The sequence below is a fragment of the Allobosea sp. AK1 genome (genome assembly GCF_006714945.1).
Lineage (GTDB): Bacteria > Pseudomonadota > Alphaproteobacteria > Rhizobiales > Beijerinckiaceae > Allobosea > Allobosea robiniae.
The window spans coordinates 1,438,714-1,888,363 of record NZ_VFMG01000001.1 but is presented as its reverse complement, the minus strand read 5'-3'; the positions used below and the strand labels follow the sequence as shown (position 1 = coordinate 1,888,363).

Here is a 449,650-nt window from a genome sequence, read left to right as displayed (position 1 = left end):
TGCGCGCGCGGCGGTGCGGCAGCGGCCACGGCCGGTTGGGGCGCGGGTTCCGGGGCGGGGGGCTGTTGCGGCGGCGCCGTCGTGATCCGCGGTGCCAGGCGTTGCGAGCGCTCGCGCGTCACGGAGTCGGCAGCCGGTGCCATGGCGACGGCGAAGCGGCCGCCATCCGCCGAATTGCCGTCGTTGTAGCCCGTGTTGGCATAGGCCATGACCGTCGGCTGCTGGCGCGGCGCACCGCGCCGGCCGCGCGCTGCCGGGCGGGCATCGGCCTCTTCGTCGTCGCCGCCGAACAGCGAGGCCCAGAGGCTCTTGCGGCCCGACGCGATGACGGCGCCTTCATCGAGATCGGCGGTGGCATAGCCGGCAACGGCACCGCCGCCGGAGAGGATCTCGGCCCTGGCGAGATCGTAGCCGGCCAGCGGCTGCCCGTCGGCCGGCAGGTGCACGGTCTTCTGGTCCGGGAAGAGACGCACGAGCTGGTCGCGGGTCATGCGCGGCCAGGACCTGACCGAACCGACATCGAGATGGACGAAGGGCGTGTGTGCGTTCGGATAGAAGCCGACGCCGCCGCGTTGGAGCCGCATGCCGACCTCGCGAATGCGGGCCGTCGGCGTATCCGGCAGGTAGAAATCCAGCGCCTTGCCGAGCATGTGCTGGCTGTGCTTGGCGACGGCGCGCGAGCGGCGACGCAGCATCGCGTTGGTGCCGGGCGCGCGATAGGAAGACACGACATGGAAGGGCTGGTCGGAGCCGAGCTGGCGCTGGACTTCCCAGATTACGTCGAAGAGCCGCGGGTCCATGCGGGTCGGCTCGTCGGTGCGCCAGTCGCGCAAGGCCCAGTTCAGCTTCTCCAGCGCAGCCGAATCATAGCGACCATCACGCTTGAAGGTGACGGTCGTCTCTTCCTTCGTGTGCATGTGCAGGATGGTGATGGTGCGGGTGTCGCCATTGGCGACGGCGTTCTGCGTACCGCGGATGCCGATGAGCGATGCGGCCAGGGCTAGGCCGAGCGCCAGCGCATGTCGCGCGGCTGGCTTCGTGCCGGACGGCGCGCATCCTGCAAGCGTGGCGGTTGTCCTGCCCAATCTGTCTGACCCGTCTCGGTGCCCCGCCGAAGCGGCGTAGTAAACGTGAACGAACAGTTGCGGAGAAGCGTTAACGACTCGTTAGCGAGCCGGCAATCGCCGCGCCAAGAATTTCCCAGGCAAGCTGGCTAAAGAGGGATCATGGCGAAATGGAGCCCGCCGCGAGCGGGCCCCCATTCAACCGCCCTGATGCTCCAGGGCCTGCCTGACCAACCTGTGGAAACCGTAGACATCGTCGAAGCGGTGGATCTGCCCATGATCGCCGACGACGATGGTGTTGTAGACGAGGTGGATCGGCAGCGGCTGCGGCAGGTTGATCCGACGCTCGCCCTTGCCGATCAGGCGCTTCAGACGCTCATGCGTCCATTCCGGGCCGAGCACCTGGTCGGCCAGCGCGAACGGGTTCTCGACGCGCACGCAACCGTGGCTGAGCGCCCGTCTTTCCCCAGCGAACAGGCGGCGGTTGGGCGTGTCGTGCAGATAGACCGCGTGCTCGTTCGGGAACATGAACTTGATCCAGCCGAGCGCGTTGCGCTCGCCCGGCGGCTGGCGCACCGAAATGCCGCCGCTCTTGGTGCGGGTGACGATATAGCCGCGCTTGGCGGCATAGTTCGGATCGGCGGCGAGACCGGGCAGGAATTCCTTCTTCAGGATCGACGGCGGCACGTACCAGGACGGGTTGACGATGACGTGGTCCATCTTGTGCGAGAAGATGGGCGTCGCCGAATCCGGCTTGCCGATGATGGCGCGGGTCTCGTGCACCACCTTGCCGGAGCGGATGACGCGCACCCGCATCTCCGGCACGTTGGCGATGATGTGGTCGGTGCCGAGATCGGGCGGCAGCCAGCGCCAGCGCTCCATCTGGGCGATGATGTCCTCCTCGCCGCGCGCGCTCGCGGGCTTGCCGAGCGCGGCCAGCGTGCGCTCGCTGAGGATGCCGTTGGCCGGCAGGCCGGCCTTCTTCTGGAAATCGGCCAAGGCTAGCGCGGTGGAGCGATCGAAGACCGGCTCCTCGCTGGGCCCAAGGCCGAGACGCGCGCGCACCAGCGCCACGCGCTCGTCGCGCATGCCGAGCTTGAGCGGCGGGCCGGCGGGAATCCGGACCAGCGGGGTGTCGTCGAGATGCTCGCGCATCTCCGCGAGCTTGGCCTTGAGGCGGCGGTACTGCTCGTGGGGCGGATTGTAGGCGGCGAGCACGGCGTCGGCGTCAGCGGCGCCCGCGAGCTCCGAGAGCACCTCGGTCGCGGAGGGCAGGTAGAGCGTCGGCGTGATCAGCTTGGAGAGCTGGCGCGGGTTGAGGCGGCCGCCGCGGGCGTCGCGCGCATAGAGCACGGCCAGCGCGGAGAGGCGGATATCGGCCTCGGCGAGCCTGGCCTTGTCGCTCGCCTCGAAGACGGGGAGGGGGTAGTCGTTCGGGCGCAGGCCGTCCTCGGCGGCGCGGCCGAGCTGCGTCGCGATAAGCTTGCCGGCCTCGTTCCAGCCCTTGCTCCCGACCCAGAAGGGACGGTTCTCATTGGCCTGATAGGCGGCGACGATCTCATTGCGTTCGCGCTCGCCGAGGCGGCGCAGCGTCAGCGCATCCGGCAGGGCGGCTGCGACGGCTGCCGCAAACTCGGAACCCGGCGGTACCTCGACGACGACCTTCGGCATCTCCGGAAGCGGCACCAGCGGCTCGACGGTGCGCAGCGGGCCAGGCTGCGGGGCAGTCTCGACCGGCTCGGGGGATTTGACGACGGGGGTCAGGGCCGGATCGGCCGCCGGCATCTCGACCGCCGGGATATCGAGCGTGAGCGGCTCCTCGCTATCGAGCGGGGCGGCGGCATCCTGTCTGGCCGGATCCAGTGGCCGGTTGCCGGTCGTGACCGTACCGGTGACGATCTCGGCATCAGCGGAAGGCGCGGTCGCGGCCTGCGCCGGGGCGGTCGATGGCGCGACGTCGGACAGCCTGAGTTCCGGCTGCTCGGGCAGCGGGATGCCGAGCGTTGCATCGGTTGCGGCAGGGGTCTCGGCGCGGAGCGGGAGGCATCCCAGGATGATGGCCAAGGCGGATGCCGAGGTCAGTTTCGCCCAATGGCGAGGACGCATGGTCGCTATCCCGATTGCTGCCGAATGACGCCAGTTCTGCGTGACTCGGTTGGTTGAGACAAGATGCGGCGGTGCAACAGACCGCCCCATTCGGTTCGTTGCAGCTCAGGCCGCGTCGGTTTCGTCGCCGTTGGATTCGCTCTCGATCAGCCCGTAATCCTTGAGCTTGCGGTAGAGCGTCGAGCGGCCGATGCCGAGCTTGCGCGAGACCTCGGACATATGGCCGCGGTAATGCGCGAGCGCGAAGGTGATGATCTCCCGTTCGAGATCGTCGAGCTTGCGCATGTCGGAGCCGGCGACCATGTCGAGGGCATTGGGGTCGCGTACCGGCATCTGGATGATGCGCGGCGGTGGCTCGCCTTGGTCGATGCGGGCCAGCGGAGCGGGGGCCGGCGGAATCCGGACCTCGTAGCCGTCCATCTGCGCGGCGATCTGCGGGAATTCGGTGATGTCGAGCTCGGGACCATCGGCCAGGACGACGGCGCGGAACACGGCGTTCTCGAGCTGGCGGACATTGCCCGGCCAGTCATAGCCGGTGATCAGGGCGGCAGCCTCGGCCGTGAACCCTGTGAGCTTGCGGCCTTCCTCGGCGGCGAAGCGGGCGAGGAAGCCCCGCGCCAGATCGACGATGTCCTCGCGGCGCTGGCGCAGGGGCGGCAGCGTGATCGGGAAGACGTTGAGGCGGTAATACAGGTCCTCGCGGAACTCGCCGCGCTTCACCTGATCGAGCAGGCTCTTGTTGGTCGCCGAGATCAGGCGGATGTCGACGCGCACCGATTTCTTGCCGCCGACGGGGTCGACCTCGCCCTCCTGGATGGCGCGCAGTAGCTTGACCTGCGCGTCGAGCGGCAATTCGCCGACCTCGTCGAGGAAGAGCGTGCCGCCATTGGCCTCGACGAACTTGCCGAGATGACGCTCGGTCGCGCCGGTGAAGGCGCCTTTCTCGTGGCCGAACAGGATGGATTCGACGAGATTATGCGGGATCGCGCCGCAATTCACGGTGACGAAAGGCTTGCCCTTGCGGTCGCTGGAGCCCTGGATCGCCCGCGCCAGCACCTCCTTGCCGACGCCGGATTCGCCCTCGATCAGGATCGGGATGTTCGATTTCGCTGCGCGCTCCGCCAGCCGGACGACGCGGGCCATGTCCGGGCTCTTGGTGGCGAGGTCGCGGAAGCCCAGCGTGTTCGAGGCGCGGCGCTTGATATGGCGCAATTCGTGTTCGAGCGCGCCGAGCTTGAGGGCATTGCGCAGCGAGACCTGCAGGCGCTCGGCGCCGACGGGCTTGACCACGAAATCGACGGCGCCGGCCCGCATCGCGGTGACCACGGTCTCGATCGAGCCGTTGGCAGTCTGGACGATGACGGGGAGCTCGCTGCCGCGCTCACGCAACGCCGCCAGCACGCCCATGCCGTCGAGGCCGGGCATGTTGAGATCGAGGACGACGGCATTGAAGCGCTCGCCTTCGGGCGCGCCGAGCAGGGTAAGTGCCGCTTCGCCGTTCTCGGCAGTCGCGACGTCATAGCCGAAGCGCTTGAGCATGGCGTCGAGCAGGCGGCGCTGGACGGGATCGTCGTCGACGATGAGGACGGTGTCGGTCATGGCACCTCGAAGGCCCGGGCAATATGAAAGAAATCTTGGGCGTCGGCGGAATCGCCTGTTCCGTTCTGGGGCATGGTCGGCCAGAAGAGTTAAGCGGGGGTTTAAGCCGGGCCGGTCGTCGGGGTGACGAACAGCCGCCGTTGATCCCCGGGCCCGTGCCGGCCTATGGATGGGCTTGTTTCAGTGCGCGGAGGTATCGAGCGAATGGGTTTTCATGAAACCGTCCGGCGTTCCGCCACAAAGGCGGGGGCGGCGAAATCGGTCCAGGCTACCGGCGACCTGCCGGAATGGGACCTGACCCATCTCTACCCCGGAATCGAATCACAGGAATTCAAGGGCGATCTGGAGCGCGGGCTTGCCGAGGCGCAGGCGCTGGCCGGCCGCTATCGCGGCAAGCTCGGCGACCTCGCCGCCGCGCCTGACGGCAGCGAGACGCTGGCCGCAGCAGTCAAGAGCTATGAGGGCCTGAGCGACCGGCTCGGCCGGATCGGCGCCTATGCCGGCCTGGTCTATTCCGGCGACACCACCGATCCGCAGCGCGCCAAGTTCTATGGCGACACGCAGGACAAGCTCAACGCCGCGATCGCCGAATTGCTGTTCTTCGAGTTGGAGCTGAACCGGATCGAGCCGGACCTGCTGGCGAAGGTCGCAGGCCATGCGCCGCTTTCGCACTGGAAGCCCTGGCTCGAAGACCTCGCCAAGGACAAGCCACACCAGCTCGACGACCGGATCGAAGCGCTGTTCCACGAGAAATCGATGACGGGGGCGGCAGCCTGGAACCGGCTCTTCGATGAGACCATCGCCTCGCTGCGCTTCACCGTCGATGGCGAGGAGCTGACGCTCGAACTCACGCTCAACAAGCTGCAGGACAGCGATGGCGAGGTCAGGCGCAAGGCCGCGGAGGCGCTGAGCACGGTGTTCCGCAAGGAGCTTCGCACCTTCGCGCTGATCACCAACACGCTCGCCAAGGACAAGGAGATCTCCGACCGCTGGCGCAAGTTCGAGGATGTCGCGGATTCCCGCCATCTCGCGAACCGGGTCGAGCGCGAAGTGGTGGATGCTCTCGTCGCTGCCGTGCGCGAAGCCTATCCGCGCCTGTCGCATCGCTACTATCGCCTGAAGGCGAAGTGGTTCGGCCGCGAGGAGCTGGATTTCTGGGACCGTAATGCCCCGCTGCCGCAGGTCGAGCAACGCACGATTCCCTGGACCGAAGCGCGCGAGACCGTGCTCTCGGCCTATGGCGCCTTCTCGCCGGAGATGGCGGCGATCGCGAAGCGCTTCTTCGACGAGCGCTGGATCGATGCGCCGCCGCGTCCCGGCAAGGCACCGGGCGCGTTTGCTCACCCGACCGTGCCATCCGCGCATCCCTATGTGCTGCTGAACTACCAGGGCAAGCCGCGCGACGTGATGACGCTGGCGCATGAGCTGGGGCACGGCGTGCATCAGGTGCTCGCGGCGCCGAACGGGGCCCTGATGGCGCCGACGCCGCTGACGCTCGCCGAGACGGCAAGCGTCTTCGGGGAGATGCTGACCTTCCGCAAGCTGCTCGATACGACCTCCGACCCGAAGCAGCGCAAGGCGATGCTGGCGGCGAAGGTCGAGGACATGATCAACACGGTCGTGCGCCAGATCGCCTTCTATACCTTCGAGCGCAAGGTCCATGAGGCCCGCCGCGAGGGCGAATTGACGCCGGAGGCGCTCTGCGAGCTCTGGATGAGCGTGCAGGCCGAGAGTCTCGGCCCGGCGATCCGGCTGTCGAGCGGATACGAGCCCTATTGGTGCTACATCCCGCACTTCATCCATTCACCGTTCTACGTCTATGCCTATGCCTTCGGGGACTGCCTGGTGAATTCGCTCTACGGCGTCTACCAGAATGCCGCCGAGGGCTTCCAGGAGCGCTATTTCGCGCTGCTCTCGGCCGGTGGCAGCAAGCCTTATGGCGAGCTGCTGGCGCCCTTCGGGCTCGATGCGAAGGACCCGGGCTTCTGGCAGATCGGGCTTCGGATGATCGAGGGCATGATCATCGAGCTGGAAGGGATGGAGTAAGGATTTGCGTCATGGCCGGGCCTGACCCGGCCATCTCGGAAACCAGCGCCCTTCCGGTCATGAGATGCTCGGGTCAAGCCCGAGAATGACGGCTCATCCTCAGAACTGCACCCTCAAGCCCACCAGCGAGACATTCGCGGTGTAGTCCGAGCCCTGCGCCGTCGAGTTCAGGCGCTCATGGGTGAAGCTCGCGCGCACGGCGAAGGTGCGCGTCAGCTTGTATTCGAGCCGCGCGCCGACATTGGTGTAGTCCTCGCGCAGGCCCTGGCCGTCATATTCGGTGCGGCTGAAATTGGTGAAGCCGGTGACAGTGAGGTTGCGGCGCAAGGCATGCGCCACTTCCAGCGTCGCGCGCCGCACGGTCGTGCCCGACGAGCCGGCGATCGTGGTGTCGCCGAGCTCGGCGCCGCCGCGCAGCGTCACCGTGGTCAATGGCGTCGGCGACCACAGCACTGCGGCATCGCCGACGAAGCCGCGCAGGTTCTTCAGGCGCGTATCATCATATTTGCGGTCCTGATAGCCGCCCGAGACCTCGCCGGTGAGCTGCCGGCTGATCTCAAAGGTCGAGCCGATGCGTCCGGTCACGCCGTTCGAGGAGCGCATATAGCCGCTCGAATCGCTCTTCTCGTCGAATTCGCGCTGGTCGATCTCGGCCTGGACGAAAGGCTTGAAGCCGGGCGTGACCTCGTAGGCGGCGCGCAGGCGCAGGCCGTACTGGGTCATGTTCCGGTCCTTCTGCGACAGCATCGCACCGTTTGAGAGGCGAGCGTCCTCGTAGTCGCTGCGGTCGACCGAACCGCGCAGCGTTAATTGCAGCCGGTTGATGTCATGCGTGACGCCGGCAGAGGCGCCATACTGGTAGATTTGCGGGCGGCCGGTGACGTTGGCGGTCAGGTCGGGCGAGCCCGGCCGCTGCGTGTCGAGCTTGAGCCGCGATTCCAGGAGGATGCGGGTGTCGCGGGTCGCATCGAGACGCAGGTCGAGATTGCCCTCGGCATCGGGACGGGAGGCGTCCTTGGCGCGGAAGAATTCGAGGTAGCCGCCGCGCAGCTGGCCCTTGAGCTCGTGGACGTTCCAGTCGGACTGGATCGCCAGTTCGCCCTCGTGGCGGCTATAGGCCGAGCCCTTGGTGCCCGGAGCCGATGTGCGCTGCGGGTTGGTGTCGTAGCCGATCGAATTGGTGACCGAGGGACGCAAGGTGACCGAGCCGATCCGGATGCCGAGCGCGGCATAGGGGTCTTCCTCGCTCGCCGGGCGGCGCCGGGGCGGCGGGGGAGCGGGAGGCGGCGGCGGTGGCAGCACCGTGACAGCGGGCGGTGGCGCGCGGAACTGGCGCTGGGTGACGCCGCGCAGCGTCGGCGCCTGGATCGGCTGGCTGGCGCGCGGCGGCTGCCGCCCCGAAACCGCCGACCCCTGCCGCTGGACCAGCCCGGCGGGATCGCGGACGGCTTCCGGCTCGGCGGTGGTGGGCGTCAGATCGGGCTGGGGAGCTGCCGGCTGCTGCGCGATGTAAGCCGGCGTGCCGGTCCTGAGGTTGCCGCGCGGCATCTGCTGCGCCTGCGCCGCCGTATGGGCGAGCGCAAGCCCGGCCAAAGCCGTTCCGGACAGAAGCAGGGTCGTCGCGCGGCCGGACACGGGCGTCGCAGGGCTCCAGAAGACGGGACGCGCGGATTTCGCGCATGGTTAATGGAGTTAGAACGAACAGGGTTAAGGAGCCGTCAACACTGGTCGACTGCGTCGACAGGCGGTGGAAATGACTGATGGCGCCGTGCTACAGCGCGCGGCATGACAGCCGATATCCGCGATTCCGCCCTCCGCACCATCGCCACCGAGCGCGCCGGGCTCGATGCGCTCCATGCCGCCCTGGCGGATGGGCTGGGCCAGCCTTTCACTGAGGCCGTGGCGATGATCCGGGGCTCGAGCGGGCGCGTGATCGTCTCCGGCATGGGCAAGTCCGGCCATGTCGGGCGCAAGCTCACGGCGACGCTGGCCTCGACCGGCACGCCCGCGCATTTCGTCCACCCGGCCGAGGCGAGCCATGGCGATCTCGGCATGGTCCAGCCCGAGGATGTCGTAATCGCGCTGTCCTGGTCCGGCGAGGCGGTCGAACTCGCCGCGCTCGTCGGTTACACGCGCCGCTTCCGCGTCGGGCTGATCGCCATCACCGCCAATGCCGAGAGCACATTGGGCAAGGAAGCGGATATCGCGCTCGTCCTGCCCAAGGCGACGGAGGCCTGTCCGAACGGGCTCGCGCCGACGACCTCGACGACGATGCAGATGGCGCTCGGCGATGCACTCGCCGTGGCGCTGCTGGAGGCGCGCGGCTTCTCGCGGCAGGATTTCTTCATCTACCACCCCGGCGGCAAGCTTGGTGCACAGCTCAAGACCGTCGAGAGCATCATGCATCGTGGTGCCGATTTGCCGCTGATCGGTTTGGACACGCTGCTGCCCGACGTCATCGCGATGATCTCGGACAAGGGCTTCGGCTGTGCCGTGGTGATGGACCTGGACGGCAAGCTCGCCGGTGTCGTCACCGACGGCGACCTGCGTCGCAAGGCGGCGATGGGCGGTGGGGTCTCGCTCAGGGCGCGCGATATCATGACGGTGAATCCGCGCCGCGTCGGCCTCGACACGCTCGCGGTCGAGGCGCTGGAACTGGTCAACCGCAGCCGGATCACGGCGCTGATCGTGGTCGATGCCGAAGACCGCCCGGCCGGGCTCGTTCATGTCCATGACCTGCTGGCGATGGGCGTGGCTTGATCGAGCTTGCAAACGGGCTGGGCAGGGTTATCTGAAGCTATAGGAACTATAGCTTCTTGAGGTGACGCGATGACTGCTGCCGGCAAGCTCGAGCGTGTGATGCCGATCGGCGCTTTGGCGGATCGCACCGGGGTCAAGGTCGAGACGATCCGCTATTACGAGCAGGTCGGTCTGCTGCCGCCGCCTGAGCGTTCCGAGGGCAACCAGCGCCGCTATGGTCGGCGCCATGCCGAGCGCCTCGCCTTCATCAAGCATGCGCGCGATCTCGGCTTCGCGGTCGAGAATATCCGCACCCTTCTGAAGCTCTCGGATACGCCGGGCATGGCTTGCGACGAGGCGCATGCGATTTCGGTCGCCCATCTCGACGAGGTCCGCGACAAGATCGCGAAATTGCGCTCGCTGGAGAAGGAGCTGGAGCGGATCGCGACGACCTGTTCCGGCGGCGTCGCGGCCTGCGATTGCGCGATCATCGAGGCCTTGGCCGATCACGGGCAGTGCGACCACGCTCATCATTGAGGCGCGCGGGCAGATCGGAAATCTGCCTTGCCTCTCGTCTCCGGGCTGAAAAGGCTTAAATAGGATTCCTGCCGGGCGGCTTTTGCGCTGCTCTGCCACGCCATTCCGGGAGGGCGCGATGACGACATGGCCCATGCCGCCAGGGCACGGATTCCGAAAAGGGAACAAAACCCGATTCTGCCGGAGTCAGCGATTCGGCCCCGCTTCGTTCCAGACTCGTTCTTGTAAGGCCTGCTCTTAAGACCTGCATCGACCCCGTCCACGCTCCCGCCCGTATGGGCGGGCGATTTGATCGGCTCCTTCGCCTTGCTTCCTTTCCGTTCGCTGCCGCCCGCCGCCCGCGCCAATAGCGTCACGGCCGTGCTGGGCCCGACCAATACCGGCAAGACCCATCTCGCCATCGAGCGCATGGTCGCCCATCCCACCGGCATGATCGGGCTGCCGCTCCGCTTGCTCGCGCGCGAGGTCTATCAGCGTGTCGTCGACAAGGTCGGTCCCGAGGCCGTCGCGCTCGTCACCGGCGAGGAGAAGATCAAGCCGGAGCGGCCGCGCTTCTGGGTCTGCACGGTCGAGGCGATGCCGCGTGACCTTGCCGTCGATTTCGTGGCGATCGACGAGATCCAGCTCGCTTCCGATCTCGACCGCGGCCATGTCTTCACCGACAGGCTGCTCAACCGGCGAGGCCGGGCCGAGACCATGCTGATCGGCGCTGCGACGATGCGCCCGCTGATCGAGCAGCTCATGCCCGGCGTGAACGTCGTCACGCGCCCGCGCCTGTCGAACCTGACTTTCGCCGGTGATCGCAAGATCACGCGCCTGCCGCCGCGCTCGGCCATCGTCGCCTTCTCGGTCGAGGAGGTCTATGCCATCGCAGAACTGATCCGCCGGCAGAAGGGCGGGGCGGCCGTGGTGCTGGGCGCTCTCTCGCCGCGCACCCGCAACGCCCAGGTCGAGATCTACCAGTCCGGCGATGTCGATTATCTCGTCGCGACCGATGCGATCGGCATGGGGCTCAATCTCGACGTCAACCACATCGCCTTCGCCGCCGACAAGAAATTCGACGGGCACCACTATCGCAAGCTCAACCCGGCCGAATTCGGCCAGATCGCCGGGCGTGCCGGGCGGCATCTGCGCGACGGCACCTTCGGCACCAGCGGGCGCTGCCCGCCTTTCGACGCGGAACTGGTCGACGCGATCGAGAATCACCGCTTCGAGCCGATCCGCCAGATGCAGTGGCGCAATTCCGATCTCGACCTGCGCTCGATCGGCGGCCTGCTCGAGACGCTCAACCTCCAGCCCTCCGAGCAGGGGCTGACGCGCGCACTGATCGCAGAGGACATGTCGACGCTGGAAATCCTGGCGAAGGACCCGGATATTGTACGCTTGGCGCAGGGCCGCGCCGGCGTCGAGCGGCTCTGGGAGGTCTGCGGCCTGCCGGATTACCGCAAGATATCGCCGATGCAGCATGCCGATCTCGCCACGGCGCTGTATCTCAGGCTGATGCGCCACGGCCGGCTCGATGCCGACTGGTATCAGGCGCAGCTGGCTGCGCTCGACCGGACCGATGGCGAGATCGATACGCTCTCGGCGCGGATCGCGCAGGTCCGGACCTGGACCTTCGTCGCCAATCGTCCCGACTGGTTACCTGATCCAGAGCATTGGCAGGGCATGGCGCGTCTTGTAGAGGACAAGCTGTCGGATGCTCTGCACGAGCGTCTGGCCCACCGATTTGTCGATCGGCGCACCAGTGTCCTGATGCGCCGCTTGCGGGAGAATGCGATGTTGGAGGCTGAGGTCACCGCGACGGGCGACGTGCTCGTCGAGGGCCAGCATGTGGGGATGCTGCAGGGCTTCCGCTTTACGGCGGATCCGAAGGCCGGGGGGCCGGAGGTCAAGGCCCTGAACCTGGCGGCGATGAAGGCGCTCGGCTCCGAGATCGAGGCGCGGGCGGCGCGCGTCGTGCTGGCGGGCGACGATGCCTTCCTGCTCTCGCATGACGGGCTGGTGCGCTGGACCGGCGAGCCGGTCGCGCGCCTGACGGCCGGCGAGAAGGTGCTTGAGCCGCGGCTGCGCCTGCTGGTGGAAGAGCATCTCACCGGCCCCGCACGCGAGCAGGTCGAGGGCCGGCTCAATCTCTGGCTGAAGAATCACGTCACCCGTCTGCTCGGCGCGGTCCAGATTCTGGAAGCGGCCGAGAACGTCACCGGCATCGCGCGAGGCATCGCCTATCAGGCGGCCGAGGCGCTGGGCGTGCTCGAACGCGCCAAGGTCGGTGACGAGATGAAGGCGCTCGACCAGGAGGGCCGCGCGGCGCTACGCCAGCTCGGCATCCGTTTCGGTGCTTTCCACATCTATATGCCGGCGCTGCTGAAGCCCGCGCCGCGTGCGCTCGCCGCCCAGCTCTGGGCGCTGAAGCATGGCGGGCCGGAGACGGCCGGGCTTGACGACATCGCGCATCTGGCGGCGTCCGGCCGTACTTCCTTCCCGGTCGACAAGGCCGTGCCGAAGGGGCTCTACCGCGCTGCCGGCTACCGCGTCTGCGGCGAGCGGGCGGTGCGCGTCGATATCCTGGAGCGCCTCGCCGACCTCATCCGTCCGGCGATCGCCTATCGCCCCGGCGTCACGCAAGGGGTGCCGCCCACCGGCGCCGCCGATCAGGACGGCTTTGTCGCCACGGGCGCCATGACCTCGCTCGTTGGCTGCGCCGGCGAGGATTTCGCCTCGATCCTGCGCTCGCTCGGCTATGTCTCGGTGAAGCGTCCGGGGCCTGCGATCACTGTGCCGCTGGCGCCGCCCCCGGCTGCGACCGAGCCGGCCCAGCCTGTCGTTGCCCCAGCAACGGAAGCTGGTGCTGAGGGCGCCGCCACGGAGGGTGAAGTCGCAGCCGCGCAGACTGAGGCTGAGCCCGCTGCCGGGGCAGAAGGCCCGAGCGAGCCGGCGGCTGCGCTGAACGAGGATGCTCTGGCGGAAGGTGAGGCACCCGTCGTCGAAGCGCCCGCGGTCGAGACGGCGGATACGCCGATCCTGACCGAAGCCGAGCTGGACACGGTGCGCGAGCCGGTGCCGGCCGATGCGCTGGTTGCCCTGCCGGCTGCTGCTGCCGAGGAGCCGGCGCTTGCCGAAGCTTCTGCCACGGAAACCCCTGTTGCCGACGCAGCTCCTGCCGAGCCCGAACTGATCGAGGTCTGGCGGCCGCATCGTCACCAGGGCGGGCGCCGGCCCGAGCAGGGCAATCCGCGTGGCCGCCGCGATGGCGAGCCGCGTCGCGAGGGCGGCGAGCGCCGTGGTGGCGACCGGCCGCAGCGCGAAGGCCGCCCCGGCGGTCCGCGTCGCGACGGGCGGCCCGACAACCGACCGGCGGCCGCCGCCGGCGGCGAGGGCGCGCCGGCACAGCGCCAGGAACGCCAGGGCGAGCGTCCGCGCCGCGACGACCAGCCGCAGCGGCAGGGCCGGCCTGAAGGCCATCGTGGTCCGCGTCCCGATTTCAAGCGTGACGGCCGCCCCGGCGGTCCGCGGCGCGAGGAGCGGGGCGGGGGTGCCGAACGTTTCCAGCAGGCGCCGCGTCCGCGCCCGGCCAATCGCGAGCCGGATCCGGATTCGCCCTTCGCCAAGCTCGCGGCCCTCAAGGCCCAGCTCGAAGGCGGCAAGAACTGAGGCAGGTTTCGGTGGAAACACGCCGTCATTTCGGACGAGCCGCGATGGCGACGACGATCCGGAATCCATCGAAGGGCTCGGCGCTCTCCAATGGATTCCGGGTCAAGCCCGGGATGACGAGGTGGCTCCGCGTGAAGTCGCCGTCCTCGGATCACTGATCAGGGAGGCGCGGGCGGCTTGCAGGACGATCGTCAGCGCCTCGACAAATGGCTCTGGTTTGCGCGCTTCGCCCGCAACCGCCCGGCAGCCGTGCGTCTGGTGGAGGACGGGCATGTCCGGATCGAAGGACGGCGCTGCGATAATCCGGCGCAGGGCATCAAGGTCGGAGCGGTGCTGACGCTCGCCCTGCCGCATGCGACCGTGGTGGTCAGGGTCCTCGGCTTTGCCGAGCGGCGCGGCTCCTTCGCGGTCGCTCAGGAACTCTATGAGCGGCTCGACGGCGGCAGCGGCGATGCGCCGCTTGCGGAGGCCGGGGGCGAGGATTAAATCCGCGCCCTGTCGGGCGGCAGGCGCCGAAAGCGGGCCGGAGGGTGAAATCTTCTCCGCGGCACGTCCCGGATGACAAATCGTTCTGCCTAAGATCATTAAAACGACCTTGAAACCTGCGCCGGGCAAGGGTTTATGGGGCTGTTTAGAAGCGTTGGAAGGGCCGGCCCATGACCTATGTGGTCACCGAGAACTGCATCAAGTGCAAGTACATGGATTGCGTCGAGGTCTGCCCGGTCGACTGCTTCTATGAGGGCGAGAACATGCTCGTCATCCATCCCGACGAATGCATCGATTGCGGCGTCTGCGAGCCGGAATGCCCGGCCGAGGCGATCAAGCCGGATACCGAGCCGGGCCTCGAAAGCTGGCTGCAGATCAACGGAAAATTCGCGGCGAGCTGGCCGAACATCACCCAGAAGAAGGACCCGCCGGCCGACGCCAAGGAATTCGACGGCGTCGCCGGGAAGCTCGAGATGCTCTCGCCGGAACCGGGCGAAGGCGACTGATCCGGGCGGGCGTTTGCCGGCCGCGCTGCATTAACCACGACCTCGCCATGCTGCCGCAGAGGAACGCCGTCCGGCGTTTACCTTTGATTCGGCGTGTTTTTTGTGTTACAAGCTAGCCTTAGTCGAAGTCGTTCCGCATGCCCCTGCGAGGTTCCTGCAATCGGGGCGCCCCCAGAGATCACAGACGATGAAAGAGCCGGCTTTGCCGCCGGGGCTTCGATCGTCGTTCTCGGCAGGGCACAATGAAACAATCGACTAGGGAGCGTGAAGCGGTGCGTTCTTGAAGCGTCGCGTCAGGCGGAAGCCTCCTGCCAACCGGCCGGAGGCTAAATCATCACGCGCTCGCGTCGAGCGGGCCGGTCAGGAGTCGTAACGGCATGTCTACTGCGAAGAAAGCTGTTGTGCGCCATGGTTTCAAGACGGGCGAGTATGTCGTCTATCCGTCCCATGGTGTCGGTCAGATCACGGCGATCGAGGAGCAGGAAGTCGCAGGCTTCAAACTTGAGCTGTTCGTGGTGGGTTTCGCCAAGGACAAGATGACGCTGCGTGTCCCGACCGGCAAGGCCGCCAGCGTCGGCCTGCGCAAGCTCGCCGATGCCGACTGCGTCACCAAGGCGCTGACGACGCTCACCGGCCGCGCCCGCGTCAAGCGCACCATGTGGTCGCGCCGCGCGCAGGAATATGAAGCGAAGATCAATTCGGGCGATCTCGTCGCCATCGCCGAAGTGGTGCGCGACCTCTACCGGTCCGAGGCCCAGCCCGAGCAGTCCTATTCCGAGCGCCAGCTCTATGAAGCCGCCCTCGACCGCATGACCCGCGAGATCGCGGTGGTCGACGACATCACCGAGACCGAGGCGCTCAAGAAGATCGAGGGGCAGCTCGCCAAATCGCCGCGCCGCCTCAGCAAGGCCGAGGCGGAAGCCGAGGCCGAGATGGAAGGCGACAACGACGATCTGGCGGAAGAGGCTGCCTGAGCGGCTCGTTCCCTATCGTTTCGAAAAACCCGGCGGGCGACCGCCGGGTTTTTTGTTGGGTCGAACCGGGCGTGACCTAAGCCGTCCCCGTTCCCGCCTTCAGGAAAGCGACCGTCTTCGCCCAGGCCTGTCCGGCCGTAGCTGCGTTGTAGCGCTCGGCGCTGGTGTCGTTCATGAAGGCGTGGTCGACATCGGGATAGACGATGGCCTCATACTGGATGCCGGCCGCCTTCAGCGCCTTCTCATAGTCCGGCAGCATCTGGACGAGGCGGGTGTCGCGTGAGGCCTGCTGGATCAGGAGGCGCGCCTTGATCTGCGGGACCTTGGCGAGATCGGGCGGGCGGCCGTAGAAAACGACGCCGGCCGCAAGCTCGGGGGCGGAGACCGCGAGATCGTTGACCGAACCGCCGCCCCAGCAGAAGCCGACAGCGCCGGTCTTGGCCGTAGCATCCGGCCGCGAGGCCAGGTATTTCAGCGCGGCGCGGCCCTGGGCGACGACCGTTTCGACCGAAAGCTGCGGGAAGAGCGCGCGCGCGGCGTCCGGGTCGCTGGGCGTACCGCCAAGCGGGGTCAGGAAATCGAGCCCGAGCGTGGTGAAGCCCTCCAGCGCCATGCGGCGGGTGATGTCCTCGATATGGGGATTGAGGCCGCGGTTCTCGTGGATGACGAGGACGCCGCCGCGTTTGGCCTCGGCCTTGGGCGTGACGAGATAGCCCTTCAGCGCCACGCCATCGACGGTCTGGTCGAAGCGGCTCGCGGTGATGCGGGCATCGTCCGGCGCCACCTGCTGGGCCTGGGCGTAGTTGGGCTCCAGCAGGGCGAGCGCTGCTTCCGCCGCGGCCGCGGTGCCGGCGATGGCGAGGAGCCGGTTCATGAAGATGCGGCGGTCGAGCGGCTTGTGCGTGTACTCGTCGTAGAGTTCGACGATCCGGCGATCGAGCGCCATCCTTGCCTCCCTTGAACCATGGCCTTGCGCCGATCATAGCGGCGAACGCGCGCGATGCGGGAGGAGCTCGCGTAGACTCGCGGCCTTGTGAAGGCGCGCGTTACTCGGCGACGACCTTGTAGCGCTGGCCGGGCGTCAGCGATGCATTGCGATCGAGCCCGTTGAGCAGCTGGAAGAGCTCGCCCGGCCGGTCCTGCTCGGGCATGCGCTCGGCCATGGCTGCGATGGTGTCGCCGGCCTCGGCCGCGACCAGGCGGATCTGCATCGGGCGGACGGCCTGAGCCTCAGCGGGCGTCATCACCCGGAAGCTCTCGACGATGCTCCGCATCTGCCGTTCCGGATCGCTGCCGCCGCGTGCCGCCAGGATGAAGCGATAGACCCGGTCGCCGATCTGCACGGCGGCGAGCCTGAAGGTCCAGTCGGTGCCCTTGCCGTGGGCGAGGATGGCCGATTGCCCGCCGATCTCGGTCTTCTCGATGCCGGTCGTCTCGACGCCCTCGATCCAGCCGGCGGCGACATAGGATTCCAGCGTCTGGCCGCTCTTCAGCGTGACGGAATCGAAGCGCAGGGCCTGCGCGCCGTTGGCGCTGACGCCGATGACCATGTCCTGGGCCGCCTCTAGGCTGAAACCATCCGGCGCGCTGAAGGCGATGCGCAGCGCACTGTTGAGATAGCGCCGGCCGCGGACCACGCCGTCGCGCGGGTCGTCGCCATAGGCCAGGCCCTCGATGGCGTTCAGCCAGCGATTGGCATCGCGCTCGCCGATGCCGGGCGCGGCGATCTGGCGGGCGGCGGCGGTGACGGCGGCGACGCGCTCGGGTGTCTGCGGGTGGCTGGAGAGGATGTCGAGCCGCTTGTCGTCGGCGCTCTGGTTCTGGCCGCTGCTGCGGAAGGCGGTGTTGCGGCCGAGCGTGGCGAGGAAGCGCCCGGCGCCATAGGGGTCGTAGCCGGCGCGAGCGATGTTGCGGACGCTGATCTGGTCGGCGGTGAGTTCCTGCTGTCGCGAGAACTTCGCCAGCGAGAGCTTCGAGCCGGCGCGCACGGCTGCGTCGCGCCCCGGATCCTTCAGGACCTGCGAGACGACCTGGCTGACCAGCGCCGATTCCGCTTCCTTCTCGGCGCGCTCGACGGCGTGCTGCGCCGTGACATGCGCGATCTCATGCGCCAGCACGGAGGCGATCTCGGAGGTGTCGTTGGCGAGCGCCAGCAGGCCCCGCGTGACGTAGAGCCGGCCATTGGGCAGCGCGAAAGCGTTGACCACCGGGGAATTCAGGATGGTGATCTCGTAATGGCCGATCTGGCCCTCGCCGGCCTTTGCCAGACGCTGGACGACTTCGTCGAGGGCGGCGCGGGCACGCGGTGCGCGGTATTCGCCGCCGAAGGCTGCGAGCAGGCGCTGGTGCTCCTGGTCGGAGGCGCGCTGGACCGTACTGATGCGCGGCGCGATCTCGCCTTCGGAGGTGGTGCTCGCCGGCAGGAGAGAACTCTGGTCGCCGAGGCAGCCGACGAGGAGCAGGCCCGGCAGCACGATGGCTACCAGCCGCTTCGAATGTCGCGAAAGCGATGCGGGCCAGAGCTCCAGCATGTCCTCAGTCGATCAGTTCCAGTGCCGAACGGGATGCGACCTCGAGCAGGAGGCCGTCGCGCCCGGCAAGGACACCATAAGCACGCAGCCGTTTACCGCCGAGATGGCTCGCGGTCCAGCCGGCGCGCTTCAGTTCGCGCCAGAGACTGCGCGACAGGACGATCGAGGCAGCCTGCTTCGGGCGGCGGGAGAAGTTCAGATAGGTCCGCTGGGAACGCTCGCCGACCGAGGCGATCCGGCCTTCCAGCATGACGTAACGTCCCTCCTGCGCCTTGACCGCGGCGAGATCATGGCCATCGACCGCCGTCAGCGACGCAGGTTGCGGCCCAGATGTTACCGTTGCCTGAACGGAAGCCTTTTGCGGTGTCTCGCAGGGGGACGAACCGGGTTCGTGCAGAGGGAGGGCGGCACCTTGCCGCAGCAGCTGCTGTGCGAGGTCCAGCGTCGGTTCGCCGGGCGACGTCGGCGGGATCGTCAGCCGTGCAGGCAACCGCCCCCAGCGATCGGGCTCGCCGAGGACGGTCAGGCCGAGCGGGCGACCGAGGAAGCCGCTCAGACCAGCATCGAAACGCGATGCTTCCTCTGGACTCTGGCGCGGCGCGAGGCCGACGAGCCGCAATCTTCGGCCATCGCCCAGCAGCGGGTCCCCGGCGGGGTCCAGACCGGACAATTGCACGGTCACGGCGTCTTCGGCGGGCGCGCAGCCGGAAGCAGCCCGCGCCGGCGGGGTGGCGAGGGTCGCGAATATGACGATGACAAGAAGGGACTTCACCCGCATCGCGATTATGCTACACGGAGTTTCGTGCGTCCCGGTAGCTCAGCAGGATAGAGCAACGGTTTCCTAAACCGTAGGTCAGGGGTTCGAATCCCTTCCGGGACGCCATTTCGCCTTTGGCGCGGCGATCACTGCGCGGCGCTTTGCGATGGTTCCGGATCGGCGCCGTTCTCGTGATTTATCCGGAATGACGGTGCTTCCGCCCCAAAGCTCCATGCTCTAAGCACGGAGCATGGAGACCGTCTCGCCCCACGAACTCTTCACCCATATCCGCATCGTCCTGGGCATGGTCATCGGCCTGGGCATCACGCGGATGCTGGCCGGCCTTGCCGGCTTCATCCAGCATCCCGGCCGCTATCGCGTCTCGCTGCTCCATATGCTCTGGGTCGGCTCGATCCTGCTCGAGCTCGTGCTGTTCTGGTGGTGGGAGTTCGGGCTGTCGCGCATCCCGGCCTGGAGCTTCGGCGTCTATCTCTTCCTGGTCGGCTATGCCGTCGTGCTCTATCTGATCTCGGCGCTGCTGTTCCCGGACAACATCGCGGAATATGCGGGCTACGAGGACTTCTTCATCCGGCGCCGGCGCTGGTTCTTCGGTCTCCTGGCTGCCGCCTTCCTGCTCGATGTCGTCGATACCCTGATCAAGGGCACCGAGCACTGGAGCCAGCTGAGCGGCGATTATCTCGTGCAGGTCCCGATCGGGCTGGCGCTGTGCCTGATCGCCTATGTCTCGGCGCGGCGCGGGGTGCATCTTGCGCTCGCCAGCGTGCACATCCTCTACCAGATCTACTGGATCGGGCGCGTCGTCTATACGATGGGCTGAAGCCGGCCGAGCGACGATTCAATCGGGCCGACGTACTCAGCTCTTCCTGCCCGCGTCTTCTGCGAAGGGGGCGAAGTGTTTCGCGACCTGCCGGTAGACCTCCCGCTTGAAGGGAATGATCAGTTCCGGCGTCTCGTCGAGCCTCGCCCAGCGCCAGGCATCGAACTCGGCCTTGTGGCCGCCGGCCGGCGTGAGGACGTCGATCTCGTCCTCGGGGCCGACAAGGCGGAAGGCGAACCACTTCTGTGCCTGGCCGCGCCAGCGACCTTTCCAGGCCTCCTTGCCGATATCGGCGGGCAGGTCGTAGGCGAGCCAGCCCGGCGCCTCGGCGAGAAGTTCGACCGAGGTGACGCTGGTTTCCTCGGCGAGCTCGCGCCGCGCAGCCTCCAGCGGCGTCTCGCCTGCGTCGATGCCGCCCTGCGGCATCTGCCAGGCATAGCCCGGCGCGACATGCTCGCGCTTGGTCTTGTCGGCGCGGCGGCCGACGAAGACGAGGCCCTCGGCGTTGAACAGGGCTAAGCCCACGCAGGGGCGGTAGCCCTCGGGGGCCGTGTCGGTCATCGTAGCGATCCGGTGGTTCTGGGCGATACGGGGGGCTTGGCCGTACGGAAGCCGCGGGCGGCGCTGACGGGAACGATCACGAGCTTCTTGGCGTCCAGCGACTGGGCCCAGCGGTTGATCCGTTCGATCGAGACCGGCAGGGCGCTTGCGGCGGCGACAACGATGCCCTGCTCGCGCGCGAGATTCTCCAAAGCGGCCAGTTCCTTGTCGATGGCATCGGCGCGGGTGACACCGTCTATGACCCGATCGATCTTCAGGGCGGGGATGCGGGCGCGGTCGGCCGAGCCGGCGAGCAGGCTGCGCGGGGACGAACCGTCATCGACGACCATCAGGCCGCGGCCGGCGAGCTCGCGCAGGATCGGGGAGAGAGCGCTCTCATCGGCGGTGAAGCGGCCGCCGAGGAAATTGACGATGCCGACATAGCCGGTGAAGCGACCGAGTGCCCAATGCAGCTTGTCGATATTGTCCGGCGCCTTCGGGCCGGTCAGCAGCGTATGCGGGCCAGGGTCGTTGTCGGGATAGTCGAAGGGCTCCATCGGCAATTGCAGGAAGACCTCATGGCCTTCGCTGCGGGCGCGCTGGACGGTGCGTTCGAGCTCGGTGCCATAAGGCGCGAAGGCGAGCGAAACCGGCGGGGGCAGCTTCGCGATCGCGTCGGCGGTGCCGCTCTGGCTGATGCCGAGCCCGCCGACGAGCAGCGCGATCCGGCCGGCCGGCTTCGGCTCCGGCTCGAGGCCGAGCGGGCGGGCATAGATCCTGGCCGGGGTCGCGCCGTCCGGGCCGAGCTTCGGCAGCAGGCCGTAACGCGAGCGCTCGGCCAGGCGACTGTCGGGGGCCGTCGCGAGCTTGATGGTGCGGGCCTCGCTGGGAATGGTGATGATGATGGCGTCCGGCGCATCCTCGCCTGCACGCGTCACGGTCACACCCGCGCTGTTCTCAAGCTGGGCGGCGCTGGCCGGTCCACGCGACGTGGACGCATCGGCGGTGGCAGGCACGGAGGAGACGGGGGCGACGCGCTTTTCGATCGAGGCCACGGCCATCGGCTCGCCGCCATCGGGATCGCGACGCAGCGCCACCGTCAGCAGGAGCCCCAATACGGCCACGCCGACGCAACCGGCAGCCGCCATCGCGAGCCAGCGTCCCCAGGGCCTGCCAGAGGCCGCCGGGCGATCCCTGCCGAGCGGTCGATTGAGCTCCGTCAGCGGCGTTCCGGCCGTGAGAGGCCGTCCTCGAGGTTGCGACGCGGACCCGAATCACCGGTCCGCGCGCTAGTCTTGGCGCCTAAGGAGCCCGGCGTCGAGCCCGCAGGCTCAGTTCGGCTGCTTGGGGGCCTCGGGAGTGGCGGACGCGGCCGGGGCGGCCGGCTTCTCCGCGGGGGCAGCAACATCCTTCTTGACGCCGCGCAACTGGTTCAGCGCGGCGATGAGCTGGGTGTCCTTGGTCGCGTCGGTCGGCACATAGGAGCTCGAGCCGGACTGCTCCTCGCCCTCGCCGGCCTTGAGATGGCCCTTCAGCGAAGCTTCGCCCTTGTTATCGACGAGCTTGTCCTTGATCTCCTGCGGGATGTCCTGCTGGACCTCGATATCCGGCGTGATGCCCTTGGCCTGGATCGAGTTGCCCGACGGCGTGTAGTAGCGCGCCGTGGTCAGGCGCAGGCCGCCATTGGAGCCGAGCGGGATCACGGTCTGGACCGAGCCCTTGCCGAAGGAGCGCGTGCCCATCACGGTCGCGCGCTTGTGGTCCTGCAAGGCGCCGGCGACGATCTCGGCCGCCGAGGCCGAGGAGCCGTTGATCAGCACCACGACCGGCTTGCCCTTGGTCAGGTCGCCCGACTTGGCGTTGAAGACCTGGGTTTCCTCGGCATTGCGGCCGCGGGTCGAGACGATCTTGCCGCGATCGAGGAAGGCGTCGGAAACCAGCACGGACTGGTCGAGGCGTCCGCCGCGATTGTTGCGGAGGTCGATGACATAGCCCTTCAGCTTGTCGGCGCCGATCTCGCTCGTGGTCTTCTCGATCGCCTTGCGCAGACCGTCATAGGTCTGCTCGGAGAAGGTGCCGATGCGGATATAGCCGATATCGCCCTCGACGCGTTCCTCGACGGCCGGCACGACGATGGTCGAGCGGGTCAGGGTGAATTCGAGCGGCTCGGTCTTGCCGGGACGGTCGATCTTGAGCGTGACCTGGGTGTTGATCAGCCCGCGCATCTTCTCGACGGCCTGGGTCAGGGACAGGCCCTTCACCTCGGCGCCGTCGATCTGCTTGATGATGTCGTTGGCGAGGATGCCGGCCTTGGAGGCGGGCGTGTCCTTGATCGGCTTGGCGACCTTGAGGACGCCGTCCTCCATCGTCACCTCGATGCCCAGGCCACCGAACTGGCCGCGCATGTCGGTATCCATGTCGCGGAAGGACTTGGAGTCGAGATAGGAGGAATGCGGGTCGAGCGAGGAGACCATGCCGTTGATCGCGGCCTCGATCAGCTTCTGCTCGTCGGGCTTGTCGACATAGTCGGTGCGGATCTTCTCGAAAATGTCACCGAAAAGGTTGAGGCTGCGATAGACCTCGGCCGAGGCCGCGACCGCGCTGGTCGAGGAGAGCAGCCTGGTCTGTGTGGCCAGTCCGGTCAGACCTGCGCCCATGATGGCGCCGGCGAGAACGAGGGAAACCTTGCGCATCATCCGCGAACCTTTTCGCCTTGCGATTTCGTCCACCACGGTGTCGGGTCGATCGAAACGCCGTCTTTCCTGAATTCGATATACAGAACCGGCTGCCCGGTTCCCACTCCTACCGTCGTCGCGGCAGCTTCCGACGTTTCGCCCATCGCCGCAACCGGCTCCCCTGCCAGCACGAACTGATTGAGCGCGACATCGATCCGCTGCATGCCGGCTAGCAGGATGTAGTATCCTCCGCCAGCGTTCAGGATCAAGAGTTGCCCGAACGAGCGAAACGGCCCCGCATAAACCACCCAACCGTCAGAAGGCGCCGAAACTAGGGCGCCCGGCCGGGTCTCCAGCGAAATCCCGCGAATCGTGCCGCCGGCGCCGTCGGCATCGCCGAAACCACGCAATCGTGATCCCGCCACTGGCAGGGAAAGCAGGCCCCGGGCTTCGGCGAAGGCGATCTTCGGGGCAAGCCGCGCGGGGTCCTTGAAGGCCAGCGCCGTCATGCGTTCGCGCTGGTCGCGCGTTTCCTGCTCGATCGCCTGGCGGGCGGCGTCGGCCGCCTTGTTGGCAACGGAGATCTCCTTCTCGATCCTCTCGACGAAATCCCGCATCGAGCGGGCCTGCCCGGCCAGCTCCCTGCCGAGCGCGGCTTGCTGCTCGACATCCTTGGCGGCGCTGGCCTCGCGCTCGCGCCTCGCCTCGATCAGGGCGGCCAGGCGCTGCCGCTCGGCCGCGATCTGCTCCATTTCCGTGCCGATGTGGCCCTTTTCGGTGGCGATGCCCTGGCGCAGCCGCACGAGTTCGGCGAGATCGGTGCCGAGAATTTCGATCTCCTGCCTGAGATCGGGCACGACGGCGCCGAGCAGCATCGAGGCGCGTACGGCTTCGAGAATATCCTCGGGGCGCACCAGCACGGCCGGGGGCGGGCGCCGGCCGATGCGTTGCAGCGCGGCCAGAACCTCGGCGATCAGGTTGCGCCGGCCGTCGAGCGAGCGGCGAATCGCGGTCTCGCTGGATTGCAGGAGGCTGAGCCGCGTCTCCAGCGCGCCGAGCCGCTCCTCGCCGGCCTGCGTCCTGGCGGTGGTTTCGAGGAGAGCCTTGTTGAGAGCGGCACGATCGGCGCGGATACCCGCCATCTCTTTCTCGAGGGCGGCGCGGGCGTCGGCGTTTCCGGCGAGACGCTGCTCGATCGCCTTGAGCTCGCTCTCGCGCGCCTGCTTCTCGACGAGCTTCTGCATCGCCTCGCGCTGGAGGGCTTCCGGATCCGGCTGGGGCGTCTGGGCAAGGGCGGAAGCACCGAACGAGGCTACCAGCAGGGCGGTGAGGCCCAGGCAGCGCAGTCCGGAGCGAATCAGCAGCGCGGTCATACGCGATGATAGGGGTGGCCGGAGATGATCGTCATCGCCCTATAGAGCTGCTCGAGCACCAGCGCGCGGACGATCTGGTGCGGAATCGTCAAGGCGCCGAAAGCGAGCGTGATATCGGCCCTGTCGCGGATCTCCTCGCTCAGGCCGTCGGCGCCGCCGATGATCAGGCTGGCATGGCCGGTTCCGGAATCACGGGCGGTGGCGAGGCGGCTGGCAAAGGCTTCGCTGCCGAGCTGGCGGCCGCGCTCGTCAAGGGCGATGATCAGGCCAGGCTGCGCCTTGGCTGAGGAAAATTGCGCGAGAATGGCCTGCGCCTCCTCGCGCTTTCGCTCGTCGGGGCGGCGGCCGCGGCCCTCTGCGATCTCGACGATGTCGGGACCGCTGAGGCCGATGCTGCGACCGAGCGCGAGGCCGCGCTCACGATAGCGCTCGCAGAGTTCGCGTTCCGGCCCGTCCTTGAGCCGGCCGACGGCGATGACCGCGAGCCGCATCCGAAAACAGCTTCAGCTGTCGAGGCGTTCGTTCGGCCGGTCGGTGCCCCACATCTTTTCGAGATTGTAGAACTGGCGCACTTCGGGTCGGAAGACGTGGATGATGATGTCGCCGGTATCGATCAGCACCCAGTCGCAAGCCGGCATGCCCTCGACGTTCGGCGTGGGCAATCCCGAGGCCTTGAGGGCTTCGATGAGCGCGTCCGAGATGGCCGCGACGTGGCGGTTGACGTTGCCCGAGGCGATGATCATCGCGTCAGCCAGCGAGGTCTTGCCAACGAGGTCGATCACCGTGATGTCCTCGGCCTTCATGTCCTCGAGGACACGCTGGGCGAGGGCGATGCTGTCGGCAGAGGGATTGTCCGCGACGGCAGCCTGGGGAAGCGGCTTCGGCTCGGCTTCACCAAGGGTTTGACGGGTCAGTGACGTATCCTCTCGATCCAGATGCGCGCTTGGCGCGATGCAGCCAAAATAAGCCGGGAAGTCCCGGAATTCAATCGCGACCAGCCTGTCTGCGTAGCATGGTCGAGGATAACATCGAGCGCTTCCCGTGCAGAAAGACCCAGGCTGGAGGCTTCATGCGCGGCAGGACAGCCGCCCGGCTTTCGGGCAGGCGCCAGCGCGAGAGCCAGTTCGCGGCAGGCGAGGCCATGGCGCTGTGGGTCGAGCCCGGCCGGTCGATGATCGCGATCGGCATCATCCGGGCGATGGCGCGCCATTCGTTCCAGCGGTGGAAACCGGCGAGATTGTCCGAGCCCATGACCCAGACGAAATTGACGCCCGGACAGCGCCGCTTGAGCGCGCGCAGCGTGTCGGCGGTGTAACGGGTGCGCAGCATCGCCTCGACGCCGGTGACGTCGATGCGGGCATGGCCGGCGATGCTTTCGGCCTGGCGGATGCGTTCGGCGAGCGAGGGCAGCTTCGCATTGTCCTTCAGCGGATTGCCGGGCGTGACCAGCCACCAGACGCGGTCGAGCTGGAGCCGGCGCAAGGCGGTCAGGCTCGCGAGCCGATGCCCGTCATGGGCCGGGTTGAAGCTGCCGCCGAACAAGCCGACGCGCAGGCCGGGCGCAAAGGGGGGCAGCCGGGACGGCAGGCGCGTCAGCTCGCTCGTCATGCGTCCTGCTTCGCCTCAGGGCCGGATCTGGCCCGCGCCGTGGACGCGGTACTTGAAGGAGCAGAGCTGTTCGACCCCGACGGGGCCGCGCGCATGCATGCGGCCGGTGGCGATGCCGATTTCGGCGCCGAAGCCGAATTCGCCGCCATCGGCGAACTGGGTCGAGGCGTTGTGGATGACGATGGCGGAATCGACCTCGGCGAGAAAGCGGGCGGCGGCGGCCGCGTCATCGGTAACGATCGCATCGGTATGGTGCGAGCCGTAGCGCTCGATATGGTCGATCGCGGCATCGAGGCCGTGGACCGTCTTCACGGCGATGATCCGGTCGAGATATTCGGTCGCCCAGTCTTCTTCGGTCGCGGCCGTCACACGGGCATCGGCCGTCTTGGCGGCCTCATCGCCACGTACGGCGCAGCCGGCTTCGAGCAGAGCGCCGACGAGCGGGGCGAGATGGGTCGCCGCACAAGCTTCGTCGACCAGCAGCGTCTCGGCCGCGCCGCAGACGCCGGTGCGGCGGAGCTTGGCGTTGAGCAGGATCTCGCGGGCCATGGCGAGATCTGCCTTCGCGTCGACATAGACATGACAGTTGCCGTCGAGATGGGCGAAGACCGGCACGCGCGCCTCGCTCTGGACGCGGGCGACGAGGCTCTTGCCGCCACGCGGCACGACGACGTCGATAGTGCCGTTCAGCCCCGAGAGGATTTCGCCGACAGCGGCACGGTCGCGCGTCGGCACGAGCTGGATCGCGTCGGCGGGCAGGCCGGCGGCTTCCAGGCCTTCGCGCATCGCGGCGGCGATCTCGGTCGATGAGCGGAATGAATCGGAGCCCGCACGCAGGATCGCGGCATTGCCGCTCTTCAGGCAGAGCGCGCCGGCATCGGCTGTGACGTTGGGGCGGCTCTCGAAGATCACGGCGATGACGCCGAGCGGGGTTGCGACGCGCTCGAAGCGCAAACCGTTCGGCCGCGTCCACTCCGCCAGCACCCGCCCGAGCGGATCGGGCAGGGTGGCGACCTCGGCGACGGCATCGGCGATGGCGGCAACCCGCGTCTCATCGAGGGCGAGGCGATCCATGAAGGAGGCGCTCAAGGAGGCCGCTTTGCCGTCGGCGAGGTCCTGGGCGTTGGCGGCGAGGATGCGGGAGGTGCGGGCCCGCAAAGCGTCCGCCATCGCGAGGAGCGCGGCGTTGCGCTGTCCGGCCGGGCTCAGCGCGACCTTGCGCGCGGCTGCGCGGGTGCGCCGGCCGAGATCCTGCATGACGCGGCCGACATCAGCGGCCTCGTTCGTCGCGATGATGCGCAATGCGCTGTCGCCGGTCATCTCGTTCAGTCCAAAATCCGGCTGGCAAATGCCAGTCCCGAAGAAAGTTTAACCCAGCCCGAGCGCCATGTCGTCCCGGTGGATCATCTCGGCGCGGCCGGGATGGCCGAGCACGGTCTCGATGTCGCGCGAGGCCTTGCCGAGGACCAGAGCCGCTTCGCCGGCATCATAGGAGACAAGGCCGCGTCCGAGCAGTTGCCCCTCGGGATCGCGGATCAGCACGGCGTCGCCGCGCGCGAACTCGCCTTCGATCCGGGTGACGCCGACCGGCAGCAGGCTCGCGCCACCACGCAGCGCGCGGGCCGCGCCGGCGTCGAGATGCAGCGTGCCGCGCGGCTCCAGCGAGCCGGCGATCCAGGTCTTGCGGGCGGTGGCGGGCGTCGAAGCCGTGAGGAACCAGGTGCAGCGGCCGCCACTTGCGACGCTCGCGAGCGGGTTCTTGGCGCGTCCGTCGGCGATCAGCATATGGGTGCCGCCGGCGGCCGCGATCTTGCCGGCCTCGACCTTGGTGCGCATGCCGCCGCGCGACAACTCGGACGCCGCGCCCCCCGCCATGGCGTCGATCTCGGGCGTGATGCGCTCGACCACGGCGATATGCTGGGCGCTGGGGTCCTTCGCGGGCGGCGCCGTATAGAGCCCGTCGATATCGGAGAACAGCACCAGCAGGTCGGCGCCGGCCATGGTCGCGACCCGCGCCGCGAGCCTGTCATTGTCGCCGTAGCGGATCTCGGTGGTGGCGACGGTGTCGTTCTCGTTGATGACGGGGATGGCGCGCAGGTCGAGCAGGCGGCCGAGCGTGGCGCGCGCGTTGAGATAGCGGCGGCGCTGCTCGGTGTCGGCCAGCGTCAGCAGGATCTGGCCGGCGGTCAGCCCATGGGCGCCGAGCGCCTCCGCCCAGTTGCGGGCGAGCGCGATCTGGCCGACGGCCGCGGCGGCCTGGCTCTCTTCCAGGCGCAAGGGGCCGGAGGGCAGGCCGAGCACGGTGCGCCCGAGCGCGATCGCGCCGGAGGAGACGACGAGCACGTCGGCGCCGCGCTGGTGCAACTCGGCAAGGTCCTCCGCCAGCGCGGCGAGCCAGGCATGGCGCAGTCGGCCGCGATCGCGGTCGACCAGCAGGCTGGAGCCGACCTTGACGACGATGCGGCGGAAATCGGAGAGCAGGGGCGTCTTCACGGGGAGCACGGCGTTGTTGCGGCAGTCGCCCTGCCTGTTGGCGAAAATGCCTCGCTTGTAAAGCATAGAGGTGTTTTCCGGTCGCGATGCGGCGCGTAAAAGGGCTCTTTGCATTGACAGGCACGGGCTGGCTGCCCATATGCATGGGCCGGCCCGCCCGTCTGATAGGGTGCCGATCCTGCCATTCTCATGCGTTTTTGGCGTGCGGTAAGCAGGGCCTGCCGCCCGATAAGCGTTGGAAGCGGGGCTGCCGCGCGTCGATTTCGATACCAATCCGGCCGGATCTGGATTATCTCGCCCGCGCGGGCCGAGCAAACGCCCGTAACAACCCGAGAGAAGATCACCCTTGAAGAACCCGAACGACCGCAGCTTCACCGACCGCCAGTCCAATTCCGCCAATGCCAAGAAGGCGCTGCTCGAGCGTTTCAAGGCCCGGCCGAAGGCCGACGACCCGGTGATGGTGCAGCGACGCGAGGAGCGGGAAGCCATCGCCCAGGCCCGCGCCGAGCGCGAAGCCGAGAAGGCGAAGATCCGGGCCGAGAACGAGCGCCTGGAAGCGATCGAACGTGCGCGCATCGAAGAAGAGAAGCGCCAGGAAGAGATCGCCCGCGAGGTCGCCCGCAAGGCGGAGCAGGCCAAGCGCGACGCCGAGCGTCCGCGCAAGGTGCTGCTGGAAGCCGTGCAGTACATGCAGATGCGGACGGCCGGCAAGCGCCGCTGACGCCTTTTCGGCTCGGTCGACATCGGCCGGGCGACAGGAATTCGCGCATCTCTAGAGAATGCGATTTGGGGCGCCGCGAGCGCCCCTTTTCATATCCGCTTAACTGCGATGGAAGCGCCTGCCCCAGGCAATGGCTGCTTTTCGGCCAAAAAACTCCTATCCGTTTCGCATCGGCCTATCGGCAAATCCGCTTGCGCAGATTAATGTGCGCGCCGGGTTGAACCTTTTTCCTGCTCGCCGCGACAACCGGATGCGAGCCGGGATGCCTGGCCTTCGAGGGGCAATGCATACGGAATCGGACGAGGATCTCGTCAAACGGATCGCCTCTGGTGACCGGCTCGCGATGAAGGTGCTGTTTTCGCGGCATCAGGTGCGGGTCTATCGTTTCGTGCTGCGGCTCGTCCGCGACGAGACGCTTGCCGAGGATGTGATCAGTGACGTGTTCATGGATCTGTGGCGACAGGCGGACCGGTTCGAGGCTCGCGCCTCGGTCTCGACCTGGCTGCTCGCCATTGCCCGGAACAAGGCCTGGTCGCTCCTGCGCAAGCGCCGCGATGCCGAGCTGGACGAGGATTATGCCGAAAGCATCGAGGACGAGGCCGACGGCCCCGAGATCGTGCTGCAGAAGCAGGATAAGGGTCTCGCCATTCGCGCCTGCCTCGGACGTCTTTCGGCCGAGCACCGCGAGGTCATCGACCTCGTCTATTACCATGAGACTTCTGTCGAAGAGGTCGCACGGATCGTCGGAATCCCCGAGAATACCGTCAAGACCCGCCTCTTCCACGCCCGCAAGAAGCTGGGCGAGTTGCTCAAAGCTGCCGGCATCGACCGCGGCTGGCCGTAAGAATTTGGTGCTTTTTACTGCCGCATTTTCTTCACGCGAACCGGTATCCACTTCGCTTGAAAATGCTTCTGTTTTTATGAGGCGCGGCCCGGCCGCCCAGGGAGTGGCGTGATGAACGACAGCATCGCCAGCGATCCGAAGCGCCGCGAGCTTGAGGAGCTGCTGCCCTTCTATGCCAATGGCCGGATCTCCGACGCCGACAAGCGCCGCGTTGAGACTGCGCTCGCCGTCGATGCCGAGCTTGCCGCCCGGCTCGATCTGATCCGCGACGACATGGCCGAGACGGTCCTGCTCAACGAGGGCCTCGGCGCTCCCTCCCACAACGCGCTCGAAAAGCTGATGGCCGGGATCGAGGCGGAAGCCCGCCCGATGCCGCTGCTTGCGCGTGCCAAGGACAACAGCCGCGGTTTCCTGGGCTGGCTCGGCGGACTTCTGGCCGGGCAGCCGCCGCGTCGCCTGGCTTATGTCAGCGCCGCCGCAATCGCATTGATCGCGCTGCAGGGCGTCGCGATCACCGGGCTTGCGCTGCACAAGGGCGGTTCCGGCTTCGAGACCGCTTCGGCGCCGGGCGCGCGGCCGTCGGAAAGCTATGTGCTGCTGAGCTTCTCGCCCGAGGCGCGGGCCGGCGAGATCGCCTCCTTCTTCAAGCGCTTCGACGCCTCGGTGGTCGATGGCCCGCGCGCCAACGGCTTCTTCAAGGTGCGCGTCGGCGATGCCTCCCTCTCCTCCGCCCAGCTCGATGCCATCGCGGCGCGGATGAAGGGCGAGAGCGCCATCGTCAGCTTCGTCGCACCGGCGCCGTGAACCGGCTGGCGCGGTTGCTGGGCGCCATGGCATGATGTCGTCGTCGCAGGAGGGTGAGGCCATGCAGCCGTCCCCGTTCGCCCGTCGGAAATCATCGCTTCGGTGTCTCGCCGGCGCCGGCCTTGTCGCATGCGTGCTCGCGCTCGTGCCGGGGCCGGCTTTCGCGCAGCCCGCGGGTGGGACCGGTGACGGCAAGGATAAGCGCGTCGCGCCGACGACGAGCCCGCAGCAGCCATCCGCCGGTGGAACCAACCGTTCGATGCGCGTGCCGCCCGGCTCCTGGCTGCAGCCGCGAGCCCAGCGAAGCATCGTTCCGGCGATGGACGAGACCCGCTTCGTCCCCGACGAGGTGCTGTTCGAGCTTGCGCCCAATGTCGAGGCGGAGGCGGTGCTGCGCCGCTATGGCGCGACGCTGATCGCCAGCCAGCGCTTCGAGCTCGCAGGCGTCACCATCATCCGCGCCAGGATCGAGGCTGGACGCGATCTGCGCGCCGTGCTCACCGCGATGGCCGAGGACACCAGCATCGCCGGGGCGCAGCCGAACTTCCTCTTCGAATTGCAGCAGGACTCCCAGTCCCGTGCCGGCGCGCCGGCGGGAGCAACCACCGCCTCATCGGAAGCGACCACCGCACCGCCGCCGCCGAGCCTGCGCCTGGCCGATCCCGTGACGGCGGCGCGCGGCAGCGCCGCGGTGCGGCGCATCCTGCCGCCGCAATACATCGTCGAGAAGCTGCGCCTCGGCGAGGTGCGCAAGCTGGCGCAGGGGCGCGGCATCCGCGTCGGCCTGATCGATTCCGGCGTCGATATTGAGCATCCCGAAATCAGGGGCTCGGTCCTCGGTTATCTCGACGCGATCGACGGGCTGGCGACGCCGCATGCGCACGGCACCTCGATGGCGACGGCGATCGTCGCGCATGGCGAATTGCAGGGTATCGCTCCTGCGGCCCGCCTCATCGTCGCCCGCGCCTTCGGCGGGCCGCAGGCGACCTCAGCCAACGGCAAGTCGTTCCAGATTCTGACCGCGCTCGAATGGGTGGTCCAGCAACGCGCCAAGGTGATCAATCTCAGCTTCGCCGGCCCGCAGGACCGCCTGCTCTCCAAGGCGCTGGCCGGCGCGAAGGAGCGCGGTGTCATCACTATCGCCGCCGCCGGCAATGGCGGAGCCCGCTCGGCGCCGCTCTATCCGGGCGCCGATCCGAGCGTGATCGCGGTGACGGCGACCGATGCCGAAGACAAGGTCTTCAGCGATGCCAATCGCGGTAGTTATGTCGCGATCGCGGCCCCTGGCGTCGATGTTCTGACGGCCGAGCCCGGCGGACGCTACGCCTTCACCTCGGGCACGTCGATCGCTGCCGCCCATGTCACGGCGCTGGTCGCGCTCCTGCTCGAAAAGCAGCCGGAGCTCGATACCGACAGCGCCCGCCGGGTGCTCGCCGAAAGCGCGACCGATCTCGGCTCGCGCGGGCGCGACCCGACCTTCGGCGCCGGGCGGATCGACCCGCCGACGGCGCTCGCCCGCGTGCTGCCGGTCGCGACGGCGCGGCCCTGATCGGCATGCACTCTTGACCTTCGCCGCCGCATCGGCCTGATGGCGCGATGCCGCGCCCGAAACTCCTCTTCGTCGCCACCGAGGACTGGTTCTTCGCCTCGCATTTCCTGCCGATGGCCCGGGCCGCGCGCGAGCTCGGCTTCGACGTCGCGGTGATCGCGCGCGAACGCAACCACCGGCGCGTGATCGAGGCGACGGGGGCGAGGCTGATCGGGCTGGAGGCGGAGCGGCGCAGCCTCGATCCGCGGGCCTTGTTCAAGCAGATCGGCGCGCTGAAGCGCCTGATTGCGGCCGAACGACCCGATATCCTGCATTGCATCGCGTTGAAGCCGATCGCGCTCGCCGGGCTCGCCGGCAAGCTGGCGGGCGTCGAGCGGCGGGTCTATGCGCTGACCGGGCTCGGCTTCCTTGGCGCCAGGCAGGGAGTGCTCGCAGCGCTGGCGCGCTTCGCGGCCATCTCCTGGCTGCGCGGCGTCATCGACGGGCCGCAGGTCCGCTTCCTGTTCGAGAATCCCGATGATCCCGTCACGCTCGGTCTCGATCCTCAGGACGCGGCAAAGGTCGCGATTGTCGGCGGGGCCGGTGTCGATCCGCTGATCCTGATGCCCTCGCCGATGCCGCCGGCGCCGCCGCTCAAGGTCGCGCTGGTCGCGCGCATGCTCTGGTCCAAGGGCGTCGATCTCGCGGTCGAGGCGGTGAGGCTCGCGCGGGCCGAGGGGGCGAAGGTCGCGCTCACCATCCATGGCGCGCCCGATCCGTCCAACCCGAAGGCCATTCCCGAGGCGACATTGAAGGAATGGGCCGCGCGGCCGGGTATCACCTGGGGCGGGCCGACGCGCGATATCGAGGGTGTCTGGAAGGCGCATCATCTCTGCATCCTGCCGTCGCGAGGCGGCGAGGGCCTGCCGCGCACGATCCTGGAAGCTGCGGCCTGCGGCCGGGCGATCCTGACGACGGATGTTCCGGGCTGTCGCAGCTTCGTCCGCGACGGGCAGGGCGGGATGGTGGTTCCAGCCGACGATGCGGCGGCGCTGGCGAGGGCACTCGTGGTCCTCGCCCGTGCTCCCGGCCTTGTCGAGCGCATGGGAGATAGTGCGCGGGCCCGCCTGCTCGACGGCCATACCGAGCGCGACGTGATGAACGGCGTGAAAGCGCTCTATCTGAGCTTGCTTGACGGCTCCACGCCCGAGGTCGCTGCATGAGCGGTGAAGCTGCGCTCGATCGCGAAGCCTTCATCCGCGCTCATACCCGGTTGCTTCCGGTGCCGCATGCGCCGGAGATTTCATTGCATGTCGCCGAGGAAGCGACGGAACTCTGGCAGAAGACGGAGGACGAGCTCGCCGTGATCGGCCTGCCACCGCCATTCTGGGCTTTTGCCTGGGCGGGCGGGCAGGCTCTCGCACGCTATCTGCTAGACCATGGCAAGATCGTCACGGGTCGTCGGATGCTGGATTTCGCCTCCGGCTCCGGGCTTGTGGCGATCGCAGCGGCGAAGGCAGGAGCGGCGCCGGTCGAGGCCTGCGACATCGACGGTTTCGCCGCGGCGGCGATCGGCATCAACGCGGCGGCCAATGGCGTCGCGGTGACAGCGCGCTGCGAGGATCTGATCGGCCGCGACGAGGGCTGGGAGGTCATCTGCGCCGGGGACGTCTGCTACGAGCGCGCGATGGCCGAGCGCGTGATCGACTGGCTGTCGGGGCTGTCGGCGCGTGGGGCTACGGTGCTGATCGGCGATCCCGGTCGCAGCTATCTGCCGCGCGGCAAGCTGGAGGCGGTCGCGACCTATGAAGTGCCGGTGACGCGCGCGCTGGAGGATGCCGAGATCAAGCGCAGCTCGGTCTGGCGGCTCGCCGGGTAAGGCGCGCCGCCAGCCCGGAGCCTAGGCCGCGCGCCGCCTCACCGCGCCGACGCCGCTAACCGCGCTGCCCTGCTCGGTGCGGAAGGCCGCGACCAGTCGGTTGAGCTGGTCGATCTGGTCGAGCAGGACCCGTGCCGAAGCAGCGCTCTCCTCGGCCAGCGCGGCGTTCTGCTGGGTGATCTCATCCATGTGGCTGACGGTCTGGCTCATCTCGTCAATGCCGTTGGCCTGCTCGCCGGATGCCGAGGCGATCTCCTCGACCGTGCTGGAGACCTTGGCGGAGGCTGCGACGATGCGGTCGAGCGTCTCGCCGGCCTGGCGGACAAGCTTGACGCCCTCGGCCACTTCCGCGTCCGAGGACGAGATCAGCCCGGTGATGTCCTTGGCGGCGCCGGCCGAGCGCTGGGCCAGGGCCCGGACTTCGGCTGCGACCACGGCGAAACCCCGTCCGGCATCGCCGGCGCGGGCCGCCTCGACGGCGGCATTCAGGGCGAGCAGGTTGGTCTGGAAGGCGATGCCGTCGATCACGTCGGTGATCTCCGAGATGCGCTTCGAAGCGCCCTCGATCCGCGCCATCGCCTCGACCGCGTCGCGGACGATGTCGCCGCCGGTGCGCGCGACATTGGCGGCTTCGTCCGCCAGCGAAACGGATTCGCGCGATGCCTGGGTCGAAGTCTTGACGGAAGCCGCGAGCTGCTCGGTCGTCGCCGCGCTCTCCTCCAGCGCCGAGGCCTGCTGCTCGGTGCGCATCGACAGGTCCTGGGCGCCGGCGCTGATCTCCTGCGAGGAGGAGGAGATCGCGGCCGAGGTCGCCTTGATCGTACCGACCATCTCCTGCAGGCGCGCCATGGCGCCATTGAAATGGTCGCGGATCTCGGAATATTCGGCCGGGATCTCGGCGCTCATGCGATAGGTCAGGTCACCATCGGCGAGGGCTGCCATGCTCTGGCTGACGCAGGCGATGGCCTGGTCGCGCTCGGCCGCTTTGGCCTGCTCGATGGCGCGGGCCTCGGCCTCGGCCTTCAGGCGGGCTTCCTCCGAGGCTTCCAGATAGACGGTGATCGCATAGTCCATGTCGAGCATGGCCGCCTTGACGATGGCGCCGATCTCGGCCGAGCGTTCGGTGACGCCGGGCATGCGCCTGCCCAGTGCGTTCTTCGGCCAGCGTGCCTCCAGCACGCCTGCGAGCAGCTTTTCGAGAATCAGCGCGTAGCCGCCGATATACCAGCGCGGCTCCAGGCCGATGCGGGCATGGATCTTCCCGACCTGGGTGACGGCGCCGATATAGTGCTCGTCGAAGGTGCCGGTCGCGATGCCGCTCCAGTGCTTGCCCTGGCGTTGCTTGGCGCTTTCGATGTGCTGTTCGTTGCTGAAGAAAGCCTTGGTCTCGGGAAAGGCGCGCAATTGCGCATAAAAGGCGTCGAGAGCGCCCGGAATCGACGTGTCCAGAGCGTCGCCGACGTCGCGAATGCGCGCCTGCGCGTCCGGGCCGAGCTGCATGAAGGCGAGCCGCTTGCCGAGATGATCCATTGCCGACATCAGGAGGTCCCCAGCCTCAGGCGGAAACCGCTTCCGCCGGAGCCCGACCATGGGCCATCAGGGTTAACAACCTATGAGGGCATGTCTTGATCTGGGTCAATTTCCACAAGGCCGAGCCGTATTATCCCGGCCTGGAGTTGAAGCTGGCGCATTGAGAATTCGAAAATCTCGCAATAACAACCGGATAAATGCCGTTCAGCCCGCTTCGTGACGCTCCAGGAAATCCTCCACCGAGAGATTGCGGAAATCGTCGAGGGCGGCACGCAGCCGGGTGTGTTCCCAGTCCCACCAGGCGAGGTTCTGCAATCTATCCGCGACATCCTCAGTGAAGCGTCGCCGCACCGGCCGGGCCGGATTGCCGGCGACGATGGTGTAGGGCGCGACGTCCTTGGTGACGACGGCCCCGCCCGCGACTACCGCGCCGGTGCCGATCGAGCGGCCGGCGAGCACGATCGCGCCATGGCCGATCCAGACATCGTGGCCGATGGTGACGGCGTGGGCCCGGCGCCAGTCGAAGAAGGCCTCGTCATCCTCGGCATCGTCGAAATAGGCGGCGGCGCGATAGGTGAAATGCGACTGGCTGGCGCGATGCATCGGGTGATTGCCGGGATTGATCCGGGTCATTGCCGCGATCGAGCAGAATTTGCCGATTGTCGTGTAAATGACATTCGCGTCGTTCACGACATAGGAGTAGTCCCCCATCGTCGACTCGGCGAAGATGGTGCGCGCGCCGATGGCGGTGTAGCGGCCGAGCGTCGCCTGCCTCACCTGGGCGGTCGGGTCGATCAGCGGTTCGAGTCCCAGCTTTTTCGCGGCCATGTCCTCATCCTCTCCTGATATCGCGATCCCCGCCGTGCAGACGGGCGTGCTCGTTCTCGTGGTCGGTCCCTCCGGGGCTGGGAAGGACACGCTGATGGATGCGGCGCGGGCGGGCCTCGCCGGCGATCCCGACTATCGCTTCGCGCGGCGCTTGATCACCCGGCCGGCCATGGCCGGCGCCGAGGATCACGATTCTTGCGACGAGGCGGGGTTCCGCACGATCGAGGCCAATGGTGGCCTCGCGCTGAGCTGGCAGGCTCATGGTTTGAGCTACGGCATTCCGGCGCTGGAATTGTCGGGCATCGGCGCGGGTGCCGTGGTTATCGTCAATGTCTCGCGGCGCGCCATCGCGGCGGCGGAGCGATTGGCTCAGCGCGTCGTGGTGCTCAACATCACCGCGCCGGTCGCGGTGCTGGCGCAGCGTCTGGCGGCGCGCGGGCGCGAGAGCGAGGCCGATATCGCCGCCCGCCTGAAGCGCGAGGCGCCCCTGACGGCGGAACGCGCCGAGATCGTCACGATCCTGAACGATCGCAGCATCGCCGAGGCTGCGGAGGAACTGTTGGCTGTCCTGCGCGCACTCGGCCGGCACGACGCCTAGCCGAACGAATAGGAATCGAGCAGGCGGAAGCGGCCGGTGCGGTCATCCTGCCTGAACAGCGCGAAACGATCGATCCTGACCGGACCGGCGGGAAGCGCTGCAGCATAGGCGGTTTCAAGCGCCTGCTTCACCGGCGTTGCTTGGTCACCCGGCAAGGAACCGGTCAGCGTCATATGGAAGCGGAAGGCGTCGCCGACATAGGGGTAGCCATAGGCTTCGAGATAGGCGTGCTGAGCGGGGGTGAGTGGGCTCCTGAGGCGCCGCGCCTTGTCCGTTTCGGAAAGCGGCGCGCGGAAAAGCTCGAAGGCCTGCACGGTGGAGAAGGCGAAGCGCTGCAGGGCCTCGCTCGGCTCGGACGGCGTCAGCGCCACGAAGGAGCCGAGCGCGGCGACGCTCAAGCCCGCCAGTTCAACGACATCGAGCCCCGCGGCATGATTGCGAGCGAAGGCGCGCAACTGCTCCTCGCTGCGGCCATCGGCAAGCTCGAAGGGCGCTTTCAGCGTGGCGTGGAAACCGTAGCGCCGCGGCTCCTCGGTGAAGGCCGGCCATAGCGCCGGATCGCATCCGGGCGGAACGGCGAAGGGCAGGTCCTCGCCGGTCAGCGCATCATAGCCGAGCGTCGCGCTGCCGAAGCGCCAGAGGGCGCTGTCGGCTGCGGGGGCGTAATAGACGGCGTAGCGCGGCTTGCTCAAAATGCGCGCTCGCCCTGCGACCAGACCGCAGCCAGCACCGGCGTCGCGCCGAGCACCTTGAAGCGCACGAGATCGGCCCGCAGCCCGGTCTTGAGATGGCCGCGATCGCTGAGGCCGAGGATGTCCGCGACCTTCCAGGTCACCATGCCCATCGCTTCGGGCAGCGCGATGCCATGGTCGGCATTGAGCTTGACCACGGCCTGGAGCAGGCTCGCCGGCACGTAATCCGAGGAGAGGCCATCCAGAAGTCCCTTCTCGGCCAGCTCTGAGACCGAGACGCCGCCGGAATGCGAGCCGCCGCGCACGACGTTCGGCGCGCCGGCAACCGTGGCGAGGCCGGCCTGCTTGGCGGCGGCGGCGGCCTCGACCGTGGTCGGGAATTCCGAGATCACCGCGCCGGAGGCGACGCCCTCCTCGACATGCTCGGGGATCGTGTCGTCATGGGTGGCGAGCGGGATGCCGCGCGCGCGGAAGATGTCGACCACGGCCTGCCAGTTCCTGGCGACATTGGCGGCGCCTTCGCGCTGGCGGACCTCGACGTCGGCCTCGAATTCCGCGACCGTCTTGCCGTTGCCGACGGCATAGGTCTTGAGGTGCTGGAGATCGCGCCACTGGCGCTGCCCGGGCGTGTGATCCATCAGCGAGACGAGCTGAACCAGTTCGTCGTCCTGATAGGGGGCGATGTCTTCAAGCAGGCCCGGACTCGTCAGCTCGCAGCGCATATGGATGCGATGGTCGATGCGGAAGACGTTCTCGCGCTTGCCATAGGCGAGCGACTTCATCACGTCGGCGAAGATGTCCTTGCGGTAATCCTTGGCCGAGAAGGGCGTTCCGGCGCAGACCGCGTCATAGACCGTGGTGACGCCGGCGGCGGCCATCTGCGCGTCATGGACCAGAGCCGCCGCAAGCCCGTTCGGCCAGAAGACCTTCGGGCGCGGCATGAAGTGCTTTTCCATGTTGTCGGTGTGCATCTCGACGAGGCCGGGCGCGAGATAGTCGCCGCCGACATCGATCGCGCCGGGCAGGGAGGATTGGCCCTGGTCGACGGCGGTGATGCCGGTCTGGTCGAAGGCGATCGTGCCGGTGACGACCTCGTTCTCGAGAATGAGTTTGGCGTTGGTGAGAACGGTCTGCATCGTCAGGCCTTCCGGAAAGCGGTGATATCGAGATAGCGCGTCGCGACGCGTTCGCGAACCGCCTCATCATGGAAAATCCCGACGATGGCGGAGCCGGCGGCGCGCGCCTCGGCGATGAGTTCGACGACGACGTCGCGATTGGCGGCGTCGAGCGAGGCGGTCGGCTCGTCGATCAGCATAATCGCCGAGGGATCGACGAAGGAACGGGCAATGTTGACGCGCTGCTGCTCGCCACCGGAGAAGGTGGCGGGCGCGAGGTTCCAGAGCCGCTCCGGCAGGTTGAGCCGGGCCAGCATGGCCTTGGCGCGCTCTGTCGCGGTCTCCGCCGTGGCACCGCGCGCCAGCAGCGGGTCGCGCACGATGTCGAGGGTCGAGACGCGCGGGATCACGCGCAGGAACTGCGAGACGAAGCCGAGCGTGCGGCGGCGGATGTCGAGCACGGTGCGCGGCACAGCGGCGACGATGTCGACGGGCCGGCCGGCATGGGTGATGCGGATCGCACCGCTCGTGGGCCTGTAGTTGCCGTAGAGGATGCGCAGCAGGCTCGACTTGCCGGCGCCGGATGCGCCAGCCAGCACCAGCGCCTCGCCGGCCTCGACATGGAAATTGACGTTGTCGAAGACGGGCAAACGCGCTCCGCCCTGGTTGTGCAGGGTGAAGGTCTTGGCGACGTTCTCGACCTGAATCATCGTGGTCATGGGGTCAGTGCCTTGTGCCGGCGAGGTGACGAGGGTGTGACGAGGTCACACGCTCAGCACCGCCGAAGTGAGAAGCTGCGTATAGGCGTGGTGGGGATCGTCGAGGACCTGGTCGGTCAGGCCCTGCTCGACGACGCGGCCATCCTTCATGACCATCAAACGATCGGTCAGGAGACGCGCGACGGCGAGGTCGTGGGTGACGATGATCGCGGCGAGCCCAAGGTCGCGCACCAGCACGCGCAAGAGGTCGAGCAGGCGGGCCTGCACGGAAACATCGAGGCCGCCGGTCGGCTCGTCCATGAAGACGAGGCGGGGTTCCGAGACCAGCACGCGGGCGATCTGCAGGCGCTGCTGCATGCCGCCGGAAAACTGGCGCGGCCGGTCGTCGATGCGGGCACCGGCGATCTCGACGCGCTGCAGCCAGTCGAGCGCGCGCTCGCGGATTTCACCGTAGTGCCGGTCGCCGCGATCCATCAGCCGCTCGCCGACATTGCCGCCGGCGGTGACATCCATGCGCAACCCGTCGCGCGGGTTCTGGTGCACGATGCCCCAGGCGGTGCGCATCAGGCGGCGGCGCTCCTGCTCGGAGACCGAATAGATGTCGAGCGGCTCCGTGCCGCCCCGGAACAGCACCTCGCCCTCGTCGGGCTTGTCGATGCCGGCAAGGCAACGCAGCAGGGTCGACTTGCCCGAGCCGGATTCGCCGACGATGCCAAGGACTTCGCCCGGCCAGAGATCGAAGGAGACATCGGCACAGCCGATGCGCTCGCCATAGAAGCGGCTGACGCCGTCGACGGAAAGCAGGGGGGCGGGTTCGAGCGCGAGCTCGGCCGCTGCGACATGGAGCGTCATGGGGTGGTCTCCTCGACCAGGCCGCTTGCGGCCGCGTCGCCCAGCATCGTGCCGCGATGGCCTTCCGCCCGGCGGGTCTCGCAATAGTGGCTATCGGAGCAGACGAACATGCGCCCGCCCTGGTCGTCGATCACGACCTCGTCGAGATAGCTGTCGCCCGCTCCGCAGAGCCCGCAGGGCTGCGTCCAGCTCTGGATGCGGAAGGGATGATCCTCGAAATCGAGGCTCCTCACGCTGGTATGGGGCGGCAATGCGTAGATGCGCTTCTCGCGGCCGGCCCCGAAGAGTTGGAGAGCGGGCGACATGTGCATCTTCGGATTGTCGAATTTCGGAATGGGCGAAGGTGCCATCACATAGCGGCCGTTGACCATGACCGGGTAGTCATAGGTCTTGGTGATCTCGCCATAGCGGGCGATGTCCTCGTAGAGCTTGACCTGCATCAGCCCGTATTCGGCCCAGGCGTGCATCTTGCGGGTCTCGGCCTCGCGCGGTTCCAGACGGCGCAGCGGCTCGGGCGTGGGCACCTGATAGACCATGACCTGGCCGGGCTTCAGCGGCGCCTCCGGGATGCGGTGGCGGGTCTGGATGATCGTCGCCTCATCCGTCGGCTCGCATGTGCGGGCATCGGCCGTGCGCTCGAAGAACCTGCGGATCGAGACGGCATTGGTGGTGTCGTCGGCGCCCTGGTCGATCACCTTCAGCGTATCGGCCGGGCCGATGATCGCGGCGGTGATCTGGATGCCGCCGGTGCCCCAGCCACGGGCCAAGGGCATCTCGCGGGAGCCGAACGGCACCTGATAACCGGGCACCGCGACCGCCTTGAGCAGCGCGCGGCGGATCATTCGCTTGGTCTGCTCGTCGAGATAGGCGTAGTTGTAAGCCGGCTTCGTATTATCTGCCGGCATCTGATGGATGGTCATTCCGCAGCCTCCGGCATGGCGTTCTGCTCTTGAGCAAGCCGTTCCTCGCGCTCCTTGCGGATGCGGCGGATCAGTTCGAGCTCGCCCTGGAAATCGACATAGTGCGGCAGCTTGAGATGCTCGACGAAGCCGGCCGCCTCGACATTATCGGCGTGGTAGAGGACGAACTCGTCCTGCTGCGCCGGGTAGTTGGTCGCCTCGCCGAAATCGCGCGCCTTCAGTGCACGGTCCACCAGCGACATCGACATCGCCTTGCGCTCGCTATGGCCGAAGACGAGGCCGTAACCGCGAGTGAATTGCGGGGGGACGTCTTTCGAGCCCTGGAACTGGTTGACCATCTGGCATTCGGTCAGGGTGACGTCACCGAGATCGACTGCGAAGCCGAGCTCCTCCGGCACGAATTCGACCGAGACCTCGCCGACGCGGACCTCGCCGACGAAGGGATGCGTGCCGCCGAAGCCGCGCTGTACGGAATAGCCGAGGCCGAGCAGGAAGCCCTCGTCGCCGCGCGCCATCGATTGCAGGCGCACGTCGCGGTCGGCCGGGAAGGAGACGGGATCGCGCGTCAGGTCGAAGGGGCGCGGATCGCCTTCCGGTGGTTCTTCCGCTTCCATCAGGCCTTCGGCGCCGAGGATATCCGGCACGCGCGGCATAGCGGCGTCGAGGGGGGCGGGCGCCTTGCGGGGCTCAGCTTCCCCGCCTTCGTCCATCAGCGCGAAGTCGAAGAGACGGTGCGTGTAGTCGTAGGTCGGGCCGAGCACCTGCCCGCCGGGCAGGTCCTTGTAGGTCGCCGAGACGCGGCGGCGGATCGCCATCGCGGCGGTGTCCAGCGGCTCGGAGGAGCCGAAGCGCGGCAGCGTCGTGCGATAGGCGCGCATCAGGAAGGCGGCCTCGATCACGTCGCCCTGCGACTGCTTCAGCGCGAGCGCGGCGAGGTCCTGATCGTAGAGCGAGCCCTCGTTCATCACGCGGGCGCAGGCCAAAGCCTGCTGCTCGCGGATCTGGGCAACCGAGATTTCAGGCACGGCCGGATCGCCGCGACGCGCTTCGGCGACGAGATCATGCGTGGCGAGGATGGCGGCTTCGCCGCCTTTGACTGCGACATACATCAGCGAGCCTCCTCAATCTGGGTCGAGCGCGGCAGCCCGATCAGGCTCTCGCCATGGGTGAGCAGGACATCGACGCCGAGCGGGTAGAGCGCGCCGTTCTCGCGCAGTTCATCGGTGAAGCCGGGGCGCAGCCCCTGCGGCGCGATGTTGCGTGAGCCGAGGATGCCCGGGCCGGCAAGAGTGAGAGCGGGGCCGCCCTCCAGCGCCGCGACCTGCACGATCACTGTGGTCGAGCGATCCGGGAACTGATCCGTGCCGAGATTGAAGGCCGAGAGCCTGGGCTCGTCGGCTGCACCGTCGATGACAGCGAAAGCAGCCTCAGTGGGATCGTTGACGAGCGCAGCGGCGCAATGGAAGCGCAGCCAGGCGCCGGCCGGGCCATTGCGCAGACCTTCGGGCAGCCAGACCGGAGTTTCGTAATCGGCGAGCGTCAGCAGGGCGGTCGCCGTCGCGGTCGCCAGGCCTTCCGGCGGTGCGATCTCGCCGGCAACTTGCTGTAATGTTCCGGGTTCGGAGAGGGCGGCGAGCAGGGCGCGGAAGGCGGCCTGCGACTGGAAGACCGGATCGGAGAAGCCGGGAGCGATCATGGTTTCGGTCGGCATCACGAGCCCCTGACCAGCGTGAAGAAATCGACCTTGGTCGCCGCCGCCTTTCTCGAAGCGAGGTCGCGGGCTGCCGCCTGCTGTGCGGCGAGGGTCGCGATGCCCTGATGCAGGCCGCTGCCTTCGGCCTCGTCCTGGAGGCGGGCGTCGAGCAGGGCGGCGAGTCGCGCCTTGCGGCTGTCGCGGCCGAGCGCGTAGGAGAAGCCCATCCTCCCGTTGGAGAGGCGCACGACGCAGCGCGTTACGGTGGCCTCGCCAAGATTGAAGCGCCGGCCGGCGCCGCCGGCGCGGCCCTCGACCATCACGGTGCCGGTTTCCGGCGCCTTCAACAGATCATGGTCCGGCGGGTCGCCGAGCAGGGTTTCGATCTCGCTGCGGGAGGCGCGCGCCAGCGTCGCCATCCAGCTTTGCCTCGGGGTTTTCTGCGTCATCGGCGCGGGCTCGCTGGTCAGTTCCGAATGTCTAGACTATGCTAAGGAGGTTGATGGCAAAGGTCTATACTTTTCGGATGAAACTTTGATGACGGATGTGGCACTGGCGGAGCGCGACGGGGGCACGGCCTGGCGGCGCATCGCCGACGAACTGGCGGATGCGATTGGGCGCGGCGAGTACAAGCTCGGCGACACGCTGCCGGCCTCGGTCACGCTGGCGGAGCGTTACGGGGTGCATCGTCATACGGTGCGGCAGGCCTTCCGCCATCTTGCCGATCAGGGGCTGGTGACGGTCTCCCGCGGTCGCGGCACGCAGGTGACGGCGCCGCGCCTGCCCTATCCGATCGGCCGGCGCGTCAGCATGCGCAGCAATATGGGCAAGCTCGGCATCACCGGTACGAGCCGCATGCTCTCGGCCGAGGTGGTCGTCGGCGAGGCGGCTGCCTGCACGGCGCTCAAGCTCAAGACCGGGACGCCGCTCTGGTGCGTGCAGGGTGTCAGCATGGCGGATGGCGTGCCGATGGGGACGGGCATGCATTGGCTCTCGGTTGAGCGCTTCCCGGATTTCGATAGGGCCTATCGCGATGCGGCGGGCTCGATCACGGCGGCCTTCAAGATTTACGGCATCACGGATTATGTGCGCCTGTCGACGCGATTGACGGCACGGCTGGCCGATGAGCGCGAGGCGGAGCTGTTGGAGATCGCCCCCGAGGCTGCCGTGATGATCTCGACGGCGGTCGATGCGCTGCCGGACCTGACGCCGATCCATCTGGTCTCCAGCGTCTTCGCCGCCGAGCGCATGGAGATGGTGATCGAGCCGTTCGGGGATTGAGGGGTACCGTCATGCTCGGGCTTGACCCGAGCATCTCAGGACGGAAAGGCGCCCCCTCCTGCACGAGATTCTCGGGTCTTCGCTTCGCTGCGCCCGAGAATGACGGCTGGCCCCGCCTTCAGCTTGCCCGCTTGCCGATGATCGCGAAGCGCAGCTTCCCGGACAGGAAGTCGATGGCGGAGACCGCGGCGAGGACCAGCAGGATCAGGAAGGAGACCTGCTGCCATTCCAGCGTGCGGATCGTCTCGGCGAGATAGAGGCCGATGCCGCCGGCGCCGACGATGCCGATGATGGTCGAGGAGCGGGTGTTCGACTCGATGTAGTAGAGGACCTGGCTCGCGATCACCGGCAGCACCTGCGGCAAGAGGCCGAAGCGGATTTCGTGGGCCTTGCCGCCCCCGACCGAGGCGACGCCGTCGACCGCCCGGCGGTCGGCCGCCTCGATCGCTTCGGAATAGAGTTTGCCGAAGGCGCCGAGATCGCTGGTCATGATCGCTAGCATGCCGGCGAAGGGGCCGAGACCCACGACATTCACCCAGATCAGCGCCCAGATCAGGGCGTCGACGCCACGCACCGTGTCGAGCGAGCGGCGGGCCAGGAAATGCACGATCCGGTTGGCGACGACGTTGCGCGCGGCGATGAAGCCGAGCGGCAGCGCCAACATGGCGGCAAGCACGGTGCCAAGGAAGGCGATGGCGATGGTCTCGAACAGCGCCTTCACGAAGATGATCGCGCGGGCGAACGAGCCGGGATCGGGCGGCAGCATCAGCACGACGAAGGTGCCGAGATTGCCCAGGCCTCCGATGAGCTTCCAGAGCGAAGTCTCAAGCGTGGTCAGCCCGTAGAGGAAGAGGCCGGCGAGGACGGCGATGGTGCCGATCGTTGCGAGCTTGGTCTTGAGCGAGCCGCGGATCGCGGCCTCATGGCGGCGCAGGATGTCGGCGCGCTCGGCCGTCGAGAGGGCGAGGCTCATCGGCCGTGCTCCAGGCTGAGGAGGGCGTGGCGCAGCCGCTCGGTGCCATAGTCGATCAGCATCACCGCGACGATGATCAGCAGCAGGATGGCGCTGACATCGGTGAAGTAGAACTTGCGGATGGCTTCGATCAGGTCCTGGCCGATGCCGCCGGCGCCGACGAAGCCCATGATCGAGGCGCCGCGGACATTGATCTCGAAGCGCAGCAGCGCATAGCTCGCGAAATTGGAGAGCACCTGCGGCACCACCGCAAAGCGCACGACCTGCCACCAGCTGCCGCCCGCGGCGGTGATGCCGTCGACCGGTTTCAGGTCGATGTTCTCGACCACTTCGGAGAAGAGCTTGCCGAGTGCACCCATGGTGTGGATGGCGATGGCGAGCACGCCGGGCAGCGGGCCGAGGCCGAAGGCGATGACGAAGATCAGCGCGAAGACGATTTCCGGAACGGTGCGGCAGAATTCGAGATAGCGCCGCACGGCGAAGCGCAGCCAGGTGGCGCGGCCGAGATTGGCGGCGGCGGCGAAGCAGAACAGGAAGGCGCCGGCGACACCGAGGATCGTGCCGACATAGGCGATGAGCACGGTCTGCCAGAGCAGCTTCAGCCAGCCCTTCAGGCCCCAGTACCACTCGGAGAGGTCGGCACTCAGGCGGTTCAACCGAAGCGTCGGCAGCGTCTCGTAGATGTATTTCGGAAAGCGGCCGATATTCTCGAAGAACCTGGCGAGATCGACCTCGGCGCCGCGCGCCGAGAGCAGCACGCAGGCGATGAAGACGGCGATGCCGATCAGGGCCTGCCGGCGCTTGGCCGAGGCGGCCTGCCGATAGGCCTCGGCATGGGCCCGGATAGCCGGGTCGTTGCGGTCGATCGCGAGGGTCATGAAATCTTGCGTCCGTTGCCGGAGAGGGCGCTAGGCAGCGCCGCTGCCGTCATGCTCGCCCCTGTGGCGAGCATCCACGTCTTGAGCGCTGCGGAAGGCAGGGAAGACGTGGATGGTCGGGACAAGCCCGACCATGACGGCGAGAGCAGGCGTGCTGCTTACGACGACTTCTTCTTGCGGAGGTCGTCGACGAACTTGTTCAGCTCGATGATCGGGTCATAGGCCTCGTTGCCGACGGCGACGAGCGGGCCCTGCTTGCCTTCATAGATCTTGTCGAAGGCGGCCTTGTCCTTGGTGGCGAGGTTCAGCACCGCGTCGCGGATCTTGGCCTTGAGCTCTTCCGGCAGGTCGGTGAGATAGGCCATCGGCGAGTTCACGATCTGCTCGGACTTGTAGATGATCCGGAAATCGTCGGCCTTGGCCATGTTCTTGCGGGCCATGCGCTGCAGGTTGGATTCCTGCTCGTCGTTCCACCAGTTGGCGGCGATGTCGACGGTGCCCTGCTGGAGCGCGATGATCGCGTTCTCATGGCTGCCGGTATAGACGACCTTCGAGAAGAAGGTTTCCGGTTCGATCTTCATGCCGTTGAGCACGAAGCGCGGCACGTTGTTGCCGGAGGTCGAGTTCGGGTCGACGAGGCCGAGATTCTTGCCCTTGAGGTCCTCGACCTTCTGATAGGGCGAGTCCTTCTTCACGTAGAAGACCGAGTGGTAGCCCTTGGTGCCGTCGAGATTGGTCTCGATGGCGAAGGCGTCGGTCCTGGCGCCGGTCATGCGGGCGCGGGCGAAGGAGGCCGGGCCGTAGGAGGCGATGTGGATGTTGCCGGCGCGCTGACCTTCGATGATCGCGGCGTAGTCGTTGGCGATGCGCAAGGTGACCTTGGTGCCGAGCTCCTTGGCGAGATACTGCACGAAGGGGGTGTAGCGCTCGGTAACGCCGGAGGCGTTCTCGGAGGGGATGATCGCGAAGACGAGCTCGGGATACTTCGCCTTCCAATCCTGTGCGAAAGCAAGATCGCTAAAGGACTGGCTGGCGGCGAGCGCGAGGCCGGCGGCGGCGAGCTTGAGGGTATGACGACGGGTCAGCATCGATGTGCTCCTGCGTTGTAGGTCGGATGGTCTTCTCGCGGCGACGGCCTTCAGGCCGGTCCGGCGATCTCTGGAAATCAGGCGATCTTCTGGCGGACGCGCTTCGCCTCGGAGGCGGCGATGGCATCGAGCGCATCCAGCGCCTCGGCGCCGGCATCCTTGGCCTCGATGCCGTAGAGCTCGGCGGCGACCTCGCGGGTCAGCGCCTGCGGCACGTCGTCGAACACGACCTTGCCGGCGGACATGCCGATCAGGCGGTCACAGTATTTCGCGGCGATGTCGAGGTCGTGCAGGTTGCACATCACGGTGATGCCGTCCTCGCGATTGATGCGGAACAGCGCGTCCATGACGACCTGGGTGTTGCGCGGGTCGAGCGAGGCGATCGGCTCGTCGGCCAGGATGATGCGCGGCTCCTGGACGAGCGCGCGGGCGATGGCGACGCGCTGCTGCTGGCCGCCCGAAAGCGTCTCGGCGCGCTGCGCCAGCAAATGACCCATATCGAGACGCTCGAGTGCCGCGATGGCGCGGATCTTGTCGTCCTCGGAGAAGCTCTTGACCAGCGTCAGAGCCGCGGAGCGGTGGTTCAGCCGGCCGAGCAGGACATTGGTCAGCACGTCCAGGCGGCCGACGAGGTTGAACTGCTGGAAGATCATCGCCGTGTCGCGGCGCCAGCGCCGCAGCGAGGCGCCCTTCAGGCCGGTAACGTCCTGCTCTTCGCAGACGATCTTGCCGGAGGTCGGCTCGGTCAGGCGGTTCAGCATGCGCAGCAATGTCGACTTGCCGGCGCCGGAGGGGCCGATCACGCCGACCATCTCCCCCTTTGGGACGGTCAGGGTCACGGTGTCGACCGCATTCCTGTCGCCAAAGCGCTTGGTCAGGCCTTCGATGCGCAGCATGGAAAGGTTCTCGGGCACGATACGGGCATGAGCGCATTCCCGTCCGGCCGGGGCCGGAGGGTCAGGCGTCTCGATTGCTGCGAGCCCTATCGGCTGCGAATGACAGGCACATGACGGCCTGGGAAGGCCCCGAAAGGAGCATTTTGCCACCTCAGGAGCCGGTCAACGTTTCGTGAGGTCTCCAGAATGCGCTTGGACGATTCCCGGCTTACCGGCAGGATAGAAGCGGATGTCTGTGTGCGGCGGAGATGCCCGTGACGGTGGGCCTCTTATCGGCAAGCATCTTGCATTGATGCTGCGAGGCCGGATCGATGCGGCATCGGCGCAAAAGCCTATGTTTTTGCGCCGCTGTGGCGCGCCGGCATCTTAGCAACGCCTTTCGTTCCATTTAAGACCAATGGGCGGCAACGGAGCCTCCAGCCTGATGAAGCGGTTCGTCCTTCTTGTTCTCGTCGCTGCCGTTGCGGGCGGTGGATACTATGCTTACCGCAACCAGCGCGCCGGCACGCAGCAGGCCCAGGCCAGTGCGGTCTCGGGGCCGCGTGCCGTGCCGGTCGAAGTGGCCAATATCGAGGTCATGACCGTCAGCGAGGAGGTCGAGGCGCTCGGTACGCTTGCCGCCGACGAATCCGTGGTGATCGCGCCCGAGATCGCCGGCCGCGTCATCGCGCTCGGCTTCAAGGAAGGGGAGCGCGTCAAGGCAGGCCAGGACCTCGTCAAGCTCGACACCGCGATCCTCGATGCCGAACTCAAGCAGGCGCAAGCCGATCTGAGCCTCGCTCGGGATACCCATGAGCGGCTGCGGGCGCTGGTGCAGCGCGGCTCGGGCACGCAGGTCGCGCTCGACGAAGCCGGCGCGAAGCTCGCCTCGAGCGAGGCACGCATCCAGCTCGCCAAGGCCAAGCTGGCGCAGTCGACCATCGTGGCGCCGTTCAGCGGCGTCGTCGGCCTGCGCTCGGTCGGGGTCGGCGATTACGTCTCTGTCGGCAAGCCCTTGATCACGCTGACCAGCATCGACCCGATCAAGATCGATTTCCGCGTGCCCGAGATCTATCTCAGCCGCCTGAAGGTGGGCCTGCCCGTGCAGATGGGCGTCGATGCGGTTCCGGACCGGAAATTCCAGGGGCAGATCTACGCGATCGACCCGGTGGTCGACGTCAACGGCCGGGCGATCCGCCTGCGCGCCAACATCCCGAATGCGGACCTCGCGCTGAAGCCTGGCCTCTTCGCCCGCCTCGCCATCACCGTCGACCAGCGCCAGAACGCGATCGTCGTGCCGGAGATGGCGGTCGTGCCGGATGCCGTCGGCAAGATCGTCTACGTCGTCGACAAGGGCAAGGCGAAGCGCGTCGCCGTCGAATTGGGCAAGCGCCTGCCGGGCAAGGTGGAGATCGTCAACGGGCTGACGCCCGGCATGCAGATCATCACCGCCGGCCAGATGCGGCTGCGCGACGGTGCCGCCATCGCGATCAAGGACAAGGTTGTCCAGACGAGCCAGCTCTAGAGCATTTCCGCGCTTCCCGCGAAATGCTCCATCTCTTTGTTTTGTCGCATATTCGTTGACGCGGACCTTCGTTTCTTCACGCAAACTGGCCTCCGCCTCACCCGGAAATGCTCTAGGACCGACGCATGAGCCTCTTCGAACTCTTCGTCCGCCGGCCCGTTCTCTCGACGGTGCTGAGCCTGTTGGTGATCCTGATCGGCATCGTGTCCTACGGCCGGCTGACGATCCGCGAATACCCGAATATCGACGAGCCTGTCGTCTCGGTTCGCACCGATTATCGTGGCGCCTCGGCCGAGATCATCGAGACCCAGGTCACGCAGATCCTGGAGAATTCGATCGCGGGCATCGAAGGCATCGAGATCATCTCCTCGACCAGCCGCCAGGAGCGCAGCTTCATCCAGGTGCGCTTCCGGCCGGATGTCGATCCCGACGTCGCGGCGTCCGACGTGCGCGACCGCGTCAGCCGCGTGCGCAGCCGCATCCCGGACGAGATCGACGAGCCTGTCATCGCCAAGGTCGAGGCCGATGCGCAGCCGATCCTTTATCTCTCGCTGACCAGCTCGCGGCACGGGCCGCTCGAACTCACCGATTTCGCCGACCGTTTCATCTCGGACCGCGTCCAGAACGTGACCGGCGTGGCGGAGGTGCGCATTCTCGGCCAGCGCCAATATGCGATGCGCATCTGGCTCGACCGCGCCCGCATGTCGGCCTACGACATCTCCGTCCAGCAGATCGAGGCGGCCGTCCGGGCGCAGAACATCGAGATTCCCTCGGGGCGGATCGAGAGCAGCGACCGCGAATTCACGGTGCTCTCGCAGACCAGCATGACCACGCCGGCGGAATTCCGCGAGATCGTGGTCAAGGATGCCAATGGTTTCTCCGTCAAGCTGAAGGATGTCGCCAAGGTCGAGCTGGGCGCGCGCGAGGAGCGCAACGCCGCCTGGTTCAAGGGCACGCCGTCGGTGACGATTGGTATCGTCAAGCAGGCGACGGCCAACCCGCTCGACGTCTCGGCCGGCATCGAGGAGGCGCTGCCGGGCATCATCGAGGACCTGCCGCAGGGCATGTCGATCGGCAAGTCCTACGACACCTCGGTCTTCATCGACCGCTCGATCAAGGCGGTCTACCAGACGATCGTCGAGGCGATCGTGCTGGTGGTTCTGATCATCTTCATCTTCCTGCGCTCGGTCCGCGCGACCCTGATCCCGCTGGTGACGATCCCGGTCTCGCTGATCGGTTCCTTCGCGCTGATGTATGCGCTCGGCTTCACCGTGAACACGCTGACGCTGCTCTCGATGGTGCTTGCCATCGGCCTCGTCGTCGACGACGCCATCGTGGTGCTGGAGAATGTGCACCGCCATATCGAGGACGGCATGAAGCCGACCCCGGCGGCGATCCGCGGCATCAACGAGATCGCCTTCGCCGTGGTGGCGATGACGCTGACGCTGGTCGCGGTCTATGCGCCGATGGCCTTCTCGACAGGGCGCACCGGCAAGCTCTTCATCGAGTTCGCGCTGACGCTGGCTGGCGCGGTGCTGGTCTCCGGCTTCGTCGCGCTGACGCTGACGCCGATGATGTGCGCCAAGCTGCTGCGCCACCACGAGAACCACAACTGGCTCTACAACCTGCTGGAACGCGGCTTCGAGGGGCTGTCGCGCGGCTACAAGGCCTCGCTGCGTGCGGCCCTGTCGGTGCGCCCGCTCGTCGTGCTGCTGGCGGTCGGCGTCGCCGGCGGCGGCTATTTCTTCTTCACGCATCTGCGCTCTGAACTGGCGCCGGTCGAGGATCGCGGCACGATCACCGCCGTCGGCGTGGCGCCGGAGGGCGCGACGCTGTCCTTCACCGCAGATTACGCCCGGCAGGTCGAGGATTACTTCAAGAACATCCAGGAGGTCGAAACCTATCTCGTCATCGTCGGCTTCCCCGACGTGACGCGCGCGATCGGCTTCGCCCGCCTCAAGCCCTGGGAGCAGCGCGAGCGCAAGCAGCAGGACCTCGTCGCCGAGATCAACAAGGGGCTGTCGCAGATCCCGGGCATCCGCCTGTTCGCCACCAATCCGGCCTCGCTCGGGCAGGGCAACGCCAACAGCAAGCCGGTCGAGTTCGTGCTGCGCTCGTCGGAGCCCTATACGCAGATCAAGTCCTATGTCGACCAGCTGATGGCCGAGGTCGGCGATTCGCCGGTTCTGACCAATCTCGATACCAACCTCATCCTCGACAAGCCGCAGATCAAGGTCACGATCGACCGGCAGCGCGCCGCCGATCTCGGTGTCGGTGTCGACATCATCGGGCGCACCATGGAGACGCTGCTGGGCGGCCGGCAGGTGACGCGCTTCAACATGAACAGCAAGCAGTACGATGTCGTGCTGCAGGTCGAGGGCGCCGAGCGCAACACGCCGCAGGCGTTGCAGTCGATCTACCTGCTGGGCCGCGGCGGCGCAGTGGTGCAGCTGTCGAGCCTGGTCAAGATCGAGGAGAACGTCGCGCCGAAGGAACTCGTCCGTTTCAACCAGCTGCGCTCGGCGACGGTCACCGCGATCCCGGCACCGGGATATTCGCTCGGCGATGCGCTCAAGGTGCTGGAGGACGGCGCGGCGCGCGTTCTGCCGTCCTCGGTGCAGGTCGATTATTCCGGCCAGAGCCGTGAATTCAAGCAGTCGGGCGCCAGCATCTTCATCGTCTTCCTGCTGGCGCTGGGCTTCATCTATCTGGTGCTGGCGGCGCAGTTCGAGAGCTTTGTCGACCCGATCGTGATCATGGTCTCGGTGCCGCTCTCGCTCACCGGCGCGCTTGCGGCGCTCTACTACACCGGCGGGACGATGAACGTGTACAGCCAGATCGGCCTGATCACGCTGGTCGGCCTGATCACCAAGCACGGCATCCTGATCCTGGAATTCACCAATCAGCTCCGGGAAGAGGGCAAGGAGATGATCGACGCCCTCGTCGAGGCGGCGGAACTGCGCCTGCGGCCGATCCTGATGACCACGGGCGCGATGGTGCTCGGCGCCGTGCCGCTTGCCATCGCCCATGGCGCCGGTGCGGAAAGCCGCTCGCAGATCGGCTGGGTCATCGTCGGCGGCATGACCTTCGGCACGTTGCTGACGCTCTTCGTGGTGCCGGTCGCCTATAGCTACCTCGCCCGCAAGGTGCATGGCTCGCGCCACGCCCCGCATGAGGAGGGGCATGGAGCGCATCCGGCGCCGGCGGAGTAAGGATTACCCGCTGTCATCCCGCGCGAGCCGTGCGGGATGACGCCGCGGGAAGTGCTACTGCAGCCTCACCGAGACGCTCTCGCTCGCTCCGGTCGCATCGATCACCGAAATCCGCATGAAGCCCTTGCCCGGCGGCTGCCATTGCGTCTCGCGGCGGCGCTGCGGCTCGGTCACCGGCGTGCCGTCGACCAGCCAGGTATAGGGCGGCGAGCCGCCGGCGGCCTTGAGGTTGAGCCGGCCATTGCCGTCGAGCGCGGCGGCGGAGAGATCGATGCGGGCGCCGTCCGGCGGGAAGGCGAGCTTCAGCGTTGGCGTCATCATCGCGGTCACGGTCTTGGGCACGTCCTGCCGGAGGTGCCGGAGCGGCGGCGGCAGATGGCTCGTGCTGGCGACGATCGCGTCAGCCGGCTGCGGGAAGGGGCGCGGGTCGATGCCGAGCCGGGCGAAGGCGTCGAACAGGATCGGTGCCGCCACTGCCCGCCCGACGAGGCCGGGCACGGCGCCGTTATCGGCACGGCCGACCCAGACGCCGATCGTATGCTTGCGGTCGAAGCCGACGGCCCAGGCGTCGCGATAGCCATAGGAGGTGCCGGTCTTGTAGGCGATGCGGCCGGGCACGGCATTGAGCGGCGGCGGCGCCCCTAGCAAGGTATCGGCGACATACCAGGCGGCGACGGGTTCGACGAGGCGCGGGGCCGGGCCTGACGGCGTCGCCTCCTGCCGGAACCGCAGCGGCAGCATCTCGCCGCCGCGGGCCAGCCCGACATAGGCGCGGGTCAGATCCTGAAGCGTTATGCCGACGCCACCGAGGCCGACCGCAAGGCCGGGCGCGGCGCTATCCCTGGGCATGGCGATACTGATGCCGGCATCGCGGAGGCGCGACAGGAAGCGCTGGGGGCCGACTGCCGAGAGCAGCTCGACCGCAGGCACGTTGAGCGAGAACTGCAGGGCCTTGCGGGCGCTGACCATGCCCTGGAAGGTCATGTCGAAATTCTCGGGGATATAGATGCCGTAGCGGGCCGGCCGGTCCTCCAGCATCGTCTCGGGATGAGCGATGCCGCTGTCGAAGGCGAGCGCATAGATAAAGGGCTTCAGCGCCGAACCGGGCGAGCGCAGCGCCCGCGTCAGGTCGAGCGAGCCGGCGCGCTCCGCCGCGAAATAATCGACGCCGCCGACCGAGGCGCGGATCTCGCCGGTCTCGTTGTCGACGGCGAGGATCGCAATCGACACCTGGGGATTGAGGCCCAGGCTGCGCTCGCGGGCGAGCCCTTCGAGCGCGGTCTGCAAGCGCGCATCGAGCGAGAGCTTCTGGACGCGCTCAGCCGGCGCTTCCGCCACCGCCTGCTCGGCGACATGGGGGCTCAGGTTCGGGAAGGGGCGCCGTGCGGTCGGGATCGGCTCGTTGCGGGCGGCGGCGACCTCGTCTGATGTGGCCAGGCCCGCCTGCTCGACCCGTTCCAGCACGCGTTCGCGCGCCTTGCGGGCGGCCTCGACGAAGCGGTCCGGCCGGCGCGTCTCGGGGGATTGGGGGAGGGCGACGAGCAGGGCGGCCTCGGCGGTTGAGAGCCGCTTCGGCTCCTTGCCGAAATAGGCGAAGCTCGCGGCGCGCACGCCTTCGAGATTGCCGCCGAAGGGGGCGAGCGTCAGGTAGAGATCGAGAATGCGGGCCTTGTCGAAGCGCCGTTCCAGTTCGATCGCGCGCACGGCCTGCCGGAGCTTGGCGGCGAGCGTGCGCTCCTTGCGCGGCTCAAGCAGGCGGGCGACCTGCATGGTCAGCGTCGAGCCGCCGGAGACGACGCGGCCGTTCATCAGCATCTGGCCGGCGGCGCGGAGCATGCTCAACGGGTCGATGCCGCGATGATCGTCGAAGCGCTTGTCCTCGAAGGCCTTGAGCATGGCGAGATAGCGCGGATCGACATCGTCGCCGGTGACGGGGAGTTTCCAGCGGCCGTCGGCGGTAAGGAAGGGACGCAGCAGCCTGCCCTCGCGATCGAGCACCACGGTCGAGCGATCGGCCGCGGCGGAAAGATCGAGCGGGGGGAGGGAGCGGGCGTTGAGGATGAGAGCTGCGGTTGCGGCGATGGCCGAGATCGCCAGAACTCCGGCCGCGATCTTCAGCTTGCGAAAACGGCCAGGGCGCGCCGTCATGCTCGGGCTTGACCCGAGCATCTCCTGATCGAGATTCTCGGGTCTGCGCTGCGCTTCGCCCGAGAATGACGGCCCTGTTTGCCCGTTTTCGCCCATCTTACCGTGCCGAAGTGATCTCCACCGCGCCGAAGCCGGTGCGGCCGAAGCGGTCGGGCCGGTACATGTCCTCGATCACGGCGGCAGGCGAGACGTAGCGCCCGGGCGAGACCGCCCGGGCGATATAGGCGACGGTGTAGGAGAGCTTGTCGTTCTTCGAGCCCGAGCGCTCGAAGGCAGCGACATAGCGGTCGTCGCGCGACTCGGTATGAACCGGCGAAACCTCCTGCTTCAACCAATCGAGGCCTGCGACCGAGGCGCCCTCCGTCAGGTTGGCGTTCTCGATCTCAAGCCCGGCCGGGACCGGGTCGACCAGCAGCAGCCGGCCATAGCGCGGTGTGGCCTCCGTCACCGTCAGCGCCACGACATAGCGCTCGTTCTGGCGCAGGCGCGCCGGATCGGCCTTCTCGCCCTTCATCGTGTAGATCACGCGCTCCAGGCCGAAGCCCTGGTTCAGGGCCGGCTCCGGTGCGGTCGGGATGCCCGCTACGGTGATGACCGCCTGGGCATTGCCGGCGCCGGGATTGGCGATGGTCAGCGACTTTGCCTCCAGCGCCTCGGCCGAGAGCGTGCGGTAGAGCGCTCCTTTGCGCGCCGTGCCGTCGACGGTCAGCGTCATGCCCTCGGCATCCTTGGCCATGGCCTGCGCCGCCAGCACCATCCACATCTGCTCCTGCGTCGAGGTGTAGCTGTAGCGGGCGTTGTTGCGGGTGGCGTCGAGGATCGAGACGGCGCGGCTGATGTCGGCGCGTTCGCCATTGGCCTCCGCGATCAGGGCGAGCACGCCGGCGCCATCACGCAGGCGCGAGCCGTAATCCGGCCGCGAGAGGCCGTCATCGCTCGCCTGTTGGAGCAGGCCGAGCGCACTGCCGAAGGCGGCACGGCCGCGGCCGCGATCGCCCAGCGCCGAGAGCGCGGCGCCGATCTGGGCGCGGGCGAGCGGCGTCGCGAAATCGCCGAGCTTGTTGTCGGCGAGGTAGCGCAGGTCGCCCATCACCGGCCGGCCGTTGCGGGCGAGCACATAGAGCGCATAGGCGATGCCGGCCGCCTCCTCCTTGTTGATCTCGCCGGTGTTGACGACCTGGTTGCGCAGGCGGTCGAGCGCGAGGTTGAAGGCGATCTGCGGCACCGCGAACTGCTTCTCGCGGGCCCGCGTCAGGAAGTCCGCGACGAAGGCGTCGAGCCAGAGATCCTCGCCGCCGACGCCCCAGAGGCCGAAGGAGCCGTTGCCGCCCTGCCGGGCCAGCACGCGCTCGATCGCGTTGACGACGCGCTCGTCGGCCTTGTCGTCCAAAGCGAGCTGTTCCATCGAAGCGAGCTGGTTGACCGCCAGCAGCGGCAAGGCGCGCGAGACAGTCTGCTCGGTGCAGCCATAGGGGTAACGATCGAGCGCCTTGAGCAGGGCAGGCACATCGAGCGAGCCGAAGGGCGAGACCGTCACAGAGACCTGCCCGGAATTCGGCACGAGATCGGCCAGCAGGTCGGAGGAGACGGTGATCGCCCCGCCATTGCCGGGAATGGCGCGGACGATGCGGCGCGCGATCGTCGCGGCCGAGGGCTGCACGCGCACGGCGAGGTTCTGCACCGTACTGAGCCCGTTCGGGCCGGAGACGCGGACATCGAACTCGGCGCGGCCGAGGCCGGCAGCGGTGACGGGGATCGTCATCTGCGTCTTGGCACCGGCGCCGAGCTGCATCGTGCGGCGGGTGGCGTCGGCGGCGACCAGCACGGGGCCCTTGACGTCGAGATCGACGGTATAGGCGCCGGCCGGCCCCTCGACATTGTCGACCTGAAGGTGGAAGCGCGACTGGTCGCCGATGGCGAGGAAGCGCGGCAGCGTCGCCTGGGCGACGATCTGGTCGCGCACGATCACGTCGGCGCTGGCCTGGCCGGTGCGCCCGGCCGACCAGGCGACACCCATGACGCGCACCGAGCCGTTGAAAGCCGGCATGTCGAAATCGATCTTCGCCGTGCCGTCTGGCCCGACCTTGACCACGCCGGAATAGCGGGCGAGCGGCTCCTGCGTCGGCTTCTCGCCGTCCATCTGGGGCGCGGCGTCGCCGCCGGTGCGGATCGCGCCGCGGGTGCCCTGCATGCCGTCGATCAGCAGCCCGTAGAGGTCGCGCAATTCGTGCCCGAGCTGGCGCTGGCCGAAGAAGAACCGGCTCGGGTCCGGGCTCTCGTAGCGGGTGAGGTTGAGGATGCCGATATCGACGGCGGCGAGCGTGACATAGGCCTCCTCGCCGGCCTGCATGCCGGTGACCTTGACCGGCAGCGACAGCGTCGTGAGCGGACGCACCAGCTTCGGCGCGCCGAGATCGAGCGCAAGCGTGCGCGTCTCCTTGCCGATCTGGAACCAGGACAGGCCAATGGCGCGGCCGGGCAGGCGCTTGGCGGTGGCGTCCATCGGGCGATGGGCGAGCACGACGAGGTAGGCGCTGGCGCCCCATTCGGCCTTCACCGGAATGCTGGCCGAGGTGCCGCCCTCGGTGATGTCGATGGTGCGGATATCCGCGACCTTGTCGGTGACGACGGCGAGCGTCGCCTTGCCGGCGAAGCGCGGCGAGAGGCGGACCTGCAGGCTCTCGCCATCGGCGTAAGATGCCTTGTCCAAGGCGACATCGAGCACATCCGGCGTATCGGCGGTCTTGTCGCTCTCGTAGCCGACGCTGAAGGAGACCGAGGTCTCGGCCGCCTCAACGCCGTCCGAGGTCACGTCGAGCCTGTAATTGCCCCATTCGACGGGCGCGGCGATCTTGGCCCCAGTGACTTCCGCCACCGCGATCTCGCCATCGGCGACGCGGCGGGTGGTCTTCACGCCCTCGTAGTTCCAGCGGCCGTCCTGGAAGAACCACTGATAGTTGCGGCGCACCTTGGACAGTACCCATTTCACGCCGGGCCGGGCGAGGCGCTTGCCGTCGCCGGTCGCCATGATGACTTCGAAGGTCGCGGTCTGGCCGCTGCCGAGATCGCCGTCCTTGAACAGCTTCTTCACGCCGATGGCCGCGCCCTTGGGCACGATCGGCAGGGTGAGCGAGCGGGCGATGGCGCGCCCGCCGGGCTCGCCGACGCGCACGGTCATCTCGACCTCGAGCGGGCGGTTGGTGTCGGGCTGCTGGACCGGGTTGGAGATCACCGCCTTGCCGGCAGCGTCGGTCGTGGCGCTCTCCTCGAACTCGCTCTGGACCGGCTCGAATTCCTCGTCGGTGAGGCCGACCTGATAGTCCTTGAAGCCGGGAATGGCGCTGGCCTCGGCGGCGCGGATCGTCATCGCGCCGGTGACGTCGAGCTCGGAGCCCGGAGCGCCGTAGAGATAGCGGGCGGTGACATCGAGCTCTGCCGGCTCGCCGGCCTGAAGCAGCGGTGTCTTCGGTGCAAGTGTCAGCTCCAGCCGTTCGGGCACGTAGTCCTCGACGAGGAAGGAGGTCTCGCCGATCGCCTGGCCCTTCGGGTCGGAATAGGCGAGGACGCGCCAGGTGCCGGTCGCGGCGCCCGAGACGAGCTGGATCGAGTGGGCCCGCCCGCCCGCGCCCTGGTCCTCGACCTGGCGGCGGCGATATTCAACGCCGTCCGGGCGCTTGACGACGATGGTCAGGGGCAGGCCGGTGACCGCGGCGCCCTTGGCGTCACGCAGCAGCGAGGTCAGGTAGACCGTCTCGCCGGAGCGATAGACGCCGCGTTCGGTGTAGAGGAAGGCGTCGAGCCCGGTGGGCGCGACGCGGCCCTTCACGCCGCGATCGGAGAGGTCGAAGGCGGTCTGCTTGAGATCGAGGAAACCGTAATCCTCGGCGAGCGAGGCGGTGACGAGGCCGGGCGCATTGCCGCCCTGGCCCTTGCCCAATCCAGCATCGAAGCGGGCATAGCCGTTGCCGTCGGTCTTCGCTGTGCCGAGCACCTCGTTGTTGCGGGCGATCAGGTTCAAGGTCGCATTGGCGATCGGCTTGGCATCGGCCAGCGAGCGGGCGAGCACATGCACGCCGTCGGGGCCGGTGAAGGAGGTCAGGCCGAGATCGGAGACGACGAACCACTGCGTCGCCCGCGTCGAGCCGTCGTCGTAGTCGCCGTCATCGCCGGAGGACTGCGTCTGGGAGGGGCCGCCCGAGGGCTTGGCGAACATCACATAGACGCCGGGCTTGAGGCTGCCGACCGCTTCCGTCACCGGGAAGGCGGTGATCACGTCCTGATTGAGCTCGGACTTCACATCCATCGTGCCGGTCCAGACGCTCTGGCCCTTGTCGCTGGAAATCTGCCTGGCGGAATAGGAGCCGAGCTGGCCGAGAAAGTCCTCGGAATGGACCGAATTGATCAGGTTGCGGTCGCCGATCCGCATGACCTCGAGGTCGAGCTTGCCTGAGTTGACCGAGACGACCGGAATGCCCTGCTGGCCGGTGCGCGGCAGCACGTAATTCTTGCCGGTGAAGCGCACGGAGGGCGTGCGGTCGCGGACATAGATCTCGTAATCGGCCGATTTCAGCAGGGTCTCGTCGGGGAGGGCGGAGGGCACGCCCTGGCGGATGACGACGGCATAGCGCTCGCCATGCCTGAGGCCGTCGACGCAGATCTGGCGGCCCTCGGCGCTGACGGCGAAATCGCCCTTGCCGCCCGAAATCGCGACATAGGGCGCGAAATCGACGCGGCCGCGCGCCAAAGCTTCCGAGAATTCGAAACAGGCGCGCGGGCTCGCGGCATCGGAATCGGTCTTGTTGGAAATCAGGCGGAAGCCGCGCTTTTCGCGCAGGCTCTCATAGGAACTCTGCAGCGCGGCATTGGCGGCGAGGTCGAGGCTGAGCCGATAGGCCGTCAGCGCCGGGCGCCACAACTGGTTCTTCTCGAACGTGCCGGCGAGCACGCCGAGCGAAGCCGCCTCGTCATTGCGGGTGGTCGAGCGCTGATAGGCGAGATAGGCGGACGCGATGGCGCGCTCACGCAGTTCCCAGCGCTCGCGATAATCGCGCGGCTCGATGGCGTTGGCGGCGCGCGCCATCAGGCGCCAGCCGGCGGCATTGGCGGAATCGGCAACGATCGCGGCATTCGCCTGGGGCAGGGCGGCGCGGGCATCGCCGCGGCCGAGCGCGATCTCGCCGGCGCGGATAGCGTCCGCGGCGGAGCGATTGCCGGTCGCGACCTCGCGCTTCAATCGTTCTTCCAGGCGCTGCCCGTCGGCCAGCAGGTCGTTGCGGACATAGGCCTTCTGGGCGAAGGCGGGAACCGCAGCCAAGGTGAGCGAGAGGGCGAGCGCGAGACGGGAAAAAAGGGTCATCGTCGGTCCTCTTCGTCGATCGGCCCGGCCAGGATCGCCGGAAATGGCTTCAGGCCGATGACGGTGTGACGGGGCCGGCAGGCTACCACCGTGCCGCGCGCGTTCAAGTCATGCGAATGCAGGTCGTGTGGAGGCGGGCGCTGCCGCTACGGGAATCGCTTCGCCATGGTTGCGGCGCGGCGCGTTCTGACGCTCAATGCAGCCGCTTCGCCCGCCCTTGAGGACGAGACCCATGCCGCCCGCCCCTTTCCTCCACCCGCGAATCACATTGGCCCGCAGCGCCGCTCTGGCGCTGGCGCTGCTGTCGGCGCCGCTTGCCCATGCGCAGGCTCCCGCTCCGTCGCCTCAAATGGCGGCGGCGCAGGCAGGCTTCGAGGCGCTGCCCGAAGCGGAGCGCAAGGCGATCCAGAACGACCTGATCTGGGCCGGCCAGTTCAACGGTGCCGTCTCCGGCTCCTATGGCCCGCTGACCTTTCGCGCGATCAATGCCTTCAAGGGGCGGCGCGGCCCGGCCGACGGGCTGCTGGCGCCGGCCGAGCGGGCGGCGCTCGCCAAGGCGGCGCAGACGGCGCGCGATGCGGCCGGCTTCAAGGTGCTCGCCGACGACAAGACCGGCGTGCAGATCGGCATACCCCAGAAGCTGCTGCCGAAGCGGGACGTGACGCCCTCGGGCGGCAGCCGCTGGCAGAGCACCGACGAGAAGGTCACGCTCGACACCTCCGCCTCGCCACCGGGCGAGGATCTCGCGGCGCTGTTCGAGAAGGCGATCGCGGTCAATCCGAACAGCCCGCGCAAGATCACCTACAAGCTGCTGCGGCCGGATTTCTTCGTCGTCACCGGCGAGACCTCCGGCGGGCGGTTCTATCGCCGGCTCTCGGCCGGGCCACAGGGCCTGCGCGGCTTCTCGATCGGCTATGACAAGGCGCTGGCGCCGACCGTCGACAAGCTGGTCATCGCGATCGCCGCGAGCTTCGAGCCCTTCCCGACCGGGGCGGTTCCAGCCCAGCCCTCGGCCGTCGCCGGTACGACTGCCAACCCGTCCTCGGGATTGTCGTCGTTGTTCGCACCGGCGACCCGCAGCAACGAGCGCTATGGCGTCGCGCTCGCGCTCAACGAGCGGATGGCGCTGAGCGCGGCGGCGGCGGTCGATGGCTGCCGAACCTTACGTATCGGCACCCGCAACGCGAAGCTGCGGATCAAGGACGATGCCAGCGGGCTTGTGCTGCTCGATCTGGAAGGCGCTGGTGCGACGAAGCCGCCGGGCCTGCGCAGCGAGGCGGTGGGTGCCTCCGAGGCGCTGGTGCTGGTCGCCTTCGGCAGCGATGCCGGCAAGCGCGCCGCCGTCGCATTGCCCGGACAGAGCGCGCAGGCCGGTGGCAAGCCGATGCTCAAGGCGCCGCTCCAGCCCGGACAGGCGGGCGCGCCGGCCTTCGACCGGCAGGGGCGGCTGGTCGGGATCGTCACCGACAATCCCTCCGACAAGATCCTGATCGCCGGCGTCGCGCCGCAGCGCAGCTACGGGTTCGCCGACGGGGCAGCGATCCAGGCGATGCTCGGCAAGGCCAGCGTGTCGTTGCCAGCGGCGGCGGCCGGTGCGGAACTCAGCACGGGGGCGGTGGTCGAGCGGGTTTCCGGCGCGGTCCAGCCCATCACCTGCGGACTGTAGCCTCGGCCAAAATGAAAGGTTGTCACTGGCCACGCGATCGGCTCAGATGACGCCCGTCAGATCAAGGGAGCCCCGTCGCGGACGAGGAGCGCCCAGGCACTAAATCGATTTAGCGGAGGAGACTGGGGAATGACCGATTTCATCGACAGACGAACTGTGCTCAAGGGCGCGGCCGCGGCCGGCGCGGCGAGCCTGATTGCAGCGCCGGCCATCGCGCAGGCGAATTATCCCTCGCGGCCGATCACCATGGTCTGCCCGTGGGGCGCCGGCGGCGGCACGGACGCCACCGCGCGCATCGTCGCGCAGCTCCTGGAAAAGGACCTCGGCCAGCCGGTCAACGTCGTCAACCGCACGGGCGGTTCCGGCGTGGTCGGCCATTCGGCCATCGCGACGGCGGCGCCCGACGGCTACAATATCGGCATGCTGACGGTCGAGATCGCCATGATGCACCATCAGGGCCTGACCGAGCTGAAATCAACGAGCTACACCGCGCTCGGGCTGATGAACGAGGACCCGCCGGGCGTGCAGGTCTCGACCTCCGGCCCCTACAAGGACATCAAGGGTCTGGCAGACGCGATCAAGGCGGCGCCTCCCGGCAAGCTCAAGGCGTCGGGCACCGGACAGGGTGGTATCTGGCATCTCGCCCTGATCGGCTGGCTCGTCGCCATGGGCCTGAAGCCGGATCATGTCGCCTGGGTGCCGTCGAACGGCGCTGCGCCCGGCATGCAGGACCTGGCGGCCGGCGGCATCGACATCGTCACCTGCTCGGTGCCGGAAGCCCGCGCGATGATCGACGCCGGCAAGGCGAAGTCGCTGGCGATCATGGCAAGCGAACGCAACCCGCAGTTCAAGGACGTGCCGACGCTGAACGAGACGCTCGGCATCAACTACTCTATCGGTGCCTGGCGCGGCATCGGCGCGCCGAAGGGCCTGCCGCCCGAGATCGCGGCGAAGCTCACGGCGGCGCTGAAGAAGGCCTTCGATTCGAAGGATTACAAGGACTTCATGAACGCCCGCGGCTTCGGCATGAAGTTCGCGGACGGGCCGGGATTTGCCTCGTTCATGGCCGCAAGCGACGCCTCCATGGCCTCCGCCATGAAGGCGGCAGGCCTCGCCAAGGGCTGAGCGGCACGGAACTCGTAACGCCGGGAGCAAAAGCTCCCGGCGTTTTCGTCTCATCACTTTCGATCGTTCGAGGAGGTTGCCCCTTGCAACTATCCGACCGTATTTCCGGCTCCGCCATCGCTGCGCTGGGGGCCGTCGCGTTCTTCTACGGCTCGAAACTGCCGCCCGTTCCCGGCCAGCAGGTCGGCCCCTCGGCCTTTCCGATGGTGGTCGGCGCCGGCCTCGCCCTCTGCGGCGGGCTGATCGTCTTCGGGATCGGCCGCCATTTCGAGGAGGTCGCCGAGGCCGATGTCGTGAGCCATGCGACGCCGGAGGAACTCGCGCCGGTGCCGGCCTGGCGCAACTGGCTGGCATTGCTGCCGCCCGCATTGCTCGCCTTCTACGCGCTGGTCTCGGAAACGCTCGGCTTCCTGCCGACGACGATGATCATGGTGCTCCTCGCCAGCCTCGCCTTCGGCGCCAGGCCGAAGCTCGCGGTGCCGCTGGCGATCATCGCGCCCTTCATGATCAACCTGATCTTCCTGAAGCTGCTGCGCGTGCCGCTGCCCGGCGGCATCCTGCCCTTCCCCTGGTGAGCGAGGTCTGACGATGGACACCGTCATCAAGGCCTTCGGGCTGGTCTTCCAATTCGACGTGATGATCGCGATCGTTGCGTCCGCCTTCTACGGGCTGACGGTCGGCGCGCTGCCCGGCCTCTCGGCGACGATGGCGACGGCGCTGCTCGTGCCCGTCACCTTCTATCTGTCACCGATCGCGGCGATCGCCACCATCATCACCGCCTCGGCGATGGCGATCTTCTCCGGCGACATTCCGGGCTGCCTGCTGCGCATTCCTGGCACCCCGGCCTCGGCCGCCTATACCGACGAGGCCTATGCGATGACGCGCAAGGGCCAGGCGGAGACGGCGCTCGGCATCTGCCTGTGGTTCTCGGCGCTGGGCGGTATCGCCGGCACGCTCTCGCTGATGCTGATCGCGCCGCTGCTGGCCGAGATGGCCTTGTCCTTCTCGACCTACGAGAACTTCTGGCTCGCCATGCTCGGCCTGATGTGTTCGACGCTGGTCGCCCGCTCCTCGCCGATCAAGGCGATCGCGGCGATGCTGCTCGGCCTGCTGATCACCTGCATCGGCATCGACAATCCCGGCGGCGTGCCGCGCTTCACCTTCGGCTCGACCGATCTGCTGGGGGGCATCGAGGTCATCCCGGCGCTGGTCGGCGTCTTCGCGCTGGCCGAGGTGATGCGTTCGCTGACCGAGCGCGACCCGCCGAAGATCGAGAACCGCAAGCTCGGCTCGATCCTGAAAGGACAATGGAAGCTCACCAAGGAATATCCGAAGCAGCAGACGCGCGGGAACATCGTCGGCATCATCATCGGCGTGCTGCCTGGTGCCGGCGCCGACATGGCGGCCTGGGTCAGCTATGCCATGGCCAAGCGCTTCTCGAAGACCCCGGAGAAATTCGGCACAGGCCATCCCGAAGGGCTGATCGAGGCCGGCGCCTCCAATAACGCCTCGCTTGCCTCGGGCTGGGTGCCGGCGCTGCTCTTCGGCATTCCCGGCGACACGATCACCGCGATCGCCATCGGCGTGCTCTACATGAAGGGGCTGAACCCCGGGCCATCGCTGTTCACCACGCAGGCCGAGAGCATGTACGCGCTCTACATCATCTTCATCCTCGGCAATATCATCATGATCCCCTTCGGCATCATCATGATCCGGCTGGCGAGCAAGGTGGTTGGGGCGCCGCGTTCGGCGGTGATGCCGGTGATCATGATCTTCTGCGCGGTCGGCGCCTTCGCGACGGCGGGCAACAATCTGTTCGCGGTCTGGTGCGTCGCCTTCTTCGGCATATTCGGCTTCGTGATGGAGAAGAACGGCTATCCCGTCGCGGCGATGGTGCTCGGCATCGTCATGGGCACGATGGTGGAGCAGAACTTCGTGACCTCGCTGATCAAGTCGGACGGCTCCGTGCTGCCCTTCTTCGACCGGCCGGTCTCCTCGGTGCTGGCAGCGATGACCTTCGCCGCGCTGCTCTGGCCGGTCTTCTCCTGGACGCGCGACTGGCTGAAGAGCCGGCGCCGGGTGGTGGCGGCCTGAGGGCCGCCACGCCTCACTTCTTCAGGAAGGCCATGAAGGCGGCCATGGCCTCCGGCGATTTCAGGCGCTCGCCGAAATGGCGGGCCTCGGTGGCGATGGTCTCGGCGACGGCCTGGGCCGAACCGCGCTTCAACAGCATCTTGGTCAGGGCCAGCGATTCCGGCGGCAGCGCCGCCAACGCCTTGGCCTTGGCGAGGCCTGCCTCCAGCGCCGTGCCGTCCTCGGTGACGGTATTGACGAGGCCGGCCGCGGCCGCGGTCTCGGCATTGAAGGCTTCGCCCAGCATCAGCAGTTCGGCCGCTTTCTTCGAGCCCGCGACCAGCGGCAACAGGTAGCTCGACCCGCCTTCGGGGCAGAGGCCCAGCGTCACGAAAGGTAGCCGGAAGGTCGCCGAGCGCCCCGCAAAGGCGAGGTCGCAATGCAGCAGCAGCGTCGTGCCGATGCCGACGGCGAAGCCCTCGACTGCCGCGACGATCGGCTTCTTCGCCGTCGAGATCGCCTCGAGGAAGTCGATCGCGACGCGCGGGCCTTCGCCGGCGGCCGCCGCCATGGCGAAATCCTTGATGTCGTTGCCGCTGGTGAAGGTGCCGCCGGCACCTGTCAGCAGGACCGCACGGATTGCGGCATCGGCTTCGGCGGCGGCGATCGCTGCGATCAAGCCGGCATAGCTCGCGCGGTCGAGCGCGTTCTTGCGGTCCGGCCGGTTCATCGTGACCTGCAGCACGCCGGCCGCGACGGTTTCGCTCAGCACTTCGCTCATCGGTCCGCTCCTCTTCTCCTGCCCGGATGACATGGGCTTTCGCCAGGGGTCAAGCGAGGCTGGATGCGCCTTTCGTCGTCGTCTGGCGCTTGACATCGCGCGGTCCGGATTCTCCCTTGCCCGCCCAGACGCCTTCGCTGCCTTGGCTTGCGAGTCGGGCGCGGGACGGGAAGTGCGGAGACGTCGATGACGAAGGTTCAGCTTGAGGTTCGCGGCCGGGTCGCGGTCGTCACCATCGACAATCCGCCGGTCAATGCGCTGGGTGCGGCCGTGCGCGAAGGGTTGGCGAACGCCGTCAAGGCGGCCAATGCCGATGCCGCTGTCGCCGCGATCGTGATTGCCTCCGCCGGCAAGGCTTTCATTGCCGGCGCCGATATCAGCGAGTTCGGTAAGCCGCCGGCTCCGCCCAGCCTGCCGGACGTGCTCGACGCGATGGAGGGCTCGGCGAAGCCCGTCGTCGCCGCGATCCAGGGCGTGGCGCTCGGAGGAGGGCTGGAAGTCGCGTTGGCGTGCCACGGTCGCGTCGCGCTGCCAGGCGCGAAGCTTGGCCTGCCCGAGATCAAGCTCGGGATCATCCCTGGTGCCGGCGGCACGCAGCGTCTGCCGCGCCTGATCGGGGCGGCCAAGGCCTTCCCGATGATGCTCTCTGGCGAGCCGGTCTCGGCCGGCAAGGCACTCGAATACGGTCTGCTCGATGAAGTTGTCTCCAGCGATGTTATTGCCGCTGCGATCCGGCTGGCCGAGGCGCTGGCGGCGGAGGGGCGGCGCCCGGTGACGAGCGCGGCAACCGGCGAATTGACGGAAGCGGATCGCGAGGCCTTCGAGGCCCTGGCCAGGGAGGCCTTGAAGAAGGCGGATGGCATGCCGAACGTGCCGGCACTGGTCGAGGCCGTGCGCGCGAGCTTCGCGCTGCCTTTCGCGGAGGGCGCAGCCGTCGAGCGCAAGCTCTTCCTGTCGCTCGTCGTCGACGAGCGCTCCAAGGCGCTGCGCCATGTCTTCTTCGCCGAGCGCGAGGTCGCGAAGGTGCCGGGCATCGGGCCGGAGGTGAAGCCGCGCGAGATCGCCAGCGCCGCGGTGATCGGTGCCGGCACGATGGGCGGTGGCATCGCGATGTGCTTCGCCAATGCCGGCATCCCGGTGACCCTGATCGAGACGGCCAAGGCCGCGCTCGACAATGGCCTCAACCGCATCGGCGCGATCTACGACATCTCGGTTTCGCGGGGGTCGCTGACGCCGGAGGCGAAGGCCGGGCGCATGGCTTTGATCAAGCCGGCGGTCGGGCTCGCGGCTGCGGCGGGGGCGGATATCGTGGTCGAGGCGGCCTTCGAGGAGATGGGCGTCAAGCAGCAGATCTTCGGCGAGCTCGACAAGGTCGCCAAGCCCGGCGCCATCCTCGCCAGCAACACCTCCTATCTCGACGTGCCCACCATCGCGGCGGCGACGAAGCGTCCGCAGGACGTGATCGGCATGCATTTCTTCAGCCCGGCCAATGTCATGAAGCTGCTGGAGATCGTCCGGCCGAAGGGCGCCGCCGACGATGCGATCGCGACGGCGGTCGCGCTCGGGCGCAAGCTCGCCAAGGTGCCGGTCGTGGTCGGCAACGGCTTCGGCTTTGTCGGCAACCGCATGCTGGAGCGGCGCACCCGCGCGGCCGAGCGGCTGCTGATCGCCGGCGCCCTGCCGCATGAGGTCGATGCGGCGCTGGTCGGCTTCGGCTTCAAGATGGGCCCCTTCGCGATGGCCGATCTTGCCGGCAACGATATCGGCTGGCGCTCGCGCAAGGCGCGCGGCCTGAAGGCCGCCGTGGCGGATGCGATCTGCGAGGCCGGCTGGTTCGGCCAGAAGACCGGGCGCGGCTATTACATCTATCCGCAGGGCGCGCGCGCTGGGCAGCGCTGCCCCGAGGTCGAGGCGCTGATCGCCCGCATCTCGGCCGAGCAGGGCGTGACGCGGCGTTCTTTCACGCAGGAGGAAATCCTTGCCCGCCTGCTTGATCCGATGGTGAACGAGGGCGCGCGCATTTTGGAAGAAGGCATCGCGGCGCGGCCGGGCGACATCGATATCGTCTGGATTAACGGCTATAACTGGCCGGCCTGGCGCGGCGGGCCGATGTTCTGGGCCGACAGTGTCGGGCTCGACCTCATCGTCAAGCGGCTGGAGGCGCAAGCCGCGGAGATCGGCGACAAGGCGCTGGAGCCGGCGCCGCTGCTCCGGCGGCTTGCGGCCGAGGGCAAGGGGTTTGCCAGCCTGAAGGGGTGACGCGGCGCGCCGTCATTGCGATGAGCGAAAAGCGCTCTATCCTCGCCTGATCCGATAACCTTCCGAGGAGAGCTGCTTGGCTTCGGGGCTGTTTGCGCTGCTGGACGACGTTGCCGGCATCGCCAAGATTGCGGCGTCCTCGGTCGACGATGTCGTGGCGCAGGCCGGCAAGGCCGGAGCCAAGGCCGCGGGTGTCGTCATCGACGATGCTGCGGTGACGCCGCGCTATGCCGTCGGCTTCGCGGCGGCGCGCGAGTTGCCGATCATCTGGCGGATCGCGCTGGGCTCGCTGCGCAATAAACTTCTCATCCTGCTGCCGGGCGCGCTCGTGCTGGCGCTGATCGCACCCTGGGCGATCACGCCGCTCCTGATGGCGGGTGGCGTCTTCCTCTGCTTCGAGGGTGCCGAGAAGCTCCTGGAACTGGTCATGCCGCATGGCGCCCATGGCGAGGGTAAGGCGGGCGGGGCGGCTGGCGATCCGGCGGCACTCGAACAGCAGAAGATCGCCGGCGCTGTGAAGACCGATTTCATCCTCTCCGCGGAGATTATGGCGATCACGCTCGCCGGTGTCTCGGATCAATCCTTCTGGATGAAGGCCGCGGTACTCGCCATCGTCGGCATCGGCATCACGGTTGCGGTCTATGGCGTCGTCGCGCTGATCGTGAAGGCCGACGATGTCGGCATGGCGCTCGCCGCCAACCAGCGGCCGGCAACGAGCCTGCTGGGCCTGCGCCGGCCGGGGCCGGGCGAGGCGGGCGGGCTCGATCGCGTGCTGTCCTGGCTGACGCGGCCGCTGGGGCGCGGCCTCGTCGTTGCCATGCCGCATTTCCTGAACCTGCTCGGCGTGGTCGGCACCGCTGCGATGCTCTGGGTCGGCGGCGGCATCATCATCCATGGGCTGGAAGAGTATGGCCTCGCCGGACTCGGGCATGGCGTCCACGATCTCGCGGTCGCGGCTGGGCGCACGCTGCCGGCAGCGCTGGCCGGTGCCGGCGAATGGCTCGCCGGGGCTGCGCTCGCGGCCGTGTTCGGTGTGATCGTCGGCGGCCTCGCCATCGCCGCCATGAACTGGCTGGTTGGGCCGCTCGTCAGGCTGTTCCGCAAGGACGCGGCGCCGCAGCCCGGCGCCTGACGCCGCTCAATCCAGCCAGGTGGTGAAGCTCTCGACCGGCTCGCGCTCGGGCACGAGGCGGTTGGCCGGCGCACCGGGATCGGCCTTGCCGATGGCGATGCCGCAGACCACGACCTCGTTCTCGGGAATGGCGAGTTCGCGCCGGACGATCGGGTGGAACTGCGCGAAGATCGCCTGCGGACAGGAATCGAGGCCATGGCCCTGCGCGGCGACCAGCAGGGTCTGGATGAACATGCCGAGATCGAGCCAGGAGCCGATCTCGAGATCGCGGTCGATCGTCAGCATCAGTGCGACTGGTGCATCGAAGAAGCGCAGGTTCGCCGCGGTCTGCCGCTTCATGCCCTCGGTATCGCCCTTCACGACGCCGAGCAGGCCGTAGAGGTCCCAGCCGACCTTGCGGCGGCGGGCGAGATAGGGTTCGCGGAACTGTGCGGGATAGTAGCGGTATTCCTCGACGCCGGGGCGCCCGCCGGCATCGAGCGCGGCGAGCAGTGCCGCTTCGAGACGCGCCCGGGATTGCGGGCCGATCACCCGGAGCTTCCAGGGCTGCATGTTGGTGCCGGAGGGTGCCTGCGCCGCCAGATCGATCAGGCGGCGCACGAGAGCGGGCTCGACCGGGTCGGGCAGGAAGGCGCGAACCGCGCGGCGGGCGCGGATCGCGCGTTCGACGGCGTCGATCCCGGTCATCGCTCGCTAGCCCTTTCGCGCTGCCAGGAAGGCGGCGTGCTCCTTCACCAGATCGCCGGCCAGCGCCTTGGCGATCAGGGCGCGGGTGTTGGGCAGGCCGTAGATCGCCGCGAAGGAGCCGAAGCGCGGGCCCTGATCCTCGCCGAACATCACCTGGTAGATCGCTTTCCACCAGTCGCCGGAGACGCCCGGCCGTTCCGGCGTCGCGTTCTTGGCGGTGAGGTTCTGGTAGCGCGGGATGGCGCGGGCGACGTCGAGCGCCGTGTCCTGCACCATCTCGGGCGTCGGATCGGCCGGCAGCGCGGCCAAGGCGGCGTCGAGCTTGGTGAAGGCGTCGCGCTCGACCTCGTCGGCCGGGCGGTAGCTCTTCGCCGGCTTCACGAAGTCGCGGAAGTAGGCGATCGCGTAACCGACCAGCGCATCGAGGCGCGGATGCGTCTCGGCCGACATGCCCGGCGCATAGCGCTGGAGGAAGCCCCAGAGCACGGCCTTGTCCTCGGAATTCGCGACGGCGACGAGGTTCATCAGCAGGCCGAAAGTGACCTGCGTCCGGACCGTGTTGTCCCCTTCGCCGGAAGCGATGACCTCGGGCGACGGGGGCTCGCCGGCATGGATGTGCCAGGCCGGGTTGCCCAAGCGGTTCTTCCAGTCCTGCCGCTCATAGCCGCCGAGGAACTGGAGATATTCGTCGACGGCGCGCGGGATGACGTCGAAATGGAGTTTCTTGGCCTCGCGCGGGCGCTGGAACATGTAGAGCGCCAGGCTCTCCGGCGGGCCATAGGTCAGCCAGTCCTCGATCGTCAGGCCGTTGCCCTTCGACTTCGAGATCTTCTGGCCCTGCTCGTCGAGGAAGAGCTCGTAGTTGAAGCCTTCCGGCGGGGTGCCGTCGAGCGCGCGGGCGATCTGCGAGGAGACCTTGACCGAGTCGATCAAATCCTTGCCGGCCATCTCGTAATCGACGCCGAGCGCGACCCAGCGCATTGCCCAGTCGGGCTTCCATTGCAGCTTCACATGACCGCCGGTGACCGGGGAGACGAAGTGCTCCTTCGTCTGCGGATCGGTCCAGGCGATGGTGCCGGCCTCGACATCGACCTCGTCGATCGGCACCTGCATGACGATGCGCGTCTTCGGATGGATCGGCAGGAAGGGCGAATAGGTCGCGGCCCGCTCCTCGCGCAGCGTCGGCAGCATGATCTTCATCACCGCGTCGTAGCGGGCGAGCATCTTGAGCAGCGTCGCGTCGAACTCGCCGGCACGGTAGGCGTCGGTCGAGGATTTGAACTCGTAGTCGAAGCCGAAGCTGTCGAGGAAGGCGCAGAGCCGCGCATTGTTGTGGCGGCCGAACGAGTCATGCGTGCCGAACGGGTCCGGCACCTCGGTCAGCGGCTTGCCGAGATTGGCGGCGAGCAGCTCCTTGTTCGGCACGTTGTCCGGCACCTTGCGCAGGCCGTCCATGTCGTCGGAGAAGGCGATGAGGCGCGTGGGAATCGTGTTGCCGGTCAGCACCTGGAAGGCGTGGCGGACCATCGAGGTGCGCGCGACCTCGCCGAAGGTGCCGATATGCGGCAGGCCCGAGGGGCCGTAGCCGGTTTCGAAGATCACCGATTTCTTCCCGGATTTCTCGATGCGGGCCACGAGCTTGCGCGCCTCCTCGAACGGCCAGGCGGCCGAACGCTGGGCGGCGTCAACGAGGGCTGCGTCGAAGGCGGGCATGAGGGGCGGTGTCCTCTCCTGAGGGAAAAGAGATATCGCTTATGCGAAGAAGGGCTTTCGCAGATTGCGAAGGCCGCCGTCAATGCGAGAAGGGGCTCGAAATGCGGCAAACGAGGGTGCGGCCCTCGCGCAAAGCGCCTTGCCGGCTCTGCATGAGCGTATAGGGTCTGCCTCGCCTTTTTACAGTTCGACGATGCCTTTGAAAGGATGCCGCCTTGGACCGCGACCTGCTCGACAAGCTGACCGCATGGCGACGACATCTCCACGCCCATCCGGAGCTCGGGCGCCACGAGAAGATGACCAGTGCCTTCGTGCAGGAGAAGCTGACCGAGCTCGGCGTGCCCTTCACCGCCAATGTCGGCGGCTATGGCGTGGTGGCGACGCTGACGAAGGGCTCGTCCGAGCGCACGGTGGGCCTGCGTGCCGACATGGACGCATTGCCGATCCAGGAGGTCAACGATGTCCCCTACAAGTCGAAGACACCCAATGTGATGCATGCCTGCGGGCATGACGGCCACACCACCTCTCTCCTGGGCGCTGCGGCGCTGCTCAAGGCGGACGAGGGCTGGAGCGGCACGGTGCAGTTCGTCTTCCAGCCGGCCGAAGAGGGGACGGGCGGCGCGCTCGCGATGCTGGATGACGGCGTGCTGGAGCGCTTCCCGATGGAGCGCGTCTTCGCGCTGCATAACTGGCCGGGGCTCGAAGCCGGTACGGTCGCGGTGCATCGCGGGCCGGTGATGTCCGAGCCCGGGCGCTTCAAGATCACGCTGACCGGCAAGGCGGGACACGCTGCCCTGCCCGAGCAGAGCCATGACCCGATCGTGGCGATGGGCCATCTGATCGTCGCGCTGCAGACGATCGTCTCGCGCAATGTCGATCCGATGGAATCGGCGGTGGTCTCGATCGGCCAGGTGCATGGCGGGCTCGCCTCCAACCAGATCCCGACCAATGTCTTCATCGAGGGCACCTTCCGCACCTTCGTGCCGGCCGTGCGGGACCGCCTGCTGGCGCGGCTCAACGGCATCGCGCAGAACATCGCCGCGACCTTCGAGATGACGGCCGAGGTCGAGTTCACCTATGGCGTCGCCACGATCAACACGCCGCCGGAAGAGGACATGGCCGCCGCTGCCGGAGAGGCCGCAGGGCTGATCGTCCGGCGCGACATGAAGGCCAGCACGACCGGCGAGGATTTCGCCTATTTCCTGGAGAAGCGCCCAGGTTGCTATATCTGGATGGGCAATGGCCCGGCGGTGAATGGCGGTGCCTTGCATAACGACCGCTACGACTTCAACGATGCGATCCTGCCGGCGACCTCGGGCTGGCTTGCGGCGGTTGCCAAGCAGGCACTGGCCAGCAACGCGCCCTGACGGTCAGTAAGGACTGACCGGGAAGAAGCGCAGATAGAGGCGGGCATAGGTCCCGTCATCCCAGAGCCCCTGCAGCGCGTAGTCGATGGCGCGCTTCAGGGCGGGATCGTCCTTGCGCAGCAGGAAGGCGACACCCTCGCCGAAATAGCGGCTTTCCAGATAGGGCCCGCCCGAGAAGGCGAACTCGCCGCCGCTGCCGGCGAGCGCCAGCGACAAGGCCACGCCGTCGCCGAAGACATATTCCGCCTCGCCGCTGCGCAGCGCTGCCACCGCGGCGTTGAGGTCGGTGCTTTCACGGCGCTGCACGAAGGGCATCAGCCGCTCGAGAAAAGCCTGATGGGCCGTGCCGGAGACGACCGCGACGCGCCGCCCCTGCAGGGCCGCACCGTCAAGTGCTGCCCGGGCGCTGCCGCGCGTGGTGACGAAGCGGGCGGGCGCGCGGAAATAGAGGTGGCTCGCAGCGAAGCGCTCGCGCAGGGCCGGCGTCAGGTTCATCGCGGCGGCGAGTACGTCACCCCGGCCCTCGGCGAGCGAGTCCGTGAGGGTATCGAAGCGGCGCGGCTGGATCGTGCAGGTCCAGCCCAGTTTCTCGCAGACGGCACGGGCGAGCTCGACCGAGAAGCCGGTCAGCGCCCCGTCCGGCCCGGCGAAATGGAAGGGCGGATAGTCGTCATCGGCGAGGAAGCGCACGACGCGCGGCGGGCCGGGCTCGGGCCGGTCGAGCCGGATGCGCGGGTCCCAGAGATTGGGGATGGCGATGCGCGGCGGCTCCTGCGCCAGGGCCGTGGCGACGGTGAGGAGCGAGATCGCAAGGGTGAGCGCGCGAGGCATCGGGCGCATCTGGCGCTGGATAGGAGCGCGGATCAAGGGGGGGGGCGGGAGGCCGTCATGCTCGGCCTTGACCCGAGCATCTCGTCCCGGATGAGGCTCCCGGAACCTTCTTGTCACGAGATTCTCGGGTCGAAGCTGGGCTTCACCCGAGAATGACGCTGAGGGCTTAGCCCAAGCTCGCCGCCGTCGCCTTCGCGCCCTTGTCGAGGAGCGAGGCGAGGTGAGCGGTCACCGGTTTTGTAAACCGAAGGTCGCCCGGCAGGTCGGTTCCGAAGATCGCCTCGATGCCGGTGAGCGCCTCGACCAGCGCTTTCGGATCACGCCCGGCAGTCTCCGTGTGGCGCTTGAGCTCCGCAACAAGCGGATCGCGCACGTCGATGGCGCCGCCCTTTTCGTCGGTGCCGGTGACGTAGCGCATCCAGGCGGCGACGCCGAGCGCGAGATGCTCGATTCCGGCACCGGCCTTCAGCCGCTCGCGGATCGTGCCGAGCAGGCGCTGCGGCAGCTTCTGCGAGCCGTCCATGGCGATCTGCCAGGTGCGGTGGCGGATCGCCGGGTTCTGGAAGCGGACGAGCAGGGCCTTGGCGTAGTCCGCGAGCACGACGCCCTGCGGGGCCGGCACGGTCGGGATGATCTCGGTCCAGAGGCCTTCGAGGAAGCGGGCGAGGACGGGATCACTGCTGGCCTCGGCCACCGTCTCATGCCCGGCGAGATAGCCGAGATAGGCGAGCGAGGAATGCGCCCCGTTGAGCATCCTGAGCTTCATGAACTCGAAGGGCGCGACCTCGGAGACCATCTGCGCGCCCACCTCATGCCAGTCCGGGCGGCCAGCGGCGAAGACGTCCTGGATCGCCCATTGCCGGAAGGGCTCGCCGATGACGGGGGCGGCGTCCTCGGTGCCGATCAGCCTGGCGACTTCGGCGAGGTCGGCCTCGGTCGTCGCCGGCACGATGCGGTCGACCATCGTCGCGGGGAAGGCGCCGTTGGCCTCGATCCAGGTGGCGAGCTTGTCGTCGGTGAGCGCTGCGAAGTCGCGGACGAGGCCGCGCAGCACATGGCCGTTGGAGGGAAGATTGTCGCAGCAGAGCGCGGTGAACGGGCCAAGCCCCGCATCGCGGCGCGCCTTCAGCCCGGCGACGAGGATGCCGACGGCCGAGCGCGGCGCGTTGGGATTGGCGAGGTCGTGGACGATGTCGGGATGATCGGCCTTGAGCTTGCCGGTCGCCGGGTCGTGGCAATAGCCCTTCTCGGTGACGGTGAGCGAGACGATGCGGGTCTCGGGCGCAGCGAGCTTTGCGATGAGAGCGGAGGGGTTTTCGGGTGCGACGAGGACATCGAGCACCGAGCCGATGATGCGCAATTCCGGCCCGGTCGGGGCGAGCTTGAGCAGGGTGTAGAGCCCGTCCTGCGGCTTCAGCCGGTCGCGCTGGTCGGGGCGCTGGAGGCTGGCGCCGGTGATGCCCCAGGCGCCGAAGCAGTGCTCCAGCGCGTCCTCGGTATATTCGGCGAGGTGGCCGCGGGCGAAGGCGCCGAGGCCGAGATGGACGATGCCGGGCTTGAGGGCCGAGCGGTCATAGGCCGGGCGGCGGACCGAGGCCGGCAGGCCGGCGAGAGCGGAAGCGGAGAGGCGGGTCACAGCTTGTAGGCCTCCTTGGCGAGGCGATAGGCGAGGTCATGGGCGACCTCGGCCGCCTCGTCCTCTTCGAGCCGGTGCTCGGCGACGAGCTTGGCGAGATAGGCGCAGTCGACGCGGCGCGCGACGTCGTGCCGTGCCGGGATCGAAAGATAGGCGCGGGTGTCGTCGTTGAAGCCGACGGTGTTGTAGAAGCCGGCCGTCTCGGTGGTGAGTTCGCGGAAGCGCAGCATCGCTTCCGGCGCGTCCAGGAACCACCAGCCCGGTCCGAGCCGCAGCGCCGGATAATGCCCGGCGAGCGGGGCGAGTTCGCGCGAATAGGCGGTCTCGTCCAGCGTGAAGGCGATGACCGTGAGATTGGGCTCGTTGCCGACGGCGTCGAGCAGCGGCTTCAGTGCCTCGACATAGTTGGTCTGCGTCGGAATGTCGGAGCCCATGTCGCGGCCGAAATGCTCGAACAGGGCCGCGTTGTGGTTGCGGTGCGAGCCGGGATGGATCTGGAGCACGAGCCCGTCGTCGAGGCTCATCTTCGCCATCTCGGTCAGCATCTGACCGCGGAAGAGATCGGCATCCTTGGCCGAGACCTTGCCCTTCAGGATCTTGGCGTAGAGCTTCTCGGCATCCGCATCCGAGAGATTGGCCGTGCGGGCGGTGGCGTGGCCGTGGTCGGAGGAGGTGGCGCCGCGCTCCTTGAAATAGGCGCGCCGCTTGCGATGGGCGGCGAGATAGCCGGTCCAGCTGCCGATATCCTCACCGGTCAGTTCGCCCAGTTTCTCGAGATTATCCGAAAAGCCCTCGAATTCCGGATCGACGACGCTGTCGGGGCGGTAGGCGGTGGCGACCTTGCCGCCCCAGCCGGACTCGCGGACCATGTCGTGCCAGCGGAGATCGTCGAGCGCGCCTTCGGTCGTGCTGATCGCCTCGATGTTGAAGCGCTCGAACAGGGCGCGCGGGCGCAGCTCCGGCTCTTCCAGCTTCGCGGCGATCCTGTCGTAGATCTTGTCGGCATTCTCCGGCGTCAGGCGCTCGTTGATGCCGAAGACGGTCGAGGCTGCGTGCTCGAACCAGAGCCGCGTCGGCGTGCCCCGGAACAGGTGCCAGTGATCGGCGAAGAGCTGCCAGATCTTGCGCGGATCGGTCTCGACCTCGCCACCGTCCTTTCTGTTGATGCCAAGCTGTTCGAGGCGCACGCCCTGCGAGTAGAGCATGCGGAAGATATAATGATCCGGCTTGACGAAGAGGGTCGCCGGATCGGGAAAGGCATTGTCCTCGGCATACCAGCGCGGATCGGTATGGCCATGCGGCGAGATTATCGGCAGGTCGCGGACCGTGGCGAAGAGCCGGCGCGCGATGCCGCGGGTTACCGGATCGGCGGGAAAGAGGCGATCGTCGTGCAGCAGCATGGGCATCTCCATCGGTCGCCCCGATCTCTAGAACCGGCGGCAGCGGGGGTCAATCGCCTGGTATACTAGTGCGCCAGAGGACGGCCGCTACCTGTCGGGGATTGCTTCGGAACCGGACTTGCGCTTGTCGTATCTCCCGCGCCATCCTCGCGCCGCAACGGTACCGGAGCGATGGATATGACGACGCGGCGTGAACTCCTGGCAGGGGCGGGACTGGCAGCGCTGGCGGCGCAGCTTCCCGTCGTCGCGCTGGCGCAGGCAAAGGACAGCGTGACCATCGCCCAGACGCTGGAGCCGCCGACACTTGACCCGACATCCGGCGCCGCGCAGGCGATCCGCGAGGTGACGCTGCAGAACATCTTCGAAGGGCTGGTCAAGATCGACCGGACCGGCAAGCTCCAGCCCTGCCTCGCCGAGAGCTGGCAGATCGCCGACGACAACGTCACCTATCGCTTCAAGCTGCGGCAAGGCGCGAAGTTCCACGACGATACGCCGTTCACCGCCGAGCAGGTGAAGTTCTCGTTCGAGCGCGCGGTGGCACCGGATTCCACCAACGCCCAGCGCCAGCTCTTCACGCCCATCGCCGAGATCACCACGCCGGACCCGGCGACCGTGGTGATCAAGCTGAAGCAGCCGACCGCGAATTTCCTCTTCGGCCTGGCCTGGGGCGATGCGGTGATCGTGGCGCCGGCCACGGCCGCCAACAACAAGACCAATCCGGTCGGCACCGGCCCGTTCAAATTCGTGCGCTGGAACCGCGGCGACCGGCTCGAACTCGCCCGCAACGACGGCTACTGGGGCGAGAAGCCGGCGCTGGCCAAGGCGGTCTTCCGCTTCATGTCGGACCCGCAGGCACAGGTCGCGGCGCTCCGGGCCGGCGATGTCGACGCCCATACCAATCTCTCGGCGCCGGAGGCCGTGCCGCAGCTCAAGGCCGATCCGAAGCTCAAGGTCACGATCGGCGGCACCGAGGGCGAGACGGTGCTCGCCACCAACAACGCCAAGCCGCCTTTCGACAATCTGAAGGTCCGCCAAGCCATCGCGCATGCGCTGGACCGCAAGACCATCGCGCTCGGCGTCTATGGCTTCGACGTCAACCTGATCGGCAGCCATTTCTCGCCGCTGCACCCGGCCTATGTCGACCTGACCGGCACCTATCCCTACGACCCCGCCAAGGCCAAGGCGCTGCTGGCAGAGGCCGGCTTCCCGAACGGCTTCAACTGCACGCTGAAGCTGCCGCCGCCCTCCTATGCCCGTCGCTCCGGCGAGATCGTCGCGGCGCTGCTTTCGCAGATCGGCATCAACGCGGCGATCGAGCCGCTCGAATTCCCGCAATGGCTGGAGCGCGTCTTCCGCAACAAGGATTACGACCTCAGCATCATCGCCCATACCGAGCCGCTCGACATCGATATCTACGCGCGCGACGGCTACTACTTCCAGTACAAGGACCCGGACTTCAAGGCGCTGATCGCCAAGATCGCCGTGACCCTGCCGGAGGCCGAGCGCAACGAGCTCTACAAGCAGGCGCAGCGCAAGCTGGCCCAGGATGCGGTCAACGGCTTCCTGTTCATCTTGCCCAAGATCACCGTGGCGAACGCCGCGCTGGAGGGGATGTGGACCGACTGGCCGCTGCCGGTGACGCCGCTGGCGGAATTGCGCTGGCGGTGAGGCCGCCGGCAGGCGGCAGGGCGTCATGATCGGCTATATCCTGCGCCGGCTCGTCGCGCTGGTGCTGACCTTGCTCGCGGCGGCGGTGGTGATCTTCGTCGTGCTCGAAATCCTGCCGGGCGACCCGGCGGCGGTGACGCTCGGCCTCAATGCCGCGCCCGAGGCGCTGACCGCGCTTCGGGCCGAGATGGGGCTCGACAAGCCGGCGGCGCTGCGCTTCTTCATCTGGCTGGGCGGGCTCGTCACGGGCGATCTCGGCCAGAGCTACACCTATCGCGTGCCGGTGCTGCAGCTCATCACCGAGCGCATGGCGGTGACCTTGCCGCTTGCGCTGATGGCGATCGCGTTAGCAACGGCGATCGGCATTCCGCTCGGCATGCTCGCGGCCTCGCGCCATGGCCGGCTGGCCGATGCCGGGGTGATGGCCTTCGCGCAGGCCGGGCTCGCCATCCCGAATTTCTGGTTTGGTCTGCTGCTCGTGCTCGTCTTCGCGGTCGGGCTCGGCTGGCTGCCGGCCGGCGGCTTTCCGGGCTGGCAGGCGGGGATCGGCGTCTCGCTGAAGGCGCTGCTGATGCCGGCCCTTGCGCTCGCCCTGCCGCAGGCCGCGATCATCGCGCGGGTGACGCGGTCCTCGATGCTCGATACGCTGCAGGAGGATTTCGTCCGGACCGCCCGCGCCAAGGGGTTGAGCGAGGGCACGACGATGCGCCGGCATGCGCTGCGCAACGCGCTGATCCCGGTCGTCACCATCCTCGGCCTTCAGTTCTCCGTGCTGATCGCAGGCGCCATCATCATCGAGAACGTCTTCGCCCTGCCGGGGCTGGGGCGGCTCGTCTTCCAGGCCATCGCCCAGCACGATCTCATCGTGGTCAAGGACCTCGTCATGCTCTTCGCCGGGCTGGCGATCCTGATCAATTTCGCGGTCGAACTGCTCTATGGGCTGATCGATCCCCGCCTGAGGCAGTCATGAGCGCGGCTGAGGACAAGGTGCTCGGCGGCAAGCGGCACTGGTGGCTCGCGCCTTCCTTCGTGATCGGCGCTGTGCTGGCCATGCTCGTCGTCGCGGCGGCTCTCGTTTCCTATGTCTGGACGCCCTATCAGCCGACGCAGATGATGATCCTGAACCGCCTGAAGGGGCCGTCGGCGGCAAACTGGTTCGGCACCGACCAGTTCGGCCGCGATGTCTTCTCGATGATCATGGTCGGTGCGCGCAATTCGCTGGCGGTGGGCCTGGGTGCGGTCGGCATCGGCATGGTCGTCGGGACGGCGCTGGGGCTCGCGGCCTCGGTCCGGCGCGACGGCATTCTCGACCATGCGATCATGCGCACGGCCGATTTCACCCATGCCTTCCCGGCCGTGCTGACCGCGATCATGATGACCGCGATCGCAGGGCCGGGCATGCTCAACGCGGTCGTCGCCATCGCCGTGCTGAACCTGCCCTATTTTGCCCGGCTCGCGCGCGGCGCGGCCCTGCAGGTCTGGGCGCAGGACTTCATCCAGGCGGCGCGGGCGGCTGGGCTCAATAACCGGCAGATCACGCTACGCCATGTCCTGCCCAATATCGCCGGCATCCTGGTGGTGCAGGCGACGATCCAGTTTGCGCTCGCGGTGCTGGCCGAGGCCGGCTTGTCCTATCTCGGGCTCGGCACGCAGCCGCCGAACCCGTCCTGGGGGCGGATGCTCAACGAGGCGCAGACCTTCATGGCGGCGCAGCCCTGGCTTGCGATCTTCCCGGGTGCCGCGATTGCGCTGACCGTGCTGGGCTTCAACCTGCTGGGCGACGGCCTGCGCGACGCAGTCGATCCACGCCTGCGGCGCGCCCGGTAAGGCCGTCAGAACAGAGCGGTCGGCGCGAACTGGGCCAGCGCCATCAACGCGATGCCGGCGAGGCCGAGTAGGCCGCCGGTGGCGGCGAGCAGCCCGACGCCGGTGATGATCGCGGCGGACGAGATGACGATCGCGATCTGGATCAGGCCTGACGCGATGTCGAACTTGTCGTCGCGGGCTGCGGCAATGTCGCGCTGGGCTTCGGCCGCCTTGGCACGGGCGGCGAGCTCCTTGCGGCCCTCGTTGGTCTCGGGCTCGGAATCGTAGCGCGCGACGGTCTGCTTCCAACTCTCGATGCGCTTGGTCAGGCGCTGCCGGGCGGCCTCGTCGGTGACGCCGGCAAGCTCGACCTCCAGCGCCTCGGTCGCGGTGCGCACCGTCGTGCCGCGGATCGTCTTGGCCTGGAAGAAGGCCCAGAGATTGGAGGCCTCGATATTCTTGGCGACGGCCTCCTGCTCGGCATTCTTGCCGCCGATCTCTGAGAAGGCGAGCGTCAGCGCCAGCAGCGCGATCAGCAGGGCGATGCGCTTGTTGCCGCCCTCGGGCGTTTCGATGGAACCGGACACGAATCACCTCGTAGGGCCATGGTGGCGGCGCTGTTTAAGGCTTTCCGTTTGGGCAGCAAGAGGGCGATGCGGGTCTAGCGCCCGGCTCGTGGATGGGCGGCGTCATAGGCCGCCATCAGGCGGGTGGAATCGATGCGGGTATAGATCTGTGTCGTGGAGAGCGAGGCGTGGCCGAGCAGTTCCTGGATGGCGCGGAGATCGCCGCCCCGGCCGAGCAGATGCGTCGCGAAGGAATGGCGCAGGGAGTGCGGCGTTGCCGAGGAGGGCAGGCCGAGTGCGCCGCGCAAGCCCTCGACCGCAAGCTGGATGATGCGGGGCGAGAGCGGGCCGCCCTTGGCGCCGACGAAGAGGGGCCCTTCCGGCGGCAGGTGCCAGGGGCAGAGCTTGAGATATTCGGCGATGGCCGCGACCACGACCGGCAACACTGGCACCATCCGGGTCTTGCTGCCCTTGCCGATGACGGTGAGCGTGTCGCCAGCCTGAAGCGGCGCCTGAGTGCGGGCGAGCGAGAGCGCCTCCGAGATGCGCAACCCGCTGCCATAGAGCAGGCCGAGGACGGCAGCGTCGCGAGCAAGGATCCATTGCTCGCGCTCCTCGCCGGCGCGGGTATCGGCCTGGGTGACGGCGCGGGCGGCCGAGGGCTCGAGCGGGCGCGGCAGCGACTTGCCGAGGCGTGGGCCGCGGGTCGCGGCAAAGGCAGCGGCGGTGAGCTTGCCGTTCCGCTCGCCGAAGCGGGCGAAGGAGCGCAAGGCCGCGAGTTGGCGCATCAGGGTGCGGTTGCCGACGCCGTCGCGCCGGCGCTGGCCGAGGAAAGCGCGCAGGTCGACGGGCTTGAGCGCGGCGATGTCGGAAAGCGAGGGCGCGCCACCGAGATGCTCGGTGAGGAAAGCATGGAACTGGCCGAGGTCGCGGGCATAGGCCTCCAGCGTCTTCGGCGAAAGGCGCCGCTCGGCCGAGAGGTGCGAAAGCCAGTCACGCCGGAAGGTATCGAAATCGGTCATCGTGGAAGCATGACGCTCCTGCCTTAACAGCAGCCGAATCGGTGCTAGACACTGGCGCGATGGATGAGACGGCGGACATGATCGAAGGCGGCACGGTCGACGTGCTGATCCCGCTCGGGCTCGATCAGGCCTATAGCTATGCCGTGCCGGTCGGGCTCGTGCTGAAGCCCGGCGATGTCGTGCAGGTGCCGCTCGGGCCGCGCGAGACCGTCGGCGTCGTCTGGGACGTTGGTTCCGGGCGCGGCGGCAATCTCAAGAAGGTCACCAGCAAATACGACATGCCGCCGCTCGATCCGGCGCTGCGCAAGCTCGTCGACTGGGTCGCCTGGTACACGCTCGCACCGAAAGGTTCGGTGCTGGCGCTGGCACTGCGTCGGCAACCGGACGACACGCCCGAGCGGCCGAAGCTTGGGGTGAGGCTCGCAGGTCCGCCGCCGGGGCGGATGACGCCGGCGCGGGCGCGGGCCATTGCGGCGGCCGAGGGCGGGTTGCTGATCGGGAAATCGGCGCTGGCCGAGGCGGCGTCCGTCAGCGCGGCGGTGATCGATTCCCTCGTCGATGCCGGCACCTTCATCGTCGAGCCCCTGCCGCGAGAAGCGATCGCGGCCTTGCCTGATCCCGACCATGCTAAGCCGGAACTCTCGGAAGGGCAGGCGGAGGTCGCGCAAGCACTGGTGGCGTCCGTGCAGGCGAAGGTCTTCGGTGTCTCGTTGCTCGAAGGCGTCACCGGCTCGGGCAAGACGGAAGTCTATTTCGAGGCGGTGGCGGAGGCGATCCGGCTCGGTCGCCAGAGCCTGATCCTGATGCCCGAGATCGCGCTGACCGCGCAGTTCATCGACCGGTTCGAGACCCGCTTCGGTGTCAGGCCCGGCCTGTGGCATTCGGCGGTGACGGGCCGCAAGCGGGAGCGCCTGCAGGCGGCGATCGCATCGGGCGAAGCCAAGGTCGTGGCCGGCGCGCGCTCGGCCCTGTTCCTGCCCTATAGCGATCTCGGCCTCATCGTCGTCGATGAGGAGCATGAGAGCGCCTACAAGCAGGAGGACGGCGTCTCCTATCATGCGCGCGACATGGCGGTGGTGCGGGGCCGGATCGAGAATGCACCCGTCGTGCTGGCCTCGGCGACGCCCTCGCTGGAGACCCGCGTCAATGCCGAGCGCGGACGCTATGCCCATCTCAGGCTGCCCGAGCGTTTCGGCGGGCGCGAGTTGCCGCAGCTTGGGCTGGTCGACCTGCGCCGCGACAAGCCGGAGCGGGGGCGCTGGCTCTCGGGCGCGCTGATCAAGGCGGTCGAGGCCAATCTGGAGGCCAAGGAGCAATCCCTGCTCTTCCTCAACCGGCGCGGCTATGCGCCGCTGACGCTGTGCAGGGATTGCGGCCACCGCTTCCAGTGCCCGAACTGCTCGGCCTGGCTGGTCGACCATCGCTTCCGGCGGGCGCTGGTCTGCCATCATTGCGGCCATGTCGAGCGCCGGCCGCATGAATGCCCGGCCTGCCACAAGCCCGAGAGCCTCGTCGCCTGCGGGCCGGGCGTCGAGCGGCTGGCCGAGGAGGTCGCGACGCTTTTTCCACAGGCGCGTTCGATCGTACTCTCCAGCGATTTTCCGGGCGGGACCGAGCGGCTGAAGACGGAGCTGATGGCTGTGGCGGAAGGCGAGTTCGACATCGTCATCGGCACCCAGCTCGTCGCCAAAGGCCATAATTTCCCGGGAATGACGCTGGTCGGTGTGATCGACGCCGATCTTGGCCTCACATCCGGCGATCCACGCGCGGCGGAGCGAACCTTCCAGGCCTTGCGACAGGTCACCGGGCGCGCAGGGCGGGGCGAGAAACCTGGCCGCGCCCTGCTTCAGACGCATGACCCGGAGCATCCTGTGCTCAAGGCACTGATCTCGGGCGATCCGGAGCGGTTTTATGCCGCAGAGGAGGCATCGCGGGAGGCCGCGGGCCTGCCGCCTTTCGGGCGATTGGCGGCGCTGATCGTCTCCGCCAACAACCAGGCCGAGGCCGAAAGCCATGCGCGGGCGCTGGCGCGCTGCGCCGAGGCCAATGACGGAATCATGGTGCTGGGGCCGGCGGAAGCGCCTTTGGCAGTGCTGCGCGGGCGCCATCGCATGCGCCTGATCGTCAAGACGGCGCGCGAGATCAACCTGCAGGACTATCTGCGCGGCTGGCTGAAACGGGCGCCCCGGCCCAAGGGCTCGGTCCGGGTCGCGGTGGACGTCGATCCGCAAAGCTTCCTTTGAAGAGGTGAAAGGCGCGGCAAAATCGCCGCTAATGAAGGGCAATCAGCGATTGCGCGGCCCGGAACCGCATGCTAGTGCACCGCCACATTTCGGTCGCGAAGTCGTCTTGCCGACTTCGGGCCTATGATACTCGCAGTGTCGGGAGCATACACTCCACCTTCGTCAGGAAGGTCGCCGGTGTGGTCCCTTGAAACGAGAGACGGGAAGCGTGGCTGAAGGCGGATCGCAGGGGACATTGGTGTCGGGCGTAGCTCAACGCTATGCCACCGCTCTGTTCGAGTTGGCTCAGGAGGCAGGCGCGATCGACGCCGTCGCGGCCGCTCTGGATAGCTTCAACGGTCTGCTCGCCGAGAGCGAGGACCTCCGTCGCCTGATCGAGAGCCCGGCCTTCACCGCCGAGGAGCAGGTCGCGGCGATCAAGGCCGTGCTCGAGAAGGCCGGCATCACCGGCATTGCCGCCAATTTCATCGGCCTCGTCGCCAGCAAGCGCCGCCTCTTCGCGCTGCCGGGCATGATCGCCGGCTACAAGCGTCTGGTCGCCGAGGCCAAGGGCATCGTCTCCGCCGAGGTGACGGTCGCCGAGCAGCCCACGGCCAAGCGCGTCGACGAGATCCGCGCGGCGCTGAAGGGCGTCGCCGGCAAGGATGTCGACGTCTCGATCAAGATCGACCCGGCCCTGATCGGCGGGCTCATCGTCAAGATGGGCTCCCGCATGGTCGATGCCTCGCTGAAAACCAAGCTCAATTCAATTCGTCTTGCCATGAAAGAGGTCGGCTGATGGACATCCGCCCCGCTGAAATCTCCGCCATCCTGAAGGCTCAGATCTCGAATTTCGGCTCGGAAGCTTCGGTCACCGAAGTCGGCCAGGTTCTCTCCGTCGGCGACGGCATCGCCCGCGTCTACGGCCTCGACAAGGTCCAGGCCGGTGAGATGGTCGAATTCGAGTCCGGCGTGCGCGGCATGGCGCTCAACCTCGAGAGCGACAATGTCGGCGTCGTGATCTTCGGTTCCGACCGCGAGATCAAGGAAGGTCAGACCGTCAAGCGCACCGGCGCCATCGTCGACGTTCCCGTCGGCAAGGAGCTGCTCGGCCGCGTCGTCGACGCGCTCGGCAACCCGATCGACGGCAAGGGCCCGATCAAGTCCAAGACCCGCGCCCGCGTCGACGTCAAGGCGCCCGGCATCATCCCGCGCAAGTCGGTGCATGAGCCGATGGCGACCGGCCTCAAGGCGGTCGACGCCCTGATCCCGATCGGCCGTGGCCAGCGCGAGCTGATCATCGGCGACCGCCAGACCGGCAAGACCGCCCTGGCGCTCGACACGATCCTGAACCAGAAGCCCCTCAACGTCGAAGGCGCTCCGGAGAGCCAGAAGCTCTACTGCGTCTACGTCGCCGTCGGCCAGAAGCGCTCGACCGTCGCCCAGCTCGTGAAGGTGCTCGAGGAGCGCGGCGCGATGGAGTATTCCATCGTCGTGGCGGCCACCGCCTCGGACGCCGCCCCGATGCAGTTCCTGGCGCCCTTCGCCGGCTGCGCCATGGGCGAGTTCTTCCGCGACAACGGCATGCATGCCGTCATCATCTATGACGACCTCTCCAAGCAGGCCGTCGCCTACCGCCAGATGTCGCTGCTGCTGCGCCGCCCGCCGGGCCGCGAGGCTTATCCGGGCGACGTGTTCTATCTCCACTCCCGCCTGCTCGAGCGCGCGGCGAAGATGGGTGAGGCCGCCGGCCTCGGCTCGCTGACGGCGCTGCCCGTCATCGAGACCCAGGCGAACGACGTTTCGGCCTATATCCCGACCAACGTGATCTCGATCACCGACGGCCAGATCTTCCTGGAGACGGACCTGTTCTACCAGGGCATCCGCCCGGCCGTGAACGTTGGTCTCTCGGTGTCGCGCGTCGGTTCGTCGGCGCAGACCAAGGCCACCAAGAAGGTTGCCGGCAAGATCAAGGGCGAGCTCGCCCAGTATCGCGAGATGGCCGCCTTCGCCCAGTTCGGCTCGGACCTCGACGCGGTCACGCAGCGCCTGCTCAACCGCGGCGCCCGCCTGACCGAGCTCCTGAAGCAGCCGCAGTTCTCGCCGCTGAAGATGGAAGAGCAGGTCGTCGTGATCTATGCCGGCGTGAACGGCTATCTCGACGCGCTTCCGGTCAACAAGGTCCGCGCCTTCGAGGACGGCCTGCTCTCGCTGGTCCGCGGCAAGCATGCCGACATGCTGAACGAGATCGGCACGTCGAAGGACCTGTCGGACGCCAATGCCGCCAAGCTCAAGGACATCGTGACGGGTTTCGCGAAGTCCTTCGCCTGAGGACGGGCTTCCCGTCATGGTCGGCCTCATGCCGGCCATTCACGCCTTGCGGCCGATCGAGCAAGGCGGGCGGGAGTGAGGACATGGGTGCTCGGGACAAGCCCGGGCATGACGGAATGAGACGTAGATGGTCAGTTTCGACCATGACGGGGTGAGAGCGCCACATGCCTTCTTTGAAGGACCTTAGAAACCGCATCGCTTCGGTGAAGTCGACGCAGAAGATCACCAAGGCCATGCAGATGGTCGCGGCTGCCAAGCTGCGCCGCGCGCAGTCGGCTGCCGAGGCTGCGCGCCCCTATGCCGAGCGCATGGAGACGGTGCTGTCGAATCTCGCGTCGGGCGTCTCCGGTTCGAGCGCCCCGCGCCTGATCGCCGGCACGGGCTCCGACAAGGTGCATCTGCTGCTGGTTCTGACCGCCGAGCGCGGCCTGTGCGGCGCCTTCAACTCCTCGATCGCGCGTCTTGCCCGCGACAAGGCGCTGGCGCTGAAGGCCGAAGGCAAGACGGTCAAGATCATCTGCGTCGGCAAGAAGGGCTACGACATCCTGCGCCGCCAGTTCGCGGCCGAGATCATCGAGTTCATCGACCTGCGCGAGTTCAAGCAGGTCGGCTTCGCCAATGCGGAGACGATCGCCCAGAACGTGCTGGCCCGCTTCGGCAATGGCGAGTTCGACGTCGCGACGCTGTTCTTCTCGCGCTTCCGCTCGGTGATCGCCCAGATCCCGACGGCGCAGCGCATCATCCCGGCCGAGATCCCGGAAGGGACGAAGCAGACCGACGCGGTCTACGATTACGAGCCGGACGAGGGCGAGATCCTCGAGGCGCTGCTGCCGCGCAACCTCACCGTCCAGATCCTGCGCGGGCTGCTCGAGAACGCCGCGTCCGAACAGGGCGCGCGCATGTCGGCGATGGATTCCGCCACGCGCAACGCCGGCGAGATGATCAAGAAGCAGACGCAGATCTACAACCGCTCGCGCCAGGCGATGATCACCAAGGAACTGATCGAGATCATCTCCGGCGCGGAAGCGCTATAACCGCCTAATCTTTCGTCGGCGGAGCGATCCGCCGGCAGCCGCAACATCCGAATGCGCTAGTCCCGAGGTTCCACCATGGCCAAAGCCGCTACCAAGACCACCAAGACGAAGACCGCCGAGAAGCCCGCCAACACCGGCACCGGCCGCGTTACCCAGGTCATCGGCGCGGTCGTCGACGTGCAGTTCGACGGCGCCCTGCCGGAGATCCTGAACGCGCTCGAGACCGACAACCTCGGCAACCGCCTGGTCCTCGAGGTCGCCCAGCATCTCGGCGAGAACACCGTCCGTACCATCGCGATGGACGCCACCGAAGGTCTGGTCCGCGGCCAGTCCGTCACCGACACCGGCGCGCCGATCGCGGTTCCGGTCGGCGACGAGACGCTCGGCCGCATCATGAACGTCATCGGCGAGCCGGTCGACGAGGCCGGCCCGATCCTGACCACGGCCCGCCGCGGCATCCACCAGCCGGCCCCGAGCTATGCCGAGCAGGCGACGGACGCCCAGATCCTCGTCACCGGCATCAAGGTCGTCGACCTGCTGGCGCCCTACGCCAAGGGCGGCAAGGTCGGCCTGTTCGGCGGCGCCGGCGTCGGCAAGACCGTGCTGATCATGGAGTTGATCAACAACGTCGCGAAGGCCCATGGCGGCTACTCCGTGTTCGCCGGCGTCGGCGAGCGCACCCGTGAGGGCAACGATCTCTATCACGAGATGATCGAGTCCAACGTCAACAAGAACCCCAAGGAGAACAACGGTTCGACCGCTGGCTCCAAGTGCGCTCTCGTTTACGGCCAGATGAACGAGCCCCCGGGCGCCCGCATGCGCGTCGCCCTTGCCGGCCTGACCATCGCGGAAGATTTCCGCGACAAGGGCCAGGACGTGCTGTTCTTCGTCGACAACATTTTCCGCTTCACGCAGGCCGGCTCGGAAGTGTCCGCGCTGCTCGGCCGCATTCCTTCGGCGGTGGGCTATCAGCCGACGCTCGCCACCGACATGGGCAACCTGCAGGAGCGCATCACCACGACCAACAAGGGCTCGATCACCTCGGTGCAGGCGATCTACGTCCCGGCCGACGACTTGACCGACCCTGCGCCCGCGACCTCGTTCGCCCACCTTGACGCCCGTACCGTGCTGTCGCGTTCGATCGCGGAAAAGGGCATCTACCCGGCGGTCGACCCGCTCGACTCGACCTCGCGCATGCTCTCGGCCGACATCGTCGGCGAGGAGCACTACGCCGTCGCGACCGCTGTCCAGCAGACGCTGCAGCGCTACAAGTCGCTGCAGGACATCATCGCGATCCTGGGCATGGACGAGCTCTCCGAAGACGACAAGATGACGGTGGCGCGCGCCCGCAAGATCGAGCGCTTCATGTCGCAGCCCTTCTTCGTCGCGGAGGTCTTCACCGGCTCGCCCGGCAAGCTCGTCCCGCTCGAGGACACCATCAAGGGCTTCAAGGGCCTGATCGAGGGCAAGTATGACCACCTGCCGGAAGCGGCCTTCTACATGGTCGGCTCGATCGAGGAAGCCGTCGAAAAGGCGCAGCGCCTGGCCGCCGAGGCCGCGTAAGCCTCTCGCGACCGGCGTTTCCGGGCGGCTGCTGCTGCCCGGAACCATGCCGGGCATAGGTTGTTGACAGATCTGGCAAGTCCCGCGGCCGGGATGAGGTCGGAGGAAAAGACAGGCGATGGCCACCTTCAAGTTCGAACTCGTCTCGCCGGAGCGCATCCTGTTCTCGGGTGAGGTCGTCAGTGTCATCGTCCCGTCGACCGAGGGCGAGATGACCGTGCTTGCCGGGCATGCGCCGCTGGTGGCGACGCTCAAGGCTGGCATCGTCTTCGTCCAGACGACGGACCAGAACGGCAAGGAATTCTTCGTCAATGGCGGCCTCGCCGAGGTCAACCAGGAAACGATGACCATCCTGGCCGAGCAGGGCAAGTTCCTCGAGGATGTCGATAGCGCCGTGCTCGACGCCGAGATCCTGACCGCCGAGACCCGCCTCGCCGGTTCGCACAACGACGATGAGAAGAAGCGCCTGCGGGAGGCGCTGGTGCAGTTGCGCGAATTCAAGCACGTCTTCGAGCAGCGCAAGGCGGCGTGATCCGCTCTTCAGCTCTGGAATTCGGAAGGGCCGCGCAAGCGGCCCTTTTTCGTTGGCGAAATGCTCGCCGTCCTGCTCGGGCTTGACCCGAGCATTTCTGGACCAAGAGGCGCTCTATTCTGCCTGAGATTCTCGGGCCTGCGCTTCGCTCCGCCCGAGAATGACGCGCATTGTTCGCGAACGCGTCCTAGGCTCCAGCCGCTGCGAAGCCCGCAAACGCCTGCGCCACCTTCTCGTAGACCGGCCGCTTGAACGGCACGACCAGCCCGGGCATCTCGGCGAGCCGGCGCCAGCGCCATTCGCTGAATTCCGGCGGCTCGTCGCCATTGGGCTTGCCGATGTCGAACGTGCTCTCGCTGCCGGTGAAGCGGAAGGCGACCCAGCGCTGGCGCTGGCCGCGGAAGGCCACGAGCTTGTGCCAGGGGCCGTCATAGGGCGGGAAGTCGTAGCTCCACCACTCCTCGGTCACCGCGAGCAGCTCGGCCTGCGTGACGCCGGTCTCCTCCTCCAGCTCGCGACGGGCAGCGGCGACGATGTCCTCGTCGGGATCGATGCCGCCTTGCGGCATCTGCCAGTCGAAGCCGGGCAGGACGATCTCGGGTCCGGCGCTGTGCGAGCGGCCCGCGAAGACCAGCCCCTGCGCATTGAACAGGGCGATGCCGACATTGGGGCGGTAGGGGAGGTTCATGGCGCGAGCATAGGGTGAGGCCAGGCGAAGCGAAACCGGTTGCGGATCAACCGCCTGACTTGGGAACGACGCAAGCGAGCAGGCCGGGGAAGCGCTGCTCGATATCGTCGCGACGCAGGGCGTTCATCCGGCTCACGCCCTTGTTGCGGGTGCGGATCAGGCCGGCCTCGCGCAGGACGCGGAAATGATGCGAGACGCTGGATTTAGGCCGGTCGCCCTCCAGAGCCTGGCAGCTCTGCTCACCTTCCACTGCCAGCCGGCGCACGACTTCGAGCCGAAACGGATCGCTCAAGGCATGGAAGACGTCTTCGAGCGCGATCTCTTCGGAGGCGGGCAGGCGGGCGTGTCGCATGGCCGGCAGCCTATCACAGGGTTTTGAACTTGCCAAAGTTCGAAAAATATCGAACTATCGAAACACAGAAACCCACCTGCGTGGAGCCGCATCATGCCTGGCCTGTTCGATCCCTTCAGCCTGAAGGACGTCACCCTCCGCAACCGCATCATCGCCTCGCCGATGTGCCAGTACATGGCTGAGGACGGCGTCGCCAACGAATGGCACCGGGCGCATCTCGCCGGGCTCGCACGTGGTGGTACCGGCCTCGTGGTGATCGAAGCGACCGGCGTCTCGCCGGAAGGCCGGATCACGCCTGGCTGCCTCGGCCTGTGGAATGACGGGCAGGCGGAGGCGCTGGCGCCGATCGTCGCGGAGATGCGCAAGGCCGGTGCGGTCGCCGGCATCCAGATCGGCCATGCCGGGCGCAAGGCCAGCGCCAACCTGCCCTGGGAAGGCGACGACCATATCCCGGCCAATGACGCGCGCGGCTGGGAGACGATCGCGCCCTCGGCGGTCGCACAGGGCGGCGGGCTGCCGCGTGTGCCCCGTGCTATGACCACGGCCGATATCGAGCGCGTACGCAGCGATTTCGTCGCCGCGGCCGAGCGGGCCCGCGACATCGGCATCCAGTGGCTGAAGCTGCATTTCGCCCATGGCTATCTCGCGCAGAGCTTCCTCTCGACCCATGCCAACAAGCGCGAGGACGCCTATGGCGGCAGCTTCGAGAACCGCAGCCGTTTCCTGATCGAGACGCTGGCCGCCGTGCGCAAGGTCTGGCCGGAGAACCGGCCGCTCTCCGTCCGGCTCGGCGTGATCGAATATGACGGGCGCGACGAGGAGACGCTCGCCGAGGCGATCGAGCTGGTGAAACGCCTGAAGGGCGAAGGGCTCGATTTCATCGATGTCAGCGTCGGCTTCTCGACCAACGAAGCGAAGATTCCGTGGGGGCCGGCCTTCCTGGCACCCGTCGCCGAGCGGGTGCGGCGCGAGACCGGCCTGCCCGCCTCGACGAGCTGGTACATCAGCAAGCCCGAGCAGGCCGACGCGCTGGTGCGCGAGGGCAAGGTCGACCTGGTGACGCTGGGCCGGCCGCTGCTGGCCGATCCGCATTGGCCTTATGCGGCGGCGCAGGCGCTCGGTGTCGAGAACCCGGCCTGGGCGACCCTGCCGGCACCCTATGCGCATTGGCTGGCGCGCTATCGCGCCGCCTGAGGCGTTTCATTCGAAGCGAGATGCGATGAGAGAGGGGCCTTGCGGCTCCTCTTTTCATGTGTGGTGCGGCGTTGCTCGCTCGACGCGCGGGAGATGCTCGCCTCTGCGGTGATACATGAGGCCTGGGGTCGCCGATAATGCGTTTTTGCCAGGGAACTTCTTCGGTGTTGACGCCATTTCAACATCTTATGATGTCAACAAGACTGGACGCACGGATATGCCGTGCCCCAACCAGCATGGCGCCCGGAGGCCAGACATGCCGATCGCTTCGCCCTCTCGCTCCTCTGTCCTGTGCCGGCGCGGTTTCGGACAGTTGGCCGTCGGGGCCGTGGCGGCCTGTTTCGCCGGAGGCCGACTGGCCCATGCGCAGGGTAACACCGCTATCCGCTTCGCGCTGGACCGCCGGTTCGATGCGCTGACGGCGCCGTTCCTGGCGGCACAGGACAAGGGCTATTTCGGCACCGAAGGGCTCGATGTCGTGATCGAGCCGGGCAATGGCGCACGCGCCATGCTCCAGCGCCTGGCCGCCGGCACGCAGGATGCAGGCTTCGGCGATATCAACGCGCTGATCCGCTTCCGCGACGAGAACCCGAGCGCTGATCTCAAGGCGGTGATGATCATCCATGATCGGCCGGGCTACGCCGTGATCGGCCGCAAGAGCCGGGGGATCACGACCGCCCCGACGAGCCTCGAAGGCCGCAAGCTCGGCACGGCCAGCATCGATGCCAGCTTCGCGCAATGGCCGATCTTCAAGAGCCTCAACAAAATCGACGACAGCAAGATCCGGGTCGAGACCATCGGCCTGCCGGTGCGTGAGCCGATGCTGGCTTCCGGTGAGATCGATGCCCTCTTCGCCTTCGGTCCCTCGACCGCCGTCTCGTTGAAGGCGCGCGGCGTGCCCGGCGAGGATATCGTGCTGATGGACATGGCCGATCACGGCCTGCTGCTCTACGGCAGTGCGGTGATCGTTTCCGGCAAGTTCGCCGCGGCCAAGCCGGATGCCGTGCGCGGGCTCGTGCGTGCCGTCATGCGCGGCGTCCGCGATACCGTGGTCAATCCCGGCGCTGGCGCGCAATCCGTCCTGCGCCGCAACGAGAGCGCCCAGGCCGACGTGGAGCGCGACAAGCTCGCCGCCGTGATCGAGCGCAACATCCTGACCCCGTATGTCCGCGCGCATGGTCTGGGTGGGATCGACCTCGAGCGCTGGACACAGGCGCTGGACCAGCTCGTCCTGGCGGGGAGCTTCCGCGACAAGGCGCGGGCAGGCGATGCGTTTACCGACGCCTATCTGCCTCCTGCCGGCGAACGCATGTTCTGAGCGCATCATTACGCTGGGAGATGGTACGCAAGACGCGGGTGACAGCCGGGAGCGGCCTGCCTATCGTGCCGCGCCTCCCACCGGACGTTTATTTTGATCCTGCCAGACCTGACCGATTACGCTGCGTTGCGCGAGCGCTTCCACTGGCGCATTCCGGAACGCTACAACATCGCCGTCGACGTCTGCGACCGCTGGGCCGCTGCAGAGCCTGATCGTCCGGCCATCATCGAGGTGTCGCAGGACTGGCAGGTGAGTCCGGTCAGCTTCGGCTGGCTGCGCGAGCATTCCAACCGGTTGGCCAATGCGCTGCGGGTGCGCGGCGTCGGTCGTGGCGACCGCATCGCCATCCTGCTGCCGCAGGGGCGAGCGGTGCTGACGGCGCATCTCGCCGCCTATAAGCTCGGCGCCATCGCTGTGCCCTTGGCGGCGCTGTTCGGCGTCGATGCGCTCGCCTATCGCCTGACCGACTCGGCTGCGAAGGTCGTGGTGACCAATGCCGGCGGGCTGGCGAAGCTCGGCCAGATCGCTCAGCCGCTGCCGGAGCTCGGCTTACGCATCTCCACCGATGGCGCCGATGGCGGGGTGGAGAGCTGGGACGCGCTGCTGGCGGAAGGCAGCCCGGATTTCACAGCCGTCGAGACCACGCCGGACGATCCGGCGCTGATGATCTACACCTCGGGTACCACAGGCAATCCGAAGGGCGCGCTGCATGGCCACCGCGTCCTGCCCGGTCATCTGCCGGGCGTGCAGATGCCCCATGAATTCATGCCGCAGCCGGGCGATCTCGCCTGGACGCCGGCCGACTGGGCCTGGGCTGGCGGCCTGCTCAACATGCTGCTGCCGGCACTGCATTTCGGCGTCGCGGTCGTGGCGCGGCCGGTGACGCGCTTCGAGCCGGAGGAGGCCTACCGGCTGATCCAGGATCTCGGCATCCGCAACGCCTTCGTGCCGCCGACCGCGCTCAGGATGATGCGCGGCGCGGGCAGCCCGCAGGGGCGCTGGCGCCTGAACCTGCGCACGGTCGCCGCGGCCGGCGAGGCGCTCGGCGCCGAGACGCTGGAATGGGCGCGCGAGGCGCTCGGCCTCACCATCAACGAGGCCTATGGCCAGACCGAGTGCAATCTCGTGCTCGCCTCCAGCGCCGCGCTCGGCATCAGCCGCCCGGGCGCGATCGGGAAGGCGGTACCAGGCCATGAGGTCGCGATCATCCGGCCGGACGGCACGGTCTGCGCGCCTGGCGAGGAAGGCCAGATCGCCGTGCGCCGGCCGGACCCGGTGATGTTTCTGGAATATTGGCGCAACCCCGAGGCGACCGCGGCGAAGTTCGTCGGCGACTGGATGACGACCGGCGACGAGGGCGTGCAGGACGAGGATGGCTATGTCCGCTTTATCGGCCGCGACGACGACGTCATCACCTCCTCGGGCTATCGCATCGGGCCGGGCGAGATCGAGGATTGCCTGCTGCGGCATCCGGCGGTGGCGCTGGCGGCGGCGGTCGGCAAGCCCGATCCGCTGCGGACCGAGATCGTCAAGGCCTTCGTCGTGCTGAAGCCCGATTATCGCGGCTCGAAAGCCCTGGTCTCGGAGTTGCAGAATTTCGTGCGGGCGCGGCTTTCGGCGCATGAATACCCGCGGGAGATCGCCTTCCGCGACGAGCTGCCGCTGACGACGACGGGCAAGATCATCCGTCGACTGCTGCGGGCCGAGGCCTGAACAGAGCGCGTCCGATCTTTTCGCGCATGCGGGCAGCGAGGTCGGCCGGCCGGCGCGCGGGCTGCGGGCGGCGCCAGGTGAGGCTGATCGTGCCGAAGGCCTCGTTGCGGGCGCCGAAGAGCGGCAGGCCGCCGGGTAGCAGGATCTGCCGCGAGGGCTGCGCCTTGCGCATCATGGCGAGCAGCATCGGCAGGGGCTCCAGCGCCGCGAAGGCCTCGTCGCCGACGCCGTGATAGAGCCAGCAGGAGGCGCCCTTTCCAAGCGTGAGCGCCGCTGCGATCGGCCGGTCGTCCAGCACCAGCACGGCGATCCGGCAGAGCCTCTGCCGGCCGAGATCGCGGCTCATGCTGCGCAGGAAGCCGACTTCGCGGGTGTCCTGCAGCGTTGCTTTGCCGGCCCGGCCGCGCGAGCCCGAGGCCTCGATCGCCAGCAGAATCTCGACAGCGTCACGCCGGTCCACCTGGTTCGTGGCTTCGGCAAGGATCAGGCGGCCCTTGTCCCGCAAGATCTCGTCGGAGGCGGCGATGCGGGCGGTGGGTGGTAGCTCGAGCCTGCGGCCGATGAGCGGCTGCCAACCGACCGTCACGCCATGGCCACCGGCGACGCGCGCGAGCGCGGCGGCGAAGGCGCCCGCGGGATCGATTCCCGAGAGGGAGAACGCCCCTGTGGCATGGCTGCGGCCGCGCCAGTCACGCAGGAAAGCGGCCAGAGCAGGCGCGGCGAAGCTGCGGTCGAGCAGCGGCGTGCCGTTCAGCAGGCGCGGATCGGCGAAGCCTTCCAGCGTATCGGATGCGAAGACATGGCGCTGCGTCCGGCAGGGAATGAGCCCAACGAGACGGCGCTGCGCCGAGCCCGGGCCGCCCTGCCAGAGCAGCATCAGCTCGACGTTGCGGAAGGAGATGAGATGCTGGGCGGCTGCAAGCGCGAAGCCCGGTTCGAGACAGGGATTGGCTTCAAGGGCGCGGCTTGCGAGGTCGGCCCATTCGTGGCGGATGCTTTCGCAGGCGGCGAGCGCGCGCAGCTCGCTGTAGACCGCCGCATCCGGGTGGGGAAGCGGCGGGTATGGCCGGGCTGCGGCCGCAGTGCCGTCGGTCGCTGCCAGAGCCGTGATCGTGCTCATCTGCCCGTACCCTCGCTGGATCGTTCCGGCGCGTTGCTGTGCCGGAATGGCAAGGCACGCGGGCGCGCCTCATCCATCAGGGGTTTGGGTTCAAGAAACGGGCCGACAGGTCAGGCGGGCTGCGGCTGCGCGGATGCCTGACCAAGGAAGGCGGACCAGAGCTTGCGCACGGTGTCCTCCTCGACGTCCTTGACGATCAGGACGAGGCGGGAGCGGTGATCCGCATCCGGCCAGGCATCGAGCTGGATCGGCGGATGTAGGATCTGCTGGACGGCATGGACGAGCAGGGGGCGGCCGGGCTCGCCGGCGATGTCCACCAGCCCTTTCAAGCGCAGCAGGCGCGGACCATGGATGGAGCGCAGCAGGGTCCAGAACAGGTCGAAGGTGGTGCGGGCGACGGGTTGCTCCGCGGTCAGGACGAAGGCGCGGATCGAGGCGTCGTGGCGGTTGACGTCATGCGGGTCCTGACGATCGCCATGGTCGTGCCCATGATGGTGGTGATCGTGGTCGTGATGATGGTGGTGGCCGGGCAATGCGTCTTCGGCGAGCCAGTGGCGCAGGGCATGGGGCTGTTGCGCGAGATCGTAGAGGCCGGCGCCGATCAGGTCGGTGGCGGGGGCGTCCGGCCGCAGGATGGCGATGCCTGGATTGAGCCCGTCGAGACGCTCGCGCAGGACGGCCAGGCTCACCGATGCGGCGAGCTCGGTCTTGGTCAGGACGAGCCGGTCGGCGGCGACGACCTGGCGCCGCGCCTCCTCATGCGCATCGAGCGTCGCCATGCCGTTGACGGCATCGACCAGCGTGACGACGCCGTCGAGCCGGAAGCGCATCGCGAGATAGGGGTGGTTGATCAGGACGTTCAGGATCGGGGCCGGGTCGGCGAGGCCGGTCGTCTCGATGACGAGGCGCGAGAAGGGCGCGATGCGGCCGTTGTCGCGCCCGCGCAGCAGGTCTTCCAGCGTGACGATGAGATCGTCGCGGATGGTGCAGCAGAGGCAGCCGGATTCGAGGAGGATCATGTTCTCCTCGATGCCCTCGATCATCAGGTGGTCGAGGCCGATCTCGCCGAATTCGTTTACGAGCACGAGCGTGCCGGCGAGCGCCGGGTCCTTCAGCAGGCGGTTCAGCAAGGTGGTCTTGCCGGCGCCGAGGAAGCCGGTCAGCAGGGTGAGCGGAACGGGGAGGGGGCGGGCAGGGTCGCCGGTCATGGATCGCTGAGCCTTTAGGCAGGCACGGTGCTCCGCCTCGTTTGTTCTAATATTACATTAGTGGCGATGGCGGCGATGACAAGGGCGCAGCCGGCATATTGCAGCGGGCCCAGCCGCTCAGTGAGCACGACGGCGGCGATAATGACGGCGAAGACCGGCTCGGCGCAGAAGGCAAGCCCGGCCGGGCCCGGCGCGATGCGGGCGAGCGCCAGGATCTGGAACAGGAAGCCGACGACATAGCCGCCATAGGTGATGGCGACGGCGATCGGCGCGAGCAGGAAGGTCTGTGGCGGCAGGAAGCCGCCGGTCGCCAGCAGCACCAGCGCCGCGACCGGCAGGATGACGACATGCGACCAGAACAGTTTGGGCAGGGTCGGCGTTTCCGCGCAGCGGGCAGCGGCGAAGAACTGCGCGGCCGCACTGAGGCTCGCCAGCATCGCGAGCGCCAGGCCGCGCGGATCGAGCCCATGCAGGTCAGGCCCGACGACGAGGGCGATGCCGAGAAAGGCTGCGAGGGCGACTGCCAGCCTGTCGGCGCGGAAGGGAGCAGGGGTCAGAACCGGCTCGGCCAGGACGATCAGGATCGGAAAGGTGTAGAACACCACCGCCGCGACCAAGACGGGCACGAAGGCGACCGATGAGAGATAGGCGATGCCGACCAGCGCCGTCGCCAGGCCGAAGAGCAGCACGGGCTGCCGCTCGCCGCGCCGCAGGGCCAGCGATCCGCGCCAGAATAAGGCGGCTCCGCCGACGAGGACGAGCATCAGGAAGACGCGGTAGAAGACGAGGAGCGGGCCGCTCAGGCCCGCTTGGCCGGCGATCTGGGCACTGACGATATTCGTGCCGAAGGCAGCGGCCGAAGCCAGCGCCAGGACGAATCCCCGGCGTTCGCTGGTTTGGTCCCGATCAGGGCTGCCTGGGTTCAATCAGGCCTCAGGCGTCGTTGCCGGGCTTGGCCTTGGCTCCGGCCGCGGGCTTGGCCGCTGGCGGCTTCGCGGCAGCCTGGGAAGGCTTGGGCTTGGCCGGCAAGGTGCGGGCCGGCGGGGTCTTGAGCGGCTGGGCCTTTGCCGGCTGGGTCTTGGCGGCCTGCGCCTTGCGCGGGGCGGGCTTGATGCCGGCGGCCGCGCCGGGGCGCAGGCTCGCGGCATTGGCGGCGCCGGGCCGGACGGCACCCTGGAGGCGCAGCGGGCCGCCTTCGAAGGCATCGGCCGAGGGCTGGACCGGCGCGCTTGCGGGCGCGAAGGCGGTTGTGCCGCGCGGGATCGCGCCGTTGCTCGAAGCGGTGCGACGGGTCGGGGGAATGGCGAGGCCGGCGGCGACCGGAGCATCCGGCTCGATCGTCGGGGTACCGCGGGCAACGCGCGAGCTCGGCTGCGCCGTGGCATTGGCGGCGAGCGGGGCGGAAGCGGAGCCCGGCGAGCGGCCGAAGGAGACCTGGATCGGGGAGACCTGGGCGCGCGGGCCCAGCGTGATGCGTCCGCGCGGAGAACGGCTCGCGACCGGTGCGGTCGACTGGGCGGAGAGCGCCGTCGCAAAGCGCCCGCCATCGGCTTCGTTGCCGCTATTGGCGGTGGCCATGGCCGAGATCGGGCCGGAGAGATCGGCATCGTCGGCGAGCGCGGCCCCGCCGCCACGATGGCGCACGTCGTCGCAGATATTGGGCGCGCGGGTGCCGCTCGGCGGCATCGAGGCGACGCTGTAGCCGGTGCCGCCCCAGGAGGCGAAGCCCGCATCGAGAAGCTGGGCTGCCTGCACCGTCCGCTCGGCGCCGGAAAGCGAGCCCAGCACCACGGCGATGAGCGTGCGCCCGCCGCGGTTCGCCGTCGCGACCACGTTGAAGCCGGAGGCGCAGGTGAAGCCGGTCTTCATGCCGCTGATGCCGGAATAGCGCCCGACCAGCCCATTGGTGTTGTGCATCACCTGCTTGCCGAGCTGCACGGCCGAGGTGCCCCAGTAATCGGAATAATCAGAGAAATCATGCATCAGCGCCATGGCGAGCACGGCGAGGTCGCGGGCGCTGGTCTGCTGGTCCGGATGGTCCCAGCCATTGGGATTGACGAAGCGGGTATCGCGCATGCCGAGGCGCTGCGCCTCGGCGTTCATCATGGCGACGAAGCTCGGAACGTCGCCGCCGACGCCCTCGGCCACGACATAGGCGATGTCGTTGGCCGATTTCACCATCATGATGCGCAAAGCGTTGTCGAGGGTGATCTCCGACCCCGGCTTTGCATAGACCTTCACGCGCGGCTGGCTGGCGGCGAGCTTCGAGACCGGGATAGCGGTCTCCAGGCTCAAACGCCCTTCCCGCACCGCCTTCAGCGCGAGATAGATCGTCATCATCTTGGTCGTGGAGGCCGGACGCCAGGCCTGGTTCGCATTCTCGCTCGACAGCACGGCACCGCTGGAGGCGTCGATGACGAGGCTGGTTCCGGCATAGGCCGGTCCCGTCAGGACGGCTCCGAGGGCGAGGGCGGCTGCGAGGCGGGAAGCGATCATCGGGCGGGTCTGAACCTGTCTTGCTCGGAGCGGTCTTGCGGATAGCTTGGCCAGTGACGACGGCGCACGGTTCAACGCGATGCATGCGGCAATTTCGAGACGGCCGCCACAATCGCCCGCCCGTGAATGCATACCTACCCCTTGCGCAGCGATTTGCCTAGCTGCGGCGGGCGGTCCACAAGCGACGCCTCCTTCGCTTTTCTAGGGCTTGTCGCGTGGCTTTCGGCCTTCTCTGGATACCGGCGACCATCATCGCCTCGCTCTTGCAGACCGCGCGCAACCTGGCGCAGCGCTCGCTCACCGAAACCATCGGCGTCGTCGGGGCGACGCAGGTCCGCTTCCTGTTCGGCCTGCCCTTCGCGATGCTGTTCCTGGCGCTCGCCTGCCTCGGCCTGCAGCGATTGCCCCCGGAGATCGGCATGGCCTCGTTCGGCTATACGCTCTGGGGGGCGCTGACGCAGATCGCCGCCACCGCGCTGATGCTGGCAGCGATGCGCGAGCGCTCCTTCGCGGTAACGACGGCCTATACCAAGACCGAGCCGGTGCAGGTCGCGCTGTTCGGTGCGGCGCTGCTCGGCGATGCGCTGACGCCGATGAAGTTCCTGGCGATCGCGATCGCGACGGCCGGCGTGATCGTGGTGTCGTGGAAGCCCGGCGAGAAACTGACGCGCGCAGGCCTGCGGCCGGCGGTGCTCGGCATCGTCTCCGGAGCCTTCTTCGCGCTCTCGGCGATCGGCTTCCGCGGTGGCATCCAGGCGCTGCCCGAGGGTGAGTTCCTGATTCGGGCCTCGACCATCCTCGTGCTCGGCCTCGGGCTCCAGACCCTGCTGCTGGTCGCCTATATGCTGGTCGCCGACCGGCAGGCGTTGATCCTCAGCCTGAAGAGCTGGCGCCGCTCGCTCTCGGCCGGCTTCCTCGGCGCGGCTGCCTCGCAGTTCTGGTTCATCGGTTTCTCGCTGACGACGGCGGCCAATGTCCGGACGCTGGCTTTGATCGAGGTGCCGCTGGCGCAGATCGCCTCGCGCAAACTGTTCGCGGAGGGGACGAGCCGGCGCGAAATCCTGGGCATGGCGATGATTGTCGGCGGGGTCGGGTTGCTGCTGTCTCTGGCGTTGCGATGAACGGACGGGGCCGCTAGTGCTGAAGGCAGATGCCCTGCCAGCCGATCCGTGCACGGCCACCATGCGCGGATACCGGCTTGCCTGGCGGCGCGGGGTTGCCAAAATAACGTGTAGCTGCACAGTAAGGGAGATTTCGCCATGAGCGCTGCGATCGTCGGCTGGGCCCATACACCGTTCGGCAAGCAGGATGCCGAGACCGTCGAGAGCCTGATCGTGCGGGTGGCGACCGAGGCTTTGGTCGATGCCGGCATCACGGCCGACGAGGTCGACGAGATCGTGCTCGGCCACTACAACGCCGGCTTCTCGGCCCAGGATTTCACCGCATCGCTGGTCTTGCAGGCCGATCCTGCCCTGCGCTTCAAGCCGACGACGCGTGTCGAGAACGCCTGCGCGACCGGCTCTGCCGCGGTGCACCAGGGCGTGCGCGCGATTCGGGCCGGTGACGCCAAGGTCGTGCTCGTCGTCGGCGTCGAGCAGATGACCAAGACGCCCGGCCCCGAGATCGGCAAGAACCTTCTGAAGGCCTCCTACCTGCCGGAGGATAGCGAGGTGCAGGGCGGCTTCGCCGGCGTCTTCGGCAAGATCGCAGCGGCCTATTTCCAACGCCATGGCGACCAGTCCGACGCGCTCGCGATGATCGCGGCGAAGAACCACAAGAACGGCGTCGCGAATCCCTATGCGCAGATGCGCAAGGACCTCGGCTACGCCTTCTGCCGCGAGGAGAGCGAGAAGAACCCCTATGTCGCCGGGCCGCTGAAGCGCACCGACTGCTCGCTGGTCTCGGACGGCGCCGCTGCGCTGGTGCTGGCCGACGAGGAGACCGCGCTCAGGATGCGCCGCGCCGTCGGCTTCCGCGGCATGGCCCATGTCCAGGACTTCCTGCCGATGTCGAAGCGCGACATCCTGAAATTCGAGGGCGGCGCGCTCGCCTGGAAACAGGCGCTGGCCAAGGCGAACGTAACGCTCGACGATCTCTCCTTCGTCGAGACGCATGACTGCTTCACCGTCGCCGAGCTGATCGAATACGAGGCGATGGGCCTGACCCGGGAAGGCGACGGGGCCCGCGCGATCAAGGAAGGCTGGACCCAGAAGGACGGTAAGCTGCCGGTCAACGTGTCCGGCGGCCTCAAGGCCAAGGGCCACCCGATCGGCGCGACCGGCGTCTCGATGCATGTGCTTTCCGCCATGCAGCTCACCGGGGAGGCGCCGGAGGGCATGCAGCTCAGCGAGCCGCGCCTCGGCGGCATCTTCAACATGGGCGGGGCCGCGGTCGCCAACTACGTCTCCGTGCTCGAACGGATCAAGTGAGGCCGGCTTCCAGGCCAGGACGAGCCCGGAAAGAAGGCTTGCGGCACAGTCCGCCGGATGAAGGCGGATTGTCGTGACGAGCTTCTTGGTCCTGCTGCTGGCCTATATCCTGAGCCAGTTCTTCCGCTCGTTCCTGGCGGTGATCTCCGGGGACCTGACGCGAGACCTCGGCCTCGACCAGGGCCAGCTCGGCAGCCTGCAGGCCGCCTGGCTGATCGCCTTCGCGCTTACGCAATTCCCGGTCGGTTATGCACTCGACCGGATCGGCCCGCGGCGGACGCTGGCAGGGTTCCTCCTGGTCGCCTTCGTTGGGACGGTGATCTTCGGCCTGTCGCGCGGTTATCTCTCCGCCCTGACGGCGCTCGCGCTGATCGGGATCGGCTGCGCGCCGATCCTGATGTCCGGCTTCTATCTGGCTGCGCGGCTCTATTCGCCCCGGCATTTCGCCACGATGTCATCCTTCCTGATCGGGTTCGGCTGCATCGGTGATCCGCTGAGCGGCGCGCCGCTCGCCTATTTCCTGGCGGCCTATGGCTGGCGCGCGACGGTGTTCGGCCTTGCCGGAATCGTGGCGCTGACGGCCCTGCTCGTGGTGCTGCTGCTGAAGGACCCGCCGCCGCTGCCTGGCGCCGCGCAACAGCATGTCTCGCTGCTGGGCGGGATCAAGCAGATCGTGGTGAAACGGCCGCTCTGGCTGATCTTCCCCTTCACCTTCGTGAGCTATGGCGTGACGATCTCGATCCGGGGTTTGTGGATCGCGCCCTATCTCCAGACGGTGCACGGCTTCGACCTCGCTGCCACGAGCTATGCTGCGATGACCATGGGCGGCTTTATCGCGGCGGGTGCGCTCCTGGTGCTGCCGCTCTATCGGCGGATCGGCGCCAAGCCCACGGTCATCGCCTGTGCGGTGACCGTCGCCCTTGCGTGTTTCTCGCTGGCTCTGTGGGGCGAGGCATCGTCGCGCCTTGCGGTCGGCCTGCTCCTCGTCATCGGCCTGTTCGGCGTCACCTATGCCGTGGTGATGGCGCATGCGCGCGCCTTCATGTCGCCCCAGGAGATCGGCCGCGGCGTCACCTTCATGAATTTCGTCTTCATGGGTGGGGCGGGCGTGATGCAGTGGCTCTCGGGACGCCTGGTGAACGCTCTCGACGGGCGCGGCTACGATGCGCAGGCGACCTTTGGCTGGCTGTTCGTCTTCATGGGCGCGATGCTCGCCGTGACGCTGGCCATCTATATCGCCGCACCGGCGGAGCCCAAGGCCGTCGTCCCTGCGGCAACCTAGCTCAGCCTTCGCCCGGAGCCTTCGCCGCGATCGCCAGGGCGTGCACGCGGTCGGCCAGTTCCTGCGCCAGTGCCGCGTTGACGAGGCGGTGGCGTTCGAGCCGGCTCTTGCCAGCGAAGGCCTCCGATACGATATCGACCCTGAAATGAGTCTCGCCGCCCTCGCGCCAGCCGCCATGGCCCTGATGCTGGTGCGATTCGTCGATCACCCTGAGCGCCTGTGGCGCAAAGGCCGCGGTCAGCTTTTGCGTGATTCTTTCGCTGATTGAGGTCATGATCGCGCCACCGTTACCATGATTGTTCTGTCGGTTCGGCGATGTGCTGCATCGCACTTGCCGGCCCTAGCCCTTGCGTCTCATAACCCGTCGACGATGAACATCAACTCTCGCCTTTTCGACAGCATCAGGATCGGAGCTTCCGAGGCGGAAGCGCCCGTGGAAAGCGATGCGCCGCGTTGCAGCCATCCGGGCTGCGCCCGCACGGGCGAGTTCCGGGCGCCGAAGGGCCGCGGCCGCGAAGGCCAGTTCTTCCTGTTCTGCATGGAGCATGTGAAGGCCTATAACGCGACCTACAATTATTTCGCGGGCATGGATGACGATGCGCTCGCCGCTTACGCCAAGCAGGAGGAGATCGGCCATCGGCCGACCTGGAAGCTCGGCGTCAACTCCAAGGCGGCGCGGATGTCGCAGCGCGGACGCAAGGCCAACGGCGAGGCCGCCGCCGACATGCACGATGCCTTCAACCTGTTCGGCGCCCGGAACAAGCAGCAGGCGGCCCAGCCCGAATCGCGCGTCGGCATCGTGGCGCGCAAGGCGCTGGATACGCTTGGCCTCGACGACACCGCCGATTCCGCCGCGATCAAGGCGCGCTACAAGGAACTGGTGAAGCGCTTCCATCCGGACGCCAATGGCGGCGATCGCTCGCGCGAGGGCACGCTTCAGGAGATCCTGAAGGCCTATCAGCAGCTGAAGAGCGTGGGGATGGTCTGAGGGGGAAGAGAATAGCGGGCGCTGTCATCCCGTGCGCGTCGCGGCACGCAGTGCTGCGACGCAGACACGGGACCGCCGCAGAAAAAGGCGCCCTCTCGTCACACGGTCCCGCATCTGCGCAGCAGCACTGCGTGCCGCAGCGCGTGCGGGATGACGCTCACCTTTGTTTCGCCGCCAGCCCCGCGACATCGGCGATGATGCCGTCCAGCGCGAAATCCTTGGGCGTATAGACCCGCGCCACGCCCATGTTGCGCAAGGCGTTCTCGTCGTCGGGCGGGATGATGCCGCCGACCACCACGGGCACGTCCATGCCGGCGACGCGCAGACGCGCCGTGACGTCGCGGACCAATGGCAGATGCGAGCCCGAGAGAATCGAGAGCCCGATGATGTCGGCCTGCTGCTCGCGGGCTTCGCTGACGATCTCCTCCGGCGTCTGGCGGATGCCGCCATAGCTGACGCTCATCCCGGCATCGCGGGCGCGCACGGCGATCTGCTCGGCACCGTTGGAATGGCCGTCGAGGCCGGGCTTGCCGACGAGGAAGCGCGGGGCGCGGCCGAGCCGCTCGGTCGCCTTCTCGACCGCTGCCCTGGCGGTGGCGAGGCCGGTCGCATCGCCGAGCTTGGTCGTGTCGACGCCGGTGGGGGCGCGGTACTCGCCAAAGATCTCGCGCAGGGTCTGTGCCCATTCGCCGGTGGTGACGCCGGCCTTGGCGCAGGCGATCGAGGCCGGCATGACATTGCGGTTCTCGCGGGCGCTGGCGGCGAGTTCGGCCAGCGCTGCCTCGGCCGCCTTGGTATCGCGGGCCGAGCGCCAGGCCTTGAGCCGGGCGATCGCCTCGGTCTCGACCGAATCCGGCACGGTGACGACGTTGCCCTCGCCGGCCGAGAGCGGGGAAGGCTCGCTGTTGGTGAACTTGTTGACGCCGACGACGACCTGCTCGCCACGCTCGATCGCCTCGATGCGGCGGGCGCCGTTCTCGACCAGCGCCTCCTTCATGTAGCCGCTCTCGACGGCGGCGAGCGCGCCGCCCATGTCGTCGATCTTGGCGAGCTCCTCCAGCGCCGCAGCCTTGAGCGCGGCCACCTTGGCATCGACCACGGTCGAGCCGTCGAAGATGTCGCCGAATTCGAGCAGGTCGGTCTCATAGGCCAGGACCTGCTGCATGCGCAGCGACCATTGCTGGTCGAAAGGGCGGGGCAGGCCGAGCGCCTCGTTCCAGGCCGGGAGCTGCACCGCCCGCGCGCGCGCCTTCTTCGACAGCGTCACCGCCAGCATCTCGATCAGGATGCGGTAGACGTTGTTCTCCGGTTGCGGCTCGGTCAGCCCGAGCGAATTGACCTGCACGCCATAGCGGAAGCGCCGCATGGCCTCGTCCGCAATGCCATAGCGGCCAAGCGTGATCTCGTCCCAGAGCTCGACGAAAGCCCGCATCTTGCAGAGCTCGGTGACGAAGCGCATCCCGGCATTCACGAAGAAGGAGATGCGGCCGACCGTGCCAGGGAATTCCTCGGCCGAGACTTCCGGCCGGGCACGGATCGAATCGAGCAGGGCGATGGCCGTCGCCAGTGCGAAGGAGAGCTCCTGCACCGGCGAGGCCCCGGCCTCCTGCAGATGGTAGGAGCAGACGTTGGTCGGGTTCCATTTCGGCAATTCGTTGGCCGTGAACACGACGATGTCGGTGGTGAGCTGCATCGAGGGGCGCGGCGGGAAGACATAGGTGCCGCGCGACAGGTATTCCTTGACGAGGTCGTTCTGGGTCGTGCCCTGCAGCAGCTTGCGGTCGGCGCCCTGCTCGTCGGCGACGGCGATGTAGAGCGAGAGCAGCCAGGCTGCCGTCGCGTTGATCGTCATCGAGGTGTTCATCTGCGCCAGCGGGATCTGGTCGAACAGCGCCCGCATATCGCCGAGATGCGTGATCGGCACGCCGACCTTGCCGACCTCGCCGCGCGACAGGACATGGTCGGGGTCGTAGCCGGTCTGCGTCGGCAGGTCGAAGGCGACGGAGAGGCCGGTCTGGCCTTTGGCGAGATTGGTCCGGTAGAGCTTGTTGGACTCCGCCGCGTCGGAATGGCCGGCATAGGTCCGGAAGATCCACGGCTTGTCGCGCTGGGCCGTTTCCCGGCCGCCTTGGTCCGTCGCGGTCATGGCGTCTCCCCGTATTGCAGAGCAATCTGAATGTTGCACTGCGGCGAAGATAACGCCAGAGCTGCGGCTGTGTCCCCTGCGACGTTAGGCTGACGGCGCCTCGGGCCGCTCGCGCGGTTCCTCAGGATAAGGATTGTGAGGGGCAGCAGCAGGCTTGCGCGCGATTACCGCGAGGACAGGCTGCCCCTGATATCCGCCGTCCGCAGCAGCGCGACGCGGCGGTCGTCCTTCGGCGGGGCGACAAAGGCACGCAAGGGCGCCTTGGGCAGGTCGAGATCGAGCGGGCGGCCGGGCGGCAGGGGCGCGTTCTTGACCAGCGTCACGATCGGGTTCTCGAGCGCGGGCAGCTTCGGCGCGGGCGTCTCGGGCGCGAAGGCGAGCGGGGCCGAGGCGAAAGAGGCCGCGGTGGTTGCGGAAGAAGACGCTGTCGTGAGCGGCACGGAGGTGGTGGAGGCCGAGGCGAGCTGGACCGCCGGTTCCTCGATGCGGCGGCGCTCGGGACGCTCGCCCTTGACATAGAAGGCGTTGCCGCCGGCCACGGTCACGTAATGCATGTTCTTGTAGCCGAAGCGCAGGCCGGCCATGTGGAAGTGCTTGGCCGCTCCGACCGCATCGTTGCGGCGACCGTTGAGAATGTCCTCGGCGATAGCCTCGACCTTCGGCAGGACGTTGTCCGTCATCGGCCGGGTCAGGACGCCGGCGGCGAACTGGCGCGGTGCCCCGACCACGCCACAGATCGTCTCGGGGTATTTGGCCGACTCGACCCGGTTCATCACGACGGTGCCGACGCCGAGCAGGCCGGACTCGCTCGACCGGTTCGATTCGAAATACATCGCGCGGACGAGGCATTCCTTCTCGCGCGGATTGGCCTTGGCCAGCGCCACCGCATGCCTGCGCGCCTTGGCGGGCTCCTTCACTGCGGGAGCCGCGGCTGCGGAGGTTGCGGCCGTCTCGACCGGGGACATGCTGCAGGCGCCGAGAGCCGGAGCCGCCAGCGCAATCAGAAGCGGGATCGCCTTGCTGCCATGCCGGGATTTCTCACCGGAACGAAGACCATGCGCAGCGATCGCGGTCCGCTTCATGCGGCAACCTCCTGAATTCCGGACCCGTGATCGCCGAGGGCGGCAAACCGGTATTGCCGGCAAGGAACCGCGAATTCCTTAACAGAAAGTTAATCCGGGACGGAAGAGGGGAAGCGGGGCAGAGCGCGTCGAGACGCCTTCCGGCGGGAGGCGCCCGACCGATAGCGCCTTGTTACAGAACGAAAAAATTTACGCCGCCGCGCCGAAAAATTTCATTCGGGCAGCCTCGCCCTGCATGCCGAAACCGCAATATCGGCACTGATGAAAGTCGCTGCGAGCGCAGCTTTGTGATCGGAAACGACCGAGGGACGCTTCAGTTCCCCGAGCCGGGCAGGCGCGGCAACGGCAGGAAATCGACGCCCTCCTCATGCAGCATCCGGGCATCGTCCGGCGTCGCCTCGCCATAGATGGCGCGCTCTTCCGCTTCCCCGTGATGGATCTTCAGCGCCTCGTCGGCGAAGCGCTTGCCGACATGCTCGGCGTTCTCGCTGACATGCCGGTGCAGTGCCGTCACCATCTCGCGGAAGGCCTGCTCCTTCTCGCTCATCAGGGCGACCGGCGCAGGCGCCGACGTCGCTGCTGCCGGGGCGGGAGTCTCCGCTACCGGCCCCGTCGCCTTCGGGCCGAGATCGGTGCGGGCGACATTGGGCGCCATGATCGCGCGCCCGATCTTCGCGCTGTTGCAGACCGGGCAGGTGACGAAGCCGCGCTTCGTCTGGTCCTCGAAGCTGGCCGAGGAGGCGAACCAGCTCTCGAATTCGTGGGCGCTGTCGCAGATGAGGGCGTAACGGATCATGTCGTCATAGATGGTGGCGGGAGGCCGCCAAGGCAACCGGGCCTGCCGGGGCGTCAGGCCGCCAGAAGCTTGTCGAGTTCGCCGCGGGCGTCGAGCGCGTGGATATCGTCGGAACCGCCGACATGCTGCTCGCCGATGAAGATCTGCGGCACCGAGGTGCGCCCGCCAGCGCGCAGCGTCATGGCCTGGCGCAATTCCGGCTTGCCGTCGACGTCGATCTCGGTGAAGGCCACGCCCTTGCGCGCCAGCAGGGCCTTGGCCGCATGGCAATAGGGGCACCAGGGCGTGGTGTAGATCGTAACCGGCGGCATGAGGACGTGTCTCTCGTTGCGATGACCCTCATGTAGTGCCTTCCCGGCCATCCGTCACGACCCGTGCGAAGGTCAGCACATCGACGGCGCTCGCGCCGGCCCGCAGCAGGGCGCGCGAGGCGGCATTGACCGTCGCGCCGGTGGTCAGCACGTCGTCGACCAGCAGGGCGCGCCGGCCTTCGACAAGCCCGCGCATCGCTGCCGGTATATGGAAAGCACCTTGCAGATTATCGGCGCGCTGGGCACGCGTCAGCCCGACCTGCTGCCGGGTGCGTCTGATCCGGGTCAATGCCGTCGTGGCGAGCGGCAGCCCGGCCTCGCGGGCGACCACCTGTGCCAGGGCTGCGGCCTGGTTGAAGCGCCGACGCCAGAGCCGGGTCCGGTGGAGCGGCACCGGCAGGATCAGATCGGCATCGCCGATGAGCTCGCGACCGGCTTGCGCCATCATCCGGCCGAGCGTCAACGAGAGCTCGACGCGGTCGCCGTATTTCAGGCGATGGACCAGTTCGCGCGCCGTGCCATCGAAGCGGCAGACGGCGCGCGCGCGGGCGAAGACGGGCGGATCGGCGATCGCAGCCGGCGAGAGCAGGCCGGCGCCGAGATCGACGGGAAACGGCGTGCCCAGCCGCTCGCAATAGGGCCGCTCGATGAAGCCGACGCCGCGCCAGCACGCCGGGCACAGCGCCTGTGCTTCTCCCGTGGCGGCCCGGCAGGCGATGCAGGTCGGCGGGTAGACGATGCCGAGCAGGCCGTGCAGGCCCGTCCGAAGGGCGAGACGCGCGCGCTTCGCGGAATCGCGCAGTGCCCCGTTCGCCGATCGCGTGTGCCCGGTCACAAGCGCCTCGTCGGCGGTCGCCTGGCCAACCGGGGTTTCGATCTGCCACTCCGCCATGGGCGTGCCGCCATCCGACCGTCGAAGCCGGCCGGCTCATGCCGGCCGGGATCGCCGCAGCATCAGGCTTCCTGCGCGGGAGGGCAACTGCGGACGACGACGGGGTTATCGGAAAACGCGGTTCTTCGGATGGTCCAGGCCGGCTGGCATCGCCGGATTGCCCCGTGCCTGTCGACGACCTGCACGGCTTTCCGCAGGGCACCGGTCGGTCCGGGCATCTTTAATGTGCGGACGATGCAAAAAGCTGTTGCGGTGGCGCGGCTGTCCGACTACACAGGCGCCCTCGGCCAGCGCTGCTCCCTTCGTCTAGCGGTCTAGGACGTCGCCCTCTCACGGCGAAAACAGGGGTTCGAGTCCCCTAGGGAGCGCCACCGATTTCCAATGAAATCAACGGCTTAGCGGAGTGCCCTATGCGGGGCGTGTAATATCCGTGTAATAAGACGTCCCTGCTCGTTAGTGCTCGCTCCTAGACAGCGACGGACGGTATCTTCCTCTCATTCTCGTGCGGGCATGCTGGCCACGACGTCCCGAGCCTCGGCGCTTTCATTAAATCAAATATCGCTTGGAGCGATTTTCGATTTGACAAGCCGCGCGACTCTGTTCATAAGGGAAGCGTGGTGATTGCTCACGCTGAACCCGTCGAAGTGTTGGGGCCTGGAGCCCTGTGGGAGCTTTATGCTCCCGTCTCAGATCCGGCGTCTGGATGGGACCGTGGCCGCGCGCCGCACCCGCCGGGCTTCGGGTGCGGCATATTCGAGGTCAAACGTCGCTGAACAGCACCTCTGTTTCTACGGGCGTCCGGCAATCCTGCCGGCGGAGGCAGAGGGTCTATCGATGAGCAAAAAAGGTCATCACCAGCGGCGTCGCCGCCGGTCTAACCGTGGTTGGCTTTGGAAGCTGATCGTCGGGCTTGGCCAGGCAGCATTCTATGTTGTGCGTTTCTGGTTCTGGTGGTCAGACCGGGAATGAGCGGCGACCTCGAAAATAGCCGAAGGGAGCGTCGACATGAGTGAAGTAAAACGTCCAATGATCAATGACGCCCTTCGTTTGTTGCGTCTTTATCTCGGTCTTTCTCAGAAACAAATCGCTACTGAGCTCGAATTATCGCAATCGATGGTCTCTGAAATCGAAAGCGGAACTAAGTCGGTATCGATGGAAGTTCTGGAACGATATAGTTCAAAACTGCATGTCAGGATGTCTCAGCTGTTATTTTTTGCAGAGGAACTGGAAGGAGAGCCGATTAAAACCCGAGGCAAACTTATAATCGCTAGCAGGGTTCTCTCTCTCCTGGAAACTTTGTCCCCTCGTGAGATCGCTGATGCCACGTAAATCGACCGCCGCCAGCCACTACGAAAGGTATGGGGTTGATCGGTCGCCGTTTGCGCAACGCCCTACGCAGCGTGATTTAGCGTCATTGGTTGGAGAGACCCGTGACGATTTGCGTCGATTGGCAAGCTACAAGGAACAATTCATAGTCCGGCGCCAAGTGGAGACTGGAAAGAAGGCCAAGTTGCGAGACCTCGCTTACCCCGAGGGTCGTCTACGTGGTGTGCACGAAAGATTGAAATTCCACCTGAACAAGGTCAAGCAGCCAAGCTATTTGTTCAGCCCGAGGAAAGGTAGGGGACAGCGCGATAATGCGCTGCATCATCTTGATCAGGATCAATATCTAACGCTCGATCTTAGGCAATTCTATCCCTCGACAAGCAGCCAAATGGTTCGGGAGTGGTTCCGCGATCACCTTGGCATGTATGATGATGTGGCTGGGCTCCTAACGCACCTTAGTACGATCGACGACAAGGTTTCTTTTGGATCGCCCCTGACCCCCGTGCTTTGCAGTTTGATCCACCGCCCGATGTTCGACCGGATCGCGGATATATGCGAGGCTCGCGGCTTGCGTTACTCGGTTTGGGTCGATGATCTGACAATCTCCGGACGCTTTGTGCCAGGCGAAGTGCTCAGGCAGATTCGCGAAGTTGTTCAGCAATTTGGGCTCCAGTCGCACAAAATTTCTTATAAGACTGGAAATCGACCCGTCTTTATAACCGGAATTGGAGTGGTTGGCTCCAGGTTAGTGGCTCCAAATTCGCTAAATCTTAAAGTCAAGGAGGCGTGGACCGGCTACCACAACGCGGTGACCGACGATGAGAAAGACGCTATGTGCCAGCGGTTGCTTTCGTACCTCGGAACTTTGCGACAGATTGTTGGTGGAAAGACCGAGGCGGGTCGAAAAGCGGCTGATCAGATGAACTCCCTGCGTCAAAAGCGCGATGCGCGACGTAAAGCGGCAGCGGAGGCTTACCGGATCGAGCGCGAGCAGCGCCAAGCCGTGCCGTCCGCAGTGGCTGCGGATGCGCCGTTCTAACTGGCGGTGAACCCGAGGCGTCGCGCCTCGCTGGCCAGCGAAAACAGCGCGTTCTCGGAGAGCATGGCGGCGTCCCAGGTTGCCGCGAGCTTCGGCTGTTTGGCAACGAGGTGTTCGCCGAACGCGACCGCAAGACGCAGGTCGTCCATCTGGCCGTTGCGCTCGAAGAAGCCGCGCACCTCATGGAGCCGGGCTTCAATGCCCGCTTCGCCCCGGCGGATGGCTTCGGTGACATAACGGTCGCCGGCCACGTCCGCTACGAGGCTCTGAACCACCCGGACATCGAGCCCGGCCGAGGACATGGCCTCCCCGAACGCCTGGCGCTCGTCCTGATCGCCGAATGCTTCCGGCCGCAGGGCCGAGTAATCGGCTGCCGGGGTCGCGCCGGCCGCCGCCGGGTCGCCAGACTGGTCGGCCATCGCCTTGTGCTGCGCCTCGGCAGCCGTGCGGGCCGGGTCCGCCCCGAGTGCGAGCAAGCCGCTGCCGCCGGCCGTCATTTCGTCATGCACAGCCTGCATCAGGCGCTCGCGTCCGGCAGGATCACGGTCCATCTGGCTCATCCGCGCCGTCAACTGATCCATGGCCGCAATCTGGTCCACGGTAGGCGCTAGCGAACGGCTTGCGGTCGTGCTGATCGGAGCATAGCCGGCGGGCTCTTGGCTGGCCGAGATCGGGGCTTCGGACATGGTCATGCCTTTCAGGTGAGAGCGAGATTTCCGGGCGCGGCCACGGGACGCGGCCGAAGCGGCGCGATGGGCTGGGAGGCCGCTACCTCGACCGTCAGTTCCTTCGGCTCGGGGCGGGCATGCACGAGGTGGCCAGCGGCCGGCAGGATGACCAGCGCCACCTCTGGAGGCAGGCTCTGAGAGAGCGGGGCGGTGTCGCTCGCGCCGAAGGCCGTACTGCGAAGGGTGACGCTGAGATGAGCTTCAGCCGGCGGCGAGGCCGTCAGGTCGTCGTCATCGGCGTTGACGTGCAGCACGGCTTCCCGGAAGCGCCGCTCGGCGCGCCGGCTGTATGGTGCCACGACACGAACATGCAGACGCTCGCCGGGCGAAAGCGGGACTTCAACAGCCGCGCCGGGCTGCGCATGGTCCGATGCCCAGTAGAGCGCAGCTTCGGCAGGGCTGTAGCCCATAGCCATCACTCCCATTCGGTTTCCGACTGTGGAGCGGCGGCGGCTTCGTCCAGCACCGGCTTGCCGAAATAGGCCACCAGCGAGGCTAAGGTCTCGCGGTGCGGGCTCGGGGCGAACATGGGACGGGGCACCACGGTAGAAGTGGAGAGCAGGAGCAGGGCGGTCGCATGGAGCGCCTTTGCGCCAAGAAGCTCGCCACCGCCGAACGTCTGTTCCTTCAGACCGGACGGCACCAGACCGTAAAGCTTCTGCACATCGTCCAGCAATGATCGGTAGGAGATCGAGAATTCCAGAGCAGCCTTATCGGCGCGTTCGGCGGCTGCGATCATGCTGCGGATCGCCTCGCCCGCCGCCTTGACCTTGGCGGCCTCAGCAGCGCTGGCGCGCTTCTCGTCGAGCGCTGACAGATCAGCCTTCACCTGCTGGAACGCGTCCTGAGCAGCTTTCAATTCCGCTTCTGCACGGACGACTGCGCCAGTTGCTGCGGCCTTTGCGTCCGTGGCGGCCTTGCTGCCATCTGTGGCGGCGCGCGCCGTCGCACGGTTGCACTCGGTGCGGGCGTCGCCGACCGCCAGCCCGAGCTTCTGACACTGGCTTTCGAGTGCAGCGGCTTGCCTGGCCATGTCTTCACGCGCGGAACGCGGTGTCTTCGACGCTGCACTGGCCATGGGTTCGCTCCCGTTTCGATGTGGCGATAATAAATCAGTGTTGCAGCATCGTAAATATGAAGTATTTCATAGAATTATATGCGTTTTTAGTCGGCGGGTCGGCTCCTCGTGCAGCCGAGTACAAAAACATTTGTACGCTGAAATGCATGTAAATCTATGCGCCTAGAACGGGAATTGGCCCCGCTATGTGGATCACCTCCCGCGCGGCGGCGGGGTGCTGGTCGTGGGGCTCCCACCCCCTCCAAGCTAGCAATCCATCGCGCTCGACTTCCGCACCAGTTGCGCTTGCTGCTTGGCGGCGTTTCGGCGCGGATGGCTCCGCCAGGCGTTGACATCGCGAGAGGATGAGCCTGGCGAGTCCTACGAAGCTCGGTGCTGCACGGCGCGAGGCGGTGGCACAAGCGCCGGTTCGATTAGAGTATACCTCTGGCGGACTTGTGTGCGGGGCGCGTGGAGCCAGTCTCATAAACCGCCTTTACAACTCAAATCGAACCGATAATATGCGAACCATGTAAATCGAACCGTAGGGGTGTTGGCCATGCTCGCGCGCTGCTATCTCCGAGCCTCCACCGATGAGCAGGACGCCGCTCGCGCCCGCGATGATCTGGAGCGCTTCGCGGCCGAGCGCGGCCTGCCAGTCGCGTCTTGGTATGTAGAGAACGAGAGTGGGTCGAAGCTCGCCCGCCCTGAACTCTTCCGGCTGCTCGGGGACAGCAAGCCAGGCGACGTGCTGCTCATCGAACAGGTGGACCGACTATCGCGCCTGAACGAGACGGATTGGAAGCGCCTGCGGGCGGAACTCGATAGTCGATCCGTCAGGGTGGTCGCGCTCGACCTGCCAACATCATGGACGCTGGCCGCGCCCGCCGATGAGTTCACCGGCCGCATGTTCGGGGCTGTCAATGCGATGATGCTGGACGTACTCGCGGCTGTGGCGCGCAAGGACTATGACGACAGGCGGCGTAGGCAGGCGCAGGGGATCGCGAAGGCGAAGGCCGGGGGGCGCTACCGTGGCCGTCCCGAGGACGCTGAGCGCAACGCCGCCATCATCAAGATGCTGAAGGCAGGCCAGACATGGGCGACCATAGTGATGGCTACGGGGGCCAGCCGATCCACCCTCGCGCGCCTGGTGAAGCGAGCGTAAGGCCATCTGTTATATTTTTGCTAGCCAAGCGTTGCCGTGCGGCGTCAGATGCCTGATGGTGAACGTGCTGTATCAACCTCGCTTGTTATGGCTCCATCTGAGATGATGAGCCGTGCGAGGCGGGGACTGGAATGCTTCACTGTGGTCTTTCTTGGCAACCAACTGTTGTTCGCCGGGTAATAGAGACGCTCAGCACGAGTACCAGGCCCGCTATCGTTGAGACCGACCTTGGACCAGGCGTCCTAAAGGGCATGGGCAACCCGCAAGGCTTCGAAAGCCTCGTATGCGAACTGATCGCGGGCGAACTCGCTTGTTGGCTGGGCTTGTACGTGCCCCCGTTTTCAGTGGTGCGGGTGGTAGGTATCGACATACCCATGCGTGATCGGGGTCACATGGAGCACGGACCGGCGTTTATCTCGCAAAAAATTCCGGGCGCACCGAGTGACGCCGGTGATACATTCTTAAGAAAAATCGCAAATCCGCAAGATGTCGCTAAGCTTGTAGCATTTGATACGCTCATAAGAAATGGTGACAGATGGCCTCCGGATGATACGCGACAGTCTCCGAATTTTGACAACTTGTTCTTTTCTCCATCCGGTCGGAAATTTATCTTATGCGCGCTGGATCACTCACATTGTTTTGTTGAGACAACGTTTGACAACGAGCTTGATGACGATTATGTAATTTCTGATGATCGGATTTACGGTTATTTTCCGCATTTCGCGCCCTATTTAAGGCCAGTGTATGTGGTGAATGCTGCTAATCGGCTGGGGCAAATGACGAGGGAAGTTGCAGCTGAGATTGTCGACTCGGTCCCTCGCGAATGGGGATTGACGGGCCGTCAGCGCGCTCGCTTCATCGATGTGATATGTGCCAGAGCCGTCTTGGCAAGGGAAGTGATGCTTACAAGGCTAGAAGACAAGTCATTCGATTTGGGCCAAGAGTAAAATGTCTTATAGCGCATCATACGCAATAATCCAGTTTAGCTCGGTCCCTGAGAGGCTGGAGTTCGTCAATATTGGCGTTTTTTTGGTTGTGCCAGAAGCGCGATTTGTGGGGGTGCGCTTCGCGCGTAGCGTTGCAAAAATTGAAAAAATATTCGGATCCGTCTCAAAGAGTTATGTATCTGCGCTCAAGGAAAGCTTTGAGAATAGAATAAAATACGAGGTTACAAGCGGATGGGATTTGAATCGTCTACAGTCGTTCATCCGCTCACGTTCAAATGATATCAGGGTATCTGAAATGCTTCCTGCATTTGTTGATGATCCTGATGAATTCTTGAACGATATTTTCAACTCTCTTGTGGGGGAGGTCGAGCGTGCCAAGCGGCTACCGAAGGTTGCGACCGAACTAGGCCGAAAAATCTCTCAGGCTGGCCTTTCGCGATTTGTAGAGCACCCTGATCCGGTTGAGCTTCCAGAAGGTCTGACCATCAGCGCTCCCTATGCTTATCAGAATGGCACCTACAATCTGATTGATGCAATAAGGCTCGGTAGCAGCCAAGATAATGCGCTTAAGGAGGCTGCCAAAAAGGCTTTGGAGGCTCAATTATTGTACAAGCATACGGAGGGTACATTCTCTCCGAAACGCCTGAACGTGGTCGCTGACGCAAGCGGGCAAAGTGATAATTTCCGGCGTTATTTGAAAGACATGATGGCTGAGCATCATGCTAAGCTGTACGACTTGTCAAACGTGGAAATACTGCTCGACGAAATTCGGCAGAATTCCCACACCCTGACGACAAACTCTGCTGGTCACTAAGATTGGAAGTATGTGGCGCGGCCTTGCAGCGGCGCGGTTGGAGAGGGCTCCTGCCGCGCTGGCGTCTCGACTGCGCGACGCCCGTCAGAAACGATCTGCGCTAGCTTAGGCTTTTCTGTACGGCCCGAAAGCCGAGTCCTAGCAGCACAAGGCAGAGCAATCCGCACGGGATCGTCACGACGCCGACCGTGAACTGGCTTGCGCGGGCAATTGTCATGACCAAAGCGAGCAGAGCGACCGCGCCAATGCTCAAAAGGGCCAGGTTCATTTCGAACGACATTGCGCATTCCCCGGCGGCAGGCATCTAATGAAAAGCCGTAGGGCGAAATGTGTCCAGGGGCCCCGGCAATTCGAGTGCATCCAAGGTTTGCCGTCGCGCCTTCGCACGTCCCAACGCCAGCAATGACTCAGTGAATCTGCTAACTTCTGTCCGCTCTGTAGCGGTTGCTCGGCTGAAAACCGCCGGTCCAGCGACATAGAGCTATCGTGCTCGCATTTGCTCGCACTCTTGCGCGGTGCTTCTTACTGCGCAGCCTCAATCGCCATGGAAAGCCACTAGATCGCTGATAAATAAGACTTTGCGCAGTCAATCGTACTGCGCGCCGATCACTGCGCACTGCGCGCCGATCTGCATACGCGGCACCGCCTGCGCAGTGCGCAGTCACTTTATAGACTGCGCGACTGCGTGGCGCGGTGCAGAACCGCTAAGACTCGTCCCGGAAAACTTATGTTTGCAGAGTGAAGGGCACTACTCAATGGATACCGACGAAGCAGTCCGGCGCGTCAGCCTGATAGCGCCGATGCTGCGTGAAGACGTGCAAACTGCAATCGTTTCGCACGCTGTGCTTGAGGCCAGCAATGCGATCCTCCCCAAGGGACTTTCGGGCATTACGACGCCGTTCGTTGAGACCTATAACGGGGTTCAGTACGCCCTCACTATGAAGCTGGCGATGGACCTGGCCCGCATCTTCGATCTGTCGGAAAGCAAGCGCTTCCCGCCCGAAGAACAGGATAAGGCGTCGATCCCCGTCCTCGCCGCACTGATGAGCCGGCCGGACGTGCGGAATGCGCTAGAAAATGAAGCAGCCGAGTGGCTGCCTGGCGTCGAATACATCGGTGCCAGCAATGCGATCCCGGCCGATGTGCTCGAAGGTATTCTAAAATCGGTTGAAGACGACCACCGCGCTGGCGATAGGGCAAGCTTTCAGAACGCCTCGGCCAGCTTCCTCGTGATCGCGGGCAGGCTGGCCGTGGATGGCTCTGACGAAAAAGCGGCCCTCGTGCGTATCCGCGAATTTCGCAACAAGCGCCTCGCTCATTCGCTGTTCGACAAAGAGCCGGACGAGCTTCCGAAATACTCCGATCTTCACCTCTTGCTCGACATCGCGAAGGAGGCTGCGAAATACGCATTGTTGGCCGTGGAAGGCCTGAACACCGAATTCGACGATCAGGCCCGCCGCGATCACGAGAAAGCAGAGGGATATGCCAAATGCGTTCTCGATGGGCTCAAGCGGGCAGCGAGCCTCCCGACGCCGACTGCACATAAATGAAGGGCGCAGAACGGCGGTTGCTGTTGTCCTTCTCGTAGCGCTCAAGGAGCGAGCCGTCTGCAAGCCATGCCTTCAGGAGCTTACGGCAGGTGAATCGGGTCTGAGGGTCAGCGAGGTCCAGTTCAAGCGCTTCGGCAATGCCTACTCCAGCATAGCCCGATGCCTTCTCGCTGGCGCGCCACGGTGAACCCGCGCCATCGGGGCCTTTTGCCAGGTGCGCCAAGGCCGCCGCCTTGCGTTCCTCAGTCATCGTCAACATCGGATCGGGCGGCGTCCATTTCGTCACCACACCGATGTTGTCGGCTTCGCGGTTGAACGTGCTGTTACCGATATCCACGCTCACCAGCTTTCGCCAAGACGCCTCGCCGCGAGGGGCCATATTTGCCTTAGCGTTGTCCACCCGGAAATAGCGCCAGGCGTCCTCGCGCCGAACCCCGAGGCTGCCGGCATCCGATTGCGACATGGCGTTGACCGTCCGCATGGAGCGGACAGCCCCATGAAGCGCGGTGCTGCCGCGCGCATCCTCTGCCGTGACATCCTGTCCGCCCGTCTTGCGGACATGGTGGAGCAGTTCCACAGCGCAGCCGCACTCGTTCGCGATGTCCGCCCATTCGCTCACGACTCGGTCGATCAGCACCGCATCGTTCTCCGCGACGCCGTGGCTTTTCACGAATGGATCGACCACGACAAGCCCAACATTTCGGCGCTTGATCCATGCTTTGATTTCCGCCACGAGCGGTGCAGCGATTTCGAGCCCGCCACCCCGCACTGATGCGATCCGAACCGGCATGTCGCGGCCTGACACTACGAATACCTGGCCGCCGACATCAACACGCTGAAGCTCATAGTGCATAACGACGGCGCGGATGCGCCGATGCATTTCATGCAGCGGGTCTTCCAACTGGAGGAAGGCTACAGGCACCCGTTCGCGAGCCTCTAGGCCGAGCAGTGGCTGTCCCGTAGCGATGGCTAGTGCCTCTGCAATCGCCAACGCTGTCTTGCCGGCCCCGCCGCCCGCCACGGTCGCCGAAACATACCCCCGGATGTAGTGCGAGCCGTAGAGCCATTCTCGCGGCTGCACCGCCATCATGGCGTCGAAGTCGAGGGCGGGCACGTCGAATGCTTTTCTCGCCGGCACCGGGGCGGGCGGCAGCACCACCGCGCCTTGCCAGTCGGCCGCTGCGGCGGCGACGCCGCCCGAGCCCTGGCGGGTCTGGACATAGTTCTGCGCATTCGTGCAGAGGGTCAGCAGTTCTTCGCGGGTCCAGGGCGGCAGGCATCGCTCGTTCCAGTGCTCAGCCATCAGGTCGGCCGCGCGCTCGGCCGAGACGCCGATCTCGACGACACGCGCCGCGACCGCGTAGGTGGTGTTATTGCCGCCGCGTCCCTCGACCGCGATAGGCGCGTCCTTCTGGAGATAATGGATCGCGAACACGATATCGTCGGGGTCGTCGATGCTGACGGCCGCGCCGGTCTCGCGCTCCTTGGGCGTGCCAGCGAGCAGCACGAAGCTCTCGGGCGCAGCCGCTGGCGGGATGTCGTTCGTGATTTGGTAAGAGCCGGTGTAGCCCTTCGCCCCGTCTGCGTCCGCGAAGAAGCTGCCAGGCCCCACGACGTAGCCGCCGGCCGAGCGAACATCCAAGCCGGGCGCGATCCGGTCCACGCTGTTCGCGACATCAGGTCCGCTGAAGTACTGGTGCTCGCCACCGCCGGGGGTCTTGACCGTGAGTGTCGGGGGCAGGTCGATGTCGAGCAGAGCGGCATAGCCGTTCTTGCTGGCGTCCACGTCCAGTATCAGCACGCCTTCGCCGGCCGCCACGCCGTAATTGCTATCCGGCCAGGCCGCGAACCAGCTGCGGATTATGGCAGGATCGGATGTCGCTTCTTCCGGCCAGGATTTGACCCTCGGCCTCTTGCTGCCATCAAGAAGGGGGAAGCATCTGAAGCCGCGAGCCGCCATCGCCAGCGCATGGCCCAGGATGGTCATCGGGGCAGGATGAGCTTCCGCAGGCAGGGCATCAGGTTTCGCAGTGACCGGCTCTGCGGTCCGTCCGTCTAGACAGACTCGATCAGCCGCGCCGCAAAGGCTCTCCGTGGGCGCGGCGGCGGGAGTAGTTGGCTCGGGAAACTTGCGCTCGCCGAACCAGTCATTGATCGGATCGAGGCCGTCCATATCACCGGCCTCCCGCGATCTTAGGCGACTGGCGGCGCGGCGGGCCGGTGCGGCGCGGCAGCGCCTTCACGGCCGGAGCTGGGCCGAGCACGAGCGGGCCAAGCTCGGGATCATCTATGAGGACGGGCTCAGTTTGAGGCCGCTCAAGCTCGGCGGGCATCGTCGACATTTGAAGTTCGCCCAAGGTATCATCTACGATGAACTCGGGCGCGCCAGCCGAAACGGCCTCGCATTTGAAAAGCGAAATTGGGGATGTCATGATGTCCTCGCTATCGCGCCATGGCCGGCGCGCTGATTGACTGTCCGAATTGCTATGGAGCGGCGCGGCCTATTCTGCCGCGCCGCTTTCTGCTGTAACGCCGGCCTGTTTTCGCCAGCCTGCCGCGATGAGGTCCTCGTCGGACGGTGCAGGATCGTTATGGTTGGTTGCGAGCCATGTGGCTTCGTTCGGCGCTGACCAAAGCGTGCGGCGTCTTCGGGCTGTGCTGGTCTCTACCCACATCGGATGCGGGAAAGCCGGGTACCTGGCTTGTTCGGCGCTCGATAAGGTGACGAAGCGGCGCTGCGGCTGCGGACGTTCATCACTCTCGGCCGAGCGCGCGGCTTTCATGGCTGGGGTGAGACCCGGCTGAAGCTCAGCAACAGGCTTCAAGGGCCGCGGTGTGAAAATGCTGGCGAACTTGCTCACTGCGCCTCTCCTTCGCGGGACGACGACGTGGCCATCCGGCCGCCTTTGCCACGGGCGCGGCGTCTCGCGCGTCGGCTCAGATTCCGCTGGACCAGCGGGGAATGAGTGGCCAAGGGCTCGGCTTCAGCGACCGAAATGGACGCCAGTGGCTTGACAGGCGCGCAGAGCACCATGGGCCAGTTAAGCTGAACCAGGATTGCGCGAAGCAGGCTGCCCTCGCGGGCGATGCGAGGCGGCGTTCTGAGTTCAGGCCGCATGATCGGCCTCCCCAACCCAGGCGAGCAGATCGCTCCTGCGGATAAGCCGGCGACGGCCGATCTTGATGCTGGTCAGTTTGCCGCGCTGCATTTCGAGGTACAGGAAGGCGCGGGAGACACCAGTGATGCGGGCCGCCTCCTCGGGCGAATAGGCAAGGCGGCCGTCGTTAGCCGACGAAGTTTTGGGTTTGACGCTCATGGCGAAGCCTCCGAGGCGTGCGTAAGCACGACCGATGTGAACCGATCAGGTGGGTTCGCGCGGGGGTCTGGCTCGGCTCGCCAATGAAGCAGGGCACCACCCCGCCTGTCACAGTGCTTTAGGTGCGGCCTTGCAGCCGCTGCACCCCCGTACATGGTTGACCGTAAATGAGCATGCGAGGCTCGTTCTGTCAACGGGGTCGTATTGTAAACTATTGAAAACGCATGGAAAACTATGCGTTTGGCTAAGCGAGGGCTACGATTGCGCGCCGCGCCATCTCCGTCTCCGCATCAGCTATCCACTTGGAATAGTGGGCTTCTATCATCTTGGCTGAAGTGTCGTGCAGGTCCGCGACCAGCCGGACAGAGAGGCCCGCGCGAAGCCCTCGGATAATGCTGGAATGCCGAAGGACGTAGGGCACGACATCGGCCGCTAACTCCGCCTCTTCGGAAATCTTGGCCCATGCTCGCGTCATCTGGCTCGCTGTCTGCCACGCGCCGCGCCGCTCCCGCACCCACGTTGCAGGGCCGGTCTGCTTATGTGTCCAGCGCTCCAGCAATGAGTCGCTGCTCCTGCGCCTGGCAATGGCTGGCTTAAGCGCCGTCAGCACGTCGTCGCCGATCTGGACGGGGAAGGCGGCGCGCTGTTTCTCGCCACGGCCCTTGTTGCTCACGGGAACCATAATCCGCTTGCTAGCGCTCTCGACATCGCCGACGCGGACGGCGGCTATCTGGCCGAAGCGTGCGCCTGTTGCGGCCAGGAGTAGAACGAGCCGATAGAGATCGCCTTCCCAACCGTCGCGCTCGTCGACCTTGGAGGCGGCAGCGATAACGGCCCGCACCTCATCGTCACTCAGCGGCTGGACTTGCCGCGCGATGGGGGCATACGCTTTCGTCGCCTTGAACGCAGCTTTGACGATGCCGGAGAGCGCAGGAAGGGCTTTACGCTTCTCGTCCGCTGCCTTGTTCAGGGCAGCCTTTAGATCATTGACCGTGCGCTTGACGCTCGTGGCAGCTAGGCCCGTCAGGCTGGCGCGCCAGTCCTTCAGGTCGTCTTCCTCAAGCTCATGCAGGTTCTTGTCGGCCACGGGCTTAGACAGCACGTGGCGTTTCATCCTGGAGCGCCCGTCCAGCTTCAGAGGCTTGTCGGGGCGCTGCGCTCGTTCGTTGTTTTCGCGGTCTGTCAGGTAGGTTTCGACTGCGCTGCGGACGGTCGGGATCGGCCCCGCTGCGGCGACTGCCGCCGTCGCGCGACCCAGTTCGACGGCGCGCCGGGCTGCGGCCAAGGCTTGATCGAAGGACAGTGTTTGCTGGCCATCCGCAGCGAGCACGTCATCAGCAGCGCCGATGCCTTCCCGCTTGTAGCCAGCCCCGGCGCGCCATCGCACCATCCACTCCCCGCCGCGCCGGCCACGGCGGTAGCCAAGGTGAACGCCGCTATCGATGCCGCGCCAATGCACTCCAGGCGCGAGCTTGTCGCGGGCGGAGCGGGTTGTCATCGGGCTCTCGAAAAGGGTCTTTGCCATCGCTGCCGTTCACAGGTTTCGTGTAATATCCGTGTAATATACGGACCTGTGAATCGGTGGACAATAGGGGACGAAAACATTCTAACTCATTGATTTATATAGATAGTCGCAGACGGTTATGGACATAAAATTGCTGAAAAACTGTCCCTCTCACGGCGAAAACAGGGGTTCGAGTCCCCTAGGGAGCGCCATCGAGGCCAAAGTCCGTGAAGGGCTTAAACTATCGAAAAACCAACGGTTTACTCTGGCCTGGCTGTCATACATTTTGGCATGCATGAGCAGAGAAATCGTGCCCAGAGCGTCGTACCAGATCGCCCGCAACGGCAGGTTCTATTTCGATATGCGCGTGCCTATGGACGTGGCCGCCGCGTTCGGTTCCAAGATCATTCGGTTCAGCCTTCGTACCAATGAGCGCTCGAAGGCGCTGCGGCTGATGGGCAAGCACCTTGACCATTACATGGAGCGCTTTGATGAGCTACGTCGCACAGGCAACGCCGAGACAGCATTTGAAGCCAAGGTTGCCCGGCACGACCTGACGAGGCTGGGCGGGGCGGAGTTGGAACGGTTGGTGACCGGCTACTTCCGCGAAGTCGTTGAGCCTGCGGCTATGAACCCTCCGACCGACAGCGAGGACCGGGCCGAGCTTGTCGACGAATGGAGCGACACGCTGGCCCGAGTGAGTGATCGCCACGACGAACAAGGTAACGAGCGCGTTCAGCGTACCGCCGACCATATCTTGTCTAAAGCGGGCTGGCCCCAGACGCAGACTGCCGTTGGCGCCATCAAGCGGCGTTTGCCCAGCGTGGATGTGGACCGGGCGACGAAGCAATATCGCGAGCTGGTCAACCTCGTGCGCCGCGCCAGTGTCGAAGGCAGCCGGTTGGCTCTGGCAGAGTTGAAAGGCGCACGGTTCACGCCCGCCGACGAACTTTTTGCAACCCGGTTCAATCTGGCAGAGGCGAACGACAAGCTGGGGCCGCTCGTTTCAGAGGCGTTGGCCGCGTGGAAGGAAGGCAGCGGCGTCCGGGGGCAGCCGCAAGCCGCGCGAGCTGACCGCCAAGGAGGCCGAGAGTGCCGTCAAGCGGTTCACAGAGCTGCACGGGGATATTCGCGTTGGTGAGATCGCCAAGAAGCGGGTTTAGGAGTTTGCCGCTGCCATCTCGGCACTGCCTTCCCGATTGCCGAAAAAGCTGGCCAAGCTCGCTCTGTCGGAGTTGCTTCGGGAGGACTTGAGCGAGTTCCCGCCAAGGGCGCCGGGCACTGTCGGCCGCGCTGGGCACGTCCGTGCTGGCGCAACCAAAGGAGGTCGTCGTCGCGACGACCGGCGGTACCTATGACCGCGCCCTGAAAGAAATCTGGTTCGAGCCTTTCACGAAGGCGACGGGCATCGGCGTCGCGACGGTCGTGGCGACGGATTCCGAGCAGCGTACGCGGGCCCAGGCCATGGCCAGCGCTGGCAAGGTGACCTGGGACATCATCAACAATGTCGACATCATCGCCGAGTCGGCCCAGAATCGCAGCTTCTCGCGCGACTTGACCTCGTTCTGCAAAAGCTTCGAAGCGCGAAAGGATCTCGCGGAGAAGACCTGCGGCCCCGCCGGCGTGAAGATCTCCTTCAACGCGACGCTGATGGCTTTCAACACCGAGCGCTTCAAGGACGGGGGCCCCGGAAACTGGGCCGATTTCTGGAACGTCTCGCGCTTTCCCGGCCCCCGGGCGCTACCGAGCTTCAATGACCCCTGGCGTGTCTTCGCCGCGGCGCTGCTGGCCGACGGCGTCCCGGCCGACAAGCTGTTCCCGCTCGATGTGGACCGAGCTCTGAAGAAGCTCGATCAGATCAAGCCGCAGGTCCAGCTCTGGTGGCGGACGGGGGACCAGAGCCAGCAGGGCTTCCGCAACGCCGAATATGTGATGGGAATGATCTGGGGCACACGGGCGGCCGCGCTCAAGGCCGAGAAGCAACCGGTAGAGGTGTCCTATGACGGAGCTTTTCTGCTTGCCGACACGATGCAGATCCTACGCGACGGACCCAACTCGACCGGGGCAGAGGCGCTGCTGAAGTTCTATCTCGACAATCCCGACGTCCAGGCGAAACTGGCCGAGCGTCTGAACGTGACACCGCCCAGCCTCGACGCCGTGGCGAAGATGAGCGATGCCGCGCGGGCCAACATTCCGAACTCGCCGGAGGCCTTCAAGGCGATCGTCAAGCATGATGCTGCCTGGATCGCCGCCAATCAGGCGCGCTTGCTCGAAGCTTGGAACAGCTGGATCCAGAAATAGCGCCATCGGGAGGCCGGCTCGGGGATCCCGAGCCGGCGCGAGCGGGTCGCCCGCATCAGCCCCATTACGGCTTCCTTGCCGCAATTTGACATTCGGTGCGCCGGCCGTGGACAGGCTCGAGGAAATGTTGACGATCGCTCCGCCAGAGCCACAGCTCGCGGTCGACATGCGCGGGATCGCCTCGCGAATGCAGGCCATGACGCCGAAGAGATTCACGCCGAAGACCTGCCGGATCGTCGCGTCCGGAACGTCGACGAAACGCTCACGCATGCCGACTAGACCGGCACAGTTTACGAGCCCCTTCAGGCAGCCCAGCTCGGCGTCGCAGCGCGCAAACATGGTCGCGACGGCGGCTGCATCCGCCACGTCGGCCTCGATCGCCAGCGCCTGACCACCCTCGGCGACGATCCCCGCCACCAGGCGTACAGCCGGAGGTGGAAGCCATCTATCCGGCGCATCCCGAGGGCCGCAAACCATCGACCAAGCTACGCGCTTTCGCCGATTGCCTTCGTCAAGCTTTTGGCCAGCCACCCTAATGGGACATGTCGAATCCAACGAACACGCTCAGATGGGCTGACATTCCCCTTCGTATTGCGCCATGACCAGACACTGGGCCGCTGTCCGGAAGCGGACGTTCCCAACTCTGGCTCGAACGGCAGTTCTTGACCCAACTCGGACCTTGGGCAGGTCCGAATTGGGCTACCCGGCTCCCGTCGCGAGCCGCGAGGCTGCCTCAACCCCAATCCCATTCTGACTGAGCCAAGCGAGCCCGCAAGGAACGTAGCCAAACGGCGAACCCATTGGTGACGAAAGCATCTCTGATCAGGTCGCGGTCGTCGGGCGTGGCATCGAAGTCAGCGAACCACTCAATAAAGGATTTATTGCCATCTACAATCGGAGTGACCCGCAACGTTGCGATGTAGTTCTCCGCATTCACGGGCATTCCGCTCAAAAACTCATAGCTGTAGGAACGCTCACGATCCGAGTGAGCCATCAAAATCTGGCGCATAGTACGGTCCGCCATCTCGACACGTCGAACCGCGCCGATTTGGTCGCCGGCACGCCCATTCTCAATCACGGTGACACTCGGAACGCCGGCCCAATCGTAATCACCGAAGGAACGGATCGTATTCCATACGTTTTCGGCAGGTGCCTCGAAAATGGTGCTGTAGTACGCCCTAGTCATGCATCTGGTCCTTGTTAGGTTTGCATGACCACGAATTTAAAGAACTCGGAGGTTCGCGAACCACCCGGTTTCAGCCTGCGACGGTTTCGGCCGGGGCAATTCCCCCGACCGGCGCGGCGCGGGCGACGGACATCGATTAGCCCGCTTCCGACCAGAAGCTGACGTTGAGCTACCGCTAGGAAGCGGATTTTGACGGGACCTTGCTGGCTGCTCGCTTCCAACCCGAAAATGAGCCTTGCGTTGCATTTAATATGTCGATAATTCTCGACATATGGAAAACGAGCAAGTCATCCTCGCCCTGGCGGCGCTGGCGCAGAGCACTCGCCTCGACGTGTTCCGCCTGCTGGTGAGCGCGGAGCCGGAGGGATTGCCTGCCGGCGAGGTGGCCCGGCGCCTCGCCGTTCCCCACAACACCATGTCGTCCCATCTGAGCATCCTCAGCCGGGCAGGGCTCGTCCGTTCCGAGCGCTTCAGCCGCTCGATCGTCTACCGGGCTGATCTCGACGCGCTTCGATCGGCCATCGCCTTCCTCCTGAAGGATTGCTGCGGTGGCCGCGCTGAGATCTGCGCGCCGCTTCTGGCTGAGCTCACGCCCTGCTGCCCACCGAAGGTCACGACCGATGCCTGATCGCATCCACAACGTGCTGTTCCTCTGCACTCACAACTCCGCTCGGTCGATCATGGCCGAAGCCTTGCTCAATCATCTCGGGGAAGGGCGCTTTCGAGCCTTCTCCGCTGGCAGCGAAGGCGGTCCCGGGCCGAAGCCGATGGCGCTCAAGGTGCTGGATGCCGAAGGCATCCCGAGCGAGGGCCTCTCGTCGAAGACCTGGGATGTCTTCGCGCAGCCCGGCGCGCCCGTCATGGATCTCGTGATCACCGTCTGCGACCAGGCGGCGGGCGAGGCCTGCCCGCATTGGCCGGGGCAACCGATCACGGCGCATTGGGGCATCGAAGACCCGTCCAACGTCCAGGGTAGCGAGATCGAGCGCGAGCGAGCCTTCGTGACGGCGCTGCGCTATCTCAGGAACCGGATCAACGTCCTCTTGTCGCTGCCCGTCGCCAGCCTCGACGAGATGGCGTTGGCTCAGCAGGTTCGGCGGATCGGGGGCCTCGAAGGCGCGAGCGGTCGCCGCCCGGAGGTCGCGTGATGGACGTGATCATCTACCACAACCCTGTCTGCGGGACGTCCCGGAACACGCTCGCGCTGATCCGCAATGCGGGCGTCGAGCCGCATGTCATCGAATACTTGAAGACGCCGCCGAGCCGGACGCTGCTGAAGCAGCTTCTGGAGCGCTCCGGGCTGACCGTCCGGGACATCCTGCGCGAGAAGGGAACACCCTTCGCCGAACTCAACCTCGGTGACCCGAGCCTTTCCGACGATGCCCTGCTCGATGCGATCGAGGCCCATCCCATCCTGATGAATCGCCCGCTGGTCGTTTCGCCCAAGGGCGTTCGGCTGTGCCGCCCGTCTGAGGCCGTGCTGCCGCTCCTGCCGCCGCAGCTTGGCGAATTCCGCAAGGAGGATGGCGAGCTCGTCGTCGATGCCTCCGGTCGCCCCGCCACTCTCGCCTGAGGTCATCATGTCCACCTTCGAACGTTACCTCACGGTGTGGGTCGCGCTGTGCATCGTCGTCGGGATCGCGCTCGGCCATGTCATGCCGGGCGTCTTCCACGCCATCGGCGCGGCCGAGGTCGCCAAGGTCAATCTGCCCGTCGCAGTCCTGATCTGGCTGATGGTCATCCCCATGCTGCTGAAGATCGACTTCTCGGCGCTCGGACAGGTCGGCAGGCACTGGCGCGGGATCGGCGTCACGCTCTTCATCAACTGGGCGGTGAAGCCCTTCTCGATGGCGGCGCTCGGCTGGTTCTTCATCGCCTGGCTGTTCCGCCCGTGGCTCCCGGCCGACCAGATCAACAGCTACATCGCCGGTCTCATCATCCTGGCGGCCGCGCCCTGCACGGCGATGGTCTTCGTCTGGTCGAACCTGACGAGGGGCGAGCCGCACTTTACGCTCAGCCAGGTCGCGCTCAACGACGCCATCATGGTCGTCGCCTTCGCGCCGATCGTCGGCCTGTTGCTCGGCCTGTCGGCGATCACCGTGCCGTGGGGAACGCTCGCCCTCTCGGTCGTCCTCTACATCGTCATTCCCGTAATCGTCGCGCAGCTCGTCCGCAGCAGCGTTCTGGCGAAGGGCGGACAGGCCGCGCTCGACAGGCTGCTCCGCCACCTCGGGCCAGTTTCTCTGGTCGCGCTGCTCGTCACGCTCGTCCTGCTCTTCGGCTTCCAGGGCGAGCAGATCCTCGCCCAGCCTATGGTGATCGCTCTGCTGGCGGTGCCGATCCTGATCCAGGTCTATCTGAATGCCGGGTTGGCCTATCTCCTGAACCGGATCGCCGGCGAACAGCATTGCGTCGCGGGGCCGTCCGCCTTGATCGGCGCCTCCAACTTCTTCGAACTCGCCGTCGCCGCCGCGATCAGCCTGTTCGGTTTCAACTCCGGAGCGGCACTCGCCACGGTCGTCGGCGTTCTGATCGAGGTTCCGGTGATGCTCACCGTCGTCTGGATCGTGAACCGATCGAAGGGTTGGTACGAGCGCGGCGACAGCGTGCGAAAGGTTCAGGCAGCCGAGTAATTCGACGATCATGGAAATAGAGCTTGACGGAGCGATCCCGTCCATGCCTATTTATTTCCATGAACGTCGAAGAAGCAGCGAAGCAGCTTGAGGCTCTCGGGAATCCAACCCGGTTGGAGCTCTACCGGACACTCGTCCGGGCGGGTCACGGTGGCCTGCCCGTCAATCAGGTGCAGGAGCGCCTTGGGATCCCGGCCTCGACCTTGTCACACCACCTTCAGCGGCTGATCCGTAACGGCCTCGTCTCGCAGGAGCGTCAAGCCACCACGCTGATCTGCCGTGCTGTCTACCCGGCCATGGATGCCCTCCTCGGCTTCCTCGGCGACGAATGCTGCATCGAAGAGGGTTGCTCTCAAGCGCCGGAAAAGGCCGCCTGAGAAGCCCTTTTTATTTGCCACATAATTCCATAATTCTAGAATCAGCGGATAACAGAATGACTGAGCTTCCCGTCGCGATCATTGGAGCAGGGCCCGTCGGGCTGGCCGCCGCCGCCAATCTCGTCGAGCGCGGCGTCGCAGTGAAGGTGTATGAGGCCGGTCAGGAGGCAGGCGCCAACATCCGTGGATGGGGTCATGTCAGGCTGTTCTCGCCTTGGGAGTTCAACATCGCACCGGCCGCTCGAGCGTTGCTGGCAAGTATCGGCTGGGAGGAACCTGATGGGCAGGCCTATCCTACCGGGGGCGAGCTCGTGGATCGCTATCTCGCCCCTCTGTCGGTGACTCCGGCGCTCGCTGCCGTGATCGAATATGGCGCGCGCATCACCGCTATCGGGCGCCACGGCATCGACAAGGTGGTCAGCCGAGATCGGGACCAGCGTCCTTTCGTGCTGACCATCGTCGGGAGCGATGGGACAACACGGCGCGACCAGGCGCGAGCGATCATCGATGCATCGGGAACCTGGACATCCCCTAGCCCAATCGGCGCAGGCGGACTTGCTGCCGATGGCGAGGAAGCGCTCAAGGATCGCATCGCCTACGGGATACCCGATGTATCGAGCCGCAATCGATCGACCTATGCCGGGCGGGCGACGCTCGTCATCGGTGCGGGCCACTCGGCGGCGAACGTCCTGCTCGATCTCGAAGAGCTTGCGGTCGCCGAGCCCGGCACCAAGGCAATCTGGGCTACGCGCGGACGTGATCTGTCCCGGGTGTTTGGCGGCGGAGCAAATGATCAGCTCGCCGCGCGTGGCGAGCTCGGGCAGCGCCTGCACCGCCTCGTCGCGGAAGGCCGTATCGAACTGATCTCGGGCTTCGGGGCCACCGGAGTTCGTGAGGACGGCGCCCACCTGTTCGTGGACGGAGAGGTCGACGGCGTTGGCCGGACGATTGGACCGGTCGATCGCATCGTAGGCTGCACGGGTCAGCGGCCGGATTTCTCGCTGACCCGGGAGCTACGGGTCGAGTTCGACCCCTGGCTGGAAAGCGCCAAGGCGCTCGGTCCGCTGATCGATCCGAACCTGCATTCCTGCGGCTCGGTGCCGCCACATGGTCACCGCGAGCTGTCGCACCCGGAACCGGGGTTCTACACCGTCGGGATCAAGAGCTATGGGCGGGCGCCGACTTTCCTGATGCTGACCGGCTACGAGCAGGTCCGCTCGATTGCTGCGGCAATTGCCGGCGATCTCGCCGCGGCAGACGATGTAAATCTCGTCTTACCGGAAACCGGGGTTTGCAAGGCAGCTCCGGCGGGAGACTGCTGCGGCGGCCCGGCTCCTGTCGAAGCAAACGCCTGCTGCGCTGAGGATGCCTTGGCAAAGGCTGGCGGCCAGGCCGGTTGTGGTTGTGGTCCGGTGAAGGAGCCTGAGCCGGCAACGTCCTCCTGCTGCGGCAGAGCCGCGTGACCGAGCGGAGCCGCCTGACGGTCATCTCGGCCCTGGGTGTGGTGCAGATCCTCGCCTGGGGCTCTTCCTACTATCTCTCCGCTGTCCTCGCCGCACCGATCGCCGACGACACCGGCTGGCCGCTGTCGTGGGTCATCGGCGCATTGTCGATCGGGCTTCTGACCGCTGGTGCCATCGCTCCCCTCATTGGTCGTGTCATCGGTGAACGCGGAGGGCGCCCGGTCCTCGCTGCGGCGGCCCTGCTCCTCGCCGCCGGTCAGGTCATCCTTGGCCTGTCCCCAAACCTCCCGATCTTCATCGCAGGCTGGGTGGTGATCGGAGCTGGGATGGCGGCAGGCCTTTACGATGCGGCGTTCTCGACGCTGGGGCGTCTCTATGGCGGAACCGCGCGTTCGGCGATCACGGTCCTGACGCTATGGGGCGGTTTCGCCAGTACCGTTTGCTGGCCACTCTCGGCCTATATGGTCGCCCAGTTCGGCTGGCGTGAGACCTGCTTTGCCTATGCGGCTATCCAGCTTCTCATCTCGCTTCCGCTGGTTCTGACGACGGTGCCGCCGGCCGCAATCGACATTTCCCAATCAGCGAGGACGACCTCCCAGGACATAAAGCTCGCGGGCAATGATCGTTCGATGTTCCTGCTGCTCGCCGGCCTCTTGGTCATCGGCGGCGCGATCGGCTCGATCGTCGGCGTGCAACTTCTGACCCTACTCCAGGCACAAGGCATCACGCTGGCGGCTGCGGTGGCGCTGGGAGTGCTCGTCGGGCCCGCACAGGTTGGCGGCCGGGTGATCGAGATGGCCGGCAAGGGCAAGCATCACCCTCTCTGGACCATGACCGCCGCACTGGTGCTAGTAGCTCTCGGGCTCGGATTACTCACCTTTGGATTGGGCCCGGTGTCGATGGCAATCCTGCTGTATGGTGCCGGAAACGGCGTGTTTTCGATTGCCAAGGGAATAGTGCCGTTGGCGCTGTTCGGCGCAGATCGCTATGCGCCAATTGTCGGGCGTTTGGCACGGCCAAGTCTTGTAGCCCAAGCACTCGCTCCGGCGGCAAGCGCTTGGATCTTAGAACATGCCGGCGTCACCGGAGCCTACGGCACACTCTTGCTGCTGGCCGCAGCAAATGTGGTGCTATGCCTTGGTCTGTGGGCGAGTTTCCGAGCAAAACGGCCGTAAATCTCATCATCGCCCGTGCTCTTCCAGCTTGCGCCAATTGTCGACGTTGGCGCAAAGCTCCGGAGCGGACGTTCGCATAGTTTGGAACGGTGCTTGAAGGCGCCCTTTTGAACGGGGTATTTCTTGGCTGGTGGCGTGAGACGAAACGCCTTCAGCCGAGCCGTGATTGCTCGCGAAACTGACGCGGCGTGACGCCTGTCATCCGGCGGAAGGCGCGGCTGAAATGCGCCGGATCGGTGTAGCCGGATGAAAAGGCGACGTCGATGATCCTGCAATCGGTGTCGCGCAGCAGCCTGCTCGCATTCTCGTATCTGACGGTGTCGAGGATGTCCGAGTAGGACAGGCCGAGTTGGGCGAGCCTGCGTTGAAGCGTCCGCGCGCTGAGGCCCGCGATCTCGGCGACGTCAGCAAGAGCGGTTGTTCCCTCGTCGAGATAGGCCGGAAGCATCAGCTTGAGAAGATCGACGATGCTGTAGGCGGACGGGCCGTCCTCATTGTCGCGCGGCAGCGCAAACGAGGGGGGCGAACGGTTCGGGAGGCCGAGCAGCTTGGTCGGCACGCTGATCCAAGCGGCATGCTGGCCCGACAGAAACCGCACATTCGGCCAGCAGGATCGCGTCGCAGGGCTTGGCCCATAAGACGATTCAAAGCCGATCGCTGCCGGCATCCAGTCGGGCCCTGCGAATTGCCTGATGATGTAGACCGAGAAGATGTTCTGGATCCACTGCGCGTGTTTCAGCTGCAGGAGCCATGGCCCGGTGAGCCTGCTGCAGACCCGCACGTGATCCGTGTCATGTTCGATCCACATGCTCAGAATGGTGTCTTCCCCCGACGCCTCATGGCAGGCGTGCCGGAGCGCGACGAGCAGCGTCGGGGAATGCGCGATCAGGGCCCGCGTCTTTTCCCTCATATGCGAGAAATGCAGGCGCTGGGCGGCAAGGAAGCCGAAATCCTCGATACCCTGGCTTCTCTGTGCGGTCTCGACGAAGCGCAGGGCCGGCAGGAGCGGCAGGTAGAGCTCGCTCTTCTCGGCCAGGGATGATGGCAACCGGGACCTCTCCAGGAGCGTCTCCGTCGGTGCGCCGATATCGTCGAGAATGCTGACGAACGGCAGCAGGAACTGACCGCGCGTCAAAGGGATATCAGCCATCGGATCGCATCGTTGTCACCGGATCAGCTCTTCCTCAGGCGGGTTTCCGGGTGAATCGCACCCATAGGGTGCAGACTAGCCGATCGCGATTGGCGCGAAATGGCAAGACGAGCAGGCTCCCCATGCACCAAATGCTCGCGACGACATGTGCTGGCCGTTTGGCCGCGATCACGGGCCGTAGCGAACCGGAGCGTTCGTGCAGGCGCTGGCAGGGCAGGGGACAGGCAGCAATGTCAGGCGCAACGCCGCGCTATCTCGCTATCGGTTTGATGCCGGCTTGCCTGTGCGGGCCGGCCTGGGCGTCGGACCTCCGGCAGCCCGCCGCGCCACCGACGCTTGCCCTCGCGTCGACACCGAGCTTCTCGGTCACGAGCTATGTCTGGGCGACCGCGATCGACGGGAAAAGCGCGACGCTACCGCCGCTGCCGGCTGCGGATATCAGCCTGCGGTTCCGCGACGTGCTCAAGGAGCTCAACGGCGCGTTGATGGCCTCCGCCGAGATGCGCATCGACCGCTGGAGCGTCCTGGTCGACGGGCAATTCTCGCAGGTGACGACCGGCGGCACTCTACCCGGCCCCTTCTTTTCCGCGCTGAAGTTGCGCTCTCAGACCACGACCCTGCAGGGCTCCGCCTTCTACCGTGTCCACGAGGACCCCGTCTTCGCGCTGGACGTAGGCGGCGGTATCCGGTTCTGGAATCTCGACACCAAGCTCGAAATCCTGCCCGGACTCGCCAATCTTCGTATCGATCACCGTCAATCGCAGATGTGGGCCGACCCGATCCTCGGCGCCCGCCTCGGAATAAAGCTCGGCGGCCCCTGGAGTTTGACGGTGGCGGGCGACATCGGCGGCTTTGGCGTCGGCTCGCGCCTGACCTGGCAAGGTCTGGGCAGCGTCAACTACGCCTGGAATGAGAAGCTGACGCTGAAAGCCGGCTACCGGGCGCTTCATGTCGATTATCGCAATGGCGGCTTTTCGTACGACGTGACCCAGCACGGGCCGGCCGTCGCCGCAACATACCGGTTCTGACCGGGGTTTCACGCGTTCGCGCCATGTCGAGAGGAATGGGAATGTCGATGACCGGGACCGCGGTGCGAGCCGCACATGTTTCCCTGCTTGCACTGCTCGCGCTCTGCGGGCAGGCCTTGGCACAGGCGGGCGAAGCCCAGCCCAAGGTCACCGACCCGCATTTCAAGATCGCGCCGGGCTATCTGAAACGATCCGACCTGCCCAACAGCCTGGTCCTGCTCGGGCCACCGCCCGCTGCGGACTCGGCTGCGCTCGCCCGGGACGAGGAAGCGCGCAAGACGACAATTCCCTTGCGCAACACTGCGCGCTGGAAGCTCGCCATCACCGATGCCGATCTCGCCTTTCCGCAGGCCGCCGACAATTTCTCCTGTGCACTGGGCGTCCGGATCGACGGCCAGCAGACCCCGCGCCTCTACGCGATGATGCAAAAGGTGTTGTCGGATTTCGGCCTCTCCACCTATGGCGTGAAGAACAAGTACAATCGGACGCGCCCCTTCGTGGTCCACAACGAGGCGACCTGTCGGGCGGATCAGGAGGCCATTCTGCGGAACGACGGCTCCTATCCCTCCGGTCACACGGCTGCCGGCTGGGGCTGGGCCCTCGTCCTCGCGCAGATCAATCCCGAGCGCGCGGATGCCCTCTTCAAGCGCGGCATCGAATTCGGGCAGAGCCGCGTGATCTGCAACGCGCACTGGCAGAGCGACGTCGATGCCGGGCGGATCATGGGTGCTGCGACCGTCGCGCGGCTGCAAGCCGACCCGACCTTCCTCGCCGATCTCAAGGCGGCGAAAGCGGAGGTGAAGGCCGCGAAGGCGAAGCGGGTGCCCTTAGCCTCCGAATGCGCCGCGGAATCTGCCGCGCTCTCCGCGCAGTAGCGGACTCGGAACCGGACATTTCCAGCCGGCCATATCACGGCAGACAATCAGCCGAAGCACGGGTGCGGAGCCATTCGGTCCTGCCCGATGAGTACATCGATCAAGGACACCAATGAGGTATCGTTCAATGCGCATGACGTTGGCCTGCAGCCTGAGTTTCCTGGTTCTGGCGCCCTGCGTGGCGTCCGCACAGCCGGTTTCGGTGACCGTCGACAACTTCAAGAGAGCCGAGTCCGATTTCTACATGGCCAAAACGGTCGATGCGGGCGCTCTCGGCAAGTTCGTCCATAACAGGACGCCGACGCCGATCGACAAGCAGCCCGTGGTCCGGATGAACCGGGATACCCTCTATTCCCAGGCGGTCTTCGATCTCGACGCCGGCCCGGTAACCATCACCCTTCCCGATGCCGGCAAGCGCTTCGTCTCGATGCAGGTCATCAGCGAAGACCACTACACCCCGATGGTGGTCTACAAGCCGGGCCCCACGACGCTCACCAAGGCCAAGGTCGGGACTCGCTACGTGTTCGTTGCGGTCCGTATCCTTGTCGACCCCAACGACGCCAAGGATCTCGCGCAGGTTCACGCCTTGCAGGATGCGCTGAAGGTGCAGCAGAAATCGGCCGGCAAGTTCGAGGCACCGAACTGGGATCTGGCTCAGCAGAAGAAGATCCGCGAGGCGTTGGAAACGCTCTCCGCTGCATCAGGCGACTTCAGCAACGCTTTCGGCCCGAAGGGGAAGGTCGATCCGGTCAAGCACCTGCTCGGCACCGCGTCCGGCTGGGGCGGCAACCCCGACAAGGACGCATCCTATCCCTCGGCGACCCCGACCAAGAACGACGGCAAGACGGTTTACAAGCTCAGGCTCAAGGACGTCCCCGTCGACGCGTTCTGGTCGATCAGCGTCTATAACGACAAGGGCTTCTTCCAGAAGAACGACTACGACGCCTATTCGGTCAACAGCATCACCGGCAGGAAAAGCGCCGACGGCGCGATCGACATTCAGTTCGGCGGCTGCGACGGCAAGATCCCGAACTGCCTGCCGATCACGCAAGGTTGGAACTACACATTCCGGCTCTACCGGCCCCGCGCCGCGTATCTGAACGGCACGTGGAAGCTGCCGGTGGCGCAGCCTGCATCGTAGAAGGCCGCCCGCCTGGACTGTTCTTCCTCGTCGATGACGCCTTCCGCCATGGCGAGTGCATTGAGACCTCGGGGGCCAAGGGTACGATTGAGAGAATCTCGCTGCGCTCGGTCTCCTTGAGGCATCCGCGCGGCCCGGTTGCGACAATCCCCTTCGGCCAGATCGGGAGGATTCAGAATTTCAGTCGCGAATGGGTCGTCGAGAAGATGCTGTTCCGGATGGCTTTGGATACCGATGTCGGAGCGGAGCGAAAACTGTTCAAGAAGATCGGGCTGGAGGTCGCAGACGACCCAGAGCTAAACGCCGATCTCATCGAGCCGTTCAAGAGCCAGGGTATTGCCGCTCTCGAGGAAGGCACTCTGGTGATCCGCGGCAAATACAAGGCTCGGGCCGGGCGGCAGTTCCAGATCCGCAAGGCGATCTTGTCCAAGGTGTGGACCACGCTGGCCGAGAACAACATCAAACTGGTCCCCAAGCCTCTTCATGTACCGCAGATGGGGGGATGAGCTTGGTTTCCTGAGGTCGGCACCCACACCAGACTCAAATGAAGGCCCGCTTCCCCACGGACAGGTCTAGGACCGGTGAAATCAACATACCCGAGAGCGGACGTTCCTAATGTCTGCAAGGGACCACAAACGCCGGTCGCTCTTCCGGGGGAGATGCGTCAGTAGCGGACTCTAGCTCTCTGCCCAAAAGCGGACCTCTTGAACGCGGTCGCGGCATGATCGGAAACGATCTATCTCGGACGTTCGCGAGCTTGGTCTTAAGCAGCCTAGTCGGGAGAGTTGCCAGGTCTTGGTGGGAGGCTAAACGGCGCTTCGGGCAGCCGGGTAAAGGAAGGTTGTCCAAGCCATCGTTGGACACAGGATATCGGGCAAATCGATCTCGATCTTTCAGCATTTCGAAAGCGCGCCGCCATACCCTGATCGACCGTTAGCTTGGCGAGAGGCCGACGCTTGACCACTCAGCGCATGACTCGAGCTTTCCCCGTGGACAGTGCTCTATTGAACGCTGTCCTGGAGCATGTGGACCAAGGAATTCTGATGGTCGATGCCAACGGCTATGTGGCCGTCTGCAATCAGCGCGCGATCGATCTGCTTGGCCTGCCACCCGACCTGATGCGTTCCAATCCATCTTTCGAGGCGGTGAAGAGATGGCAGATGGAACAAGGTGAATTTGGTACTGTCACCGAGGATCTCCTTCGGGCCATCAAATATGAAGGGATACACGTAGAAATCCTGGACTACGATAGGCAGAGACCAGACGGCACGGTGCTGGAAGTTCGAACCAACCGCCTCCCCAACGGCGGAATGGTGCGCACCTTTACTGACATAACCACACGAAAAGCGGCCGAGAACGCGATTCGGGTGAGCGAGGAGCGCCTGCGGCTGGCTTTGCAGGCGAGCAGGATGGCTGCTTGGGAGCTTGATCTCGAGACGCAGTGGGTCGATCGCTCCGAGAATTCCATGGTGCTGCTCGGCATTTCCTCGGGACCGGCAGGCGATTTCATCAATAGGGTCCATCCCGACGACCGAGAAATAGTGACGGCCTTCTGGAGCGCCGTCAGGTCGGAAGGAAGTGGCGCGGCCGAAGTGCGCTACCATTCTCCTGACGGCTCGCAAACGTGGCTTGCTCTCAGGGCCGAGCGAAAGGACGATAATCGACTCATCGGACTGACCTTCGACATCGCAGATCGGAAGGCCGCCGAAGAAGCCATCTGGCGAACCGCCAATCACGACCCTCTGACGGGCTTGGCGAACCGGGCGCTCTTCCAGGCTCGCCTCAACGAGGCGCTGACGAATGCCGGAATCTCTGGGGCCAACGTGGGGCTGTTGCTGCTGGATCTCGACGACTTCAAGGATGTCAATGACACGCTTGGCCATGCGGTTGGAGACCTCCTCCTTCAGGAGGCGGCCCTTCGGCTCAGAAGCTTTGTCGGAGAAGGCGATACCGTGGCACGCCTCGGGGGCGACGAGTTTGCCATCATACTCACCGATATTTCAGCGGGAAGTGAAGCAACTGCCCTTGCTACGGAAATCGTAGACGCTCTCTGTGCTCCCTTCCAGCACGAAGGACGAGCTCTTTCCACAACGGTCAGCATCGGGCTGGCAACCTTCCCTGAGCATCACCGCGATCCGGTCGAACTGATGAAGGACGCCGACATCGCGCTTTATCGCGCGAAGGAGCAGGGACGCAGCCAAGCGGTTGCTTATACCAGTGCCGCCCGCGAGACGATGGAGCATCGCGTGACCATCGCACACGACGTCCGGGAAGGGCTCGCAGCACAGCAGTTCGTTCCCTATTACCAGCCGAAAGTGTCGTTGGTGACAGGCCGGATCGTCGGCTTCGAGGCCCTCGCGCGTTGGAACCACCCGACCAAAGGGCTTCTCACGCCTGATTATTTTGGCTCGATGTTCGCCGAGCAGGCCATTTCGATTGCTCTGGGCGAGCAGATGATCCGCCAGGTTGCGGCCGATGTTCGATCATGGCTGAATCAGGGTCTCGAATGCGGTCGCGTCGCGGTCAATCTGTCTTCCGCCGAGATCTCCGACCCGAGACTCGCCGACAGGATTATCCGCATCCTGGAGGATACACGTGTCTCCTCGGCGCATTTTGAAGTCGAAGTGACGGAAACGGCTTTCCTCGGGCGCAGAACCGCGACGGCGTCCTCCATCCTGAACAAGCTGCACGAGGCCGGCGTCTCCATCGCATTGGATGATTTCGGGACGGGCTTTGCGTCGCTTCTCCATCTGAAGCAGTTCCCCGTGGACCACATCAAGATCGACCAGAGTTTCGTGCGGAACCTGATCAGCGACGACAGCGACGCTGCAATTGTCGCCGCCATCGTAAGTCTCGGTCACGCTATGGGAATGCATACAACTGCGGAGGGGGTCGAAAGCCCCCAACAGGCCGCACGCCTGCGAGAAGCAGGGTGCGATTCTGCTCAGGGCTATTTTTATGCGAAGCCGCTGCGAGGGGAGATGGTGCCGAAGACCATTCAGAGCTGGTTCCCGACAGGCAAGCCAGAGCTTTGAGGGCGGAAGGTGCTTACCTCGGCGCTTAGCGCCATGACCGGACATTGAGTCACTGCCCGGAAGCAGACATTTGAAGCGATTGATCGGTGCATGGGAGCGCCAGGCGAGACGTGGTGAAGACGCCCGCCGTATAGCGAGCGCCCTGATCGTCCAGCGCGGGCCTACATCGCCGGAAGGACGGCGATGTCCCTCGCGGCTGCGCTCAGACCAGCAACCTTGCCCACCGCAGTCGCCTTGCCGGTGGCGAGATCAACCTTGTGCAGGGCGCCGTCGGCGAGCAGCCAGCCAGTGTTGGTCCCGTCGCCCGCTGTCTCGATATCGAAGGCGATCGTTTTCGGCATGACGCCGAGCTTCCCGACCGCGCCGAGAACGCCGTCATTGGGCGGCGCCTGCTTGATCAGGCCGCCGATCTTGCCGTCGATGTCGTAGAGCGCCGTCTCCTTCGTACCCTTGACGGAGTTGGTGTAGGCGCCGGCCACGATCATGGGCACCTCGCCCTTGTGCATGTCGGTCTCGGCGAATTTCAGCTTACCGTCGACCGTGGTCTTGCCGTCATCGACATTGACCCGCAGGTTGGTGCCGTCGGAGCCGATCACGCGGAGCCGGTCGGCGGCCGGATTGAAATCGACCGTGGCCCGGGCGCCGGCAGGGAGCACGGTGTCCATCTTCGACTTCATCGTCGCTTTGCCCGTCTTGTCGATCGTATAGATCGCGCCGTCGACCGCGAGCGCGTAGAGCATGCCGTCGGCCGGTCTGACGTCGATGCCAGCGATCTTGCCGGCAAGGCCGGTGACCTTCATCGACTTGCCGGCCTTGAGGGTCGCGGTATCGACCATGGTGAGCGTGTCGTCGCCGGTGAGAGCCGCGAGCATGGCGGCCTGCGCGGCGATCCCGCTGCCGAGAAACGTTGAAACGACGAGGGCGAAACGGATCGTCTTGGTCATGGTGTCCTCCGGTTCTGTCAGGCGCCGCGGCATGCATATCTGCTGGCGGCGCTCATGCCGGATAGAGCCGAGGCAAGGCATTGGATGCGCTCGAAAAAATAAAGCCGCCGGGGTGCATCCATCGCGACGCGGGCAGCGTATCCTCCCGTCGTGCCGTCCAATCGGGGCAGCCGAGCTTAGGGATTCCGCATGGCCGTCAATGCCGCGCAATCGCATGGAGCAGGCATCGAGCAGGCGCTGGCAGCCTGCGCCGGCGGCGATAAAAACGCACTCCGGCGCATCTACGATCAGGAATGCCCGCGTATGATCGGTGTGGCGCAGCGCATGCTGAAGCGCCGCGCCCTGGCGGAGGAAGCGGTGCAGGACAGTTTCATCCTGATCTGGCGGCATGCGGGACGCTTCGATCCGCAACGCGGCTCGGGCCTGACCTGGATCTACGCCATCCTGCGCAACCGCTCGCTGTCGATCCTGCGCGACGAGCGGCGCATGGAGATCGACGAAAGCCCGATCGGCCAGGAGGCCGCGAGCGAGGAGGATGATCCCGAGACCGTGGTGGCGAAGCTCTCCGATGCCAAGGCCTTGCGCGGCTGTCTGGAGACCTTGCCGGCTCCGCGGCGCGGGATGGTGCTGCTCGCCTTCGTGCAGGGGCTGAGCCATGGCGAGATTGCCGGCAAGCTCGGCATGCCGCTCGGGACGGTGAAATCATGGATCCGCCGTTCGCTGATCGCACTCAAGGAGTGCCTCGGATGACGCCGGAACCGGATCGCGAGATCGTCGCGGGAGAGTATGTGCTGGGCCTGCTCGACGGCGCCGAGAAGGAGGCGTTCGAGAGGCGGATGGCGGGTGATGCGAAGCTGGATGCCGCGGTCGCTCGCTGGCAGGCGCGGCTGACGCCGATCGATGCCACCGCCCGGGCGATCGAGCCATCGACAGGACTCTGGCAGCGCATCGAGAGCGGCCTCGACCAAGCTCCCGCGGGAAGCCAAGCCGCGGCTTCGCAGCCGGCGCGTGGCGCGCGGCTCTCGCAATGGTGGGAGAGCCTTTGGCTTTGGCGCGGGACCGCGTTGGCCGGTCTTGCCGCAGCGCTCCTGCTCGCCTTCGGGCTCGTCGCTGCCCTCGATCGTGCGCGTCGTCAGCCCGTGATGGTCGCGGTTCTGCTGACTGAGACCAATGCCGCCGCGGCCGTTGTGAATACGTTCGCCGACGGGCGCGTCGAATTGCTGCCGCTTCAGGATATCCCCGTGCCGCAGGGCCGTGCGCTGGAAATCTGGACGCTATGGGATCGTGCCACCGGGCCGCGCTCGGTCGGCCTTATCGACAGGGCCCGGGCCGTGCCGCTGCGCTTGGACAACCTGCCGCTCGGGGCCGATCAGCTCTTCGAGATCACGGTGGAACCCGCCGCCGGTTCGCCAACCGGACGCCCGACCGGCCCGATCGTCGCCAAGGGGCTGACTGCGCGACGCCTCTAGAGCAATTCCGCCATTTCCTGAGTCGCGGAATTGCTCTAGGCCTTTGTTTTATCGCATTTTCTTCACGCGAACCGGTATCCACTTCACTCGAAAATGCTCTAGAAGGGTGCGGCGGGGAACGCCGCGCCTCTCAGCGGCCTTGAAGGGCGAGCAGGTTGACGTCGATCGTCCGGGCGCGGAAGCCGGCTTCGCAGTAGCAGAGATAGAATTCCCAGAGCCGGCGAAACGGCTCGTCGAACCCAAGCGGCGCGATCTCGGTCCAGCGCTCCAGGAAGCGGCGGCGCCATTCCTTCACAGTCAGGGCGTAGCTGTCGCCGAAGTCGAGCTGTTCGACCACCCCGAGCCCGACTGTCTCGGCGCTACTCTTCAGCACCGGAACCGATGGCAAGCAGCCGCCGGGGAAGATGTAGCGCTGGATGAAGTCGGTGCCGTGCTGATAGTCCTCGAACACGGCGTCGTCGATCGTGATCGCTTGCAGGACGACGCGGCCGCCGGGCCGCAGCGAGCGGCGAAGCGTCGCGAAATAGGACGGCCAATAGGCGCGGCCGACCGCCTCGATCATCTCGATCGAAACGATGCGGTCGAACAGCCCGGCGATGTCGCGATAATCCTTGAGCTCGATGGTGACGCGTTCGGACAGGCCTGCGGCGGCAACGCGCTGTCGTGCGGCTTCGAGCTGGGCCGGCGACAAGGTGATCGCCGTCACGCGGCAGCCCTCGCGCGCCAGCCGTTCCGCCAGCGCTCCCCAGCCGCAGCCGATCTCCAGAACATGCTCGCCGCCCGAAAGGTCGAGCATGGCGACGATCCGATCCATCCGGCGCTGCTGAGCGGCCTCTAGCGTCTCGGTCGGCGTTTCATAGAGTGCCGAGGAATACATCATGCTGGCGTCGAGCCAGTGGCCATAGAAGTCGTTCCCGAGATCGTAATGCGCCGTGATGTTGCGGCGGCTGCCGCGACGCGTATTGGCGTTGAGAACATGCCGCAGGCGGTTGAGCAGACGCGTCGGCCAGGCGCCTGAGACCAGCTTACGCAGGGTCGCATCGTTGCGCGCGCCGAGCTCGATCAAGGCCGTGAGATCCGGCGTATGGAGGTCGCCGTCGCGATAGGCTTCGGCCAGCCCGATGTCGCCGTCGAGCAAAAGGCGGCGCATCGACCGCCAGTTGTTCAGGATCATCGTCGCCTGCGGCCCCGGCAGGCCGGGCACGCTGCAAAGTCGCTCGCCATCCGGTGTGAAGACCGTCAGGTGGCCTATGGCGATCCTGGAGAGCACGCGGCGCAGGAACCAGCGCGACAGGCCGATACCACCTGGCAGGGAGAGCGCCTGTTCGGGCATGCGAAATTGCTGTTCCGCGTCGGGCCGGCTCATGGCTGCTGAGATCCTTTCGCATGAGCTGTCGCGGCTCTGCCGAGGCTGAAGGAGTGCTCGGGCGGCGCGGGATGAGGCTGCCAGCGGATGCGCTTCGCCAGCAGCCGCAATGCATGCCAGTGAATGGCGGCGGTGATCTTCAGCGTGAGCAGCGGATGCGTCGCGAGCAGCCGCAGCAGGGCCACATCACTCAGTTCCGTTCGCTTGCCGCTCAACACGGCGGTGATCAGGCGTCCATCCGCGTCGCTGCCCTCGATGGCGACGGAGACGCGCTCTCCCGGCGGGGTGACCGTGAAGGCGTAGCGCATGTCGAGATTCATGAACGGCGAGACGTGGAAGACCTTGTCGGCCTCCTGCCTCAACGCGCCTTCGGAGCTATCGGCAGGCGCTACATAGCTATGAATCTCGCCGAAGGTGTTGTGCACCTCGTAGACGGTGGCGCAGAGGCTGCCGTCGCGGCGGCAGCAGAAATAGGTGCTGAGCGGATTGAACGCGTAGCCGAGAATGCGCGGCATGGTCAGCAGGCGGATCGGACCACCATCATGCGCGATCCCGGCTTTCGCCAAGGTTTCTTCGATCTGCGGCCGTAGGGGCCGCCCGCTGCGATCCCCGTAATCCGCGTCGCGAAAAGCGTAGAGATTGAAGCAGTTGCGCGAAAAGAAGCGGAGCTTCGCCGACGCCCGATCGATCTCGTCGAGATCGAGCAGCATCCAGAACACGCGATAGGCCAGCGCATGCGGCCGGGGCCGGAACCGATGGTGCCTGACACGGCCGACATAGAGGGCAGATTGCAAGGTCATGCGGCCTGCTCCAGTCGCGGCAGTATCGGAATGCGGCCGGATTCGTCGCGAACGCTCCATGGCCGGCGGACGCCACCAAGCGCCTCGGCGACGGCGAGCCCCGCCTGCAGGCCATCCTCGTGGAAGCCCGATCCGAAATAGGCGCCGCAGAACCAGCTGCGACGCGCCCCTTGCAGAGACCAGAGCCGCTCCTGCGCAGCGAGCGCCGCCTCATCGAATAACGGGTGCTCGTAGATCTCTTCGTGGAGAACGGTCTCTTCGCGCAGCGTATCCGGCGGGTTGAGCGTGACGAAGAAGGGCTGAACCTCTGGCAAGCCTTGCAATCGGTTCATCCAGTAGGTGACCGCACAGGCAGAATCCGGCTGCGCGCGATGACCGATATGGTTCCAGCTCGCCCAGGCGCGGCGTCGCTTCGGCATCAACGCTTCATCGCCGTGCAGCAAGGCGCGGTTGCGGCTGTAACGAAAGGCGCCTAGCGCCTCGGCTTCCGTCGGGCTGGGATCGGCGAGCATGGCGAGCGCCTGGTCGGCATGGCTGGCGAAGACGACCTGGTCGAAGGTCTCGGCCCAGCCGTCACCCGTCAGGACGACATCGTTTGCCCCACGTCGAACCTGACGCACCGGCGCACCGGCCCTGACTTCGCCCGAAAAGGCAGCGCGTAGCTGCTCGACATAGACGCTGCTGCCGTCGGTCACGGTGCGCCAGACCGGCCGGTCGCTGAGCTGGAGCAGACCGTGATTGTGATGGAAGCGCAGGAAGGCGGCGGCCGGATAGGACAGGATCTCCGAGCAGGGGGCCGACCAAATAGCTGCCGCCATCGGCAGGAGATGATCGTCCCGGAATGCGGCGCCGTAACCGCCGGCTGCAAGATAGTCGCCGAGCGAGATGGCGGCCGCGCCACCCGAAAGCGCGTCCCTCGATGCGTTCCGATAGAAGCGGGTGATATCCTGCAGCATCGCCCAGAAGCGCGGGCGCACCAGATTGCTGCGCTGGGCGAACAGGCCGGCGACGCTGGTGCCGCTATATTCGAGACGGCCACCATCGAGCGATACGGCGAAGGACATTTCGGTCGGCTGCGTGACGACCCGCAGATGGTCCATCAGCGCAATGAAGTTCGGGTATGTCGCCTCATTGTAGACGATAAATCCGGTATCGACCGCCGTTTCGCCGCCGGCACCCGCCACGCGAACCGTGTTGGCGTGACCGCCGAGGCGAGGGGCAGCCTCGAACAGCACGACGTCATGGGCCTGCCCCAGCAGCCAAGCCGCCGAGAGGCCGGAGATGCCGGCACCGATGACGGCGATCCGCATCGCCTTGCCCTGTGCCCGCTCCGTCGTCGCTGTTTCGTTTGTCATGACGGGTATACGCGGCCGGGGCCGGACTGGATTTGCTGCCGCGCGACCAAAAGCACCCCGGCCGAGTGACCCGCCACAGCCCCTCCTGCGTAAACGAGGAAAGGCCGGGGCTTTCCGCGAGGGGTGACGATGCCGATGAGCCGACTGAAGCGAGTGGTCGCGGCGATCAGCGCCTATGCTGCGCATCCCGATCCGCGGGCGGCGATCGCCAATACCGTCGCGCTCGTGATCCTCTCCAACCAGCCCTTCTATCCGCTCTATCTCCATTGGGCGGTCGCGCCCGTCGTCACACCATCCTATGTCACCTTCCTGTCGACGCCGCTCTTCGGGGCCGTGCCGGCCGCCATGCGGTGCAATACCGTGCTCGGGCGAGCGCTCCTCCTCGCCGCCGGCATCGGCAATACGTTGCTCTGCCGGGCCGCCTTTGGCCCAGGCTCAGGGGTCGAGGTCTTCCTGTTTCCCTGCCTCATGCTGGCGCTGATGCTGTTTCGCCGCGCGGAGCGCCTCTTCGCTCTCGGCTTCGCGGCACTGGTCTTCGCCGCCTATCTGCTGCCGGCAGCCATCCTGGGGGCGCCGATACATCTCTACGGGCCCGACGAATACGCAGCCTTGCAGCGCCTTAATTTTCTGAGCGCGGCATCCCTGACTGCCCTGATCGGATGGCTGTTCGCCGGGCGTCTCGACACAAATTCGCGCGCCGATGAAACCGGCGGCACTCCCGGAGCGTAGACGAGATGCATTCGCCGAAAGGACCGCATCATGACGCGCCTTCCGCTTGTCCTCGTCCTTGTCGCTATTTCGGCCCACAGCGCTGCCGCCAACGATCTCGACGGGACATGGCTGCGTGACGACGGCAATGCACGCGTGCGGATCGCGCCCTGCGGCGACAAGATCTGCGCCACCAATCTCTGGATCGGCGACACCAGCAAGGGCGAGGCGGCCGGCGACAAGCTGGTCATGACGCTGGCCCGCCAGCCCGACGGGACGTTCTCGGGCAACGCCTACGATCCCAAGCGCGACTGGACCTACTCGATGACGATCACAGTGACGCCGGGTACGCTCACCACGCGCGGTTGCATCGTCGGGCGCCTGATCTGCCGCGACGTGAACTGGAAGGCAGCCGAGTGATGGCGGGTGACCTCGCCCCGGTGATCCGGAGCGGCTCCGGCCGCGTATCTCATACATGGTCCCCGCTTTCGCCTTGACTGTCGACGGCATGCGCGAGGTGGGAGCCAGCGCTCAAGGAGGTCGTTTCATCGTCTTGTTCGACCCCAACAGACTGATTGCCGCCATTGCGCGCTCGGGGGACCGGGCCGCTTTCGCCGCGCTGTTCGACCATTTCGCGCCGCGCGTGAAGGGGTTGCTGATGCGCGGCGGCGCCCCGGCGGAGCTGGCCGAGGAGGTCGCGCAGGAAACGCTCCTGACCGTCTGGCGCAAGGCAGCCCTGTTCGATCCCGCGAAGGCAAGCGCCTCGACCTGGATCGCAACGATCGCGCGCAACCTGCGCATCGACATCGCCCGACGTGAGATCCGGTCGCGGCTATCGCAAGTTTACGAGATCCTGGATGAAGAAGCCCCCGAACAACCCGATGCGATGCTCTCCGGCGCCGAACGCGATGCGCGCGTGCGGGCCGCGATGACCCAGCTTTCACCCGACCAGTACCGCGTGGTCGAACTCGCCTTCATCGAAGGCTTCAGTCATCAGGATGTCGCCGATCGCCTCGCCATCCCGTTGGGCACGGTGAAATCCCGCCTGCGCCTGGCACTGTCGCATCTGCGCGGCCGGCTGGAGGATCTGCGATGAGCATCGGGCATCGCCCATCCGACGAGACGCTCACTGCCTTCGCCGCAGGGCAGCTCGACGAAGGCTTGGCACTGGTCGTCGCCTGCCATATCGAGGCGGATCAGGAGAGCCGGCGCCGCCTGCGGGAACTCGAGGCCGTCCAAGGCGCACTGCTGGATGCGGTCGAGCCCATCCCGATGGCTTCCGGCCCAAATCCTCCGGCCACCGCAGCACGAGCCGAGCCAGGGTCTGCTGCAGCCGTCCCGATGTCCGAAACCGGGATGCCGAAGGTACTGCGCCCCTATGGCCTCGGTCCCTGGCGCCCGATCGGCATCCGCATCGCCATGCGCCGCGTCGAGGTTCCCGGTGCGGGCGCGCGCGTCTTCATGCTGCGCGCCGGGCCGGGGATCGCCTTGCCGCACCACAAGCATACGGGGGTCGAATGGACCACGATCCTTGCCGGTGCCTATGAACACGAATACGGGCGCTACGCGGCCGGGGATTTCGACGAAGCGGACACCGAGCACGATCACACGCCGCGCGTCGATCCCGTCGAGGGCTGCACCTGCATCGTCGCGATGACGGGGAGCGTGCAGTTGCAGGGCTGGCTCGGCCGGCTGCTGCAGCCGCTGGTGCGGTTTTGACGATCGCCTCCTTCATCGTGGCTGTTGTCTTCGTGGCCTTGGCCATGTCCGCCTTCATGGCCCTGGCGACGATGGTCGAGCGCCGCACCGGCAATTCCGGCTGGATCGACGTGGTCTGGACCTTCGGACTGGGCCTGACGGGTATCGCCGGCGCCTTGCTGCCCTTCGGGGCGGGGCCAATGTCACGACGCTTCGTCGTGGCCGGGCTCGCATTGGCTTGGGCGCTTCGGCTCGGCCTGCATATCGCGCGACGGACGACCGGCATCACCGAAGATCCCCGCTATGCGAAGCTGAAGCGGGACTGGGGAAGCGCCGCGCCGCAGCAACTGGCCCGGCTGCTGCAGATGCAGGCGGTGGTCAGCATTCCCCTGGGATTGGGGATCGTCCTCGCGGCTCATGATCCCGCGCCTTCGCTGGGCTGGCGGGATTTTGCCGGTGTCGCCGTGTTCGCCGCCGGCCTTGCGGGAGGCGCCCTCGCCGATGGGCAATTGAGGACCTTCGCACGCTCGGGAGCGGGCGGCGTCTGCGACTCTGGCCTGTGGCGCTGGTCGCGGCACCCGAACTACTTCTTCGAGTGCCTGCTCTGGTGCTCCTATCCCGTGATCGCGCTCGCGACCGACTACCCCTGGGGCTGGCTTGCTTTGCTGGCACCGGCCTGCATCACGCTGCTGCTCACCCGCATCTCCGGCATACCGCCCCTGGAAGAGCACATGCTCGCCAAGCACGGCGAGGCCTATCGGGCCTATCAGCATCGAACCAGCGCCCTGATCCCGCTGCCGCCGAAAGGAGCGACGTCATGACGATCATGCAGAAGCTTTCGACCTGGGGCGAAGGGCTGCCCGTACCCGATGCCATCAGCCGCATGGTGATCGCGTCGCTGGTCGGGCGCACGGCGCGCTCGCTGGCAGCGCAATCGGCCGGTGCCGCGGCCTTCGCCCGCGACATGGCGGAGTTTCCGATAGCTGTTCATACCGACGCCGCCAATGCCCAGCATTACGAGGTGCCGGCCGCTTTCTTCGATCAGGTGCTCGGCCCGCGGCGCAAGTATTCCTGCTGCTATTACGCGGATCCCGGCGACACGCTGGCCGCAGCGGAAGACAAGGCGCTGGAGCTGACCGCGGAGCATGCCGATCTCGCCGATGGGCAGGACATCCTCGAACTCGGTTGCGGCTGGGGCTCGCTCTCGCTGTGGATGGCGGAGCGCTATCCGCTGGCGCGGATCGTATCGGTCTCAAACTCGGCTTCGCAACGCACCTATATCGAAGAGCAGGCGCAGCGCCGTCATCTCTCCAATCTCCGCGTCGTCACCGCCGACATGAACGAGTTTGGCACGGAGGAGCGCTTCGATCGCGTCGTATCCGTCGAAATGTTCGAACACATGGCGAACTGGCGCGAGCTGCTCGGGCGGGTTCGTGACTGGCTGAAGCCGGACGGCCGGCTCTTCATCCATGTCTTCGCCCATCGGCAGGGCTGCTACCGTTTCGACACCACCGATACGGGCGACTGGATCGCGCAGCATTTCTTCACAGGCGGCCTGATGCCGAGCGCGACGCTCGCGCACCAATTCCCCGATCTCTTCACCGTCGAGGCCGAATGGCGCTGGGGCGGCGAGCACTATCGCGCGACGGCAGAGGACTGGCTGGCGAATTTCGATCGCAACCTCGCGAAGATCGATCCGATCCTGCGCGAGACCTATGGTGCGGATGCGCCGCTCTGGCGTCGGCGCTGGCGGCTGTTCTTCCTGGCCACGAGCGGACTGTTCAGCCATGAAGGCGGCGATGCCTGGGGCGTTCATCACTACAGGTTGCGCGCGAACTGACGGATTGGCCGACTGGGGCTAGAGCCAGCCCCAGTCGGCCGCCCGGCGGACGACGCCATAGGCGATCCATGTGCACAATCCGACGACGACCGTGCCGTAGACGAGATCGACGAGCGTGATCGCCAGCGTCCAGGGACGCAGCGTGGCGTAGTTCGTCAGATCGTAGGTCGCATAGGCGAGCAGGCCGATGAGCGCGCCATTCAGCAACGCGGTGCTGGCGCTGCCGTCACGCAGGGCCGGCATCAGCGCGAAATAGACGACCCCGAGCGGGAAACCGAAATAGAACAGCGCGGCCGGCCAGTAGCGCACCTGCTCGACGATGAGATCGCCGAGCGCGGGCCGATAGAGCCTTGCCGTCATCGTGCCCAGCCAGATGGCGTCGCAGATGCCGAACGCGACGATGAAGGCGATGTAACCGGCGACGAAGCGCATGGCGATCTCCAGGATTCTGCGATGAGATACGTGCGGCGGGCCGGCCCGGTTCAGTATTGCCGTCGATATCGCGCGGCCGCGGCGCTGATCCACCGCAGCGCTTAAGGCGTATAGATTGCGACGCTTCTCCGGCCCCAGGCTACGATGACGATCCGAATTGCCCGACGCGCGATCCTGCCTCTCCTGGCCGGACTGGCCCTTCCTGCATGCGCAGCCCTGCGCCCCGGCGGCCTGACCGAGGGGGCTCGCGATGTGGCCTATGGTCCTCATCCCCGGCAACGGATGGATATCTACGTGCCTTCGGGTGGCGGCAGCGCGCGGAAGCCGGTGGTCTTCTTCATCTATGGCGGCTCATGGGCCAATGGCGCGAAGGAAACCTATGCCTTCGTCGGCGAAGCGCTTTCCGCGCGCGGCTTCGTCACGGTGATCGCGGATTATCGCCTGGTGCCCGAGGTGCACTTCCCGGTCTTCATCGAGGACGGAGCGCTGGCGCTGCGTTTCGTCCGAGATAACATAGCCCGCTTCGGTGGCTCCCCGAAGGCAATCCACCTGATGGGGCATTCGGCGGGCGCCTACAACGCGATGATGCTGACGCTGGACCGGCGTTATCTTGCCGCCGTGGGAATGCGTGCCGGCGATATCCGCTCCACCGTAGGCCTCTCCGGCCCCTACGACTTTCTGCCGTTCGATATCGACGTGACGAAGGCGGCGTTTGGAAACGCGCGCGAACTCGCCCAGACGCAGCCGATCAACTTTGCAAGGCGCGACGCCCCGCCGGTCCTTCTGGTGACAGGATCCGCCGACACAACGGTACTCCCCCGCAACAGCGAGCGCCTTGCCCTAGAACTCAGAAAGGCGGGTGCGCGATCGATCTCGCTGAAGATCTATCAGGGGCTCGGCCATACAACCACAGCCACGGCGCTGTCCACGCTTCTGCAATGGCAGGCGCCAATCCTCAACGATGTCGTCGCGTTTCTTCAGGCGACATCAGCAAGGTGACTGCCGAGTTCTGCGCCAGAAGCTGTCAGATCTTGCACGGCGGATAACCGCCATGGTCGCGGCCCGATTGATTAGGCAAGCTTATTAGCCCTATCGAATCCAGATGGCTAATCGAAGAGTGGGTCTGTGACTAGGTTCCTCGCAAGCTGATGCAGCGAACGAGGGGCAAATGCCTTCCATCGAGACCAAATTCCTTATTCCGCCCTTCCTTCTGGCGGCCGGCCTGATCGGCTCGACACCCGCGCTCGCTCAACAGCAGGCAGCGAACCCCGTGCCTCTGACAATCCAGGAGCAGGGCAGCTTCGCCGCCGGTGGGACGGTGGCGAAGACCGCAGGCACCTACGATAACAACAAGCCGACGGCCGCAGGCCAAAGCCTGCACGGCGACCATCTCTACGCCTTCTATCAGGTTCCGCAGAACCCGAAGGCGTTGCCGATCGTGATGCTGCACGGCGCCTTCCAGTCGGCGCGGAGCTGGGAGACGACCTCCGACGGGCGCGAAGGCTTCCAGACCCTATTCCTGCGCCGCGGTTTCCCCGTTTATCTGGTGGATCAGCCGCGTCGCGGGCGGGCTGGCAACAGCACCGTCGCGACGACGATCGAGCCCACCCCTTACGATCAACTCTTCTTCGATCAGTTCCGGCTCGGCAAATGGCCGAACTACTTCGACAATGTCCAGTTCGACCGCAAGCCCGAGACGCTGGACCAGTTCTTCCGCTCGGTGACGCCGAACACTGGGCCCTACGATGCCGGCGTGATCTCCAACGCGATGGCGGCGCTGTTCGCCAAGACCGGTCCTGCAATCCTGTTCACGCATTCCCAGGGCGGGGGCCCGGGCTGGCTGACGGCGATCAGGAGCGCGAACGTTAAAGGCATCGTCGCCTTCGAACCGGGCAGCGGCTTCATCTTCCCGGAGGGCGAACTGCCCCCGGTTATGTCGAGTGCGGCCGGGGCCTTGTCGCCCGAGGCTGTACCGACGGCGGATTTCCAGAAGCTCACCCGCATCCCGATCGTCATCTATTACGGCGACAATTTTCCGGTCGAGCCGACCGCGGAGCGTGGGCAGGACAACTGGCGCGTGCGGCTCGCCATGGCCAAGCTCTGGGTCGCAGCCGTCAACAAGCATGGTGGTGACGCGCGCCTCGTGCATCTCCCCGAGATCGGCATCAAGGGCAACACGCATTTCCCGATGTCCGACCTGAACAACGTCGAGATCGCGGATCTGGTCTCGAAGTTCCTGGCCGAGAAGAAGCTCGACTGAACCGCTTGCGCGACAGCCGGCGCGACGCGGGCAGCGCTCTCCCTTCGGATCACGGATCGGAGGTCGAAATGACCAACGCAGTCATCAACACGAACAGACGTGAGTTCCTCGGAGCCTCCGGGCTGGTTCTCACAGGCGCAATCTTAGGAGTTCCTGCAATGGCCAATCCCACCACGGTCGCAGCCGACTACAAGCAGAATCCGTTCGGCCTGGTCTATGGCGGCGCGATCACGAAGAACGAGCCCGGCAAGGTCAATATCCACCCGGTCACCTATAAGCTCAGCGGGCTGGACATCGTCGCCAATGTCTACATCCCGGCGAACTACGATCAGAGCCGGAAGTATCCCGCCATCGTCGTCGCGCACCCGAATGGCGGCATCAAGGAACAGGTCGCGGGCCTCTATGCCCAGCGCCTGGCGGAACAGGGCTACATCACGATCACGATGGACGCGGCCTATCAGGGCGGCAGCGGCGGCCAGCCGCGCAGCGTCGACAAGCCCCAGTTCCGCATCGAGGACATCCATGGCGCAGCGGACTTCATCACCCGCTATGCGGGCGTCGATGCCGAGCGTCTCGGCCTGCTCGGCATCTGCGGTGGCGGCGGCTACGCATTATCGGCGGCGAAGGCCGACAAGCGGTTCAAGACCATCGCGACGCTGAGCATGTTCAACTCGGGACGGGTTCGTCGCAACGGCTTCGCGGATTCGCAACAGAACACGATTCAGGACCGCCTGAAGCAGGTTTCGCAGGCTCGTGCCCAGGAGATGGCCGGGGGAGAAATCCTCTATGCGGGCGACGCCAACCTGACCGACGAGCAGATCGCCAAGCTTCCCTTCGAAATGTACCGGCAGGGTTACGAGTACTACTGGAAGACGCACGCGCATCCGAATTCGACCTTCAAGTACACGATGAGCAGCCTGCTCGACCTGATGCGCTGGGATGCCACCGACCAGATCGAACTGATCGACCAGCCGCTGCTGATGATCGCCGGCAGCAAGGCCGACAGTCTCTACATGACCGAGGATGCGTTCCCGAAGGCTGTCGGCACCAAGGACAAGGAACTGTTCAAGATCGAGGGCGCGACGCATATCGAGACCTATTGGGTCCCCAAATATGTCGACGCCGCGCTGGGCAAGCTGACGCCCTTCTTCGCCCGGACCCTCGTCTGACCGTTCAGAACCCGCGGACCCATCGCTTGGGCCATCCTGTGAAAGCTTTCAGCAGCGTGACGTCCCGGTTCCGTTCCGGGGCGTCATGGTCTTGCCCTTGAGGAGCGCTGCACCCGTGAAGAAGCTCACCCGAAATCTGTTCGCCGCAGCCGTCCTGCTGCTCTCCGGAGGACTGTCCACCATGGTGATCGCCCAGAGCCAGCCACCCGCCGCATCCAGCACGATACCCGCCAAGCCGCCCTCCCGAGCCCAGCAACTGATGGGCGACATCGCGCCCAAGATGGCGGAGCTCACCGACAATGTGCTGTTCGGCGACATCTGGGAGCGCCCGGGCCTCGCCAAGCGCGACCGTAGCCTGGTCACCGTCAGCGCGCTGATCGCACTGAACCGTCCCGATCAGCTCCGCTCGCATCTCGCGCTCGCGCGGCAGAACGGTGTCAAGGAGGAGGAGCTCGTCGAGGCGATCACGCAGCTCGCCTTCTACACCGGCTGGCCGAACGCCATCACGGCGATCGGGGTCGCCCGCGACGTCTTCAAGCCGAAATGATGTCCGGGATGTTCGCGCCAGGACTCGCACTCATCGCCATGCTGCTGCCCATCGCCTCTGCCCTGGCCCAAACCAGTCAGGAGATCGTCGTCCAGCGCGCCGGCTCGCAGAAGCCGAGCATCGGCGCCGCCCAGAACTTCACCGGAGCTGTCCGGGTCGACGGCCGTTTCCAGGGCAGTGCGCCGGCGCGGGTCAGCGGCGGCAGGGTATCCTTCGAACCCGGAGCGCGCACCGCTTGGCACACGCACCCGCTCGGCCAGACGCTCATCGTCACGGCCGGCACGGGACTGGTGCAGCACTGGGGCGGCGCGATCCAGGAGATCCGTCCCGGCGACGTCGTCTGGATCCCGCCGGGCGTGAAGCATTGGCACGGCGCAGCTCCGGCCACCGGCATGACGCATATCGCCATCTCGGAGGCACAGGACGGCAAGACCGTCGACTGGCTGGAGCACGTCTCGGACGAGCAGTACCGGCGCTAGAAGCGAGACGAAGATGAAAACCCCTGCATCCCAGATCGCTCTGGCGAGCCTGTCCATGGCTGCCGTTCTTGCCGTCGGCTGGCAGGTCCATGCCGAGGCGACACGGGTCACCTTCCCGCAGCTCGACAAGCTCGTGCACTACACCACGGTGCGGCGCGGCAATGTCATGGAGCACATCATGACGACGCCCGAGGCGATCCAGGCGATCAAGGATCGCCAGCCCGTGCCCGCTGGCACGCATTTCGTTCTCGTCGACCATCGCGACGGCAAGCTCTTCCGCTATTTCGTCATGGAAAAGGGCCAGGGCTGGGGCGCGGATTACGACGAACGCCGCCGCACCGGCGACTGGCAGTTCCAGTGGTTCTGGCCGGACAAGACCATCAACAACGCGGAGAACACTGCGCGCTGCCAGTCCTGCCACAGCAGTCAGTCGGGGGCAGAGTATCTGTTCACCGGCTCCCGGATTCCCCGCTTCAACGGCACCCCGATCGAGTAGGCAGGGAAACGCGAGGTGAACCGTCTTTTTCTCTCCCGTTTGTGGCTCGATGGCCTGACCGCGGCGCTGCTGCTGCTCGGCTTCGCCTATTGGTGGCTGGGCAACGCTGTCCATGAGCTGGCGGGAACGGCGGTGTTCCTGCTCCTCATCGCCCATAACGTCTTCAACCGGCGCTGGTGGGACGGGATTGCGCGGACACGGCGCGAGCCCCGCAGGCTGTTCAATGTCGCGGTGACCTTCGTGCTGCTGATCGCCATGCTGGTGTTGCTCCTCACCAGCGTGCTGATTTCGAACGCGCTGGCGCCATACCTGCCGCCCTGGGGTGGCTTCACCGTGCGGCAGATCCACACGCTCGCCGCCTCTTGGGTTCTGGTGATCGTCGCGATCCATCTCGGCCTGCGCTGGCCGATGCTGATGGGGGTGGCGCGCAACCTGTTCGGGATCAAAGGAACGAACCCGCTGCGAATGCTCGCGCTGCGCGTGACCGCGGGGGCAATCGCAGTCCATGGCGTCTGGAGCTTCTATCAGCTCGGCCTGGGTACGAAGCTTTCCATGCAGATGACGCTGGATTGGTGGAACTTCGAGGAGGCGGTCGCGGGCTTCTTCATCCATTGCGCGGCCGTCGCCGGGCTCGTGATGGTCGTCACCCATTACGGGTTCAACCGCGATAGCGCAGGACGTCGACGAGCACCGACAGGGCCGGCGAGAAATGCCGCCGGCTCGGATAGTAGAGATGGTAGCCGGGGAAGGGTGGACACCAATCCTCGAGCACCCGGATGAGCCTGCCGGCGCGGATATGCGGGATCGCCTGATCCTCCGGCAGATAGGCCAGCCCGAGGCCGTCGAGTGCCGAATTCAGGCGCAGCGCGAGGCTATTGAACACGAGTTGCCCATCGCCCCGCACCTTGACCTCGCGGCCATCCTTTTCGAGGCCCCAGGGAAACAGCCCGCCATAGGTGGGAAGGCGTGATGCGATGCAGTTATGGGAGGTCAGGTCCTGCGGCGTCTCCGGAATACCGAAGTGCTTGAAATAATCCGGCGATCCAACCACGGCCATGCACATCTCGGGGCCGATCCGGACGGCGATCATGTCCTTCGCGACCTGTTCGCCCAGGCGCACCCCGGCATCGTAGCCCGCCGCCACGATGTCGACGAGGCCATAGTCGACGATGATCTCGACCTTGATGTCGGGATGATCCGGCAGGAAGCGCTTCAGGGCAGGCTGCAGGGCGGAGATCGCGGCATGTTCGCCGGCCGTGATGCGGATCGTCCCAGCCGGCTTGCCGCGCAATTCGCCGAGTGCCGCGATCTCCGCCTCGATCTCGTCGAAGCGCGGCGCGACGGTTTCGAGAAGGCGCATGCCGGCTTCGGTCGGAGCGACGCTTCGGGTCGTGCGCGTCAGGAGCCGTAGCTTCAGGCGTTCCTCGAGAGCCTTGATGGTCTGGCTGAGCGCCGACTGCGAGACGCCCAGCTTGGCACCGGCCTTGGTGAAGCTGCGCTCCTTCGCAACCATGGCGAAGGCGGCGAGATCGTTGAAGTTCGGCTGCGCCATTGATTAGAGTGCCTTATGAGCCCGGTCGAATTATAGCTCCTTATCCCGGTGGCCGGCACGTGCTGGCAATGCCTCATCAACACATCGATTCAATGTTGCTCGCGGCCGAATTCTGGGCCGCGCCAGTTGCGGACATTGGCACCCCGCCGATAGGCGGGCATTCAGGCGCGGCAGGCAGATGATGCCCCTAAGGCTGTCGCGAAAAGGGGTGGGGGCGCTCCTGCACATTGCAGTAGAGGCGCAATCCTTGGTAGAACTGCGTCCACTAGGCGTCGAAGCTGATGCCGCGGCCTGCAAGGTCGTTGCGCCAGCCGCCGTCGAGCAACCGGGGTTTTGACCAGAGTGAAACCTCGGAGACCTCCTCAGAGTAAGCAGGCGTGACCGCGATGAAGATCGCGATCAGAGCCGCCGTACAACGAACTCTCGATAATCTCCGCACAGGGTTCCCCCAACCCAACCTCCGCATGCGGTCCGGCACCGCACGTCATCGGCTATGGTCCGGGCTTCGAGCCCGCCCCAGCCGAACAGGCGCTATGATGCTGACGCTACGGGCGCGCGCTATCCGAACGACGCATGTTTTTGAGAATCCTGCGGAGACTTGTGGAGCAACTTCAAACCATGAAGTGCGACGATTGCGGTCTCGGGTTGTTGATCAAGATGGCCCGGCTGAGAGTAAGTAGCGCCAGCCTGCGGACCAATGAGCGTTCCAAGGCGCTGGGCCTCATGGGCAAGCACCTTGATCACTACATGGAGCGGTTTTGACGAGCTGCGACGCACCGCGAGTGCCGAGACTGCGTTTACGGCGAAAGTGGCGCGTCACGACTTGACCAAGCTCAGCGGCGTCGAGCTGGAGCGGCTGGTGACCGGCTATTTCCGGGATGCGGTCGAGCCGGCGGCAGCAAACCCTCCGCTCGACAGTGAGGATCACCTACAGATCGAAGAACACCGTCTCGCTCTCGCCGGCGAGGTTGATGTCGAGCCACCAGATGCCGTCCGGCTTGCGCTGGGCGATCAGGGTGTGCCGGCGTGCCTCGGGCACCAGATTGAGGATCGGGTCGGTCTCGTTGCCCTCGCCATCGGCGAAATAGAGCCTTGTCGGCAGGCGCTTCAGCAGGCCGCGGCCGAAGACCGAGAGCGCGATATGCGGCGCCTGCAGGCTGTTGCCGGGGCCGGGCACGCGGCCGGGGCGGATCGTGCGGAAACGGTAGACGCCGGACTTGTCGGTCGAGGCGCGGCCGAAGCCGACGAAATGCCGGTCGAGCGCCACATCGGCGCGATTATCGTCCGGGCTGGCATAGCGGCCGTTCGCGTTCGCCTGCCAGATCTCGATCATTGCGTCCTCGATCGGCTTGCCGTCGGCATCGTAGACGCAGCCGGCGAGCGCGATGACCTCGCCCTCGGGTTGACCTGAGACGTTCGAGCCCGAGAGCAGGAAATGCTCCGGCGGCATCAGGTCGGGCCGCGCGCCCATCTCGGAGCGCTCGACCAGATCGGCGCCGCCCTTCCAGGGCAGGCCGTAATGGAAATAGGGGCCGACCGTCTGCCACGGCGTCTGGCCGAAGATCGACGGGTCCTGGCTGTCCTGCCGCGGCGCGGCGTTGCGGGTTTCCAAATCCCCGCCGGAAGAGTCAGTGGTCGTCGTCATGGTCGTCCTCGAACGGCGTCTGGTCGCGGCCCTTGAGCACGATGTCGAAGACATAGCCCAGCGCCCAGTTCGGCACGGTGGTGCCGATATCGAAGCGCGAGACCATGCGCTGGCGATAGGGCATCGGCACGGCATTCGCGATCGGGTCGATCTCGATCAGCGGGTCGTCGGGGAAATACATCTGCGTGACCAGCCGCGTCGCGAAGGCGGGGCCTAATAGCGAGAGATGGATATGGGCCGGGCGCCAGGCGTTCTTGTGGTTGCCCCAGGGATAGGCGCCGGGCCGGATCGTGACATAGCGATAGCGGCCTTCGGCGTCGGTGATCACGCGGCCGACGCCGGTGAAATTCGGATCGAGCGGCGCCGGCCAGTCGTCCTTGGCGTGGATGTAGCGGCCGGCGGCATTGGCCTGCCAGATCTCGACGACGGTGTTCGGCACGGGCCGTCCGCCCTCGTCGAGCACGCGGCCGGTCACGACGATGCGCTGGCCCTGCGGCTCGGCCTTGTGCTGCGTGGTGAGGTCGGCCATGGCCGGCCCCATCAGGCGCGACCAGTCGGTCGGCCCGGTGACCTCGGTCAGCGTCTGCGGGATCGCGATCGGGGCCTGTCGCGGGCTGCGTGCCACGGTCGAGCGGTAATCCGGCGAGAGCGAGGCCGGCTGCCCGGCATCGAGCCCCGCATAGGGAAGGATCAGGCTGCTCATGCGACTTATCTCTCCTCAGCCATGGCTCGGCGCGGGAACGCTGATCGGGCGCGCAAGCCTGGATTGCGCGGTGAGCCGGATGCCGGCATTGGCGGCGCCATAGCCGGCATAGCCATCGCGCTGGACGATCTCGAAGAACAGCCCGCCATCCAGCGTCTGCGTATAGGCCTGACGGAAGGCGCCGCCGGCATCGCTGTCATGGAGGATGTTCAGCGCCTTCATCGCGTCGATCTCCTGCGCCGTCAGGTCGGAGCGGGCTTCGAGGTCGTCATAGTAGTTCTCGGGGATGGGTAGCATGGCGACGCTATTCGCAACCAGCCGCTTGACCGTCGCGGTGATGTCGTCGGTCGCGAAGGCGATATGCTGCACGCCCGAACCGAAGAAATCGGTGATGAAGCGGGCCGAGAGCGTGCGGTGGCTCTGCGAGCCGTTGAGGATGAGCCTCAAGCCATGGCCGTTCCTGCCGTCGAGCCCGCTCTCGATCACCTGGCTCTGAACCACGCCGCCGGGGTCGAGCACGGCCTGGCTCGGCGTCTTCCGGGTATCGAACAGCGAGGAATAGAACAAGAGCCAGGTCAGCATCTCCTCGTACTGCATGCTCTGCGAGACATGGTCGACGCCGGTGAGCCCGGCATTGTCCGAAGCTTCGCCTGTCGCCTCGAAATCGACCTCGGCCCAGCGGCCCAGCGCCGAAGCCTTGTCGAGGAAATAGAGCAAGCTGCCGCCGAGGCCGCGCACGGCGGGGATGTCGAGCTCGTCCGGCCCGATCGCGCCGGCATGGGGCACGTCGAGCAAGGCCTTGGCGCGGGCGATCGCGGCCTGCGCATCCGGCACGCGCAGGGCCAGCGCGCAGACCGAGGTGCCATGCGTGATCTGGTAGCTATGGGCGAAGCCGTCGGCCTCGCTGTTCAGCACGATGCGGATATCGCCCTGGCGCCAGAGATCGACATCCTTGGAGCGATGCGCGCCTGAACGCGCGAAGCCGAGCGCGCGCAGCAGCTTCTCGAAACCGGGCCGTTCGGCCTCCGACACCGTGAACTCGATGAACTCGACCGCCTCGACCGGGGCCGGCGGCGGCATCGGCACCGCGCCGGGCACCGGCGTGGCCGTCTGCCGCGCGGTCTCGTCGAGCAGCCAGATCAGCGAGCGATGGCCGTCGAGCGCGACGGAACGCGCGGAACCGGCGCGGAAGCGATCGTTGAAGATCTCCAGCGAGAGCACGCCGTCATAGCCGGTCGCGGTCAGCGCGCGCATGAAGCCGGAGAGATCGAGGTCGCCCTGGCCGGGCAGGCAGCGCCAATGCCGGCTCCAGGAGAGCGGGTCCATCTGCAGCAGCGGCGCATCGGCCATCTGGACCATCGAAATCTTGTCGCGCGGGATCGTGCCGATCGCCGCGAGGTCGAGCCCGCGCGCCAGGATATGGAAGGAATCGAGCACGATGCCGACTTCCGGCCGGTTGGCGCGGCGCACGATCTCCCAGGCGTCACGATAGTCGAAGACATGCCGCCCCCAGGCCAGCGCCTCATAGCCGACGCGAAGGCCGCGCCGGCTGGCCCGCTCCCCGAGCTCGGCGAAATCGGCGGCGAGCCTGTCGATACCCGGCAGCGCCTCGGGCGAGACGCTGGAACAGACGAAGAGGAGGTCCGTGCCCAGTTCCTGCAGCAGGTCGAACTTGCGCTCAGCCCGGTCGAAGACGCGCTGGCGGCGGCCCTCCGGCATGCCCTCGAAATCGCGGAAGGGCTGACAGGTCACGATGGTCAGCCCGAGATCGGCACAGATGCGCCGGATTTCCGTGGGCGAGCCGGGGAAGGCGATCAGGTCGTTCTCGAAGATCTCCACCGCCGTGAAGCCGGCGGCGGCGATGGCCTCCAGCTTCTCCTGAAGCGTGCCGGAAACGCAGACGGTGGCGATCGACGGTAACATGGTTGTCCTTCCCGAACTGGCACATCGTTGCCCGCAGCAGTTCCGGGCAGGGCTATCGCTTTCACACGAAGGCGGAGACCTGATGCGGCGCGTAAGGCTCCTCCAGTGAGGCGATTTCATCATCCGGAAGTTTGAGCTGAAGCGCTGCGAGGGCATCATCGAGCTGCGCCATCTTGGTCGCACCGACCAGAGGTGCCGACACACCCTCCTTCTGCAGCAGCCAGGCGAGAGCCACCTGAGCGCGTGGTGCGCCAAGACGCTCTGCGACTTCCCCAACGCGTTGGACTACCAAACGGTCGGCATCCTTGGCCTTGTCGTAGAAGCCCTTACCCACTTCGTCCGTCGCGGCGCGCGCGGTTGCCGGTTCGTCCTGCCAGGGACGCGTCAAACGGCCTCGCGCCAAGGGGGACCAAGGCACGACACCAACTCCCTCGGACCGGCATAGCGGCAGCATCTCACGCTCCTCCTCGCGGTAGAGAAGGTTGAGATGGTTCTGCATGGAGACGAAAGGCGCCCAGCCATGCTGGCGCTGGAGGCCGAGCGCCTTCATGAATTGCCAAGCGTGCATGGAAGACGCTCCTAGATAACGGGCCTTGCCGGCCCGAACCACGTCGCTCAGCGCCTCAAGCGTCTCCTCGATGGGCGTTTCATAGTCCCAGCGGTGAATTTGATAGAGATCGATGTAGTCGGTACCCAGACGCCTAAGGCTGGCATCGATCTCTGCGAAGATCGCCTTTCGCGATAGGCCATGACCGTTCGCGTCGGGACGCATGGGGCCATAGACCTTGGTGGCGATTACCACGGCTTCTCGTGTGGTGAAGTCGCGGATGGCGCGGCCGAGAACCTCCTCGCTAGCGCCATCGGAGTAGACATTCGCGGTGTCGAAGAAGTTGATGCCGGCTTCCAGTGCCTTGCGAATGAAGGGGCGCCCTTCATCCTCGTTCATCACCCAACTATGGTTGCCGCGCGTCGGATCTCCATAGCTCATGCAGCCTAGCGCGATGCGCGAGACCTTCAAGCCGGTCCGGCCTAGATTCCGATATTCCATACTATCCTCGCGCGGCTCAGAGGCCGGATAATTCCGAGAAAATTGCGCTATCCATGACCTGAGGATCGCGCGGGATGAGGGGCATGAAATCCATCCGTTCGAGGATGTCGCGGCGGATGTCGACGCCAGGCGCGACTTCGCTCAAAACGAGGCCCTCATTCTCCAGATTGAACACTGCCCGCTCGGTTACGAACACCGCCTTATGGCCGCGCTTGAGCGCCTGCTTGCCTGAATATGTAATCTGCTCGACCTTGCTGACGAGCTTCCGCACCGAGCCGTGCTGCGCAATTGCGAGCTTGCCGCCGCCGACCTCCAATCTGCTGCCCTTGGTGTCGAAGGTGCCGCAGAACACGACCTTCTTGGCATTCTGAGCGATGTCCATGAAGCCGCCGGGCCCGACGGTCAGCCCGCCGAGCTTCGAGACGTTGACGTCGCCGGCCTCATCCAACTCGCCAAAGCCGAGGAATGCGGTGTCGAGACCGCCGCCGGCGTAGAAATCGAACTGGGACGGCCCGTCGATCATGGCCGAGGCGCTGCGGGCAAAGCCGAAGAGCAGGCCAACCAGCAGCGCGCCGCCATAAGTCCCGTGCTCGATGGTCTGGTAATAGCGCCCGACTTCGCCGCGCTCGGCGACCATCTTGGCAACACCCTCGCCGATGCCAACGCCGAAATTGATCACGTCGCCTTCGGTCAGCTCTTGATAGGCGCGTCGCGCGATCAGAGAGCGGATGTTGAGCGGCTCGGGCGGATCGAGCGGCGTCGGGCCGCGGCGCTCGCCGGAGATGAGCGGGTCGTAAGGCAGGTCGTAGCTCATGCGCTGGTCGGGATCGACCACGACGGCATCGACGATGGCTCCGGGGACTCGGACCGAGCGCGCCGGAAGCGAGTTTACATCGACCGCCGTACGAACCTGCGCGATGACGATGCCGCCGGAATTATGGGCCGCGAGAGCCGCGGCATAGACATCCACATTCGCCGCTTCCTGATCCAGACTGATATTGCCGGCTGCGTCGCCGAAGGAACCGCGGATGATCGCGACGTTGATCGGGAAGGATTTGTACCAAAGCAGTTCCTGTCCGCCGAGGTTGACGACTTCGACCAAGTCCTCTTTCGCAGAGGCATTCATCTTTCCGCCCTGGTGGCGCGGGTCGACAAAGGTGCCAAGACCGACATGGGTGAACAGGCCCGGCCGCTGCCCGCCGATCTCGCGATACAGCTGCATCACGCAGCCGCTCGGCAGGACATAGGCCTCTATCTTCTCGTCGCGCGCCATCTCCTGCATCTTCGGCGACCAGACCCAATGGCCGCCGATGACGCGCTTCACTAGCCCCTCATGGGCGAAGTGGTTCATGCCCTCGGTCTTCTTGTCGCCGATCCCGAGTGCGTGCAGCACGGTGAGGTTGCGCGGGTAGCCGGTCGAGAGGAAACGGCGCGAGACGGCGCGGAAAGTATGCGTCGCCTCCATCAGGCCGCCACCGCCCCCGATCAACGCGACGGTATCGCTGTCCTTGATGAGCGCGACGGCCTGGTCAGCCGTCCTGAACTTGTCGCGGGCCATCAGATGGCCTCCGCCGGCGCTGCGTCCGGCTTGCGTGGCACCATCAGCCGGTGCTCGCCTTCCTGAACCACCTCGCCATGCTGGTTGAGGAGCTCGATGGCGATGGTCAGGATGCCCATATCGCTGCGGCTCCTGGGGATGCGCATATCCGCGATCCTGAACTTGACCTGCAATGTGTCGCCGATCCGGATCGGCCGCTTGAAGTTCCAAGTCCAGCCGAGGGCGATGCCGTCATGGAAGAAGCCTGACTGCACCTTCATGCCATCGGTCAGGGACAGCCCCATCAACCCGTGTGCGATGCGGCCCCCGAAAACTGTCGATTGGGCATAAATCTCGTCCATATGGATCGGAGAGAAGTCACCGGCGACGCCGGCGTAAGCCAGAACATGCCCTTCGGTTACGGTGACGCGCGGAGTCAGCCGCTCTTCGCCAATCTGAATTTCTTCGTAGAATTTGCCCGGAAGCATGATGGCTTGATCCTTTGGATTTCATTCCGAGGCGGGTGCTTTGCCGCCACCTGCTCAGTGCAGGAGCTGCCCGAGGAAGGCCTGGGTGCGCGGGTTTTGCGGGTTGGCGAAGAAGGGCTCCGGCTTGCCGATCTCGATGATCTCGCCGCGGTCCATGAAGATCACGCGATCCGCGACCTTCCGGGCAAAGCCCATTTCGTGTGTCACACACAGCATGGTCATGCCCTCGTCGGCGAGGCTGACCATCGTGTCGAGCACCTCCTTGACCATTTCGGGGTCCAAGGCGGACGTTGGCTCGTCGAAGAGCATGAGCTTCGGCGTCATGCACAAGGCCCGCGCGATGGCCACACGCTGTTGCTGACCGCCGGATAGCTGGGCTGGGTACTTCTCGGCCTGATCACCAATGCGAACGCGCGTGAGAAAGCGCATCGCGAGTTCCTGGGCGTCCTTCTTCGACGTCCCACGAACCTTCATCGGCGCCAGCATGCAGTTCTCTTTCACCGTGAGGTGCGGAAAGAGATTGAACTGCTGAAAGACCATGCCGACCTCGGCGCGGACGGCGTCGATGTTCTTCTGCCCCGCCCCAAGGTCGTAACCATCGACGACGAGCCGGCCTTCCTGGTAGCGCTCAAGGCTATTGATGCAGCGGATCAGCGTCGACTTTCCCGACCCGGAAGGCCCGCAGATCACGATGCGTTCGCCGCGCGCGACCGTCAGCGCGATGTCCTTCAGGACCTGGAATGTGCCGAACCACTTCTGAACCCCGCTGATGTCTACGATGGGGGACTGAGTGGAATTATCCGCGCGGAGTTGCTGGTCTGACATGTGTGTGCTCATGGGAAAGTGGCGGGCGGCGCAACGCCGCCCGCGCGCCAGTTACTGCACCACCGAAATCGGTAGGGCGGCCTCGCCCTCACCGGTCGTGGGCATCTGAGCGAGCTCGCCGCCGATCCACTTCTTGTAGAGGGCTGGCAATTCGCCGCTCGCGAGCTTCCGGGCAACGAAATCACTGAGGTAACCGGCCCATTCCCGCGACGCCGGTCGCACCGCGAAGGCGTTGTAGGCGCGGGCAACGACGAACTTCTGCTCAAACTTTCCTGGTCCGGCGACCTGAGCGATATTCGGCACCTGCGTCGCGGCGCCGCCAATCATGTCGACCTGTCCCGCAATAAGCGCCTGGACGGTTGCAGCATCGTCGTCGAAGCGCTGGATGGTCGCGCCGGCCGGCGCCGCCTTCGTGATGGCGATGTCCTGTGGCGTGCCGCGTGGAACGCCGACACGGACGCCCTTCAGGTCGTTCCATCCCTTGATGTCGGCACCAACCTTGCCAATGTAGATTGTGTCGTTGGTGGTGTAGGGCCGCGCGAACAGCACGACCTTCTGGCGATCCGCGAAGATGCCCATCACAGCGGCCAGAACGTCGACCTGGCCAGTGAGCAGCGCCGCGACGCGATTGCTCGATGTAACCGGCGTGACTTCGGCCTTCACGCCGAGGTCCTTGGCCAGCATCTCACCAAGCTCGATGTCGAAGCCGGTGAGCTTGCCGGAGGCATCGCTGAAGCCCCACGGGACCTGGGAGACCTGCGATCCAATCTTAAGCACGCCCCCTTTTTTGATCGAGTCGACCGTCTGTGCGGCCGCTGCGCCGACGACAGCAGAAGTTGCGAGGACGAACATGGCCGAAGCCACTGCGGTGCGACGGAATGATTCAACCCACTTCATAGGCATGTTCCTCCAGTTGGTCTTTTGGTGTGGTCTTCAGGATTTCACGGCGAAGCGCTTCTCGAGGCGCATGCTCAGGCGTGAAAGCGGGAAGCAGAGAAGGAAGTAGACGATTGCGGCGCAGCCGTAGGCGAGCAGCGGTTTGTAGGTCGCGCTGGCGATGATCTGAGCAGCGCGCGAGAGTTCGACGAAGCCGATAATCGCCGCGAGTGAGGTGCCCTTGATCAGCTGCACCATGAAGCCGACCGTCGGCGCCACTGAGATCCGCATGGCTTGCGGCAGGACGACGTTGCGCATGCGAGAGACGTAGCTCAGGCCCAGCGCATAGGCGGCTTCGCTCTGTCCGCGCGGCACGGCTTGGATGCTGCCACGCCAGACCTCGCCGAGGAATGCACTGGCATGCAAGGTGAAGCCGATGGTCACCGCGACCCAAGGGTTCACCTTGTATCCGAGAACCGGCAATCCGTAGAACACCAGGAACAGCTGCATGAGCAGCGGCGTGCCTTGAAAGAAATCGATGTAGAAGCCGGCACAGCGGCGCAGCCAAGCGCGCTCCGAAGTGCGCATCAATGCGATCGCCAGCCCGACTACTCCGCCCCCCGCGAAGGCGATAAGCGATAGGAGAATTGTCGACTGAACGCCCGACAGGATGGCGAGTGCTTCCGACAGACCGAATTCTCTGATCATGCCGTCCTCACTTCACGGGATAAGAGAAATAGAGACGGTCGATCAGCTTGAACAACGTTGCGAAGGCGAACGACATCGTGAGGTAGAGAATCGTTGCAACGATGTAGATTTCGAAGCTTCGGAACGTCATCGTGTCGATCGACTGGGCGATCGAAGTGAGTTCCTCGGCAGAAATCGAAGAGACAATGCTGGTCGTGAGGAGCGTCAGGACAAACTGGCCGGATAATGCTGGGAAAATGATCCGCAGGGCCGGCTTCAAGATGATGTGACGGAAGATTTGCAGTGGCTTCAGGCCGAGGGCGGTGCCGGCCTCATACTGTCCGCGCGCAATAGCATCGATTCCACCACGAATAACCTCCGCCGAAAACGCTCCGCAATTGAGGCTCAGCGCCAAGATGGCTGCGCTCCAGGGCTGAAAGCTGATGCCGAGAGCCGGCAGGCCAAAAAAGATGAAGAAGACCTGCACCAGGAACGGCGTGTTCCGGATGATCTCGACATAGGTGCTGGCCGCGATCCGAGCCCCTGCGAAGCGGCTTTGCTTGGCGAGTGCCGTCAGGATTCCGATCACGAGCCCCGCCGAGATCGAGATGGCCGACAGCAGGACTGTCAGCCAGCAACCTCGCAGCAATTGCTCCCAGTACGGAAGTAGGACTGAAAAATCGAACTGATACGTCAAGGTTTCCTCCAGGCGCCCTGGTCTTCTGCCAAGGTCGTTGGTTCAGGGGATCCGGAAAAACTCCCGGTAAAGAGGGATCTGCTCGCTCAGCATGGGAAGCCCCGGGTGCGTGGCGAAACCCTGCGCAGCGGCCTCACGGAGAAGGCGCGTTTCGGCCGGCTTCATGATGATGTCGGCGACAAGGCATTCGGAACGCAGATCATTCAGCTCGAAAGGCAGCGGATCATTGCCGCCCAAACCGAGCGGCGTTGCGTTCACCACCACATCGCTTGCTGCATCGGGAACATCCGCGACCTGAGCAAGCCCGGGCCACCTCTCGTCGAGGCGGCTCGCGAGCGTTTCCGCACTTGCGCGGTCTATATCGACGATCGTGATGCTCGCGGCCTGCGCCCGAAGGATGGCGGCCGCGATCGAGACACCCGCCCCGCCGGCGCCAACAACCGTGAAACGCTTGCCCGCGATCGAGCGGTCAGCCCGCTCCAGCCCGCGTACGAAGCCCTCGCCGTCGAAGTTATCCCCGAACCACGTGCCGTCAGCCTCGCGCCGCATGGCGTTGACCGACCCCGCCAGCCGAGCGGTGCCGCTCAACATGTCCGCCTGCTCGTGGACGCTGCGCTTATGAGGGACGGTGACGAGGAGCCCGTCGAGGTTGTCGATCTGTTTCAGCCCATTGACGACTGCCGCCAACGACAATGCTGATACCTCCACAGGGATCAGCACTGCGTCCACGCCCCGCTCAACAAAGAGCTGGTTCATCATCGCCGGCGCCATGACTTGGGCCACAGGGTCGCCAAGCACAGCGAAAAGCCGCGTTCTGCCGCTGATCGCCTTCGCCGCGGAAGGCTCGCTGGTCGGGAGAAGGGCATCTGCCAAGCGTGAGGTCCGTAAAGAAAATGGAATTCGTTCCATAAATCTCATAATTCCACATTCGTCAAGAACGGTGACACTCCGTTCCAAATCGAATAGTGTCCAATTGGAACGGAGGCACCATGGATCGGGCGATTGCGATCATCGACTTGTTGTCGCGCCACGCTGGCGGGCTGCCGCTCATGGCTGTGGCCGACACTTTGGCCATCCCTCGAAGTGCCACGCACCGCCTTCTCGCGGACCTCAAAGACGAAGGTTACGTCCGCCAAGAGTTCGATGGCGGGGCCTACCGCCTAACCGCAAAGATCGTGGCCCTAGGCTTCAGTCATCTGGCGTCCACCGGTATTACCACCAGGATCCAGCCGCTCCTCGACGGACTCGCTGACAAGACCGGCGAACTGGTTACGCTGGCCGTCATCCATGACCGAAAACTCATCCGCGTCGCGAAGGCGCAGGGCGCGAGGCGTGGGCTTCTGTACAACCCCGATGAAGGAGCAGAGGTCTATCTGGCCGCAACCTCGAACGGCCATGCTTGGCTTTCATGCCTTGACGAGGACGAGGTGTTGCAACTCGCTGCCAAGCAGGGATTGAAGCGTGAGGGGTATGGACCGAACGCGCCACGATCCATGCGAGACCTGTTGATCTTTGTCGATGCCGCGCGTGAACTCGGCTATGCCAAAATCTTCGAAACCTACGAGCCGGGAACTTCCGCGATCGCCGTCGCCATCTTCGACGAAGCAACGCAACGCCCCATAGGTACAATCAGTGTCGCCGGGCCCGTCATACGCATGACTAGCGAAGCAATGGATCAGATCCTGCCCTCCCTGCGCGGCGCAGCCAGCGCCATCGCCAAGGCCGGCACAGGACTACCCATTTTCTCTGAACCGGCGCATTGACATGTCTAGTCGTATCCGAGCCTTAGGAATGCTCGAAACATTGGCGCAATGTCCCGCTGGCTTGCCATTGCGAGACCTCGCCCACAGATTAAAAATCCCGGCGGCAGCTGCTGAACGAGCCGTTCAGGGCCTGGTCGATGGTGGCTTCCTCTTTCGCTCGGCGGACGGCACCGTGAATTTGAGCGTGAAGCTCGCTGCTCTCGGCTTGGCCTATCTCGGCACCAGCGGCATAACCGACCTTGTTCAGCCGATTCTCGATGACCTCGCCAAACGAACAGGAGAATTGGTGCGGCTGGCCGTCGTCGAAAGTGATCATTTGACCTGGGTAGCCAAATCTCAAAGTACGCAAAGCGGCCTGTTCTATGTCCCACACACCGAGCCGGAAGTTTATCTTGCGGCCACAGCCAATGGCCAGGCCTGGTTAGCGAACCTCAGCGACGAGCAAGTGAAAATTGTCGTCGAGAAACAGGGTTTGCATCGATCTGGACTCGGTCCAAATGCTCCGGCCACCATCGAGCAGCTGCTTACGCAGATAGAGCGGACGCGCCAGCTCGGATATGCGTGCGTGACGGAGGCTTACGAGATAGGCACATCTGCAATGGCTACCGCGATCCGCAAGCGCGGTGTGGGAACCCCTGTCGGCACGATCAGTGTAGCAGGTCCGACCATTCGAATGACGCCTGCTCGCATGACAGAAATTGCGCCCTGGCTACTTGCCAGCGCCGACGAACTCGGCGCAGCGGCTGCTTCCTCCCCCTTGTTCAGCCTTACCTAATACCGACCGGGATGGCGCTTGACGTCTGCTCGCGTGCGGATGCGCTAGCTCGCTCTTAAATTCTCAACGTGCTCGTTTGTGGTCGGCTCCGATGAGCAGACCGGGCCGTTACTGCGTCGCCTCATTCGGCCCCGAATGACGCGTTTTCGCCGCCGTGACCACTCTCCCCATATGTTGGCGTCCTAGCCGATTGTTCTCATCCATGAACTCGATATAATCTTGTTTGCATGCAGGAACGAATTGTGCGGTACTGCGCCCGGCTGAGCTGAAATGAGATTAGGGTAATGGGCCACGCTGCGGAGACCCTCGGTTCTGTTCGCACCCGTGATATGCGCTTTGCCTACACGCGCGTGGGCCAAGGCACTCCGATCCTGTTGCTTCACGGATGGCCACAGACGTCGTTCGCCTGGCGAAAAATCATGCCACTTCTCTGCAATGAGCACGACGTAATCGCGCCCGATCTGCCAGGCTTCGGTTACTCATCGAAGCCGGATAGCGGGTTCGACAAGAAGACGGTCTCCGCGCGTCTAAGAGAATTTGTTCAATCACTCGGTTTGTCGCGCATCGCTATTGCCGGTCATGACTTGGGAGGACACGTCGCCTTCGCGTACGCTGCCCAGTGGCCGGACGAAGTGAGCCATCTCGTGTTCATTGAGAGCAGCCTCCCTGCCTTTGGCCAAGAAGCGGGCATGGATGTTGCCAGAGGTGGGAGCTGGCATTTCGGCTTCAACATGGCAGGCGACATCTCGGAAGAGCTGGTCAGGGGGCGAGAGTTTCTGTTCGTCGACCATTTCATGCGGCGTGAGAAGGTCGGCTTGTTCGACGCAAATGCCGTCGGCTCTTCTGAAATCGAACACTATGCGCAGGCGCTCGCCAGGCCGGGTGCGCTGCGTAGCTCCTTCAGCTATTACCGAACCATACCGATTGATCGCGAAGACAATCGGGCGTGGGGGCAGACGCCTCTACAAATGCCGGTTCTCGCTGTGGGCGCCGACTGGGGATACGGCGATGCATCGTCGCGGACGATCCGTCAGGTCGCAAGCAATGTCGAAGATGTCCTGATCGAGCGATGTGGCCACTATCCGCCAGAGGAGAGGCCGCACGAGCTGGCCGCCGCAATCAAGCAATTTCTCGGGAGATCACGCTCCGCAAGGAGCTGATCCAAGGCTGCGACTAGAACCTACGGAGGAGACCATGAGCACGAAGCTCGAAGGTTTCGAACATCGCATGGTGATGGCGGGTGAGGTTGGGCTTCACGCGGTCATTGGTGGATCGGGTTCGCCTGTCGTTCTTTTGCATGGGTTCCCCCAAACTTGGTGGGAATGGCACAAGGTCATGCCTGAACTCAGCAAGCACCACACGGTGATCGCGCTCGATTTGCGAGGTGCCGGTCATTCAGACAAGCCGCAAGCAGGGTATGACAAGGCTTCCATGGCGGCAGACGTACACGCCGCGATGAGATCGCTGGGCTTTGCCCGTTACGCCGTCTGTGGGCACGATATCGGAGCCATGGTTGCTCTTGCGTTGGCATTCCAGCACCGCGAGGCCTTGACGCGTCTCGCAATCCTGGACGCTCCGATGCCCGGCTGGAGTCAATGGGAAGCCAATTTCGCTGATCCAAAGGTGTGGCACTTCGCATTTCACATGCGACGGGATTTGCCGGAATTGCTGATCCAGGGGCGTGAGCTGACGTATGTCTCAACGTTCTTATCGGACAGAGCCTTCAACCACGGCGCATTCGAGCATCATGATATCGAGATTTTTGCTCGCGCTCTCGCGCAAGTCGGAAACACCCGCGGCGCACTCGAATGGTACCGTGCCTTTCCTCTGGATCACGCCAATGGTCTCGCCTGGAAAAAGGCGCCCTTGACGATCCCGGTTATGGCTCTGGGTGGGGAACACCGATATGGGGAAAAAATGATCCCCATGCTCAAGGAATTCGCTTCCAGCGTTGTAGGAGGATCCATCGCAGGTTGCGGCCATTGGGTGCCGGAAGAGCGGCCAGCGGAGACTGCCAAGAGGCTTCTCTCATTTTTTGAGACGTGACTCAGCTGGACATCCTCGCTCCGCGCTCGTCCGAGCACGCAAAAGCGCCAGAGTCCAAGCAGAGCGGCTTGTCAGCATTCAACAGCGGCTTTGCAATGTACATGTTTCTGAAGTTGAGACTTGTGGCTGCCAAGCAAATTCGGGCGGCTGCTCCGGCAATGCACTTGAGCTTCAATGCGAGCCCTTAGGCCGAAGAAGGTACACCGCGCCGGGCTGTGGGGCTTCATCCCCGTCGGTAACCTCGCACAGCTTTCTATAGAGCCGCTCACGCGGCCTTTGCGAGGCTTGGCGCGACGGTGAAGGGTGCGCCGGTCCTGGCCTTGACCTCGTCGAGCGTGACGCCTGGCGCGAGCTCGACCAGGGTCAGCCCGCCGCCGTTTTCCTTGGCGCAGCTCATCACGCAGAGATCGGTGACGATGAGGTCGACCACGCCCGCACCGGTCAGCGGCAAGGTGCAGCGCTCCAGCACCTTGGATTCGCCCGCCTTGTTGGCGTGCTCCATCACGACGATGACCTTCTTCACGCCGGCGACGAGATCCATCGCGCCGCCCATGCCCTTCACCATCTTGCCGGGGATGGTCCAGTTGGCGATGTCGCCATTCGCAGCCACTTCCATGGCGCCGAGGATGGTCAGGTCGATATGACCGCCGCGGATCATCGCGAACGAGTCGGCCGAGGAGAAGAAGCTCGAGCTCGGGAGGGTGGTGATGGTCTGCTTGCCGGCATTGATCAGGTCGGGATCGGCCTCGCCCTCATAGGGGAAGGGGCCGATGCCGAGCAGGCCGTTCTCGGACTGCAAGGTGACGTTGACGCCGTCGGGAATGTAGTTCGCCACCAGCGTCGGGATGCCGATGCCGAGATTGACGTAGAAGCCGTCCTTCAACTCCTTGGCGGCGCGGGCTGCGATCTCTTCGCGGGTCCAGGACATCAGGCGGCCTCCCTCTTGCGCTCGGTCAGCTTCTCGATCTTCTTCTCGTTGATCGTGCTCTTGATGACGCGGTCGACATAGATGCCGGGCGTGTGGATCGCCTCCGGATCGAGCGAGCCGACCGGCACGATCTCCTCGACCTCGGCCACGGTCACCTTGCCGGCGGTCGCCATGTTCGGATTGAAGTTCCGCGCGGTCTTCCGATAGACGAGATTGCCGGCGGTATCGGCCTTCCAGGCCTTGACGATGGCGAGGTCGGCGCGCAGCCAGGTTTCGCGGACATAGAGCTGCCCTTCGAATTCCTCGACCGGCTTGCCCTCGGCGACGACGGTGCCGACGCCGGTCCGGGTATAGAAAGCCGGGATCCCGGCGCCGCCGGCGCGGATGCGCTCGGCCAGCGTACCTTGCGGGTTCAGCTCCAGCTCCAGCTCGCCGGCAAGGTACTGCTGCTCGAACAGCTTGTTCTCGCCGACATAGGACGCGATCATCTTCCGGATCTGGCGGGTCTGCAGCAGCATCCACAGGCCGAAGCCGTCGGCGCCGGCATTGTTCGAGATCACGGTGATGTTCTTCACGCCGGAATCACGGATCTGCGGGATCAGGCTCTCGGGGTTGCCCGACAGGCCGAAGCCCCCGGACATGATCGTCATGCCATCGAAAAGCAGCCCTTCGAGCGCCGCGCCCGGGCCATCAAAAATCTTATGCGTCATTGTAGCGGAACCCAGGTCAGATTCGGACTCGAAACGATTGCTCAGGCGCGTTCCAGCGCCACTGCGATACCCTGGCCGACGCCGATGCACATGGTGGCGAGCGCGCGCCTCTTGCCGGTCAGGGACAGTTCGAGCGCGGCCGTGCCGGTGATGCGGGCGCCGGACATGCCGAGCGGGTGGCCAAGCGCGATCGCACCGCCATTCGGGTTCACATGCGCGCCGTCCTCGGCGATGCCAAGCTCGCGCAGCACCGCGATGCCCTGCGAGGCGAAGGCCTCGTTCAGCTCGACGAAGTCGAAATCCGTGGGCTTCAGGCCAAGCCGCTCGCAGAGCTTGCGCGTGGCGGGGATCGGGCCGAGCCCCATGACGCGCGGCGCGATGCCGCCGGTCGCTCCGCCAAGGATGCGCGCGATCGGCGTCAGCCCGTATTTAGCGGCGGCCTTCTCCGAGGCGATGATCAGCGCCGCAGCGCCGTCATTGACGCCCGACGCGTTGCCGGCCGTGACGGTGCCGCCTTCCTTGCGAAATGGGGTGCCAAGCTTGGCGAGCTTCTCCAGCGTGGTATCGCCGCGCGGGTGCTCGTCGATCTCGACGCGGATCGGATCGCCCTTGCGCTGCGGGATCAGCACCGGGACGATCTCCTTGTCGAGACGGCCGTTCTGCTGCGCCGCGACGGCCTTCAGTTGCGAGCGGAGCGCGAAGGCGTCCTGGTCGGCGCGGCTGACATGGCAGTCGGCGGCGACGTTCTCGCCGGTTTCCGGCATGGAATCGATGCCGTACTGCGCCTTCATCAGCGGGTTGACGAAGCGCCAGCCGATGGTGGTGTCGTGGATCTCGGCATGGCGCGAGAAGGCGCTGTCGGCCTTGGGCATGACGAAGGGCGCGCGCGACATGCTCTCGACGCCGCCGGCGATCATCAGCTCGGCCTCGCCCGCCTTGATCGCCCGCGCGGCTGCGATGACCGCGTCCATCCCGGAGCCGCAGAGCCGGTTGATCGTCGTGCCCGGCACTTCCTTGGGCAGGCCGGCAAGCAGCAGAGACATGCGTGCGACATTGCGGTTGTCCTCGCCCGCCTGATTGGCGCAGCCGAAGATCACATCGTCGACGGCGCCGAAATCGACTTGCGGATGACGCTCGACCAGCGCCTTCAGCGGCACCGCGCCGAGATCGTCCGCCCGCACGGCGGCAAGCGAGCCGCCGAACCGGCCGATCGGGGTACGGACATAGGCGCAGATGAAGGCTTCGGTCATGTCGTCGTTGCTCTGCTTGCTGTCTGCTCGGGTCGGGAAGGCGGCCGAGGCCGCTCTCAGATGTCGAAGAAGACGGTCTCGTTCTCGCCCTGCAGACGGATGTCGAAGGTGTAGACCGGCATGCCGTCCTCGTCGCCGCGCGTTGCGATCAGTGTCTGCACGCGCACGCGATGCTCGATGCGGGCGAGAAGCGGATCAGCCGCGTTGGCCTTGTCCTCGTCGCCGAAATAGAGCCGCGTATGCAGGCCGAGATTGATGCCGCGCGCCACGATCCAGAAGGTGATGTGCGGTGCCATCGGCCGGCCGTCGAAATAGGGCACGATGCCGGGCTTGATCGTCTCAAAGCGGTAGACACCGGTCGTGCCGTCGACGGGTTGGCGGAACCAGCCGGGGAAGTGCGGATCGGCTTCGCCACGGTGCTCGCCCTGGCCGGGATAGAGCCCCTGCGCATCGGCCTGCCAGATCTCGATCAGCGCGTCCTTGATGGGCATGCCCGAGCCGTCGAAGATGCGGCCGGTGACGAGGACGCGCTCGCCCTTCGCCTCCGGCGAGAGCGGCTGCGAGCCGAGATCGTGCGGATAGACGCCCTCGATGCCGGAGAAGTTCGGCGTGGCGCCGATATGGATGTAGGGGCCGGCCGTCTGCGACGGGCTTTCCCTGAGGCGGCGGAGCGATTGGACCATCAGTTGCCCTCCATCCGGTTCTCGAACAGGGTCGAGCGACGGCCGCGCAGGACGATGTCGAATTTGTAGGCCATCGTGTCCATCGGCAGTGTCGCCTCGCGGTCGAGCGCAGCGACCAGCTGCTCCACCGCCTCGCGGCTCGGGATGCCCAAGACGATCGGGCATTGCCAGATCATCGGGTCGCCCTCGAAATACATCTGGGTGATCAGGCGCTGCGCGAAGGCGTGGCCGAAGATCGAGAAATGGATATGCGCCGGGCGCCAGTCATTGACGCCGTTCGGCCAGGGATAGGGGCCGGGCTTGATTGTGCGGAACCAGTAGCGGCCCTCGTCATCGGTGATGGTGCGCCCGCAGCCGCCGAAATTCGGATCGATGGCGGCGAGGTAGCTTTCCTTCTTATGGCGATAACGGCCGCCGGCATTGGCCTGCCAGAACTCGACCAGCGCGCCGCGTACGGGGCGCGCATCCTCGTCCAGCACCTGGCCGTGTACGATGATGCGCGGGCCGATCGGTTCGCCTGTTTTAGCATAGTTCAGGATCAGATCGTTATCGAGTTGCCCCAACATGTTGTGGCCGAAGACCGGGCCCGTCATTTCCGAGATCGTATTGCCGAGAGACAGCAAGGCCTTCTGCGGCGATCGCAGCACCGAGGTCTTATAGGTCGGCGTAAAGGCCGGCGGATGCCAGCTGCGGTCCCTCTGATAAAAGGAGCCGCCCTGATGTGTCGAATTTTCGTTGCGCATCTCGGCGCTTCCTCCCTCGAAGCTGCTGTTGCGGTATTCAATCTCTGGCGGCGAATTCGATCCGCTCTCCTTGATCCTGCTCAATTCGCGCCGCGATAGGGTTCAATGGCGGGCAAGGACACGACACATCATCATGCAGATTCGTCATGGATTTCGGCGAGCGCCGCACGGGCGATTTTGAAGGCATGATTGGCTGCCGGCACGCCTGCATAAATGGCCACATGCAGTAGCGCCTCTTTGATATCTTCGGCGCTCGCGCCGGTATGACGCGTAGCCCTCACGTGCATCGCGACCTCGTCGTGATGTCCAAGCGCGGCCAGCAGCGCGATGGTCAACATCGAGCGCTCGCGTTTGCTGATCGTCTCACGTGACCAAACGCTTCCCCAGGCGCTTTCGGTGATCAGTGTCTGAAAGTCCGCCGTAAACGCATCAGTGGCCGCCACTGCAGCATCGACATACCCCTCACCCAGAACCGATCGTCGGGTCCTCATGCCTGCGGCGAATTTGGTTTGCGCATCAGCCATGGCCGTGTTCCTTGAGGTGCCCAGATACGAGCTTCGACAGCAGCTCCGGCTGCTCAATCGGCGGAATATGACCGCACTTCTCGATGAGTTCGAAGCGCGCTCGTGGAATTTTCAGTGCCATCGCCTCAACGAGTTCCGGTGGCGTGGCGAGGTCGCTGTCTCCAGCCACGACCAGCGTCGGGACGGATATTCCGGCAACGTGACTGCTCAGATCGGCAGTCTGCAGGGCGTTGCAAGTAGAGATATATCCGGCCGCCGATTGCAGGACGAAGGCGTTTCGCCACCCCGAAACCTGATCGGGCTGCGCGGCGCGAAAGCCTGGTGTGAACCACCTCTCCATGACGGGGTCGGCAATCGCCCCGAGGCCACCGCGCTCGATTGCGTGGATGCGCTCGCCCCAACTGTCGGGCGTTCCCACTTTTGGAGCGGTGTCCGCCAAGACGAGCGCCGACAGGCGCTGCGGGGAGCGAGAACCCAGGACCTGTCCAATCATGCCGCCGATCGAAAGCCCGACCAGTGCGAACCGCTCGACATCAAGATGGTCGATCAGGGCAAGGAGATCGTTCGCCAAATCACTGATCGAATAGGGGCCGGCGTCAGTTTCCGAAAGCCCATGCCCGCGCTTGTCGTAGCCAATCACACGCCAGTGAGCTGAAAGCGCGGCGGAGACTTCATCCCAGATCCTCAGATCTGTCCCGAGCGAATTGACCATCACCACGCACGGCGCGCAGCGAGGACCATAATCGCGCCAGTGTACCAGCCGGCCCTTGATGCGTGCGAAAGCCATATCGGAACGCCCATGTCGACGATGACCTTATATGCTACGCTTTTTTTCTTATGTTAAATGGCTTTTTCTAGTTCTTAAATAACCTAGAGGTTATCCTAATGAGCCTGAGCAGATCGCTTCAGCTCGACGGACGCATTAAGTTGCGGCACCTGTCCTGCTTCATCGAAGTTGCCCGGCAGAGAAGCGCCGTGAAGGCAGCGTCCGCGATCGGCTTGAGCCAGCCAGCCGTTTCGAAAACGATTCACGAGCTGGAGGATTTCTTGGGCACCGTCCTGTTCGAGCCGAAACGGCGGTCGATGGTGCTCACGCCGATCGGCGAGATGTTCTTGCGTTACGCGACGTCGAGCCTCGTCGCGCTGAAGCAGGGCATCAGAACCGTCGCTCAAGATGCCGGTGGCGAGCATGCCACCTTTACGGTCGGTGCACTGCCGACGGCATCAGCACGGATTTTGCCGGCGGCATTGGCGAATCTGTCGCGACATCTCCCGAATATCAGGCTTCGCGTCGTCACCGGGTCGAACGATGTTCTGCTCTCGCAACTGCGTCTCGGCGACATCGATCTCGTGGTCGGGCGAATGGCTTCGCCTGAGGCGATGCACGGACTCGCGTTCGAATACCTCTACTCGGAACGCATCGCGCTGGCAGTGCGACCTGCGCATCCCTTGCTGGCACATGGGCAGCAGGACATAGCGGATGTTGGGCGTTACCAGTTGCTCGTCCCCCCACCGGGCTCCGTCATACACCCGATCGTCGAGCGCTATTTCATCGCCCGTTCGATCCACCCTTCGCAGGGCGAGATCGAGACGGTCTCCGACGCATTTGCACGCAACTATCTGCTTAGAACGGATGCTATCTGGGTCATTTCCGAAGGCGTTGTGGCGGAGGATGTAGCGAGCGGTGCGCTGGCGCTACTGCCGGTCGACACCAATGACACGAACGGCCCGGTCGGCCTGACGACCCGCACCGATACAGACCTGTCCTTTCCGGCCCAGCCGGTCATGGCAGCGGTGCGGGACGTTGTTGCGGAGCGGGCCAGGGCCGCCTCTGCGCATTCCGTCGACGCCTCACGGGTCCGACAGAACAAGCGCGACAACTCTCCGAAGCCCGCCAGGAATCGGGGAGGGCCGTAAGGCTCGTTTACCAAGGCGATGCCCCCGGCCCGAACTTGAACGGCTGCTCGTCACACAGCTTCGTCAAACGCGGTCGGCTGTGGCGCCAACTGCGTCCCGCCACAGACATGGATGATGTCGCCCGTGACGAAGCTTGCCCGCGGCGACGCCAGGAAGGCGATCGCGCCGGCGACATCCTCCGCCGTACCGAGCCGGCCCAGCGGTGACATCTTGCGAAAGGATCTAGCGAGCCCCGCGTTTTCCGCGACGATCTTCTCGTTGAAGGGCGTATTGAGGAAGCTCGGGGCGACAGCGTTGACCCGGATGTTGTCCGGGCCGAGTTGCACGGCGAGCACGCGTGTCAGCCCGATTAGCCCGGATTTACTGGAGGTATACGCGACCCCCGTACCGGCGAGGTAAACGCGCGAAGCAACATTGACGATGCTTCCGCCGCCACTGCGCTTCATCAACGGGTGAGCGGCCTGGGCGAGAAGCATCGGCACCGTCAGGTTGAGCGCGAGCACGGCATTCCACACTGAAAGGTCAACTTCGCCGATGCGTGGAGCTCCGGTCATGCCGGCGTTGTTGACGACGCAATCAAGCCGACCGAACCGTTCCGCCAAGCGGTCGATCAGGCGATTGACGGCGCCGTTCTCCAGCAGGTCGACCGGCTCAGCGGCAGCTTCGCCGCCCGCGTCGACGATCTCGCTGCAGATGCCCTGCACCCGATCGATGGCCCGATCGGCCAGCACGACGTGAAAACCATCGGCGGCCAGCATCCGCGCCGCCGCGGCCCCGACGGCGCCAGCGCCGCCGGTTACAAGCGCAACTTGCATCCCCTGATCCTTACTTTTGCCAGGGCATCAGCCGGCGCTGCAGCCACTGCAGCGCATAGGTCAGCAACACCCCCAGAACCATGACGACAACGAGCCCGGCGTACATTTTCTCGGGATTGAGCACCTCCCAGTAGTAGAAGGTCATGTATCCCACGCCCTGTTTGGCACGCACGAACTCGACCGAGATGATCACAATCATCGCAGTGCCGAGCGCTATACGAAGTCCTGAAAAGATCACAGGCATTGCGCCGGGCAGAATGACGTGGCGCAGCATCGACCAGCCCTTGGCGCCGTAGTTCTTTCCGGCCATCAAATAGACGTTGTCTATGCCGCGCACCGCCGCCATCGTGTTGATCGCCATCAGGATGAAGACCGAAAGCCCGACTACAAGAATCTTCGGCGCCTCGCCGAAGGGGTCGGCGAACATCAGCATTACAATCGGAAAGATCGCGATCTTCGGCAGCACGTAGATGGCCGAAAGTGTCGTGTCGAGCATCAGGCGTACGGTCTGGTTCAGACCCATGACCACACCGACCAGCACGCCCGGGATGGCTCCAAGCACGAAGCCGAACAGGACGCGCCCCACCGTCGCGAGGACGTGGCTTTCTGCGGCGAGCTTCCAAACGCCAGCCCAGCCGTCCTGACTAAAGGCCTCCGGCATCAGCCAGGGCCGTCCGAGAAGTGTCGTTCCCGAAAAGCGGTCGTAGCGAGTGCTAAGATCCCAAAGCGCGACGCCGATCTTGCTCGGCGGCGGAAACCAGTTCGGGTTTATGAAACCGCTATCGGCCGCAAGCTCCCAGAGCATGAGGACGACGAGCGGGAAACCCAACGCCAGAGTACGCTCGTAGGCGCCTTTGTGCTTGACCGGGACCAACCGACCTATGCGCTCGCAAAGCAGGACGAGCAGGACAAAGCTTGACCCGATCGCAGGCCAGGCGAAGTCGCCCCAGAGCCCGGCGGCCGCCAGCGCCAGGTTCAATGCGACCATCGCTCCGGCAAGCAAGAGGATGGCGCGTCTTTCGCCGCGGGCTATCGGAGAACGTGGCATAGCCCCGGCACTGCCGGCGGCAGCCGCGTTGTCGGCGGATACAACCGTCATGGCTGCGCCTCCATGGCGCGCGTCACCTCGGCACTGAGCTTCTCCCAAATCTGCGCCCGGTATTCGGCAAAACGGGGTGAGTTAGTCATCGCGATCGTGCGCGGGCGCGGCAGCTCTATCTTGAAGGTGGCGAGATGCCGGCCGGGCTGGGCGCTCATCAGGATAACGCGGTCACCGAGCAGCACCGCCTCGTCGAGGCTGTGCGTGATGTAGAGCACGGTCTTGCGCGTCTCCTCCCAGATCCGCAGCAATTCCTCCTGGATGACGACGCGCGTCTGGGCGTCCAGCGCACCGAGCGGTTCGTCCATCAGCAGAACCTCCGGGTCGTTGGCGAGTGCCCGGATGATGCTGACACGCTGCTTCATGCCGCCCGAGATCTGGTGCGGGTAATAGTCGGCGAATTTGCCGAGGCCGACCCGGTCGAGCCAGTAGCGCGCCCGGTCGAGCCGTTCTTTGCGACCGACGCCGCGCATTTGCAGACCGAAGGCGACATTCTCGATCAGCGTCTTCCAGGGAAAGATCGCATATTCCTGGAAGACGACACTGTTCAATGGCCGGCCCGGCTCGCGTCCGGGCTGGATGTCGATCGAACCCAGCGAGATCGATTCCAGTCCCGCAACCATACGCAGGAAGGTCGACTTGCCGCAGCCCGAAGGGCCGACGATGCAGACGAACTCGCCATCGGCCACTTCGAGGGAGAAATCCTCGAGCGCGACCATGGTGCCGTCCGCGGTCGGATAATGCTTGCTGACGTGGCGCGCTCCAATCTTCGGCGCAGTTGCAGCCTGCATGGAGACGCTCATCGGCCGACCTCCGGGCTCGTTGGTGTGTTGCATCGATCTGTCGAGGCCCGCGAAGGCATGACGGCCGCCATGCCTCTCACTTCGAGGCGGCCGCCTTGCCGAGGGTCTCGACGGCCTTCATGACGAAACGCCCGTCGATGACCTTCGCCATGTCGAGGGGCTTGTCGTATTCGGTGCGGCCGTTCTCGCGATGCACGCGCTCAATGTCGGCGAGGCCAGTGGTCGGGATCGCCATATTGGGATCGAAGATCACCGAGCCGCCGGTCTTGATCGCCTCGGGCGTGGAGGCTGTGTATTTCAGATAGCCGTCCATATTGGGCTGAGCGAGGAAATCGGCGCCCTGCATAAGACGGGCTGCTTCCGTCATCGCCAGAACGAAGCGCTCCGCCGCTTCGGGCCGCTCCTTGATGAACTTGCCCGAGGCGACGAAAGCGACCGTCATCAGGCCGGGCGTGATGTCCTGCATCAACAGTTTGCCGGTGCCGGCTTTCAGGATCTGGTCGGAGTAGGGCGAGGAGGTCAGCACGGCGTCGACCGATTTCGCCTCCATCGCCGCCGGCATGTCAGCATTGCCGACGTTCAGCAGTTGCGCATCACGCAGGCTGAGCTTGGCGCTCTCAAGCGCCTTGCTGACGAAGTACTCGCCGCCGCTACCCGGCCCACCCGCCGCCGCGATCCGCTTGCCCTTGAGGTCGGCGACCGACTTCACCGCTCCCGAATCCAGCAGGTCCTTGCGGACGATCAGCTTGGTCGGGCCGTCCGTCATCGGGTCAAGCGCTCCTGGCGCGATCACCCGGATGTCGAGCCCGCGATTCCAGGCCGACCAGAGCGACGCCACGATCGAGATGCCGCCAACGTCGACCGATCCCTTGTCGAGGAAGGCGATCGCCTCAGTGCCGGACTTGACGCTATCCAGCTTGACGTCGAGTCCATATTTCTTGAATAGCCCACGCGCCTCGGCGACATAGGCCGTGGCGAATTTCATGATCGGCACATAGGCGACACGCACGGCCTGGGGCGGATCGAGCGGCTTCGGCGCTGGCGCCTGTGCCAAAGCCGGAGCGCCGGCGAGACCGAAAATCATGGCAGCGCACATTCTGCGCCAGAGAGCTTCGAACATTCTATTCCTCCCTACGGAGCGGCCTGCTGCCGCCTTTCATGTTGCTTGGCAGGCTTCTTCGACCTGCTCGTTCTCGTCAACTTTGGCTAAGTCGCTTCCCGTGCGGGTCAGCCTTCGACCAACTCGGGAACCGTATTGAGATAGGCCCCTTGCGCCAATAAGCCTGCCCTTAGCTCCGCGATCGGCACCACGGCCGGCGCAACACCCTGGTCGGCGGCTATCGCTCCTGCAACACCTGCCGCATGGCCGGTCAACCAGCATTGCGGGATCTCGCGCATGAAGGAATGGCTCGTGGCGTCGCAGGACAGATGACGGCCAGGCGCCAACAGCCCGTCGATCTCGCGTGGCACGATCGAACCATAAGGAACGGAGATATTCTCGAACTTCGGCGCGAGAGACGGCGAAACGCCGATCTCGTCGGGCGCCATGCTGCCGTCCCAATTCTCTCGGGTGAGTTTGCCAAGCCCCTTCAGGCGTCGGCCATGTCTGACGCCGAGCTGGGGCGCCGACAGCATGATGAAGGCGTTTGAAAAACCAGGAGCATGAGCGCGATAGAAGGCGAGATGCTCCAGCATGAGCTTGTGGCTCCTGATCTCGACCTCGGACAGATCCTCGACTTTCAGTGCGGAGTAACCTGCGAGTCGAGGCCCCATGAACACCGCGATGTCGTCCCGCCACGATACGGAAGGTTTGTCGAAGAAGCGCATCGTCTCGCGCCCGCGCGCCATGAACTGTGAGTACTGCTCCGGCGTCTCAGCCCGGAAGCGCAAGAACGCCTTCATGTCCGCGCCGCCGAACAGCCAGGATGTGTTCATGCAGCCGTGGATGTCGCGGCTGTCGACCTCCGTGTCGAAATCAGAGCCCGCGCCCGCGTAAAGGTCGCCGTCGCCGGTCGCGTCGATCGTCACCCGGGCGAGAATGGCGCGCCGTCCCTCCTTGCTCTCGAAAGAGCAACCCGCAACCCGTCGCCCTTCCATCAACGGACTGGCTCCCCAGGCGTGGAAGATCGGGTGAACGCCGGCCTCCAGAACCATTGCGAGCGATTCCGCCTTGAGCCACTCCGGATCGAGGGTAGGCGCATGGGTGACGGTATTGTTGAACGCCGCATTGCGAAGCCCCCAATAGGCAACGCGCTCGGGATCGTGTGATCCCCATTCAAGCGGCTCAGGACCGGCAATCTTGTCGCGGGCCAAGCGCGACAGGAGCTCTTCGGCGATGCCTCGGATGACATGGCGACCTTGCCAATCGCTCATGCGATCGATCCAGATAACCAATCCGCCTGTCGATAGCCCACCGAGATGGTTGTAGCGCTCTAGTAGCACGACATCGGCGCCGCGCCGGGCGGCGGCGATGGCGGCCGCCGTTCCGGCAGGGCCGCCGCCAACCACCAGAACGTCGCATTCGGTATGGACCGGAAGCTCCCGCGCTGGCTCGGTGATCGTCTTGCCCGACGACCTACGGCGCTCGAACTTTTCGGTCTCGAAGGTCTCGGAACGGAAGAACAGCCGCCCTCCCTCGCCGTCCATCGATCCCATGACGTGTTCCCCTGGAGTCGTGGCCAGTCGGCGCACCGCTTGGAATGCGACGAAGAGCCGGGAGCATCGATTTACGAGCAGATTGGCGCGCCGATCCTTGCTGTTCAAATGAATTTAAAAGCCCTATTCATGAACAGGATTGCTCAATCGAGGCTGATGCGATGGATGTTTCCGGGCTCGAAGCCTTCATCCAGATCGCCGAATTCGGAAGCTTTCGTCGTGCAGCCGAGGCAATGCGGCTGTCGCAAACCGCCTTGAGCCACCGCATTCGCAAGCTTGAGGAAGATGTCGGCGTCACGCTGTTTCAGCGCACTACACGCTCTCTCTCTCTGACGAGAGCGGGACAAGAGTTCTTCCCTGAGGCACGAGACACGCTGTTTCGACTGAGCACTCTATACGAGAACCTGAAACGCCAGGGCCGACAGGCGCAGCAAAAGGTTTCGGTTGGTTGTCTCGGTTCGCTCGGCGAGCATTTCCTGCCCGGGGTTCTGAGAGAATTCCGGCAGCGCTATCCGCAGGTCTCGATCACCGTTTTTGACGAGCCCGCGGCGGCTTTGCGCGAGCGTGTCTCCTCTGGCGAGGCACAGTTCGCCTTGACCATCCTAGGCGCGCAGCTCTGGACTCAGAAATCCCGCGCGCTGTTCGAGGAGGACTTCGTCGCCGCTGTGCCAATCGGGCACCCGCTCGCGGAGCGCGCGGAACTGAACTGGGCTGATCTCGTCGGCTATCCGCTGGCCCGCGTCGCCACAACGACAAGCCACGGGTTCATGCTTAGCGAAAGCCTCGGCACTTTCGGAGAGCGGTTGGATTGGGCCTATGAGGTGCAGCGCGTCAACATGGCGGTCTGTTTCGTTGCAAACGGCATCGCCGTCACGGTGCTGCCTCGCCTGGCGATCGCATCAGTGCCCGGCATTCGTATTTTGCCGATCACGGCTCCGCAAATTCGACGCACTGTTGGCATTATCGCGCGCGACGGCGTTTCCCTCCCAAGACCAGCCCTGAATCTGCAGCGCATGCTGCTGCACGCGATCTCCCGACACTCCAAAGGAGCCAGCAACGATCCGCCTGCTCAGACCTCCGGCCGGGATGCGGGAACGACCACAGTCAACTCATCCCTGTCGAGCGAATAGGCGAGATCATAACCTGTCCACGCCGCGCGAGCCGGGGCAAGGCCCTCCGCGTCGAGCGCAGGATCGATCATGCCGGCAATTTCATCGAGCCGGCTTCTATCATGGCATTCGATCATGATCGCGCCGCTGTCGGCATAGGACGCACCGCCTGCGGATGGCACCGTAAATGGCACCGGGGCGACCAACGGATCCTTCTTCAGGACATGGATCGCTGTCGCCGCAGTCTCACGAAGCGCGCGCCCGGCAAGCTCTTCCCAGGCACCTGCAGGGACCGAGGCCTCATCGAAGGTTGTTGCCATCAAGGCGCTTCCGATGCCTCCGCCCTGACTTGACACTGCAAGATGGCCGACGCGAAAGAAACCGCGGAAGGACGGCCGCATGCTTTGCGACCACGGCGTGGGGTTTTCCAGCAGAGCCCGATATGATGCGCTGCTGAGCACCGCGTTGCTTGCCAGTTCGTAGAGCGTCAAGAATTCTGGAAGTGGCCCATTGCCGCGGTGATAGCGCCGTGCGCGCATCATGCCGGGCACGGCCAGCCGTTCTGGAACATGCTCGCGCGTGTGCCATAGGTTGTATTCGTCCCGCCGGCGTGGATCGACGCCGTTCCACAGCGAGAGCAGTCCTTGCCCCTTCAGCATTGCTACTCCGAGAGTTCTACCCACGCGCCGGTTTGCGCGCTCGCGCGAATGGCGTCGAGCGAGTCCAGGATGTCGAGTGATTCCGCCTCGGTTGCTCCCGTCCATTGCACTGGGCCATTGCTCAAGCTTGCGGCAAAGGACTCCGCCTCGCGCAAGAAGCCATTGCCGTCCGGCACATCCAGCGGTTCGAAGGCCGCACCGAAAGCGATGCCGCGCTTAACCTGCAGGATCGCCGGCCCGCTAGCTGGCGGGTGGTTCAGGAAGTTTGTCTCGATTACGCCACCGTCCCCGCCAATCAAGGCATGGCGGTGGTAGCCCGTCTCGAAGGAACAAGACAGCTGGGCGAGCAATCCGCTCGGGAAGGCAATATTTGCGATTGTGGTGAGGTCGACACCGTTTGCCGCAAAGCTTGCCGTCGCTTGAACCCGTGCTGGTCTCTCGCCGGCTACGATGCGTATCAGGCTCATGGCGTAGCTGCCCGCATCGAGCAAGGCGCCGCCGCCCAGCGAAGGACTAAGCCGGATATTGGCGGGATCGACCGAGGTTATGCCGAAGGACGATCGGATCAATTTGACCTTGCCGATTGCACCGGCGGCGATCATCTGGCGCAACTTTGCCGTCTGGACCTGAGCGAGATAGGGATAAGCCTCGACGAGCGGAACGTTGTTGGCCCTGGCCGCGGCAAACATGCGGCGGCCTTCTTTGCCTGTGACCGCTAAAGGCTTCTCGCACAGTATCGGTTTTCCGCTTTCGGCCGCTCGAATGGCCCACTCGGCGTGCAGGCTGTTGGGAAGCGGGATATAGACCGCATCGATTTCTCGATCTGCGAGCAGGGCTTCGTAGGAGCCATGAAAGCGCGGGACGCCCGTCTCCCGGGCGAATGCCTCCGCCTTTGCGGGATCACGGCTCGCGACCGCCGCAACGGTAAGCATTTTCGAAGGAGCCACCCCCGCGATGAAATTGCGCGCGATGTTGGCCGCGCCCAGTATTCCAATCTGAAGGGGCCGATTTCTCATGTTGAGCCTATCCATTCGAGAGCCTCTCACAGGGAGATGAGGGGCCCAGCCATCGCCGGTTTTAGCCCTGGTTCATGGAATCCAGAGCAAACGCGAGATCATAGACTGCGACATCGTCCGGTGCGGGCCGGAGCTGGTGTCTAGCCAAGGCGGCGGAGATTTGCGGCAGCGCGGCCTCCAGTTCCAAGCGGCCGATTCCGTCAACGAGTATCGCTGCGTCGAACAAGCCGTCCTGGGTCGTCCCTCTCAGCGCTGTCTCCCTCGTTTTCGCGCCAGTGCTCTCCGGGCGCGCCAAGCCGATGTGAACGCTGCTGATCCCGTCGAGACCGAGGATCTGCTCGGCGACAGGGCGTGCCGCGCGGCGGAAGCCGTCCTCGCCGATCGAATCGAAGCTGATCCGGTAAGTCGCCATCGCGCCCCCAAGACCTTCTCCAAGAGAGACAAGCACCTCGCAACCACAGCGGATGAAATTAAAGAAGGCCGGCTGGATTTGCTGCGACCACGGCGTCGGGTTGTTGAGCCGCTCGAGATAGGCAGGTGATCCGAAAACATCGAGATTCGGCCCCTCATAAAGCGTCCAATAGCGATGCCTGTCCCGCTTCCAGTCCACCCCGCGCCGTCCACGCATGAAGCCCGGAATGCTAAGGCGCTCGGGCATGTGCTCGCGGGTATGCCAGCGATTGTACTCAACTTCGGACTCTGCACGGATATCGTGCCAGATGGCGACGAAGGCATTACCTTTGATGGGCATTGCGGACGGCCTCCCTGCCGCTTTCTTCAGGCCGCCGAAGCGGAGAGCCGCTTCAAACGAAAATCGTAGCGCAGGCTGTGAAATTCGCGGCCCATAATGCGCCCGTCTGGAGCCTCTCCCGGGAAATGCCGCACGAATTCCTGGATCAGTGAATCCTTGACGCCGAATACGACGTCAGAGTCGAGATACTCGTCTCCCGCCACGAAGACATGTGTCACAAGAGTGTCGTGGCCTTCCGCGTGAATCATGAAATGAACATGTGCCGGCCGATAGGGATGGCGGCCCTGCGCATCGAGCATCTGCCCGACTGGGCCATCATGCGGGATCGGATAGGCGGCTGGTTTGATGGTCCAGAAGTGAAACCTGCCTTGCTCATCGGTGAACAGGCGCGCGCGCATCGAAAGCCCGCCCAATTCTTCCATCTGCTGCACGTCGTAATAGCCATCCTCATCGGAGTGCCAGACATCGACTGCCGCGCCGGCTAGCGGTGCGCCGTCAGTAGACGAGACCGTTCCGGAAACGAACAAAGGCTGGCCCTTCATTCCGTCCGAAATGTCCGACCCCAGGGGAAACACCGCTGGATCTTGCACATAGAATGGCCCCAGCACTGTCGTATCGGTCGCACCAGCGGTGCCACGGTGATTAATGGCGTCCACCAGCATCGAAACGCCGAGCGTATCTGACAGCAGGATGAACTCCTGACGCTTGTCGTCGCACATGTGCCCGGTTCGGGTGAGAAAGCCGATTGCCGCCTCCCACTCACCCATGCTGGGCTCGACCTCTTTCACGAAGGCATGGAGATGTCGCACCAGTGCCTGGCTGATCTGTTGCGTGCGGCCGTCCGAGGCGTTGGCCACACGATCGAGCACTGCCTTTGTGATCGAATTCTCGTCGAAGTTTCGCACGATCTCCTCCCTTGCGATGCGGGCAGAGGCGGCCCATCCAATGCAGCGGGACGACCTACCAAGCGGCGCGGATCAGTCTTCTCTAAAAATCAGCTCGAGGCGCTTCCCCAGCGTAGGCGCGGCGGATCAGCTCATAAACCGCATCGCGCTCTACGGGGCGCGGGTTCCAGTATGGATTGGCGGTAGCAAGATCCGCGGCGCGCGATATGCCGGTCTCCGGCATTCCAATCTCCGCCAGGGATCGCTTCAATTTCAAGCGCTCCAACAACGCGGACAGCCCCGACAGAGCATCCTTCGAACCGAGGGCGGAGGCGATGCACGCCATAGCACGCGGCGCTGCCTGCGCGTTGTAGGACAGTGCATGAGGTAGAACGATGGTATGGGTTTCGGCATGAGGCAGATCGAAACTGCCTCCTAGCGTGTGGCACAGCTTGTGGTGCAGCGCCATTCCCACGGCGCCCAGACATAGGCCGCAAAGCCAGGCGCCATAAAGTGCATCCGCCCGCGCCGGGCCGTTTCGCGGTTCATCGACAATACGGGGCAGTGCTGCGGCGAGAGCTCGAATGCCCTCCTGAGCGATCAGTTCGATGACGGGATTGCCGTCTCGCGCGTAAAGCGCCTCTGAGGCATGGGCGATAGCATTAATGCCGGAAACGGACGATATCGACGGTGGCAGGCTCAGCGTCAGATCAACATCGTAGATCACCGTTCCAGGCAGGACTTTCGCGGTGGTCTGTGTTCGCTTCAGGCCGCCCTCCGTCTCGCCAAGGATCGGCGTCATTTCCGATCCCGCATAGGTGGTCGGCAACACGATCTGGGGCAATCCCGTGCGCAGCGCGATCGCCTTCCCGAGTCCTGTGGTCGAGCCGCCGCCGACAGCGACAACGCCGTCAGCCTTCGAGGCGGCGACCACAGCGAGTGCTTCCTCGGTGACCGCGACGGGCGTGTGCATAACGGCACCCGAAAAGAGACCGGTGGCCCGGCTCCCGAGAATCTCCGCGATACTGCGCCCGACGGCCTCCTGATCGGGCGTTGACAGTACGAGCAGCCGCTCCAGACCTAGGCGTTCCGCCTCATCCGGCAAACGCTGTCTCGTGCCGCTCCCAAATAGGATTCTGGCCGGCGCCGCATTGTAGACGAACTCGCGCATTGGGCCTCCCGCATTCTCATTCAGGCGGGCGCAGAGCCATTTCGAGCGGCTTGCCTTCGAGCCAGGCCCGCCCACGCCGGTAGAGATCTTCGACGAGCGGCCCGGTCAGGCCGGGCATGTCCGGCTTGACCTTGAAACCCAGACCGGACTGCAGATAGGCGAGGTGGCGATAGCCGATTGGGAAACTTTCGAGCCGCTGCCTATCGAGCGCTGGAGCCTGAGAGGGATCCACGGGGTCGATCCGATCCTTCTCGTAGATCGGCTGCCGCAGCACCACGCCCCATCGCCCCTGGCGCTTCTCCAAAAAATCGTAGAATCGTCCGGTACAAACGACATCGCAGATCACTCCATCCACGCTGGCGCGCTGGTTGATCGTCATTTTCGTCTGTGCGATCGCGCGGTTTTCCGCGATGTCGATTCCCATTCCGCCGAGGAAGTGAAGGATGCTCACACCCTTCTCGAAGCCCTCGCGGCTGACCTTTATGAACTCGTCAGCCGTTCCCTGAAACCAGGTTGCCATCATCCGTCCGTCGTCGTGCCAAACGGTGCGGAATCGCTCCCAATCCCCGGCGTCACGCCAAACAGCCCAGTTCTCCACCAACTCACGGATAAGCAGGCGTTCCTTCCAGTCGTCGCTCATTCTGAACTCCGTCGACGAGAAATTAGTTTTTATATGAGAACTTGTTCATGAGGTTGTGTCAACCTAGCGCTTCTCGAATGCCTCGACACCGGGCATAGTGAAGATGGCGAAGAGCATGTCTAAGTTGTCGGCCAGAGAGACGGGTCGTCGCAGGCGACCGAAGAAACGGGATTAGTTTATGCCACCTGCCGAGCTCGGCTCTGTAAAGTCCGCGATGCGGGTCCTCGACCTCTTCGAATATCTCCGCCGGTGGAATGCCGCGCAGACCCACACTCAAATTGCGGCTCAACTCGGGATCCCTAAAAGTAGCCTCACGCAGCTGCTCAAAACTTTGGTTAACCGCGGTTATCTCGAGTATGACCCGATCGGAAAGGGGTATTTCCTCGGGCCGGCCGTGGTTGCCTTGGGCCAACGGAGTGCAGAGACACGCGACTTGGTCGAGGTCGCTGAAAACGTGCTCGCGGAAATCGCTAGAACGACGAGCGAGACTTGCGCCTTGAATGTTCTCAAAGGAGACCATTCCGAAGTCATGGCGACGGCGAACGGCACCCATCGGTTGCATTATTCAATGCGCGTCGGCGACATGGCGCCGCTCTATGCGACATCGGGAGGAAAGGCTCTGCTTGCCTACCTGCCCGACGAGATGCGCCAGGATTATCTCTCTCGGGTGCATTTTGAGGCGATTACGCCTCGGACCATCGGAAGCGTGGCGGCGCTTGATAACGAGATTGCGGAGATCAGACGCGGCGGCGTTGCCTTCGTTACCGAGGAATTCACGCCGGGGATCGCGGGAATGGCCCTGCCGATCCTTAGCCGCTCAGGGTTTCCGCTTGCGGCCATCAACATCGCACTCCCGGTAGCGAGGTACGATGCGGAATTGAAGCAGCGCTGCCTCACAGCCTTGGAAATGGCCGTCAAGCTGATCAGACAACGTGCCGGAGTGGATTGAGCCTTACCCCTCCCGCAGTGAATTGTTCAGATCGCCTTGCCTTCGAGAAAGTCGAGCATCAATTCTCGCTGCGCCAGGAACATTCCGACACCAGTCTGCGTGCGACAACCCATGCTTCGCGCGATTTCCAGCAAGGGAGATACCTCCGGCGCTGTGATCACGTCGCCGACGAAAACACCGGATTTCAGCTTGTCGACCTCGACTGGCAGCGGATCGCCCGCCTTCATTCCCATCGGCGTCGCGTTGGCGACGATGTCGAACCCTGATGGATCCATCGAGCCCGCGCGAACCTTCCCGGGATGGACCTTGAGCAGCTTGGCGATCAGTCCATCGCGCCGAGCCATGTCGCTATCGTGAATAGCCAGCTCAGCGACGCCTGAATCAAGCATTTGCAAGGCGATGGCGCTGCCTGCTCCGCCGGCGCCGATAAGCAGCGCACGCTTCCCTTCCGGCTGGCAGCCCGTCTGCATCATGGCGCGGACAAAACCAAGCCCGTCGCTCATGTCTCCATACCAGCCTCCGTCTGGATGTCGTCTGACGATATTCGTCGATTCAAGGAAATCCGCGCGCTCTGAAACGACTCTGCAATGCCGCCGGGCAGCGAATTTATGCGGGACGGTTGCGATGATGCCATCGACGTTACGAATGGGCCCCAACGCATCGATGAAACGGTCGACGTCCTCCGGAAGAACGTGAATGGGGATTACGACGGCATTCCGGCCGCGTTCGGCGAAACCGCGCGTCATGCCGCCAGGTGCCTTCACCTGGGCGATAGGATGACCGATGATCACGAACACCCTTGTCTCGCCGCTGAGCATGTCCAGCATGACGATCTCCTGTTCCGGGCCACAGCAATTGATCGCATCTATGAACTGATTTATAGGTAAGAACAATAGAGGCGACGCAGTCAGGCGCCCTCATCGATTCTGGGAGCGCCACCATGCTGTCCCTTGCACATCTCACATTCATGCATGCAGGTCCGCTGGAGCTGATCTCGCTCGCCGAAGCAGGCGGTTTCGACGCAGTGGGGCTTCGTCTGATCGACCCCGCCCCCGAGGGACGCTTCTTCCCGATCGTCACGGATGCCGGCCTGCGCCGTGAGGTCAAAGCATCCTTGCAGACGAGCGGGCTCACGCTGCTGGATGTCGAGGCCGTCTGGCTATGGCCACAGACACAACCACAGCTCTTGCGGCCGGTGCTCGAAACCGGAGCGGAGTTAGGGGCTCGCAATCTGCTGGTCGCCGGCAATGATCCGGACAGGAACAGGATGACGGATCGGCTGGCTGAATGCTGCTCGATGGCGCGCGAGTACGGCATGGGCGTCGGGTTCGAGTTCATTCCTTATACGGCGCTGAATTCGCTGCTGTATGCGAGTTCGATCCTGAAAGATGCCGGGCAGGATAATGCTGGCCTTCTCGTCGACGCTCTGCATCTCAATCGCTCCGGAGGGGACGCTTCCGATCTTGCCGCTATCGACCCTGGGCTCGTTGCCTATGGCCATCTCTGCGATGCACCCGCAGCGTCTCCGGGCGAAGACGGCTTGCGCACCGAGGCGCGTGAAGCCAGGCTCTATCCCGGTGACGGTGGCCTTTCGCTTTCGGCCTTCCTGAGCGCTTTGCCCCCAGGAAGACCGGTCGCGCTGGAAGCTCCGAGTAGGGCCTATGGTGACAACGACCTTGAGAAGGCACGGCGCGCCGGTGCTGCGTGCAGGGCGTTACTCGCAAGCGTCACACGTTCCTGACCTCGAAAGATCGCAAGCGCGCTGAGTGACCAGCATCGTTATGGCATGGCGAACGCTTGCATCAACCGGCTGCGGCATTGCCTGCCGCTCGCCGGGCGGCGAAGCGAACGATGTGTTCGGCGGCGCTGGCCACCTTTTCCTTCAAGGTCAGGGCCGCCTCGCTCGCCACCGGCGTTTCGATCGCCATCTGTGGCCCGTTCGGCAGGACATCCAGCAATGCGTTCAATGGGATGACGCCGTCCCCCAGATGCAGGCGCCGCCCCCGCGCTTCGGTGGGAAGATCTTCAAGCTTTGGCACCTGCGGACCAGCGTCGCACAGCTGAATATAGGCGATGCGCGATGCCGGGACCGCGGCGATCTGCTCGGGAGTTCCTCCGGTGCGATGGAAATGCAGCACGTCGAAAATGATGCCGGCGTTGCCGACACCGGCCGCGTCGATCAGTGCTAGCGCAGCGCCGAGGTCGGGGATGTCACGATAGCGCATGAACTCGACCCCGACATGCAGCCCGAAGCGCTTGGCCTGTTCGCAAAGCTGCGAGAACAAGTCGATCCGCTCGGCCCCGGACAGAAAAGTGTCGTCGCCAACGACCTCCGTTCCGATCGACGAGATATGCGTGGCTCCGAGCTCGGCGCCTGTTTCGAGCGCCGGGATGAAGCTCGTCGCATTGACGCCGGGCCGTAACACGAAGGCCTCGACATCAAACACCTTAACGCCGGTCGCTTTCGAGGCGGCCTTGACGGCCCGGATCGTCTCGGGCCGCTCGATGATTTCATGGCTCAACGGCTTGTTCATCGCCGTGCGCAGCACGAGTCCGGCCGCGCCGAACCCGCTTTCGCCTGCTGCCTCAATGAGTGCGACCGGATCGCCACCTCCCACCGTGAGGTTGGCGATGGAGAAATCATGCAGGTTCAGTGCGTGAGCCATGGGTGTCGTCCGAGTTGAACAGAGAAGGCGATCCCCGCCGCGTCGGCTGTCCAGCCGCGCAGCGGGGGCGATGCGTCAGCGAATGTTGAAGCCCGTGCTTGCGGACCACCATTTGAGGATCGCATCGCGGTCCTTGAGCGCCTGGACGAGGTCGAGCTTGAGCTGCTTCGCCTCCTCCAGCGACGGTAGCCCATCCGGTGATGCGAGATCCTTGCGAACCGAGTAGGCCTTCGCCTGGAGCAGGTCGGTCTGGGCCTGCTTGCCGAGCGCATGCTCGACGAACAACTTCGCCGCGTTGGGATGCGGAGCCATCTTGCTGACCGCGACCGCATTGAACTGCGCGACCGCACCAGACTCAGGAATCTTCACCGCGACCGGAACGCCCTGACCGAGCAATCCTGCAGTGGCGTTCGAATTTGTGAAAAAGTCGATCGGGCGCTCCCCGGTCTGCAGCTTCGTGGTCAGCACACCCATCGATGCGACGAGCTCAGTGTTGATCTTGCGCAGCCCCTTGAGGATAGCCCCGCCCTTGTCCTGGCCGTAGTGCTGGTAGAGCGCAGCGATGACAGCGAAGGTCGCCGAAGACGAGGCCGGGTTCGTGGTTGCAACGAGACCGTCCCATGCAGCGGGTGGCTCGATATAATCCGTCCAATCTCTGGGCGTCGGATTCTTGCCGATCTGGTCTTTGTGCCAGGCGAAGAGGCAAAGCTGCCCGTTGCCGCGGAAATAATTGCCGGCAGCGGGGATCGCTGAGCTGAGCAGGCTGGCCTTATCGCCGAAATTGATCGGGCCAAGCATGCCGGCGCCGTCCGCGGTGATGATCGTGTCTTCGGCCTGCCAGAACACATCCATGACCGGCCGCCCGGCCTGGTTTTCCGAGATAAAACGGTTGAGGATCTGCCAGGCGTCGCCCGTCGCCGTGGTGACCTTGATCTTCGGATATGCGGCGTTGAAGCTCTTCACCATGATCTGCACGGTGAAGAGATCGCCATAGATGACCAGCTGCCCTTCCTTTTCCGCGGCTTCGACGAGGGCAGCATCGGAGGTCTGTGCCACCGCGCCTCGGCCTGCGAGAGCCAACGCCGCAGATGACATCGCTGCCGTGCGAAGCAAGGTCCGGCGATCGATCTTGTAGCTCATCTCATTCCTCCCTTTGGTTTCTGATGGCCGATTGGTTCGTGGCCGTTGCGGCGTCAGGGTTGCTGCGGATCGACCTCATGGTCGCGGCGGTGATGGCGCAAACCGGGCACCTCGGCGTAATCGAGTGCGTAGCTAAAGCCGTAGTGCCCCGCCGAGCGGATCGTCCCGGCTTGGCCGAGGATTTCGGTTATCGACGCGAACTCGCCCGCCATCCGCCAGCGCGAGAACCCTTCGACAACAGCAATGCCGAGCCGCTCGTCACCGGGCGGGCAGGGGGGTGGCACCCCGCCCGCGCGGATCGGCACCCCCCAATCGACCGCGCCGATATGGGCAGCCGTGACCGAAGGAAGGCATGTCAATCGATCGGCGATTTGTGCGGGCGCGCCGTCTTCGGCACGCAAATCGAGCAGGAAGGTCGCTACGGCACTGCCGGTTCCGGCTCCCGCGCTGCCAAGAACGCGGCAATGATGGGCGATGCGGTCGCGATAATGCGGGCGGATGGCCTTGAAAAACTCTGTCTCGAAGACCTTGCGCTCGGCCGACCCCGGGCCGGTGAGGCGATCCAGATCCCGCATGCCGTAGAATGCGAAGTTCGGCGGCAGGATGCCTTGTCCCTCGCCATAGCGTCTCGCCCAGAGAATGCCGCCTTCACCGAGATAGGCGAGATGCTCCGCAAGGTGGTCACGCGCATGCATCAGCTCGAAAGCCGCTGCCACGTCGGGAGCGATGCCAGCCCACATGGCGAAGAAGCCGTTTCCCGCCTTCAGCATGGCCTCGTATCCTCGAACGGAAGCACGGAGATCATGCAGCCTCCGCGATCAGGTGCAGGTATTCGGGCTCGACGGTGAGGCTCAACCCTTCGCCGGTGCCGAAGCTGCGCATGCCCAGGGTCATCACAGTGAGCCGGCCGATTGGTGTTTGGACGAGCAGTTCTCGCCGGTCGCCGATGAAGGTTGTTTCCTCCACACGCCCCGTTAGTCCTTCCGCATCAACCGGGCCGATGCGCCATGCCTCCGGCCGGACCATCGCCAGAGCGCGCCCTCCGCCATCGATTCCAGACACTTGGCCGCTCGCAAGGACGTGTCCGCCGTCGGCGACGACCTCGAGCCCGCCCGCGGTCGGGCGGGCGGTGACGGGAAGCAGATTGGCCTTGCCCAGGAAGTCGGCGACATATCGGACTTGTGGCCGGAAATAGAGTTCCTCCGGAGCGCCGCGCTGTACGATCTTGCCCTTGTCGAACAGAATGATCTCGTCGGCGAGCGACATGGCCTCTTCCTGATCGTGGGTCACGAAGAGGATCGTCGCGCCGAGCCTTCTTTGCAGCTGCCTGATCTCATGCCGCATCTCGACGCGCAGCTTGGCGTCGAGGTTCGAGAGCGGCTCATCCATCAGGATCAACCGCGGGTCGGCCACGAGGCAGCGCGCGATGGAAACGCGCTGCTGCTGTCCGCCGGAGAGCTGCGTCGCGCCGCGGTCGATCTGCTGACCCAGTCCGACCGAGGTCAATGTGGCGCGGGCTCGCTCCGCCACCTCGGCGGCCGGACGCTTCTTCGCCCGCAGCGGCAATGCGACGTTCTCCAGGACCGTCATATGCGGCCAGATCGCATAGGACTGAAAAACCATGCCCAGATCGCGCCGCTCCGGTGGCAGGTCGATACCGCGGGCGGAGGCGAAGACGGTCTGGCCGCCTATCGAGATCTGTCCCGAGGTCGGCTGCTCAAGCCCGGCGATACAGCGCAGGGTGGTCGTCTTGCCGCAGCCGCTGGCTCCGAGGAGCACCGAGATCGCGCCTTCGCGGAACTCGATAGACAGATCGTCGATCGCTCGCACGGAGCCGAAATGCTTTGACAGGCTTGAGACGACGACGCTCATGCGAAGGGATCCGATCTCATGGCACCACCATGGCTTTGCGGCGGTTGATCAGGCCCACGGCCGCCATTACCCCCACTCCCATCACGAGCTGCAGCAGCGAAAGCGCCGCGACCTGCGAAAATTGCCCGATCGACCAGGTGTCGAAGGAGAGAATCGAGAGTGTGCGTGTTTCCGCCGTGTAGAGCGGCAGAACGATCGAAAGCTCGGAAACGAAGATGCTGTAGACCATCACCCAACTGGCCACGATGCTCGGCAGGACGAGCGGCAGCGTGATCCTGCGCAGCGTGCCCGCCCAGCTCAGGCCGCAGATGCGCGCGCTCTCCTCCAGTTCGGGGTGGACCTGGATCAGGCTGCTCGAAATCGAACGTACCGAGTAGCTGGCATAGCGCCCGATCAGCGCCACGATGATGATCCAGATGGTTCCGTAGAGTCCCCCCGGTATCCAGAGCCAGAAGAAGAAGACCCCGAGCGCGAATGCGAGACTGGGAACCGACATCGGCAGCAGGACCACGTCTTCGATCAGCTGCTTGCCCAGCATGCGCGAGCGGGTCGTCACCCACGCGATCAGGATTCCGAGGACCGTCGTTGCCGTCGCCGCGACCACAGTGATGATCAGCGAGTTGGCGAGAGTGGTGCGAACGTCGACGGTCTCGACCAGAAACTGCATATGCTTCCAGGTGAAGATCCCGGACCATGCGTAGGTCGAGAAGGCCGCGGCCGTGATCAGCGCCACAGGTGCCAGCACCGTCAGAACGAGATAGAGCCAGATCACCGCCGCGACCGCGATGCGCAACCTGCCGAGCATCACGAGCCGAGACTTGAACCCCTTGCCGCTGAGCGTGACGTAGGACCGGCCGCGCAGCATGCGGCGCTGAATCGCGTTGGCACAGACGGAGAGCAGCATCAGGTAGATCGCCAGAACAGCAACGATACCGGCGTCCGGCGGATATTGTTGCAGTTCGAGATAGATGCGCGAGGTGACGAGATAGATCTCGCGGGCCATGCCGAGCAGGACCGGCGTCCCGAAGAGTCCGATGCCCACGACGAAGGCGAGGACCGCGCCCGACAGGATCGCCGGCGCGACGACGGGCAAGGTTATCACCAGCATGGTGCGCAGGCGGCTCAAGCCGGCAACCTGGCCCGCCTCCTCAAGGGTCGGATCCATATTCCGGAGCGCGCCGGCGACGATCATCATCACGTAAGGGGCGATGTAGATGCCCATCACCCAGATGATTCCGAGATAGGAATAGACGTTGAATGGTTGCCCGAGGTCGAGCCAGCGGAAGGACAGATTCAGGAGACCGATGCGCGGTGCGCCGATGAGGATCCAGGCGAAGGCGCCGATGAAAGGCGGGATGAAAATCGGCATCGCCGCCGCCTTTTCGAGGAATTGACGGCCCGGCACATCCGTTCGCACCAGGCACCAGGCCAGAAGCGTGCCGATGACGGCCGCGAGCAGCATCGAACCGATCGAGACGACGAGCGTATTGCCCATCGCGACCCAATAGCTCGCATCGCCCAGCACCTTCTGAAAGGACCCCAGGCTGGCGGATGATCGTCCGCCCTCTACCGCGACGAAACCTCGCAAGATGAGCGCGAGCAAGGGCAGCACGACCAGGACGGCCAGCACCGCCAGTAGAAGCGCAAGCCAGCCAAGCCTCTGCGCCAGCCGAGGTGACCAGGAGCGATGAGGCGGCTCGGCCGCGACAGGGAATGCGCTCTGAGAGATGGCTTCGTTTCCTGTACGGGGTTCAGTCAGGCCGAGCGCCTGAGTGCCGCGATTTCATCCTGGTAAGGCGATGCGCTGCCGTTCAAAATTTCGTCCATCGTCACGGCCCGGCCCAGCCTGCCGGACTCCACTGGCGCATAGGCCAAGGCGACATCCGCCATTGCTTCGGCACCCGTGACCTCGGGCGCCGTGCCCTGCCGGATGCAATCGGCGAGCTCGTGAAGTTGAAGTGCCAGCAGCTTTTGGTCGACGTCGTTGAATCCGAAGTCGTAGCGCCAGGGCCGCGCATCGCCGAACAGCGTCGCGGCAACGGGATTCAATCGGTAGCTCGGAGCAAAATCGAGGATGCGCTCGTCCGTGATGGACAGGCCGCCGTCGAGGTGCAGCGCTACCGGTCTGCCATTGCGGTCACCTGGGGCGGCAATCGAGCCTTTGGCTCCGTAGATCACGCGTTCGTCGCGCGGCAGACCATGGCCGGCGCGGTCCAGCACCCACTGGCAAATGGCGCCGGATGCGAAGCGGATCTGCGCATAGATGGCGTCCTCGCCGGTCGCCTTCGTAATGGCCGGAAGCTGTGAACGGGCGCCCCACCAGCTGTCCCGCTGGGCTGCTGCGGCATCCACCTGCGGCTGTGGCCGCCGCAGAGGCTCATGCAGCCTGCTTTCGCCGTAAACGCTGACAATCTCGCCGAGGTAGAACCGAATGATGTCGGCGTTGTGCACGCCGGAATCGACGATGACCGTCCCGGTATGCTTGAAGTGGCGCCATGGCGCCGTCACGATGAGGTCGGTACCGCCGATTGACTCCTCTCGCATCAGGCGAGGGGCGCCGATTGCACCGTCATCGATCAGAGCTTTGACCAGCCGGTTCATCGGGTCCCGGCGGAAGTTTTCCGCGACCGACACAATCCGACCTGCCGTCCGGCCAGCCTCAATGATTTCGCGACACTCGGCGACGGTCAGGCCAAGCGGTTTCTCGCAGAGGACATGCAAGCCAGCTCCCAAGCAGGCACGTGAAACCGACAGATGAGAGCCCGCGTCGGTTGTAATGTCGGCTGCCTCCAGCCCGGGCACCGAGGCGACCATCTCCGCCACGCTGGTGAAGGCAGGCGGGCGAGAGCCCGTCAGCGAGCCGGCTTCGTCGGCCAGGGCATTTGCAAGGCTGGCGTCGAGATCGCAAACAGCAGCAAGCTCGATATTGCCGTGACCGCTGTCCCGGAGCTTTGCATAGCCGTGGAGATGGCGACGCCCCATCCCGCTGCAGCCCACCGCAGCATACTTCACTCGCTGCATCACGAACCTCCCGGGCGGCTCCTTGGCCGACGGGAGAAACGTGAACACATCCTTGAACCGATTTCAATATGAAAACTGGTATGGTATTCCGGTTTTGTGTTTTATCGCGACCTGGGTCGCACGAGACCGAGAATGCGCTCCGCCATGCCTTCAGCTTCCGCGACCACGGCCCTGCTTGGCATCTGGCACGATGTCGAGGACAGCTATGTCGAGGAATATCTGCGTTGGCATAGCTTCGAGCATCTGCCGGAACGCCTTGCTTTGCCGGGCTTCGTCTCGGCGGAGCGTCACGAACTGATCGAGGGGCCCGGACAGCGCTTCTGTTGCTTCCTGGACGTCAAGGATCGCGAAGCTTTCCGGTCGCCGGACTACCAGGCCCGCCTCGACTCGCCAACCGAATGGACACGTCGCTTGATGCCGCGCTACTCGCGCATTCACCGTGCCCTGTGCGAGAAGCGATGGGAAATGGGAACTGGCCTGTCAGGCGTTAGTGCGTGCATCCGCATTGCAAGCAACGGCGACGAAACACTGAGGACCCAGCTCCATAAAATCTGTTCTGACTTACTGGAACAGCAGGCGATTGCGCGGGCGCGGCTTGGCGAGATTGATCAAGTACTGACGAATATCGAAAGCGAGGAAAAGCGTCTTCGCCGTAACGAGGACGCTGGCGGCTACGACCTTGTCCTGCTCGTGGAAGGGCTGTCAGTCCCAGCCATGCGCAGCACAGTGCATAGCCTTGCGGCCGTGCCACTGGCACAAAAACTTTGCCATGAGGCGTCGATCTACAGCCTATCCTTTTCGTTACGCAGCGCTGGTCAATTTGCGCAATGGCCCGCATCTAATGGCAGGCCATTCGACAGCGAATGGTTTTGTCACCAAGGCCGGCTAACCTACTAACGTTCGCCGTCACCTGGCCTTCAGGCGCGGATCGGTTTCGCATTGGCGTTTGCGTCGCCAGTCAATATGTAGCGCGGCCACCGGACACATCGAAAGTGAAGCCCGTCGTAAAGCTGCATTCGCGGCTGGCCGCGAATGCAGCTGTCGCAGCGATCTCCTCGACCGTGAGAAAGCGATTCATCGGAATCTTCGCTCTGGCCGCCGCGGTGAACTCGGGAGTCTGCTGCTTCAGAAGGTCCGTCTCGGCGATGACCGGAGCGATGCAATTCGCAAGCACACCGCTTTCGACCAGTTCGCGGGCCAGCGACTTGGTGAAGCCGATGACCCCGGCCTTTGCCGCGGAGTAGGCGCTCAGCCCCGCTCCCCCTTCTTTGCCGGCGATCGAGGCGATGTTGACGATGCGGCCATAGCGTCGCTCGATCATATGCGGAACTGCCGCCCTGCAGCAGAAGAAGACCGAGTTCAGATCCACTGCCAGCACCTTGTGCCAGGCGTCGACGGGGTAGTTCCAACTCTTCTCGATCGGCCCATTGATGCCGGCGTTGTTGACGAGAATATCGACTTGGCCGAGTTTCTCTAACGACGCTGCGAACGCTGCCTCGATCGAGGAAAGATCCGAAACGTCGGCCTCCCGAAGATCGGCTGGCTCGAAGCCCGCCGTATGTCGGTCGAAGCCACTCCAGTCCAGGTCCCAGAGTGCTACGCGCGCTCCCTCGGCTGCCAGCCGCTTGGCGATTCCGAGCCCGATTCCGCGCGCCGCACCGGTGACGATCGCCGTCTGCCCTTCGAACCTCACGATCGAGCCCTCGCTTTTTCGCTCTTGAATTTTCGCGCGGCATCGCGCCCGACGACATAACCGAACGTCATGGCTGGCCCAAGATTGATGCCGCCGGCGGGATAAGTACCCCCCATTATGCTCGCCATATCGGCACCGACGGCGAATAGCCCGGGAATCGTGCGGCCTTCTGCGTCGAGGACATTCGCTCGCGCGTCAGTCTTCAATCCGGCGAATGTCCCGAGACTGCCCGGCACGATCCTGACGGCGTAGAAAGGACCCCGCTCGATCGGCGCCACGGAAGGATTGGGTTTGACGGTCGCGTCACCACCCATCCGATTATACGGAGTCTCGCCGCGGTGAAACTGCGGATCGCGGCCGTGCGCGGCCGTCTTGTTGTAGCGCGCCACCGTTTCAGCCAGCCCGTCCCGGTCGATGCCGCAGTTATGTGCGAGTTCGGAAAGCGTCTTCCCGCGCTTGAGGTAGCCGCTGGCGATGTAGGGAGCGAGCGGCAGCGGCGCAGGCTTTGCGAAGCCAAGGCCGTAGCGGCGCTGAAAGCGGTGGTCGCAAATGAGCCAAGAGATCGGCTCCGCACCCGCCGGAATGGCCTTCAACAGCGCATCGACATAGTCGTAATAGCTGTCTGCCTCATTGACGAACCGACGGCCATCGGCCGTGACGGCGATCAGACCCGGCTTCGCCCGCTCCGCCAAGTGGGGAAAATGACCGAATGAGCCGTCCTTACGCGGCACGAGCGAAACCGGTGCCCAGGCGCAAGGCGCGGCGAGCCGAGCATCAACCAGCGCGCCAACGCTTTCGCCGAGCCGTAAGCCGTCGCCCGTATTGGTGGACGGCGCTGCCGACCAATGTGCGCGACCTTCGGGATTGTGAGGCACGAGCTGTTTCAATCGCTCATAGTCATGCGGGAAGCCTCCACAGGCCAAAACAACCCCCACCCGTGCCCTAATGCGGATTTCCTGGCCATCCTGTTCGACGGCAGCGCCTGTCACGACGCCGTCCCGGCTCAGCAAGCGACGGGCCGGCGCCTGCGCCCGCAGGTCCACGCCGAGATCATCGGCCGACTTGAGGAGCCGCGCTGCCAGCGCGTTGCCGTTGACGAGCTGTGCCCCCCGGCCCTGAAGCGCAAGATCCAGAGCATGCCGGCCGATGCGCCGAGTGACGTGAGCGAAAGACTTCCACGAGCGAGCTGCATTGAGGAAGTGCGCGAAATCGGCACCTGAGGCGATGCCCATACCAAGCAGCGAGATCTCCGGAAGCGGTGGCCGCAATTTTCCGGCCAGCGGCCCGAGCTCCCGTCCATCGTAAGGAGCGGCGCAGACTGAGCGCCCGCCCTGTGCAGCACCCGGAGTGTTGCCGTGCATGTCCGGGATCTTGTTGCCATCGATGAACTGGACGGCGGTGTGTTGGCGGAAAAAGGCGACCATCTCGGGCGCCGCAGCGAGGAAGGCGCTGATGCGGGCCTCCTCGTAGTGGTTGCCAAGCTCGTGGCGCAGATAGGTCCGAATGGTTTGCTGATCCTCCGCGATTCCGGCCTCTTGGGCGAGTGGGTTGCGCGGCACCCACATCCAGCCGCCGGACCAGGCAGTGGTGCCACCGAAGACCGGCTCTTTCTCGACCACGATAACCTCGAGCCCGTGCCAGGCTGCGGCGACGGCAGCCGAAAGGCCACCGGCCCCGGAGCCGATGACCAAAAGGTCGCAAGCCTCCTCGGAAAGAACGCTCATATCCACCTGATCTCGAACCTGATGATGGCGAACGATGCTTCAGGCGGGCGCGCTGACCGCGACTGCTTGAAGCATCGCCTCGGTCCTTTCCCGCAGCATCCGCGCGCGCGCCACGGCGGGCATCGTTTTCGCGAGCTCTGCCATGGGGATCTCAACGCTGATCGGCAGATCAGGGGGAATAGCCTTTAGCATCCCAGTCAGATCAAGACCGCCGTCGCCAGGGGGCAGCCGCGCCTGCCGCGCCTGGTAGATCATCGTTTCGACGTCCTTCGGGCGCTCCGCTGGCAAGTCGCAGATCTGAAAATAGCAATGCAGGTGCTTCGGCATCGCCGCCACATCCGCAGCCGTTTCACCGGCGCGGTCAACATGGATCGCATCGACGATGATGTAGCCGTTTGCCGGATTCGTCGCCTCGACGATGCTCCGAGCGGATGCCAGCGTTTTGACCCCGGTCCATGGCATGAACTCCAAACCCATGCCGATCCCGAAGGGGGCCCCGAGCTCGCAGATCTCGGCGAAGCGGTCGGTCATGAACGGCTCGTCCTCGACATCGCCGGCGACCAGCACGAATTTGCCGCCCAGCTTCGCACCTGTCTCGATCACCGGCAGGAAATCGGTCAGGAGCGTGTCCCGGTTGATACGGAGGATCTCGAAATCGAACAGGCCGACGCCGCTATCGGCGATCCGCCGCTGCGTCTCGCGAAACATCGCTGTGTCGCCAATCATCGGGAACTGCGCCTCCTTGCCCGGCGACGCAGGGGACAGGCGCAGGCTGGCATGGCTGTAACCAGCTTCGGCGGCGGCGCTGATCACGTCCGGTGGATCGAGCTCGATGACGGTCAGGTGGGCAAGCGAAATCGGGCGATTCATGCCTTGATGTCCTGGTTGCGGTAATAGGCGAGGGTGGCGGCGATCCCCTCCGCGAGCCTGGTTTCGGGGAGGCCGGGCAGAAGCGAGGCGATGTCGTCTGGCGCAAGCTCGGGTGCGATAGGCATCGGTTGCCCTCGCGAACCGATCTTGGCTCCGGGTACCTGCCGCGTGATTTCGGCGATAACCTCGTCGATGGTCACGGTCCTGCCCGCAAGGGTGAAGACGTGGGCGCCCGACGAGGTGCTCATGAGCGCAGCCTCGAAGGCCGCCGCCACATCGTCGACGTAGACGAGTCCGGACGGGCCGACATAGTCGATCTCGTAAGGCAGGCCTTGCACCGCTGCCCGACAGGCCAAGGTAGGCCCTGCACTCGCACCGGCCTCGCCGCGGCCCGGCCCATAGACGATGTAGGGCCGGAAGCCGACGCTCGGCATGCTGTGATCCGCCCAGTATGCCCTGGCGCTGCCCTCGCAGGCGAGTTTGAACGCACCGTAATGGGTTGTTGGAAAGGGAATACTGCCGCTGTCAGGACCGAAGACGCCGGCCGAGCTCGCATAAACGACGCGTGCCATGCGCTGGCGCAAGGCCGCCTCGAAGACGTTAAGCGTCCCGATCAGGTTGATCTCGGCACCTCGAACTGGGTCGGCCCGGCAGGCCGGCGTCAGGATGCCGGCCATCGCAATCGCGCGGTCACATCCCTCGGCAGCGGAATGCACGAGAGTGCCATCGCGCACGTCGCCGACCCGCCATTCCACGCGGGCAGCGAGATCTCCCAGAATGTTCCGCACGGCGCCGCTGTCAGAGGCAATATCGAGAACCCGTACCTCCGCGCCCCGCGCCAGAAGTCGACGGATCAGCCATGCGGCTATGAAGCCGGTGCCGCCGGTCATGAACACGCGCATGACGCCGCGCCCTCAGCTCAATGGGGAAAAGGCGGTCGGCAGATAGATGGCCGAGCTCAGGCTGGTCAGATGCGCCGGCCCGCCCTTCGGCGGCCAAATGCCTCGCTCGACGGATTCGGCCCGCTTGGCCATGCGCTCGTCGAGCGAAGCGAACGGCCAGATATGGAGGAAGCGCGGCAGCGAGCCATCGATGGCATACATGGCCCCAAGCAGAGGCGACACCTTTGCGCGCTCCGGTACCGCATCCCTCCAGAGATCCATCGTCGGCTTGAGGCCCGATGCCTTCACGCCGTATACGCGGATCTCATAGACGGGGCCGTGCTTGCCGGGCTCGATCGGCGGAACGAAGTCGAACGGCATATAGGTCGTTGTCTCGAACTCGCGAAAATGCTCGGCCGCCCCGAAGAGGCTGCCATCCACGAGAGCCCGTGAGCGGTCCTCCGCTAGCGCAGCGTCTTCGTCGTAAGACTGGAGGATCAAAATCTGATTCAGCACGCCGATCTCGGCGGTGAAGCAGCCTAGGAGCCTTCCCGAAAGACTCTTGCCGGTGAGCGACGCCTCGATTCCAGCGAGAACCTTCGGCAGGCCTCCAACTTCCGGCGTGATCCTGGTGACGGCGTAGCGCATCGGCTTCCTCCCAATCCATGGCGACAGGACATAGCCGGATCGCGCCAACAATGAAAGTTCATTCTGGAATTCTATTTCAGATTTGAATATACGACTGGCAAGACCCTGGTTCGCAGGGCGAGAGTCGGCGGGCAGTTCCGGCCGCCTCGACGCAAATTTGCGCTTGGCCGAAAGGGACCAGGCGCCGTCAAGGAGAGGAAGTCAGTCGTGGCCAGATCATCTGGATCAATCGCGTTGGCGAAAGGGGAAACCGAAAAGCTCTACGACCTGATCGTGATTGGCGGCGGCGGAGCTGGGCTGTCAGCGGCGCTGTTCGGAGTCCTTCGTGGCGCACGCGTGCTGTTGCTCGAAAGCACCGAGTATGTCGGGGGGACCACGGCCTTTTCAGGTGGTACGATCTGGATCCCTAACACGCTCCACGCCGCTGCGGTCGGCGCCCAAGATAGTGTCGAACAGGCGGAAATCTTTCTCCATAACGCGCTCGGGAACTATGCGTCCGGCGATGCGATCCGCGCGTTCCTGACTGCCGGCCCCCGTGCTGTCGAAGTGCTCGACCGCGAGACGGACGTGAAGCTGCGACCTCATCCATTGCATCCGGATTATCTGTCCGAACTACCGGGCGCGACGATGAAAGGTCGGGCCCTGGAGCCAATCCCCTTTGACGGCCGGCTGCTCGGCGACAATCTTGATTTGGTTCGCCCGCCGATTCCGGAGTTCACCATCCTTGGTGGGCTGATGGTCGACCGCGTGGATATCGGCCATCTGCTCAGTATGAAGAAATCATGGGCGTCGTTGCGGTATTCAGCCTCTCTGGTCGCCCGCTACGCTCGCGACAGGCTTGGCCACAAACGTGGCGTCAGGCTCACGATGGGCAACGCTTTGATCGGGCGGCTCCTGCACTCCTTCCTAAAGCGAGGCGGCACGGTCTGGACGCAAGCGCGCGTTGATCAGCTGATCGAAGAAAAGGGGAAGATTGCAGGCGTCAGCCTGATCCGAAACGGCAAGCGTGAGAACATCCGCGCTGCCCAAGGCGTCATCCTCGCCTCAGGGGGCTTCAACCGGAACCCGACGCTGCGCAAGGAGCTCGTGCCCGATGTCGAGATTCATACACCTGGCGCGCCCGGTCATAAGGGCGCGGCAATCGAACTTGCACTGGGCGTAGGCGCTCGCATTGGCGATCGCAATATGGAGAACGTGTTTTGGGCGCCGGTATCGATTCGAAAGCGGTCCGACGGCAGCACCGCGGTATTCCCGCATTTCGTCTTCGACCGGGCCAAGCCTGGAACGCTAATCGTCAATAAGGCCGGCCGGCGCTTTTTCAACGAAAGCACGTCCTATCATCTCACCGGCAAGGCTATGATTGAGGCGAACCGCACCGACCCCTGCATCCCGGCTTACCTCATTGCGGATCATCAAGCGATCAAGACCTACGGCCTTGGGATGGTCCGCCCCGGCGGTAGCGGCATGTCCTTCCTTATAAAGGACGGATATCTGCTGAAGGGCGAAACGCTGGTCGAACTGGCACAGCGGCTCGGCATCGACGCGACCCAGTTGCAGAAGACGGTTGAGACCTTCAATGGCCATGCGGCCGCCGGTGTGGATCCGGATTTCGGCCGTGGCACGACCGCGTACGAGCGCAACCTGGGTGACCCGAAGAACGGCCCCAACCCGACTATGCGGCCACTGCAAAACGGGCCGTTTTACGCCGTGAAGCTCTATCCCGGTGACATCGGAGCCAGCGCGGGGCTGGTTACGGATGCCCATGCCCGCGTGCTTGGCAAGAGTGGGCCGATCGGCGGCCTTTACGCCGTGGGCAACGACCAGAATTCGATCATGGCCGGCACCTATCCGGCGCCCGGGATCACGCTCGGCCCGGCGATCGCATTCGCCTTCATCGCAGTCGAAGACGCGCTCGCTGCCTGATCGATTTGCGCGGCCTCGCGCTCCTTCTCGCTGCTTCGGAGGCATTATGTCAGAGCTGAAATTCACCAAGGTCTCGGCCGAAAACGGCATCCTGACCGTCACGATCAATCGCCCCCACGTGCTGAACGCGCTGAGCAACGACGCACACCATGAGCTGGCCGGCATCTTCGACCGCTTCGCCTCAGACCCCGCACTGCGGGTCGCGATCCTGACCGCCGCCGGCGAACGTGCCTTCTGCGTGGGGAGCGACCTCAAAGCCAAGGCGGAAGCTGGTACATCCGTCGAAGCCTCGCCGGTCACCGGTTTCGCCGGTCTCTGCATGCGTTTCGACCTCAACAAGCCTGTGATCGCCGCCGTCAACGGTCAAGCCTTCGGCGGCGGTGTCGAGATTGTGCTCGCATGCGATCTCGCGATAGCGGCTGAGCACGTGGTCTTCAGCCTGCCCGAGCCGCTAGTCGGTCTGGCTGCACTGGGTGGCGGCGGCCTGCAGCGCCTTGCCCGGCAGGTGCCGCTGAAACAGGCTATGCGCCTCATCCTCACCGGGGAGCGTATTAGCGCCCAGCGCGCCGCAGAAATCGGCCTTATCAACGAGGTGGTGCCGGCGACCGAGCTGATGACGAAGGCCCAGGAACTCGCGCGGCAGATCGTTCGCTGCGCGCCTCTTGCGATCGAAGCCTCCAAGGCCGTCGCGCTCTCGAGCCTCTCCTCCTCGCTGGAGCGCAGTATCCTCGACCAGCACCCGACCGCTGTCCGGCTGTGGGCTAGCCAGGATGCGATCGAGGGGCCGAAGGCCTTCGCTGAAAAGCGACAGCCGGTCTGGCAGGGTCGCTGAAACGAGGATCGACCGATGCTCGAAAATTTCAGTGGCGCGACGCGCGTCTACTACATTATCGGCCACCCCATCGCTCAGGTGAAATCTCCGTACGGCATGACCCGCCTGTTCGAGGAGAACGGCAAGGACGCCATTATGGTGCCGGTCGACATCCTGCCGGATGACGTGCCGGAATTTGTGACGCTGGCCAGCCGCCTCCTCAATTGCGACGGCATCTGCATCACCGTGCCGCACAAATTTGCCGTGGCTCCGCATTGCCGCACGATGTCCAAGACCACCGAGGTGCTTGGCTCAGCCAATGTAATGCGCCGCAATGCAGATCATTCATGGCATGGCGACATGTTCGACGGGCCGGGCCATGTCGGGGCGATGCGGAAGAACGGGGCCAGGTTGGAGGGAAAGCGTTCCTTGCTGATCGGAGCTGGCGGGGCCGGAAGCGCCATCGGCCTGGCGCTGCTTGACGCCGGGGTCCGCGAACTCGCTGTCCACGACACCGACGCGCGGCGGCGGGATGCGCTGATTGCCAAACTCGACGGCGCACACAGGGGCAAAGTGATAGCCGGATCGCCCGCTCCCGCCGGATTCAACACGGTCTCCAACGCATCGCCGGCCGGCATGAAGCCCGGCGACGCCCTGCCGATCGACATCGGCGGCCTGGAGGCAGGTACCTTCGTCAGCGACGTGGTGACCAAGCCGGCCGTAACGCCCCTGGTCGAGGCAGCGCGCCGGATCGGTTGCAAGACCTCGACCGGTATCGAGATGTTCGAAGCCGAGACCTCGCTCATGCTCGACTTCTGGCTCGAAACCGCTGCCTGACGGCGCCACACAGGACACCGAGTATGACGACAAAATTGACGGGTGCCGGGCGTCTCGCCGGCGTGATCGGCTGGCCTGTCACACATTCGCGGTCGCCGCTTTTGCACGGTTACTGGCTTGAGCGCTACGGCATCGACGGAGCCTATGTCCCGCTCGCCGCCGAGCGGGATTTCGAGGGCGTGGTGCGCGGCTTGAGGGCAGCGGGATTTCGTGGCGCGAACGTCACAAAGCCCTGGAAGGAGGCGGCTTTCGCCCTCTGCGACGTTGTCGAAACCTCAGCGCGCCGGATCGGCGCCATCAACACCCTGGTCTTCGACGAGCGCGGCGTCGTCGGCAGCAATACGGACGGCTTCGGCTTCCTGGCAGGCCTCGGCGAAGCCGGCATCGCCGTGAGCGGCCAGCGCGCGCTCGTTCTCGGGGCGGGCGGGGGCTCGCGTGCTGTTTGCCACGCCCTCGATGAGGCTGGCGCTCATGTAACCGTTACAAACAGAAGTCGCCGGCGCGCCGAGCAGGTCGCCGAGAATTTGCCGGGAATTGCTGTCATCGACTGGGAGCGGCGCAGTCAGGCCATTGGCGACTGCGATCTCCTTGTGAACACGACCTCGCTCGGCATGGCGGGCTCTGAGCCGCTCGATATTGACCTGTCGAGGGGAAGGGCCACGCTATGCGTCTCCGACATCGTTTATGTGCCGCTAGAAACACCTCTGCTGCGCCAGGCCAGGCAAAGCGGCTACAAGACCGTCGACGGGGTCGCAATGCTCCTCCACCAGGCCCGCCCCGGTTTCAAGGCCTGGTTTGGAGTTGACCCCAGCGTCGACGACACGCTTCGTTCGCTCGTTCTCGCCACCCTCGGCCGCTGACGCGGCCCGGCTTCTCGCTCGCGATGTTCCAGAGCTGCGGGCTCAGGCGAAGATGTTAGGACGGGGCTCCCCCGGCTTATCGGCTGGCGGTCGAGGCGGCGGGCTGAGCTGGCCCAATTCCTTCGTTGCTTCAAGCAATAGCGGACCGATCTGCTGCATGCGTTCTTCCGTCAAGCGAATGAACGGCCCTGCAACACTGATCGTCCCTGTGACTCGGCCATCCAAGGAGGATCGTATCGGAGCGGCTACCGCATTCATCCATTGCGAGAAGGTCTGCTGAGTCACGACGTAACCGAGCAACCGCGCTTCGCGAAGCCGCCTTCGGATGGCTTGGGCTGTTTGCGGAGCGTTGGGTCCGTACTCTTCCTTGGACCCATAGCCCTGCTTCTCGACCAGGGCGATCGCGTCCTCATCGGACATCGTTGAAAGCCAGGCCAATCCAGACGATGAGCATGAGAGCTTCGCCTCCTGTCCAGCCTCCGGATCGTAACGAAGACCGGCCGTGGCTCCTTGCGCCTTGGAGACGAAGATAAGCCGATCTTCATCAAGGATCGCGACACGAACCAGCTCGCCGCACTCCCGAGCGAGCCGGTCCAGCACAGGTTGCATCAGATCAGTGATGCCGTGAGCCTGGAGATAGCGCAGTCCCAGCGACGCAATCTTGGCCGTGAGTACATAGGAGCCGAACTCTCGGTCCTGCCGAACATAGCCTTCGTCAACCAGGCTCGCCAGAAGACGATGCGTTGCGCTGCGCGGGATTCTGATGGCGTCCGCCAGCTCATAAAACGGCATGCCACCAGGATGGCCAGCCAGAATCTCGATGATCCGCAAAGTGCGCTTCAGAATGCCATCCGGCCCGGCGTCCTTTTCCTTCGTCCTGGGCATCATTTTCTCCGAGGGGCCAAGAGGTCACATCATAGCTTAGGCCCGGCCCAATTCACAGGTAGCTGGACCGTGATCCACCGCGATCGCATTCAACGGAGCATCCTAACGCCTTGTGAAGAAGCGAATTTGCTCCATAGAAAACGACAACATAAAATCGGTATCGTAAACTGGACTTTCGTTCCAGTTTACGATACCGCTTAACGCAAGCGCTGCACAAGACGGTGCCAAAAAAGGAATGCCAACAATCGGAGGAGACCGAATGACCCCAGAAAATCAAAAAGGCGGGAAGAAGAGCGGAACGTCGCGCCGATCGCTCCTGGCCGGAGCGGGCGGCCTTGCCGCGACGCAGTTTGCCGCGAGCAATTTCGGCATGCCCTATATCGGCAATGCGGCGGCGGCTGAGCCGATCAAAATCGGTATGCTTTGGGCCAAAACGGGCGCCATCGTCGACCAGGCGACCTATCTCGCCCAGGGCGGCTTCTTCGCCGCCGAACAGCGCAACAACCAGCTCCTCGGACGCCCCATCGAGATCGTCTGGCTGGACGAGCCCAACCCGCAGGGCGCGCAGCTCAATGCACAGCGCCTGATCGACGAGCACAAGGTCTGCGCCCTGATCGGCGGCGCCCAGAGCTCGCTCGCGCTGGCGATCTCGGCCGTCGCGAAGAAGTCCAAGATCCCTTATGTCGCAGCCAATGCCGCGGCCCTCGATCTCACCGGCAAGCTCTGCAACAAATATACCTTCCGCCTGCAGCCGCCCGTCGACGTCCACACGCGCGTCCTCGCTCCCTATTGCGAGAAGCTCGGCAAGAAGTGGTACACGATCACGGGCGCCTTCGCCTTCGGCCAGGACATCAAGGCGAGCTTCACCGACTACATCACCAAAGCCGGCGGCTCGGTCGTCGGCTCGGATGAGGTGCCCGTCAGCACCGCCGACTACAGCTCCTTCATTCTCAAGATCCGTGCGGCAAAGCCGGATGTCGTCATCGGCGGCCTCTCGGCGAGCGACCTGACGACCTTCCTGAAGCAGTGGAGCGAACTCGGCATGAAGGGCAAGATTCCCTTCGCCGAGATCTCGATCGGCAATACCGATATCTGGGGCGTCGGCCCGGAAGCCGCGACCGGCATCTACACCATGGTTTGGGTTTACAATAACCCGGGCAATACGGCCGAGGACAAGGCCTTCGTCGACGCCTACATGAAGAAGTTCAACGAACCTCCGGCTGACAAGGCCTGGATGGGATGGTTCGGCATGCGGTCGCTGCTGGAGTCGATCGAACTCGCGAAGTCGACGGAGCCGGCCGCTATCGTTAAGGCGCTTGAGACATGGCGCGTCAAGGAAGGCGACCTCGACGTCGGCTACCGTGATTTCGATCACCAAATGAAGCGCCGGACCGTGATCTGCAAGGTCAAGGACAAGATCCCGAACAAATGGGATTATGTCGACGTGCTGGAAAATGCGCCCAAAACCGCCGCCGAGATCGACGAGGCTTTCGGTTCAGCTGCAAGCAGCGCTTGCAAGATGGACAGCATCTAATACCTCGGGCCGAGCACTGGACCTGCTTTGAAAGGTCCGGCTCCATCGAAGAACGCTGCGGCAGACCAAAGTCTCCGCAGCGCTCCCATCCGACACGTCAATTCCGCGCCGCATGAATGCGGCGCCTTCCCCGCGCGGCAGGCAACCTGTGCCGGCGCGGGAGGGACCATGCCATGCTCGACATGATCATCTCCCAGGCGGCGAACGGTCTCGTCCTGGGCTTTCTCTACGTTCTGATCGCGATCGGGCTGTCGATCATCTTCGGCATGCTCGGCATCGTGAATTTCGCCCATGGCTCGTTCTTCGCCATCGGCGCCTATCTGGCGCTGGTGCTGGCCCGGGACTTCGGCTGGCCGGCTGCGCTCCTGTCTCCGATCATCGTCGGAGCCATCGGCATGATCGTCGAGATGACGCTCATCCGACACCTCTACGGCAAGGAACCGCTGCTCGGCCTGATCCTGACCTTTGCCCTCGCGCTTCTGGCCGAGGCGATCCTCAGGCTCATATTTGGGGGCGCGCCGGTTCCGTTCAATCCGCCGAGCATCTTCGCCGGTTTCATCGAATACGGCCCGATCCTGATCACGAAATACCGTATGACGGTCCTGGTGGTTACAGTCCTGGCTCTCGTGAGTTTCTGGGCGTTCCTGCGCTTCACGCCCTTCGGCCGTATCATCCGGGCGGGTTCGCGTGATGCCGAGATGGTCGGACTGCTCGGAATCAATCTGCCGATCCTGCTCTCCGGCGTCTTCGGCATCGGTTGCTTGCTGGCCGGGCTCGCCGGCATGCTTGCCGGCCCCCTTTGGACCGTCATTCCCAGCATGGCATCGGGCGCGATCATGCCCGCCTTCGTCATCGTTACGATCGGCGGCCTCGGATCGTACTCCGGAGCGATCATCGCCGGCCTCCTCGTCGGCATTACCACCGCCATGAGCATCCAGTTCGCCCCGGCCTGGTCCGGCGCCGCGATGTACGTGCTGATGGCTGCCATCCTGCTCATCCGTCCGCGCGGCCTGTTCGGCGAGCGCTGGGAGAGGTTCGAATGAGAAGCCGTTCCATCCTGACCAATCCGATCCTCTGGATCGCGGTCGTTTTCGCAGCGCTCACCTTGGCCTGGGTCGGCCAGGGCGCCCCGGTAAACTTGATCACTCAGATCGCGATCTACACGCTCTACGGAGCGGGCGTGAACCTCCTTGTCGGATACACAGGACTGGTTCCGTTCGGCGCTTCGGTGTTCTTCGGCTGCGCGAGCTACTTCGCAGCGTTGCTTCTGCTCGGCCCGGTCAAGCAAGACCTTCTCGCGCTTGTCCTGTCCGTGGTGATCTCGATGGCGATGGCCGTCGTGCTCGGAGCACTCATCCTGCGCCGACGCGGACTGTATTTCTCGCTGCTGACGCTCGCATGTTCCCAGATCGCGTTCGAAATCGCCTACAAGTGGACGGCCGTCACGGGAGGCGAGAACGGACTCCAGGGCGTGCCGCGCCCGAGCTTTCACACGGAAATGCAGTTCCACCTGTTCGCCCTGGCCTCGGTGCTGCTGTGCCTGTGGTTGCTGTGGCGGCTGGTCCATGCGCCATTCGGCAGAGCACTGCAGGCCATCCGCGACAACGAGCAACGGGCAAGCAGCCTGGGTTACAACACCTATCTGGTGAAGCTCGGCGGCTTCGTGCTCATGGCCGGCCTCGTCGCCTTTGCTGGCTCGCTGCTGACGCTGATGCTGCAGGGCGTCTACGCCAACAATCTCGGCTGGCAACGCGCCGGCGACTCGCTGCTGATGACCGTCCTCGGGGGCGTGCACCACTTCCTCGGACCGCTCTGGGGTGCAATCGCCTTCATCATCCTGGAGAACCGGCTTTCGGCGATTACTGAAAACTGGTGGCTGATCTTCGCGCCGATCATCATCGTCTTCGCGCTGTTCTCGCCCGAAGGGATGCAGGGGCTGGCGCAACGCCTGCTCCGGAACGAGCGCTGGACGCTCACACGCAACACCATCCCGCCGCGACCGCAGGTGATCAAGCCCTATGAAAGCGCGGGGCAGGCGATGGATCCGGACAAGCCGATCCTGGAGACCCGCAAACTCAGCAAGAGTTTCGGCAGCCTGGTGACCGCCAAGGAGATCGATCTCCAGGTACGGCCGTTCGTGCTGCATTCGATCATCGGCCCCAATGGCGCTGGCAAGACCACTTTCTACAACATGCTGACCGGCGTCCTGCCGCCGAGCGGGGGCACGATCCTGTTCGAAGGCAAGGAGATCACCAAGCTGCCAATGTATGCCCGTGCCCGGCTCGGCATAAGCCGCTCCTTCCAGATTCTCTCGATCTTTCCGAACCTTTCGGTCTTCGAGAACGTCCGCATCGCGGTGCAGGCGCAGAGGCACGGTGCTCTCGGCTTCTTCCGGGATGCCCATGACATCGAAGCGCTTAATGAGCGCACTTGGTCGATCCTCGATGCGGTTGGACTCGCGGACCGGGCGGCCGACCCGTGTATGAATCTGCCGCACGGCGCCAAGCGGTTGCTCGAAATCGCAGTGACGCTCGCGATCGACTCCAAGCTGCTGCTTTTAGACGAGCCACTCGCCGGCTTGGCCGAGGCGGATCGGCAGATCGTCGCGGAGTTGATCCGCAGCCTGGCGAAGAAGCACGCAGTGCTGTTGATCGAGCACGACATTGATCGCGTCCTGGCGATATCGGACCGCATTTCCGTCCTTCATCAGGGCAGAATGATAGCGGACGGCAAGCCGGCCGACGTGGCTCACAACCCCGAGGTGATCGCCGCCTATCTCGGCGCCGCCAAAGGCGATTCCAAGGCGCCCCCGGCGGTCGAACGCATCGCACACGCTTCTGCCAAGCCGCTGCTGGAGGCGAAGGGGCTGGCCGTCGGCTATGGCGGCAGCACGGTTCTGAACGGCGTCGATGTCACCGTGCATGTCGGCGAGGCGGTCGCTCTGCTTGGCCGCAATGGCGTTGGAAAGACGACCTTGCTACGGGCCCTTACGGGCACGCTGCCGTTGAATGCCGGAACGGTCGACTTCGCGGACGCCGATATAGGTTCCCGCAAGCCTTATGAGATCAATCGGCTGGGCATTGCGCTGGTGCCCGAAGGCCGCCGCCTCTTTCCGAATTTGACGGTGGTCGAGAATCTTCAGATCGCCCAGCGCGCGGGAGGGCTCAGCATCGAGGAGTGCTTCGACCTCTTTCCGCGTCTGCGAGCCCGTCAGAAGGCAAAGGCCGAGAATCTATCGGGCGGTGAGCGCCAGATGGTCGCGATCGCCCGTGCCCTTGTCGTCCCCAGCAAGTTGATCCTGCTGGACGAACCCTTCGAAGGCCTCGCGCCGGCGGTGGTCGAGGAGGTGATGGCAGCGCTGGTCAAGCTGCGGGGCAAGGTCGCGATGATCATCGTCGAACACCATGCGGAGACCGTTCTGCCAATCGTCGACAGAGCCCTCGTGCTGGTCAATGGCCGCATCGCGTTTTCGGGCGACGCTGGCGACCTTGAGAAGGATCATGCCTTGCAAGCAAAGCTGCTGGGCGTGGTCCAGGCAGACGAAATCGCGGCGGCCTGAGCGAACGATGACCAGTCCTTCTTTAACAGCGAACCTCAACGGCGCAACGCGGCTCCACCTGATCATTGGCGACCCAATCGCTCAGGTGAAGTCGCCTTCGGGCATGACACCCAAATTCGTTGAGGCAGGCAGAAACGACATCGTCGTGCCGGTCCGCGTGACCAGCGCGGATCTGGCCGCGTTCCTGGCGGGCGTCAGCCTGGCCCAGAACGTCGACAGCATTATCATCACCGTGCCCCACAAGTTCGCTTGCTTCGACCACTGCGAAACTGTTTCGGATCGCGCCCGGCTACTGGGCGCGGTTCAGCACATGCGGCGGACCGCTTCCGGTCGTTGGCATGGGGAAAACTTCGACGGAATGAGCTTCGTCGCGGCGGCCAAGTTCCGGGGTGCGGCCTTCCAGGGTGCGCGAGCGCTGCTCGTTGGCGCCGGCGGCGCAGGCTCGGCCATCGCCCTCGCAATGGTGGAGGCCGGTGTCGCGGAGCTCGCCATCCACGATACCGACGAGCAACGCTTGGCCAAATTGCTCGACAAGATCGCAGGCGCAACGGCCACGCCTGTCCGGCGAGGTTCGCCGGATCCGTCCGGCTTCGATATCATCGTCAACGCCACGCCTTTGGGCATGCGAGCCGAGGATCCGTTGCCCGTTGATGTCGGACGCCTCAAGCCCGAGAGCTTTGTCGGATGTGTCGTCACAGCGCCTGCCATCTCACCCCTCATCGAGGCGGCGCGAAAAGCGGGCTGCCGCACCTCGACCGGCCTCGATATGACCGAAGCCGCCCAGAAGCTCGGGCTCAACTTCGTTCTTTCCAGCCCATCCTCACAAAATGACTGACGGACGCGCACCACCCGGTTCTGGGAATGCCGTGGAGCACGCCATGTTCAAACGCATGTCGATTCTGGAAAAGCGGCCGGGGGACGAGCAGGCCTTTTTCTCCCGGTATTGGGAGGAACGGCACGGGCCACTTGTAGCCCGCCTGCCTTTCATTCGCGCTTACGTCCAAAACCATGTGGAACAGCAGTACGAGCCTAGTTCATTTCGCGTGGGCGGCATTGTCGAACTCCAGTTCGATGACGCCAGCGCGATGGACGAAGCGTTTTCGGCCGAAGGATCGAAGGCCGTCATCGCGGATGAGGCGAATTTCCTCGGCAACGCGGCGGGCTACATCATTGGCGATTCAACTGTCCGCATGGCAGGCGAATTGGGTAAGCTCGTCGTTCTCTTAAGCCACGACGACCGTCGGGCCGGGACGAAAGAATTCGAGACGGCCGTCCGTCAACTGCCCGGTTTCGTGCAGTTCATTCGAGATGACGTCGCATCGACGATCACGCGGCCGGGCTCAGCACAGCCAGGCCAGCAGGTCGACAGCTTCTTCCATATTTACTTCGACGGCACCGCAGACGCTGACCGGGCCGGACCAAAGGTCGCCAGGATGGCCGACACATTCAAGCTCGGTGTCTTCCGAATGCGCACCACTCGTATCGTCTAGCGCCGTCGGATCAAGCTGGCAGCCCAGGCATGAGACAAGGAGCCCTCCCATGAAAGCGCTTGTAGTCGGCGCGAGCCGCGGCATCGGCGCCGCCATAGCCTTGCGCCTCGCCAAGGACGGCATCGCCAGATCCGGCTTTGCTCAAATCGTGATCACGGCGCGCGCCCCGTCGCCGGCGCTAACGGAGGTGGCGTCTGGCATCACCCGACTTGGTGCCCAGCCGCATATCGTCACTGGCGATATCGGCGACGCCACCGTTCCCGCTCGCATCGGTGCCGAGGCAATCGAAGCCTGTGGCGGCCTCGACCTGGTCGTGGCCAATGCCGGCATCACATCACCTGGCCCGCTTGCGACCCTGTCGATCGAAAGCTGGGAGCGGCTGTTCGCCGTCAACACCCGCGGCCCCTGGCTTCTCGCGCAATCGGTCTACGAGGCTTTGCGCGCCACGAAGGGTAGCTTCGTTGCCGTCGCGTCTATGTCGGGCATGTTTCCCCACCCGGGCTCGGGTTCCTACTCCTCGACCAAGGCGGCGCTGATCATGATGTGCCAGCAGCTCGCCCAGGAGTGGGGCCCGGACGGCGTCCGGGTCAACGCGGTCTGCCCTGGGATGATCCGGACTCCCATGACCGAATCCATCTATGCCGACCCCGCAATTGCGGCACGGCGCGACGAGATCGTGCCGCTTAAGCGCGTGGGACAGCCCGATGACATCGCGCGGGTCGTCTCCTTCCTCGGCAGCGATGACGCACGCTACGTCACCGGTGAGGCGATCCGGGCCGATGGTGGTTTCTCCTCCTCTATCCTTTCCTACGTGCCGGGGCTTGCGAAGTCCCGCTAGCCACCATCGGTCAGCCTGAACGACGGACAGGAAGTGCCCCGCAGTTCACCAGGGGCAGGGCGGATATGCAGGATCGTTCTTAGACTGGAATATTATTCCAATATAATGTTCTACAAAATCTGGGAGGAACATCATGGCGCGCGCAAGGATTGGGATCATCGGGCTCGGGGTGATCGGCAAATCCCATCTTTCCGTGTTGCAGGAGACGGAAAACGCCGACGTCGTCGCTATCTCCGACCCTACGCAAGCAGCCCGCGACCACGCCGCCGGTCGCAACGTAAAGGCCTATGACGATTATCGCACGATGATCGAAACGGAGCGCCTCGATGGCGTCGTCATCGCGACGCCGAACGACCAGCATGTACCTGTCGCGCTCGATTGCATCTCTCGCGACATCGCGGTCCTGGTCGAGAAGCCGATCGCAGAAAGCGTCGAGGCCGCGCGCCGGCTCTGCGAGGCGGCGGAGGCCAAGAACATCCCGATCCTGGTCGGCCACCATCGCCGACACAATCCCGCTGTCAGGGCAGTGCGCAAAGCCATTGCAGATGGAGTTATCGGCAAGCCCGCGATCGCGACCGTGATCTATACGCAGCTCAAGCCGGACAGCTACTTCAACCTTGGCTGGCGGCGCGACAAGGCCAGCGGCGGTCCGATCCTTATCAACCTTATCCACGAGATCGACCTGATCCGCTTTGTCTTCGGCGAAATCGAGAGCCTGCAGGCATCAACCTCCTCGGCGGTCCGTGGCTTCCCGGTAGAGGACACGGCTGGCGTCCTGCTGCGTTTCCGCAACGGCGCGCTCGGCACGATCAGCCTCTCCGACACGGCTGCCTCGCCCTTCAGCTGGGATCTGACTTCCGGCGAATTCGACCAGATGGCCGGCACCACCGACAAGCTGAAGCGTCAGCAAGTCTCCTCGCACATTTTTGCGGGCTCGGAAGGTTCGCTCACTTTGCCGGATGTCCGACACTTCAGCTATCGCGGCGATACCGAGCCGGGGTGGTTGAGCGAATTGAGTGAGGACAGGCTCGCCCTGACCCCCGAAAGCGCCTATCGCCGGCAGGCCCGACATTTCGCGGCCGTTTCCCTGAGGGAGGAAGAACCCGTTATCAACGGCCGCGATGGCCTTCGCACGCTGGAGGCCACGCTCGCGGTCAAGGCGGCCTCCGAAAGCGGCGGCACCGTCCGGCTTTCGGCCTGACGGTGGGACGGGCCATGCCTTTGAACAAGTTCATGAGCGCGGATGATGCCGTCGCGCTTATCCGCGACGGCGACACCGTCGGCCTGGTGGGCGGTGGCGGCGGATTGATGGAGGCGTCTTGTCTGTTCTCCGCGGTCGAAAAGCGCTTTCTCGAAACCGGCCATCCGCGCAACCTGACTGCCGTGCACTCGCTCGGGATCGGCGACAAGAAGACGCGAGGCATGAATTGCTTCGCCCACCAGGGCATGGTCCGCAAGGTGATCGGCGGCCACTGGCCCTGGTCGCCGCGCATGCAGCAGATGGCACGCGACAACGAGATCGAAGCCTACGTTCTGCCCGGCGGCGTCGTCATGCAACTCTATCGCGAGATCGCGGCCAAGCGACCGGGCCTGCTGACGCATGTCGGACTCGGCACCTTCGTCGACCCGCGACGCGAAGGCGGCCGGATGAACGAAGCCGCACATGAGGAATTGGTCGAGCACATCACGATCGAAGGACGCGACTATCTTCGCTACAAACCCTTTCCGGTGAATGTGGCGATTATCCGCGGCTCCTATGCCGACGCCCACGGCAATGTCAGCCTCGATCAGGAGGCCGCCAATGTGGACATCTACGCCGTGGCGCTCGCAGCCCATAATTGTGGCGGCAAGGTCATCGTGCAGGTCCGTACCGCGGTCGATGTCGGCACTCTGCCCGCCCGCTCTGTACGCATCCCCGGGGCGATCGTCGATGCCGTCGTCGTCGATCCCGAGCAGCGCATGGGCTACGATACTGTCTACGATCCGCTGATGTCGGGGGAGCGCCGCGGTCCCGCCCTGGCGCATCCCCCGCAGCCGATGACGGCCCGTCAAGTGATTGCCCGCCGCGCCGCGCAGGAGCTCACCGATGGCGCGGTGCTGAATTACGGATTTGGTATCCCGGACGCCGTGGCCCGGCTCGTCGAATTGCGTGGCGACGGCGAACGCTACTATCAGACAATCGAGCATGGCACCTATGGTGGCGAGCTTTTGGTCGGGACGCTCTTCGGCTTTGCCCGCAACGCCTCGGCGATGATCGACGGCCCCTCCCAATTCGACTTCTATTCAGGCGGCGGCCTCGATCTCGCGTTCCTTGGCTTCGGCGAGCTCGACCGCGAGGGAAACGTCAACGTCTCCAAGCTGGGGGGCGTGCCAGTCGGTCCAGGCGGCTTCATCGACATCGCCCAGAACGCCCGAAAGGTCGTCTTCTGCGGAACCTTCGACACCAAAGGCACGGAGATCGAGATCAGTGCTGGCCGGCTCGCAATTCGGCGTCAAGGCGAGGTGCTGAAGCTGGTGCCCTCCGTCGAGCAGATCACCTTCTCGGGCGAGCAGTCGCGTGCCTCGGGGCAGGAGGTGATCTACGTCACCGAGCGCGCCGTCTTCCGGCTTGGCGAGGCCGGGCTCGTCCTGACCGACATCGCGCCGGGCGTCGATATCCGCAGCGACATCCTCGAGCGCATCGCCTTCACGCCGGTGATTCCGAGCGATCCGAAGCCCTATTCGGCCGATTGCTTCGGTTAACACCCGCTCGACGAAACTACGGAGAACAACATGTCATCCGCAGCCCCCCTCGCTGGCATCAAGGTGGTCGACTACAGCCATTTCCTCGCCGGTCCGTATCTCTCACGCTGCTTGGCGGGCATGGGTGCCGAGGTCGTCAAGGTCGAGCGTCCAACCGTCGGTGACGCCGGGCGACATCATCCTTATTTCGTCGGCGATGAGAGCGGCTTCTTCTTGCAGCAGAACATGGGCAAGCGCGGCATCTGCGTCGACGTCAAGAAGCCGGCGGGAATGGAGTTCGTCCGCCAGCTAGTCTCCACGGCTGATGTCTTCGTCGAAAACTATCGGCCCGGCGCACTCGCTCGGCTCGGCCTAGGATATGACGATCTTGCCCGGCTTAACCCCAGACTGGTTTACTGTTCGCTCTCTGCCTATGGCCATACCGGTCCGAAATCCGCCAAGGCCGGCTTTGGATTGATTGCCGAGGCGATGTCAGGTGCCATGGCGCAACTCGGCGTGCCGGGCGAACCTCCGCCATTGCTGCGGATCCCGATCGCCGACATGTATGCCGGCATCCATGGCGCGGCCGCGGTCTGTGCAGCTCTGCTCGGGCGCGCGTCCTCTGGCAGGGGCCAGCATATCGATCTCGCTCTCTACGATTGCATGGTCTCGATGCACGACTATGCGATCCAATGCTTCACCTTGAGCAACGGCGCCATCCTCCCGCAGCAAGTCGGATATGACCTGCCGGATTCAACCGTCTACGGCGTCTTTCCCGCCCCGGACGGATATCTCGTCATCGCCGCGCAGGTTGACGATGCCTGGCGCCGCCTTGCCGGCCTGGTCGGCGGAAGTGAATTGGCGAGCGACATGCGTTTCCACACGGCAGCAGGCCGCAATGTCAATCGCGAGGAGGCTCTGCGTCGCGTGCGGGATTGGACCGCGACGCAATCCTCCGTCGCGGCCTGCATTGCCGCATTGGAAGCTGTCGACGTGCCCTGCGCGCCGGTCCAGCGCATCGACGAGGTGCTTGCCGATCCTCAGCTCGTCGCACGCGGCATGATGATCGAACAACAGCATCCTACCCTTGGCCCAATCAGATTGCCCAACTTGCCGTTCCATTTTTCGAACTACCAGCCCGAGCCCATGCGGATCGCGCCTGGCCTCGGCGAACACAACGCCGAGATCGCTGCCAGTCTCGGATATTCACCGGAGGAGATCGCGAACCTGGCGCGCGATGGCGTGCTGTATCAGGCCCCCGTCCACTCGTCCGAACCCGCAAAAACTGCACAGGGAGCAGCAACATGAGTCAGTTTCACGTAAGCCTCGGCCAGAAGGCACAGTTTGCGAAGACGGTGTCGGAGAGCGATGTCTATCTGTTCGCCGGCATTACTGGGGACCTCGCACCCAATCACGTCAACAAGGCTTACATGGAAAAGTCGAGCTACGGCCGCCTACAGGCCCATGGCGCACTCATCATAGGCTACATGTCAGCAGCCTCGAGCATAGTGACTGCGACCGCGCGCGACGGTGACGAGACGCCAGTGTCGCTAGGCTACGACCGGATCAGGATCGTCGGCCCGGTCTTCTTCGGGGACACGGTTACCGTCGATTACGAGATCGATACGATCGACGCCGAGCGCAGGCGAGCGACCGGCGCGATCCGGGTCACGAACCAGGATGGCGAACTGGTCGCGGTCGCAACCCATATTCTGAAGTGGGTTCCCAATACGAAGCATTGACGAAAACGGGCGCGCGTCGGCGCGCCCTTCCTCGTCCTCCTTTAGAGGCCTGCCCCATCGAGGCGCCCCGGTTCGGCCAGCAGCCAGGTAGCGTAAGCCCCGATCCCCTGTTCCAGATCGAAGCGCGTACGGAAGCCCGTGTCGGCGATGAAGTGCCGACCATCCATCGGCCCGCGAATAGGCGTGAACGTATTCCACGGCATCGCGCCCGGGCCGATCGCGATCACCGCTTTGGGAACCGCGGTCCTGACGGCATCTGCTATCTCGAAAGTTGTGTAATTCCGGGGCGGGGCGAGGTGGTAGATGGAGCGGTTGAGCTGCGGCGCATCGACTGCTGCGATCAGCCCCGCAACAACGTCATCGATGTAGGTGAAGCCTGCCGAGAAGTCCCCGCCGCTGGCGTCGTCGCGCGGGACGCCACGGATGGCATCTATCAATATCGGAGGGATCGGGCCGCGGGCGAAAGTGTAGTTCACGACTGGAGGCCCATAAATCCAGGAGATGCGGACTGTCGCCGCATCGACGCCGAATTGGGCCCGGAAAGCCCGGACCATCATCTCGCCGCAAGCCTTCGTCGTGCCGTAAAGACCATCGGCATCCGGAGGTTGATCTTCGGTGATTGGCAGGCTGGGGTCGACATCCTTGAAGACGCTTCCGGTGCTGCCATAGATCATTCGGCGCCACTCTTCGCGTCGGGCAACGTCAAGAAGATTCACGACGGCGCCGACATTGGTTTGGAAGGCCGCCACAGGATCGGGCCGGCAATACATTTCGTTGGCCATGGCGGCGAGGTGGATGCAAGAATCCACGCCATTGTCTCGACAAAGGCGCTCGACTGAACCCAGATCCGTCAGGTCGCACGTGGCCCAAGTCACATTGGCGCCGAGCGCCTCCGCATCTGCAGCACGGAACGTCCGGTTATATTGCGCGATGATCGGCCGCTCGCGCGCCAGACTGCGCACGATTTCGTAGCCGACATGCCCCATCGCACCCGTAACCAGCAATGTCATCGCCGCCTGCCTCCTCTTCTTGATGAAACTGCTGCCGCCGGACCGCGTCCGGCGAGCTTGAGGGAAACCAACCCTCCAGCGACGATGAGCCCCGCTCCAAACAGGCTGAACAAATCCGGCACCTCGTCGAATACGGCGAAGCCAATCAGCGTGGCGGTCAAAAGTTGCGCGTAAGAATAGGGGGCGATACGCGAGGCACCCGCCCGAAGATAGGCGGCGATCATGCACGCCTGGCCGACGGCCTGGCACAGCCCGGACATGGCCAGGAACAACCATTGCCGCGAGGTCGGGGCCTGCCAGACAAAGGGGAGCGCCAGGGTCGACAGCAGCAACGCTACGAGCATGGTATAGACAACCATCGAACGCGGCGGAGCCTGCTGCGCCACGACGCGCGTCAAAACCTGGGCGATGGCAGTGAAAATCCCGCCCAGAGCCGGGAGAAGCAGCACCCACGAAAAACGGCCGTCGAAGGGACGCGTGATCGTCACCACCCCAAGCAAGCCGAGCGCGACGGCAAACCAACCCCAACGATTGACCGTCTCTCCCAACACCGTACGCCCGAGGGCCATGCTGATAAGCGGCGCCACGAACAAGACTGTCGTCAGCTGTGCCAAAGGCACATAGGCCATCGATATGATGATGCAGACGCCTCCCAGAAATGGAAAAAGCGAACGAAGCAGAACGAGGCGCACCGGCACATCCAGCAACAGCGACCGCCAATGCCGCGGGCGCACGAGGGTCAGCATCACGACCGCGAACGCCACGCTGCGTCCCCAGAGCGCCATACCGGCATTGCTTTCGGCGACGACCAGCTTCGAGGCGGCATCCCCGACGGCAAAGAGACTGAAGGCAGCAACAGCGAGACCGAGCGCGGCAACACCGGTTTCCGCCCGGAGAGGATGGCCCGGCGCTTGGTTCACCGGGTACGTTCCACCTCGACCCCTGCCGAGCGCTCCAGATCGCGAACCAACTCCGTCTGGTCAGCTTGGGCCGAAACGCCGTTCGCGATCGCGCGCTCGAACATTGCCGTCACCGCTCGAGTCATCGCTACGGGTACGCCAAGCCGGTCGGCTTCGGCGACTGCCGCCCCCATATCTTTCAGAATGACCGCCATGGGCGAGCCGAAATCAAAACGCCGCGTCAGAACGTTCTGTGGGATGACGGTGAGTGAAGCATCGTTCTTGCCGGTGCCGTTGTTGATCACCTCCAGCATCGCCTCCGGATCGAGCCCTGCCTTGGAACCGAAGACGAGCGCCTCGGCGGCGATCGCGAAGTTGACCGCCGACATGACGTTGTTGACGAGCTTCATCACCTGGGCACGCCCCGCCAATTCGCCAAAGTGCACGATCCGGCCGGCGTAGCAGCGCAGCACCGGCTCGACCGCGGCGATGGCATCCTCCGGCCCCGACAGCATCACCGTCAGCGTACCGGCAGCGGCGCGAACGCGCCCGCCCGTCATCGGAGCGTCCACGAGCGCAATCCCCCGTGCCGCGAGGCCGATTTGCATTCTTGCAACCAACTCCGGGCCTGTCGTGCTCGTGATGACGCAGATGCGTGCCGCGCCGCCGGCGACAATGCCGTCTGCCCCTAGGACCACCGTGTCATGAGCCGGCAGGCTGGCGAGACAAACGAAGACGATCTGTGCGCCGTCGGCGACCTCGCGGGCGGAGCGTGCCAGCCGAGCGCTGCCGGCGAAGACCCGCAGGGCCGGCTCGCTGATATCGTACACGACGAGCTCGTATCCGGCATCGACGAGGCGTCGCGCCATGGGCGACCCGATCGCCCCCAGGCCGATGAAACCGATTGTCGGTCGCGATCCGTCCATGGTCGGGGCGCGCTCAGTACAGGCCAGGCGTCGCGCCGCCATCGACGGCGATCGCCACGCCCTGAATGTGGCGCGCGTCCTCGCCGCAGAGGAACAGGGCCAGCGCGGCGATGTCCTCGGGGCGCCCCAGCCGCTGCAAGCCCTCCCGGGCGACCAACTCTTCGCGAATCTCCGCAGGACTTTTCCCTGCCACCCTGGCGCGCTGCTCAAAGAGCTGCTCGACCCTCTCCGTCTCGGTCATGCCCGGATAGATTGCGTTGACGTTTACGCCCGCGCGCTTGCCCAGCCCCGACAGCCCCTTGGTGAAGTTCGCCATCGCCGCGTTGACAGAGCCGCCGATCAGGAAGCCGGGATCAGGGGTCCGCGCCGCGCCGCCGATAATGTTGAGGACATGCCCGTGCCGCTCGGAGAGGGTCGGCCAGAACAACCGGCACAGCCTGACACAGGCGAAAAACTTGAGATCGAAACCATCCTGCCAATCATTGTCGGGGAGAGTGAGGAAATCTCCCGCCTTCGTCGCGCCCGCAGAGTTGACGAGAATGTCGCAGCCGCCAAAGCGCGACATGACGCCCTCGAACACGGCCTTGCACCCCGCTTCCGAGCGCAAATCCACCGCCACCGTCGCCGGCCGCCGGCCATGGCTGTCCGCGATGGCCGCCGCTGCCGTCGCGAGCGTCTTGTCGGAGGACGCGGCGAGGACAAGCTCGGCCCCGGCAGCGGCAAAAGCCTGCCCGATTCCGAAGCCGATGCCCCGGCTTCCGCCAGATATGACGACCACCTTTCCGCTGAGAGGCGACATCATGCTACCCTCCTTAGACAAGCGTCACACGAAGCTGACAAATGCCCCCGAAGCGCGCGTCAAAACGCTGCCCGCGTCGAAGCCGAAGTGGCACGCAGAGCGAACCGGTTGATAGATAGTCGCCTGCCGAGAGTGCGACCCCGCGCCGCAGAAGGCCGTCAATCATCTCGGCTAGCACCGTGACGACATCCCCGCGCTGGGAGCCGCGATAAAGCTCGACGGGCTCCCCGGGCATACCGGCCTCAATCGATAGGCCGTTGAGATCCAGTGTCTGCCAGTCGGCGACATCCTCTCCGAATACGAAAGCGCCTCCGCTGCCGTTATCGGCTATCGCCAGCAAGGTCTTGGCATTGGTGCTTGTGATGTCGAGCCGACTGCCAGCGATTTCGATCCCCGGGACGAGATTGACAGCAGAGGCGACCTCGTCCCGCGAATAAGGCGTGCCGCGCGCAGGCAGGGCGTGTTTAAGGCGGAAGGCATATTCCAGCTCGGCGTTGTATCCGGCATAGAGCGCATGGGGCAGCTCAGCCGCGCCGACGAAAATGCGGTCCCGCATGATCCGGCCCGGGATCGGTCCATCGTGACCCTCGGCTATCTGAACCGCGCGCAGGGCCGCGCCGATCTTCCAGCCGCCGACACCCGTGCCTAGGAGCTCAGCCATCCTGTCTTGGACCCAATAGGCCTCATTGCGGCTTTGCGGACGATTGAGGCCCGTCGGCTCGTCAATTCGGGTTCCAGCCTCCCAAGCCAGTGCCAACGAACTGGCCAAGCGCTCAAGTTCAGCCCGCATCGTGCCTGCTCCAACACAAGAACCAACCCAGTTTTCTGAATTGGATCTCACAACCGGAACATTATTCCAATATTTCTGGTGATCGTAAGGGCGGTGATGGGCAGCGGGGGTTGCGCTGAGCGCTTGTCTCAAGACCGATGTGGGGGATCGTGCGAGGTAGCCCCGGGCTCGCACGAATGGAGGTCGGTACTGCGAATGAGCCGGCCGCTCGCGCTCCCTAGCCGCAATGGGTGATCGAGGTGCCGAATTTATCATGCAAAATTTGCATATAGTTCTTTCCTGATCCCTGCCTTTGCATTGGACGGCCGAACTCTGCTGGCGCTAGAAATACCCGAGAACAACAAGGTGGTCTTCTCGATGAATCTTGCCCGCTTTCCCCGCGTCTCGCTCGCCCATTTGCCTACTCCCCTGGAGCGTCTCGACAACCTGACGCGGGTGCTCAACGGCCCGGAGATCTGGATCAAGCGCGACGATTGCACGGGCCTCTCGACCGGCGGCAACAAAACCCGCAAGCTCGAATACCTGATGGCCGCGGCGCAGGCCGAGGGTGCCGATACCGTCATCACGCAGGGTGCGACCCAGTCCAACCACGCGCGCCAGACGGCGGCCGCGGCGGCGAGGCTCGGCATGGCCTGTCACGTGTTGCTGGAGGACCGTACCGGCAAGACGGATTTCGATTACACGCAGAACGCCAACGTGCTGCTCGACGTTCTCCACGGTGCCGTCATCGAGCGCTGCGGGCCGAATCCGGACATGAACGGCGAGCTGGCGAAGCTCGGCGAAAAGCTCACCGCGTCCGGCCGCAAGGTCTATGCCATCCCCGGCGGGGGTTCCAATCCGACCGGTGCGCTCGGCTATGTCAACGCGGCGCTGGAACTGGTGATGCAGGCCAACACGGCCAGCCTCAAGATCGATCACCTCGTCCATGCGACGGGGAGCGCCGGCACGCAGGCCGGCCTGGTCACGGGGCTCGCCGGCGTCCACAGCGACATCAAGCTGCTCGGCATCGGCGTGCGAGCGCCGAAGGACAAGCAGGAGGACAATGTCTTCAAGCTGGCCCGCGCCACGGCGCAGCTTCTCGGCATGCCCGATGCCGTCAAGCGCGAGCATGTCGTGGCGAATTGCGACTATGTCGGCGAAGGATACGGCCTCCCGGCGCCGAGCACGATCGAGGCGATCCGCATGCTGGCCGAGCTCGAAGGCATCCTGCTCGATCCGGTCTATTCCGGAAAGGGCATGGCCGGATTGATCGACCTTGTCCGGAACGGGCGGTTCCGCAAGGGCGAGACGATCGTCTTCCTTCATACCGGCGGCCAGATCGGACTCACGGCCTATCCACGGGAATTCCTGACCAATGGCTGAGCCGCTCGGGCCGGAGTCACGGCCCGTCGTGGGCATTCTCGGCGGGATGGGACCCGAAGCGACGGTGGACCTGATGCGCCGCGTGATCGCGGCGACACCCGCCCAGGACGACGCCGACCATATCCGCATGCTCGTCGACAACAATCCGGCGGTGCCCTCGCGCATCGCCGCGCTGATCGAGGGAACGGGGCCGAGCCCGCTTCCGGAGCTGGTTCGCATGGCCAGGGGCCTTGCCGCCGGCGGCGCGACGATGCTCGCGATGCCGTGCAACACCGCGCATTACTATGCTGGCGGCATTGTCGAAGCCGTGCCGCTGCCGTTCCTCAACATGATCGCACTGACGGTGGAGCGTGTCGCTGCGATGGTCCCGGCTGGCACGCAGGTGGGTCTGCTTGCCTCGACCGCCGTCTTCAAGATCGGCCTCTACGAGCAGGCCTTCGCCGATCACGGCCTGCCGATCCTTGCGCCCGAGCGTCAGGACGAGGTCATGGCGTTGATACGCGCCGTCAAGACCGGCGACACCGGGGCTGCCCGGCGCGGCGCGCTCGCGGCCATCGCGGAGCGGCTCGTGCAAGGCGGTGCGGGGATCATCCTCGTAGCCTGTACGGAACTGTCGATCATGGCGGATGCCATCGCCGGAACGGTGCCCGTGCTCGATGCGATGGACGCGCTTGCCGAGGAAATCGTCGCCCAGGCGAAGGGGCGATAGCCGCGACGTCCGTCTATCGCTCCGCACCTCGCCGGTCGATCAGCGCCTGCAGGTCGACGGAGCGCAAGTGGTCCAGCACGCTCGGCGTCAGCGCGTGCGAATCCTGAGGACAGGCATAGATCGCCACGCCCATCGGGTGAATCAGCGTCGTTTCGTCGATCTGGACGATCCGTCGCCTTTCCAGGTCGTCGAGCACGAGGCTGCGCGGCAGCCAGGCGAAGCCCAGCCCTGCCAGCAGCATCTCGCGCAGCGCGCTGCTGAGCGAATTCACGCAGATCGTTTCGCAGCGGTAGCGCTGGATCAGCCGCGGCATGACCTCCTGCCAAATGACCTCGCCGAAGAAGCTGCGCTGGGGATAGGTCAGGAGCGGCATGGCCTGCCCTTCGTCCGGTGCGAGGGCGGCCGGGCCGACCAGAATCATGTCGTCCTGTGCGCTCGCGACGCGCATGGCGGTCGTCGAGCCGATCGGCTCGATCGACGGGCTGAGCTCGTAGCAGATCATCAGGTCGACCTCGCCGCGGATCGCCATTTCAACGCATTCGGCCCGGTTGGCGCAATTCAGGTGATAGGCCGGCTGATAGCCCTGCTGCCGCAGGATCTCGACGAAACGCGGAAAGATCGAGAATGCCAGCGAATGCTGGATGGCGACCGTCAGGCGTGAACTCCGCGTCTGCTCGCCGCGCAACTGGCTGCGCAGCTCATAGAGCTGGTTGAGGGTGCGCTGGAAATCGCCGTAGTTTTCCGTTGCGACGGGGGTGAAGCGGTGTGGCCTCACGCTTCTGTCGATCAGGGTGACGCCAAGCCAATCCTCGAGCGACTGGATGCGTCGCGAGAATGCCGACTGGCTGATGTTGCGGCGCTCGGCGGCGGCGGTGAAGCTGCCGAGCTCGCGCAGCGCCAGGAAATCCTCCAACCATCCCAGCTCCATCGCCAAGCTCCTGCATGCGTTTTGCGCATTGTATACGCCGTTCTTCGAATTTGGTCCGGCGCTGTTTTTCCCGCCGGTATCTGCGCGATGAAGACGCGAATTCAACGCGCATGCCTCGGCCCGTCCGGGTTGCTCGTGGTCGGCGCCGCAATGCCGATGACGCCCGGTCTTGCTCAGGCACCCTTGCCTGCCGCCAGCGGTAGCCGGCAATCTCCGCCACGCCGACCGGGTGGGTCGCATTTGCACTTGTGCTGCCCGGACATCCTATGCCCTCTTCATGCACACGCCCGATCGTATCGTGAGCCCGGGATCAATCGCGCGGAGTCCGATCTCCCACCGCTCCGCGACCCGTATCGACCACGCCAGCCTGGCAAGGAGAGACGATGACACCGAGAGCCGGCACCCCTCGCAACATGAAGCGCTTTCCCCTCGCCGCATTGGCTTGCGGTCTCCTGCCTCTGGTCCTCGCGGGTTGTGGCGGTGGCGCGAGCATGTCGTCGTCAGACGCGCCAGCGGCGCGGGCGCCTGCCCCGGCCGGGGTCTCGCGCGACGCCTTGGTCGGGCGCTGGGGCATCGCGTCCTTCCACACGGAGAAGGACCGCAAGCGGACCGAGGCGGAGGCGCGGGCGCAATGCAAGCAGCCCTACACGATCACGAAAGGCCCCGGCGACGGCGTGATGATGCATGTCGCCGACGATCCGAAACCCTATGAGCTTCGCTTGAAGGCCGGCTCCGGCGGCAGGACCTATCTCGGCTTCGAGGCCCCGGCCGGCGACCCGCAGGATCGCGAATTGCTCTCGGTGAAGCCTAAGGAACTGGTGATGCGCTTCGTCGATCCCGATGCGCATGCGCGCTACGGCACCTTCATCTACAGCCGGTGCGGCTGAGCGGAGGCGATGAGATGAGCATCACCATCCACACCACCCTGCGCGGCCTGTTCGTGTCCGGCTTCGGACTGGCCTCGCTTCTCGCCCTGTCGGGCGCCACGTCGGCGCAGCCGCGTCCGCCGGCGGCGATCCAGGAGACGATGGATATCGGCGACGAACCGGGCCGTGTCTCGACCGAGGAAGCCACCATCACCGACGGGCCCTATGCCCGCCAGATGGTGCTGTTCCGCTCGAGCGAGGCGCCGGGCACTGTCGTGATCCATTCGGCGGAGCGCTTCCTCTATGTGGTGCAGGGCAACGGCCGCGCCCTGCGCTATGGCATCGGGGTCGGGCGCGAGGGCTTCACCTGGTCCGGCCAGGTCAAGGTCAGCCGCAAGGCCGAGTGGCCGGACTGGCGCCCACCGCCGGAAATGCTGCAGCGCCAGCCCTATCTGCCGCGTTTCATGGCCGGCGGACCTGGCAATCCTATGGGCGCGCGCGCGCTCTATCTCGGCTCGACGGTCTTCCGCATCCACGGCACCAACCAGCCGGAGACGATCGGCCAGGCGATCTCGTCCGGCTGTTTCCGCCTGGCCAACGGCGACATCGCCGATCTCTACGACCGCGTCCCGGTCGGGACCAAGGTCGTCATCCGCCACAAGGCGACGCTGTGACCGACACCGCATCCTCCGAATTGCAGAAGGAACGGACAGACATGTCTAAGACGTCCTGGATTCGCCGCAGCGGTCTCAGCCTCGCTGCCCTCGCAGGCTTCGTCCTGCCAGCCGCAGCCGGTACGCTCGACACGGTGAAGCAGCGCGGTGCGCTGCAATGCGGCGTCAGCGAGGGGGTGGCCGGCTTCTCGGAGAAGGATGCCCAAGGCAACTGGCGCGGCTTCGATGTCGACTTTTGCCGTGCCGTTGCGGCCGTCGTGCTTGGCGACGCGGACAAGGTCGCCTTCACGCCGCTGTCGGCGAGCCAGCGTTTCGAGGCGCTGAAGGGCGGCAAGGTCGATCTGCTGGCGCGCAACTCGAGCTGGACGCTCGGTCGCGAGGCCGAACTGGGCCTGGCCTTCGCCGGCATCACCTATCACGACGGCCAGGGCTTCCTGGCGAAGCGCGCGCTCAAGGTCGATACGGCGCTGTCGCTCGACAAGGCGAAGATCTGCGTCGAGGCGGGCACCACGACGCAGCTCAACCTCGCCGATTTCTTCAAGGCCAATTCCATGACCTATGAGGAGAAGGTCTATCCGAGCGGCGCGGAGGCCTTCGCCGCCTTCGAGGGCGGACAGTGCGACGTGCTGACCCGCGACCAGTCGGCCCTGCATGGCGAGCGGCTCAGGCTCGCCAAACCGGCCGAGGCGATCGTGCTGCCGGACGTGATCTCGAAAGAGCCGCTCGGGCCGGTCGTGCGCAGCGACGACTTCCCCTGGTTCACGCTGGTGAAATGGGTGAACTTCGCGCTGGTCAATGCCGAGGAACTCGGGATTTCCAGTGCAAATCTCGACGAGGCCCTGAAATCCACGAAGCCGGATGTGCGGCGCTTCACCGGAGCGGAGGGCGGCTTCGGCAAGGCGCTTGGCCTCGATGCGGACTGGGCGATCCGCGCCGTCAAGGCGGGCGGAAACTATGCCGAGATCTACGAACGCAACCTCGGCACCGGCTCGAAGCTCGGCATCCCGCGCGGCCTCAACCAACTCTGGAGCATGGGCGGCGTCCTCTACGCACCGCCGTTGCGATAGAACGCAGGCGCCGCGGCCATCGGGAAACCTTCCTGTCTCGCAGGCTGCGGCGCTATGCGCACGCAGGCTGCGGGCGAGCCGCCGTTGTTCCTGCGAAGTTTTCCGATCGCCTCTCCGGGTCCGGTGCCGCTCTTCTCCATCCCCACATCCTCGACGCAGGCCCGTGCCTGCACAGCCGATGGGATGACGATGACGATGACGACAGCCCGCGCGGCTTCGTCTCGCCGAGGCTTCTGCTCAAATTGACATCAATGCAATTCAATCAACCGAGTTTGCTCAAGAAATAAGCAGATCTCGGCCATTCAGTGCGGCTTGCGCAGCGCCTCAGGCTCTCGACGGTCCACCGCTCTGGCAAAAGGGCTGCCGTACCGGCACGAACCGGCTTCGCAGCAGGTTGGCACATCACTTGCGAGGCTTCGGTTCACGGGCCGTGCGGCCCGTCGGCGTCGAGGGGGCGCCGCCAGCAATCCTTCGGGGAGATGGCCGTGAACAGCAACCGTCGCGAATTCCTCGGCACCGCTCTGGCCGGTGCCGCTTTCCTCGGATCGTCCTACCTGCCGGCGGCGGCGCAGCAGGACACCATCAAAGTCGGCATCCTTCATTCGCTCTCGGGCACGATGGCGATCTCCGAGACGACGCTGAAGGACGTCATGCTCATGCTCATCGAGGAGCAGAACAAGAAGGGCGGCCTGCTCGGCAAGAAGCTCGAGGCCGTCGTCGTCGATCCCGCCTCGAACTGGCCGCTCTTCGCCGAGAAGGCGCGCGAACTCATCACCAAGGACAAGGTCGCGGCCACCTTCGGCTGCTGGACCTCGGTCTCGCGCAAGTCGGTGCTGCCGGTCTTCAAGGAGCTCAACAACATCCTGTTCTATCCCGTCCAGTACGAGGGCGAGGAGAGCGAGCGCAACGTGTTCTACACCGGCGCCGCGCCGAACCAGCAGGCGATCCCGGCCGTCGACTATCTCGCCAAGGAGGAGAAGGTCGAGCGCTGGGTGCTGGCCGGCACCGACTATGTCTACCCGCGCACGACCAACAAGATCCTCGAGGCGTATCTGAAGTCCAAGGGCGTGAAGCCCGAGGACATCATGATCAACTACACGCCCTTCGGTCACTCTGATTGGCAGACCATCGTTTCCGACATCAAGAAGTTCGGCTCCGCCGGCAAGAAGACCGCCGTGGTCTCGACCATCAACGGCGATGCCAACGTTCCCTTCTACAAGGAGCTCGGCAACCAGGGCATCAAGGCGACCGACATTCCGGTCGTCGCCTTCTCGGTCGGCGAGGAGGAGCTGGCCGGCATCGACACCAAGCCGCTCGTCGGCCATCTCGCCGCCTGGAACTACTTCCAGTCGATCAAGACGCCGGAGAACGAGGCCTTCATCAAGCAGTGGCAGGCCTTCACCAAGAACCCGAAGCGCGTCACCAACGACCCGATGGAAGCCCATGTCGTCGGCTTCGCCATGTGGGTGAAGGCGGTTGAGAAGGCCGGGACCACCGATCCGGACAAGGTCATCGACGCGCTGCCCGGCATCGAGGCGCCGAACCTCACCGGCGGCATCTCGAAGATGCTGCCGAACCACCACATCACCAAGCCGGTCTTCATAGGCGAGATCAAGGATGACGGCCAGTTCGACGTGGTCTGGAAGACCGCGGGTCTCGTCCCCGGCGACGCCTGGTCGAAGGAGCTCGACGGTTCCAAGGACCTGATCGGCGACTGGGTCGAGAAGAAGTGCGGCAACTTCAACGTCAAGACCGGCAAATGCGGCGGCGGCGGCGCGTGAGGTCATGAGGGGGAAGGGCGGCACGGGAAAGATCCCGGCCGCCCTCCATTCGCCGCGCTGCGGCATGGCTTTTCCAGGCAATCACCAGCCGCAATGCGAACCGGATCGATGCCGATCTTGCACCGCCTGAAGCATGCGCTCGTCATCCTGGTCGCGCTGGTCGCGGCCTCGGTCGCGTCCTTCGCGCAGAATGCCGACGAAGCCTTCACGCGGCTGGCGGCCGACAGCTATTCGGATACCTCCCGCGCCATCGAGCTTCTCGTTTCGACGGCCCACCCGAATGCGGCGTTGATCGTCGAGGCGCTCAGTGATGGACGGCTGCTCTCCGGGCCCGGCGGCGTGGCGGTGAAGACCTCTTCCGGCGCTTTCGTCGACGCCCGCACGGGCCAGCCGCTGGCCGCCGCACCCGAGGGCCTGAAGGCGGTGCGCCTTAACAATGCCGTTCGGCGCGCAGTGCAGGCCGCGCTCGGTGGCCTCGGCCTGCTCAATCCCGATCCGGCGAAGCGTACGGCCGCGGCCGAGGCCGTGTTCAAGTCGCGCGACGCCGGCCTGCTGCCGATCGTCGAAACCGCGATCGGCAAGGAAACCGATCCGCGCGCGCTCGCCGCCTTGCGGCAGGCCCAGGCCGCGATCCTGATCGCCAAGCCGGATGCCCAACCGCTCGATCGGCTTGCCGCCATCGAGGTATTGCATGAGCGCGGGGATCAGGACGCTCTGGCGACGCTGCGCGCCTTGCCGGGTGACGCGACGCCGGCCCTCAAGGAAGCGCAGGCCAAGGCGATCACCGCCATCGAAGGCCGATTGAAGCTCTGGGCCGTCGCGCAGAACCTCTGGTACGGGCTCTCGCTCGGCTCGGTGCTGCTGCTCGCCGCTATCGGCCTCGCCATCACCTTCGGCGTGATGGGCGTGATCAACATGGCCCATGGCGAAATGGTCATGCTCGGCGCCTACACCACCTTCGTGGTGCAGGAACTGATCCGTAACCATGCCCCCTGGCTCTTCGACTGGTCACTGGCGATCGCGCTGCCGGCCGCCTTCATCGTCGCCGGCGCGATCGGCATCGCCATCGAGCGCGGCGTCATCCGCTTCCTCTACGGGCGCCCGCTGGAGACGCTGCTTGCCACCTGGGGCATCAGCCTGATCCTGCAGCAGGCGGTGCGCACCGCCTTCGGTCCGACCAATCGCGAGGTCGGCGCGCCTTCCTTCATGTCGGGCGCCTTCGAGCTCGGCGGTCTGGCGATCACCTATAACCGACTCTGGATCATCGTTTTTGCCGCGCTGGTCTTCGCCGCGCTGCTTGCCATCCTGAAGCTCACGCCGATGGGCCTGCAGATGCGCGCGGTCACCCAGAACCGGCGCATGGCCTCCGCCATGGGCATCCGCACTGGCCGCATCGATGCGCTGACCTTCGGGCTGGGCTCGGGCGTCGCGGGATTGGCCGGCGTCGCGCTTTCGCAGATCGACAATGTCAGCCCCAATCTCGGCCAGAGCTACATCATCGACTCGTTCATGGTCGTGGTCTTCGGCGGCGTCGGCAATTTGTGGGGCACGCTGGTTGGCGCGATGACGCTCGGCGTCGCCAACAAGCTGCTTGAGCCCTATGCCGGCGCGGTGCTCGGCAAGATCGCGCTGCTCGTCTGTATCATCCTCTTCATCCAGAAGCGTCCGCGTGGCCTGTTCGCGCTCAAGGGCCGGGCGGTGGAAGCATGATCACCCGCTTCCTCCTGCAGAACATGGACAAGCGCGGCGGCATCTTCCTCGCGATCCTGCTGGGCCTGGCCGTGCTGGTGCCGCTCTCGAACCTGCTCCTGCCGGCATCCTCGCCCTTCCATGTCCCGACCTCGACCATGTCGCTCTGGGGCAAATATCTCTGCTACGCGCTGCTCGCGGTCTCGCTCGATCTGGTCTGGGGCTATTGCGGCATCCTCAGCCTCGGTCACGGCGCTTTCTTCGCGCTCGGCGGTTATGCCATGGGCCTCTACCTGATGCGCCAGATCGGCTCGCGCGGTGTCTATGGCAATCCGATCCTGCCGGATTTCATGGTCTTCCTGAACTGGCAGGAGCTGCCCTGGTACTGGTGGGGCTTCTCCTCCTTCCCCTTTGCCATGCTGATGGTGCTGGCGGTGCCCGGCCTGCTCGCCTTCGTCTTCGGCTGGTTCGCCTTCCGCTCGCGCGTCACCGGCGTCTATCTCTCGATCATCACGCAGGCCCTGACCTATGCGCTGCTGCTTGCCTTCTTCCGCAACGACATGGGCTTCGGCGGCAATAACGGCCTGACCGATTTCAAGGATATCCTCGGCTTCAACATCCAGGCGCAGACGACGCGCGCCGCTCTGTTTTCCATGACCTGCGTCATGCTGGCGGCCGGCTTCCTGATCGCGCGCGGCATCGTCGTCTCGAAGCTCGGCAAGGTCGTGATCGCGATCCGCGACGCCGAGTCCCGCACGCGCTTCCTCGGCTATCGGGTCGACCGTTTCAAGCTCTTCGTCTTCACCGTCTCGGCCTGCATGGCCGGGGTCGCGGGAGCGCTCTACGTCCCGCAGGTCGGCATCATCAACCCCAGCGAATTCGCCCCGGCCAACTCGATCGAGACGGTGATCTGGGTTGCGGTCGGCGGGCGCGGCACGTTAGTCGGCGCAGCCTTGGGCGCGGTTGTGGTCAACTGGGCCAAGACGCTGTTCACCTCCGGCTTCATGGCGCCGTACTGGCTCTTCGCGCTCGGCGGCCTCTTCGTCGTCGTCACCCTCTTCCTGCCCAAGGGCATGCTGGGCACGGCCGAAGCCCTGTGGGCGCGCCGCCGCAAGTCCGCCCAAACCCTGGCCGCCGAGCCGGCCCTGGCGGAGTAGCAGCGATGAACGCTCCCGTGCCCGGCGCTCTCACCTCCTCGCTGCTCTATCTCGACGGCGTCAGCGTCTCCTTCGACGGTTTCAAGGCCATCCGCGGCCTCTCACTGACCATCGAGCCCGGCGAGATGCGCGCCATCATCGGCCCCAATGGCGCCGGCAAGACCACGATGATGGACATCATCACCGGCAAGACGAAGCCCGATGTCGGCACGGTGATGTTCGGCGGTTCGGTCGACCTGACCCGGCTCGACGAGGCCGCCATCGCCAATCTCGGCATCGGCCGCAAGTTCCAGAAGCCGACCGTCTTCGACAGCCACACGATCGAGGACAACATCCTGCTCGCGCTGAAATCGAAGCGCACGGTCGGCAGGACGTTGTTCTGGAAGACGGAAGAGCCGCAGCAGAAGCGCATCGACGATATCCTCGGCATCATCCGCCTCGCCGACAGGCGGGACCGACTCGCAGGCTCGCTCTCACATGGCCAGAAGCAGTGGCTGGAGATCGGCATGCTGCTGGCGCAGGACCCGAAGCTCCTGCTGGTCGACGAGCCCGCCGCCGGCATGACCGATGGCGAGACGGCGCAGACGGCGGTGCTGCTCAAGGAAATCGCGCGGGATCATTCGGTGATCGTGGTCGAGCACGACATGGGCTTCATCCGCGAGCTCGGCGTGAAGGTCACGGTGCTGCACGAGGGCTCGGTGCTGGCCGAAGGGCCGCTTGATCATGTCAGCGCCAATGAGCGCGTCGTCGAAGTCTATCTGGGGCGGTGAGGATGGAATGCTTGCTCAGCCCTCATCCTGAGGAGCCGCGAAGCGGCGTCTCGAAGGATGCCCCAGGAGGCTCCCGAACCAACTGGAGCATCCTTCGAGACGCGCTTCTGCGAAGCGCTCCTCAGGATGAGGGCTTCGGGGAGGGAAGCCCATGCTGACCGTCGACGCCATCAACCTCCATTACGGCGCGGCCCAGGCGCTCCGCCGCGTCTCCGTCACCGCCGAGACCGGCAAGGTTACTTGCGTGATGGGGCGCAACGGCGTCGGCAAGACCTCGCTGATGCGCGCCATCGTCGGGCACCAGCCGATTTCGGCGGGGCATATCCGCCTCGACGGAGAGGACATCTCGGCGCTGCGCAGCGAGGATCGCGCGCGGGCCGGCATCGCCTATGTGCCGCAGGGGCGGGAAATCTTCCCGCTGCTGACGGTGAAGGAGAATCTGGAGACCGGCTTCGCGCCACTGAAGCGTCGCGAGCGCTCCGTCCCGGATGAACTCTTCGACCTGTTCCCCGTGCTGAAGACCATGCTGGGCCGGCGCGGCGGAGACCTCTCGGGTGGCCAGCAGCAGCAACTCGCGATCGCGCGGGCGCTGGTCACCCGGCCCAGGCTCTTGGTGCTGGACGAGCCGACCGAGGGCATCCAGCCCTCGATCATCAAGGATATCGGCCGCGCCATCGACTACCTGCGTCAGAAAGGCAGCATGGCGATCGTGCTGGTCGAGCAGTATTTCGACTTCGCCCGCGATCTCGCCGACACGATGTTCGTGATGGACCGCGGCGAGGTCGTGCTGTCCGGCCCGATGAGCGAGCTTGACGGCGCGCAGGTTCAGAGACTGATTCAGGTCTAGATGGAGCATGTCCCGCATGCCGTGTTCCATGGGAAACGGGCCTGAAGATGCTGGCGGTTGAGGATCTCCAGAGCGCCGCACCGATGCGGATGCAGCGCGCGCAAGGGCAAGCTAGCGTCAGCTTCCGGTTGCGCGATGGCCAGACCTGCCTCGATCGACTCTTTCAGGAGGGCTGCGCCAAGCTGCGCTTCCCACGCCCGCTCGGCAGCGACGATCCGCAAGCCATCCTCATCAACACGGCTGGCGGTTTGACCGGCGGCGACAGTTTCGCCATCGACGCGAATCTGGCTCCGCACACCAATGCCTGCGTCACCACCCAGGCCTGCGAGCGCATTTATCGCTCGACCGGTGTCGATGCCGTCGTCACGAACCGCCTGCGGCTTTCGGCCGGAGCCCGGCTCGCCTGGCTGCCGCAGGAGACCATCCTGTTCGACGGCGGGCGCCTGTCCCGGACGCTCGACGTCGATCTCGCCGATGGTGCCGAGCTGGTCGCGGTGGAGGCGGTCCTCTTCGGCCGGCAGGCGATGGGCGAGACGCTGCATAGCGGCCATCTGCACGACCGCTGGCGCGTGAGGCGCGACGGCCGCCTAGTCTTCGCCGACGACCTGCGCGTCGAGGGCGATATCGCGAGCCGGCTCGCTCCTCAGCCTGCCATGGCCGGTTGCAGCGCGATGGCGACGGTGCTCTTCACCGGTCCGGCACCCGAGCGCCATCTGGACGCTGCCCGATCGATCATTGGACCGAACGGCGGCGCCAGCGCCTGGCACGGCAAGTTTCTGGCGCGGCTCGTCGAGGAGACCGGGCTCGCGCTCCGGCGGCGGCTGGAGCCGCTGCTTACGCTTCTCATGGGCGGTCGGGCGCTGCCCAAGGTCTGGCAACTCTAGGGTGACCGTATGAACCTGACACCGCGCGAGAAGGACAAGCTCCTGATCTCCATGGCGGCCATGGTCGCCCGGCGCCGGCTCGAACGTGGCGTGAAGCTCAACCATCCCGAGGCGATCGCGCTGATCAGCGATTTCGTCGTCGAGGGCGCACGCGACGGCCGCAGCGTCGCCGATCTGATGGAGGCGGGAGCCCATGTCGTCAGCCGTGCGCAGGTGATGGAAGGCGTCGCCGAGATGATCCACGATGTGCAAGTCGAAGCCACCTTCCCGGACGGCACCAAGCTCGTCACCGTCCACGAACCGATCCGCTGAGCGCACAAGCCGGAGGCTGCCATGAAGAGATTGTCGATCGCCCTGATCCTGAGCGTCGGTGCCGCGAGCCCGGCCTTTGCCCACCTCAACCCTGCCGAGCACGGCTCCTTCGCCGCCGGCTTTTCGCATCCGTTCTTCGGTACGGACCATATCCTGGCGATGGTCGGCGTCGGCCTCTGGGCCTTCCTCGTCGGTGGGCGCGCCGTCTGGGCGATTCCCACCGCCTTCGTCGCCACGATGATGCTCGGCTTTGCGGCGGCGCTCGCGGGCATCGGCCTGCCCTTCGTCGAGCCGACGATCGCGGCCTCCGTCGTTGTGCTCGGGCTGCTGGCGCTGGTCGCCTTGCAGGTCCCGGTGGTCGTCGGGATGACCGTGGTCGGCTTCTTCGCGCTGTTCCACGGCTATGCCCATGGCGGCGAACTCGGCGAGGCGACGAGCCTGTCCTTCATGATCGGCTTCGCACTGGCGACAGCGCTGCTGCACGCGGTCGGCATCGGCATTGGCCTTGCCGGCAATGCGCTTTCGCATCGCGGCCGGATCGCCGCGCGCATCGCCGGCGGCCTGACCGCGCTCGGCGGGCTCTGGCTGGTCGCGGGAGCTTGATCCGATGATCCCCGGAGAGGTCTTTCCCGCCGAAGGCGATATCGTCCTCAACGCGGGGGCGGAGCAGATCACGCTGCTCGTCGCCAATACCGGCGACCGGCCGATCCAGGTTGGCTCGCACTACCACTTCTTCGAGACCAACGAGGCGCTGGATTTCGACCGCGCTGCCGCGCGCGGCATGCGGCTCGATATCGCTGCTGGCACGGCGGTGCGCTTCGAGCCTGGCCAGCAGCGCGAGGTTCGCCTCGTGCCGCTGGGCGGCGGTCGCACCGTCTACGGCTTCCAGCAGAAGGTGATGGGGACACTCTGATGCCGGCCAAGCTCTCCCACGCGGCTTACGCGCAGATGTACGGACCGACGGTCGGTGACCGCGTCCGCCTTGCCGATACCGACCTCGTCATCGAGGTCGAGAAGGATTTCACCGTCTATGGCGAAGAGGTGAAGTTCGGCGGCGGCAAGGTCATCCGCGACGGCATGGGCCAGAGCCAGGCGAGCCGCGCCGAGGGCGCGGTCGATACCGTCATCACCAATGCCCTGATCGTCGATCACTGGGGGATCGTGAAGGCCGATGTCGGCCTGAGGGACGGGTTGATCGTCGCCATCGGCAAGGCGGGCAACCCGGATACGCAAGCTGGCGTCACGATCGTCATCGGCCCCGGCACCGAGGCGATCGCCGGCGAGGGCAAGATCCTCACCGCCGGCGGCGTCGACGCTCATATCCATTTCATCTGCCCGCAGCAGATCGACGAGGCGCTGATGGCCGGCGTCACCACCATGCTCGGCGGCGGCACCGGCCCGGCCCACGGCACGCTGGCGACGACCTGCACGCCCGGCCCCTGGCATCTCGGCCGGATGATCCAGTCCTTCGACGCGGTGCCGATCAATCTCGGCCTCTCCGGCAAGGGCAATGCCTCGAAGCCCGCCGCGCTGATCGAGATGATCGAGGGCGGCGCCTGCGCGCTCAAGCTCCACGAGGACTGGGGCACGACGCCGGCGGCGATCGATAACTGCCTCAGCGTCGCCGACGACCACGACGTTCAGGTCATGATCCACACCGACACGCTGAACGAGAGCGGCTTCGTCGAGGACACGGTCGCCGCCTTCAAGGGCCGCACCATCCACGCCTTCCACACGGAAGGGGCCGGCGGCGGCCATGCGCCCGATATCATCAAGGTCTGTGGCCTCGCGAACGTCATCCCGTCCTCGACCAACCCGACGCGGCCCTACACGCAAAACACCATCGCCGAACACCTGGACATGCTGATGGTCTGCCATCACCTGTCGCCGTCGATTCCGGAGGATATCGCCTTCGCCGAGAGCCGCATCCGCAAGGAGACGATCGCGGCCGAGGACATCCTGCACGATATCGGCGCCTTCTCGATCATCTCCTCGGACAGCCAGGCCATGGGCCGTGTCGGCGAGGTGCTGATCCGGACTTGGCAGACCGCGCACAAGATGAAGGTCCAGCGCGGGCGCCTGCCCGGAGAGACCGGCGACAACGACAATCTGCGCGTGCGCCGCTACATCGCGAAATACACGATCAACCCGGCCATCGCGCAGGGCCTGTCGAGGCATGTCGGCTCGGTCGAGGTCGGCAAGCGTGCGGATCTCGTGCTCTGGAACCCGGCCTTCTTCGGCGTGAAGCCGGAGATGGTGCTGGTCGGCGGCATGATCGCGGCCGCTCCCATGGGCGATCCCAACGCCTCGATCCCGACGCCGCAGCCGATGCATTACCGGCCGATGTTCGGCGCCATGGGCCGCGCCCCCGCCATGTCCTCCGTCACCTTCGTCAGCCAGGCGGCGATCGCAGGTGGGCTCAGGGAAAAGCTCGGCGTCGCCAAGGGCATGGTCGCGGTCGAGAATACGCGCGGCGGCATCTCCAAGGCCTCGATGGTCCTGAACGACGCCACGCCGCATATGGAGGTCGATCCCGAGACCTACGAGGTTCGTGCCGATGGCGAGCTCCTGACCTGCGAGCCCGCGACCGTGCTGCCGATGGCGCAGCGCTATTTTCTGTTCTGACAGAGGCCAAGTGATGCTCCGTGCCATTTCCCATAGCCACGGCGGTAGCAGCGAGCCCGCCGGCACGCTCCGGCTCGACCATGCCGCCCGTCATCTCCGCCGCAAGCTCGTCACCACGGATCAGGGCGACGAGGTCATGGTCGACCTGCCCGAGCCGGTGCTCTTCGCCGATGGCGATCGGCTGGTGCTGGAGGACGGCCGCAAGATCGCAATCGTCGCGGCAGAGGAGGAGCTCTACGAGGTGCTTCCCGGCTCCGCTTGCCCCTTACGGCATCTCGCCTGGCATCTCGGCAACCGCCACCTGCCGGCGCAGATCGACGAAGATCGTATCCTGATCCAGCGGGATCATGTCATCCGCGCCATGCTGGAAGGGCTCGGTGCCTCCGTCCGCGCGGTCGTCGCGCGCTTCCAGCCGGTGCACGGCGCGTATCATGCCCAGGGGCATGATCACGCTCACGGCCATCACCATCACCATGGCTGAGGCTGCCTCGCTCGCCCGCCTGATGACATGGCTATCCCCGGCCTTTCCGGTTGGGTCTTTCGCTTATAGCCACGGGCTGGAGCGAGCGATCCATGATGGGCTGATCCGAGATCGGCAAAGCCTGCGTGAATGGCTGGAGGCGCTGCTGCGGCAGGGCTCCGCCTGGAATGACGCCGTTCTGCTGGCCGAAACCTGGCGCCAGACCAGGGCCGGTGACGATATCGCCGAGGTCGCAGAACTGGCCGAAGCGATGGCCGGTTCGCGCGAGCGCCAAATGGAAACCACGCTGCAAGGCAACGCCTTCGTCGATGCGATGGCGGCCTGGAGCGGCGAGCCGCCGGCAGGCGGGGAGGGGCCGATCGCCTATCCGGTGGCCGTCGGCTCAGCCGCAGCGCGCCACGGCATCGCGCTTGCCGATGCGTTGACTGCTTATCTCCACGCCTTCGCCTCGAACCTCGTCCAGGCCTGCGTCCGGTTGATCCCGCTCGGCCAGCGCGACGGCGTCGCGACGCTTGCCGCGCTGGAGCCTGTCATCCTGCGGACGGCACAGCGCGCTGCCGGCTCCACGCTCAACGACCTCGGCGCCTGCACCATCCGCGCCGATATCCTCTCGATGAACCATGAAACGCAGTATTCGAGGGTCTTTCGCTCGTGAACTCCCCCAATGGCCCGCTCCGTGTCGGCATCGGCGGCCCGGTCGGCGTCGGCAAGACCACGCTCACCGAAAAACTCTGCAAGGCGATGCGGGACCGCTATTCGGTCGCCGTCGTCACCAACGACATCTTCACCAAGGAGGACGAGTTGATCCTCAACCGGCTGCAGGCGCTGCCGGAAGAGCGCATCATCGGCGTCGAGACCGGCGGCTGTCCGCACACCGCGATTCGCGAGGACGCCTCGATCAACCTCGCCGCCATCGCCGAGATGCGCCGGCGCTTCCCCGATCTCGACATCGTCTTCATCGAATCCGGCGGCGATAATCTCGCAGCGACCTTCTCGCCCGATCTCGCCGACATCACGCTCTATGTCATCGATGTCGCCGGCGGCGAGAAGATCCCGCGCAAGGGCGGGCCGGGCATCACCCGCTCGGATCTGCTGATCATCAACAAGATCGATCTCGCGCCTTATGTCGGTGCCAATCTCGACGTAATGCGCTCCGACACCGAAAAGCAGCGGGCCGGCCGGCCCTTCGTTTTCAGCGACCTGAACCGCCTCACGGGGGTGGACGAGATCGTCGCCTTCATCGAGAGGAATGGCGGCCTCGTCGCTGAACGAGGGGGCATTTGAGCGCGGGGCAGCTGCAGCTCATGCCATTGGTGCGATCGCATAGGCCCGAAACACGGCCCCATAGAAACAGCCGGACGCAACGAGGACGAAGCCGTGCCAGATCGCATTCTGGAACGGCAGGCTTTCCCAGACGTGGAAAATGACACCGATCGAGTAGAGCAGGCCGCCTGCGACGATCAACCATAAGGTGGTCGCGGGCAGGAGGCTGACGCTCTCCCAGATCAGGAGACCGCTCCACCCGATCAGGAGATAAAGCGCGATCGACAGGCGGTCGAACCGACCCGGCAGAGCCACCTTGATGACGACGCCGGCCGCCGCCGCGAGCCACACGACGACGAGGAGGGTCTGGGCGAAAATGCTCCCGCTCAGCTTCATCAGGAAGGGGGTGTAGGTGCCGGCGATGAGAACGTAGATCGCCGAATGGTCGAAGCGCCTGATGAACCACTTGCGGGGCGAGATCGGCCACATGTTGTAGGTCGCCGAGACGATCAGGACCGCGAGGAGGGCCGCACCATAGATCGAAACGGGAATCAGATCGAACAGCGGAGCGCGGTTGGCGACCTGAACGATCAAGGCTGCGACGGCTCCCAGCCCGAGGGCAATGCCGAGGACATGGATCACACCGTCAGCCCAAAGCTCGGCGCGCCTGAAGACGAAGCGTCCTACGACGGGAACGTTCACGGCAATTCCTCACGCGCTGGCAGCTCAAGTTGGTTTGGCACGTAGCGGGAACCTGTGTCATCTCAATGTCGTCGCCTGTGCTGCATCGTCACAGGCCTGCCGGCTTATCGGATGTGTCTTTGCGGTTCCCGGAAGCGCGGGTGATGCATTGCGGCCCCTGTTGCGCATGCCTTGCGATGCTCGGAAGGTCTCCCGGGCACCGACCGGCATGATCCAGCCCCGCCATTTCGCCATGGCCGGGCCGGCGCTTTTGCGCCTTGGAGAGCGCAGCTGCCTGTGATTACCTCGGCTGCAGCCAAGGGGGAACGGATGCCGCGCCGCATTGCATTTGGTGGATTTCTCCACGAAACCAACACCTTCGCACCCAGCATGGCCGGGATGGAGGCGTTCCAGCAAGGCGGTGGCTGGCCGCCGCTGGCGCGCGGCGAAGCGATCTTCGCAGCCGTGAAGGACGTCAATGTCAGCGCCGCCGGTTTCGTCGACAGCGCCCGTGGGCGGGATTGGGAGCTCGTGCCGACGCTCTGGTGTGCAGCCAGCCCCTCCGCCCATGTCACGACCGAGGCCTTCGAGACGCTCGCCGGCGAGCTGGTCGAGCGCATTGCCGCAGCGCTGCCGCTGGACGGGGTCTATCTCGACCTCCACGGCGCCATGGTCGCGCAGAATCACGATGACGGTGAGGGCGAATTGCTGCGGCGGGTGCGCGCTGCGATCGGGCCCGAGGTTCCGCTTGTCGTCAGCCTCGACCTGCACGGCAATGTCACGCCGCTGATGATGGCGATGGCCGATGCGCTCGTCGCCTTTCGCACCTACCCGCATGTCGACATGGCGCTGACCGGCAGCCGCTCGGCCGAGGTGCTGGCGCAATTGATCGACACAGGGGCCCGCCCGGCCAAGGCCTTCCGCCAGGTGCCCTATCTCATCCCCATCGCCTGGCAGGCGACGGCGATGGAGCCCTGCCGCACCATCTATGCCGAACTCGCCGCGCTCGAAGGCCCGGCCGTGCCCACGCTCTCCTTCCTGCCCGGCTTCCCGGCAGCCGATTTCCCCGATTGCGGCGCGACCGTCCTCGCCTATGGCGCGACGCAGGCCGATGCCGACCGGGCGGCCGATGCGGTCCTTGCCCGCGTGATGGCCAGTGAAGCCGCGTTCAAGGGCCGGGTCTTCTCGCCGGAGGACGGCGTGGCGGAGGCGATGCGTCTGGCCGAGACCGCGACGAAGCCCGTCGTCATCTCCGACACGCAGGACAATCCCGGCGCTGGTGGCGATTCCGACACGATGGGGATGGCCCATGCCCTGGTGCAGGGCGGCGCCAGCCGGGCCGCGATCGGCGTCATCGTCGATCCCGCTGCGGCTGCGGCCGCCCATGCCGCGGGCGAAGGCGCGACGATCTCGCTGTCGCTCGGAGCAAAGTCGGGTATCCCGGGCGACCGCCCGCTCGCGGGGGACTTTCTGGTCGAGACGCTGTCGGACGGCCGCTTCGTCGCGCCCGGCCCGTTCTACGGGGGATCGCGGATGAATCTCGGGCCGAGCGCCTGCCTGCGCGTCGGCGATGTCCGGATCGTCGTCGGCTCGCGAAAGGCGCAGATGGCGGATCAGGCGATGTACCGTCAGGTTGGCATCGAGCCGACCGAACAGGCGATCCTGGTCAACAAGAGCTCGGTGCATTTCCGCGCCGATTTCGAGCCGATCGCCGCCACGATCCTCGTCTGCGCCGCGCCGGGGCCGATGCCCGTCGATCCCGCCGCCTTGCCATGGCGCAGGCTGCGGCCCGGCCTGCGGACCTCGCCCCTCGGCCAGCCCTTCGCCTGAACAATCCGATATCTGGAGCCGTCATGCCCGCCCTGCCTGAGATACTGTCCTTCACGGACGAACTCGTCGCCATCCGCCGCGACCTCCATGCCCATCCCGAAATCGGCTTCGAGGAGGTCCGGACCTCCGACATCGTGGCGGAAAAGCTCACGAGCTGGGGCATCGAGGTCCATCGCGGCATCGGCAAGACCGGGCTGGTCGGCATGCTCAACGGCACCGGCGGACCGGGGCGGCGCATCGGCCTGCGCGCGGACATGGACGCGCTGCCGATCCAGGAGATCACCAATCTGCCGTGGCGCTCCACCGTCGCCGGCAAGATGCATGCCTGCGGCCATGATGGGCACACCACCATGCTGCTCGGCGCCGCCCGCTATCTCGCCGAGAACCGCGGCTTCAAGGGCACGGCGGTGTTCGTCTTCCAGCCGGCCGAGGAAGGGCTCGGCGGGGCGCGCAGCATGATCGCCGAAAAGCTGTTCGAGCGCTTCCCCTGCGACGAGATCTATGGGTTGCACAATTCGCCCGATCTCGAGCCCGGCCAGATCTCGATCTTCCCCGGCCCGGCCATGGCCGGTGCTGATTTCTTCGATATCAAGATCACCGGCCGCGGCAGCCATGGCGCCATGCCGCATATGGGGCGCGACCCGATCGTCGTGGCGATGAGCCTCGCCAACGCGCTGCAGACCATCGTCAGCCGCAATGCCGACCCGCGCGAGGCCGCCGTGCTCTCGATCACGCAGATCCATGCCGGCTCGGCCTATAACGTCATCCCCGAGGAGGCCGTGCTCGCCGGTACGATCCGCACCTTCTCGCCGGAGATCGGCGCGCTCGTGCGCGACCGCATGCGCGAGATCGCGGCCGGCACGGCGGCGAGCTTCGGCGTCACCATCGATGTCGACATCCGCAACATCTTCAACGTGCTGGTCAATCACGAGGCCCAGACCGACGCCGTTGTCGCTGTCGCTGCCGAGATCGTCGGCAACGAGGGCGTGCTCACCGATGGCAAGCCGCTGATGGGCAGCGAGGATTTCGCCGACATGCTGCGCGTCGTGCCTGGCGCCTATGCCTGGGTCGGCCATGCCGGCACCGTGCCGGTGCACAATCCGTCCTACGTTCTCGACGACGGCATTCTGCCGGTCGGCGCCAGCCTGCTGGCCCGGCTCGTCGAAACGCGCGCAGCCGCCTGAGGGCCGACCCGATGAATCTCGCCGCGCTGCCGCTCGACACCGAGGCCTTGCTCGCGGGCCTGCGCCCGTGGATCGAGTGCGAGAGCCCGACCTTCGACGCCGCCGCCGTCAACCGGATGATGGACCTCGCCGCCGCCGACACCGCAACGGCCGGCGCCAGTATCACCCGCATTCCCGGTCCGAAGGGGCTGGGCGACTGCGTGCGCGCCACCTTCCCGCATCCGCGTCAGGGCGAGCCCGGCATTCTGGTGATGTCGCATCTCGACACGGTGCATCCGGTCGGGACGCTGGCGAAGCTGCCCTTTCGTCGCGAGGGCTCGCGCTGCTACGGGCCGGGCATTCTCGACATGAAGGGCGGCGCCTATGCCGGCTTGCAGGCCATCGTCGCCCTGACAAAAGCCGGCGTCGCGACGCCGCTGCCGATCACGGTGCTCTACACCTCCGACGAGGAGATCGGCAGCCCCGGCACGCGCGAATTGATCATGGAGGAGGCGCGCCGCCATCGCTACGTGCTGGTGCCGGAGCCCGGCCAGCCGGGCGATGGCGTCGTCACCGGGCGCTATGCCATCGCCCGCTTCAATCTCGCGGCTAAAGGCCGGCCGAGCCATGCGGGTTCGCGGCTGAAGGACGGCCGCTCCGCCATCAGCCTGATGGCGCGGCAACTGCTCACCATCGAAGAGATGACCGGCGAGGACTGCACCTTCTCGGTCGGCGTGATCGAGGGCGGCCAGTGGGTGAACTGCGTGCCGACCTCCTGCCGGGCCGAGGCGCTCAGCATGGCGAAGCGCCAGCAGGATCTCGACCGCGGCGTCGAGCGCATGCTCGCCTTGTCGCAGCGCGAGGCCGACGGCACGGGCTTCACGGTCGAACGCGGCGTCACCCGTCCGGTCTGGGAGCCCGACGAGGGCACGATGGCGCTCTACCGGCAGGCGCGCGACATTGCCGCGGAACTGGGCTGGGATCTCGGCCATGCCTCGGCCGGCGGCGGCTCCGACGCCAATTTCACCGGCGCGGCCGGAATTCCTTCGCTCGATGGGCTTGGTCTGCTCGGTACCGGCTATCACACGCTGGAAGAGCATATCGAGGTGGACAGTCTGGCGCGGCGCACCCGCCTGATCGCCGGGCTGCTCGCGCGCCTGTCGGATTGAGGCGTGGGGCCGCAGCCGCGGCCCCGGCCGGACACAGCATCACGATGAGCACAGCTTGAAGGGGAACGATGCAAGCCGACCGCGTCATCCAGACCATCGAGACCCATACGGGCGGCGAGCCGTTCCGGATCGTGACGAGCGGGCTGCCGCGGCTGCCCGGCAAGACGATCGTGCAGCGGCGCGACTGGGTGAAGAACAACATCGACGATGTCAGGCAGGCGCTGATCTTCGAGCCGCGCGGCCATGCCGACATGTATGCCGGTTACCTGACCGAGCCGGTTTCGCCCGAAGCCGATTTCGGCGTCATCTTCGTGCATAACGAAGGTTACAGCGACCATTGCGGGCATGGCGTCATCGCCTTGGCGACCGCCGCCGTCGAGCTCGGCTGGGTCCAGCGCACCGAGCCGGAAACGCGGGTGGGAATCGACGCGCCCTGCGGCTTCATCGAGGCCTTCGTCGCCTGGGACGGCAGGCGCGCCGCCAGCGTGCGCTTCGTGAACGTCCCGTCCTATCTGCTCTATCCCGACGTCAGCGTGGAGACGCCGACCTACGGCCGGGTCACCGGCGACATCGCCTTCGGAGGAGCCTTCTATTTCTACACCGATGGCCGCCCCTTCGGCCTGACGATCCGCCGGGAGAAGGCTGAGGCCCTGATCCGCTTCGGCGCCGAGGTGAAGGCAGCCGCCAACGCCGCCTTCCCGGTCGTGCACCCGGAAATCCCCGAGCTGAACCATATCTACGGCACGATCATCGATGGCGATCCGCTCGACCCCAAGGCGACGCAGGCGAATTGCTGCATCTTCGCGGACCGGCAGCTGGACCGCTCTCCGACCGGTTCCGGCACGGCCGGGCGGGCCGCGCTGCTCCATGCCAAGGGGTTGCTCAAGCCCGGCCAGATTCTGATCAACGAATCCATCGTCGGCTCGATCATGACGGGGCGGGTCCTGAAGGAGACTAGGCTGGGAGAGATCGACGCCGTCATCCCGGAAGTCTCCGGCAGTGCGCATCTCTGCGGTCAGGCGAGCTGGATCATCGATCGCGACGATCCGCTGCGGCACGGCTTCCTGCTGCGGTAGCGGGCTCGCTGGAGCATTTTCGAGCGAAGTGGACGCCGGTTCGCGTGAAGAAAATGCGATAAAATAAAACGCTAGAGCGGCCCGAGATCGCGAACGATCAGGTTGTAGAGCGCCTGAGCGGCGGGAGTCAGCGTTTCGCCGCGCCGGCGGATCAGCGAGACCGGGCGGTCGACGATCGGGTCGACCAGCGGAATCTGGGCGAGGTCAGGGCGCAGGTTCTCGACGAGGGAAGCGACCAGAATGGCGATCCCCAGTCCTTCCGAGGCCAGCCCGATCGCGCTGGAGAAATACTCGACCACGAACTTGGTCTTCACCTCGATCCCTGAGCGCGACAGCTGCGCTTCCATCAGCAGCCGGTTGCCGCTGCTGCCGCCCAGCGTGATCAGATCCTGGCCGGCGAGATCGGCCCAGGCGATGGTTTCGCGTCCGGCCAGCGGATGATCGTTGCGGCAATAGACGACGAAGGGATCGCGGACCAAAATCTCGTTGTGCAGGTCCTGCTGGTTCGGCGGCTGGACATGCAGGCCGAACTCCGCCTGGCGCCGCCGTACCGCCTCGATGACCAGCGTGCTGGTCCGGTCGAGGATCTCGACGCGGTTGTTCGGGTGCCGCGTGGCATAGCTTCTGAGTATGCGCGGCAGGCGGCCATACATCAGCGACGGCACCGAGGCGATCGTGATGTCGCCGGTCGAGAAGCGCGACATCGTCTTCAGCCGCTCGAACGAGCGGTCGACGGCGTCGAGCATACGCTGGGCTTCCGGCAGGAATTCGCGGCCGATGCTGGTCAGCGCGACGGTCCGTGTCGTGCGGTCGATCAGCTTGAGCCCGACATGGGCCTCGAGCCGCTGGATGCGCCGCGTCAGGCCGGTCTGCGTGACGTGCAGCTTCTCGGCCGCCTTGTTGAAGCTGCCGAGCTCGGCGATCTGGATGAAGGCCTCGATGCCGTCGATCGGATGTTTCATGACAAAAGATCATTGATATATGTCATTATTTCAGCATACGAGCATAGCCACCTTGGTCAATAGTGTTCCCGAAAGGCGCCCAACCGCTGCGAAGCGGGATGCGAGGCAGCCGTGAGGAAACGCAGAGATGACCGATACCAGTGCCCGCACCCGCGGCAGGCGCGTGCTCGTCACGCATGACCGTTTGGCCGAGAACGCCATCCAGCTTCTCAACGCGCATGACGTCGACGTCTTCTTCTCGCCCGCCTATGCGCCGAGCGAGCAGGTGGCCCAGCGTGCAGCCGAATTGCAGGTCGATGCGCTGATCGTCCGCCAGGGCCGTGTCGACGAGGCGATCATTGCAGCCTCGCCGCGCTTGCGCGTCATCGCCAAGCACGGCGTCGGCGTCGACAATATCGACCTGCAGGCGGCCGCTTCGCGCGATATTCCCGTCATCCGCGCGATGGGCTCGAACTCGCGCGCCGTCGCCGAGCACACCATCGCACTGGCCCTGACTCTGCTGAAGGACATCCCGCGCCTCGATACGGCCGTGAAGGCCGGAACCTGGCCGAAGCCGAGCTTCATCGGGCGCGACATCATCGGCACCGTGATCGGGCTCGTCGGCTTCGGCTCGATCGGCCAGCATGTCGCCCGGATGGCGCAGGGCCTCGGCATGACCGTCCTGCTGCACGACCCCCATGCCCGCGCGGCGATCGCGCAGTTCGGGGCGGATTGCGAACGCGATCTCGACAGCCTCGTTGCGGAAGCCGACATCGTCAGCCTGCATTGCCCGCTGACCAACGCCACGCGCGATCTGCTGGACGCGCGCCGCTTCGGCCTGATGAAGCCGACCTCGCTGGTGGTCAACACGGCCCGCGGCGCCCTCATCAATGAGGCGGCGCTTGTCGCCGCGCTGCTGGAAGGCCGGATCGCCGGCGCGGGCCTCGACAGTTTCGCCGTCGAGCCGCCGGCCGCGGACAGCCCGCTCTGGGCGCTGCCCAACCTGATCGCAACCCCGCATATCGCCGGCGTGACCGCGGGATCGGCCAAGACGATGGCCGAGATCGCCGCCCGGCACGTCATCGCCGTGCTCGATGGAGAAGAGCCGGATGCGGCCAGCCTCGCGAGGTTGACCGAACTCGCTGCCTGAAGATCCGGACCAGATACCGGACGACCATAACAAACGGGAGGAAGATCATGAAGATTGTCTACAAGGCGCTCGCCGCGCTCGCTCTGTCGGCGCTCGCGACGACGGCATCGGCACAGCAATATCCGGAGAAGCCGATCCGCCTCGTCATTCCGTTTCCGCCGGGCGGCGGCACCGACGTCGTCGCGCGCGTCATTGCCCAGAAGCTCGGCGAAAGCACGGGCTGGACTATGGTGGCCGAGAATAAGCCGGGCAGCGGTGGCAGCGTCGGCCTGAGCCTCGCCGGCAAGGCTGCGCCGGACGGCTACACCATCGTTCTCGCGCAGAACGCCAATCTCGTGATCAACCCGATCCTCGGCAAGGCCAATTACGACCCGATCAAGGATTTCGCGCCGATCGGCCTCGTCGCCTCGGCGCCGCAGGTGCTGGTCGTCGCCAAGGATTCGCCCTTGAAGACGGTCGAGGATCTCATTGCCGCGGCGAAGGCCAAGGACGGCAAGCTCACCTTCGCCTCGCCCGGCGTCGGGACCAGCTCGCATCTGGCCGGCGAACTCCTGCAGCAGATCGCGGGGGTGAAATTCCGTCACGTCCCCTACAAGGGCGCGGCCCAGGCGCTGCCGGACCTGCTCGGCGGGCGCGTCGAGATCTACATCTCCTCGGTCCCCTCGGCGATGGTGCAGATCAAGGAAGGCGTGCTGCGCCCGATCGCGGTCTTCGCGACCAAGCGCGATGCCGACCTGCCGGATGTCCCGACCTTCGAGGAGAAGGGCCTGAAGAATTCCGAGGCCGTGACCTGGTGGGGTCTGGCGGCGCCGACGGGCGTCCCTGCGCCGATCGTCGCGCGCATCAATACCGAGCTCAACAAGGTGCTGCAGCAGCCCGATACCAAGGCCAAGCTGCGCTCGGCCGGCGCCGAGGCGCTCGGCGGCAGCAGCGAGGAGTTCGGCGCGCTGATCAAGTCCGATGTGCCGAAATGGACCGAGGTCATCAAGGCGGCCGGCGTGAAGGTCGCCGACTGAGCCGATACGCAGGCTGGGGCCGCCACCACAAGGCGGCGGTTTCCCGGCACGTCGTACCATCCATCCCAGAAAGTCTGTGTCCCGGCGGCGCCAAGCCGTGCCGCCCGGCATCCTGCGGATATCGGCCATGAGAACCAGCATCTTCAAGAACCAGGACGCCCTCGCCGGCCTGCTGTTCATGGGACTAGGCGCGCTCGGCTTCGCGATTGCGCTCGGCTACACGTTCGGGACCACGATCGACATGGGGCCGGGCTATTTCCCGCGCGTCCTCAGCCTCGTCCTGATCGGCTTCGGCATTGTCATCTTCGTCAGGGGGCTGCGTCATTGCATGCCCGTCGAGGGCGGATGGGGCTGGCTGCCGCTTGCCCTGTTGAGCGCCTCGCTCCTGCTCTTCGGTTTCCTGCTCGAGCGGGCCGGTCTGGTGCCGGCGCTTGCTGCGCTGTTCTTCGTCTCGGCCCGTGCCGGCCATGAATTCAAGACGCGGGAGGTGCTCGTCCTGACGGCGGTGATGTCGGTCTTCGCCGCCGTCGTCTTCGTCTGGGGGCTGAAGCTGCCCTACGCCCTCTTCGCGTGGAATTTCTGATCATGGAGATCATCGATCACTTCGTGCTCGGCTTCGGCGTCGCCCTGTCGCTGCAGAACCTGGCCTATTGCTTCCTCGGCGTGCTGCTGGGCACCCTGATCGGCGTGCTGCCGGGCGTCGGCCCGCTGGTGACGATCTCGATGCTGCTGCCGATCACCTTCGGCCTGCCACCGGTCTCGGCCGTCATCATGCTCTCCGGCATCTATTACGGCGCGCAATATGGCGGCTCTACCACCGCGATCCTCGTCAATCTGCCGGGCGAGACCTCGTCGGCCGTCACCTGCCTCGACGGCTACCAGATGGCGCGTCGTGGCCGGGCCGGTGCCGCGCTCGCCATCGCCGCGCTCTCCTCCTTCGTCGCCGGCTGCATCGGCACGCTCTTGATCGTCGCGCTCGGTGTGCCGCTCGCCTCCTGGGCCCTGCGCTTCGGCGCCGAGGACTACTTCGCCCTGATGGTGCTCGGCCTCGTCGCGGCCTCGGTGCTGAGCCATGGCGACATGGTCAAGGCGCTCGCCATGGTCGTGGTCGGGCTGCTGATCGGCCTTGTCGGCACCGATGTGAACTCGGGCGTCGAGCGCTACACCTTCGGCCTGCCAGAGCTCGCCGACGGCATCGGCTTCACCGTGCTCGCCGTCGGCATCTTCGCGATTTCCGAGGTCGTCATCAACCTGGAGCAGAAAGAGGCACGCGAGGTCTTCACCAGGAATGTCGGCGGCCTGATGCCGCGCTGGGAGGATCTGAAGGCCTCGTTCCTGCCGACCTTGCGCGGCACTGCGATCGGCTCCTTCTTCGGCATCCTGCCCGGCACCGGCCCGTCGATCTCCTCCTTCTCCGCCTATATGCTCGAGAAGAAGCTCGCCAAGGACCCGTCCCGCTTCGGCCAGGGCGCGATCGAGGGCGTCGCCGCGCCGGAAGCCGCCAACAACGCGGCCGCACAGACCGCCTTCATCCCGACGTTGACGCTCGGCATTCCCGGCAGCGCGACCATGGCGCTGATCCTCGGCGCGCTGATCATGAACGGCGTCCAGCCCGGTCCCACGGTGATGGCGCGCAATCCCGAACTGTTCTGGGGCGTCATCGCCAGTATGTTCATCGGCAACGCCCTGCTCGTCGCGCTGAACCTGCCCTTGGTCGGCCTCTGGGTCCGCCTGCTCAGCATTCCCTATCGCTGGCTGTTCCCGGCGATCGTGATGTTCTGCGCGCTCGGCAATTACAGCCTGAACAACAGCGCGATCGACGTCTATCTCTGCGCGGCGATCGGCGTGCTCGGCTATGTGCTGGCGAAGCTGAAATGCCCTCCCGCGCCGCTGGTGCTGGGCTATGTGCTCGGCCCGATGATGGAAGAGAACATCCGTCGGGCGCTGCTGCTCTCGGAAGGCGATCTCTCGATCTTCGTGAAGAGCCCGATCAGCCTGACCTTCCTCTCGCTCTCGCTGCTGCTGCTCGTCAGCATGGCCCTGCCCGCCATCCGCCGCGGCAAGGCGCGCGTCGATCAGGAAGAGGAAGCCAGCGTGACCTGAGCGCGCCGGCGCAACCGCCCGTTTCGCAGCACCTCATTCTCCCAGCCGCTGCGCTGCCCAGTTCGCCGGACCGGCAAGCTGCAATCACCAAGGACGTCCCATGATCGGATTTCGCATCCTCAAGCGCCGCCGCCAGGTCGAGGCCGAACTCGTCGCGCGCTTCCGTACGGTCCCGGTCGCGAATGTCAGCGATTCGATGTCGCGGATGATGGCCGGTGGCGCCTCGCTGCGTCCGCTCCATCGTGGGGGCGTGATGGCCGGCCCGGCGCTTACCGTGAAGACGCGGCCGGGCGACAACCTGATGATCCACAAGGCGCTCGACCTCGCCGTTCCCGGCGACGTCATCGTCGTCGATGGCGGTGGCGACCTCACCAATGCGCTGATCGGCGAGTTGATGATCGCCCATGCCCGCAAGCGCGGCATCGCCGGGATCGTGCTTCACGGCGCGGTGCGCGACTCCGCCTGGATCCGCGAGAACGACCTGCCGATCTATGCCGCCGGCATCAGCCATCGCGGTCCCTACAAGGACGGCCCCGGTGAGATCAACGTGCCGATCGCGATCGAGGGCATGGTGATCGAGCCCGGCGACCTCGTCATCGGCGACGATGACGGCATCCTCTGCGTGCCCTTCGACCAGGCGGAGACGATCTATGCCGCGGCCCACAAGAAGCACGCGATGGAAGAAAAGAAGATGCAGGCGATCGAGCAGGGCAAGGACGATCGTAGCTGGATCGACGCCACGCTCGCGCGGCTGGGCTGCGCCATCGAGGCCTGATCGCTGCGGAGGTCGGCGAACCCTATCGCTTCAGCGCCGCTCGCAGATCCTTGACCTGTCCCGGTGTCACCGGCGGCGCGGCGTTGCCCCAGCTGTTGCGGACATAGGTCAGCACGTTCGCGACATCGGCATCGCCGAGATTCCAGCCGAAGGACGGCATCGCGGGCGTCGTCGGCCGGGCCGTGGTGGCGACGGCCTGGCTGCCCTGCAGCACGACGCGGATGAGCGAGGTCGGGTCGGTGCTGTTGATCACAGGGGCCTTGGCGAGGGTCGCGAAGAGCGAGGCCTGGCCCGCGCCGGTCGAGTTGTGGCAGGCCGAGCAGCGGTCGAGATAGATCGCCTTGCCGGCGGCCATTGCCGGATCGGTTGCCGCAAGCGGTTGCGGGGCGGGCGTGCCGTCGCTCTTGATGTCCTTGAGATAGGCCGCGACCGCCTGGAGATCGGCATCGGCCCATTTGCTGGTCGACTGGGTGATTGCTTCCGCCATCGGCCCCGAGGCGATGTCGAAGCGGTTCGCGCCGGTCTTCAGATAGGAGACGATGTCGTCAGTCGACCAGCTGCCGAGGCCCTTATGCGGATCGCCGGTCAGGTTGGGGGCGTACCAACTCTGGAGACTGCCGCCCCGCAGGAATTCGCCGGATTTGTCGGCGCCTGTCAGGCTCTTCGGCGTATGGCAGGTGCCGCAATGGCCGGCGCCGTTGACGAGATAGGCGCCGCGGTTCCAGGCTGCCGACTTCTCGGGATCAGGCTGGAACTCCTTCGGCGAGAAGTTGAGCCAGTTCCAGCCGATCATCGAAGCGCGGATGCTGAACGGGAAGGGGAGCTGGTTCGAGACGACGTGGTTCGTCACCGGCTCGACCTTCTGGAAATAGGCCCAGAGATCGGCGATGTCGGCGTCCTTCATCGTCGCGTAGGCGGGATAGGGCATCGCCGGATAAAGCCGCTTGCCGCCCTTGCCGATGCCCGTCTTCAGCGCATTGCGGAAATCGGCATAGCTCCAGCTGCCGATACCGGTCTCGGGATCGGGCGTGATGTTCGGAGGTACCAGTGCGCCGAAGGGGGTTTGCAGCGGCAGGCCGCCGGCGAAGGGCTTGCCGCCCGGTCTGGTGTGGCAGGCGGAGCAATCGGCCAGGACAGCCTGATAGCGGCCGGCCTCGATGCGGTCGAACAGGTCGGAGGCGAAGCCCTTCGCCCCGAAGACGGTGGCGGCCGCGAGGCCGGCGATGAGCGCTGCCTTCTTCATGCTTCCACCAGCTTGCCGGGGGTCTTCAGATAATGATTACGGATGGCATCCGCGGCCCAGTAGGCGAGTGCGCCGACCGGGCCTGTCGGGTTCTTGCCGGCATTCTGCGGGAAGGCGGAGGCGCCGATAACGAAGACGTTCGGCACGTCCCAGGCCTGCAGGTGGCGGTTGACGGCGCTGGTCTTCGGGTCCGTGCCCATGATCGCGCCGCCGGTGTTGTGGGTGCTCTGGTAGGGGACGGAGTTCCAGCCCTTGCGCTGCTTGCCGACCACCGCCTGCTTGCCGCCGAGCGCGTCGGCGATCTCCTTCATGCGGTCGCTGACCCAGTTCGACATGCGGATGTCGTTGTCCGGGAAATCGAAGGTCACACGCAGCAGCGGCCGGCCGAAGCGGTCCTTATAGGTCGGGTCGAGGTCGAGATAGTTGCCGCGTGTCGCGTAGGAGGAGCCCTGCGACGAGAAGATCAGCGTGTTGTTGTAGTACTGCTTCGTCGCCTTCTTCCAGGCGGAGCCCCAGCGCGGCGTGCCGGGCGGCACCGGCCGGTACTGGATCGGACGGCCATTGGTCGGGATGCAGTTGATGCCGGCGCCGCCGACGAAGTCCAGCGGGCCATGGTCGAAGGCATCGCCATTATAATCGTCCAGCGACTGGCCAAGCGCACCGGCCGCGATGAACGGGTTCATGTGCTTGCCTTCGAAGAAGACCTGTGTGCTGGCATTGGTCTGGTAGCAGTAGTTGCGCCCGACCACGCCTTCGCCGCTCGCCGGGTCATAAGGCTTGCCGATGCCGGAGAGCAGCATCAGCCGGACATTGAACAGGCCGTAGGCGTTGAGCAGGACGAGATCGGCCGGCTGCTCGAAGGTTTCGCCGTTGACGTCGATATAGGTGACGCCGGTCGCGGTCTTGCCATCGGCCGCGAGGTTGATCTTCAGCACCTCGCATTCGGTGCGCGCCTCGAAATTCGATTTGCGCATCAGCACCGGCAGCACGGTCGTATGCGCGCTCGACTTCGAATAATTGGCGCAGCCGAAGCGCTCGCAGAAGCCGCAAGCCGTGCACTGGCCCATCGCGATGCCCAGCGGGTTGACATAGGCGCCGGAGAGATTGGCCGAGGGCGTCGGGAAGGGGTGCAGTCCCTTGGAGCGCGCTGCTTCCGCGAACAGGGTCGGCGCATAGGTCATCTGCATCGGCGGCAGCGGATAGTCGCGCTTGCGCGGTCCCTCGAACGGGTTGCCGCCCTGCTGGATCGCGCCGTTGAGGTTCCCGGCCTTGCCGGAGATGCCGCAGAGATATTCGAAACGGTCGAAGGCGCTCTCCATCTCGTCATAGGAGACGCCCCAGTCCTGGATCTGGAGCTCGGAAAGCCGGTCCGCCCCGTAGCGCTCGGTCAGATGGGTCTTCAGCGCGAAATCGCTTGGGAAGAAGCGCCAGGTATGGCCGTTCCAGTGCGTGCCCGCGCCGCCGACCCCGGTTCCGGGCAGGAAGGAGCCGTAGTCCCGCATCGGCAGCGCCGTCTGCGAGACGTCATTGCGCATCGTCATGGCTTCCTGCGCCGGCTGCAGGAACAGATCCTTGCGCACGGCATAGCGGAGCTCATCGGGCGCATAGGCGACGTTGAAATCGGTCGCCGTGTCGCGCCAGGGGCCGCGCTCGATCGCGACGACGTCGAGGCCGGCATCGGTCAGTTCATGGGCCAGGATCGAGCCGGTCCAGCCGAGCCCGACGATGACGACATCCTTGCGGGGGAGTTTTCGGGCCATGTCTCAGTTCCCGCCTGCCTTGTCGCCGGTCTTCCATTCCGGCCGTCCCGCGATCGACAGGGGCGGCAGGGGGAAGGGCTTGTTATGGGCCGTGATGTAGTCGCGGTAATCGTAGCGGGCGCCCGGGAAGCCGATGAATTTCCAGCCGGCCATGTCCTTGTTGCCGCCATAGATCGGGTCGGCGAAGAAGCCTTCCATCGTGTTCTGCAGCACGAGGTTGAAGAAGCCGGCGGCCGGCTTGTAGTCGACCTTGCCGGCTTCGAAATCCTTCAGGGCCTGATCCTGCTCGGCAGCGGCGAGGTCGAAGAAGTTCTTGCCGGAGAACTGCGCCTGTACGTGCTTGTTCAGCGCGGCGAGGCCGTCCCGGTAGCGCGCGACCGGCGTCTCGGCGCCCTGATAGCCTTGCGTCGGCAAACCGGCGGCGAAGGGGCCTTGCATATAGAGCCGGTCCGATGAGCCGTAGCTGCCGGCGAGCTGGCGGTCGATGAAGCTGGCGCAGCCGGCATCCTTGCCGCCGATGCTGAGCTCATCGGCCGGGATCAGCCGGTCGACGATCGCCTCGACGGTGCGGGCTTCATCCGGCGTCAGCACATACCAGCGCCCGCCGGGCAAAGGCTCCGGCGGCAGGGCTGCAAAGGGCTTCCAGGGGAGGGTGCCGGAATGCTCGGTGGCGCGGGCGCCGGGAACCGATGCGATCAGGAAGAGCAGGCCGGTGGAGGAGAGGAAGCGGCGGCGACTGAAAGACGAGGTGGGCGGCATCGGGCAGCCTTTTCGATCGGCGTGAGCCAGGAGGTGCCGGCTCCGCTATCGGCAAGCTCTGCCTCGGATCGGGCGGGATCAATCGGAAAGCCCGCGCAGCCGCCATGCTCTACGAACATGGAACAATTCCAATGTGGTTCTCCGCAGTCGATACGGAGCCGGCAAGCCCTGAGGGGATGCGAGTGCTTGCCCCCTCAGCCGAGAGACGTTCTGCATTGACTTCCGGGCGCTGTTCGCGCCTAATTTCCGAGAGCCGACTACCCCCGATTGGGCGGTTAGCACTCTCAGTTTCCGCGCCGCGCGCGGACGATCGGCTTCAACGTGAAACCGACAGTCGAGGCGTACACGGTTGCCATGCCGTGGTACGAGCGGGAGGATTTCTCCCGGCTCTGGGAACTCGCTCACGACCGCGATCAGATGCCCTCGGATTATGAGACCTGGCATCAAAATGCGGTGGCGGTGATGAATGCCTGGCTCGCACGAGGGCGAGCGCTGGAAATCGTCACGATCAAGCCGGCTGAATTTCTTGCCTGGCTCCAGGAAAGCGGCCTACCGAACACTGCCGAAACGCGCCGGAAGTATGTGGAGCTTCGCGCGGGCACTCACTGCCACGACGTCGCGTAGGACAGGCGAGCCGTTCGCCCCCCCTGGCCCGGCCCGTGCGGCCGCTCTCTCAGGAGCCGCGCGCAGCAAGGTAATGGTCGAGGCTCGCGCGGGTTCCTGACCGCCAGAGACGCTGCAGCGCCAGCGTGAAGCTATCGCGGAAGCGCTGGTTCGTCCCGAGATCGCCGTAGACATCCTGCATCGCAAGCCAGGCTTCGGGCATTTGCCGGGCCTGCCGCGCCTGCGTCGTCAGCCGCGACCAGTTCGGGTCGTTCGGCGCGATCGCTTGGCCGCTTTCGGTTTCGCCATGGCAGTAGCGGCACCATAGCGCGCTGACGAGGGCCAAGCCGTCGATGGAGCGACCGCTCTGCAAGGCATCGCGCAATGTCGGCAGGATGAATTTCGGCTGGCGGTTGGAGCCATCGAGGCAGAGCCGGCGGATGGTGTCGCCGATCTTCGGATTGGCGAAGCGCCGTTCGATCGTGCGCTTGTAATCGGCGAGATCGGTATCCGGCACCGGGGGAACGACGGGGATGACCTCATCGTCCAGAAGTGCCGAGAGAAAGCGGGCGATCTGGGCATCCTGCATCGCCTCATGGACGAAATGGATGTCGAGCAGGCCGGCTGGATAGGCGATCGCCGCATGGCCGCCATTGAGGATGCGGATCTTCATCAGCTCGAAGGGCGCGACATCGGCGACGAACTGGACGCCGACCTCTTCGAGGCGCGGGCGGCCGGCCGGGAAATAATCCTCCAGCACCCATTGCCGGAAGTCCTCGCAGAAGACGGGCCTGGTGTCGTCGAGGCCGAAATCGTCGCGCAGTACCTGGCGCTCGCGGTCCGAGGTCGCGGGCGTGATGCGGTCGACCATGCCGTTCGGAAAGGCGACGCTCTCGCGGATCCACCGCGCCTCAGTGGGATCGATGAGATCGACGAGGCCGGCGACGGCATCCGCGGCGACATGGCCATTGCCCGGCAGGTTGTCGCAGGGCATCACGGTGAAGGGCGGCAGGCCGGCGGCGCGGCGCCTCAGCAACCCGGCGGCGATCAGGCCAAAAGCGGTCTTCGGGTGTGCGAGGCGATCGGCTGCATCGGCGAGGATATCGGGATGGCCGGGATCGAAGGCCTGCGTCGCCGGATCAATGTAATAGCCGCCTTCCGTGACGGTCAGCGAGACGATCCGCGTGCGGGGATCGACAAGTTTTTCGAGAACCGCCCCGCTGTCGCCCGGCGCGACGAAATCGATCATCGCGCCCGTGACGCGCGCCTGCGAGCGTTCCGCCTCCTGCGTCACCACCGTGGTCAGGAAATCCTGCGCGGCGAGATCGCGGCCCATCTCGGCGTCGTTCTCACGCACGCCGGTGCCGACGATGGCCCAGTCGCGATCCAGCCCGCGCTCGAACAATTCGTCGAGATAGGCGGCCTGATGGGCGCGATGGAAGTTGCCGACGCCGATATGGACGATGCCGGGGCTCAGCTCGTCCCGCCGGTAGCCGGGGATGCCGACTGACGGCCCGAGCTGTCCAAGCGTGGCGCGGGACAGGCGCACTGCCATGACTCAGGCCTGCCTTGTCTTGCGCAGCATCAAGGCGAGGTCCGGGCGGTCGCTGGTGATCTGCGAGATCGGCTGGCCCAGCCAGAAATCGAGCTCGCGCACGGTATTGGGAACCCAGGCGCCGAGCTTGTCGCGCCCGACGATGCCGACAGCGCGATCGACGGTCAGCCGCAGCAGCGACTGCTCGACGGCGATGACGCAGCCGAGATCGACGAAGCGCTGCAAGGTTCGGTCGACGCCGCCGAAGGCCTCGCAGGAGCGGCGGTCGACCGAGGCGAGCCGGCGCATATGCGGGGCCTTGGCCCGGATCTCCTCGATCACCTCCGGCACAAAGCAGGTCAGCACGACGCGGGAGGCCATCTTGCGGGCTTCGACCAGCGCGATCACCTTGTCGAGCAGGCCGGGATAGGGATTGCCGAAGGCATCCATCTTCATCTCGATCTCGAGCTCGATCCCGGTCGGGCCGAAGACATCGAGCACCTCCGGCAAGGTCGGAATCGTCTCGCCGAGCGTGTCGTCGAGCTTCACTTTGGCGAGCGCCTCGCGCGACAGATGCGCGACCGGCCCCTTGTGGTCGGTGGTGCGGTCGAGCAGCGGGTCGTGGATCACCATGATCTCGCCGTCGCTGGACAGGTGCACGTCGAGCTCGACGGCGTCGACGCCGAGGCCGCAGACGTTGCGGAAGCCGCTCAGGCTGTTCTCCGCCCAGATATTGCGCGCGCCGCGATGACCGATGATCCGCATGTCGATGAGCCCTGTTGCCTGTTGGCGGGTTATTCGCCGGCTATTTGCCGCTGTCCACCAGCCCCTTCACGAACCAGCGCTGGAGGACGAGGATGACGAGGGTCGGCGGCAGCATCGTCAGGAAGGCCGCGTTCATCAGGAGATGCCAGGTCGGCAGGGAGTCGCTCTGCGGCATCAGTTTCTTCAGGCCGATCACGGCATTGGCCATGGCGGGCTCGGTGGTCAGCAGGAGCGGCCAGAGATACTGGTTCCAGCCCATCAGGAAGAGGATGATCGCCAGCGCCACAATGTTCGAGCGCGAGAGCGGCAGCAGGATCAGCCGGAAGAACTGCCAGGGCGTGGCGCCGTCGATGCGGGCGGCCTCGCAGAGCTCGTCGGGGATGGTGAGGAAGAACTGGCGGAACAGGAAGGTCGCGGTCGCCGAGGCGATCAGCGGCAGGATCAGGCCCGAATAGGTGTTGACCAGGTTCCAGTCGAGACCGACCAGCGCCTGGATGCCGAGCCAGGAGCCGAGGATGTTGAGCGGCAGCGCGACATTCGCCGCCGACTCGTAGGTCGGCACGATGCGCACCTCGATCGGCAGCATCAGCGACATGAAGATCAGCCAGAAGGCCGTCATCCGGAAAGGGAAGCGGAAATAGGTGACGGCGAAGGCCGCGATCACCGAGACCGCGAGCTTCCCGATGGTGATGCCCGAGGCGATGATGAAGGAGTTGAGCAGGAGCCGGCCGAAATTGGCGCTGCTGAGAACGGTCTGCATATTCGCCAGGAACTGGTCGCCGGGCAGCCAGGACATCGGCACCTGCATGATCTCGGCCTGTGAGAGCGAGCCGGTGACGAAGACGAAATAGATCGGCAGGCAGACGAGCGCCGCGCCCACCAGCAGGATGAGGTGACAGACGGCGTCGATGACAGGAGTGCGTTCGTTCATCGCTCTAGACGCTGTAGTTCACGCGGCGCTCCACGAAGCGGAACTGCGCGAAGGTCAGGAACAGTGCGAGCGCCATCAGCACCACGGATTGCGCCGCCGATGAGCCGAGGTCGAGCGTGACGAAGCCATCCTGGTAGACCTTGTAGACGAGGATCGAAGTGGCGCCGGCGGGGCCGCCCCGCGTGGTCGCATCGATGATGGCGAAGGTCTCGAACAGCCCGTAGACGAAGTTGATCACGATCAGGAAGAACAGTGTCGGCGTGATCATCGGCAGCGAGATGCGCAGGAAGCGCTGGACCGGCCCGGCGCCGTCGAGATAGGCGGATTCGAGGATCGACTGCGGCACCGACATCAGCGCGGCGACGAGGAAGATGTAGTTGTAGCAGATGTGCTTCCACGAGGCCGCCATCACGACCAGCGCGAGCGCGTGCCAGGAATTGCGGTTCGGGTCCCAGTCCAGCCCCAGCCCCTGCAGCATCTGCGCGACAGGGCCGACGCGGGGATTGAACAGGAAGGCGAGCATGATGCCGGCGATCGCGGGCGCGATGGCATAGGGCAGCAGCAGCACGGTGCGATAGGCGCCGCGCCCGCGCAGGATGTGGTTCGAGGCGAAGGCGAGCAGCAGCGCGACCGACAGCGTCAGCACGTTCTGCGCGAGGGTGAAGATCAGCGTCACCTGCGCCGAGGACCAGTAGACGCCGCTGCGAAACAGCCGCTCGAAATTCTGGAAGCCGACCCATTGCGTGGTGGCGCCGAACGGGTCCGTGAGCTGGAAAGCCTGGATCAGCGCCCTGATCGAGGGGATGAAGAAGAACAGCAGCAGGATGAAGAGCTGCGGCGCGAGCAGCCAGAAGGGCAGGCGCCATTCCCTGAAATGGGCGCGCTTCAGCCCGCTTTCGGCCTGACCATCGCCGGCTCCCTTCAGGAGCAGGCGCCGGAACGGCCAGCGGAGACGAGAGTCTCCGCCAGCCGTTCCGGGAAGGGTAGCCGTATTATTTCTTGTCGGCATTGAGCTGCTCGTAGCGGCGCAGCACCTCGTTGCCGCGCGAGACCGCATCGTCGAGCGCCTGCTGCACCGGCTTCTTGCCGAGGAAGGCGGCCGAGACCTCCTCCATGATCCCGACATTGATCTGGTTGCTGTTGCCGATGCGGAAGCCGAGCGAATTGTCGCTGGGCGTGCCGCGCATCAACTGCACCACGGCGATCTCGCGGGTCGGGTTCTTCTGGTAGTAGCCCTGCGCCTTGGCCGCTTCATAGGCCGCGGTGGTGACCGGGACATAGCCCGTCGCCTGATGCCACCAGACCTGCGTGTCGGTCTTGGCGAGGAAGTCGTAGAAGGCGGCGACCGCCTTGTACTTCTCCGGCGTATGGCCCTTCAGGGTCCAGAGCGCGGCGCCGCCGATGACGCTGTTCCGGGGGGTGACGCCCTGTTCATAAGGCAATTCGGCGGCGCTCCAGTCGAATTTCGCGGCGGCGACGACGGCGGCATGCGAGGCGGTCGAGGCGATGATCGTCGAGCATTCGCCGGAGGTGAAGAGCTGGATCGGGATGATGCCCTGGCCGGCGAGCTGCATTACGTTGGACGAGACCAGCCGTTTCATGCGCTCGACCTGGCCGACGAGCTTGCCCTTGTTGAAGACGAAGCTGGTGTCGAGGCCGTCCATGCCGTTGCGCTTGGTCGCATACGGGATGTCGTTCACCGCGCTGTAGTTCTCGAGGAAGCTCCACTCGTAGTCGCCCGGCAGCACCATCGCGCATTTCGAAACGCCCTTGGCCTTGATCGCGTCGAGCTGCGGCTCGAGCTCCTGCCAGGTCGCGCCGGGCTTGTCGAAGCCGGCGGCTTTGAAGTGGTCGCGGTTGTAGAACAGGATCGGCGTCGAGGAGTTGAACGGCATCGCCTGCAGCTTGCCGCCGATCGTGTAGTAGCTGACCACCGGAGCGATGAATTTGGAGGCGTCGACCGGGCGTCCCTGCTGTTCCATCAGCTCGGCGGTCGGGACGATGGCGCCGGAATTGACCATCGTCAGGAAGGAACGCTCGTTCGACTGCACGATCTCGGGCTGGCGCTTGGCGCGATAGGCCGCGATCGTGCCGTTCAGGACCTCGTCGTAATTGCCCTTGGCGATCGCCTTGACGACGTAATCCTTCTGCGAGTCGTTGAACTTCTTGACGAGATCGTCGACGCGCTCGCCGAGCGCGCCGCTCATCGCGTGCCAGAACTCGATTTCCGTCGCCGCCTGCGCGGAGCTGAGCCCCGCCAGCAGCAGAGCGCCCGCGCCCGCCAAGGCACCATAGAAAGGTCGCATGTCAAAGCCTCCCTCATCCGTTTTCTGCGAGCATATGCTCTTTGTTGAAGCATATGCTCGCACACTGGCTTGTTATGTCAACCGTTGGTGACGAGCGGATGACAGCCGTGCGCGATCGCTCGCGGGCGAGCGGGTGGAGGTGCGGGTTGATGGGCGGAGTCAGTCCGCGAGGAGCGCGCGGGCGGTGGCCTCGTCGGTGACGAGGCCGTTGACGATCTTGCCGGCCAGTGCGGCGCGCAATGGCGCGACCTTGGCGGGGCCCTGGCCGATGCAGATGCGCAGGCGGGTGCTGCCAGGCTCGGGCGGCACGCTGGTGACGCGCAGATTGGTGCCGCGCTCGAGGAAGCGGCCTTCGGCGTCGAAGACCCAGCCTGTGACCTCGCCGACCGCGCCGTGGCGGACCATGTCGAGCAATTCGCTGCGTGTCATGAAGCCGTCCCGGTACAGGACGGCGTCCTCGCCGATCTGGCTGATGCCCATCATCCAGAGATCAGCTTCGCCGGCGATGGCGCGGATGCGCCGGATCGACTCGATCTCGATGAGCTGGGCGCGCTCCTCGGGGCTCGAGACGTAGAGCGGCAGCGGCATCGGGAAATGTTGCGCCTTGGTGATTTCGGCGAGCTTCACCAGCGTGTCAAAAGGGCTGGCCGAGCCGTCGGGGGAGATAGTGCCGACCAGCGAAACCAGCCGGTGCAGCGGGCAGGACATCGGCGGCACGCGCTCGATGCTGGCGCGCATCGAGCGGCCGGTGCCGAGCGCCATGACCAGCGATTTGCGCGAGCGCAGCCAGCGCTCGATCAGCACGCCGCCGAGCGCGGCGATGCCGGCTGCGCCGGTTTCCGCCGAGCCGTCCGAAGGGGCGACATCGCAATGCAGCAGCTCGAAACGGTCGCGCAGCCGGGCGGCGAGGTCCATGCAGGTGCTGATCGGGTGGTTCATCCGGAAGCTGATCAGCCCCTCGCTGCGACAGAGCGAGACAAGGCGCTGCGCCGCCGGGCGCGAGATGTTCAGGATCTGCGCGATATCGTCCTGGGTGCGGCCGGCGATATAATAGAGCCAGCCGGCGCGGGCGGCGTCTTCGAGGCGGGTGCTGTCGTTGTCGGCCATCGGACCCGTCAGGTGGCGGCCGGCGCGAGCGCGAGCTCCCGCCAGGATTCGAAGAGGCGGTCGGCCCCGGCGGCGAGAAGCGCCTGCCGCTGATCCAGTACGGCAAAATGGCTGCCGGCAGCGAGGCCATAGGCCGTCATGCCCGCGGCCTTCGCCGCCATGACGCCGCTGACGCTGTCCTCGACCACCAGGCAGCGTTCGGGTGCGACGCCGCGCTCGCCCGCAGCCAACAGGAAGAGGTCGGGCGCCGGCTTGCCGCGCTTGACGCGCGTCGTGCTGAAGATCCGGCCTTCGAAGAGGTCCCAGAGACCGGTCTGGCGCAGGCAGATCTCAATACGCTCCTCATCGCTCGACGAGGCGACGCAATAGTCGCTGCCGAACGTCTTGACGGCCTCGCGAACGCCCTCGACCGGCTGGAGGTCGTTCCTGAAGGCGGTGAAGAGCTGTGCCCGCCAATCCCGCGTGAAATCAGCCGAGGCCGGGCGGCCGGTCATTCTCTCGTAATCCTCGACGACTGCGCTGGCCGGCCGCCCGAGATAGCGGCGCATGACCATCTCCAGATCATAGCCGGGATCGAAAGGCGAGAGAATATCGACCAGCGTCCGGCAGCTGATGGTTTCGCTGTCGACGAGCACGCCGTCGCAATCGAGGATGACGAGGTCGAAAGGGGAGGGCGGCTGAGGCATCGGGCAACAATCGATTTGAACGGATGCTCACATGAAGAGCATTCGCCCGATTGTCTGTCAAACCCGTTTCCGATCAGCGCAACGTGCGACTGACCTCCGCAGCACGACGCCAAGCCGCGTAGCGCTCCGCATAGGCCGCTGCCCTGGCTGGGTGCGGCATGAAGGTATCGGCTTCGCCTGATGGCGGCGTGCAGACCGCCTCGGGCTGCTCGCCGGTGCAGGCCAGACGGGCGAGGCGCGCGGCCCCGAAGGCGGCGCCGGCCTCGGCCTGGCGATAGCGCTTGAGTGGCAGGTTCAGCGTGTCGGCGAGGATCGACAGCCACAGATCCGAGCGCGCGCCGCCGCCGATCGCCAGGGCCTCCTCGATCGGCGAAGTCCCGGCCTCCAAGGCCTCCTGGCCATCCTTGAAGGCGAAGGCGACGCCTTCCAGCACCGCCTGGGTCATGGTCCGCCGATTGACCTCGTGGCCAAGGCCGGCGAAGATGCCGCGCATCTGCGGATCGTTATGAGGCGTGCGCTCGCCCGACAGGTAGGGCGTGAAGAGCACCGGCGAGGGCTGCTCGGCCTGCGGGCCGAGTTCGTTCAGCAGTGCAGCCTCCGAGTGCCCGCAGACCGAAGCCCACCAGCTCAGGCTGGCGGCGGCCGAGAGATGGACCGACATCTGGTGCCAGCGATCCGGCAAGGCGTGGCAGAAGGCATGGACGGCGCTGCCCGCGCGCGGCTCGAAGCCGGCGGTTGTGCGCCAGAACACCCCGGAGGTACCCAGCGACAGGAAGCTTGATCCCGTTGCCACGGCGCCCAGCCCGATCGCCCCGGCGGCATTGTCGCCAGCGCCGCCAGCGAAGAGCGGCGGACCGTCGAAGCCGAGCTCGCGGCTGAGTTCGGCGCGCATGCGGCCGGCCGGTTGCGAGCCTTCGACGAGGGCGGGCATGTGGCTGCGGTCGAGCCCGGTCGCGGCCAGCATCCGGTCCGACCAGCCGCGGCGGTCGGTATCGAGCCACAGCGTCCCGGAGGCGTCGGACATTTCCTCGATCGCCTCGCCGGTCAGGACGAGCCGCAGGTAGGCCTTCGGCAGCAGGATCTTGCGGGTGTGCCGGAAGATGTCGGGCTCGTGCCGGCGCACCCAGAGCAGTTTTGGCGCGGTGAAGCCGGGCATGGCGATGTTGCCGGTGATCGCCCGGGACTCGGGCTCGATCGCCTCGATCTCCGCACATTCGGCTTCGGCACGGCCGTCATTCCAGAGGATGCAGGGGCGCAGCGGTTCATCGCGCTCGCCCAGCAGCACCGCGCCATGCATCTGCCCGGAGAGGCCGATGCCGGCGCAGCGACGGAAGGCATCGGGCGTGGCATCCCTCAGGCTGCGCAGGACGTCCAGCGTGGCGGCGACCCAGTCGGAGGGCGTCTGCTCCGACCAGAGCGGCGCGGGGCGGCTGACGACAAGCTCCCGCGCAGCCGTGGCGAGCACGCTCTGCCGGTCATCGACCAGAACGGCCTTGACCGAGGACGTCCCGAGATCGATGCCGATGAAGCTCACATCGGGGCCTTGTAGTGAGGGTTCAGCGACGATCTTCGGGCAAGCCGCCCGGATAGATCATGCTCTTGACCATACCAGCTTCATTGGCGGCGTGGCGCTGGAAGGCGGCCGGCCCCTCGGCAAGCGGGAAGCGGTGGCTGACCACGGCCTCGACATCGACCTTGCCCAGCGCCACTAGCTCGATCGCGCGCGGGTAGACATGGCCCATCCGGCGCGAGAACTTGATGTTCAGCCCGCGCCTGCGGGCTTCGGCGGCCGGGATCACGTAGCTGTCGCCATCGGGAATGCCGACCAGCACGACGCGGCCGCCGATGCGGGCGGCGCGGATCGCGTCGCGGAAGCCTTCTGGGGCGTTGGTCGCCTCGATCACCAGCGGCAGGCCCTCGCCCTTCGTCCATTCGGCTATGTCGGCGACACCGGCGCCGGCCTTGCTCGCGCCAAGCTTGAGCGCCAGCTCGCGGCGATGCGGCTGCGGATCACAGGCGAGGATTTCGCCGACGCCGGCAGTCCGCAGCACCTGCAGGATCAGCAACCCGATCGGGCCGCAGCCGATCAGCGCCACGCGTTCGAGCAGGCGCGGCCTGGCGAGGTCGACCGCATGGATCGCGACGCCGAGCGGTTCGAGCATGACGGCATCGCTCGGCGAGAAAGTCTCAGGTACCGCGACGATCTGCGATGTCGGCACCCAGATCCGCTCGGTCATCGCCCCGTCATGCGGGGGGGCGCCGATGAAGACGACCTCGGGGCAGAGATTGGGATGACCGCTTCGGCAATGCTCGCACTGCCCGCAGGCCTGGTTGGGATCGACGGCGACGAGGGCGCCTCGCGTCAGGCCGAGCTCCGGCAGATCCTCGGTCAGCCAGCCGCTGAACTCGTGGCCGGGGACGAAGGGCGTCGCGATCACGGCCGAGCCGATGCCGCCATCCTTGTAGTAATGCAGGTCGCTGCCGCACAGGCCGACCGCGGCGACATCGAGCAGGGTCTCGCCCGGAACCCCTTCGCGGAGATTGAACGGGGCGACGCGCGCATCGCCAGCGGCGTGGAGGAAGACGGCATGGGACATGGAGGTCGGCGCTCGTTTCGCTGAAGGCCTTCGACAAATGTATTTTGTGATTTACATTGGTTTGCGTCAAGCGCGAAACCGCATGGGCTCTGCGCGTTGTGGGAGAGCCCGAAAGCGATGTAAGCCAGCTTGAGCCCTCGCCGAATGCCGCCGCGCCTGCCGCGAGCGGAGCCCACCGCATCAGGATACCGCCCATGCCGGAGGAACCGCAGACGCAAGTTCGAGCCGCCTGGCTCTATTACATGGAAGGTTTGACCCAGGCGGAGATCGCGGAACGGCTGAAAATGACGCGACTGCGCGTCAACCGGCTCCTGGTCGAGGCGCGCAGCAGCGGGCTGGTCAATATCACCATCAATTCCAGGCTGGAAAGCTGCGTCCGGCTCGAACGTGCGCTGATGGCGCAATTCGGCCTGAAGGACGCGATCGTGGTGCCGAGCCCCGCCGATCCCGGCCAGATCGCGGCCCAGATCGGCAAGGCTGCCGGCGAGTTCGTCTCGCGGGTCATCGAGGAGAAGCCCACCGGCGTTTTCGGCGTCGGTTGGGGCGGCACGCTGAGAGAGACCATCCGCCATATCCGCGCGGGGCAGTACCGTGATCTCGCGGTGACCTCGATGATGGGCGGGCTGACCTATGGCATCGAGATCAACACCTTCGAGATCGCCAGCCGTTTCGCCCGGCTCTGGCAGGCCGAGTGCCATTATCTGGCGGCGCCGATCTATGCCGGCACGCCGCAATCGCGCGACACGATCCTGGCTCAGGACGTGTTCGAGGCGGCCTTTGCCCGGATCAGGGCGACCGATGTCGCGATCCTCAGCGCGGGCGACCTGAGCGAGCGCTCGCTACTGGTGCGCTATGGGCTGCCGGGCGATGTCGGCGCCGCGGAGCTGGCGGAAGCCGGTGCGGTCGGCGACATGCTCGGCCAGTTCATCGATCGCAGCGGTCAGGCCATCGATCATCCGCTCAATCGCCGCGCCATCGCGCTGCCGCTCGACGCCCTGCGCCGGATACCGACCGTGATCCTCGCCTCCGGCGGGACCAACAAGGCAGAGGTCATCGCGGCCACGCTGCGGGGCAAGCTCGCCTCGGTGCTGATCACGGACGAAGACGCGGCGGCGGCCGTGCTGGAGCACGCGGCGTCCGCCTGAGGGGCGCGCCTCAGGCGCTGCGGATCGCCTGCAGCAATTCGTCGTGGATCAGGCCGTTGGTGACGACCTTCTCCAGGTCCTCGTCAAGCGAATCCCGGCCGTCGACCGTCGTCACCTTGCCGCCGGCCGCCCGCACCAATGGCATCGCCGCGGCATGCGAGACGATGTCGGCCTTGAGACCGATGAAGGCGTCGAGCCGCCCGGCTGCCACCAGCGACATCTCCAGCCCGCCGGAGACGATGACGCGCACGCCCCGGCACAGGCCGGCAAGGCGGCGGATGACATCGCTCGTCCGGTTCGCGGCCTCGGTGCTGTAATGCGAGGTCAGGCAGATGGAGACGACGGCGTCGCTCAGGCGCTTCGTGGCGGAGACGCGGGCCGGTTGGCCATCGACCTCGGCGATGCCGCCCTCGACGAAGCGTGCGGAAAGCCCGGCGAGCGGCGCATGGGTCAGGCCGAGCACGGTGCGGCCCTGCTCCTGATAGGCCATGGTGACGGAGAACCAGGGCAGGCCGGACGCGTAGTTCACCGTGCCGTCGAGCGGATCGATGATCCAGCGTGGCGCCTGTTCCGAGCCGGAAAAGCCGGCCTCCTCCGAGAGGATCGCGGCCTCCGGCGTCAGGGCGCGCAGGCCGTCGATGACGAGGCGCTCGGAGGCGAGATCGGCCGCCGTGACCACGTCGTTCAGTTCCTTGCGGGTGACGCCGAGCTCGGCGCCCTGCATCTGCACGAGCACCTCGCCGGCCCGGCGAGCGAGGGCATCGGCCTGGTCGAGCAGGGCAAGAAGGCGTGGTTCGGTCATCGGGCAGGCACCGTTTGCGGCTTTCCGGGATAGGCGGGATCGAGCACGAAATCCCGGCGCGGTCCATAGTCGCCGATCGGCTGGAGATGGCTGACGAGGCCGAGGCCGGGCTTCCAGACATGGAGCGCCAGCGCTGGGGGTTCCATCACGAATTTGTTCTCGGTGCCGGGCCTCAGGTCGAGCGCGACCTGGTGCGCGGTGCCCGGCACGACATAGCCGATCGTGCCGGCGAAGCGGAGCTGGATCGGCCGGTGGTAATGGCCGCAGAGCACGCGCTCGATCTCGGGATGATCAGCAATCAGGCCGGCGAAGCCCGGCGAGACCTTGCAGGGCATGATATCCATGCCGTCGACGCCGACGGGGAAGGGCGGATGGTGCATGAAGATCACCGTCGGCTTGCCCTGTCCTTCCGCGAGCCGCTCGGTCAGCCACGCCTCGCGGGCGGCACAGATCTCGCCGCCATCCTCGCCCGCGACGACGGTGTCGAGTCCGATCAGCCGGACCGGGAAATCGTCGATCACATAATGCAGGAAGCCGGTTTGCGGCAGGTAAGGGTGATCGGAGCGCAGCCCACTCGCAAAGGCTTCGCGGCGGTCGTGATTGCCGGGGATGACATAGACCGGCATCGGCAGGCGCTGCAGCGCCCCGCGGACGATGCCGTATTCCTCCGGCAGGCCGCAATCGGAGAGGTCTCCGGTGACCAGCACGCAATCGGGCTGCGGCTCCAGCTTCAGGATCTCGTCGACGGCCCGTTCGATCGCCGGGTTGGTCTCGACGATGCCATAGGCCGGGTTGCCATGGGGGCGAGCATGGAAGTCGCTGAGTTGGGCGATGATCATCGGGGGCGTCCGGTGGCAGGGAAAACGGAAGCCGCCCGGTCATCGAAGGACCGGGCGGCGAGGGGCGTGCGCCAAAACGCCGCCAGTTACTTCATCAGGGCTTCGGTCTCGGAGACGATGCGCTCGATGCCGGCCTTGGGCTGGATCTCGCCGCGCATCACGCCGGCGACGACCTCGCGCTGCTGGCGCCAGATGCGCACCGAATTGCCGCCCGGATAGCCTTCCCACGGCGCGGCGCGGGAAACCTGGCCGTTGATGGTCCGGAAGTTGGCATTCGCCTTGTAGAACGGGCCGAGGAAGGCGTCCTCGCCGGCGCGCAGATTGGTCGGCATGTAGCCGGCGGTCTCGACGACGATCTTCTGGGCTTCGGGGCCCGTGACGAACTTGATGAACTCCCAGGCAGCCTTCTGCTTGGCCGGGTCCTTGGCCGTGATCAGGGCGGCATTGCCGCCGGTCGGCAGCTTGCCCTTGGCCTTGTCATCGACCGGGAACAGCGCCGTCTTCAGCGTGAATCGGTCGCCGATCAGGTCGGTGACCTGGCGCAGGCGGGCGGGCGTGTCGAAGAAGATGCCGATCTTGCCGGCGATGAACTGCTGGCGCGACTGGTCCCAGTCGATCAGCGGCATGCCGCCATCGGTGACGAAGCTGCGCAGCAGCGACAGCGTCTTCTCGCCGACCGCGCCGCCGAAGGCGACCTTCTTGCCGTCGGCCGACAGCATGGAATGGCCGGCCTGTAGGATCACGCCGCGCCAGAGCCAGTCATCCGGCCAGTCATGGATGTTGTAGGCCATGCCGGCGGTGTCGCCGCTATGGATCTTCTTGGCGAGCGCGACGGTGTCGGCCCAGTTGTCCGGCATCTTCTCGGGATCGCCGCCGGCCTTCTTCACCAGCTCTGCATTGAAATACATCAGCGGCGTCGAGGCGTTGAAGGCGAGGCCGACCTGCTTGCCGCCGACCTGGGCGAGCGAGAGCAGCGCATCGGAGTAATTGGCCTTGCGCCAGGCTTCCGGCTCGGCCTTGAGCAGGGGGCCGAGATCGACGACCTGCTTGCGCTTGTCGAGGCTCTCGACCAGCTCGGTCAGCAGATGGAAGCCGGAATAGTAGACATCCGGGAGCTGGTTGGTCACCGAAGACCGCAGCATCGCCTGATGGCCTTCGTCATAGCTCGCGGCCGGCGCCCGGAAATTGATCTTGATGTCCGGGTGCTTCTTCATGAATTCCGCGGCAATCGGCTCGTGGAACTTGGCGAAGGCCGGGAAGGCGTAGAGCACGTCGAGCGTGACCTGTGCCTTCGCGGCCGTCGAGGCGGCGAGGGTCAATGCCGCCGCGGCAAGGATTTTGCCGAGAGGTTTCATGCGTGATCTCCTTGGCATGGACAGCGGGGCTGTCGGGTTGCAGTTGCTTCAGGCCTGAACTCTTGGCGGGGTGGGCGGCGCTGCGGCCGGCTACTTCACCCCGGTCATGGTGATGCCGTCGATGAACCGGCGACGGGCAATGAGGAAGGCGATGACGAGCGGCGCGGTCAGAATCGTCGCCGCTGCTGTCAGCGCGCCATAGTTCGATCCGGTCTCGGCATCGGCGAAGAACATCATCCCGAGCGGCGGCGGCGCGAGCTTGGCGTCGGAGATCACGATCAATGGCCAGTAGAGGTCGTTCCAGTGCGCTACGGCCGAGAACACCGAGAAGGCGGCGATGGCCGGCCAGGCGCTCGGCGTGACGATGCGCCAGACGATCTCGAACTCGCTCATGCCGTCGAGCCGGGCGGCGTTGATGATGTCGTCGGGAAAGCTGCGGAAGAACTGGCGGAACAGGAAGATGGCGAAGACCGAGAGGAAGAACGGCACCATCATCGAGAAATAGGTGTTGAGCAGCCCGAGCTGGGCGAGCGCGATATAGAGCGGCATCGCCGGCACCTGCACGGGGATACAGAGGCCGAGCAGGACCAGCACGAAGAGCGCGTTGCGGCCGGGGAAGTCGAGCTTCGCCAGCGCATAGGCGCAAGGGATGGCGACGAGGAGCTGCACGATCAGGATGCCGCCGCAGAGGATGACGCCGTTCAGCGCGAAGCGCAGCAGCGGCGCCTTCTCCATGGCGAAGCCGTAATTCTGCAGGCCGTAGAACTGCTTTGGCCAGAGCGAGATCTCGGCGCTGAAGATTTCGGCCGGCGGCTTGATCGAGGTCACCAGCATCCAGACGAAGGGCGCCAGCATGAAGATCGCGCCGGCGATCAGAACGCCATGGATCAGCACCAGCGAGAGGAAGCGGCGCAGCACCGAATGGACGGGCGTGACCGAAGCAGTGGGGAGCGCGAGATCGGTCATCAGTAGTGCACCTTCTTGTCGAGGGCGAAGGTCTGCACGGCTGAGAAGACGAGGATGAAGGCGAGGAAGATGAAGGTCAGCGCCGCGGCATAGCCGGTGTGGAAATACTGAAAGCCTTCGAGATAGATGTTGTAGAGCAGCACCTCGGTGGAGCCGACCGGGCCACCGCGCGTCATCACCGCCACCGTGTCGAAGATCTTGAAGGCGGTGATCATCGTGGTGACCAGGACAAACATCGTCGTCGGCCCGAGCAGCGGCCAGGTGATGGTCAGAAAGCGGTCGATCCCGCTGGCGCAGCCGTCGATATCGGCGGCTTCGTAGAGATCGCGCGGGATCGCGGTCAGCCCGGCCAGGAACAGGATCATGTTGAAGCCGATGAGCTGCCAGATGCCGATCACCGCGAGCGTCGCCAGTGCCGTCGAGGGCTCGCTGAGGAAGGCGATCGGGCCGATGCCGAGCCATTTCAGCAGGCCGTTGACCGGCCCGAGCGAGGGATGGAGCAGGAATTGCCAGACCGTCGCCATCGCGATCAGCGTCGAGGTCACCGGCAGGAAATAGACCACCTCGTAGAAGGAGCGCGTGCGCTTGCGCCGATGCACCAGCACGGCGATCAGGAGCGCGCCGAAGACGCCGCCGGGCACGACGATGGCGACATAGAGCAATGTGTTGACGAGGGAGCGCCGGATGATCGGGTCGGCCAGCGCTTTCTGGAAATTCGTCAGCCCGACCCAGTCCATGTCGACGCCGCCGAACTCGTAATTGGTCAGGCTGAGCCAGAGCAACACGGCGAGCGGGATCAGGATCGTCAGCAGCAGCAGGATGAAGGCCGGCAGGGCGAAGCCGAGCCCGGTGACGCGCTCGATCCAGAGCCTGCGGCGCGCGGCGGGGGCAAAATCGGCTTGGGATGCGAGGGCGAGGGTCATGCGCCCGCCCTCAATGGCACCACGGAGCCGGTCGCCGTGCCCGGGCCGCGCGGCTCGAGGCGCTCGCCATCGGCGGCGAAGATATGGGCGGCGGCCTCGTCGAAGCCGAGTGTGACCTCGGCGGCCTCGTTCACGCCGGCGGCTGCGGCCGGCGTCGCACGCATGGTCACGCCGGTGGCATCGCGGCCGGCCAGGTCGAAATGCAGGATATATTCGGAGCCGAGATTCTCCTTGCGTCGCAGGCGGGCGGAGAACCAGGCGCGCCCGCTGCCGCCGGGCTCGCCCTGGACCAGCGAGAGGGCCTCGGAGCGGATGCCGAGCGTAACGGCCTGTCCCGACGCGAGCGGAACGGCGAGCGCCAGCGGCCGGCCGAAGAGTTCGAGGCGCCCGCCATTCGTGACCGTCGCGGGCAGCAGGTTGATCGCCGGGCTGCCGATGAACTGCGCGACCTTGAGCGAGGCCGGCTTCTCGTAGAGCTGGGAGGGCGTGCCGAGCTGCAGCACGGAGCCGGAATCCATCATCGCGACGCGGTCCGACATCGTCATCGCCTCGACCTGGTCGTGCGTCACATAGATGAAGGTCGCGCCGAGGCGCTTGTGCAATTCGGCCAGTTCCGTGCGCATATGGACACGCAATTTGGCGTCGAGATTGGACAGCGGCTCGTCCATCAGGAAGACGTCGGGATTGCGCACCATGGCGCGCCCGAGCGCGACGCGCTGGCGCTGGCCGCCCGAGAGCTGGGCCGGCTTGCGCTGAAGCAGATGATCGAGCTGGAGCTGCGCCGCGACCGCCGCGACATCGGTCTCGATGCCGCGCATCACGCTGCGGCGCTGGGCGGAGAGTTGCCGCAGCAGCGGCAGGCGCTGCCAGAGCTTGAGCCGCGACATCGTCAGCGGCAGGGCGATATTCGCGCCGACGCTCATATGCGGATAGAGCGCATAGGACTGGAACACCATGGCGACGCGTCGCTCATGCGGGCGCAGATGGTCGACGCGATTGCCGCCGATCGCGACGCTGCCGGCATCGTGATGCTCAAGCCCGGCGATGATCCGGATCAACGTCGATTTCCCGCAGCCGGACGGGCCGACCAGCGTCAGGAACTCGCCATCGGCGATGTCGAGATCGATGCCGCCGAGAACCTTCGTCGGTCCGAAGGACTTGGCGATCGAGGAGAGTGCGACCTTGGCCATGGCGTTCGCCTTTCTTTCGGCCCTCTGGGCTCGTCGTTGGGCGTGTCTTGGTTGGGCGTATCTTGCCCGGCGCCCGCAGGCGGCCGGGAGAGGTCTCAGGCAGCGTGCGGCGGGTAGACCTCGTGGATCACGTCGTCGATCCAGAGCGTCTTCAGCGCGGATATCTCGTGGATTTTAGCCGTGAAATCCCGTCCGTCGAAGGTGTAGGAGACGGCGCCGAGCGTGGTCGTGCCGGCCATGCCGGGCTGCAATTCGGGACCCACGACGAAGCCGGAAGAGGGGCCCCAGATGTAGCGTGTGCCGGCGAGCGTGAAGTCATGCGCACGGTGCAGATGGCCGCTGGCGACGAAGGCGACCGCGTGACGGCTGATGAGATCGAGCAGATGCGCGCGCGGCCGCGGCGGGACGCTCCAATAGCCCATGTCGCCCTCGTCGGGCGCCTCGACGAAGAGCGGTCGGTGCAGGAACCAGCCGAGGCGACGGCCCTGCGCTTCGGCGATCTGCCGGTCGAGCCAGGCGAGCTGGCGGGCCTCCTCGGCTTCGTCGCTGCCGAAGAGCATCGAATTGAGGCCGATCAATCGCCAGTCTTCGAGATCGCGGACCCAGAAATCCGCGCCGATATGCTCTCGCCAGCGGGCAAGGCGGGCGTCGTTCACCGGCTGGTGCGGGTGATAGGCCTCGCCGACATCGTGATTGCCGGGGATGCTGAGCACCGGCACGCCAAGGGCATCGAGCAGGGTGCGGCAGTGGCGCATGTCCTCGTCGACATCCGCACCATCGACGGTGACGTCACCGGTATGGATGACGAGGTCCGGGGCGCTGGCAGCAAGCCACGCCGTCAGCGGAGCCCAGTTATCGGCGAAATGCCGCTTGTTCGGGCTCAGATGGGTGTCGGAAATCTGCACGATACGCTGCATGTCCCCTCCGGAATTCGCCACTTCATCGGGCGACCGTCTGTCCCCTGCGTGAGCGGGGGGCAGCGGCTTTGCCTTGGATCATACAAATGAATGTTTGATGACACAATTGTATTTTTAGTGCTCGCCGCCTCCGTGCGATGAAAAGCATTGCCGGCTAGAGATCCGTGCTTTGCGGCAGGATCACGAGGTCGCGGATCGTGACGTTGCGCGGCCGGGTCAGCATGAAATGCACCGCCTCCGCCACCTCCTCCGCTTCGATCAGGCCGCCGCGAGCCCGTTCGGCGTCGAGCTTCTCCTGCGGCCAGTCGGCGATCAGGGCGGTCACCACCGGCCCGGGCAGGACGGCGCCGACGCGCAACCCATGTGGGATGACCTGACGGCGCAACGTATGGACGAAGGCCTGCACGGCGTGTTTCGAGGCGGTGTAGATGGGCTCCCAGACCACGGGAACGACACCGGCCACGGAACTGGTGACGAGGATGTCGCCGGTCTTGCGCGCGATCATGTGCGGCAGCACGGCGTGGATGCTGCGGAAGACCGCGTTGACGTTGAGGTTCAGCATGCGGTCCCAGGCATCGGGATCGCCCTCGCTGACCGGGCCGCCGACATAGGAGCCGGCATTGGCATGGAAAATGTCGAGCGGGCCCGCCTTGTCGAGAATCCCAGGCAGCATGCCGGCAACGGAAGCAGGATCGGTCAGGTCGATGACGAGCGGGATGGCATTGGAGCCGAGAGGCTTGCAGGCCTGCGCGAGCGCTTCGCCATCGCGGTCGACCAGCGCGACGCGGGCGCCGGCGGCGAGCAGGCGCTTCGCGCAGGCGAGGCCGATCCCCGAGGCGGCTCCAGTGATCGCAGCGGTCTTTCCGGTCAGGTCCTGGGTCACGTCGGGTTCTCCGATAGAGCTTGATTCTGCGCCGGCCGCATGATTTCGCGCGCCGTGCGGGCCGCCGCCTGGAGCGTTTCGAAGGCGGCGAGGCGGCGGACGTGCAGGTCGGCGATGTCGCCGCCGGCCGGGGTGAAAACGGCGGCGCCGGGCGCCATGCCGGTCATGGCTTCGCCAAGGTCCGGGAAGGCTTTCGCGGCTGTCGCCGCTAGCATGGCGGAGCCGAGCAGGACGGGGTCGACATCATCGGGGGCCAGCAGAGGCAGCCCGGAACAATCCGCCAGCAATTGCCGGATCAGAGGATGGCGCCCGGCACCGCCGCTGAGCACGATCGCTTCGATGATTGCACCCTTGGTGCGGCTGGCCTCGATGATCTGGCGCAGGCCGTAGCCGATGCCGGTGAGGCCGGCGACGTAGAGCGTGACGAGATTGTCGAGGTCGCGTTCCATGCCGAGTCCAGCAATCACGGCACGCGCCTGCGGATCGGCATGGGGCGAGCGATTGCCGAGAAAGTCGGGCACGACGATGAGATTGCCTGCGAGGAGGGCCACTTCCGATGGTGTGGTGGCATGGCCGGCGGCGCGTGCGGCGAGCCAGTCAGGCAGGGAGAGCCCCTCCGCTTCGGCAAGGCGCTGCGCCTCGGGCGTCGCCGGATGGAAGCCGATGAGTTGCTCGATGGCGGCGCCAGCACCGGATTGTCCGCCCTCGCTCAACCAGAGACCGGGCGCCATCGCCGAGAAATACGGTCCCCAGATGCCGGGGATGAAGATCGGCTCGGCGCTGCTCGCCATGGTGCAGGCCGAGGTGCCGAAGACATAGGCCATGTGGGTGAGGGCGCCGCCATGCGGCGAGCGGACGCCGACCGAGCCGACACCGCCGGCATGGGCGTCGATCAGCCCGGCCGCAACAGCGGTGCCGGGCTTCAGACCGAGTTCGGTGGCGGCCTGCTCGGTGAGACCGTTGCCGAGTGGAGTACCGCCCGGAACGATCTCGGTGCCGATGCGGGCGAAACCGTCATCGGCGAGGTCGTCGAGCCCGATTTGCCGGAAATAGCTCGCATCCCAGCGCCCTTCATGGGCGAGATAGGTCCATTTGCAGGTGACCGTACAGGTCGAGCGCGCCAGCGAGCCGGTCGCGCGCCAGGTCAGGAAGTCCGGCAGGTCGAAGAACTGCCAGGCTGCGTCATAGGTCGTCGGAAGGTTCTCCCGAAGCCAGAGCAGCTTCGGCGTCTCCATCTCCGGCGAGATCGTGCCGCCGACATAGGCGAGGACCGGATGCCCGGTCGCGTTGATGCGCTCCGTCTGGTCGAGCGCGCGGTGGTCCATCCACACGATGATATCGCGAGCGGCGTCGCCATGGGGCCCGACGGGGAGGGGCTTACCACCCGGCCCGAGGACAACCAGCGAACAGGTCGCGTCAAAGCCGATGCCAGCGATGTCGTCCCGCCCGAGCCCGGCCTGAGCCATCGCCTCACGGACGCTGGCGCAGACCGCTTGCCAGATATTCGCGCTCGACTGCTCGGCGATATCCGGCCCGTCGCGATAGAGCGCGATGTCGCGCTTCGCCGTCGCGAGCATCCGCCCGGTACCGTCGAAGATGCCGGCCCGGGCGCTGCCGGTGCCGACATCGATGCCGATGAAATGCCGGGGCATCTCAGGCGGCGGCGCGGTTCGGCGGCCCGGCGCGGGTCCCGTCGGGGTTGCGCAGATAGACGCCGCGCTCGAGCTGCTGGCGGCGCAATTCCCCGACATCGATATCGGCCGGCGGGCGGTTGCCGCGCACCGAGATCTTGGCGGCGCGGCCGGCGGCCTCGCCCATCGCCATGCAGGTCGCCATGACGCGGATCGCGCCCATCGCCTCATGGGTCGCGGAGATGCTGCGGCCGGCCACCAGCAGGTTGCCGATCTTCTGCGGCACCAGCGAGCGATAGGGGATGTCGTAGCAGTCGCCGCACCAGATCAGCGTGCAGCCATCGTCGGCCGGGCGGTGGATGTCGATCGGATAGCTCGCCACTGCGATGGCGTCGTCGAAATGTGTGCAGGCGAGCACGTCCTCCTGCGTCATCACGTATTGGCCGCGGATGCGGCGCGTCTCGCGGATGCCAAGGAAGGGTGCGGTCTTGGTGAAATAGGCCTTCTCGAAGCCCGGCACATAGCCGATGAGATAGGCGACGATGTCGTCGATCTGGGCGCGGCCCTCGATCTCGCCCTTGGTCAGGCTGCGGGCGTCGGTGCCGTCCGTGCCCTTGACGCGGGTCATGTTGATCCAGACCTCGCCCTTCTTCAGGCCGGTGATGATGATGGTCCGCTCGTTCGGAATCTGCAGCCCGCGCTCGGCCTTGGCCTTGGCCATGAGTTCGCGCATGCCGACGACGATGAACTGGTGGTTCTGGCCGAAATACTCGGCCGGGATGAAGTCGGTGAGATAGGTGCGCGCTGCCGGCGGGGCGTTGGCGATCGAGAGCCGGAGCGCATCGGTATCGACGCCGGCAAGGCAGAACATCAGCGTCGGCGGCTGCATGCCGCCATGTTCGTTGCCCTTCTCGGTCGGCACGCCCGCGCTGTAGGCGACGTCGGCATCGCCACTGCAATCGATAACGACCTTGGCGAGGATCGCGGTGCGGCCACTCTTGCTCTCGGTGATGACGCCGCGGATCGTGTCGTTCTCGACCAGCGCCCCGGCGAAGAAGGTGTAGAACAGCACGTCGACGCCGGCTTCCGTCAGCATCTCCAGCGCGACCGTCTTCACCGCCTCGGGCTCGACCAGCGTGATGCCCATGTGGAGGGGGCAGGGCCGGTGCTCGCTCGCGCCCTGGCGTTCCCGGCGCAGCCGCTCGATGAATTTCTGCGGCAGGCCGTCGATGATCTGGTTGCCCTTCTGGCCGAGGAAGCCGAGCACCGGCAGACCGATCGTCATGTTGCCGCCGACGAAGCTGCGGCTCTCGATCAGCCCGACGCGCAGGCCGTCCTCGGCAGCGGCGAGAGCGGCGGTGAGGCCCGAGGGGCCGCCGCCGACGACGAGCACGTCGTATTCGGCGGAGACGGGGATGGAGCGGGCCGGCTCCTCGATGAAGCGGGTCGCGGCGGTCGACATGATGAAGATCCTTCAGGGTGTCACGAATGGGACGAGCGCCTGCGGAGCGGAGCGCCCCGCAGGCGGAAAGGGCGATCAGGCCGGCATCATCGGCTTGACGCGCTCGATGATGGCGGAGACGGCGTCCTTGACCGGCTTGCGGCCAAGCACGGCGAGCTGAACCTCCTCGAGGAAGGTCGCCTGCGCGCGGGCGGCCTCGGGGAAGGGCGGGAAGGCGCCGCGCGCGGTGGCCAGCACCTTGGCCTCGACGGCAGCGAGCGCATTGCCGGCCTTCAGCTTTTCGTCGGCATAGGTCGAGACCCGCACAGGGCCGTTGCCGTTGAGCGCCATGCCCAGCGTCACGCGCTTGCTGGAAACCTCCTTGATGAAGCTCCAGGCCAGCGCCTTGTCCTTGGCGTTCTTGGGGATCGACATCGCCCAGGCCTCGACGACCGAGGCCATCGGCATCTTGCCCTCGATCGCCTTGGAGCCGGGGAAGGGCACGGCCTTGATCTTGCCGGGGAACTTGCTCTGCTCGGCATTGTTGAGCTGCGCGCCGCGCGCGAAGGGCAGCACGGTGAAGGCGGCGCGGCCCTGCTGCAGCCAGGTCACCTGGTCGTCGTTCTTGGTCGTGGCATAGCTGCGCGGCAGGCTGCCGGCCTCGAACATGCCGCGCAGCGCGCCAAGTCCCTGCTCCAGCGCCTCGCGGTTCGGCACCAGCTTGAGATCGGGGCTGATGAAGTCGCCGCCATAGGCGCGGGCGAACATCACCGGGAAGACCGCGAGATCGCTCGCCAGCACCATGCCGGTGACCGGCGTGCCGGCCTTGGAGGTGAAGGTGGTCTTCTTCGCCTGCTCGATCAATTCCTCCAGCGTCGCCGGCGGGGCGGAGATGCCCGCCTCCTCCAGCAGCGCCTCATTGTAGAACAGGCCTTGGGTCGCATGTCGGACGGGGATGCCGATCAGCTTGCCGTCGACCGTCATGCCCTGGACGAGGCCGGGCGCAATATCGCCGAAATCCTCGATCGCGTCCTTGTCCTGATAGGGGCCAAGCGGCTCGAATAGGGCGGCGATCTGCGAGGTTGGCCGGTTATCGATGAGATAGCCGACGCCGTATTCGGTCTCCTTCAGGCTGGCCTCGCGGAAGAGCCTGTCCTGCAAAGGATTGGAGTCGAAGGTGGTGAAGGCGACCTCGGCGTCGTTGGCCTTGCGCCAGCCGGCCATCAGGTCGCCGTCACCGCTGCCGAGCACGGTCTGGTGGACCTTGTGGCTGAGCACGTTCAGCGTCTTGCCTGCGGCGAATGCGGGCCCGACTGCGAGCGTGGCGGCGACGCCGGCCGAACCGGCGACGAAGGCACGGCGGGTGAGTTTGGTCTCAGGCTTGTTCGACATGTTTTCCTCCCTCTTTTTGGTTGGCTACCCCTTCGTCGAACCAGCGGTGAGGCCGGCCACGAGGTAGCGGTTCATGAAGACGACGAAGAGCAGGACGGGCACGAGCTGCACCGTCGCGGCGGCGAACAGGATTCCCCAGTCGACCCCATCGATGGAGCCGATCATCTCGGAGATGACGAGCGGGGCGGTCTTCGCCTTGGTCGCGGTGAAGATGAAGGCGAAGAGGAACTCGTTCCACGAGAAGACGATGACGAAGACCGCGACCGCGAGCACGCCGGGCATCGCCAGCGGCGCGATGACCTTGCGCAGGATGGTCATGCGGCTCGCACCATCCATCGCTGCGGCCTCGTCGAGCTCGCGCGGAATCTGGTCCATGAAGGTGCGCATCAGCACTGTGCCGAGCGAGACGAAAAAGGTCGCGTAGAGCAGGATCAGGACGAGATGCGTGTCGCTGAGTCCGAGCCAGTTCACGATCGGGAAGAGCGGCAGCGTCACCACGATCGGCGGGATCAGGCGCACGATGATCAGCCCGAGCAGGCTCGCACCGAGCCAGCGTCCGGAATTGCGCGAATAGACGTAGCCGGCGCAGGCGCTGGCGACGATGGCGAGCAGCGTCGCGCCGACCGTGATCAGCAGGCTGTTGAGCAGCCCCTCGAAGAACACGCCCCAGGAGCGCCAGAGCTCGGCGTAGTGCTTGAAAGTCGGGGTGAACAGCCATTTCGGCGGCACGGCGAAGATGTCCTGGCCGGGCTTCAGCGAGGACATCGCGATGAACAGGATCGGGAACAGCGACCAGAACAGGATCGCCGCGACGGCAATCGCCTTGCCTAGCCCGATCAGGAGCCGCTCAGTGCGCATGGGCGACGCCTCCGCGCTTGAGCAGGACAACATAGGCGCCGGCGAGCAGCAGCGAGGCCAGCACCATGATCCAGGCGGTCGCCGCGGCTGGGCCGAAGGCGTTGAAGCTGAAGGCCTCCTGATAGAGATAGATCGCCACCACCTCGGTCGAGCGGGCCGGGCCGCCCTTGGTCAGAAGCCAGGCCTCCGAGAACAGGCGGAAGGCGAAGATGTAGCGGAAGAGCAGGGCGATCAGCATCGCCGGGGCGAGGAGCGGCAGCGTCACCTGCCGGAAGGCCTGCCAGCGCGTCGCGCCGTCGATCCGGGAGGCTTCGTAGAGTTCGGCGGGAATGGCGAGGCGCGCCGCATAGACGATGACGAAGGTGAAGGGCAGGTGCAGCCAGATCGTCAAAAGGCCGATCAGGGTCATCGCGTGCGAGGGCTCGAAGGACCAGTCGAGCGTCGGCAGGTGGAGCGCCCGCAAGGCCAGCGTGATCGGCCCGGCATCGGGATCGAACAGGAAACGCCACATCACCACCGCCGTGACCTCGCTGACCGCATAGGGCGCGAGCACGGCGACGAGCAGGAAGCGCCGGAATGGCAGGCCGCTGGCGAAGAGCAGGGCCATGCCGAGACCGACGGCGAGCTCCAGATGCACGGCGACGACGACGAGGACGACGGTGTTCCAGAGCGCGCTGTGGAAAGCGGGATCGGTCAGGACGCGCCAGTAGTTCTGCAGGCCGACGAAGCTCGGCGCCTGGCCGAAGCTCGACGTGTTCAGACTCAGCCAGACGACATAGAGCGACGGCAGCACGATCACGCTCAGGATGAGCAGATGCACCGGCGCAAGCAGCGGCAATAGTCGTGCCGTTCGTTGAAGCTGCACTTTTTCCTCCAGGACTTCTTCTGCTCCGGGCTCTGTCGGCCCGGTGGCCCGGACGCTCGGCGTCCGTAGGCTGTCTTCGTCAGTGCACTGCCTTGGGTGAGGCGGCCGCTCCTTCCAGGTTCGGATGCGGATCGGGATCGTGGCTGTTGCCGCGCTCTGGCCCGGCGGCGAGATCGCGCACGGAATCGCGGGCCTGCAGACCGGCCTGCAGCACGGAATGCGTGGGCGGCGCCTGGTCTCCGGCCATGCGGGCGCGCAGGCGGTTCCAGGCGGCTTCCGCGATCTCGGCGATCGGCTGGCGGATCGCGGTCAGGCCGGTCTTGCGGGCGCTCATCCAGGGGTAGTCGTCGAAGCCGACGACCGAGACGGGGTCGGGAATGTCGATCCGCATCCGGGCCAGCGCCGAGAGCGTGCTCAGCGTCGTGACGTTGGTCAGTGCGATGACGGCGCTCGGCTGCTTGTGCCGTTCGAGCCAGTGCAGGAAGGTTGCGGCGCCGCGATCGGCGTTCGAGCCGAGTTCGATCACCGTCGGCTCCCGGCCCAGCATGGTCCGGATGAGATCGCAGGCGCCGCGGACGCGCTCGCGGATCGGCGAGATGGCGAGGCTGGAGGCGGCGACCAGGATATCGCGGTGGCCCTTGGCAAGGAGGTGCCGAGCGGCGATCTCGCCGGCCTCGCGATTGTCGATCGCCACGGTGTCGACGACCGAGCCCTCGGGCGGCACGCGGTCGGCGAAGACGATCGGCAGACGGCCGATCTCGTGGCGCAGCGCCTCGGGAAGCGCATCGGAGCAGGGCACGGCGATCAGTCCGGATGGACGCCAGGCGAGCAAGGTGCGCAGCCGCGACTGCTCCAGCCCGAGATCGTCGCGGGAACTGGCGACGAGGATATCGTATCCGTCCTTCTGCGCGAGCACCTCGAGTTGCGAGACGAGCGAGGTGAAGAAGACGTCGTCGAGATCGGGCACGAGGACGCCGACGACACGGGCCTGGCCCGAGCGCAGTTGCGAGGCCGCCCGGTCGACCTGATAGGCCAGCTCGTCGGCGGCCTTGAGCACGCGCGCCCGCAAATCGGCATTCACCGGCTTGTTGCCGCTGAACACGTTCGAAACCGTCGCGATCGACACGCCCGCGCGGGCGGCGACATCCCGGATCGTGACGCGCGGATTGTCCATCGAGAAGCCTGTTAAACGTTTTACAGAAAAACGTTTAACAGGCCGGTCGCGCCGAGGCAAGGCGATTCACGAGCCTTGAATTTGAGGCTCCTGCGCGGGATCCGCTGCCTGGGAGTGGCCGATGGAGCCGGGGGCGTCTTATCCGGTACGCGTCCAGCGCAGGAAGGCGGATAGCCGCAGCAGGCCGTTGACGATCAGAGCATAGACCACGCGCGTGTCTCCATCTCAGGAGCCCACGACACCGCGTGGTGCTTTTAGCGTTGTTGACGCGGCGCAAGCTGCTCCGACAAATCCCGCGATCGGATCGCTCCGATGGCTTCGAGCATCCCGGGGTTTTCGGGTCTGGTCAATCGCAGGGTGTTCCAAGTTTTCGCAGGCTCGGGGAAGGAATTCACTGCGTCCCGCGGCCTCCGCCGCATCCTCCATCTTCAGGGATATCGAGGTCGATCTTGACCGTCGGCATCTCCCCGGCATCGCGAGGCCGGTGCTGCGTTCGCCCTGATCTTGTCGCGCCGGCAACTGGCCGTTTTCGGAGAGTTCGCGGCGTCGCGCGGTTTCGAGCGCATTGCCATTGCAGGCGCTATGGACCCCCAGCGTCTCGACGAGACTGGTGCGGGCGCGCCTGCGGGGATAGGGAAGACCGATGAACGTCCCGTCCGCCAACCCGCCCCTGATCGCCGCCGCCGACAAGGGCGACATGGCCGCCGTCGAGCGCCTCCTCGGCGAGGGTGCCAGGGTGGACGTCATGGACGCGACCGGCCGGACCGCGCTGATGGCGGCGACCCAGAAGAACGACCTGCCTCTGGCGCGGCGCCTGATCGCGGCCGGCAGCGACGTCAATGCCCGCGACATCACCATGCTCTCGCCCTATCTCTGCGCCGGGGCGAACGGCTTCAACGAGATCCTGAAGCTGACCATCGCCTCGGGCGCCGATCCGCATAGCGTCAATCGCTTCGGCGGCACGCCGCTGCTGCCGTCGAGCGAGAAGGGCTTTCTGCGCACGGTCCGGGTCTGCCTGACCGCCGGCATCCCGGTGGACCGCGCCAATGATCTCGGCTGGTCGGCGCTGCTGGAAACCGTGATCCTCGGCGATGGCGGCCGGCTCTATGGCGACGTGGTCGAAGCGCTGGTCGGGGCGGGCGCCGACCCGCATCTCAGGGATCGGGACGGCAAGTCCTCGCTGGAGCATGCGCAGGCCCTCGGTCAGGAGCGCGTACTGGCGATCTTCAGGGGTGAGGGCGCCGCGGTCGGCCCGGGCGCGGCCATGATCCGGCAGGCGAAACAGGTCGAGAAGGCGGAGCACTACGAGGAGGCGCGGGCCATCATCGAAGCCGCGCTGGCGCAGCATCCTGCCGATGCCGATCTCACCTATTACAAGGGCTATTATCTCCATGAGCTCGGGCGCCACGAAGAGGCGATCCGCACCTTCGAGACGGTGCTGGCCTCGAGCCCTGACGAGGTCGAGTTCCATTTCTACATCGCCTATGCCTATCGGGCGATGAAGCAGCCGGAAGCCGCGCTGGCGGCCTTCGATGCGGGCGTGGCGAAGAAGCCCGAAGCCCCGTTCCTGCGCTATCACAAGTCGAATTATCTGCGGGAACTCGGTCGCCACGAGGCCGCCGTCGCCGTGATGGACGAACTGCTCGCCCGCGATCCCGGCCGCTACGATTTCGCCTTTCACAAGGGCAACAGCCTGCGCTCGCTCGGCCGGCACGAGGAGGCGATCGCGGCGATCGAGATCGCGATCGCCTCCGATCCCGGCAATCCGCTTTATCGCCGGCACAAGGCGCAGTCGCTCAAGCTGCTCGAGCGCGAGGCTTGAGGCTCCACGCCGCCGCTTGTGACCCGGATCGATTCGTCAGGCGATCGGCCGGGTCAGCTCGCCGTGGCGGGCGACGATCCTGCCGCGCTTGACGACCGTGCGGTCGGCCGGGCGCTCGACGATCGCTTCGCAGACGGTCTCGCCGGGCAGGATCACGAAATCGGCGGTGCAGCCGACCTCAAGACCGTAGTTCTCGATGCCCATCACCTTGGCGCCCTGATAGGTGCAGACGTCGAGCGCCAGCTCCATCTCCTCGTCACGGCGGAAATTGTTGCGCAGGCCGACCAGCGTCGCGCGCTCCAGCATGTCGCCCATGCCATAGGGGTTCCAGCTGTCGCGCACGCCGTCCGAGCCGCCGGCGATGACGATTCCGGCCTTGAGGCAGGCCATGACCGCGGGGGCCGGTGAACTCGCGGGCGCGGTGGTGACCAGCGCGATGCGCTCCTTCGCTAGATCGTCGATCAGCCGGCGGACATGGTCGATATCGGGCATGCCCAGGCAGAAGGCATGGCTGATCGCAACCTTGCCCTGCATGCCCATTGCACGCACCCGCTCGAGGATCAGGTCCATCGAGAAGGCGCCCATCTCGCCGCGCTCGTGCAGATGGATGTCGAGCGGGCGGCCGTATTTCTCGGCGAGGCCGAAGATCGCATCGAGATGGCCCTTCGGGTCGCGGTCGACCGCGCAGGGATCGAGGCCGCCGACGACCTCGGCGCCCATCGCCATGGCCTGGTCGACCAGCTCGAGCGTGCCCGGCCGGATCAGCAGGCCGGATTGGGCGAAGGCGACGATCTCGACGTCGATCACATCCTTGAGCCGCTCGCGCATGGCCATGACGCCCTCGATGCCGGCGATGCCGGTCTCGGTGTCGATGTCGACATGGCTGCGGATATGGGTGGTGCCCAGCTTGACCATCTGCGCGACGAGCCGGCCGGACTGGCGGTCGGCGTCGATGCCGAATTCGCGGCGGTTGCGGCGCTCGGTCTCGATCTTGTCGATCAGGGCGGGGCCGGCGGTGTGCTTGTGCCAGCCCATGCCCCAGAAGCTCTTGTCGAGATGGGTATGCGCCTCGACCAGACCGGGAATCATCAGGCGGTCGCCGGCATCGAAACTCGTGTCGCCTCCGGTCGCGCCGGCGCCGATCGCGGCGATGCGCCCGTCACGGACCAGCACATCCGTCGACGCGCCGCCGGCCGGGCGGACATTCCGGATCAAGAGGGTATCAGTCACGAGGCGTCTCCTTTTTCCAGACCGGCCTGTGCCGGTTTCTCAACGTCGATGACGGCTTTGGCCTGTCGGATCATAGGGCCTGCATGCCGCAGCCGTCGGGATAAATGTGCCGCGCCGGTGTCGCCCGGCGGGAGCGGCCCTGAAGCGGGCGGCGACAGGGCGTTCAGATACGGCGGCGCGGGATCGCCGTCGCATAGGTGTTGAGCGAGAGCAGGTGACGGTCGGCGCGCTGGAGGGCGGCGAGCGCCGCCGTGCGGTCCTTGTTGGCGAGCAGGCCGCAGAGTACCTCGGAGATCGCGAGCGCCGGCGCCAGCGTATGGAAGAAGCTCTGGCTCTCGGTCGAGCAGAGAATCGCCAGATCGGCGATGCCGACCAGCGGCGAAACCTCGCTATCGGTGATCGCGATGACGCCGAGGCCCTTCTCCCGCGCGAGCTGCGCCAGTTCGAGGCTGTGCAGAGCATAAGGGTTGATCGAGATGGCGAGCAGGACGTCTTCCGCCCCGGCCCGGATCAGCCCGTCGCCGACCGTATCGGCCGGGCCGTCGAGATGGACAGTCTTCTCGCCGAGCAGGGTCATCACGTAATGGAAATGCCAGGCCACCGAATGGCATGAACGCAGGCCGAGCACGTAGATCCGGCGGGCCTGTGCGAGGCGATCGGCGGCAGTGGCGAGGCGCTCCAGCGAGGCCGGCTCCGTCAGGCGCGCGATCTGGGCGGCGAGGCCCTGCAGCATGCGGCGCGACAATTGCGCGGCCGCCATGTCCTGCTCGCTGTCGTCGTTCTGCATCGCGCGCGCCGCGAAGCCGTCGACGCGGAAGCGGATCGCCTCGGCATGATGGGCGCGGATATCGTCATAGCCGGCAAGCCCGAGGAACTTGGCGAGCCGCGTCATCGTCGAGGGCTGCACGCCGGCATTGCGCGCGAGCTCTCGCATCGAGACCAGCGCGACCTCCTGCGGGTGTTCGATGATGTAGCGCGCCGCCTGCCGCAATTGCGGGGACATGGCCTCGAAGAGGCTGACGATGCGCTCGCGCAAGGGATCGGCCTGCAACATTTGAATCGCGCCCTTCTCTGTCCGATCGCGACCATTCCCGCGCGGCGGACGGATTTCAAACGGTTTCTCGGCTTTCCCTCAGGCTTGAGGGCGTTGCAACAGCGCGTTTCGCTGAAACAGTTTAAGACTCAATCGTATCTTATTTGTATCATATAAAACAAATGTTGCATTCCTTCATTGAGCATGTCATGAGGCTGCGCGCCGCGGCGCTCTGTCCGCGCCAGTCCGGGAATGCCGAGATGACCAGGATTCTCCATCGCTCGATCGGCGGCCGCCTGCCGCAAGCCGCTGCGGGGCAGGGCATCTTCATCACCGACAACGATGGTCGCAGCTATATCGACGGCTCGGGTGGCGCAGCCGTTTCCTGCCTCGGCCACGGCCATCCCGAGGTCATGGCCGCGATCCGCGCGCAGATGGACCGGATCGCTTACGTGCACACCTCCTTCTTCACCACCGATGTCGCCGAGGAGCTGGCCGAGCGGCTGGTCGCGCTGGCGCCGGAGGGGCTCGACTACGTCTATCTCGTCTCCGGCGGCTCGGAGGCCGTCGAGGCCGCGATGAAGATGGCGCGGCAGTATTTCGTCGAGATCGGCCAGCCGCAGCGCCGCCATTTCATCGCGCGCCGGCAGAGCTATCACGGCAACACGCTGGGAGCGCTGGCGGCCGGTGGCAATGCCTGGCGGCGGGCGCAGTTCCAGCCGATCCTGCCCGAGACCCACCATGTCTCGCCCTGCTACGCCTATCGCGACCAGAGAGACGGCGAGACGCCGGAAGCCTATGCCGCCCGGCTGGCCGACGAGCTGGAGGCCAAGATCCTGGAGCTCGGCGCGGACGAGGTCATCGCCTTCATCGCCGAGCCAGTGGTCGGCGCGACGCTCGGCGCCGTCGGCCCGGTCGCGGATTACTTCACCCGCATCCGCAGCATCTGCGACAAATACGGCGTGCTGCTGATCCTCGACGAGGTGATGTGCGGCATGGGCCGCACCGGCACGATGTTCGCCTGTGAGCAGGAGGGCATCTCGCCCGACCTCGTCACCATCGCCAAGGGGCTCGGCGGCGGCTACCAGCCGATCGGCGCGGTGCTGCTCTCCGACAAGATCTACCGCGCCTTCGCCGAGGGCTCCGGCCTGTTCCAGCACGGCCACACCTATATCTGCCATCCGATGGCTGCGGCGGCGGCCAACAAGGTCGTCGAACTGATCTCGCAGCCGGAGATGCTGGCGAATGTCCGCCTGATGGGCGAGCGCCTCCAGGCCGGGCTCGACGCGCGGCTCGGCCAGCATGCCCATGTCGGCGATATCCGTGGGCGCGGCCTGTTCCGCGGCATCGAGATCGTCGCCGACAAGGAGACGAAGACGCCCTTCGACCCGGCGCTGAAGATGCACGCCCGGATCAAGAAGGAGGCGATGGCGCGCGGCCTGCTCTGCTACCCGATGGGCGGCACCATCGACGGCCGGATCGGCGACCACGTCCTGCTGGCGCCGCCCTACATCATCCGTCCGGAAGAGATCGACCAGATCGTCGAGCGCATCGGTGGCGCGATCGACGCGGCGGTCAGGAGCTGACGGTCGCCATGGCAGCACGCATCGCCTTCGCCGGCTTCAATCTCGAATCGGTCACGGCCGTTCCGCAGATCGTGGAGCTGGCGGAGTTCGAGCGCGTCTGCGTACGCGGCCGGGAGCTGACGGAGCGGTTTCGCGGCACCAATACGGTGCCGGGCGGCTGCCTGAAGATCTGCGAGGCGGAGGGCGCGGAGTTCGTGCCGCTGTTCCACACGCTGCTCGGTGCGCTTGGCCCGACGGCGGACGCGGCGGTCGCGCATTACACCGGCGAGATCATCTCCGGGCTCGCCCGCAGCGCGCCGCTCGACGGCGCCATCCTGTTCCTGCACGGCGCCTGCTGGGCGGCGGGTTACGCCGATGTCGAGCGTCATGTCATCGATACCGTGCGTGCGGCTTTCCCGGCGCTGCCGATCGCGGTCGCACTCGACTATCACGGCAATATCGATCGCGAGACCTTGCGCGGCGCCGATATCGCCGTCGCCTATCGTCACTCCCCGCATATCGACATGGGCGAGACCGGCGAGCGCGCGGCGCGTGCGTTGCTCAGGCTATTGCGCGAGGGGCGCCGGCCCGGCCTCGCGGTGGCGCGGCCCGATGTCGTCATTCCCTCGATCATGTCGGCGACGGCGCTGGAGCCGCTGGCCTCGCTCATCGCCGAGGCGCGCGCTGCCGAGCAGGCCGGCGATTGCGACATCTCGGTCATGGCGGGTTTCTCCTATGCCGACAGTGCCAACACGGGCATGTCGGTGATCTGCCTCGATTGGGACGGGCAGGACGCGGCAGAAGCCAAGGCACAGGCCTTTTCGGACCGGTTGCTCGCGGCGCGGAAAGCCATCGCCAATGCGATTCCGATCCTGAGCGTCGAAAAGGCGCTGGCCGATGTCGCGCGGAAGCCGGCGACGGGCCGGCCGATCGTGCTGCTCGAACATGCCGACCGGATGAACGACTCGACCCATCTGCTGCGGGCGCTGCTCAAGCGGGATGTCGGGCGGGTCAACGTGCCGTTCCTGCTCGATCCCGAGACCGCGGTGCAGGCCCATGCCGCAGGCGAGGGCGCCGATATCACCGTCGCGCTTGCCGGCAAGACCGCGCCGGAGACCGGCGGGCCGGTCGAGGCGGTGGCACGGGTGCTCTGGTCGGGACCGAAATCCTTCAACGTCTCCGGGCGCTACCAGCGCGGCACCTTCGTCGATCTGGGGCTGACGGCGCTCATCCAGATCGGTGCGATCCGGGTCTCCGTGGTCTCGCATTTCGCCTTCGCGGTCGATGGCGATCCGTTCTTCATCTTCGGCGAGAAGCCGGAGGATTACGACGTCATCCTGCTGCGCTCGAAGACGCATTTTCGCGATTATTACGAGCCGATGGCCGACCGGATTCTCGTGGTCGACACGCCCGATCTCGGCCCCGCCGATGTGCGGCTTATCCCATACCGCCAGCTCGATACGGCCAGGGCCTATCCGTGGAGCGAGGCTCCCGCCTGACGACGCCCACCAACCCAAGCAACCAAAAAACGAGGGGATGACAATGATGTTTCGGTTCAAGACTTTCGGCGCCGCTGCGCTGCTCGCGGGCTCCCTCTCTGCCATGCCGGCCCTGGCCGAGACGACGCTCAATGTCGTCATGCAGGCGCCGCTCAGGACGCTCGACCCGATCCTGAGCACCGCCCAGATCGTGCGCACCCATGGCTTCATGGTGTTCGACACGCTGCTCGGCATGGACGCCAAATACAATCCGCAGCCGCAGATGGCCGACTACGCCGTCTCGGCCGACAAGCTGACCTATACGCTGACGCTGCGCGACGGGCTCAAATGGCATGACGGCACGCCAGTCACGGCCGCCGATTGCGTGGCCTCGCTGAAGCGCTGGGGCGAGAATGACGGCGCCGCCCGCACCATGATGGCGCATGTCGCCTCGATCGAGGCGACCTCCGACAAGGTGCTGGTGATCAAGCTGGCGAAGCCCTTCGGGCAGGTGCTGGATCTGCTGGCCAAGCCTTCGCCGGTGCCGCCCTTCATGATGCCGAAGCGCCTCGCCGAGACGCCGGCGGGCAAGCAGGTCACCGAGATGATCGGCTCCGGCCCGTTCCGCTTCGTCGCGGAGCAGTACCGGCCGGGCGACCAGGCCGTCTACGTCAAGAACAAGGACTACAAGCCGCGCTCCGAGCCGATGAGCTGGACCGCCGGCGGCAAGGTGATCAATGTCGACAAGGTCGTGTGGAAGGCGATGCCGGACATGCAGACCTCGATCAATGCGCTGCAATCCGGCGATGTCGACCTGATCGAGCAGGTGACGATCGACCTGCTGCCGCTGCTGAAGGCCAATGACGAGATCAAGACCGGCGCGATCAACGCGCTGGGCAGCCAGGTGACCGGCCGCTTCAACCATCGCTTGCCGCCCTTCGACAATCCGAAGGTCCGCCAGGCCGCGATGTACGCGCTGGATCAGGACCAATTGATGCAGACTGCGGTCGGCGACAGCCAGTATTACAAGCTCTGCGCCTCGGTCTATGGCTGCGACGTGCCGCTCGCCTCCGATGCCGGCTCCGAGTACCTGAAGGGCAGCGCCAAGGAGCGCATGGCCAAGGCCAAGGAGCTGCTCAAGGCCTCCGGCTATGACGGCACGCCGGTCCTGATGATGCAGCCGACGGACCTGACCATCCTCTCGACCCAGCCGATCGTCGCGGCCGAGCGCCTGCGCGAGGCCGGCTTCAAGGTCGATGTCGCCTCGATGGACTGGGCCACGCTGCAGTCGCGCAAGAACGGCTGGCAGCCGGTGGCGCAGGGCGGCTGGAACTTCTTCTTCACCTATTGGGGTGTGTCCGGCATCTGGAACCCGACCGTGCATGCGCTGCTCGATGGCTCGGGCTCCGACACCGCCTGGGCCGGCTGGCCGAAAAACGCCCGTGTCGAGGAATTGCGCACCGCCTATAACGCCGCATCGTCCCTCGACGAGCAGAAGAAGATCGCCCGGGAGATCCAGCAGATCGCCTTCGACGAGGGCTTCTACTTCAATGCCGGCGAGTTCCAGTCCGTCGCGGCCTGGAATGCCAAGCTGAAGAATCTCCAGCCCGGCCCGATCACCCTGTTCTGGGGCGTCACCAAGTAACGCCGAAGCGCCGGGCGGCGATCCGCCGCCCGGCCTGACCGGCCCGGTTTCCGGCATCGTCCATCGGGCGGATGCCCAGGCGCGTGGAGAGCTTCATGGCTTCCTATTTCCTGCGCAGGCTCATGATGGCGATCCCCGTCATGTTCTTCGTGGCGCTGTTCGTCTTCCTGCTGCTGCGCCTGACGCCGGGCGATCCGGCCCAGGCCATCGCCGGCGACCAGGCGACGCCGGCCCAGCTTGCGGCCATCCGTGAGAATTTGGGCCTCGACAAGCCGATCGCCGGCCAGTTCGTCGCGTGGATCGCCAATATGGCGCAGGGCGATTTCGGCTCGTCGCTGATCTCGCAGCGCCCGGTGCTGGAGATGATCGGCCAGCGCATCGGCCCGACGCTGGCGCTCGCGATCATGGCGATGATCTTCACGGTGGTGATCTCGCTGCCGCTCGGCGTGCTCGCCGCCTGGCGTCATGGCGGCATGGTCGACCGCTTCGTGATGGCGCTCTCGGTCGTCGGCTTCTCCGTGCCGATCTTCGTGATCGGCTACGTGCTGATCGCGGTCTTCGCGGTCAACCTGAAATGGTTCCCGGTGCAGGGTTACAAGGCGCTGGCCGATGGCTTCGGCCCGTTCTTCCACCGCATCCTGATGCCAGGGCTGGCGCTTTCCTTCTTCTATATCGCGCTGGTCTCGCGGATGACGCGCGCCTCGATGCTGGAGGTGCTGCGCGAGGACTATGTCCGCACCGCCCGCGCCAAGGGGCTGGGCGAGCGGATCGTGCTGTTCCGCCACGCGCTGCGCAACGCCGCGATCCCGATCCTGACCGTGGTCGGCACCGGCTTCGCCATGATGGTCTCCGGCGTGGTCGTCACCGAGACCGTGTTCAACATCCCCGGTCTTGGGCGGCTCGTGGTCGATGGCGTGCTCGCCCGCGACTATCCGCTGATCCAGGCGATCATCCTGCTGACGGCCGGCACCTATGTGCTGATCAACCTGCTGATCGACCTCTCCTATGCCCTGACCGACCCGAGGATCCGCTACCAATGAGCGCTTCGTCGAATCCCGCGCAGGGCGCGCTGCCGCGCCGCCGCCTGCTCGACAATCCGCCGCACTGGACCACGGCGCTCGCCGTCATCGTCCTCGTCGCCGTGATCGTGATGGCGGTGTTCGCGCCGCTGCTCGCGAATTTTGAGCCGACCAGGCTCAACGCCGCGATGCGGCTGAAGCCGGCCTCGGACATCTATTGGCTGGGCACGGACTCGTTCGGCCGCGACCTCTATTCGCGCGTGGTCTATGGCGCGCGGGTCTCGCTGCTGGTCGGCGCCGGCGTCGCGATCGGCGCCATCGTGATCGGGCTGCCGCTCGGCCTGATCGCCGGCTGGTATCGCAGCATCGACGGCGTGCTGATGCGGATGATGGACGGGCTGATGGCGATCCCCGGCATCCTGCTCGCGATCGCCATCGTCGCGCTGGTCCGCGGCGGGCTTCTCACCGTGATTATCGCGATCATGATCCCGGCAATCCCGCAAGTGGTCCGCCTCGTCCGGGCGCGGGTCATCGCGGCGCGCGAGGAGACCTATGTCGACGCGGCCGTGCTGCTTGGCACCCGCCCGGGCAAGCTGATCCGCAGGCATCTGCTGCCCACCACGATCGCGCCGCTGATCGTGCAGGGTACCTATATGTACGCCTCCGCCATCCTGACCGAGGCGGCGCTCTCCTTCCTCGGTGTCGGCATCGGCACGGAGGTTCCGAGCTGGGGCAACATCATGGCCGAGGGGCGGCTCTATTTCGCGATCAATCCCTGGCTGGTGTTCTGGCCGGCGATCGTGCTGTCGCTCTGCATTCTTTCGATCAACCTGCTCGGCGACGCGCTGCGCGACCGGCTCGATCCGAAGATGCAGGGGAGGGCTCCGTGATGGCGACCGCCGCGACCCAGCCCGTCCTCTCAGTCCGCGACCTCAAGGTCGCGACGCGGGGGCGCCAGCCCAGCGATATCCTGAAGGGCATCAGCTTCGACATCTATCCTGGCGAGACGCTTTGCCTCGTCGGTGAATCCGGCTCGGGCAAGTCCGTGACCTCGCTGGTCGCGATGGACCTGCTGCCGCGCGACGAATTGCGCGCGACCGCCGGGACTGTCCGGCTCAACGGCGAAGATATTCTCACCGCGACGCCGGCCCGGACCAAGGCGCTGCGCGGCGCCGAGATGGCGATGATCTTCCAGGAGCCGATGACGGCGCTGAACCCGGTTTTGACGATCGGGCTGCAGATGGACGAGGTCTACTGGGCGCACACGAAGATGCGTCCAAAGGAGCGTCGCGAGGCCGCAATCGCTGCCTTCGAGGCGGTGCATCTGCCCGATCCCCAGCGGATCTATGACAGCTATCCGCATCAACTCTCGGGCGGGCAGCGCCAGCGCGTGATGATTGCGATGGCGCTCGCCTTGAAGCCGAAACTGCTGATCGCCGACGAGCCGACGACGGCGCTCGACGTCACCACGCAGAAGCAGATCCTCAGCCTGATCCGCGAATTGCAGGAGGAGCAGAACACCGCCGTCCTATTCATCACCCATGACATGGGCGTGGTCGTCGACATCGCCGACCGGGTCTGCGTGATGCGCCGCGGCGAGATCGTCGAGACCGGCCCGGTCGAGCAGGTGCTGAGCCAGCCGCGCGAGGACTACACGCGCGATCTGCTGCAATCCGTGCCGTCGCTGACGCCGCGCGCGCCGCGCGCTTCGTCTGGCGGTGAAACGGTGCTGGAGATCAACAATCTCGAGAAGACCTTCAGCTTCGGCTCGCTGCTGGGGAAGCTGATGGGGCGCGAGAGCCGCAGCGTGCGGGCGGTGAAGGATGTCAGCTTCGAGCTGGCGCGGGGGCGCACGCTCGGCATCGTCGGCGAAAGCGGATCGGGCAAGTCGACGGTGGCGCGCTGCCTGATGCGGCTGGAACACCCGACAGGCGGCGAGATCCGCGTCAACGGGCAGGACATCGCCAACCTGCAAGGCCAGCAGGCGCTGGCCCCGGCGCGCCGGCGCGTGCAGATGGTGTTCCAGGACCCGAACCGCTCGCTCAACCCGCGCCTGCGCATCGGCGAGAGCCTGATCGAGGGACCGCTCAATCTCGGCGAGAACCGCGAGACCGCCCTGAAGCGTGCGGGCGAATTGATGGAGGTGGTCGGCCTGCCCAGCACCAGCCTCGAACGCTTCCCGCACCAGTTCTCCGGCGGCCAGCGCCAGCGCATCGCCATCGCGCGCGCCCTGATGATGGAGCCGGAGGTGATCGTCGCGGACGAGGCGGTCTCGGCGCTCGACGTCTCCGTGCAGGCGCAGGTGCTGGCGCTGCTGGCCGAGATCCAGGAGCGGCGCAATCTCGCCGTGCTGTTCATCACCCATGATTTGCGCGTCGCCGCGCAGATCTGCGACGAGGTGATGGTGATGCAGCGTGGCAGCGTCGTCGAGATGGGGCCGGCCGCCGAGGTTCTGGGCCAGCCGCGTCACGAGTATACCCGTGCCCTGATCAGCGCCGCACCGGGGCGGGACTGGGATTTCGCAGCCGGACGCCGCATCGCCGGAGCCACAACATGATTTCCGCCAGCCTTGTCCAGATGGACGTCCAGTCCCTGGCGCCGGCCGAGAATTTCCGGCGCATCCATGATTTCGTTGCAGCGGAGGCGGCAAAGGGCGTCCAGCTCATCCTGTTCCCGGAGCTGGCGAACACGGGCTATGTCGAGCCGCTGGTGCCGGGCGGCGCTGTTGTCAGCGATGCCCCGCATTTCGGGGCTGCGCTCTACGAGGCCTGCGCCGCGCCGGATGGCGACGAGGTCAAGGCGCTCGTTGCGCTCGCCGCGAGGCATCGCGTGCATCTCGTCATCGGGCTCGGCCTGCGCGATGCCTTACGTGCCGGGGTGATGCGCAATGCCTCGCTGCTGATCGGGCCGGAGGGTGTGGTCGGCGACTACACCAAGATCCACCAGTGGCAGAACGAGAAGCTGTTTTTCAGCGGCGGCGACAGCATCGACACCTATCCCGTCTTCGGGACACGGCTCGGCATGCAGGTCTGCTACGATATCCGCTTCCCCGAGATCACCCGCATCCTTGCGCTTCAGGGCGCGAGCATCGTGACCTCGGTCTGGGCCTCCTTCGGGGCGGAGACTGCGCCGGTGACGGACGAGGGCCTCTTTATCCACCGCGCTTACACGCGGGCGACCGAGAACGGCGTCTTCTTCCTGAGCTGCAACCGCAGCGGCAGCCGCGGCGGGCAGCGTTTCTTCGGCCGCTCCTGCGCGGTGGCGCCGGATGGCCGCGTGCTCGGCGCGCTCGACCATGATCGCGAGGACGTGCTGCGGGTCGAGATCGACCTCGCCGAGGTCGCGCGCTATCGCAGCTTCACGGGCATCTGGGCCGACCGGGCGCCTGCTCTCTACGCCAAGTATCTCACGCCCTGATCCTCACGAGACCTCCGATGACGATTTCTCCCTGCCCGCCGATCAGCGATGCCGACTGGCCCGAAGCGATCGCCGAGATGAAGACCGGCTTTGCTGGCGCGCTCAATGTCTACCGGACGATGGCGCATCACCCGGCCCTGCTGAAGGCCTGGGGCCCCTTGCGGCAGCACATTGTCAAGGACAGCGCGCTCGGGCCGGTGCGCTCGGAAGTGGTGATCCTGCGCGCGGCGCACCGCATGGGCTCGCCCTATGAATGGGCGCATCATGTCAGCCGGGCGCGGGTGCTGGGAATGAGCGATGCCCGCATCGCCGCTTTGCGCGGGAGCCCTGAAGGCGAGGACGGGCTGATCGTCCGGGCGGTCGATGCGCTCTTCATCGACAAGCGTCTGTCGCTTGCGCTCGAAGCCGAGCTCGCTGCCGCGATCGGGCGCGAGGCGGTGTTCGACCTGATCGCGACGGTCGGCTTCTATTCGGTGCTCGGCTACATGCTGATGACCTACGAGACGCCGATCGATGAGGCGATTGCGGCCGAGATGACCGAGAAGCCGCTGGGCACTATCTAGCCGCCGATTTGGAGAAGTCGCCGGGCATCGTGTAACCCCGCCTGACCGGGCCGATGGCGAGTGCCCGGACGCAAGACGGGAAAGACATGTCCGACGACGATTACATCTATGACGAAGCGACCGGGGAATGGCGCCCGGCCTCGGAAGTGAAGCAGGCGGCCGCTGCTGCCGCCGCTCCGGTGGTGCGCGATGCCGCCGGCAATGTGCTGGCCGACGGCGATTCCGTCGTTCTGGTCAAGGATCTCAAGGTGAAGGGCGCCAACCAGACCCTGAAGCAGGGCACGGTGATCCGTTCGATCCGCCTGACGGAGAATGTCGAGGAAATCGACTGCCGCCACGACACGATCAAAGGCCTCGTGCTGCGGACGGAGTTCGTCCGCAAGCGTTGAGTTTTCGGGCCCGCGCCTACCAGAGGCGCGGCCCCTCCATCGTCGAGACATGGGCGGCTACCACCTTCCAGCCCAGTTCGGGAAAGCGCACCCAGCTCTGGCTCTGCCGGCCGATGACGTCGCGCCCGCGCACCTTGAACTCCAGGTTCACCGTGGCGATGTCGCGGCCCAGCGTCAGGATCTCCAGCCGAATCCGTTTCTCCTTGATGCCCGGACCGGGTGGGCGGGCGACGCGGTGGCCATGGATCTCCTGGAAGCCATAGCCGTTCTCGTGCAGCGCGTAGCGGATCGTGTAGGGGCTGTTCCAGAAGGCGGCGTCCAGCACGTCGACATTCTTGTCGATCAGCGCCTGCTCGTAGGCCTCGAACCGGGCGCTGATCTCGGCCACGACTTCAGGGATGTTCGGGGTCAGGTCGGTCATGATGATGCGGCCTCCATGGCCTGTGCGACGGCGATGAGGCTGGCATCCGTGCCGCGCCCGCCGATGATGGACAACCCGACCGGCGCGCCGTCGACAAGGGCGCCGGGCAGGTTGACTTGCGGATGACCTGCCAGGCCGCCCTGTGCGCAAAGGCTGGTGATGCGGTCGCGCATCGGCCTGAGAACCGGCATCGGCAGGCCGCGCAAGGGCGCAGGGAAGGGCGTCGTCGGCAGGCACAGGATCGTGCCCGATGGCAGCAGGTAGCGCAGCCTTGCGCGGGCTTCTTCGCGCATCAGCGCGGCCCAGTTCTGCTCGGCGACCGGGACCTGCGAGCCTGCGATCAGCCCGGCCGCGACGCTGAAGGCCATGCGCGGATTGTCCCGCTCGATCCAGGGGCGGAAGGTCTGCCAGGCCTCGACCGGCTGCAGGCTGCGCTGTGCCCGCGCCCAGACGGACAGGCCCTGCGGCGCCATGATCTCGTCGCGCGGCGTCGTGCCGAGCACGCCGGCGAGCCGCTGGACCATCGGTTGCAGCGCGGCTGCGACTTCGGGGTCGGCGAAGCCGAAGGCGTCGACGGCGACCAGCAATTTCGTCGGTAGCGGGCCGGGCGCCTCACCGAGCAGCACCGTGCCGACGCGGGCGAAGGCCGCGGCATCGCGCGTGAACCAGCCGGCTGTGTCCGAGCTCGGCGCCTGCGGCATCAGCCCGGTCAGGTCGAGCCGGCCATGGGTCGGCCGGATGCTGTAGAGCCCGCAGAAGCTGCCAGGCACGCGCATCGAACCGCCGGTATCGGTGCCCAATGCGGTGTCGCAGAGCCCGGCGGCGACGGCTGCGGCCGAGCCGGAGGAGGAGCCGCCCGGCACGCGGTCAGGCGCGGCGGTGTTCAGCGGCGTGCCGTCGAAGGCGTTCTCGCCGAGGATGCCGAGCGAGACCTCGTCGGTGATGGTCTTGCCGACGAACTCGGCGCCGGCATCGAGCAGGGTCTGCACCGCCCAGGCATGGCGCTCCGGGACGGGATTGGCTTTGGCCCAGTCATGGTTGCCGCCGCCGGTCGGTGTACCCGCGACGTCGAACAGGTCCTTGACGGCGAAGGTCAGTCCGGCGAGCGGCCCGCCTTTCCGGCCGGGGATGCGGATGCGCGGGCCGGGCACGAAGGCGTTGACGCGATCCGCCATCACGGCCTCGGCGATCGTGTTTCGCCCAGGGAGATCGGTCGGGTCGGCATCGGCACGGCTTTTTATCCTTCGTGATGGTCGGCCTATCGTTCGGGTGGCAGCCTAAGCAGGTTTGCCGCCGCTGCAAACGTCAGCGTGCCGGCTTGCCACGCTATCGGTCATCGGGAACCTTTTACGGTCTGCGCCATCCGATGCGGCGAGGAGGACAGATCATGCCATCCATTCCGACGGTCGCGCGCGATGCCGGTTCCGCCTCGGCTGATGATCTCGATCTCGCCCGTCGTGCGAGCACGGGCGATCCTCAGGCCTTCCGCACGATCATGACGACGCATAACCAGGCGCTCTATCGCATCGCGCGGGCGGTGATCCGCAATGACAGCGAGGCCGAGGATGTGGTGCAGGAGGCCTATGTCCGGGCCTTCAGCCACCTCGACAGCTTCCGCGGCGAGGCGACGCTTTCGACATGGCTGTCGCGCATCACCCTCAACGAGGCGCTGGGCCGCCTGCGCCGGAAGAAGCGGGCGGACAAGGCATTGCGCGCCGAGGACCCGGGCATTCCCGCACAGATCATCCCCTTTCCCGGCAGCAGCAGCGGCGACGATCCGGAGCGAATGATGGCGCAGCGGCAGATCCTGCAACTGGTCGAACGCGCGACCGACAACCTCCCCGACGTCTATCGCGGCGTGTTCATGGCGCGAGTGATCGAGGGGCGCAGCGTCGAGGAAACCGCGGAACTCCTCGATATCCGGGCGGAGACGGTCAAGACCCGGCTGCACCGGGCGCGGCTTTTGGTGCGCAAGGAGCTGGAACAGCAGATCGGCCCGGTGCTGCTCGATGCCTTCCCCTTCGCGGGCCGGCGCTGCGAACGCCTGACTGCTGCCGTGATGCAAAGACTTGGGCTTGCCGGTTGAAATTCCGGGAACGTTCAGGCCGCATCGGCATCCAATAAGCGTCGATGAAACAAAGCGTTCCGGCCCGCTCCCGTGGCCTGGAGAAGGAGGAGTCATGTCCATTCGCAAGTATAGCTTCGCACTTGTCCTGGCATTCCTGGGTGCGACGACCGCAGCGCAGGCTGCCGACAAGCCGACCGACCCGCAGATCGCCCATATCGCCTATACGGCCGGCGCGATCGACGTCGCGGCGGCGAAGCAGGCCATCGCGAAATCACGGAACAAGGTGGTCGTGTCCTTCGCCAAGGACATGCTGCGCGACCATCAGGCCGTCAACAAGCAGGCGCTCGACCTTCTCGCCAAGCTGAAGGTCAAGCCGGAGGACAATGCGACGAGCCGTGCCCTGTCCGATGCCGCCGGAAAGACCAAGGCAGCGCTCGCCAAGCTGCGCGGCGCGGCCTTCGACAAGGCCTATGTCGCCAACGAGGTCGCCTTCCACCAACAGGTGAATGGGGCTTTGCAGACCCTGCTGATCCCGTCGGCGAGCAATGCCGAGCTCAAGGGCCTGCTCGAAACCGGCCTGAAGATCTTCCAGGGCCATGAGCAGCATGCGGTGCATGTCGCCGCCGAGCTGCAATAGGCGCACCGCCATGAGCGTGGCGCGATATCTGCCGGCGGTCGCGGCCGTGATACTGGCGGCGGCTGCCGTCCCGGCGCGGGCGGAGACCATTCAGGTGATCGTTGACAAGCTGGTCTTCACCCCGGCGGAGGTCAGTGCGAAGGTCGGCGACACCGTTGAATGGGTCAACCGGGACATCCTCGCCCATACCGCCACGGTGAAGGGCGGGATGGAGGTGATGATCCCCGCCAGGAAGACCGGCCGGGTGACGCTGCAGAAGGCGGAGGCGATCGACTATTTCTGCCGCTTCCACCCTAACATGAAGGGTCGCATCACCGTCTCGGCCCCGTGACGGGAATGCGGGGTCGGGGCGCGTCTCGGGCGATGGGAGGCCGGGGCGCGCCCCGTTCTTGAGCGATCAGGAAATCGGCCTGGGCCTCGGTCTCGACCGCGGCGGCATCATGCTCGCGGCGGATCGATGCGATGGCGTCTGCCGCGCTTGCCCCGTTTTCGACGAGCAGCAGCGCGGCGATGGTGCCGGTGCGGCCGAGGCCGGCGCGGCAATGGATTGCCCAGCTCTCGCCTTCGCGCAGGCGGCGCGGCAGGTCGAGCTCGCGCCAGCCCGCCATGAAGGCCGCATCCGGCACGCCGTAATCGGGGATGGCGAGATGAGCCCATTCCAGCCCGGCTGCCCGGACAGCGGCGGCGAAGCCGACGATGCCACCCGGAAATTCCTGTGCTTCGACGAGGCTGAGCAGGCCGGTTGCGCCCAATCCCGCCAGACGCGACAGATCCTCCGCCAGGGCGGTCTGCGATGCGGCGTCATCCGGCGTCTCCTGCCGCCGGCCGGGACAGGGGCCGAGCAGGAGCGCGCTGGCGAAGCCGGGGAGGTCGAGACGGGAAATGGAAGGCGCCGGGCTGTGCAAGCAATCCTCCAAATGGCGGAAGGGCCGGGTATTCTACCTGTCGCATCGTCTTTGCACGAGCCGATGGACAGCGTGCGGCTTGTCGCGATGGGATGCGAAACGCCGGGAAGAATCGGGGCGGCGTTCAGCGGAGTGGAACAGGGGTCGGTCTATTCCGCGACATCATAAACAATGCGCTTCGAATGCATTGGCCAGCGGCTGTTCGCACGTGCCATCCTCGCCGGATCAGGGGAGCGTTGCGGCGCTCCGGTTCGACGGAGCCCGACGTGCCAGACGATTACAGCACCCTCTACGAGGCGGTCGAGCCGTATCGGTCCTTGCGCCTGCCGGTCGGTGACGGACATGAACTCCATGTCGATCTCAGCGGCAATCCCGATGGCATCCCCGTGGTGTTCCTGCATGGCGGACCCGGCGGTGGCACCAAGCCGGCGCAGCGCAAGACCTTCGACCCGTCCGCCTTCCGGATCGTGACCTTCGACCAGCGCGGGGCGGGGCGCTCCAGCCCTCTGGCGGAGCTCGCGGGCAATACCACGCAGGCGCTGATCGCCGATCTCGAACGGATTCGGGAGCATCTCGGCATCGAGCGCTGGCTCGTCACCGGCGGTTCCTGGGGCAGTTGCCTCGGCCTCGCCTATGGGCAGGCCCATCCCGAGCGCTGCCTCGGCTTCCGCCTGCACGGCATCTTCATGGCCGAGCGCGCCGAGATCGACTGGTGGTTCCACGGCTCGCGCACGATCTTCCCCGATCATTGGGAGACCTTCGCCAGTTTCGTGCCGGAAGCGGAGCGGGACGATTTGCTCGGCGCCTACTACCGGCGGCTGACCGGTCCCGATCGCGAGCAGCAGCTGGCGGCTGCGGTCGCCTTGCGCACCTTCTCCGGGAAGACCCAGACCTTCCTGCCCGATGCCGAGCATGTCGCGGCCCTGACCGAGCCGGATGCCGCGCTGGCGCTCGCCCGCATCTTCACGCATTACTGCGTCAACGGCGCCTTCCTCCAGCCCGGCCAGTTGCTGCGCGACGTCTCGCGCATCCGGCATCTGCCCGCCGAGATCGTGCAGGGCCGCTACGACATCGTGACGCCGATGTGCACGGCCTGGCGCCTGAAGACGGCCTGGCCCGAGGCTCGCTTCACCATCGTCACCGAAGCCAACCACGCGGCGACGCCGAGTGCGCCGGCCCTGTCGCTGGCGCTGCGCGACGCGACCGACCGCCTGCGCGATTCGATGCTGGCCCTCGCGGCCTGAAGGAACGACCATGTACGAAGCCGCCGGCCAGATCCGCCTGGGCATCGAGCCCTATCTCGAAATCCGCAGTGCCAAGAGCCCGGCCGTCGCGCCGGATGGCGAGCTCCTCGCCTATCTCAGCGACGAGAGCGGCACGCATCAGATCTGGCTTCGGCCGCTCGCCGGCGGGGCGCCCTGGCGCCTGACCGACATGCCGGAGCCGGTCGGCGCGATCGCCTTCAACCCGAAGAGCCGCGACCTGCTGTTCACGATGGATTGCGGCGGCGACGAACGCCATCAGCTCTGGCTCGTGCCGGGTGCCTCGGGCGTGCCGCAGCCGCTGACCGACGATCCGACCGTGGTGCATGTCTGGGGCTGCTGGGCACCGGACGGGCAGCGCATCGCCTTCGCCTCGAACGCACGCGACCGCGAGCATATGGACATCTACGTGATGGACATGGCGACGCGGGCGGCGCGGCGCGTGTTCGAGGGCAGCGGCTATCGCGAGGCGGTCGCGTTCTTCCCGGATGGACGCTCTCTCCTGGTCACTGATGCCACCCATGCGATGAACGACCAGGATCTGTTCCGGCTCGATCTCGAAAGCGGGGCGCGCGAGGCCTTGCTGCCGCATGAGGGCCGCGCCCGTTATGCCGCCAACCGGATGAAGAAGGATGGCAGCGGCTTCTTCACCATTACCGACCAGGGGCGCGAGTTTCTCAGCGTCGCCTTCCGCTCGGCGACTGACGGCACGCTGGACTGGATCGTCGATCGCGACGGGCAGGATGTCGAGGCGGTGGCGCTGGCGCCGGACCAGAACCGCCTCGCCTATGTTGCCAATGACCGCGGCTGGAACCGCATCTTCGTGCGCGAGATCGCCGGTGGGGCCGAGTTCGAGGTCGAAGGTTTTCCGGCTGGCTCGGTCGGCTCCGTCGCCTGGCTGCCGGATGGTTCGGGGCTCGTCTTCCCGCTTGATGGCTCGACGTCGTCGCCGGATATCTGGCGCTTCGATATCGCGACGAAGCAGGTCAAGCGCCTGACCGATGCCTCGAAGGCCGGACTCGATCCGGCCGGTTTCGTCGAGCCGACAGTCGCGAGCACCAAGAGCTTCGACGGGCTCGAAGTGCCGTTCTTCGTCTACCGGCCGCGCGGCAAGGCGCCCGAGGGCGGCTACCCGGCCGTCGTCGTGGTCCATGGCGGGCCGGAGGCGCAGTGGACGCCGATCTTCCGGGCCGATCTGCAGTTCTTCCTGAGCCAGGGCATCATGGTGATCGCGCCGAACGTGCGTGGCTCGACCGGCTATGGCCGCAGCTATCACCATCTCGACGACAAGCATCTGCGCATGGACAGCGTCGCCGATCTCAAGGCGGTCAGGCTCTGGCTGCGCGAGCAATCCGACGTGAACGATGACCGCGTCGCCGTCTATGGCCGCTCCTATGGCGGCTTCATGGTGCTGGCGGCGCTGACCGAGCAGCCCGAACTCTGGAAGGTCGGGATCGAGTTCTACGGCATCGCCAATTTCCTGACGCTGCTGGAGACGACCGGGCCGTGGCGGCGCTATCTGCGCGCGGTGGAATACGGCGATCCGGTCGTCGACCGCGAAAACCTGATCCGCTTCTCGCCGATCCACAAGCTCGACCAGATCCGCGTGCCGCTTTTCATCGCGCAGGGTTTCGACGATCCGCGCGTGCCGCCGGGCGAGAGCGAGATGGTCTACTCGGTGCTGCGCGGGCTCGGCCGTCCGGTCGAGTATGTGCGCATCCCGCATGAGGGCCATGGCTTCGCCCGGATCGAGAACCGGCGCACCGTCTTCGGCGGGGTGGCCCGTTTCCTGCGAGAGCATCTCTGAGCGCCCCCGGCATCTGAAAGGACGCAAGCCATGCAGAATTCCGAGATCATCTGGGAGCTGGTCGACGCCAAGCGGCAGCCCTTCGAGGCGCTGAGCGATCGCGTCTGGGGCATGCCCGAGATCGCTTATACCGAATATGGCTCTGTCGCCGAGCATATCGCCATGCTGAAGGAGCAGGGCTTCCGCATCACCGAGAACGTCGCGGGCATCCCGACCGCGGTGATGGGCGAGGCGGGCGAGGGCGGCCCGGTCATCGCCATCCTCGGCGAGTACGACGCGCTGCCGGGCCTGAGCCAGGAAGCCAATATCGCCGAGCCGAAGCCGGTCGAGGCCGGCGGCCACGGCCATGGCTGCGGCCACAACATGCTGGGTTCGGCCGCGCTGCTGGCGGCGACCGCGGTGAAGGACTGGCTTGCCAAGACCGGCCGGCCCGGACGCGTGCGCTATTTCGGCTGCCCGGCGGAAGAGGGCGGCGCGGCCAAGGCCTTCATGGTGCGCGCCGGCGCCTTCGACGATGTCGATGTCGCGATCTCCTGGCATCCGGCCTCGATGACCAAGGTCGACGATGCCTTGTCGCTGGCCAATACCCGGATGGATTTCCAGTTCACCGGCCGCGCCTCGCACGCCGCCGCGGCGCCGCATCTCGGCCGCTCGGCGCTCGATGCGGTGGAACTCATGAATGTCGGCGTCAACTACATGCGCGAGCATGCGCCGTCCGATGCGCGCATCCACTATGCCTATCTCGATGCCGGCGGCATCGCGCCGAACGTCGTCCAGGCTTCGGCCAAGGTGCGCTACGCCATCCGGGCGCGCGACCTCGCCGGGATGCTGGAGCTCAACGAGCGCGTGAAGAAGATCGCGGAGGGCGCCGCTTTGATGACCGAGACCACGGTCTCGATCTCGATCATGAGCGCGGTCTCCAACATGCTCGGCAACACGCCGCTGGAAGATGCGATGTTCAAGAACATCGACCGGCTCGGCCCCGTGCCCTTCGATGCGGCCGACAAGGCCTATGCGGCCAAGATCCAGGCGACGCTCGGCCCGGCCGACATCCTCAACGACTATCGCAAGACCGGCATCGCGCCGCGCGAGAACACGCCACTCTGCGATTTCGTCGTGCCGCAGGGCACGCGCGGCGTGCCGATGATCGGCTCGACCGATGTCGCCGATGTCAGCTGGAAGGTGCCGACCATCCAGGCTAGGGTCGCGACCCATGCGATCGGCACACCCGGTCATTCTTGGCAGATCACGGCACAGGGCAAGGCGCCGGCCGCCCACAAGGGCATGGTCCATGCCGCCAAGATCATGGCGGCGACGGCGATCGACGTGATCAGCGACGAGACGCTGCTGGCGCGGGCCAAGAAGGACCATCAGGAACGGGTGACGCAGACGCCTTATGTCTGCCCGATCCCGGCGGAGGTGAAGCCGCCGATCAAGCCGCGGCCGGTGGCCGCCTGAGCCGGAATCGCGTGGGCGGCACCAATGCTGCTTCCGCCGACGACGCGTCCAATCGAACAACAACCAAAGAGCGGGATCGAGATCATGGCCGACCGAAACGACGAGACCGGAACGAGGCGCCGCCTTGCCGGGCGCAAGCTCCTCTCGGCTGCTGCGGCCGCCGCCCTCTGCGCCGGCGCGGGAGCGGCCGTCGCCGCGACGCCGAAGAACGCGCTCGTGATGGCCTGGAACGTCGACGCGATCAGCACCTTCGATCCCGCCCAGGTCGGCGAGGTCGTCACCAACGAGATCCTGCAGAACACCTGCGATACGCTGGTCGATTTCGACCCGGCCGACGAGCGCAAGGTCGTGCCGGGCTTCGCCGAGCGCTGGGATGTCTCGCCGGACCGCAAGGAGATCACCTTCCACCTGCGCAAGGGCGCGAAGTTCCCCTCCGGCAATCCGGTCACGGCCGAGGACGTCGCCTGGTCGATGCACCGCGTCGTCAAGCTCAACTTCGGCAATGCCGCGACGCTGACCGAGTACGGCTTCACCAAGGACAATGTCGAGCAGACCATCGTCGCGGGTAACGACACGCTCACGCTCAAGCTGGACAAGCCCTATCCGACGACGCTGGTGCTGCAGGCGATCGCCGCCAACCGGGTCTCCATGGTGATGGACAAGAAGACCCTGATGGCGAACCAGCAGGGCGCTGATCTCGGCAACAAGTACCTGGCGACGCGCACGGCCTGCGTCGGTCCCTACAAGCTGACACGCTGGAATGCCGGCGAATCGATCGTGCTGGAGGCGAACGAGGGGTATTGGGGCACGGCGCCCGGTCTCAAGCGCATCCTGATCCGCCATGTCGCCGAGCCCGGCACCCAGCGCCTGCTGCTCAGCCAGGGCGATGTCGACGTGGCGCGCGACCTGACGCCGGAAGACCTGAAGGACCTCGAAGGCTCAAAGGACGTCTCGATCATCAAGGTCCTCAGGCCGCAATTGTTCTACTGGGGCTTCAACGTCGCGGACGGTCCGTTCTCCAAGGAGAAGGTGCGCCTCGCGATGCGCTACCTGATCGACTACGAGGGCCTCGGCAAGACGGTGATGACCTATCTCGGCGTGCCGCGCGCCAGCTTCGCCCAGCTCGGCGCGGTCGGCGCCCTCGACGAGAAGGAGGGGCAGCCCTTCAAGCTCGATCTCGACAAGGCCAAGCAATTGCTGACCGAGGCCGGCTATCCCAACGGCTTCGAGGCGAGCGTGCTCTTCGGCACGCTGCCGCATGCGAACCCGATCGCCCAGAGCGTCCAGCAGAACGCGGCCAAGGTCGGCGTCAAGCTCTCGCTCGAGCGCATGGCCAATGCCCAGCTCTTCAGCAAGGTGCGCGGGCGCGAGTACCAGTCGGCGATGCTGGCCTGGCAGACCGGCGTGCCGGACGCGCATGGCAATGCCTCGCGCCTCGTCTTCAACCCGGACAACCGGCTCGAAGCGAAGCAGACCCAGTATCCGAGCTGGCGCTCCGCCTATCAGGACCTTGATCTCAACAAGCAGATCGACGCGGCCCTGCTCGAACCCGACCCGGCCAAGCGCGACGCGCTCTATGCGACGATCCAGAAAGAGGTGATGGCCAAGGGACCGATGGCCTTCATGTTCCAGATGAACAGCGTCGCCGGCGTGCGCAAGGACCTGAAGTCGTGGACCTGGAACGGCTTCCGGACCTATTACGAGCGTACGGCCAAGTAAGGCCATCGCGATGTCCCGGACCGCCGCTGCGGCGCCCGGCCTGAGCTCCGATCCAGGGCGGACCATTCTTCCGTCCTGGCTCAAGGCCTCCGGTCGAACGCTCGTCTCCTTCGCCGTCACCCTGCTCGGGCTGGCGGCGTTGACCTTCTTCATCGGCCGCCTGTTGCCGCTCGATCCCGTCGTCGCCGTGCTCGGCGACAACGTGACCCAGGAAGCCTATCAGGCGATGTACAAGCAGCTCGGTCTCGATCAGCCGCTCTATGTCCAGTTTGGCCGCTATATCTGGGGCGTGCTGCATCTCGATTTCGGGATGGCGCTGACCACAGGCAAGCCGGTGATGGCGGACATCGCCCGCGTCTTCCCGGCGACAATCGAGCTCGCAAGCGTGGCGATCGTGATCGGTACCAGCCTCGGCATCCCGCTCGGCGTGCTCTCGGCGATGTATCGGGGATCGCTGGTGGACCAGATCGTCCGCGTCGTCGGGCTGATCGGCTATTCCGCGCCGAATTTCTGGCTCGGCCTGATGGGGCTCGTGCTGTTCTACGCGACGCTGGGCTGGGTCGGCGGGCCGGGCCGCATCGATTTCACTTACGAATTCGACCTCGAACCCGTCACCGGCTTCCTGCTGATCGACAGCCTGCTCGCCGGCAACTGGGAGATGTTCGGCAACGCCGTCTCGCACATCATCCTGCCGGCCTCGATCCTGGCCTTCAGCTCGCTCGCCTATATCAGCCGGATGACCCGCAGCTTCATGATGGAGCAGCTCGGGCAGGAATATGTCGTGACGGCGCGCGTGAAAGGCCTGTCCTGGGCGCGCACCGTCTGGGGCCATGCCTTCCGCAACATCGCCGTGCAGGTGGTGACGGTGGTCGCGCTCTCCTACGCCTTCCTGCTCGAAGGCGCGGTGCTGACCGAGACGGTCTTCGCCTGGCCGGGCTTCGGCCGCTACCTGACCAACGCGCTTCTCGCCGGCGACATGAACGCGGTCGTCGGCTGCACGCTGCTCGTCGGCGTCATCTTCGTGACGCTCAACCTGTTATGCGACCTGCTTTACCGGGTCTTCGACCCGCGAACCCGCTGAGGCATGGCCATGGCACCACAACCCATCGACCAGGCCAACGGGCGAGGCCTCCGGGCTTGGCTCGCGGCGCCCGTCCCGGCCTCGCCCTTCCAGGCGCGGATGCAGCAATTGTCGCTGAAATGGTGGCGGCTGCGGGCCAACCCTGCCGCCCTGTTCGGCCTCGCCATCATCGTCCTGATCGCGCTCACGGCGCTGTTCGCCCCGCTGGTCGCGACGCATGACATCTACGCGCAGGACCTGACGCAGCGCCTGCAGCGGCCTTCGGCCGCGCATTGGTTCGGCACCGACGAGCTCGGCCGTGACATCTTCAGCCGGCTGGTCTTCGGCGCGCGGATCACGCTCTACATCGCCATGCTGACGGCGGTGATCGCGGCGCCGCTCGGGCTGATCGTCGGCACGACCTCCGGCTATCTCGGCGGCTGGGTCGACACTGTGTTGATGCGGATCGTCGACATCTTCCTGGCCTTCCCGAGCCTGGTGCTGGCGCTCGCCTTCGTCGCGGCTCTGGGACCCAGCATCGACCATGCGATCATCGCGATCGCACTCGCCGCCTGGCCGCCGATCGCGCGGCTGGCGCGGGCCGAGACGCTGTCGATCCGCAAGTCCGACTATATCGCGGCGGTCCGGCTGCAGGGTGCGTCGCCGCTCAGGATCATCCTCGGCCATGTCGTGCCGATGTGCATCCCTTCGGTCGTGGTGCGCATTACCCTCAGCATGGCGTCGATCATCCTGACGGCGGCAGGTCTTGGCTTCCTGGGCCTGGGCGCGCAGCCGCCGAGCCCGGAATGGGGCGCGATGCTGGCGTCCGGTCGCGAGTTCATCCTGACCAATGGCTGGATCGCCGGCATTCCCGGCCTTGCCATCCTGATCACCAGCCTGGCCTTCAACCTGTTCGGCGACGGCCTGCGCGACATCCTGGATCCGCGCCATGGATAAGCCGCTGCTCGAGGTCGAGGACCTCTCCGTCACCTTCAAGGGCGCGCATCGCTCGGTGCAGGCGGTGCGCGGCATCTCCTTCAGCGTCGGCCGCGAGAAGGTCGGCATCGTCGGTGAATCCGGCTCCGGCAAGTCGCTGACCGGGCGCACGATCCTGAAGCTGACGCCGAAGGCTGCGACGATTGCCGCCAAGAAATTGTCCTTCGACGGGATCGACCTGCTCGCAGCCAGCGAGCGCCAGATGCGGAGCATCCGCGGCAACCGCATCTCGATGATCCTGCAGGACCCGAAATTTTCGCTGAACCCGCTGATGCGGGTCGGCGAGCAGATCACCGAGGCCTACCGCCTGCACCACAAGGTCGGCGGCAAGGAGGCCGAGGCCAGGGCGCTCGCGATGCTGGAGGCGGTGAAGATCCGCGACCCCGCGCGTGTCTTCAGGCTCTTCCCGCATGAGGTCTCGGGCGGCATGGGCCAGCGCATCATGATCGCGATGATGCTGATCCCGGAACCGGACCTGATCATCGCTGACGAGCCGACCTCGGCGCTCGACGTCACCATCCGGCGGCAGGTGCTGAGCATCCTCGACGAGTTGGTGACGCGGCGCGGCGCCGGGCTGATCTTCATCAGCCACGACCTCAATCTCGTGGCGGATTTCTGCGACCGCGTGCTGGTGATGTATGCCGGCCGGATCATGGAGGACATCCCGGCACGCGAACTCCGCAATGCGCGCCATCCCTATACCCGCGCGCTGCTCGACAGCCTGCCGCGGCTCGACCGGCAGGCGGACATGCTGCAGGTGCCGAGCCGCGACCCGGCCTGGCTCGATGGACCGACGCTGCAGAGCGGGAGCCGAGGATGAGCGTGACTGACCAGACCCCGGCGGCGAATCGCCCGGCTGCGCTGACGGTCAACCAGCTCTCGGTCGTCTTCGGCCGCGGCGCCTCGATGCTGAAGGCGGTGGACGACGTCTCCTTCACGCTCGGACATGGCGAGGCTTTCGGCCTGATCGGCGAATCCGGCTGCGGCAAGTCGACGGTGCTGCGCGCGCTTGCCGGGCTGAACAGCGACTATGGCGGTACGATCAGCTTCCAAGACCGCGAGGTGCCGCATAAGCGCGACAAGGCCTTCTTTCGGCGTGTGCAGATGGTGTTCCAGGACCCATATTCCTCGCTGCATCCGCGCAAGATGGTGCAGAACGTGCTGGCCGAGCCGCTGAGGATCCATGGCTTCGACCGGCCGCAGGAGCGGATCGACGAAATCCTGACCGCCGTCGGTCTCGGGCCATCCTTCCGCTATCGCTTCCCGCACGAACTCTCGGGCGGGCAGCGCCAGCGCGTCGCGATCGCCCGCGCGCTGATCATCGAGCCCGAACTGCTGCTGCTGGACGAGCCGACTTCGGCGCTCGACGTCTCCGTGCAGGCGGAAATTCTCAATCTGCTGAAGCAGCTCCGCCGCGACCGCGACCTGACCTATCTGATGGTCAGCCACGATCTCGCGGTGGTGACGCATCTCTGCGAACGCGTCGCGATGATGAGCGAGGGCCGCATCCTCGAAGAGATGAGCGCCGAGGACGTCCGGGCCGGCCGGGCGCATCAGCCCTATACGCGCGAATTCCTCGAAGCGAGCGTCGGTTATCGCCCGATCGCGTGAGCGACCGGGCTACGGAGGATCAGATGATGGATGAGGCAGTGATGACGGGCGAAGCCTTGTGTGCAGAGCGTTGGCCGGTGAATGGCTGGGAGAGCGTCGCGCCGGAGACGGCGGGCTGGTCGCGCGAAGGGCTCGACCGCGCCTGGCGCTTCGCCGACACCATTTCGACGGCGACAGTGATGATCGTGCAGGGCGGGCGCGTGGTGGCGAGCCGTGGCGACCTCGCTCATCGCTACCAGTGCCATTCCGTCCGCAAGAGCTTCCTCAGCGCGCTGATCGGCATTCATGAGGAAGCCGGCCGGATCGACCTGTCGCGCACGCTCGCCGATCTCGGCATCGACGACAAGGAGGGCCTCAGCGACCTCGAGAAGTCGGCGACGATCTATGATCTGCTGACGGCGCGCTCCGGCATCTTCCATCCGGCCGGCTATGAATCGCCCTGGATGAAGTCGATCAAGCCGCAGCGCCATTCGCAGCCGCCCGGCACCTTCTGGCTGTACAACAACTGGGATTTCAACGCGCTCGGTACGATCTTCACGGCGCTGACCGGTGCCGGCATCCATGACGATTTCCTGGCGCGGATCGGCCGCCCGCTCGGCATGGAGGATTTCCGCCTCGATGGCGAGCGGCGCGACGGCTGGCTGGAGCCGGACGATTGCTCCGTTCATCCCGCCTATCCGTTCCGGATGTCGACGCGCGATCTCGCCCGCTTCGGCCTGATGTTCCTGCGGCAGGGCCGTTGGCAGAACGAGCAGATCGTGCCGGCCAACTGGGTCGCGACCAGCGTGCTGCCGCTCTCCGATGCCGGGCCGCGCGGCGGCTATGGCTATATGTGGTGGACCGAGCGCTCCGGCGCGGGCTTTCCGGGCGTCGTGCTGCCGGCCGGCAGCTACAGCGCGCAGGGCGTCGGCGGGCAGAACTGCCTTGTCATTCCGTCGCTGGACCTCGTCATCGTCCACCGCGTCAACACCGACATCAAGGGCACGGAGGTGAGCCGCTTCGCCTTCGGCCGCCTGCTGCGCCTGATCCTCGAAGCGCGCCGAGCCCACTGAGGGCACGGCGCGCTGTCGCTGCACAGGAGCTTGAGGCGGTGGCAGGTTACCGCGCGGCCTCGACCTCGCGCAGGCAGATCCTGAGCCTGTCGAGGATCATCTCGACATCGTCGGCGCCGACTGTCAGCGGCGGGCGGATCTTGAGGATGTTGTCGGCGGGTCCCTCGCGCCCGACCAGGATGCGCATCTCGCGCAGCCGGTTCATGACATGGGCCGCCGCATCGGTCGCGGGCTCCAGTGTCTCGCGGTCCGTGACCAGCTCCAGCCCGAGGAAGAGTCCGATGCCGCGCACATCGCCGACGCAAGGATAGTCATCCATCAGCGCGCGCATGCCGGCGAGCAGCTTGTCGCCCATCGCCTTGGCATTGGCCGAAAGCCCTTCCTCCTCGACGATGTCGAGCACCTCGGCAGCGATGCGGCAGGACAGGTTCGAACCGCCGAAGGTGGAGAAATATTCCGGGCCTTCCGCGAAGCGCTCGGCGATGGCGCGGGTGGTGATGAGCGCGCCGATCGGGTGGCCGTTGCCGAGCGGCTTGCCGAGCACGACGATGTCCGGCTGCACGCCCTGCTGTTCGAAGCCGAAATAATAGTCACCGAGGCGCCCCAGTCCGGTCTGGACCTCGTCGGCGATGCAGATGCCGCCGGCGGCGCGGATGCGCTCGTAGACCGCAGCGAGATAGCCGGGCGGCGGGATGATCTGGCCGCCGACGCTCGGGAAGGTCTCGGCGATGAAGCCGGCGACCTTGCCGCCACGTTCCGCGATGGCCGCGAGCGCGCCGTCGACCTGCTGGGCGTAGTGGAGGGCCCGGTCGGCGTCGTCGCGGCGGAAGCGGCCGCGATAATCGTCGGCGACGTCGACAAGCTGCACCCAGGGCTTGCGGCCACCCATGTTCGGCTTGTTGAACTTGTAGGCGGAGATGTCGATCGCGCCGGTGGTATTGCCGTGATAGCCGTGATCGGGCGTGACGATATCGTAGCCGCCGCTGGCCGCGCGGGCGAGGCGCAGGGCCAGCTCGTTTGCTTCCGAGCCGGAATTGACGAAGAAGCAGACCTCCAGCTCCTTGGGCAGCTTGGCAGTCAGGCGCTGGGCCAGCGCCATCGGCGCCGGGTGGAGATAGCGCGTGTTGGAGTTCATCCGCGCGAGCTGGTCCATCGCCACCTTGCGGATGCGCGGATGAGCGTGGCCGACATGCGGCACGTTGTTATAGGCGTCGAGATAGGGCCGGCCCATCGCGTCGAAGAGATGGTGGCGCCAGCCGCGCAGGAAGGTGACCGGCTTCTTGTAGCTGAGCTTCAGGTTGGCGCCGAAGCGGGTCTTGCGTTCGATGAGCAGCGCGGCCTCGTCGATCGCCTGATAGGCGACCGTCTCGTCGGGCAGGTTGAGCAGGGCGGCGGGGTTCGGGCAGATCGCCTGCCAGAGCGCCCAGTCGTCGGGATCGGCGACGCCCGGCCAGTCATGGCCCATGCCGTCCAGCGTCAGCGCGAGCTGGAAATGCAGATGCGGCTCCCAGCCACCATTCTCCTCGGCCGGGCCGAGCTTGGCGAAAGCCTCTCCCGCCGCAATCTCCTGACCTGGCTTCAGCTTGGCCGCGCCGTCGGCGGCGAGATGGCCGTAGAGGGTGTGGAAGATGTCACCCGCGGGCGTGCGGTGTTCGAGGATGACGACGCCGCCATAGTCGAGATGGCCTTTGCGGTTCTCTGCAAGCGCAACCTTGCTGGCGAGAGGCGCCCGGACCGGTTCGCCGGCCGGCCCGAAGACATCGACCGCCATATGGATGGTGCGGCGGTTGGAGGCGAGCCAGGGGCCCTTGCGGAAGGCCTTGTCGGTATAGACTAGGCGCGGCTCCCCATACTGGCCGAGCCACCATTCCTGGGTGATGCCGAGCCCGGTGCCGAGATTACGGGCCTCGTCGGCGCGCAGTTCGAACGGGTTCTGCGGGATCGTGGCTTCGGCGATGCCGAGCGAACCGACCGGCAGGCCGTCGAGGGCGCGACCGAGCACGGGCGCGAAGCTGCCGCGCTGCGCGGCGATCCAGCTCGCGATGCGGCCGGCGGCATCGGTGACGGGCAGGCCGCAGGCATTGCGCAGGCGCGCGCCCATCAACTCGCCGTCGATGGCGGGGTTTTCGAGAAGCCGCCAGGCCGGAGCCTGCGAGATCGTGACATAGGGGTCGTTCGGGCGGCCCTTGGCTTCGATCGTCGAGTTCACGACGCTGACGGCGAGGCGCATCCGGACGAGCGGCCAGATCAGCCCGATCTCCTCGGCGCTGAGGGCTGAGACGTCATGATAGCCGGCGACCAAGGCTGCAAGCGCCGCTTCGGGCGTCTCGTGGTCGAGGATGGCATAGGCCGCGGCGATGGCGATCTCGCAGACGCGCGGGCCATCGGTCATGTCGCCGAAATCGATCAGGCCGCTGATCCGGGCAGGCTCGCCGAGGCGCGGCTGAACGAGGATGTTGAAGTCGTTGAGATCGTTATGGATGGTCTGACGCGGCAGCCTGTCGAGCGCGGGCTTGAGCGCTTCGAAGGCCGCGACGATCCCGGCCACGAGCGTGCGGCGCGCGCCTTCGAGCACGTCGAGATGCGGCTTGATCCAGCCGGCCTCGGTCAGGTCCCATTTCGCGGCGTCCGGCGCGGCTGTGACCTTGAAATCGCGGAGCGCGAGATCGAGGCGCGCGGTGAGCGCGCCGAGTTCGGCGAGGACGGCCGGCGGCTGCGGCCCCGCTTCGCCCATCGGGATGCCCGTAAAGGCGCGCTGGACCCAGACCATGCGCTGCTGGCCCTGGGCATCCGGAACGTTCTGCCAGAAGCGGTTGCCCCCAGCGGGGAGAAGGCGCGGCAGCGGCAGCGTCGGATCGGTGGCGAGAGCGTGGTTGATGGCGGCACATTGCTGGTCGACGAGGGCGGGCTCGCCCTGCGGGCGCATCGCCTTGACGATGACGTCGCCCTCGCTGGTCCGGCCGCGGAAATTGAGGTCGTATTCGCCGCCGAGCTGCCGCAGCCCGCCAGCGATGCCGAATTGCTCGGCCACCCCACGCAACCAGACGTGTTCCATCATCGCTCCCCCGCCGCGGAGCTGCGTGGCTCCACGTTTGTTTCCTCAGGCCTGGTCGAATCGACCGATGCCGTCATCCATAGCCAGAAAGGCGGCCGGTTTGCTCCCGCAAAGTTTGCGGGGCGGCGGCTGCCGGGTTGCGTGGCGCGAGGGTGGAAGGTCAGCCCTGGATCGGCTTGCCGGAAAGCCAACGCTCCTTCGCGCGCCCAATGGCTTCGCGCACCGTGTCGGGAGCGGTGCCGCCATAGCTGCGGCGACTGCGGACGGAATGCTCCGGCGCCAGCACTGCGAAGACCGCTTCGCCGATGCGGGGATCGACCGAGCGCATGGCGTCGAGATCGAGCGCCTGCAAGGTGCAGCCCTTCGCCTCGGCCAGCGCGACGATGCGGGCGGTGATGTGATGGGCGTCGCGGAACGGGATGCCGGCCTCGCGCACCAGCCAGTCGGCGAGATCGGTCGCAGTCGGGAAGCCGCGGTCGAGGAAGGCGCGCATGCCCTCGGGGCGCACCGTGAGGTCGCGGACCATGCCGGTGGTGGCGGCGACGCAGAGCTCGACCGTCTCCAGCGCGTCGAACATCGGCTCCTTGTCCTCCTGCATGTCCTTCATGAAGGTCATAGGCAGGCCCTTGACCATCACCAGCATGGCGGTGAGCGAGCCGACGACGCGGCCGGTCTTGCCGCGCACCAGCTCGGCCGCGTCCGGGTTGCGCTTCTGCGGCATGATCGAGGAGCCGGTGGTGAAGGCGTCCGACAGCGCGATGAAGCGGAAGCCGTCGCTGCACCAGAGCGTGATCTCCTCGTTGAGGCGCGAAAGATGCACCGCCAGCATCGAGCAGCAGAACAGCAATTCGCAGATATGGTCGCGCGCGCCGACCGAATCCATCGAGTTCTCGGTCGGCCGGGCAAAGCCGAGCTCGGCCGCTGTGAACTGCCGGTCGATCGGGAAGGCGGTGCCGGCGAGCGCGGCGGCGCCGAGCGGCGAGACATTGGTGCGCTGGCGCGCGCCGGCCAGCCGCTCGCGGTCGCGACCGAACATCTCGACATAGGCCATCAGGTGGTGGCCGAAGGTCACGGGCTGGGCGACCTGCATATGGGTGAAGCCCGGCATGATCGTCTCGGCATGCTCGCCGGCGCGCTCGATCAGCGCCTGCTGCATTTCGCGGATGGCGCCGTCGAGAGCATCGATCGCGTCGCGCATCCAGAGGCGGACATCGGTGACGGCCTGGTCATTGCGGCTGCGGGCTGTGTGCAGGCGCCCGGCCGGCTCGCCGATGATCTCCTTGAGGCGCGCTTCCACATTCATGTGGATGTCCTCGAGATCGATGCTGAACCGGAGTTCGCCGCGATCGATCTCGCCACGGATCTGGTCGAGCCCGGCCTGGATGCGCTCGTTGTCGGCGCCGGCGATGATGCCCTGGCGAGCCAGCATCGCGGCATGGGTCTTGGACGCGGCGATGTCCTGCCGGTAGAGCCGGTAGTCGAAGCCGATCGAAGGATTGATCCTGCGCATCACATCGGCCGGCGCGGTGGTGAAGCGGCCACCCCACATCTTGTTGGCACCGGGGTTCTGGTCGGACATGATGGGCTCTCCGGGAGGCGGCTGCGACGTCGTCGCCAAGGGATAGCAATCGCGATTTGGACTGTAAATTCCAAAATCGACCTTGACGTCCAAATGATGCCCATCATACTCGCGAGGAGATGCGGCGGAACGGCCGATGCGGGATGGGCAGCATGAAGATCGAAGAATTCACACTGGAGCGGATCCAGTCGCTCTACGAGAACACTGTCGAGTTCAATCTCTCCGATAGCGGCGTCCATCCCTATTCGCTGAACGAATTGCTGAGTGCCGAGCAGCGCGCCAAGCTGATGGAGGTCGAGCTTGGCTATGGCTGGACCAACGGCGCGGTCGAACTGCGCGAGGACATTGCCAAGCTCTACCGCAACCGGACCTCGGACGAGGTGATCGTCACCAATGGCTCGGCCGAAGCCAATTTCCTGATGGTGATGTCGCTGATCGAGCCGGGCGACGAGATCGTCGTCTTCGTGCCGAACTACCTGCAGATCTGGGGCTGGGCGCAAGCGATCGGCGCCACCGTCAAGGAAGTGAAGCTGCGCGAGGAACTGGGCTGGACGCCCGATCTCGACGAGGTCCGCCAGGCGATCACGCCGCGCACCAAGCTGATGACGATCTGCAATCCGAACAACCCGACTGGCAGCCTGCTCTCGCGCGAGACGATGGACGCGCTGGTCGAGATCGCTCGGGCGCAGGGCTGCTATCTCCATGCCGACGAGGTCTACAAGGGCGCCGAACTCGAAACCGACGAGCCGCCCAGCTTCGCCGACCTCTACGAGAAGGCGATCATCACCAGCGGGCTTTCCAAGGCGATGGCGCTGCCCGGCCTGCGCATCGGCTGGCTGGTCGGACCGGCCGCCGACATCTACACCGCCTGGCAGAACAAGGACTACACCTCGATCACGACGAGCGCGCTGAGCGAGCATATCGCCCGCATCGTCATCCAGCCGGCGAAGCGCGCCGAGATCCTGCAGCGGAGCAAGACCATCCTGCGGGAGAACCTCGCGCTGCTCACCGATTGGGTGAAGGCGAATGACGAGTTCTTCTCCTTCGTGTCGCCCAAGGCCGGCGGCATGGCCTTCATCAAGTACAGCCATTCGATGAACTCGACCGAGCTCGTCCACCGTCTGCGCGAGGAGCGAGGCATCATGCTGCTGCCCGGCGATGTCTACGGGATGGACGGCTATATCCGCATCGGCATCGGCGCGCCGGGCGACCATCTCTCTGCCGGGCTTGAGCGCTTGAGCGACTATCTCAAGTCGCAGCCGCGCTAGAGGCTTGCGTATGACGCCGGAACTTGCCCCCTATCTGCCGGTCTGCGATGCGGTGGCGCTGCTGTTCCGGCCGCATGCCGAGGTCGTGCTGCACGATCTGGGGTCGCAGAGCGTCGTGCATATCGCGGGCAATTTCTCGCAGCGCGTGCTCGGCGAGCCGTCGCTGCTCGACGAGATCGGCTTCGATCCCAACGAGACGATCATCGGCCCTTATGAGAAGGTGAACTGGGACGGGCGGCGGCTGAAATCGATCAGCATCGTGCTCTCGTCCGGGGCCAAGGCGATCGGCGTGCTCTGCATCAATGTCGATGTCTCGCAGTTCCATGCGCTGATGCAGACGCTCTCTGCACTGGCGACGGTGCCGGCTGGCGTCGAGAAGCCGCAGGCGCTGTTCAAGGAAGACTGGCACGAACGCATCAACGAATTCGTGCAGCAATGGACGCAAAGCCGCGGCCTTGCCGTGACCAGCCTTAGCCGCGCCGAGAAGCGCGAGCTGGTGGCGGACCTTGCCGCCAACGGGGCTTTCGGCGGGCGCAATGCCGCGGCTTACATCTCGCGCATCCTCGAGCTCGCCCGCGCGACCGTCTACAACTACCTCAACCAGGCCAACGAGACCCCGGATGCTTGACCTGTCGCGTGCGGAGATCGAGGCCGCCGTCGATCTCGACCGCGCCTTCATCGCGCTGGAGGAGGGGTTCAAGGCGGCGGCAGCGGGACAGGTGCAGATGCCGCCGGTCGGCTATCTCGGCTTTCCCGCGCATAATGGCGATTGCCATATCAAGTTCGGCCATATCGCCGGGGATTCCATCTTCGTGGTGAAGATCGCGACGGGGTTCTATGACAATCCCGCCAAGGGGCTGCCGACGGCGAGCGGCATGATGATCGCGCTGTCGGCGGAGACCGGCGCGGTCGTCGCGATCCTGCGCGACGAGGGATGGCTCACCGATCTCAGGACGGCGCTGGCCGGCGCCATCGCGACGCGAGCCGGGATGCGGGCCGATGCGCGCCGGATCGGAATCGTCGGCGCCGGCACGCAGGCGCGTTTCCAGATCCGCGCCGCCGTGCATCTGTTGCGCGAGCGCGAGCCGCTTTTCGCAGTCTGGGGGCGCTCACCGGAAAAGCTGGAGGCGCTGCGGCGTGACCTCGCAAGCGAGGGCATCGCCGTCGAGCCGGTCACGGAGCTGGAAGCGCTTTGCGCGCAATCGGATGCGCTGATCACCGTGACGCCGGCTGCGGCGCCGATCATCCGCGACGACTGGATCAGGCCGGGCACGCATATCACTGCGCTCGGAGCCGATGCCCCGGGCAAGCAGGAGCTGGACACGGCGCTGGTCGCGCTCGCCGATGTCAGGATCGCGGATTCGCTGGAGCAGAGCCTCGACCATGGCGAATTCGCTGCCGCGGCGGCGGTTGGGCTGATCGACGCCGGCGATTGCCTCGAGCTTGGGGCGGTGCTGGCTGGGGATGTGGCAGCGCGCTGTTCAAGCGACGACATCACAATCGCCGACCTCACCGGGATCGCGGTGCAGGACATCGCGATCGCGCGGGTCGTTCTGGAGGGGATCGGGCGCGAGGGCGACGCGTAGCGCCGCCCTTCGGGGCGCGCCTCAGCCCTCGTGCCGCGCCAGGAACCGATCCATCCGCGCCAGCCCGTCGCGCAGCACCTCGGTCGGGACGCCGATGCCGATGCGGATGTGGTTCTCGATGCCGAACCAGCTGCCGGCGACGACGAAGACGCTCTCCTCCTCGCGCAGCTTCTGCGAGAAGGTCTCGGAGGGCATGTCGAGCGGATAGCGCAGGAAGGCCATGCCGCCGGCCTGCGGACGTCGCCACGACCAGTCGTTATGCTGCGCCATCCATTGCGCCACGAGATCAGCATTGCTGCGCAGCAAATCGCGGCCGCGGGCGAGCAGGCGGCCGCGCGTCTCCGGCCGCATCACCTCTTCCGCAAGGATCTGGCTGAGAATGCCGCTGCCGATCGTGGTGTAGTCCTGCCGCTCGGCAGCCGATGCCACGACCTCGGCGGGCGCGACGATCCAGCCGAGGCGCAGGCCAGGGCAGGCGAAGGATTTCGACAGGCTCGAGGTGACGACGACCTTGGGATAGCTGCCCCAGAGCGTCTCGGTCTCGCCGCCGTCGATCTCGCCGCCGCGATAGATCTCGTCGACCATCAGCCAGGCGTCGTTGCGCTTCGCGGCCTCGACGAGGGCGGCGCGGCTGGCGGCCGAGAGGACGCTGCCGGTGGGATTGGCGGGGTTGGTCACGGCGATCGCCTTGGCGCCAGCGGCGGCCTTCGCGAGGTCGGCAGGATCGATCTGCCAGTCGGTCTCGCCAGAGAGTTCCAGGCGGCGGATGTCGAAGCCGAGCGCACGGCCGAGCCCGTCGATCTGCATGAAGTTCGGCAGGGCGAAGACCAGCGCGTCGCCGGGCTCGAACAGCGCCATCAGCGCGATCATCGTCGCCTCGGAGGAGCCGTTGGTGACGAGCACGTTCTCCGCGGTCGCACCGGGATACCAGGAGGCGATGTTGGCGCGCAGGTCCGGCCGGCCATCGGTCCAGCCATAGCCGAGAGGCTGCTTCAGCAGGTCGCGCGCGGCCTCTTCGCCCAGGATGTCCTCGATCGACCAGGGATGGACGCCGCTTTCGGTCAGGTTGATCTCGACGTCGTTCTCGAAGAGCGTCTGGTTCCGCTCCATCTGGAAAATGTCGAACTTCACGCGCGCCTCCCGCCTTGGGGCCTATCGACTGCCGCCAGAGCGGCTGGGCTTTCACGGCATCTGTGAAGGCGGGCGAGAGGCAGGTCAAGGTAAATTTAGACAATCTGTCCAATTTGGACTGATTGTTTACGCGACCGAAGGAGCCGGCTCCGTAGCGCACTCGCCACGAGGACATTCCAAAGCGAAGAGGGCGGCCAACCCGACTCCGGATCTTAGCCCTGCCTTGCCGGGAACCGCTGCCGTCCTATATCCGTTGCCCAGCCATGTTTGAATCGCCCATGCCTAGCTCGAATTTCCGCTTTCCCGGTGTCCTGAACTCCCAGGAATTGCTCGTCGCAGAAGCCGTCCAGGCCAGGGCCTGGGCCGCGATCGGGCATGACAGCAGGCTCGATGCCGAGCTGGAAAGCGAGGCCCGCGACCGGCTCGGTCGGATCATCCTGCGATTGATGTCGAACGCATCCGACTCGGTTTCGGATCTCACCTCGGCCGCCGTCACCGAATTCAAGGCGACGCGCCCGACGATACGCGTTGAGCTATCCGGGCCGCAGGGCGGCTAGCGCGCGTAGATTTTCACGGAAACAAGCCGTCATCCCGGGTTTGACCCGGGATCCATCGAAGGGCGCCGCGCTCTACGATGGATCCCGGATCTCAGCTTCGCTGCATCCGGGATGACGCGCGTGTTACCTCTACTCCACCCGCTTAATGCGCGGCCATGTCGAGCGGGGGCTCGACATCATCCGTGATCGGGTTGGCGAAAGGGTTCTTCGCGCGGAAGGCTGCGAACTCGTCCTTCGCTGCCTGGAGCAGCGCAGGGTCGTTCAGCACGTCCGAGGCGACGCCGGCCATCGCCTTGGCGGCGAGCGCCAGGCCCTTATGCGCAGCCGGTGCCAGGCCCTGCGCGACGAGCTGCCAGGAATGGCCGGGCGTGCCGATCGCGTAGCAGGCGGTGCGGCACTGCACCGTCGGGACGACCCAGCTCACCGTGCCGACATCGGTCGAGCCGACGGAGGTGTCGTTGCCGGCGCCGAGCGGATAGATCTCGTCGCTCAGCGCCTCGCCGTCCTTCGGCTTCAGGTCGAAGCGGCCATAGGCGGCGGCGATGTCCTGCGGGCTGAGCGTCTTCTGGAATTTGGCGGCGAAGGCATGGTCGGCGGCGTCGAAGCCGGGGCCGCCCAGCGCCAGCAGATTGGCCTGCATCGTCTCTTCCAGCGGGCGGTTGCCGACGAGATTGGCATCGCCCGAGAGCTGCTTGATCGCGACGGTGGTCTCGCTCATCAGGGCGGCGCCCTCGGCGATCTTCTTCACGCGAACGACGAGCTCCCACATTTCGGAGAGCGTCGCGGCGCGGATGAGTTGCCGTGTCGTGGCCGTGGCCTGCACGACGTTCGGCGCGATGCCGCCGGCATTGATGATCGCGTAATGCACGCGCGCCGTCGAAGGCATGTGCTCGCGCATGTAGTTGACGCCGATATGCATCAATTCGACCGCATCGAGCGCCGAGCGGCCGAGATGCGGAGCCGCGGCGGCGTGCGAGGCGCGGCCCGAGAAGGTGAACTCGATCTCGACGCAGGCGAGCGAGAAGGCGCGGTTGACGCCGTTGAACGAGGCCGGGTGCCAGCAGAGCGCGATATCGACATCGTCGAAGGCGCCGGCGCGCACCATGAAGCCCTTGGCCGAGCCGCCTTCTTCCGCCGGGCAGCCGTAATAGCGCACGCGGCCCTTGAGGCCGTTGGCGGCGAGATAATCCTTCACCGCGGCGGCGGCGAGCAACGAGGCCGAGCCCAGCATGTTGTGGCCGCAGCCATGGCCGTTACCGCCCTTTTCCACCGGGGTCTCGGTCGCATTGCCGGCCTCCTGGCTCAGGCCCGGCAGGGCATCGAACTCGCCCATGATCGCGATGACCGGGCCGCCTTCGCCGGCTTCGCCAACGACCGCGGTCGGCAGGCCTGCGACGCCGGTCGTCACGCGGAAGCCCTCGCTCTCCAGCATGGCGCCGTGCTCGGCGGCCGAGCGGACCTCCTGATAGTTCAGCTCCGGCATGTGCCAGATCCGGTCGGAGAGCCCGAAATAAGCCGGGGCCTTGTCGTCGATCCGACGCCAGACATCCTTGCTGTTGCTCATGGGAAGGCTCCTTCTGCGCGGGCCGTCCGGCCCGATTCCGTGCCAGTTTCTGGCATGGTGCGCGGAGGGCTCACAAGCGGCCTGGCGGCGGGGTTCACCTGCGTTGGGGGCAGGGGCGTGCGGATGCCGGGGGCCCGAGGAGCCGACGCGGGCGAACGAAGCCGGTAGTCCCGAAAAGATTGTGCAGGGGCGAATACTTGCAGATTGAAATCATTCAATTGTGATCCTTCTTTCAAATTTGAAGCTCTGGGTCGCTTATTCGCCGGTTCGCTCGTTTTCGTGCTTTCTCTCGGGAGGGGTTTCTGCGATAGGGCGAGCGACATCTTCATATGACAGTGCTGGCATGAAACATCATTCTCTCGGGATCGCCTCCCTCGCTGCCGTTCTCGCGATCGGTTCCTTCGCCTCGCCCGTCCTGTGGGCGCAGGAAGAGCCGGCGCAGCGGCCAGCCGCTGCTGCCCCGCAAAGGCCTGTGCCGCGTCCGGCCTCCAAGCCCGCCGCGAAGCCGGCCCAACCTGTCGCGCAAGCTCCGGCCGCCCCGAGCGTCAGCCAGCCGGCCGCTGGCGCAGCGACGCTGCCCAACGGCGCCAGCGCGATCAACGAGACCTATGGCGACTGGACCGTCGACTGCCGGATCGCCAACGGGCAGCGGCTCTGCGTGCTCCTGCAATCGCAGGGCAACAGTCAGACCGGCCAGCGCGTCTTCGCCATCGAATTGCGCGCACCGAAGGACGGTCGCGCCGAGGGCACGATCCTGTTCCCGTTCGGGATGAAGCTGGAGAACGGCGCGGTGCTGCGGCTCGACGACAAGGACCTCGGCCAGGGCCTGCGCTTCTCGACCTGCCTGGCGCAGGGCTGCCTGCTGCCGATCTCGTTCCCGACTGTCGCGACCGACGCGATGAAGGCCGGCAAGGCGCTGACGGTCGCGGCGCTGAACCTCTCGAACAACGAGCCGGTCTCGTTCAATGTGTCGCTGGGCGGCTTCGGCGCGGCACTGGATCGCATCGCGCAGATCGACAAGTAGCCGGCAATCGGACCAGGCGCATGATTGGTGATTTCCGGCGCCTTGCTACGGCACCGTAGCGGAAATCACCAAATCTGCCCGTGGCGACACAGAAATTTGGCTCGTTCTGCCAGTGCTTCCGTGCATGATCGGTTGCACTGGGGAGTTCGAGCCGAAATCCATGACAACAGATCCGCGCCTGCCGTTTCTCGCCGAGCTGGAGAAGAAGATCCTCTGGCTGGCCTCGTGGACGATCCATAACGCCAATCACATCCGCCAGAACGAGGACGGGATGAAGGTCGGCGGGCACCAGGCCTCGTCGGCCTCGCTCGCCACGATCATGACGGCGCTCTACATGGCGGCGCTGAAGCCGCAAGATCGCGTCGCGGTGAAGCCCCACGCGTCGCCGATCTTCCACGCCATCAACTACCTGATGGGCCTGCAGACACGCGAAAAACTCGAGAATTTCCGCGGCTACAAGGGCGCGCAGAGCTATCCCTCGCGCACCAAGGATATCGACGACGTCGATTTCTCGACCGGCTCGGTGGGCTTGGGCGTTGCGCAGACACTGTTCTCCTCGCTGACGCAGGATTACGTGAAGGCGCATGGCTGGGCGAAGGACCGCCCCGAAGGCCGGATGGTCTCGCTGATCGGCGATGCCGAGCTCGACGAGGGCAATATCTTCGAGGCCCTGATGGAGGGCTGGAAGCACGGCCTGCGCAATACCTGGTGGATCATCGACTATAACCGCCAGTCGCTCGACGCGGTGATCCGCGAGGGGCTCTACGACCGTTTCGAGACGATGTTCCGCAATTTCGGCTGGGACGTGGTCACACTGAAATACGGCTCGCTGCAGCAGGCAGCCTTCAAGGAGAAGGGCGGCGAGCGGCTCAAGGCCTGGATCGATTCCTGCCCCAACCAGCTCTATTCGGCTTTGACCTTCCAGGGCGGTGCGGCCTGGCGCAAGCGCCTGATGGACGATCTCGGCGACCAGGGGCCGGTGACCACGCTGATCGAGAAGCGCTCGGATGCCGAACTCTCGAAGCTGATGTGCAATCTCGGCGGCCACGACCTGCCCTCGATCCTCGAAGCCTTCGAGTCGATCGACCATGACCGGCCGGTCTGCTTCCTCGCCTATACCGTCAAGGGTTTCGGGCTGCCGATCGCCGGGCATAAGGACAACCATGCCGGGCTGATGACCAAGGAGCAGCTCGACGGCTTCCGCAAGGCGAACGGCGTCCGCCCCGGCCATGAATGGGACCTGTTCGAGGGCCTCGGGTTGTCCGAGAGCGAGATGCGGGCCTTCCTCGACACCGTGCCGTTCTTCTCGGAAGGGCGGCGGCGTTTCTCGGCCGCCAAGCTGCCGGTGCCGGCGAAGCTGGAGGCCGGTATCCAGCCGGTGATGTCCACCCAGATGGGCTTCGGCAAGGTGCTGGACGACCTCGCCAAGACCGGCGGACCGCTGGCCGACCGGATCGTGACCACTGCGCCGGACGTCACCGTCTCGACCAATCTCGGGCCCTGGGTCAATCGGCGCGGGCTCTTCGCCAAGGCGTCGATGGCCGACACCTTCAAGGACGAGCGCATTCCCTCGATGCAGAAATGGGAATTCTCGCCGAAGGGGCAGCATGTCGAGCTCGGCATCGCCGAGATGAACCTGTTCATCAACCTCTCGGCGCTCGGGCTGTCGCATTCGATCTTCGGCGAACGCCTGATCCCGATCGGCACGCTCTACGATCCCTTCATCTCGCGCGGGCTCGATGCGCTGAACTATGCCTGCTACCAGGATGCGCGCTTCATGGTGGTGGCGACGCCGTCGGGCGTGACGCTGGCGCCGGAGGGCGGGGCGCACCAGTCGATCGCGACGCCGCTGATCGGCATGAGCCAGGACGGGCTCTGCTCCTTCGAGCCGGCTTTCGTCGACGAGCTTGCGGTGATGATGCGCTGGTCCTTCGACTACATGCAGCGCGACGGCGAGGGCGATCCGGACGAGCGGACCTGGCTGCGCGACGAGACCGGCGGCTCGGTCTATCTGCGCCTCTCCACCCGTCAGGTCGAGCAGCCGAGCCGGGCAATGACGCCGGAGCTGGAGCGCGCCATCATCGACGGCGCCTATTGGCTGAGAAAGCCGGGGCCGAACGCTTCCGTCGTGATCGCCTATACCGGCGCCGTCGCGCCGGAGGCGATCGAGGCGGTCGGATTGTTGTCCGAGGACCGGCGCGATGTCGGGTTGCTCGCGATCACCTCGGCGGACCGGCTCAATGCCGGCTGGCAGGCGGCGGAGCGGGCGCGCCAGCGCGGCAATCACGCGGCGACGAGCCATGTCGAGCGGCTGCTCGGCGATCTCCAGCGCGATTGCGGCATCGTCTCGGTGCTGGATGGGCATCCGGCGACGCTGGCCTGGCTCGGCAGCGTCCATGGCCACAAGCAGAAGGCGCTCGGCGTCGAGCATTTCGGCCAGACCGGGACGGTCGCGGATCTCTACCGGCATTTCGGCATCGACGCGAACGCGATCGTTCATGCGGCCAATGCGGCGGCGCCCGGGCGGCCGGTACGCTATCTCAAGGTGTTGCCGGAGTAGGGCGACGGAAGCGCGCCTCAATGAAGGGTGTCATCCCGTGCGCGCTGCGGCACGATAGTGCTGCTGCGCAGACACGGGGCCGCGTGACGAGAAGGCGCCTTTTCCGGGAGACGGTCCCGTGTCTGCGCCGCAGCGTTTCACGTTGCAGCGCGCACGGCATGACAGGCGCCCTTAAAGATCGCGCGTATCAGAAACGCGGCGTCGCGAATGTATTCGCGAACGGGTTCGAGCCCGCGCCGACGCGGCCGGGCAGGGTGCCCTCGCCGTAGAGGTCGCCGGTGTTCACATAGATCGGCGAGGCCGACATGTGCTGGCTGGCATAGCGATTCATCGAGCCGACCGGCACCACGTTGCCCGCGTCGAGATAGCTGCGCTTCTGCACGGTGACGCGCAGCGGGCCGCGGCGGTTCTGCGCTTCGGCGATGCTCGCCATCACGGTGGAGGCCGTGACAGCGACGGCGAGGAGGGCGGCAACGCGCTTGAACGACATCATGACGGCAATCTCCGGGAGTGGGTTGATCCACTCGATGTAAGCATCGCAAATCCGGCGCAAAGACTAGCACCGCGTCGTTAACAACTTTGTTAGCGGGAACGCCGGGGCTTTTTGGCGCGACGCGGGCGAGGTTCAGCCGCGGGCTTTGCCGTTTCTCCGGTCGCAGTCTTCATCCGCAAGGCCGGCAGCGTGCCGTTCGGATCGAGCCAGGAAAGCTTTCGCCCAGTCGCCGACAGACGCTGGGGAGCGCAACCCGCCTGGCGCTGAAGCTCGCTGCGGGCGAAGGCCGCGCGCAGTTCGGGCTCGGCGCCGGCATTGGCGAGGTCGAGGCGGTCGATCAGGCAGGCGAGCTGGCGGCGGTCGCTTGGCCTTGAACCGGCGCACCACCAGCCGCTCATCGTGAAGGGAGCCTCGGATCCGACCGTTCGGAAGGCGAGGCAGGTGCGGCTCTCGGTGCCGTCGCCGAGAACGACATCCGCGGTTTCGAGCGCGCCAAAGCGGGTCTCGATCGTGGCAGGCGCACTGCTGCGCTCGACGGCGAGGCTGCGGAGCGCCGCGGCGTGAACGAGCGCGATCGTGAAGGAGCCAGAGCTGGCGGCGATGCCGTCTCCCGTCTTCAGGAGTAGCGAGAGATGCGATCCGGCCCCGGCGAAGCTGCCGAAGCTCAGCAGGTCCTCGCGCTGGCTACCGTCGCGGCTGCGGCGCGCTTCGATCGCGGGCGGCTCTCGCCCGAGTTCAGGGGCTTCGAGATTGAAGATCGCGATCGGGCGGGAGATCGCGAGCCAGTCGGCTTCCGTTGCTGCGTGCAGCGGTTTGCTGCCGAGAGCTGCATTCCGGGTCGTGGCGGCTGCCACCGGCGAAGTCAGGCTGGCGAGCTGGGGAGCGCCCTCGCCGTTTGCCGAGAGGCCTGTGACGAGCGCGGCCGTCAGGCTGATACCGCCGAGCGCTGCCGCGATGCGCCAGGCGAGGGCGCCCGGCAGGCCGAAGCCGCGGCGCGGCGCGAGGCGGCTGCCCATGCGGCAGACGGCACGGAAGCCGGCTTCGATGCGATCGGCAGACGTAATGAGAAGCGGGACGAGGTCGATCTTCTCGACCCGCGCCCATGCAGCGCGAGACAGCGTGCCGGCGCGGGACAACCCGGGCCGGAGCTGCCGCAGCAGGGGCTGAAGCCGTGACATCAATTCGTCCGAACGCAAATGCAACCGGTTACTCCCGCAGGGCGCTATGGCCACGCAATCCTCAGTCTGGCGGGCAGGCTGGACGCCGAGAGTCGCCGTCGGGTTACCGAAAAGGGGCGATCGGCCGGCAGCGTGAACAAGAGGTCAACGGGCAGGGTTAACGGGCGTAGCGGAGCTCCCCGCACGGGGGAGATTGACTTTTCGTCGCCGCGGGTGTTCTGACAGGGCGCGGTGCAAGGTTGCGCCGCCTTGCGAAGTTTTCAGCCCTTCGGGATTGGCTCTGTGACTGTCCGTCCGACGACGACGAAACTCACGACCAAAACGACGACCGGGAAAACCGGTCCGTCGCGCTGACGCTTCGCCTCGGTTCCGGGTCCATCTCCCCCCGGCGGGGAGAGATCGCCGAACCCGCCCGAAACCGGCGCGGGGCGGCCCCCAAAGGGAGACCCGAACCGTCTTATCCGCAAAGGATCACATCATGAGCTTCAAGGTCGCAGTGGTCGGCGCAACCGGCAATGTAGGCCGCGAGATGCTGGACATTCTCGCCGAGCGTGCCTTCCCCGTCGGCGAGGTCGTGGCGCTTGCCTCCTCGCGCTCGGTCGGCACCGAGGTTTCGTTCGGCGACAGGACGCTGAAGTGTCGGGCGCTGGAGCATTACGATTTCTCCGACACCGATATCTGCCTGATGTCGGCGGGCGGCGATGTCTCGAAGGCCTGGTCGCCGAAGATCGGCGCGCAGGGCGCCGTCGTCATCGACAATTCCTCGGCCTTCCGCATGCACCCGGACGTGCCGCTGATCGTGCCGGAGGTGAACGCCGCCGCCGCTGCCGGCTTCACCAAGATGAACATCATCGCCAACCCGAACTGCTCGACCGCGCAGCTCGTCGTCGCGCTGAAGCCTCTGCACGACAAGTTCGGCATCAAGCGCGTCGTCGTCTCGACCTATCAGTCGGTCTCCGGCGCCGGCAAGGAGGGCATGGACGAGCTCTTCAACCAGACCCGCGCGGTGTTCTCGGCCGGCGAGGTCACCACCAAGAAGTTCCCGAAGCGCATCTCCTTCAACCTCATCCCGCATATCGACGTCTTCATGGAGGACGGCTTCACCAAGGAAGAGTGGAAGATGGTGGTCGAGACCAAGAAGATCCTCGACAAGAAGATCAAGCTGACCGCGACCTGCGTGCGCGTGCCGGTCTTCATCGGCCATTCCGAGAGCGTCAACATCGAGTGCGAGAAGCCTATTACCGCCGACGAGGCGCGCGAGGTGCTGCGTACCGCTCCGGGCATCCTGGTGATCGATAAGCACGAGCCGGGCGGCTACATCACTCCGCATGAGGCGGCCGGCGAGGACGCGACCTATATCTCGCGCATCCGCGAGGACGCGACCGTCGAGAACGGCCTCGCCTTCTGGTGCGTCTCCGACAACCTGCGCAAGGGCGCCGCGCTGAACGCGGTGCAGATCGCCGAGGTTCTGGTCAACCGCAAGCTGATCCAGCCGCGCAAGCAGGCTGCCTGAAAACTGAAGCGCTGCCCGACCCTGTCCGAAACCCGGGCAGGGTCACCGGCAATGTCCACGCGCATGGGCGGGCGACCGTCTTTGCGTGGTGGCTATGCAAGGCAAACAGGGTAAGGCTTGGGCAATCCTGCGTGCGAACCCAGCCCTTGCCCAACGCCCCCCTTCCAGAACCGCCGGTCATGCCTCCGCAGGAAGGCAAGCCGCTGCGCATCGATAATTCCGCGCGCGGCATCGCGCTTGTGCTGCTCTCGTCGATTTTCATGTGCAGCGGCGACATCGCCTCCAAATATCTCGCGATCAGCTTGCCCGCGCTCCAGATCACCTGGATGCGCTACGGCACCTTTGCCGCGATCATGCTCGTCACCGTCTGCTTCACCGGCGGCTTCCGCCGGATGAGCACACGCCGGCCCGGCCTGCAGGTGCTGCGGGCTCTGGGCGTGACGATCTCCTCGATCCTGTTCGTGGCCGGGCTGCACGACCTGCCGATGGCGGACGCGACCGCCACCTCCTTTGTCTCGCCACTCTTCGTGACGGCGCTATCGATTCCCATCCTGGGCGAAATCGTCGGCTGGCGACGCTGGCTCGCCACGATCGTCGGGCTGGTCGGCGTGATCGTCGTGGTGCGTCCCGGCGGTGACGGCTTTCACGGCGCGTCGTTCTTCGTTCTCGGCTCGTCGTTCTTCTGGGCGTTTTCGCTGATCGTGACCCGGATGATGAGCCGCACCGAGACGCCGGTGGTGACGCTGGCCTATTCCGCCACGATCGGCTTCATCCTGCTGTCGTTGGCTGTGCCGTTCAGCTGGCAGGCGCTCGATCTCAACGCGATCCTGATTGGCGTCTTCGTCGGCGGCATCTCGACGATCGGGCATATCTTCCTGATCCAGGCCTTCCGCTATGCGGATGCTTCGCTGCTGGCACCTTTCGCCTATTCGCAACTGCTCTGGGCTTCGATCTTCGGCTATCTGGTTTTCGCAGCGATCCCGGATCTCTGGACCTATGTCGGCGCTGCGATCATCGCGGCGTCGGGGCTCTATACCGCCCATCGCGAGCGCATCCGCGCCCGGCAGGTCGCGGGCTGAGGGCGTCGGCGTCAGCCTCGCTGCTTTGCGCCATAGCGCGCCATGAACATCGCGATCGCCTCGCCGACGACGCGGCGGATCTCGTCCTCGCTCGGGGGCGTGCGGACGGCATTGAACAGGCGCGGGCGGGTCAGGGTCGACTGGCAGAGATCGATGAACTGCACGGCGGCGAGATTGGTGTCCTCGATCGCGAGCCTGCCCTCGGCCACCATCCGGTCGAGATAGGTCGCGATCAGCTTGGCGCCCTGCATCGGACCGTTCTCGTAGAAGCCGCGGCCGAGATCGGGCATCCGCTCGGCGACGCCGATGACGACGCGATGGGCGCTGACCGCGAATTCACAATTGATCATGCGTACGAGACACTGGCCGAAATTGCCAAGCGCCCGGACCGGATCGGAATCCTCGGCGAGGGCTTCGAAGGCGCCGCGCTTCTGCGCTTCGCGCTCGCGCTCGATCAGCGCGACGAAGAGATGCTCCTTGTCCTGGAAATAGACATAGAGCGTGCTTTTCGAGACGTTCGCGGCGGCGGCGATGTCGCTCATGCTGGCCGCGTCGAAGCCGCGGGCGATGAAGACCTGGTGAGCCCCGTCGAGAATCTGCCGCCGCTTGTCAGGGTCGGCGCCGGCGACGCGGTGATTGCGCGCGACGGTCTTAACGATGGCTTCGGAGGTCTTGGTCATCATTCCCTGGCGGAAGGGGCGCTCCGCGCATGCTGCAAAAAAGAATCGAACCGATTGGTTCGATTTGACTTGATATGCATCATAGCCCGCGCTATTTCAAGCGCAATCGAACCGATTGGTTCGAATTGACATGCAGGACGCCCAATGTCTGCTGAAACCGCTACCGAACACCGCCGCGACCGGCTGAAGCTGGTCGACGCCACAGCTGAGACCGCCCAGCCGGCCGAGCCCGCCACCGCCCGCGAGGCGCAGGCGAAGAGCACGCCGGCCGAACCCGCCGACGGCAAGGCAAAATCCGGAAAGAACCCGTTGAAGCGCGGCGCATTGCTCGTCGTGGCTGCGGCCGTCGTGGGAGCCGGGCTCTGGTACGGCATCGACTGGTGGCGCAATGGCCGCTTCATCGTCTCGACCGATGACGCCTATGTCGGTGCGGAGATGGCGACGGTCTCGGCCAAGCTTTCCGCCAATATCGCCTCCGTCTCCGTGCAGCAGAATCAGGAGGTCAAGGCCGGGCAGCCGCTCGTCGCGCTCGATGAGGGCGACTGGCGGATCGCGCTCGACAGTGCGCGCGCCAAGACCGCAACGGCGCAGGCGACGCTGGCGCGCATCGACAGCCAGGTCGAAGCGGCGCGCGCCGCCCAGACGCAGGCGCAGGCGCAGCAGAATTCGGCCGAGGCGGCGGTGACGCGCACGGCCGCCGATTTCGAACGCGCCAGCAGTCTCGCCGCCAAGTCCTACGGCTCGCAGGCGACGCTCGATGCCGCGACGGCGGGTCGCGATCAAGCCGTCGCCGCGCTTGCGAGCGCCAAGGCCGGTGTCCTGCAGGCGCAGGCGAACATCAAGGTTCTGGAAGCACAGCGCATCGAGGCCGCTCGCCAGATCGACGAGTTGAAGGTCGCCGAGCAGAAGGCCGAGCGCGATCTTTCCTTCATGAAGATCGCCGCGCCGATCGACGGCGTCGTCGCCAATACCAACGTCCAGATCGGCGACCTCGTCGGGGCCGGCAAGCGCCTGATGTCGATCGTCCCGCTCGACCAGGTCTATGTCGACGCCAATTTCAAGGAGACCCAGGTCGGGCCGCTCAAGACCGGCGACAAGGCGAGCATCACCGTCGATGCGTTGCCGGGGCAGGTCTTCCACGGCACGGTCAGCGGCATCGCCGGTGGCACGGGCTCGGTCTTCACGCTGCTGCCGCCCGACAACGCGACCGGCAACTTCACCAAGATCGTGCAGCGCGTGCCGGTGCGCATCGCGCTCGACAAGGACTCGACCGCGAAGCATGTGCTGCGGCCCGGCATGTCGGTCGTGGTCTCGATCGATCCGCGGCCGGCCGCCCAGCGCTGATGCAGCGCGCACGGGAAGACAACCCCGAGGAAAGGTAGGCCGACATGGCCACCGCGACCCTGACTGCGCCGGCGGGAGCGCCGCCGGCTTCGGATGCCATTCCGCTGCGCCGGATCTTCGCCTTCATGGCGATGGTCTTCGGCATGTTCATGGCGATCCTCGACATCCAGATCGTCTCGGCCTCGCTGGCGGAGATCCAGGCCGGCCTGTCCGCCTCGTCCGACGAGGTCGCCTGGGTCCAGACCGCCTATCTGATCGCCGAGGTGATCATGATCCCGCTCTCCGGCTATCTCAGCCGGGCGCTGTCGACGCGGGTGTTCTTCTCGATCGCGGCGGCGGGTTTCACCATCGCCAGCGTGCTCTGCGCCCAGGCCACCTCGATCAACGAGATGATCCTGTGGCGGGCGGTGCAGGGCTTCATCGGCGGCGGCATGATTCCCGGCGTGTTCGCCGCCGCCTTCACCATCTTCCCGCCGTCGAAGCGGCCGATCATCTCGCCGCTGATCGGGCTCGTCGCGACCTTGGCGCCGACGATCGGCCCGACGGTCGGCGGCTATCTCAGCCATGCCTTCTCCTGGCATTGGCTCTTCCTGGTCAATGTCGTGCCCGGCATCGGCGTGACGATCGCAGCCTGGACGCTGATCGATTTCGACAAGCCCGATCACAGCCTGATCAAGCGCTTCGACTGGCTGGGGCTCGCCGCCATGGCCGCCTTTCTCGGCAGCCTCGAATATGTGCTGGAGGAGGGGACGCGGCTCGACTGGTTCCAGAGCCACGAGATCGTGCTCTTCTCGATCGTCATGGTCGCGGGCGCGGTGCTGTTCTTCTGGCGGGCGCTGACGCGGGACGATCCGCTGGTCGATCTCTACGCCTTCCGAAACCGCAACTTCGCCTTCGGCTCGCTGTTCTCCTTCACCATGGGCATCGGCCTCTACGGGCTGACCTATCTCTACCCGGTCTATCTCGGGCGCATCCGCGGCTATGACGCGCTGATGATCGGCGAGACGATGTTCGTCACCGGCCTCGCCATGTTCTTCACGGCGCCGATCGCCGGGCGGCTTTCCGCCAAGCTCGACCCGCGCATCATGATGATGATCGGCTTCGGCGGCTTCGCGGTCGGCACCTGGTGGGCGTCCTTCATCACGTCGGACTGGGATTTCTACGAGCTCCTGGTGCCGCAGATCCTGCGCGGCTGCTCGTTGATGCTGTGCATGGTGCCGATCAACAACGTCGCGCTGGGCTCGCTGCCCCCGCAGCAGCTCAAGAATGCATCCGGGCTCTACAATCTCACCCGGAACCTCGGCGGCGCGGTCGGGCTCGCGGTCATCAACACCATGCTGAATACCCGCACCGACCTGCACATCACCCGGCTGCACGAAATGGTGGTCGCCGGGCGTGGGGTGGCGGAGGAAGCGATCGCCAATACCGCGCAGCGCTTCATCGACTACGGCGACGCCGCGCAGACCATGGCGCTGGCCCTGATCAACCAGCGCGTCCACAAGCAGGCGCTGGTCATGGCCTTCGGCGACGTCTTTCTCGGGCTGACTGCGATCTTCGGGAGCCTCGTCCTGATGTCGCTGTTCCTGAGCAAGCCGCCGAAGCCTGTTGCGGGCGCCGGAGGCGGCGGGCACTAGACCGGCCCTGCGATCCGCTGCGGCTTTCGCCGGAGCTGCCTTTGCCCTCATGCGCTCACCGCGCATCAGGCCCGGGGCGATCACGCCGATGTGCTGTGGGCGCTGCCCGATGTCGCAGGCGTGCTGATTGACATTCGGCCGATGCTTTGCCAAATATGATAGTAATATCAGTAGTTTAGATGATTTCTAAACTGCATGGCCGGCGACCGGCGTAGTGGAAGGCGTTACGATGAGCGTTCTGGCGAGCAAGGATCACGATCACAGGCCTGTGGTGGCCGATCATATCCCGTGGCCGCAGAAAAACCCGACGAGCTGCCCGATCAGCGCCGTGAAGGCGCGGCTGCGGACGGCGGGCCTGAGGCCGACGCGCCAGCGCATGGCGCTGGGCTGGCTGCTCTTCGCCAAGGGCGACCGGCATGTCAGCGCCGAGATGCTCTATGAGGAAGCGCTGCGGGCGCGCGAGCCGCTTTCGCTCGCGACCGTCTACAACACGCTGCGCCAGTTCTCGGAAGCCGGCCTGCTGCGCCAGGTCTCGGTCTCCGGCCCGAAGACCTTCTTCGACACCAACGTGTCGGAGCACCATCATTTCTACAACGAGGACGACGAGACCGTCACCGATATCCCGGGCTCGATGATCCAGGTCGCCGGCCTGCCGGACGCGCCGGAAGGCATGGTGATCTCTTCGGTCGAGGTCATCGTCCGCCTGCGCAGTGCCGATGGCGAGGAGATCGAGACCAAGCGGGTGGTGGGCCACCACGCGTGATCGTCTGCTCCTGCAACGTTCTGTCCTGCGGCCAGATCAAGGGGACCGTCGCTGCTGATGGCAGCGGCCCCCGGACGGCCGGCGAGGTCTATGACTGCCTGGGCTGCAGCCCGGATTGCGGCCGTTGCGCGCGCGAGGTTCGGGCTATCCTGGCCGAGGCCCGCGCAGTTTGCGCGACGCAATGCGGCAGCTGCGCCAGCCGTGAGATCGAATGCGCGGTCCATGTCTCGGTCGGACATATGTTCGACGGGATCGAACTCGCCCAGGAGAGCGTCGCGGCCTGAGGCCGGCGCCGCGCACGGGCTTCGATCAAAAGCGCCGAGATCGCTTTTTGCCTCTTCCCTTCTGCAAGGGCCGTGTCTACATTAGGATCATTCTAATGTGGATCGCGGAGTGCACGCCATGAAGGGCGACAAGAAGGTCATCGAGTATCTCAACAAGGGGCTGCGCTCGGAGCTCACCGCCATCAACCAGTACTGGCTGCATTACCGCATGCTGGACAACTGGGGCCTGAAGGAGATGGCCAAGACCTGGAAGAAGGAATCGATCGAAGAGATGGTCCATGCCGATCGCTTCGTCGACCGCATCCTCTTCCTCGAAGGCTTCCCGAACCTGCAGACGCTCGACCAGCTGCGCATCGGCGAGACCGTCACGGAAGTGATCGAGTGCGACCTCAAGGCCGAGCTCGAGGCGCGCACGCTCTATCAGGAAGCGGCGAAATACTGCCGCGAGGTCGGCGATTTCCCGTCCGAGGACCTGTTCAAGGCCCTGATGAAGGACGAGGAAGGCCATATCGACTTCCTGGAGACCCAGCTCGACCTGATCTCGCGCGTGGGCATCGAGCTCTACACCCAGAAGCATATCGGCGGCCTGGAAGGCGATGACCACGACCATTGAGTCGAGCCCGAGGCGTGCCGCTTCGGCGGCGCGCCTTCGGCAGATCATGCTGTCCCAAAAGAAAAGGCCCGCCGGTTGGCGGGCCTTTGTTATTTCGGCAGAGGCGCTAGCGTCAGATGAAGCTGACGTCGGCCGCTTCCGGGCCTTTGCGGCCGGTGCGGATCGAGAAGCGCACGCGCTGCCCGTCCATCGGCGGCTGCAAGCCGCTGCGGCCGAGCGAGGACACGTGCAGGAACACGTCCGGGCCGCCCTTGTCCGGCGCGATGAAGCCGAAGCCGCGATCCGAGTTGAAGAACTTCACGGCGCCATCATAGGGGCCTTCGACCGGGCCGCTGTCGCGATCCTGGAAGCCGCCGCCACGCGGGCCGCGATCACCGCCGCCGAAGCCGCCGCGATCGTTATAGCCGCCGCGGTCGCCACCGTAGCCGCCGCGATCCCGGTCGCCATAGCCGCCACCGCCGAAATCATCGCGCGGAGGACGGGGCGAGAAGGCGCGGGGAGCCGGCGCGGTCTGCGTCGCCGTGGAGGCGTCGATCTCATGGATCGCGACGACCTGAAGGCCGCGGCGACCTTCGCCGAGATCGGCGACGATGGTGGCGCCGGGCAGCAGGTCTTGCTGGTCCAGCGGGCCGATGGCCGAGACATGCAGGAAGACATCGCCCGAACCATCGGAGGGCGATGCGAAACCGAACCCCTTCTCGGGGTCGAACCACTTGACCTTGGCTTCGATGTTTTCGTGCGTGACGAAGGGCTGGGCAGCGGGAGGCTTGCGACGATCGAACATGGATCTTCAAATATGAGTGACCGGGAGCACGCAACTTAGCTCATGCCGGGCGCGCCGTCATCGGGGTCACCACGAAATTATTGCACGTCGTATGACGCGGTTACAGCGGTTTTCCTCCCCCGTCCCCAAGGTCGGTATTCGGCTTTCGTTATGCTTCCTTTGCATGCGTCGGTCCATTTCTGGCCAGATTCTTCGGGCAAGCCGGCGAAAATGCCGCAGGTAGCGCTCTTGCCATCGGGGGCTGCCGGTACGATGTGACATGCGAGTTAGGGAAGACACGCCTCCTGGTCGGTAAGCGCGACACATGCGCTGCTCAGGAGATGACAATTGGTTCGTTCGCGACAATCCGGCAAGAAGGCCGGCGATGGCGTGATCCGGCGGCTATGGCCGACGGAGCGCGATCTTTTCAGAGAGCATCTGCTCAGGCTCGACCCCGTCACGCGCCAGCAACGCTTCGGCACGGCTGTGAATGACGCGTTCCTCGAGAACTATGCCAGGACGACCTTCGGCGTCGGCGGCCTGGTCTATGCCTATGTCGTCGACGGTGTGGTGCGCGGCGCGGCCGAGTTGCGCGGTCTCGACGAGATTATCGCGCTGACCGGTGAGGCTGCCTTCAGCGTCGAGACGCCGTGGCGGCGTCGCGGCGTCGGTGGGCAGTTGTTCGGGCGGCTGATCACGGCCGCGCGCAATCGCGGGGTCCGGACGCTCTACCTGACCTGCCTGCCGGAAAATCTGGCGATGCGCCGGCTTGCGGCGAAGTTCGAGGCCGATCTCGTCGGCGGCTATGCCGATGTCGAGGGCGTGATCGCGACCGGAGCACCGACGCCTTTCACGATCCTCGACGAGGCGCTCGACAATGCGAAGGGCTTCGCGACGATGGCGCTGTCGATCCAGAAGAGCTTCTGGCCGAGCACATTGCTCGCGCGGACCTTCGGTGCGTGAGGGACAGATCTGCGGCGGAGGCGACGATCCAATGATCGTCGTGCTCGCCCTCGTAGCGGGCATCCACGTCTTGAACAGCGATCTTCATCGATGAAGGCGCGGATGGTCGGGACAAGCCCGACCATGACGTGATCGATTTGGTGATTACCGGTTCAGCGACAGCGAGGCACCGGATTTGGTGACGGCGCCGTCGAGCGCGCCGGAGCCGGAGCTGCGCAGCCGGGCCGCGACCGCGCCGCCCTGCTGGTAGAGATAGACCTCGCCATCCCGGAAATCCCAGGCCGAGATCTTCTGAAGATCCTTGTTGGCGCAGCCGGACGAGGAGGCACGGTAGAGATCGAGCGTCGGCGTGCTCGACAATTGCACGCGGCAGGAGCCGCCCGTCGCCTCGCGGGCCGTCCAGCCGCCGACCATGCTGTTGCGGCTGGCGGATGGGCGCGGCGCCGCTGCCGGGCTCTGGCCGAGGCCGGCGACCTGATTGTCGCTGCCGCGCAGGCCCGGATCCTGCGTCGGCTGGCCGGTCGGGGGAAGGGGCTGGCCTTGCGGCGCGCCGCCGGCATTGGGGTCGAAGAACGGGTCCTGGGGCGCAGGCAAGGCCCCGCCACCCTGCGGACCGCCTGCAACGGGGTAGCCGCCTGGCTGGGGCGCCGCGGGATAGCCGCCCGGCGGCGGCAGTGGCTCCGACGTGATCGGAGCAGAGCTCACCGGCGGAGCCGAGGGCAGCACGGGCTGGCTGTAGGAGGGCGGGTTCATCACCGGCCCGGTGAAGCGCTGCGAGCCGGCGCAGGCCGTCAGCGCCAGCAAGGGGAGCAGGGCGGCCGCGCGGGTCAGGGTGGCGGTCGATGCGATCTTGATCGTCGTCATGCGGCGCGGGTTCCGATCTCGGTCAGCCGAACGTTGCGTCATTATCAGGAAACGCGATGAACGCGGCATGAGCATGGTCTAGCGCAGGCCTGCCACATTGCGAACCCTTGATGTCGACCCGGGTTCCTGCGCGCCGGGCCGGAACTTTACGAAAATGGCCCGCCCCGGGAGGTGCAGGCCATTTTCAGTGTGGTGCCGGGAGAACAGCGGCTCGCGCGAATCAGCCCGCCTTGCGCTTGTTCTGGCGGTTCTCGACGAGATCGTCGACGACGGCGGGATCGGCCAGCGTCGAGGTATCGCCGAGCGCGCCGTACTCGTCCTCGGCGATCTTGCGCAGGATGCGGCGCATGATCTTGCCGGAGCGGGTCTTGGGCAGGCCGGGCGCGAACTGGATCAGGTCGGGCGAGGCGATCGGGCCGATCTCCTTGCGGACATAGGCGACGAGGTCCTTGCGCAACGTGTCGGTCGGCGCCTCGCCGGCCATCAGCGTGACATAGGCGTAGATGCCCTGGCCCTTGATGTCGTGGGGATAGCCGACGACCGCGGCCTCCGAGACCGACGGGTGCGCGACCAGCGCCGATTCGACCTCGGCCGTGCCCATGCGGTGGCCGGAGACGTTGATGACGTCGTCGACGCGGCCGGTGATCCAGTAATAGCCGTCGGCATCGCGCCGACAGCCGTCGCCGGTGAAGTACTTGTTCGGGTAGGTCGCGAAATAGGTCTCCTCGAAGCGCTTGTGATCGCCATAGACCGTGCGCATCTGGCCGGGCCAGCTCTCGGCGATGACGAGATTGCCCTCGCAGGCGCCTTCCAGCACCTTGCCCTCGGGATCGACGATCTCCGGCTTGATGCCGAAGAACGGCCGCGTCGCCGAGCCGGGCTTGAGCTGGGTGGCGCCAGGCAGCGGCGAGATCAGGATGCCGCCGGTCTCGGTCTGCCACCAGGTATCGACGATCGGGCAGCGGCGCTCGCCGACGACGCGGTGATACCACTCCCAGGCTTCCGGATTGATCGGCTCGCCGACCGAGCCGAGCAGGCGCAGCGACTTGCGCTTGGTCTTCTTCACCGGCTCCTCGCCGGCGCCCATCAGCGAGCGGATCGCGGTGGGCGCGGTGTAGAAGGTGTTGACCTTGTGCTTGTCGATGACCTCCCAGAAGCGCGAGATCGTCGGATAGGTCGGGATGCCCTCGAACATCAGCGTGGTCGCGCCGTTGGCGAGCGGCCCATAGAGGATGTAGCTGTGGCCGGTGACCCAGCCGACATCGGCCGTGCACCAGTAGATGTCGCCGTCATGGTAGTCGAAGACGTACTGGTGGGTGATCGCGGTGTAGACGAGATAACCGGCGGTGGTGTGCAGCACGCCCTTCGGCTTGCCGGTCGAGCCCGAAGTGTAGAGCAGGAAGAGCGGGTCCTCCGCCTTCATCTCGACGGCCGGGCAGTGGCCGGAGACCTTGGCCGCCTCGTCATGGTACCAGCGGTCGCGGCCTTCCTTCATCGTGATGTTGCCGCCGGTGCGCTTGACGACGATGACGGTCTCGATGCCGCCCTTCACCTTGTCGTCGGCGGTGTCGACGTTCTTCTTGAGCGGGACGGCGCGGCCCCCGCGCAGGCCTTCATCGGCGGTGATCACGATCTTCGAATCGGAATCCTCGATGCGGCTCGCCAGCGAATCCGGGGAGAAGCCGCCGAACACCACCGAATGGATGGCACCGATGCGGGCGCAGGCCAGCATCGCATAGGCCGCCTCGGGGATCATCGGCAGGTAGATGGTGACGCGGTCGCCCTTCTTGACGCCGTTGGCCTTGAGGACGTTCGCGAACTTGCAGACCTCGGTGTAGAGCTGGCCGTAGGTGATCTTCTTCGACTCGCTCGGATCGTCGCCTTCCCAGATGATCGCCGTCTGCTTGGCGCGGGTCGCGAGATGCCGGTCGATGCAGTTATGGGCGACGTTGGTGGTGCCGTCCTCATACCATTTGATCGAGACCTTGCCCGGCTTGTAGCTGGCGTTCCTGACCTTGGTATAGGGCTTGAACCAGTCGATGCGCTGGCCCTGCTCGCCCCAGAACTTGTCGGGGTCCTTGATCGAGGCCGCGTACATCTTCTTGTACTTGGCGTCGGTCGCCCAGGCCTTCTTCGACCAGGAGGTCGGGACGTCGTAGATGATCTCGGACATTCGGGCGTCTCCCCAGACTTGGGCGGTCTGTGTTGCGCTGGTCCGCCTCATGGTCAGGCGCGGCGGACGTCGCTTCTTCGATTTCGACGCATCATAGGATGCGAACGCGCCGCGGCAAGCCATTGTGCATCGCACTTTCGTGGCAGGGGCAGGCCGCGAATGCATGAAAGCGGGCCGAAAAGCCTTCCAACCGTCTTATCCGATGGTCGAATCGACTTTTGGACCCGCTTTTTGCCGCTGATTATTATTCAGAGCCCGCCCATCTTGCAGACGATGTCCCATTCCGCGTCCGTCACCGGCTGGACCGAGAGGCGGAAGGAGGTGACCAGCGCCATCTTGGCGAGCTTCGGCTCGGCCTTGACCGCCACGAGCGTCACCGGCTTCGGCAGCGGCTTCACCGCCTTGAAGTCGACCAGGACCCAGGGCTCGCCGGGAATCCAGTTATAGGCTTCCTTGATGACCTCGACGATGCCGACGACCTCGAGCCCCTCGTTGGAATGGTAGAAGAAGACCTGGTCGCCCTGCTTCATCGCCATCAGATTGAGCTTGGCGGTGTGGTTCTTCACGCCGTCCCAATGCGTTCCCTTGGCGCCGGCCTTGACCTGGTCGTCCCAGGACCAGACGGATGGTTCGGATTTGATCAGCCAGTGAGCCATCAGGCCTCGTCCTCCTTGAGCGGCACCGGCGGCTGCGAAGCCGCCTCGCCCTGTTCATTCCAGAACCGCACCATCTCGCGGGTCAGCGCGGCGTAATCCTTGGGGTCGAGCTCGACGCGGACCTCGCCCTCGCCGAAGGGCAGGATCAGCACGAAGCGGTGCGTGTCTTCGGCCTTGCGTCGACGGTGCTGGATCACCGGGCCCGCGATCCGGCCGGCCAGCGGCACGGGCTCGCTCTCGGCGACGAGCTCGGAACCTGTCGTCTTCTTGACCTCGGCGATGCCGCGCGCGACGCGCTTCGTGAGGTCGGACCAGTCTCCCGCCATGCTTTCCTCCGTCATTCCGCCCGGATCGGTCGCGCCAGCAAGGCAGCGACCGCATCGCGCACGCCGACATCGCCGGCGATGATCGCGGCCACGGCCGCGGCGATCGGGGTCTCGACCTGTTTCGCCCGCGCCATCTCGACCAGCGCCGGGGCGGTGAAGGCGCCCTCGGCCAATCTGCCGCCGGCCGCTTCCACCGGGCTCTTGCCCTGGCCCAGGGCCAATCCATAAGAAAAGTTGCGCGATTGCGGCGAGGCGCAGCTCAGCAGGACATCGCCGAGACCGGACAGGCCCATCAGCGTTTCCGGATCGGCGCCATAGGCCTCGCCGAAGCGGCGCAGTTCGGCGAAGCCGCGGGCGACCAGCGCGGCGCGGGCGCTCTCGCCATAGCCCAGTCCGATCGTGATGCCGGCCGCGATCGCGAGCACGTTCTTGGCTGCGCCGCCGATCTCGACGCCGCGGATGTCGGCGGAGTGATAGATGCGGAAGGCGGGCGAACTCAGCGCTTCGGCCAGCGCCTGCGCCAGATCGGAATCGCCGGCCGCGAGCGTCACGGCCGTCGGCAGCCCGCGCCCGATATCGGCGGCGAAGCTCGGGCCGGAGAGGATCGCTGCCGTAGCACCGGGCCACGCCTGCTCGATGATTTCGGTCGCGAACCGGCCGCTCGCCTGCTCGATGCCCTTGGCGGCGGAGATCACCGGCACGCGCGGCGGCAGGGCTTCCGCCAGATGCTCGCAGGCCGACCGCAAGGCCTGTGTCGGCACTGCGACGATCAAGGCGTCGCAATCGGCAAGGGCTGCGAGCAGGTCGGTCGCGTGGATGCTCTCGGGCAGGTCGATGCCGGGCAGGCGCGGCGCCTGCCGTGTTCGCTTGATGGCCTCGATGGTCTCGCCATCGCGAGCCCAGAGCCGGACATCGTGACCGGCACGGGCGGCGGCGAGCGCCAGCGCGGTGCCGTAGGCGCCGGCGCCGACCACGCCGATGCTGCGATAGCGAGCGCGAGAGCTCATGCGGCGGTCGACGGAGTGGCCGAGAGTTCGTCCAGCGGCCAGCGCGGACGGGCGACCGCGGCCATGTCGTCGACGAGGCCGAGCCGCAGCCGTTCCAACCCCGCCCAGGCGATCATTGCACCATTGTCGCCGCAGAGCGCCAAGGGTGGGGCGACCATCGGCAGGCCGGCTTCGGTCGCTAGGCGATTGAGCCCGCTGCGGATCGCCTGGTTGGCGGCGACGCCGCCGGCGACGACCAGCGTCGACGGCGTGATGCCGGCTTCGCGGCAGGCGCGCAAGCCGGCGCGGGTGCGGTCCACCATCACGTCGACGACGGCCGCCTGGAAGGAGGCGCAGAGATCGGCGACGTCATTGTCGGAGAGCGGCGCGATCCGCTCGGCGACGAGGCGCACGGCGGTCTTCAGGCCGGAGAGCGAGAAATCCGGGCTCGGCCGACCCTGCATCGGGCGCGGGAAATCGAAGCGCTCGGGATCGCCCTTGGCTGCCTCGCGCTCGACCGAAGGACCGCCGGGATAGGGCAGGGCGAGCATCTTGGCGATCTTGTCGAAGGCCTCGCCGACGGCGTCGTCGATCGTGCCGCCGAGCTTGAGATAATCACCGACGCCGCGCACGGCCAGCAATTGGGTATGCCCGCCGGAAACCAGCAGCAGGAGATAGGGGAAGGCGAGATCGTCGGTGAGGCGGGCCGTCAGCGCATGCGCTTCGAGATGGTTGATCGCGATGAAGGGTTTGCCGGTCGCGAGCGCGATCGCCTTGCCGGCGGTCAAGCCCACCATGACGCCGCCGACGAGGCCGGGGCCGGCCGCCGCCGCGACAGCGTCGATCTCATCCGGCTTCAATTCGGCATTGGCGAAGGCGCGTGCGATGATGCGGTCGATCGCCTCGACATGGGCGCGCGCCGCGATTTCCGGCACCACGCCGCCATAGGCGGCATGTGCGGCGATCTGGCTCAGCACCTCGTTCGACAGGATCTTGCTTTCGCCGGAACGCTCGACGGAGACGATCGCGGCTGCCGTTTCGTCGCAGGTCGTCTCTATCCCCAGTACACGCATGATCGGTCGACTTGTCTCGCGGAATGAGGGATCAGGATCCAGAAGTGCCGTCCGGCGGTTCCGTGCCGGCAATTCCTTCGTATAGTGCGCGAGGGGGCGCAAGGCCAAGAGGCCCGTCACAAGAGGCGGTTCTGCGGTCAGGGCGACGGGACGAGGAAAAGGAGACGGCATGGGCAGGATCATTGTTCCGCCTCAATGCGGCATGATCGCAAATTGCTGCACGGTTCGCGGATCGTCCTGCGGGCGCCGCCGGTTTTGTCAGGAGCTGTGAATGCGCGTCTTCGTCTTTCGTCCCCGCCCCGACGCCGAACGGACCGCGCGCGCCATCGCCGAGCACGGCTTCGAGCCGGTCGTCGCGCCGCTCTTCGAGGTCGTTCGCCTGTCGGACGCCGCGCCCGAGGGGGCGTTCGACGCGATCGTGCTGACCAGCGGCAATGGCGTGCCGGCGCTGGCGGATGGATCGATCGCCTGGCGGGACCTGCCGGTCTTCACCGTCGGGAGCCGCACGGCCGCGAAGGTGCGCGAGGCCGGGCTGGACGATACCCGTAGCGCCGATGGCGACCGCAACGACCTGATCGAGCTGATTCGGCGGACGCTGCCGGTGCCGGCGAAGCTCCTGATGATCGTCGGTCGCGACCGCAAGGAGGACGTGCCGGACCGTCTGCGCGAGGCCGGCTACGAGGTGACGCTCTGGACTGCCTATGCGGCCGAGCCCGTCTCCGCCCTGCCCGAGGATATGCAAGCCGCGCTGCGGCATGGCGGCGGAGGCGCGGCGCTGCATTATTCGGCGCGCGGCGCGCGGACCTTCATTGCGCTGGCCCAGGCGGCCGGCGTTGCCGACGAGGCGCTCGAACTCACCCATGTCACGCTGTCGGCCGATGTCGCTTCGCCCCTGATCTCGGCCGGTGCCAGCACGGTGCTGGTCGCGGAGCATCCGGAGGAAGCCGGGATGCTGGCGGCGCTGGAGCAGGTCTCGGCGCGCGAGCATCTGATCGATGTCGCCCGGCCGGAGCCGCGCGGCAGCCTGCAGCGCACGCCGCCGACCGTCGATCTCAAGGTGGTCTCGTCGTCGGACGAACCGACTGAGGCGGCGGAGCCTGCGAAGCCGTCGCCGGAAGCGGTGGCGCCGACCGAAGCGTTGCCGCAGGAATTCGCGCCGCCGCCGGTCGAGCCGGCGCGTGCGCCTGCCGAACGCGAGGCGCCGGCCCGCACGCCCTGGCTCGCTGTGATCGCGGCCGGGCTCGTCGGTGGCGTGATCGGCGGGGCACTCGTCAGCTATGCGCTGACCAAGCCCGCTCCTTCCGGTAACGTCGAGGCTATCGCTGAATTGCGCAACCGGCTGGAGGCCACGCAAGCGAGTGCGGCGGCAGCTGACCGCAAGGCGGCCTCTGCGACGGAAGCAGCGGCCAAGGCCGGTTCCGAACTCCAGGCGGTGACGGCGAAGCTCGCTTCGCTCGGCAATGTGCAGGCCCCGGATACCAGCGCTTTCACCGCTCAGGCCCAGAGGGCCGAAGCGGCGGCTGCGGCCGTCGGCCAGCGCCTCGACCAGATCGCGGGGCGGCTCGGCAGCGTCGAGACACAGGCGAAGGCGGCATCGGGCGCCAGTCCGGAAGCAATGGCCGCGGCGCGGATTGTGCTGGCCGAACGGGTGCAGCGTGCGCTCGCCGGCGGGCGCCCCTTCGCCGGCGATATCGCGGCGTTGACGAAAAGCGGCGTGGCGCAGGCGGATGTCGCTGCCCTGGCGGCTGTTTCTTCAGGCGGCGCGCCGACACGCGAGGCCCTGCAGGCGGGCTTCCGCAAGCATGGCGCGATGTTCCAGCGCGAGGTGATGCCGGCGTCCGATAGCTGGACCGACAAGCTGCTCGCCCTGGCGAGCCGCGTCGTCACGGTCCGCCCGGTCGGCGACAGCGGCTCGACCGACCCCGCGACGCTGCCGCTCCGGCTGGAAAGCGCCATCGCTACCGGCGACATCGTCAAGGCTTCGGCGCTGTGGGGCCAGTTGCCGGAGCCGGCGCGCCGTGCCAGTGCGGAATTCGGCGCCGATCTGCAGAAGCGTGCCGCAGCGGATGCGGCGATCGCCAAAATCGCGCAGGATGCGGTCGCGGCGCTCGGCGCGGCCGGTTGACGGAGGGTTGAGGAGTCCATGGTTCGCGTTCTCGTCTACCTCGCCGTCTTCGCCTGTCTTGCCTTCGGCGCCGTCTGGCTCGCCGACCGGCCGGGCGAGGTTTCCGTCCTCTGGCAGGGCTACCGGATCGAGACCAGCGTCGCGCTGGCCGCGATCGGCGTCGTCGCGCTCGCCTTTCTCGTCCTGCTGGTCTGGGCGATTTTTCGTTTCGTCTTCGGTTTGCCTTCGGCCTTCAGTCTTTCTTCGCGGTCGCGGCGCCGGGCACGCGGCTTTGAGGCCGTGTCGCGCGGCATGGTCGCGATCGGCGCGGGCGATCCGATTGCCGCCGGGCGCTATACCGGCGAGGCGCGCCGTTTCGTTCCGGGCGAGCCGCTGACCCTGCTGCTGGAGGCGCAGACCGCCCAGTTGAGCGGCGACCGGGCGCAGGCCGAGGCCGCCTTCAAGGCGATGCTGGAGAAATCCGAGACGCGCGTGCTGGGCCTGCGCGGGCTCTTCGTCGAGGCGAAGCGGCGCGGTGACGTCACCGCCGCGCGCGCCTTCGCCGATGATGCGGTGCGCCGCTCGCCCTCGCTGGCCTGGGCCAATGACGCGCTGCTGGATTTTCACACGCAGGCCGGCGACTGGCAGGCGGCCCGCACCGCGGTCGAGCGCCGCGCTGCGCTGAGGCTCGCCGACAAGGCAGAGGCCCGTCGCCAGCGCGCCGTGCTGCTGGCGGCCGAGGCCTTGCAGGCGCGTGAGCATGAGCCCGAGAAGGCGCTCGCCGCGGCGCTCGAGGCGGTGAAGCTGTCACCGGCGCTGACGCCGGCCGCTGCTCTGGCCGGGCGGATGCTCGCCGAGCGCGGCGATGTCCGCAAGGCGTCGAAGCTGCTGGAAGCTGCCTGGAAGGATGCGCCGCATCCCGATATCGCCGCCGCCTATCTCGATGCCCGGCCGGGCGACAGCGCGCTCGACCGCCTTGCCCGAGCGACGACACTGACGAAGCTGCGTCCCTCCGATCCGGAAAGCGTGCTGGCACTGACCGGCGCCGCGATCCAGGCACGCGAGTTCCAGAAGGCGCGCGAGACGCTGAAGCCCTTGCTGGCTGGCGGTGCCTCGGTGCGGGCCTGCCTGCTGATGGCCGAGCTGGAAGATGCCGAGCACGGTGCGGCCGGCCGGGTGCGCGAATGGCTGGCGCGGGCGACACGGGCGCCGCGCGATGCCGCCTGGGTGGCGGACGGACTGGTCTCCGACCACTGGATGCCGGTTTCGCCGATCACCGGCCGGCTCGACGCCTTTGTCTGGACGGTCCCTCCGGCGACGCTCGGCAACAAGGCGCAAGCCGTCGACGACGTGCTGGCCGATCTCGACGATTCGACCAAGCTGATCGAGGTCAAGGCCGAGAGCGTCACGACGATCGAGCCCACGGCCGTTGCACCGCCGCCTCCGCCTGTGCCGAAGGAAGAGCCCAAGCCGGAGCCGGTCGCTGCTGCCGTGCCGCCGGTTCCGAAGGAGGAGCCGAAGCCGGTCGTCGAACCGAAGCCGTTGGAAGCGGTTGCGGAACCTGTGAAGCCCGTCGAAGCCAAACCGGTCGAGGCCAAGCCAGCCGCTGCGCGCGAGACAACGCCGCCCAAGCCGGTGATCTTCCCGGTCTCGCACGCGCCCGACGACCCGGGACCGGAGGAGGAGCCGCCGCCGGAGCCGAAGAAGAGCGGCTTCAGGCTGTTCGGCTGAGCGGAAAAGGCGTGCGGCGGGCAGCCATGCGCCTTATAGCGGCGCTATGACATCCGTTCTCGATCCGAATGCCACTGTGACCCTGACGGTCGGCCCCGAGCAGGCCGGCCAGCGGCTGGACAAGGCGCTCACCCTGCTCGCCGGCGAGATTTCGCGTGCCCGATTGCAGCAGGTCATCAAGGAAGGTGGGGTCAGCCTCAACGGCGCCGTCTTCAGCGACGGCAGCCGCAAGGTGGTCGAAGGCGACACGATCGCCCTGGTCATGCCGGCGGCGAAGCCGGCCGACCCGATCGGGCAGGATATCCCGCTCGATGTCGTCTACGAGGACGAGCACCTGATCGTCATCGACAAGCCGGCGGGGCTCGTGGTCCATCCGGCTGGCGGACATGAGGACGGCACGCTGGTCAACGCGTTGATCGCCCATTGCGGCGAGAGCCTCTCCGGCATCGGTGGCGTCAGGCGGCCGGGCATCGTGCACCGGCTCGACAAGGACACCAGCGGCCTGCTTGTCGTCGCGAAGAACGACCGGGCGCATCACAAGCTCGCCAAGCAGTTCGCCGATCATGGCCGCACCGGGCCGCTTCAGCGCGCCTATCTCGCTATCGCCTGGGGCGTGCCGCGCCTGCGCGAAGGAACGATCGACGCGCCGATCGAACGCTCGACCCGCAACCGCGAGAAGATGACCGTGGTGAAGGAGGGGCGTGGGCGCGAGGCGATCACCCATATCGAACTGATCGAGCGCTATCCGCCCCTGCTGAAAGGCCTAGACGAGACCGAACCGCTGGCGAGCCTGATCGAATGCCGGCTGGAAACCGGGCGCACGCATCAGATCCGCGTGCATATGAGCCATATCGGCCATCCCCTGCTGGGCGACCAGCTCTACGGTTCGGGCTTCGCCACCAAGGCGGTTCGTCTGCCTGCAGATGCGCAGGCAGCGCTGGCCGCGCTCGGCCGGCAGGCTTTGCATGCGGCGATCCTCGGTTTCGAGCATCCCGCCAGCGGCGAAGAGATGCTGTTCGAATCCGAGCCGCCCGAGGATTTTGCGAATCTGCAAGCAGCACTCGCGAGGCTGTGAGCGAATCCGGCGGTTTTGCCACCTTTCCGCCAGAGTGAGTTCGCATATACTGGGGCTGTTCGGATGCGGATGGCCAAGGGGGCGCCGCAAGCGAGCGTTCCGACCGAACCGATGACAGGTTCCCGCGTTGGATCGTATTGCCGAATCCGAAGCCTGCGCGAAGGTTGATCGCGCGGAGGGCCTGCCGCCAAGCGGGGGCCTCGATGAGGAGAACGAGCATGGCGAGTGCTTCGCTGCCCGTCCTGTCCGCCGAAGGCGGACTGTCACGTTATCTCGATGAAATCCGCAAGTTCCCGATGCTGGAACCGAGCCAGGAATACATGCTGGCCAAACGCTGGCGCGAGCATGGCGACCGCGATGCGGCGCACCAGCTCGTGACTTCGCACCTGCGCCTCGTCGCCAAGATCGCCATGGGCTATCGCGGCTACGGCCTGCCGATCGGCGAGGTCGTGTCGGAAGGCAATGTCGGCCTGATGCAGGCGGTGAAGCGCTTCGAGCCCGAGAAGGGCTTTCGGCTGGCCACCTATGCGATGTGGTGGATCAAGGCCTCGATCCAGGAATACATCCTGCGCTCGTGGTCGCTGGTGAAGATGGGCACGACCGCCAACCAGAAGAAGCTGTTCTTCAACCTGCGCAAGGCCAAGAGCAAGATCTCGGCGCTGGGCGAAGGCGATCTTCGCCCGGATCAGGTCAAGCAGATCGCGACCAAGCTCGGCGTCAACGAGCAGGATGTCGTCGATATGAACCGCCGCCTCGGCGGTGATGCTTCGCTGAACACGCCGCTGCGCGAGGATGGCGAGGGCGAGTGGCAGGACTGGCTCGTCGACGATTCGGAAAGCCAGGAGCGCCGCCTCGCCGATTCCGAGGAGGCTGACAACCGCCACTCGGCTTTGCGCGAGGCGCTTGAGGTGCTCAATCCGCGCGAGCGGCGCATCTTCGAGGCGCGCCGCCTGGCCGAGGACCCGATCACCCTGGAGCAGCTCTCCGAGGAGTTCGGCGTGTCGCGCGAGCGCGTGCGCCAGATCGAGGTCCGCGCCTTCGAGAAGGTGCAGGAGGCCGTGAAGAAGGCGATCACCCGCATCGAGGCGCCGCGCGCGGCCCTGCCGGCGGCCTGACCGGTTTCGCTAGCGAGAGTTTGAAGGGGCGCGGTGAGGCGCCCCTTTTTTGTCAGTACAACGGCGGTAGCGGCTGGAGCGGCAGGCGGAAGGGGCCGATGAAGACCCGGCCTTCGCGCAGCGAGACCGGAGGCAGGGTGGTCAGGCCCGGTGCCGTGGCAGTGTTGCCGCCGCGCCCGCCAAGGAAGCCTCCGAGCCCGCCGAGCAGGTTGCCGATACGAAAGCCGCCGATCTGCTCGATGCCGGCCGCGGCCAACTGGAGGTCGCCGGCGACGCGGTGCAGCGGATCGAGCAGCAATTGCCCGCTGCCGTCGACGCGGGCCTTGCCCTTGGTCGAGACCAGGCGGGTCAAATCGAACGTCCCGTTGGCGGCGCGCCAGCTCTCGAGCGCGTCGGGGTTGAAGCCCTTGCGGAAGCTCTCGGCCTGGGTGAGCGTCGCCTGCAGGTCGATCTCGCCGGCTTCCGTGTTGCCGAGGAGGGCATCGATCGGCGGCAGGATCGTGCCCTTGGCGGCGATGGCGATGTCGACGGCCTGATCGGTTGCGGGCCGGGCCGGGTTGCGGCGCAGATGCGCTTCGAGCGTGGCGGCGCCCCAGTTCTCGGCAGTGAGGCTGGGCGTTGTCAGCACGCCACGCGGCTCGCTGGCGACGAGCGCGAAGCGCTCCGGGCTGCGCCAGGCGAAGCTGGCATCGAGGCTCTTCCAGGTCAGGTCGAGCACGCGGCCTTCCGGCAGGAGCGCCTTCGCCGGGCTCGACACTTCGAGGATCACGAGGCCGGGCGAATAGATCTGGCCGACTGCGACGGTCGGCCCCGTCTCGACGCGCACCGCATCGCCCCAGCGGGTCGAGGTCAGGGTCAGCGCGTTGCAGCGCAATTCGATGCGGAAGGGGAAGCCGCCGATGCTGCGGTCGGCACAGGTCCAGGTGCGGCCGCGCTCGGCCTCGCGCGCGAGCGCGACGTCGATCTCGGTCGCGATGCGGCCACGCGCATAGAACCAGAAGGCGGACCAGGCGGCGGCGAAGACGACGAGCAGCATGAAAGGCCCGTAGAGCCAGAAGCGGCTGCGGCGGCGCGTCGGGAGGGGATCGGTCATGCGGCAGGCATTCCTTGCGCGGAGGCGGGCGGATCGCTAGATCGCCCGGACGGCTTTGCCGGGCGGTCTATCACGTTGGCGTGGCACCGGATTTGCTCGAAAAGCGGATGACGCTCTTCGGCCCGATGGTTTAGCTCGCCGGACGGGAAGGCGCCAGAGCAAGCGACCCGACCGAAACGGCAAGCTCAGCAAGCAGGCCGACGCGGCCAAATTATGGGACGAGGATGACGACCGAATTCGGCGCGACCGATCTCTGGGTCTTCGGTTACGGCTCGCTGATCTGGCGGCCGGGCTTCGCTTTCGAGGAGAGCGTGCAGGCCCGCCTCCACGGTTATCACCGCTCGCTTTGCGTGTTCTCGCATGTGCATCGCGGCACGCCGGAGCGGCCGGGGCTGGTGCTGGGGCTCGATCGCGGCGGGGTCTGCCGCGGTCTCGCCTTCCGCGTCGCGGCCGGGCAGGCGCAGGAGACCGTGGACTATCTCCGGGCGCGCGAGCAGGCGACGGCGGTCTATCTCGAGCGCCACGTCCAGCTCAAACTGGAGGATGGCCGGCAGGTGCGCGGGATCGTCTATGTCGCCGACCGCAAGCACCTGCAATATGCCGGCAAGCTGCCGCCGGCGCAGTTGCTCAAGCTCGTTCGCGAGGGCAGGGGCCAGTCCGGCGAGAACCCCGACTACGTGCTGCAGACGCATGAGCATCTGCGCAAGATGGGCATTTTCGATCCGGTCCTGGCCGGATTGGCCCAGCAATTGGCGCCAGGCCTCGGCGCGCCGCATCCGCCGCTGGCGGGTTGATCGTGCCTGCGGCACAGCCCTGAATCTTCACCCTTCCGGGTTCGCTTCCGGCATCAGGTCGAGCAGGGCGGCACGGCGGCTCATCCCGTCCTCGGCGAGCAGGTGGACATGGATCTCGCAGGCGCCGGCGGCCATGATCGAACGCTGCCAGCGGCCGAGCGCGGCTTCGATGCCGAAGGGGCCGGAGTCGCGGGCGGCGATGACACGCCGATCGCTGGAGACCGCGAGCAGGACCGCATCGGTGAAGCCCAGCGCATGCGTGTCGTCGACGGCGAAGACCGAGGCGACATAGCGGCGGCCAGAGCGGCCGCGCCAGGCGGTGAAGCGTCGTTCGCTCAGCGCCGCGGTGCTGCGCAGGGGCATTTCGCGGGCGGCGGGCGCCTCGTCGAACAGATCGGGTGTGTCGCGATAGGCGAGAGCGGCCATGTCCGTTCCTCCTGTGATAGGAACAAAATGGGAACGACATGGGGATAAGTCAAGCGCTGCCGGAAGCGAAACCGCGTTTCGGCCTGCGGGATGCTGTCAGGGAGTGTCAGGAGTTGGCGAGCGGGTCCATCCCGCGCGCCGCAAGCTCGGCGCGGCCTTGCGCGAGGAGCCGGTCGCTCGCCGTCTCGACGCGTTCCTGCAGGGTGCGCTGGAAGGTCGCCTTGTCGAGCCCCGGCTCGATCGGCGGCAGGATCTCGATGCGGACGGTGCCGGGGCGGCGCAGGAACTTGCGGCGGGGCCAGTAGAGACCGGTGTTCAGAGCGACCGGCACGCAGGGCACGCCGAGCTCGCCATAGAGATGGGCGACGCCGAATTTGTAGTCCGGCGGGGCACCGGGCGCCCGGCGGGTGCCTTCCGGAAAGATCAGCAGCTGACGGCCGTTCTGGCCGAGTTCGATCTTGGCGCGGCGCGTGACGTCGGACAGGGCGCGGGCCCGCGCTCCGCGGTTGACCGGGATCATCCGCATCTTCGTCAGGGCCCAGCCGAAGACCGGGATCCAGGTCAGTTCGCGCTTGAGGATGAAGACCGGATTGCGGAAGACCGTGACCAGCGCGAAGGTCTCCAGGAAGGACTGGTGCTTGGCGCCGACCATCAGGCCGCCCTGCGGAACGTTCTCGATGCCGGTGATCTCGCAGCGCGTGCCGGCGACGACGCGCATCAGCCACAGAGCCGAGTGAGCCCAGCCGATCGCAACCGCCAGAATCGCGCGCTTCGGCAGAAGCAGGGCAGGCAGGACACCAAAGATCAGCCAGAGGGTGAGATTGGCATAGAACAGGATATTGAAGGCGAGGGAGCGCAGGACGAGCATGCTGCGCAATGAGCCCGAGACGCGCTTCCGGTCAAGCTCTGGCTATCGGTTCGGCCTCAACCTTCGTGGCGATGCTGCTCCAGAAGGCGGGAGCGCTTCTCGGCGGCGGGGCCGAGCGTGTCGGCGGGCTTCGGCGAAACCGGCTTGCGGCCGCCGATGATCACCGAGAGACGCGAGGTCTCCGGATCGCTTTCGACGAGGCTGCGCAGGCGCGCGACGAGGTATTTCGCATATTCCGGCGCGAGCATCCTGACGACCGACCAGCGGTTCCACCAGCCGGAGGTGTCGACATGCTCGGTCACGACCGGGTGGGCAACGAGCTGGACGCCCGGCATCGCATGGGCGAATTCGACGAGGGTGCGCGGCATGTGATAATTCGAGGTCACCACGAGCAGCGAGCGGAAGCCGTGGCGGCGGACCCAGCGCCGGGCCTCGATGGCGTTGCCGATGGTATTGCGAGCGCGGTAGTCGAGATCGACGCAGCAGGAGAGCAGGTCGCGCGAGGCCGGGTTCAGCTTGGCGAGCTCCTCACGGCCGGTTTTCTCGTTGACGCCGCTGATCAACAGGCGCTCCCCGCGCTCAGCGCCGAGCAGGCCGATGGCATCGCCGATGCGCTGGGCGCCGCCGGTGACCACGACGATCGCATCGGTGCGCGGTGTGCTTGCCGGCTCGCGCGCATCGATCATCGCGGCGAAGCGGATATAGCCGATACCCAAGAGCAGGGCGCCGGCGCAAGTGATGGCAGCCGCCGTCAACCCGAGAACGCGGCGGAGCGAGGTCGATCGCGCGGGCATGTCCCTCCGGGGCGCGGAATCGGAAGGCGCCATCGCGAGATGGTCGTTTGTGCTGCCGATCATGGCCATGACGTCGCCGTCCTAGCGCGCCAATCGGGCATAACAGCGGCAGGCCCCTGTCCGGTCTTGCCGCATGCGTTAAGACCTGGTTGCCGCCATGAAGCCAGCGGGATGCTCATGCCAGCATCCTCAGGTGGCGGCGCACGGTGAAGCGCGAGACCAGCCCGGCGATCACCGCGACGACCAGCGCGACGAGGATGACCGCTCCGTAGCCGGTCCAGCCGATCTCGAAGGCGCCGAACAGGGCCTGCAGCTGCTCCGCTTCCGGCGTGGCACTCCAGCGCGAGGCGATGAAGCCGAGCACGCCGATCGTGACGATGGCGGCGAGGCCGCCGAAGAGCCCGCCCCTGAGGCCAAGCCGGATGAAGCGGCTCTGGAATTCCCGCGCGATGAAATCATCATTGGCCCCGACGAAATGCAGGACCTCGACGCTGTCGCGGCTGCCGGCCATGGCGCCGCGCGTGGCGAAGGCGACGGCCAGCGCCGCCGCCGTCAGGACGAGCAGGACGATCGCGAAGCCCGTGGCGATGATGGTTCCGGCCATGGCAGAGAGGCGCCTGACCCAGAGCCGGTGGTCGTCCAGCGTCGCGGTCGGTACCTCGCGGCGCAGCTCCGCGCCGAAGCCGGCGAGATCGGAAGCGGCGTCGGCCTTCAGCTTCAGCACGATGAGACGCGGGACCGGCAACTCGACGAGATCGAGCCCGGTGCCGAGCCAGGGTTCGAGCAGCTTGTCCGATTCGGCCTTCGGCACGGCGCGGACGCTTTCGACCTCCTTCAGCCCGCTCGCCAGCATGACGGCGCGCGCCACGTCGTCGTCGATCTTGCGGTGCGAATCGGGGCGGACCTGGATGGTCATCTCGTTGGAGATGGCGCCGCGCCACTGGTCGGAAGCGCGCGCGGCGAGGACGGCGGCACCGGCGCTCAGCGCGGCCAGGAAGGTGAGGATGGCGATCACGGCCATCAGCGCGCGGCCGGCGACATTGTCGATCGGGACGAGTGGCTGGTCCCGCCGGAGATTGGCAGGCAGGCCGCGCGGCCGCCGTCCGGGCTCCCGGTCGCTGGCTTCAGGCGTCGACATGGAGGTGTCCATCGGCCAGCACGAGGCGCGGCGCGTCGTAGATCTCCATCAGGTTGAGATCGTGGGTCGCGATGATGACGGCGGTACCCAGCGACTGGAGCTCCATGAACAGCCGCAGCAGGCGCCGGCCGAGACCGGGATCGACATTGCCGGTCGGCTCGTCGGCGAGCAGGAGTTCGGGCCGGCTGATCAGGGCGCGCGCGATGGCGGCGCGCTGCTTCTCGCCGCCTGAGAGAACAGGCGGGACGGCATGCATGCGCTCGCCGAGGCCGACCCAGCGCAGCAGCTCGACGACCTCGGCGCGATAGCTCGCTTCCTCCTTGCCGAGGACGCGCAGCGGCAGCGCGACGTTCTCGTAGACGGTCAGGTGATCGAGCAGGCGAAAATCCTGGAAGACCACGCCCATGCGGCGGCGGAAGGCGGTGAGGGTGTCCGGATCGAGCCGCGAGACGTCCTGGCCGAACAGGTTGACCAGCCCGCGCGTGGGCTTCAGCGCCATCAGGATGAGGCGCATCAGTGTCGTCTTGCCGGCGCCGGAGGGGCCGGTCAGATACTGGAACGAGCGCGGCTCGATGCTGAAGTTGATGTCCTTCAGCACCTCCGGGCCCATGCCGTAACGCAGGCCGACATTCTCGAACCGAACCAAACGGTCTTCCTCGCTGAACCTGTCTTTTGCGAATCCGCATCCGATCCTACACCGCAAGCCGTCGCGCGCGGAAAGGCCGTGATGCGGACAGATTGCCCCAGAGATTCTTCACGGGGCGTTAACCATGAATCCCGCCAACTGAATTGCGCGCAACGGCTGCCCTCATGCGGCGCCCTTGAAGGAGTAGGCTCGCACCCATGCTGATCGTCTGCCCATCCTGCGCGAGCCAGTATGAACTCGACGCGGCCAAACTGGGGCCGGAAGGGCGCAAGGTGCGCTGCGCCGGCTGCAGGACCTCGTGGCATGTCGAGCCCGGTGCCTTCCCGGAGCCTCCCAGCGAGGCCGAGACCCAGGCTCTGCTCGCCGAGGAGCTGGAGCGTGCCGCCGCGATCGATGCCGAAATCACAGCCCTCGCCGCCGAGGCTGGCGGGGAGCATGGCTCGGAGCATCCCTCTTCCGTAGAGGAGTTGCCGGTCGCAGCGCCGATGCGCCGGGCCAGGTCCTCCGGCAAGCCGCGCAGGATATCGGGCCCTTTCCTGCGTCGCGGGGGAGCCGGGCTGCCGGCTGCCGCGGCGCTCGCGGGGCTGGCCCTGCTCGGTACCGTGGTCTGGCAGCGCCAGGCCGCGGTCCGCGTCGCGCCGCAGCTTGCGGGCCTGTTCGAGACGATCGGGATGCCCGTCAACGTCTGGGGCCTCAGCCTCAGCTCCATCGAAAGCGGCCTCGTCGAGGACGGGCAGAACCGCTTTCTCGTGGTCGAGGGCGATGTCACCAATATCACCAGGAGCAAGACGGCGGTGCCGCTGATCGAGGTTGCGGTCAAGGATGCCGGCGGCGCGACGCTCTACACCTGGACGACCGAACCGCCGCGCGCGAATCTGGAGCCGGCCGAACTCATCCGCTTCCGGGCGCGGCTGGCCTCGCCGCCTGAGCAGGGACAGTCGGTCAGGGTGCGCTTCACCTCGGCTGCAACTATGGCCAATCTCGCCAGCAAGCCCTGAGGCTGCTAGGACAGGGCCTGTCGACCGGGCCGGCCCAGCAGCCGGAGGTGTCCACACATCATCGCCTCATCAGGCCTTCGGCGCATCGGCGTCATGCGAGGCCGGTTGCGGCCGGATATCGAAACGGAGTCATCATGCCGGAACGGCGTATCAGGGTTCTCTACGACGAAGCGGCGATCGCGCGGCGCAACGAGGAAATGGCCGAGGCCATCGCAGCCAGCGCGCCGAAGGATCTGCTCGTCGTCGCCGTCCTGAAGGGCAGCTTCATGTTCGCCGCCGACCTGATCCGGGCGATGCATCGCGTCGGGCTCTCGCCCCAGGTCGAGTTCATTCACCTGTCGAGCTATCTCTCGGGAACCGTTTCCTCCGGCCAGGTCGAGATCCTGCGCGACGTCCAGAGCGAAGTGCGCGACCGCGACGTGCTCTTGGTCGACGACATCCTCGAATCCGGCCGGACGCTGGCCTTCGCCAAGGACCTGCTGGCGGCGCGCGGCGCCGCGAAGGTGTCGACCGCGGTGCTGCTGGAGAAGCCGCACAAGCGGGCGGTCAACATCCAGGCGGATTATGTCGGCTTCGAATGCCCGGATTATTTCGTGGTCGGCTATGGCATGGACGTTGCCCATTCCTATCGGCAGCTGCCCTTCGTCGGCGTGGTCGAGACCGAGGACCAGGCCGGGTTTCCGGGGATCTGAGGAGTCTTCATGTCGCGTATTCTGGTCGTCGATGACGAGGAGCCGCTGCGCATGCTTGTCGCACGCGGCCTTGGTCTCGATGGACATAGCTGCCTGACGGCGTCGGATGGAGCCGAGGCGCTCGATATCCTTGTTGCCGAGCAGGGCCGTTTCGACCTGCTCCTGACCGACATCCGCATGCCCCTGATGGACGGCATCGCGCTGGCGCTCGCGGCCAAGCAGCAGTTCCCGGAGCTGACGATCATGCTGATGACCGGCTATGCCGAGCAGCGCGAGCGCGCGAAAAGCCTGGAATCGATCGTCGCCGAGGTGATGGCCAAGCCCTTCACCATCGCCGAATTGCGCGCGACCGTGCTGAAGGTGATCGAGCGCTCGATCGGTTGAGTTCAGGCTCTAGCGGTTGAGCCACCAGATCGAGGCGTTGAGCAGCGTAGCGAAAGCGACCCAGGCCAGATAGGGCCAGAGCAGGTTGGAGGCCAGGCGGTCGAGCGGGCGGAAGGCTGCGATCGCCGCCACGATCAGGACGAGCAACGGCAGGATGATGGCCAAGCCGGCCACCGGGCTGTTGGCGCCGAAGAAGGCGAAGGACCAGCCGATATTGAACAGAAGCTGCAGGTGATAGACCAGCAGCGCGCGCCGGCGCCCGGGCGTGCCGACCGGTAGGCGCAGGATGCGGAATACGGCCAGCGCCATCAGCGCATAAAGCGCTGTCCAGACCGGCGCGAAAATCCAGTTCGGCGGGTTGAAAGGCGGTTTGACGAGGCCGGCATACCAGGTCGGGATTTGCGGGACGGTTACGGCGCTGCCGGCGATCGACGCCGCCACCACCGGGAGGATCGCGATGGCCAGCGCCGCCCAAAGCGGTGGGCGATGATCGGTCGAGGTCTGGGGCAGCGTCGTCATGATTTGATGATGGGGCGCTGCCGGACGCCTCGCAAGGCGGTGTGCCTGCTTCAGACATGCGGTCTGCACCAGCGGACATTCCCGCTTCTCATGGAACTTTTCCGGGGCAGGACGTGACGAGCGTCGGCTCGCTCATTCTGGCTGCGGAGATGACGCCCTCACAGCCAGATCTCTTTCGCCTTTGCGAGGTAGCGCGCGCGCTCCGCCAGTCCGTTGCGCCCGCCATTGATCAGCTTCGTCACGCGCTCGCTATCGTCGGCATCGGCAGCCACGTTGATGGCGCGCTCGGTCCAATAGGCGAAGGCGACGCGCAGCGAAGTCTCGGGCTCCTTCGCCCGCTCGGGCTCGGCCTCCAGGTCGATGCCGAGCAACTGACCGAAGCGACGGTAATTCGCCCGGCCGGTGAGCTGGAAGATGCCGCGGCCGTGGTAGCGGATGCCGTCGCCGGCCTGCGTGTTGCCGAGGTCGCGTCGGCCTTCGTAGCGGATGAAATAGGGGGGCCCGCCATATTCCTCGAGCGTGCGGAAGCCGTCGGTTTCGTGCGCTGCCTGCGCCAGAAAATGGCAGATGCGCAATCGCGTCGTGAGCGCGTGGTCAGCGGCCAGGTCATCGAAGCGCTCGGCAATGCCGGCAACGATCGCCGTATTGGCGGGAGGCGCGAGGCGCAGCAGGCGTTCGCGGGTTACGGCCAGGCTTGGCTCGGCCGTGTGGTCCAGACCGATCCAGGTTCCGATTGCGCGCATCGACATGAAAATGCCCTCCCGATGAGGAGGGCATCATCGCCGCTGCCGCGAAGCCGGGGATAAGATTGCCGGCGCGAAAAGCTCAGCCGCTGACGGCGGTGTATTCGGTCTCGATCGAGGAGGCGTGGACCTCGTGGTCGAAGCCGTAGATATGGATCGAGATCGCCTCGCCCGGCCCGAAATTGCGCATGCGGTGGATGTTCGGGCCTGAAGGCAGCATGCAGGCGACATAGCCCGGCTGGCGCTCCTGCTCCTCGGTCTGGACGGCGCGGTTGGTGTCGATGGCGCGATACCAGGTCTCGGTGACCGTGCCGGAGACGACGCCGAAGCAGCAGGAGCAATGGTGGTCGTGGATCGAGGTCGCCGAGCCTTCGCCCCAGACGATCGCCCAGACGCTGACGGCGTCGTTGCCCGCGAGCAGATTGCGGCTGTAGCAGCCGGGTTTGCGCTCCAGCGGCAGGCGCTGGACCAGGTCGGGCATGGCGACGAGCTCCTGCAGCACCTCGCGGGCGGCGCTCAGGTAGTCGCGCGTCAGCGTGCCGGCATCGGTCCGCAGATTGCGCAACACGGCGCCGCGCCGCTCTTCACTGAGAAAACCCTGCATGCCATTCCCTTTCGATCAGTGTGGGAATGATACGGGACAGGCGGGGGCAGAGGTTTGCGGAGATGGAGAATATTTATCCCCGATTGGAAAATAATGCCCAGTATGGAATTATATGTGGAAATTTCTCTCGGGTTCACTTCCTTGGAAGGAAGTTGATTCCGGATTCTCCGAGGTATCATGGCTAAGCTCGACGCGTTCGATCTGCGCATCCTGGCGCGCTTGCAGGAGGATGCGAGCCTGCCGCTGGCTGAACTCGCGGAGGCGGTGGGGCTCTCATCCTCGCCCTGCTGGCGGCGGGTGCAGAAGCTGGAGGAGGGCGGCTATATCAAGCGCCGCGTCGCCCTGCTCGACCGCGACAAGCTCAAGGCCGGCGTCACCGTCTTCATCGCTGTCCGGACGGCGCGGCATTCGATGGAATGGCTGGAGCGCTTCCATGCCGCCGTGCAGGACCTTCCGGAGATCGTCGATTTCTACCGGATGAGCGGCGAAATCGACTACCTGCTCAAGGCCTGCGTCTCGGACATCGCCGCCTATGATGCGCTCTACAAGAAGCTGATTTCGCGCATCGACCTCAGCGACGTGACCTCGATGTTCGCGATGGAGGAGCTGAAATCGACCTCGGCGATCCCGCTGGGATTCGCGGGGGAGGGGTGAGGCGGCTGTCACAGCGGCTGCATCTGCTCGGTCATGGTCGGGCTTGTCCCGACCATCCACGTCTTCATTGGCGAGGGCTGCGTTCAAGACGTGGATGCTCGCCACGAGGGCGAGCATGACGCCCGAGTGGTGGCCTCAGGCCTTCGTGACCTTCTGGTAGTCCTTCACGTCGGAGAAGGTGATGTCGGGCGCGCGCTCGGCATCGTATTTCAGCGTGAACTGGCTGGACGCCATGAAGACCGGATCGCCGTCGAGGTCGTCGGCCATCGAGGATGGCTTGAGGCCGACGAATTTCTCCAGCGCCGCCTTGTCGTCCGCGGAGACCCAGCGGGCGATCGAGAACTGGCAGGGCTCGAAATCGACGGGGAGCGAGTATTCGACGTCCATGCGCTCCTTGAGCACGTCGAGCTGGAGGGCGCCGACGACGCCGACGATGGCGGGCGCGCCGTCATGCGGCAGGAAGAGCTGGACGACGCCTTCCTCGGCCATCTGCTGCAGGGCCTCGCGCAGCTTCTTGGCCTTCATCGCGTCCTTCAGCTTGACGCGGCGCAGGATTTCCGGGGCGAAGCTGGGCACGCCCTTGAAGACGATATCCTCGCCCTCGGTCAACGTGTCGCCGATGCGTAACGTCCCGTGGTTTGGCAGGCCGACGATGTCGCCGGCAAAGGCCTCCTCGGCGATCGAGCGGTCGCGGGCGAAGAAGAATTGCGGCGCGTTGAGCGGCATCGGCTTGCCGGTCCGCACCAGCTTGGCCTTCATGCCGCGGGACAGCTTGCCCGAGCAGATGCGCATGAAGGCGATGCGGTCGCGGTGGTTCGGGTCCATGTTCGCCTGGATCTTGAAGACGAAGCCGGTCATCTTCGGCTCGTCCGCCTCGATCAGGCGCTTGTCGGAAGGTTGCGCGCGCGGGCTCGGGGCATAGCGGCCCAGCGCATCGATCAGGTCGCGCACGCCGTAGTCGCGCAAGGCCGCGCCGAAATAGAGCGGGGTCAGATGGCCCTCGCGGAAGGCCTGAAGGTCGAAAGGCTTCAACCCCTCGGCGGCGAGGAAGACCTCCTCGCGCCAGGTCTCGGCGGCGCCATGCGGCAGCAACTCGTCGAAGAGCGGATCGTCCCAGCCGGAGACCTGGCGGTCCTCGGCGCGCTCGTCGCCCTTCTGGTTGCGGCGGAAGGTGTTGGCCTTGAGATCGTAGGTGCCGGTGAATTCGCGGCCGCGGCCGACCGGCCAGGTCATCGGCGCGACGTCGAGCGCCAGCGTCGTCTCGATCTCGTTGATCAGGTCGAAGGGATCGCGCGTCTCGCGGTCGACCTTGTTGATGAAGGTGACGATCGGGATGTCGCGGAGCCGGCAGACCTCGAACAGCTTCTTGGTGCGGTCCTCGATGCCCTTGGCGGCGTCGATCACCATGACGGCGGCGTCAACCGCGGTCAGCGTGCGGTAGGTGTCTTCCGAGAAGTCCTCGTGGCCCGGCGTGTCCAACAGGTTGAAGACGTGCCCGCCATATTCGAAGGTCATCACCGAGGTGACGACCGAGATGCCGCGCTGGCGCTCGATCTTCATCCAGTCCGAGGAGGTCTGGCGGCGGCCCTGCTTGGCGCGCACTTCACCGGCGAGCTGAATGGCGCCGCCGAAATAGAGCAGCTTCTCGGTCAGCGTCGTCTTGCCCGCGTCCGGGTGCGAGATGATGGCGAAGGTGCGCCGGCGCGCATGCGGCGCGGCGGAGGCCGCGGACGCTTCAATTGTCGAAAGATCGGTCATGGCGCGCATGAAGACGGAAGGGGGGCGGAAGTCAATTGTGATCCGCGTTCAGTTCTTCAGCCGGTAGCCCGTCTTGAAGATCCAGCCGACGGTGGCGATGCAGGCGGCGAGGAAGAACAGGGTCATGCCCAGGCTGATGCCGAGGCTGACATCGGCGAGCCCGTAGAAGCTCCAGCGGAAGCCGCTGATCAGGTAGACCACCGGGTTGAACAGCGTCACCGTCTGCCAGAAGGGCGGCAGCATCGAGATCGAGTAGAAGGAGCCGCCGAGGAAGGCGAGCGGCGTCACGATCAAGAGCGGGATGACCTGCAATTTCTCGAAGCCGTCGGCCCAGATGCCGATGATGAAGCCGAACAGGCTGAAGGTCGTCGCCGTCAGCACGAGGAAGAGCAGCATCATCGCGGGATGCTCGATGCGGAGCGGCACGAAGAAGGCGGCCGTCAGCAGGATGATCAGCCCGAGCAGGATCGATTTTGTCGCGGCGGCGCCGACATAGGCGATCACCGCCTCCCACCAGGCGACGGGGGCCGAAAGCAGTTCATAGATCGTACCGGTGAATTTCGGGAAATAGATCGCGAAGGAGGCGTTGGCGATGCTCTGCGTCAGCAGCGAGAGCATGATCAGGCCGGGCACGATGAAGGCGCCATAGGGCACGCCCTCGACGGACTGCATGCGCGAGCCGATCGCCCCACCGAAGACGATGAAATAGAGCGAGGTCGAGAGCACGGGCGAGACGATGCTCTGGAGCGGGGTGCGCCAGGTGCGGTTCATCTCGAAGCGGTAGATCGCGGCGATCGCGTGGAGGTTGAGACCGGTCATCAGCGGCGCTCCTTGACCAGGCTCACGAAGATATCCTCGAGCGAACTCTGGCTGGTGCTGAGGTCTCGGAAGCGGATGCCGGCCTCGGCCAGGCCCTGCAGCAAGGTGGTGATGCCGGTGCGCTCGGCCTGGGTATCGTAGGTGTAGACGATCTCGTCGCCCGCGGCGGAGAGCCTGAGGTCGAAGCTCGCGAGCGCCTCCGGCACGGCCGCGATCGGCTGCTGGAGCTGGAGGGAGAGCTGCTTCTTGCCGAGCTTGCGCATCAGCTCGGCCTTTTCCTCGACCAGGATGATCTCGCCCTTGGAGATGACGCCGACGCGGTCGGCCATCTCTTCGGCCTCCTCAATGTAATGCGTTGTCAGGATGATGGTGACGCCCTCGTCGCGGAGGCGGCGGACCATCCGCCACATGTCCTGCCGGAGCTCGACATCGACGCCGGCGGTCGGCTCGTCCAGGAAGAGGATGCGCGGCTCGTGCGAGAGCGCCTTGGCGATCATGACGCGCCGCTTCATGCCGCCCGAGAGCATGCGAATCTGGCTGTCCTTCTTCTCCCAGAGCGAGAGATCCTTGAGGATGCGCTCGATCAGGGCGGGATCGCGCGGCTTGCCGAAGAGGCCGCGGCTGAAATTCACCGTCGACCACACCGTCTCGAAGGCGTCCGTCGTCAGTTCCTGCGGCACGAGGCCGATGGCCGAACGGGCGGAGCGGTAGTCGCTGACGATGTCGTTGCCATCGGCCGTGACCGTGCCGGTGCTCGGCCGCACCAGGCCGCAGATGATGCTGATCAGCGTCGTCTTGCCGGCGCCGTTGGGGCCGAGCAGGGCGAAAATCTCGCCACGCCTGATGGCGAGATCGATCGATTTCAGCGCGCTGAAGCCGGAATCGTAGGTTTTCGAGAGGCCGGAGACCGAGATGATCGGCGAGGACGTGTCTGACATGGGCGGCATATAGGGGAGCCGTTGCGTGGTTACGATGGCAGGGTCATGCGGGGAAAGCATGATCGCCTGTCAGTTCATGGCGGGAAGCACCGCGAAACGAAAAGGCCGGGCGCAGGGCCCGGCCTTCTCCACGCGACGCAACGCAACGCTATTTCATGAAGAACCACAACAGGATGATGATCGGGATCGGAACGCCTACAAGCCACAGGATGATGGAACGCATTTTCTCAGCCCCGTTTGGAACGATGATGCTGCGGCAACGCTCTTCCGAGGGGGAAAGTTCCTGCCGGCCAGGCGTCAGGCTTCGCCAAAAGCTTCGGCGCTCGGGTGCCATTCCGGGCGGTAGCCGTGCTGCATGGCGGCGAGCGTGGCAGGCGGGGTGAGCACGGTGACGAGGCCGGTCGGCCGCTCGCGCTGGTCGACATAACCGCTGGGGGACCAGAGCAGCGCGGACGCGCCGCGCAATGCCAGGAAACGGGTTCCGTCGCCGGAGCGCAGCATTGCGCCATCAGGCAATAGCTCGGCCGGCAGGCGGTACGTGCGCTTCGTCCGGCCGTCGAGGCGATCGGCATCGAGGATGCGGTCGATCTCGGGGAAGAGCGGCGTCTCTGGAAGGCCGAGGCCCTGCACCAGCGCCGCGCGATAGGCGATCGCGTCCTGGCGCCGGCATTCCATGCAGGGGCGGTGCCCGGCCGCGAGCGCCGTCACCTCGTCGCAGAAGAACAATTCGGTATAGCCGCGGCCCCAGACCTTGCGCTTGCGCCCCTTGAACGAGAGGACGCAGCAAAGCCACTGCCGTGTCGCCTGGATGCGCGTCGGAACCTCATGCGCCGTCGGGTCGTGAAAGGGGCCGCCGCGGTTGCCGTAGAAGGTGCCGCGGGCCGGATCGGCGAAGAGCGAGCCATCGGGCCTGACGCGATTGGGAAGAGGCATGATCGGCATCCGCTGAGTGGATCGCGTGCGAGCCTAGCCTGCCGCCGGTCCATTGCTGGCAGGAAGGAACATCTGCATTTTTCAGCGATCTCGGCAGGAACCGCTTAACGCTACGATCAAGTCGATCCCTGCCCCTAAGGTATTTGAAGTGTTTTCGGCTGCATTCCGGTGGCGACAAAAGCCATGCGGAGCCGGCAAGCGCCACCATGAACGCCTATCTTCCCCTGATCCTGTTCACGGTGCTGACCAATGCCGCCGCACAACTGATGCTGAAGCGCGGCATGACCGGGGTCGGCTCGCTGAATGTTGCCGGCGATGGGCTGGTCGCGACGGTTTTCCGCGTCGTCTTCAACCCCTTCGTCTTCGCGGGCCTGTGCACCTTCGTCGTCAGCATGGCCTCGCACCTGATCGTGCTCTCGAAGGTGCAGATCAGCTACGCCTACCCGTTCCTGAGCCTCGCCTATGTCGTGGTCGCGGCCTACGCCTATTTCGTCTTCCACGAAGACCTGAGCGCGATGCGCATCGCCGGCATCGGCTTCATCGTGCTGGGCACCATCTTCATCGCACAAAGCTGAGGGAAACATGGACCTGATCGTACGCCTGTTCCTGCGCCTCGGCGCCCTGTTCGAGCCGCCGGCCGTCCCGCAGCCGATCCCGGTACCGGTGCGCAATCGCCCGCGCCTGCCTGTCGATCGCCGAGGCTGAACCGATGAAGCACATCATCATCGGCGGCGACGGCTTCGTCGGCTCGCATCTGGCGGCGGATCTCTCCGCCATGGGCGAGGAGGTTCTGGTCGCCGACATCCACCAGAGCGGCCATGCGCATTACGCCAAGGTGCCGTTCCTGAAGATCGACGTCACCAAGGCCGAGAGCGTGGACGCAATCCCGCTGGCGCCGGATGACCTCGTCTATAATCTCTCTGCCAAGATGCTCTCGCCGATCGTGACGCGGGCGGAGCGGCACGACTTCTTCTGGCCGGTGAACTATCACGGCACGCAGAACATCCTCGCCTGGATGGAGAAGAACGGCGCCAACCGGCTGGTCCATTTCACCACCGACATGATCTACGGCCATTCGGTGAGCGTGCCGCAGGACGAGACGCATCCGGCCCATCCGCTCGGCGAATACGGCGAGAGCAAGCTCGCGACCGAGCGGCTCGCCGACGAGTACCGCGCCAAGGGCTTCCGCATCCCGATCTTCCGGCCACGCCTGATCATCGGGCCAGGCCGCCTCGGCATTCTCGTCAAGCTGTTCAAGCTGATCGACATGAACCTGCCGGTGCCGATGATCGGTTCGGGCAAGAACCCCTACCAGTTCATCTCGGTCTTCGACTGCGCCAGCGCCTGCGTCGCGGCCTGGAAGGCGGGCTTCCCGAACGAGGCCTATAATCTCGGCTCCGACGATCCGCCGCCGGTGCGCAAGCTGCTCGGCGACCTGATCAAGCATGCCGGCTCGAAATCGATCCTGCTGCCGACGCCGGCCTCGCTGGTGAAGCTGACGCTGGATACGCTCGACGCGATCAACCTGCCGATCATGGATCCCGAGCAGTACAAGATCGCCGACGAGATCTGTATCCTTGACACCTCCAAGGCCAAGCGCGAGCTCGGCTGGGCGCCGCAACATCGCGACGAGGACATGCTGCTCGCCGCCTATACCGAATACCGCAAGGCCAAGGATGGCCCGAAACAGGCCGAGAGGAGCCTCGCCGCATGAGCATGCCCGCTTTCAAGAACGAGGACATAGCCGTGACCCATGCCCGGCCGCAGCTCATCAGCGTGGAAGCCGCCAAGCAGCTCGACGCCGCACAGGTGAAGGAGCTCTTCGCCAACCATATCAATCCCGGCCAGCTCCATTTCCTGAAGCTGCTCGGCTTCGACAAGATCCTCGTCGATCGTGCCGAAGGCATGCACTACATCACCAAGGACGGCCGCAAGATCCTCGATTTCTTCGGTGGCTTCTGCTCGGTCGCCTTCGGCCATAACCATCCGCGCATCGTCGCGGCCCGGCATAAGTTCCAGGACGAGAACCGCCATGAGATCTGCATGGCCTTCATGTCGCAATATGCGTCCGCGCTGGCGAAGAACCTCGCCACCATCGCGCCGGGCGATCTCGACATGGTCTTCCTCGGCTCGACCGGCTCGGAGGCGATGGAGGCGGCGCTGAAGGTCGCCGAGCAGGCGCAGGGGCCGGAGAAGTCGAAGATCCTGCACGCCGCGAACTCGTTCCACGGCAAGACCAAGGGCGTGCTCTCGGTCACGGATTCGACGCTCTACCAGTCGCAGTTCAAGCTGGTCGAGAACCGGGTCAAGGTGCCGTTCGGCGACATCGCCGCCGTCCGGCAGGCACTGGAGAGCGATCCCTCGATCGGCATCGTCGTGATGGAGACGATCCAGGGCGGCGGCGGCATCGTCGAGGCGCCCGAGGGGTTCTGGCGCGAACTGCGCGCGCTCTGCGACAAGCATGGCGTGCTCTGGGTCGCCGACGAGGTGCAGTGCGGGCTCGGCCGCACCGGCCAGTTCTTCGCCTTCGAGCGTGACGGCGTGGTGCCGGACGTGACCGCGCTCGCCAAGGCGCTGGGCGGCTCCAAGGCGGCGATGGGCGCGATGATCGCGCGTCGCGAAATCTACATGAAGGCCTATGGCAAGCCGAAGAGCGCGCTGATCCATGCGCAGGCGACCTTCGGGGGCATGGGCGAGGCCTGCGTCTCGTCGATCGAGGCCCTCAACGTCCTCTATGACGAGGACCTGATGGGCAATGCCCAGCGCCAGGGCGACTACCTGATCGAGAAGCTGAACGGCCTGCGCGCCAAGTATCCGAGCCTGATCAAGGAAATCCGCGGGCGCGGCCTGATGATCGGCGTCGAGTTCCAGGACATCAGCGAGACCATGCCCTTCGGGCTGAAGCACATGGTGGCGCTGCTCGACGACAAGCTGAAGGGCTCGCTTTGCGGCTTCGTCGGGGCGCTCCTGCTGAAGGAGCACGACGTGCTCGTCGCCTTCACCGAGTACAATCGCAACGTCATCCGGCTGGAGCCGCCATTGATTGTCACGCGCGAGCAGTGCGACGAGTTTCTCGCGGCTTTCGAGGATGTGCTGTCGGGCGGTGTCACCGGCATCGTCACCGGCTACCTGCGCAAGGTCGCGGTCGGCAAGGGCTGACCGGTTCGCTCACCAGCAACAAAAAAAGAGGCCGGCTTGCGCCGGCCTTTTGAGTCAGGGGTCTCGAAACAGGGGTCTTCCAGGAAAACTCAGTAGTAGCCGCAGACCCGGCGGTAGCCGATGACGTTGCCCCAGCGGTCGAAGCGCTCCACCATGTCGCAGGAGCGGACGGGGGCGGCGTAGTAGCCGTAGCCATAGGAAGGGCGAGTGGCGCCGGCGATGATGGCCCCCGCAGCGAGCGCGCCGACCACACCAGCTCCGACACCCCAGCCCCGGTGGCCGTAGCCATAGCCCCAGCGCGGGCGGGCTTCGGCGCCGGACGCGATCATGGTGGTGGCCAGGGTCAGGGCCGCGAGGGTCGCGGTCACGGTCTTGCGGAACGTCGTCATGCTCGTCTCCCGATTGCTGCGAGGGCGAAGGTCTCGCTCTCCATGCTCATTGGTCGCAGGGGGCGGCGGGCAGGTTCAAAGGCGATGAGAAGTTTTTTCGGGGGCGTTTCAGGCCGTCTGCCGGCCGGTGCGATCAGCTCGCTGCCCGCCCGTAGAAGCGCAGCAGCTCGAGCCCTTCCGGGCTGGTCCAGTCCGCTTCGCCAACGAGGTAGCCGACGCTGCGTGCCTCGCGATCGAGCAGATAGGTCATCGGCATGCCATAGAGCGGGAAGGGGGTCGGCTTTGCCGATTTCGGACCGGAGGCCACGATTCCCTCGGCATCGATGAAGGTCGTGAGGTCGGCGAGGCGGAGCCGGTCGAGATAGGTCCTCACGGTCGCGGCCGACTTGTCGAGCGAGACGGGTAGGACGACGAAGGATTCGCGGGCGGCTCTCGCCTGGAGCCGGCGCAGGATCGGCAATTCGCGCCGGCACGGCGGGCACCAGCTCGCCCAGAAATTCAGGAGGACAGCCTTGCCGCGATAGGCGGAGAGCGGCCGGGTCTTGCCGGAGAGGTCGGTGAGAACGAGGGAACCTGCCTCTTCCGGCGGATCGATCTGGACGAATTGCGAGCTCGGCCCGGCAAAGCGCGGAGGCTGCCGGGCCGCGACGGGCGTCGCGGCCAAGGGCGAGAGCAGGGTGAGGGCGAGAGCTTCGCGGCGCGTTGGCGAATGGGCGGTGTTCCGGCCCGGTGCCGGCTGATCGTTCACGGACGTAGTCATGGGCCGCAGCTAGCAGCCGGCCGCCTGTCGGGGAACCGTCGCAGTGCTGACCTCACCGGGCTGTGATGTCGCAGTCTGCTCTACTGCGCCGTGACCCGCCGCCAGAAATCGGAGGAGAAGCCGGGGTCGATAAGCGCAGCGAAGTCGCGCCAGCGCGGGAAGGATGCCGCGAAGGTCGCGGGCGACATGCGCGCGTCCTTGTAGGGGTTGACCCGCCCGCCGGCGGCGATCGCGAGGCCGTCGAGCCGAGACAGCAGCTGCTCGGTCCGTTCGCCGCGATTGGGAAAGTCCAGCGTCAGCGTGGCACCTGGCATGGGGAAGGACATCAGGCCGGGCGAAGGCTTGTCGCCGAAAAGCTTCAGCACCGTCAGGAAGGAAGCCTCGCCCGCGGCGAGCGTCTGTCTCAGCATCTCAGCGACAGTGTCGGGGGCCCGGTCGAGCGGGACGGCGCATTGGAATTGCCGCAGGCCCTTCGGACCATAGGCGCGGTTCCAGTCGCGGACGCGGTCGAGCGGGTAGAAGAATGGGCGATAGGGCACCCGGCGGGTGAGGCCGTCGCTTGGCTGACTGCTGCGATAGAGCCAGTTGAACGCGCTCAGCGTCATGCGGTTGATCAGCGGGAAGGGCGGCTTCAGCGGAAACGACAGGGAGCGCGCCGGACGTGGCGCCGGGATGCCGGAAGCGGGAGCATGGTTGGCGCGGAAGAAGACGCCGCGGCCGAGATCGCGCCCGCCGGCGAGCGAGTCGATCCAGGCGACAGTGTAGTCATGCGTGGCATCGGATGCGGCTGCGATCTCGAAGAAGCGATCGAGATTGCCGAAGGGCAGGACCTCCTGCGCCATCTCGGCCGATGCTATCGGCATGAGCTGGAGCGTCACCTGCGTCACCAGGCCGGTGAGGCCGAAGCCGCCGATGGTTGCGGTGAAGAGCTCACTGTTGAGGTCGGGCGCGCAGATCAGGCGCTGCCCGTCCGAGCGGACGAGCTCGAAGGCGCGGACATGGCTGCCGAAGGTGCCGGCGCTATGGTGGTTCTTGCCGTGGACGTCGTTGGCGAGCGCCCCGCCGATGGTGACGAAGGCGGTGCCGGGCGTGACCGGCGGAAACCAGCCGGCCGGCACGGTGATCTCGAGCAGCCGGTCGAGCAGGAGGCCGGCGCCGCAGGTGATGAGGCCGGTCTCGCGGTCGAAGGCGAGGATGTCGTCGAGATCGCGCGCGTCGATCAGCGTGCCGCCGTCGTTCAGGCAGGAATCGCCATAGGAGCGTCCGTTGCCATAGGCGAGGGCGGGGCGGTGGCGGGCGGGGGCTTCGAGCCAGTCGCGCGCATCGACGATCCGGCTTTCGCGGGCTGCGAGCCCGCCCCAGGAGCGATAGTCCGAGAGCGGGGCGCTCACGGCAGGAAGGTCGCGGCGACCATGATCAGGGCCACCACGAGCCCCATGAGCTGGCTGCGCCAGTCGCGGATCATGAAGACCAGCGGATCGTCCGGCATCTGGCCGCGACGGGCCAGGAACCAGATCCGCGCCATCTGGTAGAGGATGATCGGGCAGATCAGCCAGATCAGCTTGGGCTGGCTGTAGAGCTGCTTGACGTTGGCGCTGTCGACATAGAGCGCCATGATCAGGGCGCAGGTGCAGCCCGAGGCCATGCCGAGCTGCGACAGCGCCTCGATATCCTCGGCGTGATAGCCACGCCCCGCCTTCTTCAGCCCGGACTGGTCCTGGGTGAGGCGCAATTCGGCATAGCGCTTCACCAGCGCCAGGCTGAGAAACAGGAACATCGCGAAGGCCAGCAGCCAGGAGGATATCGGGATGGCGGCGGCGGCATTGCCGGCGAGGATGCGCAGCGTGTGCATGGCGGCGAGCCCGAGGACATCGACAAGGAGCTTGCGCTTGAGGAAGAGCAGATAGGCGAGCGCCAGGAACAGATAGGTCAGCAGCGCGAGGAGGAAGTTCTTCGGCTGCGGCACCAGCAGAGCCGTCGAAAAGGCAGCCGCGAGCAGCGCCGGCACGGCGGCATAGGCCTGTGTCGCGGTGATCTCGCCGGCTGCGAGCGGGCGCTTGCATTTGGTCGGGTGGCGCCGGTCGGCCTCGACATCCTTGATGTCGTTGAGGAGATAGACCGCGGAGGCGATCAGGCTGAAGGCGACGAAGGCGATCAGGCCGAGCCAGAGCGCGTGCGGATCGAAGGCGTCGTGGTTGAGCAGGATCGGGACGAAGACCAGGCCGTTCTTGAGCCAGTGATGCGGCCGCATCGCCCTGATCATCGCGGTCACAGACATGGTTCGGCCCGTCTCCCCCAAGACATGGGTCGGCCTCCGCATCGCGGAACCCGACTGCCGGCTCAGCCGGCGCGGGCGTTATCGGCGGGAAACTCCTAAGCGCAGGTGCACATGGCGTCGAAACGGGCAGTGATTTCAACGCCATGCTTAACATCGGGCTTCCGCGGTCCGCGAAAGCCGGAGACGGCCGGCGCCGTGCTCGGGCGCCGGCCGAAGCGGTCAGACCTTCGCGGCGCTGGCGGCGGCGTCGATATTGGCGACGAGCTCGGCATCGAGGCCGAGCGAGCCGGCGAGGCCCGCCAGGAAGTCCTTCTCGGCGGCATTGTCCGGATTGATGGCGATGCGCGCCGCCGTATAGATCTGTGCGGCGAGCTCGGGGCTCTCGGCCGCCTCGACCAGCGCGTCGATCGAAGCCGGCTTCGCCATCTCCTGCGCCAGCCACTCATGCGCCTCCTGTTCGAGGCCGGCCTCCTTCAGGCCGCCGAGGATGGCGCTCTGCTCTTCCGCATCGATATGGCCGTCGGCGGCTGCGGCTGCGATCATCGCGCGGATGAAGACCAGAGCGGTCGCTTCGGTCGCGGCCTGCGGTTCGAAGCCGGTGCCGGCGGGGGCGGGCAGCACCTCCTGCTGGGCTGCGTTGAGCAGCGGCTTGCCGGCCTGATAGTTCTGGTAGGCCTTGTAGGCGAGGCCGCCGATCAGGGCGAGGCCGCCGAGCTTGGCCGCCGAGCCTGCGACCGAGCGGCCGGTGCTGGTGCCGAAGACGAGGGCGCCGAGCCCGCCGAGCACCGCGGTTGCCAGCGCCGGATTATTGCTGAACACGCCCTTGGCCTGCTCGATGAGCTGATCCGGCGTCCGGCCGCCGGTGACCCGGCCGAGCGCATCGCCGGCGCCCTGCTGCACGCCGGTCTGGCGCGCCGCGTCGCCGAGCCCTTGCGTCGCCTGGGTCAGGATCTGGCCAGCCAACCCGCCGAGGCCGCCGGAACCCTGGATCTGGCCGGCCAGCCCGCCGAGCATGCCGCCAAGGCTGCCCTGCTGTCCGGCCTGTGTGCCGGCCTGGCTGCCGGCGCTGATCAAGGCGTCGAGCAGGGATTTGGCATTGAACATCTGGTTTCTCCTGTTGGCGGCTGAGGCGCCGCGCAGTCGATCCGCCGCATGAAAACGGCGTGACCAAGGCGCCAGTTTGCACAGCAGCGCGCTCAAGTCATCGGCAGCGGCAGAACTCCCGGTTCCTTCAGCGTTTCCAGCGCAATCTCGGAGCGGACGCGGGCGACGCTTTCATGCGGCATCAGGATTTCGTTGACGAGCCGGGCGAGCGCCTTGAGGTCGCCGACCGCGACCTTCAGCAGGTAATCCGCCTCGCCGGTCAGGGCGTGGGCCTCGAGAATCGCGGGCGTCAGCTTTACGAGATCCCGGAAGCGGCGGGCATTGTCGCGCGAATGCGTATCGAGCGCGACATGGATGAAGACGATGACACCGAGGCCGACGGCGGAAGGTTCAAGCGCCGCCCGGTAGCCGCGGATGACGCCCTCCTGCTCCAGCCGCTGCCGTCGACGCGACACCTGGCTCGCCGATAGCCCGACTGTCTCCGCCAGGGCGGCGTTGGTCAGGGAAGCATCATTCTGGAGAGCGTCCAGCAGGCGCCAGTCGAGTGCGTCAAGCGTGGCCATGTCGTGCGTCTTTAGTATCTTTCATGCGTGTATCATGCATTCAATTTTCCTGATGAGGCAATTTTGCACGGAATTTGCCTGATCTTTGCGCGATCATGGGGTATCCAGCAAGAGCCGACAGGAGGAATGTCCATGGGTCCGTTTCCGCACGATGCTGCCCCACCCGCGATCTCGGCCGCCAACCCGATGGGAACGGACGGATTCGAATTCGTCGAATACGCCCATCCTGAGCCGGAGAAGCTCGGCGCCCTGTTCGAGACGATGGGCTTCACGAAGGTTGCTCGCCACCGTTCGAAGCAGGTGACGCTCTACCGGCAGGGCGACGTGAATTTCGTCGTCAATGCCGAGCCCGATTCCTTCGCGCAGGCCTTCGCCGCCGCGCATGGCCCCTGCGCCTGCGCCATGGCCTTCCGCGTCGTCGATGCGAAGCACGCCTTCGAGCGGGCCGTGTCGCTCGGCGCCGAGCCCTATGAGAGCGCGATCGGACCGGGCGAGCTCGCGATCCCGGCCGTGCGCGGCATCGGCGGGTCGCTGCTCTATTTCGTCGATCGCTATGGCGAGAAGGGCTCGATCTGGGATGTCGATTTCGAATGGATCGGCGAGCGCGACCCGCATCCGGAGCAGGCTGGGCTCTACTATCTCGACCACCTCACCCATAACGTCATCCGCGGGCGCATGGACCATTGGGCCGGCTGGTACGGCAAGCTGTTCAATTTCCGCGAGATCCGCTTCTTCAATATCGAGGGCAAGCTGACGGGCCTGATCTCGCGGGCGCTGACTTCGCCCTGCGGCAAGATCCGCATACCGATCAACGAGTCGCTCGACGACAAGAGCCAGATCGAGGAGTACCTGCGCCAGTACAAGGGCGAGGGAATCCAGCATGTCGCGATGGGCTCGCGCGACATCTATGCCAGCGTCGAGGCCCTGCGCGGCAACGGCCTGCCCTTCATGCCGTCGCCGCCCCCGACCTATTACGAGAAGGTCGATGCCCGCGTGCCGAACCATGGCGAGCCGGTCGAACGGCTCAAGGCCAACGGCATCCTGATCGACGGCGAGGGCGCGGTCGCGCTCGGCGAGAAGGCCGGCCGGATGAGCAAGGTGCTGCTGCAGATCTTCTCGGCAACGGTGGTCGGACCGATCTTCTTCGAGTTCATCGAGCGCAAGGGCGATGACGGCTTCGGCGAGGGCAATTTCCGCGCCCTGTTCGAATCGATCGAGGAAGATCAGATCCGTAGGGGCGTGCTAAGTCCGGTGGCGGCGGAGTAGCCAAGCGAACCGCATGGCCGGCTCGGCCGGTCATGCGTGCTACGGCGCGAGCTTGCGCATCAGGAGCGGTGCCCCGACCGCGGGGTCCTTGCGCCATTGACCGTTCTCGAAGACGAGGTCGGTGCCGTGGCCGCGACGCGCGACGAGCGTCAACCGGCCGCCGGCATAGCGCCAGCCGACGGGATCGAAGATCGTCAGTCCGGTATCCGGGCAGGTCCACTCGAAGGCGGCGGGCTGGTGGCCATCGGCGGCTGCGGGCGAGAGCAGGAGGCGGCAGGCCTCGCGGTTCTGCTGGCGCATCAGGACATAGCGCCCCGGCAGAGTGTCGGGCGCTGGCGCCGTTGCCGGATCGACGACCGTGACGCGTTGGGCTGCGGTCGCTGCCTGATTCTGCGGCGCCCGGGGCGCGATGCGGGGGTGGTTCTGCGATGTCAGCCGATAGGCCTTGCCATCGCTGCCCTTGCCGTCGAGCCCGGTCTCGGGCGTTCCCTTCTGGAAGCCGATGACCTCCTTGCCGTCGGTATCCAGAAACTGGGGTTGCCCGCCCGCCGCCAAGGTCCAGGAGGCGGCGGTGCCGAGGACCGGCAATGCACGCCGGCACGTGGCGGGGAAACGCAACTGCCGCCGGTTGCCGGTGGCTTCCGCGCCGAGCGTGACCGTGCAGCTTCGGGACGCGCCCGCCAGTTCGAGGTCCCAGGCGCCGAGCCAGCGGCGGATCGCGTCGGGCGCCTTGTCGGCGCCGCGCGGCAGCGGCGCCGTCTGCGCGACCGCCGGCAGGGAGCTGGCGGCCAGGATCAGCAGAGGCAGAAGCTGGCGGATCAGGCCTTTTTCCATGGGGTCTCCGACACGGGCGATAGCGGGCCCTTGCCATCGAACCATGAAACCAGGTTGTCGACCAGAAGCTGGCCCATCGCCTCGCGGGTATGGACCGAGGCCGAGCCGACATGGGGCAGCAGCACGGCATGCTCGATCGCGATCAGCTCTGCCGGCACGCGCGGCTCGTCCTCGAACACGTCGAGGCCGGCGGAGAGGATGGTCTTGTCCTTGAGCGCCTTGATCAGCGCCTGCTCGTCGACGACGGTGCCGCGGCCGACATTGACCAGGATGCCGTTGGGACCAAGTGCCTTCAGCACCTCGGCATTGATGATGTGATGGGTCGAGGCTCCGCCCGGCGCGACCGAGATCAGCGTGTCGACATCGGCGGCCATGTCCACCAGCGACGGGTAGTAGCGATAGGCCACGTCCGCCTGGCGCGAGCGGCCGTGGTAGACGACCGGCAGGCCGAAGGCCTCGATGCGCTGCGCCACCGCCTTGCCGATGCGGCCGAGGCCGACGATGCCGACCTTGCGGCCGCGCAGCGAGGTGGTGAGCGGATAATTGCCCTGCAGCCACTTGCCCTCGCGCAGGTAGCGGTCGACCTGCGGGAGCTGCCGGACGGTGGCGATCAGCAGGCCCAGCGCGAGATCGGCGACCTCGTCGGTCAGGACATCGGGCGTATTGGTGACGACGAGCCCACGCCGGCCGGCTTCGGTGGCGTCGACATGGTCATAGCCGACGCCGAAGCTCGAGATGACCTCGACCTTCGGAAGCGCGTCGAACAGCGCGCCATCGACCCGGTTGTGCCCGCCGCCGGCGGCAACGCCGCGCACGCGGTCCGCGACCTCGCGCAGCAGGGCGGCGCGGTCGGGCGCCTTCCACAGTTCATGGACGGTGAAGCGCGCCTTGAGCTGGTCGGCGGCATAGGCCATCAGCGGGCCGGTCTGAACGATTTCGGGCTTGGTGGAGGCTGTCATTGTCTGGCTGTCCGTGAGATGTGGCGAAGGGCGTTGATTCGGCTTGTCTGAATCGATTAAAATGAAACTACGCGGCCTGCCGGAACGGCATAGCCCCGCTGCCGCATGAGCGCTATCCGATCACGTTCCGCCGGGAAAGCGGGCGCTCATTTAGTATGCTTTATTCTGGCGATTTTCCCAGCCTCCGTCGCGAAATGCGTGCCGAGCGAGGCCAGCGTGGTATTGAGGCTGTCGATGACGAGGCCGGCCATGCGGGCCGAGGCAAGGTCGCCGTCGCGGTCGATGATGGCGAGCAGCACATGCTCATGGTCGGGCAATGATTCGATATAGGCTGCTTCGTCGCCGGTCTTGAGCAGCAACGACCATTGCAGGGTGGCGATGACCGCGCTCGACAGGCATTGCAATGCGGCGTTCTGGGCGGCGGAGAAGATCGCCTCGTGGAAGGCGAGATCGGCCCGGATCGTCGCTTCGGCATAGGGCGCGCCGTCGGCCATGCCGCGATAGGCGGCTTCGATCCGGGCAATGTCGGCGGAGGTCCGGCGCTGCGCGGCGAGGCGGGCGGCGCTCGGCTCGACGAAGCGGCGCAACTCGAAGAGATCGCGGATGAATTTCTCGTTGGGGTCGGCCTCGAACTGCCAGGACAGGACGTCCGGATCGAGCAGGTTCCAGCGCTCGCGCGGTGCGGCACGGGTGCCGCTCTTCGGACGGGCCTCGACCAGCCCCTTGGCGGTGAGGACCTTGACGGCTTCGCGATAGGCGGTGCGCGAGACCGATATCTCGGAGCGCAGGTCGTCTTCGTTCGGCAGGACCTCGCCCGCCCGGACGCGACCGGTGATGATCGCGACGGCAAGCTTCTGGGCGACCTGGCCGAAAAGCCGGTCCGGATTGAGCGTCGTCGGCCGCGAGAAGTCGCGTACCCGCATCGCTGGTGCCCCTCCCTCGGGCGCCTTCGGCCAGCCAAAATTTGCGGCATCCCGAAGGTTGTGGCGGCGCTTGACAGGGCCGCTTCTATCGTATGACTTTATCGCAGATTGGAACGGACACAATCGTCGGGATCAGGCGGTGTCCGCTTTCATCATTCGGTCACAAGAAACCGATTGTGGTCACGGGCCGCTGCAAGGCGGGCGCGTGATCAGGGAACGGAAAACAGGGAAGGACGGCATGGCTTCAGTCCAGATTGCCGATGTGCGCAAGGCCTACGGGTCGACGCAGGTCATCCACGGCGTCGACATCGACATCGACGACGGCGAGTTCGTCATCCTGGTCGGTCCGTCCGGCTGCGGGAAGTCGACGCTGCTGCGGATGATCGCCGGGCTCGAGAACATCTCGGGCGGCGAGATCAAGATCGGCCCGCGCGTGGTGAACGACGTTCCGCCGAAGGAACGCGACATCGCCATGGTGTTCCAGAACTATGCGCTCTATCCGCATATGACGGTCGCCGACAACATGGCCTTCTCGATGAAGCTCCGGAAGGCGCCGAAGGCCGAGATCGACGACCGCGTCGGCAAGGCCGCGGGCATTCTCGGCCTCGACAAGCTGCTCGATCGCTATCCGCGCCAGCTCTCGGGCGGTCAGCGCCAGCGCGTCGCGATGGGCCGGGCGATCGTGCGCGATCCGCAGGTCTTCCTGTTCGACGAGCCGCTTTCCAATCTCGACGCCAAGCTGCGCGTGCAGATGCGCACCGAGATCAAGGAGCTGCACCAGCGCCTGAAGACCACCACGGTCTATGTCACGCACGACCAGATCGAGGCCATGACCATGGCCGACAAGATCGTCGTGATGCATGACGGCATCGTCGAGCAGATGGGCGCCCCGCTCGATCTCTACGACAACCCCGCCAACCTCTTCGTCGCGGCCTTCATCGGCTCGCCCTCGATGAACCTGCTCAAGGGCAAGATCGTCGGTAACGGCTTCGAGACCGAGGGCGGCACCGTCTGGCCGATCGGCAAGCATCCGGTGGGCTCCGACGGCCTTGCCGCGGTGCTGGGCATCCGCCCCGAGCATTTCCGTCTCGATCCGAACGGCCTGAAGGCTGAAGTCTCGGTCGTCGAGCCGATGGGCTCGGAGACGCAGGTGGTCGTCCACTGCGGCGGGCAGGACCTGACCTGCATCTTCCGCGAGCGCATCTCGGCGAAGCCCGGCGAGACGATCGGCATCACGCCCGATACCAGCGTGACGCATCTGTTCGACGCCGCGACCGGCAAGCGCATCTAAGGGCACGCGCCGGTCGGGTTGCGATGCGATCCGATCGAGCCATGCGTTCTTGATGCAGAGTATCCGAGGCGGCTTTCCGATCGGGTCGGTTCAATCTGATCGGACCCGGCTCCAAGAAATTCGCCGCCCCGAAGGCAGGGCGGCGGATGATCGCTGTCAACGCCCATCATCATGCAGGACGGGGGTCCCATGCAGGCCGCCGCCGCCCCAACGGAGGAGACGGTTTCCATGAGCATTTCAAGAAGAGACGTTCTGATCGGCGGCGCCGGGCTCGCGGCGGGCGCAACCCTGCCGCTGTCTTCGGCCATCGCGCAGGCCGATGTCGAGAAGGGCGCGACGCTGCGTGTGCTGCGCCCGACCAAGTTCGTCGATCTCGATCAGCAGATCTTCGACGAGAACACCGCCGCCTTCACCAAGGCGACGGGCGTGCAGGTCAAGGTCGACTATGCCGGCTGGGAAGACCTGCGGCCGCAGACGGCGGTGACCGCCAATACCGGCGCAGGCCCCGATATCGTCGTCGGCTGGGCCGACGATCCGCATATCTTCTCGGACAAGCTGATCGACCTCACCGCGCTGGCCGACGATCTCGGCAAGAAGAACGGCGGCTGGTATCCGATTGCCGAGAAATACGGCAAGAAGGACAAGACCAACCAGTGGGTCTCGATCCCGATGGGCGCTTCCGGCGCGCCGGCGGTCTATCGCGAATCCCATGTCAAGGAAGCGGGCTTCGACGCCTTCCCGAAGGATCTCGACGGCTTCCTCAAGCTCTGCCGCAAGCTCAAGGAGCAGAACCATCCGGCCGGCTTCGCGCTCGGCAACGCGGTCGGTGACGGCAACGCCTTCTGCAACTGGCTCGTCTGGACCCATGGCGGCCATATGGTCGACGAGAACAACAAGGTCACGATCAACTCCAAGGAGACGATCGAGGCGCTGAAATACGCCAAGGCGCTCTACGAGACCTTCATCCCCGGCACGCTCTCCTGGCTCGACATCAGCAACAACAAGGCGCTGTCGGCCGGTGAAGTCTCGGTCACGCAGAACGGCGTCTCGCTCTATTTCTCGATCAAGAATTCGAAGGACGAGAAGACTGCGGCGATCGGCAAGGACCTGAACCATGCGATGATGCCGGTCGGGCCGCTCGGGCGCCCCTCGGAGCCGGCGCTGATCATCAACGCCATGGCGTTCAAGCACACCAAGTTCCCGAAAGCGGCGCTGGCCTATCTGCGCTTCATGATGGAGCGCGAGAACTACGACAAGTGGCTGACCGGCAGCTCCGGCTACTGGGCGCAGCCGCTCAAGGGCTATGCTGACAGCAAGGTCTGGTCGAGCGATCCCAAGATCCTGATCTATCGCGACACCTGGGAACGCGCGCTCTGGAGCGGCTACAAGGGCTCGATCAACGAGGCCGCGGGCACCGTGAACGCCGAGTATGTGGTCGTGCAGATGGTCGCATCCGTCTGCGCCGGCCAGGCGACGCCGGAAGAAGCGGCCAAGGAAGCCGAGCGCCGCGCCAAGCGCTACTACCGGACCTGATGCGCTCCGCGCGCTGATCCGGAGACACGCGGCCGCCGGCTTGCCCGGCGGCCGACGCGAGATCGCATCGGATATCCCTGAAAGGCGGCTTCAAGCCTTTCGCCCCGGTGCCCCAGCAGACCCGAACGCGAGGGCGCCATGGCCGTAGCTGCCGCCGAATCGCGAACCGTCCACAGCCTGCAGCACAGCTGGCTGGTGCGTCTGTTCGACAACAAGCCATTCCTGATCTTCCTGTGCCTGCTCCCGGCGGCCGGCTTCCTGCTGGTCTTCCTCAGCTATCCGCTGGGCCTGGGCATCTGGCTCGCCTTCACCGATACGCGTATCGGCAGGCCCGGCATCTTCATCGGCTTCGAGAATTTCGTGTCGCTCTGGCAGGATCGAGTGTTCATCACCTCGGTCTGGAACACGTTGCTCTACACCGGCGTGGCGACCTTCGGGAAATTCGCGCTCGGCCTTTGGCTGGCGCTCCTGCTCAACAACCACCTGCCGTTCAAGTCGTTGCTCCGGGCGATCATCCTGATTCCCTGGATCGTGCCGACCGTGCTTTCGGCGATCGCCTTCTGGTGGATCTACGATCCGCAGTTCTCGATCATCTCCTATGTGCTGGTCGACGTGCTCGGCTGGCGCGACACCTACATCGACTTCCTGGGCCAGCCCTGGCCGGCGCGATTCTCGCTGATCGCCGCCAATATCTGGCGCGGCATTCCCTTCGTCGCGATCAGCCTGCTGGCCGGCCTGCAGACGATCTCGCCGGCGCTCTACGAGGCGGCGATGCTGGACGGTGCCAATTCCTGGCAGCGCTTCCGCCATGTCACGTTGCCGATGCTGATGCCGATCCTGGCGATCGTGCTGACCTTCTCGGTGCTGTTCACCTTCACCGATTTCCAGCTCGTCTACGCGATCACCCGCGGCGGACCGGTCAATGCCACGCATCTGATGGCGACGCTTGCCTTCCAGCGCGGCATCCCGGGCGGACAGCTCGGCGAGGGCGCGGCGATCGCGGTGGCGATGATCCCGTTCCTCGTGATGGCGACGCTTTTCAGCTATTACGGCCTGTCCCGCCGCAAGTGGCAGCAGGGGGAAGACAATGACTGACCAGACCCTCGCCACGCGCCCGCAGCTCACCGACAAGGAGCGCGAAGGCGTCATCGACTGGTCGTCCGGCCCGCGGCGCTTCATCACGCTCTACCTGCCGCTGTCGGTCTTCCTGCTCGTGCTGCTGTTCCCGTTCTACTGGATGGCGATCACGGCGATCAAACCGAACGGCGAACTGCTCGACTACAAGAACAACAACCCGTTCTGGGTGAAGTCGCCGACGCTGGAGAACATCAACAAGCTGCTCTTCCAGACCGACTATCCGCAATGGCTGTGGACCACGATGATGGTCGCGGCCGTGGCGACGGCGCTGTCGCTGTTCTCCAGTGTGCTCGCCGCCTATGCGATCCAGCGGCTGCGGTTCAAGGGCTCGCAATATGTCGGCCTGGCGATCTATCTCGCCTATCTCGTGCCGCCGTCGATCCTGTTCATCCCGCTGGCGACGCTGATCTTCCAGTTCGGCCTGTTCGACTCGCCGCTGGCGCTGATCCTGACCTATCCGACCTTCCTGATCCCGTTCTGCACCTGGCTCCTGATCGGCTATTTCAAGTCGATTCCCTACGAGCTCGAGGAATGCGCGATGATCGACGGGGCGACGCGCTTGCAGACGCTATGGCGGATCACCTTGCCGCTCGCCATGCCCGGGCTGATCTCGGCCGGCATCTTCGCCTTCACCCTGTCCTGGAACGAGTTCATCTATGCGCTCGCCTTCATCCAGTCGGCGGAGAAGAAGACGGTTCCGGTCGCGGTGCTGACCCAGCTCGTCGAGGGCGACGTCTATCACTGGGGCTCGCTGATGGCCGGCGCGCTGCTCGGCTCGATCCCGGTCGCGATCCTCTACTCCTTCTTCGTCGACTACTACGTGGCGTCGATGACCGGTGCCGTGAAGGAGTAGCCGGCTTCGACGCCGGCTGTCTTGCGGGCATGGCGCAAGCTGTGCCCGCTTTCGTTCAAAGAGTGTCTGCCCCGATGTCCCATCAATCGATCTCCAGCATCGCCTTCGTCGGGCTCGGCGCCATGGGCGCGCCGATGGCCGAGAACCTCGTCAGGAAGCAGTTCCGTGTCACCGGCTTCGACATGCGCGAAGCCGCGCGCGAGGCGCTGGTCGCGGCCGGCGGGCATGCGGCTGCGAGCGCAAAGGAAGCGGCCGAGGGCGCCGAGGCACTGCTGCTGATGGTCGTCAATGCGGCGCAGGCGCGCTCTGTGCTGTTCGAGGCCGGGGCGCTCGCCGCGCTGGCGCCGGATGCGACCGTCATCCTGATGGCGACCTGCCCACCGGGCGAGGCGGAGGCGATCGCCGCCGAGGTGACGAAGACCGGGCGGCATTTCATCGACGCGCCGGTCTCGGGCGGCGTCAACGGCGCGCGCAACGCGACGCTGACGATCATGGTCGGCGCGCCCTCCGAGAGCTTCGCGCGGGCGAAGCCCGTGCTCGACGCGCTCGGCGACAAGGTCTTCCATGTCGGTGAGAAGGCCGGGCAGGGCGCGACGGTGAAGACTGTCAATCAGCTGCTCTGCGGCGTGCATATCGCGGTCGCGGCCGAGGCCTTGTCGCTGGCCGAGAAGGCCGGCATCGACGGGCGCCTGCTGTTCGAGATCATGGGCGGCTCGGCCGCTTCGTCCTGGATGCTGCGAGATCGCGGGCCGCGCATGCAGGAGCCCGATCCGGTGGTCGCGAGCGCCGTCGACATCTTCGTCAAGGACCTCGGCATCGTGCTCGATGCCGGGCGCGCCGCTAAGACGGCGCTGCCGCTGGCCGCGGCGGCGCACCAGATGTTCCTGTCGGCGTCGGGCCTCGGGCATGGCGGGCGCGACGATTCACAGGTGGTGCGGGCCTATCGCGCGCTCAACGCCAAGCCTGCGAACGATGCCTGAAGAAGACTCAGCGCGGCGGCGGGCTGGTCGTGCCCCTGACGATGAGGGCCGGCGTCAGCAGGAGCCGCTGCGTCGGGGCATGGGGGTCGGCGATGCGGTTCAGCAGGAACTCGGCGGATTTGCGCCCCATCTCGTCCTGGAAATTGCGGACGGTGGTCAGGGCCGGGTACCATTGCGCGGCTTCCTGCACATCGTCGCAGCCGACGATCGAGAAATCTGCCCCGGCCTCCAGCCCGCGATGGCGCAGGCCGAGCATGGCGCCGAAGGCGGCGAGGTCGTTCATGCAGACGGCGGCGGTCGGCGGGGCCTCCGCATCGAGGACCTTTTGCATGCCCTTCAGCCCGTTCTCGCGGGTGCCGTAGTCGAAATGGACCAGCGCCGGGTCGAAGGGCAGGCCATAGCGCGCAAGCGCCTCGCGGTAGCCGGCATAGCGGTTGCGGCCGGTCGAGATGTTCTCGTTGGCGCAGAGAAAGGCGATGCGACGGTGGCCGAGCCCGATCAGATGCTCCATCGCCAGATTGGTGCCGTGGCGGTCGTCGGAGCCGACGAAGTCGAGGTCGAGCTCAGGGATTTCGCGCGAAAGCTGGACGATCGGTATGCCGGCATCGACGAGCGGGAGCAGGTTCTCGGCCGTGCTGGCGCCGGCCGGGCAGAGGACCATGCCGTCCGGCCGGTATTCGGCGAGCGTGCTCAGCACGCGCTGCTGCCGGTCCAGGTTCTCGGCATAGGTCCCGAGCAGGATCGAGCGGTCGTTGCGGGCCGCGGTTTCCTCGATCGCGGCCAGCAATTCGGCGAAATAGGGGTTGGTGATGTCGTGGAAGCCGACGCCGATGATGTTGGTGCGATCGGTGCGCAGCGAGGCGGCGCTGCGATTGTAGCTGTAGCCCATCTCGCGGGCGATCTCGCGCACGCGGTTGCGCGTGGCTTCCGCTACAAGCTGCGAGCCGCGCAAGGCCAGAGACACCGTCGCGGTCGAGACCGAGAGTCGCTCGGCGATGACCTGCAAGGTCACGCGGCCGCGGCCTGGCGGCGGGCTCTTGGGCTGGCGGAGCCCGGGCGGGTCGCTCGCAGTCATGACTCGTCCACACTGAGCGCAGGCCTCGCGGCCGGCTTCCGGTCCGGCCATGTCGCCGACGTCCGGGTCCATCTCAACCATATCAGCGGGAGAATTTGAAGATGAGCGCACGCAAAGAGTCCATCGGCTTCATCGGCGTCGGCTTCATGGGGCAGGGCATGGCCCGTAATCTTGTGGACAAGGGCTTTCCGCTGACCGTGATGGGACACCGCAACCGCAAGCCGGTCGAGGAGCTTGTCGCGGCCGGGGCGGTGGAAGCGAAGACGGCGAAGGAGCTCGCGGCGCGCTCCGACATCATCTTCCTGTGTGTGACCGGCTCGGCCCAGGTCGAGGCGGTGGTGAAGGGCGAGAGCGGCATCGTCGCCGGGGCGAAGCCGGGCACGGTGATCGTCGATTGTTCGACCTCCGATCCCACGGTGACGGTGAAGCTCGCGGCCGAGCTTGAGGCGAAGGGCCTGCATCTCGCCGATGCGCCGCTCGGCGGCACGCCGGCGCAGGCCGCGCTCGGCCAGCTCTCCGCGATGATCGGGGCCTCTCCCGAGGTCTTCGCCCGGATCAAGCCGGCCTGCGAGGCCTGGGCACAGAAGATCGTGCATCTCGGCCCCGTCGGCGACGGCCACAAGATGAAGCTGATCAACAACTTCCTGTCGCTCGGCTATGCCGCGATCTATGCGGAGGCCCTGACGCTCGGCCAGAAGATCGGGATCACGCCGCAGACCTTCGACAGCGTCATTCGCGGCAGCCGCATGGATTGCGGCTTCTACCAGACCTTCATGCAATATGTGCTGGAGCGCGACCGCGACGCTCATAAGTTCACGCTGAGCAACGCGCTGAAGGACGTGCGCTATCTGGAGAGCGTGGCCAACGAGGCTGGCGTGGCCAACCCGATCGGCAATGCCGTGAAGAACAGCTACGCGGCCGCCGTCGCCAGCGGCAAGGGCGAGGATTACGTGCCGATGCTGTCGGACTGGATTGCGGGCCTGAACGGCACGTCGATCGCCGGCAAGGGCTGAGATCGCCCGTTCAGGGCTGCGCCAGCAGCCGCGAGAGGCCGTCCGAGAGCCCGGTGCTGGCGACGGGAGCGGGCAGGGCGAGGTCGCCTTCCCGCGGCTTCGGCTGCGGCTGGTCGAGTTCAGCCAGCAGCATCCGGATGCCGGCCTCGGCCGAGCAGATCACGGGCACGTCGACAAGCGGCTGGACGCGCGGCGCAAGGCCTGCAAGCCCGGCGCCGCCGAGGATGACCGCGCCGGCGCCGTCGCGCTTGGCCACCCGGCGGCAGGCTTCGGCGAGCATCGCGATCGAGCCGTCCGGGTCGCGGGCGATATCAGCGCCGGTGGGAGCCACGGTCTCGACGGCGGCGAGGCGGCTGCCCAGCCCGATCGAGCTGACGAATTCGTGCAGGATCGGCCCCCAGCGCTCGCCGCCGGTGACGATGGCGAAGCGCTCGGCCTGTTCCGCGGCATAGCGGCTGCTGGCCTCCGCCATGCCGATCACCGGGATGCGAGCCATTTCCTTGAGCGCGAGCAGGCCGGGATCGCCGAAGCAGGCGAGGTAGACGCCGTCGCAATCCCCGCCATGCTCGGCGAAGGCTTCGAGCGCGGCATGGGCGGCGATGACGCCGGCGCTGCGGCTGGCGATGTAATGCGCGCCGAAGCGACCGGTGACCGGCACGAGCTCGGCCTGCGCCGGCAGATAGGGCTGGACCACGCGCGCGACCAGCGCCGTCATCTCCGGCATGGTGTTGGGATTGAGCAGGAGAATGCGCAAGCGAGGCCTCACGATCCGTGAACCAGCCGGGACCCGCCGCCGATCTCGCGATCGGGCAATGGCGGTGCAGCGGCTGCCAGGAGTGAACGATGTCTCATCGGTCTGAAATCAACAGCAGATTTGCCGTTCGGCTCGCAAGCGGATGAATGGAGAAACAGTGCTTCCATTCCGGCAGGGTCGGGCGTCGCTGGCACTGCCCGGCGTTCTCGCATTCCGTCACGTCCACAGCAAGGGCACGATGATGTCGCGGGCCAAATCGCAGCACCGCGTGCGGCCCGGAATATCTTGCGTTCAGCGGGGGCGGCTCGGCGCCTGCCGCGTGATCGCGCAGGGCGTCCTGCTGAAGCGGATCGGCGGTTTCGTCGTGACCAGTCGCCCTTCCGTGGGATGCTCGACAGCCTCGAAGAAGCCCGTGGCCTTCAGATGCGGATCGTCCAGGAGGTCGTCGAGCGTGTTGATGGCCGAGCAGGGCACGTCGATCCGGTCGAGGATCGACTGCCATTCGGCGGAAGCGCGGTCCAGCAGGCATTCCGCCAGGCGCTCGTAGAGCGTATCGATCATCGCCGCGCGCGCCGCGCCGTCATTGAGCGCCGGTTCCGTCGCCCAGTCCTGGCGCTCTGCCGCCTGGAACAACGCACGCCAATGCGCTGCCGTATAAGGCATCACCGCGATAAAGCCGTCGGCGGTCCGGTAGGGCCGGCGATGCCGCGACAGCACCCGGGAATAGCCGCTCTCGCCGAGCGCCGGCTCGAAGCTGCGGCCGCCGAGATGCTCGACCGCGAGGAAGGAGACCATCGCCTCGAACATCGGGACCTCGATCGCCTGGCCTTCTCCCGAGACCGCGCGGTGATAGAGCGCCGCATTGATCGCGCCGACGGCGAAGAGGGCGGTCGTCTTGTCGGCGACGATCGTGGGTGCGTAGGCTGGCGCATCGCCCGAGCGCTCAGCTAGAGCGGCCCAACCAGAGGCGGCCTGGATGACGTCGTCATAGGCCGGCCGGTCGCGATAAGGGCCATCCTGCCCGAAGCCGACGATGGCGCAGTAGATCAGGCGCGGATGGCGGGCGAGCAGCGTCTCCGGATCGAGCCCGTTCCGGCGGGCCGCTTCCATCCGCATGTTGTGGATGAAGATGTCGGCATCCGCGATCAGCTCCCGCAGGCGGGCGAGGTCCTCGGCCGATTTCATGTCGAGCGCGATGCTGCGCTTGTTGCGGTTGCAGTTGAGGAAGGCGGCACCCATGCCTGGCGAGCGGGCCGGGCCGGGCGCGCGCATGATGTCGCCGCCCGGCGGCTCGACCTTCAGGACATCGGCGCCCATGTCGCCCAGCGTCTGCGTCGCATAAGGGCCGGCGATGACCGTGGTCAGGTCGACGATCTTGATCCCGTTCAGTGGGCCCGGCATGGCGGTTGCGAATCTCCGTTGGGGCCTGAGTGAACCCGCCATCGATCAGCCGCGCAACGCCGATCTGGCTGGATAACCCCACGATGCGCGACCGGCGACGGATGTCCGCCGGAGGCGCAATCAACCGCCCTTGCGCTGTCGACAGTTTGGATGTTGCGTGCATATCATGTGGGTGCTCGGAGCCCGGTGCTCCCTGGCAGGCATGTTCGGAGGCGGGAATGACGATGCTGCATTTCAAGAACTTCGCTTTGCTCGAACCCGGTTTCGGTGAATTGCGCCGGGGCTATGAGCTCGTCGTCGAGGGCGACACGATCCGCGAACTCTCCGACAAGCCGCTGAAGCCCGCCAAGGCCGACGTGATCGATTGCGGCGGCCGCACGCTGATGCCAGGCCTGATCGACAGCCACGTCCATGTCTTCCTGTCGGAGGTCTATATCCGGACGATGGAGAGCATGCCGCTGACGCTGATGACGGCGCGTGCCGTCCGTTTGATGAAGGGCATGCTCGATCGCGGTTTCACCAGCGTGCGCGACACCGGCGGCGCCGACTGGGGCATCAAGGAAGCGGTCGAGAAGGGCGATGTCGCGGGCCCGCGCCTGTTCATCGCGGGCGCCGCGATCGGCCCGACCGGCGGCCATAGCGACCCGCGCCGGCGCACCGATTTCGGCGCGCGCTGCCATTGCTGCAACGCCATGGCCTATACGATGAACGTCTCCGACGGCGTCTCCTCGGTGCGGAAATCGGTGCGCGAGCAGATGCGGCTCGGCGCCGACCATATCAAGATCATGATGTCCGGCGGCGTCGCCAGCCCCTACGACCCGCTGGATTCGATGCAGTTCAGCGTCGACGAGGTGAAGGCTGCGGTCGAGGAGGCGAAGGCCTTCGGCCGCTATGTCTGCGCCCATGCCTATACGCCGGAGGCGATCACGCGGGCCGCGCAATGCGGCGTGCGCGCGATCGAGCACGGCAACCTGATCGACGACGCCTCCGCCAAGTTGATGGCCGAGAACAACATGTTCCTCACCGCCAATCTCGTCGCCTATTACGCGATGAAGGAGCGGGCGGCCGAGTTCGGCATGACCGGCGACATGCTGGCCAAGAACGATCTCGTCATCGATGGCGGCCTGCGGTCGCTGGAAATCTGCAAGCGCGCCGGTGTGCCGGTTGCCTTCGGTTCGGACCTGCTCGGGCAGTTGCAGGTCGAGCAGTCGCGCGAGTTCCTGCTGCGCCGCGAGGTGCTCTCGCCGCTGGAGATCATCCGCTCGGCGACGACGGTCGGTGCCCAGATCCTGCGCATGGAAGGCAAGCTCGGCACGGTCCAGACCGGCGCCTTCGCCGATCTGATCCTCGTCGACGGCGATCCGCTGAAGGACCTGACGCTCTTCCAGGAACAGGGCAAGCACCTGGCGGCGATCATGAAGGGCGGCGCCTTCCACAAGAACACGCTGCACTGAAGCGCTGCCCAGTCGCCGGTCAGCGCATGACGGAAATGCAGGCTTCACTGTTTGTAAGTGGCGTCGCAAACTGCCGCTCAAACGAGGGAACGGTCTTGGCCTCCAGAGTGGATGACATGCGGCAGGGAACGGCCTGCCATCAGGGACAAGCTGGGTGAGCGCCGGTTCGCCGCGATTCGGGCGCTATGCGCTGAACGGTGCGGCCGCGCTGTCGCTCGGCTTCATCCTGCTCCCGTTGATCTTCGTGACCTGGCTCGCCTTCTTCCGGCAGGAAATCCCCTCCTTTCCGCCGGAGGGCTATTCGCTGAAATGGTTTGCCGGGGCGGCGAACAACAAGTCCTTCATCGACGGTTTCACGCTGAGCGTTCAGGTTGCCGTCGCCTCGACGTTGATCGGCCTTCTCCTCGGCGTGCCGGCAAGCCTCGCCCTGGTGCGCCATCGCATCCCGCTTGGGGGCGGCATCAGCACGCTCCTGCTGCTGCCGCTGGTGATGCCTGGCATCGTGCTGGGCACGGCGACCTATGTCTTCCAGATCGAGATCGAGATCGCCACGGAATGGCCGGTATTGGGCTCGCTCGGCGGCCTGGTCGCGGCCCATACCCTCGTCGTTATTCCCTGGGTGGTGCGGCTGGTGACGGCGAGCCTCGCCGGTTTCGACCGCTCGATCGAGGAAGCTGCGCAGAATCTGGGCGCCGGCCCGGTCACGACCTTCTGGCGGGTGACGCTGCCCAGCATCCGGCCCGGTATCGTCGCGGCTTCGCTGTTCGCCTTCGTGACCTCGTTCGGCAATCTCGAGATGAGCCTCTTCCTGGTCGGGCCGGGCCGGACGACGCTGCCGATCGCGATCCTCCAGTATCTCGAATGGAAGATCGATCCGACGGTGGCGGCAGCCTCCCTCATCCAGATCGTCCTGATCGCCGTCGCGATGATCGTGACCGATCGCTATGTCAAACTGAGCCGGGTGGTGTGAACGGATGGCGAGATCCTAACGATGGCACAGCTCTCGCTCTCGCATCTGAAGAAGGCCTATGGCGGCCTCACGGTCGTCGACGATGTTGATCTCTCCGTCGCCGACGGCGAGTTCCTGGTGCTGCTCGGCCCCTCCGGCTGCGGCAAGACGACGACGCTGCGCATGATCGCCGGCTTCGTGCCGCCGAGCGCGGGCGCGATCACGATCGGCGATCAGGACGTCACCAACCTGCCGCCGTGGAAGCGCCATTGCGGCCTGGTCTTCCAGAGCTACGCGCTGTTCCCGCACATGACCGTCGCGCAGAACGTCGCCTTCGGTCTGGAGATGCACAAGGTGCCGCAGGCCGAGCGCGGCCCGCGCGTCGCCGAGGCGCTCCGGCTGGTCAGGCTCGGCGGCTTCGACGAGCGCTATCCGCGCCAGCTTTCCGGCGGCCAGCAGCAGCGCGTCGCCTTGGCCCGCGCGCTGGCGATGGAGCCGCAAGTGCTGCTGCTCGACGAACCCCTCTCCAATCTCGACGCCAAGCTGCGCCTCGAGGTCCGGATCGAGATCCGCGAACTGCAGCAGAAGCTCGGCCTCACCACGGTCATGGTGACCCATGATCAGGAGGAGGCGCTGACCATGGCCGACCGCCTCGTCGTCATGGAAAAGGGGCAGGTGCGCCAGATCGGCACCCAGCGCGAGCTCTACGAGAAGCCGGCCGATCGCTTCGTCGCGGGCTTCATCGGGCGCAGCGCCTTCATCGACGGCGAGGTCGCTGCGCAAGGCCGCTTCCGCACCGGCGGCGGGCTCGACATCGCCTGCAGCGCTGCATCGGTGCCCGGTCCGGCGACGCTCGCGCTCAGGCCCGAGCGGATCGCGGTCGGGCCTGAGGCGGAGGGGCTGCCCAACCGCTTTCCGGCACGGATCGAGCATGCCTCCTATCTCGGCGCGCTGCTCGACGTCCAGGTCGCGCTCAACGAGCAGGACCGCATGCTGCTGCAGATCCCGAACAAGGTCGGGTTGGCCGAGCCGCATGTCGGCGAGAGCATCACGATAGGCTGGGCCGAAAACGCCGGGCTCGTCTATCCGCAAGGGGCGTGAAAGCCCATTCGGCGTCCAAAAACGAGGGGAATACCATGGCTTCATTCGACAGGCGGGACCTTCTGAAAGGTGCAGGCGCGGCTGCGCTGGCGACAGCCACCGGCATGCCGGCCTTCGCCCAATCCGGCGGCCGCGTCGTCGTCGGCACCTGGGGCGGCGACTACGCGAGGCTTTTGACCAAGAACGTCGAAGACCCGATCCTCAAACCCAAGGGTATCGAGGTGGTGCAGGACCAGGCCGGCGACGCGCCGCGCCGGGCCAAGATGGTCGCCGAGAAGCGCCTGCCGCGTGGCACCGTCGACATCCAGGGTCTCTCGGCCGCCAACATGTTCGAGATGAACGAAGCGGGCGTGCTCGAGCAGATCGACTATTCCAAGCTGCCCAATGCCAAGAACCTGCTGCCGACGATGAAATATCCCTACGGGATGGGGCACATCTATTCGGGCAACGTCGTGATCTACAATCCCAAGATCATCTCGCCGGCGCCGAAGGGGTTCAAGGACTGGCTCGATCCGAAATGGGGCTCGAAGATCGGCTTCATCGACATCCAGTACCAGTCGATCTTCATCGCGGCCTCGATGGCGGCGACCGGCGGCAAGGACATGAACGACATCGAGAAGGCCAAGGAGGTCCTGCTCGCGGTCAAGAAGGCGGGCGCGCGCGTCTACCCGACCAACGAGGCCTTCGCCCAGGCGATGAAGAACGAGGAAGTCGGCATCAGCGCGATCTGGAAGGCGCGCGTCGTGCAGTGGCAGAATGCCGGTATCCCTTGCGAGGCGGTCTCGCCGATCGAGGGCATCCCGACCTATGTTTCGGGCTTCGTGATCCAGAAGAACGCGCCGAACAAGGAAAACGCCTACGCCTATATGGATGCGATGCTGGCCAAGGCGCCGCAGGAGGCCTTCGCCGTCGACATGGGCTATAACGGCACCGTCACCGGCCTCAATGTCGATCCGGCGCTGCACAAGCGCATCGGCTTCACGCCGGAGGAGGAGAAGACCCTGAAGGACCTCGACTATGCCTTCCTCGCCAAGAACGATTCGGCGATGAAGGAGTGGTGGGACAAGGTCTTCAAGGGCTGACATGGCTCGTCCGTTCGACCATCGCGGCCGCCTGACGCGGCTTTCTGCGCTTCCGGCTCGCGCTGGCGAACGGTCAAACCATGCCGTCGACATAAGCTTGGGGAGTGGTTCATGAGCGCCGCTCCCGAAGCCGTCGCTGGTGCCCGCACCAGACTCGCCGGCCTGCTCGTCGTGCCGGCGACGCTCTTCGTCGCGCTCATGCTGATCGGGCCGCTGGCGATCCTGTTCCGCTACTCGCTCAACAAGTTCGTGCCCGGCCAGTTCATGGTCGATGCGCTGGTGATCGAGAACTACGTCAAGTTCTTCACCGACGCCTATTATCTCAACGTGCTCGTCCGCACCGTGCGCGTCGCGATCATCTGCACGCTGATCTGCCTGATCATGGGCTTTCCGCTGGCCTATGTGCTGGCGCGGACGCAAAGCCGCTTCAAGAATCTCATGGTCATCGCGGTGGTGCTGCCGCTCTTTGTCGGCAATGCTGTTCGCGCCGCCGGGTGGATGACCATCTTCGGCAGCAAGGGGGCGTTCAACGCCTCGCTGATGGGGCTCGGGCTGATCGATCAGCCGCTCGAGATCATGTATACCGAGAATGCCGTGCTGATCGGCATCATCGCGGTCAACCTGCCCTTCATGGTGCTGACGCTGCAGAGCGTGATCGAGGGCATTCCGCGCAATGTCGAGGAAGCCGCCTTCAGCCTCGGCGCCGGGCCTGCCGCGATGTTCCGCCGCGTGCTGTGGCCGCTGGCGCTGCCCGGCATCCTGGCTGGCACGATCCTGACCTTCATCCTGGCGATGAACGCCTATGCCACGCCGGTGCTGCTGGGCGGGCCGAAATTCCAGATGATGGGGCCGCTGGTCTATGGCCAGTTCGCGCAGCAGAACAACTGGCCCTTCGGCGGCGCGATCTCGTTCATCCTGATGACCGCGACGATCCTGCTGACGATGATCGCCCATCTCACCGTGCAGCGGCGCTATCGCTGAGACAGCCTGAAACGAAACCGCCTCCGACCAGTGGCCGGAGGCGGTTTTTCTCATTGCTTGGGCTTATTCGGCAGCCTGCAAGACCGGCTGTTCGATATCATGCCGGGCGAGCGGGCGGTTGCCCGCAAGCTTGCGCATCAGCACGTAGAAGACCGGCGTCAGGAAGATGCCGAAGGCGGTGACGCCGATCATGCCGGCAAAGACCGCGATGCCCATCGCCTGCCGCATCTCGGCGCCGGCCCCGGTCGATATCACCAGCGGCACCACGCCCATGACGAAGGCGAGCGAGGTCATCAGGATCGGCCTCAACCTCAGGCGGCTGGCCTCGATCGCGGCCTCGACCGGCGTCCTGCCCTCGAATTCGAGCTCTCGCGCGAATTCGACGATCAGGATGGCGTTCTTGGCCGATAGCCCGACGAGCACGACGAGGCCGATCTGGGTGAAGACGTTGTTGTCTCCGCCCGAGAGCCACACACCGGTCAGCGCCGCCAGCAGGCCCATCGGGATGATCAGCAGGATCGCGATCGGCAGGGTCATGCTCTCGTACTGCGCCGCCAGCACCAGCAGGACGAGCAGGATCGCGACGGGGAAGACGATCACCGCCGAATTGCCCGCCAGAATCTCCTGATAGGTCAGTTCGGTCCATTCGAAGGCGAAGCCCTTGGGCAGGGTCTCCTTCGCGATGCGCTCCACCGCTTCCTGCGCCTGACCCGACGAGAAGCCCGGAGCCGCGCCGGCATTGATGTCGGCCGAGAGGAAGCCGTTATAGCGCATGGCGCGTTCCGGGCCGGAATCGGTGCGCACGTTGAGCACCGCACTGAGCGGGATCATCTCTCCCGTCGTCGAGCGCACCTTGAGCTGGCCGATATGCTCGGGCTGGGCGCGGAAGGGCGCATCGGCCTGGACGCGCACGGTATAGGTGCGGCCGAAGCGGTTGAAGTCGTTGACATAGGTCGAGCCGAGATAGGTCTGCAGCGTGTCGAAGACTTCCGTCACGGGCACGCCGAGCTGGCGGGCCTTGGTGCGGTCGATATCGGCATAGAGCTGCGGGACATTCACCTGGAAGCTCGAGAACAGGCCGGCGATCTCGGGCGCGGTCGCCGCCTTGGCCATGAAGGCCTTGGTCGCCTCGTCGAGCGCGGCGTAGCCGAGGCCGGCGCGATCCTCGATCTGCAGCTTGAAGCCGCCGATCGTGCCGAGACCCTGGACCGGGGGCGGCGGGAACATCGCGATGAAGGCTTCCTTGATGCCTGCGAATTCCTTGTTGAGCTGCATCGCGATGGCGTTGCCGCTGAGCGCCGGGTCCTTGCGCTGGTCGAAGGGCTTCAGGGCGACGAAGACGATGCCGGAGTTGGAGGAGTTGGTGAAACCGTTGATCGAGAGGCCGGGGAAGGAGATCGCGTTCTCGACGCCCGGATGCTTCAGCGCGATCTCGTCCATGCGGCGGATGACGTCCTCCGTGCGGTCGAGGGTCGCGGCATCAGGCAGCTGCGCGAAGCCGACGAGATACTGCTTGTCCTGGCCTGGCACGAAGCCCGACGGCACCGCCTTGAACAGCACGCCGGTGAGGCCGAGCAGCACGACATAGACCGCGAGCATCACCGCGCGATGCGAGATCACCCGGCGCACGCCGCCGCCATAGGCTTCCGACGAGCGATGGAAGAAGCGGTTGAAGGCGCGGAAGAACCAGCCGAACAGCTTGTCCATGGCCCGCGTCAGCGCATCCTTGGGCGCGTCGTGGCCCTTCAGCAGCAAGGCGGCGAGAGCCGGCGACAGCGTCAGCGAATTGATCGCCGAGATCACTGTCGAGATCGCGATGGTCAACGCGAACTGGCGGTAGAACTGGCCGGTCAGCCCGGAGATGAAGGCGAGCGGCACGAACACGGCGACCAGCACCAGCGCGATCGCGATGATCGGGCCGGAGACCTCGCGCATCGCCTTGTAGGTCGCCTCGCGCGGGGCGAGCCCGTTCTCGATATTGCGCTCGACATTCTCGACCACGACGATGGCGTCGTCGACGACGATGCCGATGGCGAGCACCAGCCCGAACAGGCTCAGCGCATTGATCGAGAAGCCGAGGAGGTACATCACCGCGAAGGTGCCGACGACCGAGATCGGTACGGCGACGAGCGGGATGATCGAAGCGCGCCAGGTCTGCAGGAAGACGATGACGACGAGCACGACGAGCGCGACGGCCTCCAGCAGCGTCGAGATGACGGCCTTGATCGAGGCGCGCACGAACTGGGTGGTGTCGTAGACGATCGAGTAGTCCACGCCCTCGGGCATGTTCTGCTTGATCTCGCGCATCGTCTCCTGGACGCGGTCGGCGATCGCGATGGCGTTCGAGCCCGGCGCCTGGAAGACCGGCACGGCGACGGCCGACTTGCCGTTGAGCAGCGAGCGCAGGGCATAGTCGGCAGCGCCCAGCTCGATGCGGGAGATGTCCTTCAGCCGGACGACCGCGCCGTCGGCTGCGGTCTTGACGATGATCTCGCCGAACTGCTCTTCGTTCTGGAGACGGCCCTGGGCATTGACCGAAAGCTGCAGGTCGAGGCCCGGCGCATTCGGCGAGGCGCCGATGACGCCAGCTGCGGCTTGGACGTTCTGGGCGCGGATTTCGCGCACGACGTCGCCGGGAGAGAGCCCGTGCTCGGCGACCTTCTGCGGATCGAGCCAGACGCGCATCGAGTAATCGCCGGAGCCGAAGAGCTGGACCTGGCCGACGCCGTCGATGCGGGCGAGCCGATCCTTGACGTTCAGCACCGCGTAATTGCGCAGATAGGTCATGTCGTAGCGGCCGTTCGGCGAGGTGATGTGCACCACCATCGTCAGGTCCGGCGAGCTCTTGACCGTGGTGACGCCGAGCCGGCGCACCTCCTCGGGCAGCCTCGGCTCGGCCTGGCTGACGCGGTTCTGGACGAGCTGCTGGGCCTTGTCCGGGTCGGTGCCGAGCCTGAAGGTGACGTTCAGCGTCATGACGCCGTCGGTCGTCGCCTGGCTCGACATGTAGAGCATGCCTTCGACGCCGTTGATCTGCTCCTCGATCGGCGTCGCCACCGTCTCGGCGATCACGCGCGGGCTCGCGCCCGGATATTGCGCCCGCACGACGACCGTCGGCGGGACGACTTCCGGGTATTCCGAGATCGGCAGGGCCCTGATCGAGAGCAGCCCTGCCAGGAAGATCAGGATGGAGAGGACCGCCGCGAAGATCGGCCGGTCGATGAAGAATTTCGAGAGGTTCATGGGTAGCGCCCCCTTTCGAGCGGCTTATGCTTGCGGCTGCGGGCCCGCCTCGCGGCACCCGCAGCCGATCGTTGATGTCAGCGTTGCGCGAGTTCGGTTGCGGGCGTCTTCAGCTCGCTCTTCTGCGCCATCGGCACCGGCTCGGGCGCGACCGTCGCGCCGGGCCGCACGCGCTGCAGCCCGTTGACGACGATGCGCTCGCCGGGTTTCAGGCCGGCCGTGACGACGCGCAACCCGTCATGGGCGGCACCGAGCGAGACTTCGCGCCAGGCGGCCTTGGCGTCGTCGCCGACGACGAAGACGAACTTCTTGTTCTGGTCGGTGCCGACGGCGCGCTCGTTGATGACGAGCTGCTGCTCGGCCTTGGCCTGCCCGAGCTGGACCCGGACGAACTGGCCGGGCATCAGCTTGCCGTCGGGATTGTCGAGCCTGGCGCGCACCCTGACCGTGCCGCTGGCGCCGTCGATGCCGTTATCGACGAAATGCAGCTTGCCGCTGAACTGCGCGGCCTGCGCCGTCGCCGTCGTGATCCTGACCGGGATCTGCTCCAGCGCGCGCGAACCGTCAGGCAGCGAGGCGAGAGCGTCGAGCACGCTGCGCTCGTCGGCATTGAAGGCGGCATAGATCGGATCGACCGAGAGCAGCGAGGTCAGCACCTGGCCGCCGGCCGCGATCAGGTTGCCGACGGTGACGTCGAGCCGGCCGATGCGGCCGCAGATCGGGGCCCGGATCTGGGTGTAGTCGAGGTTGAGCTGCGCCGTGCGGCGGGCGGCCTCGGCGGCCTGAACGTTCGCCTGCGCCTCCCGCAGGTTGTTCACGCGGGTATCGACGTCGCGCTGGGAGAGGTTGCGGGTTGCCAGCAATTGCTGGCCGCGCTCGTTCTCGCTCTCTGCCAGTGCGACCCGTGCCTTCGCGCCCTGCACCTGCGCCTCGGCCCGCTGGAGATCGGCGAGATAGGGCGCCTGGTCGATGCTGACGAGCAGGTCGCCCTGCTTCACGAGGTTGCCCTCGCGGAAATGCACGGCCTCCACGACGCCAGCGACGCGCGAACGCAGTTCGACGCGCTCGATCGCCTCCAGCCGGCCGGAGAACTCGGCCCAGGGCACGACCTCGCGGGCTTCGACGGTCGCGACGGAGACGGGGATGGCGGGTGCCGCTGCGGGCGCGGTATCGCCTTGGGCATGCGTGCCGGACAGGGCAAAGACCGTGACAGCGGTCAATGCGACGGAGGCGGTGAGGCCGGCCAAAAGGCCACGACGGTTCGTTCCCGGAATCATGGGTCGGTCCTTCCTTGGAAATGCTGGGGGTGTTCGAAAGAGGGGAGCGCTAGGAGGGCGCGGTCCGTTCATAGAAGGCGGCGATCTCGCCGCAGCTCTGGCAGAGACAGGAGCCTTCCTCCGCCGCATCCGCATAGGCCAAAGGCCAGCGCGTCGGCGCGCTGAACTCGACATGTCGGACGGCGATGCCGGCCTGGCCGAGGCGATCAGCATATTGTGCCGCCTCGTCGCGCATCGGGTCGTCCTGCCCGCTGATCAGCAAGGCGGGCGGCAGGCCAGCGAGACGCGTCGCCTGAAGCGGGGCGGCGTAGGGATGAGCGGCGCGCTCGGGCGTGCCGAGATAGTCGGCCCAGCCATCGGCCCAGCGGCAGCCGACCGGGCCGGCCTGCACGCCACGCAGCGAGGCCGTGCCAAGGCAGGCGTCGAGCATCGGCGAGAACAGGATCTGGCCAGCGAGCGTCGGGCCGCCGCGATCGCGCGCCATCATGGCGAGCGCCGCGGCGAGGTTGCCGCCGGCTTCCTCGCCGGCGATGTAGAGCGGCGCGCCGCGCGTCGCCCAACGATTGCGCCCCCTGGCAAGAGCCTCGAGCGCTGCATAGATGCGCTCCAGCGTCTCAGGGAAGCGCTGGACCGGGGCGAGCGGATAGGAGAGCGAGAACACGACCGCGCCGGCCTCGGTCAAGGCCGTGGCGACAGCTTGGCCTTCAGCAGGCGAGCCACTGTTGAAGTGGCCGCCATGCAGATGCAGCACGAGCCCGGCATTATCCGGAACCTCGGCGGGAACGTAGAGGCGGCCTGTGAAGCTCTCTCCACGGGCGCTCAGGGTTTCCTCCCGCCAGAAGACGGAGAGGACCGGTTGCAGTTTCTGCGCGGCGATTGCGGGCATTGACGCACCCTCGCTGTTGCGTTGCGGCATGAGATAGAGATTCGGCATTCCTGAATAAATGATCTAATCATTCATTCATTATTCACGTACGGAAACAATCCGAGGGCATATGGACCAGCTTGCCGCGATGCGGGCCTTCGTGCGGGTCGTTGAGACCGGCACCTTCACGCGGGCCGCCGATCTTCTGGACATGCCGAAGCCGACCGTCACCAAGCTGATCCAGCAGCTGGAGGCGCATCTGCGCGCCAAGCTGCTGAACCGGACGACGCGGCGGGTGACCGTGACCATGGACGGCGCGGCCTATTACGAGCGGGCATTGCGTCTGCTCGACGAACTCTCCGAACTCGATTCCAGCCTCACGCTGGCGCAGGCGCGGCCGAGCGGGCGGCTCAGGGTCGATTGCAGCTCCTCGCTGGCGATCTCGGTGATCATCCCGGCGCTGCATGAGTTCCATGCGCGCTATCCCGATATCCAGCTCGATCTCGGTCTGAGCGACCGCGCTGCGGACCTGATCGGAGAGAACCTCGACTGCGCGGTGCGTGCGGGGGAGATCGCCGACCAGAGCCTGATCGCAAGGCGGATCGGCGAGATGCAGCTCATCACCTGCGCGACGCCCGACTATCTGGCGCGGTTCGGCACGCCGGTCCATCCGCGCGATATCGAGGACGGCCACCAGATCGTCGCCTATCGGCCGGCGCTCGGCGGGCGCATCCTGCCGATGGTCTATCAGAACCGCAGCGAGACGATCGAGGTCAGCGGGCGCTACACCATCGCGCTGAATGACGGCACGGGCTATCTCGCGGCCGGGCTCGCGAGCCACGGCATCATGCAATTGCCGACTTTCATGGCCCGGGTGCCGATCGCGGACGGGCGGCTCGTGCCGCTGCTGCTGGACTGGTGCACGGCGCCGAAGCCGCTGCACATCGTCTATCCGCCGAACCGGCACCTCAGTAACAAGGTGCGCGTCTTCGTCGACTGGCTGGCGGAGCTGTTCGCGCGGGACGAGTTCGTGCTGTCGCGCGGCGCAAGCTGCAAGCCGACGATCCTGCCTCCCGTGCCGGTGCCAACTCCGCCAAAGGCCGATCAGCTCTCTTCGAGCAGCAGCGCGTAGATGTCTTCGCCGCCCGCGGCCTTGCGGATGCGCTCGCGGATCTCGGCCGGGCGCAAGCGCTTGGCGATGCAGGCCAGTGCGTCGATGCGGCCCTTGCCGCCATTCACAGGCGTCAGCACCAGGCAGACGATGTCGACGGGGGTGCCGTCGATCGCGTCATAGGCGACGGGTTTCTCCAATCGCGCCAGCAGGCCGAACGGCTCGGTCAGGCCCTCGACAGGCGCATGCGGCATCGCCAGCCCGCCGCCGACGCCGGTCGAGCCGAGCGCCTCGCGGCGGTTCAGCGCGTCGAGGATCGCAGCTTCAGGCAAGGTGAGCTGCTCGGCCGCCTTCTTGGCGAGGGCGCGGAACAGGGCCGGTTTGTTCGTGGCGGCGAGCCTGACGATGGAACGCGGGCGGATGATGTCGGATGGGATCATGGATCGGTCTTATGCCTTGCGGCAGGGCTCATTCGGCTTCGCGCAGGCGGTAGCCGACGCCGGTCTCGGTGGTGATGTATTGCGGCTGGTCGGGGATGCGCTCGATCTTCTGGCGGAGCTGCCGGACATAGACGCGCAGGTACTGCACGTCCGCCGAGGCGCCCCAGACCTGCTTCATCAGGTGCTGGTGAGTCAGCACCTTGCCGGCATGCTGCACGAGGATGCGCAGGATGTCGTATTCCTTGGGCGAGAGCTTCACCTCCTGCTCGCCCAGCCGGACGATGCGCTTGACGAGGTCGACCGAGAGCTCGCCGGTCTGGAAGATCGGCTTTTCGCCCTGCTGCTGGAGCTTGTGGCGCAGCGCGACGCGCAGGCGGGCGGCCAGTTCCTTCATGCCGAAAGGCTTGGTGACATAGTCGTCGGCGCCGTTTTCGAGAGCCGCGACGATGCCGGCCTCGTCGGTGCGGCTCGACAGGATCACGATCGGCAGGGCGAGCGCCTCGGCGCGCCATTTCTGCAGAAGCTCCTGCCCGGACATATCCGGCAGGCCAAGATCGAGGATGACGAGATCGGACAAGTCCTCGGCGATGCGCTCGATCGCTTCGCGCGCGGTGGCCGCCTCGCGGATGGCATAGCCCTCGGTCGAGAGGCCGACGCGCAGCAGGCGGCGGATCGCCGGCTCGTCGTCCACGACCAGCACCTTGATGTCCGTTGCCGTCATGTCTGCGGTTCCAATGGTTTGGGCTGTGTGTCGGCCGGCATGCGGATGGTGAAGACCGCGCCACTGCGGTCCGTCCGGTTCGCGGCCGTGATCGTGCCGCCCATCGCCTCGACGAAGCCGCGGCAGATCGCAAGGCCGAGACCGGTTCCGGCGCGGACCTGATCGCCTTTCCGGACCCGGTAGAAGCTGTCGAAGACGCGTTCGAGATCGGCGGGCGGCAGGCCCGGCCCCTCGTCGGTCACCGTTACCAGGACTTCGTGACCGTCCTGCCGGGCACGGATGGCGATGGCGCTGCCGGCGGGCGCATATTTCGCGGCATTGTCGAGGAGGTTGAACAGCACCTGCTCGAACAGGACGGGGTCGAGCCTGAGCATCGGCAGATCGCCCGGCAGGGCGGTCTCGATAGGGTGGCCGGCGGTGATCTTCGCGGCGCGGCGCAGCGCGCTGCCGACGACGTCGGCGACATCGACCAGCGCCGCATTCGGCTCCATCGCGCCGGATTCGATCCGCGTCATGTCGAGGAGATTGGCGATGAAGCGGTTGAGGCGCTCGGATTCGTCGATCACGGTCGCCAGCAGGTCCGTGCGGTCCTCCTCCGGCAGGGCGCCGTGGTAATCGCGCAAGGTGCCGGCTGCACCCATGATCGAGGCTAATGGCGTCTTGAGGTCATGCGAGATCGAGGTGAGCAGGGCCGAACGCAGGCGGTCGGCCTCGGCCGCGAGCTTCGCCCGGTCGACATCGGCGACGAGCTGGATGCGCTCGATGGCGACCGCGGCCTGGTCGGCCAGGGCATCGAGCAGGCGCTGCTGCTCGGGCGTCAGCAATGGGCCTTCCTTGTCGTCGTCGAGGCCGATCACGCCGATCGCGGTGCGGCCGGTGCGCAGGGGCAGGTAGAGCCGCTTGGCGCCGGGCAAGGTGTCAGCGCCCCGCCCGGCCGGGCGGTCATGCTCCCAGGCCCAGCGCGCGGCGGCGATATCGGCATCGACCAGCGTGTCGTCGGGCGGATAGCCGGCGCGGACCGCGATCGTTCCGTCCTCGGGCATCAGGATGACGACGCGCAGGCGCAGCATCGAGGCGATCTGGAAGGCGCTGGCCCAGAGCACGTCGTCGAGCGTGCCGGTGCCGGCGAGCTTCTTCGAGAAGAGATAGAGGTCCTCGGTGGTGCGGGCGCGCTGGCGGGCGGCATTGGCCTGGCGCTGAACGCGGGCGGTGAGGTTAGAGGCGATCAGCGCGACGAGCAGGAAGAAGCCGAGCGCGACGACGTTCTCGGGGTCGGCGATCGTCAGCGTGTAGAGCGGTGCGATGAAGAAGAAATTCAGTGCGAGCGCGCCGAGCAGCGAGGCGAAGAGGGCCGGCCAGAGACCCGCTGTCACGGCCGAAGCGAGGACGGCGGTCAGGAAGACCAGCGCGATATTGCGCAGGTCCATGATCTGGCTGAGCAGTTCGGCCGCGCTGAGCGCGACCGCGACATAGGCCAGTGCCGCGAAATAGGGCCGGGGCGAAAAGCCGGACCGGCCTACGGTCGAGATTGCGTCCGGCTTGTCCTCGGCTTGCTCCCGCAAGGCGACGACATGGACCCCGATATCGCCGGCGCGACCGATCAGTTCATGCGAGACGGAAGGCTTCAGCCATTCGCGCCAACGCGACTTGGCCGGCTTGCCGACGATGATCTGGGTGACGTTGCCGGCTGCGGCATGGCGCAGGATTTCTCCCGCCACATCCTGTCCCGGCAGGGTGACGGCCTCGGCGCCGAGCTGAGCCGCGAGCCGGAGCGCATTGGCGATCCGCGTCTTGGCTGCTTCGGGCAGGGCTGCGGCCTGCGGCGTCTCGACATGGAGCGCGCTCCAGGGCGCGCGCAAACGATCGGCCTGCCGCTTGGCATGGCGGATCAGGGCGGGCGCCCCGGCGCTGTCGTCGATGCAGACCAGGATGCGTTCGCCCGCCGCCCAGGGCCCGGAGATCGCGTGTTCCTGCATATGGCTGAGGAGCTGGTCGTCGACCCGTTGCGCAGTGCGGCGCAGCGCGAGTTCGCGCAGGGCCGTCAGGTTGCCCGGCGAGAAGTAGTTCGCAACGGCGCGTTTGGCCGTGTTGCCGAGATAGACCTTGCCCTCATCGAGGCGCTTGATCAGGTCGGCCGGCGTCAGATCGATGATCTCGATATCGTCGGCGCGGTCGACGATCGAATCCGGCACGGTCTCGCGGACGCGGATGCGGGTGATCTGGGCGACGACATCGTTCAGGCTCTCGACATGCTGGATGTTCAGCGTGGTGTAGACGTCGATGCCGCGCGCGAGCAGTTCCTCGACATCGAGATGGCGCTTGGGATGGCGGCTGCCCGGCGCGTTGGTGTGGGCGAGCTCGTCGACGAGGACGAGCGCCGGACGCCGGGCCAGGATCGCGTCCAGATCCATCTCGTCGAGGGCGCGGCCCTTGTAGTCGACGAGCCGGCGCGGGACGATTTCGAAGCCGTCAACCAGCGCTTGCGTTTCGCTGCGGCCATGGGTCTCGACGACGCCGATCACGACATCGACCCCCTCGGCTCGGCGGGCGCGGCCGGAGGTCAGCATCTCATAGGTCTTGCCGACGCCGGGTGCTGCGCCGAGGAAGATCTTCAGGCGCCCGCGGCCTTCGCGCTGGGCGCTGGCCAGCAGCGCCTCCGGTGAGGGCCGGCCTCTGGTCTCGCGATGGCTGTCGGCGATGGTCATGCGGGTCCGCACGGAAAGCGGCGGCGCCTGACGCGCCGCCGTGGCCTTTGTGTCAGCGCTGGGCGGCGCCGTCGAGAGCAAGGTTCAGCGCGAGCACGTTGACGACAGGCTCGCCGATGAAGCCGAGCTTGCGCCGCTCGATAAGAGTGTCGACCAAGGCCTTGAGCGTCGCCGGATCGGCATTGCGGGCCTTGGCGACACGCGCGATCTGGAAATAGGCGGCCTCGGGCGAGATATGCGGATCGAGCCCGCTGCCCGAAGTGGTCACCAGCTCCATCGGCACCGGCGCGTCGGGATTCTCCGCCTTGAGCTTCTCGGTCTCGGCCTTGATCCGATCGACCAGCTTCTGGTTGGTCGGGCCGAGGTTGGAGCCGCCGGAATTGGCCGCGTTATAGGGCGCGTCGACCGTCTTCGTGCTGTCGTTCGGGTCGGTGCCAACTGTCGCCGAGGGGCGGCCGTGGAAATAGCGCTCGCTGGTGAAGTTCTGGCCGATCAGGCTGGAGCCGATGATCTTGCCGTCCTTCTCGATCAGGCTGCCATTGGCCTGGCGCGGGAAGACGGCCTGGGCGATGCCGGTCATCGCGAGCGGGTAGGCGAGGCCGGTGATGACGGTCAGCGCGACGATCATCACGAGGGCGGGGCGGATCTGCTTGAGCATGTCGAATTCCTCAGATGAGGCCGATGGCGGTGATGGCCATGTCGATGGCCTTGATGCCGATGAAGGGGACGACGAGGCCGCCGAGCCCGTAGACCAGCAGGTTGCGGCTGAGCAGGGCGCCGGCACCGACCGCGCGATACTTCACGCCCTTCAGCGCGAGCGGGATCAGCGCGACGATGATCAGCGCGTTGAAGATGATCGCGGAGAGGATGGCGCTCTGCGGCGTCTGCAAACCCATGATGTTGAGCGCGCCGAGCTGCGGATAGAAGGCCAGGAACATCGCCGGGATGATCGCGAAATACTTGGCGACGTCGTTGGCGATCGAGAAGGTCGTCAGCGCGCCGCGCGTCATCAGCAATTGCTTGCCGATCTCGACGATCTCGATGAGCTTGGTCGGGTCCGAGTCGAGATCGACCATGTTGCCGGCCTCGCGGGCTGCGACCGTGCCGGTGTTCATGGCGACGCCGACATCGGCCTGGGCCAGCGCCGGGGCGTCGTTGGTACCGTCGCCGCACATGGCGACGAGCTTGCCCTTGGCCTGTTCCTCGCGGATCAGGGCGAGCTTGTTCTCAGGGGTTGCCTGGGCGAGGAAATCGTCGACGCCGGCCTCGGCCGCGATGGCCGCCGCCGTCATCGGGTTGTCGCCGGTGATCATCACCGTGCGGATGCCCATGCGGCGCAGTTCCGTGAAGCGTTCGCGGATGCCGCCCTTTACGATGTCCTTGAGATGGACGACGCCGAGCAGGCGCCCGTCACGCGCGACCGCCAGCGGCGTGCCGCCGGCCTTGGCGATCTCGGCGGCGATGGCCTGGACCTCGCGCACCGTCTCGGGCGTGGATTTGGCGCTGGCGCTCTCGACATATTTCAGGACGGCATCGACCGCGCCCTTGCGGATCTGCGAGCCCTCGAGATCGACGCCGCTCATCCGGCTCTGCGCGGTGAAGGGCACGAAGGTCGCGTGCAGGGAGCCCATGTCGCGGGCGCGGATGGCGTATTTCTCCTTGGCGAGCACGACGATCGAGCGACCTTCCGGCGTCTCGTCGGCGAGCGAGGCGATCTGGGCGGCATCGGCCAGTTCCTGCTCGCCGACGCCGCGCACGGGGCGGAACTCCGTCGCCTGGCGGTTGCCGAGCGTGATCGTGCCGGTCTTGTCGAGCAGCAGCGTGTCGACGTCGCCGGCGGCCTCGACGGCGCGGCCGGACATGGCGAGCACGTTGAAGCGCACGAGACGGTCCATGCCGGCGATGCCGATGGCGGAGAGCAGGGCGCCGATCGTGGTCGGGATCAGCGTCACGAACAGTGCGACCAGCACGACCACCGGGATATAGCCGCCGGCATAGGTGGCGAAGCTCGGGATCGTCACGGTCGCGAGCACGAAGATCAGCGTCATCCCGGCGAGCAGGATGTTGAGCGCGATCTCGTTCGGGGTCTTCTGACGCTCGGCGCCCTCGACCAGCGCGATCATGCGGTCGATGAAGGTCGAGCCGGCCGCGGCGGTGATGCGCACGCGGATCCAGTCGGAGAGCACCTGCGTGCCACCGGTCACGGCCGAGCGGTCGCCGCCGGATTCGCGGATCACGGGGGCGGATTCGCCGGTGATCGCAGCTTCGTTGACCGAGGCGACGCCCTCGATGACTTCGCCGTCGGACGGGATGATGTCGCCGGCCTCGACCAGCACGATGTCGCCGACCTTGAGCGAGGTGCCGGGAACGAGCCGGAATTGGCTGCGGTCATCGCCCGAGAGCAGCTTGGCTTCGGTCTCAGAGCGGGTCTTGCGCAGCGAGTCGGCCTGGGCCTTGCCGCGCCCCTCCGCCACCGCTTCCGCGAAATTGGCGAAGAGCACGGTGAACCAGAGCCAGAGCACGATCTGGAAGGAGAAGCCGAGATTGGCGCCCCCGGTGACGAGGTCCTTCAGGAAGAGGATGGTGGTCAGCGCCGAGACCACGGCGACGACGAACATCACCGGGTTGCGGGCGAGGCTGCGCGGGTCGAGCTTGCGGAAGGCGTCGGCGAGGGCCGGCAGCAGGATCCGGGCGTCGATCAGGCTCGCGGATTTGGACGGGCTCATAAGAAGCTCCAGCGGAGGGGTGTAAGGTCCGGCTCAGGCAGCGGCGACGAGGCCGGCGAGCGCCCGGACGAGCAGCAGGACGAGGAACAGCGCGACCGTCAGGCCGAGGATGATGGTGGCAGGGCGCGGGGGCGCCCTGTCCGTTTCACGCGAGGCGGTGTCACGATGGACGGCCTCGCGGCGCAATTGGCGCAGGCAGCTTGCCATGGCGGCCTCCTCAGAAGCTCTGGCCGGCGAGCATCGAGAGATGCTCGACGATCGGGCCGACGGCCAGCGCCGGGAAGAAGGTCAGGCCGCCGACGATCAGGATGACGCCGACGAGCAGGCCGACGAAGAGCGGGCCGTCCGTCGGGAAGGTGCCGGCCGAGGCGGGCACGGATTTCTTCGCGGCGAGCGAACCGGCGATGGCGAGCGCCGGGATGATGACCAGGAAGCGGCCGATCAGCATCGTGATGCCGAGCGTCACGTTGTACCAGAGCGTGTTCGCCGAGAGGCTGGCGAAGGCCGAACCGTTATTCGCCGCCGCCGAGGTATAGGCGTAGAGGATCTCGGAGAAGCCGTGCGGGCCGCTATTGCCGGCGGAGGCGACGGCGCCGGGCAGCACCACGGCGATCGCGGTGAAGACCAGCATGCCGGCCGGCAAGCAGAGGATGGCGAGCATCGCCATCTTGACCTCGCGGGCCTCGATCTTCTTGCCGAGATATTCCGGCGTGCGGCCGACCATCAGCCCGGCGACGAAGATCGCCAGCACGACGAAGAGGACGATGCCGTAGAAGCCGGCGCCGACACCGCCGACGATGACCTCGCCGAGTTCCATGTTGATCAGCGGGATCATACCGCCGAGCGCGGTGAAGCTGCCATGCATGGCGTTGACCGCACCGCAGGAGGCGGCGGTGGTGACGACGGCGAAGAGGGCGGAAAGCGGGATGCCGAAGCGCATCTCCTTGCCTTCCAGGTTGCCGCCCTGGAGCCCCAGCGCCTGGACCAGCGGGTTGCCGGCGGCTTCTGCCCAGTAGCAGACGGCAATGCCGGCGATGAACAAGACACCCATGGCCGAGAGGATCGCCCAGCCCTGGCGCTCGTTGCCGACCATCCGGCCGAAGACATTGGTGAGTGCGGCGCCGATCGCGAAGATCGAGACCATCTGGAGGAGATTCGAGATGGCGTCGGGGTTCTCGAAGGGATGGGCCGAGTTGGCGTTGAAGAAGCCGCCGCCATTGGTGCCGAGCATCTTGATCGCGAGCTGAGAGGCGACCGGGCCGCGCGCGATGGTCTGCTGCGCACCTTCGAGCGTGGTTGCCGTGACCGACGGGTCGAGCGTCTGCGGGACACCCGAAGCGACATAGGCCAGCGTCAGCAGGATGCAGAGCGGCAGCAGCACGTAGAGTGTCGCGCGGGTCAGGTCGACCCAGAAGCTGCCGACCGATTGGGCCGAGGCGCGGGCGAAGCCGCGGATCAGCGCGACGGCGATGGCGATGCCGGTCGCGCCCGAGACGAAGTTCTGCACGGTCAAGCCGAGCATCTGCGTCAGGTAGGACATGGTGCTCTCGCCGCCATAGCCCTGCCAGTTGGTGTTGGTGACGAAGCTGACCGCCGTGTTGAAGGCGAGGTCGGGTGCCACAGTGCCCATGCCGTCCGGGTTCAGCGGCAGCAGGCCCTGAAAGCGCTGCAGCCCGTAGAGCAGCAGCAGGCCGGCGAGGTTGAACAGCAGCAGCGCGACCGCATAGGCGCTCCAGTGCTGCTCCTCGCGCTCATGCGTGCCGGCGAGCGCAAAGAGCCCGCGCTCGACCGGCGCGAGCACGGGGGAGAGGAAGGTGCGCTCGCCGTTGAAGACGCGCGTCATGTAGCCGCCGAGCGGCTTCGCTAAAGCGAGCACGATCGCGCAGAAGATCAGGATCTGAATCCAGCCATAAAGTGTCATGGGAGGGCTTTCTCAGCTCGCGCCGGCGCTCAGAAGCGCTCGGGGCGCAGCAGCGCATAAGTGAGATAGACGAGCAGGAGCGCGGTCACCGCGCCGCCGAGAATGTAGTCGACGAACATGGGAGCCTCCTTCAGAGCGCGTTGCAGGCCGAGACATAGGCGAGGGCTGCCGCGAAGAAGCCGAGCGCGAGCGCGAGCATGGCGATATCCATTGCCGTGGTCCTTTCGACCGGGCGTTACCGATGGGCCGATGCGCGCGAGCCAGCCTCCCTGCGGAAGGCGGGGACGCAAGCGCATCGACCATGGCGTGGATTATCGTGCTGGCGGCATAGCCGTTCGAGACGGCCGGCGGCGTCGCAGAATAGGAATTTTATAGGAATTCGGCGCGCCCTGCGGACGCACAGGCTTCAGCCGTGAGGCGTGTCGGACCGGAAGATGCCGGGCTTGCGTGGGACAGCGGTAGGCCGCTCGATCGAGAGGGTCACCTCCGGTGCGCCATCCCCCTGATGCAGATCGACAAGGCTGTCGTTCAGCGTCGTGTCGACCGCAGTCCGGCGGTAGTTGAAGCGCAGATAGTCGTGCCATGTCGGCGTGCGGAAGGTCTCGGTCCAGACGGTGACGTCGTGCAGGTTGCGGGTCAGAATCCAGCGGCGCGCGCCGTTGCGCCCTTGCGCACGCCGGCGCTGCTGCATCAGGGCGAGAAAAGCTTCGACCTGATCGGGGGCGATCCGATACTCGATCTTGACGGCGATCGGCCCGCTGCGCGGCTTCAGGTCAAGACCGAGCGTCGGGGCCTCGAAGCTGTCGGGCGTCGAGACATCGGAATCCTTGCGCTGATGGATGGGCAGGAGAAAGCCGAGAAGGGCGACGCCAAGGGATGCCGCGGTCGAGGCCTGCAGGGCGAAACCCAGCGAATAGCTTTCGGTGACCATGCCCCAGAGCCAGCTCCCGCCAGCCAGCCCGAGCGAGGTGAGGGCGTAATAGAGCGAGATCGTCCGGCCGACGACCCAGCGCGGGCTCGCCCATTGCACGCTGATGCTGAGGCCCGACCAGCCAAGGACCCACCCGGCGCCGCCGAGCATCAGCGCGATAGCCGCGAGAGCCGGGCTCTGCGTCAGCGACAGACAGAGCGTGCAGGTCGCGCAAGCCGTGCAGGCCAGCTTCAGCATCTGCTCGTCCGAGAGCTTGCGCCGGAGCGTCGTCGAGGCGAGGCCGGCCAGCAGCGCGCCTGCGCCGAAGCCCGCCATCAGGGTGCCGTAGGCGATGGCGCCCTGCTTGAGCTGGTCGCGGACCACCAATGGCAGCAGGGCGAGGATGGCAATGCCCGCGAAGCCGAACAGGAAGCCGCGCCCGAGCGCCGTCTTGATCTCCGATGAGAGGGAGGTGAAGCGGATGCCGTCGGAGATCGCCGTCAGCATCGCTTCGGGCGGCAGCCGCGAGACGGGCACCTTCCAGCGCGAACGCCAGACGACGGCCAGCGGCGCGAGATGGCCGAGCGTATACAGGCAGAAGGCCGTCAGCGGGCCGAAGCTCGCCAGGATGATGCCGCCGAGTGCCGGGCCGACGCTGCGCACGGTGTTGAAGCCGACGGAGGTCAGCGTCACCGCCGCCGCAAGGTCCTTGCGGTCGACGATATCGCCGACCGAGGCTTGCCAGGCCGGGTCGTTGAAGGCGATGCCGCAGCCGGCGAGAAAGCTGAAGAACAGGATGATCCAGGGATTGATCATGCCCAGCGCGACGAGGATCGTCAGCGCGATGGCGGTCACGGTCATCAGGGACCGGGCCATCAGCATCACCTTGCGGCGATTGAAATTGTCGACGATGGCGCCGGCGAAGATCGACAGGATGAAGGCGGGCAGGTTCGTCGCGGCCTGGACCAGCGCAACCATGACGCTGGACGGGGTGATGGTCGCCATCAACCAGCTCATGGCGATGGTCTGGATCAGCCACCCCAGGCCGGAGATCAGCCCGGCAAGCCAGATCGCCCGGAACGTGACATTCCTGAGAGGCGCAAACGGCCCGGCACCCGCCGCGGATTTCCGCGCATCCATGACTCGGCTCATTCCGACGTCTGCTCCTGGCCGCCGGCCTTGGTTCCGAGCGTGATTCCGGAATCTTATGTCATGATTTTCGTCTGGGAGGCCTGATTTTCCGGCATGGACGACCTGCAGGGAGACGGATGTTCCCTGTCAGGCAAGCTGGAGCGCGCGCGTCCAAAAACAAGCATGCCGTATGTCAGCAGCGCGCCGCAATGATTGACGCTCACTTGACAGGATGCCGTGCAACCGGTTGCATGAAGTGATGGCAGGGGGCTCGATCACGATCGGAGATGTCGCGGCGAAGGCCGGCGTGTCGCGGGCGACCGTGTCGCGCGCCTTCACCCGGCCCAATCTCCTGACGCCGGCCGTCGTCGAGCAGGTCAGGCGGATCGCCGACGAACTCGGCTATGTCCCCAACCGCATCGCGCGGGCGCTCAGCACCGGGCGCTTCGGCACCATCGCGCTCCTGGTGCCGGACATCGCCAACCCCTTCTTCCCGCCGCTCATCCGTGCCGCGCAGGCGCGAGCCGACGCACTGGGCTATGCGGTGTTCCTCGGCGATTCCGACGAAACGCCCGATCGCGAGGACCGCCTGCTGGCGAAGCTGGCGCCGCAGGTCGACGGCTTCGTCGTCGCGTCGCCCCGCCTCGACGAGGCGCGCATTCGCTTCCATGCCGGCCAGAAGCCGACGGTGCTGATCAACCGCGACATCGCCGGCGTTCCGCGCGTGCTCATCGACGTGCGCGGCGGCATCGAGATGGCGATCACCCATCTCGTCGGGCTCGGCCATCGCCGCATCGCCTATGTCGGCGGCCCGGCCGCGTCCTGGGCGAACCAGCAGCGCGAGCAGGCCGCGATGGCGGCAGCACAGCGCTTCGGCATCGAGGAACTGGCGATCCCGGCCTACCGGCCGACCTATGAGGCCGGCCAGGCGGCGGTCGAGCGCCTGCTCGCAGCCGGTGTCAGCGCCGCCATCGCCTTCGACGACATCGTCGCGCAGGGGCTGGTCGCCGGCTTGAGCGCGCGCGGCATCGTCATCCCGCGCGACCTCAGTATCGTCGGCTTCGACGACGTGCTGGCCGCCACGACCTATCCGCCATTGACCACGATCGATGCGCATTGCGCCGATGCCGGCGCGGCCGGCGTCGAACTGCTGCTGGAGATCATCGAGACCGGCGAGAAGCGCGACGCTTGCCAGATCATCCCAACCCGCCTCGTCCAGCGCGAAAGCACCGGCCCGGTCGCGACCAGGGAGGCGATACCCGGGCGATCCCCATCGGCCGGGAACAGGCGCAGATCAACCGACTAAAGAGGGAGAACGTAATGTCACGATGGTCAATCCTAGCCGCAGCGGCGGCCCTGATCGGGCTCGGCCCGCTTGCGGCCGCGGCCCAGCCGAAACCGGCCCTGCCCAAGCCCAAGGCGCCGCTGACGATCAGCGTCATCGACGTCGCCGGCGACCTGCAGATCAGCCAGCCCGCGATCGAGAAGTTCCAGAAGGAGCATCCCGATCTCGTCGCGCGCTTCATCTTCACCAAGGCGACGGCGCCGGAGCTCGCCGGCAAGCTCAAGGCGCAGCAGCAGGCCGGGCGCGTCGACATCGACTTCGTCCTGACCGGCAACGACGCGCTCGCGGCCGGCATGGAGCAGAATCTCTGGCTCGAGATCTTCCCCAAATATGCCGACCGCTTTCCCGCGCTCGACAAGCTCTACATCCCCGGCGCCTATGCCATGCAGAAGATGGCGCGCGGCCAGGCGATGGTGCTCGACTGGTATCCGTCAGGGCCGCTGCTCGAATACGACCCGGCCAAGGTCAAGGACATGCCGAAGACGGCCGAGGAACTGCTGGCCTGGTGCAAGGCGCATCCCAACCGCTTCATGTATGCCCGCCCGGCGAATTCGGGGCCGGGGCGCACCTTCGTGATGGGCCTGCCCTATCTGCTCGGCGACAAGGACCCGCAGGATCCGGTCAAGGGCTGGGACAAGACCTGGGCCTATCTCAAGGAGATGAACGACTGCATCGAGTACTACCCGTCCGGCACCACCGCGACGATGAAGGAGCTCGGCGACGGCTCGCGCGACATCATCGCCACCACCACCGGCTGGGACATCAATCCGCGTTATCTCGGCATCGTGCCGGAGAACTTCAAAGTGGCGACGCTGAAGGGCTTCCACTGGGTCGGCGACGCCAACTACATGGCGATCCCGAAGGGCGTTAGCGGCGAGAAGCTCGATGTCGTGTTGGCGCTGATGGCCTATCTGCTGGAACCGGCCCAGCAGGCCTACATGTACGACCACGGCTATATGTATCCCGGCCCGTCCATCCACGGCGTGACCATCGACATGGCGCCGAAGGACAGCCAGGAGACGATCGCCAAGTTCGGTCGGCCGGAATATGCCGATATGATCGCGAACAACCCGACCGAACCGCCGCTCGACGCAAAGCCTCTGGTGACGATGTTCGAGAAATGGGATCGAGAGATCGCCGGGAAGAAGGCAAGGCCTTGAAGCTGTGGCGCGGTGCGGTTTGTACCGCACCGCGCCAGTTACGGAGATTCGGGCATCGCCTGGAAGCAGGCATTCATGCCTATCCGTCAGGCGCCCAGTCTATGTGTGGTCGCGACGATCGACCTGGCGTGCCGTCATCACCGCCCGTGTGAAGCCAGGTTCGACGATAACCAGACTACCGTCCGGCAGTCCGAGGACACGGTCCATCGCGATACCCTGGAATTGGAAGCGTCGATCCAGCGTCGCGATCGCAGCGTCTTCCCCGGCGGTCCCCATCGCATCAATCGTTCGCGCGACGGCATCGTGGGTGCTGGCGTTGAGATGCAGGACGATCTCCGCTGCGGCTTCGGGGTCCGGCACGGTGAAGGTGCCTTCGGCGGTGCCCTGTGCGATGATTCGGGTCAGCACCGGTCGCATCACCGCGATCGAGGCGGCATTGATCCGATGGTAGAGCAGCAGGTTCTCTGGCCGGAAGACAACGTCGAAAGCGGCCCGGAATTTCGGTGCATCCGCCAGCTTCATGCTGCGTGAGCGCGCCATGAAAACGTTCAGCCGCTCAAGCGCGCTGAGACCCGGATCGTCGAGGATATCGCGGACACGCGCGACCGCATCCTGCGCCAGCCGGGCGGTGATCCCTTCGAGCAAATCCTCCTTCGCCGTGAAGTGGTGGTAGAAGCCGCCCTTCGAGATGCCGACCTTTGCGATCACGTCGTTGACCGTGGTCCGCTCGTAGCCGCGTTCGAAAAACAGCGCCTGCGCGCCGTCGAGGATCTCGTTCCTGCGATCACCCGGGGACTTCACGATACGGGGCATATGCGACCTAACCTCTGCTTGACGACCGACCGTCGGTCTGTAAAATGACCGACGGTCGGTCTCTGGCGATTGTGCGCGTAAGAGGCTGCCGCCGCAACGCTTCCGACTTGCGATGATCGGGAGCGGGGTGCGTCAGCGTGATGCCTCCTGCGAGGGATGTCGTGAAGTTCTCTCGTCTCCTCTTTGCCGCCACGGCCATCATCGTCGCTGGCGGCGCCTACTGGCTCCTGACCAAGCCGGTCGCGGTCGCAACGGTCGCACCCAAGCGCGGCGATGCAGCCGAGATCGTCTACGCCACCGGCACGGTCGAGCCGCGCAACTGGGCCAAGGTTACAGCGCTCGTGCGAGAGCGCATCGTCGAGCGCTGCGACTGCGAGGGCCAGCGCGTGGAGCAGGGGCATGTCCTCGCCCGTCTCGACAGCGTCCAGGCCGAGGCGACCTTGGCCGAGCTCAAGGCCCGCCAGAAGCTTGCCACCGCCGAGCTCGACCGGCTGGCGGTTCTGGTCGAGCGCAATGTGACGAGCCAGCAGGCGCTCGACCGCGCTCGCAGCGAGATGGGGCAGGCCTCGGCGCTGATCGCCGGCCAGACCGCCCGCCTCGAGAACTATGTCCTGCGCGCCCCGATGCGCGGCACCGTGCTGCGCCGCGACGGCGAGGTCGGCGAGATCGCCGAGCCCGGCACCGTGCTGTTCTGGATCGGCGAAGCCAGGCCGCTGCGCGTCGTTGCCGAAGTCAACGAAGAGGACATTCCCCAGGTCAAGCCCGGCCAGCGTGCTTTGCTACGCGCCGACGCCTTTCCGGGGAAAATGCTGGAGGCCACCGTCGACAGCATCACGCCCAAGGGCGATCCCGTCGCCAAGACCTATCGCGTCTATCTCGCTTTGCCGGACGACACGTCCTTGCTGATCGGCATGACGGTCGAACTCAACATCATCGCGCGGGTGGCGAAGCAGGCACTGCTGTTGCCGGTCGCCGCCGTGCAGGGCAACGCCGTCTTCGTTCTCGATGGCGATCGCGCCCGCCGCCGCGAACTGGCGATCGGCATTCGCGGCACCGGCGATGTCGAGGTCCTCTCCGGATTACCGGAGCAGGCTCGCGTGATCACGCCCTTTCCGGACAAGCTCGGCGATGGCGCCCGTGTCAGGCCGCAAGGAGGCTGAGCCATGCGGCTGATCCTCGCTCTGGCCCTGACGCATATCCGCGGCCGCGGCCGGCAGACCCTGGTCGCGATCATCGGGGTCGCGCTCGGCGTCGGCTTTTCGATCGCCATGGCCTCGCTGATGCAGGGCGGCGAGGATGATTTCGTCGCGAGGCTGGTCGACACCATGCCGCATGTCGATATCACGGATGAATATCGCAACGCCCGCCGCCAGCCGGCGCAGGACGCCTTTGCCGCTGTCCACATCGCCGGCTTGCGGCCGAAGGACGATCGGCGCGGCATCCTCAACCCCACCGAGGCGGTCGCAATGCTGCGGGCCTGGGTGCCCGGGCGATTGGCGCTCAGCCTGAAGACGCAAGGCGTGGTGCGCTATTCCGGCCGCGATGTCGGCATCGCCATCATCGGCATCGAGCCGCAGGCGGAGATGAAGGTCTCCTCGCTCGCCAAGGATTTCCGCCAGGGCAGCTTCACCTCGCTGATCGCCGGCGGCAACAACATCGTCGTCGGCGACAGGCTGGCGCAGCGCCTCGGCGCCGAACTCGGCACTACCGTCACCGTCGTCTCCTCCACTGGCCAGAGCCGCGCCTTCAAGATCGTCGGCCTGTTCCATACCGGCACCACGGCGCGCGATGAGGGCGAGGGCTATGTCCTGCTCAAGAACGCCCAGATCCTCAGCGAGCGCCCGAATGCGATCAACGAGATCAGGTTGAAGCTCGACGACCCCAACGCCGCGCCGCAGGTGGCGCGGCGGGCCGAGGCGCAGATCGGCTACAAGGCGATGGCATGGCAGGAGGCGAACGAGTCGCTGTTGCAGGCGCTCGTGATCCGCAACGTCATCATGTACACGGTCGTCGGCGCGATCCTGCTGGTAGCCGGCTTCGGCATCTTCAACATCATCTCGACCATTACCCATGAGAAGGCGCGCGACATCGCCATCCTGAAGTCGCTCGGCTTCACCGAGACCGATATGCGTCGTCTCTTCCTCCTCGAAGGAGTCGCGCTCGGCGCCGGCGGCTCGCTGATCGGCTGGGCGTTCGGTTTCTCGCTCTGCTTTGCGCTCTCGCTGGTTCGCTTCGAATTGTCAGGTGCCAGCGTCGCCCAGGAGATCACGCGCCTGCCGCTGGCCTGGAGTATCTGGCACTATCTGATCGCGGCCGGCTTCGCGCTGGTCTCGGCCGGTGTCGCCGGCTACCTGCCGGCAAGACAGGCGGCACGGCTCAATCCGGTCGACATCATCCGGGGCGCCACGTGAGCGCGCTGATCGAAACGAAGGGGCTGACCCGCGTCCTGCCCGCCGCCGTACCGGTGACGCTGGTCCAGGACATCACGCTCGCGATCGGGGAGGGCGAGTTCGTCGCCATCACCGGCCCCTCCGGTTCAGGCAAATCCTCATTGCTCTATCTGCTCGGGCTGCTCGACAAGCCGAGCGGCGGCTCGCTCGCTATCGAGGGCAGGGGCACTGCCGGGCTCAGCGAACGCGAGCGCGCGGCGATCCGGCTGGCGACGCTCGGCTTCGTCTTCCAGTTCCACTTCCTGCTGCCGGAATTCACCGTCCGCGAGAATGTGGAGATTCCGATGCGCCGGCTGGGCAAGCTCGGCGCTGCTGCCATGCGCGACCGTTCGACGGAACTGCTGACGGCGCTCGGTCTCGCCGACCATCTCGACAAGCGGCCCGACCAGCTCTCGGGCGGCCAGCGACAGCGCGTCGCTGTCGCCCGTTCGCTCGCCAATGATCCGCCATTGATCCTCGCCGACGAGCCAACCGGCAGTCTCGACAGCAGGAATTCCGCGCAGGTCTTCGCGATCCTCGATGAGCTGGTGCGCGAGCGCGGCAAGACAGTGATCGCCGTGACCCACGATACCGAGATGGCAGCGAAGGCAAGCCGGCGCGTTCACCTGGTCGACGGGCGGCTGTGCGAGAGCTGAGATATCATCTGGAAGCTATCGCATGGTGGCTCTCTTCGCGCGCAACTTCACGGCATGGGCCGAAAGCCCGCGACGCAGCGATCAGGCTGATTTCGGCCCGGATCAAGGGAGCATTCTGCGGCGGTCAGGCCTCGTAGCCGAAGGGGTCGTCGACGGAATGCGAGGGCTGGGTAAACCACTTCGCGCCATCATCAGACATGTAGACGATATCCTCCAGCCTCACTCCAAACTCGCCGTAGATGCACATCATGGGCTCGATCGAGAAGCACATGCCAGGCTGAAGCGGCGTCCTGTTGCCCTTCACGATATAGGCCTCTTCGTGAACGTCCAGGCCGAGCCCATGTCCGGTGCGATGCGGCAACCCGGGAACCTTGTAACCGGGCCCGTAACCTGCCGCCTCGATCACTCCGCGCGCCGCCTGGTCGATCGCCTCACAAGGTGCGCCCAGGCGGGCCGCGGCAAACCCCGCCAACTGGGCTGCCTTTTCGAGGTTCCAGATCTCGCGCTGCCGTTCGGTCGGCTCTCCGAACACATAGGTTCTGGTGATGTCCGAACGATAGCCTTCCAGCTTCGTCCCCATGTCGATGAGAACCATGTCGCCGTCGTTCAGCGTCTGCGGGTAGGGTACGCCGTGGGGATAAGCCGTAGCCTCGCCGAATTGCGCGTGATTGCTGGACCAGTCCCGGCCCAGCTTGCGATGCGCGCGCGCCAGGAAGTCCAGGGTCTCGGTCGTCGTCACGCCCACCTTCAAGGCGCGGGCAACCGCACGGTGAACTTCCATGGTGATGTCCATGGCCTGCTGGATCAGGGCAATCTCGGCTGCCGATTTCAGCTGCCGGCAGGCGGCGGTGATCGGCTGCCCGCTGGTGAAGGAAAAGCGGTTGCCCGCCTTGCGCAGGCCTTCAGCGATGTAGAAGGGGGTCTGCGGATCGAGCGCCACCGAGCCGCTCTCGTAGCCCAGGCTGCGAACCGTATCGACGACCAGGGCTGCAGGGTCCTCATGCTCTTCCCAGCAGCGCACGTCGTCGCCGAACAGCATGTATTCCCGCGTCTTGGGCTCCTCGAAAGCGGGGCTCAGGTAGACGACCTCGCCTTCGGCCGGGACGATCGCCCCGTGCAAGCGTTCGGTCAGGGCAAGGTCGATGCCCGTGAAGTAACGCAGGCTGGTCGAGGTATCGAGATAGAGCGCCTGATGCCCTCCGTCTCGCAGCAGCGCTTGGGCCTTTGCGACCCGTGCGCGATACTCGTCCAGCCCGATCGCGACGCTGCGGCTCGTCGGTGGACTGAGCCTGGCGAGCTCTTCTTCGAAGGATGATCCGCCTACCCCGATCGTCATGACATACCCCTTTCAACGTGATTGCCTTCAAAGGCACAGGTGCTCAGCGGCCAGCGAGCATCATCGATACTAAGCGCCCGTGCGCTGTTCGGCATCGTCGGCGAAGCGTCCGAACGAAGCCTTCTGGATATAGAAGCGAGCCGGCCGCATCGCGTTCAACTCCGGCACGATCTCCCGCTCAAGAAGCTCACGCGCGGCGAGCCGGCCCCACATCGGCCCCCAGCCGACTCCGCCATGGGAAACGGCAAAGTAGAAGCCGGGCAGCCAGGGCAGTTCGCCGATGACCGGGCCTCCGTGAGGAATGGCACGGATGCCGATGCGGCTGGCGGCGACGGCGGTGCCCGCCAGCGCGGGTATGAGCTCCGCAACATCCTCCAGGATGCCCTGTGGAGATGGGCCGTTGGCACCGTGGACGCTGGTGAGGGCCTCTCCGCGCCAATGAATGGCCAATCCGCCTTCGGGATCCGGCCGGCACATCCAGGTCGGTGCGCCGATGATCTGCCTGGGTAGGCCAGGGATGGCTTCGGTATAAACCACAAGGCCGGGAACGAGTTCGAGGGGCAGAGTCGCGCCGGCCAATGCGGCGATGTGGCTGCCCCAACTGCCTGCGGCATTGATCACCGCGTCGGCAGCGATCTCGGAGCCGTCGCGAAGCAGGACGCCGGTAACCTTGCCTGCGTGCCGCAGGACCGCGCAGACCGGCTGGTCGGTCAGCACCGAGCCACCCAGTTTTCGGACATGATCGAGCAATGTCGCTACCATGGCGGGGGCATCGACCCAGCCGGAGCGCGCCTCGTAGACGACCTCGTCGTCGTCAGCGAACAGAACGCCGGGCGCCATGCCGCGCGCCTTGCCGCCATCGAGCATCTTGAGGTCGAGCCCGCGCTCGCGGCAGATGGCGAGGTCGCGCGCGATCTTGGCCCGCTCCTCCGGCAGGCCCCAGGTCAAGGTGCCGGTCCAGTGCAGCCATCCCGGGCCGATTTCCTGTTGGAGCTGGTCGAAGGTGTCGTTGAGCTGGAGCCTGAGGCGGGCGCGGCCGGGATCCTCGTCCCAACTCGCCTGCGGAAAGGTCGACAGATAGGCGATCGAGGCAGCGCTTGTGCCGGATGCGGGACGCGCAGCGTCCACGACGACGACATCGGCTTTGCCGACGGCCAGCCTGTAAGCGATGTTCGCGCCGATCGCTCCAGCGCCGATGACGACGATTTTCATGGCGACCTGCTGAAAATTCGGGGAGACAGATCGGCGACGCTGGAGCAGCCGAGATGGCCGAGGGTCGTCCAGAATTCGCGTTTCACGAGTTCCAGCGTGCGTCGCACCCCGTACTCGCCATCTGCCGCCAGGCCGAACGCGACGAGGCGTCCCAGAGCGACGGCATTGGCACCCAGCGCTATGGCGGTGGCGATATCGCTGCCTCGACGCACTCCGGAGTCGAAGATGATCGGAACCTCGGCTCCGACCGCGGCGCGAATATGAGGCAATATCTCCAGTGTCGTCAGGGTGCGATCGATGGACCGGCCTCCGTAGTTGGAGACATAGAGCGCGACGGCTCCCGCATCGAGCGCCGCCTGCGCGTCGGCGACGCTCTGGACGCCCTTGACGATGCAGGGAAGCGGGCTGCGGGCGATAACGTCGGCGGCTTGCTTCCAATCCCAGCGCGGCTCGGCAAAATCGAGCAACTCGACCAGATTTGCCGGATCGGACAGGCCTGGGCCGAAATTCGACGGCCCCTTCTCGCCGCGCGGGGAGAAGCGGTCCTCCATCATGCGTTCGCGCCATTGACGGATCGGCGAATAGGTGGCGCAGACATGGGTGTAGCCGGCCGCCCTGGCGCGGCCGATCATCTGCAGGACGCCTTCCGGATCGCCGACGAAGGTCATCTGGAAAATCTTGGCCACGCCTGACGCCTGCGCCACCTCTTCCAGGTGAAACGAGGACGCCGCCGGCACCATCTGCTTGATACCGGCGGCCTCGGCCGCCCGCCCGATGGCGCAATGGCCGTCGGGATGGAACACGGCTTCGCCGCCGAAAGGCGCGATCAGCGCCGGGAAGCTCAGGTCGTGCCCGAGCAGGTTCGTTCGCGTATCCGGGTTGGATATCCCGGCGAACAACGGCGTATCGAACCTGATCCGGTCGAAGACGCTGGTGTTCTCCTCGCGCGTGACCTCGTCGCCGGTTCCACAATTCAGATAATTCCAGTCGATCTCCGAAAGCTGCCGCCGCGCCTGCGCATGGATGCCGCGAAGCGTCGTGTACTTCTCATCGGTGCGGTAGCGGTCGTCCAGCCGCTGCTCGGGCTTGCTCATGATGGTGACTTTCGTCTCAGGCCTGCGCCTTGAAGGCGGCGATGATCTCGTCGGTCGAGCGGACGCGGCCGATATAGGGGAAGACGTATTTGAGAGAGGCCTCGTGGGCCTCGGCAGTGCCGGCGGCCATGGCGTCGCGCACGAAGATCACGTCGTAGCCGTGATCATAGGCATTCCGGCCGGTGCCCTCGACGCCGAAATTGGTCGAGATCCCGGCCAGTACGATCGTCTTGATCCCACGCCGCCGAAGCTGCAGGTCGAGGTCGGAGCCGTAGAAGGCATTAAAGCTCTTCTTGTTCACGACCGGCTCGTTGATGCGCCTGTCCATCTCCGGGACGAGCTGATCCCAGTTCTCGATGCGGTGCGGGTAGCGGGGCCGCTTGACGTCGAGGTTGGGGCCCAGATTGTCCGACTCGTCGGGCAGGAAGGTCGTGCGCACGAAGACGGGCAGGGCGCCCGCCGCCCGCGCAGGTTCGATCATCGACGCGATACGGGCGACGACCTCGGTCGCGCTGTGCGGCGCGGCCGCGTGATGCGCGACGGAAGTCTGCATGTCGATGGAAACGAGGGCGGTGGTTTTTGCGTCGAACAGGGTGTCGGTCATGGATCGGCTCTTTCTGAATTGGGATGGCGGAGCACATCGCTGCCGCAGCATCGTCGGGCACAGGCTCGCGATCCCGCGCCGGCAGGCTTCGAAAATCCGGGTGATAGAGGGCTTTGCTGGAGTGGTTCGGCGTCAATCGCGCCGGGCGGGAGGAGCGCGGCAATGGCTGTCGAGGCACGAGATCATGGCTCGAAACTCTGCTCGGTCGCGGGCACGGGCGGAGCTCATGCGCGCGCCTGGCGTCCGAGGATCAGCTTGTTGGCGAGAACGGTCATGACGAGCGTCGTCGTCATCAGGATCAAAGCGAGAGCCGAGGCGAAGGGCCAGTTGTTGTTCGCCGTAAACTCCCAGTAGAGCAGCGGCGCCATCATGTGGAAGCGCGGCCCGCCGATCAGCACCGGCGTCGCGAATGCGTTCATCGCGAGGATGAAGCAGAGCACTGCGGCGATCATCGTCCCCGGCAACGCCATGGGCCAGACGATCCGCCAGAAGGCGCGGGCCGGCGCGGCTCCGAGGCTCTCGGCGGCCTGCTCCAGGTTCTCGTCGATTCCCTCGACGACGCTCTGCAGCGTCAGGATCATGTAGGGCAGGTTGATGGAGATGATGCCGATGATGACGCCCGTGGTCGTCTGCATCAGCGTCATCGTGCCCAGGCCCAAGCTGGTGGCGGCAAGGTTGATGACGCCGCCATGCGAGAACAGAACCATCCAGCCGATGGAACGGACGGTGCTGCTGACGAAGAGCGGCAGCACCATCAGCAGCATCACCGCGTTCTTCCACCGGCTCTGCCAGCGGGCCAGCCGATACGCGATCGGAAAGCCGAAGAGCAGACAGAACGCCGTCGAGCTCAACGCCACGACCACGGTGGTGATCATGACGTCGGTATAGTAGGCGTCGCCGAAGAAGCGCGTGTAGTTCTCCGCGGTCGCAGCCTCGACCATGAGCTTTGTCGGATCGAAGCGGTTGAAGCTCATGCGGAGCAGCAACAGCAGCGGCGCCACCAGCATCACTGCCACGACGGCCGTGGCCGGTGTCAGCAATGCGCTGGCGGCCGCGAGATGTCCCTTCTCGCGCCGGTCGGAAGGCAAGGGCGTGGCTGCGGCCAGGGTCATCCCTTGTACTCGATGTTCTTCTTCCACCAGTCGCTCATTGCCGGAAGCTCGCGGGCGAGCTTGTCGAGATCCGGGGAGACCAGTTTCGGCGCATCCGGCGGCAGTTCCAGCCGCTTGGCCAGATTGGGAGGCAGGTTGGCGTTCGCGATCGAGGGCATGTAGCCCATGTTCTCGGCAAAGCCCTGCTGCGCCTTGGGCTGCAGCGCGGCCTCGATATAGGCGTAGGCCGCGTCCTTGTTCTGGGCATTCTTGGGGATGACCAAGCCGGAGACGTAGAGCATCGCGCCGCTCTTCGGCCAGGCCGACTCGATCCGGACACCGGCGTTCTGCCACATGATCGAGCGGGCCTGCCAGATGACCGCAATGGCGATCTCCTTGGACTTGAAGGCCTGGGTAAATGCTTCCGGCTGGGCATAGAGGCGCAGCCCGTTGGCGTTGACGTCCTTGAGATAGCTCTTTCCGGCCTCGTAATCATCGAGCGAGCCGCCGCGATACAGGGCGCCGGCCATCAGGAACGCATAATAGTTGGCGATGATGGCGCCGACCTTGCCCTTGTATTTCGGGTTCAGAAGCGCATCGAGATCCGTCGGCGGCTCGTCAACCTGCTCGGGATCGTAAATGATGACCTGTGCGCTGACGATGTGGGGAACGATGTAGGGGTCTCGTGCCTCGGGGCGGATCGCATTCCAGCTTGGCAGCTTGGCCGGATCGATCGGCAACAGGGCATCGGCGTTGCGCAAGGCCTGCGCCTTCACGTTGTCGAAGCACTGAACATCCACCGCACCGCGCGGCAGGATGCGCTGGGCGATCGTCTTGGCCATGCGGGTATCGGAATCGCCGACATCCTGGACGACCCTGACGGCTTTGTCCGCCATAATCGGATCGACATTCTCCCGCAGCAGCCTGCCATAGTCGCCACCCCAGGTCCCGACCGTGACTGAGCCGCCCGATTGCGCGAAACTCTGGCCCGCGAACGGTACGGCGACCGCTCCTGCCGATGCGCCTGCGATGAAGTTTCGCCGGGAGATGCGATCGAACGTCGTATCCTTGATCATAGCAGTCCCCTGTAGTTGCTCGTGACGGTTGCTTTTTGAAGTTTACGAGGCTTCGAAGACGCGCTCCGCGCTGCCGTCCCAATCGATCGAGACTTCCGATCCCGGTGGCAGGCACAGGCGGTTGCCGGGCTCCGAAGCCTGGCGAACGACGATGCGCTTGTCGGGTGCGATCTGCACCGCATGCTCCACGACCGCGCCGAGATAGACGCCGACCACGACCGTCCCCGTGAGCTTGCCCGCCTCCCGGCCCGCGCGCAGGGCCAGCCGTTCGGGACGCAGCGCCATCGTCGCCGGGCCGGAGCGACGGTCGGACGAGAGGAGGAGCGGCTGTTCCCCTCCGAAGGCGAAGTTGCGCTGTCCGTCGACATGGCCTTCGATCAGGTTGCTGCGGCCGATGAAGCTCGCGACGAATGCCGTTTCCGGTCGCTCGTAGAGATCCTCCTGGTCGCCAGTCTGCTGGATGCGACCGTCCTTCATCACGACGAGCCGATCGCCCATGGCCATGGCCTCGTCCTGATCATGGGTGACCATGATCGTGGTGAACCCATGCTCGCGCTGCAGGATGCGGATATCGCGAGCGACCTCCGACCTGAGGGAGGCGTCGAGGTTCGACAACGGCTCGTCGAGCAGGACGATGTCGGGGCGAATGGCGAGCGCCCGCGCCAGGGCCACGCGCTGCTGCTGCCCGCCGGACAATTGCCGCGGCAGGCGGCCGCCGAGCCCGTCCAGCTTGACCAGAGCGAGCATCTCGTCGACGCGCCTGGACGCTTCCGCCCGCCCGATGCCGCGCATCTCGAGGCCGAAACCGATATTGGCCGCTGCCGTGAGATGCGGGAACAGCGCGTAGTTCTGGAAGACGATGCCCATATTCCGCTTATGCGGCGGCAGATCGACGATGCTTCTGCCGGACACCTTGATGTCGCCGCGGCTCGCCGCGACGAAACCGGCGATCATCCGCAGCGTCGTGGTCTTGCCGCACCCGGACGGGCCCAGAAGCGCAACCATCTCGCCCGCCCGCACATTGAGCGAGAACTGATCGACGGCTGCCATCGTGCCGTAGAATTTCGAGACGTTTTCGATGTCGAGCGTGCTCATCGCGCAACCCGCCCGAGATTGGCGAAATTGCCGAGTGCGAACAGGATGGCGCCGATGCCGACGATCTGCAGGACGGAGATCGCCGCGATCAGCGGATCCAGCCGATATTCCAGATATTGCAGGATCGCGATCGGCAAGGTCGACATGCCGGGGCTGACGAGAAACAAGCTGATCTCCAGATTTTCGAAACTGATGATGAAGGCGAAGAAGCCGGAGGCGACGATGCCGTTGCGCATGGCGGGAAGCGTGACGCGCCAGATCACGCGGGGCGGCGAGGCTCCCAGGCTGGCGGCCGCCTCCTCGGTCACGCGATCATGGTTCGTCAGGCTGGCAAGGCAGATCCGGATGACCCATGGGATCGTGATCAGAACATGGGCCAGGACGAGCAGGGCCATGCTGCCGGCAAGAGGCAATTCCGTGCGCAACTCCACGGTGATCGCGAACACGTAGATCGCGAGGCCGATCGCGATTCCGGGAATGGTCAACGGCGCCAGAAGCAGCGTCCCGATCCCTTGCGTGCCTCTATTCCGGTAGCGCGACAGGGCTATGCCGGCTGGGACCCCGAACAGCAGGCTCAGCCCGCCCGCCAGCAATGCAAGCTTCAGGCTGGTCAGAAGCGGAGAAATGAATTGAGGAATGCTCGATCCATACCACGCCAATGAATATCCCTGAGGAGGGAAGACGATGACCTTGTCGTCGAAAAAGCTGACGTAAACCGTCAAGATCAGGGGAGCGAAAACTGTAATTATACCGGAAACAACCAGAGCGGTTGCTCCCGGTCGCGCCAACCATTCCAATTTTTCTGCCAATCCGAGCGACGATGCGCTGGGCCCCGTGTCCGACATCTTTATCCCCTGTTGGGCTATAGCGTGGACGGGATAAAATATCGCGTCAAATTATTTGTTTGACCGAGTTGATAACGAATGGGAATGATTCTGCTCGGAGATCGGGTCTCCAAAGGGGCAACTGCTCGATGTCGATGAACCCCCGCCAGCTCCAGGCCTTCTCCGCGGTCATGCGCGCCGGCGGCATCTCTCGTGCGAGCCGGGTGCTGCACCTGTCACAGCCGGCTGTGAGCAAGCTCATAGCGGGGCTGGAGGGCGATGTCGGCTTTCCCCTGTTCAGGCGTGACAAGAAGCGGCTTTCGCCGACGGCCGAGGCTCATATCTTCCTGGCGGAGGTGGATGCGATCCTCAACGGCATGGAGCGGCTGCGTCGCGTATCCGCGGACCTCAAGAACACCCGCCGCGGTCATCTCACCATCGGGACTATCGCCACATTCGGGCTTACGCTGCTGCCGGAGATCATTGCGAGCTTTCAGAAGACCAGCCCTGAGACCAGCGTGCATCTGCATGTGCAGACCTCGCCGAAGCTTCTCGATCTCGCTCACACCCAGCAACTGGATATCGCGATCAGCATGCTGGCCTCCGACAGCCCTGCCGTTCAGACCGAGACGCTCATGCAGTGCCGGGCCGTCTGCGTCCTGCCATCAGGACACCGGCTCGCCGGCAAGGATGTGATCGTCCCCCGGGATCTCGAAGGCGAGGCCTTCATCTCGCTTGGAGAGACCGATCGGGTGAGACAGCTGGTGGATCGCGCTTTCGAGCAGGAAAACATCGTGCGGAAGATGGTGACGAGTACCCAGTTCGGGATGGCGGCCTGTGAATTCGTGCGATGCAGCAATGCGGTGACGGTCGTGGCGCCGATGACGGCTCGGGCCTCCGTCAATCGTGATCTGGTGATCAAACCCTTCAGGCCCGAGGTGGTACTCGACATCAAACTGCTGCGTCCGCGGATGAAGCCTCCTTCCTCCGTTCGCGAGAGTTTCTTGCGCCATCTCCGAGACTGCCTGGAACGATGGAATCTTTCGCACCCTTGAATGGGTGTTGAAGGAGATTCAGAAGAACCTCGGGCGCAGATGGGCAGGTTCACGCCGCTCAGCCGACAGAGATCGAGGAACGACCATGAGCGGACGTAGCCAGCTCTGGAGGGCGCCGCTGCAGGGTGGCGGCCGCTGGCGGTACGAAGAGAATGTTCAGATCCCTCACGACGCCTGGGCCGGCATAAAGCCGGATGGTCAAAGCCGCAGGGGGACACCGTCAGCGGCGCCATGGGTATCCAACTCAAGATACAGCGTCTCATGGGCGTTTCGAACAACTTCCAGTCTGTCGCGCTGGATTCGGCAAAACTTAGTAGATTCATATGCTTGTTGATGCCTTAGACACGCCGTCTACGGATGGAGGGAGCGTGAAACATCGGCATCTTGAGGTGTTCAGGGCTGTCATGCGCGCCGGGAGCATCACCGGCGCCGCGCATTTGCTCGGACTGACCCAGCCAGGAGCCAGCAAGCTCATCGCACAGGGAGAGGAGTTGTGCGGCTTCCCCCTGTTCAGCCGCGTCCAGAACCGCCTGGTTCCGACCGAACGGGCCGTTCGCCTGTTCGAGGAAGCGGAACGGCTGTTCGTCGGCATGGAAGAAATCAATCGCCTGGTGGGGCGTCTGCGCAGCGACGGCCCGCCGCGTACCGTCGTCGCCGCCATCCCGATGATCGCCCAGGAGATTCTGCCGTTCGCCGCAGCCGACTGGCTCGCGGGTGTCGATGCCCAGCTCTTCGTCACGACGCGCGATGCCGGCGGCGTTCTCGCCATGGTGACCTCCCGCAATGCCGATGTCGGCTTCGCCATGAGCTTCCGCCGGACGCCGGGCGTGCGAAGCCAGCTCATCGCGCGAAGCCGGGTTATGTGCGCCATATCCACCGAGCATCCGCTCGCAGCGAAGGCGATCATCAACCCAGCGGATCTGCAGGGAGAACGCTTCATTTCGATCTCGCGGCATGAAGGGCAGCAGCAGAAGATCGATCAGGTGCTGGCGGCGGCATCCGTGAAGCCGAAGGAAGTGGCCGAGATGCCGCTGATCATCGGCGCGGCAGCCATGGCGCGGGCCGGCATCGGCATCACATTTGCCGACTGCTTTTCCGCGCGGCCATGGCTCGGGCAAGGCCTCGTGCTGCGCCCGTTCGAGCCGGAAATCCGGTTCGAGTACCATGCGATCTGGATCGATGGGGCACCGCAGGGGCGCAACGTCCAGACGCTTATTGCCGCGATGCGGGCGACCATGCGCGCTCAGTTGCAGAGCTTCGGCAGCGGCGCCTAGCTGCGCAGCGCTCAAGGCCGCACCCCGCGATCTTTGGGCGGTGCAGCGATCCTCGACCATAACCAGAGGCCATGATCCATAACCAACGTCGCGATGGACAAGTACGTCACGCTTGACCGAATATCATGGCTCTCGAAATCGAAATTCGGCGATTTCATCGAGATCTTGAGGTCAAATTCTCGAACAAGTTCAAGGTTTATCCGAGGCATGAAACGGAAATACCTTGATGTGCGCGAGTTGACGACTTCGCGATCGCCTTGGCATGCCTTGCGGCCTGGGTGAACGAAGCAACGCTGCCGGGCGCGTCACTGCGGTGACGCGATGCACCGTACACTATTCTATCGACCGCCAAAGGCGGCGCAAAAATCGGGGATTGATGGAATGTTCGGGTTCATCACGAAACTTGCCGTCGCGACCACCATGGCCATCTCGACGCTGGCCCTTCCAGCCGCCGCTCAGGATGGCGGCAAGGACATGGCTCGCATCCTCTCGCAGAAGGTCGTGCGCGTCGGCGCGGTCGAGGCGTTTCCGTCCTATCGGCAGGACCTGGCGAGCAGCAAATGGGAAGGCATCTTTCCCGAGACGGTCGAGGCTCTGTTTGGAGCCATCGGCGTCAAGGTCGAGTATGTGCCGACCGAATGGGGCACCGCTGCTGCCGGGCTGCAGTCCGGCCGGTTCGATCTGATCGGCGGCTATTCGGCCACGCCGGAGCGTGCGCTCGCCGTCGGCTTTACCATCCCGGTCGCGCGCGTCGGCGTCGGACTCGCGGCGGCGACGGCCGAGAAACAGGCCGCAGCCGCGAATTGGGCCGACCTGAACAAGCCGGAGGTGCGGATCTCGCTGGCCGACGGTTCGGCGACGATGCGCATGGTCCAGCGCCTGATCCCCAAGGCGACCTATGTCGCCGTGAAGACGGAAGATGCCGCGATCCTCGAACTCGAAAGCGGTCGGGTCGACTATTTCGCCAGCACGGAGTCGAGCCTCTCCCGCTACGGCCAGGCCCGCAAGAATGTGCATGTCGGCTATCCCAAGCCCGAAATCGGCCAGAACTCGACATTCGCCCTGCGCAAGGGCGAGCATGATTTCCAGGAATGGCTCAACGTCTCGCTCGGCGCGCTGATCGCTGACGGCACGATCCCCGGCATCCGCGCCAAGTTCCTCAACCCCTCGAAATGAGGTTGCTCCCGGCCGTCCGGGACAGTGAAGAGGAGATCGGTCTTTGACGCTGCTGGCGATCCGCGACGTTCACAAGTCCTATGGCGCGCTCGAGGTTCTCAAGGGCATTGACCTGACCGTGGAGGCCGGCGAGATCGTCGGCTTCATCGGGGCCAGCGGCTCGGGCAAGTCGACGCTTCTGCGCTGCATCAACCACATGGAGGCGCCGACGCGGGGCGAGGTCCTGCTCGAGGGCGAGACCGTCGGCGTGAAGAAGGTCGGCGACAGGCATGTGCCGCGCTCCTCGGCCGAGCTCAGTCAGCAGCGCCGCAAGATGGCGATGGTGTTTCAGCACTTCAATCTCTGGCCGCACAAGACGGCGCTGGAGAACGTGATGGAGGGACCTGTCGTCGTCCAGAAGATCGAGCGCGAGAAGGCCAAGGCAAAGGCGCTTGCCGCACTCGCCCGCGTCGGCCTCGCGGACAAGGCGGATTCCTATCCGAGCCGCCTGTCGGGCGGTCAGCAACAGCGCGTCGGCATCGCCCGCGCGCTGGCGTTGGAGCCGCAGATCATCCTGTTCGACGAGCCGACATCGGCGCTCGATCCGGAACTCGTCAACGAGGTCCTCGCCGTGATCCAGGGGCTCGCCAACGACGGCATGACGTTGATCATCGTGACGCACGAGATGCGCTTCGCCCGCGATGTCTGCGACCGTGTCGTTTTTCTCGACAAGGGCAGGATCGCGGATATCGGGCCCCCCTCGCACATCTTCGGTGCGACGGCGAATGCCCGAACGCAAGAATTCGTCCGCAACTACTACGGCTGAACGCGACGCCGGCGGCTTTGCCGCGGCCGCAAGACGGGCGGGACAGATGGAATACGACTGGAACTTCGCGATCGTCTGGGACTACCGAGCCGTCCTGCTGAGGGGGTTGCTCTACACCGTCATGCTCGCTGCGATCACGATCGTCACCAGCATGATTCTGGGCCTCGTCCTGGCGCTGCTGCGCGGCAGCAAGGTCCCGTTCGTCTATCCGGTGATCTCGACCATGATCTCGGTCGTCCGGGCGGTGCCCGTGCTCGTTCTGCTGGTCTGGATGTACTACTGCCTGCCGATCATCACCGGGTTGAAGCTCGAGGGCTTCACTACCGTGGTCATTGCGCTGTCCATCTACAGTTCGGCCTTCTTCGCCGAGATTTTCCGCGGCGGCATCCAGTCGATCGACCGTGGCCATATCGAAGCCGCGCAGTCGGTCGGCATGACCCGCGGACAGGTCTTTCAGCGGATCGTCGCGCCGCTCGCTTTCCAACGGATTTTCCCGCCGCTGGTGAACCAGTGCATCCTGGTGCTCAAGAACACGACGCTGGCCGGTTACGTCGCCGTCCCCGAGCTCCTTTATTTGGGCCAGCAGATCAGTGTGCGGACCTTCAGGCCGCTCGAGCTGCTGACCGTCGTCGCCGTGCTGTTCGTCGTAACGATCGTACCGCTCACCCTGGCCGCCGAATACTTCGAGAAGAAGTACCGCGAGAAATACTTCAGGTAGGATCCATGCAACTTCGTGACGAAACGGTCGTCGTCGGCGCAGGCGTCGTCGGCATGGCCATCGCTGTGCGGCTGGCACGCGCCGGAACCCAGGTGGTTGTGCTCGATCCGCTGCCGCCCGGAGGGCGGGCCTCCTTCGGCAATGCCGGAATCATCAGCCCCGCCACCGTGATGCCGATGTCCGGACCCGGCGTCCTGCGCAAGGTGCCGGGCTGGATGAGCGATCCGCTCGGGCCGCTCTTCGTGTCCCCCCGGCATTTCCCGCGCGCGCTGCCGTGGCTGCTGCGCTACATCATGGCCGGACGGCCGGCGCGGGTGCGCGGCATTGCGGCCGCGATGCACTATCTGCACCGCGACTGCGTGGCGGATTGGGAGCATCTGCTCGGTTCCGAATTCATGGCCCGCAACATGCGCTTCCATGGCGGGCTGCAGCTCTGGTCGGGCCCGGGCAACGCCAAGGCGGCGGCGCTCGGCGCCGAGATCCGCAAGCGCTATGGCATCGAAGCGGAGGCGCTGTCCGGAGACAGGCTGCGCGAACTCGTGCCCGACGTCACGCCGGCGATGAAGACAGGCCTGCTGGTGCGTGGCGGCGGCTATACGCTCGACCCGGCCGAAATCTCCACGCGTCTTGTCGAAGAATTCACGCGCCTGGGTGGTCGGATCGTCCAACGCTCGGTCGAGCGTATCCATCGGGAGGCCCCGGGCCGCATCTTACTCGCCACCAATCTTCATCCCATCGAATGCCGGCGCGTCGTCGTTGCAGCCGGCATCTGGTCGGGCAGGCTCCTGGCCCCGCTCGGGATTCGCATCCCGCTCGAGGCGGAGCGTGGCTATCACGCGACCTTGCCGAACCACAATGTGCGGCTCGAGCATTCGATCGGCTTCAAGGATCGCGGCTTCTCCGTCACGCCGATGCGCCAGGGGTTGCGCGTCGCCGGCACGGTCGAGTTCTCGGGGCTCGACACCCCGCCGGACATGCGGCGCGCGCAAAAGCTCGTGAAGCACGCCGCCGAGCTCTTTCCGGGCATCAAGCACGACGAGCCGCTGCTCTGGTCGGGCTTCCGCCCGTCGCTGCCGGACAGCCTGCCCGTGATCGGCCCGGCCACCGCCGATGGCGATGTCGTGATGGCTTTCGGGCACAGCCATTACGGCATGAGCGGCGCCCCCGGCACGGCGCGCGTCGTCGACGACATCCTCCATGGCAGGCACCGCGAGGAGCATGCCATGTTCAGCCATCACCGTTTCTGACAGGAGCACTCCCATGGAAATCCAGCGCAAGCTGATCGAGAAGCGCTACAGCAAGATCTCGATCTACAATGGCGTCGCCTATTTCGCCGCCACCCCGGACCGTCCCTTCGATACCTCCGAAAGCGTCGTCACGCAGGCGCGCCAGATCTTCGCGCGCGTCGAGGAGCGGCTCGCGGAAGTCGGCTCGACCAAGGCCGACCTCCTGTTCGTCACCATCATTTTGTCGGACAAGCGCTATCTGGCTGAATTCAACGAGCTCTGGGACGCATGGGTGAGCGACATCACCCCGCCCTCGCGCGCCTGCTTCTTCGCCGAACTGACCAATCCGGACATGAAGGTCGAGTTCATCATGCAGGCGCGAGCACGACAGTAACCAATCGCGGCGCCGGGAGCAGACTCCGGCTCCTTGTCCGAAAGCGGACATCGAGTGGCGTCATGACGCAAAGAACCCATCCGGCCAGGCATCCAGGTGCAGCGACGACGGGACGGAACATTGGCGTTGCGGCCTCCCGGGGTCGCTGCGGCAAGGGCCGGATGTTTGACTTACGTCATCCACACCGGAGAAACATCCGTATCGAGTGGAGCGATAGGCCGGCGAATGCGGCGGTAGGGTATTGCGCCGGCATCGGGGGGATAGGGGCCACCGCAATTCACGAAAATCACATCGGCGGCAATCGGCGCGAAGGCTGTGTGAAAATGGCTTGCGGATTTCACCACGACGATCTTTTTCTTCGAGAGTTCTATCCCGAGCAATTCGAAGACAGCGGGGTGGAACGTCTGGGCGCGTTTGCTTGCCAGCACCACATCAAGCTTGCCGAGCCGGACCGAGGCTGCCGCCCCCAGGGAGACACGGCTCTCTTGAAACGGAATGACAAGATCGCGTGTGGTCGCGACGACCTCGATTTCAGCATCGACGGGCATGCCCGAACTCGGCGCCGCCTTGCCACCGAAGCGCAGATGTAGGCGCGCACCGGGCCCCGCCGCCAGGCAGAACGAGACAGCGACCGGATCCCACAGAGCCCCGACCGCGGCATCGATGTTCGCGCGCTCGCGCAGCGCGTGAACAAGGAACGTGCTGTCGCCAGCCACGCCGCCACCGGGATTGTCCCAGCGGTCGGCAAGCACGACAGGTTGACCGGCCACAGCGAGGGCCATGTCGATCGCCTCGGCCGGATCGGGCATATACGGCATGCGGTTGGCGCCGAAAGCAACGATACGGGCGCCAAATTCGGCCGCCACGGATCGACCCATTTCCGGCGCATCGTCACTGATGACGACGACCTTGGTGCCGACGTCGTGGACATCCGCCGCCGGAAACCCGTGCACGACGGAGATGCTCAGCACGCCGTCCCTGCCTTCACGGGCGATCATGTCGTCGACAAGGGACCTGCCAGGTTCGCGGCTGGTCAGAAAGTTGGCGATGGCGCGGCAGTCGAGGACACTCACAACCGGCGTGATTTCCTTGCGGGCGGCGCGCAAGGAAAGATCCACCATATCTTCCGCGCGCTCGTAGAAATCGCTGTGCGGCACCTCCTTGAAGGTGACCAGGATCGTGACCGCGTCGATCATCGCCTGTGTGAGATGGCAATGGGGATCGAGTTCGACCCCGATGACCGCATCCCCTCCTGCGATGGCGCGGGCCTGAGTAAGCAGATCGCCCTCGCAATCGTCGTAACCCTCGGCGATCATCGCGCCATGCAGGCCGAGAAGCACCACGTCGACGGGCATCGCGGCGCGAAGCTGGTCCAGGATTTCGTCCCGCAACCCCTCATAGGCCTCCCGTGAAACCAGGCCCGCAGGCTCGGCCCAGGCGGCCGTCCCCTCGATCAAGGTGAACCCCTGCTCACTGGCGCGTTTGCGGGCCGCGACAAGGGGGGCGGAACAGAGAGTGGGCGTCTCGGGGTGCTCGCCCGGCGGGGCGTAGAACGCATCTTCGAAGGCGCTGCGGTCGATGCGAATTGGCGAGAACGTGTTCGTTTCAGTCGCCAGCGAAGCGACAAAGACCCTCATGACTTGCTCTTTCTGCGGCCTGCCGGCGCCGCCAGCGGAATGCGCAGATCGGCGAGGCTGTTCTTCGCCTCGCGCAGGCGCTCGAAAAGCGCCGGCCCGCCACGGAGAGCCATTGCTGTCGCGATGATGTCGATCAGCACGGCATGGGCCACGCGCGACGTCATCGGCGTGTAGATTTCGGTGTTCTCGTGCGCGTCGATCTCGAGGACGATGTCTGCCGCAGCCGACAGCGCGGTATCCGGCCGGGTGATGGCGATGACCGTGGCACCGCATTCGCGCGCCTTCAGCGCCATAGCCTCGATGTCGCGCACCATGCCGGTATGGGAAAAGCAGAGCGCCACGTTGCCCTTGCGCAGCGTGGCGGCGGCAAGGCGTTGCAAGTGCGTGTCGTCATACGCCACGACCGGGATGCCGAAGCGCATCAGCTTGTGCTGGGCTTCCATGGCCAGGATGCGTGCCGCACCGGCACCGTAGCAATCGATGCGGGTCGCGTCGGCGAGGATGTCGACGACCCGCGCAAGTACCGCCTGGTCGATGGAACGTCGCAGCGTCGTCAACGCGTAGATCGAGGAATCGACAAGCTTGTCGACGATCTGGTCGAGCGGGTCGCTGGAGGTGACTTCGCTGTGAACATAAGGCGTCCCGGCGACGATGCTCTGTCCGGTGCGCAGCTTGAGTTCAGGATAGCTGGCCAACCCCATCGTACGCACGAACCGAAGCACGGTCGGCTGGCTGACGCCCACCTCTTCGGCCAATGTCGCGATCGACATATGGATGACCTTGTCCGGCGCATCGAGCACAAACTCTGCCACCCGGCGCTCGGATGGCGAAAGCTCGGCCCTGCGGGCGGTCAATATGTCGAGGAAGCGGTCGTCGCCTCCCGCGTGACCATTTCCCGGCGCTTCACCTGTCATCATGCCCTTCCCCTATTCGAACGCGAAAGCCTTCCACCTCGATGCAGGCTCCCAGCGGGAGGGTCTCGACACCAATGGTGGTGCGGCTATGCCGGCCGAACGCGCCCATGACTTCCACTATCATATCGGATGCACCACTCATCGCAGTCCCGGGCGCGACGAAGTCCGGATCGGCGTTGACGAAGCCGCCGGACGAACGCATGTCGCGATCCGGTCGGGCAACCCCAGCACCAACCTTCCATGGGCGAGGGGCAGCAGCCGGCAGAGGCGCGCAGCAGCGTACCCGTCTGCTTCCGTAACTTTACTCCCTAAAATGCCTTTATGGTCTTCGGGTAGCTTCCCGTCCGGGACCACGCAGAGCTGCCTGGAGTCGTACAGCAAGGTTACGATGACACTGTCAGATACATAATTCCTTTTTAATTCAAAAGCATAATGTGCCTTCATGCAGCCCGATCAAACGAATTTCGATGCGAGAGACGCTGGTCAAAACGCCCGTCTCCACGCCGTGGTCGTCATGGTAGAGGCCCGTCATCTGACGGCCTCAGCCCTTCCTACACCGGTTGCGGATGCGTTGACGAGACCATTTCCGTAATTTATCTACATCGCGCTCGGCGAGCGCCGATGCCTTTGCAGGACGCCGCGATGCTCGTACCTTGCCCGTCTGCTGTTTCGATCGATCCGGTATCCGGCCGCCCGCGCCTCGCCATGGCTCGCCTGCCGACGCCTTTCGAGCCGGCACCCCGGCTGGCCAAGCATCTCGGCGTCGCCTCCGTCCACATCAAGCGTGAGGACATGGCCGGCTATGCGCTCGGCGGCAACAAGCTTCGTCAGCTCGACTTCATCCTGGCTGAGGCGATCGCAGCCGGAGCCGACATGCTGATTGCGACGGCCGGCAGCCAGTCCAATTTCTGCCGGTCGCTGGCCGGCGCAGCCGCCAAGCTGGGCCTCGGTTGCCATCTGCATGTGCGCGCCAGGATGGGCACGGAGCTTGTTGGCAATCTGCTCCTGGACGACATCTTCGGGGCGGAGGTCACCTTTACCCAGGAGACCGACCCATGGCACCCCGCCATCAAGGATGAAATCGAGGCGATCGCCGATCGTTACCGCAAGCAGGACCGGTCGCCCTTCGTCGTGCAGCTTACGGGCGTGAGTGCCAATGTCGGTGTCGCAGGCTGGATGTCGGGTGCCGCTGAGCTCCGCGAGGATTTCAAGGCGATCGGGCGGATCCCCGACAGCGTCGTCGCGGTTTGCGGTTCCGGGCTGACGGCTGCCGGGCTGGCGCTCGGCTTCAAGCATCTCGGCGTTCCAACCAGGGTCATGGGCGTCAGCGCCCAGCAACCGGAGGCGCGACTGCGCAAATGGATCGTCGAGACCGCCAACATTGCCGCCGCGTGGATGGGCATCGAGACGCGTCTCTCGGGGCAGGATTTCGACATCGTCGACGGAGAGATCGACCCGGGCTACGGCATTCCCTCCGACGCGAGTGTCGCCGCAGTCAGGACCGCTGGCCGGCTCGAAGGGCTGGTGCTCGATCCCGTCTATACGGGCAAAGGCATGGCCGCCCTGATCGGTGCAGCGGAGAAGGGCCTGCTCGGCAAGGCGTCCTCCATCGTCTTCCTGCACTCCGGCGGCACGCCGGGGCTGTTCACGCACGCATCCGCCTTTGAACGCGCGGCCCACCAATGAAACGCGGTGTCTCAGGAGCAGGCGGCCCCGCCCGGCTGGAGGTCGAACTCGATCGGCCGGGGCGTCACGTCGGCGCCCTCTTCGTTCCGCATTCGCACGACCGCTCCGCCTATGGTCGTATCACGCTTCCGGTGATCGTGGTCAAAGGCGGCGACGGGCCGACATTGCTGTGCACCGCCGGGCTGCATGGCGACGAATACGAAGGGCAGTTTGCGCTGTCGCGTCTGGCCCGGACACTCGACCCGGATCGGCTGCGCGGGCGTGTCATCTTGCTGCCGGTGGCCAATCCCGCCGCATCAGCGGCGGCCAAGCGCACCTCCCCCATCGACCGCGTCAATCTGGCTCGCTGTTTTCCGGGCCGGCCGGACGGCCTGCCTACGGAACAGATCGCGGATGGCATCTTCCGGCTGCTGCTGCACTTGGCAGATTGCGTGGTCGACCTGCATAGCGGCGGCGGGACGCTCGACTATCTGCCATGCGCTTTTGGGCGCCTGCCCGCAGACAGTGCCCTGGCAAGGCGTGCGCTGGATCTCATGCTGGCCTTCGGCGCGCCCCATGCGATGGTGATGCGCCACCCCGAAGCCAGCGCGACGCTGGTCTCCGCGGCGTTGGGGCAAGGCATCCCCGCCATGGCGACGGAGCTGGGCGGCGGCGGATGCGTAACCCCCCGGACCGTCGAGATCGCGCGAGCCGGCATCGAGAACGTTCTCGCTCATCTCGGCATGATCGATGCTGTCGCAACACCGTGCGCGAAGGCACGCCTGCTGGCCATCGAGCCGCGAGGGTTCCTGCGTGCGCCGGGACGCGGGGCCTTCGAGCCTGTCCATGCTTTGGGCGAGACGGTGCGGGGAGGCGAAACGGCCGGGTGGCTGTGGGACTTCGAGCGCGCCGACCGCGCGCCCGAGCCGTTGCTGATACCGGACGATGGAGTGGTCGTATGCCGCCGCGTGCCGCCTATGTGCTCCGTCGCCGACGTGCTTCTTCATCTTGGCCGGGATACGACCCCCGCCGACCTGCTCGGCGTTGCCTAGGTGGGAGGGAAGGGGAGGCCTTGGCCTCCCCTTCCGCTTCATTTCAGAAGTGCCTGCACGCGAACGGTCAGATCATCCATCGCCCGCTGCGGCGTCTTCATGCCCAGCACCGCAGCTTCGGCTTCTTCCTTGAAGAAGTCGGCGGCGCGGGCCGCTTCGTTGAAGGCAGGCAGCGGCACGCGCGAGACGGCGAGGACCCGCCGCTCGTCCTGCGCATAGGGCAGCGCTTCGATGATGCGCGGGTCATCATAGGTCGAGTTGCGGACCGGCCCGTTTCCGTTGAGGGCTGCCCCCAGCGCCGCCTGTGGAGAAGACATCCACTTAACGAACTTCCAGGCCAGGTCCTTGTTTTGGGAATTCTTCGGGATCGCCATGCTCCAGAATTCGACCTTGGCAGGCGCGACATCGTACTTTCCCAGCAATGCCTTCGCGACCGGGAAGAACGTCGTCTTGATCTTGCCGGCTGCCTGCGACTTCTTGGGGTCGTTGTAGAGCCCGTTGCGGCTCATCGAACTCATGGCCATCGCGGCACGGCCGGTCTGCATCCAGGTGTTCGCGTCCTCCGCTTTCATGCCAGTGAGATTGCGCGGCACGGCGCCCGCCTCGAAGAGCTGCCGAATGGCGGTCAGCGCCTTTACCATCGGCTCGGAATTGGCGACGACCTTCATGTCGGGGGTGATGAAGTCGGCGTCCCAGGCGCGGGCAAAGGCGATCACCTCGGGATAGGCGACACCGGGCAGGATGAAGCCCACGGCAGGCGTGCTGTCGGGCCGCTTCCTGGTGCACTTCTTGGCTATGTCGATGAATTCCTCGATCGACTTGGGTGGGCCGGAAACCCCGCATTCGGCGAAGATTTCCTCGTTGTAGTGCAGCCCGGTCGAAGCATGGCGGAACGGCACGGCAAAAAGCTGCCCGTCGAAAGTCACCGCCTTCACAAGGCCGGGAAAGATGTCGTCGAATTTCTCGATCGGGTCGCTCTTCATGTAGGCGTCGAGCGGTTCGAACAAGGTCGTGACGCGCGGCGTCGCATAGGTGTTGAGCAGGAAGGCGACATCGATCGTCGACTGATCGAGCGAAGCTTCGCGAAACACGCGATCGTGCAGCGGCCCGGTCTCGAACGTTGCCCAGTTGATGCCGGCACCGTTAGCCGCCGTGAAACCCGCCGTGACATCGCCGCCTGCGGTGCCATTGGACACATTCTGCAGGACGCGATGGGCAAACACATTCAGTTGCTTGCCCTGCGCGAACGCCTGACCCGCCGCATAAGGCACGGCATAGGCGGCCGCCGCCCCGGCGAAGAAATGCCGTCTCGTCAAACGCATTTGTCCCCTCCCTTGTTTGTTCGAATTTCGCTGCGTCTAGAGCCGCTGCGTCAAGACGCAGGGCGCGAAACCCTCTTTTCCCCAATTTATCTCATGTAGAATAATTACAGAATCTAGCGAAACACAATTGCATAGTCGCGATGGCAGGTCGAATTTTTTATATTTACTACATAAGCCGCTTCTGCCTCCGCCGGGGTAGGGCGCTGCACCATCCAAGGGCGGTACGCGGTAGCGAGCTTCTCGAAAGTGATGAGCAGATGGCGCCAGCATTCGGCCGTGGAGCCATGAATGTCGACAGGAAGCTCACACGGGCGCCCACGGCGGCAGCTCGGGCTTATATGAGAGCAGCTCCGTTATATCATCGCGCTCCGCCGAATGGCGGATCATGCGCGCCAATGCGGCCGCGCCGCGCCACAAGCAGACGTTGCGCGCCCGCCAGATAATGGGCCTTGTCGAGCCCTCACCTCAAGCTGGAAACAGAGCCTCTTTCGGCAATACGGAAACGCTCGAGCCGAACATTTTCCATCTCGGATCCATTCTCAATGGCATCAATGAGTTCGTTCGCAGCCAGGCGCCCCAGCTCCTCGAACGGGAACTGCACGGCTGAAATGGCCGGCACGTGCATCAGCGCGAGCGGGCTGTCGAGAAGCGAGATGACGGAAAGCTCGTCCGGCACCTCCAGCCCGATCGATCGCGCTCCCGCTATCATCCCTGAGGCAATCGTCGTGTTCGCGGCGCAGACTGCGGATGGCGGGGCCGCGCTGGCCACGTAGATCCGCTTGAAGACCTCTGCCGCCTCGGCCCAGCCATAGTTGCACTCGCCGATAAGCTGTTCATCAGGCACGAGCCCGCAGCGACGAAGCCCCTTCGTGAAACCCTCCAGGCGCTTCTGTCCGGCATATTGGTGCAAGGGTCCCGATATGAAGGCCAGGCGCCGATGCCCGAGCATGACAAGGTGCTCGACCACCTGTGCGGTCGCCTCGACATAGTCGACGATGATCGAACCCTGATGACCTTCGAGTTCGCGATTCACCAGGAGATGCTTGATCGAACGGCGGCGTAACTCGTCGACCAGGCCGGGATCGCTGATGGTCGTGACGAGAACGCCGTCGACGCCCTTGCCCTCCACGAGCCGGCGATAAAGCGCCGTATCGGGCTGGTCCTTGTCGGCGAGCGAGATGAAGAGCGAATACCCCCGCTCGATCGCGGCCTTCTGCGCACTGCGTATGATCGTGCCGAAAGCCGGATTGTCGATTTCGGGCACGACGATACCAAGCGCGTAGGTTCGCTTGAGACGCAAGGCGCGCGCCCGGGTGTCGGGTCGATAGCCGAGCTTCGCCGCGGCATCGAGCACGCGCTGCCGTGTTTCCTCGCGGATCGTCAGCGTGGCTTCGCCGCTCATGACCCGGGAAGCAGTCGACCTGGCCACGCCCGCCGCAGCCGCAACATCATCAAGGCGCGGGACGAGAACACCCTTCCGAAACTGCTCCGGCACGCGTTTTCCTCGCCCGTTGCCCCTAGTCCGCTCTATCGCAGATGCGAGACGCCAACTCAGGGTGAGCAAGCATGGAAGCCATGCGCTTGACAATCGGCAGGGTGGCTTCATAGGGTCAGGAAATCGATTTCCTTTTCACTTACCGCCGAGTTATCCCATGCTTCTCGTACCTGGCGTTATGCTCCGGACCGACCCGGCCGGCGTCGCTTCACCCGTGGTTTTCGACGTGCCGAGAAGCGGAACCTGGTACCCTTGCGATTTCCGCCCGGACGCAAGCTTCCAGGATGTGCATCGCTCGGTATCGATGTACCTGCACGAGCTCTACAGCGTCGTTCCGACGGCCGGGGCGACGTTGCTCTATGCGCTATTTCCCAACGCCTATATCGACGCGAACCGCCACGAGACCGATGTCGATCCGGAGCTCCTCAGCGACGAATGGGCAGGCCCCGGGATCCTGAATCCGACGGTCAAATCCAAGCTCGGCATCGGCCTGATCCACAGCGCCGCCGGCAACAATTCTCTCTATGACGGCAAGCTCACGGCGGCGGACGTCCGCAACCGCATCGAGAACTACTTCCTGCCCTATCATGACGAGCTCGCCCGGATCATCTCCGAGCAGCGGAAGGCTTCGCCGGCCAGTTACCACATCAGTTGCCACAGCATGGCTTCCATCGGCGGCCGGTCCACGCTCGATGCAGGCTCGCCGCGATCGGACATCGATATCGGCGACCTGAACGGCAAGAGCTGCTCCCCGGAGCTTTCCAAGCTCGTCGAGGAAACCTTCAAGCGGCACGGCTATCGCGTGACCTCCAATTTCCACTACGCCGGCGCCGAATGCGTGACGCGTCATGGCGATCCGGAGAGCGGCCGCCACAGCCTGCAGATCGAGGTCAACCGCAAGCTGTACATGGACGAGGAAAGCCTCACCAGGAATGCGGGCTTTTCAGAGCTTCAGAAGGCTATCGCCGACCTCGCCGGCGCATTGAAGGAATTCGCCGCTCATCGCGGCTGAGACATTCCAAAAAAAGAAATGGGGACGAACATGAACAAGCTACTTGCTGCAACTCTGGCGATTCCTTGCCTGGTGTTGTCCCCAACGGCCGATGCGCAGGTCAAGGACAGCCTCGTCGCGACGCTGAACAGCAACGTCAACAGCCTCTACCCGGGCCGCGGCACGACGGCAGAGGAGTACAATGTCGGCGTCCTCCTCTTCAACGGCCTGGTCCGCATCTCCGAGGACCTCAAGCTCGAACCGGAGCTGGCGACCTCGTGGACCGCTAATGCCGACGCGACGGAGTGGACCTTCAAGCTCCGTGACGGCGTGAAATTCCACAATGGCAAGCCCTTCTCTGCCGAGGATGTGGTCCACACCTTCGCGCTGCTCGCGGATCCGCAACTGGCCTCCCGCGCACGCTCGACCGCCGAGATGGTCAAGACGATCGAGATGCCCGATCCGCTCACGGTGAAGTTCGTGCTGCATCAGCCTTACGGCTCCTGGCCGGAAATGCTGATCGAGCGCCATCTCAAGATCGTGCCCAAAGGCGTTTCGATGGACGACATGCTCGTCAAGCCGATCGGCACCGGCCCGTTCAAATTCGAGTCCTATACGCCCGGCGACAAGCTCGTCGCGGTCAAGAACGCCGACTATTGGGAGGATGGCCTGCCCAAGTTGAAGCAGGTCACGCTCCGCATCATGCCGGAGGACGCCGCCAAGATCGCGGCGCTGAACGCCGGCGACATCGACATTCTCTGGAACGTGCCGCTCGAGGCCATCAAGGAGTTGTCGGCGTCGCAGGCGATCAAGGTCGATCCCGTGCCGACCGGCACCTGGGACGGCATCGTCATGAAGAACGACCTGAAGCCGTTCACGGATGTGCGCGTCCGGCAGGCGGTGCTGAAGTCGCTGGACAAGGCGCAACTGGTCCAGTTCGCGCTGTTCGGCCAGGGCGCGCCCACGCACACGCCGATTCCACCCAACCACCCCTTCTTCGACGCATCGCTGCCGCTGAAGCCCGACGTCGCCGGCGCCCGGAAGCTTCTTGCCGAGGCCGGATATCCCCGCGGCTTCGAGATCACGCTCAACGTGCCTGTCGGGCGGCCGACCCGCGAGCGCGCAGCCGTCGCGATCCAGCAGATGCTCAAGCCGGCGGGCATCAATGTGAAGCTCGAGCGGGTGCCGTACAGCCGCTGGGGCGCGACCGTCGCGGGCAAGGCCCCCTTCTACATGGACGGCTATCTGTCGCGGCCGACGATCGATACCGCCACCTATCCCTGGTATCACTCCAGTGGCTCCTGGAATAAGCAGATGTGGAACTTCAAGAGCGAACGGATCGATGCCGTGCTCGACAAGGGCCGGCTGGCAACGTCGGAAGACGAGCGCAAGGAACAATACAAGCTGTTCCAGAAATACGCTGTCGAGGACGTGCCGGGTGCCGTGATGTACGTCATCAACTTCGCCACCGCCTATCGCAACAACCTCCAGGGCTACAGGACTCATCCGTATTCCTGGATGGATTTGCGCCGCGCTCATTTCTAAGACGCATCCCGGCGAGGTAGGTCAGCATGGCCGGCTACGTTCTCAAGCGACTGCTGTCCATCGCCCTGACGATGGCGGTCATGTCCGTCCTCATCTTCTGGATCACGCAGGTCATGCCGGGCAACGTCGCCTACATGATCCTGGGTGATTTTGCCTCGCCCCAGGACGTGGCGACGCTGGAGGCCAAGCTCGGCCTGAACGACCCGGCTTACATCCAGTATCTGCGCTGGGCATCGGGATTGCTTCAGGGCGACCTCGGCCGGTCGCTGGTGATGGATCGTCCGATCGCACCCGTCCTATGGGATGCGGTCGGGAAGTCGGCGATCCTCGCGGGCATCTCGATCGGCCTGGTCGCGCTTCTCGGCATCTCGCTGGGCGTCTATGCCGGCGTCCGGCACGGCCGGATCTCGGATCACATCGTCTCCGTCGCGACCTATATCAACATCGCCATCCCGGAATTTCTCTGGGCGATCGTCATCGTCATGCTGTTCGCCGGCTACCTCAACTGGTTCCCGGCCACGGGGTACAGCGACCTGTCCAGCGGCTTCGCTTCCTGGGCCCGCCATCTGATCCTGCCGGTGTTCACGCTGGTCACCGGCCTGATCGCGCACATCTCGCGGCTCACGCGCTCGAGCATGATCGACACGATGCAGACCCAGTATGTCCGCGCGGCCCGCGCCCGCGGACTGCCGGAGAAGCTGGTTATCCGGCGCCACGCCCTCCCTAACGCCCTTCTCCCGACGATCACCATCCTGGCGATCGACGTCGGCATCATGATGGGCGGCATCGTCGTGGTCGAGACGATCTTCTCCTATCCCGGTCTCGGGCGGCTTCTCATGTTCGCGATCCAGAACATGGACGTGCCGCTCCTGCAGGCCTGCATGATGGTGATCACCTTCGTCTACGCGGCGGCGAACCTGATCGCCGACCTGCTCTACGCATTCCTGAACCCCAAGGTCCGATATGGCCGAAGCAGCAGCGAATAGTCGGCCCCGGCACCGGCGCGCGCCCCTTCCAGCATCGCTGGTCTGGGGCGGCGTTCTCCTGACCGCGATCCTCGCTCTCGCGATCGCAGGCCCCTCCCTCTCGCCCTACGACCTCGACGCGCTCCAGCTCGACATGCGGCTGATGCCGCCGAGCGCCGTCCATTGGCTTGGAACCGATGAATTCGGCCGGGACGTGCTCAGCCGCGTGCTCAACGGTGCCCAAAGTTCCCTGTTGATGGGCTTCGGCGCGACCGCGGTCAGCCTCCTCTTCGGTGTCCCGCTCGGGCTGGTCGCCGGCTATTATCGCGGCTGGGCCGACGAGGCCATCATGCGCGCCGTCGACGTCATGATCTCCCTACCGCCGATCATTCTCGGACTTCTCATCCTGTCGGTCACGTCGCCGAGTCTCTGGAAGACCGTGCTGGCCGTCGGCTTCGTCTACATCCCGATCATCACACGGCTCACCCGGGGTATCACCCTCGAGGTCGCGAGCGAGGAGTATATCCAGGCTGCCCGCGCGCGGGTCGAGGGCGGCTGGTACATCCTCTTCCACGAAATCCTGCCGAATGCCTGGCCCCCGATCATCGTCGAGTCCGCGCTCAGGGTCACCTTCGCGATGCTGCTGGCGGCGGCCCTGAGCTTCCTCGGCCTCGGGGTGCAGCCGCCGGCCTCCGACTGGGGCCTGATGATCGCCGAGGCCCGGCCGTTCATCAATTCTGCCCCCTGGATCGCATGTTCGGCTGGTGCGGCCCTCTGTGTGACCGTGATCGCGATCAACCTCGTCGGCGACGGCCTTCGCGAAGCGCTCGATCCCCGGCTGGCGCGGAGGCGGTGATGACTGACCATGTCCTGAAGGTCGAAGACCTTTCCGTCAGCTTTCCTCAGTCCGGCGGCCGGGCGCGCATTCTGCACAATGTCGACTTCGCCCTGGAGCGGGGAACGGTGCTCGGCATCGTCGGGGAGTCCGGCTCCGGCAAGAGCACGGCCGCGCTGGCTGTTCTCGGCCTGCTGGACAACGGCGGCAGCATCGATAGCGGCCGCGTCATCATCGATGGCGAGGATCTCTACGCCAAAAGCGCCGAGGAGCGTCGCCAGTTGCGCGGCGGCAAGATCAGCATCGTCTTCCAGGATCCCTTCACCACGCTCAACCCGGCCATCAGGGTTGGCCGGCAGATCGCCGAGCCCCTGGTGATGCATCGTGGAATGACCGAGGCGGAAGCCCGGGCTGAGACGCTTCGGTTGCTGAAGGAAGTGGGGATTCCTGACCCCGAACGGATGGCTGCGAGCTATCCGCACCAGCTATCGGGCGGAATGAAGCAGCGTGCATTGATCGCGAGCGCGCTCGCCTGCGATCCCGATGTGCTCATCCTCGACGAGCCCACAACCGCCCTGGACGTGACCATCGAGGCGCAGATCCTCGATCTCCTCGACAGCCTGCGCATCACGCGCTCGTTGTCGATGCTGTTCATCAGCCACAATCTGGGGGTCGTCTCCCGGATCTGCGACGAGATCTGCGTGCTCTATGCCGGCCGCGTCGTCGAATATGGCAAGAGCGCTTCCATCCTGACGGAGCCGCGGCACCCCTACACGAAGGGGCTTCTCGCATCGCTTCCCAAGATGTCGCGCGAGCGCCACCGGCTCCAGCCGATCCCCGGCCGCCTGCCGGACGTCAGGAAACCATTGAGCGGCTGTGTCTTCGCGCCCCGGTGTCACTTCGCCGAGCCGCGCTGCCAGACCACGCCCCCTGCGATCACACCTATCGGCGAGGATGTGGCGGCAGCCTGCTGGCGCGCGAGCGAACTCGCAAGAACGCCATGGCGCATCGAGAGTAGTGAGACGATCCCGCGTCGCGTCGACGCCGGCGACGGGAAGCCGATCGTCGTGGCACGCGATGTCGAGCGCACGTTCGAGGCCGGCGGCGCCATGGACGGGATATCGTTTTCGCTCGACGGCTGGGTACCGAGGGTCAGCTTCGGCCGGAAGGTGGTCCGGGCGGTCGACAAGGTCTCGCTCACTATCCATGAAGGCGAGATCGTCGGGCTCGTCGGCGAAAGCGGCTCCGGCAAGACGACGCTCGGGCGCTGCCTGATCGACCTGATCTCGCCCACCTCGGGTGAAGTCGCGATCGATGGGGCCCAGCTGTTGAATGCCAGCCGCTCCGAGAAGCGCGACCTGCTCAAGCGGGCGCAGATCATCTTCCAGAATCCGGATTCCTCGCTGAACCCACGCAAGTCGATCGGAGAAACGCTCGAACGACCTCTGGAGCTTGTCGGGCTCGGTCGCGAGGAACGCCAAAGGCGCGTCGCGGAGCTGCTCGACCTCGTTCGCCTGGATGCCAGCTACGCCGAACGCTACCCGCACCAGATGAGCGGCGGCGAGAAGCAGCGTGTCGGCATTGCCAGGGCCCTGTCCACGAATCCTCGCTTCATCGTCTGCGACGAAGCAGTCTCGGCGCTCGACGTCTCCGTGCAGGCCTCGATCCTCAATCTGCTTCTCGACCTGCGAGAGCAGTTCAAGCTGGCCTATCTCTTCATCACGCACGACCTCTCGGTCGTTTCCTACATCGCGGATCGGATCTGCGTGATGCGCCATGGGACGATCGTCGAGGTAGGCAGCACCGAGGCTATCATCGACAGGCCGCAGCACCCCTACACCAAGGCGCTGCTGGCGGCCGTGCCCAAGGTTCCCGA

Annotated in this window: 421 protein-coding genes, 2 tRNA genes and 3 pseudogenes (2 of these 426 running past the window's edge); 212 read left to right on the top strand and 214 right to left on the bottom strand. The window is 65.8% G+C overall.

Annotation, left to right across the window (positions count from 1 at the left end; translation table 11 throughout):
* The 3 genes from FHT98_RS09445 to FHT98_RS09435 all read right to left on the bottom strand — a co-directional run.
* On the bottom strand, window positions 1-1,085 hold the 5' portion of the coding sequence (locus tag FHT98_RS09445; RefSeq protein WP_465246903.1) for a peptidoglycan L,D-endopeptidase MepK. It extends 703 nt beyond the left edge of the window; only the first 1,085 of its 1,788 coding nucleotides appear in the window; the start codon lies at window positions 1,083-1,085; the stop codon falls past the left edge of the window.
* A gap of 177 nt (window positions 1,086-1,262) precedes the next feature.
* Window positions 1,263-3,170, bottom strand: a complete 1,908-nt coding sequence (locus FHT98_RS09440) for a L,D-transpeptidase family protein (protein WP_139163597.1) — start codon at window positions 3,168-3,170, stop codon at window positions 1,263-1,265.
* Between the two features lie 105 nt (window positions 3,171-3,275).
* Window positions 3,276-4,769, bottom strand: a complete 1,494-nt coding sequence (locus tag FHT98_RS09435; protein ID WP_113584549.1) for a sigma-54-dependent transcriptional regulator — start codon at window positions 4,767-4,769, stop codon at window positions 3,276-3,278.
* A gap of 204 nt (window positions 4,770-4,973) precedes the next feature.
* Here FHT98_RS09435 and FHT98_RS09430 point away from each other — a divergent pair, with 204 nt between their 5' ends.
* A complete protein-coding gene (locus tag FHT98_RS09430) occupies window positions 4,974-6,815 on the top strand; it encodes a M3 family oligoendopeptidase (protein WP_142113851.1) in 1,842 nt (613 codons plus the stop codon).
* A 99-nt stretch (window positions 6,816-6,914) separates the two neighbouring features.
* Here FHT98_RS09430 and FHT98_RS09425 read toward each other — a convergent pair whose 3' ends face one another.
* Window positions 6,915-8,450, bottom strand: coding sequence for an outer membrane beta-barrel protein (locus FHT98_RS09425; RefSeq protein WP_142113850.1), 1,536 nt, complete (start codon window positions 8,448-8,450; stop codon window positions 6,915-6,917).
* A 150-nt stretch (window positions 8,451-8,600) separates the two neighbouring features.
* Here FHT98_RS09425 and FHT98_RS09420 point away from each other — a divergent pair, with 150 nt between their 5' ends.
* The 6 genes from FHT98_RS09420 to FHT98_RS09395 all read left to right on the top strand — a co-directional run bounded on the left by FHT98_RS09420 (window position 8,601) and on the right by FHT98_RS09395 (window position 15,711).
* The gene (locus FHT98_RS09420; RefSeq protein WP_142113849.1) at window positions 8,601-9,575 is read left to right on the top strand and encodes a KpsF/GutQ family sugar-phosphate isomerase; all 975 of its coding nucleotides are present in this window, start codon (window positions 8,601-8,603) and stop codon (window positions 9,573-9,575) included.
* Between the two features lie 96 nt (window positions 9,576-9,671).
* Entirely contained in the window at window positions 9,672-10,091 is a 420-nt protein-coding gene (locus FHT98_RS09415) for a MerR family transcriptional regulator (protein WP_091860771.1), read from the top strand.
* 306 nt (window positions 10,092-10,397) lie between these two features.
* Entirely contained in the window at window positions 10,398-13,745 is a 3,348-nt protein-coding gene (locus FHT98_RS09410; protein WP_142113848.1) for a helicase-related protein, read from the top strand.
* Window positions 13,746-13,922: 177 nt separating this feature from the next.
* Window positions 13,923-14,231, top strand: a complete 309-nt coding sequence (locus FHT98_RS09405; protein ID WP_061971310.1) for an RNA-binding S4 domain-containing protein — start codon at window positions 13,923-13,925, stop codon at window positions 14,229-14,231.
* Between the two features lie 170 nt (window positions 14,232-14,401).
* A complete protein-coding gene (gene fdxA / locus FHT98_RS09400; protein WP_061971311.1) occupies window positions 14,402-14,737 on the top strand; it encodes a ferredoxin FdxA in 336 nt (111 codons plus the stop codon).
* A gap of 377 nt (window positions 14,738-15,114) precedes the next feature.
* Window positions 15,115-15,711, top strand: a complete 597-nt coding sequence (locus tag FHT98_RS09395) for a CarD family transcriptional regulator (protein WP_061971313.1) — start codon at window positions 15,115-15,117, stop codon at window positions 15,709-15,711.
* 76 nt (window positions 15,712-15,787) lie between these two features.
* On the opposite strand, the gene FHT98_RS09390 is transcribed toward FHT98_RS09395, so the two are convergent.
* The 3 genes from FHT98_RS09390 to FHT98_RS09380 form a co-directional block, all read right to left on the bottom strand.
* Window positions 15,788-16,657 carry a dienelactone hydrolase family protein gene (locus tag FHT98_RS09390; RefSeq protein ID WP_061971315.1) on the bottom strand — a complete coding sequence of 290 codons (870 nt, stop codon included), beginning with the start codon at window positions 16,655-16,657 and terminating at the stop codon, window positions 15,788-15,790.
* A 100-nt stretch (window positions 16,658-16,757) separates the two neighbouring features.
* Window positions 16,758-18,242, bottom strand: coding sequence for a M48 family metalloprotease (locus tag FHT98_RS09385; RefSeq protein ID WP_142113847.1), 1,485 nt, complete (start codon window positions 18,240-18,242; stop codon window positions 16,758-16,760).
* Window positions 18,243-18,246: 4 nt separating this feature from the next.
* Complete coding sequence (locus tag FHT98_RS09380) at window positions 18,247-19,020, bottom strand: hypothetical protein (RefSeq protein ID WP_113584546.1); 774 nt, start codon at window positions 19,018-19,020, stop codon at window positions 18,247-18,249.
* A 28-nt stretch (window positions 19,021-19,048) separates the two neighbouring features.
* On the opposite strand from FHT98_RS09380, the gene FHT98_RS09375 reads away from it, so the two are divergent.
* A tRNA-Arg gene (locus tag FHT98_RS09375) sits at window positions 19,049-19,125 on the top strand.
* A 124-nt stretch (window positions 19,126-19,249) separates the two neighbouring features.
* Window positions 19,250-19,837 carry a hypothetical protein gene (locus FHT98_RS09370; protein WP_113584545.1) on the top strand — a complete coding sequence of 196 codons (588 nt, stop codon included), beginning with the start codon at window positions 19,250-19,252 and terminating at the stop codon, window positions 19,835-19,837.
* Window positions 19,838-19,873: 36 nt separating this feature from the next.
* Here the strand turns inward: FHT98_RS09370 and FHT98_RS09365 are convergent, their stop codons facing one another.
* From FHT98_RS09365 to proB, 9 genes are all read right to left on the bottom strand, one after another.
* Window positions 19,874-20,398, bottom strand: a complete 525-nt coding sequence (locus tag FHT98_RS09365) for an RNA pyrophosphohydrolase (RefSeq protein ID WP_142113846.1) — start codon at window positions 20,396-20,398, stop codon at window positions 19,874-19,876.
* On the bottom strand, window positions 20,395-21,525 hold the full coding sequence (locus FHT98_RS09360) for a divergent polysaccharide deacetylase family protein (RefSeq protein ID WP_142113845.1): 1,131 nt from the start codon (window positions 21,523-21,525) through the stop codon (window positions 20,395-20,397). The genes FHT98_RS09365 and FHT98_RS09360 overlap by 4 nt, the downstream gene beginning before the upstream one ends.
* A 183-nt stretch (window positions 21,526-21,708) precedes the next feature.
* Window positions 21,709-23,070, bottom strand: coding sequence for a S41 family peptidase (locus FHT98_RS09355; RefSeq protein WP_113584566.1), 1,362 nt, complete (start codon window positions 23,068-23,070; stop codon window positions 21,709-21,711).
* Entirely contained in the window at window positions 23,070-24,425 is a 1,356-nt protein-coding gene (locus FHT98_RS09350) for a murein hydrolase activator EnvC family protein (RefSeq protein ID WP_142113844.1), read from the bottom strand. Before FHT98_RS09350 ends, FHT98_RS09355 begins: the two co-directional genes overlap by 1 nt.
* The gene (gene rlmH / locus FHT98_RS09345; RefSeq protein ID WP_061971323.1) at window positions 24,422-24,916 is read right to left on the bottom strand and encodes a 23S rRNA (pseudouridine(1915)-N(3))-methyltransferase RlmH; all 495 of its coding nucleotides are present in this window, start codon (window positions 24,914-24,916) and stop codon (window positions 24,422-24,424) included. The genes FHT98_RS09350 and rlmH overlap by 4 nt, the downstream gene beginning before the upstream one ends.
* Window positions 24,917-24,928: 12 nt before the next feature.
* Entirely contained in the window at window positions 24,929-25,258 is a 330-nt protein-coding gene (rsfS, locus tag FHT98_RS09340; RefSeq protein ID WP_082617706.1) for a ribosome silencing factor, read from the bottom strand.
* Window positions 25,259-25,409: 151 nt separating this feature from the next.
* Window positions 25,410-26,033: a nicotinate-nucleotide adenylyltransferase gene (locus FHT98_RS09335; protein ID WP_142113843.1), complete on the bottom strand. Its 624-nt coding sequence runs from the start codon at window positions 26,031-26,033 to the stop codon at window positions 25,410-25,412.
* Window positions 26,034-26,048: 15 nt separating this feature from the next.
* On the bottom strand, window positions 26,049-27,353 hold the full coding sequence (locus FHT98_RS09330) for a glutamate-5-semialdehyde dehydrogenase (RefSeq protein WP_185745113.1): 1,305 nt from the start codon (window positions 27,351-27,353) through the stop codon (window positions 26,049-26,051).
* A 48-nt stretch (window positions 27,354-27,401) separates the two neighbouring features.
* The gene (proB, locus tag FHT98_RS09325; RefSeq protein ID WP_142113842.1) at window positions 27,402-28,592 is read right to left on the bottom strand and encodes a glutamate 5-kinase; all 1,191 of its coding nucleotides are present in this window, start codon (window positions 28,590-28,592) and stop codon (window positions 27,402-27,404) included.
* Between the two features lie 280 nt (window positions 28,593-28,872).
* Between proB and FHT98_RS09320 the strand changes: the two genes are divergently transcribed.
* The 6 genes from FHT98_RS09320 to FHT98_RS09295 all read left to right on the top strand — a co-directional run bounded on the left by FHT98_RS09320 (window position 28,873) and on the right by FHT98_RS09295 (window position 34,302).
* Window positions 28,873-29,247, top strand: a complete 375-nt coding sequence (locus tag FHT98_RS09320; protein WP_061971329.1) for a DUF6481 family protein — start codon at window positions 28,873-28,875, stop codon at window positions 29,245-29,247.
* Window positions 29,248-29,509: 262 nt separating this feature from the next.
* Complete coding sequence (locus FHT98_RS09315; RefSeq protein ID WP_425284620.1) at window positions 29,510-30,091, top strand: sigma-70 family RNA polymerase sigma factor; 582 nt, start codon at window positions 29,510-29,512, stop codon at window positions 30,089-30,091.
* Window positions 30,092-30,202: 111 nt separating this feature from the next.
* Entirely contained in the window at window positions 30,203-30,895 is a 693-nt protein-coding gene (locus FHT98_RS09310; RefSeq protein WP_142113841.1) for an anti-sigma factor, read from the top strand.
* Between the two features lie 61 nt (window positions 30,896-30,956).
* Entirely contained in the window at window positions 30,957-32,444 is a 1,488-nt protein-coding gene (locus tag FHT98_RS09305) for a S8 family serine peptidase (RefSeq protein ID WP_185745112.1), read from the top strand.
* Window positions 32,445-32,491: 47 nt separating this feature from the next.
* Window positions 32,492-33,646 (top strand): glycosyltransferase, encoded by a 1,155-nt coding sequence (locus FHT98_RS09300; protein WP_142113839.1) that lies wholly within the window; start codon window positions 32,492-32,494, stop codon window positions 33,644-33,646.
* Window positions 33,643-34,302, top strand: coding sequence for a class I SAM-dependent methyltransferase (locus tag FHT98_RS09295; RefSeq protein ID WP_142113838.1), 660 nt, complete (start codon window positions 33,643-33,645; stop codon window positions 34,300-34,302). The genes FHT98_RS09300 and FHT98_RS09295 overlap by 4 nt, the downstream gene beginning before the upstream one ends.
* A 21-nt stretch (window positions 34,303-34,323) precedes the next feature.
* Here FHT98_RS09295 and FHT98_RS09290 read toward each other — a convergent pair whose 3' ends face one another.
* Both FHT98_RS09290 and FHT98_RS09285 read right to left on the bottom strand, forming a co-directional pair.
* Complete coding sequence (locus tag FHT98_RS09290; RefSeq protein ID WP_162260146.1) at window positions 34,324-35,841, bottom strand: globin-coupled sensor protein; 1,518 nt, start codon at window positions 35,839-35,841, stop codon at window positions 34,324-34,326.
* Window positions 35,842-36,036: 195 nt separating this feature from the next.
* On the bottom strand, window positions 36,037-36,660 hold the full coding sequence (locus FHT98_RS09285) for an LbetaH domain-containing protein (RefSeq protein ID WP_113584534.1): 624 nt from the start codon (window positions 36,658-36,660) through the stop codon (window positions 36,037-36,039).
* On the opposite strand from FHT98_RS09285, the gene phnN reads away from it, so the two are divergent.
* Entirely contained in the window at window positions 36,659-37,258 is a 600-nt protein-coding gene (gene phnN, locus FHT98_RS09280; protein ID WP_113584533.1) for a phosphonate metabolism protein/1,5-bisphosphokinase (PRPP-forming) PhnN, read from the top strand. The genes FHT98_RS09285 and phnN overlap by 2 nt on opposite strands.
* Here phnN and FHT98_RS09275 read toward each other — a convergent pair.
* From FHT98_RS09275 to phnG, 8 genes are read right to left on the bottom strand one after another with little or no spacing between them, the layout of a single operon-like run.
* Window positions 37,255-37,950, bottom strand: a complete 696-nt coding sequence (locus tag FHT98_RS09275; RefSeq protein WP_248309186.1) for a DUF1045 domain-containing protein — start codon at window positions 37,948-37,950, stop codon at window positions 37,255-37,257. The genes phnN and FHT98_RS09275 overlap by 4 nt on opposite strands.
* On the bottom strand, window positions 37,947-39,086 hold the full coding sequence (locus tag FHT98_RS09270; RefSeq protein WP_113584531.1) for an alpha-D-ribose 1-methylphosphonate 5-triphosphate diphosphatase: 1,140 nt from the start codon (window positions 39,084-39,086) through the stop codon (window positions 37,947-37,949). Before FHT98_RS09270 ends, FHT98_RS09275 begins: the two co-directional genes overlap by 4 nt.
* 2 nt (window positions 39,087-39,088) lie before the next feature.
* Window positions 39,089-39,784 (bottom strand): phosphonate C-P lyase system protein PhnL, encoded by a 696-nt coding sequence (phnL, locus tag FHT98_RS09265; RefSeq protein WP_113584530.1) that lies wholly within the window; start codon window positions 39,782-39,784, stop codon window positions 39,089-39,091.
* A 45-nt stretch (window positions 39,785-39,829) separates the two neighbouring features.
* Complete coding sequence (gene phnK, locus FHT98_RS09260) at window positions 39,830-40,636, bottom strand: phosphonate C-P lyase system protein PhnK (protein ID WP_113584529.1); 807 nt, start codon at window positions 40,634-40,636, stop codon at window positions 39,830-39,832.
* Window positions 40,633-41,556, bottom strand: coding sequence for an alpha-D-ribose 1-methylphosphonate 5-phosphate C-P-lyase PhnJ (locus FHT98_RS09255; RefSeq protein WP_282568646.1), 924 nt, complete (start codon window positions 41,554-41,556; stop codon window positions 40,633-40,635). The genes phnK and FHT98_RS09255 overlap by 4 nt, the downstream gene beginning before the upstream one ends.
* A complete protein-coding gene (locus tag FHT98_RS09250) occupies window positions 41,553-42,665 on the bottom strand; it encodes a carbon-phosphorus lyase complex subunit (protein WP_142113837.1) in 1,113 nt (370 codons plus the stop codon). The genes FHT98_RS09255 and FHT98_RS09250 overlap by 4 nt, the downstream gene beginning before the upstream one ends.
* A complete protein-coding gene (gene phnH, locus FHT98_RS09245; RefSeq protein ID WP_142113836.1) occupies window positions 42,665-43,267 on the bottom strand; it encodes a phosphonate C-P lyase system protein PhnH in 603 nt (200 codons plus the stop codon). Before phnH ends, FHT98_RS09250 begins: the two co-directional genes overlap by 1 nt.
* Window positions 43,267-43,698 (bottom strand): phosphonate C-P lyase system protein PhnG, encoded by a 432-nt coding sequence (phnG, locus tag FHT98_RS09240; protein WP_142113835.1) that lies wholly within the window; start codon window positions 43,696-43,698, stop codon window positions 43,267-43,269. The genes phnH and phnG overlap by 1 nt, the downstream gene beginning before the upstream one ends.
* A gap of 88 nt (window positions 43,699-43,786) precedes the next feature.
* Between phnG and phnF the strand changes: the two genes are divergently transcribed.
* Window positions 43,787-44,530 carry a phosphonate metabolism transcriptional regulator PhnF gene (gene phnF, locus FHT98_RS09235; protein WP_091860084.1) on the top strand — a complete coding sequence of 248 codons (744 nt, stop codon included), beginning with the start codon at window positions 43,787-43,789 and terminating at the stop codon, window positions 44,528-44,530.
* 118 nt (window positions 44,531-44,648) lie between these two features.
* Here the strand turns inward: phnF and phnE (FHT98_RS09230) are convergent, their stop codons facing one another.
* The 4 genes from phnE (FHT98_RS09230) to phnC all read right to left on the bottom strand — a co-directional run bounded on the left by phnE (FHT98_RS09230) (window position 44,649) and on the right by phnC (window position 48,365).
* A complete protein-coding gene (phnE, locus tag FHT98_RS09230; RefSeq protein ID WP_142113834.1) occupies window positions 44,649-45,503 on the bottom strand; it encodes a phosphonate ABC transporter, permease protein PhnE in 855 nt (284 codons plus the stop codon).
* Window positions 45,500-46,381, bottom strand: a complete 882-nt coding sequence (phnE, locus tag FHT98_RS09225; protein ID WP_142113833.1) for a phosphonate ABC transporter, permease protein PhnE — start codon at window positions 46,379-46,381, stop codon at window positions 45,500-45,502. Before phnE (FHT98_RS09225) ends, phnE (FHT98_RS09230) begins: the two co-directional genes overlap by 4 nt.
* A 158-nt stretch (window positions 46,382-46,539) precedes the next feature.
* Window positions 46,540-47,469: a phosphonate ABC transporter substrate-binding protein gene (phnD, locus tag FHT98_RS09220; RefSeq protein WP_142113832.1), complete on the bottom strand. Its 930-nt coding sequence runs from the start codon at window positions 47,467-47,469 to the stop codon at window positions 46,540-46,542.
* Window positions 47,470-47,546: 77 nt separating this feature from the next.
* Window positions 47,547-48,365 (bottom strand): phosphonate ABC transporter ATP-binding protein, encoded by an 819-nt coding sequence (gene phnC / locus FHT98_RS09215; protein ID WP_061971361.1) that lies wholly within the window; start codon window positions 48,363-48,365, stop codon window positions 47,547-47,549.
* Between the two features lie 424 nt (window positions 48,366-48,789).
* Here phnC and FHT98_RS09210 point away from each other — a divergent pair, with 424 nt between their 5' ends.
* Both FHT98_RS09210 and FHT98_RS09205 read left to right on the top strand, forming a co-directional pair.
* Window positions 48,790-49,869: an efflux RND transporter periplasmic adaptor subunit gene (locus tag FHT98_RS09210; RefSeq protein ID WP_170843473.1), complete on the top strand. Its 1,080-nt coding sequence runs from the start codon at window positions 48,790-48,792 to the stop codon at window positions 49,867-49,869.
* A 125-nt stretch (window positions 49,870-49,994) separates the two neighbouring features.
* Entirely contained in the window at window positions 49,995-53,081 is a 3,087-nt protein-coding gene (locus FHT98_RS09205) for an efflux RND transporter permease subunit (RefSeq protein WP_061971364.1), read from the top strand.
* A 54-nt stretch (window positions 53,082-53,135) separates the two neighbouring features.
* On the opposite strand, the gene pbpC is transcribed toward FHT98_RS09205, so the two are convergent.
* Both pbpC and FHT98_RS09195 read right to left on the bottom strand, forming a co-directional pair.
* On the bottom strand, window positions 53,136-55,229 hold the full coding sequence (pbpC, locus tag FHT98_RS09200) for a penicillin-binding protein 1C (protein WP_248309185.1): 2,094 nt from the start codon (window positions 55,227-55,229) through the stop codon (window positions 53,136-53,138).
* 97 nt (window positions 55,230-55,326) lie between these two features.
* Window positions 55,327-60,585 (bottom strand): alpha-2-macroglobulin family protein, encoded by a 5,259-nt coding sequence (locus tag FHT98_RS09195; RefSeq protein WP_142113830.1) that lies wholly within the window; start codon window positions 60,583-60,585, stop codon window positions 55,327-55,329.
* Window positions 60,586-60,817: 232 nt separating this feature from the next.
* On the opposite strand from FHT98_RS09195, the gene FHT98_RS09190 reads away from it, so the two are divergent.
* The 4 genes from FHT98_RS09190 (at window position 60,818) to FHT98_RS09175 (ending at window position 65,470) form a co-directional block, all read left to right on the top strand.
* Window positions 60,818-62,251, top strand: a complete 1,434-nt coding sequence (locus tag FHT98_RS09190) for a serine protease family protein (protein WP_142113829.1) — start codon at window positions 60,818-60,820, stop codon at window positions 62,249-62,251.
* A gap of 129 nt (window positions 62,252-62,380) precedes the next feature.
* Window positions 62,381-63,376 carry a tripartite tricarboxylate transporter substrate binding protein gene (locus tag FHT98_RS09185; RefSeq protein ID WP_142113828.1) on the top strand — a complete coding sequence of 332 codons (996 nt, stop codon included), beginning with the start codon at window positions 62,381-62,383 and terminating at the stop codon, window positions 63,374-63,376.
* Between the two features lie 83 nt (window positions 63,377-63,459).
* Window positions 63,460-63,951: a tripartite tricarboxylate transporter TctB family protein gene (locus FHT98_RS09180; RefSeq protein WP_061971371.1), complete on the top strand. Its 492-nt coding sequence runs from the start codon at window positions 63,460-63,462 to the stop codon at window positions 63,949-63,951.
* A 13-nt stretch (window positions 63,952-63,964) separates the two neighbouring features.
* On the top strand, window positions 63,965-65,470 hold the full coding sequence (locus FHT98_RS09175) for a tripartite tricarboxylate transporter permease (RefSeq protein WP_142113827.1): 1,506 nt from the start codon (window positions 63,965-63,967) through the stop codon (window positions 65,468-65,470).
* A 13-nt stretch (window positions 65,471-65,483) separates the two neighbouring features.
* On the opposite strand, the gene FHT98_RS09170 is transcribed toward FHT98_RS09175, so the two are convergent.
* Window positions 65,484-66,230 (bottom strand): enoyl-CoA hydratase-related protein, encoded by a 747-nt coding sequence (locus tag FHT98_RS09170; RefSeq protein ID WP_142113826.1) that lies wholly within the window; start codon window positions 66,228-66,230, stop codon window positions 65,484-65,486.
* Between the two features lie 186 nt (window positions 66,231-66,416).
* Between FHT98_RS09170 and FHT98_RS09165 the strand changes: the two genes are divergently transcribed.
* Both FHT98_RS09165 and FHT98_RS09160 read left to right on the top strand, forming a co-directional pair.
* The gene (locus FHT98_RS09165) at window positions 66,417-68,489 is read left to right on the top strand and encodes a 3-hydroxyacyl-CoA dehydrogenase NAD-binding domain-containing protein (RefSeq protein ID WP_142113825.1); all 2,073 of its coding nucleotides are present in this window, start codon (window positions 66,417-66,419) and stop codon (window positions 68,487-68,489) included.
* 76 nt (window positions 68,490-68,565) lie between these two features.
* Complete coding sequence (locus tag FHT98_RS09160) at window positions 68,566-69,621, top strand: DUF808 domain-containing protein (RefSeq protein ID WP_142113824.1); 1,056 nt, start codon at window positions 68,566-68,568, stop codon at window positions 69,619-69,621.
* Between the two features lie 6 nt (window positions 69,622-69,627).
* On the opposite strand, the gene FHT98_RS09155 is transcribed toward FHT98_RS09160, so the two are convergent.
* Together FHT98_RS09155 and FHT98_RS09150 are read right to left on the bottom strand one after the other, a co-directional pair.
* Window positions 69,628-70,308 (bottom strand): nitroreductase, encoded by a 681-nt coding sequence (locus FHT98_RS09155; RefSeq protein WP_142113823.1) that lies wholly within the window; start codon window positions 70,306-70,308, stop codon window positions 69,628-69,630.
* A gap of 6 nt (window positions 70,309-70,314) precedes the next feature.
* On the bottom strand, window positions 70,315-72,021 hold the full coding sequence (locus tag FHT98_RS09150; RefSeq protein WP_142113822.1) for a lysine--tRNA ligase: 1,707 nt from the start codon (window positions 72,019-72,021) through the stop codon (window positions 70,315-70,317).
* A 215-nt stretch (window positions 72,022-72,236) separates the two neighbouring features.
* Between FHT98_RS09150 and FHT98_RS09145 the strand changes: the two genes are divergently transcribed.
* Complete coding sequence (locus tag FHT98_RS09145) at window positions 72,237-73,388, top strand: amidohydrolase (protein ID WP_061971381.1); 1,152 nt, start codon at window positions 72,237-72,239, stop codon at window positions 73,386-73,388.
* Between the two features lie 3 nt (window positions 73,389-73,391).
* Here FHT98_RS09145 and FHT98_RS09140 read toward each other — a convergent pair whose 3' ends face one another.
* From FHT98_RS09140 to uxaC, 3 genes are all read right to left on the bottom strand, one after another.
* Window positions 73,392-74,219, bottom strand: coding sequence for a transporter substrate-binding domain-containing protein (locus tag FHT98_RS09140; protein WP_248309184.1), 828 nt, complete (start codon window positions 74,217-74,219; stop codon window positions 73,392-73,394).
* Window positions 74,220-74,385: 166 nt separating this feature from the next.
* Window positions 74,386-75,855 (bottom strand): mannitol dehydrogenase family protein, encoded by a 1,470-nt coding sequence (locus FHT98_RS09135; protein ID WP_142113821.1) that lies wholly within the window; start codon window positions 75,853-75,855, stop codon window positions 74,386-74,388.
* Window positions 75,852-77,255 carry a glucuronate isomerase gene (uxaC, locus tag FHT98_RS09130; RefSeq protein WP_185745110.1) on the bottom strand — a complete coding sequence of 468 codons (1,404 nt, stop codon included), beginning with the start codon at window positions 77,253-77,255 and terminating at the stop codon, window positions 75,852-75,854. Before uxaC ends, FHT98_RS09135 begins: the two co-directional genes overlap by 4 nt.
* 177 nt (window positions 77,256-77,432) lie before the next feature.
* Between uxaC and FHT98_RS09125 the strand changes: the two genes are divergently transcribed.
* Genes FHT98_RS09125 through FHT98_RS09115 form a run of 3 tightly spaced genes read left to right on the top strand, consistent with a single transcriptional unit; the run spans window position 77,433 to window position 80,750 of the window.
* Window positions 77,433-78,923: an ABC transporter substrate-binding protein gene (locus FHT98_RS09125; protein ID WP_142113820.1), complete on the top strand. Its 1,491-nt coding sequence runs from the start codon at window positions 77,433-77,435 to the stop codon at window positions 78,921-78,923.
* A gap of 25 nt (window positions 78,924-78,948) precedes the next feature.
* Window positions 78,949-79,893 carry an ABC transporter permease gene (locus tag FHT98_RS09120; protein WP_091860047.1) on the top strand — a complete coding sequence of 315 codons (945 nt, stop codon included), beginning with the start codon at window positions 78,949-78,951 and terminating at the stop codon, window positions 79,891-79,893.
* Window positions 79,890-80,750: an ABC transporter permease gene (locus tag FHT98_RS09115; protein ID WP_142113819.1), complete on the top strand. Its 861-nt coding sequence runs from the start codon at window positions 79,890-79,892 to the stop codon at window positions 80,748-80,750. The genes FHT98_RS09120 and FHT98_RS09115 overlap by 4 nt, the downstream gene beginning before the upstream one ends.
* 5 nt (window positions 80,751-80,755) lie before the next feature.
* On the opposite strand, the gene FHT98_RS09110 is transcribed toward FHT98_RS09115, so the two are convergent.
* On the bottom strand, window positions 80,756-81,316 hold the full coding sequence (locus FHT98_RS09110) for a DUF4337 domain-containing protein (RefSeq protein WP_142113818.1): 561 nt from the start codon (window positions 81,314-81,316) through the stop codon (window positions 80,756-80,758).
* Window positions 81,317-81,390: 74 nt separating this feature from the next.
* Complete coding sequence (locus tag FHT98_RS09105) at window positions 81,391-82,317, bottom strand: tyrosine recombinase XerC (protein ID WP_142113817.1); 927 nt, start codon at window positions 82,315-82,317, stop codon at window positions 81,391-81,393.
* Between the two features lie 59 nt (window positions 82,318-82,376).
* Here FHT98_RS09105 and FHT98_RS09100 point away from each other — a divergent pair, with 59 nt between their 5' ends.
* The 6 genes from FHT98_RS09100 to FHT98_RS09075 all read left to right on the top strand — a co-directional run bounded on the left by FHT98_RS09100 (window position 82,377) and on the right by FHT98_RS09075 (window position 89,999).
* Entirely contained in the window at window positions 82,377-84,560 is a 2,184-nt protein-coding gene (locus tag FHT98_RS09100) for a primosomal protein N' (RefSeq protein ID WP_248309183.1), read from the top strand.
* 208 nt (window positions 84,561-84,768) lie between these two features.
* Entirely contained in the window at window positions 84,769-85,338 is a 570-nt protein-coding gene (locus FHT98_RS09095) for a F0F1 ATP synthase subunit delta (protein ID WP_061971394.1), read from the top strand.
* Window positions 85,338-86,870, top strand: coding sequence for a F0F1 ATP synthase subunit alpha (gene atpA, locus FHT98_RS09090; RefSeq protein WP_091860014.1), 1,533 nt, complete (start codon window positions 85,338-85,340; stop codon window positions 86,868-86,870). The genes FHT98_RS09095 and atpA overlap by 1 nt, the downstream gene beginning before the upstream one ends.
* Before the next feature lie 164 nt (window positions 86,871-87,034).
* The gene (locus FHT98_RS09085; RefSeq protein ID WP_061971397.1) at window positions 87,035-87,904 is read left to right on the top strand and encodes a F0F1 ATP synthase subunit gamma; all 870 of its coding nucleotides are present in this window, start codon (window positions 87,035-87,037) and stop codon (window positions 87,902-87,904) included.
* A gap of 75 nt (window positions 87,905-87,979) precedes the next feature.
* Complete coding sequence (atpD, locus tag FHT98_RS09080) at window positions 87,980-89,467, top strand: F0F1 ATP synthase subunit beta (RefSeq protein WP_061971399.1); 1,488 nt, start codon at window positions 87,980-87,982, stop codon at window positions 89,465-89,467.
* Window positions 89,468-89,585: 118 nt separating this feature from the next.
* On the top strand, window positions 89,586-89,999 hold the full coding sequence (locus tag FHT98_RS09075) for a F0F1 ATP synthase subunit epsilon (RefSeq protein WP_061971400.1): 414 nt from the start codon (window positions 89,586-89,588) through the stop codon (window positions 89,997-89,999).
* A 187-nt stretch (window positions 90,000-90,186) separates the two neighbouring features.
* On the opposite strand, the gene FHT98_RS09070 is transcribed toward FHT98_RS09075, so the two are convergent.
* Together FHT98_RS09070 and FHT98_RS09065 are read right to left on the bottom strand one after the other, a co-directional pair.
* The gene (locus FHT98_RS09070; protein ID WP_142113816.1) at window positions 90,187-90,687 is read right to left on the bottom strand and encodes an RNA pyrophosphohydrolase; all 501 of its coding nucleotides are present in this window, start codon (window positions 90,685-90,687) and stop codon (window positions 90,187-90,189) included.
* Window positions 90,688-90,733: 46 nt separating this feature from the next.
* Window positions 90,734-91,039 carry an ArsR/SmtB family transcription factor gene (locus FHT98_RS09065; RefSeq protein ID WP_091860006.1) on the bottom strand — a complete coding sequence of 102 codons (306 nt, stop codon included), beginning with the start codon at window positions 91,037-91,039 and terminating at the stop codon, window positions 90,734-90,736.
* A gap of 93 nt (window positions 91,040-91,132) precedes the next feature.
* Here FHT98_RS09065 and FHT98_RS09060 point away from each other — a divergent pair, with 93 nt between their 5' ends.
* The 3 genes from FHT98_RS09060 to FHT98_RS09050 all read left to right on the top strand — a co-directional run bounded on the left by FHT98_RS09060 (window position 91,133) and on the right by FHT98_RS09050 (window position 95,264).
* Window positions 91,133-92,233 (top strand): NADH:flavin oxidoreductase/NADH oxidase, encoded by a 1,101-nt coding sequence (locus FHT98_RS09060; protein ID WP_142113815.1) that lies wholly within the window; start codon window positions 91,133-91,135, stop codon window positions 92,231-92,233.
* A gap of 256 nt (window positions 92,234-92,489) precedes the next feature.
* Window positions 92,490-93,551: an ABC transporter substrate-binding protein gene (locus FHT98_RS09055; RefSeq protein ID WP_185745109.1), complete on the top strand. Its 1,062-nt coding sequence runs from the start codon at window positions 92,490-92,492 to the stop codon at window positions 93,549-93,551.
* A gap of 96 nt (window positions 93,552-93,647) precedes the next feature.
* A complete protein-coding gene (locus FHT98_RS09050) occupies window positions 93,648-95,264 on the top strand; it encodes an AMP-binding protein (RefSeq protein WP_142115714.1) in 1,617 nt (538 codons plus the stop codon).
* Here FHT98_RS09050 and FHT98_RS09045 read toward each other — a convergent pair.
* The 4 genes from FHT98_RS09045 to FHT98_RS26635 all read right to left on the bottom strand — a co-directional run bounded on the left by FHT98_RS09045 (window position 95,233) and on the right by FHT98_RS26635 (window position 100,088).
* A complete protein-coding gene (locus tag FHT98_RS09045; RefSeq protein ID WP_142113813.1) occupies window positions 95,233-96,384 on the bottom strand; it encodes a GNAT family N-acetyltransferase in 1,152 nt (383 codons plus the stop codon). The two genes, FHT98_RS09050 and FHT98_RS09045, sit on opposite strands and share 32 nt — an antisense overlap.
* A 110-nt stretch (window positions 96,385-96,494) precedes the next feature.
* Window positions 96,495-97,592, bottom strand: coding sequence for a CobW family GTP-binding protein (locus FHT98_RS09040; protein WP_142113812.1), 1,098 nt, complete (start codon window positions 97,590-97,592; stop codon window positions 96,495-96,497).
* Between the two features lie 14 nt (window positions 97,593-97,606).
* Entirely contained in the window at window positions 97,607-98,518 is a 912-nt protein-coding gene (locus tag FHT98_RS09035) for a DMT family transporter (protein ID WP_142113811.1), read from the bottom strand.
* A gap of 7 nt (window positions 98,519-98,525) precedes the next feature.
* Window positions 98,526-100,088, bottom strand: coding sequence for a D-alanyl-D-alanine carboxypeptidase family protein (locus FHT98_RS26635; RefSeq protein WP_185745108.1), 1,563 nt, complete (start codon window positions 100,086-100,088; stop codon window positions 98,526-98,528).
* Window positions 100,089-100,303: 215 nt separating this feature from the next.
* Between FHT98_RS26635 and FHT98_RS09025 the strand changes: the two genes are divergently transcribed.
* From FHT98_RS09025 to FHT98_RS09015, 3 genes are all read left to right on the top strand, one after another.
* Window positions 100,304-101,209: an EamA family transporter gene (locus FHT98_RS09025; protein WP_061971413.1), complete on the top strand. Its 906-nt coding sequence runs from the start codon at window positions 100,304-100,306 to the stop codon at window positions 101,207-101,209.
* A gap of 138 nt (window positions 101,210-101,347) precedes the next feature.
* Window positions 101,348-102,517, top strand: a complete 1,170-nt coding sequence (locus FHT98_RS09020; RefSeq protein WP_091859931.1) for an acetyl-CoA acetyltransferase — start codon at window positions 101,348-101,350, stop codon at window positions 102,515-102,517.
* Between the two features lie 73 nt (window positions 102,518-102,590).
* Complete coding sequence (locus tag FHT98_RS09015; RefSeq protein WP_185745107.1) at window positions 102,591-103,799, top strand: MFS transporter; 1,209 nt, start codon at window positions 102,591-102,593, stop codon at window positions 103,797-103,799.
* A 1-nt stretch (window position 103,800) separates the two neighbouring features.
* Here the strand turns inward: FHT98_RS09015 and FHT98_RS09010 are convergent, their stop codons facing one another.
* Window positions 103,801-104,073, bottom strand: a complete 273-nt coding sequence (locus FHT98_RS09010) for a BolA family protein (protein WP_061971418.1) — start codon at window positions 104,071-104,073, stop codon at window positions 103,801-103,803.
* Window positions 104,074-104,232: 159 nt separating this feature from the next.
* On the opposite strand from FHT98_RS09010, the gene FHT98_RS09005 reads away from it, so the two are divergent.
* Window positions 104,233-104,787, top strand: coding sequence for a J domain-containing protein (locus FHT98_RS09005; protein WP_342028493.1), 555 nt, complete (start codon window positions 104,233-104,235; stop codon window positions 104,785-104,787).
* Between the two features lie 157 nt (window positions 104,788-104,944).
* Here the strand turns inward: FHT98_RS09005 and FHT98_RS09000 are convergent, their stop codons facing one another.
* From FHT98_RS09000 to FHT98_RS08980, 5 genes are all read right to left on the bottom strand, one after another.
* Entirely contained in the window at window positions 104,945-106,933 is a 1,989-nt protein-coding gene (locus tag FHT98_RS09000; protein WP_142113808.1) for a protein meaA, read from the bottom strand.
* A 164-nt stretch (window positions 106,934-107,097) separates the two neighbouring features.
* On the bottom strand, window positions 107,098-108,015 hold the full coding sequence (locus tag FHT98_RS08995; protein ID WP_248309182.1) for a cell wall hydrolase: 918 nt from the start codon (window positions 108,013-108,015) through the stop codon (window positions 107,098-107,100).
* Between the two features lie 313 nt (window positions 108,016-108,328).
* Complete coding sequence (locus FHT98_RS08990) at window positions 108,329-108,811, bottom strand: DUF1178 family protein (RefSeq protein WP_142113807.1); 483 nt, start codon at window positions 108,809-108,811, stop codon at window positions 108,329-108,331.
* A 53-nt stretch (window positions 108,812-108,864) separates the two neighbouring features.
* Window positions 108,865-109,122 carry a glutaredoxin 3 gene (grxC, locus tag FHT98_RS08985; protein ID WP_113584495.1) on the bottom strand — a complete coding sequence of 86 codons (258 nt, stop codon included), beginning with the start codon at window positions 109,120-109,122 and terminating at the stop codon, window positions 108,865-108,867.
* Between the two features lie 28 nt (window positions 109,123-109,150).
* Window positions 109,151-110,014: a ComF family protein gene (locus FHT98_RS08980; RefSeq protein WP_142113806.1), complete on the bottom strand. Its 864-nt coding sequence runs from the start codon at window positions 110,012-110,014 to the stop codon at window positions 109,151-109,153.
* A 295-nt stretch (window positions 110,015-110,309) separates the two neighbouring features.
* On the opposite strand from FHT98_RS08980, the gene FHT98_RS08975 reads away from it, so the two are divergent.
* The 3 genes from FHT98_RS08975 (at window position 110,310) to FHT98_RS08965 (ending at window position 112,379) form a co-directional block, all read left to right on the top strand.
* Window positions 110,310-110,385, top strand: a tRNA-Glu gene (locus tag FHT98_RS08975).
* A 634-nt stretch (window positions 110,386-111,019) separates the two neighbouring features.
* Window positions 111,020-111,343 carry a helix-turn-helix domain-containing protein gene (locus FHT98_RS08970; RefSeq protein ID WP_142113805.1) on the top strand — a complete coding sequence of 108 codons (324 nt, stop codon included), beginning with the start codon at window positions 111,020-111,022 and terminating at the stop codon, window positions 111,341-111,343.
* Complete coding sequence (locus FHT98_RS08965) at window positions 111,333-112,379, top strand: reverse transcriptase family protein (protein WP_142113804.1); 1,047 nt, start codon at window positions 111,333-111,335, stop codon at window positions 112,377-112,379. The genes FHT98_RS08970 and FHT98_RS08965 overlap by 11 nt, the downstream gene beginning before the upstream one ends.
* Here the strand turns inward: FHT98_RS08965 and FHT98_RS08960 are convergent.
* The 3 genes from FHT98_RS08960 to FHT98_RS08950 are packed head-to-tail and all read right to left on the bottom strand — an operon-like array spanning window position 112,376 to window position 114,185.
* The gene (locus FHT98_RS08960; protein ID WP_142113803.1) at window positions 112,376-113,071 is read right to left on the bottom strand and encodes a hypothetical protein; all 696 of its coding nucleotides are present in this window, start codon (window positions 113,069-113,071) and stop codon (window positions 112,376-112,378) included. The genes FHT98_RS08965 and FHT98_RS08960 overlap by 4 nt on opposite strands.
* 5 nt (window positions 113,072-113,076) lie before the next feature.
* Window positions 113,077-113,523, bottom strand: a complete 447-nt coding sequence (locus tag FHT98_RS08955) for a hypothetical protein (RefSeq protein WP_142113802.1) — start codon at window positions 113,521-113,523, stop codon at window positions 113,077-113,079.
* Window positions 113,523-114,185: a hypothetical protein gene (locus tag FHT98_RS08950; RefSeq protein ID WP_142113801.1), complete on the bottom strand. Its 663-nt coding sequence runs from the start codon at window positions 114,183-114,185 to the stop codon at window positions 113,523-113,525. Before FHT98_RS08950 ends, FHT98_RS08955 begins: the two co-directional genes overlap by 1 nt.
* 538 nt (window positions 114,186-114,723) lie before the next feature.
* Here FHT98_RS08950 and FHT98_RS08945 point away from each other — a divergent pair.
* From FHT98_RS08945 to FHT98_RS08930, 4 genes are all read left to right on the top strand, one after another.
* Window positions 114,724-115,329 carry a recombinase family protein gene (locus tag FHT98_RS08945; RefSeq protein WP_142113800.1) on the top strand — a complete coding sequence of 202 codons (606 nt, stop codon included), beginning with the start codon at window positions 114,724-114,726 and terminating at the stop codon, window positions 115,327-115,329.
* Window positions 115,330-115,580: 251 nt separating this feature from the next.
* On the top strand, window positions 115,581-116,276 hold the full coding sequence (locus FHT98_RS08940) for a HipA family kinase (RefSeq protein WP_142113799.1): 696 nt from the start codon (window positions 115,581-115,583) through the stop codon (window positions 116,274-116,276).
* 1 nt (window position 116,277) lies between these two features.
* On the top strand, window positions 116,278-117,090 hold the full coding sequence (locus FHT98_RS08935; RefSeq protein ID WP_142113798.1) for a DUF3037 domain-containing protein: 813 nt from the start codon (window positions 116,278-116,280) through the stop codon (window positions 117,088-117,090).
* 755 nt (window positions 117,091-117,845) lie between these two features.
* On the top strand, window positions 117,846-118,640 hold the full coding sequence (locus tag FHT98_RS08930) for an AbiU2 domain-containing protein (RefSeq protein WP_142113797.1): 795 nt from the start codon (window positions 117,846-117,848) through the stop codon (window positions 118,638-118,640).
* Here FHT98_RS08930 and FHT98_RS08925 read toward each other — a convergent pair.
* The 4 genes from FHT98_RS08925 to FHT98_RS08910 form a co-directional block, all read right to left on the bottom strand.
* Window positions 118,597-120,813, bottom strand: a complete 2,217-nt coding sequence (locus FHT98_RS08925; RefSeq protein WP_142113796.1) for an AAA family ATPase — start codon at window positions 120,811-120,813, stop codon at window positions 118,597-118,599. The two genes, FHT98_RS08930 and FHT98_RS08925, sit on opposite strands and share 44 nt — an antisense overlap.
* 328 nt (window positions 120,814-121,141) lie before the next feature.
* Complete coding sequence (locus FHT98_RS08920) at window positions 121,142-121,501, bottom strand: hypothetical protein (RefSeq protein ID WP_142113795.1); 360 nt, start codon at window positions 121,499-121,501, stop codon at window positions 121,142-121,144.
* Window positions 121,502-121,747: 246 nt separating this feature from the next.
* A complete protein-coding gene (locus tag FHT98_RS08915; RefSeq protein WP_142113794.1) occupies window positions 121,748-121,957 on the bottom strand; it encodes a helix-turn-helix domain-containing protein in 210 nt (69 codons plus the stop codon).
* Window positions 121,958-122,201: 244 nt separating this feature from the next.
* Window positions 122,202-123,482, bottom strand: a complete 1,281-nt coding sequence (locus tag FHT98_RS08910; RefSeq protein WP_142113793.1) for a tyrosine-type recombinase/integrase — start codon at window positions 123,480-123,482, stop codon at window positions 122,202-122,204.
* Window positions 123,483-123,600: 118 nt separating this feature from the next.
* Between FHT98_RS08910 and FHT98_RS08905 the strand changes: the two genes are divergently transcribed.
* Complete coding sequence (locus FHT98_RS08905; protein ID WP_142113792.1) at window positions 123,601-124,602, top strand: DUF6538 domain-containing protein; 1,002 nt, start codon at window positions 123,601-123,603, stop codon at window positions 124,600-124,602.
* 164 nt (window positions 124,603-124,766) lie between these two features.
* Complete coding sequence (locus tag FHT98_RS08900) at window positions 124,767-125,762, top strand: ABC transporter substrate-binding protein (protein ID WP_248309181.1); 996 nt, start codon at window positions 124,767-124,769, stop codon at window positions 125,760-125,762.
* 141 nt (window positions 125,763-125,903) lie between these two features.
* Here FHT98_RS08900 and FHT98_RS26805 read toward each other — a convergent pair.
* Together FHT98_RS26805 and FHT98_RS08885 are read right to left on the bottom strand one after the other, a co-directional pair.
* A pseudogene (locus FHT98_RS26805) lies at window positions 125,904-126,239 on the bottom strand (SDR family NAD(P)-dependent oxidoreductase); the annotation flags it as partial.
* Between the two features lie 256 nt (window positions 126,240-126,495).
* Window positions 126,496-126,948 carry an SRPBCC family protein gene (locus FHT98_RS08885; RefSeq protein ID WP_113584473.1) on the bottom strand — a complete coding sequence of 151 codons (453 nt, stop codon included), beginning with the start codon at window positions 126,946-126,948 and terminating at the stop codon, window positions 126,496-126,498.
* A 271-nt stretch (window positions 126,949-127,219) separates the two neighbouring features.
* On the opposite strand from FHT98_RS08885, the gene FHT98_RS08880 reads away from it, so the two are divergent.
* Genes FHT98_RS08880 through FHT98_RS08850 form a run of 7 tightly spaced genes read left to right on the top strand, consistent with a single transcriptional unit; the run spans window position 127,220 to window position 132,596 of the window.
* Window positions 127,220-127,576, top strand: coding sequence for an ArsR/SmtB family transcription factor (locus FHT98_RS08880; protein ID WP_061971467.1), 357 nt, complete (start codon window positions 127,220-127,222; stop codon window positions 127,574-127,576).
* Window positions 127,569-128,096, top strand: coding sequence for an arsenate reductase ArsC (locus FHT98_RS08875; RefSeq protein ID WP_142113789.1), 528 nt, complete (start codon window positions 127,569-127,571; stop codon window positions 128,094-128,096). Before FHT98_RS08880 ends, FHT98_RS08875 begins: the two co-directional genes overlap by 8 nt.
* Complete coding sequence (arsC, locus tag FHT98_RS08870; protein WP_142113788.1) at window positions 128,096-128,521, top strand: arsenate reductase (glutaredoxin); 426 nt, start codon at window positions 128,096-128,098, stop codon at window positions 128,519-128,521. The genes FHT98_RS08875 and arsC overlap by 1 nt, the downstream gene beginning before the upstream one ends.
* 7 nt (window positions 128,522-128,528) lie before the next feature.
* Complete coding sequence (gene arsB, locus FHT98_RS08865) at window positions 128,529-129,581, top strand: ACR3 family arsenite efflux transporter (protein WP_142113787.1); 1,053 nt, start codon at window positions 128,529-128,531, stop codon at window positions 129,579-129,581.
* A 59-nt stretch (window positions 129,582-129,640) separates the two neighbouring features.
* Window positions 129,641-129,958 (top strand): ArsR/SmtB family transcription factor, encoded by a 318-nt coding sequence (locus FHT98_RS08860; protein ID WP_091857532.1) that lies wholly within the window; start codon window positions 129,641-129,643, stop codon window positions 129,956-129,958.
* Window positions 129,959-130,014: 56 nt separating this feature from the next.
* Window positions 130,015-131,421 carry an FAD-dependent oxidoreductase gene (locus FHT98_RS08855; protein ID WP_142115712.1) on the top strand — a complete coding sequence of 469 codons (1,407 nt, stop codon included), beginning with the start codon at window positions 130,015-130,017 and terminating at the stop codon, window positions 131,419-131,421.
* A complete protein-coding gene (locus FHT98_RS08850; RefSeq protein WP_061971476.1) occupies window positions 131,418-132,596 on the top strand; it encodes an MFS transporter in 1,179 nt (392 codons plus the stop codon). Before FHT98_RS08855 ends, FHT98_RS08850 begins: the two co-directional genes overlap by 4 nt.
* 151 nt (window positions 132,597-132,747) lie before the next feature.
* Here the strand turns inward: FHT98_RS08850 and FHT98_RS08845 are convergent, their stop codons facing one another.
* On the bottom strand, window positions 132,748-133,746 hold the full coding sequence (locus tag FHT98_RS08845; RefSeq protein WP_142113786.1) for a helix-turn-helix transcriptional regulator: 999 nt from the start codon (window positions 133,744-133,746) through the stop codon (window positions 132,748-132,750).
* A gap of 230 nt (window positions 133,747-133,976) precedes the next feature.
* Between FHT98_RS08845 and FHT98_RS08840 the strand changes: the two genes are divergently transcribed.
* The 5 genes from FHT98_RS08840 to FHT98_RS08820 all read left to right on the top strand — a co-directional run bounded on the left by FHT98_RS08840 (window position 133,977) and on the right by FHT98_RS08820 (window position 139,825).
* Window positions 133,977-134,774, top strand: a complete 798-nt coding sequence (locus FHT98_RS08840) for a hypothetical protein (RefSeq protein ID WP_142113785.1) — start codon at window positions 133,977-133,979, stop codon at window positions 134,772-134,774.
* A gap of 41 nt (window positions 134,775-134,815) precedes the next feature.
* Window positions 134,816-135,649, top strand: a complete 834-nt coding sequence (locus tag FHT98_RS08835; protein WP_248309180.1) for an acid phosphatase — start codon at window positions 134,816-134,818, stop codon at window positions 135,647-135,649.
* Between the two features lie 127 nt (window positions 135,650-135,776).
* Window positions 135,777-136,790 carry a DUF1254 domain-containing protein gene (locus FHT98_RS08830; protein WP_142113784.1) on the top strand — a complete coding sequence of 338 codons (1,014 nt, stop codon included), beginning with the start codon at window positions 135,777-135,779 and terminating at the stop codon, window positions 136,788-136,790.
* Entirely contained in the window at window positions 136,757-137,296 is a 540-nt protein-coding gene (locus FHT98_RS08825; RefSeq protein WP_248309179.1) for a mechanosensitive ion channel family protein, read from the top strand. Before FHT98_RS08830 ends, FHT98_RS08825 begins: the two co-directional genes overlap by 34 nt.
* Before the next feature lie 465 nt (window positions 137,297-137,761).
* Entirely contained in the window at window positions 137,762-139,825 is a 2,064-nt protein-coding gene (locus FHT98_RS08820) for a putative bifunctional diguanylate cyclase/phosphodiesterase (RefSeq protein ID WP_282568665.1), read from the top strand.
* A gap of 161 nt (window positions 139,826-139,986) precedes the next feature.
* Here the strand turns inward: FHT98_RS08820 and FHT98_RS08815 are convergent, their stop codons facing one another.
* Complete coding sequence (locus FHT98_RS08815) at window positions 139,987-140,769, bottom strand: DUF4394 domain-containing protein (protein WP_061971592.1); 783 nt, start codon at window positions 140,767-140,769, stop codon at window positions 139,987-139,989.
* Between the two features lie 189 nt (window positions 140,770-140,958).
* Here FHT98_RS08815 and FHT98_RS08810 point away from each other — a divergent pair, with 189 nt between their 5' ends.
* Both FHT98_RS08810 and FHT98_RS08805 read left to right on the top strand, forming a co-directional pair.
* Window positions 140,959-141,519, top strand: coding sequence for a sigma-70 family RNA polymerase sigma factor (locus FHT98_RS08810; RefSeq protein WP_142113781.1), 561 nt, complete (start codon window positions 140,959-140,961; stop codon window positions 141,517-141,519).
* Window positions 141,516-142,238: an anti-sigma factor gene (locus tag FHT98_RS08805; protein ID WP_061971486.1), complete on the top strand. Its 723-nt coding sequence runs from the start codon at window positions 141,516-141,518 to the stop codon at window positions 142,236-142,238. The genes FHT98_RS08810 and FHT98_RS08805 overlap by 4 nt, the downstream gene beginning before the upstream one ends.
* A 130-nt stretch (window positions 142,239-142,368) precedes the next feature.
* Here the strand turns inward: FHT98_RS08805 and FHT98_RS08800 are convergent, their stop codons facing one another.
* Genes FHT98_RS08800 through FHT98_RS08790 form a run of 3 tightly spaced genes read right to left on the bottom strand, consistent with a single transcriptional unit; the run spans window position 142,369 to window position 145,759 of the window.
* Entirely contained in the window at window positions 142,369-143,604 is a 1,236-nt protein-coding gene (locus FHT98_RS08800; RefSeq protein ID WP_248309178.1) for an SAM-dependent methyltransferase, read from the bottom strand.
* Window positions 143,601-144,404, bottom strand: a complete 804-nt coding sequence (locus FHT98_RS08795; RefSeq protein WP_142113780.1) for a DUF1365 domain-containing protein — start codon at window positions 144,402-144,404, stop codon at window positions 143,601-143,603. Before FHT98_RS08795 ends, FHT98_RS08800 begins: the two co-directional genes overlap by 4 nt.
* Window positions 144,401-145,759, bottom strand: a complete 1,359-nt coding sequence (locus FHT98_RS08790; protein ID WP_142113779.1) for an NAD(P)/FAD-dependent oxidoreductase — start codon at window positions 145,757-145,759, stop codon at window positions 144,401-144,403. Before FHT98_RS08790 ends, FHT98_RS08795 begins: the two co-directional genes overlap by 4 nt.
* Before the next feature lie 135 nt (window positions 145,760-145,894).
* Between FHT98_RS08790 and FHT98_RS08785 the strand changes: the two genes are divergently transcribed.
* The 6 genes from FHT98_RS08785 to FHT98_RS08760 all read left to right on the top strand — a co-directional run bounded on the left by FHT98_RS08785 (window position 145,895) and on the right by FHT98_RS08760 (window position 150,005).
* On the top strand, window positions 145,895-146,488 hold the full coding sequence (locus FHT98_RS08785) for a hypothetical protein (RefSeq protein ID WP_248309177.1): 594 nt from the start codon (window positions 145,895-145,897) through the stop codon (window positions 146,486-146,488).
* Window positions 146,489-146,518: 30 nt separating this feature from the next.
* Complete coding sequence (locus FHT98_RS08780; protein ID WP_142113778.1) at window positions 146,519-146,887, top strand: DUF2147 domain-containing protein; 369 nt, start codon at window positions 146,519-146,521, stop codon at window positions 146,885-146,887.
* 97 nt (window positions 146,888-146,984) lie between these two features.
* Window positions 146,985-147,563, top strand: a complete 579-nt coding sequence (locus tag FHT98_RS08775) for a sigma-70 family RNA polymerase sigma factor (protein WP_274532903.1) — start codon at window positions 146,985-146,987, stop codon at window positions 147,561-147,563.
* Window positions 147,560-148,186: a ChrR family anti-sigma-E factor gene (locus tag FHT98_RS08770; protein WP_142113776.1), complete on the top strand. Its 627-nt coding sequence runs from the start codon at window positions 147,560-147,562 to the stop codon at window positions 148,184-148,186. Before FHT98_RS08775 ends, FHT98_RS08770 begins: the two co-directional genes overlap by 4 nt.
* 44 nt (window positions 148,187-148,230) lie before the next feature.
* Complete coding sequence (locus FHT98_RS08765; protein ID WP_349236264.1) at window positions 148,231-148,986, top strand: DUF1295 domain-containing protein; 756 nt, start codon at window positions 148,231-148,233, stop codon at window positions 148,984-148,986.
* Window positions 148,983-150,005: an SAM-dependent methyltransferase gene (locus tag FHT98_RS08760; RefSeq protein ID WP_142113774.1), complete on the top strand. Its 1,023-nt coding sequence runs from the start codon at window positions 148,983-148,985 to the stop codon at window positions 150,003-150,005. Before FHT98_RS08765 ends, FHT98_RS08760 begins: the two co-directional genes overlap by 4 nt.
* Window positions 150,006-150,023: 18 nt before the next feature.
* Here FHT98_RS08760 and FHT98_RS08755 read toward each other — a convergent pair whose 3' ends face one another.
* Window positions 150,024-150,437, bottom strand: a complete 414-nt coding sequence (locus FHT98_RS08755) for a DUF2177 family protein (RefSeq protein WP_142113773.1) — start codon at window positions 150,435-150,437, stop codon at window positions 150,024-150,026.
* 144 nt (window positions 150,438-150,581) lie between these two features.
* On the opposite strand from FHT98_RS08755, the gene FHT98_RS08750 reads away from it, so the two are divergent.
* The 7 genes and pseudogenes from FHT98_RS08750 to FHT98_RS26720 form a co-directional block, all read left to right on the top strand.
* Window positions 150,582-151,436: an alpha/beta hydrolase gene (locus FHT98_RS08750; RefSeq protein WP_142113772.1), complete on the top strand. Its 855-nt coding sequence runs from the start codon at window positions 150,582-150,584 to the stop codon at window positions 151,434-151,436.
* A gap of 169 nt (window positions 151,437-151,605) precedes the next feature.
* The gene (locus FHT98_RS08745) at window positions 151,606-152,697 is read left to right on the top strand and encodes an alpha/beta hydrolase (RefSeq protein WP_142113771.1); all 1,092 of its coding nucleotides are present in this window, start codon (window positions 151,606-151,608) and stop codon (window positions 152,695-152,697) included.
* 68 nt (window positions 152,698-152,765) lie between these two features.
* Window positions 152,766-153,866: an alpha/beta hydrolase gene (locus FHT98_RS08740; protein ID WP_142113770.1), complete on the top strand. Its 1,101-nt coding sequence runs from the start codon at window positions 152,766-152,768 to the stop codon at window positions 153,864-153,866.
* Window positions 153,867-153,981: 115 nt separating this feature from the next.
* On the top strand, window positions 153,982-154,413 hold the full coding sequence (locus FHT98_RS08735) for a carboxymuconolactone decarboxylase family protein (RefSeq protein WP_248309175.1): 432 nt from the start codon (window positions 153,982-153,984) through the stop codon (window positions 154,411-154,413).
* A gap of 8 nt (window positions 154,414-154,421) precedes the next feature.
* Entirely contained in the window at window positions 154,422-154,892 is a 471-nt protein-coding gene (locus tag FHT98_RS08730; RefSeq protein ID WP_142113768.1) for a (R)-mandelonitrile lyase, read from the top strand.
* Between the two features lie 13 nt (window positions 154,893-154,905).
* A complete protein-coding gene (locus tag FHT98_RS08725; protein WP_142113767.1) occupies window positions 154,906-155,388 on the top strand; it encodes a cytochrome P460 family protein in 483 nt (160 codons plus the stop codon).
* 15 nt (window positions 155,389-155,403) lie between these two features.
* Window positions 155,404-155,781, top strand: a pseudogene (locus FHT98_RS26720) (DUF4405 domain-containing protein); the annotation flags it as partial.
* Between the two features lie 265 nt (window positions 155,782-156,046).
* Here the strand turns inward: FHT98_RS26720 and FHT98_RS08715 are convergent.
* From FHT98_RS08715 to FHT98_RS08660, 12 genes are all read right to left on the bottom strand, one after another.
* Window positions 156,047-156,940 (bottom strand): LysR family transcriptional regulator, encoded by an 894-nt coding sequence (locus FHT98_RS08715; protein ID WP_142113765.1) that lies wholly within the window; start codon window positions 156,938-156,940, stop codon window positions 156,047-156,049.
* A gap of 928 nt (window positions 156,941-157,868) precedes the next feature.
* Complete coding sequence (gene pcaG, locus FHT98_RS08710) at window positions 157,869-158,585, bottom strand: protocatechuate 3,4-dioxygenase subunit alpha (RefSeq protein WP_185745103.1); 717 nt, start codon at window positions 158,583-158,585, stop codon at window positions 157,869-157,871.
* Window positions 158,569-159,288 (bottom strand): protocatechuate 3,4-dioxygenase subunit beta, encoded by a 720-nt coding sequence (gene pcaH / locus FHT98_RS08705; RefSeq protein WP_142113764.1) that lies wholly within the window; start codon window positions 159,286-159,288, stop codon window positions 158,569-158,571. Before pcaH (FHT98_RS08705) ends, pcaG (FHT98_RS08710) begins: the two co-directional genes overlap by 17 nt.
* Window positions 159,289-159,303: 15 nt before the next feature.
* Complete coding sequence (locus FHT98_RS08700; protein ID WP_142113763.1) at window positions 159,304-161,211, bottom strand: bifunctional sugar phosphate isomerase/epimerase/4-hydroxyphenylpyruvate dioxygenase family protein; 1,908 nt, start codon at window positions 161,209-161,211, stop codon at window positions 159,304-159,306.
* A gap of 61 nt (window positions 161,212-161,272) precedes the next feature.
* Window positions 161,273-162,259 (bottom strand): aldo/keto reductase, encoded by a 987-nt coding sequence (locus tag FHT98_RS08695; RefSeq protein WP_061971518.1) that lies wholly within the window; start codon window positions 162,257-162,259, stop codon window positions 161,273-161,275.
* A 16-nt stretch (window positions 162,260-162,275) separates the two neighbouring features.
* Window positions 162,276-163,817, bottom strand: a complete 1,542-nt coding sequence (locus FHT98_RS08690; protein WP_142113762.1) for an acyl CoA:acetate/3-ketoacid CoA transferase — start codon at window positions 163,815-163,817, stop codon at window positions 162,276-162,278.
* Window positions 163,817-164,284: a MaoC family dehydratase gene (locus FHT98_RS08685; protein WP_142113761.1), complete on the bottom strand. Its 468-nt coding sequence runs from the start codon at window positions 164,282-164,284 to the stop codon at window positions 163,817-163,819. The genes FHT98_RS08690 and FHT98_RS08685 overlap by 1 nt, the downstream gene beginning before the upstream one ends.
* A gap of 54 nt (window positions 164,285-164,338) precedes the next feature.
* The gene (locus FHT98_RS08680; protein ID WP_142113760.1) at window positions 164,339-165,109 is read right to left on the bottom strand and encodes an amino acid ABC transporter ATP-binding protein; all 771 of its coding nucleotides are present in this window, start codon (window positions 165,107-165,109) and stop codon (window positions 164,339-164,341) included.
* 51 nt (window positions 165,110-165,160) lie between these two features.
* Window positions 165,161-166,006 (bottom strand): transporter substrate-binding domain-containing protein, encoded by an 846-nt coding sequence (locus tag FHT98_RS08675; RefSeq protein ID WP_185745102.1) that lies wholly within the window; start codon window positions 166,004-166,006, stop codon window positions 165,161-165,163.
* Window positions 166,007-166,042: 36 nt separating this feature from the next.
* On the bottom strand, window positions 166,043-166,693 hold the full coding sequence (locus tag FHT98_RS08670; RefSeq protein ID WP_061971527.1) for an amino acid ABC transporter permease: 651 nt from the start codon (window positions 166,691-166,693) through the stop codon (window positions 166,043-166,045).
* A gap of 7 nt (window positions 166,694-166,700) precedes the next feature.
* Entirely contained in the window at window positions 166,701-167,369 is a 669-nt protein-coding gene (locus tag FHT98_RS08665; protein WP_113584442.1) for an amino acid ABC transporter permease, read from the bottom strand.
* A 42-nt stretch (window positions 167,370-167,411) separates the two neighbouring features.
* Window positions 167,412-168,242 (bottom strand): shikimate dehydrogenase family protein, encoded by an 831-nt coding sequence (locus tag FHT98_RS08660; protein ID WP_210244347.1) that lies wholly within the window; start codon window positions 168,240-168,242, stop codon window positions 167,412-167,414.
* A gap of 116 nt (window positions 168,243-168,358) precedes the next feature.
* Here FHT98_RS08660 and FHT98_RS08655 point away from each other — a divergent pair, with 116 nt between their 5' ends.
* From FHT98_RS08655 to FHT98_RS08640, 4 genes are all read left to right on the top strand, one after another.
* Window positions 168,359-169,132: an IclR family transcriptional regulator gene (locus FHT98_RS08655; protein WP_061971531.1), complete on the top strand. Its 774-nt coding sequence runs from the start codon at window positions 168,359-168,361 to the stop codon at window positions 169,130-169,132.
* A 28-nt stretch (window positions 169,133-169,160) separates the two neighbouring features.
* Window positions 169,161-169,907 carry an IclR family transcriptional regulator gene (locus FHT98_RS08650; protein ID WP_162260153.1) on the top strand — a complete coding sequence of 249 codons (747 nt, stop codon included), beginning with the start codon at window positions 169,161-169,163 and terminating at the stop codon, window positions 169,905-169,907.
* 284 nt (window positions 169,908-170,191) lie between these two features.
* Entirely contained in the window at window positions 170,192-171,067 is an 876-nt protein-coding gene (locus FHT98_RS08645) for an alpha/beta fold hydrolase (RefSeq protein WP_142113758.1), read from the top strand.
* A gap of 34 nt (window positions 171,068-171,101) precedes the next feature.
* Entirely contained in the window at window positions 171,102-171,953 is an 852-nt protein-coding gene (locus FHT98_RS08640; protein ID WP_061971538.1) for an alpha/beta fold hydrolase, read from the top strand.
* Between the two features lie 265 nt (window positions 171,954-172,218).
* Here FHT98_RS08640 and FHT98_RS08635 read toward each other — a convergent pair whose 3' ends face one another.
* From FHT98_RS08635 to pcaD, 7 genes are all read right to left on the bottom strand, one after another.
* The gene (locus FHT98_RS08635) at window positions 172,219-172,881 is read right to left on the bottom strand and encodes a 3-oxoacid CoA-transferase subunit B (RefSeq protein ID WP_142113756.1); all 663 of its coding nucleotides are present in this window, start codon (window positions 172,879-172,881) and stop codon (window positions 172,219-172,221) included.
* On the bottom strand, window positions 172,881-173,591 hold the full coding sequence (locus FHT98_RS08630) for a CoA transferase subunit A (RefSeq protein WP_142113754.1): 711 nt from the start codon (window positions 173,589-173,591) through the stop codon (window positions 172,881-172,883). The genes FHT98_RS08635 and FHT98_RS08630 overlap by 1 nt, the downstream gene beginning before the upstream one ends.
* A gap of 41 nt (window positions 173,592-173,632) precedes the next feature.
* Entirely contained in the window at window positions 173,633-174,841 is a 1,209-nt protein-coding gene (gene pcaF, locus FHT98_RS08625; protein ID WP_142113752.1) for a 3-oxoadipyl-CoA thiolase, read from the bottom strand.
* A gap of 56 nt (window positions 174,842-174,897) precedes the next feature.
* On the bottom strand, window positions 174,898-175,524 hold the full coding sequence (pcaG, locus tag FHT98_RS08620) for a protocatechuate 3,4-dioxygenase subunit alpha (protein ID WP_142113750.1): 627 nt from the start codon (window positions 175,522-175,524) through the stop codon (window positions 174,898-174,900).
* Window positions 175,524-176,267 (bottom strand): protocatechuate 3,4-dioxygenase subunit beta, encoded by a 744-nt coding sequence (gene pcaH, locus FHT98_RS08615; protein WP_142113748.1) that lies wholly within the window; start codon window positions 176,265-176,267, stop codon window positions 175,524-175,526. Before pcaH (FHT98_RS08615) ends, pcaG (FHT98_RS08620) begins: the two co-directional genes overlap by 1 nt.
* 131 nt (window positions 176,268-176,398) lie before the next feature.
* Window positions 176,399-176,791 carry a 4-carboxymuconolactone decarboxylase gene (gene pcaC, locus FHT98_RS08610; RefSeq protein WP_142113746.1) on the bottom strand — a complete coding sequence of 131 codons (393 nt, stop codon included), beginning with the start codon at window positions 176,789-176,791 and terminating at the stop codon, window positions 176,399-176,401.
* Window positions 176,784-177,578, bottom strand: a complete 795-nt coding sequence (pcaD, locus tag FHT98_RS08605) for a 3-oxoadipate enol-lactonase (protein WP_142113744.1) — start codon at window positions 177,576-177,578, stop codon at window positions 176,784-176,786. Before pcaD ends, pcaC begins: the two co-directional genes overlap by 8 nt.
* 98 nt (window positions 177,579-177,676) lie before the next feature.
* Between pcaD and pcaQ the strand changes: the two genes are divergently transcribed.
* Complete coding sequence (gene pcaQ, locus FHT98_RS08600) at window positions 177,677-178,708, top strand: pca operon transcription factor PcaQ (RefSeq protein ID WP_091856694.1); 1,032 nt, start codon at window positions 177,677-177,679, stop codon at window positions 178,706-178,708.
* A 50-nt stretch (window positions 178,709-178,758) separates the two neighbouring features.
* Here pcaQ and FHT98_RS08595 read toward each other — a convergent pair whose 3' ends face one another.
* From FHT98_RS08595 to FHT98_RS08575, 5 genes are all read right to left on the bottom strand, one after another.
* Window positions 178,759-179,523 (bottom strand): SDR family NAD(P)-dependent oxidoreductase, encoded by a 765-nt coding sequence (locus FHT98_RS08595; RefSeq protein WP_061970340.1) that lies wholly within the window; start codon window positions 179,521-179,523, stop codon window positions 178,759-178,761.
* Window positions 179,524-179,533: 10 nt separating this feature from the next.
* A complete protein-coding gene (locus tag FHT98_RS08590; RefSeq protein WP_142113742.1) occupies window positions 179,534-180,622 on the bottom strand; it encodes an ABC transporter permease in 1,089 nt (362 codons plus the stop codon).
* Window positions 180,619-181,425, bottom strand: a complete 807-nt coding sequence (locus tag FHT98_RS08585) for an ABC transporter ATP-binding protein (protein WP_082617615.1) — start codon at window positions 181,423-181,425, stop codon at window positions 180,619-180,621. Before FHT98_RS08585 ends, FHT98_RS08590 begins: the two co-directional genes overlap by 4 nt.
* A 76-nt stretch (window positions 181,426-181,501) precedes the next feature.
* Window positions 181,502-182,509 carry an ABC transporter substrate-binding protein gene (locus FHT98_RS08580; protein ID WP_162260132.1) on the bottom strand — a complete coding sequence of 336 codons (1,008 nt, stop codon included), beginning with the start codon at window positions 182,507-182,509 and terminating at the stop codon, window positions 181,502-181,504.
* Between the two features lie 143 nt (window positions 182,510-182,652).
* Window positions 182,653-184,080 (bottom strand): FAD-dependent oxidoreductase, encoded by a 1,428-nt coding sequence (locus tag FHT98_RS08575; RefSeq protein WP_091856698.1) that lies wholly within the window; start codon window positions 184,078-184,080, stop codon window positions 182,653-182,655.
* 161 nt (window positions 184,081-184,241) lie between these two features.
* Between FHT98_RS08575 and FHT98_RS08570 the strand changes: the two genes are divergently transcribed.
* The gene (locus FHT98_RS08570; RefSeq protein WP_061970346.1) at window positions 184,242-185,210 is read left to right on the top strand and encodes a LysR family transcriptional regulator; all 969 of its coding nucleotides are present in this window, start codon (window positions 184,242-184,244) and stop codon (window positions 185,208-185,210) included.
* On the opposite strand, the gene FHT98_RS08565 is transcribed toward FHT98_RS08570, so the two are convergent.
* The 6 genes from FHT98_RS08565 to FHT98_RS08540 all read right to left on the bottom strand — a co-directional run bounded on the left by FHT98_RS08565 (window position 185,150) and on the right by FHT98_RS08540 (window position 190,310).
* Window positions 185,150-185,848, bottom strand: a complete 699-nt coding sequence (locus FHT98_RS08565) for a hypothetical protein (RefSeq protein WP_142113738.1) — start codon at window positions 185,846-185,848, stop codon at window positions 185,150-185,152. The genes FHT98_RS08570 and FHT98_RS08565 overlap by 61 nt on opposite strands.
* A gap of 2 nt (window positions 185,849-185,850) precedes the next feature.
* The gene (locus FHT98_RS08560; protein ID WP_210244345.1) at window positions 185,851-186,879 is read right to left on the bottom strand and encodes a Gfo/Idh/MocA family protein; all 1,029 of its coding nucleotides are present in this window, start codon (window positions 186,877-186,879) and stop codon (window positions 185,851-185,853) included.
* Window positions 186,880-186,925: 46 nt separating this feature from the next.
* A complete protein-coding gene (locus FHT98_RS08555; RefSeq protein ID WP_142113736.1) occupies window positions 186,926-187,615 on the bottom strand; it encodes a hypothetical protein in 690 nt (229 codons plus the stop codon).
* Window positions 187,616-187,641: 26 nt separating this feature from the next.
* On the bottom strand, window positions 187,642-188,520 hold the full coding sequence (locus tag FHT98_RS08550; protein ID WP_142113734.1) for an intradiol ring-cleavage dioxygenase: 879 nt from the start codon (window positions 188,518-188,520) through the stop codon (window positions 187,642-187,644).
* An 82-nt stretch (window positions 188,521-188,602) separates the two neighbouring features.
* A complete protein-coding gene (locus FHT98_RS08545) occupies window positions 188,603-189,670 on the bottom strand; it encodes a maleylacetate reductase (protein WP_142113732.1) in 1,068 nt (355 codons plus the stop codon).
* A 16-nt stretch (window positions 189,671-189,686) separates the two neighbouring features.
* A complete protein-coding gene (locus FHT98_RS08540; RefSeq protein ID WP_091856701.1) occupies window positions 189,687-190,310 on the bottom strand; it encodes a nuclear transport factor 2 family protein in 624 nt (207 codons plus the stop codon).
* A gap of 178 nt (window positions 190,311-190,488) precedes the next feature.
* On the opposite strand from FHT98_RS08540, the gene FHT98_RS08535 reads away from it, so the two are divergent.
* A complete protein-coding gene (locus FHT98_RS08535) occupies window positions 190,489-191,259 on the top strand; it encodes an IclR family transcriptional regulator (protein ID WP_091856702.1) in 771 nt (256 codons plus the stop codon).
* A gap of 26 nt (window positions 191,260-191,285) precedes the next feature.
* Here FHT98_RS08535 and FHT98_RS08530 read toward each other — a convergent pair whose 3' ends face one another.
* Window positions 191,286-192,086: a shikimate dehydrogenase family protein gene (locus FHT98_RS08530; RefSeq protein WP_142113730.1), complete on the bottom strand. Its 801-nt coding sequence runs from the start codon at window positions 192,084-192,086 to the stop codon at window positions 191,286-191,288.
* A gap of 113 nt (window positions 192,087-192,199) precedes the next feature.
* Here FHT98_RS08530 and FHT98_RS08525 point away from each other — a divergent pair, with 113 nt between their 5' ends.
* Window positions 192,200-193,000, top strand: coding sequence for a sugar phosphate isomerase/epimerase family protein (locus tag FHT98_RS08525; RefSeq protein ID WP_142113728.1), 801 nt, complete (start codon window positions 192,200-192,202; stop codon window positions 192,998-193,000).
* Window positions 193,001-193,061: 61 nt separating this feature from the next.
* Here the strand turns inward: FHT98_RS08525 and FHT98_RS08520 are convergent, their stop codons facing one another.
* The 6 genes from FHT98_RS08520 to FHT98_RS08495 form a co-directional block, all read right to left on the bottom strand.
* A complete protein-coding gene (locus tag FHT98_RS08520; protein ID WP_142113726.1) occupies window positions 193,062-193,925 on the bottom strand; it encodes a sugar phosphate isomerase/epimerase family protein in 864 nt (287 codons plus the stop codon).
* Window positions 193,926-194,000: 75 nt separating this feature from the next.
* A complete protein-coding gene (locus FHT98_RS08515; RefSeq protein ID WP_248309322.1) occupies window positions 194,001-194,891 on the bottom strand; it encodes an ABC transporter substrate-binding protein in 891 nt (296 codons plus the stop codon).
* A 227-nt stretch (window positions 194,892-195,118) separates the two neighbouring features.
* Window positions 195,119-195,835, bottom strand: coding sequence for a hypothetical protein (locus tag FHT98_RS08510; RefSeq protein ID WP_142113722.1), 717 nt, complete (start codon window positions 195,833-195,835; stop codon window positions 195,119-195,121).
* A gap of 31 nt (window positions 195,836-195,866) precedes the next feature.
* Complete coding sequence (locus FHT98_RS08505) at window positions 195,867-196,937, bottom strand: ABC transporter ATP-binding protein (RefSeq protein WP_142113720.1); 1,071 nt, start codon at window positions 196,935-196,937, stop codon at window positions 195,867-195,869.
* Window positions 196,938-196,953: 16 nt separating this feature from the next.
* Complete coding sequence (locus FHT98_RS08500; protein ID WP_248309174.1) at window positions 196,954-198,567, bottom strand: ABC transporter permease; 1,614 nt, start codon at window positions 198,565-198,567, stop codon at window positions 196,954-196,956.
* Between the two features lie 125 nt (window positions 198,568-198,692).
* Window positions 198,693-199,958, bottom strand: coding sequence for a Gfo/Idh/MocA family protein (locus tag FHT98_RS08495; RefSeq protein ID WP_142113716.1), 1,266 nt, complete (start codon window positions 199,956-199,958; stop codon window positions 198,693-198,695).
* A 132-nt stretch (window positions 199,959-200,090) separates the two neighbouring features.
* Between FHT98_RS08495 and FHT98_RS08490 the strand changes: the two genes are divergently transcribed.
* Window positions 200,091-200,855, top strand: coding sequence for a DUF4286 family protein (locus FHT98_RS08490; RefSeq protein ID WP_142113714.1), 765 nt, complete (start codon window positions 200,091-200,093; stop codon window positions 200,853-200,855).
* Between the two features lie 61 nt (window positions 200,856-200,916).
* Here the strand turns inward: FHT98_RS08490 and FHT98_RS08485 are convergent, their stop codons facing one another.
* Genes FHT98_RS08485 through FHT98_RS08465 form a run of 5 tightly spaced genes read right to left on the bottom strand, consistent with a single transcriptional unit; the run spans window position 200,917 to window position 205,774 of the window.
* Window positions 200,917-201,651, bottom strand: coding sequence for an SDR family NAD(P)-dependent oxidoreductase (locus tag FHT98_RS08485; protein WP_248309173.1), 735 nt, complete (start codon window positions 201,649-201,651; stop codon window positions 200,917-200,919).
* Window positions 201,648-203,375, bottom strand: a complete 1,728-nt coding sequence (locus tag FHT98_RS08480) for an FAD-dependent oxidoreductase (protein WP_142113711.1) — start codon at window positions 203,373-203,375, stop codon at window positions 201,648-201,650. Before FHT98_RS08480 ends, FHT98_RS08485 begins: the two co-directional genes overlap by 4 nt.
* Window positions 203,376-203,414: 39 nt before the next feature.
* Window positions 203,415-204,245, bottom strand: a complete 831-nt coding sequence (locus FHT98_RS08475; RefSeq protein WP_142113709.1) for a sugar phosphate isomerase/epimerase family protein — start codon at window positions 204,243-204,245, stop codon at window positions 203,415-203,417.
* Entirely contained in the window at window positions 204,242-205,147 is a 906-nt protein-coding gene (locus tag FHT98_RS08470; RefSeq protein ID WP_061970380.1) for an NAD-dependent epimerase/dehydratase family protein, read from the bottom strand. Before FHT98_RS08470 ends, FHT98_RS08475 begins: the two co-directional genes overlap by 4 nt.
* A 12-nt stretch (window positions 205,148-205,159) precedes the next feature.
* Window positions 205,160-205,774 (bottom strand): NIPSNAP family protein, encoded by a 615-nt coding sequence (locus FHT98_RS08465; protein WP_091856713.1) that lies wholly within the window; start codon window positions 205,772-205,774, stop codon window positions 205,160-205,162.
* Window positions 205,775-206,008: 234 nt separating this feature from the next.
* Between FHT98_RS08465 and FHT98_RS08460 the strand changes: the two genes are divergently transcribed.
* The 4 genes from FHT98_RS08460 to FHT98_RS08445 are packed head-to-tail and all read left to right on the top strand — an operon-like array spanning window position 206,009 to window position 210,205.
* The gene (locus FHT98_RS08460; RefSeq protein WP_248309172.1) at window positions 206,009-207,697 is read left to right on the top strand and encodes an FAD-dependent oxidoreductase; all 1,689 of its coding nucleotides are present in this window, start codon (window positions 206,009-206,011) and stop codon (window positions 207,695-207,697) included.
* 46 nt (window positions 207,698-207,743) lie between these two features.
* A complete protein-coding gene (locus FHT98_RS08455; RefSeq protein ID WP_142113707.1) occupies window positions 207,744-208,529 on the top strand; it encodes an enoyl-CoA hydratase-related protein in 786 nt (261 codons plus the stop codon).
* Window positions 208,530-208,544: 15 nt separating this feature from the next.
* The gene (locus FHT98_RS08450; protein WP_142113705.1) at window positions 208,545-209,345 is read left to right on the top strand and encodes a shikimate dehydrogenase family protein; all 801 of its coding nucleotides are present in this window, start codon (window positions 208,545-208,547) and stop codon (window positions 209,343-209,345) included.
* 23 nt (window positions 209,346-209,368) lie between these two features.
* Window positions 209,369-210,205 carry a shikimate dehydrogenase gene (locus tag FHT98_RS08445; protein ID WP_142113703.1) on the top strand — a complete coding sequence of 279 codons (837 nt, stop codon included), beginning with the start codon at window positions 209,369-209,371 and terminating at the stop codon, window positions 210,203-210,205.
* A 42-nt stretch (window positions 210,206-210,247) separates the two neighbouring features.
* Here the strand turns inward: FHT98_RS08445 and FHT98_RS08440 are convergent, their stop codons facing one another.
* The gene (locus tag FHT98_RS08440; RefSeq protein WP_142113701.1) at window positions 210,248-211,090 is read right to left on the bottom strand and encodes an IclR family transcriptional regulator; all 843 of its coding nucleotides are present in this window, start codon (window positions 211,088-211,090) and stop codon (window positions 210,248-210,250) included.
* A gap of 259 nt (window positions 211,091-211,349) precedes the next feature.
* On the opposite strand from FHT98_RS08440, the gene FHT98_RS08435 reads away from it, so the two are divergent.
* The 10 genes from FHT98_RS08435 to FHT98_RS08390 all read left to right on the top strand — a co-directional run bounded on the left by FHT98_RS08435 (window position 211,350) and on the right by FHT98_RS08390 (window position 222,974).
* Window positions 211,350-212,624: an ABC transporter substrate-binding protein gene (locus tag FHT98_RS08435; RefSeq protein ID WP_091856717.1), complete on the top strand. Its 1,275-nt coding sequence runs from the start codon at window positions 211,350-211,352 to the stop codon at window positions 212,622-212,624.
* A 173-nt stretch (window positions 212,625-212,797) separates the two neighbouring features.
* Window positions 212,798-213,667 carry a branched-chain amino acid ABC transporter permease gene (locus FHT98_RS08430; RefSeq protein ID WP_061970388.1) on the top strand — a complete coding sequence of 290 codons (870 nt, stop codon included), beginning with the start codon at window positions 212,798-212,800 and terminating at the stop codon, window positions 213,665-213,667.
* A 62-nt stretch (window positions 213,668-213,729) separates the two neighbouring features.
* Window positions 213,730-216,183, top strand: a complete 2,454-nt coding sequence (locus FHT98_RS08425) for a branched-chain amino acid ABC transporter ATP-binding protein/permease (protein ID WP_349236263.1) — start codon at window positions 213,730-213,732, stop codon at window positions 216,181-216,183.
* Window positions 216,184-216,190: 7 nt separating this feature from the next.
* On the top strand, window positions 216,191-217,018 hold the full coding sequence (locus tag FHT98_RS08420) for a shikimate dehydrogenase family protein (RefSeq protein ID WP_142113697.1): 828 nt from the start codon (window positions 216,191-216,193) through the stop codon (window positions 217,016-217,018).
* 43 nt (window positions 217,019-217,061) lie between these two features.
* Entirely contained in the window at window positions 217,062-217,673 is a 612-nt protein-coding gene (locus tag FHT98_RS08415) for an EthD family reductase (RefSeq protein WP_185745101.1), read from the top strand.
* A 49-nt stretch (window positions 217,674-217,722) separates the two neighbouring features.
* Window positions 217,723-218,511, top strand: a complete 789-nt coding sequence (locus FHT98_RS08410; protein ID WP_061970394.1) for an SDR family NAD(P)-dependent oxidoreductase — start codon at window positions 217,723-217,725, stop codon at window positions 218,509-218,511.
* A gap of 133 nt (window positions 218,512-218,644) precedes the next feature.
* Window positions 218,645-219,712, top strand: a complete 1,068-nt coding sequence (locus tag FHT98_RS08405) for a Gfo/Idh/MocA family protein (RefSeq protein WP_142113693.1) — start codon at window positions 218,645-218,647, stop codon at window positions 219,710-219,712.
* Between the two features lie 32 nt (window positions 219,713-219,744).
* Complete coding sequence (locus tag FHT98_RS08400) at window positions 219,745-221,253, top strand: acyl CoA:acetate/3-ketoacid CoA transferase (protein ID WP_248309171.1); 1,509 nt, start codon at window positions 219,745-219,747, stop codon at window positions 221,251-221,253.
* A 30-nt stretch (window positions 221,254-221,283) separates the two neighbouring features.
* Window positions 221,284-222,540 (top strand): CaiB/BaiF CoA transferase family protein, encoded by a 1,257-nt coding sequence (locus FHT98_RS08395; protein ID WP_142113691.1) that lies wholly within the window; start codon window positions 221,284-221,286, stop codon window positions 222,538-222,540.
* Complete coding sequence (locus FHT98_RS08390; protein ID WP_061970399.1) at window positions 222,537-222,974, top strand: MaoC family dehydratase; 438 nt, start codon at window positions 222,537-222,539, stop codon at window positions 222,972-222,974. The genes FHT98_RS08395 and FHT98_RS08390 overlap by 4 nt, the downstream gene beginning before the upstream one ends.
* 41 nt (window positions 222,975-223,015) lie before the next feature.
* Here FHT98_RS08390 and FHT98_RS08385 read toward each other — a convergent pair whose 3' ends face one another.
* From FHT98_RS08385 to FHT98_RS08365, 5 genes are read right to left on the bottom strand one after another with little or no spacing between them, the layout of a single operon-like run.
* Entirely contained in the window at window positions 223,016-223,984 is a 969-nt protein-coding gene (locus tag FHT98_RS08385) for an NAD-dependent epimerase/dehydratase family protein (protein WP_142113689.1), read from the bottom strand.
* On the bottom strand, window positions 223,981-224,904 hold the full coding sequence (locus FHT98_RS08380) for a DMT family transporter (protein ID WP_142113687.1): 924 nt from the start codon (window positions 224,902-224,904) through the stop codon (window positions 223,981-223,983). Before FHT98_RS08380 ends, FHT98_RS08385 begins: the two co-directional genes overlap by 4 nt.
* Window positions 224,901-225,851: an NAD(P)-dependent oxidoreductase gene (locus tag FHT98_RS08375; protein WP_142113685.1), complete on the bottom strand. Its 951-nt coding sequence runs from the start codon at window positions 225,849-225,851 to the stop codon at window positions 224,901-224,903. Before FHT98_RS08375 ends, FHT98_RS08380 begins: the two co-directional genes overlap by 4 nt.
* The gene (locus FHT98_RS08370) at window positions 225,823-226,611 is read right to left on the bottom strand and encodes an SDR family oxidoreductase (RefSeq protein WP_210244343.1); all 789 of its coding nucleotides are present in this window, start codon (window positions 226,609-226,611) and stop codon (window positions 225,823-225,825) included. Before FHT98_RS08370 ends, FHT98_RS08375 begins: the two co-directional genes overlap by 29 nt.
* A gap of 10 nt (window positions 226,612-226,621) precedes the next feature.
* Entirely contained in the window at window positions 226,622-227,398 is a 777-nt protein-coding gene (locus FHT98_RS08365; RefSeq protein ID WP_142113683.1) for a 2-keto-4-pentenoate hydratase, read from the bottom strand.
* Between the two features lie 357 nt (window positions 227,399-227,755).
* Here FHT98_RS08365 and cuyA point away from each other — a divergent pair, with 357 nt between their 5' ends.
* Entirely contained in the window at window positions 227,756-228,760 is a 1,005-nt protein-coding gene (cuyA, locus tag FHT98_RS08360) for a D-cysteate sulfo-lyase (protein ID WP_061970712.1), read from the top strand.
* Window positions 228,753-229,469, top strand: a complete 717-nt coding sequence (gene cuyB, locus FHT98_RS08355; protein ID WP_142113680.1) for a cysteate racemase — start codon at window positions 228,753-228,755, stop codon at window positions 229,467-229,469. Before cuyA ends, cuyB begins: the two co-directional genes overlap by 8 nt.
* 13 nt (window positions 229,470-229,482) lie before the next feature.
* On the opposite strand, the gene FHT98_RS08350 is transcribed toward cuyB, so the two are convergent.
* The gene (locus FHT98_RS08350; protein WP_170843361.1) at window positions 229,483-230,607 is read right to left on the bottom strand and encodes a LysR family transcriptional regulator; all 1,125 of its coding nucleotides are present in this window, start codon (window positions 230,605-230,607) and stop codon (window positions 229,483-229,485) included.
* Between the two features lie 173 nt (window positions 230,608-230,780).
* On the opposite strand from FHT98_RS08350, the gene FHT98_RS08345 reads away from it, so the two are divergent.
* The 16 genes from FHT98_RS08345 (at window position 230,781) to ureG (ending at window position 244,834) form a co-directional block, all read left to right on the top strand.
* Window positions 230,781-231,284 carry a hypothetical protein gene (locus FHT98_RS08345; protein ID WP_244492971.1) on the top strand — a complete coding sequence of 168 codons (504 nt, stop codon included), beginning with the start codon at window positions 230,781-230,783 and terminating at the stop codon, window positions 231,282-231,284.
* Window positions 231,285-231,298: 14 nt separating this feature from the next.
* Window positions 231,299-231,937, top strand: a complete 639-nt coding sequence (locus tag FHT98_RS08340) for a L,D-transpeptidase (protein WP_091856729.1) — start codon at window positions 231,299-231,301, stop codon at window positions 231,935-231,937.
* Between the two features lie 41 nt (window positions 231,938-231,978).
* The gene (locus FHT98_RS08335; RefSeq protein ID WP_091856730.1) at window positions 231,979-233,004 is read left to right on the top strand and encodes an amino acid ABC transporter substrate-binding protein; all 1,026 of its coding nucleotides are present in this window, start codon (window positions 231,979-231,981) and stop codon (window positions 233,002-233,004) included.
* A gap of 479 nt (window positions 233,005-233,483) precedes the next feature.
* A complete protein-coding gene (gene urtA / locus FHT98_RS08330) occupies window positions 233,484-234,785 on the top strand; it encodes an urea ABC transporter substrate-binding protein (protein ID WP_113586478.1) in 1,302 nt (433 codons plus the stop codon).
* Between the two features lie 108 nt (window positions 234,786-234,893).
* The gene (gene urtB, locus FHT98_RS08325) at window positions 234,894-236,495 is read left to right on the top strand and encodes an urea ABC transporter permease subunit UrtB (RefSeq protein ID WP_142113678.1); all 1,602 of its coding nucleotides are present in this window, start codon (window positions 234,894-234,896) and stop codon (window positions 236,493-236,495) included.
* Window positions 236,492-237,631: an urea ABC transporter permease subunit UrtC gene (gene urtC / locus FHT98_RS08320; protein WP_142113676.1), complete on the top strand. Its 1,140-nt coding sequence runs from the start codon at window positions 236,492-236,494 to the stop codon at window positions 237,629-237,631. Before urtB ends, urtC begins: the two co-directional genes overlap by 4 nt.
* 5 nt (window positions 237,632-237,636) lie before the next feature.
* Window positions 237,637-238,401 (top strand): urea ABC transporter ATP-binding protein UrtD, encoded by a 765-nt coding sequence (gene urtD, locus FHT98_RS08315; protein ID WP_142113674.1) that lies wholly within the window; start codon window positions 237,637-237,639, stop codon window positions 238,399-238,401.
* Window positions 238,402-238,552: 151 nt separating this feature from the next.
* On the top strand, window positions 238,553-239,248 hold the full coding sequence (gene urtE, locus FHT98_RS08310) for an urea ABC transporter ATP-binding subunit UrtE (protein ID WP_142113672.1): 696 nt from the start codon (window positions 238,553-238,555) through the stop codon (window positions 239,246-239,248).
* Window positions 239,249-239,295: 47 nt separating this feature from the next.
* Entirely contained in the window at window positions 239,296-240,132 is an 837-nt protein-coding gene (locus tag FHT98_RS08305; protein WP_142113670.1) for an urease accessory protein UreD, read from the top strand.
* A 9-nt stretch (window positions 240,133-240,141) separates the two neighbouring features.
* The gene (locus FHT98_RS08300) at window positions 240,142-240,444 is read left to right on the top strand and encodes an urease subunit gamma (RefSeq protein WP_047579581.1); all 303 of its coding nucleotides are present in this window, start codon (window positions 240,142-240,144) and stop codon (window positions 240,442-240,444) included.
* Window positions 240,445-240,465: 21 nt separating this feature from the next.
* Window positions 240,466-241,047, top strand: coding sequence for a HupE/UreJ family protein (locus tag FHT98_RS08295; RefSeq protein WP_142113668.1), 582 nt, complete (start codon window positions 240,466-240,468; stop codon window positions 241,045-241,047).
* A 4-nt stretch (window positions 241,048-241,051) separates the two neighbouring features.
* Entirely contained in the window at window positions 241,052-241,357 is a 306-nt protein-coding gene (locus FHT98_RS08290) for an urease subunit beta (RefSeq protein WP_142113666.1), read from the top strand.
* Window positions 241,357-243,069: an urease subunit alpha gene (ureC, locus tag FHT98_RS08285; protein ID WP_142113664.1), complete on the top strand. Its 1,713-nt coding sequence runs from the start codon at window positions 241,357-241,359 to the stop codon at window positions 243,067-243,069. Before FHT98_RS08290 ends, ureC begins: the two co-directional genes overlap by 1 nt.
* A 13-nt stretch (window positions 243,070-243,082) precedes the next feature.
* Window positions 243,083-243,550, top strand: a complete 468-nt coding sequence (locus tag FHT98_RS08280; protein ID WP_142113662.1) for an urease accessory protein UreE — start codon at window positions 243,083-243,085, stop codon at window positions 243,548-243,550.
* Window positions 243,513-244,205 (top strand): urease accessory protein UreF, encoded by a 693-nt coding sequence (locus FHT98_RS08275; protein ID WP_465246930.1) that lies wholly within the window; start codon window positions 243,513-243,515, stop codon window positions 244,203-244,205. Before FHT98_RS08280 ends, FHT98_RS08275 begins: the two co-directional genes overlap by 38 nt.
* Window positions 244,202-244,834 carry an urease accessory protein UreG gene (gene ureG / locus FHT98_RS08270; RefSeq protein WP_142113658.1) on the top strand — a complete coding sequence of 211 codons (633 nt, stop codon included), beginning with the start codon at window positions 244,202-244,204 and terminating at the stop codon, window positions 244,832-244,834. The genes FHT98_RS08275 and ureG overlap by 4 nt, the downstream gene beginning before the upstream one ends.
* Before the next feature lie 18 nt (window positions 244,835-244,852).
* Here ureG and trhA read toward each other — a convergent pair whose 3' ends face one another.
* Window positions 244,853-245,521, bottom strand: a complete 669-nt coding sequence (trhA, locus tag FHT98_RS08265) for a PAQR family membrane homeostasis protein TrhA (protein ID WP_142113656.1) — start codon at window positions 245,519-245,521, stop codon at window positions 244,853-244,855.
* A gap of 303 nt (window positions 245,522-245,824) precedes the next feature.
* Between trhA and FHT98_RS08260 the strand changes: the two genes are divergently transcribed.
* From FHT98_RS08260 to lhpH, 4 genes are all read left to right on the top strand, one after another.
* The gene (locus FHT98_RS08260; protein ID WP_142113654.1) at window positions 245,825-247,324 is read left to right on the top strand and encodes a M81 family metallopeptidase; all 1,500 of its coding nucleotides are present in this window, start codon (window positions 245,825-245,827) and stop codon (window positions 247,322-247,324) included.
* A gap of 23 nt (window positions 247,325-247,347) precedes the next feature.
* Window positions 247,348-248,508, top strand: a complete 1,161-nt coding sequence (locus tag FHT98_RS08255; RefSeq protein ID WP_142113652.1) for a M20 aminoacylase family protein — start codon at window positions 247,348-247,350, stop codon at window positions 248,506-248,508.
* 11 nt (window positions 248,509-248,519) lie between these two features.
* A complete protein-coding gene (locus FHT98_RS08250) occupies window positions 248,520-249,656 on the top strand; it encodes a M20/M25/M40 family metallo-hydrolase (protein WP_142113650.1) in 1,137 nt (378 codons plus the stop codon).
* Window positions 249,657-249,724: 68 nt separating this feature from the next.
* Window positions 249,725-250,732 carry a trans-3-hydroxy-L-proline dehydratase gene (gene lhpH / locus FHT98_RS08245; RefSeq protein ID WP_142113648.1) on the top strand — a complete coding sequence of 336 codons (1,008 nt, stop codon included), beginning with the start codon at window positions 249,725-249,727 and terminating at the stop codon, window positions 250,730-250,732.
* A 71-nt stretch (window positions 250,733-250,803) separates the two neighbouring features.
* On the opposite strand, the gene FHT98_RS08240 is transcribed toward lhpH, so the two are convergent.
* On the bottom strand, window positions 250,804-251,694 hold the full coding sequence (locus FHT98_RS08240) for a LysR family transcriptional regulator (protein WP_061970442.1): 891 nt from the start codon (window positions 251,692-251,694) through the stop codon (window positions 250,804-250,806).
* Between the two features lie 127 nt (window positions 251,695-251,821).
* On the opposite strand from FHT98_RS08240, the gene FHT98_RS08235 reads away from it, so the two are divergent.
* From FHT98_RS08235 to FHT98_RS08215, 5 genes are all read left to right on the top strand, one after another.
* A complete protein-coding gene (locus tag FHT98_RS08235) occupies window positions 251,822-252,823 on the top strand; it encodes a hydroxyacid dehydrogenase (protein WP_142113646.1) in 1,002 nt (333 codons plus the stop codon).
* Between the two features lie 47 nt (window positions 252,824-252,870).
* Window positions 252,871-253,839: a Bug family tripartite tricarboxylate transporter substrate binding protein gene (locus FHT98_RS08230; RefSeq protein WP_142113644.1), complete on the top strand. Its 969-nt coding sequence runs from the start codon at window positions 252,871-252,873 to the stop codon at window positions 253,837-253,839.
* A 127-nt stretch (window positions 253,840-253,966) separates the two neighbouring features.
* A complete protein-coding gene (locus FHT98_RS08225) occupies window positions 253,967-254,422 on the top strand; it encodes a tripartite tricarboxylate transporter TctB family protein (protein ID WP_142113642.1) in 456 nt (151 codons plus the stop codon).
* A 2-nt stretch (window positions 254,423-254,424) separates the two neighbouring features.
* Window positions 254,425-255,942, top strand: coding sequence for a tripartite tricarboxylate transporter permease (locus FHT98_RS08220; protein WP_142113640.1), 1,518 nt, complete (start codon window positions 254,425-254,427; stop codon window positions 255,940-255,942).
* Between the two features lie 100 nt (window positions 255,943-256,042).
* Complete coding sequence (locus tag FHT98_RS08215; protein ID WP_142113637.1) at window positions 256,043-256,717, top strand: RraA family protein; 675 nt, start codon at window positions 256,043-256,045, stop codon at window positions 256,715-256,717.
* A gap of 22 nt (window positions 256,718-256,739) precedes the next feature.
* Here the strand turns inward: FHT98_RS08215 and FHT98_RS08210 are convergent, their stop codons facing one another.
* Genes FHT98_RS08210 through FHT98_RS08200 form a run of 3 tightly spaced genes read right to left on the bottom strand, consistent with a single transcriptional unit; the run spans window position 256,740 to window position 260,479 of the window.
* Window positions 256,740-257,960 carry a cytochrome c gene (locus FHT98_RS08210; RefSeq protein WP_142113636.1) on the bottom strand — a complete coding sequence of 407 codons (1,221 nt, stop codon included), beginning with the start codon at window positions 257,958-257,960 and terminating at the stop codon, window positions 256,740-256,742.
* Window positions 257,957-259,720: a GMC family oxidoreductase gene (locus tag FHT98_RS08205; protein ID WP_142113635.1), complete on the bottom strand. Its 1,764-nt coding sequence runs from the start codon at window positions 259,718-259,720 to the stop codon at window positions 257,957-257,959. The genes FHT98_RS08210 and FHT98_RS08205 overlap by 4 nt, the downstream gene beginning before the upstream one ends.
* A 3-nt stretch (window positions 259,721-259,723) precedes the next feature.
* Window positions 259,724-260,479: a gluconate 2-dehydrogenase subunit 3 family protein gene (locus tag FHT98_RS08200; protein ID WP_142113633.1), complete on the bottom strand. Its 756-nt coding sequence runs from the start codon at window positions 260,477-260,479 to the stop codon at window positions 259,724-259,726.
* Between the two features lie 321 nt (window positions 260,480-260,800).
* Here FHT98_RS08200 and FHT98_RS08195 point away from each other — a divergent pair, with 321 nt between their 5' ends.
* Window positions 260,801-261,103 carry a hypothetical protein gene (locus tag FHT98_RS08195; protein WP_139163508.1) on the top strand — a complete coding sequence of 101 codons (303 nt, stop codon included), beginning with the start codon at window positions 260,801-260,803 and terminating at the stop codon, window positions 261,101-261,103.
* Window positions 261,104-261,152: 49 nt separating this feature from the next.
* Here FHT98_RS08195 and FHT98_RS08190 read toward each other — a convergent pair whose 3' ends face one another.
* From FHT98_RS08190 to FHT98_RS08150, 9 genes are all read right to left on the bottom strand, one after another.
* On the bottom strand, window positions 261,153-262,637 hold the full coding sequence (locus tag FHT98_RS08190; RefSeq protein ID WP_142113632.1) for a mannitol dehydrogenase family protein: 1,485 nt from the start codon (window positions 262,635-262,637) through the stop codon (window positions 261,153-261,155).
* Window positions 262,638-262,640: 3 nt separating this feature from the next.
* On the bottom strand, window positions 262,641-263,381 hold the full coding sequence (locus FHT98_RS08185; protein WP_142113631.1) for a glycerophosphodiester phosphodiesterase family protein: 741 nt from the start codon (window positions 263,379-263,381) through the stop codon (window positions 262,641-262,643).
* A 40-nt stretch (window positions 263,382-263,421) separates the two neighbouring features.
* The gene (locus tag FHT98_RS08180) at window positions 263,422-264,312 is read right to left on the bottom strand and encodes an ABC transporter permease subunit (protein ID WP_091856756.1); all 891 of its coding nucleotides are present in this window, start codon (window positions 264,310-264,312) and stop codon (window positions 263,422-263,424) included.
* A 4-nt stretch (window positions 264,313-264,316) separates the two neighbouring features.
* Window positions 264,317-265,321 (bottom strand): ABC transporter permease subunit, encoded by a 1,005-nt coding sequence (locus tag FHT98_RS08175; protein ID WP_142113629.1) that lies wholly within the window; start codon window positions 265,319-265,321, stop codon window positions 264,317-264,319.
* Window positions 265,305-266,618 (bottom strand): extracellular solute-binding protein, encoded by a 1,314-nt coding sequence (locus FHT98_RS08170; RefSeq protein WP_142113627.1) that lies wholly within the window; start codon window positions 266,616-266,618, stop codon window positions 265,305-265,307. Before FHT98_RS08170 ends, FHT98_RS08175 begins: the two co-directional genes overlap by 17 nt.
* 159 nt (window positions 266,619-266,777) lie before the next feature.
* Window positions 266,778-267,725 carry a sugar-binding transcriptional regulator gene (locus FHT98_RS08165; RefSeq protein WP_142113625.1) on the bottom strand — a complete coding sequence of 316 codons (948 nt, stop codon included), beginning with the start codon at window positions 267,723-267,725 and terminating at the stop codon, window positions 266,778-266,780.
* Between the two features lie 8 nt (window positions 267,726-267,733).
* Window positions 267,734-268,411, bottom strand: a complete 678-nt coding sequence (locus tag FHT98_RS08160) for an HAD family hydrolase (protein WP_142113623.1) — start codon at window positions 268,409-268,411, stop codon at window positions 267,734-267,736.
* Between the two features lie 73 nt (window positions 268,412-268,484).
* Window positions 268,485-269,945: a xylulokinase gene (xylB, locus tag FHT98_RS08155; RefSeq protein WP_142113621.1), complete on the bottom strand. Its 1,461-nt coding sequence runs from the start codon at window positions 269,943-269,945 to the stop codon at window positions 268,485-268,487.
* Between the two features lie 22 nt (window positions 269,946-269,967).
* Window positions 269,968-271,008, bottom strand: a complete 1,041-nt coding sequence (locus FHT98_RS08150; protein WP_142113619.1) for a zinc-dependent alcohol dehydrogenase — start codon at window positions 271,006-271,008, stop codon at window positions 269,968-269,970.
* A gap of 194 nt (window positions 271,009-271,202) precedes the next feature.
* On the opposite strand from FHT98_RS08150, the gene FHT98_RS08145 reads away from it, so the two are divergent.
* Window positions 271,203-272,153: a sugar-binding transcriptional regulator gene (locus tag FHT98_RS08145; protein ID WP_142113616.1), complete on the top strand. Its 951-nt coding sequence runs from the start codon at window positions 271,203-271,205 to the stop codon at window positions 272,151-272,153.
* A gap of 10 nt (window positions 272,154-272,163) precedes the next feature.
* Here the strand turns inward: FHT98_RS08145 and FHT98_RS08140 are convergent, their stop codons facing one another.
* The 14 genes from FHT98_RS08140 to FHT98_RS08075 all read right to left on the bottom strand — a co-directional run bounded on the left by FHT98_RS08140 (window position 272,164) and on the right by FHT98_RS08075 (window position 287,389).
* On the bottom strand, window positions 272,164-272,955 hold the full coding sequence (locus tag FHT98_RS08140) for an inositol monophosphatase family protein (RefSeq protein ID WP_142113614.1): 792 nt from the start codon (window positions 272,953-272,955) through the stop codon (window positions 272,164-272,166).
* Window positions 272,952-273,794 carry a phosphodiesterase gene (locus FHT98_RS08135; RefSeq protein ID WP_142113612.1) on the bottom strand — a complete coding sequence of 281 codons (843 nt, stop codon included), beginning with the start codon at window positions 273,792-273,794 and terminating at the stop codon, window positions 272,952-272,954. The genes FHT98_RS08140 and FHT98_RS08135 overlap by 4 nt, the downstream gene beginning before the upstream one ends.
* Before the next feature lie 86 nt (window positions 273,795-273,880).
* A complete protein-coding gene (locus FHT98_RS08130; RefSeq protein WP_142113610.1) occupies window positions 273,881-275,149 on the bottom strand; it encodes an ABC transporter substrate-binding protein in 1,269 nt (422 codons plus the stop codon).
* Window positions 275,150-275,239: 90 nt separating this feature from the next.
* The gene (locus tag FHT98_RS08125) at window positions 275,240-276,115 is read right to left on the bottom strand and encodes a carbohydrate ABC transporter permease (protein WP_142113608.1); all 876 of its coding nucleotides are present in this window, start codon (window positions 276,113-276,115) and stop codon (window positions 275,240-275,242) included.
* Complete coding sequence (locus tag FHT98_RS08120; protein ID WP_142113606.1) at window positions 276,115-277,038, bottom strand: carbohydrate ABC transporter permease; 924 nt, start codon at window positions 277,036-277,038, stop codon at window positions 276,115-276,117. The genes FHT98_RS08125 and FHT98_RS08120 overlap by 1 nt, the downstream gene beginning before the upstream one ends.
* Window positions 277,035-278,228, bottom strand: a complete 1,194-nt coding sequence (locus FHT98_RS08115) for an ABC transporter ATP-binding protein (protein WP_142113604.1) — start codon at window positions 278,226-278,228, stop codon at window positions 277,035-277,037. The genes FHT98_RS08120 and FHT98_RS08115 overlap by 4 nt, the downstream gene beginning before the upstream one ends.
* Before the next feature lie 95 nt (window positions 278,229-278,323).
* The gene (locus tag FHT98_RS08110) at window positions 278,324-279,145 is read right to left on the bottom strand and encodes a metallophosphoesterase family protein (protein WP_142113601.1); all 822 of its coding nucleotides are present in this window, start codon (window positions 279,143-279,145) and stop codon (window positions 278,324-278,326) included.
* A gap of 154 nt (window positions 279,146-279,299) precedes the next feature.
* On the bottom strand, window positions 279,300-280,028 hold the full coding sequence (locus FHT98_RS08105; RefSeq protein WP_091856769.1) for an SDR family oxidoreductase: 729 nt from the start codon (window positions 280,026-280,028) through the stop codon (window positions 279,300-279,302).
* The gene (locus tag FHT98_RS08100; RefSeq protein ID WP_142113599.1) at window positions 280,025-281,680 is read right to left on the bottom strand and encodes an FGGY-family carbohydrate kinase; all 1,656 of its coding nucleotides are present in this window, start codon (window positions 281,678-281,680) and stop codon (window positions 280,025-280,027) included. Before FHT98_RS08100 ends, FHT98_RS08105 begins: the two co-directional genes overlap by 4 nt.
* A gap of 1 nt (window position 281,681) precedes the next feature.
* On the bottom strand, window positions 281,682-283,121 hold the full coding sequence (locus tag FHT98_RS08095) for an FAD-dependent oxidoreductase (protein WP_061970485.1): 1,440 nt from the start codon (window positions 283,119-283,121) through the stop codon (window positions 281,682-281,684).
* A gap of 75 nt (window positions 283,122-283,196) precedes the next feature.
* Window positions 283,197-284,492: an ABC transporter substrate-binding protein gene (locus FHT98_RS08090; protein WP_142113597.1), complete on the bottom strand. Its 1,296-nt coding sequence runs from the start codon at window positions 284,490-284,492 to the stop codon at window positions 283,197-283,199.
* A 24-nt stretch (window positions 284,493-284,516) separates the two neighbouring features.
* Window positions 284,517-285,350, bottom strand: a complete 834-nt coding sequence (locus tag FHT98_RS08085) for a carbohydrate ABC transporter permease (RefSeq protein WP_061970489.1) — start codon at window positions 285,348-285,350, stop codon at window positions 284,517-284,519.
* Window positions 285,340-286,215: a carbohydrate ABC transporter permease gene (locus tag FHT98_RS08080; protein ID WP_091856772.1), complete on the bottom strand. Its 876-nt coding sequence runs from the start codon at window positions 286,213-286,215 to the stop codon at window positions 285,340-285,342. Before FHT98_RS08080 ends, FHT98_RS08085 begins: the two co-directional genes overlap by 11 nt.
* A 79-nt stretch (window positions 286,216-286,294) precedes the next feature.
* On the bottom strand, window positions 286,295-287,389 hold the full coding sequence (locus FHT98_RS08075) for a LacI family DNA-binding transcriptional regulator (protein WP_142113595.1): 1,095 nt from the start codon (window positions 287,387-287,389) through the stop codon (window positions 286,295-286,297).
* A gap of 643 nt (window positions 287,390-288,032) precedes the next feature.
* Between FHT98_RS08075 and FHT98_RS08070 the strand changes: the two genes are divergently transcribed.
* Window positions 288,033-289,211, top strand: a complete 1,179-nt coding sequence (locus tag FHT98_RS08070; RefSeq protein WP_142113593.1) for a tetratricopeptide repeat protein — start codon at window positions 288,033-288,035, stop codon at window positions 289,209-289,211.
* Window positions 289,212-289,247: 36 nt separating this feature from the next.
* Here the strand turns inward: FHT98_RS08070 and FHT98_RS08065 are convergent, their stop codons facing one another.
* Window positions 289,248-290,441: an amidohydrolase family protein gene (locus FHT98_RS08065; protein WP_142113591.1), complete on the bottom strand. Its 1,194-nt coding sequence runs from the start codon at window positions 290,439-290,441 to the stop codon at window positions 289,248-289,250.
* Between the two features lie 163 nt (window positions 290,442-290,604).
* A complete protein-coding gene (locus FHT98_RS08060) occupies window positions 290,605-291,495 on the bottom strand; it encodes a MurR/RpiR family transcriptional regulator (protein WP_142113589.1) in 891 nt (296 codons plus the stop codon).
* Window positions 291,496-291,734: 239 nt separating this feature from the next.
* Here FHT98_RS08060 and FHT98_RS08055 point away from each other — a divergent pair, with 239 nt between their 5' ends.
* From FHT98_RS08055 to FHT98_RS08015, 9 genes are all read left to right on the top strand, one after another.
* On the top strand, window positions 291,735-293,060 hold the full coding sequence (locus FHT98_RS08055) for an aspartate aminotransferase family protein (RefSeq protein WP_142113587.1): 1,326 nt from the start codon (window positions 291,735-291,737) through the stop codon (window positions 293,058-293,060).
* 8 nt (window positions 293,061-293,068) lie between these two features.
* A complete protein-coding gene (locus tag FHT98_RS08050; protein WP_142113585.1) occupies window positions 293,069-294,538 on the top strand; it encodes a M81 family metallopeptidase in 1,470 nt (489 codons plus the stop codon).
* A 43-nt stretch (window positions 294,539-294,581) separates the two neighbouring features.
* On the top strand, window positions 294,582-296,162 hold the full coding sequence (locus FHT98_RS08045; protein WP_142113583.1) for an ABC transporter substrate-binding protein: 1,581 nt from the start codon (window positions 294,582-294,584) through the stop codon (window positions 296,160-296,162).
* Window positions 296,163-296,257: 95 nt separating this feature from the next.
* Window positions 296,258-297,202 (top strand): ABC transporter permease, encoded by a 945-nt coding sequence (locus FHT98_RS08040; RefSeq protein ID WP_142113581.1) that lies wholly within the window; start codon window positions 296,258-296,260, stop codon window positions 297,200-297,202.
* A complete protein-coding gene (locus FHT98_RS08035) occupies window positions 297,199-298,071 on the top strand; it encodes an ABC transporter permease (RefSeq protein ID WP_142113579.1) in 873 nt (290 codons plus the stop codon). The genes FHT98_RS08040 and FHT98_RS08035 overlap by 4 nt, the downstream gene beginning before the upstream one ends.
* Complete coding sequence (locus FHT98_RS08030) at window positions 298,071-299,738, top strand: ABC transporter ATP-binding protein (protein ID WP_142113577.1); 1,668 nt, start codon at window positions 298,071-298,073, stop codon at window positions 299,736-299,738. The genes FHT98_RS08035 and FHT98_RS08030 overlap by 1 nt, the downstream gene beginning before the upstream one ends.
* The gene (locus FHT98_RS08025) at window positions 299,735-300,598 is read left to right on the top strand and encodes a carbon-nitrogen hydrolase family protein (protein WP_142113574.1); all 864 of its coding nucleotides are present in this window, start codon (window positions 299,735-299,737) and stop codon (window positions 300,596-300,598) included. The genes FHT98_RS08030 and FHT98_RS08025 overlap by 4 nt, the downstream gene beginning before the upstream one ends.
* Before the next feature lie 17 nt (window positions 300,599-300,615).
* Window positions 300,616-301,161, top strand: a complete 546-nt coding sequence (locus FHT98_RS08020) for a carboxymuconolactone decarboxylase family protein (protein ID WP_142113572.1) — start codon at window positions 300,616-300,618, stop codon at window positions 301,159-301,161.
* A gap of 86 nt (window positions 301,162-301,247) precedes the next feature.
* On the top strand, window positions 301,248-301,550 hold the full coding sequence (locus FHT98_RS08015) for an alkylphosphonate utilization protein (RefSeq protein ID WP_061970508.1): 303 nt from the start codon (window positions 301,248-301,250) through the stop codon (window positions 301,548-301,550).
* 16 nt (window positions 301,551-301,566) lie between these two features.
* Here the strand turns inward: FHT98_RS08015 and FHT98_RS08010 are convergent, their stop codons facing one another.
* Window positions 301,567-301,971: an AtzH-like domain-containing protein gene (locus tag FHT98_RS08010; RefSeq protein WP_142113570.1), complete on the bottom strand. Its 405-nt coding sequence runs from the start codon at window positions 301,969-301,971 to the stop codon at window positions 301,567-301,569.
* A complete protein-coding gene (locus FHT98_RS08005) occupies window positions 301,968-303,146 on the bottom strand; it encodes an amidase (RefSeq protein ID WP_142113568.1) in 1,179 nt (392 codons plus the stop codon). The genes FHT98_RS08010 and FHT98_RS08005 overlap by 4 nt, the downstream gene beginning before the upstream one ends.
* A 212-nt stretch (window positions 303,147-303,358) precedes the next feature.
* On the opposite strand from FHT98_RS08005, the gene FHT98_RS08000 reads away from it, so the two are divergent.
* The 3 genes from FHT98_RS08000 (at window position 303,359) to FHT98_RS07990 (ending at window position 305,007) form a co-directional block, all read left to right on the top strand.
* Window positions 303,359-304,057 carry an RNA polymerase sigma factor gene (locus FHT98_RS08000; RefSeq protein WP_142113566.1) on the top strand — a complete coding sequence of 233 codons (699 nt, stop codon included), beginning with the start codon at window positions 303,359-303,361 and terminating at the stop codon, window positions 304,055-304,057.
* Between the two features lie 94 nt (window positions 304,058-304,151).
* Window positions 304,152-304,676 (top strand): DUF4142 domain-containing protein, encoded by a 525-nt coding sequence (locus tag FHT98_RS07995; protein WP_142113564.1) that lies wholly within the window; start codon window positions 304,152-304,154, stop codon window positions 304,674-304,676.
* A gap of 10 nt (window positions 304,677-304,686) precedes the next feature.
* Window positions 304,687-305,007, top strand: a complete 321-nt coding sequence (locus FHT98_RS07990) for a cupredoxin domain-containing protein (RefSeq protein ID WP_142113562.1) — start codon at window positions 304,687-304,689, stop codon at window positions 305,005-305,007.
* On the opposite strand, the gene FHT98_RS07985 is transcribed toward FHT98_RS07990, so the two are convergent.
* On the bottom strand, window positions 304,988-305,581 hold the full coding sequence (locus FHT98_RS07985) for a phosphatase domain-containing protein (RefSeq protein WP_142113560.1): 594 nt from the start codon (window positions 305,579-305,581) through the stop codon (window positions 304,988-304,990). The two genes, FHT98_RS07990 and FHT98_RS07985, sit on opposite strands and share 20 nt — an antisense overlap.
* A gap of 266 nt (window positions 305,582-305,847) precedes the next feature.
* Between FHT98_RS07985 and pip the strand changes: the two genes are divergently transcribed.
* From pip to FHT98_RS07940, 10 genes and pseudogenes are all read left to right on the top strand, one after another.
* On the top strand, window positions 305,848-306,825 hold the full coding sequence (pip, locus tag FHT98_RS07980; RefSeq protein ID WP_248309169.1) for a prolyl aminopeptidase: 978 nt from the start codon (window positions 305,848-305,850) through the stop codon (window positions 306,823-306,825).
* 10 nt (window positions 306,826-306,835) lie between these two features.
* Window positions 306,836-308,650: a S9 family peptidase gene (locus FHT98_RS07975; RefSeq protein ID WP_142113556.1), complete on the top strand. Its 1,815-nt coding sequence runs from the start codon at window positions 306,836-306,838 to the stop codon at window positions 308,648-308,650.
* Between the two features lie 30 nt (window positions 308,651-308,680).
* Complete coding sequence (locus FHT98_RS07970) at window positions 308,681-310,108, top strand: M20 family metallopeptidase (protein WP_142113554.1); 1,428 nt, start codon at window positions 308,681-308,683, stop codon at window positions 310,106-310,108.
* Between the two features lie 84 nt (window positions 310,109-310,192).
* Window positions 310,193-311,827 carry an ABC transporter substrate-binding protein gene (locus tag FHT98_RS07965; protein ID WP_142113552.1) on the top strand — a complete coding sequence of 545 codons (1,635 nt, stop codon included), beginning with the start codon at window positions 310,193-310,195 and terminating at the stop codon, window positions 311,825-311,827.
* 10 nt (window positions 311,828-311,837) lie between these two features.
* Complete coding sequence (locus FHT98_RS07960) at window positions 311,838-312,908, top strand: ABC transporter permease (protein ID WP_142113550.1); 1,071 nt, start codon at window positions 311,838-311,840, stop codon at window positions 312,906-312,908.
* Between the two features lie 9 nt (window positions 312,909-312,917).
* The gene (locus FHT98_RS07955; RefSeq protein ID WP_061970522.1) at window positions 312,918-313,844 is read left to right on the top strand and encodes an ABC transporter permease; all 927 of its coding nucleotides are present in this window, start codon (window positions 312,918-312,920) and stop codon (window positions 313,842-313,844) included.
* A gap of 70 nt (window positions 313,845-313,914) precedes the next feature.
* A pseudogene (locus FHT98_RS26800) lies at window positions 313,915-314,373 on the top strand (ATP-binding cassette domain-containing protein); the annotation flags it as partial.
* 144 nt (window positions 314,374-314,517) lie between these two features.
* Window positions 314,518-314,703 (top strand): ABC transporter ATP-binding protein, encoded by a 186-nt coding sequence (locus FHT98_RS26795; protein ID WP_465246929.1) that lies wholly within the window; start codon window positions 314,518-314,520, stop codon window positions 314,701-314,703.
* Window positions 314,700-315,494, top strand: a complete 795-nt coding sequence (locus tag FHT98_RS07945) for an ABC transporter ATP-binding protein (RefSeq protein WP_142113546.1) — start codon at window positions 314,700-314,702, stop codon at window positions 315,492-315,494. Before FHT98_RS26795 ends, FHT98_RS07945 begins: the two co-directional genes overlap by 4 nt.
* Before the next feature lie 23 nt (window positions 315,495-315,517).
* Entirely contained in the window at window positions 315,518-316,546 is a 1,029-nt protein-coding gene (locus tag FHT98_RS07940) for a serine hydrolase domain-containing protein (protein WP_248309168.1), read from the top strand.
* A 46-nt stretch (window positions 316,547-316,592) separates the two neighbouring features.
* Here FHT98_RS07940 and FHT98_RS07935 read toward each other — a convergent pair whose 3' ends face one another.
* Window positions 316,593-319,601, bottom strand: coding sequence for an aminotransferase class III-fold pyridoxal phosphate-dependent enzyme (locus tag FHT98_RS07935; protein ID WP_142113544.1), 3,009 nt, complete (start codon window positions 319,599-319,601; stop codon window positions 316,593-316,595).
* A 160-nt stretch (window positions 319,602-319,761) separates the two neighbouring features.
* On the bottom strand, window positions 319,762-321,180 hold the full coding sequence (gene argH / locus FHT98_RS07930) for an argininosuccinate lyase (RefSeq protein ID WP_248309167.1): 1,419 nt from the start codon (window positions 321,178-321,180) through the stop codon (window positions 319,762-319,764).
* A gap of 152 nt (window positions 321,181-321,332) precedes the next feature.
* Here argH and FHT98_RS07925 point away from each other — a divergent pair, with 152 nt between their 5' ends.
* From FHT98_RS07925 to FHT98_RS07915, 3 genes are read left to right on the top strand one after another with little or no spacing between them, the layout of a single operon-like run.
* Window positions 321,333-322,448 carry an aminotransferase class I/II-fold pyridoxal phosphate-dependent enzyme gene (locus FHT98_RS07925; RefSeq protein ID WP_142113542.1) on the top strand — a complete coding sequence of 372 codons (1,116 nt, stop codon included), beginning with the start codon at window positions 321,333-321,335 and terminating at the stop codon, window positions 322,446-322,448.
* Between the two features lie 10 nt (window positions 322,449-322,458).
* Entirely contained in the window at window positions 322,459-323,076 is a 618-nt protein-coding gene (locus FHT98_RS07920) for a helix-turn-helix transcriptional regulator (RefSeq protein ID WP_142113540.1), read from the top strand.
* Window positions 323,069-324,034, top strand: a complete 966-nt coding sequence (locus FHT98_RS07915; protein WP_185745100.1) for a Rossmann-fold NAD(P)-binding domain-containing protein — start codon at window positions 323,069-323,071, stop codon at window positions 324,032-324,034. Before FHT98_RS07920 ends, FHT98_RS07915 begins: the two co-directional genes overlap by 8 nt.
* Before the next feature lie 21 nt (window positions 324,035-324,055).
* On the opposite strand, the gene FHT98_RS07910 is transcribed toward FHT98_RS07915, so the two are convergent.
* Window positions 324,056-325,165 (bottom strand): aminotransferase class I/II-fold pyridoxal phosphate-dependent enzyme, encoded by a 1,110-nt coding sequence (locus tag FHT98_RS07910; RefSeq protein WP_142113536.1) that lies wholly within the window; start codon window positions 325,163-325,165, stop codon window positions 324,056-324,058.
* 278 nt (window positions 325,166-325,443) lie between these two features.
* Here FHT98_RS07910 and FHT98_RS07905 point away from each other — a divergent pair, with 278 nt between their 5' ends.
* Window positions 325,444-325,722, top strand: coding sequence for a hypothetical protein (locus FHT98_RS07905; RefSeq protein ID WP_139163509.1), 279 nt, complete (start codon window positions 325,444-325,446; stop codon window positions 325,720-325,722).
* 142 nt (window positions 325,723-325,864) lie between these two features.
* Here the strand turns inward: FHT98_RS07905 and FHT98_RS07900 are convergent, their stop codons facing one another.
* Window positions 325,865-327,286 carry an amidohydrolase gene (locus tag FHT98_RS07900; RefSeq protein WP_142113534.1) on the bottom strand — a complete coding sequence of 474 codons (1,422 nt, stop codon included), beginning with the start codon at window positions 327,284-327,286 and terminating at the stop codon, window positions 325,865-325,867.
* A gap of 343 nt (window positions 327,287-327,629) precedes the next feature.
* On the opposite strand from FHT98_RS07900, the gene FHT98_RS07895 reads away from it, so the two are divergent.
* Together FHT98_RS07895 and FHT98_RS07890 are read left to right on the top strand one after the other, a co-directional pair.
* Complete coding sequence (locus FHT98_RS07895) at window positions 327,630-328,310, top strand: invasion associated locus B family protein (RefSeq protein ID WP_142113532.1); 681 nt, start codon at window positions 327,630-327,632, stop codon at window positions 328,308-328,310.
* Between the two features lie 160 nt (window positions 328,311-328,470).
* Window positions 328,471-330,870 carry a transketolase-like TK C-terminal-containing protein gene (locus tag FHT98_RS07890; RefSeq protein ID WP_142113530.1) on the top strand — a complete coding sequence of 800 codons (2,400 nt, stop codon included), beginning with the start codon at window positions 328,471-328,473 and terminating at the stop codon, window positions 330,868-330,870.
* A 187-nt stretch (window positions 330,871-331,057) separates the two neighbouring features.
* Here FHT98_RS07890 and FHT98_RS07885 read toward each other — a convergent pair whose 3' ends face one another.
* Both FHT98_RS07885 and FHT98_RS07880 read right to left on the bottom strand, forming a co-directional pair.
* Window positions 331,058-331,363, bottom strand: a complete 306-nt coding sequence (locus FHT98_RS07885; RefSeq protein WP_061970542.1) for a hypothetical protein — start codon at window positions 331,361-331,363, stop codon at window positions 331,058-331,060.
* An 89-nt stretch (window positions 331,364-331,452) separates the two neighbouring features.
* Window positions 331,453-332,541 carry a hypothetical protein gene (locus FHT98_RS07880; protein WP_142113528.1) on the bottom strand — a complete coding sequence of 363 codons (1,089 nt, stop codon included), beginning with the start codon at window positions 332,539-332,541 and terminating at the stop codon, window positions 331,453-331,455.
* Between the two features lie 478 nt (window positions 332,542-333,019).
* Between FHT98_RS07880 and FHT98_RS07875 the strand changes: the two genes are divergently transcribed.
* Both FHT98_RS07875 and FHT98_RS07870 read left to right on the top strand, forming a co-directional pair.
* A complete protein-coding gene (locus FHT98_RS07875; RefSeq protein ID WP_061970545.1) occupies window positions 333,020-334,054 on the top strand; it encodes an aspartate-semialdehyde dehydrogenase in 1,035 nt (344 codons plus the stop codon).
* Window positions 334,055-334,233: 179 nt separating this feature from the next.
* Window positions 334,234-335,133, top strand: a complete 900-nt coding sequence (locus FHT98_RS07870; RefSeq protein WP_061970546.1) for a DMT family transporter — start codon at window positions 334,234-334,236, stop codon at window positions 335,131-335,133.
* A gap of 11 nt (window positions 335,134-335,144) precedes the next feature.
* Here the strand turns inward: FHT98_RS07870 and FHT98_RS07865 are convergent, their stop codons facing one another.
* On the bottom strand, window positions 335,145-335,813 hold the full coding sequence (locus FHT98_RS07865; protein WP_248309166.1) for a TetR/AcrR family transcriptional regulator: 669 nt from the start codon (window positions 335,811-335,813) through the stop codon (window positions 335,145-335,147).
* A gap of 144 nt (window positions 335,814-335,957) precedes the next feature.
* On the opposite strand from FHT98_RS07865, the gene FHT98_RS07860 reads away from it, so the two are divergent.
* The 5 genes from FHT98_RS07860 (at window position 335,958) to bfr (ending at window position 340,451) form a co-directional block, all read left to right on the top strand.
* Window positions 335,958-337,157 carry an HlyD family secretion protein gene (locus FHT98_RS07860; RefSeq protein ID WP_142113523.1) on the top strand — a complete coding sequence of 400 codons (1,200 nt, stop codon included), beginning with the start codon at window positions 335,958-335,960 and terminating at the stop codon, window positions 337,155-337,157.
* A 44-nt stretch (window positions 337,158-337,201) separates the two neighbouring features.
* The gene (locus tag FHT98_RS07855; RefSeq protein ID WP_142113521.1) at window positions 337,202-338,791 is read left to right on the top strand and encodes a DHA2 family efflux MFS transporter permease subunit; all 1,590 of its coding nucleotides are present in this window, start codon (window positions 337,202-337,204) and stop codon (window positions 338,789-338,791) included.
* Window positions 338,792-339,020: 229 nt separating this feature from the next.
* Entirely contained in the window at window positions 339,021-339,554 is a 534-nt protein-coding gene (gene irrA, locus FHT98_RS07850; RefSeq protein WP_091856807.1) for an iron response transcriptional regulator IrrA, read from the top strand.
* Window positions 339,551-339,838, top strand: a complete 288-nt coding sequence (locus tag FHT98_RS07845; RefSeq protein WP_061970554.1) for a (2Fe-2S)-binding protein — start codon at window positions 339,551-339,553, stop codon at window positions 339,836-339,838. The genes irrA and FHT98_RS07845 overlap by 4 nt, the downstream gene beginning before the upstream one ends.
* A 118-nt stretch (window positions 339,839-339,956) precedes the next feature.
* Window positions 339,957-340,451 (top strand): bacterioferritin, encoded by a 495-nt coding sequence (gene bfr / locus FHT98_RS07840; protein ID WP_061970557.1) that lies wholly within the window; start codon window positions 339,957-339,959, stop codon window positions 340,449-340,451.
* Window positions 340,452-340,563: 112 nt separating this feature from the next.
* On the opposite strand, the gene FHT98_RS26625 is transcribed toward bfr, so the two are convergent.
* Window positions 340,564-341,235 carry a cold-shock protein gene (locus FHT98_RS26625; RefSeq protein ID WP_061970559.1) on the bottom strand — a complete coding sequence of 224 codons (672 nt, stop codon included), beginning with the start codon at window positions 341,233-341,235 and terminating at the stop codon, window positions 340,564-340,566.
* Window positions 341,236-341,562: 327 nt separating this feature from the next.
* On the opposite strand from FHT98_RS26625, the gene FHT98_RS07830 reads away from it, so the two are divergent.
* A complete protein-coding gene (locus tag FHT98_RS07830; protein ID WP_142113519.1) occupies window positions 341,563-342,177 on the top strand; it encodes a GNAT family N-acetyltransferase in 615 nt (204 codons plus the stop codon).
* Between the two features lie 144 nt (window positions 342,178-342,321).
* Here FHT98_RS07830 and FHT98_RS07825 read toward each other — a convergent pair whose 3' ends face one another.
* From FHT98_RS07825 to tsaD, 6 genes are all read right to left on the bottom strand, one after another.
* Window positions 342,322-343,041: an AprI/Inh family metalloprotease inhibitor gene (locus tag FHT98_RS07825; protein ID WP_142113517.1), complete on the bottom strand. Its 720-nt coding sequence runs from the start codon at window positions 343,039-343,041 to the stop codon at window positions 342,322-342,324.
* A 220-nt stretch (window positions 343,042-343,261) separates the two neighbouring features.
* Complete coding sequence (gene acs, locus FHT98_RS07820; protein ID WP_142113515.1) at window positions 343,262-345,214, bottom strand: acetate--CoA ligase; 1,953 nt, start codon at window positions 345,212-345,214, stop codon at window positions 343,262-343,264.
* Window positions 345,215-345,462: 248 nt separating this feature from the next.
* Window positions 345,463-345,870, bottom strand: coding sequence for an EVE domain-containing protein (locus FHT98_RS07815; protein ID WP_061970566.1), 408 nt, complete (start codon window positions 345,868-345,870; stop codon window positions 345,463-345,465).
* Window positions 345,870-346,211 carry a hypothetical protein gene (locus FHT98_RS07810; RefSeq protein WP_142113513.1) on the bottom strand — a complete coding sequence of 114 codons (342 nt, stop codon included), beginning with the start codon at window positions 346,209-346,211 and terminating at the stop codon, window positions 345,870-345,872. Before FHT98_RS07810 ends, FHT98_RS07815 begins: the two co-directional genes overlap by 1 nt.
* Window positions 346,208-347,203, bottom strand: a complete 996-nt coding sequence (locus tag FHT98_RS07805; protein WP_142113511.1) for an NAD(P)H-dependent glycerol-3-phosphate dehydrogenase — start codon at window positions 347,201-347,203, stop codon at window positions 346,208-346,210. Before FHT98_RS07805 ends, FHT98_RS07810 begins: the two co-directional genes overlap by 4 nt.
* Window positions 347,200-348,255, bottom strand: coding sequence for a tRNA (adenosine(37)-N6)-threonylcarbamoyltransferase complex transferase subunit TsaD (gene tsaD, locus FHT98_RS07800; protein WP_061970571.1), 1,056 nt, complete (start codon window positions 348,253-348,255; stop codon window positions 347,200-347,202). The genes FHT98_RS07805 and tsaD overlap by 4 nt, the downstream gene beginning before the upstream one ends.
* Window positions 348,256-348,526: 271 nt before the next feature.
* Here tsaD and FHT98_RS07795 point away from each other — a divergent pair, with 271 nt between their 5' ends.
* The 4 genes from FHT98_RS07795 to rpoH all read left to right on the top strand — a co-directional run bounded on the left by FHT98_RS07795 (window position 348,527) and on the right by rpoH (window position 354,280).
* Window positions 348,527-350,380: a uroporphyrinogen-III synthase gene (locus FHT98_RS07795; protein ID WP_142113509.1), complete on the top strand. Its 1,854-nt coding sequence runs from the start codon at window positions 348,527-348,529 to the stop codon at window positions 350,378-350,380.
* A gap of 18 nt (window positions 350,381-350,398) precedes the next feature.
* Window positions 350,399-352,090 carry a heme biosynthesis protein HemY gene (locus tag FHT98_RS07790; RefSeq protein WP_142113507.1) on the top strand — a complete coding sequence of 564 codons (1,692 nt, stop codon included), beginning with the start codon at window positions 350,399-350,401 and terminating at the stop codon, window positions 352,088-352,090.
* A gap of 46 nt (window positions 352,091-352,136) precedes the next feature.
* Complete coding sequence (locus FHT98_RS07785; protein ID WP_113586555.1) at window positions 352,137-353,165, top strand: RluA family pseudouridine synthase; 1,029 nt, start codon at window positions 352,137-352,139, stop codon at window positions 353,163-353,165.
* Window positions 353,166-353,383: 218 nt separating this feature from the next.
* Window positions 353,384-354,280, top strand: a complete 897-nt coding sequence (gene rpoH, locus FHT98_RS07780; RefSeq protein ID WP_061970578.1) for an RNA polymerase sigma factor RpoH — start codon at window positions 353,384-353,386, stop codon at window positions 354,278-354,280.
* Between the two features lie 52 nt (window positions 354,281-354,332).
* Here the strand turns inward: rpoH and FHT98_RS07775 are convergent, their stop codons facing one another.
* Entirely contained in the window at window positions 354,333-355,373 is a 1,041-nt protein-coding gene (locus tag FHT98_RS07775; RefSeq protein ID WP_142113505.1) for a DUF2125 domain-containing protein, read from the bottom strand.
* Window positions 355,374-355,597: 224 nt separating this feature from the next.
* Here FHT98_RS07775 and FHT98_RS07770 point away from each other — a divergent pair, with 224 nt between their 5' ends.
* On the top strand, window positions 355,598-356,167 hold the full coding sequence (locus FHT98_RS07770; RefSeq protein ID WP_061970581.1) for a gamma-glutamylcyclotransferase: 570 nt from the start codon (window positions 355,598-355,600) through the stop codon (window positions 356,165-356,167).
* 27 nt (window positions 356,168-356,194) lie between these two features.
* Here the strand turns inward: FHT98_RS07770 and FHT98_RS07765 are convergent, their stop codons facing one another.
* From FHT98_RS07765 to ftsE, 5 genes are all read right to left on the bottom strand, one after another.
* Entirely contained in the window at window positions 356,195-356,593 is a 399-nt protein-coding gene (locus tag FHT98_RS07765; RefSeq protein ID WP_091856816.1) for a hypothetical protein, read from the bottom strand.
* A gap of 106 nt (window positions 356,594-356,699) precedes the next feature.
* A complete protein-coding gene (locus FHT98_RS07760; protein WP_142113503.1) occupies window positions 356,700-357,461 on the bottom strand; it encodes a lysophospholipid acyltransferase family protein in 762 nt (253 codons plus the stop codon).
* 56 nt (window positions 357,462-357,517) lie between these two features.
* Window positions 357,518-358,255 carry a YdcF family protein gene (locus FHT98_RS07755; protein ID WP_142113501.1) on the bottom strand — a complete coding sequence of 246 codons (738 nt, stop codon included), beginning with the start codon at window positions 358,253-358,255 and terminating at the stop codon, window positions 357,518-357,520.
* Between the two features lie 175 nt (window positions 358,256-358,430).
* Window positions 358,431-359,393, bottom strand: a complete 963-nt coding sequence (locus tag FHT98_RS07750) for a cell division protein FtsX (RefSeq protein ID WP_061970734.1) — start codon at window positions 359,391-359,393, stop codon at window positions 358,431-358,433.
* Window positions 359,380-360,003 carry a cell division ATP-binding protein FtsE gene (gene ftsE / locus FHT98_RS07745; RefSeq protein ID WP_082617647.1) on the bottom strand — a complete coding sequence of 208 codons (624 nt, stop codon included), beginning with the start codon at window positions 360,001-360,003 and terminating at the stop codon, window positions 359,380-359,382. Before ftsE ends, FHT98_RS07750 begins: the two co-directional genes overlap by 14 nt.
* Before the next feature lie 233 nt (window positions 360,004-360,236).
* On the opposite strand from ftsE, the gene FHT98_RS07740 reads away from it, so the two are divergent.
* From FHT98_RS07740 to FHT98_RS07730, 3 genes are all read left to right on the top strand, one after another.
* A complete protein-coding gene (locus tag FHT98_RS07740; RefSeq protein ID WP_142113499.1) occupies window positions 360,237-361,037 on the top strand; it encodes a zinc-ribbon domain-containing protein in 801 nt (266 codons plus the stop codon).
* A 134-nt stretch (window positions 361,038-361,171) separates the two neighbouring features.
* A complete protein-coding gene (gene hpt / locus FHT98_RS07735) occupies window positions 361,172-361,729 on the top strand; it encodes a hypoxanthine phosphoribosyltransferase (protein WP_061970588.1) in 558 nt (185 codons plus the stop codon).
* Between the two features lie 9 nt (window positions 361,730-361,738).
* Entirely contained in the window at window positions 361,739-362,113 is a 375-nt protein-coding gene (locus tag FHT98_RS07730; RefSeq protein WP_142113496.1) for a response regulator, read from the top strand.
* A gap of 9 nt (window positions 362,114-362,122) precedes the next feature.
* Here the strand turns inward: FHT98_RS07730 and FHT98_RS07725 are convergent, their stop codons facing one another.
* The 3 genes from FHT98_RS07725 to FHT98_RS07715 all read right to left on the bottom strand — a co-directional run bounded on the left by FHT98_RS07725 (window position 362,123) and on the right by FHT98_RS07715 (window position 363,979).
* Window positions 362,123-362,632 carry a TspO/MBR family protein gene (locus FHT98_RS07725; protein WP_142113494.1) on the bottom strand — a complete coding sequence of 170 codons (510 nt, stop codon included), beginning with the start codon at window positions 362,630-362,632 and terminating at the stop codon, window positions 362,123-362,125.
* A 158-nt stretch (window positions 362,633-362,790) separates the two neighbouring features.
* Window positions 362,791-363,381: a glycoside hydrolase family 19 protein gene (locus FHT98_RS07720; protein ID WP_210244342.1), complete on the bottom strand. Its 591-nt coding sequence runs from the start codon at window positions 363,379-363,381 to the stop codon at window positions 362,791-362,793.
* A gap of 76 nt (window positions 363,382-363,457) precedes the next feature.
* Window positions 363,458-363,979: a cysteine dioxygenase gene (locus FHT98_RS07715; RefSeq protein WP_091856820.1), complete on the bottom strand. Its 522-nt coding sequence runs from the start codon at window positions 363,977-363,979 to the stop codon at window positions 363,458-363,460.
* A gap of 177 nt (window positions 363,980-364,156) precedes the next feature.
* On the opposite strand from FHT98_RS07715, the gene FHT98_RS07710 reads away from it, so the two are divergent.
* Window positions 364,157-364,633 carry an Lrp/AsnC family transcriptional regulator gene (locus FHT98_RS07710; RefSeq protein WP_061970596.1) on the top strand — a complete coding sequence of 159 codons (477 nt, stop codon included), beginning with the start codon at window positions 364,157-364,159 and terminating at the stop codon, window positions 364,631-364,633.
* A gap of 135 nt (window positions 364,634-364,768) precedes the next feature.
* On the opposite strand, the gene FHT98_RS07705 is transcribed toward FHT98_RS07710, so the two are convergent.
* The 4 genes from FHT98_RS07705 to FHT98_RS07685 all read right to left on the bottom strand — a co-directional run bounded on the left by FHT98_RS07705 (window position 364,769) and on the right by FHT98_RS07685 (window position 369,081).
* Window positions 364,769-366,391 (bottom strand): peptide chain release factor 3, encoded by a 1,623-nt coding sequence (locus FHT98_RS07705; protein WP_142113492.1) that lies wholly within the window; start codon window positions 366,389-366,391, stop codon window positions 364,769-364,771.
* Window positions 366,392-366,439: 48 nt separating this feature from the next.
* Window positions 366,440-367,210 (bottom strand): ABC transporter permease, encoded by a 771-nt coding sequence (locus FHT98_RS07700; protein ID WP_142113490.1) that lies wholly within the window; start codon window positions 367,208-367,210, stop codon window positions 366,440-366,442.
* Window positions 367,210-368,148, bottom strand: a complete 939-nt coding sequence (locus FHT98_RS07695; RefSeq protein WP_091857124.1) for an ABC transporter ATP-binding protein — start codon at window positions 368,146-368,148, stop codon at window positions 367,210-367,212. Before FHT98_RS07695 ends, FHT98_RS07700 begins: the two co-directional genes overlap by 1 nt.
* Window positions 368,149-368,445: 297 nt before the next feature.
* Window positions 368,446-369,081 (bottom strand): hypothetical protein, encoded by a 636-nt coding sequence (locus FHT98_RS07685; protein ID WP_142113485.1) that lies wholly within the window; start codon window positions 369,079-369,081, stop codon window positions 368,446-368,448.
* A 206-nt stretch (window positions 369,082-369,287) separates the two neighbouring features.
* Between FHT98_RS07685 and FHT98_RS07680 the strand changes: the two genes are divergently transcribed.
* Genes FHT98_RS07680 through FHT98_RS07670 form a run of 4 tightly spaced genes read left to right on the top strand, consistent with a single transcriptional unit; the run spans window position 369,288 to window position 372,240 of the window.
* Entirely contained in the window at window positions 369,288-369,656 is a 369-nt protein-coding gene (locus FHT98_RS07680; protein ID WP_139163512.1) for a DMT family transporter, read from the top strand.
* Between the two features lie 7 nt (window positions 369,657-369,663).
* Window positions 369,664-369,786 (top strand): hypothetical protein, encoded by a 123-nt coding sequence (locus tag FHT98_RS26620; protein ID WP_282568645.1) that lies wholly within the window; start codon window positions 369,664-369,666, stop codon window positions 369,784-369,786.
* A gap of 4 nt (window positions 369,787-369,790) precedes the next feature.
* Window positions 369,791-370,795 (top strand): NAD-dependent epimerase/dehydratase family protein, encoded by a 1,005-nt coding sequence (locus FHT98_RS07675; RefSeq protein WP_061970599.1) that lies wholly within the window; start codon window positions 369,791-369,793, stop codon window positions 370,793-370,795.
* Window positions 370,792-372,240, top strand: a complete 1,449-nt coding sequence (locus FHT98_RS07670; RefSeq protein WP_142113483.1) for an aspartate aminotransferase family protein — start codon at window positions 370,792-370,794, stop codon at window positions 372,238-372,240. Before FHT98_RS07675 ends, FHT98_RS07670 begins: the two co-directional genes overlap by 4 nt.
* Before the next feature lie 89 nt (window positions 372,241-372,329).
* Here FHT98_RS07670 and FHT98_RS07665 read toward each other — a convergent pair whose 3' ends face one another.
* The 6 genes from FHT98_RS07665 to FHT98_RS07640 all read right to left on the bottom strand — a co-directional run bounded on the left by FHT98_RS07665 (window position 372,330) and on the right by FHT98_RS07640 (window position 377,334).
* On the bottom strand, window positions 372,330-372,629 hold the full coding sequence (locus FHT98_RS07665; protein WP_061970601.1) for a hypothetical protein: 300 nt from the start codon (window positions 372,627-372,629) through the stop codon (window positions 372,330-372,332).
* Window positions 372,630-372,762: 133 nt separating this feature from the next.
* Window positions 372,763-373,377: a TlpA disulfide reductase family protein gene (locus FHT98_RS07660; protein WP_185745099.1), complete on the bottom strand. Its 615-nt coding sequence runs from the start codon at window positions 373,375-373,377 to the stop codon at window positions 372,763-372,765.
* A 92-nt stretch (window positions 373,378-373,469) separates the two neighbouring features.
* Window positions 373,470-374,780, bottom strand: a complete 1,311-nt coding sequence (locus FHT98_RS07655; protein ID WP_142113479.1) for an FAD-binding oxidoreductase — start codon at window positions 374,778-374,780, stop codon at window positions 373,470-373,472.
* Window positions 374,777-375,667 (bottom strand): UbiA family prenyltransferase, encoded by an 891-nt coding sequence (locus FHT98_RS07650; RefSeq protein ID WP_185745098.1) that lies wholly within the window; start codon window positions 375,665-375,667, stop codon window positions 374,777-374,779. The genes FHT98_RS07655 and FHT98_RS07650 overlap by 4 nt, the downstream gene beginning before the upstream one ends.
* Before the next feature lie 219 nt (window positions 375,668-375,886).
* Window positions 375,887-376,771, bottom strand: coding sequence for a tellurite resistance TerB family protein (locus FHT98_RS07645; protein WP_142113475.1), 885 nt, complete (start codon window positions 376,769-376,771; stop codon window positions 375,887-375,889).
* Between the two features lie 92 nt (window positions 376,772-376,863).
* Window positions 376,864-377,334: an Lrp/AsnC family transcriptional regulator gene (locus FHT98_RS07640; RefSeq protein ID WP_091856829.1), complete on the bottom strand. Its 471-nt coding sequence runs from the start codon at window positions 377,332-377,334 to the stop codon at window positions 376,864-376,866.
* A gap of 132 nt (window positions 377,335-377,466) precedes the next feature.
* Between FHT98_RS07640 and hppD the strand changes: the two genes are divergently transcribed.
* Window positions 377,467-378,600: a 4-hydroxyphenylpyruvate dioxygenase gene (hppD, locus tag FHT98_RS07635; protein WP_061970611.1), complete on the top strand. Its 1,134-nt coding sequence runs from the start codon at window positions 377,467-377,469 to the stop codon at window positions 378,598-378,600.
* 39 nt (window positions 378,601-378,639) lie between these two features.
* Here the strand turns inward: hppD and FHT98_RS07630 are convergent, their stop codons facing one another.
* The 3 genes from FHT98_RS07630 to FHT98_RS07620 all read right to left on the bottom strand — a co-directional run bounded on the left by FHT98_RS07630 (window position 378,640) and on the right by FHT98_RS07620 (window position 381,316).
* Window positions 378,640-379,434 (bottom strand): AprI/Inh family metalloprotease inhibitor, encoded by a 795-nt coding sequence (locus tag FHT98_RS07630; protein WP_185745097.1) that lies wholly within the window; start codon window positions 379,432-379,434, stop codon window positions 378,640-378,642.
* A complete protein-coding gene (locus tag FHT98_RS07625) occupies window positions 379,419-380,393 on the bottom strand; it encodes a 2-hydroxyacid dehydrogenase (RefSeq protein ID WP_142113471.1) in 975 nt (324 codons plus the stop codon). Before FHT98_RS07625 ends, FHT98_RS07630 begins: the two co-directional genes overlap by 16 nt.
* A gap of 146 nt (window positions 380,394-380,539) precedes the next feature.
* A complete protein-coding gene (locus FHT98_RS07620; RefSeq protein ID WP_061970616.1) occupies window positions 380,540-381,316 on the bottom strand; it encodes a FadR/GntR family transcriptional regulator in 777 nt (258 codons plus the stop codon).
* A gap of 238 nt (window positions 381,317-381,554) precedes the next feature.
* On the opposite strand from FHT98_RS07620, the gene FHT98_RS07615 reads away from it, so the two are divergent.
* From FHT98_RS07615 to FHT98_RS07595, 5 genes are all read left to right on the top strand, one after another.
* Window positions 381,555-382,607, top strand: a complete 1,053-nt coding sequence (locus tag FHT98_RS07615; RefSeq protein WP_061970618.1) for an ABC transporter ATP-binding protein — start codon at window positions 381,555-381,557, stop codon at window positions 382,605-382,607.
* Between the two features lie 228 nt (window positions 382,608-382,835).
* Complete coding sequence (locus FHT98_RS07610) at window positions 382,836-384,140, top strand: ABC transporter substrate-binding protein (RefSeq protein ID WP_061970620.1); 1,305 nt, start codon at window positions 382,836-382,838, stop codon at window positions 384,138-384,140.
* Between the two features lie 138 nt (window positions 384,141-384,278).
* Window positions 384,279-385,235, top strand: a complete 957-nt coding sequence (locus tag FHT98_RS07605) for a carbohydrate ABC transporter permease (RefSeq protein ID WP_091856832.1) — start codon at window positions 384,279-384,281, stop codon at window positions 385,233-385,235.
* On the top strand, window positions 385,228-386,130 hold the full coding sequence (locus FHT98_RS07600; RefSeq protein WP_061970623.1) for a carbohydrate ABC transporter permease: 903 nt from the start codon (window positions 385,228-385,230) through the stop codon (window positions 386,128-386,130). The genes FHT98_RS07605 and FHT98_RS07600 overlap by 8 nt, the downstream gene beginning before the upstream one ends.
* Window positions 386,131-386,204: 74 nt before the next feature.
* The gene (locus FHT98_RS07595; RefSeq protein ID WP_142113469.1) at window positions 386,205-387,110 is read left to right on the top strand and encodes an NAD(P)-dependent oxidoreductase; all 906 of its coding nucleotides are present in this window, start codon (window positions 386,205-386,207) and stop codon (window positions 387,108-387,110) included.
* A 7-nt stretch (window positions 387,111-387,117) separates the two neighbouring features.
* Here FHT98_RS07595 and FHT98_RS07590 read toward each other — a convergent pair whose 3' ends face one another.
* Window positions 387,118-388,185, bottom strand: coding sequence for a LacI family DNA-binding transcriptional regulator (locus FHT98_RS07590; protein WP_142113466.1), 1,068 nt, complete (start codon window positions 388,183-388,185; stop codon window positions 387,118-387,120).
* Window positions 388,186-388,286: 101 nt separating this feature from the next.
* On the opposite strand from FHT98_RS07590, the gene FHT98_RS07585 reads away from it, so the two are divergent.
* A complete protein-coding gene (locus tag FHT98_RS07585; RefSeq protein ID WP_142113464.1) occupies window positions 388,287-389,198 on the top strand; it encodes an NAD(P)-dependent oxidoreductase in 912 nt (303 codons plus the stop codon).
* Between the two features lie 10 nt (window positions 389,199-389,208).
* Here FHT98_RS07585 and FHT98_RS07580 read toward each other — a convergent pair whose 3' ends face one another.
* Together FHT98_RS07580 and FHT98_RS07575 are read right to left on the bottom strand one after the other, a co-directional pair.
* Window positions 389,209-389,952: an aspartate/glutamate racemase family protein gene (locus tag FHT98_RS07580; RefSeq protein WP_142113462.1), complete on the bottom strand. Its 744-nt coding sequence runs from the start codon at window positions 389,950-389,952 to the stop codon at window positions 389,209-389,211.
* A gap of 291 nt (window positions 389,953-390,243) precedes the next feature.
* Window positions 390,244-391,353, bottom strand: coding sequence for a CaiB/BaiF CoA transferase family protein (locus tag FHT98_RS07575; protein ID WP_142113460.1), 1,110 nt, complete (start codon window positions 391,351-391,353; stop codon window positions 390,244-390,246).
* Between the two features lie 218 nt (window positions 391,354-391,571).
* On the opposite strand from FHT98_RS07575, the gene FHT98_RS07570 reads away from it, so the two are divergent.
* The 5 genes from FHT98_RS07570 to FHT98_RS07550 all read left to right on the top strand — a co-directional run bounded on the left by FHT98_RS07570 (window position 391,572) and on the right by FHT98_RS07550 (window position 396,920).
* Complete coding sequence (locus FHT98_RS07570) at window positions 391,572-392,807, top strand: metal-dependent hydrolase family protein (RefSeq protein WP_142113458.1); 1,236 nt, start codon at window positions 391,572-391,574, stop codon at window positions 392,805-392,807.
* Between the two features lie 154 nt (window positions 392,808-392,961).
* The gene (locus FHT98_RS07565; protein ID WP_200959675.1) at window positions 392,962-393,777 is read left to right on the top strand and encodes an ABC transporter permease; all 816 of its coding nucleotides are present in this window, start codon (window positions 392,962-392,964) and stop codon (window positions 393,775-393,777) included.
* Window positions 393,778-393,798: 21 nt separating this feature from the next.
* Window positions 393,799-394,857, top strand: coding sequence for an ABC transporter ATP-binding protein (locus tag FHT98_RS07560; RefSeq protein ID WP_142113455.1), 1,059 nt, complete (start codon window positions 393,799-393,801; stop codon window positions 394,855-394,857).
* 35 nt (window positions 394,858-394,892) lie between these two features.
* Window positions 394,893-395,939 (top strand): ABC transporter substrate-binding protein, encoded by a 1,047-nt coding sequence (locus FHT98_RS07555; protein WP_142113453.1) that lies wholly within the window; start codon window positions 394,893-394,895, stop codon window positions 395,937-395,939.
* 111 nt (window positions 395,940-396,050) lie between these two features.
* Entirely contained in the window at window positions 396,051-396,920 is an 870-nt protein-coding gene (locus tag FHT98_RS07550) for an ABC transporter permease (protein WP_091856840.1), read from the top strand.
* A gap of 63 nt (window positions 396,921-396,983) precedes the next feature.
* On the opposite strand, the gene FHT98_RS07545 is transcribed toward FHT98_RS07550, so the two are convergent.
* From FHT98_RS07545 to FHT98_RS07535, 3 genes are all read right to left on the bottom strand, one after another.
* Window positions 396,984-400,163, bottom strand: coding sequence for an efflux RND transporter permease subunit (locus FHT98_RS07545; RefSeq protein ID WP_142113451.1), 3,180 nt, complete (start codon window positions 400,161-400,163; stop codon window positions 396,984-396,986).
* A 77-nt stretch (window positions 400,164-400,240) separates the two neighbouring features.
* Window positions 400,241-401,440, bottom strand: coding sequence for an efflux RND transporter periplasmic adaptor subunit (locus FHT98_RS07540; RefSeq protein WP_142113449.1), 1,200 nt, complete (start codon window positions 401,438-401,440; stop codon window positions 400,241-400,243).
* Window positions 401,441-401,489: 49 nt separating this feature from the next.
* Entirely contained in the window at window positions 401,490-402,326 is an 837-nt protein-coding gene (locus FHT98_RS07535) for an alpha/beta hydrolase fold domain-containing protein (protein WP_142113447.1), read from the bottom strand.
* 109 nt (window positions 402,327-402,435) lie between these two features.
* Here FHT98_RS07535 and FHT98_RS07530 point away from each other — a divergent pair, with 109 nt between their 5' ends.
* The gene (locus tag FHT98_RS07530) at window positions 402,436-403,437 is read left to right on the top strand and encodes a LysR family transcriptional regulator (protein ID WP_142113445.1); all 1,002 of its coding nucleotides are present in this window, start codon (window positions 402,436-402,438) and stop codon (window positions 403,435-403,437) included.
* On the opposite strand, the gene FHT98_RS07525 is transcribed toward FHT98_RS07530, so the two are convergent.
* The 9 genes from FHT98_RS07525 to FHT98_RS07490 form a co-directional block, all read right to left on the bottom strand.
* Complete coding sequence (locus FHT98_RS07525) at window positions 403,410-403,856, bottom strand: PTS sugar transporter subunit IIA (RefSeq protein ID WP_142113443.1); 447 nt, start codon at window positions 403,854-403,856, stop codon at window positions 403,410-403,412. The genes FHT98_RS07530 and FHT98_RS07525 overlap by 28 nt on opposite strands.
* 28 nt (window positions 403,857-403,884) lie before the next feature.
* A complete protein-coding gene (locus FHT98_RS07520) occupies window positions 403,885-404,577 on the bottom strand; it encodes a response regulator (protein WP_142113441.1) in 693 nt (230 codons plus the stop codon).
* On the bottom strand, window positions 404,574-407,282 hold the full coding sequence (locus FHT98_RS07515) for a sensor histidine kinase (protein ID WP_142113439.1): 2,709 nt from the start codon (window positions 407,280-407,282) through the stop codon (window positions 404,574-404,576). Before FHT98_RS07515 ends, FHT98_RS07520 begins: the two co-directional genes overlap by 4 nt.
* A gap of 52 nt (window positions 407,283-407,334) precedes the next feature.
* Window positions 407,335-407,940: a K(+)-transporting ATPase subunit C gene (locus FHT98_RS07510; RefSeq protein WP_142113436.1), complete on the bottom strand. Its 606-nt coding sequence runs from the start codon at window positions 407,938-407,940 to the stop codon at window positions 407,335-407,337.
* Between the two features lie 10 nt (window positions 407,941-407,950).
* Window positions 407,951-410,008, bottom strand: coding sequence for a potassium-transporting ATPase subunit KdpB (kdpB, locus tag FHT98_RS07505; RefSeq protein ID WP_142113434.1), 2,058 nt, complete (start codon window positions 410,006-410,008; stop codon window positions 407,951-407,953).
* A 33-nt stretch (window positions 410,009-410,041) separates the two neighbouring features.
* Window positions 410,042-410,215: a hypothetical protein gene (locus FHT98_RS26160; RefSeq protein ID WP_185745096.1), complete on the bottom strand. Its 174-nt coding sequence runs from the start codon at window positions 410,213-410,215 to the stop codon at window positions 410,042-410,044.
* A 10-nt stretch (window positions 410,216-410,225) separates the two neighbouring features.
* A complete protein-coding gene (kdpA, locus tag FHT98_RS07500) occupies window positions 410,226-411,929 on the bottom strand; it encodes a potassium-transporting ATPase subunit KdpA (protein WP_142113432.1) in 1,704 nt (567 codons plus the stop codon).
* A 29-nt stretch (window positions 411,930-411,958) separates the two neighbouring features.
* Entirely contained in the window at window positions 411,959-412,048 is a 90-nt protein-coding gene (locus FHT98_RS07495; protein WP_061970656.1) for a K(+)-transporting ATPase subunit F, read from the bottom strand.
* Window positions 412,049-412,335: 287 nt separating this feature from the next.
* Window positions 412,336-413,991, bottom strand: coding sequence for an MFS transporter (locus FHT98_RS07490; protein WP_248309165.1), 1,656 nt, complete (start codon window positions 413,989-413,991; stop codon window positions 412,336-412,338).
* Between the two features lie 238 nt (window positions 413,992-414,229).
* On the opposite strand from FHT98_RS07490, the gene FHT98_RS07485 reads away from it, so the two are divergent.
* Window positions 414,230-415,276, top strand: coding sequence for a LacI family DNA-binding transcriptional regulator (locus FHT98_RS07485; protein ID WP_142113430.1), 1,047 nt, complete (start codon window positions 414,230-414,232; stop codon window positions 415,274-415,276).
* A 14-nt stretch (window positions 415,277-415,290) separates the two neighbouring features.
* The gene (locus tag FHT98_RS07480; protein WP_142113428.1) at window positions 415,291-416,475 is read left to right on the top strand and encodes an extracellular solute-binding protein; all 1,185 of its coding nucleotides are present in this window, start codon (window positions 415,291-415,293) and stop codon (window positions 416,473-416,475) included.
* Window positions 416,476-416,574: 99 nt separating this feature from the next.
* On the opposite strand, the gene FHT98_RS07475 is transcribed toward FHT98_RS07480, so the two are convergent.
* Entirely contained in the window at window positions 416,575-417,288 is a 714-nt protein-coding gene (locus FHT98_RS07475) for a TetR/AcrR family transcriptional regulator (RefSeq protein WP_091856852.1), read from the bottom strand.
* A gap of 140 nt (window positions 417,289-417,428) precedes the next feature.
* Between FHT98_RS07475 and FHT98_RS07470 the strand changes: the two genes are divergently transcribed.
* The 3 genes from FHT98_RS07470 to FHT98_RS07460 are packed head-to-tail and all read left to right on the top strand — an operon-like array spanning window position 417,429 to window position 420,373.
* Entirely contained in the window at window positions 417,429-418,448 is a 1,020-nt protein-coding gene (locus FHT98_RS07470; protein WP_142115700.1) for an efflux RND transporter periplasmic adaptor subunit, read from the top strand.
* A gap of 3 nt (window positions 418,449-418,451) precedes the next feature.
* A complete protein-coding gene (locus tag FHT98_RS07465) occupies window positions 418,452-419,699 on the top strand; it encodes an ABC transporter permease (RefSeq protein WP_142113426.1) in 1,248 nt (415 codons plus the stop codon).
* Complete coding sequence (locus FHT98_RS07460) at window positions 419,696-420,373, top strand: ABC transporter ATP-binding protein (RefSeq protein ID WP_142113424.1); 678 nt, start codon at window positions 419,696-419,698, stop codon at window positions 420,371-420,373. Before FHT98_RS07465 ends, FHT98_RS07460 begins: the two co-directional genes overlap by 4 nt.
* Window positions 420,374-420,497: 124 nt before the next feature.
* Here the strand turns inward: FHT98_RS07460 and FHT98_RS07455 are convergent, their stop codons facing one another.
* The 8 genes from FHT98_RS07455 to FHT98_RS07420 form a co-directional block, all read right to left on the bottom strand.
* Window positions 420,498-421,709, bottom strand: coding sequence for a M24 family metallopeptidase (locus FHT98_RS07455; protein WP_142113422.1), 1,212 nt, complete (start codon window positions 421,707-421,709; stop codon window positions 420,498-420,500).
* Between the two features lie 69 nt (window positions 421,710-421,778).
* Complete coding sequence (locus tag FHT98_RS07450; RefSeq protein ID WP_142113419.1) at window positions 421,779-422,921, bottom strand: NAD(P)/FAD-dependent oxidoreductase; 1,143 nt, start codon at window positions 422,919-422,921, stop codon at window positions 421,779-421,781.
* Complete coding sequence (locus FHT98_RS07445; protein WP_142113417.1) at window positions 422,918-424,015, bottom strand: alpha-hydroxy acid oxidase; 1,098 nt, start codon at window positions 424,013-424,015, stop codon at window positions 422,918-422,920. The genes FHT98_RS07450 and FHT98_RS07445 overlap by 4 nt, the downstream gene beginning before the upstream one ends.
* A gap of 16 nt (window positions 424,016-424,031) precedes the next feature.
* Entirely contained in the window at window positions 424,032-424,619 is a 588-nt protein-coding gene (locus tag FHT98_RS07440; RefSeq protein WP_162766371.1) for an isochorismatase family protein, read from the bottom strand.
* Window positions 424,620-424,843: 224 nt separating this feature from the next.
* The gene (locus FHT98_RS07435; protein WP_082617637.1) at window positions 424,844-425,731 is read right to left on the bottom strand and encodes an ABC transporter permease; all 888 of its coding nucleotides are present in this window, start codon (window positions 425,729-425,731) and stop codon (window positions 424,844-424,846) included.
* Window positions 425,728-426,786 carry an ABC transporter substrate-binding protein gene (locus tag FHT98_RS07430; RefSeq protein ID WP_142115699.1) on the bottom strand — a complete coding sequence of 353 codons (1,059 nt, stop codon included), beginning with the start codon at window positions 426,784-426,786 and terminating at the stop codon, window positions 425,728-425,730. The genes FHT98_RS07435 and FHT98_RS07430 overlap by 4 nt, the downstream gene beginning before the upstream one ends.
* Before the next feature lie 42 nt (window positions 426,787-426,828).
* Window positions 426,829-427,881: an ABC transporter ATP-binding protein gene (locus tag FHT98_RS07425; protein ID WP_142113415.1), complete on the bottom strand. Its 1,053-nt coding sequence runs from the start codon at window positions 427,879-427,881 to the stop codon at window positions 426,829-426,831.
* Window positions 427,878-428,726, bottom strand: coding sequence for an ABC transporter permease (locus tag FHT98_RS07420; protein ID WP_142113413.1), 849 nt, complete (start codon window positions 428,724-428,726; stop codon window positions 427,878-427,880). The genes FHT98_RS07425 and FHT98_RS07420 overlap by 4 nt, the downstream gene beginning before the upstream one ends.
* A 128-nt stretch (window positions 428,727-428,854) precedes the next feature.
* On the opposite strand from FHT98_RS07420, the gene FHT98_RS07415 reads away from it, so the two are divergent.
* The 7 genes from FHT98_RS07415 (at window position 428,855) to FHT98_RS07385 (ending at window position 435,353) form a co-directional block, all read left to right on the top strand.
* Window positions 428,855-429,760, top strand: a complete 906-nt coding sequence (locus FHT98_RS07415; RefSeq protein ID WP_061970680.1) for a LysR substrate-binding domain-containing protein — start codon at window positions 428,855-428,857, stop codon at window positions 429,758-429,760.
* A gap of 323 nt (window positions 429,761-430,083) precedes the next feature.
* A complete protein-coding gene (locus FHT98_RS07410; RefSeq protein ID WP_142113411.1) occupies window positions 430,084-431,034 on the top strand; it encodes a LysR substrate-binding domain-containing protein in 951 nt (316 codons plus the stop codon).
* Between the two features lie 381 nt (window positions 431,035-431,415).
* The gene (locus FHT98_RS07405) at window positions 431,416-432,210 is read left to right on the top strand and encodes a transporter substrate-binding domain-containing protein (protein ID WP_170843371.1); all 795 of its coding nucleotides are present in this window, start codon (window positions 431,416-431,418) and stop codon (window positions 432,208-432,210) included.
* A 43-nt stretch (window positions 432,211-432,253) separates the two neighbouring features.
* Complete coding sequence (locus FHT98_RS07400) at window positions 432,254-433,015, top strand: amino acid ABC transporter ATP-binding protein (RefSeq protein ID WP_282568644.1); 762 nt, start codon at window positions 432,254-432,256, stop codon at window positions 433,013-433,015.
* On the top strand, window positions 432,975-433,733 hold the full coding sequence (locus FHT98_RS07395; RefSeq protein ID WP_091856866.1) for an amino acid ABC transporter permease: 759 nt from the start codon (window positions 432,975-432,977) through the stop codon (window positions 433,731-433,733). The genes FHT98_RS07400 and FHT98_RS07395 overlap by 41 nt, the downstream gene beginning before the upstream one ends.
* Before the next feature lie 5 nt (window positions 433,734-433,738).
* On the top strand, window positions 433,739-434,980 hold the full coding sequence (locus FHT98_RS07390; protein ID WP_142113409.1) for an NAD(P)/FAD-dependent oxidoreductase: 1,242 nt from the start codon (window positions 433,739-433,741) through the stop codon (window positions 434,978-434,980).
* A 13-nt stretch (window positions 434,981-434,993) separates the two neighbouring features.
* A complete protein-coding gene (locus FHT98_RS07385) occupies window positions 434,994-435,353 on the top strand; it encodes a RidA family protein (RefSeq protein WP_061970690.1) in 360 nt (119 codons plus the stop codon).
* 170 nt (window positions 435,354-435,523) lie between these two features.
* On the opposite strand, the gene FHT98_RS07380 is transcribed toward FHT98_RS07385, so the two are convergent.
* Genes FHT98_RS07380 through FHT98_RS07370 form a run of 3 tightly spaced genes read right to left on the bottom strand, consistent with a single transcriptional unit; the run spans window position 435,524 to window position 438,106 of the window.
* A complete protein-coding gene (locus tag FHT98_RS07380) occupies window positions 435,524-436,990 on the bottom strand; it encodes a M81 family metallopeptidase (RefSeq protein WP_142113406.1) in 1,467 nt (488 codons plus the stop codon).
* The gene (locus tag FHT98_RS07375) at window positions 436,987-437,907 is read right to left on the bottom strand and encodes an SIS domain-containing protein (protein ID WP_142113403.1); all 921 of its coding nucleotides are present in this window, start codon (window positions 437,905-437,907) and stop codon (window positions 436,987-436,989) included. Before FHT98_RS07375 ends, FHT98_RS07380 begins: the two co-directional genes overlap by 4 nt.
* Window positions 437,894-438,106: a RidA family protein gene (locus tag FHT98_RS07370; protein ID WP_142113401.1), complete on the bottom strand. Its 213-nt coding sequence runs from the start codon at window positions 438,104-438,106 to the stop codon at window positions 437,894-437,896. The genes FHT98_RS07375 and FHT98_RS07370 overlap by 14 nt, the downstream gene beginning before the upstream one ends.
* Window positions 438,107-438,525: 419 nt before the next feature.
* Here FHT98_RS07370 and FHT98_RS07365 point away from each other — a divergent pair, with 419 nt between their 5' ends.
* A complete protein-coding gene (locus tag FHT98_RS07365; protein ID WP_185745095.1) occupies window positions 438,526-439,590 on the top strand; it encodes a 1-aminocyclopropane-1-carboxylate deaminase/D-cysteine desulfhydrase in 1,065 nt (354 codons plus the stop codon).
* A complete protein-coding gene (locus FHT98_RS07360; protein WP_142113397.1) occupies window positions 439,587-440,621 on the top strand; it encodes a succinylglutamate desuccinylase/aspartoacylase family protein in 1,035 nt (344 codons plus the stop codon). The genes FHT98_RS07365 and FHT98_RS07360 overlap by 4 nt, the downstream gene beginning before the upstream one ends.
* A 38-nt stretch (window positions 440,622-440,659) precedes the next feature.
* On the opposite strand, the gene FHT98_RS07355 is transcribed toward FHT98_RS07360, so the two are convergent.
* The gene (locus FHT98_RS07355; protein WP_142113395.1) at window positions 440,660-441,943 is read right to left on the bottom strand and encodes an ABC transporter substrate-binding protein; all 1,284 of its coding nucleotides are present in this window, start codon (window positions 441,941-441,943) and stop codon (window positions 440,660-440,662) included.
* A 460-nt stretch (window positions 441,944-442,403) separates the two neighbouring features.
* Window positions 442,404-443,438, bottom strand: coding sequence for a LacI family DNA-binding transcriptional regulator (locus FHT98_RS07350; RefSeq protein ID WP_082617596.1), 1,035 nt, complete (start codon window positions 443,436-443,438; stop codon window positions 442,404-442,406).
* 61 nt (window positions 443,439-443,499) lie between these two features.
* Between FHT98_RS07350 and FHT98_RS07345 the strand changes: the two genes are divergently transcribed.
* The 5 genes from FHT98_RS07345 to FHT98_RS07325 all read left to right on the top strand — a co-directional run.
* The gene (locus FHT98_RS07345; protein WP_185745094.1) at window positions 443,500-444,450 is read left to right on the top strand and encodes an N-formylglutamate amidohydrolase; all 951 of its coding nucleotides are present in this window, start codon (window positions 443,500-443,502) and stop codon (window positions 444,448-444,450) included.
* A 72-nt stretch (window positions 444,451-444,522) separates the two neighbouring features.
* The gene (locus FHT98_RS07340; protein WP_210244340.1) at window positions 444,523-445,974 is read left to right on the top strand and encodes an ABC transporter substrate-binding protein; all 1,452 of its coding nucleotides are present in this window, start codon (window positions 444,523-444,525) and stop codon (window positions 445,972-445,974) included.
* A 26-nt stretch (window positions 445,975-446,000) separates the two neighbouring features.
* Window positions 446,001-446,960 (top strand): ABC transporter permease, encoded by a 960-nt coding sequence (locus FHT98_RS07335; RefSeq protein WP_142113387.1) that lies wholly within the window; start codon window positions 446,001-446,003, stop codon window positions 446,958-446,960.
* Window positions 446,938-447,795, top strand: a complete 858-nt coding sequence (locus tag FHT98_RS07330; protein WP_142113385.1) for an ABC transporter permease — start codon at window positions 446,938-446,940, stop codon at window positions 447,793-447,795. Before FHT98_RS07335 ends, FHT98_RS07330 begins: the two co-directional genes overlap by 23 nt.
* Window positions 447,795-449,650, top strand: the 5' portion of a protein-coding gene (locus tag FHT98_RS07325) for a dipeptide ABC transporter ATP-binding protein (protein WP_185745092.1). It continues 25 nt past the right edge of the window; only the first 1,856 of its 1,881 coding nucleotides appear in the window; its start codon is at window positions 447,795-447,797; its stop codon lies beyond the right edge, outside the window. Before FHT98_RS07330 ends, FHT98_RS07325 begins: the two co-directional genes overlap by 1 nt.

Excerpts from the sequence above, each read along its gene's own strand:
- atpD (WP_061971399.1), top strand. The coding sequence starts at position 87,980 with ATGGCCAAAGCCGCTACCAAGACCACCAAGACGAAGACCGCCGAGAAG.
- FHT98_RS09210 (WP_170843473.1), top strand. The coding sequence starts at position 48,790 with ATGAAGCGGTTCGTCCTTCTTGTTCTCGTCGCTGCCGTTGCGGGCGGT.
- FHT98_RS09040 (WP_142113812.1), bottom strand. The coding sequence starts at position 97,592 with ATGACCGGCGACCCTGCCCGCCCCCTCCCCGTTCCGCTCACCCTGCTG.
- FHT98_RS08990 (WP_142113807.1), bottom strand. The coding sequence starts at position 108,811 with ATGATCCGTTACGCCCTCATCTGCGACAGCGCCCACGAATTCGAGAGC.
- FHT98_RS08510 (WP_142113722.1), bottom strand. The coding sequence starts at position 195,835 with ATGCTGAAGGCGGGAAACGGCTTCTTCGCCATGTGGGCTGGCATCGCT.
- FHT98_RS09310 (WP_142113841.1), top strand. The coding sequence starts at position 30,203 with ATGAACGACAGCATCGCCAGCGATCCGAAGCGCCGCGAGCTTGAGGAG.
- FHT98_RS08060 (WP_142113589.1), bottom strand. The coding sequence starts at position 291,495 with ATGTTGCAGGCCGATCCCTTGCGCGAGCGCATCGTCAGCCTCTTCGAG.
- FHT98_RS08215 (WP_142113637.1), top strand. The coding sequence starts at position 256,043 with ATGATCGGATTTCGCATCCTCAAGCGCCGCCGCCAGGTCGAGGCCGAA.
- FHT98_RS08670 (WP_061971527.1), bottom strand. The coding sequence starts at position 166,693 with ATGATCAGAGAATTCGGTCTGTCGGAAGCACTCGCCATCCTGTCGGGC.
- FHT98_RS09075 (WP_061971400.1), top strand. The coding sequence starts at position 89,586 with ATGGCCACCTTCAAGTTCGAACTCGTCTCGCCGGAGCGCATCCTGTTC.
- FHT98_RS07620 (WP_061970616.1), bottom strand. The coding sequence starts at position 381,316 with ATGCGGGTACGCGACTTCTCGCGGCCGACGACGCTCAATCCGGACCGG.
- FHT98_RS08375 (WP_142113685.1), bottom strand. The coding sequence starts at position 225,851 with ATGGCGGCGCGACGCCTGGCCTGTACTGAGCGCGCCCCGACCATGGAC.
- FHT98_RS07415 (WP_061970680.1), top strand. The coding sequence starts at position 428,855 with ATGTCGATGAACCCCCGCCAGCTCCAGGCCTTCTCCGCGGTCATGCGC.
- pcaF (WP_142113752.1), bottom strand. The coding sequence starts at position 174,841 with ATGACCGAAGCCTTCATCTGCGCCTATGTCCGTACCCCGATCGGCCGG.
- FHT98_RS08595 (WP_061970340.1), bottom strand. The coding sequence starts at position 179,523 with ATGCAAGTTGCGCTTGTAACCGGCGGCGCTGGCGCCGTCGGGGCCGCG.
- FHT98_RS09435 (WP_113584549.1), bottom strand. The coding sequence starts at position 4,769 with ATGACCGACACCGTCCTCATCGTCGACGACGATCCCGTCCAGCGCCGC.
- phnE (WP_142113834.1), bottom strand. The coding sequence starts at position 45,503 with ATGAGCCTCGCCCTCTCGACGGCCGAGCGCGCCGACATCCTGCGCCGC.
- FHT98_RS08100 (WP_142113599.1), bottom strand. The coding sequence starts at position 281,680 with ATGCCCCGGCATTTCATCGGCATCGATGTCGGCACCGGCAGCGCCCGG.
- cuyA (WP_061970712.1), top strand. The coding sequence starts at position 227,756 with ATGAATCTTGCCCGCTTTCCCCGCGTCTCGCTCGCCCATTTGCCTACT.
- FHT98_RS08915 (WP_142113794.1), bottom strand. The coding sequence starts at position 121,957 with ATGAGCGTCAAACCCAAAACTTCGTCGGCTAACGACGGCCGCCTTGCC.
- FHT98_RS08415 (WP_185745101.1), top strand. The coding sequence starts at position 217,062 with ATGTTCAAACGCATGTCGATTCTGGAAAAGCGGCCGGGGGACGAGCAG.
- FHT98_RS08980 (WP_142113806.1), bottom strand. The coding sequence starts at position 110,014 with ATGGCGGAGTGGCAGATCGAAACCCCGGTTGGCCAGGCGACCGCCGAC.
- FHT98_RS08840 (WP_142113785.1), top strand. The coding sequence starts at position 133,977 with ATGTCAGGCGCAACGCCGCGCTATCTCGCTATCGGTTTGATGCCGGCT.
- FHT98_RS26625 (WP_061970559.1), bottom strand. The coding sequence starts at position 341,235 with ATGTTCGATCGTCGCAAGCCTCCCGCTGCCCAGCCCTTCGTCACGCAC.
- FHT98_RS08390 (WP_061970399.1), top strand. The coding sequence starts at position 222,537 with ATGAGTCAGTTTCACGTAAGCCTCGGCCAGAAGGCACAGTTTGCGAAG.
- FHT98_RS08820 (WP_282568665.1), top strand. The coding sequence starts at position 137,762 with ATGACTCGAGCTTTCCCCGTGGACAGTGCTCTATTGAACGCTGTCCTG.
- FHT98_RS07465 (WP_142113426.1), top strand. The coding sequence starts at position 418,452 with ATGCGGCTGATCCTCGCTCTGGCCCTGACGCATATCCGCGGCCGCGGC.
- FHT98_RS09360 (WP_142113845.1), bottom strand. The coding sequence starts at position 21,525 with ATGGCGGCTGCCGGTTGCGTCGGCGTGGCCGTATTGGGGCTCCTGCTG.
- FHT98_RS09000 (WP_142113808.1), bottom strand. The coding sequence starts at position 106,933 with ATGACCGCGACGGACCAAGGCGGCCGGGAAACGGCCCAGCGCGACAAG.
- FHT98_RS08410 (WP_061970394.1), top strand. The coding sequence starts at position 217,723 with ATGAAAGCGCTTGTAGTCGGCGCGAGCCGCGGCATCGGCGCCGCCATA.
- FHT98_RS07785 (WP_113586555.1), top strand. The coding sequence starts at position 352,137 with ATGACATCCGTTCTCGATCCGAATGCCACTGTGACCCTGACGGTCGGC.
- FHT98_RS09430 (WP_142113851.1), top strand. The coding sequence starts at position 4,974 with ATGGGTTTTCATGAAACCGTCCGGCGTTCCGCCACAAAGGCGGGGGCG.
- FHT98_RS07870 (WP_061970546.1), top strand. The coding sequence starts at position 334,234 with ATGCCTCCGCAGGAAGGCAAGCCGCTGCGCATCGATAATTCCGCGCGC.
- FHT98_RS08935 (WP_142113798.1), top strand. The coding sequence starts at position 116,278 with ATGTCTTATAGCGCATCATACGCAATAATCCAGTTTAGCTCGGTCCCT.
- phnE (WP_142113833.1), bottom strand. The coding sequence starts at position 46,381 with ATGACCCTCGCGATCGACCGCAACGACCCGGCTATCCGGGCCCATGCC.
- FHT98_RS07790 (WP_142113507.1), top strand. The coding sequence starts at position 350,399 with ATGGTTCGCGTTCTCGTCTACCTCGCCGTCTTCGCCTGTCTTGCCTTC.
- FHT98_RS07725 (WP_142113494.1), bottom strand. The coding sequence starts at position 362,632 with ATGACGACGCTGCCCCAGACCTCGACCGATCATCGCCCACCGCTTTGG.
- FHT98_RS08340 (WP_091856729.1), top strand. The coding sequence starts at position 231,299 with ATGAGCATCACCATCCACACCACCCTGCGCGGCCTGTTCGTGTCCGGC.
- FHT98_RS07765 (WP_091856816.1), bottom strand. The coding sequence starts at position 356,593 with ATGGCCGCTCTCGCCTATCGCGACACACCCGATCTGTTCGACGAGGCG.
- FHT98_RS08585 (WP_082617615.1), bottom strand. The coding sequence starts at position 181,425 with ATGAGCGTCTCCATGCAGGCTGCAACTGCGCCGAAGATTGGAGCGCGC.
- FHT98_RS07645 (WP_142113475.1), bottom strand. The coding sequence starts at position 376,771 with ATGTTCAATGCCAAATCCCTGCTCGACGCCTTGATCAGCGCCGGCAGC.
- FHT98_RS07560 (WP_142113455.1), top strand. The coding sequence starts at position 393,799 with ATGGCACAGCTCTCGCTCTCGCATCTGAAGAAGGCCTATGGCGGCCTC.
- FHT98_RS08345 (WP_244492971.1), top strand. The coding sequence starts at position 230,781 with ATGACACCGAGAGCCGGCACCCCTCGCAACATGAAGCGCTTTCCCCTC.
- FHT98_RS08220 (WP_142113640.1), top strand. The coding sequence starts at position 254,425 with ATGGAGATCATCGATCACTTCGTGCTCGGCTTCGGCGTCGCCCTGTCG.
- FHT98_RS08160 (WP_142113623.1), bottom strand. The coding sequence starts at position 268,411 with ATGCCTCAGCCGCCCTCCCCTTTCGACCTCGTCATCCTCGATTGCGAC.
- FHT98_RS07410 (WP_142113411.1), top strand. The coding sequence starts at position 430,084 with ATGCTTGTTGATGCCTTAGACACGCCGTCTACGGATGGAGGGAGCGTG.
- FHT98_RS09190 (WP_142113829.1), top strand. The coding sequence starts at position 60,818 with ATGCCGCCCGCCCCTTTCCTCCACCCGCGAATCACATTGGCCCGCAGC.
- phnG (WP_142113835.1), bottom strand. The coding sequence starts at position 43,698 with ATGACGCAGAAAACCCCGAGGCAAAGCTGGATGGCGACGCTGGCGCGC.
- cuyB (WP_142113680.1), top strand. The coding sequence starts at position 228,753 with ATGGCTGAGCCGCTCGGGCCGGAGTCACGGCCCGTCGTGGGCATTCTC.
- FHT98_RS07935 (WP_142113544.1), bottom strand. The coding sequence starts at position 319,601 with ATGGAACACGTCTGGTTGCGTGGGGTGGCCGAGCAATTCGGCATCGCT.
- FHT98_RS07365 (WP_185745095.1), top strand. The coding sequence starts at position 438,526 with ATGCCTTTGCAGGACGCCGCGATGCTCGTACCTTGCCCGTCTGCTGTT.
- FHT98_RS07815 (WP_061970566.1), bottom strand. The coding sequence starts at position 345,870 with ATGGCTCACTGGCTGATCAAATCCGAACCATCCGTCTGGTCCTGGGAC.
- FHT98_RS08645 (WP_142113758.1), top strand. The coding sequence starts at position 170,192 with ATGGGCCACGCTGCGGAGACCCTCGGTTCTGTTCGCACCCGTGATATG.
- FHT98_RS08790 (WP_142113779.1), bottom strand. The coding sequence starts at position 145,759 with ATGACAAACGAAACAGCGACGACGGAGCGGGCACAGGGCAAGGCGATG.
- FHT98_RS08335 (WP_091856730.1), top strand. The coding sequence starts at position 231,979 with ATGTCTAAGACGTCCTGGATTCGCCGCAGCGGTCTCAGCCTCGCTGCC.
- FHT98_RS09315 (WP_425284620.1), top strand. The coding sequence starts at position 29,510 with ATGCCTGGCCTTCGAGGGGCAATGCATACGGAATCGGACGAGGATCTC.
- FHT98_RS07945 (WP_142113546.1), top strand. The coding sequence starts at position 314,700 with ATGAGCGTGACTGACCAGACCCCGGCGGCGAATCGCCCGGCTGCGCTG.
- FHT98_RS08695 (WP_061971518.1), bottom strand. The coding sequence starts at position 162,259 with ATGGAATATCGGAATCTAGGCCGGACCGGCTTGAAGGTCTCGCGCATC.
- pcaG (WP_185745103.1), bottom strand. The coding sequence starts at position 158,585 with ATGACGACGACCACTGACTCTTCCGGCGGGGATTTGGAAACCCGCAAC.
- FHT98_RS08785 (WP_248309177.1), top strand. The coding sequence starts at position 145,895 with ATGAGCCGACTGAAGCGAGTGGTCGCGGCGATCAGCGCCTATGCTGCG.
- FHT98_RS08305 (WP_142113670.1), top strand. The coding sequence starts at position 239,296 with ATGCTGGCGGTTGAGGATCTCCAGAGCGCCGCACCGATGCGGATGCAG.
- FHT98_RS08795 (WP_142113780.1), bottom strand. The coding sequence starts at position 144,404 with ATGACCTTGCAATCTGCCCTCTATGTCGGCCGTGTCAGGCACCATCGG.
- FHT98_RS07375 (WP_142113403.1), bottom strand. The coding sequence starts at position 437,907 with ATGATGACAGGTGAAGCGCCGGGAAATGGTCACGCGGGAGGCGACGAC.
- FHT98_RS08025 (WP_142113574.1), top strand. The coding sequence starts at position 299,735 with ATGATTTCCGCCAGCCTTGTCCAGATGGACGTCCAGTCCCTGGCGCCG.
- FHT98_RS09365 (WP_142113846.1), bottom strand. The coding sequence starts at position 20,398 with ATGACCGACACGGCCCCCGAGGGCTACCGCCCCTGCGTGGGCTTAGCC.
- pcaQ (WP_091856694.1), top strand. The coding sequence starts at position 177,677 with ATGAGCCTGAGCAGATCGCTTCAGCTCGACGGACGCATTAAGTTGCGG.
- FHT98_RS08190 (WP_142113632.1), bottom strand. The coding sequence starts at position 262,637 with ATGGCAGTGCGCCTGTCCCGCGCCACGCTTGGACAGCTCGGGCCGTCA.
- FHT98_RS07480 (WP_142113428.1), top strand. The coding sequence starts at position 415,291 with ATGTCACGATGGTCAATCCTAGCCGCAGCGGCGGCCCTGATCGGGCTC.
- FHT98_RS07740 (WP_142113499.1), top strand. The coding sequence starts at position 360,237 with ATGCTGATCGTCTGCCCATCCTGCGCGAGCCAGTATGAACTCGACGCG.
- FHT98_RS07405 (WP_170843371.1), top strand. The coding sequence starts at position 431,416 with ATGTTCGGGTTCATCACGAAACTTGCCGTCGCGACCACCATGGCCATC.
- FHT98_RS07600 (WP_061970623.1), top strand. The coding sequence starts at position 385,228 with ATGACTGACCAGACCCTCGCCACGCGCCCGCAGCTCACCGACAAGGAG.
- rpoH (WP_061970578.1), top strand. The coding sequence starts at position 353,384 with ATGGCGAGTGCTTCGCTGCCCGTCCTGTCCGCCGAAGGCGGACTGTCA.
- FHT98_RS07540 (WP_142113449.1), bottom strand. The coding sequence starts at position 401,440 with ATGATTCCGGGAACGAACCGTCGTGGCCTTTTGGCCGGCCTCACCGCC.
- FHT98_RS08395 (WP_142113691.1), top strand. The coding sequence starts at position 221,284 with ATGTCATCCGCAGCCCCCCTCGCTGGCATCAAGGTGGTCGACTACAGC.
- urtA (WP_113586478.1), top strand. The coding sequence starts at position 233,484 with ATGGCCGTGAACAGCAACCGTCGCGAATTCCTCGGCACCGCTCTGGCC.
- FHT98_RS07925 (WP_142113542.1), top strand. The coding sequence starts at position 321,333 with ATGAAGATCGAAGAATTCACACTGGAGCGGATCCAGTCGCTCTACGAG.
- FHT98_RS08260 (WP_142113654.1), top strand. The coding sequence starts at position 245,825 with ATGCCGCGCCGCATTGCATTTGGTGGATTTCTCCACGAAACCAACACC.
- FHT98_RS08835 (WP_248309180.1), top strand. The coding sequence starts at position 134,816 with ATGTCGATGACCGGGACCGCGGTGCGAGCCGCACATGTTTCCCTGCTT.
- FHT98_RS08830 (WP_142113784.1), top strand. The coding sequence starts at position 135,777 with ATGCGCATGACGTTGGCCTGCAGCCTGAGTTTCCTGGTTCTGGCGCCC.
- FHT98_RS07360 (WP_142113397.1), top strand. The coding sequence starts at position 439,587 with ATGAAACGCGGTGTCTCAGGAGCAGGCGGCCCCGCCCGGCTGGAGGTC.
- FHT98_RS08005 (WP_142113568.1), bottom strand. The coding sequence starts at position 303,146 with ATGGCGGATCGCGTCAACGCCTTCGTGCCCGGCCCGCGCATCCGCATC.
- FHT98_RS07550 (WP_091856840.1), top strand. The coding sequence starts at position 396,051 with ATGAGCGCCGCTCCCGAAGCCGTCGCTGGTGCCCGCACCAGACTCGCC.
- FHT98_RS07995 (WP_142113564.1), top strand. The coding sequence starts at position 304,152 with ATGTCCATTCGCAAGTATAGCTTCGCACTTGTCCTGGCATTCCTGGGT.
- FHT98_RS08280 (WP_142113662.1), top strand. The coding sequence starts at position 243,083 with ATGCTCCGTGCCATTTCCCATAGCCACGGCGGTAGCAGCGAGCCCGCC.
- FHT98_RS08965 (WP_142113804.1), top strand. The coding sequence starts at position 111,333 with ATGCCACGTAAATCGACCGCCGCCAGCCACTACGAAAGGTATGGGGTT.
- FHT98_RS08880 (WP_061971467.1), top strand. The coding sequence starts at position 127,220 with ATGGAAAACGAGCAAGTCATCCTCGCCCTGGCGGCGCTGGCGCAGAGC.
- FHT98_RS07975 (WP_142113556.1), top strand. The coding sequence starts at position 306,836 with ATGTACGAAGCCGCCGGCCAGATCCGCCTGGGCATCGAGCCCTATCTC.
- FHT98_RS08475 (WP_142113709.1), bottom strand. The coding sequence starts at position 204,245 with ATGAATCGCCCGATTTCGCTTGCCCACCTGACCGTCATCGAGCTCGAT.
- FHT98_RS08760 (WP_142113774.1), top strand. The coding sequence starts at position 148,983 with ATGACGATCATGCAGAAGCTTTCGACCTGGGGCGAAGGGCTGCCCGTA.
- FHT98_RS07525 (WP_142113443.1), bottom strand. The coding sequence starts at position 403,856 with ATGATCCCATCCGACATCATCCGCCCGCGTTCCATCGTCAGGCTCGCC.
- FHT98_RS08875 (WP_142113789.1), top strand. The coding sequence starts at position 127,569 with ATGCCTGATCGCATCCACAACGTGCTGTTCCTCTGCACTCACAACTCC.
- FHT98_RS09390 (WP_061971315.1), bottom strand. The coding sequence starts at position 16,657 with ATGGCGCTCGATCGCCGGATCGTCGAACTCTACGACGAGTACACGCAC.
- FHT98_RS08745 (WP_142113771.1), top strand. The coding sequence starts at position 151,606 with ATGCCTTCCATCGAGACCAAATTCCTTATTCCGCCCTTCCTTCTGGCG.
- FHT98_RS07685 (WP_142113485.1), bottom strand. The coding sequence starts at position 369,081 with ATGCCTCTTCCCAATCGCGTCAGGCCCGATGGCTCGCTCTTCGCCGAT.
- rlmH (WP_061971323.1), bottom strand. The coding sequence starts at position 24,916 with ATGCGGCTCGCGGTCATCGCCGTCGGCCGGCTCAAGGACGGGCCGGAA.
- FHT98_RS08480 (WP_142113711.1), bottom strand. The coding sequence starts at position 203,375 with ATGAGCGTTCTTTCCGAGGAGGCTTGCGACCTTTTGGTCATCGGCTCC.
- FHT98_RS08430 (WP_061970388.1), top strand. The coding sequence starts at position 212,798 with ATGCTCGACATGATCATCTCCCAGGCGGCGAACGGTCTCGTCCTGGGC.
- FHT98_RS08905 (WP_142113792.1), top strand. The coding sequence starts at position 123,601 with ATGGACATAAAATTGCTGAAAAACTGTCCCTCTCACGGCGAAAACAGG.
- FHT98_RS07920 (WP_142113540.1), top strand. The coding sequence starts at position 322,459 with ATGACGCCGGAACTTGCCCCCTATCTGCCGGTCTGCGATGCGGTGGCG.
- FHT98_RS09195 (WP_142113830.1), bottom strand. The coding sequence starts at position 60,585 with ATGACCCTTTTTTCCCGTCTCGCGCTCGCCCTCTCGCTCACCTTGGCT.
- FHT98_RS08715 (WP_142113765.1), bottom strand. The coding sequence starts at position 156,940 with ATGGCGCAGCCGAACTTCAACGATCTCGCCGCCTTCGCCATGGTTGCG.
- FHT98_RS08040 (WP_142113581.1), top strand. The coding sequence starts at position 296,258 with ATGGCTTCCTATTTCCTGCGCAGGCTCATGATGGCGATCCCCGTCATG.
- FHT98_RS08180 (WP_091856756.1), bottom strand. The coding sequence starts at position 264,312 with ATGAACGAACGCACTCCTGTCATCGACGCCGTCTGTCACCTCATCCTG.
- FHT98_RS07750 (WP_061970734.1), bottom strand. The coding sequence starts at position 359,393 with ATGTCGACGCCTGAAGCCAGCGACCGGGAGCCCGGACGGCGGCCGCGC.
- FHT98_RS08845 (WP_142113786.1), bottom strand. The coding sequence starts at position 133,746 with ATGGCTGATATCCCTTTGACGCGCGGTCAGTTCCTGCTGCCGTTCGTC.
- FHT98_RS08035 (WP_142113579.1), top strand. The coding sequence starts at position 297,199 with ATGAGCGCTTCGTCGAATCCCGCGCAGGGCGCGCTGCCGCGCCGCCGC.
- FHT98_RS08525 (WP_142113728.1), top strand. The coding sequence starts at position 192,200 with ATGCTGTCCCTTGCACATCTCACATTCATGCATGCAGGTCCGCTGGAG.
- FHT98_RS08075 (WP_142113595.1), bottom strand. The coding sequence starts at position 287,389 with ATGGACAATCCGCGCGTCACGATCCGGGATGTCGCCGCCCGCGCGGGC.
- FHT98_RS07610 (WP_061970620.1), top strand. The coding sequence starts at position 382,836 with ATGAGCATTTCAAGAAGAGACGTTCTGATCGGCGGCGCCGGGCTCGCG.
- FHT98_RS08145 (WP_142113616.1), top strand. The coding sequence starts at position 271,203 with ATGCCGGAGGAACCGCAGACGCAAGTTCGAGCCGCCTGGCTCTATTAC.
- FHT98_RS08205 (WP_142113635.1), bottom strand. The coding sequence starts at position 259,720 with ATGGCCCGAAAACTCCCCCGCAAGGATGTCGTCATCGTCGGGCTCGGC.
- FHT98_RS09370 (WP_113584545.1), top strand. The coding sequence starts at position 19,250 with ATGGAGACCGTCTCGCCCCACGAACTCTTCACCCATATCCGCATCGTC.
- FHT98_RS09285 (WP_113584534.1), bottom strand. The coding sequence starts at position 36,660 with ATGGCCGCGAAAAAGCTGGGACTCGAACCGCTGATCGACCCGACCGCC.
- FHT98_RS09305 (WP_185745112.1), top strand. The coding sequence starts at position 30,957 with ATGCAGCCGTCCCCGTTCGCCCGTCGGAAATCATCGCTTCGGTGTCTC.
- FHT98_RS08925 (WP_142113796.1), bottom strand. The coding sequence starts at position 120,813 with ATGGACGGCCTCGATCCGATCAATGACTGGTTCGGCGAGCGCAAGTTT.
- FHT98_RS08750 (WP_142113772.1), top strand. The coding sequence starts at position 150,582 with ATGACGATCCGAATTGCCCGACGCGCGATCCTGCCTCTCCTGGCCGGA.
- FHT98_RS07940 (WP_248309168.1), top strand. The coding sequence starts at position 315,518 with ATGATGGATGAGGCAGTGATGACGGGCGAAGCCTTGTGTGCAGAGCGT.
- FHT98_RS08200 (WP_142113633.1), bottom strand. The coding sequence starts at position 260,479 with ATGCCGCCCACCTCGTCTTTCAGTCGCCGCCGCTTCCTCTCCTCCACC.
- FHT98_RS08680 (WP_142113760.1), bottom strand. The coding sequence starts at position 165,109 with ATGTCAGACCAGCAACTCCGCGCGGATAATTCCACTCAGTCCCCCATC.
- FHT98_RS07495 (WP_061970656.1), bottom strand. The coding sequence starts at position 412,048 with ATGTTCGTCGACTACATTCTCGGCGGCGCGGTGACCGCGCTCCTGCTC.
- FHT98_RS07680 (WP_139163512.1), top strand. The coding sequence starts at position 369,288 with ATGAACGCCTATCTTCCCCTGATCCTGTTCACGGTGCTGACCAATGCC.
- FHT98_RS08130 (WP_142113610.1), bottom strand. The coding sequence starts at position 275,149 with ATGAAACCTCTCGGCAAAATCCTTGCCGCGGCGGCATTGACCCTCGCC.
- uxaC (WP_185745110.1), bottom strand. The coding sequence starts at position 77,255 with ATGCTGCTGCACGACGATCGCCTCTTTCCCGCCGATCCGGTAACCCGC.
- fdxA (WP_061971311.1), top strand. The coding sequence starts at position 14,402 with ATGACCTATGTGGTCACCGAGAACTGCATCAAGTGCAAGTACATGGAT.
- FHT98_RS08805 (WP_061971486.1), top strand. The coding sequence starts at position 141,516 with ATGACGCCGGAACCGGATCGCGAGATCGTCGCGGGAGAGTATGTGCTG.
- FHT98_RS08450 (WP_142113705.1), top strand. The coding sequence starts at position 208,545 with ATGCTCGAAAATTTCAGTGGCGCGACGCGCGTCTACTACATTATCGGC.
- FHT98_RS07990 (WP_142113562.1), top strand. The coding sequence starts at position 304,687 with ATGAGCGTGGCGCGATATCTGCCGGCGGTCGCGGCCGTGATACTGGCG.
- FHT98_RS08540 (WP_091856701.1), bottom strand. The coding sequence starts at position 190,310 with ATGAGCGACGACTGGAAGGAACGCCTGCTTATCCGTGAGTTGGTGGAG.
- acs (WP_142113515.1), bottom strand. The coding sequence starts at position 345,214 with ATGTCCGAGATCATCTACGACGTCCCGACCTCCTGGTCGAAGAAGGCC.
- FHT98_RS07770 (WP_061970581.1), top strand. The coding sequence starts at position 355,598 with ATGACGACCGAATTCGGCGCGACCGATCTCTGGGTCTTCGGTTACGGC.
- FHT98_RS08250 (WP_142113650.1), top strand. The coding sequence starts at position 248,520 with ATGAATCTCGCCGCGCTGCCGCTCGACACCGAGGCCTTGCTCGCGGGC.
- FHT98_RS09105 (WP_142113817.1), bottom strand. The coding sequence starts at position 82,317 with ATGACCGATTTCGATACCTTCCGGCGTGACTGGCTTTCGCACCTCTCG.
- FHT98_RS07640 (WP_091856829.1), bottom strand. The coding sequence starts at position 377,334 with ATGGCCACGCTTGACGCACTCGACTGGCGCCTGCTGGACGCTCTCCAG.
- FHT98_RS08085 (WP_061970489.1), bottom strand. The coding sequence starts at position 285,350 with ATGCGCACTGAGCGGCTCCTGATCGGGCTAGGCAAGGCGATTGCCGTC.
- pcaC (WP_142113746.1), bottom strand. The coding sequence starts at position 176,791 with ATGGCTGATGCGCAAACCAAATTCGCCGCAGGCATGAGGACCCGACGA.
- FHT98_RS26795 (WP_465246929.1), top strand. The coding sequence starts at position 314,518 with ATGTATGCCGGCCGGATCATGGAGGACATCCCGGCACGCGAACTCCGC.
- FHT98_RS08770 (WP_142113776.1), top strand. The coding sequence starts at position 147,560 with ATGAGCATCGGGCATCGCCCATCCGACGAGACGCTCACTGCCTTCGCC.
- FHT98_RS07575 (WP_142113460.1), bottom strand. The coding sequence starts at position 391,353 with ATGCCGGGCCCACTGAACGGGATCAAGATCGTCGACCTGACCACGGTC.
- FHT98_RS26160 (WP_185745096.1), bottom strand. The coding sequence starts at position 410,215 with ATGGCAAGCTGCCTGCGCCAATTGCGCCGCGAGGCCGTCCATCGTGAC.
- FHT98_RS08010 (WP_142113570.1), bottom strand. The coding sequence starts at position 301,971 with ATGACCGACCTGACCCCGAACATCCCTGAAGTCGTGGCCGAGATCAGC.
- FHT98_RS07760 (WP_142113503.1), bottom strand. The coding sequence starts at position 357,461 with ATGCTCGTCCTGCGCTCCCTCGCCTTCAATATCCTGTTCTATGCCAAT.
- FHT98_RS07520 (WP_142113441.1), bottom strand. The coding sequence starts at position 404,577 with ATGACGGCAACGGACATCAAGGTGCTGGTCGTGGACGACGAGCCGGCG.
- urtE (WP_142113672.1), top strand. The coding sequence starts at position 238,553 with ATGCTGACCGTCGACGCCATCAACCTCCATTACGGCGCGGCCCAGGCG.
- FHT98_RS08570 (WP_061970346.1), top strand. The coding sequence starts at position 184,242 with ATGGATGTTTCCGGGCTCGAAGCCTTCATCCAGATCGCCGAATTCGGA.
- FHT98_RS07455 (WP_142113422.1), bottom strand. The coding sequence starts at position 421,709 with ATGACGATCGGGGTAGGCGGATCATCCTTCGAAGAAGAGCTCGCCAGG.
- FHT98_RS08515 (WP_248309322.1), bottom strand. The coding sequence starts at position 194,891 with ATGGTGAAGAGCTTCAACGCCGCATATCCGAAGATCAAGGTCACCACG.
- FHT98_RS07490 (WP_248309165.1), bottom strand. The coding sequence starts at position 413,991 with ATGAGCCGAGTCATGGATGCGCGGAAATCCGCGGCGGGTGCCGGGCCG.
- FHT98_RS07900 (WP_142113534.1), bottom strand. The coding sequence starts at position 327,286 with ATGAGCAACAGCAAGGATGTCTGGCGTCGGATCGACGACAAGGCCCCG.
- FHT98_RS07805 (WP_142113511.1), bottom strand. The coding sequence starts at position 347,203 with ATGAGCTCTCGCGCTCGCTATCGCAGCATCGGCGTGGTCGGCGCCGGC.
- FHT98_RS07355 (WP_142113395.1), bottom strand. The coding sequence starts at position 441,943 with ATGCGTTTGACGAGACGGCATTTCTTCGCCGGGGCGGCGGCCGCCTAT.
- hppD (WP_061970611.1), top strand. The coding sequence starts at position 377,467 with ATGGGTCCGTTTCCGCACGATGCTGCCCCACCCGCGATCTCGGCCGCC.
- FHT98_RS09205 (WP_061971364.1), top strand. The coding sequence starts at position 49,995 with ATGAGCCTCTTCGAACTCTTCGTCCGCCGGCCCGTTCTCTCGACGGTG.
- FHT98_RS09065 (WP_091860006.1), bottom strand. The coding sequence starts at position 91,039 with ATGCGACACGCCCGCCTGCCCGCCTCCGAAGAGATCGCGCTCGAAGAC.
- FHT98_RS08640 (WP_061971538.1), top strand. The coding sequence starts at position 171,102 with ATGAGCACGAAGCTCGAAGGTTTCGAACATCGCATGGTGATGGCGGGT.
- FHT98_RS07435 (WP_082617637.1), bottom strand. The coding sequence starts at position 425,731 with ATGACCCTGGCCGCAGCCACGCCCTTGCCTTCCGACCGGCGCGAGAAG.
- FHT98_RS07585 (WP_142113464.1), top strand. The coding sequence starts at position 388,287 with ATGAGCGCACGCAAAGAGTCCATCGGCTTCATCGGCGTCGGCTTCATG.
- FHT98_RS08590 (WP_142113742.1), bottom strand. The coding sequence starts at position 180,622 with ATGACGGTTGTATCCGCCGACAACGCGGCTGCCGCCGGCAGTGCCGGG.
- FHT98_RS07470 (WP_142115700.1), top strand. The coding sequence starts at position 417,429 with ATGCCTCCTGCGAGGGATGTCGTGAAGTTCTCTCGTCTCCTCTTTGCC.
- FHT98_RS07720 (WP_210244342.1), bottom strand. The coding sequence starts at position 363,381 with ATGTCGATGCGCGCAATCGGAACCTGGATCGGTCTGGACCACACGGCC.
- FHT98_RS07380 (WP_142113406.1), bottom strand. The coding sequence starts at position 436,990 with ATGAGGGTCTTTGTCGCTTCGCTGGCGACTGAAACGAACACGTTCTCG.
- FHT98_RS08995 (WP_248309182.1), bottom strand. The coding sequence starts at position 108,015 with ATGAAGCGGACCGCGATCGCTGCGCATGGTCTTCGTTCCGGTGAGAAA.
- FHT98_RS07420 (WP_142113413.1), bottom strand. The coding sequence starts at position 428,726 with ATGTCGGACACGGGGCCCAGCGCATCGTCGCTCGGATTGGCAGAAAAA.
- FHT98_RS07955 (WP_061970522.1), top strand. The coding sequence starts at position 312,918 with ATGGCACCACAACCCATCGACCAGGCCAACGGGCGAGGCCTCCGGGCT.
- FHT98_RS07705 (WP_142113492.1), bottom strand. The coding sequence starts at position 366,391 with ATGACCGATCTTTCGACAATTGAAGCGTCCGCGGCCTCCGCCGCGCCG.
- FHT98_RS08120 (WP_142113606.1), bottom strand. The coding sequence starts at position 277,038 with ATGACCCTCGCCCTCGCATCCCAAGCCGATTTTGCCCCCGCCGCGCGC.
- FHT98_RS08365 (WP_142113683.1), bottom strand. The coding sequence starts at position 227,398 with ATGCGGGCTGAACTTGAGCGCTTGGCCAGTTCGTTGGCACTGGCTTGG.
- urtC (WP_142113676.1), top strand. The coding sequence starts at position 236,492 with ATGATCACCCGCTTCCTCCTGCAGAACATGGACAAGCGCGGCGGCATC.
- FHT98_RS08370 (WP_210244343.1), bottom strand. The coding sequence starts at position 226,611 with ATGATGTCGCCTCTCAGCGGAAAGGTGGTCGTCATATCTGGCGGAAGC.
- FHT98_RS08240 (WP_061970442.1), bottom strand. The coding sequence starts at position 251,694 with ATGAAACATCCGATCGACGGCATCGAGGCCTTCATCCAGATCGCCGAG.
- FHT98_RS08565 (WP_142113738.1), bottom strand. The coding sequence starts at position 185,848 with ATGCTGAAGGGGCAAGGACTGCTCTCGCTGTGGAACGGCGTCGATCCA.
- FHT98_RS07395 (WP_091856866.1), top strand. The coding sequence starts at position 432,975 with ATGCCCGAACGCAAGAATTCGTCCGCAACTACTACGGCTGAACGCGAC.
- FHT98_RS08970 (WP_142113805.1), top strand. The coding sequence starts at position 111,020 with ATGAGTGAAGTAAAACGTCCAATGATCAATGACGCCCTTCGTTTGTTG.
- arsC (WP_142113788.1), top strand. The coding sequence starts at position 128,096 with ATGGACGTGATCATCTACCACAACCCTGTCTGCGGGACGTCCCGGAAC.
- FHT98_RS08800 (WP_248309178.1), bottom strand. The coding sequence starts at position 143,604 with ATGAGCCGGCCCGACGCGGAACAGCAATTTCGCATGCCCGAACAGGCG.
- FHT98_RS09185 (WP_142113828.1), top strand. The coding sequence starts at position 62,381 with ATGACCGATTTCATCGACAGACGAACTGTGCTCAAGGGCGCGGCCGCG.
- FHT98_RS09085 (WP_061971397.1), top strand. The coding sequence starts at position 87,035 with ATGCCTTCTTTGAAGGACCTTAGAAACCGCATCGCTTCGGTGAAGTCG.
- FHT98_RS09250 (WP_142113837.1), bottom strand. The coding sequence starts at position 42,665 with ATGTATGTCGCAGTCAAAGGCGGCGAAGCCGCCATCCTCGCCACGCAT.
- FHT98_RS08505 (WP_142113720.1), bottom strand. The coding sequence starts at position 196,937 with ATGAGCGTCGTCGTCTCAAGCCTGTCAAAGCATTTCGGCTCCGTGCGA.
- FHT98_RS08580 (WP_162260132.1), bottom strand. The coding sequence starts at position 182,509 with ATGATTTTCGGTCTCGCCGGCGCTCCGGCTTTGGCACAGGCGCCAGCG.
- kdpA (WP_142113432.1), bottom strand. The coding sequence starts at position 411,929 with ATGACACTTTATGGCTGGATTCAGATCCTGATCTTCTGCGCGATCGTG.
- FHT98_RS08700 (WP_142113763.1), bottom strand. The coding sequence starts at position 161,211 with ATGTTACCGTCGATCGCCACCGTCTGCGTTTCCGGCACGCTTCAGGAG.
- FHT98_RS09060 (WP_142113815.1), top strand. The coding sequence starts at position 91,133 with ATGCCTGGCCTGTTCGATCCCTTCAGCCTGAAGGACGTCACCCTCCGC.
- FHT98_RS07795 (WP_142113509.1), top strand. The coding sequence starts at position 348,527 with ATGCGCGTCTTCGTCTTTCGTCCCCGCCCCGACGCCGAACGGACCGCG.
- FHT98_RS08555 (WP_142113736.1), bottom strand. The coding sequence starts at position 187,615 with ATGCCCATCAAAGGTAATGCCTTCGTCGCCATCTGGCACGATATCCGT.
- FHT98_RS08275 (WP_465246930.1), top strand. The coding sequence starts at position 243,513 with ATGATCACGCTCACGGCCATCACCATCACCATGGCTGAGGCTGCCTCG.
- FHT98_RS07880 (WP_142113528.1), bottom strand. The coding sequence starts at position 332,541 with ATGTCACGGCTTCAGCCCCTGCTGCGGCAGCTCCGGCCCGGGTTGTCC.
- FHT98_RS09355 (WP_113584566.1), bottom strand. The coding sequence starts at position 23,070 with ATGCGCAAGGTTTCCCTCGTTCTCGCCGGCGCCATCATGGGCGCAGGT.
- FHT98_RS09150 (WP_142113822.1), bottom strand. The coding sequence starts at position 72,021 with ATGCCCGCCTTCGACGCAGCCCTCGTTGACGCCGCCCAGCGTTCGGCC.
- FHT98_RS08650 (WP_162260153.1), top strand. The coding sequence starts at position 169,161 with ATGCTCGAAACATTGGCGCAATGTCCCGCTGGCTTGCCATTGCGAGAC.
- bfr (WP_061970557.1), top strand. The coding sequence starts at position 339,957 with ATGAAGGGCGACAAGAAGGTCATCGAGTATCTCAACAAGGGGCTGCGC.
- FHT98_RS07650 (WP_185745098.1), bottom strand. The coding sequence starts at position 375,667 with ATGTCTGTGACCGCGATGATCAGGGCGATGCGGCCGCATCACTGGCTC.
- FHT98_RS07605 (WP_091856832.1), top strand. The coding sequence starts at position 384,279 with ATGGCCGTAGCTGCCGCCGAATCGCGAACCGTCCACAGCCTGCAGCAC.
- FHT98_RS08300 (WP_047579581.1), top strand. The coding sequence starts at position 240,142 with ATGAACCTGACACCGCGCGAGAAGGACAAGCTCCTGATCTCCATGGCG.
- FHT98_RS08950 (WP_142113801.1), bottom strand. The coding sequence starts at position 114,185 with ATGGCCAGTGCAGCGTCGAAGACACCGCGTTCCGCGCGTGAAGACATG.
- FHT98_RS08235 (WP_142113646.1), top strand. The coding sequence starts at position 251,822 with ATGACCGATACCAGTGCCCGCACCCGCGGCAGGCGCGTGCTCGTCACG.
- FHT98_RS07430 (WP_142115699.1), bottom strand. The coding sequence starts at position 426,786 with ATGATCAAGGATACGACGTTCGATCGCATCTCCCGGCGAAACTTCATC.
- pcaH (WP_142113748.1), bottom strand. The coding sequence starts at position 176,267 with ATGCGCAACGAAAATTCGACACATCAGGGCGGCTCCTTTTATCAGAGG.
- FHT98_RS07425 (WP_142113415.1), bottom strand. The coding sequence starts at position 427,881 with ATGAGCACGCTCGACATCGAAAACGTCTCGAAATTCTACGGCACGATG.
- FHT98_RS08090 (WP_142113597.1), bottom strand. The coding sequence starts at position 284,492 with ATGTCGAACAAGCCTGAGACCAAACTCACCCGCCGTGCCTTCGTCGCC.
- FHT98_RS08020 (WP_142113572.1), top strand. The coding sequence starts at position 300,616 with ATGACGATTTCTCCCTGCCCGCCGATCAGCGATGCCGACTGGCCCGAA.
- FHT98_RS08435 (WP_091856717.1), top strand. The coding sequence starts at position 211,350 with ATGACCCCAGAAAATCAAAAAGGCGGGAAGAAGAGCGGAACGTCGCGC.
- FHT98_RS09125 (WP_142113820.1), top strand. The coding sequence starts at position 77,433 with ATGACGACGCGGCGTGAACTCCTGGCAGGGGCGGGACTGGCAGCGCTG.
- FHT98_RS08095 (WP_061970485.1), bottom strand. The coding sequence starts at position 283,121 with ATGTCGACCGCCGCGACCCGCTTCATCGAGGAGCCGGCCCGCTCCATC.
- FHT98_RS08440 (WP_142113701.1), bottom strand. The coding sequence starts at position 211,090 with ATGCCCAGGACGAAGGAAAAGGACGCCGGGCCGGATGGCATTCTGAAG.
- FHT98_RS08125 (WP_142113608.1), bottom strand. The coding sequence starts at position 276,115 with ATGACCGATCTCGCGCTCCCCACTGCTTCGGTCACGCCCGTCCATTCG.
- FHT98_RS08405 (WP_142113693.1), top strand. The coding sequence starts at position 218,645 with ATGGCGCGCGCAAGGATTGGGATCATCGGGCTCGGGGTGATCGGCAAA.
- kdpB (WP_142113434.1), bottom strand. The coding sequence starts at position 410,008 with ATGAGCCCGTCCAAATCCGCGAGCCTGATCGACGCCCGGATCCTGCTG.
- FHT98_RS07555 (WP_142113453.1), top strand. The coding sequence starts at position 394,893 with ATGGCTTCATTCGACAGGCGGGACCTTCTGAAAGGTGCAGGCGCGGCT.
- FHT98_RS08545 (WP_142113732.1), bottom strand. The coding sequence starts at position 189,670 with ATGCGCGAGTTCGTCTACAATGCGGCGCCGGCCAGAATCCTATTTGGG.
- FHT98_RS09420 (WP_142113849.1), top strand. The coding sequence starts at position 8,601 with ATGACAGCCGATATCCGCGATTCCGCCCTCCGCACCATCGCCACCGAG.
- FHT98_RS09170 (WP_142113826.1), bottom strand. The coding sequence starts at position 66,230 with ATGAGCGAAGTGCTGAGCGAAACCGTCGCGGCCGGCGTGCTGCAGGTC.
- tsaD (WP_061970571.1), bottom strand. The coding sequence starts at position 348,255 with ATGCGTGTACTGGGGATAGAGACGACCTGCGACGAAACGGCAGCCGCG.
- FHT98_RS09300 (WP_142113839.1), top strand. The coding sequence starts at position 32,492 with ATGCCGCGCCCGAAACTCCTCTTCGTCGCCACCGAGGACTGGTTCTTC.
- FHT98_RS07450 (WP_142113419.1), bottom strand. The coding sequence starts at position 422,921 with ATGAAAATCGTCGTCATCGGCGCTGGAGCGATCGGCGCGAACATCGCT.
- phnD (WP_142113832.1), bottom strand. The coding sequence starts at position 47,469 with ATGCTGACCCGTCGTCATACCCTCAAGCTCGCCGCCGCCGGCCTCGCG.
- pcaH (WP_142113764.1), bottom strand. The coding sequence starts at position 159,288 with ATGAGCAGCCTGATCCTTCCCTATGCGGGGCTCGATGCCGGGCAGCCG.
- FHT98_RS08175 (WP_142113629.1), bottom strand. The coding sequence starts at position 265,321 with ATGCCGACAAGAAATAATACGGCTACCCTTCCCGGAACGGCTGGCGGA.
- FHT98_RS07915 (WP_185745100.1), top strand. The coding sequence starts at position 323,069 with ATGCTTGACCTGTCGCGTGCGGAGATCGAGGCCGCCGTCGATCTCGAC.
- urtB (WP_142113678.1), top strand. The coding sequence starts at position 234,894 with ATGCCGATCTTGCACCGCCTGAAGCATGCGCTCGTCATCCTGGTCGCG.
- FHT98_RS09385 (WP_142113847.1), bottom strand. The coding sequence starts at position 18,242 with ATGCTGGAGCTCTGGCCCGCATCGCTTTCGCGACATTCGAAGCGGCTG.
- FHT98_RS08885 (WP_113584473.1), bottom strand. The coding sequence starts at position 126,948 with ATGACTAGGGCGTACTACAGCACCATTTTCGAGGCACCTGCCGAAAAC.
- FHT98_RS07710 (WP_061970596.1), top strand. The coding sequence starts at position 364,157 with ATGGCTAAGCTCGACGCGTTCGATCTGCGCATCCTGGCGCGCTTGCAG.
- FHT98_RS08225 (WP_142113642.1), top strand. The coding sequence starts at position 253,967 with ATGAGAACCAGCATCTTCAAGAACCAGGACGCCCTCGCCGGCCTGCTG.
- FHT98_RS07335 (WP_142113387.1), top strand. The coding sequence starts at position 446,001 with ATGGCCGGCTACGTTCTCAAGCGACTGCTGTCCATCGCCCTGACGATG.
- FHT98_RS07895 (WP_142113532.1), top strand. The coding sequence starts at position 327,630 with ATGAAACATCATTCTCTCGGGATCGCCTCCCTCGCTGCCGTTCTCGCG.
- FHT98_RS08455 (WP_142113707.1), top strand. The coding sequence starts at position 207,744 with ATGTCAGAGCTGAAATTCACCAAGGTCTCGGCCGAAAACGGCATCCTG.
- FHT98_RS09290 (WP_162260146.1), bottom strand. The coding sequence starts at position 35,841 with ATGTCGGCAATGGATCATCTCGGCAAGCGGCTCGCCTTCATGCAGCTC.
- FHT98_RS07595 (WP_142113469.1), top strand. The coding sequence starts at position 386,205 with ATGTCCCATCAATCGATCTCCAGCATCGCCTTCGTCGGGCTCGGCGCC.
- FHT98_RS07475 (WP_091856852.1), bottom strand. The coding sequence starts at position 417,288 with ATGCCCCGTATCGTGAAGTCCCCGGGTGATCGCAGGAACGAGATCCTC.
- FHT98_RS08730 (WP_142113768.1), top strand. The coding sequence starts at position 154,422 with ATGTTCGCGCCAGGACTCGCACTCATCGCCATGCTGCTGCCCATCGCC.
- FHT98_RS09140 (WP_248309184.1), bottom strand. The coding sequence starts at position 74,219 with ATGCCTCGCGCGCTCACCCTTGCGATCTCGCTCCTCACCGTCGCCACG.
- FHT98_RS07715 (WP_091856820.1), bottom strand. The coding sequence starts at position 363,979 with ATGCAGGGTTTTCTCAGTGAAGAGCGGCGCGGCGCCGTGTTGCGCAAT.
- FHT98_RS09115 (WP_142113819.1), top strand. The coding sequence starts at position 79,890 with ATGAGCGCGGCTGAGGACAAGGTGCTCGGCGGCAAGCGGCACTGGTGG.
- pcaG (WP_142113750.1), bottom strand. The coding sequence starts at position 175,524 with ATGGTCCAATCGCTCCGCCGCCTCAGGGAAAGCCCGTCGCAGACGGCC.
- FHT98_RS08295 (WP_142113668.1), top strand. The coding sequence starts at position 240,466 with ATGAAGAGATTGTCGATCGCCCTGATCCTGAGCGTCGGTGCCGCGAGC.
- argH (WP_248309167.1), bottom strand. The coding sequence starts at position 321,180 with ATGTCCGACCAGAACCCCGGTGCCAACAAGATGTGGGGTGGCCGCTTC.
- FHT98_RS08655 (WP_061971531.1), top strand. The coding sequence starts at position 168,359 with ATGGATCGGGCGATTGCGATCATCGACTTGTTGTCGCGCCACGCTGGC.
- FHT98_RS08045 (WP_142113583.1), top strand. The coding sequence starts at position 294,582 with ATGATGTTTCGGTTCAAGACTTTCGGCGCCGCTGCGCTGCTCGCGGGC.
- FHT98_RS09395 (WP_061971313.1), top strand. The coding sequence starts at position 15,115 with ATGTCTACTGCGAAGAAAGCTGTTGTGCGCCATGGTTTCAAGACGGGC.
- FHT98_RS08115 (WP_142113604.1), bottom strand. The coding sequence starts at position 278,228 with ATGGCCAAGGTCGCACTCTCCTCGATCGCCAAGTCCTTCGGACCGACG.
- FHT98_RS07885 (WP_061970542.1), bottom strand. The coding sequence starts at position 331,363 with ATGATGTCGTTCAAGCGCGTTGCCGCCCTCCTCGCCGTCGCTGTCACG.
- FHT98_RS09055 (WP_185745109.1), top strand. The coding sequence starts at position 92,490 with ATGCCGATCGCTTCGCCCTCTCGCTCCTCTGTCCTGTGCCGGCGCGGT.
- FHT98_RS09330 (WP_185745113.1), bottom strand. The coding sequence starts at position 27,353 with ATGACCGGCGACAGCGCATTGCGCATCATCGCGACGAACGAGGCCGCT.
- FHT98_RS09255 (WP_282568646.1), bottom strand. The coding sequence starts at position 41,556 with ATGACCATCCATCAGATGCCGGCAGATAATACGAAGCCGGCTTACAAC.
- FHT98_RS07625 (WP_142113471.1), bottom strand. The coding sequence starts at position 380,393 with ATGACAGCCTCCACCAAGCCCGAAATCGTTCAGACCGGCCCGCTGATG.
- FHT98_RS07965 (WP_142113552.1), top strand. The coding sequence starts at position 310,193 with ATGGCCGACCGAAACGACGAGACCGGAACGAGGCGCCGCCTTGCCGGG.
- phnC (WP_061971361.1), bottom strand. The coding sequence starts at position 48,365 with ATGCTGCGCATCGAAGGCCTGACCAAGCGCTTTGGCGACAGGAATGCG.
- FHT98_RS08015 (WP_061970508.1), top strand. The coding sequence starts at position 301,248 with ATGTCCGACGACGATTACATCTATGACGAAGCGACCGGGGAATGGCGC.
- FHT98_RS07905 (WP_139163509.1), top strand. The coding sequence starts at position 325,444 with ATGCCTAGCTCGAATTTCCGCTTTCCCGGTGTCCTGAACTCCCAGGAA.
- FHT98_RS07775 (WP_142113505.1), bottom strand. The coding sequence starts at position 355,373 with ATGACCGATCCCCTCCCGACGCGCCGCCGCAGCCGCTTCTGGCTCTAC.
- FHT98_RS08575 (WP_091856698.1), bottom strand. The coding sequence starts at position 184,080 with ATGGGATCGATGGACGGCGAGGGAGGGCGGCTGTTCTTCCGTTCCGAG.
- FHT98_RS07875 (WP_061970545.1), top strand. The coding sequence starts at position 333,020 with ATGAGCTTCAAGGTCGCAGTGGTCGGCGCAACCGGCAATGTAGGCCGC.
- FHT98_RS07630 (WP_185745097.1), bottom strand. The coding sequence starts at position 379,434 with ATGGAAAAAGGCCTGATCCGCCAGCTTCTGCCTCTGCTGATCCTGGCC.
- FHT98_RS08210 (WP_142113636.1), bottom strand. The coding sequence starts at position 257,960 with ATGAAGAAGGCAGCGCTCATCGCCGGCCTCGCGGCCGCCACCGTCTTC.
- FHT98_RS08445 (WP_142113703.1), top strand. The coding sequence starts at position 209,369 with ATGACGACAAAATTGACGGGTGCCGGGCGTCTCGCCGGCGTGATCGGC.
- FHT98_RS09070 (WP_142113816.1), bottom strand. The coding sequence starts at position 90,687 with ATGAACCTCCCCTACCGCCCCAATGTCGGCATCGCCCTGTTCAATGCG.
- FHT98_RS07700 (WP_142113490.1), bottom strand. The coding sequence starts at position 367,210 with ATGACCGGTCTCAACCTCCACGCGATCGCCGCGATCTACCGCTTCGAG.
- FHT98_RS09270 (WP_113584531.1), bottom strand. The coding sequence starts at position 39,086 with ATGCAGACCGTTCTCACCAACGCCAAACTCATTCTCGAGAACGAGGTC.
- FHT98_RS09100 (WP_248309183.1), top strand. The coding sequence starts at position 82,377 with ATGGATGAGACGGCGGACATGATCGAAGGCGGCACGGTCGACGTGCTG.
- urtD (WP_142113674.1), top strand. The coding sequence starts at position 237,637 with ATGAACGCTCCCGTGCCCGGCGCTCTCACCTCCTCGCTGCTCTATCTC.
- FHT98_RS08530 (WP_142113730.1), bottom strand. The coding sequence starts at position 192,086 with ATGCTGGACATGCTCAGCGGCGAGACAAGGGTGTTCGTGATCATCGGT.
- FHT98_RS08135 (WP_142113612.1), bottom strand. The coding sequence starts at position 273,794 with ATGATCATCGCCCAACTCAGCGACTTCCATGCTCGCCCCCATGGCAAC.
- FHT98_RS07570 (WP_142113458.1), top strand. The coding sequence starts at position 391,572 with ATGACGATGCTGCATTTCAAGAACTTCGCTTTGCTCGAACCCGGTTTC.
- FHT98_RS08255 (WP_142113652.1), top strand. The coding sequence starts at position 247,348 with ATGCCCGCCCTGCCTGAGATACTGTCCTTCACGGACGAACTCGTCGCC.
- FHT98_RS07440 (WP_162766371.1), bottom strand. The coding sequence starts at position 424,619 with ATGACCGACACCCTGTTCGACGCAAAAACCACCGCCCTCGTTTCCATC.
- proB (WP_142113842.1), bottom strand. The coding sequence starts at position 28,592 with ATGCTTTACAAGCGAGGCATTTTCGCCAACAGGCAGGGCGACTGCCGC.
- irrA (WP_091856807.1), top strand. The coding sequence starts at position 339,021 with ATGAGCGTTCTGGCGAGCAAGGATCACGATCACAGGCCTGTGGTGGCC.
- FHT98_RS09010 (WP_061971418.1), bottom strand. The coding sequence starts at position 104,073 with ATGACCTCAATCAGCGAAAGAATCACGCAAAAGCTGACCGCGGCCTTT.
- FHT98_RS08815 (WP_061971592.1), bottom strand. The coding sequence starts at position 140,769 with ATGACCAAGACGATCCGTTTCGCCCTCGTCGTTTCAACGTTTCTCGGC.
- FHT98_RS08940 (WP_142113799.1), top strand. The coding sequence starts at position 115,581 with ATGGGCAACCCGCAAGGCTTCGAAAGCCTCGTATGCGAACTGATCGCG.
- FHT98_RS08960 (WP_142113803.1), bottom strand. The coding sequence starts at position 113,071 with ATGACCATGTCCGAAGCCCCGATCTCGGCCAGCCAAGAGCCCGCCGGC.
- FHT98_RS07390 (WP_142113409.1), top strand. The coding sequence starts at position 433,739 with ATGCAACTTCGTGACGAAACGGTCGTCGTCGGCGCAGGCGTCGTCGGC.
- FHT98_RS07535 (WP_142113447.1), bottom strand. The coding sequence starts at position 402,326 with ATGCCCGCAATCGCCGCGCAGAAACTGCAACCGGTCCTCTCCGTCTTC.
- FHT98_RS07515 (WP_142113439.1), bottom strand. The coding sequence starts at position 407,282 with ATGACCATCGCCGACAGCCATCGCGAGACCAGAGGCCGGCCCTCACCG.
- FHT98_RS26620 (WP_282568645.1), top strand. The coding sequence starts at position 369,664 with ATGGACCTGATCGTACGCCTGTTCCTGCGCCTCGGCGCCCTGTTCGAG.
- FHT98_RS08385 (WP_142113689.1), bottom strand. The coding sequence starts at position 223,984 with ATGACATTGCTGGTTACGGGTGCGATGGGGCATGTCGGCTACGAAATC.
- FHT98_RS07590 (WP_142113466.1), bottom strand. The coding sequence starts at position 388,185 with ATGACTGCGAGCGACCCGCCCGGGCTCCGCCAGCCCAAGAGCCCGCCG.
- FHT98_RS07615 (WP_061970618.1), top strand. The coding sequence starts at position 381,555 with ATGGCTTCAGTCCAGATTGCCGATGTGCGCAAGGCCTACGGGTCGACG.
- FHT98_RS09045 (WP_142113813.1), bottom strand. The coding sequence starts at position 96,384 with ATGAGCACGATCACGGCTCTGGCAGCGACCGACGGCACTGCGGCCGCA.
- FHT98_RS08230 (WP_142113644.1), top strand. The coding sequence starts at position 252,871 with ATGAAGATTGTCTACAAGGCGCTCGCCGCGCTCGCTCTGTCGGCGCTC.
- pbpC (WP_248309185.1), bottom strand. The coding sequence starts at position 55,229 with ATGACGGCGCGCCCTGGCCGTTTTCGCAAGCTGAAGATCGCGGCCGGA.
- FHT98_RS08055 (WP_142113587.1), top strand. The coding sequence starts at position 291,735 with ATGACCAGGATTCTCCATCGCTCGATCGGCGGCCGCCTGCCGCAAGCC.
- FHT98_RS09165 (WP_142113825.1), top strand. The coding sequence starts at position 66,417 with ATGACGAAGGTTCAGCTTGAGGTTCGCGGCCGGGTCGCGGTCGTCACC.
- FHT98_RS08740 (WP_142113770.1), top strand. The coding sequence starts at position 152,766 with ATGACCAACGCAGTCATCAACACGAACAGACGTGAGTTCCTCGGAGCC.
- FHT98_RS07970 (WP_142113554.1), top strand. The coding sequence starts at position 308,681 with ATGCAGAATTCCGAGATCATCTGGGAGCTGGTCGACGCCAAGCGGCAG.
- FHT98_RS07385 (WP_061970690.1), top strand. The coding sequence starts at position 434,994 with ATGGAAATCCAGCGCAAGCTGATCGAGAAGCGCTACAGCAAGATCTCG.
- FHT98_RS08170 (WP_142113627.1), bottom strand. The coding sequence starts at position 266,618 with ATGCGACCTTTCTATGGTGCCTTGGCGGGCGCGGGCGCTCTGCTGCTG.
- phnN (WP_113584533.1), top strand. The coding sequence starts at position 36,659 with ATGTCCTCATCCTCTCCTGATATCGCGATCCCCGCCGTGCAGACGGGC.
- FHT98_RS07670 (WP_142113483.1), top strand. The coding sequence starts at position 370,792 with ATGAGCATGCCCGCTTTCAAGAACGAGGACATAGCCGTGACCCATGCC.
- FHT98_RS09295 (WP_142113838.1), top strand. The coding sequence starts at position 33,643 with ATGAGCGGTGAAGCTGCGCTCGATCGCGAAGCCTTCATCCGCGCTCAT.
- FHT98_RS08635 (WP_142113756.1), bottom strand. The coding sequence starts at position 172,881 with ATGTCCTGGACCCGCGAAGAGATCGCAGCCCGCGCCGCCAAGGAGTTG.
- arsB (WP_142113787.1), top strand. The coding sequence starts at position 128,529 with ATGTCCACCTTCGAACGTTACCTCACGGTGTGGGTCGCGCTGTGCATC.
- FHT98_RS08400 (WP_248309171.1), top strand. The coding sequence starts at position 219,745 with ATGAGCGCGGATGATGCCGTCGCGCTTATCCGCGACGGCGACACCGTC.
- grxC (WP_113584495.1), bottom strand. The coding sequence starts at position 109,122 with ATGCCGCCGGTTACGATCTACACCACGCCCTGGTGCCCCTATTGCCAT.
- FHT98_RS07330 (WP_142113385.1), top strand. The coding sequence starts at position 446,938 with ATGGCCGAAGCAGCAGCGAATAGTCGGCCCCGGCACCGGCGCGCGCCC.
- FHT98_RS09120 (WP_091860047.1), top strand. The coding sequence starts at position 78,949 with ATGATCGGCTATATCCTGCGCCGGCTCGTCGCGCTGGTGCTGACCTTG.
- pcaD (WP_142113744.1), bottom strand. The coding sequence starts at position 177,578 with ATGGCTTTCGCACGCATCAAGGGCCGGCTGGTACACTGGCGCGATTAT.
- FHT98_RS08050 (WP_142113585.1), top strand. The coding sequence starts at position 293,069 with ATGGCAGCACGCATCGCCTTCGCCGGCTTCAATCTCGAATCGGTCACG.
- FHT98_RS07370 (WP_142113401.1), bottom strand. The coding sequence starts at position 438,106 with ATGCGTTCGTCCGGCGGCTTCGTCAACGCCGATCCGGACTTCGTCGCG.
- phnK (WP_113584529.1), bottom strand. The coding sequence starts at position 40,636 with ATGACGCTCCATGTCGCAGCGGCCGAGCTCGCGCTCGAACCCGCCCCC.
- FHT98_RS07530 (WP_142113445.1), top strand. The coding sequence starts at position 402,436 with ATGGACCAGCTTGCCGCGATGCGGGCCTTCGTGCGGGTCGTTGAGACC.
- FHT98_RS08150 (WP_142113619.1), bottom strand. The coding sequence starts at position 271,008 with ATGTCCCATGCCGTCTTCCTCCACGCCGCTGGCGATGCGCGCGTCGCC.
- FHT98_RS08755 (WP_142113773.1), bottom strand. The coding sequence starts at position 150,437 with ATGCGCTTCGTCGCCGGTTACATCGCCTTCATCGTCGCGTTCGGCATC.
- FHT98_RS07485 (WP_142113430.1), top strand. The coding sequence starts at position 414,230 with ATGGCAGGGGGCTCGATCACGATCGGAGATGTCGCGGCGAAGGCCGGC.
- FHT98_RS09020 (WP_091859931.1), top strand. The coding sequence starts at position 101,348 with ATGAGCGCTGCGATCGTCGGCTGGGCCCATACACCGTTCGGCAAGCAG.
- FHT98_RS07810 (WP_142113513.1), bottom strand. The coding sequence starts at position 346,211 with ATGACGGAGGAAAGCATGGCGGGAGACTGGTCCGACCTCACGAAGCGC.
- FHT98_RS09380 (WP_113584546.1), bottom strand. The coding sequence starts at position 19,020 with ATGCGGGTGAAGTCCCTTCTTGTCATCGTCATATTCGCGACCCTCGCC.
- FHT98_RS08910 (WP_142113793.1), bottom strand. The coding sequence starts at position 123,482 with ATGGCAAAGACCCTTTTCGAGAGCCCGATGACAACCCGCTCCGCCCGC.
- FHT98_RS07960 (WP_142113550.1), top strand. The coding sequence starts at position 311,838 with ATGTCCCGGACCGCCGCTGCGGCGCCCGGCCTGAGCTCCGATCCAGGG.
- FHT98_RS08630 (WP_142113754.1), bottom strand. The coding sequence starts at position 173,591 with ATGACGCATAAGATTTTTGATGGCCCGGGCGCGGCGCTCGAAGGGCTG.
- FHT98_RS08070 (WP_142113593.1), top strand. The coding sequence starts at position 288,033 with ATGAACGTCCCGTCCGCCAACCCGCCCCTGATCGCCGCCGCCGACAAG.
- FHT98_RS07825 (WP_142113517.1), bottom strand. The coding sequence starts at position 343,041 with ATGACGACGATCAAGATCGCATCGACCGCCACCCTGACCCGCGCGGCC.
- FHT98_RS08945 (WP_142113800.1), top strand. The coding sequence starts at position 114,724 with ATGCTCGCGCGCTGCTATCTCCGAGCCTCCACCGATGAGCAGGACGCC.
- FHT98_RS08165 (WP_142113625.1), bottom strand. The coding sequence starts at position 267,725 with ATGGCCGACAACGACAGCACCCGCCTCGAAGACGCCGCCCGCGCCGGC.
- FHT98_RS07675 (WP_061970599.1), top strand. The coding sequence starts at position 369,791 with ATGAAGCACATCATCATCGGCGGCGACGGCTTCGTCGGCTCGCATCTG.
- FHT98_RS08765 (WP_349236264.1), top strand. The coding sequence starts at position 148,231 with ATGTCCGCCTTCATGGCCCTGGCGACGATGGTCGAGCGCCGCACCGGC.
- FHT98_RS08855 (WP_142115712.1), top strand. The coding sequence starts at position 130,015 with ATGACTGAGCTTCCCGTCGCGATCATTGGAGCAGGGCCCGTCGGGCTG.
- FHT98_RS08490 (WP_142113714.1), top strand. The coding sequence starts at position 200,091 with ATGCGCTCCGCCATGCCTTCAGCTTCCGCGACCACGGCCCTGCTTGGC.
- FHT98_RS08780 (WP_142113778.1), top strand. The coding sequence starts at position 146,519 with ATGACGCGCCTTCCGCTTGTCCTCGTCCTTGTCGCTATTTCGGCCCAC.
- FHT98_RS07865 (WP_248309166.1), bottom strand. The coding sequence starts at position 335,813 with ATGACCAAGACCTCCGAAGCCATCGTTAAGACCGTCGCGCGCAATCAC.
- FHT98_RS09155 (WP_142113823.1), bottom strand. The coding sequence starts at position 70,308 with ATGACCGGGATCGACGCCGTCGAACGCGCGATCCGCGCCCGCCGCGCG.
- FHT98_RS07890 (WP_142113530.1), top strand. The coding sequence starts at position 328,471 with ATGACAACAGATCCGCGCCTGCCGTTTCTCGCCGAGCTGGAGAAGAAG.
- FHT98_RS26635 (WP_185745108.1), bottom strand. The coding sequence starts at position 100,088 with ATGATCGCTTCCCGCCTCGCAGCCGCCCTCGCCCTCGGAGCCGTCCTG.
- FHT98_RS08185 (WP_142113631.1), bottom strand. The coding sequence starts at position 263,381 with ATGCGGATCATCGGTCATCGCGGCGCGCGCAATATCTGGGCGGAGAAC.
- FHT98_RS08810 (WP_142113781.1), top strand. The coding sequence starts at position 140,959 with ATGGCCGTCAATGCCGCGCAATCGCATGGAGCAGGCATCGAGCAGGCG.
- FHT98_RS08030 (WP_142113577.1), top strand. The coding sequence starts at position 298,071 with ATGGCGACCGCCGCGACCCAGCCCGTCCTCTCAGTCCGCGACCTCAAG.
- FHT98_RS07730 (WP_142113496.1), top strand. The coding sequence starts at position 361,739 with ATGTCGCGTATTCTGGTCGTCGATGACGAGGAGCCGCTGCGCATGCTT.
- FHT98_RS08465 (WP_091856713.1), bottom strand. The coding sequence starts at position 205,774 with ATGCGCTACGCCGTCACCAGGATCACGCCGGAAGTTGGAGGCCTGCCG.
- FHT98_RS08860 (WP_091857532.1), top strand. The coding sequence starts at position 129,641 with ATGAACGTCGAAGAAGCAGCGAAGCAGCTTGAGGCTCTCGGGAATCCA.
- FHT98_RS08110 (WP_142113601.1), bottom strand. The coding sequence starts at position 279,145 with ATGCAGCGTATCGTGCAGATTTCCGACACCCATCTGAGCCCGAACAAG.
- ureC (WP_142113664.1), top strand. The coding sequence starts at position 241,357 with ATGCCGGCCAAGCTCTCCCACGCGGCTTACGCGCAGATGTACGGACCG.
- FHT98_RS08140 (WP_142113614.1), bottom strand. The coding sequence starts at position 272,955 with ATGACCGAACCACGCCTTCTTGCCCTGCTCGACCAGGCCGATGCCCTC.
- FHT98_RS08675 (WP_185745102.1), bottom strand. The coding sequence starts at position 166,006 with ATGAAGTGGGTTGAATCATTCCGTCGCACCGCAGTGGCTTCGGCCATG.
- hpt (WP_061970588.1), top strand. The coding sequence starts at position 361,172 with ATGCCGGAACGGCGTATCAGGGTTCTCTACGACGAAGCGGCGATCGCG.
- FHT98_RS08725 (WP_142113767.1), top strand. The coding sequence starts at position 154,906 with ATGAAAACCCCTGCATCCCAGATCGCTCTGGCGAGCCTGTCCATGGCT.
- FHT98_RS09440 (WP_139163597.1), bottom strand. The coding sequence starts at position 3,170 with ATGCGTCCTCGCCATTGGGCGAAACTGACCTCGGCATCCGCCTTGGCC.
- FHT98_RS08000 (WP_142113566.1), top strand. The coding sequence starts at position 303,359 with ATGCCATCCATTCCGACGGTCGCGCGCGATGCCGGTTCCGCCTCGGCT.
- FHT98_RS08290 (WP_142113666.1), top strand. The coding sequence starts at position 241,052 with ATGATCCCCGGAGAGGTCTTTCCCGCCGAAGGCGATATCGTCCTCAAC.
- FHT98_RS07855 (WP_142113521.1), top strand. The coding sequence starts at position 337,202 with ATGGCCACCGCGACCCTGACTGCGCCGGCGGGAGCGCCGCCGGCTTCG.
- FHT98_RS07755 (WP_142113501.1), bottom strand. The coding sequence starts at position 358,255 with ATGCCCGCGCGATCGACCTCGCTCCGCCGCGTTCTCGGGTTGACGGCG.
- FHT98_RS07545 (WP_142113451.1), bottom strand. The coding sequence starts at position 400,163 with ATGAACCTCTCGAAATTCTTCATCGACCGGCCGATCTTCGCGGCGGTC.
- FHT98_RS08520 (WP_142113726.1), bottom strand. The coding sequence starts at position 193,925 with ATGGCTCACGCACTGAACCTGCATGATTTCTCCATCGCCAACCTCACG.
- FHT98_RS09335 (WP_142113843.1), bottom strand. The coding sequence starts at position 26,033 with ATGACGAGCGAGCTGACGCGCCTGCCGTCCCGGCTGCCCCCCTTTGCG.
- phnF (WP_091860084.1), top strand. The coding sequence starts at position 43,787 with ATGACGGATGTGGCACTGGCGGAGCGCGACGGGGGCACGGCCTGGCGG.
- phnL (WP_113584530.1), bottom strand. The coding sequence starts at position 39,784 with ATGACCACGATGATTCAGGTCGAGAACGTCGCCAAGACCTTCACCCTG.
- FHT98_RS08535 (WP_091856702.1), top strand. The coding sequence starts at position 190,489 with ATGCCACCTGCCGAGCTCGGCTCTGTAAAGTCCGCGATGCGGGTCCTC.
- FHT98_RS07665 (WP_061970601.1), bottom strand. The coding sequence starts at position 372,629 with ATGACGACGTTCCGCAAGACCGTGACCGCGACCCTCGCGGCCCTGACC.
- FHT98_RS08495 (WP_142113716.1), bottom strand. The coding sequence starts at position 199,958 with ATGCAGCGAGTGAAGTATGCTGCGGTGGGCTGCAGCGGGATGGGGCGT.
- FHT98_RS08685 (WP_142113761.1), bottom strand. The coding sequence starts at position 164,284 with ATGCTTCCGGGCAAATTCTACGAAGAAATTCAGATTGGCGAAGAGCGG.
- lhpH (WP_142113648.1), top strand. The coding sequence starts at position 249,725 with ATGCAAGCCGACCGCGTCATCCAGACCATCGAGACCCATACGGGCGGC.
- FHT98_RS08690 (WP_142113762.1), bottom strand. The coding sequence starts at position 163,817 with ATGGCCCGCGACAAGTTCAGGACGGCTGACCAGGCCGTCGCGCTCATC.
- FHT98_RS08560 (WP_210244345.1), bottom strand. The coding sequence starts at position 186,879 with ATGGATAGGCTCAACATGAGAAATCGGCCCCTTCAGATTGGAATACTG.
- FHT98_RS09350 (WP_142113844.1), bottom strand. The coding sequence starts at position 24,425 with ATGACCGCGCTGCTGATTCGCTCCGGACTGCGCTGCCTGGGCCTCACC.
- atpA (WP_091860014.1), top strand. The coding sequence starts at position 85,338 with ATGGACATCCGCCCCGCTGAAATCTCCGCCATCCTGAAGGCTCAGATC.
- FHT98_RS08470 (WP_061970380.1), bottom strand. The coding sequence starts at position 205,147 with ATGCGCGTGTTCATGACCGGCGGCACCGGCTTCATAGCCGCATGGCTG.
- FHT98_RS09175 (WP_142113827.1), top strand. The coding sequence starts at position 63,965 with ATGGACACCGTCATCAAGGCCTTCGGGCTGGTCTTCCAATTCGACGTG.
- FHT98_RS07860 (WP_142113523.1), top strand. The coding sequence starts at position 335,958 with ATGTCTGCTGAAACCGCTACCGAACACCGCCGCGACCGGCTGAAGCTG.
- FHT98_RS08420 (WP_142113697.1), top strand. The coding sequence starts at position 216,191 with ATGACCAGTCCTTCTTTAACAGCGAACCTCAACGGCGCAACGCGGCTC.
- FHT98_RS08930 (WP_142113797.1), top strand. The coding sequence starts at position 117,846 with ATGGATACCGACGAAGCAGTCCGGCGCGTCAGCCTGATAGCGCCGATG.
- FHT98_RS07445 (WP_142113417.1), bottom strand. The coding sequence starts at position 424,015 with ATGAGCAAGCCCGAGCAGCGGCTGGACGACCGCTACCGCACCGATGAG.
- FHT98_RS08955 (WP_142113802.1), bottom strand. The coding sequence starts at position 113,523 with ATGGCTATGGGCTACAGCCCTGCCGAAGCTGCGCTCTACTGGGCATCG.
- ftsE (WP_082617647.1), bottom strand. The coding sequence starts at position 360,003 with ATGGGCCCGGAGGTGCTGAAGGACATCAACTTCAGCATCGAGCCGCGC.
- FHT98_RS07510 (WP_142113436.1), bottom strand. The coding sequence starts at position 407,940 with ATGCTCAAGCAGATCCGCCCCGCCCTCGTGATGATCGTCGCGCTGACC.
- phnH (WP_142113836.1), bottom strand. The coding sequence starts at position 43,267 with ATGCCGACCGAAACCATGATCGCTCCCGGCTTCTCCGATCCGGTCTTC.
- FHT98_RS07695 (WP_091857124.1), bottom strand. The coding sequence starts at position 368,148 with ATGTCAGACACGTCCTCGCCGATCATCTCGGTCTCCGGCCTCTCGAAA.